409 protein-coding genes, 7 tRNA genes, 1 other RNA gene and 1 pseudogene (2 of these 418 cut by a window edge) are annotated in these 457,037 nt (G+C 67.8%); 154 read left to right on the forward strand and 264 right to left on the reverse strand.

Going from position 1 to position 457,037, the window contains the following annotated elements; genetic code table 11:
• Positions 1-859, forward strand: the 3' portion of a protein-coding gene (locus tag ASC66_RS06400) for a hypothetical protein (RefSeq protein WP_157509683.1). 422 nt of this gene lie to the left of the window's left edge; only the last 859 of its 1,281 coding nucleotides appear in the window; the start codon falls outside the window, past its left edge; its stop codon occupies positions 857-859.
• An 18-nt stretch (positions 860-877) separates the two neighbouring features.
• On the opposite strand, the gene ASC66_RS06405 is transcribed toward ASC66_RS06400, so the two are convergent.
• The 4 genes from ASC66_RS06405 to ASC66_RS18050 are packed head-to-tail and all read right to left on the reverse strand — an operon-like array spanning position 878 to position 3,835.
• Positions 878-1,489: a hypothetical protein gene (locus tag ASC66_RS06405; protein ID WP_055836606.1), complete on the reverse strand. Its 612-nt coding sequence runs from the start codon at positions 1,487-1,489 to the stop codon at positions 878-880.
• Complete coding sequence (locus ASC66_RS06410) at positions 1,489-2,085, reverse strand: hypothetical protein (RefSeq protein WP_055836610.1); 597 nt, start codon at positions 2,083-2,085, stop codon at positions 1,489-1,491. Before ASC66_RS06410 ends, ASC66_RS06405 begins: the two co-directional genes overlap by 1 nt.
• Positions 2,085-2,717: a hypothetical protein gene (locus ASC66_RS06415; RefSeq protein ID WP_055836613.1), complete on the reverse strand. Its 633-nt coding sequence runs from the start codon at positions 2,715-2,717 to the stop codon at positions 2,085-2,087. The genes ASC66_RS06410 and ASC66_RS06415 overlap by 1 nt, the downstream gene beginning before the upstream one ends.
• Before the next feature lie 50 nt (positions 2,718-2,767).
• Positions 2,768-3,835, reverse strand: coding sequence for a GNAT family N-acetyltransferase (locus tag ASC66_RS18050; RefSeq protein ID WP_157509684.1), 1,068 nt, complete (start codon positions 3,833-3,835; stop codon positions 2,768-2,770).
• A gap of 104 nt (positions 3,836-3,939) precedes the next feature.
• Here ASC66_RS18050 and ASC66_RS06425 point away from each other — a divergent pair, with 104 nt between their 5' ends.
• Both ASC66_RS06425 and ASC66_RS06430 read left to right on the forward strand, forming a co-directional pair.
• Complete coding sequence (locus ASC66_RS06425; RefSeq protein WP_055836616.1) at positions 3,940-5,430, forward strand: L-serine ammonia-lyase; 1,491 nt, start codon at positions 3,940-3,942, stop codon at positions 5,428-5,430.
• A gap of 83 nt (positions 5,431-5,513) precedes the next feature.
• Positions 5,514-6,503, forward strand: coding sequence for a sulfurtransferase (locus ASC66_RS06430; RefSeq protein ID WP_055836620.1), 990 nt, complete (start codon positions 5,514-5,516; stop codon positions 6,501-6,503).
• Between the two features lie 148 nt (positions 6,504-6,651).
• Here ASC66_RS06430 and ASC66_RS06435 read toward each other — a convergent pair whose 3' ends face one another.
• Genes ASC66_RS06435 through ASC66_RS06445 form a run of 3 tightly spaced genes read right to left on the reverse strand, consistent with a single transcriptional unit; the run spans position 6,652 to position 10,062 of the window.
• The gene (locus ASC66_RS06435) at positions 6,652-8,001 is read right to left on the reverse strand and encodes an FAD-dependent oxidoreductase (protein ID WP_055836622.1); all 1,350 of its coding nucleotides are present in this window, start codon (positions 7,999-8,001) and stop codon (positions 6,652-6,654) included.
• Complete coding sequence (locus ASC66_RS06440) at positions 7,994-8,806, reverse strand: methyltransferase domain-containing protein (protein ID WP_082492095.1); 813 nt, start codon at positions 8,804-8,806, stop codon at positions 7,994-7,996. Before ASC66_RS06440 ends, ASC66_RS06435 begins: the two co-directional genes overlap by 8 nt.
• Positions 8,806-10,062: a type III polyketide synthase gene (locus ASC66_RS06445; protein WP_055836625.1), complete on the reverse strand. Its 1,257-nt coding sequence runs from the start codon at positions 10,060-10,062 to the stop codon at positions 8,806-8,808. The genes ASC66_RS06440 and ASC66_RS06445 overlap by 1 nt, the downstream gene beginning before the upstream one ends.
• A 109-nt stretch (positions 10,063-10,171) precedes the next feature.
• Between ASC66_RS06445 and ASC66_RS06450 the strand changes: the two genes are divergently transcribed.
• Complete coding sequence (locus ASC66_RS06450) at positions 10,172-11,119, forward strand: proline dehydrogenase family protein (RefSeq protein WP_055836628.1); 948 nt, start codon at positions 10,172-10,174, stop codon at positions 11,117-11,119.
• Between the two features lie 70 nt (positions 11,120-11,189).
• Here ASC66_RS06450 and ASC66_RS06455 read toward each other — a convergent pair whose 3' ends face one another.
• Entirely contained in the window at positions 11,190-11,690 is a 501-nt protein-coding gene (locus ASC66_RS06455) for a rhodanese-like domain-containing protein (RefSeq protein ID WP_055836632.1), read from the reverse strand.
• Positions 11,691-11,879: 189 nt separating this feature from the next.
• On the opposite strand from ASC66_RS06455, the gene ASC66_RS06460 reads away from it, so the two are divergent.
• The 9 genes from ASC66_RS06460 (at position 11,880) to ASC66_RS06495 (ending at position 18,104) form a co-directional block, all read left to right on the forward strand.
• Positions 11,880-12,311: an ArsR/SmtB family transcription factor gene (locus ASC66_RS06460; RefSeq protein ID WP_235496739.1), complete on the forward strand. Its 432-nt coding sequence runs from the start codon at positions 11,880-11,882 to the stop codon at positions 12,309-12,311.
• Entirely contained in the window at positions 12,308-12,796 is a 489-nt protein-coding gene (locus tag ASC66_RS06465; RefSeq protein WP_055836634.1) for an SRPBCC family protein, read from the forward strand. Before ASC66_RS06460 ends, ASC66_RS06465 begins: the two co-directional genes overlap by 4 nt.
• A 31-nt stretch (positions 12,797-12,827) precedes the next feature.
• Positions 12,828-13,670 (forward strand): alpha/beta fold hydrolase, encoded by an 843-nt coding sequence (locus ASC66_RS06470; protein ID WP_055838277.1) that lies wholly within the window; start codon positions 12,828-12,830, stop codon positions 13,668-13,670.
• Positions 13,667-14,239: a dihydrofolate reductase family protein gene (locus ASC66_RS06475; RefSeq protein ID WP_055836637.1), complete on the forward strand. Its 573-nt coding sequence runs from the start codon at positions 13,667-13,669 to the stop codon at positions 14,237-14,239. The genes ASC66_RS06470 and ASC66_RS06475 overlap by 4 nt, the downstream gene beginning before the upstream one ends.
• A 173-nt stretch (positions 14,240-14,412) precedes the next feature.
• Positions 14,413-14,751: a DUF1801 domain-containing protein gene (locus ASC66_RS06480; protein WP_055836640.1), complete on the forward strand. Its 339-nt coding sequence runs from the start codon at positions 14,413-14,415 to the stop codon at positions 14,749-14,751.
• A gap of 108 nt (positions 14,752-14,859) precedes the next feature.
• Positions 14,860-15,090, forward strand: coding sequence for a hypothetical protein (locus tag ASC66_RS06485; protein ID WP_055836650.1), 231 nt, complete (start codon positions 14,860-14,862; stop codon positions 15,088-15,090).
• A 63-nt stretch (positions 15,091-15,153) separates the two neighbouring features.
• Entirely contained in the window at positions 15,154-15,300 is a 147-nt protein-coding gene (locus tag ASC66_RS18055; protein WP_157509685.1) for a hypothetical protein, read from the forward strand.
• A gap of 29 nt (positions 15,301-15,329) precedes the next feature.
• A complete protein-coding gene (locus ASC66_RS06490) occupies positions 15,330-15,650 on the forward strand; it encodes an acylphosphatase (protein ID WP_055836653.1) in 321 nt (106 codons plus the stop codon).
• A 72-nt stretch (positions 15,651-15,722) separates the two neighbouring features.
• The gene (locus ASC66_RS06495; RefSeq protein ID WP_235496824.1) at positions 15,723-18,104 is read left to right on the forward strand and encodes a RecQ family ATP-dependent DNA helicase; all 2,382 of its coding nucleotides are present in this window, start codon (positions 15,723-15,725) and stop codon (positions 18,102-18,104) included.
• A 52-nt stretch (positions 18,105-18,156) separates the two neighbouring features.
• On the opposite strand, the gene ASC66_RS06500 is transcribed toward ASC66_RS06495, so the two are convergent.
• Positions 18,157-19,098, reverse strand: a complete 942-nt coding sequence (locus ASC66_RS06500; RefSeq protein WP_055836656.1) for an NAD(P)H-binding protein — start codon at positions 19,096-19,098, stop codon at positions 18,157-18,159.
• 158 nt (positions 19,099-19,256) lie between these two features.
• Here ASC66_RS06500 and ASC66_RS06505 point away from each other — a divergent pair, with 158 nt between their 5' ends.
• The gene (locus ASC66_RS06505) at positions 19,257-19,688 is read left to right on the forward strand and encodes a four-helix bundle copper-binding protein (protein WP_055836660.1); all 432 of its coding nucleotides are present in this window, start codon (positions 19,257-19,259) and stop codon (positions 19,686-19,688) included.
• Here the strand turns inward: ASC66_RS06505 and ASC66_RS18315 are convergent.
• The 5 genes from ASC66_RS18315 to ASC66_RS06525 all read right to left on the reverse strand — a co-directional run bounded on the left by ASC66_RS18315 (position 19,651) and on the right by ASC66_RS06525 (position 23,186).
• Positions 19,651-19,908, reverse strand: a complete 258-nt coding sequence (locus ASC66_RS18315) for a hypothetical protein (RefSeq protein ID WP_082492096.1) — start codon at positions 19,906-19,908, stop codon at positions 19,651-19,653. The genes ASC66_RS06505 and ASC66_RS18315 overlap by 38 nt on opposite strands.
• A gap of 127 nt (positions 19,909-20,035) precedes the next feature.
• On the reverse strand, positions 20,036-20,485 hold the full coding sequence (locus ASC66_RS06510; RefSeq protein WP_055836663.1) for a membrane lipoprotein lipid attachment site-containing protein: 450 nt from the start codon (positions 20,483-20,485) through the stop codon (positions 20,036-20,038).
• Between the two features lie 115 nt (positions 20,486-20,600).
• On the reverse strand, positions 20,601-20,963 hold the full coding sequence (locus ASC66_RS06515) for a hypothetical protein (protein ID WP_055836666.1): 363 nt from the start codon (positions 20,961-20,963) through the stop codon (positions 20,601-20,603).
• A gap of 255 nt (positions 20,964-21,218) precedes the next feature.
• Entirely contained in the window at positions 21,219-22,619 is a 1,401-nt protein-coding gene (locus ASC66_RS06520) for a M18 family aminopeptidase (protein WP_055836670.1), read from the reverse strand.
• A 15-nt stretch (positions 22,620-22,634) separates the two neighbouring features.
• The gene (locus tag ASC66_RS06525) at positions 22,635-23,186 is read right to left on the reverse strand and encodes a deaminase (RefSeq protein ID WP_082492097.1); all 552 of its coding nucleotides are present in this window, start codon (positions 23,184-23,186) and stop codon (positions 22,635-22,637) included.
• A 65-nt stretch (positions 23,187-23,251) separates the two neighbouring features.
• Here ASC66_RS06525 and ASC66_RS06530 point away from each other — a divergent pair, with 65 nt between their 5' ends.
• Together ASC66_RS06530 and ASC66_RS06535 are read left to right on the forward strand one after the other, a co-directional pair.
• Entirely contained in the window at positions 23,252-25,540 is a 2,289-nt protein-coding gene (locus tag ASC66_RS06530; protein WP_055836672.1) for a S9 family peptidase, read from the forward strand.
• A 204-nt stretch (positions 25,541-25,744) separates the two neighbouring features.
• Positions 25,745-29,542, forward strand: coding sequence for a DEAD/DEAH box helicase (locus ASC66_RS06535; protein WP_055836675.1), 3,798 nt, complete (start codon positions 25,745-25,747; stop codon positions 29,540-29,542).
• 34 nt (positions 29,543-29,576) lie between these two features.
• Here ASC66_RS06535 and ASC66_RS06540 read toward each other — a convergent pair whose 3' ends face one another.
• Entirely contained in the window at positions 29,577-29,891 is a 315-nt protein-coding gene (locus tag ASC66_RS06540) for a hypothetical protein (RefSeq protein ID WP_055836678.1), read from the reverse strand.
• Positions 29,892-30,151: 260 nt separating this feature from the next.
• On the opposite strand from ASC66_RS06540, the gene ASC66_RS06545 reads away from it, so the two are divergent.
• Positions 30,152-30,583 carry a DUF1761 domain-containing protein gene (locus tag ASC66_RS06545; RefSeq protein ID WP_055836681.1) on the forward strand — a complete coding sequence of 144 codons (432 nt, stop codon included), beginning with the start codon at positions 30,152-30,154 and terminating at the stop codon, positions 30,581-30,583.
• Between the two features lie 2 nt (positions 30,584-30,585).
• Positions 30,586-31,494, forward strand: a complete 909-nt coding sequence (locus tag ASC66_RS06550; protein ID WP_055836684.1) for a class II fructose-bisphosphatase family protein — start codon at positions 30,586-30,588, stop codon at positions 31,492-31,494.
• A gap of 293 nt (positions 31,495-31,787) precedes the next feature.
• Here ASC66_RS06550 and ASC66_RS06555 read toward each other — a convergent pair whose 3' ends face one another.
• Positions 31,788-32,588: a DarT ssDNA thymidine ADP-ribosyltransferase family protein gene (locus ASC66_RS06555; RefSeq protein WP_162243479.1), complete on the reverse strand. Its 801-nt coding sequence runs from the start codon at positions 32,586-32,588 to the stop codon at positions 31,788-31,790.
• 162 nt (positions 32,589-32,750) lie between these two features.
• On the opposite strand from ASC66_RS06555, the gene ASC66_RS06560 reads away from it, so the two are divergent.
• Positions 32,751-33,176 carry a GNAT family N-acetyltransferase gene (locus ASC66_RS06560; protein ID WP_353612520.1) on the forward strand — a complete coding sequence of 142 codons (426 nt, stop codon included), beginning with the start codon at positions 32,751-32,753 and terminating at the stop codon, positions 33,174-33,176.
• Between the two features lie 186 nt (positions 33,177-33,362).
• Here the strand turns inward: ASC66_RS06560 and ASC66_RS06565 are convergent, their stop codons facing one another.
• From ASC66_RS06565 to ASC66_RS06575, 3 genes are read right to left on the reverse strand one after another with little or no spacing between them, the layout of a single operon-like run.
• The gene (locus tag ASC66_RS06565) at positions 33,363-34,289 is read right to left on the reverse strand and encodes an LLM class F420-dependent oxidoreductase (RefSeq protein WP_055838284.1); all 927 of its coding nucleotides are present in this window, start codon (positions 34,287-34,289) and stop codon (positions 33,363-33,365) included.
• Between the two features lie 4 nt (positions 34,290-34,293).
• Positions 34,294-34,851 (reverse strand): hypothetical protein, encoded by a 558-nt coding sequence (locus ASC66_RS06570; protein ID WP_055836691.1) that lies wholly within the window; start codon positions 34,849-34,851, stop codon positions 34,294-34,296.
• Positions 34,852-34,899: 48 nt separating this feature from the next.
• The gene (locus tag ASC66_RS06575) at positions 34,900-35,319 is read right to left on the reverse strand and encodes a hypothetical protein (protein WP_055836694.1); all 420 of its coding nucleotides are present in this window, start codon (positions 35,317-35,319) and stop codon (positions 34,900-34,902) included.
• Positions 35,320-35,494: 175 nt separating this feature from the next.
• Between ASC66_RS06575 and ASC66_RS06580 the strand changes: the two genes are divergently transcribed.
• Complete coding sequence (locus tag ASC66_RS06580) at positions 35,495-36,988, forward strand: SulP family inorganic anion transporter (RefSeq protein ID WP_055836697.1); 1,494 nt, start codon at positions 35,495-35,497, stop codon at positions 36,986-36,988.
• Between the two features lie 52 nt (positions 36,989-37,040).
• Here the strand turns inward: ASC66_RS06580 and ASC66_RS06585 are convergent, their stop codons facing one another.
• The 10 genes from ASC66_RS06585 to ASC66_RS06630 form a co-directional block, all read right to left on the reverse strand.
• The gene (locus tag ASC66_RS06585) at positions 37,041-37,424 is read right to left on the reverse strand and encodes a RidA family protein (RefSeq protein WP_055836702.1); all 384 of its coding nucleotides are present in this window, start codon (positions 37,422-37,424) and stop codon (positions 37,041-37,043) included.
• A gap of 41 nt (positions 37,425-37,465) precedes the next feature.
• Entirely contained in the window at positions 37,466-38,707 is a 1,242-nt protein-coding gene (locus ASC66_RS06590) for a M20 family metallopeptidase (RefSeq protein WP_055836705.1), read from the reverse strand.
• A gap of 2 nt (positions 38,708-38,709) precedes the next feature.
• Positions 38,710-39,870, reverse strand: coding sequence for an aminotransferase class V-fold PLP-dependent enzyme (locus ASC66_RS06595; RefSeq protein ID WP_055836708.1), 1,161 nt, complete (start codon positions 39,868-39,870; stop codon positions 38,710-38,712).
• 72 nt (positions 39,871-39,942) lie between these two features.
• Positions 39,943-40,257 (reverse strand): L-rhamnose mutarotase, encoded by a 315-nt coding sequence (locus tag ASC66_RS06600; protein ID WP_055836711.1) that lies wholly within the window; start codon positions 40,255-40,257, stop codon positions 39,943-39,945.
• A gap of 2 nt (positions 40,258-40,259) precedes the next feature.
• Complete coding sequence (locus ASC66_RS06605; protein ID WP_055836714.1) at positions 40,260-41,054, reverse strand: amidohydrolase family protein; 795 nt, start codon at positions 41,052-41,054, stop codon at positions 40,260-40,262.
• The gene (locus tag ASC66_RS06610) at positions 41,051-42,085 is read right to left on the reverse strand and encodes a Gfo/Idh/MocA family protein (protein ID WP_055836717.1); all 1,035 of its coding nucleotides are present in this window, start codon (positions 42,083-42,085) and stop codon (positions 41,051-41,053) included. The genes ASC66_RS06605 and ASC66_RS06610 overlap by 4 nt, the downstream gene beginning before the upstream one ends.
• A 61-nt stretch (positions 42,086-42,146) precedes the next feature.
• Positions 42,147-43,157, reverse strand: a complete 1,011-nt coding sequence (locus tag ASC66_RS06615; RefSeq protein ID WP_157509686.1) for an ABC transporter substrate-binding protein — start codon at positions 43,155-43,157, stop codon at positions 42,147-42,149.
• Positions 43,158-43,303: 146 nt separating this feature from the next.
• Positions 43,304-44,359: an ABC transporter permease gene (locus tag ASC66_RS06620; RefSeq protein WP_082492102.1), complete on the reverse strand. Its 1,056-nt coding sequence runs from the start codon at positions 44,357-44,359 to the stop codon at positions 43,304-43,306.
• Entirely contained in the window at positions 44,356-45,165 is an 810-nt protein-coding gene (locus ASC66_RS06625; protein ID WP_055836722.1) for an ATP-binding cassette domain-containing protein, read from the reverse strand. The genes ASC66_RS06620 and ASC66_RS06625 overlap by 4 nt, the downstream gene beginning before the upstream one ends.
• Positions 45,166-45,319: 154 nt before the next feature.
• On the reverse strand, positions 45,320-45,889 hold the full coding sequence (locus ASC66_RS06630) for a helix-turn-helix domain-containing protein (RefSeq protein ID WP_055836725.1): 570 nt from the start codon (positions 45,887-45,889) through the stop codon (positions 45,320-45,322).
• A gap of 90 nt (positions 45,890-45,979) precedes the next feature.
• Here ASC66_RS06630 and ASC66_RS06635 point away from each other — a divergent pair, with 90 nt between their 5' ends.
• Positions 45,980-47,659 (forward strand): hypothetical protein, encoded by a 1,680-nt coding sequence (locus ASC66_RS06635; RefSeq protein WP_157509687.1) that lies wholly within the window; start codon positions 45,980-45,982, stop codon positions 47,657-47,659.
• A 62-nt stretch (positions 47,660-47,721) separates the two neighbouring features.
• Here ASC66_RS06635 and ASC66_RS06640 read toward each other — a convergent pair whose 3' ends face one another.
• Both ASC66_RS06640 and ASC66_RS06645 read right to left on the reverse strand, forming a co-directional pair.
• Positions 47,722-48,807, reverse strand: coding sequence for a zinc-binding dehydrogenase (locus ASC66_RS06640; RefSeq protein WP_055836730.1), 1,086 nt, complete (start codon positions 48,805-48,807; stop codon positions 47,722-47,724).
• Between the two features lie 68 nt (positions 48,808-48,875).
• Positions 48,876-49,550, reverse strand: coding sequence for a TetR/AcrR family transcriptional regulator (locus ASC66_RS06645; RefSeq protein WP_055836732.1), 675 nt, complete (start codon positions 49,548-49,550; stop codon positions 48,876-48,878).
• Between the two features lie 144 nt (positions 49,551-49,694).
• On the opposite strand from ASC66_RS06645, the gene ASC66_RS06650 reads away from it, so the two are divergent.
• From ASC66_RS06650 to ASC66_RS17785, 5 genes are all read left to right on the forward strand, one after another.
• Positions 49,695-50,450 (forward strand): TetR/AcrR family transcriptional regulator, encoded by a 756-nt coding sequence (locus tag ASC66_RS06650; RefSeq protein ID WP_055836734.1) that lies wholly within the window; start codon positions 49,695-49,697, stop codon positions 50,448-50,450.
• Positions 50,443-51,303: a 3-hydroxyacyl-CoA dehydrogenase gene (locus ASC66_RS06655; protein ID WP_055836737.1), complete on the forward strand. Its 861-nt coding sequence runs from the start codon at positions 50,443-50,445 to the stop codon at positions 51,301-51,303. Before ASC66_RS06650 ends, ASC66_RS06655 begins: the two co-directional genes overlap by 8 nt.
• Before the next feature lie 280 nt (positions 51,304-51,583).
• Positions 51,584-52,756, forward strand: a complete 1,173-nt coding sequence (locus ASC66_RS06660; RefSeq protein ID WP_055836740.1) for a MarP family serine protease — start codon at positions 51,584-51,586, stop codon at positions 52,754-52,756.
• Between the two features lie 39 nt (positions 52,757-52,795).
• Positions 52,796-53,248, forward strand: coding sequence for a pyridoxamine 5'-phosphate oxidase family protein (locus tag ASC66_RS06665; protein ID WP_055836743.1), 453 nt, complete (start codon positions 52,796-52,798; stop codon positions 53,246-53,248).
• 121 nt (positions 53,249-53,369) lie between these two features.
• A complete protein-coding gene (locus ASC66_RS17785) occupies positions 53,370-54,413 on the forward strand; it encodes a bifunctional methionine sulfoxide reductase B/A protein (RefSeq protein ID WP_082492103.1) in 1,044 nt (347 codons plus the stop codon).
• Positions 54,414-54,547: 134 nt separating this feature from the next.
• Here ASC66_RS17785 and ASC66_RS06675 read toward each other — a convergent pair whose 3' ends face one another.
• Both ASC66_RS06675 and ASC66_RS06680 read right to left on the reverse strand, forming a co-directional pair.
• On the reverse strand, positions 54,548-54,946 hold the full coding sequence (locus ASC66_RS06675; RefSeq protein WP_055836746.1) for a DUF7715 family protein: 399 nt from the start codon (positions 54,944-54,946) through the stop codon (positions 54,548-54,550).
• A gap of 163 nt (positions 54,947-55,109) precedes the next feature.
• Positions 55,110-56,588, reverse strand: coding sequence for a Na+/H+ antiporter NhaC family protein (locus tag ASC66_RS06680; protein WP_055836748.1), 1,479 nt, complete (start codon positions 56,586-56,588; stop codon positions 55,110-55,112).
• Between the two features lie 230 nt (positions 56,589-56,818).
• Here ASC66_RS06680 and ASC66_RS06685 point away from each other — a divergent pair, with 230 nt between their 5' ends.
• The 7 genes from ASC66_RS06685 to ASC66_RS06715 all read left to right on the forward strand — a co-directional run bounded on the left by ASC66_RS06685 (position 56,819) and on the right by ASC66_RS06715 (position 62,276).
• Entirely contained in the window at positions 56,819-57,355 is a 537-nt protein-coding gene (locus ASC66_RS06685) for a helix-turn-helix domain-containing protein (protein WP_055836751.1), read from the forward strand.
• Positions 57,356-57,365: 10 nt separating this feature from the next.
• Positions 57,366-58,298 carry a dihydrodipicolinate synthase family protein gene (locus ASC66_RS06690; protein ID WP_055836754.1) on the forward strand — a complete coding sequence of 311 codons (933 nt, stop codon included), beginning with the start codon at positions 57,366-57,368 and terminating at the stop codon, positions 58,296-58,298.
• On the forward strand, positions 58,295-59,494 hold the full coding sequence (locus ASC66_RS06695; RefSeq protein WP_055836756.1) for an NAD(P)/FAD-dependent oxidoreductase: 1,200 nt from the start codon (positions 58,295-58,297) through the stop codon (positions 59,492-59,494). Before ASC66_RS06690 ends, ASC66_RS06695 begins: the two co-directional genes overlap by 4 nt.
• Positions 59,487-59,801 carry a (2Fe-2S)-binding protein gene (locus ASC66_RS06700; RefSeq protein ID WP_235496742.1) on the forward strand — a complete coding sequence of 105 codons (315 nt, stop codon included), beginning with the start codon at positions 59,487-59,489 and terminating at the stop codon, positions 59,799-59,801. Before ASC66_RS06695 ends, ASC66_RS06700 begins: the two co-directional genes overlap by 8 nt.
• 1 nt (position 59,802) lies before the next feature.
• Positions 59,803-61,293, forward strand: a complete 1,491-nt coding sequence (locus ASC66_RS06705) for an FAD-dependent oxidoreductase (protein ID WP_055836762.1) — start codon at positions 59,803-59,805, stop codon at positions 61,291-61,293.
• A gap of 95 nt (positions 61,294-61,388) precedes the next feature.
• Positions 61,389-61,880, forward strand: a complete 492-nt coding sequence (locus ASC66_RS06710; protein ID WP_055836764.1) for a hypothetical protein — start codon at positions 61,389-61,391, stop codon at positions 61,878-61,880.
• A gap of 9 nt (positions 61,881-61,889) precedes the next feature.
• Positions 61,890-62,276: a hypothetical protein gene (locus ASC66_RS06715; protein WP_055836767.1), complete on the forward strand. Its 387-nt coding sequence runs from the start codon at positions 61,890-61,892 to the stop codon at positions 62,274-62,276.
• 56 nt (positions 62,277-62,332) lie between these two features.
• Here the strand turns inward: ASC66_RS06715 and ASC66_RS06720 are convergent, their stop codons facing one another.
• The 7 genes from ASC66_RS06720 to ASC66_RS06750 form a co-directional block, all read right to left on the reverse strand.
• Complete coding sequence (locus ASC66_RS06720) at positions 62,333-63,784, reverse strand: sulfatase family protein (RefSeq protein ID WP_055836769.1); 1,452 nt, start codon at positions 63,782-63,784, stop codon at positions 62,333-62,335.
• Positions 63,781-64,893, reverse strand: coding sequence for a Gfo/Idh/MocA family protein (locus tag ASC66_RS06725; protein ID WP_055836773.1), 1,113 nt, complete (start codon positions 64,891-64,893; stop codon positions 63,781-63,783). The genes ASC66_RS06720 and ASC66_RS06725 overlap by 4 nt, the downstream gene beginning before the upstream one ends.
• Positions 64,890-65,942, reverse strand: a complete 1,053-nt coding sequence (locus ASC66_RS06730; RefSeq protein ID WP_162243480.1) for an ABC transporter substrate-binding protein — start codon at positions 65,940-65,942, stop codon at positions 64,890-64,892. Before ASC66_RS06730 ends, ASC66_RS06725 begins: the two co-directional genes overlap by 4 nt.
• Before the next feature lie 64 nt (positions 65,943-66,006).
• A complete protein-coding gene (locus ASC66_RS06735; RefSeq protein WP_082492105.1) occupies positions 66,007-66,801 on the reverse strand; it encodes an ABC transporter ATP-binding protein in 795 nt (264 codons plus the stop codon).
• Positions 66,780-67,628, reverse strand: a complete 849-nt coding sequence (locus tag ASC66_RS06740; protein WP_235496745.1) for an ABC transporter permease — start codon at positions 67,626-67,628, stop codon at positions 66,780-66,782. Before ASC66_RS06740 ends, ASC66_RS06735 begins: the two co-directional genes overlap by 22 nt.
• 40 nt (positions 67,629-67,668) lie before the next feature.
• Positions 67,669-68,901 carry an ROK family transcriptional regulator gene (locus ASC66_RS06745; RefSeq protein ID WP_082492106.1) on the reverse strand — a complete coding sequence of 411 codons (1,233 nt, stop codon included), beginning with the start codon at positions 68,899-68,901 and terminating at the stop codon, positions 67,669-67,671.
• 160 nt (positions 68,902-69,061) lie between these two features.
• Positions 69,062-69,661, reverse strand: coding sequence for a dihydrofolate reductase family protein (locus tag ASC66_RS06750; protein ID WP_055836790.1), 600 nt, complete (start codon positions 69,659-69,661; stop codon positions 69,062-69,064).
• A gap of 218 nt (positions 69,662-69,879) precedes the next feature.
• Here ASC66_RS06750 and ASC66_RS06755 point away from each other — a divergent pair, with 218 nt between their 5' ends.
• The gene (locus ASC66_RS06755; protein ID WP_082492107.1) at positions 69,880-73,041 is read left to right on the forward strand and encodes a M14 family metallopeptidase; all 3,162 of its coding nucleotides are present in this window, start codon (positions 69,880-69,882) and stop codon (positions 73,039-73,041) included.
• Between the two features lie 51 nt (positions 73,042-73,092).
• Here the strand turns inward: ASC66_RS06755 and ASC66_RS06760 are convergent, their stop codons facing one another.
• From ASC66_RS06760 to ASC66_RS06785, 6 genes are all read right to left on the reverse strand, one after another.
• Complete coding sequence (locus ASC66_RS06760) at positions 73,093-74,904, reverse strand: DUF2075 domain-containing protein (protein WP_055836793.1); 1,812 nt, start codon at positions 74,902-74,904, stop codon at positions 73,093-73,095.
• Positions 74,891-75,211 (reverse strand): nucleotide pyrophosphohydrolase, encoded by a 321-nt coding sequence (locus ASC66_RS06765; protein WP_055836795.1) that lies wholly within the window; start codon positions 75,209-75,211, stop codon positions 74,891-74,893. Before ASC66_RS06765 ends, ASC66_RS06760 begins: the two co-directional genes overlap by 14 nt.
• A 70-nt stretch (positions 75,212-75,281) precedes the next feature.
• Positions 75,282-76,229: a YDG/SRA domain-containing protein gene (locus ASC66_RS06770; RefSeq protein WP_353612518.1), complete on the reverse strand. Its 948-nt coding sequence runs from the start codon at positions 76,227-76,229 to the stop codon at positions 75,282-75,284.
• A 103-nt stretch (positions 76,230-76,332) separates the two neighbouring features.
• Positions 76,333-77,148 carry a nuclease-related domain-containing protein gene (locus tag ASC66_RS06775; RefSeq protein WP_055836800.1) on the reverse strand — a complete coding sequence of 272 codons (816 nt, stop codon included), beginning with the start codon at positions 77,146-77,148 and terminating at the stop codon, positions 76,333-76,335.
• Between the two features lie 89 nt (positions 77,149-77,237).
• Complete coding sequence (locus ASC66_RS06780; RefSeq protein WP_055836802.1) at positions 77,238-77,939, reverse strand: hemerythrin domain-containing protein; 702 nt, start codon at positions 77,937-77,939, stop codon at positions 77,238-77,240.
• A 73-nt stretch (positions 77,940-78,012) separates the two neighbouring features.
• Positions 78,013-78,804: a DUF429 domain-containing protein gene (locus ASC66_RS06785; protein ID WP_055836805.1), complete on the reverse strand. Its 792-nt coding sequence runs from the start codon at positions 78,802-78,804 to the stop codon at positions 78,013-78,015.
• Between the two features lie 94 nt (positions 78,805-78,898).
• Here ASC66_RS06785 and ASC66_RS06790 point away from each other — a divergent pair, with 94 nt between their 5' ends.
• Complete coding sequence (locus tag ASC66_RS06790) at positions 78,899-79,261, forward strand: GNAT family N-acetyltransferase (protein ID WP_055836808.1); 363 nt, start codon at positions 78,899-78,901, stop codon at positions 79,259-79,261.
• A 147-nt stretch (positions 79,262-79,408) separates the two neighbouring features.
• Here the strand turns inward: ASC66_RS06790 and ASC66_RS17790 are convergent, their stop codons facing one another.
• Positions 79,409-84,358 carry a DEAD/DEAH box helicase family protein gene (locus tag ASC66_RS17790; RefSeq protein ID WP_162243481.1) on the reverse strand — a complete coding sequence of 1,650 codons (4,950 nt, stop codon included), beginning with the start codon at positions 84,356-84,358 and terminating at the stop codon, positions 79,409-79,411.
• A complete protein-coding gene (locus tag ASC66_RS18265) occupies positions 84,355-87,639 on the reverse strand; it encodes a hypothetical protein (RefSeq protein ID WP_162243482.1) in 3,285 nt (1,094 codons plus the stop codon). The genes ASC66_RS17790 and ASC66_RS18265 overlap by 4 nt, the downstream gene beginning before the upstream one ends.
• A 121-nt stretch (positions 87,640-87,760) precedes the next feature.
• On the opposite strand from ASC66_RS18265, the gene ASC66_RS17795 reads away from it, so the two are divergent.
• The 3 genes and pseudogenes from ASC66_RS17795 to ASC66_RS18615 form a co-directional block, all read left to right on the forward strand.
• A complete protein-coding gene (locus ASC66_RS17795; RefSeq protein WP_286145587.1) occupies positions 87,761-87,955 on the forward strand; it encodes a GNAT family N-acetyltransferase in 195 nt (64 codons plus the stop codon).
• Between the two features lie 232 nt (positions 87,956-88,187).
• The gene (locus ASC66_RS18065; protein WP_157509689.1) at positions 88,188-88,535 is read left to right on the forward strand and encodes a hypothetical protein; all 348 of its coding nucleotides are present in this window, start codon (positions 88,188-88,190) and stop codon (positions 88,533-88,535) included.
• 130 nt (positions 88,536-88,665) lie between these two features.
• A pseudogene (locus ASC66_RS18615) lies at positions 88,666-88,770 on the forward strand (GNAT family N-acetyltransferase); the annotation flags it as partial.
• A gap of 59 nt (positions 88,771-88,829) precedes the next feature.
• Here ASC66_RS18615 and ASC66_RS06810 read toward each other — a convergent pair.
• The gene (locus ASC66_RS06810) at positions 88,830-89,558 is read right to left on the reverse strand and encodes an alpha/beta fold hydrolase (protein ID WP_055836819.1); all 729 of its coding nucleotides are present in this window, start codon (positions 89,556-89,558) and stop codon (positions 88,830-88,832) included.
• Positions 89,559-89,639: 81 nt separating this feature from the next.
• Between ASC66_RS06810 and ASC66_RS06815 the strand changes: the two genes are divergently transcribed.
• Entirely contained in the window at positions 89,640-90,329 is a 690-nt protein-coding gene (locus ASC66_RS06815; protein ID WP_055836822.1) for a helix-turn-helix transcriptional regulator, read from the forward strand.
• Positions 90,330-90,472: 143 nt separating this feature from the next.
• On the opposite strand, the gene ASC66_RS06820 is transcribed toward ASC66_RS06815, so the two are convergent.
• Genes ASC66_RS06820 through ASC66_RS06830 form a run of 3 tightly spaced genes read right to left on the reverse strand, consistent with a single transcriptional unit; the run spans position 90,473 to position 96,556 of the window.
• The gene (locus ASC66_RS06820) at positions 90,473-93,943 is read right to left on the reverse strand and encodes an ATP-binding protein (RefSeq protein WP_055836827.1); all 3,471 of its coding nucleotides are present in this window, start codon (positions 93,941-93,943) and stop codon (positions 90,473-90,475) included.
• Positions 93,940-94,965, reverse strand: coding sequence for a DUF4194 domain-containing protein (locus ASC66_RS06825; protein ID WP_055836830.1), 1,026 nt, complete (start codon positions 94,963-94,965; stop codon positions 93,940-93,942). The genes ASC66_RS06820 and ASC66_RS06825 overlap by 4 nt, the downstream gene beginning before the upstream one ends.
• Positions 94,958-96,556, reverse strand: coding sequence for a DUF3375 domain-containing protein (locus tag ASC66_RS06830; protein WP_055836833.1), 1,599 nt, complete (start codon positions 96,554-96,556; stop codon positions 94,958-94,960). Before ASC66_RS06830 ends, ASC66_RS06825 begins: the two co-directional genes overlap by 8 nt.
• A 111-nt stretch (positions 96,557-96,667) precedes the next feature.
• On the opposite strand from ASC66_RS06830, the gene ASC66_RS06835 reads away from it, so the two are divergent.
• Together ASC66_RS06835 and ASC66_RS06840 are read left to right on the forward strand one after the other, a co-directional pair.
• Positions 96,668-97,360 (forward strand): DUF1294 domain-containing protein, encoded by a 693-nt coding sequence (locus ASC66_RS06835; RefSeq protein ID WP_055836836.1) that lies wholly within the window; start codon positions 96,668-96,670, stop codon positions 97,358-97,360.
• Between the two features lie 64 nt (positions 97,361-97,424).
• Positions 97,425-98,906, forward strand: a complete 1,482-nt coding sequence (locus ASC66_RS06840) for an NERD domain-containing protein (protein WP_082492111.1) — start codon at positions 97,425-97,427, stop codon at positions 98,904-98,906.
• Between the two features lie 11 nt (positions 98,907-98,917).
• Here the strand turns inward: ASC66_RS06840 and ASC66_RS06845 are convergent, their stop codons facing one another.
• Positions 98,918-99,859, reverse strand: coding sequence for a hypothetical protein (locus ASC66_RS06845; RefSeq protein WP_055836842.1), 942 nt, complete (start codon positions 99,857-99,859; stop codon positions 98,918-98,920).
• A 170-nt stretch (positions 99,860-100,029) separates the two neighbouring features.
• Positions 100,030-100,830 carry an SDR family NAD(P)-dependent oxidoreductase gene (locus ASC66_RS06850; protein ID WP_055838292.1) on the reverse strand — a complete coding sequence of 267 codons (801 nt, stop codon included), beginning with the start codon at positions 100,828-100,830 and terminating at the stop codon, positions 100,030-100,032.
• A 114-nt stretch (positions 100,831-100,944) separates the two neighbouring features.
• Here ASC66_RS06850 and ASC66_RS06855 point away from each other — a divergent pair, with 114 nt between their 5' ends.
• On the forward strand, positions 100,945-101,547 hold the full coding sequence (locus ASC66_RS06855; protein ID WP_055836843.1) for a TetR/AcrR family transcriptional regulator: 603 nt from the start codon (positions 100,945-100,947) through the stop codon (positions 101,545-101,547).
• Positions 101,548-101,574: 27 nt separating this feature from the next.
• Here the strand turns inward: ASC66_RS06855 and ASC66_RS06860 are convergent, their stop codons facing one another.
• Complete coding sequence (locus ASC66_RS06860) at positions 101,575-102,276, reverse strand: ribonuclease HepT family protein (RefSeq protein WP_055836846.1); 702 nt, start codon at positions 102,274-102,276, stop codon at positions 101,575-101,577.
• 83 nt (positions 102,277-102,359) lie between these two features.
• On the opposite strand from ASC66_RS06860, the gene ASC66_RS06865 reads away from it, so the two are divergent.
• Positions 102,360-103,160 carry an HNH endonuclease family protein gene (locus tag ASC66_RS06865; RefSeq protein WP_082492218.1) on the forward strand — a complete coding sequence of 267 codons (801 nt, stop codon included), beginning with the start codon at positions 102,360-102,362 and terminating at the stop codon, positions 103,158-103,160.
• 69 nt (positions 103,161-103,229) lie between these two features.
• On the opposite strand, the gene ASC66_RS06870 is transcribed toward ASC66_RS06865, so the two are convergent.
• Positions 103,230-103,985, reverse strand: coding sequence for an SDR family NAD(P)-dependent oxidoreductase (locus tag ASC66_RS06870; protein WP_055836849.1), 756 nt, complete (start codon positions 103,983-103,985; stop codon positions 103,230-103,232).
• Between the two features lie 180 nt (positions 103,986-104,165).
• Here ASC66_RS06870 and ASC66_RS06875 point away from each other — a divergent pair, with 180 nt between their 5' ends.
• Positions 104,166-104,948, forward strand: coding sequence for an alpha/beta hydrolase (locus ASC66_RS06875; protein WP_235496748.1), 783 nt, complete (start codon positions 104,166-104,168; stop codon positions 104,946-104,948).
• 22 nt (positions 104,949-104,970) lie between these two features.
• Here the strand turns inward: ASC66_RS06875 and ASC66_RS06880 are convergent, their stop codons facing one another.
• A complete protein-coding gene (locus tag ASC66_RS06880) occupies positions 104,971-105,267 on the reverse strand; it encodes a DUF1905 domain-containing protein (protein WP_055836855.1) in 297 nt (98 codons plus the stop codon).
• Positions 105,268-105,668: 401 nt separating this feature from the next.
• Here ASC66_RS06880 and ASC66_RS06885 point away from each other — a divergent pair, with 401 nt between their 5' ends.
• Positions 105,669-106,583, forward strand: coding sequence for a TspO/MBR family protein (locus tag ASC66_RS06885; RefSeq protein WP_235496752.1), 915 nt, complete (start codon positions 105,669-105,671; stop codon positions 106,581-106,583).
• Here ASC66_RS06885 and sufU read toward each other — a convergent pair.
• From sufU to ASC66_RS06925, 8 genes are all read right to left on the reverse strand, one after another.
• On the reverse strand, positions 106,580-107,029 hold the full coding sequence (gene sufU / locus ASC66_RS06890) for a Fe-S cluster assembly sulfur transfer protein SufU (protein ID WP_055836856.1): 450 nt from the start codon (positions 107,027-107,029) through the stop codon (positions 106,580-106,582). The genes ASC66_RS06885 and sufU overlap by 4 nt on opposite strands.
• Positions 107,026-108,417, reverse strand: a complete 1,392-nt coding sequence (locus ASC66_RS06895; RefSeq protein ID WP_082492112.1) for an aminotransferase class V-fold PLP-dependent enzyme — start codon at positions 108,415-108,417, stop codon at positions 107,026-107,028. The genes sufU and ASC66_RS06895 overlap by 4 nt, the downstream gene beginning before the upstream one ends.
• 247 nt (positions 108,418-108,664) lie before the next feature.
• On the reverse strand, positions 108,665-109,528 hold the full coding sequence (locus ASC66_RS06900; RefSeq protein ID WP_055836859.1) for an NAD-dependent epimerase/dehydratase family protein: 864 nt from the start codon (positions 109,526-109,528) through the stop codon (positions 108,665-108,667).
• 345 nt (positions 109,529-109,873) lie between these two features.
• Positions 109,874-110,602 carry an endonuclease/exonuclease/phosphatase family protein gene (locus tag ASC66_RS06905; protein ID WP_055836862.1) on the reverse strand — a complete coding sequence of 243 codons (729 nt, stop codon included), beginning with the start codon at positions 110,600-110,602 and terminating at the stop codon, positions 109,874-109,876.
• 67 nt (positions 110,603-110,669) lie between these two features.
• Positions 110,670-111,332 carry a hypothetical protein gene (locus tag ASC66_RS06910; RefSeq protein ID WP_055836865.1) on the reverse strand — a complete coding sequence of 221 codons (663 nt, stop codon included), beginning with the start codon at positions 111,330-111,332 and terminating at the stop codon, positions 110,670-110,672.
• Between the two features lie 77 nt (positions 111,333-111,409).
• A complete protein-coding gene (locus tag ASC66_RS06915; RefSeq protein ID WP_055836868.1) occupies positions 111,410-111,727 on the reverse strand; it encodes a putative quinol monooxygenase in 318 nt (105 codons plus the stop codon).
• 7 nt (positions 111,728-111,734) lie between these two features.
• Positions 111,735-115,385 (reverse strand): TM0106 family RecB-like putative nuclease, encoded by a 3,651-nt coding sequence (locus ASC66_RS06920; RefSeq protein ID WP_055836871.1) that lies wholly within the window; start codon positions 115,383-115,385, stop codon positions 111,735-111,737.
• Between the two features lie 97 nt (positions 115,386-115,482).
• Entirely contained in the window at positions 115,483-115,872 is a 390-nt protein-coding gene (locus ASC66_RS06925; protein WP_055836875.1) for a PPOX class F420-dependent oxidoreductase, read from the reverse strand.
• A gap of 230 nt (positions 115,873-116,102) precedes the next feature.
• Between ASC66_RS06925 and ASC66_RS06930 the strand changes: the two genes are divergently transcribed.
• Positions 116,103-116,813: a DUF2510 domain-containing protein gene (locus tag ASC66_RS06930; protein ID WP_082492113.1), complete on the forward strand. Its 711-nt coding sequence runs from the start codon at positions 116,103-116,105 to the stop codon at positions 116,811-116,813.
• A gap of 54 nt (positions 116,814-116,867) precedes the next feature.
• Positions 116,868-117,380 (forward strand): LysM peptidoglycan-binding domain-containing protein, encoded by a 513-nt coding sequence (locus ASC66_RS06935; RefSeq protein WP_055836882.1) that lies wholly within the window; start codon positions 116,868-116,870, stop codon positions 117,378-117,380.
• Between the two features lie 6 nt (positions 117,381-117,386).
• Here the strand turns inward: ASC66_RS06935 and ASC66_RS06940 are convergent, their stop codons facing one another.
• From ASC66_RS06940 to ASC66_RS06950, 3 genes are all read right to left on the reverse strand, one after another.
• Positions 117,387-118,325 (reverse strand): J domain-containing protein, encoded by a 939-nt coding sequence (locus ASC66_RS06940; RefSeq protein WP_055836884.1) that lies wholly within the window; start codon positions 118,323-118,325, stop codon positions 117,387-117,389.
• A 195-nt stretch (positions 118,326-118,520) separates the two neighbouring features.
• A complete protein-coding gene (locus ASC66_RS06945) occupies positions 118,521-120,221 on the reverse strand; it encodes a DUF7059 domain-containing protein (protein ID WP_055836887.1) in 1,701 nt (566 codons plus the stop codon).
• A gap of 119 nt (positions 120,222-120,340) precedes the next feature.
• Complete coding sequence (locus ASC66_RS06950) at positions 120,341-120,697, reverse strand: DUF488 domain-containing protein (RefSeq protein ID WP_055836890.1); 357 nt, start codon at positions 120,695-120,697, stop codon at positions 120,341-120,343.
• A 229-nt stretch (positions 120,698-120,926) separates the two neighbouring features.
• On the opposite strand from ASC66_RS06950, the gene ASC66_RS06955 reads away from it, so the two are divergent.
• Positions 120,927-121,850: a phosphodiesterase gene (locus ASC66_RS06955; RefSeq protein WP_286145583.1), complete on the forward strand. Its 924-nt coding sequence runs from the start codon at positions 120,927-120,929 to the stop codon at positions 121,848-121,850.
• Here ASC66_RS06955 and ASC66_RS06960 read toward each other — a convergent pair.
• From ASC66_RS06960 to ASC66_RS18270, 27 genes are all read right to left on the reverse strand, one after another.
• Positions 121,840-123,681 (reverse strand): stealth family protein, encoded by a 1,842-nt coding sequence (locus ASC66_RS06960; RefSeq protein ID WP_082492114.1) that lies wholly within the window; start codon positions 123,679-123,681, stop codon positions 121,840-121,842. The genes ASC66_RS06955 and ASC66_RS06960 overlap by 11 nt on opposite strands.
• Before the next feature lie 81 nt (positions 123,682-123,762).
• Entirely contained in the window at positions 123,763-124,278 is a 516-nt protein-coding gene (locus ASC66_RS06965; RefSeq protein WP_055836896.1) for an anthrone oxygenase family protein, read from the reverse strand.
• Between the two features lie 54 nt (positions 124,279-124,332).
• Positions 124,333-124,584: a hypothetical protein gene (locus ASC66_RS06970; protein ID WP_055836898.1), complete on the reverse strand. Its 252-nt coding sequence runs from the start codon at positions 124,582-124,584 to the stop codon at positions 124,333-124,335.
• 244 nt (positions 124,585-124,828) lie between these two features.
• The gene (locus ASC66_RS06975) at positions 124,829-125,497 is read right to left on the reverse strand and encodes an alkylhydroperoxidase domain protein (protein WP_082492116.1); all 669 of its coding nucleotides are present in this window, start codon (positions 125,495-125,497) and stop codon (positions 124,829-124,831) included.
• Positions 125,494-126,111 (reverse strand): CMD domain protein, encoded by a 618-nt coding sequence (locus ASC66_RS06980; protein WP_055836901.1) that lies wholly within the window; start codon positions 126,109-126,111, stop codon positions 125,494-125,496. Before ASC66_RS06980 ends, ASC66_RS06975 begins: the two co-directional genes overlap by 4 nt.
• Positions 126,108-127,313: an LLM class flavin-dependent oxidoreductase gene (locus ASC66_RS06985; RefSeq protein WP_082492117.1), complete on the reverse strand. Its 1,206-nt coding sequence runs from the start codon at positions 127,311-127,313 to the stop codon at positions 126,108-126,110. The genes ASC66_RS06980 and ASC66_RS06985 overlap by 4 nt, the downstream gene beginning before the upstream one ends.
• Complete coding sequence (locus tag ASC66_RS06990; RefSeq protein WP_055836904.1) at positions 127,310-129,019, reverse strand: dipeptide ABC transporter ATP-binding protein; 1,710 nt, start codon at positions 129,017-129,019, stop codon at positions 127,310-127,312. Before ASC66_RS06990 ends, ASC66_RS06985 begins: the two co-directional genes overlap by 4 nt.
• Complete coding sequence (locus ASC66_RS06995; protein ID WP_082492118.1) at positions 129,016-129,924, reverse strand: ABC transporter permease; 909 nt, start codon at positions 129,922-129,924, stop codon at positions 129,016-129,018. Before ASC66_RS06995 ends, ASC66_RS06990 begins: the two co-directional genes overlap by 4 nt.
• 146 nt (positions 129,925-130,070) lie before the next feature.
• A complete protein-coding gene (locus tag ASC66_RS07000; protein ID WP_055836907.1) occupies positions 130,071-131,051 on the reverse strand; it encodes an ABC transporter permease in 981 nt (326 codons plus the stop codon).
• A gap of 85 nt (positions 131,052-131,136) precedes the next feature.
• Positions 131,137-132,771, reverse strand: a complete 1,635-nt coding sequence (locus ASC66_RS07005; RefSeq protein ID WP_055836911.1) for a TIGR04028 family ABC transporter substrate-binding protein — start codon at positions 132,769-132,771, stop codon at positions 131,137-131,139.
• Positions 132,772-132,930: 159 nt separating this feature from the next.
• Positions 132,931-133,656 (reverse strand): 2-phospho-L-lactate guanylyltransferase, encoded by a 726-nt coding sequence (gene cofC, locus ASC66_RS07010; RefSeq protein WP_055836913.1) that lies wholly within the window; start codon positions 133,654-133,656, stop codon positions 132,931-132,933.
• Complete coding sequence (locus ASC66_RS07015) at positions 133,653-134,468, reverse strand: coenzyme F420-0:L-glutamate ligase (RefSeq protein ID WP_055836915.1); 816 nt, start codon at positions 134,466-134,468, stop codon at positions 133,653-133,655. Before ASC66_RS07015 ends, cofC begins: the two co-directional genes overlap by 4 nt.
• Positions 134,465-134,800: a hypothetical protein gene (locus ASC66_RS07020; RefSeq protein WP_055836917.1), complete on the reverse strand. Its 336-nt coding sequence runs from the start codon at positions 134,798-134,800 to the stop codon at positions 134,465-134,467. The genes ASC66_RS07015 and ASC66_RS07020 overlap by 4 nt, the downstream gene beginning before the upstream one ends.
• Complete coding sequence (locus ASC66_RS07025) at positions 134,797-135,642, reverse strand: DODA-type extradiol aromatic ring-opening family dioxygenase (protein WP_055836921.1); 846 nt, start codon at positions 135,640-135,642, stop codon at positions 134,797-134,799. Before ASC66_RS07025 ends, ASC66_RS07020 begins: the two co-directional genes overlap by 4 nt.
• Before the next feature lie 23 nt (positions 135,643-135,665).
• Positions 135,666-136,529 (reverse strand): amidohydrolase family protein, encoded by an 864-nt coding sequence (locus ASC66_RS07030; RefSeq protein WP_055836924.1) that lies wholly within the window; start codon positions 136,527-136,529, stop codon positions 135,666-135,668.
• Positions 136,526-137,746, reverse strand: coding sequence for a CaiB/BaiF CoA transferase family protein (locus tag ASC66_RS07035; protein ID WP_055836926.1), 1,221 nt, complete (start codon positions 137,744-137,746; stop codon positions 136,526-136,528). The genes ASC66_RS07030 and ASC66_RS07035 overlap by 4 nt, the downstream gene beginning before the upstream one ends.
• Positions 137,743-138,360 carry an OsmC family protein gene (locus ASC66_RS07040; RefSeq protein WP_055836927.1) on the reverse strand — a complete coding sequence of 206 codons (618 nt, stop codon included), beginning with the start codon at positions 138,358-138,360 and terminating at the stop codon, positions 137,743-137,745. Before ASC66_RS07040 ends, ASC66_RS07035 begins: the two co-directional genes overlap by 4 nt.
• Positions 138,350-139,369 carry an alcohol dehydrogenase catalytic domain-containing protein gene (locus ASC66_RS07045; protein WP_055836930.1) on the reverse strand — a complete coding sequence of 340 codons (1,020 nt, stop codon included), beginning with the start codon at positions 139,367-139,369 and terminating at the stop codon, positions 138,350-138,352. Before ASC66_RS07045 ends, ASC66_RS07040 begins: the two co-directional genes overlap by 11 nt.
• 80 nt (positions 139,370-139,449) lie before the next feature.
• Positions 139,450-140,364: an ABC transporter substrate-binding protein gene (locus tag ASC66_RS07050; protein ID WP_055836933.1), complete on the reverse strand. Its 915-nt coding sequence runs from the start codon at positions 140,362-140,364 to the stop codon at positions 139,450-139,452.
• A 179-nt stretch (positions 140,365-140,543) separates the two neighbouring features.
• The gene (locus ASC66_RS07055) at positions 140,544-141,377 is read right to left on the reverse strand and encodes an ABC transporter permease (RefSeq protein ID WP_055836937.1); all 834 of its coding nucleotides are present in this window, start codon (positions 141,375-141,377) and stop codon (positions 140,544-140,546) included.
• Positions 141,374-142,213 carry an ABC transporter permease gene (locus ASC66_RS07060; RefSeq protein WP_055836940.1) on the reverse strand — a complete coding sequence of 280 codons (840 nt, stop codon included), beginning with the start codon at positions 142,211-142,213 and terminating at the stop codon, positions 141,374-141,376. Before ASC66_RS07060 ends, ASC66_RS07055 begins: the two co-directional genes overlap by 4 nt.
• Positions 142,210-143,043 (reverse strand): ABC transporter ATP-binding protein, encoded by an 834-nt coding sequence (locus ASC66_RS07065; RefSeq protein WP_055836943.1) that lies wholly within the window; start codon positions 143,041-143,043, stop codon positions 142,210-142,212. Before ASC66_RS07065 ends, ASC66_RS07060 begins: the two co-directional genes overlap by 4 nt.
• A gap of 94 nt (positions 143,044-143,137) precedes the next feature.
• Positions 143,138-144,112 (reverse strand): LLM class flavin-dependent oxidoreductase, encoded by a 975-nt coding sequence (locus ASC66_RS07070; protein ID WP_055836946.1) that lies wholly within the window; start codon positions 144,110-144,112, stop codon positions 143,138-143,140.
• Positions 144,113-144,201: 89 nt separating this feature from the next.
• Entirely contained in the window at positions 144,202-145,584 is a 1,383-nt protein-coding gene (locus ASC66_RS07075; RefSeq protein ID WP_055836949.1) for a dihydroorotase, read from the reverse strand.
• The gene (locus ASC66_RS07080) at positions 145,581-146,534 is read right to left on the reverse strand and encodes an alpha/beta hydrolase (RefSeq protein ID WP_055836952.1); all 954 of its coding nucleotides are present in this window, start codon (positions 146,532-146,534) and stop codon (positions 145,581-145,583) included. The genes ASC66_RS07075 and ASC66_RS07080 overlap by 4 nt, the downstream gene beginning before the upstream one ends.
• A 78-nt stretch (positions 146,535-146,612) precedes the next feature.
• The gene (locus tag ASC66_RS07085; protein ID WP_055836956.1) at positions 146,613-147,599 is read right to left on the reverse strand and encodes a TIGR03557 family F420-dependent LLM class oxidoreductase; all 987 of its coding nucleotides are present in this window, start codon (positions 147,597-147,599) and stop codon (positions 146,613-146,615) included.
• 255 nt (positions 147,600-147,854) lie between these two features.
• Positions 147,855-148,616 carry a GntR family transcriptional regulator gene (locus ASC66_RS18270; RefSeq protein WP_162243484.1) on the reverse strand — a complete coding sequence of 254 codons (762 nt, stop codon included), beginning with the start codon at positions 148,614-148,616 and terminating at the stop codon, positions 147,855-147,857.
• 229 nt (positions 148,617-148,845) lie between these two features.
• On the opposite strand from ASC66_RS18270, the gene ASC66_RS07095 reads away from it, so the two are divergent.
• Together ASC66_RS07095 and ASC66_RS07100 are read left to right on the forward strand one after the other, a co-directional pair.
• Positions 148,846-150,393, forward strand: a complete 1,548-nt coding sequence (locus tag ASC66_RS07095; RefSeq protein ID WP_082492121.1) for an MFS transporter — start codon at positions 148,846-148,848, stop codon at positions 150,391-150,393.
• A gap of 31 nt (positions 150,394-150,424) precedes the next feature.
• Positions 150,425-151,249, forward strand: a complete 825-nt coding sequence (locus tag ASC66_RS07100; protein ID WP_055836962.1) for an aldo/keto reductase — start codon at positions 150,425-150,427, stop codon at positions 151,247-151,249.
• Between the two features lie 61 nt (positions 151,250-151,310).
• On the opposite strand, the gene ASC66_RS07105 is transcribed toward ASC66_RS07100, so the two are convergent.
• Positions 151,311-152,303 (reverse strand): aldo/keto reductase, encoded by a 993-nt coding sequence (locus ASC66_RS07105; protein ID WP_055836965.1) that lies wholly within the window; start codon positions 152,301-152,303, stop codon positions 151,311-151,313.
• Between the two features lie 27 nt (positions 152,304-152,330).
• A complete protein-coding gene (locus tag ASC66_RS07110) occupies positions 152,331-153,188 on the reverse strand; it encodes an alpha/beta fold hydrolase (RefSeq protein ID WP_055836966.1) in 858 nt (285 codons plus the stop codon).
• 158 nt (positions 153,189-153,346) lie between these two features.
• On the opposite strand from ASC66_RS07110, the gene ASC66_RS07115 reads away from it, so the two are divergent.
• From ASC66_RS07115 to glsA, 8 genes are all read left to right on the forward strand, one after another.
• Positions 153,347-154,282, forward strand: a complete 936-nt coding sequence (locus ASC66_RS07115; protein WP_055836969.1) for a DUF4349 domain-containing protein — start codon at positions 153,347-153,349, stop codon at positions 154,280-154,282.
• 21 nt (positions 154,283-154,303) lie between these two features.
• Entirely contained in the window at positions 154,304-155,503 is a 1,200-nt protein-coding gene (locus tag ASC66_RS07120) for an acyl-CoA dehydrogenase family protein (protein ID WP_235496754.1), read from the forward strand.
• 830 nt (positions 155,504-156,333) lie between these two features.
• Positions 156,334-156,828 carry a cation:proton antiporter regulatory subunit gene (locus ASC66_RS07125; protein ID WP_055836973.1) on the forward strand — a complete coding sequence of 165 codons (495 nt, stop codon included), beginning with the start codon at positions 156,334-156,336 and terminating at the stop codon, positions 156,826-156,828.
• Between the two features lie 9 nt (positions 156,829-156,837).
• A complete protein-coding gene (locus ASC66_RS07130) occupies positions 156,838-158,034 on the forward strand; it encodes a cation:proton antiporter (RefSeq protein WP_055836976.1) in 1,197 nt (398 codons plus the stop codon).
• Between the two features lie 18 nt (positions 158,035-158,052).
• Positions 158,053-159,405, forward strand: coding sequence for a threonine/serine exporter family protein (locus ASC66_RS07135; protein WP_055836979.1), 1,353 nt, complete (start codon positions 158,053-158,055; stop codon positions 159,403-159,405).
• Positions 159,406-159,508: 103 nt separating this feature from the next.
• Positions 159,509-159,901 carry a VOC family protein gene (locus ASC66_RS07140; protein WP_235496756.1) on the forward strand — a complete coding sequence of 131 codons (393 nt, stop codon included), beginning with the start codon at positions 159,509-159,511 and terminating at the stop codon, positions 159,899-159,901.
• Positions 159,902-160,027: 126 nt separating this feature from the next.
• The gene (locus ASC66_RS07145; protein ID WP_235496758.1) at positions 160,028-160,975 is read left to right on the forward strand and encodes an alanyl-tRNA editing protein; all 948 of its coding nucleotides are present in this window, start codon (positions 160,028-160,030) and stop codon (positions 160,973-160,975) included.
• The gene (gene glsA / locus ASC66_RS07150) at positions 160,972-162,030 is read left to right on the forward strand and encodes a glutaminase A (RefSeq protein ID WP_235496759.1); all 1,059 of its coding nucleotides are present in this window, start codon (positions 160,972-160,974) and stop codon (positions 162,028-162,030) included. Before ASC66_RS07145 ends, glsA begins: the two co-directional genes overlap by 4 nt.
• 27 nt (positions 162,031-162,057) lie before the next feature.
• Here the strand turns inward: glsA and ASC66_RS07155 are convergent, their stop codons facing one another.
• The 3 genes from ASC66_RS07155 to ASC66_RS07165 all read right to left on the reverse strand — a co-directional run bounded on the left by ASC66_RS07155 (position 162,058) and on the right by ASC66_RS07165 (position 165,826).
• Complete coding sequence (locus ASC66_RS07155; RefSeq protein ID WP_082492122.1) at positions 162,058-162,858, reverse strand: GTP pyrophosphokinase; 801 nt, start codon at positions 162,856-162,858, stop codon at positions 162,058-162,060.
• 88 nt (positions 162,859-162,946) lie between these two features.
• A complete protein-coding gene (locus ASC66_RS07160; RefSeq protein ID WP_055836985.1) occupies positions 162,947-164,734 on the reverse strand; it encodes a siderophore-interacting protein in 1,788 nt (595 codons plus the stop codon).
• 93 nt (positions 164,735-164,827) lie between these two features.
• The gene (locus tag ASC66_RS07165; RefSeq protein ID WP_055836988.1) at positions 164,828-165,826 is read right to left on the reverse strand and encodes an ABC transporter substrate-binding protein; all 999 of its coding nucleotides are present in this window, start codon (positions 165,824-165,826) and stop codon (positions 164,828-164,830) included.
• A 157-nt stretch (positions 165,827-165,983) separates the two neighbouring features.
• Between ASC66_RS07165 and ASC66_RS07170 the strand changes: the two genes are divergently transcribed.
• Genes ASC66_RS07170 through ASC66_RS07185 form a run of 4 tightly spaced genes read left to right on the forward strand, consistent with a single transcriptional unit; the run spans position 165,984 to position 169,679 of the window.
• Positions 165,984-166,745, forward strand: a complete 762-nt coding sequence (locus tag ASC66_RS07170; RefSeq protein WP_055836991.1) for a cupin domain-containing protein — start codon at positions 165,984-165,986, stop codon at positions 166,743-166,745.
• The gene (locus ASC66_RS07175) at positions 166,742-167,788 is read left to right on the forward strand and encodes an iron chelate uptake ABC transporter family permease subunit (protein WP_082492123.1); all 1,047 of its coding nucleotides are present in this window, start codon (positions 166,742-166,744) and stop codon (positions 167,786-167,788) included. Before ASC66_RS07170 ends, ASC66_RS07175 begins: the two co-directional genes overlap by 4 nt.
• The gene (locus ASC66_RS07180; protein WP_200944777.1) at positions 167,785-168,843 is read left to right on the forward strand and encodes a FecCD family ABC transporter permease; all 1,059 of its coding nucleotides are present in this window, start codon (positions 167,785-167,787) and stop codon (positions 168,841-168,843) included. Before ASC66_RS07175 ends, ASC66_RS07180 begins: the two co-directional genes overlap by 4 nt.
• Positions 168,840-169,679 carry an ABC transporter ATP-binding protein gene (locus ASC66_RS07185; protein ID WP_055836994.1) on the forward strand — a complete coding sequence of 280 codons (840 nt, stop codon included), beginning with the start codon at positions 168,840-168,842 and terminating at the stop codon, positions 169,677-169,679. Before ASC66_RS07180 ends, ASC66_RS07185 begins: the two co-directional genes overlap by 4 nt.
• On the opposite strand, the gene ASC66_RS07190 is transcribed toward ASC66_RS07185, so the two are convergent.
• From ASC66_RS07190 to ASC66_RS07210, 5 genes are all read right to left on the reverse strand, one after another.
• On the reverse strand, positions 169,667-170,062 hold the full coding sequence (locus tag ASC66_RS07190; RefSeq protein ID WP_055836996.1) for a YchJ family protein: 396 nt from the start codon (positions 170,060-170,062) through the stop codon (positions 169,667-169,669). The genes ASC66_RS07185 and ASC66_RS07190 overlap by 13 nt on opposite strands.
• Before the next feature lie 5 nt (positions 170,063-170,067).
• A complete protein-coding gene (locus ASC66_RS07195; RefSeq protein WP_055836998.1) occupies positions 170,068-170,736 on the reverse strand; it encodes a histidine phosphatase family protein in 669 nt (222 codons plus the stop codon).
• 75 nt (positions 170,737-170,811) lie between these two features.
• Positions 170,812-171,240 (reverse strand): VOC family protein, encoded by a 429-nt coding sequence (locus tag ASC66_RS07200; RefSeq protein WP_055837000.1) that lies wholly within the window; start codon positions 171,238-171,240, stop codon positions 170,812-170,814.
• Between the two features lie 157 nt (positions 171,241-171,397).
• Positions 171,398-171,700: a hypothetical protein gene (locus tag ASC66_RS07205; RefSeq protein ID WP_055837003.1), complete on the reverse strand. Its 303-nt coding sequence runs from the start codon at positions 171,698-171,700 to the stop codon at positions 171,398-171,400.
• 9 nt (positions 171,701-171,709) lie between these two features.
• Positions 171,710-172,198 carry a DoxX family protein gene (locus ASC66_RS07210; protein WP_502691580.1) on the reverse strand — a complete coding sequence of 163 codons (489 nt, stop codon included), beginning with the start codon at positions 172,196-172,198 and terminating at the stop codon, positions 171,710-171,712.
• Between the two features lie 134 nt (positions 172,199-172,332).
• Between ASC66_RS07210 and ASC66_RS07215 the strand changes: the two genes are divergently transcribed.
• Entirely contained in the window at positions 172,333-172,695 is a 363-nt protein-coding gene (locus tag ASC66_RS07215; protein ID WP_055838324.1) for a hypothetical protein, read from the forward strand.
• A gap of 102 nt (positions 172,696-172,797) precedes the next feature.
• Here ASC66_RS07215 and ASC66_RS07220 read toward each other — a convergent pair whose 3' ends face one another.
• The 4 genes from ASC66_RS07220 to ASC66_RS07230 all read right to left on the reverse strand — a co-directional run bounded on the left by ASC66_RS07220 (position 172,798) and on the right by ASC66_RS07230 (position 178,411).
• The gene (locus ASC66_RS07220) at positions 172,798-175,080 is read right to left on the reverse strand and encodes a heavy metal translocating P-type ATPase (protein ID WP_055837005.1); all 2,283 of its coding nucleotides are present in this window, start codon (positions 175,078-175,080) and stop codon (positions 172,798-172,800) included.
• Positions 175,077-175,226, reverse strand: coding sequence for a hypothetical protein (locus tag ASC66_RS18075; protein WP_157509691.1), 150 nt, complete (start codon positions 175,224-175,226; stop codon positions 175,077-175,079). Before ASC66_RS18075 ends, ASC66_RS07220 begins: the two co-directional genes overlap by 4 nt.
• A gap of 111 nt (positions 175,227-175,337) precedes the next feature.
• Positions 175,338-176,390, reverse strand: coding sequence for an L-glyceraldehyde 3-phosphate reductase (gene mgrA / locus ASC66_RS07225; protein WP_055837009.1), 1,053 nt, complete (start codon positions 176,388-176,390; stop codon positions 175,338-175,340).
• 53 nt (positions 176,391-176,443) lie between these two features.
• A complete protein-coding gene (locus ASC66_RS07230; RefSeq protein ID WP_055837012.1) occupies positions 176,444-178,411 on the reverse strand; it encodes an ABC1 kinase family protein in 1,968 nt (655 codons plus the stop codon).
• 198 nt (positions 178,412-178,609) lie between these two features.
• Here ASC66_RS07230 and ASC66_RS07235 point away from each other — a divergent pair, with 198 nt between their 5' ends.
• On the forward strand, positions 178,610-179,650 hold the full coding sequence (locus tag ASC66_RS07235; RefSeq protein WP_055837015.1) for a LacI family DNA-binding transcriptional regulator: 1,041 nt from the start codon (positions 178,610-178,612) through the stop codon (positions 179,648-179,650).
• A gap of 18 nt (positions 179,651-179,668) precedes the next feature.
• Here ASC66_RS07235 and ASC66_RS07240 read toward each other — a convergent pair whose 3' ends face one another.
• From ASC66_RS07240 to ASC66_RS07255, 4 genes are all read right to left on the reverse strand, one after another.
• A complete protein-coding gene (locus ASC66_RS07240) occupies positions 179,669-181,426 on the reverse strand; it encodes a glycoside hydrolase family 35 protein (protein WP_055837018.1) in 1,758 nt (585 codons plus the stop codon).
• Positions 181,427-181,517: 91 nt separating this feature from the next.
• Complete coding sequence (locus ASC66_RS07245) at positions 181,518-182,828, reverse strand: ABC transporter substrate-binding protein (protein WP_055837020.1); 1,311 nt, start codon at positions 182,826-182,828, stop codon at positions 181,518-181,520.
• A gap of 70 nt (positions 182,829-182,898) precedes the next feature.
• On the reverse strand, positions 182,899-183,783 hold the full coding sequence (locus tag ASC66_RS07250; RefSeq protein WP_502691596.1) for a carbohydrate ABC transporter permease: 885 nt from the start codon (positions 183,781-183,783) through the stop codon (positions 182,899-182,901).
• A gap of 59 nt (positions 183,784-183,842) precedes the next feature.
• Positions 183,843-184,799, reverse strand: coding sequence for a carbohydrate ABC transporter permease (locus ASC66_RS07255; RefSeq protein ID WP_082492125.1), 957 nt, complete (start codon positions 184,797-184,799; stop codon positions 183,843-183,845).
• 233 nt (positions 184,800-185,032) lie between these two features.
• Between ASC66_RS07255 and ASC66_RS07260 the strand changes: the two genes are divergently transcribed.
• The 3 genes from ASC66_RS07260 (at position 185,033) to ASC66_RS07270 (ending at position 189,797) form a co-directional block, all read left to right on the forward strand.
• The gene (locus ASC66_RS07260) at positions 185,033-187,135 is read left to right on the forward strand and encodes a DUF5054 domain-containing protein (protein WP_055837023.1); all 2,103 of its coding nucleotides are present in this window, start codon (positions 185,033-185,035) and stop codon (positions 187,133-187,135) included.
• Positions 187,136-187,179: 44 nt separating this feature from the next.
• On the forward strand, positions 187,180-188,301 hold the full coding sequence (locus ASC66_RS07265) for a metallophosphoesterase family protein (RefSeq protein WP_162243485.1): 1,122 nt from the start codon (positions 187,180-187,182) through the stop codon (positions 188,299-188,301).
• A gap of 167 nt (positions 188,302-188,468) precedes the next feature.
• Positions 188,469-189,797 (forward strand): HNH endonuclease signature motif containing protein, encoded by a 1,329-nt coding sequence (locus tag ASC66_RS07270; protein ID WP_162243486.1) that lies wholly within the window; start codon positions 188,469-188,471, stop codon positions 189,795-189,797.
• Between the two features lie 9 nt (positions 189,798-189,806).
• Here the strand turns inward: ASC66_RS07270 and ASC66_RS07275 are convergent, their stop codons facing one another.
• Positions 189,807-190,166 (reverse strand): DoxX family protein, encoded by a 360-nt coding sequence (locus tag ASC66_RS07275; protein ID WP_055837032.1) that lies wholly within the window; start codon positions 190,164-190,166, stop codon positions 189,807-189,809.
• A 130-nt stretch (positions 190,167-190,296) separates the two neighbouring features.
• On the opposite strand from ASC66_RS07275, the gene ASC66_RS07280 reads away from it, so the two are divergent.
• A complete protein-coding gene (locus ASC66_RS07280) occupies positions 190,297-190,731 on the forward strand; it encodes a winged helix-turn-helix transcriptional regulator (protein WP_082492128.1) in 435 nt (144 codons plus the stop codon).
• Between the two features lie 57 nt (positions 190,732-190,788).
• Here the strand turns inward: ASC66_RS07280 and ASC66_RS07285 are convergent.
• The 5 genes from ASC66_RS07285 to galU form a co-directional block, all read right to left on the reverse strand.
• Positions 190,789-190,861, reverse strand: a tRNA-Ala gene (locus ASC66_RS07285).
• A 56-nt stretch (positions 190,862-190,917) separates the two neighbouring features.
• Positions 190,918-191,157, reverse strand: coding sequence for a hypothetical protein (locus tag ASC66_RS07290; RefSeq protein ID WP_055837034.1), 240 nt, complete (start codon positions 191,155-191,157; stop codon positions 190,918-190,920).
• Between the two features lie 109 nt (positions 191,158-191,266).
• A complete protein-coding gene (locus tag ASC66_RS07295; protein ID WP_082492129.1) occupies positions 191,267-192,250 on the reverse strand; it encodes a hypothetical protein in 984 nt (327 codons plus the stop codon).
• Between the two features lie 146 nt (positions 192,251-192,396).
• Positions 192,397-193,047 carry a GNAT family N-acetyltransferase gene (locus ASC66_RS07300; protein ID WP_235496760.1) on the reverse strand — a complete coding sequence of 217 codons (651 nt, stop codon included), beginning with the start codon at positions 193,045-193,047 and terminating at the stop codon, positions 192,397-192,399.
• A gap of 5 nt (positions 193,048-193,052) precedes the next feature.
• On the reverse strand, positions 193,053-193,946 hold the full coding sequence (gene galU / locus ASC66_RS07305) for a UTP--glucose-1-phosphate uridylyltransferase GalU (protein WP_055837040.1): 894 nt from the start codon (positions 193,944-193,946) through the stop codon (positions 193,053-193,055).
• A 98-nt stretch (positions 193,947-194,044) separates the two neighbouring features.
• Here galU and ASC66_RS07310 point away from each other — a divergent pair, with 98 nt between their 5' ends.
• The 3 genes from ASC66_RS07310 (at position 194,045) to mscL (ending at position 195,518) form a co-directional block, all read left to right on the forward strand.
• Positions 194,045-194,623 carry a 5-formyltetrahydrofolate cyclo-ligase gene (locus ASC66_RS07310; protein ID WP_055837041.1) on the forward strand — a complete coding sequence of 193 codons (579 nt, stop codon included), beginning with the start codon at positions 194,045-194,047 and terminating at the stop codon, positions 194,621-194,623.
• Positions 194,624-194,709: 86 nt separating this feature from the next.
• Positions 194,710-195,075, forward strand: coding sequence for an FmdB family zinc ribbon protein (locus ASC66_RS07315; RefSeq protein ID WP_055837044.1), 366 nt, complete (start codon positions 194,710-194,712; stop codon positions 195,073-195,075).
• A gap of 29 nt (positions 195,076-195,104) precedes the next feature.
• On the forward strand, positions 195,105-195,518 hold the full coding sequence (gene mscL, locus ASC66_RS07320; RefSeq protein ID WP_055837049.1) for a large conductance mechanosensitive channel protein MscL: 414 nt from the start codon (positions 195,105-195,107) through the stop codon (positions 195,516-195,518).
• Between the two features lie 85 nt (positions 195,519-195,603).
• Here mscL and ASC66_RS07325 read toward each other — a convergent pair whose 3' ends face one another.
• Both ASC66_RS07325 and ASC66_RS07330 read right to left on the reverse strand, forming a co-directional pair.
• Positions 195,604-195,867: a hypothetical protein gene (locus ASC66_RS07325; protein WP_055838350.1), complete on the reverse strand. Its 264-nt coding sequence runs from the start codon at positions 195,865-195,867 to the stop codon at positions 195,604-195,606.
• A 74-nt stretch (positions 195,868-195,941) separates the two neighbouring features.
• Positions 195,942-199,616: an AAA family ATPase gene (locus tag ASC66_RS07330; RefSeq protein WP_235496761.1), complete on the reverse strand. Its 3,675-nt coding sequence runs from the start codon at positions 199,614-199,616 to the stop codon at positions 195,942-195,944.
• 223 nt (positions 199,617-199,839) lie between these two features.
• On the opposite strand from ASC66_RS07330, the gene ASC66_RS07335 reads away from it, so the two are divergent.
• From ASC66_RS07335 to trxA, 4 genes are all read left to right on the forward strand, one after another.
• On the forward strand, positions 199,840-201,615 hold the full coding sequence (locus ASC66_RS07335; protein ID WP_286145584.1) for an FAD-dependent oxidoreductase: 1,776 nt from the start codon (positions 199,840-199,842) through the stop codon (positions 201,613-201,615).
• Complete coding sequence (locus tag ASC66_RS07340; RefSeq protein WP_055837052.1) at positions 201,612-201,920, forward strand: rhodanese-like domain-containing protein; 309 nt, start codon at positions 201,612-201,614, stop codon at positions 201,918-201,920. The genes ASC66_RS07335 and ASC66_RS07340 overlap by 4 nt, the downstream gene beginning before the upstream one ends.
• Positions 201,917-202,267, forward strand: coding sequence for a metal-sensitive transcriptional regulator (locus tag ASC66_RS07345; protein ID WP_082492130.1), 351 nt, complete (start codon positions 201,917-201,919; stop codon positions 202,265-202,267). The genes ASC66_RS07340 and ASC66_RS07345 overlap by 4 nt, the downstream gene beginning before the upstream one ends.
• A 67-nt stretch (positions 202,268-202,334) precedes the next feature.
• A complete protein-coding gene (gene trxA, locus ASC66_RS07350) occupies positions 202,335-202,718 on the forward strand; it encodes a thioredoxin (RefSeq protein WP_055837056.1) in 384 nt (127 codons plus the stop codon).
• A gap of 30 nt (positions 202,719-202,748) precedes the next feature.
• Here trxA and corA read toward each other — a convergent pair whose 3' ends face one another.
• Positions 202,749-203,765, reverse strand: coding sequence for a magnesium/cobalt transporter CorA (gene corA / locus ASC66_RS07355; protein WP_055837059.1), 1,017 nt, complete (start codon positions 203,763-203,765; stop codon positions 202,749-202,751).
• 78 nt (positions 203,766-203,843) lie between these two features.
• The gene (locus ASC66_RS07360; RefSeq protein ID WP_162243487.1) at positions 203,844-205,136 is read right to left on the reverse strand and encodes an LCP family protein; all 1,293 of its coding nucleotides are present in this window, start codon (positions 205,134-205,136) and stop codon (positions 203,844-203,846) included.
• A 189-nt stretch (positions 205,137-205,325) separates the two neighbouring features.
• Here ASC66_RS07360 and ASC66_RS07365 point away from each other — a divergent pair, with 189 nt between their 5' ends.
• Entirely contained in the window at positions 205,326-206,810 is a 1,485-nt protein-coding gene (locus ASC66_RS07365) for a leucyl aminopeptidase (RefSeq protein ID WP_055837064.1), read from the forward strand.
• 1 nt (position 206,811) lies between these two features.
• Here ASC66_RS07365 and ASC66_RS07370 read toward each other — a convergent pair whose 3' ends face one another.
• Positions 206,812-207,378 (reverse strand): NADPH-dependent FMN reductase, encoded by a 567-nt coding sequence (locus ASC66_RS07370; RefSeq protein ID WP_055837066.1) that lies wholly within the window; start codon positions 207,376-207,378, stop codon positions 206,812-206,814.
• Between the two features lie 266 nt (positions 207,379-207,644).
• Between ASC66_RS07370 and ASC66_RS07375 the strand changes: the two genes are divergently transcribed.
• Positions 207,645-209,051 carry an MFS transporter gene (locus tag ASC66_RS07375; RefSeq protein ID WP_235496762.1) on the forward strand — a complete coding sequence of 469 codons (1,407 nt, stop codon included), beginning with the start codon at positions 207,645-207,647 and terminating at the stop codon, positions 209,049-209,051.
• A gap of 23 nt (positions 209,052-209,074) precedes the next feature.
• Here the strand turns inward: ASC66_RS07375 and ASC66_RS07380 are convergent, their stop codons facing one another.
• The 9 genes from ASC66_RS07380 to ASC66_RS07420 all read right to left on the reverse strand — a co-directional run bounded on the left by ASC66_RS07380 (position 209,075) and on the right by ASC66_RS07420 (position 220,877).
• Positions 209,075-210,313 carry a M23 family metallopeptidase gene (locus tag ASC66_RS07380; protein ID WP_055837072.1) on the reverse strand — a complete coding sequence of 413 codons (1,239 nt, stop codon included), beginning with the start codon at positions 210,311-210,313 and terminating at the stop codon, positions 209,075-209,077.
• A gap of 62 nt (positions 210,314-210,375) precedes the next feature.
• Complete coding sequence (locus tag ASC66_RS07385) at positions 210,376-212,079, reverse strand: 3-ketosteroid-delta-1-dehydrogenase (protein ID WP_055837075.1); 1,704 nt, start codon at positions 212,077-212,079, stop codon at positions 210,376-210,378.
• A 315-nt stretch (positions 212,080-212,394) separates the two neighbouring features.
• Positions 212,395-215,979 (reverse strand): hypothetical protein, encoded by a 3,585-nt coding sequence (locus tag ASC66_RS07390; RefSeq protein WP_157509694.1) that lies wholly within the window; start codon positions 215,977-215,979, stop codon positions 212,395-212,397.
• 201 nt (positions 215,980-216,180) lie between these two features.
• Positions 216,181-216,252 (reverse strand) — tRNA-Arg (locus ASC66_RS07395).
• A gap of 73 nt (positions 216,253-216,325) precedes the next feature.
• Entirely contained in the window at positions 216,326-217,363 is a 1,038-nt protein-coding gene (locus ASC66_RS07400) for a CHAP domain-containing protein (RefSeq protein WP_055837080.1), read from the reverse strand.
• Positions 217,364-217,532: 169 nt separating this feature from the next.
• Positions 217,533-218,060 (reverse strand): DUF1269 domain-containing protein, encoded by a 528-nt coding sequence (locus tag ASC66_RS07405; RefSeq protein ID WP_055837083.1) that lies wholly within the window; start codon positions 218,058-218,060, stop codon positions 217,533-217,535.
• Between the two features lie 143 nt (positions 218,061-218,203).
• Positions 218,204-218,701, reverse strand: coding sequence for an HNH endonuclease (locus ASC66_RS07410; RefSeq protein ID WP_055837086.1), 498 nt, complete (start codon positions 218,699-218,701; stop codon positions 218,204-218,206).
• 411 nt (positions 218,702-219,112) lie between these two features.
• Positions 219,113-219,826: a C40 family peptidase gene (locus tag ASC66_RS07415; RefSeq protein ID WP_235496763.1), complete on the reverse strand. Its 714-nt coding sequence runs from the start codon at positions 219,824-219,826 to the stop codon at positions 219,113-219,115.
• 349 nt (positions 219,827-220,175) lie between these two features.
• Positions 220,176-220,877 (reverse strand): iron-dependent transcriptional repressor DtxR, encoded by a 702-nt coding sequence (locus tag ASC66_RS07420; RefSeq protein WP_055837092.1) that lies wholly within the window; start codon positions 220,875-220,877, stop codon positions 220,176-220,178.
• Positions 220,878-220,976: 99 nt separating this feature from the next.
• Here ASC66_RS07420 and serC point away from each other — a divergent pair, with 99 nt between their 5' ends.
• Together serC and ASC66_RS07430 are read left to right on the forward strand one after the other, a co-directional pair.
• Entirely contained in the window at positions 220,977-222,092 is a 1,116-nt protein-coding gene (serC, locus tag ASC66_RS07425; RefSeq protein ID WP_055837096.1) for a phosphoserine transaminase, read from the forward strand.
• A 33-nt stretch (positions 222,093-222,125) separates the two neighbouring features.
• Complete coding sequence (locus tag ASC66_RS07430; protein ID WP_235496764.1) at positions 222,126-222,347, forward strand: DUF2530 domain-containing protein; 222 nt, start codon at positions 222,126-222,128, stop codon at positions 222,345-222,347.
• 96 nt (positions 222,348-222,443) lie between these two features.
• Here ASC66_RS07430 and ASC66_RS07435 read toward each other — a convergent pair whose 3' ends face one another.
• Positions 222,444-223,205, reverse strand: a complete 762-nt coding sequence (locus ASC66_RS07435) for a DUF3027 domain-containing protein (protein WP_353612519.1) — start codon at positions 223,203-223,205, stop codon at positions 222,444-222,446.
• A gap of 1 nt (position 223,206) precedes the next feature.
• Positions 223,207-223,587, reverse strand: coding sequence for a cold-shock protein (locus ASC66_RS07440; protein ID WP_055837102.1), 381 nt, complete (start codon positions 223,585-223,587; stop codon positions 223,207-223,209).
• Between the two features lie 102 nt (positions 223,588-223,689).
• Between ASC66_RS07440 and ASC66_RS07445 the strand changes: the two genes are divergently transcribed.
• From ASC66_RS07445 to ASC66_RS07455, 3 genes are read left to right on the forward strand one after another with little or no spacing between them, the layout of a single operon-like run.
• On the forward strand, positions 223,690-223,965 hold the full coding sequence (locus ASC66_RS07445) for a hypothetical protein (RefSeq protein WP_055837106.1): 276 nt from the start codon (positions 223,690-223,692) through the stop codon (positions 223,963-223,965).
• A gap of 5 nt (positions 223,966-223,970) precedes the next feature.
• Positions 223,971-225,887, forward strand: coding sequence for a helicase-associated domain-containing protein (locus ASC66_RS07450; protein WP_055837109.1), 1,917 nt, complete (start codon positions 223,971-223,973; stop codon positions 225,885-225,887).
• Positions 225,888-225,934: 47 nt separating this feature from the next.
• The gene (locus tag ASC66_RS07455; RefSeq protein WP_055837112.1) at positions 225,935-227,584 is read left to right on the forward strand and encodes a DNA repair helicase XPB; all 1,650 of its coding nucleotides are present in this window, start codon (positions 225,935-225,937) and stop codon (positions 227,582-227,584) included.
• A 77-nt stretch (positions 227,585-227,661) separates the two neighbouring features.
• Here the strand turns inward: ASC66_RS07455 and ASC66_RS07460 are convergent, their stop codons facing one another.
• From ASC66_RS07460 to folE, 4 genes are read right to left on the reverse strand one after another with little or no spacing between them, the layout of a single operon-like run.
• Positions 227,662-228,399, reverse strand: a complete 738-nt coding sequence (locus tag ASC66_RS07460) for a pyrimidine reductase family protein (RefSeq protein WP_055837118.1) — start codon at positions 228,397-228,399, stop codon at positions 227,662-227,664.
• A complete protein-coding gene (folP, locus tag ASC66_RS07465; RefSeq protein ID WP_055838363.1) occupies positions 228,392-229,312 on the reverse strand; it encodes a dihydropteroate synthase in 921 nt (306 codons plus the stop codon). The genes ASC66_RS07460 and folP overlap by 8 nt, the downstream gene beginning before the upstream one ends.
• 53 nt (positions 229,313-229,365) lie before the next feature.
• On the reverse strand, positions 229,366-230,622 hold the full coding sequence (locus tag ASC66_RS07470) for an NAD(P)/FAD-dependent oxidoreductase (RefSeq protein ID WP_055837121.1): 1,257 nt from the start codon (positions 230,620-230,622) through the stop codon (positions 229,366-229,368).
• The gene (gene folE, locus ASC66_RS07475) at positions 230,619-231,284 is read right to left on the reverse strand and encodes a GTP cyclohydrolase I (RefSeq protein ID WP_055837126.1); all 666 of its coding nucleotides are present in this window, start codon (positions 231,282-231,284) and stop codon (positions 230,619-230,621) included. Before folE ends, ASC66_RS07470 begins: the two co-directional genes overlap by 4 nt.
• Before the next feature lie 101 nt (positions 231,285-231,385).
• Between folE and ASC66_RS07480 the strand changes: the two genes are divergently transcribed.
• The 4 genes from ASC66_RS07480 to ASC66_RS07495 all read left to right on the forward strand — a co-directional run bounded on the left by ASC66_RS07480 (position 231,386) and on the right by ASC66_RS07495 (position 235,058).
• A complete protein-coding gene (locus ASC66_RS07480) occupies positions 231,386-232,096 on the forward strand; it encodes a helix-turn-helix transcriptional regulator (protein WP_055837139.1) in 711 nt (236 codons plus the stop codon).
• A gap of 41 nt (positions 232,097-232,137) precedes the next feature.
• Positions 232,138-232,827, forward strand: a complete 690-nt coding sequence (locus tag ASC66_RS07485) for a response regulator transcription factor (RefSeq protein ID WP_055837142.1) — start codon at positions 232,138-232,140, stop codon at positions 232,825-232,827.
• 87 nt (positions 232,828-232,914) lie between these two features.
• A complete protein-coding gene (locus ASC66_RS07490; protein ID WP_055837144.1) occupies positions 232,915-234,609 on the forward strand; it encodes a sensor histidine kinase in 1,695 nt (564 codons plus the stop codon).
• A 158-nt stretch (positions 234,610-234,767) separates the two neighbouring features.
• Positions 234,768-235,058 carry a WXG100 family type VII secretion target gene (locus ASC66_RS07495; RefSeq protein ID WP_055837147.1) on the forward strand — a complete coding sequence of 97 codons (291 nt, stop codon included), beginning with the start codon at positions 234,768-234,770 and terminating at the stop codon, positions 235,056-235,058.
• An 81-nt stretch (positions 235,059-235,139) separates the two neighbouring features.
• On the opposite strand, the gene groL is transcribed toward ASC66_RS07495, so the two are convergent.
• From groL to ASC66_RS07515, 4 genes are all read right to left on the reverse strand, one after another.
• Entirely contained in the window at positions 235,140-236,768 is a 1,629-nt protein-coding gene (gene groL, locus ASC66_RS07500) for a chaperonin GroEL (protein WP_055837150.1), read from the reverse strand.
• Positions 236,769-236,909: 141 nt separating this feature from the next.
• On the reverse strand, positions 236,910-237,983 hold the full coding sequence (locus ASC66_RS07505; protein ID WP_055837152.1) for a DUF3048 domain-containing protein: 1,074 nt from the start codon (positions 237,981-237,983) through the stop codon (positions 236,910-236,912).
• Positions 237,984-238,043: 60 nt separating this feature from the next.
• A complete protein-coding gene (locus ASC66_RS07510) occupies positions 238,044-238,616 on the reverse strand; it encodes a LytR C-terminal domain-containing protein (RefSeq protein ID WP_055837155.1) in 573 nt (190 codons plus the stop codon).
• Between the two features lie 174 nt (positions 238,617-238,790).
• Positions 238,791-239,108: a DUF3263 domain-containing protein gene (locus ASC66_RS07515; RefSeq protein ID WP_055837157.1), complete on the reverse strand. Its 318-nt coding sequence runs from the start codon at positions 239,106-239,108 to the stop codon at positions 238,791-238,793.
• 225 nt (positions 239,109-239,333) lie between these two features.
• On the opposite strand from ASC66_RS07515, the gene msrB reads away from it, so the two are divergent.
• Both msrB and ASC66_RS07525 read left to right on the forward strand, forming a co-directional pair.
• A complete protein-coding gene (gene msrB / locus ASC66_RS07520; RefSeq protein ID WP_055837161.1) occupies positions 239,334-239,774 on the forward strand; it encodes a peptide-methionine (R)-S-oxide reductase MsrB in 441 nt (146 codons plus the stop codon).
• 7 nt (positions 239,775-239,781) lie between these two features.
• Positions 239,782-240,378 carry a nitroreductase family protein gene (locus ASC66_RS07525; protein WP_055837164.1) on the forward strand — a complete coding sequence of 199 codons (597 nt, stop codon included), beginning with the start codon at positions 239,782-239,784 and terminating at the stop codon, positions 240,376-240,378.
• Here ASC66_RS07525 and ASC66_RS07530 read toward each other — a convergent pair.
• From ASC66_RS07530 to ASC66_RS07540, 3 genes are all read right to left on the reverse strand, one after another.
• Positions 240,375-241,403, reverse strand: a complete 1,029-nt coding sequence (locus ASC66_RS07530) for a DMT family transporter (protein ID WP_082492134.1) — start codon at positions 241,401-241,403, stop codon at positions 240,375-240,377. The genes ASC66_RS07525 and ASC66_RS07530 overlap by 4 nt on opposite strands.
• Positions 241,404-241,549: 146 nt before the next feature.
• A tRNA-Thr gene (locus ASC66_RS07535) sits at positions 241,550-241,625 on the reverse strand.
• A gap of 123 nt (positions 241,626-241,748) precedes the next feature.
• Complete coding sequence (locus ASC66_RS07540) at positions 241,749-242,654, reverse strand: DsbA family protein (protein WP_055837166.1); 906 nt, start codon at positions 242,652-242,654, stop codon at positions 241,749-241,751.
• Positions 242,655-242,933: 279 nt separating this feature from the next.
• Here ASC66_RS07540 and ASC66_RS07545 point away from each other — a divergent pair, with 279 nt between their 5' ends.
• Both ASC66_RS07545 and ASC66_RS07550 read left to right on the forward strand, forming a co-directional pair.
• Positions 242,934-244,034 carry an ABC transporter ATP-binding protein gene (locus ASC66_RS07545; RefSeq protein ID WP_055837169.1) on the forward strand — a complete coding sequence of 367 codons (1,101 nt, stop codon included), beginning with the start codon at positions 242,934-242,936 and terminating at the stop codon, positions 244,032-244,034.
• 115 nt (positions 244,035-244,149) lie between these two features.
• Entirely contained in the window at positions 244,150-245,442 is a 1,293-nt protein-coding gene (locus ASC66_RS07550; protein ID WP_055837172.1) for a DUF4032 domain-containing protein, read from the forward strand.
• A gap of 21 nt (positions 245,443-245,463) precedes the next feature.
• Here ASC66_RS07550 and ASC66_RS07555 read toward each other — a convergent pair whose 3' ends face one another.
• From ASC66_RS07555 to ASC66_RS07575, 5 genes are all read right to left on the reverse strand, one after another.
• Positions 245,464-245,940, reverse strand: a complete 477-nt coding sequence (locus ASC66_RS07555; protein ID WP_055837175.1) for a hypothetical protein — start codon at positions 245,938-245,940, stop codon at positions 245,464-245,466.
• Positions 245,941-246,311: 371 nt separating this feature from the next.
• On the reverse strand, positions 246,312-247,361 hold the full coding sequence (gene rlmB, locus ASC66_RS07560; RefSeq protein ID WP_055837178.1) for a 23S rRNA (guanosine(2251)-2'-O)-methyltransferase RlmB: 1,050 nt from the start codon (positions 247,359-247,361) through the stop codon (positions 246,312-246,314).
• Entirely contained in the window at positions 247,358-248,782 is a 1,425-nt protein-coding gene (gene cysS, locus ASC66_RS07565) for a cysteine--tRNA ligase (protein ID WP_055837181.1), read from the reverse strand. Before cysS ends, rlmB begins: the two co-directional genes overlap by 4 nt.
• A 66-nt stretch (positions 248,783-248,848) precedes the next feature.
• Positions 248,849-250,090 carry a 2-C-methyl-D-erythritol 4-phosphate cytidylyltransferase gene (ispD, locus tag ASC66_RS07570; protein ID WP_055837184.1) on the reverse strand — a complete coding sequence of 414 codons (1,242 nt, stop codon included), beginning with the start codon at positions 250,088-250,090 and terminating at the stop codon, positions 248,849-248,851.
• Positions 250,091-250,227: 137 nt separating this feature from the next.
• Positions 250,228-250,710 (reverse strand): CarD family transcriptional regulator, encoded by a 483-nt coding sequence (locus ASC66_RS07575; protein WP_055837187.1) that lies wholly within the window; start codon positions 250,708-250,710, stop codon positions 250,228-250,230.
• 176 nt (positions 250,711-250,886) lie between these two features.
• On the opposite strand from ASC66_RS07575, the gene ASC66_RS07580 reads away from it, so the two are divergent.
• Positions 250,887-251,369, forward strand: a complete 483-nt coding sequence (locus ASC66_RS07580; RefSeq protein ID WP_055837190.1) for a hypothetical protein — start codon at positions 250,887-250,889, stop codon at positions 251,367-251,369.
• A 109-nt stretch (positions 251,370-251,478) separates the two neighbouring features.
• Here ASC66_RS07580 and ASC66_RS07585 read toward each other — a convergent pair whose 3' ends face one another.
• A complete protein-coding gene (locus ASC66_RS07585; protein ID WP_055837193.1) occupies positions 251,479-252,159 on the reverse strand; it encodes a response regulator in 681 nt (226 codons plus the stop codon).
• Complete coding sequence (locus ASC66_RS07590; protein ID WP_055838370.1) at positions 252,156-253,313, reverse strand: sensor histidine kinase; 1,158 nt, start codon at positions 253,311-253,313, stop codon at positions 252,156-252,158. The genes ASC66_RS07585 and ASC66_RS07590 overlap by 4 nt, the downstream gene beginning before the upstream one ends.
• A gap of 181 nt (positions 253,314-253,494) precedes the next feature.
• Between ASC66_RS07590 and phoU the strand changes: the two genes are divergently transcribed.
• Entirely contained in the window at positions 253,495-254,154 is a 660-nt protein-coding gene (gene phoU, locus ASC66_RS07595; RefSeq protein ID WP_055837196.1) for a phosphate signaling complex protein PhoU, read from the forward strand.
• A gap of 65 nt (positions 254,155-254,219) precedes the next feature.
• Here phoU and ASC66_RS07600 read toward each other — a convergent pair whose 3' ends face one another.
• On the reverse strand, positions 254,220-254,972 hold the full coding sequence (locus tag ASC66_RS07600; RefSeq protein ID WP_055838373.1) for a phosphoglyceromutase: 753 nt from the start codon (positions 254,970-254,972) through the stop codon (positions 254,220-254,222).
• A 113-nt stretch (positions 254,973-255,085) separates the two neighbouring features.
• Here ASC66_RS07600 and ASC66_RS07605 point away from each other — a divergent pair, with 113 nt between their 5' ends.
• The gene (locus tag ASC66_RS07605; protein WP_055837198.1) at positions 255,086-255,910 is read left to right on the forward strand and encodes a hypothetical protein; all 825 of its coding nucleotides are present in this window, start codon (positions 255,086-255,088) and stop codon (positions 255,908-255,910) included.
• 180 nt (positions 255,911-256,090) lie between these two features.
• Here ASC66_RS07605 and ygfZ read toward each other — a convergent pair whose 3' ends face one another.
• The 3 genes from ygfZ to ASC66_RS07620 form a co-directional block, all read right to left on the reverse strand.
• A complete protein-coding gene (gene ygfZ / locus ASC66_RS07610; protein ID WP_055837201.1) occupies positions 256,091-257,269 on the reverse strand; it encodes a CAF17-like 4Fe-4S cluster assembly/insertion protein YgfZ in 1,179 nt (392 codons plus the stop codon).
• A 66-nt stretch (positions 257,270-257,335) separates the two neighbouring features.
• Entirely contained in the window at positions 257,336-257,974 is a 639-nt protein-coding gene (locus tag ASC66_RS07615) for a nitrobindin family protein (protein WP_055837204.1), read from the reverse strand.
• A 155-nt stretch (positions 257,975-258,129) separates the two neighbouring features.
• A complete protein-coding gene (locus tag ASC66_RS07620) occupies positions 258,130-258,477 on the reverse strand; it encodes a hypothetical protein (protein WP_055837207.1) in 348 nt (115 codons plus the stop codon).
• Positions 258,478-258,553: 76 nt separating this feature from the next.
• Here ASC66_RS07620 and ASC66_RS07625 point away from each other — a divergent pair, with 76 nt between their 5' ends.
• The 10 genes from ASC66_RS07625 to ASC66_RS07670 all read left to right on the forward strand — a co-directional run bounded on the left by ASC66_RS07625 (position 258,554) and on the right by ASC66_RS07670 (position 268,566).
• Positions 258,554-259,225 (forward strand): winged helix-turn-helix transcriptional regulator, encoded by a 672-nt coding sequence (locus ASC66_RS07625; RefSeq protein WP_055838376.1) that lies wholly within the window; start codon positions 258,554-258,556, stop codon positions 259,223-259,225.
• A gap of 71 nt (positions 259,226-259,296) precedes the next feature.
• A complete protein-coding gene (locus ASC66_RS07630) occupies positions 259,297-261,468 on the forward strand; it encodes an RNA degradosome polyphosphate kinase (RefSeq protein WP_055837209.1) in 2,172 nt (723 codons plus the stop codon).
• Positions 261,465-262,400: an NUDIX hydrolase gene (locus tag ASC66_RS07635; protein WP_055837212.1), complete on the forward strand. Its 936-nt coding sequence runs from the start codon at positions 261,465-261,467 to the stop codon at positions 262,398-262,400. The genes ASC66_RS07630 and ASC66_RS07635 overlap by 4 nt, the downstream gene beginning before the upstream one ends.
• A 9-nt stretch (positions 262,401-262,409) precedes the next feature.
• Positions 262,410-262,898: a GNAT family N-acetyltransferase gene (locus tag ASC66_RS07640; protein WP_055837215.1), complete on the forward strand. Its 489-nt coding sequence runs from the start codon at positions 262,410-262,412 to the stop codon at positions 262,896-262,898.
• A 285-nt stretch (positions 262,899-263,183) separates the two neighbouring features.
• Complete coding sequence (gene pstS / locus ASC66_RS07645) at positions 263,184-264,284, forward strand: phosphate ABC transporter substrate-binding protein PstS (RefSeq protein WP_055837218.1); 1,101 nt, start codon at positions 263,184-263,186, stop codon at positions 264,282-264,284.
• 135 nt (positions 264,285-264,419) lie between these two features.
• Positions 264,420-265,361 (forward strand): phosphate ABC transporter permease subunit PstC, encoded by a 942-nt coding sequence (gene pstC, locus ASC66_RS07650; protein WP_055837219.1) that lies wholly within the window; start codon positions 264,420-264,422, stop codon positions 265,359-265,361.
• On the forward strand, positions 265,361-266,464 hold the full coding sequence (pstA, locus tag ASC66_RS07655; protein WP_055837221.1) for a phosphate ABC transporter permease PstA: 1,104 nt from the start codon (positions 265,361-265,363) through the stop codon (positions 266,462-266,464). Before pstC ends, pstA begins: the two co-directional genes overlap by 1 nt.
• Before the next feature lie 38 nt (positions 266,465-266,502).
• The gene (gene pstB, locus ASC66_RS07660) at positions 266,503-267,282 is read left to right on the forward strand and encodes a phosphate ABC transporter ATP-binding protein PstB (RefSeq protein WP_055837224.1); all 780 of its coding nucleotides are present in this window, start codon (positions 266,503-266,505) and stop codon (positions 267,280-267,282) included.
• Between the two features lie 163 nt (positions 267,283-267,445).
• Entirely contained in the window at positions 267,446-267,862 is a 417-nt protein-coding gene (locus ASC66_RS07665) for a DUF4383 domain-containing protein (protein WP_055837228.1), read from the forward strand.
• Positions 267,863-267,888: 26 nt separating this feature from the next.
• Positions 267,889-268,566, forward strand: coding sequence for a hypothetical protein (locus ASC66_RS07670; RefSeq protein ID WP_055837230.1), 678 nt, complete (start codon positions 267,889-267,891; stop codon positions 268,564-268,566).
• Here the strand turns inward: ASC66_RS07670 and ASC66_RS07675 are convergent.
• From ASC66_RS07675 to ASC66_RS07690, 4 genes are all read right to left on the reverse strand, one after another.
• Positions 268,535-269,428, reverse strand: a complete 894-nt coding sequence (locus tag ASC66_RS07675) for an aminodeoxychorismate lyase (RefSeq protein ID WP_055837233.1) — start codon at positions 269,426-269,428, stop codon at positions 268,535-268,537. The genes ASC66_RS07670 and ASC66_RS07675 overlap by 32 nt on opposite strands.
• 26 nt (positions 269,429-269,454) lie before the next feature.
• A complete protein-coding gene (locus tag ASC66_RS07680) occupies positions 269,455-270,270 on the reverse strand; it encodes an anti-sigma factor (RefSeq protein ID WP_055837236.1) in 816 nt (271 codons plus the stop codon).
• Entirely contained in the window at positions 270,267-270,848 is a 582-nt protein-coding gene (gene sigK, locus ASC66_RS07685; RefSeq protein ID WP_502691581.1) for an ECF RNA polymerase sigma factor SigK, read from the reverse strand. The genes ASC66_RS07680 and sigK overlap by 4 nt, the downstream gene beginning before the upstream one ends.
• A gap of 285 nt (positions 270,849-271,133) precedes the next feature.
• On the reverse strand, positions 271,134-271,763 hold the full coding sequence (locus tag ASC66_RS07690) for a hypothetical protein (RefSeq protein WP_055837241.1): 630 nt from the start codon (positions 271,761-271,763) through the stop codon (positions 271,134-271,136).
• Between the two features lie 108 nt (positions 271,764-271,871).
• On the opposite strand from ASC66_RS07690, the gene ASC66_RS07695 reads away from it, so the two are divergent.
• Positions 271,872-271,948: transfer RNA gene (locus ASC66_RS07695), tRNA-Lys, on the forward strand.
• 28 nt (positions 271,949-271,976) lie between these two features.
• On the opposite strand, the gene ASC66_RS07700 is transcribed toward ASC66_RS07695, so the two are convergent.
• Positions 271,977-273,140: an AI-2E family transporter gene (locus ASC66_RS07700; protein WP_082492135.1), complete on the reverse strand. Its 1,164-nt coding sequence runs from the start codon at positions 273,138-273,140 to the stop codon at positions 271,977-271,979.
• Positions 273,141-273,291: 151 nt separating this feature from the next.
• On the opposite strand from ASC66_RS07700, the gene ASC66_RS07705 reads away from it, so the two are divergent.
• Positions 273,292-274,395, forward strand: coding sequence for a hypothetical protein (locus ASC66_RS07705; RefSeq protein ID WP_055837244.1), 1,104 nt, complete (start codon positions 273,292-273,294; stop codon positions 274,393-274,395).
• Between the two features lie 36 nt (positions 274,396-274,431).
• On the opposite strand, the gene ASC66_RS07710 is transcribed toward ASC66_RS07705, so the two are convergent.
• A complete protein-coding gene (locus ASC66_RS07710) occupies positions 274,432-275,727 on the reverse strand; it encodes a DUF445 domain-containing protein (RefSeq protein WP_055837247.1) in 1,296 nt (431 codons plus the stop codon).
• A 195-nt stretch (positions 275,728-275,922) separates the two neighbouring features.
• On the opposite strand from ASC66_RS07710, the gene ASC66_RS07715 reads away from it, so the two are divergent.
• Entirely contained in the window at positions 275,923-276,129 is a 207-nt protein-coding gene (locus tag ASC66_RS07715) for a dodecin family protein (RefSeq protein ID WP_055837250.1), read from the forward strand.
• 48 nt (positions 276,130-276,177) lie between these two features.
• Here ASC66_RS07715 and ASC66_RS07720 read toward each other — a convergent pair whose 3' ends face one another.
• The gene (locus ASC66_RS07720) at positions 276,178-277,158 is read right to left on the reverse strand and encodes an aldose 1-epimerase family protein (protein WP_055837253.1); all 981 of its coding nucleotides are present in this window, start codon (positions 277,156-277,158) and stop codon (positions 276,178-276,180) included.
• Positions 277,159-277,167: 9 nt separating this feature from the next.
• A complete protein-coding gene (locus ASC66_RS07725; RefSeq protein WP_055837255.1) occupies positions 277,168-278,028 on the reverse strand; it encodes a DeoR/GlpR family DNA-binding transcription regulator in 861 nt (286 codons plus the stop codon).
• An 86-nt stretch (positions 278,029-278,114) separates the two neighbouring features.
• On the opposite strand from ASC66_RS07725, the gene galT reads away from it, so the two are divergent.
• Together galT and galK are read left to right on the forward strand one after the other, a co-directional pair.
• Positions 278,115-279,344 carry a galactose-1-phosphate uridylyltransferase gene (galT, locus tag ASC66_RS07730; RefSeq protein WP_055837258.1) on the forward strand — a complete coding sequence of 410 codons (1,230 nt, stop codon included), beginning with the start codon at positions 278,115-278,117 and terminating at the stop codon, positions 279,342-279,344.
• Positions 279,341-280,516: a galactokinase gene (galK, locus tag ASC66_RS07735; protein ID WP_055837260.1), complete on the forward strand. Its 1,176-nt coding sequence runs from the start codon at positions 279,341-279,343 to the stop codon at positions 280,514-280,516. Before galT ends, galK begins: the two co-directional genes overlap by 4 nt.
• Positions 280,517-280,803: 287 nt before the next feature.
• Here galK and ASC66_RS07740 read toward each other — a convergent pair whose 3' ends face one another.
• On the reverse strand, positions 280,804-282,654 hold the full coding sequence (locus ASC66_RS07740; RefSeq protein ID WP_055837264.1) for a phosphoenolpyruvate carboxykinase (GTP): 1,851 nt from the start codon (positions 282,652-282,654) through the stop codon (positions 280,804-280,806).
• Between the two features lie 185 nt (positions 282,655-282,839).
• On the opposite strand from ASC66_RS07740, the gene ASC66_RS07745 reads away from it, so the two are divergent.
• The 5 genes from ASC66_RS07745 to ASC66_RS07765 all read left to right on the forward strand — a co-directional run bounded on the left by ASC66_RS07745 (position 282,840) and on the right by ASC66_RS07765 (position 287,002).
• Positions 282,840-284,300 (forward strand): helix-turn-helix transcriptional regulator, encoded by a 1,461-nt coding sequence (locus ASC66_RS07745; protein WP_055837267.1) that lies wholly within the window; start codon positions 282,840-282,842, stop codon positions 284,298-284,300.
• A 76-nt stretch (positions 284,301-284,376) separates the two neighbouring features.
• Positions 284,377-284,727 (forward strand): PadR family transcriptional regulator, encoded by a 351-nt coding sequence (locus tag ASC66_RS07750; RefSeq protein WP_055837270.1) that lies wholly within the window; start codon positions 284,377-284,379, stop codon positions 284,725-284,727.
• 2 nt (positions 284,728-284,729) lie between these two features.
• A complete protein-coding gene (locus tag ASC66_RS07755) occupies positions 284,730-285,728 on the forward strand; it encodes a hypothetical protein (protein ID WP_055837272.1) in 999 nt (332 codons plus the stop codon).
• Between the two features lie 42 nt (positions 285,729-285,770).
• Positions 285,771-286,211 (forward strand): nitroreductase family deazaflavin-dependent oxidoreductase, encoded by a 441-nt coding sequence (locus ASC66_RS07760; protein WP_055837275.1) that lies wholly within the window; start codon positions 285,771-285,773, stop codon positions 286,209-286,211.
• A gap of 50 nt (positions 286,212-286,261) precedes the next feature.
• Positions 286,262-287,002 carry a DNA alkylation repair protein gene (locus tag ASC66_RS07765; protein ID WP_055837278.1) on the forward strand — a complete coding sequence of 247 codons (741 nt, stop codon included), beginning with the start codon at positions 286,262-286,264 and terminating at the stop codon, positions 287,000-287,002.
• A gap of 138 nt (positions 287,003-287,140) precedes the next feature.
• On the opposite strand, the gene ASC66_RS07770 is transcribed toward ASC66_RS07765, so the two are convergent.
• The 7 genes from ASC66_RS07770 to ASC66_RS07800 all read right to left on the reverse strand — a co-directional run bounded on the left by ASC66_RS07770 (position 287,141) and on the right by ASC66_RS07800 (position 297,002).
• Positions 287,141-287,902, reverse strand: a complete 762-nt coding sequence (locus ASC66_RS07770) for an SDR family NAD(P)-dependent oxidoreductase (protein WP_055837281.1) — start codon at positions 287,900-287,902, stop codon at positions 287,141-287,143.
• A gap of 1 nt (position 287,903) precedes the next feature.
• Positions 287,904-289,100 (reverse strand): thiolase family protein, encoded by a 1,197-nt coding sequence (locus tag ASC66_RS07775; protein WP_055837285.1) that lies wholly within the window; start codon positions 289,098-289,100, stop codon positions 287,904-287,906.
• 148 nt (positions 289,101-289,248) lie between these two features.
• Entirely contained in the window at positions 289,249-290,043 is a 795-nt protein-coding gene (locus ASC66_RS07780; RefSeq protein ID WP_055837288.1) for a TrmH family RNA methyltransferase, read from the reverse strand.
• Positions 290,044-290,084: 41 nt separating this feature from the next.
• A complete protein-coding gene (locus tag ASC66_RS07785; RefSeq protein WP_055837289.1) occupies positions 290,085-291,581 on the reverse strand; it encodes an NAD-dependent succinate-semialdehyde dehydrogenase in 1,497 nt (498 codons plus the stop codon).
• A 178-nt stretch (positions 291,582-291,759) separates the two neighbouring features.
• Positions 291,760-294,969 carry a lamin tail domain-containing protein gene (locus tag ASC66_RS17810; protein WP_082492136.1) on the reverse strand — a complete coding sequence of 1,070 codons (3,210 nt, stop codon included), beginning with the start codon at positions 294,967-294,969 and terminating at the stop codon, positions 291,760-291,762.
• 111 nt (positions 294,970-295,080) lie between these two features.
• Complete coding sequence (locus tag ASC66_RS07795) at positions 295,081-295,599, reverse strand: hypothetical protein (protein ID WP_055837292.1); 519 nt, start codon at positions 295,597-295,599, stop codon at positions 295,081-295,083.
• 89 nt (positions 295,600-295,688) lie between these two features.
• The gene (locus ASC66_RS07800; protein ID WP_082492137.1) at positions 295,689-297,002 is read right to left on the reverse strand and encodes an MFS transporter; all 1,314 of its coding nucleotides are present in this window, start codon (positions 297,000-297,002) and stop codon (positions 295,689-295,691) included.
• A gap of 388 nt (positions 297,003-297,390) precedes the next feature.
• Between ASC66_RS07800 and ASC66_RS07805 the strand changes: the two genes are divergently transcribed.
• Positions 297,391-298,326, forward strand: a complete 936-nt coding sequence (locus ASC66_RS07805; protein WP_055837295.1) for an AraC-like ligand-binding domain-containing protein — start codon at positions 297,391-297,393, stop codon at positions 298,324-298,326.
• Positions 298,327-298,372: 46 nt separating this feature from the next.
• On the opposite strand, the gene ASC66_RS07810 is transcribed toward ASC66_RS07805, so the two are convergent.
• Positions 298,373-299,902, reverse strand: a complete 1,530-nt coding sequence (locus ASC66_RS07810) for an APC family permease (RefSeq protein WP_055837298.1) — start codon at positions 299,900-299,902, stop codon at positions 298,373-298,375.
• A gap of 258 nt (positions 299,903-300,160) precedes the next feature.
• Between ASC66_RS07810 and ASC66_RS07815 the strand changes: the two genes are divergently transcribed.
• The 6 genes from ASC66_RS07815 to ASC66_RS07845 all read left to right on the forward strand — a co-directional run bounded on the left by ASC66_RS07815 (position 300,161) and on the right by ASC66_RS07845 (position 308,186).
• Positions 300,161-302,188, forward strand: coding sequence for a primary-amine oxidase (locus tag ASC66_RS07815; RefSeq protein ID WP_082492138.1), 2,028 nt, complete (start codon positions 300,161-300,163; stop codon positions 302,186-302,188).
• Between the two features lie 131 nt (positions 302,189-302,319).
• Positions 302,320-303,177: a hypothetical protein gene (locus tag ASC66_RS18080; RefSeq protein WP_157509697.1), complete on the forward strand. Its 858-nt coding sequence runs from the start codon at positions 302,320-302,322 to the stop codon at positions 303,175-303,177.
• The gene (locus tag ASC66_RS07825) at positions 303,090-304,502 is read left to right on the forward strand and encodes an aldehyde dehydrogenase family protein (protein ID WP_055837303.1); all 1,413 of its coding nucleotides are present in this window, start codon (positions 303,090-303,092) and stop codon (positions 304,500-304,502) included. The genes ASC66_RS18080 and ASC66_RS07825 overlap by 88 nt, the downstream gene beginning before the upstream one ends.
• A gap of 152 nt (positions 304,503-304,654) precedes the next feature.
• Positions 304,655-305,440, forward strand: a complete 786-nt coding sequence (hpaH, locus tag ASC66_RS07830; RefSeq protein WP_055837306.1) for a 2-oxo-hept-4-ene-1,7-dioate hydratase — start codon at positions 304,655-304,657, stop codon at positions 305,438-305,440.
• The gene (locus ASC66_RS07835; RefSeq protein ID WP_055837309.1) at positions 305,425-306,249 is read left to right on the forward strand and encodes an aldolase/citrate lyase family protein; all 825 of its coding nucleotides are present in this window, start codon (positions 305,425-305,427) and stop codon (positions 306,247-306,249) included. Before hpaH ends, ASC66_RS07835 begins: the two co-directional genes overlap by 16 nt.
• Before the next feature lie 161 nt (positions 306,250-306,410).
• Positions 306,411-308,186 carry a thiamine pyrophosphate-binding protein gene (locus ASC66_RS07845; RefSeq protein WP_082492139.1) on the forward strand — a complete coding sequence of 592 codons (1,776 nt, stop codon included), beginning with the start codon at positions 306,411-306,413 and terminating at the stop codon, positions 308,184-308,186.
• An 18-nt stretch (positions 308,187-308,204) separates the two neighbouring features.
• Here the strand turns inward: ASC66_RS07845 and ASC66_RS07850 are convergent, their stop codons facing one another.
• Complete coding sequence (locus ASC66_RS07850) at positions 308,205-309,047, reverse strand: EamA family transporter (RefSeq protein ID WP_235496766.1); 843 nt, start codon at positions 309,045-309,047, stop codon at positions 308,205-308,207.
• A 215-nt stretch (positions 309,048-309,262) separates the two neighbouring features.
• Between ASC66_RS07850 and ASC66_RS07855 the strand changes: the two genes are divergently transcribed.
• The 5 genes from ASC66_RS07855 (at position 309,263) to ASC66_RS07875 (ending at position 315,889) form a co-directional block, all read left to right on the forward strand.
• The gene (locus ASC66_RS07855) at positions 309,263-310,795 is read left to right on the forward strand and encodes a fumarylacetoacetate hydrolase family protein (RefSeq protein WP_055837317.1); all 1,533 of its coding nucleotides are present in this window, start codon (positions 309,263-309,265) and stop codon (positions 310,793-310,795) included.
• Entirely contained in the window at positions 310,792-311,520 is a 729-nt protein-coding gene (locus tag ASC66_RS07860) for a GntR family transcriptional regulator (protein WP_055837320.1), read from the forward strand. The genes ASC66_RS07855 and ASC66_RS07860 overlap by 4 nt, the downstream gene beginning before the upstream one ends.
• A 6-nt stretch (positions 311,521-311,526) precedes the next feature.
• Positions 311,527-313,026, forward strand: coding sequence for a 5-carboxymethyl-2-hydroxymuconate semialdehyde dehydrogenase (gene hpaE, locus ASC66_RS07865; RefSeq protein WP_055837324.1), 1,500 nt, complete (start codon positions 311,527-311,529; stop codon positions 313,024-313,026).
• Between the two features lie 72 nt (positions 313,027-313,098).
• Entirely contained in the window at positions 313,099-314,208 is a 1,110-nt protein-coding gene (gene hpaD, locus ASC66_RS07870; protein ID WP_055837327.1) for a 3,4-dihydroxyphenylacetate 2,3-dioxygenase, read from the forward strand.
• Between the two features lie 196 nt (positions 314,209-314,404).
• On the forward strand, positions 314,405-315,889 hold the full coding sequence (locus tag ASC66_RS07875; protein ID WP_055837330.1) for a S10 family peptidase: 1,485 nt from the start codon (positions 314,405-314,407) through the stop codon (positions 315,887-315,889).
• A 72-nt stretch (positions 315,890-315,961) separates the two neighbouring features.
• Here the strand turns inward: ASC66_RS07875 and ASC66_RS07880 are convergent, their stop codons facing one another.
• The 7 genes from ASC66_RS07880 to ASC66_RS07910 form a co-directional block, all read right to left on the reverse strand.
• Positions 315,962-317,176, reverse strand: a complete 1,215-nt coding sequence (locus tag ASC66_RS07880) for a M20 metallopeptidase family protein (protein ID WP_055837331.1) — start codon at positions 317,174-317,176, stop codon at positions 315,962-315,964.
• A gap of 1 nt (position 317,177) precedes the next feature.
• A complete protein-coding gene (locus tag ASC66_RS07885; RefSeq protein ID WP_055837334.1) occupies positions 317,178-317,981 on the reverse strand; it encodes an ABC transporter ATP-binding protein in 804 nt (267 codons plus the stop codon).
• Positions 317,981-319,927, reverse strand: a complete 1,947-nt coding sequence (locus ASC66_RS07890) for a dipeptide/oligopeptide/nickel ABC transporter permease/ATP-binding protein (protein WP_055837337.1) — start codon at positions 319,925-319,927, stop codon at positions 317,981-317,983. The genes ASC66_RS07885 and ASC66_RS07890 overlap by 1 nt, the downstream gene beginning before the upstream one ends.
• Positions 319,924-320,937, reverse strand: a complete 1,014-nt coding sequence (locus tag ASC66_RS07895; RefSeq protein ID WP_082492140.1) for an ABC transporter permease — start codon at positions 320,935-320,937, stop codon at positions 319,924-319,926. Before ASC66_RS07895 ends, ASC66_RS07890 begins: the two co-directional genes overlap by 4 nt.
• A gap of 4 nt (positions 320,938-320,941) precedes the next feature.
• A complete protein-coding gene (locus tag ASC66_RS07900; protein WP_055837340.1) occupies positions 320,942-322,510 on the reverse strand; it encodes an ABC transporter substrate-binding protein in 1,569 nt (522 codons plus the stop codon).
• 113 nt (positions 322,511-322,623) lie between these two features.
• On the reverse strand, positions 322,624-324,072 hold the full coding sequence (locus ASC66_RS07905) for an aldehyde dehydrogenase family protein (protein WP_235496768.1): 1,449 nt from the start codon (positions 324,070-324,072) through the stop codon (positions 322,624-322,626).
• Positions 324,069-325,739 carry a thiamine pyrophosphate-dependent enzyme gene (locus ASC66_RS07910; RefSeq protein WP_082492141.1) on the reverse strand — a complete coding sequence of 557 codons (1,671 nt, stop codon included), beginning with the start codon at positions 325,737-325,739 and terminating at the stop codon, positions 324,069-324,071. Before ASC66_RS07910 ends, ASC66_RS07905 begins: the two co-directional genes overlap by 4 nt.
• 178 nt (positions 325,740-325,917) lie before the next feature.
• Here ASC66_RS07910 and ASC66_RS07915 point away from each other — a divergent pair, with 178 nt between their 5' ends.
• On the forward strand, positions 325,918-326,652 hold the full coding sequence (locus tag ASC66_RS07915; protein ID WP_055837341.1) for a FadR/GntR family transcriptional regulator: 735 nt from the start codon (positions 325,918-325,920) through the stop codon (positions 326,650-326,652).
• A 5-nt stretch (positions 326,653-326,657) separates the two neighbouring features.
• On the opposite strand, the gene ASC66_RS07920 is transcribed toward ASC66_RS07915, so the two are convergent.
• Genes ASC66_RS07920 through ASC66_RS07945 form a run of 6 tightly spaced genes read right to left on the reverse strand, consistent with a single transcriptional unit; the run spans position 326,658 to position 333,243 of the window.
• Positions 326,658-327,836: a M20 metallopeptidase family protein gene (locus tag ASC66_RS07920; RefSeq protein WP_055837344.1), complete on the reverse strand. Its 1,179-nt coding sequence runs from the start codon at positions 327,834-327,836 to the stop codon at positions 326,658-326,660.
• Positions 327,833-329,053 carry an amidohydrolase gene (locus tag ASC66_RS07925; RefSeq protein ID WP_055837346.1) on the reverse strand — a complete coding sequence of 407 codons (1,221 nt, stop codon included), beginning with the start codon at positions 329,051-329,053 and terminating at the stop codon, positions 327,833-327,835. Before ASC66_RS07925 ends, ASC66_RS07920 begins: the two co-directional genes overlap by 4 nt.
• Before the next feature lie 40 nt (positions 329,054-329,093).
• Positions 329,094-329,597, reverse strand: a complete 504-nt coding sequence (locus ASC66_RS07930) for a hypothetical protein (protein WP_055837350.1) — start codon at positions 329,595-329,597, stop codon at positions 329,094-329,096.
• On the reverse strand, positions 329,594-330,787 hold the full coding sequence (locus ASC66_RS07935) for an aromatic ring-hydroxylating dioxygenase subunit alpha (RefSeq protein ID WP_055837354.1): 1,194 nt from the start codon (positions 330,785-330,787) through the stop codon (positions 329,594-329,596). The genes ASC66_RS07930 and ASC66_RS07935 overlap by 4 nt, the downstream gene beginning before the upstream one ends.
• A gap of 28 nt (positions 330,788-330,815) precedes the next feature.
• Positions 330,816-331,790 (reverse strand): PDR/VanB family oxidoreductase, encoded by a 975-nt coding sequence (locus ASC66_RS07940; RefSeq protein WP_235496770.1) that lies wholly within the window; start codon positions 331,788-331,790, stop codon positions 330,816-330,818.
• Positions 331,791-331,827: 37 nt separating this feature from the next.
• Positions 331,828-333,243 (reverse strand): S10 family serine carboxypeptidase-like protein, encoded by a 1,416-nt coding sequence (locus ASC66_RS07945; RefSeq protein WP_162243488.1) that lies wholly within the window; start codon positions 333,241-333,243, stop codon positions 331,828-331,830.
• 149 nt (positions 333,244-333,392) lie between these two features.
• Here ASC66_RS07945 and hisC point away from each other — a divergent pair, with 149 nt between their 5' ends.
• On the forward strand, positions 333,393-334,508 hold the full coding sequence (gene hisC, locus ASC66_RS07950; protein ID WP_055837363.1) for a histidinol-phosphate transaminase: 1,116 nt from the start codon (positions 333,393-333,395) through the stop codon (positions 334,506-334,508).
• 46 nt (positions 334,509-334,554) lie between these two features.
• On the opposite strand, the gene ASC66_RS07955 is transcribed toward hisC, so the two are convergent.
• From ASC66_RS07955 to ASC66_RS07970, 4 genes are all read right to left on the reverse strand, one after another.
• Positions 334,555-335,148, reverse strand: coding sequence for an isochorismatase family protein (locus ASC66_RS07955; protein ID WP_055838398.1), 594 nt, complete (start codon positions 335,146-335,148; stop codon positions 334,555-334,557).
• Between the two features lie 108 nt (positions 335,149-335,256).
• Positions 335,257-336,750 carry a D-alanyl-D-alanine carboxypeptidase/D-alanyl-D-alanine endopeptidase gene (gene dacB, locus ASC66_RS07960; RefSeq protein ID WP_235496771.1) on the reverse strand — a complete coding sequence of 498 codons (1,494 nt, stop codon included), beginning with the start codon at positions 336,748-336,750 and terminating at the stop codon, positions 335,257-335,259.
• 77 nt (positions 336,751-336,827) lie between these two features.
• Positions 336,828-337,820, reverse strand: a complete 993-nt coding sequence (locus ASC66_RS07965) for a Gfo/Idh/MocA family protein (RefSeq protein ID WP_055837366.1) — start codon at positions 337,818-337,820, stop codon at positions 336,828-336,830.
• 54 nt (positions 337,821-337,874) lie between these two features.
• Positions 337,875-338,120, reverse strand: a complete 246-nt coding sequence (locus ASC66_RS07970) for a hypothetical protein (protein WP_157509699.1) — start codon at positions 338,118-338,120, stop codon at positions 337,875-337,877.
• Between the two features lie 93 nt (positions 338,121-338,213).
• Here ASC66_RS07970 and ASC66_RS07975 point away from each other — a divergent pair.
• From ASC66_RS07975 to ASC66_RS07990, 4 genes are all read left to right on the forward strand, one after another.
• A tRNA-Thr gene (locus ASC66_RS07975) sits at positions 338,214-338,289 on the forward strand.
• 98 nt (positions 338,290-338,387) lie between these two features.
• Positions 338,388-339,530, forward strand: coding sequence for an epoxide hydrolase family protein (locus tag ASC66_RS07980; protein ID WP_162243489.1), 1,143 nt, complete (start codon positions 338,388-338,390; stop codon positions 339,528-339,530).
• A 34-nt stretch (positions 339,531-339,564) separates the two neighbouring features.
• A complete protein-coding gene (locus ASC66_RS07985) occupies positions 339,565-340,599 on the forward strand; it encodes an alpha/beta hydrolase (RefSeq protein ID WP_235496774.1) in 1,035 nt (344 codons plus the stop codon).
• Between the two features lie 69 nt (positions 340,600-340,668).
• Positions 340,669-341,646 (forward strand): alpha/beta fold hydrolase, encoded by a 978-nt coding sequence (locus tag ASC66_RS07990; protein ID WP_082492222.1) that lies wholly within the window; start codon positions 340,669-340,671, stop codon positions 341,644-341,646.
• Between the two features lie 12 nt (positions 341,647-341,658).
• Here the strand turns inward: ASC66_RS07990 and ASC66_RS07995 are convergent, their stop codons facing one another.
• The 5 genes from ASC66_RS07995 to topA form a co-directional block, all read right to left on the reverse strand.
• Positions 341,659-342,462 (reverse strand): glycosyltransferase family A protein, encoded by an 804-nt coding sequence (locus tag ASC66_RS07995; protein ID WP_235496776.1) that lies wholly within the window; start codon positions 342,460-342,462, stop codon positions 341,659-341,661.
• Positions 342,463-342,535: 73 nt separating this feature from the next.
• Positions 342,536-344,110, reverse strand: a complete 1,575-nt coding sequence (locus ASC66_RS08000) for an alpha/beta hydrolase (RefSeq protein ID WP_235496778.1) — start codon at positions 344,108-344,110, stop codon at positions 342,536-342,538.
• A 73-nt stretch (positions 344,111-344,183) separates the two neighbouring features.
• The gene (locus ASC66_RS08005; RefSeq protein WP_055837372.1) at positions 344,184-345,377 is read right to left on the reverse strand and encodes a DNA polymerase III subunit delta'; all 1,194 of its coding nucleotides are present in this window, start codon (positions 345,375-345,377) and stop codon (positions 344,184-344,186) included.
• A 78-nt stretch (positions 345,378-345,455) separates the two neighbouring features.
• A complete protein-coding gene (gene tmk, locus ASC66_RS08010; protein WP_055838414.1) occupies positions 345,456-346,079 on the reverse strand; it encodes a dTMP kinase in 624 nt (207 codons plus the stop codon).
• 23 nt (positions 346,080-346,102) lie between these two features.
• Complete coding sequence (topA, locus tag ASC66_RS08015; RefSeq protein ID WP_055837375.1) at positions 346,103-349,018, reverse strand: type I DNA topoisomerase; 2,916 nt, start codon at positions 349,016-349,018, stop codon at positions 346,103-346,105.
• A gap of 217 nt (positions 349,019-349,235) precedes the next feature.
• Here topA and ASC66_RS08020 point away from each other — a divergent pair, with 217 nt between their 5' ends.
• The gene (locus ASC66_RS08020) at positions 349,236-349,475 is read left to right on the forward strand and encodes a hypothetical protein (protein ID WP_055837378.1); all 240 of its coding nucleotides are present in this window, start codon (positions 349,236-349,238) and stop codon (positions 349,473-349,475) included.
• A 15-nt stretch (positions 349,476-349,490) separates the two neighbouring features.
• Here ASC66_RS08020 and ASC66_RS08025 read toward each other — a convergent pair whose 3' ends face one another.
• The 6 genes from ASC66_RS08025 to ASC66_RS08050 form a co-directional block, all read right to left on the reverse strand.
• Positions 349,491-351,053, reverse strand: coding sequence for an alpha/beta hydrolase (locus ASC66_RS08025; protein ID WP_082492146.1), 1,563 nt, complete (start codon positions 351,051-351,053; stop codon positions 349,491-349,493).
• A gap of 86 nt (positions 351,054-351,139) precedes the next feature.
• A complete protein-coding gene (locus ASC66_RS08030; protein WP_055837385.1) occupies positions 351,140-351,517 on the reverse strand; it encodes an Rv3654c family TadE-like protein in 378 nt (125 codons plus the stop codon).
• Positions 351,514-351,864 carry a TadE family type IV pilus minor pilin gene (locus tag ASC66_RS08035; protein ID WP_055837387.1) on the reverse strand — a complete coding sequence of 117 codons (351 nt, stop codon included), beginning with the start codon at positions 351,862-351,864 and terminating at the stop codon, positions 351,514-351,516. Before ASC66_RS08035 ends, ASC66_RS08030 begins: the two co-directional genes overlap by 4 nt.
• Positions 351,845-352,189, reverse strand: a complete 345-nt coding sequence (locus tag ASC66_RS17815) for a DUF4244 domain-containing protein (RefSeq protein ID WP_082492147.1) — start codon at positions 352,187-352,189, stop codon at positions 351,845-351,847. Before ASC66_RS17815 ends, ASC66_RS08035 begins: the two co-directional genes overlap by 20 nt.
• 108 nt (positions 352,190-352,297) lie before the next feature.
• Positions 352,298-353,359: a type II secretion system F family protein gene (locus ASC66_RS08045; RefSeq protein WP_055837390.1), complete on the reverse strand. Its 1,062-nt coding sequence runs from the start codon at positions 353,357-353,359 to the stop codon at positions 352,298-352,300.
• Complete coding sequence (locus tag ASC66_RS08050) at positions 353,356-354,453, reverse strand: TadA family conjugal transfer-associated ATPase (RefSeq protein WP_235496782.1); 1,098 nt, start codon at positions 354,451-354,453, stop codon at positions 353,356-353,358. Before ASC66_RS08050 ends, ASC66_RS08045 begins: the two co-directional genes overlap by 4 nt.
• 555 nt (positions 354,454-355,008) lie before the next feature.
• Here ASC66_RS08050 and acs point away from each other — a divergent pair.
• The gene (acs, locus tag ASC66_RS08055; RefSeq protein ID WP_055837397.1) at positions 355,009-356,958 is read left to right on the forward strand and encodes an acetate--CoA ligase; all 1,950 of its coding nucleotides are present in this window, start codon (positions 355,009-355,011) and stop codon (positions 356,956-356,958) included.
• A 168-nt stretch (positions 356,959-357,126) separates the two neighbouring features.
• Positions 357,127-359,778 carry a cell wall-binding repeat-containing protein gene (locus tag ASC66_RS08060; protein WP_157509700.1) on the forward strand — a complete coding sequence of 884 codons (2,652 nt, stop codon included), beginning with the start codon at positions 357,127-357,129 and terminating at the stop codon, positions 359,776-359,778.
• A gap of 79 nt (positions 359,779-359,857) precedes the next feature.
• Here the strand turns inward: ASC66_RS08060 and ASC66_RS08065 are convergent, their stop codons facing one another.
• Positions 359,858-360,328 (reverse strand): RidA family protein, encoded by a 471-nt coding sequence (locus ASC66_RS08065; RefSeq protein ID WP_055837403.1) that lies wholly within the window; start codon positions 360,326-360,328, stop codon positions 359,858-359,860.
• Between the two features lie 16 nt (positions 360,329-360,344).
• Positions 360,345-360,572: a Sp36 family protein gene (sp36, locus tag ASC66_RS08070; RefSeq protein ID WP_055837406.1), complete on the reverse strand. Its 228-nt coding sequence runs from the start codon at positions 360,570-360,572 to the stop codon at positions 360,345-360,347.
• Positions 360,573-360,680: 108 nt separating this feature from the next.
• Here sp36 and ASC66_RS08075 point away from each other — a divergent pair, with 108 nt between their 5' ends.
• From ASC66_RS08075 to ASC66_RS08085, 3 genes are all read left to right on the forward strand, one after another.
• On the forward strand, positions 360,681-363,269 hold the full coding sequence (locus tag ASC66_RS08075) for a transglycosylase domain-containing protein (RefSeq protein WP_055837410.1): 2,589 nt from the start codon (positions 360,681-360,683) through the stop codon (positions 363,267-363,269).
• Positions 363,269-364,243, forward strand: coding sequence for a metallophosphoesterase (locus tag ASC66_RS08080; RefSeq protein WP_055837412.1), 975 nt, complete (start codon positions 363,269-363,271; stop codon positions 364,241-364,243). The genes ASC66_RS08075 and ASC66_RS08080 overlap by 1 nt, the downstream gene beginning before the upstream one ends.
• A gap of 98 nt (positions 364,244-364,341) precedes the next feature.
• A tRNA-Pro gene (locus ASC66_RS08085) sits at positions 364,342-364,415 on the forward strand.
• A 236-nt stretch (positions 364,416-364,651) separates the two neighbouring features.
• On the opposite strand, the gene ASC66_RS08090 is transcribed toward ASC66_RS08085, so the two are convergent.
• The 5 genes from ASC66_RS08090 to ASC66_RS08110 form a co-directional block, all read right to left on the reverse strand.
• Positions 364,652-366,589, reverse strand: coding sequence for a hypothetical protein (locus ASC66_RS08090; RefSeq protein ID WP_055837415.1), 1,938 nt, complete (start codon positions 366,587-366,589; stop codon positions 364,652-364,654).
• Entirely contained in the window at positions 366,586-367,584 is a 999-nt protein-coding gene (locus tag ASC66_RS08095) for a tyrosine-type recombinase/integrase (protein WP_055837418.1), read from the reverse strand. Before ASC66_RS08095 ends, ASC66_RS08090 begins: the two co-directional genes overlap by 4 nt.
• Positions 367,585-367,684: 100 nt before the next feature.
• Complete coding sequence (locus tag ASC66_RS08100) at positions 367,685-368,575, reverse strand: hypothetical protein (protein ID WP_055837421.1); 891 nt, start codon at positions 368,573-368,575, stop codon at positions 367,685-367,687.
• The gene (locus tag ASC66_RS08105) at positions 368,568-368,897 is read right to left on the reverse strand and encodes a hypothetical protein (protein WP_157509701.1); all 330 of its coding nucleotides are present in this window, start codon (positions 368,895-368,897) and stop codon (positions 368,568-368,570) included. Before ASC66_RS08105 ends, ASC66_RS08100 begins: the two co-directional genes overlap by 8 nt.
• A 3-nt stretch (positions 368,898-368,900) precedes the next feature.
• Positions 368,901-369,227 carry a hypothetical protein gene (locus ASC66_RS08110; RefSeq protein WP_055837427.1) on the reverse strand — a complete coding sequence of 109 codons (327 nt, stop codon included), beginning with the start codon at positions 369,225-369,227 and terminating at the stop codon, positions 368,901-368,903.
• Between the two features lie 180 nt (positions 369,228-369,407).
• On the opposite strand from ASC66_RS08110, the gene ASC66_RS08115 reads away from it, so the two are divergent.
• The 7 genes from ASC66_RS08115 to ASC66_RS18085 all read left to right on the forward strand — a co-directional run bounded on the left by ASC66_RS08115 (position 369,408) and on the right by ASC66_RS18085 (position 378,632).
• Positions 369,408-370,022: a helicase associated domain-containing protein gene (locus ASC66_RS08115; protein ID WP_055837430.1), complete on the forward strand. Its 615-nt coding sequence runs from the start codon at positions 369,408-369,410 to the stop codon at positions 370,020-370,022.
• Positions 370,023-370,076: 54 nt separating this feature from the next.
• The gene (locus ASC66_RS08120) at positions 370,077-370,607 is read left to right on the forward strand and encodes a hypothetical protein (RefSeq protein WP_157509702.1); all 531 of its coding nucleotides are present in this window, start codon (positions 370,077-370,079) and stop codon (positions 370,605-370,607) included.
• On the forward strand, positions 370,594-371,262 hold the full coding sequence (locus ASC66_RS08125) for a hypothetical protein (protein WP_055837436.1): 669 nt from the start codon (positions 370,594-370,596) through the stop codon (positions 371,260-371,262). Before ASC66_RS08120 ends, ASC66_RS08125 begins: the two co-directional genes overlap by 14 nt.
• Positions 371,263-371,457: 195 nt before the next feature.
• Positions 371,458-373,071: a class I SAM-dependent DNA methyltransferase gene (locus ASC66_RS08130; protein ID WP_235496783.1), complete on the forward strand. Its 1,614-nt coding sequence runs from the start codon at positions 371,458-371,460 to the stop codon at positions 373,069-373,071.
• A complete protein-coding gene (locus tag ASC66_RS17820) occupies positions 373,055-374,275 on the forward strand; it encodes a restriction endonuclease subunit S (protein ID WP_162243490.1) in 1,221 nt (406 codons plus the stop codon). Before ASC66_RS08130 ends, ASC66_RS17820 begins: the two co-directional genes overlap by 17 nt.
• Positions 374,250-377,381, forward strand: coding sequence for a type I restriction endonuclease subunit R (locus tag ASC66_RS08145; protein ID WP_055837445.1), 3,132 nt, complete (start codon positions 374,250-374,252; stop codon positions 377,379-377,381). Before ASC66_RS17820 ends, ASC66_RS08145 begins: the two co-directional genes overlap by 26 nt.
• A 477-nt stretch (positions 377,382-377,858) precedes the next feature.
• Positions 377,859-378,632 carry a type II toxin-antitoxin system death-on-curing family toxin gene (locus ASC66_RS18085; protein WP_157509703.1) on the forward strand — a complete coding sequence of 258 codons (774 nt, stop codon included), beginning with the start codon at positions 377,859-377,861 and terminating at the stop codon, positions 378,630-378,632.
• A 490-nt stretch (positions 378,633-379,122) separates the two neighbouring features.
• Here the strand turns inward: ASC66_RS18085 and ASC66_RS18090 are convergent, their stop codons facing one another.
• The 3 genes from ASC66_RS18090 to ASC66_RS18095 all read right to left on the reverse strand — a co-directional run bounded on the left by ASC66_RS18090 (position 379,123) and on the right by ASC66_RS18095 (position 383,430).
• Entirely contained in the window at positions 379,123-379,938 is an 816-nt protein-coding gene (locus ASC66_RS18090) for a GAF domain-containing protein (RefSeq protein WP_157509704.1), read from the reverse strand.
• 244 nt (positions 379,939-380,182) lie between these two features.
• Entirely contained in the window at positions 380,183-382,684 is a 2,502-nt protein-coding gene (locus ASC66_RS08160; RefSeq protein ID WP_055837455.1) for a helicase C-terminal domain-containing protein, read from the reverse strand.
• 56 nt (positions 382,685-382,740) lie between these two features.
• Complete coding sequence (locus ASC66_RS18095; RefSeq protein ID WP_157509705.1) at positions 382,741-383,430, reverse strand: helicase associated domain-containing protein; 690 nt, start codon at positions 383,428-383,430, stop codon at positions 382,741-382,743.
• 412 nt (positions 383,431-383,842) lie between these two features.
• Between ASC66_RS18095 and ASC66_RS08165 the strand changes: the two genes are divergently transcribed.
• Positions 383,843-384,301 (forward strand): VanZ family protein, encoded by a 459-nt coding sequence (locus tag ASC66_RS08165; RefSeq protein ID WP_162243491.1) that lies wholly within the window; start codon positions 383,843-383,845, stop codon positions 384,299-384,301.
• Between the two features lie 32 nt (positions 384,302-384,333).
• Here ASC66_RS08165 and ASC66_RS08170 read toward each other — a convergent pair whose 3' ends face one another.
• The 10 genes from ASC66_RS08170 to ASC66_RS08215 form a co-directional block, all read right to left on the reverse strand.
• Positions 384,334-385,098 carry an HAD-IIB family hydrolase gene (locus ASC66_RS08170; protein WP_055837462.1) on the reverse strand — a complete coding sequence of 255 codons (765 nt, stop codon included), beginning with the start codon at positions 385,096-385,098 and terminating at the stop codon, positions 384,334-384,336.
• Positions 385,099-385,143: 45 nt separating this feature from the next.
• On the reverse strand, positions 385,144-386,202 hold the full coding sequence (locus ASC66_RS08175; protein ID WP_055837464.1) for a tripartite tricarboxylate transporter TctB family protein: 1,059 nt from the start codon (positions 386,200-386,202) through the stop codon (positions 385,144-385,146).
• Positions 386,199-387,419, reverse strand: a complete 1,221-nt coding sequence (locus ASC66_RS08180; RefSeq protein WP_157509706.1) for a sensor histidine kinase — start codon at positions 387,417-387,419, stop codon at positions 386,199-386,201. The genes ASC66_RS08175 and ASC66_RS08180 overlap by 4 nt, the downstream gene beginning before the upstream one ends.
• Positions 387,412-388,122, reverse strand: coding sequence for a response regulator transcription factor (locus ASC66_RS08185; protein WP_055837469.1), 711 nt, complete (start codon positions 388,120-388,122; stop codon positions 387,412-387,414). Before ASC66_RS08185 ends, ASC66_RS08180 begins: the two co-directional genes overlap by 8 nt.
• Positions 388,123-388,355: 233 nt before the next feature.
• Positions 388,356-388,991, reverse strand: coding sequence for a thymidine kinase (locus ASC66_RS08190; RefSeq protein WP_055837472.1), 636 nt, complete (start codon positions 388,989-388,991; stop codon positions 388,356-388,358).
• Entirely contained in the window at positions 388,991-389,689 is a 699-nt protein-coding gene (locus ASC66_RS08195; RefSeq protein WP_235496784.1) for a DNA-binding response regulator, read from the reverse strand. The genes ASC66_RS08190 and ASC66_RS08195 overlap by 1 nt, the downstream gene beginning before the upstream one ends.
• Positions 389,604-390,878: a hypothetical protein gene (locus tag ASC66_RS08200; RefSeq protein ID WP_157509707.1), complete on the reverse strand. Its 1,275-nt coding sequence runs from the start codon at positions 390,876-390,878 to the stop codon at positions 389,604-389,606. The genes ASC66_RS08195 and ASC66_RS08200 overlap by 86 nt, the downstream gene beginning before the upstream one ends.
• 41 nt (positions 390,879-390,919) lie before the next feature.
• A complete protein-coding gene (locus ASC66_RS08205) occupies positions 390,920-392,188 on the reverse strand; it encodes a sensor histidine kinase (RefSeq protein ID WP_055837480.1) in 1,269 nt (422 codons plus the stop codon).
• 371 nt (positions 392,189-392,559) lie between these two features.
• Complete coding sequence (locus tag ASC66_RS08210; protein WP_055837483.1) at positions 392,560-393,609, reverse strand: Rv2578c family radical SAM protein; 1,050 nt, start codon at positions 393,607-393,609, stop codon at positions 392,560-392,562.
• Positions 393,610-393,667: 58 nt separating this feature from the next.
• Positions 393,668-395,146: a malate:quinone oxidoreductase gene (locus ASC66_RS08215; protein WP_286145585.1), complete on the reverse strand. Its 1,479-nt coding sequence runs from the start codon at positions 395,144-395,146 to the stop codon at positions 393,668-393,670.
• Between the two features lie 308 nt (positions 395,147-395,454).
• Between ASC66_RS08215 and ASC66_RS08220 the strand changes: the two genes are divergently transcribed.
• Positions 395,455-396,282 (forward strand): response regulator transcription factor, encoded by an 828-nt coding sequence (locus tag ASC66_RS08220; RefSeq protein ID WP_055838424.1) that lies wholly within the window; start codon positions 395,455-395,457, stop codon positions 396,280-396,282.
• Positions 396,283-396,549: 267 nt separating this feature from the next.
• Here the strand turns inward: ASC66_RS08220 and ASC66_RS08225 are convergent, their stop codons facing one another.
• Together ASC66_RS08225 and ASC66_RS08230 are read right to left on the reverse strand one after the other, a co-directional pair.
• Positions 396,550-397,308, reverse strand: coding sequence for a helix-turn-helix domain-containing protein (locus tag ASC66_RS08225; RefSeq protein ID WP_055837486.1), 759 nt, complete (start codon positions 397,306-397,308; stop codon positions 396,550-396,552).
• A gap of 145 nt (positions 397,309-397,453) precedes the next feature.
• The gene (locus ASC66_RS08230; RefSeq protein ID WP_082492155.1) at positions 397,454-399,742 is read right to left on the reverse strand and encodes a glycosyltransferase family 2 protein; all 2,289 of its coding nucleotides are present in this window, start codon (positions 399,740-399,742) and stop codon (positions 397,454-397,456) included.
• 168 nt (positions 399,743-399,910) lie between these two features.
• On the opposite strand from ASC66_RS08230, the gene ASC66_RS08235 reads away from it, so the two are divergent.
• Positions 399,911-401,491, forward strand: coding sequence for a chitinase (locus tag ASC66_RS08235; RefSeq protein WP_055837490.1), 1,581 nt, complete (start codon positions 399,911-399,913; stop codon positions 401,489-401,491).
• Between the two features lie 28 nt (positions 401,492-401,519).
• On the opposite strand, the gene ASC66_RS08240 is transcribed toward ASC66_RS08235, so the two are convergent.
• Genes ASC66_RS08240 through ASC66_RS08275 form a run of 8 tightly spaced genes read right to left on the reverse strand, consistent with a single transcriptional unit; the run spans position 401,520 to position 414,218 of the window.
• A complete protein-coding gene (locus tag ASC66_RS08240; RefSeq protein ID WP_157509708.1) occupies positions 401,520-403,889 on the reverse strand; it encodes a putative bifunctional diguanylate cyclase/phosphodiesterase in 2,370 nt (789 codons plus the stop codon).
• A gap of 53 nt (positions 403,890-403,942) precedes the next feature.
• Positions 403,943-405,151: a diguanylate cyclase domain-containing protein gene (locus ASC66_RS08245; RefSeq protein WP_055837496.1), complete on the reverse strand. Its 1,209-nt coding sequence runs from the start codon at positions 405,149-405,151 to the stop codon at positions 403,943-403,945.
• The gene (locus tag ASC66_RS08250; protein WP_082492157.1) at positions 405,148-406,845 is read right to left on the reverse strand and encodes a sensor histidine kinase; all 1,698 of its coding nucleotides are present in this window, start codon (positions 406,843-406,845) and stop codon (positions 405,148-405,150) included. Before ASC66_RS08250 ends, ASC66_RS08245 begins: the two co-directional genes overlap by 4 nt.
• 20 nt (positions 406,846-406,865) lie before the next feature.
• Positions 406,866-407,624: an SDR family NAD(P)-dependent oxidoreductase gene (locus ASC66_RS08255; protein ID WP_055837501.1), complete on the reverse strand. Its 759-nt coding sequence runs from the start codon at positions 407,622-407,624 to the stop codon at positions 406,866-406,868.
• A gap of 43 nt (positions 407,625-407,667) precedes the next feature.
• Complete coding sequence (locus ASC66_RS08260) at positions 407,668-408,915, reverse strand: ATP-NAD kinase family protein (RefSeq protein ID WP_055837504.1); 1,248 nt, start codon at positions 408,913-408,915, stop codon at positions 407,668-407,670.
• Between the two features lie 26 nt (positions 408,916-408,941).
• Positions 408,942-410,615, reverse strand: coding sequence for an aminomethyl-transferring glycine dehydrogenase subunit GcvPB (gene gcvPB, locus ASC66_RS08265; protein WP_082492158.1), 1,674 nt, complete (start codon positions 410,613-410,615; stop codon positions 408,942-408,944).
• Positions 410,612-412,087, reverse strand: coding sequence for an aminomethyl-transferring glycine dehydrogenase subunit GcvPA (gene gcvPA / locus ASC66_RS08270; RefSeq protein WP_082492159.1), 1,476 nt, complete (start codon positions 412,085-412,087; stop codon positions 410,612-410,614). The genes gcvPB and gcvPA overlap by 4 nt, the downstream gene beginning before the upstream one ends.
• Before the next feature lie 25 nt (positions 412,088-412,112).
• Positions 412,113-414,218, reverse strand: a complete 2,106-nt coding sequence (locus ASC66_RS08275; protein WP_055837506.1) for a beta-galactosidase — start codon at positions 414,216-414,218, stop codon at positions 412,113-412,115.
• A gap of 182 nt (positions 414,219-414,400) precedes the next feature.
• Here ASC66_RS08275 and ASC66_RS08280 point away from each other — a divergent pair, with 182 nt between their 5' ends.
• Entirely contained in the window at positions 414,401-415,057 is a 657-nt protein-coding gene (locus ASC66_RS08280) for a GntR family transcriptional regulator (protein WP_055837509.1), read from the forward strand.
• 149 nt (positions 415,058-415,206) lie between these two features.
• Here the strand turns inward: ASC66_RS08280 and ASC66_RS08285 are convergent, their stop codons facing one another.
• The 15 genes from ASC66_RS08285 to ASC66_RS08355 form a co-directional block, all read right to left on the reverse strand.
• Positions 415,207-415,545, reverse strand: coding sequence for a GIY-YIG nuclease family protein (locus tag ASC66_RS08285; RefSeq protein WP_353612521.1), 339 nt, complete (start codon positions 415,543-415,545; stop codon positions 415,207-415,209).
• A 575-nt stretch (positions 415,546-416,120) separates the two neighbouring features.
• On the reverse strand, positions 416,121-416,984 hold the full coding sequence (locus ASC66_RS08290; protein ID WP_055837513.1) for a carbohydrate ABC transporter permease: 864 nt from the start codon (positions 416,982-416,984) through the stop codon (positions 416,121-416,123).
• A 10-nt stretch (positions 416,985-416,994) separates the two neighbouring features.
• On the reverse strand, positions 416,995-417,921 hold the full coding sequence (locus tag ASC66_RS08295; protein ID WP_082492160.1) for a carbohydrate ABC transporter permease: 927 nt from the start codon (positions 417,919-417,921) through the stop codon (positions 416,995-416,997).
• Complete coding sequence (locus ASC66_RS08300; RefSeq protein ID WP_055837516.1) at positions 417,921-419,222, reverse strand: ABC transporter substrate-binding protein; 1,302 nt, start codon at positions 419,220-419,222, stop codon at positions 417,921-417,923. The genes ASC66_RS08295 and ASC66_RS08300 overlap by 1 nt, the downstream gene beginning before the upstream one ends.
• Positions 419,223-419,378: 156 nt before the next feature.
• Positions 419,379-421,127 (reverse strand): amylo-alpha-1,6-glucosidase, encoded by a 1,749-nt coding sequence (locus ASC66_RS08305; RefSeq protein ID WP_055837519.1) that lies wholly within the window; start codon positions 421,125-421,127, stop codon positions 419,379-419,381.
• Between the two features lie 2 nt (positions 421,128-421,129).
• Complete coding sequence (locus tag ASC66_RS08310; RefSeq protein WP_157509709.1) at positions 421,130-422,035, reverse strand: carbohydrate ABC transporter permease; 906 nt, start codon at positions 422,033-422,035, stop codon at positions 421,130-421,132.
• Positions 422,032-422,967, reverse strand: coding sequence for a carbohydrate ABC transporter permease (locus ASC66_RS08315; RefSeq protein ID WP_235496788.1), 936 nt, complete (start codon positions 422,965-422,967; stop codon positions 422,032-422,034). The genes ASC66_RS08310 and ASC66_RS08315 overlap by 4 nt, the downstream gene beginning before the upstream one ends.
• 32 nt (positions 422,968-422,999) lie before the next feature.
• A complete protein-coding gene (locus ASC66_RS08320) occupies positions 423,000-424,304 on the reverse strand; it encodes an ABC transporter substrate-binding protein (RefSeq protein WP_055837522.1) in 1,305 nt (434 codons plus the stop codon).
• Positions 424,305-424,523: 219 nt separating this feature from the next.
• Complete coding sequence (locus ASC66_RS08325; protein ID WP_055837525.1) at positions 424,524-425,573, reverse strand: aspartate-semialdehyde dehydrogenase; 1,050 nt, start codon at positions 425,571-425,573, stop codon at positions 424,524-424,526.
• Positions 425,574-425,735: 162 nt separating this feature from the next.
• Complete coding sequence (locus ASC66_RS08330; protein WP_055837528.1) at positions 425,736-427,016, reverse strand: aspartate kinase; 1,281 nt, start codon at positions 427,014-427,016, stop codon at positions 425,736-425,738.
• Positions 427,017-427,136: 120 nt separating this feature from the next.
• The gene (recR, locus tag ASC66_RS08335; protein WP_055837531.1) at positions 427,137-427,733 is read right to left on the reverse strand and encodes a recombination mediator RecR; all 597 of its coding nucleotides are present in this window, start codon (positions 427,731-427,733) and stop codon (positions 427,137-427,139) included.
• 3 nt (positions 427,734-427,736) lie between these two features.
• The gene (locus ASC66_RS08340) at positions 427,737-430,160 is read right to left on the reverse strand and encodes a DNA polymerase III subunit gamma and tau (protein ID WP_055837534.1); all 2,424 of its coding nucleotides are present in this window, start codon (positions 430,158-430,160) and stop codon (positions 427,737-427,739) included.
• Between the two features lie 9 nt (positions 430,161-430,169).
• Complete coding sequence (locus ASC66_RS08345) at positions 430,170-431,507, reverse strand: MFS transporter (protein ID WP_055837537.1); 1,338 nt, start codon at positions 431,505-431,507, stop codon at positions 430,170-430,172.
• Entirely contained in the window at positions 431,488-432,135 is a 648-nt protein-coding gene (locus ASC66_RS08350) for an ArsR/SmtB family transcription factor (protein ID WP_055837540.1), read from the reverse strand. Before ASC66_RS08350 ends, ASC66_RS08345 begins: the two co-directional genes overlap by 20 nt.
• Before the next feature lie 78 nt (positions 432,136-432,213).
• On the reverse strand, positions 432,214-432,624 hold the full coding sequence (locus tag ASC66_RS08355; protein WP_055837543.1) for a hypothetical protein: 411 nt from the start codon (positions 432,622-432,624) through the stop codon (positions 432,214-432,216).
• Between the two features lie 142 nt (positions 432,625-432,766).
• Here ASC66_RS08355 and ASC66_RS08360 point away from each other — a divergent pair, with 142 nt between their 5' ends.
• The gene (locus ASC66_RS08360; protein WP_235496791.1) at positions 432,767-433,363 is read left to right on the forward strand and encodes a LysE family translocator; all 597 of its coding nucleotides are present in this window, start codon (positions 432,767-432,769) and stop codon (positions 433,361-433,363) included.
• A gap of 45 nt (positions 433,364-433,408) precedes the next feature.
• Here the strand turns inward: ASC66_RS08360 and ASC66_RS08365 are convergent, their stop codons facing one another.
• The 3 genes from ASC66_RS08365 to ASC66_RS08375 form a co-directional block, all read right to left on the reverse strand.
• The gene (locus ASC66_RS08365; protein WP_055837549.1) at positions 433,409-434,533 is read right to left on the reverse strand and encodes an acetate/propionate family kinase; all 1,125 of its coding nucleotides are present in this window, start codon (positions 434,531-434,533) and stop codon (positions 433,409-433,411) included.
• A complete protein-coding gene (pta, locus tag ASC66_RS08370) occupies positions 434,530-436,686 on the reverse strand; it encodes a phosphate acetyltransferase (RefSeq protein ID WP_055837553.1) in 2,157 nt (718 codons plus the stop codon). Before pta ends, ASC66_RS08365 begins: the two co-directional genes overlap by 4 nt.
• 97 nt (positions 436,687-436,783) lie before the next feature.
• A complete protein-coding gene (locus ASC66_RS08375) occupies positions 436,784-437,257 on the reverse strand; it encodes an Lrp/AsnC family transcriptional regulator (RefSeq protein WP_055837556.1) in 474 nt (157 codons plus the stop codon).
• A gap of 134 nt (positions 437,258-437,391) precedes the next feature.
• Between ASC66_RS08375 and ASC66_RS08380 the strand changes: the two genes are divergently transcribed.
• Complete coding sequence (locus ASC66_RS08380) at positions 437,392-439,764, forward strand: thiamine pyrophosphate-binding protein (protein WP_235496792.1); 2,373 nt, start codon at positions 437,392-437,394, stop codon at positions 439,762-439,764.
• 68 nt (positions 439,765-439,832) lie between these two features.
• Here ASC66_RS08380 and ASC66_RS08385 read toward each other — a convergent pair whose 3' ends face one another.
• From ASC66_RS08385 to ASC66_RS08400, 4 genes are all read right to left on the reverse strand, one after another.
• Positions 439,833-440,669 carry a carbohydrate ABC transporter permease gene (locus ASC66_RS08385; RefSeq protein ID WP_055837559.1) on the reverse strand — a complete coding sequence of 279 codons (837 nt, stop codon included), beginning with the start codon at positions 440,667-440,669 and terminating at the stop codon, positions 439,833-439,835.
• Positions 440,666-441,640, reverse strand: coding sequence for a carbohydrate ABC transporter permease (locus ASC66_RS08390; RefSeq protein WP_055837563.1), 975 nt, complete (start codon positions 441,638-441,640; stop codon positions 440,666-440,668). Before ASC66_RS08390 ends, ASC66_RS08385 begins: the two co-directional genes overlap by 4 nt.
• Before the next feature lie 8 nt (positions 441,641-441,648).
• Complete coding sequence (locus ASC66_RS08395) at positions 441,649-442,944, reverse strand: ABC transporter substrate-binding protein (protein ID WP_055837566.1); 1,296 nt, start codon at positions 442,942-442,944, stop codon at positions 441,649-441,651.
• A gap of 64 nt (positions 442,945-443,008) precedes the next feature.
• The gene (locus ASC66_RS08400; protein WP_055837569.1) at positions 443,009-444,253 is read right to left on the reverse strand and encodes an aminotransferase class V-fold PLP-dependent enzyme; all 1,245 of its coding nucleotides are present in this window, start codon (positions 444,251-444,253) and stop codon (positions 443,009-443,011) included.
• Positions 444,254-444,444: 191 nt separating this feature from the next.
• Between ASC66_RS08400 and ASC66_RS08405 the strand changes: the two genes are divergently transcribed.
• The gene (locus ASC66_RS08405) at positions 444,445-445,191 is read left to right on the forward strand and encodes a FadR/GntR family transcriptional regulator (RefSeq protein WP_286145586.1); all 747 of its coding nucleotides are present in this window, start codon (positions 444,445-444,447) and stop codon (positions 445,189-445,191) included.
• A gap of 94 nt (positions 445,192-445,285) precedes the next feature.
• On the opposite strand, the gene ffs is transcribed toward ASC66_RS08405, so the two are convergent.
• Positions 445,286-445,382: signal recognition particle sRNA small type (gene ffs, locus ASC66_RS17825), an RNA gene on the reverse strand.
• Positions 445,383-445,499: 117 nt separating this feature from the next.
• Here ffs and ASC66_RS08410 point away from each other — a divergent pair.
• The 3 genes from ASC66_RS08410 to ASC66_RS08420 all read left to right on the forward strand — a co-directional run bounded on the left by ASC66_RS08410 (position 445,500) and on the right by ASC66_RS08420 (position 447,202).
• Positions 445,500-445,587, forward strand: a tRNA-Ser gene (locus ASC66_RS08410).
• A 243-nt stretch (positions 445,588-445,830) separates the two neighbouring features.
• Entirely contained in the window at positions 445,831-446,316 is a 486-nt protein-coding gene (locus ASC66_RS08415) for a hypothetical protein (RefSeq protein ID WP_157509710.1), read from the forward strand.
• A complete protein-coding gene (locus ASC66_RS08420; protein ID WP_082492162.1) occupies positions 446,264-447,202 on the forward strand; it encodes an aminoglycoside phosphotransferase family protein in 939 nt (312 codons plus the stop codon). The genes ASC66_RS08415 and ASC66_RS08420 overlap by 53 nt, the downstream gene beginning before the upstream one ends.
• Here the strand turns inward: ASC66_RS08420 and ASC66_RS08425 are convergent.
• From ASC66_RS08425 to ASC66_RS08460, 8 genes are all read right to left on the reverse strand, one after another.
• Entirely contained in the window at positions 447,199-447,831 is a 633-nt protein-coding gene (locus ASC66_RS08425) for a GNAT family N-acetyltransferase (RefSeq protein WP_055837578.1), read from the reverse strand. The two genes, ASC66_RS08420 and ASC66_RS08425, sit on opposite strands and share 4 nt — an antisense overlap.
• Before the next feature lie 18 nt (positions 447,832-447,849).
• Positions 447,850-449,742, reverse strand: coding sequence for a helicase HerA-like domain-containing protein (locus ASC66_RS08430; protein WP_055837581.1), 1,893 nt, complete (start codon positions 449,740-449,742; stop codon positions 447,850-447,852).
• Positions 449,743-449,751: 9 nt separating this feature from the next.
• The gene (locus tag ASC66_RS08435; RefSeq protein WP_055837584.1) at positions 449,752-451,047 is read right to left on the reverse strand and encodes a saccharopine dehydrogenase family protein; all 1,296 of its coding nucleotides are present in this window, start codon (positions 451,045-451,047) and stop codon (positions 449,752-449,754) included.
• Positions 451,048-451,465: 418 nt separating this feature from the next.
• Positions 451,466-452,752: a D-arabinono-1,4-lactone oxidase gene (locus ASC66_RS08440; protein ID WP_055837585.1), complete on the reverse strand. Its 1,287-nt coding sequence runs from the start codon at positions 452,750-452,752 to the stop codon at positions 451,466-451,468.
• 78 nt (positions 452,753-452,830) lie between these two features.
• Positions 452,831-454,342 carry an arabinosylfuranosidase ArfA gene (gene arfA / locus ASC66_RS08445; RefSeq protein ID WP_055837588.1) on the reverse strand — a complete coding sequence of 504 codons (1,512 nt, stop codon included), beginning with the start codon at positions 454,340-454,342 and terminating at the stop codon, positions 452,831-452,833.
• 78 nt (positions 454,343-454,420) lie between these two features.
• Complete coding sequence (locus ASC66_RS08450) at positions 454,421-455,368, reverse strand: carbohydrate ABC transporter permease (RefSeq protein WP_082492163.1); 948 nt, start codon at positions 455,366-455,368, stop codon at positions 454,421-454,423.
• Positions 455,368-456,318: a carbohydrate ABC transporter permease gene (locus ASC66_RS08455; RefSeq protein WP_082492164.1), complete on the reverse strand. Its 951-nt coding sequence runs from the start codon at positions 456,316-456,318 to the stop codon at positions 455,368-455,370. Before ASC66_RS08455 ends, ASC66_RS08450 begins: the two co-directional genes overlap by 1 nt.
• A gap of 84 nt (positions 456,319-456,402) precedes the next feature.
• A protein-coding gene (locus ASC66_RS08460; RefSeq protein WP_055837594.1) for an ABC transporter substrate-binding protein crosses the window boundary here: on the reverse strand, positions 456,403-457,037 show its 3' end. 709 nt of this gene lie beyond the right edge of the window; the window shows 635 of its 1,344 coding nt (coding positions 710-1,344); its start codon lies off the right edge, out of view; its stop codon occupies positions 456,403-456,405.

Genomic DNA, 457,037 nt, shown 5'->3' on the forward strand with positions numbered 1-457,037 from the left:
CCCGATCTTCGGCCGGGGCAGCGCGCTCGGCATCAACGCACTCACGCTGGGCGCGACGCTCTTCGCCTATCTCGCCAGGCTCGCGCTCACGCGCTGGGCCGCGAAGCTTCCCACCTGGACCCGCGTCCTCGCGGCCTACTTCGAGATGGTGTGGCTCTTCCTGGCCGCCTACGTGCTCACCGAACTGGTGAACACCGTGATGGGCTGGATCGGCGACCGTGCCATCGTCGTCTGGTGGGAGGGCCTGATGGCCGGCATCGGCATCCGGATCCCGGCTCTGGACGCACTCTGGGGCGGCATCAACTGGCTCATCGCCGAGATCGGCGCCATCACCTTCCTCCCGCTGGCGTGGCTCACGATCGCCGGTGTCGTCTACGGCCGCACGATCGCCGCCCAGAAGCTCAGCCTCGATGCGATCGCCGCCCGCGACGCCCGCGCCGGCCGGGCGCTGACGAGCCTCCGGGCGCGCACCGGAACCGTGCCGCAGTGGTGGCGAGACCGCGGTCGCGACATCCGCGGCAACATCGTCGGGCGCTTCACACCCATCACCGCCTCGCTCCTGCTCATCTGGCGCGCCGGCGCCATCTCCCTCGGCGTGTACGTGCTCTGCTTCACCGTGCTCGATGCTCTCGTCGCGTGGCTCGGCGTCGGCATCAACCAACTGCTCGGGCCGCACTCGATCGATTTCTGGTTCGCGATCAGCCCCGTGCTCGTCTACCTCACGGCACTCCTCGTCGAACCGGCCCGCTTCGCCCTCATCGCCTCGGCCTACGACCACTCACTCGCCGCGCTCGAGACGCGAACGCGGGCGGATGCCGCCGCCGCAGATCCGCTGAGCGCGGTCGGCCGACAGGGCTGACGCGGCAGCGGGACCGCGTCACTCCAGCGGAGGCGGGAGCCGGATGCGGAGGTACTCCGGGAACCACTCGACGTTCTCGACGACGAGTTCCAGATCGGCATCCGCGGTCTGCGGCACGAGGAAGGCCAGATCGACCGAGTACGGCTCGGTGCGGGCGCTGTCACAGGCGCCGTTGGCCAGACCTTCCTCCGGTGACCAGCCGTACTCCCCCGCGCCGATCGGTCGCCACTCGCCGACCCCATCGACAGCGGCCAGCGTGATCTCGCACAGAACGCCCGCGGTCGCCGGAGTCACGGCCAGCCGAGCCAGCACGAGTTCGGTGCCGGCGGGCATGTCGACGGCTCCCGGTGTGTCCGCCGGCAGCCGGGCGGAGGCGATGGTCTCGAAGGCGGCCGTCGGCATCTGCACCGCTTCTTCGGCGCCGGCCACGACGGCCCGTGACGGGCGGGACTCGAAGTAGCCGAGCCAGCTGTCGGCGAAGATGGCGGCCAGCCCGATGGGCAGGAGCACGATCACGCCGAGAAGGCCCCAGCGGTTGCGCCGCCACCAGCCGGCGGCAGGCGGAGCAGCGACTGTGGGTGCCGGTTCGGCATCCGGCGCCGTCTGGGCTGCACCGATCGTTTCGGTCATCACTCGGCCCAGCCCGGCTCTGTGATGGTGGTGCTCGGCTGTTGCTTCAGCGCGCTCAGGTCGAGCTCGATGATGAGCAGCGAGTCCAGGCGCTCGTCGGATGCAACCCCGAGGCGCAGTTCGGCCGGCCGCGGCGCCGCGGACTCGGCAGCATCCCGGGCGAGCGCGGCGGGCACTTCGAACAGCAGGGCACCCGCGGTGGGGATGCCGGCCGCGAGCGTCGTCTGGGCCAGCGAGAGCGAGTTCGGCCGCTCGCTGGCGGACCAGCGCGTTCCATCGACGTCGAGCATCGCCGACTGCAGCTGACACAGCGACTCCACGCAGGCGGCCTCGGCATCGACGACCAGCCAGACACCACCGCTCTCCGCGGCCCACGGCTCGCCCCAGAGCTCGCCCCGCGGCTGCGTCACGAACTGGGCTCCCGTCACGGTGGCGCTCAGGTTGCGCCCCGTCAGGGTGGCGCCGAGTGCGCCGCGCACCTCGAAGGGCGCATCGCGCACGCTCTCGTCCGGCGTGTGGTTGGCGATGACACCGGAGACGAGCAGCAGCGTGGCGAGCCCGAGCCCGGCTCCGATGGCTTTCCGGCGCGCGCTCATTAGTCCGCCGCCGTTTCGATGACGGCCGGCATGGTGACCGCGAGGGTCGGGTCCGACCACTCCTGCCCGACAGCAACGGCCGTGAACGTGTAGAGGCTGAGGTCGAACAGTTCCACGGTGACCGGGCTTCCTGGCGTCGCGGCCGCGGTGCGCACGGACCACACGAGGTCCACGACCGTCGGCACGCCGGGCTGCAGCCGGAGCAGCTCGTCGCCGTCGGCCGCGTAGAGCACCATCTCCGCCTCTGCGGTGGCATCGAGGCCGTCGACGCCACTCACGCGCACAGCGTCGAGAGGACGGAGCAGCGGCTCGTCCCACTCGTTCACCAGCTCGGCGCGCACCCGCAGGAACGACTGGCCGGGTTCAGGCGCAGCACTGTTGCCCGGCAGCACGTCGACGACGCTGACGCCCTGCACGGTGATGGTGAGCGGGCTGCCATGGTGTGGCTGGCCGAGTTCGCGCTCTGCGATCGGCGGCTCGGCGGCATCCGCGAGCCCACCGAAGGCGGCAGAGCCGGCGAGAACGACCACGACGGCGATGCGGGTGATCGATTTGAGCGGAAGCGCCTTGGCACGGCCGACGGCCTGCCCTTTCAGGCGCCCGCGCCAGCTCGTCTCCCCCTGACCGCTCACGCGCCCAGTCTAGGGCGCGGCACCGCGACGGGCGACGTGGGGCGGGGCGGCTAGATCGAGTAGCCGAAGCTGAGCAGCTTGAGCTCGCGGCCGTCCGGCATGGTCAGCAGCGGCTCCCGGTCGAGCAGCCGCTCGAATCCGAGCCGTTCGTAGAGCTTGTGCGCGCCGATCATCTCCGGGCCCGAGTTCATGACGACGCGGGGAACGCCGCGCAGCCGGCCCAGCAGCAGCACGTGGCGGCTGAGCAGCTCGCCGATGCCGCGGCGTCTGGCATCCGGGTGCACGGCGAGCAGGCGAAAGTCCATCTCGCCGACCTGCGGCAGCTCGGTCATCACGGCGCCGGCCCGCGGGGTCGAGACCGTGCCGAGGAGGGCGCCGGTCTCGGTGTCGCTGGCGACCCAGACCTGGTGCTCGTCCGCACGGCCGGCGACGTCGACGATCGAGGCCCGGTAGGAGTCGCTGAGGCTGTAGTCGTGGGCGTACGCGCGCTCGGAGAGCTCGGCGACGGCGTCGATCTCCTCGTCACGCATCAACCGCACGAGCACCTCGCCGTCTGGGCGCTGCAGCGGGTAGCGGTAGGCAACGAGCGGCACATCGGCCGTCTGTGCGGCATCGCGCATCTGATCCATCGAGATGCGTTCGAAGCCGAGCCGCTCGTAGAGGCGCTGGGCGGGCAGGTTCAGCTCTCCGGTGTCGAGCACAAGGGCGCTCGCGCCCTGCTCCACGGCGCGTTCCAGCGCGACCCGGGTGAGTGCCTCGCCGAGGCCAAGACCTCTGGCCTCCGGCAGCACTCCGAGCAGGCGCAGCTCGAATTCCTCCCCCGTGGCGAGCCGGGAGTGCTCGGTCTCGGCGCGCAGCAGGCTGGCGGTGGCGATGACCGTGCCCTCCGCGTGGGTGCCCGTTCCGCTCGCCACCGCGACGAGCAGCGTTCCGGATGCCGCCCGGCCCTCCGCGTCGCGCATCAGGCGGTTCCGCTCTGCCGATGTCGGCAGGTGACCGTAGGGTCCGTGCTGGAAGGCGGTAACCGTCACATCGCCGACGGTTGCGAACTCCTCGGGGGTTGCTTCGCGGATGACGAAGGCAGGTCGGGGCAGTTGGCGGGGCTCGGGCTGAATCACGGAGATCAAGCTTACGCGGCGAAGCTGCGAGGACGCGCGGAGCTGCGCACGATTCTGCGACGTGGCGCCGCATTTCTGCACGCTCTGTTGCCTACGATGGAGGGGTGACAGCGTTCGTCTCAGCCCTCGATCTCTTCTCGATCGGAATCGGCCCTTCCAGCTCCCATACGGTGGGCCCCATGCGGGCCGCCCGCGACTTCGCCGACCGCCTGGAGCCCGCGATGCTCCCGCGCATCACCCGACTGAGTTGCGTGCTCTTCGGCTCGCTCGGTGCGACCGGGATCGGGCACGGCACACCGGATGCCATCGTCGCCGGCCTCAGCGGGCTGCGCCCGGAGGACTGCGACCCCGCCGTCGTGCGCGGTGCATGGAGCACGCTGCCGAAATCGGCCGTCGGCCACGGAAGCGTGCTGCTGGCCGGCATCCACCCGGTTGACATCGCCAGGGACGACATCAGCTTCGCCCCGTTCACCCGGCTGCCCGGGCACCCGAACGCGATGACGCTGCACGTCTGGGGCCGTGACGAGGCCGGCACGGAGCACGAGCTCTACCAGGAGACCTATTACTCGGTCGGCGGCGGCTTCATCCGGCGGGCCAGCGAGGACGCCGCGCACTCCGCGGCCGCGCACGCGGGTGTGGACCGTGTCTCCGACTCCACGGGCGCCGCAGCAGCCGCCGGCACCCCGAAGCGCGTGCGCCTCGTCACCGAGGCGGCGACGCCGCGGCATCCGCTGCCGTACTCCAGCTCGGAGGAGCTGCTGGCGCTCTGCGAGGCCCAGGGCATCAGCCTCGCCGACATCGCCCGGGCCAACGAGGAGGCCGTGCACGGCCGCGAGGAGCTCGACGCTGGACTCGACGCCATCTGGGCCGCCATGCACAGCTGTGTCGAGCACGGCCTGGCGACGCCGGGCGTGCTGCCGGGCGGCCTCGGCGTCAAGCGCCGCGCGCCCGAGGTGCGGGAACGGCTCGAAGCGTACGACGGCCAGCCGGTGCGGGAGCGCGACACCTCCACCGAATGGTTGCACGCCTTCGCCCTCGCCGTGAACGAGGAGAACGCCAGCGGCGGCCGCGTCGTCACGGCGCCGACCAATGGCGCGGCCGGCATCATCCCGGCCGTCGGGCACTACTACATGCGGTTCGTTCCCGGGGCGTCGGATGCCGGCATCCGTACCTTCCTGCTCACGGCGGCCGCGATCGGCTCGCTCGTCAAGGCCAACGCCTCGATCTCGGGGGCGGAGGGCGGCTGTCAGGCCGAGGTCGGTTCCGCCTGCGCCATGGCGGCCGGGGCACTCTGCGCCGTGCTCGGCGGCACCCCGCGGCAGGTCGAGAACGCGGCGGAGATCGCGATGGAACACCACCTCGGCCTCACCTGCGACCCGGTCGGCGGGCTCGTGCAGGTGCCGTGCATCGAGCGCAACGCGATCGCGGCGTCGACCGCGGTGTCTGCGGCGAGGCTCGCCCTGCACGGCGACGGCACCCACCTCGTCTCGCTCGACACGGTGATCGAGACGATGCGCCAGACCGGCCTCGACATGATGACGAAGTACAAGGAGACCAGCGAGGGCGGGCTCGCCGTCAACGTCATCGAGTGCTGAGCGCCGCGGCCCGAGTGCCGCGCGCGTTACCTCCTCTTACGCACCGCCTCGACCGGGCATCGGCAGCGAATTAGCGTGAGCACATGAGCTCACCGGATGCCACCATCGCCAGCCCCGCCCTGCCCGCACCGTTGCTGTCGACGCCGCTCGTCTCGACGCAGTGGCTGGCCGATCACCTCGGCCGCGACGGCCTCGTCGTGCTCGACGCCACCGTGCTGCACGTGAAGGCGCCGACCACGAAGGCGGGCTACCGCTGGCTCAGCGGACTCGACCAGTACCTGGTGGACGGCCACATCCCCGGGGCTGTCTTCGCCGACGTGCTCGAGGTCTTCTCCGACCCGGCCAAACCCTTCGGCTTCGCGCGGCCCGACGCCGAGCAGATCGTCGCTGCGGCGGCATCCGTCGGCATCGACGGCGACAGCGCCGTCGTGCTCTACGACGACTCGGTCGGACAGTGGGCGGCCCGCATCTGGTGGCTGCTGCGCTCCTTCGGCTTCGAGAACGTCGCCGTGCTCGACGGCGGCCTGACGAAGTGGCGCGCAGAGGCGCGCCCACTCGAACGAGGCCACGTCGAACCGGCGGTCTCCGCCGGCTTCACCGCTGTCGAACGCCCCGAGTTCTGGGCCGACAAGGATGACGTCGCGGCCGTCGTCGCCGGCGACGCCGAGGCGACCCTCGTGTGCGCGCTGCCTCCGGCCGAGTTCAGCGGCGAGTCGAGCTCGCGCAGCCGGGCCGGCCACATCCCGGGAAGCCTCAGCCTGCCGGCCGGTCGCCTCGTCGACCGTGCGGACAACGCCCTGCTGCAGGGGGTGGCGCTGAGCGAGAAGCTCGCTCCGGTGCTCGGTGCGGCTGCCACGACGGATGCCGGCACGCCGTCGGCAGCGGGCGGCGCCCCCTCGGCGGCATCGCGCGAGCTCGCTCCCCGCATCATCACCTACTGCGGTGGCGGGATCGCCGCGGCCGCGGCCGCGCTCGCGCTGACGGCGGCGGGTACCGGCAACATCGCGATCTACGACGGCTCCCTCAACGAGTGGACCGCCGACGAGAACGCCCCGCTCGTCTCGCTGGTCTAGCGCCGCGCCCGGCGCCCTCCGCTCGGCCGGCGCGGCAGAAACCACACAATCGCGCCACACGTTTCTACAGCGGTGGCGCGGTTTCTGGCGCGCAGACGTCCCGCCCGGCGGTTCGGCGGCTCGCGCGGCGCGTGCGCGTGCGCGGGGCTCAGAGACCACGCATCGTGAACGCCTGCGCCAGCAGGGCGCGGAACGGCGGGCGCCCCAGCACCCGCACGAGGGCGTTGCGCACACCGAGCCGCGGGCCACTGGCCTCGCGCCCGATCTGCATGTTGAACGCCGCCTGCGCCACAGCGCGGCGGGCGGCGAAGCGCCTGCGGAGATCGTACTCGTGCAGCGCGCGGCCGGAGAGGTCGTGGCCGCCTCGCACGGCGAGTTCGAGCGCGGGGGCGAGGGCGGCGGCATCCAGCCAACCGAGGTTCATGCCCTGGCCGCCGATCGGGCTCACCTCGTGGGCGGCGTCGCCGAGCAGCGCGATGCGGCCCGCGGCCATGCGCGAGGCGAGGTGTTGGCGCACCGCGAAGGCGCTGAGTGAGCTGTCGGTGCGCTCGCGTTCCTCGTCGCTTGCGGATGCCATGGGCAGCTCGATCCCGGTGCGATCCCGCACGATCCCCGCCAGATCGGCCACGCCGGCCTCGTGCCAGAGCCGGTCGGTGAGCACGACCCAGCGCCGCCATCCGCCCGGCAGCGGGAAGGACTCGACGACTCCCCCGCGCTCGAAGGCGAGCAGCGCGGTCGTGGCGGCGAGCCTGCCGCCTCCGCTGTCGCCCCCGCTTTCCGCCGGGCCCAGCCGCGGCGGCTGATCGCTGCGGAAGTCGGCCATCAGGTAGGGCTGTGCCTTCCCGGCCGCCACCCAGCGGATGCCGGCGAGCTCCCGCACCCGGCTGCGGGCTCCATCCGCTCCGACCACGTAACGCGCCAGCACGTGTCGCGGCGAAGCGGCATCCGTGCCGGCATCGCTGCCGACGCTGATGTGCGACGCCTTGGTCGTGAGCTGGACGTACTCCGAGCGCTGCGACACCCCCGTCACGCGGACCTCCCGCCGCACCGGGTCGACGCCGCCGTTCAGCTCGGTCAGGCGATCACGCAGCAGCCGCTCGGTGCCCTGCTGCGGTAGCGAGAGCACGAAGGGGTAACGCCCGCCGGCCTCGCCGATCTCGAGCGCGCCGAGCAGCTCGCCATCGCACCACGCCTCGCCGCGGAAGATCGGCGTCCCCGCCGCGATCGCCGCATCCGCGAGCCCGAGCTGAGCCAGCACGGCGATGCCTGGCGGGTGGATGCCGATGGCCCGCGAGTGTTCGGAGCTCTGCCCGCGCGCCTCCAACACGGTCACGCTCAGCCCGCGCTGCACGAGAAGGCACGCCAATAGCAGCCCGACGGGGCCGGCGCCGACAATGGCGACATCGGCGATGGGTCTCGCGGCGGCGGCGGCGCCGTCGGTTGCGCCGTCGGTTGCGGCGTCATCCGGTGTGGTGCGCGGCTCAGGCGACTCAACCATCGAACGCTCCGCTGGCGAGTGCTGCGGGCCCCGGGTACACGAGCAGGTATCGGAACGCGCTCTGCGGCCACACCGCCCAGCCCTCCGGCAGTGCGCCCTCCAGCTCCACGGGGCGGAAGCTCCGGCGGATGGAGGTCAGGCCGTCCGTGCGGATGTAGGAACCCTTGAGCAGCGAGCGGGCGAATGGCAGCGTGCCGAGCGCGAACCCGGCGTAGGCGAGCCGGCTGCGGGTGATGTCTCCGTGCAGCACGCGCGGGAGTCGCGGCCGGGGGTGGGAATCGCCCGAGTCGGGGCCCGGCCCGGCCACCAGCCGCTCGCTGTCCCAGAGCAGCCCGCCCAGCTCGGCGGCGCTGAGGTGGTGCAGCATGTGATTCGACATCACGATGTCGAAGGTCGCCCCCTCGCCGACGAGTTCCGCGCTGAAGGCGCGCCGGAACGTGACACCGCGCACCGGTCGCCGACCGCTCGCGAAGTCGTGGGCCCTGGCATCCGGGTCGATCGCCGTGATCTGCAGGCGCAGCCCATCTGATGCCGCCCACGCGGCGAGTGCGAGCGGCAGGTCGCCGCCGCCGGAGCCGATGTCGAGCAGCGTGGTCGAGCGTGTCGTTGAGAGCTGTGGCCGGATGAAACGGCGGTAGTTGGCGCGCCACCCCGAGACGGCGGTGTTCACCAGGCCGAACTGCTCGTAGGTGCGCTGCAGCGTGGCCGGGTCGGCACCGGGGCCATCCATCAACTCGGCGGTGTCCGTGGCCCGCGCATGCAGGAAGCGGCGCGGTCGCTGGGCCGTCGCGGGCGCCGACGCCATCAGCGCACCAGCGCCGGGGCCTCCGTGGGCGTGCTGTCGGGCGAGGGTACGGATGCCGCGGCATCCGCCTCACCGACGCTCGCCCCGCCGCCCACGCGTTCCGCGGCCACGCGCGCCCCGACGGTGCTGAGCAGCGCGGTCTCGACGGTGAGCCCCGGCCCGAAGGCCATCGCCAGCACGCGCTCTCCCGCCGCCGTGTCCGGAGCCTCGAGGATGTGTTTCAGCACGAAGAGCACTGTCGCGCTCGACATGTTTCCGTAGTTGCGAAGCGTCTCACGGGCCGGCACGAGTTGCGCCTCGCTGAGCCCGAGCTTCTGCTCGACCTTGTCAAGGATGCTGCGCCCGCCCGGGTGGATCGCCCAGTGCTGCACCGCCTCACCGGCCGCTCCAGCGGCGAGCGCCGTCGCGAGGACCGGTTCCGGCGCGAACAGCGGCACGAGCGCGTTGCCGATGTGCTCGTCGATGATGTGCGGCACGTAGCTGGAGAGCACCATCTCGAAGCCGCTGTCGCCGATCTTCCACGCCATGTCGGCCTCGCCGACCGGCGTCAGCACGGTCTCGGAGCGGTCCAGCGTGAACGCCATCTCTCCGTCGACCGGCGGCCGGGCGCTCACGATCCCGGCGGCTGCGCCGTCCCCGAACAGCGACGACGCCACGATTTCATCGGGGTCGTTCGAGCTGCGCAGGTGCAGCGAGCACAGTTCGGCACTCACCACGAGCACGACGGCATCCGGGTCGGCCTCGACGAACTGTCGCGCCGTGCGCAGCGCGGGCATGGCGGCGTAACAGCCCATGAAACCCAGGTGATAGCGCTGCACGGATGGCGCGAGCCCCAGCTCGCGCACCAGCATGTAGTCAGGGCCCGGCTGGTAGAAGCCGGTGCAGGAGACGGTGACGACGTGCGTGACATCGGCCGCCTCGATGCCGGGGCAGGCCGCGAGCGCGCGGCGGGCAGCCTCGACGAAGAGCGGCGTCGCCTGCTGGATGTAGAGCTCGTTGCGCACTTTGGTGCCAGGCCGCAGGAGCAGCCCAATGGCACTGTCGAAGAACTGATGGTCTCCCGGCGGTTGGTGCAGAGAGAGCTCCTCGATCACCGAATACCGGGTGTCGATGCCTGAGGCGTTGAAGGCGGTGCTGACGAGTCGTTGACCCAAGCGACTGAGACCGGGCTGGGCGGCAAAGGCGTCTCGCACCTCCTCCTGCACCAGCACGGTGGGGGGAACAGCAGTCTGCAGTGCGCGTAGCGTCACAACCATGGTTCAGTCTAGGCACCCGCAGGGCCCTGTGGCATAGAGCCGCGGCACAGTTCTCAGCCAGTTCGGTGCCAGCGCACATCCAGCCCAGTCACAGCGATAGCCTGATGGCATGCTCGACGTTGCCTTCGCCCGTGCCGCAAGCGCCGAGACGCTGCGCGCCTTCGCCCTCGACGAATCTCTCAAGGCACGAGTTCTCGCCGATCCCGGTCTCTCCCCGATCGCCAGGCGCATCGCCGAGCGTTACATCGCCGGCGAGACGCTGGATCAGGTCTTCGACCGGCTGCCGGAGGTGTTCGCCCGCGGGCACCTCGCGAGCATTGAGTACACCGGGGAGAGCGTGCGCGCCGCGGCCGTGGCCGATGCAGAGACCGAGGTCTTCCTGGAGCTCGCCCGGCGGATCCAGAGCTCAGCGGTGCCGAGCACCGTCTCCTTTGACCTGTCACACATCGGGCTCACCGTCGATCCAGAGTTGGGCTACCGCAACGCGGTTCGTCTTGCCGAGGCGACGGCAGAGGCCGGCACCGAACTCATCATCTCGGCCGAGGGTTCCGCGCGCACCGACCTCGTGCTCGATACACATGCCCGGCTCTGCCGGAGCTTCGACCACGTCGGCATCACCGTGCAGGCGCGACTGCACCGGACTCCCTCCGATCTCGCGGCGCTTCTGCAGAGGCCGGGGCGCGTGCGGCTGGTCAAGGGGGCATTTCTCGAGCCGGAGAGCGTTGCGTTCGCGCGCGACAGTTCCGCACTTCGAGACGCCTACGTCACCCTTGCGGACACGCTAATCACGAGCGGGCACGCGCTGTCGATCGCCACGCACGACGCCGACATTCTCGACACGCTGCTGAGCGTTCATGGCAGCGCACTCGCCGCCCCGCACGTCGAGTTCGAGATGTTGCTCGGTCTCGGCACCGAAACGCTCGACGAGCTGCGCGCGGCCGGACTGCGCACACGGGAGTACCTGATCTTCGGCACGGAGTGGTGGCTCTACGTGCTCAACCGCATCGCCGAGAATCCCGATCGCGTGTTCCAGGCGATCACCGACGCGGCAGGCTAGCGCGGCCGACTGAGCGCGGCAGGCGCGAGCAGCGGGCGCTGCCGAGTGACTCGACGGAGAGCCGGCGCGCTCAGCAGCCGCAGCTGACGCTGGCGCCGGCCGCGGATACCGGCCCGACGAGTGGGTCGACGAGGCGCGCCTCTGTGCCGGCATCCGTCTGCACGGGGTAGCCCTCGCGTGCCCAGTACTCGAAGCCGCCGATCATCTCGCGCACCTCGTAGCCGAGCAGGCTCAGCGCCAGGGCCGCCTTCGTGCCGCCGTTGCAGCCGGGGCTCCAGCAGTAGACGACGAGCTTCGTGTCCGGCGCGAACAGCGTGGCCGCCTCCTCGGCGATCCGTGCAGTCGGCAGGTGCACGGCGCCGGCCGCACGGCCCTGCGCCCAGGCGGCATCGCTGCGGGTGTCGACGAGAACGAAGCTCGGCGTTCCCGCACGCTGTTCGGCGTCGACATCGGAGGCGTCCGTCTCAAAGGCCAGCTTTGCCCGGAAGTGTGCACTGGCCGCCTCGGGCGTCGCGGCGCGCTCGGCACCGAAGACGGAGGCGGGCCGGGTCTGGGCGGGGCTGAGTGTCATGCGTCCAGCATTCCGGATGCCGCAGCTCGGCGACCCGGAGTTCCTGCCGCTCTTCGCCGAGATCCCGCCACCGCGCGGCGCGCGGCCGCGTTCGCACCGCGCATCCGAGTTCGCGCGAGAAAGGTCTTGACAGCGCGGCATCCGCGGCCTATCTTCATAACCAATTAGTTATGGATTGAGGTTCGACCGGTGAACACGACCCTGAGCAGCGTGCGCAACGCCCCGGGCGCCGCCTCGCCCGCGGCCGAGGAGGAACGCCTGAACCGCGTCTTCATGGCCCTGGCCGACCCGACCAGGCGGGCGATCCTTGCCCGCCTCGCCGCGGGGGACGCGTCGGTGTCCGAACTGACAACGCCGTTCGCGATGAGCCAGCCCGCCATCTCGAAACACCTCAAGGTGCTCGAGGCCGCCGGGCTGATCTCGCGCAGCAGGGCGGCGACGGCACGCCTCAGCCACCTCGAGGCCGCGCCGCTCGAGGAGGCCAGCGTGTGGGTGGAGAACTACCGGCGATTCTGGGGCGAGAGCTTCGACAAACTCGACGTCGCACTGGCGGCGCACATGGCCACCCAAACAAATTTCACCCAGGCCGACACACTCACCGAGGGGCACACAGCGTCATGACCGAGACCCGCCCGAGCGGCATCGCCGACACCGACACCTACATCACGCGCATGTTCGCGGCCCCGCGCGACGTCGTCTTCGACTTCTGGTTGCAGCCCGCCAGGCTCGCCGAGTGGTGGGGCCCCGTCGGGTACTCGGCGCCGGTCGAGCACATCGTGATGGAACGCTCCGTCGGCGGGCGCTTCCAGCTCTGCATGGTCGAGGAGTCCACGGGCGTGGAGATCTGGACGTACGGCGAGGTGCTCGAGTTCCTCGAACCCGAACTCATCGCATTCCAGCTCAGCGTCAAACGTCCCGTCGACGAGGAGCCGATCACGATGCAGCTCCGCGTGCAGTTCCACGACCACGGCGAGCGCACCCGCATCACCCTGCATCAGGGTCCGTTCGCGGCCACCGAGATGGAGCGTGGCAACAACATCGGCTGGAGCATGTCGTTCGACAAGCTGGATGCCGCCATCGCCGGCGCCGCCGGCATCCGCCCCTGACCTCTCACAGCACCAGCGAAAGGACCGCACCATGAGCTCGCACTCCACCACCATTTCACCGCCGCACACCGTCACCTCCGCCGACGGCACCGTCATCGCCTACGACGCGACGGGCACCGGGCCCGCGCTCGTGCTCGTCGGCGGCGCGTTCAGCGAGCGCCGCTTCCCGCTGACGCGTGAGCTCGTCGAGCAGCTCGCCGACAGCTTCACCGTCTACAACTACGACCGGCGCGGCCGCGGCGACAGCGGGGACACCTCGCCGTACGCGATCGAGCGCGAGGTCGAGGACCTCGATGCCGTCATCGCCGCCGCGGGCGGAACCGCGCTGGTTTGGGGCCTCTCCTCCGGTGCCGCGCTGGCGATCGAGGCGGCCGCCCGCGGCTCGCACATCAGCCGGCTCGCCTGCTACGAGCCGCCCTACGTCGTCAACGCCGACCCGCTGCGCACCGCGATCGGGCTCCGCGCGCCGATCGCCGCCCTCCTGGCCGCCGGCGAGAGGAGCAAGGCGGTGTCGCTGTTCATGACCAAGGGCATGGGGATGCCGGGCGTCGTCGCCTTCGGGATGAGGCTGTCCCCGATGTGGAAGCGCCTCACCGCGCTCGCGAACACGATTCCCTACGATCTGGCCGTGACGAGCGCGGCCATGAAGCCGGGTGTCGGCAGCGCGGTCCCCAAGCTCGACGGTTCGCGCTGGGCCTCGATCGGCTGCCCAGTCACGGTGATGGCCGGCACGAAGAGTCCGGAGCCGTTGCGCACGGCGGCCGAGTGGGCGGCATCCGCCGTTCCCGGCGCGACCATGCGGTGGATGCCGGACCAGAACCACACATTCAAGCCGCCCGTCGTGGCGGACGCACTGAAGGAGATGTTCCGATGAGAATCGTCAGCCTCGGCATGCAGGTGACCCTGGACGGCTTCGTCGCCGGCCCGAACGGCGAGCTGGACTGGGCGATGGAGCGGCTCGACGAAGAACTCTTCGCCCACCAGGAGGTGCTGCAGAGCGGCTCGGACACGATGCTGCTCGGGCGGGTGAACTACCTCGATCAGGCCGCGTACTGGCCGACGGCCGAGGAACCACTCGCGAAGATCCTGAACGCGCAGCAGAAGGTCGTGTTCTCCACGACGCTCACGCAGGTCGACTGGCAGAACTCTCGGCTCGCAACCGGCAGCCCGGCCGAGGAGATCGCGGCGCTGCGGGAGCAGCCGGGCACCGTGATCAGCGTGGCCGGCGGTTCGCGCTTTGCCCAGTCGCTGTTTCGCGAGCACCTCATCGACGAGGTGCGGCTCTATGTGCACCCGATCGCGCTCGGCCGCGGCATCCCGCTCTTCGCCGAACCGCTCCAGCTCGAGCTCACCGCGTCGCGGCGCTTCGGCAACGGCACCCTGCTCAACAGCTACCGCGACCCGCTCTCGGCCGGCTTCGCGGCCGCCGGTGGCACCGAGTGAGCGCTCGCGCTGCCGCCACCCGCTGATTGAGCCCGTCTCCCGCTGATTGAGCCTGTCTCCCGCTGATTGAGTCCGTCTCCCGCTGATTGAGCTTGTCTCCCGTTGATTGAGCTTGTCTCCCGTTGATTGAGCTTGTCGAAATCCCACCACACCACCTCGTGAAAGGACCCCAGATGCCCGCAACCCTCGATGAGTTCATCGCCGAACTCGACGCCCCCGCCCGTGAGATCGCCGAGTCGCTGCGCGCGATCATCGACGACGCCGTTCCCGGCGCCACCGGCCAGGTCTGGCACGGCCACCCGGTCTGGCTGGACGGCAAGAACCCGATCGCCGGCTTCAAGCCGTATCCGCGCTGGACCACCTTCATGATCTGGAACGGCTCCCCCATCACGGACGCCAGCGGCCGGCTGGAATCCGGGGCCCGCATGTCCACACTGAAACTGTCCGGCACCGACGACATCGACGCCGCCCTCTTCGCCGACTGGCTGAAGCAGGCCACCGCCACGGCCTAGGGCGCCCGTCGTCGACCACGAGTTGTCGCAAACGGCCCCTTCGGCCGCGCTCAAGGGGCCGTTTGCGCCATCTCGCGGCCGTGCACGGCGGCGGCGTAGAGTGCTGGCATGGGTGACATGTGGATCGGAGCCGTCGTCGTCGGCAGCACTACCCTTGTGCTGCTCGGTCTGGCCCTCCTCGCCCAGCGCATCCGGCGCCGCGGCACGGCCGGGCCCGCGATCGGCGCCGCTATGGCCGCCTACGACCAGGCCATGCACGTGAGCGCCTACGAGACCTTCCTCGAGATGCAGGCGCAGGACGAACGCGTGACGCCGACTCCAGCACCCGACACCCACTAGGCGCGCACCGCGTTGGCGGCTGCCATCTAGCGATTCTCCAGTCAACTCTCCTACGCTGCATCCATGACCCAAGAAATGTGGTTGCTCATAGTCGCAGGCTCCGGTTTGCTGATGCCCATGCTGCTCGGTCTTCTTCCGGCTGGGAGGCGCCCCGTTCCCGTGCGCGCCACGCGCCGCAGCCGCAACGACGGCGCAGCCGAGCGCCGCTGACCGCGCATACGGCGCCGATCGGTCGACGCATGAGCTCCGTTCGAGTCGTGGTGCACGGCATGGTGCAGGGCGTCGGATTCCGGTACTCCGCTCGTGCAGAGGCCGAACGCCTCGGCATCACGGGCTGGATACGCAACCGGGCAGACGGCGCCGTCGAGGCCGAGATCGGCGGCGACGCCGAACCCGTGCAGCGCATGCTGGACTGGCTGGGTCATGGCCCGCGCGGCGCGGCGGTCGCCTCCCTCGAGGTGAGCGAGCTGGGCGAGCACGGCGAGGTCTCCGGAGGCACGCCCGATGGGGCGCCCGACGGCCACGCGCGTGAGAGCGGCGGTTTCCACATCGTTTCCTAGCTCCGCGTGCGCGTCAGCGATGCCGGGGCCCACAGTGTCGGCGGTGTCTGTCAGGCTGGAGTCGTGAATGACATGCAGAACGCAGGAATCGATGACGAGAACACGGTGAACCCCGAGAGTGTCGCTGCGACTGCACTGTCGCATCCCGCCGAGGCCGGAGGAGACGGAATCCGCCCCGCAGCCCTCGCTGCACTGCGCGCACTCGTCGGGCGCCAGGACGCCGACTTCCACGACGGGCAGTTCGAGGCGATCGAGGCGCTCGTCGCCCAGCGCCGCCGCGCACTCGTCGTGCAGCGCACCGGTTGGGGCAAGTCGGCCGTGTACTTCGTGGCCACCAAGCTGCTGCGCGATGCCGGCGCGGGCCCCACGATTCTCGTTTCGCCGCTGCTGGCGTTGATGCGCGACCAGGTTGCCGCAGCCGCGCGCGCCGGGGTGCGCGCCGTGTCGATCAACTCCTCGAACGCCCACGAGTGGGGCAGCGTGCTCGAGCAGCTGCGCGCCGACGAGGTCGACGTGCTGCTTGTCTCCCCCGAGCGCCTCAACAACCCGCGCTTCCGCGACGAGCAGCTGCCTGCCCTGATCAACCGCGTCGGCCTCCTCGTCGTCGATGAGGCACACTGCATCAGCGACTGGGGGCACGACTTCCGCCCCGACTACCGGCGTCTGCGCGAGCTGATCGCCGAGATGCCGAGCGGCGTTCCGGTGCTCGCCACCACCGCAACGGCGAACAGCCGGGTGGTGACGGATGTCGCCGAGCAACTCGCCGCCGCCGCCGCCCAGCACGGCGACACCGAGCCCGTGCTCACCATCCGCGGCCCGCTCGCCCGCACCTCGCTGCGGCTCGGCGTGCTGCGCCTGCCCGACGCCAAGGCACGCCTCGCCTGGCTGCTCAGCCACCTCGCCGATCTTCCGGGCAGCGGCATCATCTACACGCTCACCGTCGCCGCGGCCGAGGACACGGCCAGACTGTTGCGCGAGGCCGGCCACTCCGTGCACGCGTACACCGGCCAGACCGACACCGACGAACGCGAGCAGCTCGAGGGCCAGCTCAAGCGCAACGAGATCAAGGCGCTCGTCGCCACGAGCGCGCTCGGCATGGGCTTCGACAAGCCCGACCTCGGCTACGTGCTGCACCTCGGCGCTCCCTCCTCCCCCGTCGCCTACTACCAGCAGGTCGGCCGTGCCGGCCGCGCAACCGAGAACGCCGACGTGCTGCTGCTTCCCGGCGTCGAAGACGAGGCGATCTGGACCTACTTCGCCACCTCCTCGATGCCGAACGAGGAGAAGGCACAGGCGGTGATCGCCGCCCTCGCCGACAGTGGCCGGCCACTCTCCACCCCGGCGCTCGAGGCGATCGTCGATCTGCGCCGGTCCCGGCTCGAGCTGCTGCTCAAGGTGCTCGACGTCGACGGCGCCGTGCGCCGCGTGCAGGGCGGCTGGACGTCGACAGGGCAGCCCTGGTTCTACGACCGGGAACGATACGAGCGCATCGCAGCCGAACGCCTCGCCGAGCAGCGCTCCATGATCGAATACGAGCGCACGAGCGAGTGCCGCATGGCGTTCCTGCAGCGCGCGCTCGACGACGACACCGCGGTTCCGTGCGGACGCTGCGACAACTGTGCCGGCGCCTGGTACCCCGTCGACGTCGCCGCGGATGCCGCCGCCAGCGCCAGCGCATCACTCGACCGGGTCGGCGTGCTCATCGAGCCGCGCGCCCAGTGGCCCACCGGTGTCGCCTCGCTCGGCGTCCCGGTGAAGGGCAACATTCCGCCCGCCGAGCGGCTCGCCCCGGGCCGTGCACTGGCCCGGCTGAGCGACCTCGGCTGGGGCGGTCCGCTGCGGGAGATCTTTGCGGCGCCCTCCCCGCTGGCGGCGCCCGCTGCGTCGCCGCTGGGTGAGCCTGCCTCTCCGCTGGTTGAGCCTGGCTCTCCGCTGGTTGAGCCTGTCGAAACCCCGGCCGAGTCTGATTTCGACAGGCTCAATCAGCGGGGCGTAGCGCGCAATCAGCGCGGGGTCACCCCCACCCCGGGCGACGCACCGGCAATCCCGGCCATGCTGGCAGCCTGCGTTCGGGTGCTCGCCGAGTGGAACTGGGAGGAGCGCCCGGCGGCGGTCGTCGCGATGCCGTCGCGGCGGCATCCGCAGCTCATCGGCTCGGTCGCGCAGACGATCTCCGAACGCGGCCGACTGCCGCTGCTCGGCACACTCGATTGGGCGAACGGCGGCCCGAGCGGCGGGCCCGGCGGCAACAGCGCCTACCGGCTCTCCGGCGTCTGGGAGCGTTTCGCCGTCGGCCCCGAGCTCGCCGCCGCCCTGCACGAGTACGCCGGCCGACCGGTGCTGCTCGTCGATGACATCGCCGACAGCCGCTGGAGCCTGACGATCGCCGGGCGGCTGCTGCGCCAGCACGGCGCAGGCGCGGTGCTGCCGTTCACGCTCGCGTTGCAGGGCTGAGTCGGCGGGGCCGACGGCGACCCATCGTCGGCGGCCGGTCCTGGCGGCTGCGCTACGAGCCGAAGAGCTCAGCGAGTCCGCGCGCCGGGTGGCCGGTGAGGCGCTGCACATCGGGGCTCACCGCGGCCAGCGAGCCGTCGGCGATCGCGGTGTAGGTGCTCACCCACGCCTCCAGCTGCCAGGGTTCGGCGCCGTAGTGCGCGCGGGAGGCGTAGGCCTCGTCGAGCGTCTCGTTCTCGAAACGCAGCCCAGTGGCCGCGGCGATCTCGGCCAGCGTCAGGGCCTCCGGCCCGGTCAGCGTGTACGTCGCGTTCACGTGGGCGGCCAGATCGCGGATGACGGCAACGGCCGCGTCCGCGACGTCGGCTCTGGCCACGGCCGCCACCCGACCGTCACCGGCTGGGCCTCGGATGACGCCGTGCTCGTCGGCGAAGTGCGGCAACAGGTCGAGGTAGAGGTTGTCGCGCAGGAAGGTGTAATTCATGCCGCTCGCGCGGATGAGCTCCTCCGTGTACGCGTGATCCTGGGCGAGGGTGAAGGTGGCGCCGGGATCGGCTCCGGCGAAGGAGGTGTAGACGATGTGTGGAACCCCGCCGTTCGTGGCCGCCCGCACGAATCGGTGATGCTGCTCGCGCCGGGTCGCCGACTCGGCCGCTGACACCATGAACACGACATCGAGCTCGCCGAGGTCGACGGCGGTGACTGTGTCGTAGCTGGACTGCACAACCTCGATCGCCTGGTGGGCGGCGTCGGCATCGACCGCGCCGGCACCTGTGCCGTCGGCATCCGCGGCGTCTATCGGCCCGGTGGTCGCGGCGCCGGCGGCGGGATCGGCGGCACCCGCCCCCATCCCAGGCAGGCGCAGGGCAGGCACCCGCAGCGGGTCGCGGACGATCAGCCGCAACGTCTGATCGGGCGTCGGTGCGGCCACGAGGGCCTTGGCGACGAGCCCGCCGATATGGCCGGTTGAACCTGTGACTCCGATGCGCGTCATGGCTGCACTCTAGTCGCGAAGCATGACAGAACAACCCATGAATTCCTGTCCGATCCCCCTGACTTTTGCCTGCCGCGCGCGTAGCATTTCGGGCAGAGAGGGTTGCCGTTTCAGCACCGTGTTCTCGCGTGCACGGCGCCTCAGTCGGGAGCACGCGCATGATGATGAACAGCACAATGCAGATGATGCAGATGCACGCGAAAGACATGGCGATGCAGGACGTCGACATGGCCATGCTGCAGGACTGTATCGAGGCCTGCTCCGCCTGTGAGCAGGCGTGCACGATGTGTGCATCGTGCATGATGGGCGACGAAGCCGGTGGCGCGATGCACATGGAGATGTGCATGAACACCGCCGACGTCTGCAACACGATGATGCGGATGATGATGCGGCCGGCCGGCATGCACGTGGAGAGCATGATGGCGATGCTCTCGGCCACGATCATGCTGAGCAACGCGTGCGCGGAGGAGTGCACGAAGCACGCCGACATGCACGAGGACTGCAAGATGTGCGCAGAGATCTGCCGTCAGTGCGCCGTGGCCTGCCAGAAGGTCATGGACGCCATGCGCTCGATGATGCCGATGAGCTAGCGCTGGCCTGCTGCCCGCCGGGTAGTGCCGCGGGCAGCACGTCTACGATCGGGCCGCGCCCCATCACCACGATGAGGAGCGTCGCGATCGGGCCGAGTAGCAGCGAGAGTAGCCACCAGTTCAGGCGTCCACGCCCCGTCGATTCCGCGAGCCCCGCGTTGATAAGCGACAGCGTGAACCACATGCCGCCGCCACCGATGCCGTCAATACTGACATCCATTCGCCCATTCTGGCGTGACCGGCGTGCGGGTGCCGGCATGCTGGCGTCGCCGCACCGCTCTGCGCCAGTTCGTGTTGCTCTGCGCCACATCATGTGGCGCAGAGCAACACAAATGACGCATCGAACGCTAGTCCTTCTTCAGCTCGACCTTTGTCGTGGTTCCGAGAGCGCTGACCTTATAGCTGATGGTGTCGCCCTCGAACGTGAACTCTTTGGTGTCATCGGTGGAGGCCAAGAGCGCGGAGTCGGTAGCCTCGGCGTCCCGCTGTGAAGTCCACGTGTACGGCTCAGTCGCGTCAGCAGGCGCTTCGAACGTTCCGACCCAATAAATCGACGTCGTGTCTCCGCCGTCGGCAACCCACTCGACGGTAATTGTGTCCGCGGTGATCGTGGCCTGCTGGAACGAGTCCTCGCTTGCGGAGTTGCTCTGCATCCAGGCGCCGACCAGATCAGGGGCTTGCGGCGCCTCCGCCACGGTGTTGGAATCGCCTGCACCGGCCGGGGTGGTGCCTGGTCCACTGCAGCCTGTCAGGGCAAGGGCGGCGACAAGAACAAGCGGTGCGATGAGTTTCTTCATGGGCTCACCATGACACACACCGGCAACTGTCATGACGGCTGCCCGGTGATGCAGCAGAGAAGGTCGCTCGAGAGACCGCTGAGAACCCGGTCACGGGTGCAACAGTCAGTCGTTCCTAGAGGGCGCCGGCCACCACGACGCTGATGCGCTCGGAGCCGACCGCGAGCGCGCCGTAGAGCGCGTGCAGGGCCACCGGGGTGCCGAGTTCCAGCGTGGGTGCGGCGTGGCTCCACAGCCAGACCGTTCCGGACTCCGGCGTCGCGGCATCCGCAAGACCGGTCGACGGATCGAAGAGTTCGATCGCGATCCAGCCGTCGGCGTCGACCTGGGAGACAAAGGCGTCGCGCCACTTGCTCGGCGTCGCGCCGCTCGCGAGCAGCTGCATGGGCGAGATGCCGTGGCCGGGCGCGCGACGGGTGCAGGACTCCCCCGCGGTGCACTGCATACTGTGCTGCACCTGTGGCTTGAGATTGGACATCCTGACCTCCTTCGGGGCGTCTGGCCGGGCCGGCGGATGCCGCGCACTCAGCGTTCGATTCAAGAAGAGTAAGTCGGCCGCTCGCCGATGTCACACGGGCGTGTCACACGCCGCAACACGCGCGGGTCGCAGCCGTGCGCCCGCCCGCGCGGGCAGGCCCCGGAAGGGCGTGGGAGATCGGCTCGGGTGGGTGCGCGCTGCTAGGGGGCTGCCGCGTTTCGCGTAGTTGAAAAGGATCCACCGGATCCTTTTCAACTACGCGCCGTTCAGGAACGCGGTGATGGCGCGGCTCAACGCGACGGCGTCGTCCACGTGCACGAGCTCGCGCGCCGAGTGCATCGACAGCAGCGGCACCCCGACGTCGACCGTGCGGATGCCGAGACGCGTCGCCGTCAGCGGTCCGATCGTCGATCCGCATGGAACCGTGTTGTTCGAGACGAACTCCTGGAACGGCACCTCGGCGGCTGCACAGGCGCGCACCCAGAGGGCGGCGCCCGCGGCATCCGTCGCGTAGCGCTGATTGGCGTTGATCTTCAACAGCGGGCCGCCGCCGGCCAGCGGGCGCACGGCCGGGTCGTGCCGCTCGGGGTAGTTGGGGTGCACGGCGTGGCCGGCATCGGCCGAGACACACCACGAGCCGGCGAAGGCCTGCAGCTGCTGGCCCTGGCTCGCGCCGAGCCCCTCGCCGATGCGGGAGAGCACGTCGGCGAGGAAGGGGCCGGAGGCACCCGATCGCGTCTCGGAGCCGAGCTCCTCGTGGTCGAAGGCGGCGAGCACGCTGATGTGCGCCACGGATGCCGCGGCACCCCGGCCACGGCCGCCGCCCGTGTTCTGCGCACTGCCCTCAGCTCCCTCGCTGCTCTCGGGCACGGCCCCGCGCGACGCCACCTCGATCAGAGCGACGAGCGCGGCGTAGACGGAGCTCAGGTTGTCCATGCGTCCGGAGGCGAAGAGCGCGCCGTTCAGGCCGAAGCGGGCGGGGGCCGCCGTGTCGGCGGTGAGGATGTCGTAGCCGGCGATGTCGGCGGCCTTGACACCGGCGATCCCGGCGAGGTGCCCGAGCAGATCGGCCTGGCTGGCGTCGCCGACACCCCAGACGGGTTGGGTGTGGCGCTGCTTGTCGAGGGAGAGGCCGTCGTTGACGCCACGGTCGAGGTGGATCGCCAGCTGTGGGATCCGCAGGAATGGCCCGGTGCGCACCAAGTGCACTCGGCCGTCGCGAGTGACGAGCCGGCCGGCGAGCTCGAGCTCGCGGTCGAGCCACGAGTTCAGCAGCGGACCGCCGTAGACCTCGACGCCGGCCTGCAGCCAGCCGTGTGCGCCGGTCGTGGGCTTCGGCTTGAGCTTGAACCCGGGCGAGTCGGTGTGCGCGCCGAGGATGCGGAACGGGGTCGTCGGTCCGGATGCCGCCGGCTGCACCCATGCGATGACGGCGCCGTCGCGCACAACGAAGAAGCGGCCGGGTGCGGCGTCCGCCGCGGGAGACCCGGCATCCGACCAGTCCGCACCCTCGTCAAGGCCGGTAAATCCGGCCTCCTCGAGACGCCGCGCCAGCTCTGCGGCCGCGTGGTACGACGACGGCGACGCCTGGATGAAGCGGGCGAAATCCTCGATGTAGGCGGTTGTGTAGACCTCGGCACTCACTTCAAGACTCATGAGTCCATCCAAGCACTACCCCCAGAAGCCCGCGTGCACCGCTGTCGCCTCGGCATGGAGTTCCGGCGCCGGCCCGGCGACGGCGGTCTCCCGCTGTCCGGCCGCGAACACCTCCCGGCAGGGCAGGCGCATCGTCGGGTTCTCCTCGTTCTCGCCGGTAATTGCGTAGAGATCGGCCTCGGCGAGCGCGAACACGACCCGCCCGATTCCGGCCCAGTAGATTGCTCCGGAGCACATCGCGCACGGCTCGGTGCTCGTGTACAGCGTGAAGTCGGCCAGCTCGGCCGGGCTGTAGCGGCTCGAGGCCAGGCGCACGAGATTGGTCTCGGCGTGCCCGGTCGCGTCGCGGGCGGTGACCACCGTGTTCTCCGCTTCGAGCACGACTGTGCCTGCGGCATCCGTCAGCACGGAGCCGAAGGGGTGATTGCCGTTGACCCTTGAGGATGACGCCACCAGGATCGTGACGCGCAGGCGCTCAAGGTCGTCGGAGCTCAGCGCGGAGCCCGGTGCGGACTTCGGTGTGGGGCTCGGCTCGGAGCTCGCGGACGGTGCAGTTGTCTCAGCCATGGCCCCATTCTGCTCTCCGGAATCCGAAACTCCCATGAACAGCACATTCGGCCTACCCTGAAGTCATGCTCACGCCACCGCTTGCCGCACAGATTCCGACGGAACGCGTTCACCACGGAGACGTCTACGTCGACAACTACGAGTGGATGCGCGACAAAGACAGCCCCGAGGTGCAGGCGCATCTGCACGCCGAGAATGCGTACACCAAGGCCCGCACCGGTCACCTGGCGATCCTGCAGGAGCAGATCTTCGAGGAGATCAAGGGCCGCACCAAGGAGACCGACCTCAGCGTTCCCGTGCGGCGCGGCCACTGGTGGTATTTCACGCGCACGATCGAGGGCCAGCAGTACGGCGTGCACTGCCGCGCCCCGATCGCCGGGCCCGACGACTGGACGCCGCCGACCATCGTCCCGGCCGAGGCGGAGGCAACACCCGCCGACGCGCGCACGGTTCCGGATGCCACCGCCTCCCCGTTCCGGCTCGCCACCGACGCCGACGCCGCCGCTCACGCCGCGGCCGCCCACGCCCGGTCCGGCGAAGCGTCCCTGCCGGGCGAGCAGATCCTGCTCGACGACAACGTCGAAGCCCACGGACACGACTTCTACGAACTCGGCACCTTCGCGGTCAGCGCCGACGGCAGCATGCTCCTCTACGGCGTCGACCTCGAGGGCGACGAACGCTACACCCTGCACGTGCGCTACCTCGGCCGCGACGCCACGATGGATGAGGCCGCAGCCGGCGTGCAGCGCTTCAGCGCAGACGACGACCTCGACGACACGATCACCGACACCTCCGCCGGCGCACTGTTCGATCCGAGCGGGCGCTACGTGTTCTACACGACGGTCGACGAGGCGTGGCGGCCGGACACGGTCTGGCGCCACCAGCTCGGCACCGACCCGGTATCCGCGGTGCAGATCTTCCACGAACCGGACGAGCGCTACTGGGTGGGCGTCGGAGAGACGCGCAGCCGCAAGTACCTCGTGATCGAGCTCGGCTCGAACATCACCAGCGAGACCCGGCTGCTCGACGCGAGCGACCCGACGGGTGAGTTCGAGCTCGTCTGGCCTCGCGTGGAGGGCGTCGAGTACGACGTCGAACACGTGGTGGTCGGCACCCAGGACCGCCTGCTGATCGTGCACAACCACGGCGCGATCAACTTCGAGTTGGTGAGCGTTGCGGCATCCGACCCCCGCGGCGAGCGCCGCGTGATCCTTCCGCACAACCCAGAGGTGCGGCTCGAGGGCGTCGAGGCGTTCCAGGATTTCGTCGCGATCGAGTACCGCCGCGAGGGGCTCACCCGGCTGGCCGTTGCCATGGTGCCGAAGAACGGCGGACGCTACGAGGACACCCCGCACGAGCTCAGCTTCGGTGAGGAGCTGTTCGCGGTCGGGCTCTCCGGCAACCCCGAGTGGGCGCAGCCGACGATCCGCCTCGGCTACACGAGCTTCGTCACTCCGTCGACGGTCTACGACTACGTGGTCGAGAGCAATGAACTGCGGATGCTGAAGCAGCAGCCCGTGCTCGGCCACTTCGATCCGACGCGCTACACCCAGCGCCGCGACTGGGCCATCGCGCCCGACGGCACCCGCGTGCCGATCTCGCTCGTCTACCGCAGTGACCTCGTCACGGCGGGCGAGCCGGCGCCGACGCTGCTCTACGGCTACGGCTCCTACGAGGCCAGCATGGACCCGAGCTTCGGCATCGCCAGGCTCAGCCTGCTCGACCGCGGCATCATCTTCGCGATCGCCCACGTGCGCGGCGGCGGCGAGCTCGGCCGGCTCTGGTACGAGAACGGCAAGAAGCTGCACAAGCGCAACAGCTTCACCGACTTCGTCGCGTGCGCCAAGCACCTGATCGACCGTGACGTGACGGCCAGCGACCGGCTCGTTGCAGAGGGTGGCAGCGCCGGCGGCCTGCTCATGGGCGCGGTCGCGAACCTCGCGCCGCAACTGTTCTCCGGCATCCTCGCCGAGGTGCCGTTCGTTGATCCGCTCACCTCGATCCTCGACCCCTCGCTGCCGCTGACGGTGATCGAGTGGGACGAGTGGGGCGACCCGCTGCACGACGAGGAGGTGTACCAGTACATGAAGGGCTACTCGCCGCTCGAGAACGTGCACGACACCCACTACCCGCGGATCCTCGCCGTCACGAGCATCAACGACACCCGGGTGCTCTACGTGGAGCCGGCCAAGTGGGTGGCGAAGCTGCGCGAGGTCGGCGCGGACGCCCTGCTGAAGACCGAGATGGCGGCCGGGCACGGCGGCGTCTCCGGTCGCTACAGCGCCTGGCGGGAGCGGGCGTTCAACTACGCCTGGGTGATCGACGCGGTCAACGCGCACCCCTCAGGCGAGTAGCGCCACCGCTCCGGCATCCAATCCGGTTGGCAAAACAGGCAGTTCTCGCACCCCGGTAGCGAAAACAGGCTGTCCCGGTCCCGCGGCGACGTCATTGTCTGTTTTCGCGACAGCCACCACCCACGGCGGCTGAGGGAGCGCCAGCGACCGAAGCCCTGAGCCCTCCACGGAGGAGCTGTCGGCAGGGCGTGACACACTGGGAGCATGATCGCGCCCACGTACCCGCTCGTGGACGTGGGCGACATCATCCGCCTCGTCGGGCGCGGGATCTACGAGCGTGGCCGCGGCCGAGCGCGTGACGGTTCGGTCAGCGCCGTCATCTGGCACGAGTCCACAGAGACCCTCACGGGTGTTGTGACGGATACAGGCTCCGACCCGCTCGCGGTCTCGGTGCGGATCGAGCCGACCACCCGCGGCTTCGGCACCCCGTTCGCGAGCGGCTGCGGCTGCCCGCTCGGCGGCGACTGCGCCCACGTCGCGGCCGTCATCCTGAACGCGAACGCCGCAGCAGCCCGCCGCAAGACGGAGGAGCTCGAGGCCCCTCCCGAGCCGCGCGACGCCGAATACGACGATGGCTACGGGGATGGCTACGGTGGCGCGGCCGGTGGGCGCTCAAGCGGCGGCGCGTTCACCCGCACCTCTGACAGCCTGCAGCGCGGCGCTGCGCAGCGCACCTGGTGGCCGTCCGAAGGCGACGACGAGGCCCCGCAGTGGGCGCCCGACGAGACACCAGAGGAGATGCCCGACGAGTTCGCCGACGCTGGCTCCAGCTCGGGCTCCGGATCCGCCGCCCCCACCCGCCAGCCGCCGGCGCCCGCCTGGAAGCGCGCGCTCGGCCCGATCGCGCAGCCACCCGGCGATGCCCGCCTCCGCAGCGACGACGAGGGTGCCCCTACAGGCTCCCGCACCGGAACAGCCCGGGTCGCCACCGGTCCGACGCCGATGGGTCTGCAGTTCGAGCTCCGTGAGGCGAACCGGAAGCCGACCAGCCGGTGGAGCACGCAGCAGTGGGGCGGCTCGAGCAACCGGCCGCCGCGCCCGAGCTTCGGGGCGGGAACGGGTCGGCGGACGGCATCCGGAGCCCCGGCGCTGCAGCTCGCCGTGCGCCCGGTGATGCGCAACGAGCGCGGTAGCTGGGTGCGCACCGGCATCAGCTGGGGCACGCTCAGCTACCAGTCGAACCGGCTCAACCTCGAGCCGGCGCAGCACCGCTGGTTCTGCGAGTTCGGGGCGCTCTACCGCGCCGCCCGCTTCACCTACACCGGTGAGGACGCCGACTGGATCGTGCTCGACGAATTCGCGAGCCCCCTGCTCTGGCAGCTGTTCGAGCGGGCGGAGGCGCTGAAGATCCCGCTGCTCGGCGCGACCAAGACCGTGTCGGTGCAGCTGGCCGGCCACGCGGCGTTGAGCCTCGACGCCACCGACGCGGCCGCGGCCGTGGACACCGCCGCAGTTGACGCGGACGCTGAAGAATCTGTGGGCAGCGGCGCCGCGGCATCCGCCGGACTGCTGCTGACCCCCGTGCTCACGGTCGACGGCGCCACGCACTCGACGGCCCTCGCCGCCGCGATCGGCGAACACGGCGTGTACCTGCGCGAGGTCACCGAGATTGTTGAGCCGGTGCGCTACGGCCGCCGCAGCAGTGCCCAAAAGGCGGCGGAGACGGCGGCGGCGGAAGCCGCGAAGGCGAAGCCGGCCGAGCACACGAGCATCACCCTCGCCCCACTGGATGCCCCGCTCACCCCCGAGCTGCGCGCGCTCCTCGGCCAGGCGAAGCCGCTCGAGGTGCCGGCGGAGGAGGTCACCGAGTTCCTTGAGGGCTACTACCCGCAGCTGCGCCGCCGCATCGAGGTCACGAGCAGCGACGAGTCGATCGAGCTGCCCGCGCTGCAGCGCCCGACGCTGGTGCTCACCGCCACATTCCGCCCCAAGCATGTGCTCATGCTGCAGTGGGCGTGGGAGTACCTCGACGGCCGCGAGCCCGGCGATGACGAGGCGGCGGAGGCCGAGACCGCCGAACGCCTCTACGACGAGGCGCACGTCGAGCCGGAGACGCAGGCGCGCCTGCTCGAGGGTATCGACGCGGCCGAGTTCTGCGCCACCGTTCTCCCCCGGATCGAACGGGTCGACGGCGTGCGCGTCGACGTGCAGGGCACCCGCCCCGACTACCGCGAGCTGACCGAGGCGCCGGAGCTCACCATCACCACGGTCGAAACCGAGCAGACCGACTGGTTCGACCTCGGCGTGGTCGTGACGGTCGGCGGTCGCAAGGTTCCGTTCGGGCCGCTCTTCAAGGCGATGGCCAAAGACAAGAAGAAGCTGCTCCTCGTCGACAACAGCTTCCTCTCGCTCGAACACCCGGCCCTCGACCGGCTGCGGGTGCTCATCTCGGAGGCCAAGGCGCTCTCCGAGTGGGAGACCGGGTTGCGCATCAGCCGCTACCAGACCAGCCTCTGGGCCGACTTCGAAGACCTCGCCGACTACACCGAGCAGGCGCAGTCGTGGCGCTCCGCCGTGTCGGGGCTCAACGGCATCCTCGACAACCGTGACGCGCTCGAGCCGACGCCGGTTCCGGATTCCGTCGCCGCCACCCTGCGGCCGTACCAGCACGACGGTTACAACTGGCTCACCTTCCTCTGGCGGCACGGGCTCGGCGGTGTGCTCGCCGACGACATGGGGCTCGGCAAGACGCTGCAGACGCTGGCGCTCATCGCGCACGCGGTCGAGAACACGGATCCGGCCGAGCGGCGGCCCTTCCTCGTCGTCGCCCCCACCTCGGTGGTCTCCAACTGGGCGGCGGAGGCCGCCCGCTTCACACCCGGCCTCACCGTGCACACCGTGAAGACGACGGAGGCCAAGCGGCGCGGGAAGCAGACGCTGGCGGATCTGGCATCCGGGGCCGACATCATCGTCACCTCCTACGCGTTGTTCCGCCTCGACGAGGCCGCATACGGCGGGCTCGGCTGGGCCGGACTCATCCTCGACGAGGCGCAATTCGTCAAGAACCACAAGGCGCGCGCGCACCAGGTCGCCAAGGACTTCGTTGTGCCGTTCAAGCTCGCCATCACGGGCACGCCGATGGAGAACAACCTGCTCGAGCTCTGGTCGATGTTCTCGATCACGGCGCCGGGGCTGTTCCCGAGCGCGCGGAAGTTCACCGAGAACTACGTGCGCCGGCTGGAGAAGGGCGTCGACAAGCAGGAGAACCGCGAGCTGCTGGCCACGCTGCGCCGCCGCATCCGCCCCTTGATGATGCGCCGCACCAAGGAGCTCGTCGCGCCCGAGCTGCCGGCAAAGCACGAGCAGACCCTCGCGATCGACCTCGAGCCGCGGCACGCGAAGCTCTACGAGACGATGCTGCAGCGCGAGCGGGCGAAGCTCTTCGGCCTGATCGACGACATGAACAAGAACCGTTTCATCGTGTTCCGTTCGCTCACCCTGCTGCGCATGCTCAGCCTTGACGCCAGCCTCGTAGACCCGAAGTACGCGCACATCCCGTCCAGCAAGCTCGATGCGCTGCTCGAACAGCTCGACGACGTCGTCGCCGAGGGGCACCGCGCGCTCGTGTTCAGCCAGTTCACGAGCTTCCTGCAGAAGGCGGCGGCTCGGCTCGAGGAACGCGGGATCGCCTATGCCTACCTCGACGGCTCGACGGGCAAGCGCTCCGAGGTGATCGACCGTTTCAAGACGGGCGATGCGCCGGTGTTCCTGGTGAGCCTGAAGGCCGGCGGCTTCGGCCTCAACCTCACCGAGGCCGATTACGTCTTCCTGCTCGACCCGTGGTGGAACCCGGCCAGCGAGGCGCAGGCCGTCGACCGCGCGCACCGCATCGGACAGACGAAGAACGTGATGGTCTACCGCATGGTCGCCACCGGAACGATCGAGGAGAAGGTGATGGCGCTCAAGGAGGCGAAGGCGCGCGTCTTCAGCGCGGTGCTCGACGACGACGCCGCCTTCAGTGCGGCGCTGACGGCCGACGACATCCGCGGCCTGCTCGCCTAGCGCCGGGGCGGCGCTGGAACCAGCAGCCGCAGCATCAGAACATGCCGCGATTCATGCGCGGAGGCAGCGATGGCAATGATGCCGGCGCGCTCGATAGCGAGGCGGGCGCCTCCCAGAGCAGAACGCTGGGCCTCGCGGCTGCGCCGGCCCCGCTGAGGTTGTCGCAACGCACGAGCTGCGTGCCGATCCGCTGCACCGGACATGCGGCGCTACTGACGGCGTCGGCCTGGGCCGATACTGCGCCGTTCGCCTGCGCGGCCGGAGTCGCAATGCCGAGCGTGAGGAACAGCGTGAGACCACCCGTCGCGCCGACACCGATACCGGCGCGCGAGTGGAGTGACTGGAACATGATCAAGCCTTTCGTGGAGAGAGAAGTGGACGCTTCAAGGCTCCGTCTGGTCGGGGGCGGCGGCATCGGGCGCAGACCCTTAACTTCGGAGTGCAACCCCCTGAGATCTACTCAAGGGCGCGCACCGCTCACCGCTCGCTGCCGATGAACCGGACGCGCTAACCGCCGTCGGGTGAGTCGAACTCAATTCGGACGGCGGGATTCACCGAAGCACGAGTAGACTCACAGCACGCACTCAGGCTCGATACATGGAGGCTCTCATGGTCCCGGAAATCAACTACTGGGCGGTACTTCTCGCGACACTGTCGAGCATGGTCGTCGGCTCGATCTGGTACACCCCGAAGGTGTTCGGCAACTATTGGATGAAGACCGCGAAGATCACGCCGTCCGGCAACAGCAAGGATGCGATCTGGCCGATCATCGTCACCGTGATCGTGAGTTTCGTGACGGCGTGGGTGCTCTCCGGCGCCGCGTTCATCGCCTGGGACTTCTACGGCGGCAGCTTCCTGTTCAACACGATCTTCACCGGCATCATCCTCTGGGCCGGCTTCACCGCCGCCCGCTTCATCACGCACGACGCCTTCGACGGCCGCCCGACGGGTCTCACGGTCCTCAACATCGCCCACGAACTCGTCACGATCGTGATCATGTCGCTCATCATCGGCGTCTGGCCGCCGGCCGGATCCGTCTAACGGTGTCGACAGCCGCCACTCCCCCAGCCACGACGGTCATCGGGGGCGCGAATTTCGCGCCCGAGCTCGTCGCCGCGGTCGTGCGGTCGGCGGATGCCGCAGCGGCGGCATCCGCGGCGATGGTCGGCTCCGGCGACAAGAACGCCATCGACGAGGCCGCGGTCGCGGCGATGCGCGCCGTGTTGCTGCGCGCGCCATTCGCCGGGACGGTCGTGATCGGTGAGGGCGAGAAGGACGACGCCCCGATGCTCGCCAACGGCGAGCAGCTCGGGCTCGGCTTCGACCAGGGTCTCAGCGCCGAGGAACGCGCGAGCTACCCGGAGTGCGACATCGCTGTCGACCCGCTCGACGGCACCCGCCTCGCCGCCGAGGCCCTGCCCGGCGCGGTGTGCGTGATCGCGCTGGCGCCGCGCGGCACCTTGTTCAATCCGCGCGACGCCTTCTACATGCACAAACTCATCGCCGGCCCGGTCGGGGTCGGCGTGCTCGATCTCAGCCTCTCGGCGAGTGAGAATCTGCGCCGGCTGGCGGATGCCGGCCGCCGCCGCGTCGAGGACCTCACCGTCGCGGTGCTCGACAAGCCGAGGCACGCGGCACTCATCGGCGAGCTGCAGGCCAGCGGCGCACGCCTGCACGTGGTCGGCGAGGGCGACATCGGCACCGCGATCGCGGCCGCGACGCCCGGCTCCGGCATCGACCTGGCGATCGGCATCGGCGGAACGCCGGAGGGCGTGATCGCCGCCTGCGCGGTGCGCGCGCTCGGCGGCTTCATGCAGGGCAGGCTCGCCCCGCAGAGCGCGGCGGAGCGTGCAGCGGTGCTCGCGGCCGGCCACGCGGTGGAGCGCGTGCTGGGCCTGGACGACCTGGTCGCGAGCGAGCGCGTGCTCTTCGCCTCGGCCCCGGTCACCTAGGCGTCTCCGGCTGGCCTTGGTCTCGATACGCTCCTTCGTCGCTACTCGACCAGCGGAGTGCGTCCGCAGAGGGTGCCTCTCGCCCGCTGATTGAGCCTGTCGAAATCTCCGACGTGGGGCGGTTTCGACAAGCTCAACCAGCGGGGCCAGGCTCAACCGGCGGAGTTGTGTTCAGACTGCTTGCTGGTTGAGTAGCGAGGAACGAGCGTATCGAAACCTCACGGGCCGGAGCGTTCGCACCGCACAAACACAAACGACCGGGGCAGCTGCCCCGGTCGTTTGTTGCGAAGCGACTACTCCGCGATGTCCTCTGTGGCCTGGAACCACGGCGGGTACACGGCGACCTTGGTCTTGTGACCGGCATCCGAGAGGATGCCGCGCACGGTCGCGCGGACCTTGTCGTTGGCAACGCCGATCAGCGAGATCTGCTCAAACGGGAACGTGTCGGCGACCAGTACCTCGGCGCCGAGGATGCTCTCGGACTCGTCGTCGGCGCGCAGACGCTTGAGCATGCGCTCCGCGTCGGCACGGGTCGTGGCGAAGTTCGTGAGCAGGCCGACGGCGTCACCGTCGGCGACGGCGAATCCACCGAGCGAGCCGTCTGCGGCATCCGCTGCGTCGGAGTCGACGGCGGCAGCAGCCTGCGCGGTGGCCGCGTCGAAGGCGTGCTTGACCGTGCTGACCAGCAGCACGAACTCGGATGCCGCGTAGCCGAGTGCCTCGAGAGTGAGGCGGGGGTCGTCGTGGCCGGCGCGGATGCTGTTCCACACGTGCGCGTTCGGCGAGAGAAAGAACGGCACGTAGTCGGCGACGACGCGGGGCCCGATGTCTTCGCTGAGCACACGCTCGTCGACGGTCTTGGCGCGGCGGGCCTCACGCACACCGGCGGAGGAGATGTTCACCGGCGGCTTGGCGAAGTCGGCGAAGAGCTGACCGGCCGCGAGGATGCCGGCGAGGTTGTCGACGTGCGTGACGTGGTAGATGCGCAGCTCGGCGACCTTGGTCGGCGCGGCCTCCACCTTGAGGGTGACCGGGGCTGCGCCGCGGGTCGTCGACTTGACAGTGGGGGCCTCGCGCAGCGACGCGGGCTTCACACGGGCAACACGCTTCACCGGCGGCGTCAGGGGCTCCGTGACGGGCGGGGGGAAGCACTGCGCGCACAGTCCGTCATCAAAACCGTGGATACATTCGTCGCTCAAGGCCAACCTTCCGTCTGTGTTGCACTCGCCAGCCCCCGAGTCGTTCTACGGGCACGTGTGCGGGTTCCGCGGAAAACGCAAAGTGCCAACCCTCTAGGGTACGCCGGAAGCGGGCGTGCCCGTTACCACTTGAGCCTATCCGCCCCCACTGATTTGCGCTTCGAGTCTCGGGTCCGCCCGGAGAACTACGCTGGAGAGATGGCTCACACCTTTGCCAACGAACCGGATGCCCGCCGCTACAGCATGCGCGACGGCGACACTCTCCTCGGCGTGCTCGACTACGCGGCGAACGACTCCGAGATCGCGCTGACGCGCGCGTTCACGCTGCCGCCGTTCCGCGGCAGGGGGTACGCCGCCGAGTTGATGGAGTTCGCGGTGAACGACATCGAGACGAACAGCACCCTCAGGATCGTGCCGAGCTGCTGGTACGCGGCGGAGTGGTTCGAGCGCAACCCGGAGCGCGCCGGGCTGCTCAGCCGCTGACGCCGCCGCGGTTCGTCGCTGACCGTCTGCGGCGATTGCCAGCCCTCCCACGTCGGCTGAGTGAGGAACGAACGAAGCCCTGAGCCCGCTCCAGGGACGCCGGGCTCTGCGCATCCGTCCCCCGATAACCCTCAGGGCTTCGTCGCTCGTTCCTCGCTCCTCAGCCGTCGTGTGGTGAGCGCCCGCTCAGTCGGCGAAGGCCGGCACGACCTCGGCTGCGATGAGCTCCAGGTGGTCCAGATCGCTGAGGTCGAGGATCTGGAGGTACACGGTCTCGACGCCGATCTCGGCGAGCGCGCCGAGCTTGTCGACGGCCTCCTGCACGGTGCCGCCGAGTGAGTCCCCGCGGAACGTCGCCGGCTCCTCGCCGATCGCAGCGGCACGGCGGTGGTACTCGGCCTCCGTCGAGCCGATCGCGGTCGTGATCGCCGTCGAGTAGATCATCGAGTCGGCGGCGCGGCCGGCCTGCTCGCAGGCGTCACGCACACGGCCGAAGGCGGCATCCGTCTCGGCGAGGGGCGAGAACGGCACGTTGTACTCATCGGCGAAGCGGGCCGCCAGGCGCGGTGTGCGCGCGGCCCCCGTGCCACCGACAATGACGGGGATGTGCTGCTGCGTGGGCTTCGGCAGTGCCGGCGAGTCGAGCAACGTGTAGTGCTCGCCGCTGTAGGTGAACCGTTCGCCGAGTGGGGTGCCCCACAGTCCGGTGATCACCTCGAGCTGCTCCTCCAACATGCCGAAGCGCTTGGCCGGGAACGGGATGCCGAACGCGTCGTGTTCAGCCTGGAACCATCCGGTTCCGAGCGCGAACTCGACCCGCCCGCCCGACATCTGGTCGACCTGAGCCACCTGCACGGCGAGCAGTGCCGGGTGTCGGAACGTCGCCGAGCTGACGAGCGTGCCGAGGCGGATGTCGTTGGTCTCGCGGGCCAGGGCGGCAAGCGTCAGCCAGGCATCCGTCGGGCCCGGCATCCCGCTCGCTCCGTCCATCGCCAGGAAGTGGTCACTGCGGAAGAAGGCGTCGAAGCCGAGGCGTTCGGTGGCCTGGGCGATGGCGAGCTGGTCGTCGTAGCTGGCGCCCTGCTGGGGTTCGGTGAAGATGCGGAACTTCATGGCCTCACTCTGCCAGCTGTGCGGAGCCACCCCGAGCATTTCCGTGGCCGCGCCGCGTTCCCCGGTGTCTCCGTGTGTCGTCCGGCTCGCTGAGTTCGAGAATGGCGACCTCGCGACTGCCGGCCAGGCGCGAGATCGCCAGCAGGTGAGGCTCCACCTGCTGCTCGCGTGCCGACGCAGCGAGGCGTGCGTAAAGCTCGACCGGAACCAACACCGGTACCACCTCGGCCAGGCCCGGCCGCTCCGCGCCGGCCGGATCTCGCGTCGCGCCGAGCGATCCGAACGCCTCCGGCGGCGGCCGCCCACCGGCAACTGCTTCGGCCACGGCCTCGCGCGCACGATTGCGGATGCCGGCGAGCGCCGCGATGTGCTCCCCGGCCAGCCAGCAGAGCGCCGGCATCTCGTCGACCGTGCCGCGGAAGGCCTGCTCGTCGGGCGACCACACCACCCGGTAGCTGTACTGCTCGCTCACATCGACGGCGGTGGACGGGTGCGCCTGCAGCGTGGCAATCAGCGAGCTGAGCGCCGCGGCCGAACGTTGCTCGTTCTCGCGCACGGTCATGGCGCCGCTCCCGCCCTCGGCGTCGGCTGCAGCCCGCCGCCGCCGCGCTCACAGCAGGTCATCGGGAGCCACCCAGCGCACGCCGTCGTCGTGACTGATCAGTTGAGCGCGCACCGAGACGCCGGCATCCGCGCACCCAGTGGCGAGAGCCCGCGCCCAGCTGCGATCCAGGTGACTGACCCGGTGCCCGCCCGGACGTTCCCAGACGAAGATCGCCTGCGCCGCGCCCGCCTCGTACACGGTCTCGGCGACGCGGGCAGCGAGTAGACCGGCGGCGCCACCGTTCGGCGTCTTCGGGTAGTCGGCCATGGGAATGATGATCGGAATCTGCCTTCCCGCCTCGTCAAGGAGCAGCATCCACCACTGGCGCCGACAGGCAGCGCCGATGAGCTGTTCGACGCGCGCCTGCACGGCGGCGTCACTGTCGAGCGGAATCTGCCGGAGTTCGTCGGCGTCAAGAGTTGTCATTCCCCCATGCTGCGCGCGGCTCGTCAGCGCACACGAGGAGACTCCGAGGCTGTGGAGAAACCGCGATCGGCCGCCGCCTGTGCAGGGCAGGAAGCAGGGCGGGTGCGAGGGAGCGAACCGGGACCGAATCCGGCGTGGCACCGTGGCGCCCGGCGCGCACCTTACTGTTGAAGCCGTGCCACGCAACTCCTCCCCCACGCTCCCCGCTGCCCCGACCACGGTGCTCGCCGTGCTCCGCAACCCCCGCGCACTCAGCATCGAGGTGTTGGCCGGCATCGTCACCACGCTCGCGCTCATCCCCGAGGTCATCTCCTTCTCGGTGATCGCCGGCGTCGACCCACGCGTGAGCCTGGTGGCATCCGTGGTGTTGGCCGTATCGATGTCCTTCCTCGGCGGCCGCCCGGCGATGATCACGGCCGCCGCCGGCGCCGTGGCCCTCGTGGTCGGACCGCTGGTCAAGGAGCACGGCGTCGAGTACCTGCTGCCGACCGTCATCCTGGCCGGCCTCGTGCAGATCCTCTTCGGCGTCACGGGGCTCGCCCGCCTGATGCGCTTCATCCCGCGTTCGGTGATGCTCGGTTTCGTCAACGCCCTCGGCATCCTGATCTTCGTCGCCCAGGTGCCGCACCTGCTCGGTGTGCCGTGGCTCGTCTACCCGCTGTTCGCGCTGACCGTGCTGATCGTGCTCGGCCTGCCCCGCCTGACCACCGCCGTGCCCGCGCCGCTCGTGGCGATCGTCGTCGCCACCGTGATCACGATCGTCGCTCACCTCAGCGTTCCCACCGTCGGCGACGAGGGAGTGATCGGCGGCGGGCTGCCCGGCTTCACCGAGCTGCTCGTGCCCTTGAATCTCGACACGCTCGCCCTCATCTGGCCGACCGCGCTCAGCGTGGCCTTCGTCGGCCTCATGGAGACGCTGCTCACGGCCAAGCTCGTCGACGACATGACCGACAGCCGCTCGAACAAGGGCCGCGAGTCGTGGGCGCTCGGCGTCTCGAACATCCTCGCCGGCTTCTACGGCGGCATCGCCGGCTGCGCGATGATCGGCCAGACCGTGGTGAACGTGAAGCTCGGCCGGGCCCGCACCCGCATCTCCACCTTCGTGGCCGGCGTCTTCCTGCTGCTGCTCGTCACAGCCCTCAGCGGGGTGATGGAGCAGATCCCCATGGTGGCGCTGGCCGCCGTGATGATGATCGTCGCGATCAAGACCGTCAACTGGCACAGCCTCGCGCCGGCCACCCTGCGCCGGATGCCGCTCTCCGAGACCGTCGTGATGCTCAGCACCGTGGCGATCGTCGTCGCCACGCAGAACCTCGCGATCGGTGTCGGGGCCGGGGCGGTGCTGGCGATGGTGCTGTTCGCCCGCCGCGTCGCGCACGTCGTCACCGTCACGCGCACGGTCTCCGAGGACGGGTCCCGGGCCCACTACTCCGTCGCCGGACCGCTGTTCTTCGGCAGCTCCAACGACCTGGTCGAACAGTTCTCCTACGGGCAGGACCCCGCCGAGGTGACCGTGGATTTCAGCGACGCGCAGATCTGGGACGCCTCGACGGTGGCCGTGCTCGACTCGGTGCAGCACAAGTACACGGAGCATGCGGCATCCGTCACCTTCACCGGACTCGACGAGCGCAGCACCGCGCTGCACGGCAGGCTCAGCGGGCACCTCTAGGCGCCACTGTCGGAACAGCCACTCGGCCACCCCGACAGTGTGGAGCGCGCCCTCAGCGGGCTCCGATGTAGGCGATCGCCTCGATTTCCACAGTGAAGCCCCCGGCGAGCGCGATGCCGAAGGTGCTTCGTGCCGGGCGGTGCTCGCCAAAGACAGCGGCGTACTCCTCGTTGAAGACGGCGAAGTTGCCGATATCGGTCAGCAGGCACATCGTGCGAACGACGTCTCCGAACTCGGCGCCGCCCTCTGCGAGCACACTCTTCAGATTGGCCAACGCCTGGCGTACCTCCTCACGGAAGTCGCTCGGCGTCTCTCCCGTCCTCGGATTCAGGCCCACCTGACCGGCAGTGAAAATGTAATCGCCGGCGAGCATCGCCTGGGAATATGCGCCACCGGGCGCCGGGGCCTCAGTCGTGAACAGCGGGTGCATCGTCATGGTCTCTCCTCGTGTTGTGTCGTCGTGTCTTGTCGTCAGCGTCAACCGCAGAAGTCAACCGCGATGCGGGCGTACATGCGGGCGGCTTGATGCACGCTCTCGGCGCTCACGTACTCGTTTGGCCCGTGGGCGCAGGTGAGCACGCCGGGGCCGAAAGATGGCAGCGTGGGGATGCCGAGCTCCGAGTACCAGGGAGCATCGGTGCCGCCGGGGAAGACGGCCAACGGCGGTGCCTCCCCCAGGACATCGCGAGCCGCCGCCTGGGTGGCAGCGACGAGCGCGTGGTCGGCATCCATCTCGCTCCACGGAATCCAGTCGAGCCCCGGCTCGAAGCAGTACTCGACAACGAGTTCGGGGTCCGCTGCCCTGCACGCCTCGAGCCAGCGTTCGATCCCGTCGGCCACTTGCTTTTTGGTCATGCCGGGGACGGTGCGCAGATCGCAGGCGAACTCGGCCCGGCCCGGCACGACGCCGAAGAACGTGCCACCGTCGAGCATGACGCCGGTGTTCAGGGTCGGGCCGACCCCGCCGAGCGGGTGTGCGGTGAACGGCAGTTCGAGCTCAGCGCCGATCCTGGTCATCAGATCGGCCAGCTTCAGCGAGGCGTTCACCGACGGCATCCGGTCAGAAAGGCTCGAGTGCATCTGCGTTCCCGAGACGACAACCCGAAAACAGCACACGCCCCGCGACACGAGGTGGATGCCCTGCCAGTCGTGCTCCCACCCGCTCGGTTCTCCGATCAGGATCGCGTCGACGTTGTCCACGAACGGGGCGACGTACTTCGCGCCGAGCTGGGCACCGGCCTCCTCGTCGGCGATCATGCCGATGACGAGGTCACCGCGCAGCGCTGTACCGGTCTCCTTGATGGCGCGGGCCGCGAAGATCATCGCCGCAACAGCCGCTTTCATATCGGTCGCACCGAGGCCGTAGATGTTGCCGTCCCGGTGCGTGGCGTGCAGGGGCTCGGTCAGCCAGAGTTCTCGCGCCTCACCGACAGGCTTCGTGTCGGTGTGCCCATTCAGCATCAGGGTGCGCCCGCCGCCGCTTCCGCGCATCCGCAGGAACAGGCTGGGGCGCTCCTCGGAGGGCCCGATTACGGTGAGTTCGCCCAACCCGAACTCGCTGAGCCGCTCGCTCAGGAAGGAGACGATCGCTCGCTCATCGGCGTGCGGCGGAATCTGGCTGTCGATCGCGATGAGCTGTTCGACGAGCTCGATGAGCTCGTCGCGCCCCGCGTCGAGGTAGCCGTCGATCAGTTCGTGGCTCGTCGTTGCCGTTGTCATTTTCAGGCTCCCACCATCTCGTACTCCGCGATCGTCGCGGCGACGCCGTCGACGAATCGAGCAACATCGTCTCTGCTGTTCATAACGTGGAATGAAGCGCGCACCCGGCCGTCGCCGCCCCACACCAGCACGCCTCGCTGCGCCAAGCGTTCGGCGAAGCGTTCGCCGGCTGGATGCAGGAAGGCGAGGTTCCCGGCCGAGCGTGCGGGGTCGGCCGGCGTGATCACGTCAACGCCGAGCTCGACGAGTGCGGCGCGGGCCTGGGCCACGAGGGCGAGCGCGTGTGATTCCACCCTCTCGATGCCGAGCTCGAGGATCGTATCGATGCCGGCTCCGAGCCCGGCGATCTCGGCGAGCGCGGGTGCCCCCATTTGGAACCGCGTGGCGTCGACGTTCCAGTTCAGTTCGTCAAAGCGGTCCTCCGTGAAGATGTTCCCGAGGGAGCGCCAGCCGACGTTGCCCGGCCGGAAGTCCGGCAACAGCTCTTGGTTCCAGATGACGACGCCGACACCGTATGGCCCGAGCGTCCACTTGTACGAGGCGCTGATCGTGATCGCCGCGTGCTCGAGGTCCATATCGATGACGCCGAGGGAGTGCGAGACGTCCACGAGCAGCGGGATGTCGGCGGCGCGCGCGAAGCGGCCGATGCCGCCGAGGTCGTGACGGAGACCATTGACGTAGCCCACGTGGCTCACCGCGATCGCGATCGTGCGCTCATCGCAGGCCGCCTCGAGCGATGCCGTCGGCATCTCCCAGTCCTCCGCGCGCGGGACGACCCGAACCTCCAGGCCGAACTGACGCAATCGCAGCCAGGGGGCGAAGACCGCGGGGTGCTCGTACTCGTTCACAACGATGTTGTCGCCTGGCTTCCAGTTCCACCCGTTGGCGACGGCGCTCCACGCCGTCGAGGCATCGCCGAGCAGGGCGACCTCACTCGCGGAGCGATGCGTCAACGTGGCGATGCTCTTTCGCGTGTGGTCTTCGGCGGCGAAGAGCACGTCGCGGCCGCGCTCGCCCAGGCTCTTGGCCCGGTACGAGTCGACGATGGCGTGCTCGACGCGGGCGAGCGCCGGGGAGTGCGCTCCGGTGTACAGATAGGACTCGGCCTCGAGATTGATGAAGCTGTCTCGGTCCAGCAGCGGCCGATCGCCGGAGCGTTCCATGGGTTTCCTCACTTCGATGTGTTGCGGGTTGTGGATGACGCTCCGTCCATTGGGACGGCGCGGGGCAGTCGGTCATGGCATCCGCCAGACCTCCGGTGCGAAGAGAAGCTCACCGTTCTCGTCGAGCGGGTCGTGCATGAGCCGCCGGATGTGTGTGCTCCAGCGACGGTTGGCCGGATCGGCGTCGAGCTCGGCGAAGGCCTCCACGAGCGGGCGTTCGCACTCTCCCCAGGCGATCACGGTGTGCCCACGTCGGAACAGGGAGTAGTCGCGGATGCCGGCGGCGCGCATCGCGTCGACGACGCCGGGCCAGATCTGTTCGTGCTCCTTCTCGTAAATCTCGATCGTGCCTGGCAGAAGCTCAAAGGTGTAGCAGAAGCGATACATGGTCAGTCCTTGCCGCAGAGTGTTCGCAGGTTGCCGCCGAGGATCAGGGCGCGCTCGGCTGCGGTCAGCTGCTCGCTCAGCCACGCGGGAATCGCGAAGAGCTCGTCGGCGCTCACGACGTCGAGCCCCGGTGCGAAGTCGGAGCCCCAGAGCAGGCGCTCAACCCCGAAGACCTCGAGGAGTGCCATCGTCGCGTCGCGGGCGCCGTAGTGCGGGTACACGGGGTCGGTGGCATACAACCCGGAGAATTTCACCGCGACCGACTCTGCCGTCCCCAAACCGAGGAGCGCCGCGTTCGGGGCGGCATCGCGCCCGCCTGCGGCCGGCAGCCCGAGATGGCTGATCAGCACCCTCGCATCGCCGAGCGCCCGGATACGCTCAGACGCTCCCGCCACGCCTCGAGGGGTGGCGTTGATGCTGAGCAGTGCCGAGCGGCTGCTCAGGAGGGCCCAGAACTTGTCGTCGAAGGCGTCACAGATCGCGCCGTCGTCGCCTAGGTACAGACTGAAGCCCGCCGCACCCGCATCCAGGGCCATCTCGGCGGCGGCGACCGAGAGCGGACGCGCAGCGTCGAGGAAGAGCAGTGGGGTCACCCAGCCAAGTCGCTCGCCCAGGCCGAGGACGTAGTCGTTGTTTCCGCGGAAACGTTGATCGCCCTCGTATGCGACGACGAGGGCGTCGTCAACTCCGTGCTCGGCTCGGAGTGCCTCGTACTGGGCGAGCTCGGCCCCCGCTGTGCGATCACCGGAGTATCCGGTGTCGAAGAGGTGGATATGGGAGTCAAAGCGCGCGCTCATGCACCCACCTCGGGAGGGCGCGGCCCCGCATCCGATTCGGCGAGCTCCGCCGCAGCGATGATCCGGTGGGCCAGGGCGAGGCCGTTCACCGCCTCATCGAGGGTGACGACGGTCGGCGCCGTGCCGAAGCGGATCGCGTCGACGAAGATCCGGATCTCCTCATCGAGTGCTCCATGGCTGCCGAGCGGGGTGAGTGCGTCGTCGACCGGAGCGCATGCCGGGCCGAAGTCCGAGACGCGGGCACCAAGCGAGAGCGAGAGAGCCCCGGTCTCGCCGATCACCTCGAGCGCATCGGGCAGGCCGCCTGCGCCGGCGAGCGACCACGACACCTGGAATGACCAGATTGATCCGGATGTCGTGACGACCTCAGCCCAGACCACGGACGGCTGGGCGCGTCCCGCGATACGGAGCTGACGCGCGGTGACGACGGTCGGCGCCGAGCCATCCAGCCAGAGCGCCAAGTCGATGTCGTGCACCATCGTCATCAAGACGGGGTGCACATCGGGGAAGAGGCCGTCGTGCTCGATGGTGCGGTGTCGCCGGAATGAGAGAGCTCGGGGCGCCCCGATCGATCCAGCGGCGATACGGCTTGCGAGCTCACGATACGGTGCCGCGAAGCGCAGGATGTGAGCCGGGAGCACGAATCCCCTCGCCGAGGCGGAGGCATCCGTCAGCAGGCGTGCCTCCTCTGGCCGCAGCACGACCGGCTTCTCGAGCAGCACACTCGCGCCCGCCCGCAACGCCGCCAGGGTCGGCTCGAGATGGTGCGCCCCTCCAGTGGCGACGGAGACGCCGTCGACCGCTTCGGCTGCGAACAACTCCTCGACAGAGCCGTAGGCCGCCGGCGCTCCGCACCGCTCCGCGACCTCCCGCGCCCGATCGAGGTTGCGGTCGACGATCGCGACAAGTCGGCAGTCGGGGTTCGTCCGAAAGGCCTGCGCGTGAAGCTCGCCGAACTGGCCAGCACCGACAACGGCCACCCGCACGCCGTCTCGAATCGTCGCCGTGTGCAGGGGGCCGTTGTCAGTCATACTCGGTCGTTTCTCTCGGTGCCGGTTGTGGGCGCGCGTCAGGCCTCAGCGTTCGGGCTGATCAGCAGTTGGGCGTGTAGATGTAGCGCTGGGCCTCGTCGCTGTCGACGTTGTCGCGATCGATGATGAACGCGGTCACGTACTCCTGGTACTCCAGAGACGCGGGGTCGAGGCTGCCATCGACGATCTTGGCGATGCGCTCGACTGAGTCGTACCCGAGACCATAGGGATCCTGAGCAACGAGTGCGTCGTAGATCCCGGCCTTGAGGTCTGCGACCTGTGAGGGGTCGGCGTCGTAGGCGACGAGCTTGATCTGACCGGACTTGTCAGCGGCTTGGATTGCGGCGGATGCGCCGGCCGACGCCGGGGCGAGCGTCGTGTAAATACCGGCCAGATCGGGGTTGGTGATCGCGGCGGCGGCCTTCTGCGAGGCCTTCGCCTGGTCGGCCTCTGAGTACTCGGTCGGCAGCACCGTGACGTCCGGGTAGGCCTCTGCCATACGCTCGGCGAAGCCGTCGACGCGCTCGGCGTTCGCGGCGACACCGGGGAAGGAGGCGATCACGAGAACCGTTCCCTTCTCACCGATTGCCGCGGCGAGTGCATCGGCGGCCAACGCGCCGGCGCTCAGGTTGTCTGTGCGGATGTTCTGGGTCTCGACGGGCTCGTCGAGACTGCCGTCGACGGTGATGACCGGCATCCCGTCACCGGCAATCGTGTCGACCGTCTCAATCAGCCCGACCGGGTCGGTCGGCACGAGAACGAGGCCGGCCGGCGAACCCTGCACCGCCGCGTTGATGAGCGGGGTCTGGGTCTGCAGATCCCAGTTAGCGTCGCCCTGCCAGTCGAGGTCGACACCGTACTCGTCGGCTGCCGCCTGGGCGCCGCACTGCATGACTTGGAAGTACGTTGCCGTCATCTGCGCGGCGACGAAGGCGACGGTCGGCTTGCCGCTGGCCGCTCCGCCTCCCTCCGGCGATGTGCCCGCCGCGCTGCACGAGGTGAGAGCGAGTGCGATGACGGATGCGGCACCGATGACGCTTCCGCGGCTGATGAGTTTCATATTGCGGGACACTGTTCCTCCTTGGTGAATGTGATGCTGGGTGGGTGATGGTGCGTTTCGGGCAGCGTCGATCGCCAGCGACTCTCGCGAGCGTTGCGCTGTTCCGGGTGAAGGCGGGGTGCGGTAGATCGCCGCTCCGACGTTGAGCTGGCGCTGGGCTATTTGCTTTGGGCTCTGCGCCGCTGGTCGATGCCGACCGCAACCAGCAAGATCACGCCGGTGACGACGAGCTGGTAGAACGAGCCGACCCGCATGATGACGAGACCGTTGATCAGGATCGCCGGAATGATCGCGGCAATCATCGAACCGAGGATCGAGGCGCGGCCGCCGAACAGGCTCGTCCCGCCGATGACGACGGCGGCGATGGCGGCCAGGGCGTCGCCCTGGTGGCCCTGGATGTTCGTTGTGAGGAAGCGAGAGATGTCGATGAAACCGACCAGTCCGGCGATGCAGCCCATGATCACGAAGAGTTTCACGCGCTGGCGGCGGATGTTGATGCCGGCGCGTTCGGCTGCTCGCAGCGAGGACCCCATGCCGAGGGTGTGCACACCGAAGCGGAGCTTCGTCATCACGAACCAGGCGATCAGGCCGACCACGATCGCGATGACGGCCGGGATGGGGATGATGCCGAAGAGGTCAGCCGATCCGAAGCCCTTCTGCATGTCGCGCGGCAGCGAGCTCACATTGATTCCGCCCGTGATGATGAAGGCGATGCCGCTGCCTGCGCTCATCATGGCGAGCGTCACGATGAAGGAGCTCACCCGCAGCATGTTCACGAGCGTGGCGTTCACGATTCCGAAGAGCACCCCAGTGGCGACGGCTGCGAGGAATCCGAGCAGGATCGCCATGCCGGCGTTGCTGTAGTCCCCGGCGAGGATCTCCTCTGGGGTGCCACCGAAGAAGGTGATCACCTTCGCGGCGACCACGGAGGAGAGGATGACGTTCGCGCCGATCGATAGGTCGAGCTCACCGGCACCGACAAGGAACGTCATGCCGACGGCGAGCAGGATCAGTTGCGCCGAGTCCAGCGCGAGGTTGCGGAAGTTGCCGGCGCTCAGGAACACGCCATTCGGCGAGAGTACTCCGAAGAGCAAGATGAGCACGACCACGACGACGGCGATCATGAATGCCGTCGAGGTGAGGATCCGGCGCAGGGCGCTCGGCTCGCTGCTGTCGAACGTGACGGCGCCTGGGGGTGTCTGAGTCTGGGTCATGCGGCTTCTCCTTGCGCGGCATCCGACTTCGCGGAGAGCATGGTCGTGAGCACGTCGACGAGCTGAAGCCCGGCTGTCGGCATCTGGGCGACGACCTGCCCGTGCCGCATGATGGCGATGCGGTCGGCGAAGTCGAGCATTTTGGGAATGTCGTGGGAGACGAAGATGACGGCGAGGTCACGGTCGGCTGCCGCCCGTACCGCGTCGTAGACCATCTTCGTCTGCTTGGTTCCGAGGGCCGCTGTCGGCTCGTCCATGACGATCGCCGCGGTCGCCCACATCACGGCACGGGCCACGGCGATGGCCTGGCGCTGACCGCCGGAGAGCGCACTGACGGGGGCGGTGAGTGACGGCACCTGCGCGCCGAGCAGGCTCATGGCCTGCTTGGTGCGCTCACGCATCGTCGGCTCGTCGACCTGTCCGATGAAACGGCCCGGCCCTGTGACGAGCAGCTCGCGGCCGAAGAAGAAATTCTGCACGACAGTGAGGTCCGGCGCCTGGGCGAGGTCCTGGTAGACAATCTCGATGCCGAGTTCCCGTGCGTGCCGGACCGAACTGACGTTGACGGTCTCGCCGCGCAGCACGAGCTCGCCGGCATCCGCTGCGTGCACTCCCGCGATCACATTCGAGAGGGTCGACTTGCCCGCACCGTTGTCACCGATGAGGGCGAGCACCTCGCCGGGGTACGCACGCAACGATGCGCCACGCAGGGCCTGGACATGGCCGAAACTCTTCGTGATGCCGCGGGTTTCAATGACAGGCGCTGGGCCCGGGCCGTGTTCCGCCGGGGGAAAGTCGGAATCCATAGCAGTCTCCAATTGACTAACATCTTTGTTCGCTCTACTTGCACATCGTTCGCTCTACCGAACGACTTCAGCTAAGCAGACGCATGATGTCTGCGCAATGGCTTTTCGCGGATTCATTGTTACGGTCGCGTAAAAGGACCGCGCCGCCGCGGTCTCAGACCGTCGTGGGGTACTGCTGGATAACGAGGAGCCGCCCGCCATTCTCACGCGCGTGATAGCGGTGAGCCTGATCGGCGCGGAAGGTCAACATGTCTCCGGCTTCGAGCAATACTGACGCGCCATCAGGGCCAACCTCAACGAGGCCGTCGACGCAAATCACGCGCTCGATCACGCCGGGGGCGTTGCCACGCGAATCTCGGTGGGCATTCGGCGCCAGAGAGACGATGGATACCTCGACTTCGCCGGAATTCCGCCAGCTCGCCATGAGCTGGGCAATGAACGCGTCGCCCTCCCGGGCAATCACCGGGGCCTCGACGAGCCGCTTGAACTCCGTCTCGCCCACGCCGGCCTGGCCGATGAACAACCCGCCGAGTGACACGTTAAGCGTCTTGGCCAGCGCCCAGAGCGTGTCGAGCGACGGATTGCCGTTGCCTCGCTCGAGCTCAGACACGGTGGACTTGGAAATGCCCGCCTCACGAGCGAGGGCGGAGACACTCATCCCCCGCCGCTCACGCCACTTCCGGATGTTGTTCGCGAGGGGCGACGACGGCTGGCTTTCATTCATAGTGTCGGCTATATTACATATCCATCAACCGTTCGCTCTACCGATCGATTTATATTGCCGGAGAACCCGGCCATTTCGAGGAGACGATTGATGTCACAACGTAGTCACACCATGCTGAACGGCCGTGTCACCGTACTCGGTGCTGAGCGGCATCCGCATGCAGCATCACGACTGGCCGAACAGTGGCCGCAGCTCGAGTGGATCCACGCACCGCAGGGTCGTGCTGTGCCCGAGACGATGCCGACGATCGAGTTGCTCGACGCACCCGCGCTGTCAGAGGGCGCTTTCCGCATTGAGGTCGACGCCCGTGCCGCGCCCCGGATTCGGATTCAGGGCGGGCCGTACTCCGGCGTCATCTACGGCGTCGAGGAGCTCGTGCAGCGGCTCGGAACCAGCGAGCCAGGCGGCATCCGCGTGCCGGTGACCAGCCTCGAGCGCCGGCCGAAGCTCACGTATCGCACGTTCTGGACGTGGGATCACTCGACAAACTGGGAGCTCAACCAGATCGGCCAACAGGAGATCGGGGTCTTCAACCCCTACGGCAAGCCGCCGGGCGGCTTCCTGAAGGATTACAAGCGGATGGTGGATTTCTGCAGCCAGAACCAGATCGCGGCCATCGTGATCTACGGTTTCTTCCGCGATTCGCACGGCGGCGTGGAGGCCGCCCAGGAGCTCACCCGCTACGCCAAGGCGCGGGGTGTTCGAGTTCTGCCCGGCGTCGCGATCGGGGCATACGGCGGCGTCTACTGGGAGGGCAACAACCAATACAACTTGGCTACCTGGCTCACCGAGAACCCCGGCTTCGCAGCCGACATGGAGCGCGGTGTCGGCTTTCAGCTGCAGGATCTCGCATTCCCGCTCAACTTCCCGCGGAGCGACTACACCCGCACGGCCTGCCCATCCGAACCGGCGAACATCGAGTGGATGGCGGACGCACTTGCCTGGCTCGTCGAGACCGTCGACCCCGGGGGCATCAACATCGAGGGCGGAGACTATGGGGTCTGCGGCTGCCCGCGTTGCGTGACACGGCGTGGCGAGCGAGAGGCTGCGAGCCGGCGCGACAACGATGCCGAATTCTGGTCGCACGCAGACATGGCTGACAACTTCCCCAAGCTCTTCAACGCGGCCAGCTCGGCGGGCGACGATCTCTGGTTGTACTGCGAGCTGCAGTGGGACAACCTGCTGGACCCGGCCGCGCATGCCCCGCTGGAGTCGCTGCCGGCCGGAGGGATCTACCAGCACACTTTCAACCGTGGCTACTGGGAACGGGCAAAGAGTGAACTGACGCCCGAGCACGTCGCCGCACTGCCCACGGCGAAGAACGTCATCCGTAGTCAGTTCGCCTGCCAGTGGAACGGCGACGAGCGCACCGAGCGCTACGCGTTCAATGCGCCTGTGTTCGCCGAGCTCTCAAAGAAGGCGGCCGAGGTTGACATGCAGGGCCTCACCGTGTGGGGCGAGCCATCGCCGTTCCATGTGTCGGCGGAACTCAGCTACTTGGCCTTCGGGCGCTTCGGCTACGACCCCTCCCTCACCTGGGAGCAGTTCGTGGCGACGGATGTCGCATCCCGGGTCGGGGGTGCCGCAGAGGCCGAGTCGTTCATCGGACTGATGCAGGAGCTCGACTCCCAGCAATTCATGGCACCCAAGCGTCTGCTCTCGATCCGAGACGAAGCTGTCGACGCGGGACGTAGCCAGTCCGGCGATGCCGTTCGTCGATGGCTTTGGTTGGCGGACCGCGCCAACCAGCGCTCGTACATGGGCTACTGAACACTGCTCGGTGCGGCGGGCGGCGGAGTCGATCCGCCCACCCGCCGCAGCGGCGGCACCTCCTAGAACGAGGTGATCACCACGCGGTTGATCGCCGGGTCCTTGAGTGCCGCGTAGCCCTCGTTGACCTCGTCGAGCGAGATCTCCTTGGAGACGAGGTCGTCGAGGTTGAAGCGGCCCTGCAGGTAGAGCTCGGCGTAGAGCGGGATGTCGCGCTGAAGCGTCGATGAACCCATGTAGACGCCCTGCACGCGCTTCTGGCCGTTGAGCGCGTCGAAGGAGTCGACCGTGAACTGCGTTCCACCCTTGCCGAGTCCGATCAGGTAGAGGCCACCGCCGATGCCGAGCATCTTGAGTCCCTGCTCGGTGACGGACTGGAAGCCGACGAAGTCGAAGACGTGGTCGGCGCCGCCGGTGAGGGCGAGCACGGCCTCGACCGGGTCGGTGGTGGAGGAGTTGATGACGTCGGTGGCGCCGAACTTCTTGGCGGTCTCGAGCTTCGTGTCGTTGAGGTCGATCACGACGATCCGTGAGGCGCCGGCGACGAGTGCACCGTTGACGGCATTGAGGCCGACGCCGCCGGCGCCGATGATCACGACGGAGTCGCCCGCCTGCACATTGGCTGTGTTGAGCACCGCACCGGCACCGGTCACGACGCCGCAACCGAGCAGCGCAGCCTGCGCCCACGGCACCTCCTTCGGCAGCACGACGAGCTGGTTTTCGTGCACGAGCGCCTGCTGGGCGAAGCCGGCGAGGCCAAAGCCCTGGGCGACGGGCTGGCCGTCACGGCTGAGGCGCGGCTCCTGCTCCGGCGTGCGCAGCGTGGCCTCTGGGTGCAGGCAGTTGTAGGAGCGGCCGGCCATGCAGCGGCGGCACTTGCCGCAGGACTGGATCAGGCTGCCGACCACGTGGTCGCCGACGGTGATGCCGGTGACGGTCGGTCCGACAGCGGTGACGACGCCCGCCAGCTCGTGTCCGAAGACGGCGGGCATCGGGAACCCGAGGTCGTTGGTTGCGATGGTGAGATCGGAGTGGCACAGGCCGGAAGCCTTGACCTCGATCAGCACCTCGCCGCCGATCGGGGCTGCGATCTGCACCTCTTCGACGTCGAATCCAGCGTTCACTGCGTTGACAACAACGGCTTTCATGTATTGCTCTCTTTCGTGGAGGAGCGCTTCCGCTCCGAGTTCCCGACAGCCCGCCGGGAGGTCTGTGCTCAGCGCTCACCCGCCGCTGGAGTGTCGCCGCCTGCCCGCCGGAGCGGTTCCTTTGCGACAAACCACGCCGGCATCAGCGCCATCAGCTCGTCGACGATCTCGTCGACGGACTCGGCTCCGTCGCCCTGCATCCATTCGCCCAGCACGGCGAGGGAGCCGCCGGCGATGAAGAGCGCGGCGGCGGCGGCCGAGGTGCGACTCGGGAGTCCCGGCAGCAGCAGCACGGTCTCACGGGTCTGGGCGGCCAGCATGGTGACGACGGTTCGGTGCGCCTGGCTGCCCGCACTCTGCGAGAGCAGCCCGGAGTAGAGCGTGCGGTGCCGATCGATGTGAGCGACAAAGCTCCGGATGCCGGCGCGACCCGCCTCCTCGCCCGTGGCCGTTCCCGCGCTGCGCAGGTGGATGTCGGAGCTGCCGATCTCTTCGAGCGCCTCGCAGAGCACACTCACTGCGAGCTCATCGACACTCGCGAAGTGTGTGTAGAACGCGCTGCGACTGACACCGGCCCTGCGCACGATGTCGCTCACGTTCAGCGCGCTCACCCCGTCGGCGAGCAGCGACTCGACGGCGTCGACGATGGCGCGCCGGGTGCGGGCGGTACGCGGGTCCATCGAGGACTGAATCGTGCGACGGATGTCGTGTTGGGCGGATTCAGCCGCTTCGATGCGTTCCATGCTTCGAGCTTACGCTTTTCTGCACACTTGTCCAGAAAACGTCCGGCCACACCCTGTCGTTCTTAAAAAGGAGTACACTCCTAAATGAGTCGAGTCCGTTTTAGATCGCGGGCCTCGATGTCCGTCGAGTGAGGTGGTGCAGGGATGTCGGAAACGATCGGGCCTGTGCCCGCCGCACCCGGCCGGCGCGAACGCAACAAGGAACAGAAGCAGCAGCGCATCTTCGATGCTGCCGCCGAGCTGTTCGCCGCGCACGGCTACGCGGCCGTCACCACCCAGCAGATTGCCGAGCGGGCAGACGTCGCCACCGGGACGCTGTTCCGCTACGCGACGAGCAAGGCCGAACTGCTGCTCATGGTGCACAACGAGTACTACGGCCGGGCGCTCGACGCGGCAGAGCGAGCCCTCCCCCGGAGCGCCGACGTCGCCGACTGCATTGCCGCGCTGCTCACCCCGATCGTGGAGTCCGGGCGGCAGAGCGACGAGAACACCGCCGCCTACCAGCAGGCCGTGATGTTCGGCGGCCCGAGCGACCGCTACCGCGGCGAGGCGCTGGAGCTCATCGCCCGACTGCAGCGGCGTCTGGCCGACACGCTCACCGAAGCGTGGGTGAGGCTGCACCCGGTCGCGACGGCCACGACCGGCGGCGCCGACGAGCCGGGCGCGACGCCCGATGCCGGGCCGGCGGCCCGCGCGATCTTCGCGGCGTTGCAGCTCGAGACGGCACACGCCACCCTCACCGCCGTGCCGCTCGAGCAGCAGCTCGACGACATCCTGAACCAGGTAGACGTGATATCCCGCGGCTACCTTCACACCGCGCCGGCGCACAACGCCATCAGCGCACAGGGGCCGACTGATCCCAGCCGACTCACAACGAGTAAGGAACAAGGAAATGACTGACATTCGCACCGTCACCGTGCTCGGAACCGGCGTGCTCGGCTCCCAGATCGCCTATCAGGCCGCCTTCAGCGGTTTCGCCGTGACGGCATACGACATCACCGACGAGGTACTCGAGGGCGCCGCGAAGCGCTTCGCCGGGCTCGTCGACACGTACAAGACCGAGGTGGCCGGTGCCGCCGACGGCGCAGCGGATGCCGCGCTCGAGCGCCTCACGCTCAGCAGCGACCTGGCCGCGGCCGTCGCCGACGCCGACCTCGTGATCGAGGCGATCCCCGAGAACCTCGAGATCAAGCGCGACACCTACGCGAAGCTCGCCGAGCTCGCCCCGGCCAAGACGATCTTCGCCACCAACTCCTCCACCCTGCTGCCGAGCGACATGGTCGGCTTCACCGGGCGTCCCGAGCGCTTCCTCGCCCTGCACTTCGCGAACCGCGTCTGGGTGCACAACACCGCCGAGGTCATGGGCACCCCGGAGACCGACCCTGCCGTGTTCGCGGCGGTCTCGAGCTTCGCCGGAGAGATCGGCATGGTCCCGATCGAGATCAAGAAGGAGAAGGCCGGCTACCTGCTGAACTCGCTCCTCGTGCCGTTCCTCAGCGCGGCCGGTGAGTTGCTCGTCGACGGCATCGCCGAGCCCGACGCCATCGACAAGACCTGGCGCATCGGCACCGGCTCCCCCATGGGCCCGTTCCAGATCTACGACATCGTCGGCCTCACCACCGCATACAACGTCAGCGTCAACGGCGGCCCGAAGCAGCAGGCCTTCGCGCAGCTGATCAAGGAGAACTACATCGACCAGGGCAAGCTCGGCGTCGCCACCGGCGAGGGCTTCTACGGCTACCCCGCGAAGTAGCGCCGGGGCCGCCGCCACCACGCCCGGCGCGCTGCATCCGGCGCCCGGCACGTGGCCACGGCCCCGTCGCACGACGACCGGAGGAGATAGGCGGCTCGGGAGGACGGAATCGCGAGATTCCACCTCCCGAGCCGCTTTTCTCCTCCCGTGCCGCCTGACCTCGCAAGTAACTGCACCAAGACCCGCGCCCGGCACTCTCCCAGCTGAGACAGTGCCGGATGCCGCAGAGTAGAAGCTGCGGCATCCGCCCGCTTCGGCCCGTTCAGATTCAGGAGTCCGCGTGACGAGCTCGCTCATCCTCGACATCGTCGTGGGGCTCATCCTGCTCTCCGCCGCCGTCTCCGGCTGGCGGACCGGGCTGTTCCGCAGCGCCTTCGGCGCGCTCGGTCTTATCGCCGGCGGGGTTGCCGCCTACCTGCTGCTGCCGCAGATCTCGGCGTGGGCACCGGCCCCCGAGTGGCGCGCGGCGATCGTGATCGGCAGCGGCGTGCTGCTGCTGATCCTCGGCAACGCGCTCGGCTCCCTCATCGGCGGGCTGCTCAGCCGCGGCATGCGGGTCATCAAGCTCAGCGTGCTCGACCGCCTCGCCGGCATCGCGGTGAGCACCGTCGTCACGGCGCTCGTGCTGGCGACCGTCGCCGGCGGCGTCAGCAGCATGGGCGTTCCGCCCGTCACGCAGACGATCGCGGGCAGCGCGACGCTCGGCACCATCGACCGCCTCACCCCGGACCCGGTCAAATCCTTCCTCGCCGGCGTGCGCGCCTCGGCCGTCAACGAGGCGCTGCCGTGGGTCATCGACACCATCGCGCCGCCGGAGAACATCCCGCCCGTCGCCGACATCGACGCCGGCTCGCCGGCGCTGACAGCGGCCGCGGCATCCGTCGTGCGCATCACCGGCACCGCGCACCAGTGCGGCGTCAGCCTGGTCGGCAGCGGCTTCGTCGTCTCTGACGACCGCGTCGTCACCAACGCGCACGTCGTGGCCGGCGTCGACGAGGCCGTCGTCGAGGCCCCGGGCGAGCCACCGCGCGCGGCCCGCGTCGTCTACTACGACGCCGCGACCGACCTGGCCGTGCTCGCCGTCGGCGATCTGGATGCCGCAGCCCTCCCCCTCGGCAGCCAGCTCACGCGCGGCGCCGGCGCGGCCGTGCAGGGTTACCCCTTCGGCGGGCCGTTCGTCTCGCTGCCGGCCACCGTGGCCGAGGTGACGCCGATCCCGCGCGCCGACGGAAGCCTCAGCCGCGAGGTCTACGCACTCACCGCCGACATCAACCAGGGCAACTCGGGCGGCCCGCTGCTCAACCCGGACGGCGCCGTCGTGGGCGTGGTCTTCGCCAAGTCGGCCGTCGTCGACGACATCGGCTACGCGCTCACGCTCGCCGAGCTGGCGCCGGTGGCCGCCGCGGCGCCCGGCCTCGGCGACTCCGTCTCCACGGGCGTCTGCGCGGGCTAGGCTGTCGCCACCCGTTCGTCCGCACGAAAGGATCGGCCCATGACCGCGCACGACCCGAGCCCGCTCCACCTCGACCCCACCGACGAGGTGCAGGGCCGCGCGATCGCCCGCCTCGAGAGTGAACGGATCGGCTGGCTCACGAGCATCCGCGCCGACGGCTTCCCGCACGCGGTGCCGATCTGGTTCCTCTGGCACGACGGTGAGCTGATCGTGCTGAGCGAGCCCGGCGCCGCGAAGGTGCGCAACATCCGCGGCAACTCGAAGGTGCTCCTACACCTCGAAGCGGGCGCCAACGGCGACCAGCTCACCGTGCTGCAGGGCCTCGCCGAGATCTCTGCAGACCCGACGGCGGGCTGGATCGACCGGATCGGGGTGCCATACGGCGCGAAGTACACGACGGGCCTCGGCGACCTCCGCCTCACGATGCAGAGCATGGCCGCGCAGTACAACACCGTCATCCGCATCACGCCGACGAAACTCATCGCCTGGTAGCGGGTCGGTCCACCCCGCAACTCACAGCCGCCATGCAGCTTCGGCGGAACACTCCGGCCGCGCCATCCGTTCTCCTCAGTGACTCCGAATACTCGGTGTCCGCAACACCAGGAGGAATGACGTGTCACACGATTACAGCAAGACTCCCGAGGCTCTCGCCCGCCTCACCCCCGCGCAGTACCGGGTCACGCAGGAGGCCGGCACGGAGCCGGCCTTCCGCAACGAGTACTGGAACAACCACGAGGCCGGCATCTACGTCGACGTCGTCTCGGGCCAGCCACTGTTCGCCTCGACCGACAAGTACGACAGCCGCACCGGCTGGCCGAGCTTCACCAAGCCGATCGAGCCGGATGCCGTCACTGAGAAGGTCGACCGCGCCCTCTTCATGAAGCGCGTCGAGGTGCTCTCGAGCGGCGCGGGCAGCCACCTCGGGCACGTCTTCACCGACGGGCCAGCGGATGCCGGCGGCCTCCGCTACTGCATGAACTCCGCGTCGCTGCGTTTCGTGCCGCTCGCACAGCTCGAGGCGGAGGGGTACGGTCGATACCGGTCGTTGTTCCCCACATCGGGCGCCCCGGCATCCGATGCACCGCCAGCTGAGACCACCGCAGAAACCACCACCGACCCCCACCAAGGAGAACGCAGCATGAGCACCGCAACCGAAACCGCCATCCTTGCCGGCGGGTGTTTCTGGGGCATGCAGGAACTGATCCGCAAGCGCCCTGGCGTCATCTCGACGCGGGTCGGCTACAGCGGAGGCGACGTGCCGAACGCGACCTACCGCCACCACGGCACGCACGCCGAGGCGATCGAGATCGTCTTCGACCCGAGCGTGACCAGCTACCGGGAGCAGCTCGAGTTCTTCTTCCAGGTGCACGACCCGACCACGCCGAACCGCCAGGGCAACGACCGCGGCACCAGCTACCGCTCGGCCATCTTCACGCTGAGCCCGGAGCAGGACGCGATCGCCCGCGACACCATCGCCGACGTCGACGCCTCCGGTCTCTGGCCCGGCAAGGTCGTCACCACGGTGTCGCCGGCCGGCCCGTTCTGGGAGGCCGAGGAAGAGCACCAGGACTACCTCGAGAAGTACCCGAACGGCTACACCTGCCACTTCGTGCGCCCGGGCTGGGTGCTGCCGAAGCGCGACACCGCCGCGGTCTAGGCCACGGACCGCGCCCTCGATCGGAGCTTCCGCCGAGGGCGCGTCTGTCTCGAAAACAGGCGGCAATCGCGGCTGCGCGCCGCAGCAGCCTGTTTTCGCACACGGTCGCACGAATCTGCCTGTTTCGCGCGCACCTAGACGGTGCGGAGTCGCACCCGCACTCGGTCAACGCACCGCTCCACGACGGTTCCGTCGCGGAGCGGTGCGGCAATCGCGACAAGTGCGCTGGCGATCTCCTCGGCGTCGAAACCACAACTGCATCCGCCATCAACCGCGTCGCCGTGTGTTGCCTCGAGGCACGCGACGTAACCTTCGTAGCTGAGCCCCTCGAGGTCTCGCACCAGCGCCGTCGAGGTGACCTCACCGCTGACGATGCCGCAGAAGGTGATCCCGCAGTCGCACCATGCGCTGTAGGGAAACCGCCTGCTGTCTGGGCAGACATCGACCATGTAGACGAGTTCGCCCTCGATGGCGTCCATCACATCGCTGGGCCGGGTGCCCTGACCCAGCTCACTTGCAACCAGCACCTTCATCGTTCTCTCCAGCCCGGCACGAGCGTCTTCGATTGATTGCCCCGAGGCTACGCCGGGCCACCGACAGCCCTCGCGCACAGAGAACGGGCGCAGAGAGAACGGGCACAGAGAAGGGGCACCCCTCGATCGCTCGACGGATGCCCCTTTTACCGCTGTGGTCGCGCTAGTGAGCGACCTCGGCCACGGCGGGCTCCGCCACCGGCTCCGACAGATCGCGGGTGCGCGACACCGAGCCGTCCGGACCCTCGAAGCGTCGGCCCCAGCCCGTGACGATCGCAATGATCATCACGGCGGTCAGCACGAGCGGGTAGAGCGCGCCGAGGAAGATCTGCGTGGTGCTGAGCGCCGGAACTCCGTCATAGCCGCTCGTGAGCAGCGCCGCGATGAAGAGGAACGCGCTGAGGAACGGCACGACGCAGGAGATACCCATCGCGAAGCAGTCCATGATGTTCGAGCGGCGATACGGGTGCAGGTTCATCCGCGAGCCGATTTCGTCGGCCACCGGGCCGAAGGTCATCATCGAGGCCGAGTTGACGCCGCCGAAGAGCACGGTGGTCGCGCTGGCGCCGATTGCGATGGCCGCCTCCGCGCCGCGCGGTGTGCGGGCCAGCTTGCCGCGCACGAGGGCGTCAACGACACGGTCGAGCACGCCGGCAGCGGTGAGCACGCCCATGATTCCGAACACCGAGATCACGAGAGCCACGGTGCCGAGCATGCTCGCCACACCGCCGACGAGGAAGCCGGTCGGCGCGCCATCCGTCACGCCGAGCACGTCGCTCGGAACGATCAGGCCGGCCAGCAGACCGGTGATCGTACCGAGCACCAAACCGACCGAGACCGCCTTGAAGATGTCGCGGGTGAGGAAGGCCACGACCAGCATGATCGTGATCGGGACGAGCATGATGAGTGCGGTCGGGTTGGCGCTGGCCTCCAGGATGGCGTCTGCTCCACCCTGCGGCGTTCCGTTGCCGCCGAAGATTGCGAAGAGCACGGCGCTGATGCCCGCGGCCGTCAATGCGTAGCGGGCCCTCGAGGACACGACACCCGCAATGTCGGCGACGCCTGCCTTGCGGCGGAAGCGCTGCGTGGACGAGGAGATGATCGTGGTGTCGCTGATCGGGGCCAGGTTGTCGCCGAAGATCGCGCCGGAGACGATCGCGCCGGCAAGCAGTGCGGGGTCCGCGCCGAGCAGTACGCCGGCCGGGTAGAAGATCGGGAACGCCGTGAACATGGTGCCGATCGATGAGCCGGTCGCCATGGCCACGACGCAGACCGTGAGGAAGGCGAAGAGGGTGAAGCCGCCGCCGCCGATGCCGATCGAGGTGCCGATCCAGACGAATCCGCCAGAGACGTTGGTCGCCTTGACGAGCTCGGAGAACATGCCGATGACGAGCAGGATGACGACGATCGAAACCGACGTCGGGCTGCCGATGCCGCGCATGACGGCATCCCAGAAGGCGCCATAGTTGCGGGCGAACACGGCGCCGATGAGGAGGGCGACGATGCCGCTCATCGCCAGGGCTGTCATGTCGAAGGCCTTGAATACGACGAAGAAGAGGACGCAGAGCGAGAGGAACACGGCGATGGGGATGAAGGCCATCAGCCACCCCCCTCGGAAGGTCAGGCTCGGGTGCTTGGTCATACTGGTTCCTCTCGTCACGACTCTGTGATCTCCGCGTTTCGCTGGCCGGAGTGTGCACTCAGTATCCACAAGTCGACGAGAAAATGCAATAAGACTGCACATGCCTTCGGTCGGGTTCGCCGCGTCAACGCCTTAATTAAAGTGGACTCAGACCAAATCGGAGGAAATACTGTTTAGATTCGTGCAGCTAGAGTGCACAAGAGTGTGCAGTCTGTGTGTAGAGTGACGTCATGATCGGAACACGGTTGCGAGAGCTCCGCACTGCCAGAGGATTGAGTCTGCGCAGTCTCGCGGAGGAGACAGGGTTGTCGGCCACGTTGCTCAGTCAGATCGAGCGTGGGGTGACAGAGCCGAGCCTCAAATCGCTGCGTTTGGTGGCCGACGTGTTCGGCCAGTCCGTCGCCATGCTCTTCGACGAGGGCGCCGTGCAGGCCGTGCACATCAGCCATGCCGGCGAGCGCTCGAAGATCTCCTCGCCGCGTGGGCACATCCAGTACGAACGTCTGATGCCGGGCAATGCCCAGCTCGCCGTTCTGCGCGGCGTGCTCGAACCGGGCGAGTCCTCGAGCGACGAGCCGTGGTCGCACGTCGCGATCGAGTGCGCCTATGTGCTGACGGGAGTGCTCACCGTCATGGTCGGCGACTCCGCGCACGAGGTGGTCGCCGGCGATGCCATCACGATCGATTCGAGCCAGCCCCACCGCTACCGCAACACCACAAACCACACGGTCGAGTTCATCCTCTCGGTGAACCCGCCCACACCATAGGAGGATCAGAGTGGATCGCAATTCCGTCGAGTGGACCGGATACATCCCGGCCATCACCACCCCGTTCACGCAGGACGGCGAGCTGGACTTCGCCGGCTTCGAGCAGCAGCTCGGCTGGCTGGTCGAGCAGCGCATGCACGGCGTCATCCTGGGGGGCACCACCGGCGAGTGGTTCAGCCTCAACGACGATGAGCGCGCCCAGCTGTTCAGCGAGGGAGCGAAGAACGTCGACGGCGCCATGTGGGTTCTCGGCGGATGCAACGCCTTCACCCAGCAGGAGGCGATCCGGCATGCGCACGCCGCCGAGAAGGCCGGCCTCGACGGCATCCTCGTCACACCCCCGCCCTACGTCGTGCCCACCCGGCGCGAGATCGTCAAGTTCTACCAGGACATCTCGGATGCCAGCGACATCCCCATCTGCATCTACAACTGGCCGCGTGGGTGCATCGTCGACCTCGACACCGAACTGCTCACCGAGCTGGCGCAGATCGAGAACGTCGTGGCGATCAAGAACTCCACCGGAAACACCAAGGCCTTCCTCGACGGCCTCTACGCACTGAGCGGCACCGTGCGCTACTTCGGCATCCCGACCAGCCCGCTCGGCGCCGACCTCGTCTCGCTCGGCTACGGCGACGGCCTGATGGGCTCCGGCGCCCCGCTCGGCTCGGCGCACCCCGACTTCTGGCGTGCCCTCGCCGACGGCGACAAGGACCGCGCTTTGGAGCTCGGCGCCCGCGACCGCGTCGTGATGCAGCGCTGGTTCACCCAGGACTACGGCGCCCAGTTCGGCAACGCTCAGGCGATCATGAAGACGGCGCTGCGCCTGCAGGGCGTTCCGGCCGGCTTCGTGCGCGACCCGCTGCTCGAGCTCACGCCCGACGAGGTGCGCATCGTCGAGGCCACGCTGAACGAGCTCGGCATCGAGACCGTACCGCTGCCATGACCGAGCACCGCGACGTCGTCGTCGTCGGCGGCGGCCTGCTGGGCACCGCGCTCAGCTGGATGCTCGCCCGCGACGGCGTCGACGTGGCCCTGCTCGAACGCGACCAGCTGAACCAGCACGCCTCGGGGCAGAACGCCGGCAGCCTGCACTTCCAGCTCGAGTACCGCATGCTCGAGCACGGCATCGAGGCGGCCCGTCAGGCCGCGGAGGCGATGCCGTTGCACCTGGATGCCGCACGGCTCTGGGCCGGCCTTGGCGATGAGCTCGGCGAATCGCTCGGCGTCGTGCAGAAGGGCGGGCTGATGCTCGCCGAGACGGCAGAGCAGGCCGCCGTGCTCGAACAGAAGTCGGAGCTGGAACGTTCCTGGGGCCTGGACGTCACCCTGCTCGACGGCGATCAGGTGCGCGCGATCGCGCCGTACCTCTCTGACTCCGTCGTCGCCGCGGCCTACTGTCCGATCGAGGGCAAGGCCGACACCCGCACGGCGGGGCCAGCCCTCGCGCGGGGAGCGGCCAGGCTCGGCGCCGACATCCGCACCCGCAGCCGCGTGGTCTCGATGACCCGCGCCGGAGGCTCCTGGTTGCTCGGCGTCGAGACCAGCGAGCCCGACGGCGCGACCCGGCGCTCGGAGATCCGCACGGAAGCCGTCATCCTGGCCGGTGGTGTCTGGACGACCGAGCTGGGCGCGATGCTCGGCGCCAGTCTGCCGACGATCGCCCTCGCGCTCACCATGACGGTGACGCTGAAGACCGAGAAATTCATTCCGCACCTCGTGCAGCACGCCGGCGCGAAACTGTCGCTCAAGCAGTCGCTCGACGGCAATGTGCTGATCGGCGGCGGCTGGCCGGCCCGCCTGCCCGTCGACCGCCATGGCAACCCCGACCTCGATGCACGGCCGGAGCTGCTCCGGGCCTCCGTGGCCGGCAATGCCCGCGCGGCCATCGGCGTCGTTCCCCGCGTCGCCGCGCTGCCCGCCCTCCGCACCTGGGTGGGCACCACCACCGTGACCCCCGACCAGCTGCCGCTCGTCGGCGCGGTGCCCGACTGCCCCGGCGTCTTCGTCGCCACCGGCGGTTCCGCCTTCACCCTCGGGCCGAGTTTTGCCCGCGTGCTCAGCGAGATGGTGCAGGGGCGCCCACCGAGCATGGACCTCTCCCCCTACGACCCCCGCCGCTATGGAGGTGCCCGTGTCTGACGCAAATCGTGACCAGGTCGCACGTTCGGAAGCCCGCCGTTTGGAGGCCGAACGCGGCGCGCCGATCGAGATCAGCTTCAATGGCCGCCCCGTGCCGTGCTTCGACGGCGAGACCCTCGCCACCGCCCTGCTCGCCGACGGCGTCAGCGAGTTCGGCACCACGCGCAGCGGTGCGCCGCGGCAGCCGCTCTGCAACATGGGCACCTGTTTCGACTGCGTGCTCGTGGTCGACGGCGTCCCGCTCACCCGTTCCTGCCTCACCTATGCCGTCGACGGCATGACAACCGAATCGTCCCGAGGTGCCTGAGATGACTGAATTCTCCGAGACGCCCGATCCGTCGGTCCTCGTTTACGACCTCGCCGTCGTCGGTGCCGGCCCCGCGGGCATCGCGGCCGCCCTCGCCGCCGCTTCCGAGGGCGCCCGAGTGGTCGTCATCGACGAGCAGCGTCGCCCCGGCGGCCAGATCTTCCGCCGGCCGCCGCGGGAGTTCCCCGGAGCCACAGCGAAGTTCTCAGCCGGGTACCCCTGGGCCTACGATCTGCTGGAGCGAGCGGATGCCGCATCCGGGATCACCTGGATGCACGAGACGACGGCCTTCGGCGTGTTTCGCGATCGGCCGGAGGGCAGCCTGCAGGGCAACGCCGATCCCAGCCCGGACGGCATCCAGCTCGCCGTGAGCGGACCTGACGGTGCCGTACGGCTCCCCGTGCGTCGCCTGCTGATCGCGACCGGTGCCTACGATCTGCCCGTCGCGATTCCCGGCTGGACTCTGCCCGGCGTGATGATGGCCGGCGCCGTTCAGGGCTTCATCAAGAGCCAGCGCCTGCTCGTCTCTGAGCGTCTGGTGCTGGCCGGCTCCCACCCGTTGCTGCTCGTCGTCGCCGACCAGCTGCGCGCAGCCGGGGCTGACATCGCCGAGATTGCGTTCGCCCGCGGCCTGCCGTCGCCGCGCGAGATGCTTGCCGCGCTGCCCGCCGTGCCCGGTCACACCCGGCTCTTCGCCGAGACCGGTGTGGCGGTGGCACGCCTGCTCGCGGCCGGCGTGCGCATCAGCACGAACACGGTCGCGACCCGCGCCCTCGGCACCGACCGGGTGGATGGCGCCGAACTCGCCCGCGTCGATGCGAACTGGCGGGTCACCGGCAAGCCTCGTATCGTGCCTGCGTCGACGCTGGTGCTCGGCTACGGTTTCCAGGCCTCGACCGAGCTCGCCAGGCAGGCCGGATGCGGCATGCTCTACAACTCGGCCAAAGGTGGCTGGATCGTCGGCCACGACGCGAACATGGCGACATCCAGCCCCGGCATCTACGTGGCGGGCGAACCGACCGGTGTGGCCGGAGCCGAACAGTCACGTGCGGAGGGCCACCTGGCCGGGCTGGCCGTCGCGCGGGATCTCGGGCTCGGGGCCGCGCCGGCATCCGCTCTCGACGACGCTCGGCACGCCGTTGCGCACGCGCAGAAGTTCTCGACCGTGGTGCAGCGCATGTTCGCGCCGAACCGCAAGGGTCTCGCCGCGCTCGCGACGCCGGAGACCACGGTGTGCCGCTGCGAACTCGTGACGCGGGAGCACGTGACGGGCGTGCTCGCGCACAACCCGCACCTCTCCTCGGCCAGCGGCGTGAAGCTCGAGTGCCGCAGCGGGATGGGGCCGTGCCAGGGCCGCTACTGCGAGACGACGGTCGCCTCGCTGGTGGCGCTCGAACGTGGCCGGTCGATGGCGGATGTCGGCAACTTCACCGCGCACGTGCCGGTCAAGCCAGTGCCGGTGAGCGCTCTGACCGTGCTCGACGGACCGTAGGACCTTCGCTACGAACGTTCGCCACGGCTGGCACCGCTTGTCGGCGGATGCCGCCGCTGCAACAATGAGCGCACGGAAGCGCTGAGGAGTGCATCATGTGGCGTCGCGCACGGGACGATCGTCTGGCCCGCATCGAGGTGCTCAGCGAGGAGTTCGACCGGCAACGCGACATCGCCGCCGTGCGCCTCTCCAGCACCATCACCAAGGCGTCACTCCTTCTCGTCGGCGCCGGGCTCATCGCCGGCAGCTGGGCCGTCGACCTGATCGGGAAGCCCTTCGGCGTACTTCCGCTCATCACGATGGTGCTCGCCTTCGCCGCGGCTGCGGCGGCGCTGATCTCGCTCATCCCCCGGTCCACGGTGAAACTCGAACCGTCGAAACTGATCGACAAGGTGCTGTTCGAGTGCCAGGACCCCGAGATCGTCGATCTGAAGGAGCGCATCCTCGAGACGAAATCGGCCGTGATCGACGACCTCAACCGCGACAACGGCCGTCGCGACGTGTGGGTGCGCATCGGCTACGCCTTGTTGGGATTCGCCCTGCTCGGCGGTGCCGCCAGCCTCATCACCGCTTTTGTCACTCGCTAAGGAGGGGCCATGGAACACGATCCTCGCAACCGCAACTGCCACTACCCACCCCGCAAGTGCATCTGCGGCATCACGAGCGTGATGCCGGAGGACTCACCGGTCGCCCCGGCACTGCTCTCCTGGGTGGACACGACCGGCACGCGCAACACCATCTCGGCGACCGGCGCGTGGCAGTCGGCCGCCGGCCACTTCGAGCGCGCGGGCGTCGGCGCCCTCTACCCCGAGAGTCCTGAGGAGTTCGTCGACATCCTCGACTACGCCGCACCGCTGTTCGGCGCCGAACGCGGGGTCGCCCTGGACACCTCCCACGTCGAGCGCGACGGCGTCATCGGCGTGCGCAAGGGGTTGGGCGGCCGCGCGACCGCGGGCGAGAGCGACAGCGGGCCAACGGTCTGAGACGCCGAACGCCCCGCATGGTCATCCGGCGGCGACCATGCGGGGCGTTCCAGCGCTCAGTGCGTCAGCTCGGCCTGTTCGCTCCGTGCAAGAAGCGCCGGCACCGGCTGGCCAGGATGCGGTGCATCGCCGAGCTCTGCCTGGAGCCGCCACAGCTGCACCTTCAGCTCTTCGCGCATGTCCTCGTATTCGGGGGCGTGATAGACGTTGTGCAGCTCGTCGGGGTCGACCTCCATGTCGTAGAGTTCCCACTCCGCCGGGTAGCTCAGTCCCGAGGTGCCCGGCAGGCCCATACCGTCGTTATAGAAGTAGATCAGCTTGAAGCGCTCGGTGCGGATGCCGTAATGCGCGAGCGCGTGGTGGTGCTGGTCGTCGTTCTCGTAGTAGCGGTAGTACACGGCCTCCCGGGTCGGCGCGTCCGGGGAGTGTGTGAGCTGCGGCAGGAAGCTCACCCCCTGCATGCGCTCCGCGGCCTGCACGCCGGCAGCATCGAGGATGGTCTGCGCGAAGTCGACGTTCGTGACCATCTGCTGCAGCGGTTCACCCGGCTCGATGCCTGCGGGCCACGACAGCAGCAACGGCATCCGGATCGACTCCTCGTACATGAATCGCTTGTCGAACCAGCCATGGTCGCCCAGGAAGAAGCCCTGGTCGGAGGTGTACATCAGCAGGGTGTCGTCGGCATCGCCGCGCTCCGTGAGCCACTCGGTGACGCGGCCGACGTTGTCATCCACAGAGGCGACGCAGCGCAGGTAGTCCTCCATGTAGCGCTGGTACTTCCAGAGTGCCAGCGCGTCGGGGGTGAGCCCCTCCGGCGGCTCCACCTTCAGATCCGCCAGCGTGAGGTAGTCGGCGATGCGCATCGTGGCGTGCTTGGCCGCACTCGATCGCCCCGCATAGTCGTCGTCGAACGTGTCGGGCACCGGGATCGGCTCCGTGTACATGCCGGCGTGGGCGTCATCCGGCTCCCATGAACGATGAGGCGCCTTGTGGTGCACGAGCAGGCACCACGGCTCATCACCGTCGAGCGAGTCGACCCAGTCGAGCGCGAGATCGGTGATCACATCGGTCGCGTAGCCCGGCTGGATATGCACGCCGTTCTCGGTCAGGATCTGCGGATCGAAGTACTCACCCTGATCGCGCAGCACCGCCCAGTAGTCGAAGTTCTGCGGGTCGTGCCCCTCCCCCTCGCCCATGTGCCACTTGCCGACAATTCCGGTGCGGTAGCCCTGCTCCTTCAGCAGCGAGACGAAGGTTGTCTGCGAGGCATCGATCGGGGTTTCCAGCGTCGTCACCCCGTTGACGTGGCTGTGTGTGCCGGTCAGGATGCTCGCCCGGCTCGGCGCGCACAGAGAGTTGGTGCAGTAGCAGTGATCGACCCGTCGCCCCGCGGCCGCGATGGCGTCGATGTGCGGGGTCTCGTTGACGATCGAGCCGTAGGCACCGATGGCGTGTGCGGCATGGTCGTCGGTGAGGATGAGCAGGATGTTGGGCCGGCGGGCCGTCATCGTGCGGCCCCCACTCCGTCGAGGGCCCCGGCGCCCTTGTGCAGATCGTGTCCGGCGAGCGGGGCCAGCTCGATCGGCTCCCACACGCCGGATGTCATCGAACGGTAGCCGGCATCGATCACGGCGTTGTCGATCGCCCCGTCGAGCAGGGTCTGCCGCGGCGCGACTCCGGCGCGGTAGCTGGCGATGAAGTGATCGAACTGGCCGTGGTAGCCGTAGGCCCATGGCTCATCGAGCACGGGCCGCAGCCAGCCGCGGGCCGCGCCCGCCTTCTCCATGACGTAACCGACATCGGTGCCGGCGAACGCGGCGAGCTCGGACGCCCCGGTCTCGTCGGCGCCGAGCCAGCCGTTGTTGCCGTGGATCTCGCGCCGGATGTCGAGCCCGGGCACGTGCGTCCAGCTCGCCTCGACCTGAGCCACCCGGCCGTCATCGAAGCGCACCATCATGAGCGCGTTGTCTTCGGATTCCACGTCGTCGCGGTCCAGCCGCTCCCCCCAGGCGAAGGCCTCAACCGGGAGCGCCCCCTCGAGGAAGTAGCGCCCGACGGCGACGCCGTGGCAGCCGAGACCGCGCAGCGGCCCGCCGCCCATGCGGTCGATCTCGCGGGCGTGCTTGTGTGGGTTGCCGTGCGCTTCCCGTGCCCGAACGCTCAGCACACGGCCGATCGCCCCTGCATCCACCATCGACTTCGCCCGCGTGACGGCCGGCGAGAAGACCGCGGTCTCGGCGTAGCCGTGCCAGACGCCCGCCGCGGTGACGGCGGCGAGGCACGCGGCCGCCTCCTTACCGTTGCGGCCGAGAGGCTTGGTGCAGATGACGGCCTTTCCGGCCGCCGCCGCGATGCTCACCACCTCGAGGTGGGAATCCTGAGGAACCGCGACGACCACGATGTCCACATCGTCACGGGCGGCCAACTCTGCCGCGCCGCCGACGACGGCGGGGATGCCGTAGCGCTCGGCGAGTGCGCCGCCGCGCTCGGCGTTGCGCGCCGCGAGAACCGTCACCTCGTGGTCGCGCACGTGCTGGAGTGCCTGGAGGAAGAAGTCGGCGACGAAGCCCGCCCCGACGATGCCTAGTCGTACCGGCGAGGCCGATCCCACGGTCACGAGCGTGCCTTCATGGCGGCGGCGAACAGCTCGGTGTTCACGAACGTCTCCGGATCGTTGGCTTTCTCCATACGACCGGTCGAGACGAAGACGTCCTGCAGCGAGTTGTACTGATCGAAGGTCGTGCCGTCCTCGTTGTTGGCGAGGATCTCGTCAGACGGCGTCCACTGTGACACCTTGGCCTGCTCGGTGAGCTGGTCGACCGGCGCACCGGATGCCGCCGATGCCCATTCGACAACCTGCTCGGTGTCCTCGACGCGGAAGTCGTTGACGTCGGCGTAGACCTCGAGGAAGCGTTCGATGGCATCCGCCTTGTCCGTCACGGCGTCGTTGGACGCGACCCAGGAACCGAGGAATGAGGTGTCCGGGTAGTCGGCGTTCTTGGCGACGGTGACCGTGTCGGGCACGCTCTCCATGATCTGGGCGCTGAGCGGAGAGAAGATCGCGGCGATGTCGATCTGGCCGCCGACGTAGGCGCTCACGATGCTGGGCGGGTCGAGGACGACCTTCTCGATGTCGCTCATCGACAGGCCCGCCTCAGACAGCGCGAGCGCGAGGATCATTTCGCCCGAGCCGCCTTCCGGCACTCCGACCTTCTTGCCCTTCAGGTCCTCCGGTGTCTCGACGCCGCTGCCGGCGCGGGCCAGCACGACGTCGCCGAGCGACACCTCGCTCGGAACGATGATGGTCGCCTGCCCTGTGGCCGGCAACCAGGTGGCGCCGCCGCCGATGTAGCCGACATCGATCTGGTTCGCCTGCATGGCCTGGATCTGGGTGGGGCCGTTGGTGAAGGGGGTGAGCGTGACGTCGATGCCGTACTTCTCCCACAGCTTCAGCTCGTTCGCGGTGGCGATCACGCCGACGCCGTTGATGCTCGTGTCGATGTAGCCGACGTTGAGGGAGACACGTTCCCGGGTGGCCTCGCTCGGGTCGGATGACGCGTCGCCGGCGCCGGGGGAAGCGGCCGGCGCGCAGCCGGCGAGGGTGAGCGCGAGCGCCGTGGCGATGGTGGCCGTTGCGGCGATGCCGCTCATTCGAATGGAACTCATCATTGGGTCCTGTCTGATCGGTGGTTCGGGATTGTTGGTGCAGCGGGGAGGTACGAAGCAGCGGTCACGCCGACTTCTGTTCTGGCTGGTGGTGCACGCCTCGCCAGACGCGGGCTCGCAGCTCGGCGAACTCGGACGAGAGGCGCATCTCCTCGGTGCGCGGGTAGGCGAGCGGAACGTCGACGATCTCGCTGATGCGCCCAGGGCGCGGGCTCATCACAACGACCCGGTTGGCCAGGAACACGGCTTCGTCGACGTCGTGGGTGATGAAGACGGCGGTGCGCCGTTCCTTCTGCCACGTCTCGAGCAGGTTCTCCTGCATGTTGACGCGGGTGAGGGCATCCAACGCACCGAACGGCTCGTCCATGAGCAGGATCGAGGGGTTCACGGCGTAGGCCCTGGCGATGGCGCAGCGCTGTTTCATGCCGCCGGAGAGCTCCTTGGGGAGCGCCTTCGCGAAGTCACCGAGACCGACGAGTTCGAGGTAGTGCTGGGCGATCTCCTCCCGTTCCTTCTTCTTGATCTTCTGCAGCTGCAGACCGAACTCGACGTTCTGTTGCGCGGTCAGCCAGGGGAAGAGGGCGTATTGCTGGAAGATCACGCCGCGATCGGGCCCGGGCCCGGTCACCTCGCGGTCGTTCACCAGCACCGATCCGCTGGTCGGTGCGAGGAGCCCGGCCATGAGGTTGAGCATGGTGCTCTTGCCGCAGCCGCTCGGCCCGACCAGGGTGATGAACTCGCCCTGGGCCACGTCGAGATCGACGTTGTCGAGGCTCTTGACGATGCCGCGACTGGTTTCGTAGTGCTTGGATACCCCGCGCACCGAGATCATGGCGTTCACACGCGCACCTCCTGCCATCCGGTCAGTCTCCGCTCGAGCAGCAGGAGCAGCCTGTCCATCACGAAGCCGAGCAGGCCGATCATGATGATGCCGACGACGATGCGGGGTGTATCGAGAAACTGCGACGCGGCCTGCATCATGCGTCCGAGACCGAACGCCGCGGCGATGAGCTCGGATGCCACAACCGTCGCCCACGACGCGCCCAGTGCGACCCGCGTGCCGACGAAGATGAACGGCAGGGATGCCGGAACGACGACCTTCAGGAAGATGGTGCCGTCCTTGGCCCCCAACACCCTGGCGGCGTTGATCAGCGTCGAGTCGACGGTGCGCACGCCCTGGAACGTCGCGAGCACACAGGAGAGGAAGGAGGCCAGGAAGATGACGAAGATCTTGGCCGTCTCGCCGATGCCGAGGAAGACGATGACGAGCGGGATGAGCGCGAGCGGCGGCACCGTGCGGAAGAACTGCACCCACGGCTCGAGCAATCCGCGACCCCAGCGGTACCAGCCCATCAGGAATCCGGCCGGGATGGCGACGACGACGCCGAGCACGAAGCCGACGAGCACGCGCTGCACGCTCGCCCAGGTGTTGAGCATCAGTGTGCCGTCCGCGAGCCCCTTCACGAAGCTCTCGATCACCTCTGGAGGTGTGGGCGCGAGGGTGTTGTCGCTGATGAGTGCGCCGATCCACCAGATGGCGATCCCCGCGACGAGCGTGGTGAGGTAGAGCCAGGTGAGTGGTTTCTCTTTGCCACCCCCGATGCGTGATTTGCGAGGCGACGGCGCGTCGACGCGCGCGGCGTCGGCGATTCCCACCGCCTCCATTTGTGCCTTGATGTCAGTCAACTCGATCCCTTCATTGCGATGTGAGTGTGCTGGCGTGCGATCAGAGAGCGCGCGCGAGGTTCAGGATGGGCGGCCCGAAGACGAACCGGTCCAGTGCCACGGTGGCCGCGCCGATCATGCCCGCATCGGATCCGAAGTGCGATGGCTCGATGCGGATGCTGTCGCGCAGCAGCGGCAGCACCTGGCCCGGGATGGTGCGACGCAGCTCGTCGACGATGACCGGCGAGAGGTCGAAGAGCAGACCACCGAGCACGATGAGCTGCGGGTTGAGCAGGTTGATGATGTTGAGCAGCGCGCTCGCGACGTACTGGACGATCTCGTCGCGCAGAGCGATCGCCCGCTCATCCCCGGCCTCAACGCGCTCGACGAAGATCGTCGTCCAGGAGTGGTCGTCCGGAGCCGGGTGGCTGGCGAGGATGCCGAGCTCGACCATGCGCGCACGGATCACCCGGTCGTTGATGACCGTTTCGAGGCATCCGTGGCCACCGCAGTTGCAGTGCTCTCCGCCGGGGACGACGCGCATGTGCCCGATCTCGGCGGCGCCGTGGGTGCCTCCGCGGTACTCGCTGCCGCCCAGAATGAGGCCGGCGCCGACACCGCTGCGGATGTATACGAAGACGATGCTCTCGAGACCCTGGCCGGCGCCGTAGCGTGATTCGCCCGCGGCCATCGCACGCACGTTGTGGTCGACGACGACATCGATGTCGAGCGCGTGCTCGAAGTAGTCGGCCATGTGCACGTTCGACCAGCCGAGGTTCTGCGAATTGAGGTTGATCCGCGCCTCGGCGTCGACGAGGCCGGCGGCACCGACGCCGAGTCCGAGCGCCTTGCTCGGGTTGACGCCGGCCGTCTCCATGACCCGCTTCAGCATGACGACGGCGAGGTCCATCACCTCTTCGGGCTCGGCCGGCAGCGGGAAATCGACCAGTTCGGATGCCAGCACGTGCGAGGCCATGTCGATGACACCGACCTGGAGCACCCCGGCTCCGATCTGGGCGGCGAGTACGAAGTGTTCGTCCGCGGCGAGGGCGACGTTGGTGCTCGGCCGGCCGAGCTTGGTCAGCCGGCTCTCCGGGGCGACATCCAGCACCAGGCCGTCGTCGATGAGTTCGGCGACGACGTTGGTGACAGCCGCGGGGCTGAGCCCCGAGGTCTGGGCGAGTTCGCGGCGGGAGAGATCGCCGGTGCGCAGGAGCTGCAGGAGTACGCGGCGGTTGTGCGAGCGCACCGCCATGCTGCTCAGATGTGAAGCCCCGTTGCTTTTATTTTGCATGTAGGAAAAATAAGTGACGCGCACGCTGCTGTCAATAGCCGCGGGCACAATCGGCCGAGGAATGTTCCGCGCTCACGTGGCCGAGCCTGCACCCCAGGGCGTTCAAGGCACGCCGAAGCATCCCTGGCGCAATCTCAGCCAGAGGAGAGAACGATGCTACTCAGCGCAGCACGCGGTACCGCACGTGGGTCACGAGCGTCGAGCTCGATACCGCCATCTGCTCGAGCCGCAGATCCGTCACACCCTCGAACACCCGCTCGCCCGAGCCCAGCACGACCGGCGCGATGTGCAGCCGCAGCTCGTCGATCAGCCCGCGGTTCAGGAACTGCCGCACCGTGTCGGCCCCGCCTGCGATCGAGATGTTGCGTGTGCCGGCCGCTTCCTTCGCCAGTTCGAAGGCCGCAGCGACGCCCTTCGTCACGAAGTGGAACGTCGTGCCGCCCTGCATCGGCTGCGGCGAGCGCGCCTCGTGGGTGAGCACGAAAACGGGTGCGTGGTAGGGCGGGTCTTCGCCCCACCAGCCGGTCCACAGCTCTTCCTCCGGCCACTGCCCCCGCACCGGGCCGAACATGTTGCGCCCCATGATGAACGCACCGGCATCGACGATCGATTGGCGCTCGGCCGTGTGCAGCTCCGGCTCCTCGAACATCCAGCGGTGCAGCCCCTCGCCGCCCTCACCGAGTGGCTCGGTCTGACTCTGATTCGGCCCGGCGCTGTAGCCATCGACCGACATGCCGATGTCGCACGTCACGTATGCCATCACCCACTCCTCACGGTTCGCCGCTCGCCGACGCGACGAGACAACAGCGCACAACAACTGAGGGAATGCTCCTCGCATGCACCGCACGACACAAGAGGCATCGCAAACCCCTTGACGGCACCCAAATGGGGGGTCAAGGATATGAACCGTTCGGCTTGTCGCTGTTCTGAACGTCGCTGTTCTGAACGTCGCTGTTCTGATCGCCCCAGGGAGTGCTCATGTTCCGTCAACTCGCCATCGCCACCGCCGCCGTGCTCGTCATCACCGGCGTCAGCGCAGCACCGAGCATGGCGAGCACACCGCCGCCTGCGCCATCCGATCAGCTCTCCGTCTACACGGGCAGTGTGGATGCCGCCGGGCTCGACGCCCTCGTCGACCTCGGCGTCGACCGGCACGACGTCGCGGCGACCCCGAGCGAGGACGGCGGCTTCGACGTGCAGGTGATCCTGAGCGGCGAACAGGCCAGCGAGCTCGCCCAAGCGGGCACCGAGCTGGAACTCAAGGCGTCACCGGATGCCGGCCGCCGCATGCTCCAGGCCGAGGGCGTCTACCGCATGTACAGCGGGCCCGGCGGCCTGCAGGAGGAGCTCGTGGCCCAGGCGGCCGCGTTCCCGAAGATCGCGCAGCTGCAGGTGATCGGCCAGACCGTTACCGGGCAGGACATCACGGCGGTGCGCGTGACGAAGAACCCCAAGGCCGGCAAGCAGGGCAAGCTGCCGACCACCGTCTTCATCGGCGCCCAGCACGCCCGCGAGTGGATCACCCCCGAGATGGTGCGGCGCCTGCTCAATGAGGTGCTGACGAACTACGGCAGCGACCCGCGCATCACGGATCTCGTGAACACGACCGAGATGTGGTTCATCCCCGTCGCCAACCCCGACGGCTACGACTTCACCTTCCAGGAGGGCCAGCGGCTGTGGCGCAAGAACCTGCGCGACAACAACGGCGACGGCGTCATTGGCACCGGCGACGGCGTCGACCTCAACCGCAACTACCCGACCCGCTGGGGTTACGACAACGAGGGCTCATCGCCGAACCCGGCCAGCGAGACGTACCGCGGGCCCGCGCCGGCATCCGAACCAGAGACGCAGGCGCTCGACGGCCTGTTCAAGCGCCTCACCCCCGAGTTCTTCATCAACTACCACTCCGCCTCCGAGCTGCTGCTGCACGGCGTCGGCTGGCAGGTGGCCACCCCCTCACCCGATGACGTGATCTACGAGGCGATGGTCGGCGACGACCAGAACCCGGCCGTGCCCGGCTACGACCCCGACATCTCGGCCGAGCTGTACACGACCAACGGCGACACCGACTCGCACATGCAGGAGGCCTACGGCACGCTCGGATTCACCCCCGAGATGACGACCTGTGAGACGGTCTCCGACTCGATTCCGGATGACGCGTGGGAGTCCAGCGACTGCCTGAGCGGCTTCAACTTCCCGGACGACGAGGGCCTCATCCAGGCCGAGTTCGAGAAGAACGTGCCGTTCGCACTGGCCGTCGCCGAATCGGCGCTCGACCCCGACGACCCCGTCTCGGTGGTCAACCGTGACGCGCCCGACTTCCAGGTCGACAGCTTCACCGTCTCCTACGGCGACCCGCAGCCGGTGGCCGTCGTCGCCAAGCGCACCCTGCAGAAGAAGGAGCTGCACTACTCCATCAATGGCGGGCGCGCCCAGCGCGGCAGCGTCGAGGAGTGGGCGGGCGGCGAACGCTACGGCTTCGAGAACACCGACTACTACGCCGAGTACCGCGGCACCGTCACAGGCGCGAAGCCCGGCGACAGCGTCGAGGTGTGGTTCACCGGGCGCGCGCATCCGAAGGACGCGAAGGGCAGTGCCGCCGCCCGCGCGGTCGAGAGCGAGCACTTCACGTACACACTCGCCCAGGACACGGGCAACCCGGCGCTCGTCATCGCCAACGAGGACTACACCGGCGTGAACCCCACCTACCCGGCCGGCACGGCCGCACCGAAGTACCTCGACGCGCACGTCGCGGCCCTCGAGGCCAACGGCGTGACCCCGGACGTGTGGGATGTCGACGCGCAGGGTGTGCCGCATCCGCTCGCCGTGCTCAGCCACTACGACGCCACGCTCTGGTACCTCGGCGACAACCGGCTCACGCAGGACCCGGAGGACGAGCTGACCGAGTACGGCAGCCAGGAGGTGCCCGACCTCTCGGTGGCCGAGCGCACCCAGTACCTCACGCTCGCGCTCCGCGACTACCTCAACGAGGGCGGCAAGCTCGCCTACACCGGCGAGACGACGGGCTACTACGGCGTGCTGGCCGGCACGCTCGGCGGCATCTACTACGGCCTCGACGGCGCCCCCGATCAGCCCTGTGCCGTCACCGTGGACCCCTTCAGTGACTGCCTCCTCTACGCCGACGACTTCACCCAGTACTGGATGGGCGCCTATAGCCGCACCCCGCTCGCGGCCAGCGGCGTCGTCGGAACCGCTCCCCCGATGGACGGCGTCTCCGCCCTCTTCGGCGGCCCGGCCACGGTCGACAACCCCGTCGACGAGGCCGGTGCGCTCTCCCCCACCAGCGCGACGCTGCCGGTCGAGGAGTTCCCACAGTTCGAGAGCGCGGCGGTCGCCAATTACACCGAGCCGCAGGGACCGTTCATCGCGGTCGAGGGCTCGTGGGCGATGGCCGCCCCGCACATCGACGACGGCTACCAGCGCCTCACGCGCAGCTACGACCTCAGCGCTCTGACGGCGGCGGATGCCCCGGCCTTCGCGGCGCAGTTCTCCTTCGACACCGAGGAGGGTTACGATCACGTGATCGTCGAGGCCCGCACCGTGGGCGGCTCCGACTGGACGACGCTGGCGGATGCCGACAACGGCACCCCCGGCGATGTGGCCACGACCAGCGACGTGCCAGCCGAGTGTGAGGCGGGCTTCTTCATGGAGGAGCACCCGCAGCTCGCGAACTACCTCACGCTCGCCAACTCGTGCCTGCCGAGCGGCTCCACCGGCGACTGGAACTCGTTCACCGGAACCTCCGGTGGCTGGGTGCCGGTCTCCTACGACCTCAGCGCCTTCGCCGGTGCGCAGGTGGAACTCTCCGTGAGCTACGTCACCGACCCGTTCACGGGCGGCACCGGACTCATCGTCGATGACACCAAGCTCGTGACGGCTGCGGGAGAGTCGGAGGCCGAGGGCTTCGAGGAAGGCCTCGGCGCCTGGACAGTCCCGGGAGCACCGGAGACGAGCCCCGGCAACGCCTCGGACTTCGTGCGCACGAACGGTCTGGGCGGCATCGTCTCGGCGGTCACCACCCCCGACACGGTGATGCTCGGTTTTGGCCTCGAACAGCTCGCCACCGATGCGGACCGCGCCGCCGTCGCCGGGCGCCTGCTCAGTCACCTGCTCGGGTAGAGCTCTCGGCCGCTTCCCGCGAGCGGGCCTAGCCCAGATCGCGCTCCACTTTCACTCGACAAATGAGCGTGGAGCGGGCTCGGCATCGTCCACTGGAATGAACTGTCGAAGATGTTCCCTAAGACCTGGGTCGCACACGTAGACATAGGTTCCGCGAATTCCACGGGTGAGCAGAACGGTATAGATGTTCCTGATGAATCCCAGGAGATCGTCATCCGTGTACTTCTTCTCGAGAACGGCGTTGTTCTCCTTGCCCTTGATGTCGAAGTACGAATCTCGATTTACACGAACTCCACCGTCGATCGGATCCAGGTAGATATCGGGACCGATGATCACGCCGGCGTAGTTCAGGTCGTAGCCCTGGACAGTGTGGATTGAACCCACTTCTTCGAGTGAGTTGGACGACGCAATCCAGTCGACCGCAGTGCTGTTCCAGCGGAGCTGGCAGCCATCGACCTCGATATCAAAAGCAAGCCTGTCCTTCTTCGACTTCCATTCCCAGGCGAATCCGGCAACGGTTCGTGCAAGCCCATGCTCGGCTTCCCGGAGGAGGAGCGTTTCCCGCATCGCGGCGAGGCTGTCGAATAGTCGGAAATCGTAAGCCGGAAAAAGCTCCCGCCCAGCCAATGCAACGTCGCTTTGTGGCGAGCTGCCACCCAACAGCCGCCGAACGTAGCCGACGTAGTCCGCTCCGGCCTGAACTCTCATCTGCGATACAAGCGGGTAATGCCTGTGCGTAGATTTCGCAGTATCCACGAGCGAGTCAAACACCTCACTTGGAAGATCTGCCGGGCGAACGCTCTGCGCCGTATCGAGCATAAGTATCTGGTGCTTGCTCTTCGCAAGAATCCAATCGAGCTGAGTCTTCGATTTGTCGTCGGCGCCGAAGAGATCCACTGTGATATCCCGAAACGCCTTGTTAAGCACTCCAGACGGCTGATTGGCGCGCTGGTTTAGGCGGTGGGACTCATCGACGATGAGGAGGTCAAAGTCGTGCTTCGCAAGCCCGACCTCAAAGGGGGTAAGCACCATGTCTGCGCTGAGGCCAGGAGTCCTGTTGAACACCTTCCGAATCGACTTCCGGAGTGCTTGTTGCGGAATTACGAATCCGACCCGGGCTCCCGCGAGTAGATTCCGATTTTCTTCCACGAAGAAATCCGAGAAGAGTGAGTCTCCGTCGAGGTCAGCTGGGTGAATCTCCGAGGCAACGTCCACTAGTAGTTTCAACATGTAGATCGCCACGACGGTCTTGCCCGTTCCTGGGCCACCTTGGACGATCGTCGTGCTCGTCGTGTTGGAACTGAGGTCAGCGAAGAATCCTTCGATAATGTCTTCTACCGCAATAGCTTGGTCGTATGAAAGCGCCTTGAACGGCGACAGTTTGAACAGATCGCTGTTCTCGATCTCGGGAACGGTCCGCTCGAATACACCATCGTTTCGAAGCTTCTCGAAGACGTCCTGAAAACGCAGCTGATAGCGGGCTCGATCAAAATAGTCTGCATCCGTGATTCCGACATTGCGATTCAACACCTGGTAGTGCCCGTCACCAGCGAGCATTCGGATCAGGTAGGACTCGAGATCGAGGCAGACGGACTTGTTGAAGGTGTTGTCCACGATGGCACGGATCGTCGTCAGATGAGCCTTCTCCGTGCCTTCAAGATGCTGTCGCATCCGGGCAACCGCGTTCAGAGACTCACCTACATAGACGTCACCCCGACGCGAGTCATTTCGCCCACGGCTGTTCGGTTTGGCGTTATCCAGGACGTAGACAACGGGCCAGTTGCTGCTGCGCTTGTCGAGAGAGGACCATTCCCGAACCGATTCCCGATTGAAATCGAATTGAGCGATGTCAAAGGGCGTCATATTTGGTGCTTCGCCCCCGCGATTTGTCCACTGGATACTTTTCGCGCGTCAGCGCGAGCTTGTCGAGAATGATCTGGCCCGGGTCTACGCCGATGCGCTCAGCGAGCATGTAGCAATACGTGAGCACGTCCGCGAGCTCCCCCTGGACACGTTCGACGTCGGCGTCAGCATTCCACTGGAAACACTCGAGTAGCTCTCCGGCCTCAATCGCAATGCTCTTCGCGAGATTCTCAGGAGTGTGGAATTGCGCCCATTCACGCTCAGCGACAAACGCCGCGATCTCGTCACGGACATGCGGTTCGGTCATGTCGCCAACCTAGCAGTGGCCACACCACCGCGCGGCGGAGCGGCGCAGTGCTCGTGTCTTGATGAGTCGTTCAAGAGGCTGATGGAAGCCAGAGGTTGCGGTGATAGCGCACGTTCTCTAGCTCAACCTTGTGAGCCCGATACCAGCGGAGGTCACCAACCACCGTCATCCCTCTGGTCTCGGCGATCGTCAAGTCATCCAAAATCACCATGCCGCCGTAATCCAGCTGAGTGTGATGGTTCGGACAGAGGCACAACAGGTTCGTTGTCAGGTCTGCACCGAGATGCGGCCGTCCCAACGGGCGAACGTGTGCGCCTTCGGCATATTTGCGGTCGCCGAAAGCAGGAATGACTTCGCCGCAAACCTGACAGGCGAAATCATAGAGCTTCTTGATCTGACGCGCGACTTCGGAGTCTCGGACACGTCGACTGACGATTGAATCAGCAAAGGCGGGATCGGTCTCAACTGAGCTACGTGGCTCAAGCGGCGGTTGCGCCTCGACCCGATCTAGCCGAAAACGCACGATCTGGAATCCGTCGATCCCTACCTGCATCCACCAATCGGTCACTGAGTAAAGGCCCGAGTATAGATAGCCGGCCGGAGGCGCGAATGGAGATCCGCGGTGTCGACCGCGGACGACGCGCACCGGAAGCCCTTGGACCATGCTCGTGATTAGCCCCGCGTTTCCGGGTGCAGTTGGATCCTGGTCACGAACCTGGCGCGAGGAGTTCGCATCCTTGCCCCCATGCCCGGTGTACATGAGGTAGTCACCGTGATCTTCGTCGTCGATGTACCCGCCGGAGATCACGACCGAGTCGGCACCGGCCGCACCTGTGCCGCTGATCCCAGACTGAGTCGGGCGGTGGACGTTTGCCTCGTGGAGTTCCCGTCGGTTAACAAACAGTTGCCCCACGCGCACTCCGTCCGGCGTGCCAAAGAACCTCTGCCGCATCGCAACGTCTCCCCCGTTTCGAGCCAGCCTATTGGACTGGCAAGGCTGCATTGATCGAGTCGGCATCCCCAGTTCAGGCCACGCGCTCGCACCAAGCGCACCCCAGGTTGCGCTAGAAGACGCACCGAGGCGATCGAGAGCCGTGCGGTTTCGGCCGCGACCCGTTCAGCTAGCCAGCCAACGCACCAAACACCAGTGGGAAAAGCGTCGGCAGCTGTGCCAACGCGCCGATGGCGAGCGCAAGCAGGGCGGCCATCCCCGCGAACGCCCAGAGTCGGCGTCGGCACCGGGCAGCGCGGACTTGATCGTGCAGCTCCGCGAACTGGCGCCGAGCTTCGGCGGGGTCGCCGGTATCCGTCGCACGCCAGAGGGTGGGGTCGTCGATGACAGTCAGAAGATCCGAGACGGCGTCGGAGCTGAGCGTTTCGGGTTGCTGCTTCAGCCAGCGGCGCACCTCGTGCGAGTTGAGCACGCGCACTCGCTCCGGCCGAACCTTCACCATGATGCGCTTCGGGTCGACGACCACGATCAGCGGGTGCACGGGCACGTGGTGCGGCATCCGCTCGCCCAGGAGGCGCGCGAGACGAGCCGACTCCCCCTCGGCGTTGCGGATGTACTGTTGGCGCTGCCCGTCGACGAGCATGGTGCGCCCGGCGACCCAGATGCTCTTGCCGGCGTGGTGCTTTGTGTTGATGGTGAAGACCCCACCGGGCCCGACGACCACGTGGTCGATGTCGGATTCCTTGGTGCGGACGGGCAGCGCGTGGCGGGCGGACCAACCCTCCGGAAGGCGTTCGAGGATGTCTCCGACGGCGATCTCGCCGACCGCGCCGAGGTACCAGGGGCGTGCGTCGTCCGACAGCGGACAGCTCCCGAAGAAACGCTGCACGGAGGTGCGGGGCGCCACGCCGAGCTGCCTTCGCAGTGTCTCGTCGATGACGAGCTGTCCCGCGAATCGATCGCGCATTGTTGCGGCAGTCGCCATCGGCTCCCCTGAGAGTTTCTCAGTCACAGTAGCCCGCGCCGAGCCCGCACAGGCACCCCCCGAACGGGGAGTTCGGCCGATGCTCGCTCCTAGTTCACCAGGGCGGCCCGGTAGCGCGCGTACTTGCGCGCGCCGACCGTGCGCCAGATCAGCCGCACCTGCCCCGGCAGGTGTTTGTGCAGCCACTCGGTGCCGCCGTCCGGCTGCGCGGCGAGGATCGCCCCGAGCTGGATCATGCTCTTGCCCTTGGGCGTGGCATTCCGGCCGTGCTCACCGAACCAGTCGACCTCCTTCTGCGTGAGCGTGGTCTCCATTACCGGGACGATGTTCGTCTCCTCATCGGGCAGGTGCACGTCGAGCGCGGAGTTGATGCCGGCGAGGGCCGAACTGAGGGATGCCGCATCCGCTGCCCGCCCGCTGGCCCGCCAGGCCGGCAGGCCCGCGTCGAGCGCCTGCAGATGCGTCAGCATGACGGCGTGCTGCTCCTTCATCCGCGTGACGTGCACCGCGCAGGCGGGGGCACGGCTCTCGAGACGATCCCAGAGCATCGTGTCTTCGCCCTCGTGGTGCGCGTGCAGACCGATCGAGAGCATGGTCAGGTGGTCGCCGACGCGGTCGGCGTGCGCGGCGTCACCCTCGGTGACGCCGGCGACGAGCGCGGGGCCTTCGCCGAAGCCGGCCCGGAAGAACCGGTGGATCTCGGCCATGCCGCTCGCGTCGCAGGTCTTCGCGCCGCTGGATTTATTGTCATTCGGCTGGTCGCCGCTGGAGGGCAGTGCGGTGGCGGGCATGGCGTCTCCGATCGTCCGTGACTCTGCGCAGGCACGATACTCGTCGACCGCTGGCGCGGCAAGCGGTGGCGACCTAGCGGATCGGGCCTCCGAGCAAGGCGGAGAGCGGCCCGGACGGTAGCGCGATCCAGCCCTCGCGTGTGGCCTGGGCGCGATGCTCCTCGGGCACGGGGAAGGTCTGGCCCAGCAGGTGCGCCCGGGCGGTGAGGGCCGCGAGGAGGGCGTCGAGGGCGTCATCCGTTCGGAGCAGTTCGTCGGTGTGGGTGCCGAGGTCGAGCCACGGGGCCTCAGCGATCAACCCTGCGAGGAGGAGTTCGCGGGCATCCCGGTCGACCCGGTATTTCGGAACTAGGAGGCCCCAGATGCGGAGCGAGGCGCCGGGGTACACCTCGGCCACCTTCCCGGCGCCGGATCGGTCGACGACGCCGATGCGATCGCCGATCACGTCAAGGAGCGCCGCGCAGTGCATCGCGGTGAGTCCGAGGCGATCGGTCGCGACGCTGAGCGGCCACCGCCCCATGCGGCGGTGCACCTCGCGATCGGTCTCGCGGTAGGCCAGACGCCGGCGCCACGCCATCCCCTCGTCGTTCGACAGGTCGACGCGCGTGCCCTGGGTGTGCGCGGAGACGAATGCGACGAAGTCGTCGGGCCAGCCGAAGGCGCAGTCGATGCCCATCGAGTCGACCCGCTCCGCCGCATCGACGATGGTGCCGTCATCCACACCCACGGCGAGTGAGACCATGCGGGCACTGCTCGCGGACCACTCCACGATCGCCAGCGCCGTCCTTTTCGGCTCTGCTGCGAGGTCGACGCCCGCCGTCAGCGCGCTACGTGGCCCGGCGGCTCGCGCGTTCGCATCGCCCATGTTCACAACTCCCGCACTCGTTGACGCATGACTCCGAGGGTATCGAGCGCAGGCATGGGGCCGGGCGTAGGGTGAAGAGCAAGGAGGAACACATATGGGAGACGATCGACTCAGCAACGCGTCCGAGGACGGTGCCGCGGATGACACCGTGGACGCTGCTGCGCTGCAGCTTCGGCGCAACGATGAGGCACACCGCTACGAGGCCGTGCTCGGCTCGGACGTCGCGGGGTACGCGGAGTTCGTGCTCCGGCCACCGAACCGGATCGTGTTCACCCACACGGTGACAGAGCCCGCCTTCACCGGCCACGGCATCGCGACCCGGCTCGTCGAGTGGGCGCTCAGTGATGCCCGGGACCGCGAGCTGCGCATCGTCGTGCGGTGCCCGTTCATCACCAGCTACCTGGAGACGCACCACCAGTTCGACGACGCGCTGGACCGCCTCATCGACCGCGGCTGAGGGAGCTGATCGGGAGATTCTTGTGGCTTTGACGCCGACCGGTGCGGGTCTGACCCCGGGCCTTGACAAGTTGGGATCTTTCCGCGGGTTGGGAGAACCCGAGCACTTGGCACCACATAGCAATCGAGAAGTCGGTTGCGATTTGGCCTAGTTCGGAAGGAGCGTTCGTTTGGTCAGTGCCGACGCAACGTCAGCTGCAAGCGACTCAACGTTGAAGCCGAGACTCGCGTCTAAGACAATCCAATCTTGGGCTCGCAGCCACCCATCTCGTTCGAGATCGTTGTCGACTACCACACAGAGTTTGGCCGCTTCCCAAGCAAGTTCCACCTCCCAGACGTTAGCGGGCCCCACCTGCACACCAACTTCCGGCGCTGGGGCGGACGGCGTGATTGCCATCAACAAAGACGAAAGCGATGCATCTGCTTGTTGCTCAGCTTGCCGCCAATCTTGAGTCCTGTCGGGGCCTTGTGTTGCGGAATCTGAGGAGCCTGCCCATAGTCCGTCAAGGAATCGAAGCGCTTCTCCTCGGTTCAGATCGTCGTGGATTCGCTGATTCGAGAAGGTGCGCAAGCACATATAGCAACTAGTCTCTGGCCCGCATTCGCAGTTGCCGACTATCTGACGGGCCTTTGCTAAAACGGCCTCAAGATTGTTACTGATGAGCCGTGCGTAGCCAGCTCCTCCGGGCACCGTATCAATCAAGGTGATTGTCGCCTCGATGCTTGCGTAGGCGTCGGCGATTCCGTCGATATTGTCGCGGGAAATCTGTAGTTCTTCCGCAGCAGCTTGCAGCACCGCGTAGAGCACAGATTTCGCGGTGACTTTCGGGTCGATGCCTGTCCACGGGAGGCTGAATGCTATGCGGACAACGTCCGTCTCGTACTTGTGCGCCAGAGAGAATTGGCTGTAGCCGCCTTTGCAAGCGCGGCCGGTGAGTGGGTCGGAGTGGTCCTTGGGCCACGGTTGAACTGCGGGGACTCCGCGACCGCAGTAGTCGCAAACCAAGTAGCCAACGTCTCCTGCTCCAACGTTGATTCGCACCATCTTTGTCCGCTCAGTGAGGTTGGCTTCGATGGTGGAGTTGGGGAGGATGTGCTGAGCTTTCGAGACGCTCAGACCCTCGCCAGCAAGTCGAGTCTCGCCTCGCCAGCTGATGCGCGGAGCTCGCTCCCCTGGGCGCTCCTTACCGCCTTCAGCTATGAATCCGAATCGTGGCTCGTAATACTTGTGTGGCATGCCTTCAGGGTCAGCACCGCATCGCGTGCACGGTTCATCGTCACGTTCGTGCGATTCCGAGTAGAGGTCGCATTTCTTACAAATGCGGAAGTAGACCGGTGGTAGTTCTTTGCCTTGTTTGCGCCCAAGCCCCGCGGATGTCCAGACGTGTCCACCGGCGACGATGCTGGATCCGGGCGCGTACTCGAAGATCGCCTGCGAGAGGTCTCGCGAAAGCTCGAGATGTGAGGCGAAAGCCGCTTCGCCATAGGGGGTGCGCATCTCAACCGTGTCGACAGGAAAGCCGTACTTCGGCAGCAGGTTGCGGTTCGCGAGGAATCCGAGAAGCTCGCGTTCCTGTAACGTCCGGAGAATCTTGGCGAGTTTGTCGCCGTAGCTGCCCTTCTTGTCCAGGTACGCCTGATCGCGGGCCTTCTCGTAGTATTCCGCTTCTTCGTGATACTCGTTGATCACCGCCTCAAGCAGCTCATGCAAATGCTTCGTCCAGAGCGCCGTCGGCAGGCTCTCCGTGGTTACAGCGCCTTTGAGAACGTAATCGATCGATTGGGCTACAGCAGGTGGCAGGTTTTCCGTCCAGGCGCGCAGTCGGGCGGCGCCGGATTCTCCGCCTTCGAGTGTGAAGAAGTCCCCGACCCGGCGGTATCCCTGGCCTCGGCTGTCGAGTTCGTCTCGGAAGAAGGCTGAGATCACTATTGAGTAGACGTGACGTTCGGCGATCCGCTCGTTGGCAATCGGCACGACTGGAGGCCGTACTGCTCCGGAGATGAGCTGTCGTGGGTTGGCGAACATGGAGAGATCGTGGGGCCGACGTTGCGCATAGGTGAGTACAAGTGCGGGGCTGTCTACTCGGCGACCGGCGCGGCCCGCGCGCTGCACATAATTGGATACAGTCGGGGGCACGTTGCGGAGAACGACGGATTGCAATTCCCCGACATCAACTCCTAGTTCAAATGTCGTCGTGCAAGAAAGCACATTGATAGTTCCGGCGATGAAGTCTTGCTGGATTTCGGCGGCTCGCTCGTTTGTCCACTGTGCAGTGTGCTCCATCGCGGTGAGTGGCACGACGCGCGTCTGTCGATAGAGAGAGCGATAGTGGTCGGAGTCAGAATCGGCGGTCGGCAAGGACCACGAGCTCAGAGTGCCTTCGCATCGGAAGGTCTCGCAGACGGAGCGCACGTTGAAACTCGATACACGTCTGCATATGGAGCAGCGCCAAAGCGGAGATGTGGAGTCGAAAAGCACGGCTTCGACCATCGATGGCTCGACCTGGCTGACAGTGCCGAGGGCACCAACCGAATCTGTTCGGAACCAACTGAAGGCTTTGTCCTTCGGGGTCGAGAGTAACCGCCACACTCCGCTCAGAATGGTCTCAGCGTCTGCATCGCTATCGAGTGCGGAAAGCACTTTCTGGACGAAGGCGGAGCGCCGGTTGTTGCCGCGGGTGGGCTTCCAGCTTAAGACTTTACGCGCAGAGTCGGATCCGTCTTGTCGGAAATAGATTGGCCCGAGTCGTGGTTCGAAGATTGCATCACGCATGTCGACGCGAGGGAGGGCCCCGACCGCGCCCTGGAGCCGGAGGCTTCGGACCAGAACTTGAAGCAGGTCGAGCGATTCGCGATCGTCGAGCCCGAGCGCGTTTAGGGCTGGTGGCACCGATTGGTACTCTTCGCGCATTCGCCAGGCCAAGAGACCGGATCCTTCGAGGGAGTTGCGATCGTCGAGGCTTAGCATTTCGGCTTGGAGCCATGTCTCCGCGTGAGTCTGTCTCTCCATGTTCGTAGCGGCTGGGTGGAAAATTCCTCGCGAAGATGCAAGCTTTCGCGTTTCAGAGGCGATGTCGGTCGCTGCTGCAGGGTCGCCTTCGAATGAAGCGGATGCTGCGGCTTCGAGAAGTACACGGCGCCGCAGTAGTCGTGCGTGACTATCTTCAAGGTACGGCGCAAAGAATGCTGCTTGTTGACGACTGTCGCTGAAGACGAGGAGTTTGCGTCCGCCGCCTGGGAGCTCCGCCTGATCGACCGCAGGCGCGACGGAGAGGGACTCGTAGAGCGAGGTCGACAGCACGCCGACGGCGGCGTCATTGCCGCTCTCGAAGCGTCTGACGACACCGCTTCGATTGGTTCCGCATTGGCGGCATTTCTGGACTTCTGGAGCGACAATTCGCTCGACGGCGATGGTCCGGCTCGAGGCGCATCCGCGCGTCGAGCATTGGGCGTTGTCGCCCAAGGAGATGGCTCCGCAAGTCGGGCAGAGCCGGGCTTGCTTGACTGGTTGCGGTGTTCCATCGTCGGCGCCGAGTATCACGTCATCTTCATCGAACTCGTCGGTGTTGGTGGTTTGAAGAGCGAGCCAAACCAGCTTCGACCTGTCGGCGTTCTTTGGGGAGAAGAATCTCCCTGTGGCCGTCTGAGTTTCGGAACCGCAGAGGTAGGAGGCGCCGCAGTTGCGGCAGGCTGCGAACTCGAATGAAGCGGCATCGCAGCGATCGCACCGTTCGCGCCGAGCCAATGAGACATGTGGTCCTGATTCGCTCAAGCAGGTGAACGCTCCCTCCGTTGCGCGCGCGAACAAATGGTACTTGGCGGCGAGCGCAGGCTCCCCGTTTCGATCAGTTTGAGCAGTTGCTTTCTGGATGAGGTGGGAAAGGTGCTGTGGGTTTGCGGTCCCATCTCCTATCAAACCCGACAACTCGGCCAAGGTCCTAGGTCGTTCCGCGGCAAACTTCTTGATACCGAGCACATTGGAATCGTGGGACAGGACCTCGAAGGCGTCGATCGCACTCCCGCCAGCCGCGGCATTCGCGCGAAGCAGATCGCCACTACGCAGATCCGACTCGGATAGCGTGCCCCAGCCGGTTTCCTTGAGGGGTTCGCGCGATGCCGTAATGACGTCTTGCTTCGAAGGGTCGTCGGTGAACTCGAACGGCACGCCGAAAAGATCGCTCGCGAAGATTGCAGCCTTTCCGTGATCTGACCCCACCGTCGCGCTTGTGGCTATGCACTGGATTCGTCGGCTTCCACCCACGCGCTCTCGTAGCCGCCTGAGGAGAAAGCCAACCTCGGCGCCGGTGGCGCCATCGTAAACGTGTGCTTCGTCGACCACGATGAATCGCCAAGACCCATTGCTGTCTGGTGATCGAAACAGTTCGATGTCAGCTGGGCGGAGCAACAAGTATTCGAGCATCGCATAGTTGGTGAGCAGCAAGTGGGGTGGGCTTGCCCGCATCGATTCTCGACTGAGCAGCTCATTGGGCAGGCGGGTTTCGTTTGGGAATTGTTTTGAGAATGCCGCGACCGCGTCGCCGTCGCTATTCCGGGTATCGCCGGTGTAGCGCCCAAAGGTGATCTCAGGTGTCTGGGCAAGCATCTTTCGCAGTCGCTTCAGCTGGTCGTTAGCGAGGGCGTTCATCGGGTAAAGAAGGAGAGCGCGCACTCCAGGAGAGATGACCCCGTCGATGGCTTCGCCCTGTATCGCATTAAGAATTGGGAGTAGGAAGCTCTCTGTCTTACCGGATCCGGTACCCGTCGCAACGACTACGTTGCGGCCTGCCGCTACTTTGCGGATGGACTGCTCCTGATGGCGGTGAAGCGCGCGGTCGAGAGGGATGCCGTCAGCAAAACGCTCGAAACGTGGCCCAAGTATGCCTTCCGTGACTAGATCGCGCGCACTTGCACCACGAGCGTAAGGAGGCTGGACGTGCAAATACGGCCCTCGAGTCAGGCCATCTTGCGCGGCTTCGTCCACCGCAGCGTTCAGGGCTCCGTTCAGCGCCGGGTCAGCTGGTGTAATCAACGAGCCAAGATACTTCTTGTACCTTTCCGTGATCGATGTGCTAACCGCAAGCGGGTCCATTGTCGTCATTCGGCGCTCCATCGAGTCATCCAGAGTTCGGCGAGAATCAGGTCTTGCTCGACCAGCTTTGAAGACATCCGAGCCAGGCCGAGCAAGAAGGGTTTCGTGCGCTCGTGCAGCTCGCTGGCCCCGGACACATTCCGGGCTGCGGCACGTGCGATGAGAGCGAACGAGATTGTGAGAGTGGGCAACGAGCACCAACCAGACGAACCGGCCCTCGCACGCATTGGTGCGTTCGCTTCGTCGCCGAAGGTGCGTTGCAGCGCCGTTTCTACGACCTGAAGGAGATGGGAGGCTTCCCGCATATCGAAGGAGATGCGCCATCGCTGGTCGAACATCTGCTTCGCGGCGATTATCCGGCTCCCGGCGTCGAGTGTACGGCCGGGTACAGGATTTACTGACTTCCAGACGGTCTCGATGCGGTCCTCCGGCCATCTGGCTATTACCTCTTCGTTCGGACCAAAACGGCCTCGGGATGCGAATGGGTCAGTGCCCTCCATGAGAATCCGGTCTGCGGATTCTCCGAGCACCCGGCGCACATCGTCAGACACTGAGCTGAGAGAGTTCGAGTTTGCGAGGACTGCAAGGAACGCGGATGATTCCCACAAGTCTGCTCCGTGCGGGTAGCCCGCGGGCGGGAGCGTGACCACGTCTGCCGCGACGAAGAGATCTACTGGAACGGCCCCAACCGCGGAAAGTGGGTATGCGGCGGGCAGGAACTCTCGGTTGTCGGCGATCGCACGGGCGAGGTCGTTTCGGAGAAGTTCAGCGCTGGTGCGGAACTTGGTAATGTCACGACCGGCATACAGGCTGATTGCCAGTGGAAGGCCCGAGGGATCGGTCGGGCAGTCAGATCTCCGGGTCAACCACGAGCGAAACCCTTGATCCGGTCCGCCGCGATCATCGGCAAGCTCGCCGAGGTCGAGATCAAAAATGTTAACCGAGCGGCTGGGGTACTCTCGAGGCCATTCGAACCTCACCCAAGGGTCATCGATTCGGAGCACGACTCGGGCTTCTCCCTCCCCACGTAGTTTGAGTGGAACAGCAACGGCGCCCGTGTTCGACTTCGCGACGCTCGGGCCGGACCACGGTGCATATCGGGGATAGAATGCGGCTTCAAGAGTTAAGTCCGTCGTTAAGCCAACTAGGTTCATTTGCATCGGACTTTCTGCGTCCAATTCGATGGCGTCCGCCAGCTGCCGGGGGCGAACCCATCCGACTGGGATGCGATCACCATTTGCACTGACGAACAGGGACGCGCCAGCGCTTCCCGCGAGTGTCTCGGTCAACTGGGAGAGGTTGAACGTGGCCGTTCCGAGGGGCCCAATAGCGACGGCGGTGACCGTCTGGAGCAGCTGTTCACCTTTCATCGCTACAAGTTGAGACTGTCCTGGGAAACCGAAGGTAACTTGCAGCTGAGTGACAGCAAGATCTTCAAGGTCGATGGCAACTGGTGAGTGACTTGTGACGACATAGCCACCGCGCGTAACTTTCGCGACAGCCATCGCAGGGGTTGCTACAACTATGCGGAAGTCCGATTCGTTCTGAATCTGGACGACCCGTGATGATTCGTTCGACGCGAGGTTGACGCGATGGGAGGCACTTGAGTCCAACGAGTTCTCGATAGTGATCAGCGCTGGAACCAACCCGTCGCCCAACTTCGACATATGGCGAAACGGCACCTCCACGTCGATTTCGAGTCCGCGGACGAGTGCGATTCGTTTGGATGCACCGCGCCCCAGCGGCCCCGTTACTGTGAAATCGAATGTTCCGGCAAGCGGTCGAGATGGCAGGTCTAGGTCGACGACCTTGTCGAAGGGTTCACTCCGGGTCTTCACCTCACGAATGAGCTCGCCGGAATCCGCGTGGATCATTGTCACAGTCCAGTCGATGGAAGCATTCTTCCCATCGCGGTCTACAGACGCGGGTAAGGAGATCCGTGGGAGCTCGGAACTGACGGGGGTGCCGTCCAAAGCTCGCGCCCATTCGCTCTCTCTTGTCGGCTCAATCGTCGGGCGATTGACCGAGGAGACATAGCGCCAGGACGCGGCGCCCCTCCGTCGAATTTTGGAGACGGAGCTTAGGGATATCTTGGCGAACAGCCAGCCCGTCCACCCCATTGGCCCGTCGATCACTTGTTGAGGCGCGGCACCCTCGACTTCGAGCAGGTCCTCTATGCGCAGGTTGTCGGGGTTGGCAACCGCGATCCAAATGTCGGATCTTGGGAGGGTGTTGCGTGTGGGAATCCACTCACCGTTGGACCCATCGAATACGAGTAACGGATCGTCGGGATCCAGAATATTGAGGATCCACGTCTGGTCACCCGGACTGGCGGTCAAAGCAATCTGCTTGGCTGGTCTCGCAACGGGGAAGTACTCAGTTCGAACTGGATCGCCCGGCCAAGGTGCCTCCACCGTTCTGCGCGCCGTCGCCCCCTCCGCTGCGATGATCCAGTCAACCCTGGATTCAGTGATTACTTCGAGAGACGGCAACCGCACCGAGATTCCGGTGGCGGGATGGAAAATGAGTCTGGGAACTAATTCCACCTTGCGTGTTCTGGGTTTGGACCGCAGCGCGATTCGTTTCTCGCCCAGTTCACTCAAGGCGCGCAGCAAGTCCTTCTGCATTACCGATGGAAATGCAGAGACATCTAGCTGGGTTGCAGCGGAGGTCGCCCATCTATTCAGCAGGTCCAGGCATCGATCGACTAGATCCTCGGCGATCTCTCGGCCCTCTGCGAGGAACCGGTAGGTAGGCGCATCGAGGCCGTACTGAGCGAATGCAGTCGCGCGGCTCAGACCACCGATCCATTGACAGAAGGACCTTCCGTCCAAGCCATCGACTAGTGCATCTCGTCGTGCGAGCAGCTCGATGAACTCGTCCATGCGCTGCCCTGGGATCCCTGCATGCATCAGAATTTCATCTACGTTCCGTCTCGGAAATGTAAATCGCGAGAGGCCGAAGTGGTCGAGGGCCCGACGGAAAGCTCCGGACACAATCTGTTGATCGGATGGTGGAATCGGCCCGAAGGTTTCCTCCAGATATGGCCACATTCCCCGAACGTCATATCGGAAAGCGGCGGAGCAGACACCAATCAGAAAGAGGGCTCTATACCTGAACAGGAAATTGGCCTTCTGAGCTCGCGTGCGTGTGCGGTAGTTTGACCCCAGAATCCTTAGCGCCTTCTCGGCTTCATCTGGATCTGCCGACGCTTCGATCACCAACGAACGTCCCGTAAGTTGTGTGCGCCATTGGCTTTCGGCGGCATCGAACTCTTCTTGCGTCTTCACAACTGAGACCTTCCGGCTTACAGGTAGCTAGTCCGCAGCCTAGAGCTCCCCGCCGACATTGTCTCGCTTTAGGAAGTCTTGCGAATACTGAAATCGACATATTCGACAGCCACCGGCGCGCATCGTTTGCACCCTCACCGTGACCGAGCCCGCTTTCACCGGCCACGGCATTGCGACGCGGCTGGTCGAGTGGGCGCTCAGCGATGCCCGGGACCGCGAGCTGCGCATCGTGGTGCGGTGCCCGTTCATCACGAGCTATCTGGAGACGCACCACCAGTTCGACGACGCGCTGGAGGGCTCCATCAACCGCGGCTGACACTGCGGACTCAAGCAGTTCCCTGCGGTCTTGGCGCCAACTGGTCCGCCAGAATTGCGGCGACAAGGAGTCGGGTAGGTCATCCAATTCCGGATGCCTACGGGTAGCGCAAGACACCGGGGACCCGAGACATCAACATTTCCATCCCATCGCCAGATAAGGCCCAAACCCGCGAGTCAGACGGGCCGACCCAAGTCCCGCCCTTGTCACACGCGACTGCCATGGTTCATGCATGACGATCATCGTGTTCTATGCAAGCCTTCTAACCCTTTTGGGCACAGGGTGGCAGATGTTCTCCGCGAAGTTGCAAGGTTTGTACACGTTGGAAGATTTCCAAGCCGATCTAAACAAACTCGAACGAGAGTCCGCGTCCGAAGCGTTGAGCTCGATTCCGAGATGGAACTTACCGAAACGCAGGAGGCTCGCCAATCGAGCACGCGCTGATGCCCACCACGCCCTGACCAAGGATGAACGACGGCGTAGCAAAATGTACGATCGGCAAGCGATGGGTTGGGCGATGCTGATGGTGGGCAGCGCGCTCGCGTTGGTCGCGGCGGCAGGGGCTGCGATGAGTGCCTAGCTGAGCAGTGGGCTTCTCTGCATGCCGGCCGATTGCTTGCCAATGAGAGCCTGATGAATGAACTGGCCTCGAGACTGCCCGCGCGCCGTGGCCTGCTCCAAAACACCGGCGGTGCATCACCGGCCACGGCATCGCGACGCGGCTGGTCGAGTGGGCGCTCAGCGATGCCCGGGACCGCGACCTGCGCATCGTGGTGCGGTGCCCGTTCATCACCAGCTACCTGGAGAAGCACCACCAGTTCGACGATGCGCGGGCGGGACGCTCCCCCGCCAGCCGAGGGAGCGCCGCCCCGGCTCAGCGCACGGCTGCGGTCGAGATCGCGGCGGCGAGGTCAACCGGGCGGCTCCACATCGGCCAATGCCCGGTCGGCAGGTCGACCAGTTCGAGGTCGCGGAGAGTCGCCACCTCGGCCATCATCTCGTCGCCTGAGCTGGCCATCTGCATCACGACCTCCGACGGGAACGAGCAGGCGATGATCGTGGACGGCACGTTCCGCCGAGCGTCGTTCGTGAGCTGCACCGCCTGCCGCATGACGGGGCCGGGCTGTGGCACCGCCCACTCCCGGAACCGGCGCAGGTCGGCCTCGCTCACACCGTCCAGGCTCGCTGCGAGCTGGTCGAACGGCGGGAGCTCCGACTCCTCCTGGTCTGCCGGGAAGTCCGCGTCGAACGCCGAGCCATCGCCCGAGGGCCCGCTGTCGACGTAGACGATGCGGCTGACTGCGGTCGGGTGTTGGTCGAGGAAGAGCGAAACAGGCGCTCCTGCGCCGCTGTGTGCGACGAGCACGACGGCACTGCCGTCGGCGGTTGCCGCGCCGACGGCCTCGCGCAGCGCCTCGGCTTGGTCAGCCAGCGTCCGAGACGAGCGCTCCGCGTCATCCGGATCAAGCCCAGGCAGAGTGAGCGCCGTGACGGCGTGGCCCCGGCTCCGGAGCTCGGACGCAACGGCGTCCCACGCCCAGGCGCCGAGCCAGTGGCCGGGAACGAGAATGATTGAGGGCAGAGTGTTTGTGGTGGTGTCCATAGATCCATCGTTCTGCAGTCACCGGACAACTGCATGTCACTATTCCTGTCACTTTCTTGCACTTTTTGCAATGATGGACGAGTGAACCGTACCGAGCGCTTGCACGCCCTCACCGAGTCATTGCGCCGCGCCCCCAGCCGGGGGCGCACCGCACAGCAGCTCGCCGACGAGTTCGAGGTGACCACCCGCACGATCAAGCGCGACCTCGCCGCGCTCGAGGCAGGCGGCCTGCCGATCTGGGGGCGCACGGGCCCCGGCGGTGGCTACGGCCTGGCCGAGATCACGAGCCTGCCGCCTGTGAATCTGACCGCCGCGCAGGCGCTGGCGCTGAACACCGCGGTGGCGGTTGCGACGCAGGCGCCCTACTCGGATTCCGCTCGTGCGGCGGCCAACAAGATTCGGGACGTGCTCGACCCCGGCACCCGCCGGCGGGCCGCGGATCTCTCCCGACGGGTCTGGGTCGACGTCGCGCCCAGCGCCCCACGCCGCGTGATGACCGTGCTAGAGAAGGCGCTCGTCGATCAGGTCACCGTGAACATCGACTACATCGACGCTCGCGGGCAGGCCACGCGGCGCGAGGTGGAGCCGATGATCTTCGCCTTCACTGGCGGACGCTGGCTGCTCGTGGCGTGGTGCCGCCTGCGCGACGACGTGCGCTGGTTCGCCCTCCACCGTGTCGAGCGGGCGACGGCCACCCGGAGCCCCTGCGCCGGGCACTCAATCGACGAGATCGGCGAGCCGCCGGTATCGGCGCGACCAGTCGGCGGCTGATCGCAGCGCACTTGGCTTCGGGGGCGGCCTCGTTCCTCGGCTGCTCCCTCGAGCCAGCGTGCGCGATGCGCAGCATCGCGAAAGGCGGCAGCCCCAGCATGGCAATCTCGGGAACCGAACGCGATGCTGGGGCGATTCGTCGCTCAGTCGGCGGGGATCAGCTCCGGGGTTTCGACAGGCTCAACCAGCGGAGGCGTGGTTTCGACAGGCTCAACCGGCGAGGTGGGCGGGGCCACGGGGGTCGCGGCATCCGCGATGGGGTTGATGTAGGAGTAGCCGGCGGCGTGGTTCTTCGTGATCGAGAGCACGAGGTCCATGTAGGGCTCGAGGGCCGTGACCTTGTCGAGCGGGGCGCCGACGATGAGCTGGAAGCCGAGGCCCTTCCACGCGGCGACCGCGCGTCCGGCGAACTCGGCGTCGGACTTCACGAAGCCCTCATCGAGGAACACGGGCGCGAAGCGCGGCCGGGTGCGGCTCTCGTCACCGAGCTGGAAGCGCAGCGCCGCACCGACGACGAACGCGACCAATTCTTGTGATTCGCCACCGCTCTTACCGCCGAGCGAGGAGTAGGTGCTGAGCTCCTCGCCGTCGGCGTTCAGGCGCGAGGCCGTGACCTCCACGTGGCGGCGCACGTCGAGCAACAGGTCGCGCGTCGGCGATGGCTTCGACTCGTCCTCCGGCTTGCGGATGCCGGCCATGAACGCCTGCAGGCGCAGGAAGCGTTCCTCGGTCTGCTCGTCGGTGAACTGCTCCGTCGCACCGGAGGAGAGCTGCTTGAGCTCCTTGCGGAACGCCGTGGCGTCGTCGCGGTGCAGGCGGCGCAGCGTGATGGTGAGGCGGTCACGGCCGGCGCCGAACGGTAGCGTCGCGAGGATCTCGTTGATGGGGTGCAGGCGGTCCTCGATCTGCGAGATCGCCGAGTCGAAGGCGCCGGCGAGCGGCACCAGGTCTTGGCCGCTCCACGCGGCGAGGCGACGCTTCCACTCCTGGCGGCGCTCGTGCAAGCCGAGGGTGAGCACAGAGTCGAGGATGTCGCGGTAGCTCTCGAACGAGTCGAGGCCGGTGCCGATCGTCGGGTCCGGCCAGGCACGCTGGTACGACTCGAAGATGCTCCTCATCGCGCCGGCGGCCTGGACGGCCCGCGCGCGTTCGCTGGAGGACTGCTCGGTCAGGCGTTCGCGGAGGCGCTTGAGCCCGGCGGCGAAGCTCTCCAGGTCGTCGGGGTCGCCGACGGCCTCGAACTCGGCGTCGAGGAGCGCGGTCTGCTCCTCGGAGAGCGTCACCGACTCCTCGTCGGCGATGCGCTCGAGCTGGGCGTTGACGGCATCCTCGCGATCGACGAGCTCCGACTGCGCCGAGGCCAGCACGCGGGCGGCGCGCTCGGCCTCGAAGCGCTGCGTCTGCGCCGCCTCGAGTTCGGCCTCAAGCCGCTGCTCCTCCTCCTGCAGCCCGCGGAGCACGTCGCTGTTGGCGAGCACCCGCTCCAGCTCGGCGTTCTTGCCCGCGAGGGCGGCCTCGGCGGTGTCGACGTCGAGCAGGGCCCAGACGGCATCCGCCACCGACTGGCTGGCGTCGCGGCGTGCCCGCAGCGCGGCCAGCTCGGCCGCGAGGGTGTGCGCCTGGGATCCCAGCTGCTCGACGGAGACGGTGAGCTGGGCGAGCTCCTGCTCGATCTCGTCCTGCCTGGCCTGGCTCGAGAAGCCGATGATCGGCTTCTGGTCACGGTTCATGCCGTGCGCGCCGCGGCTGCCGTTGCGGGTCTGCCCGCTGAGCGCCACGTAGGGGCCGTCGCCGCCGAACTCGGCCGGCGTCTCGACGCAGCGGGCGTCGAGCGATGCCTGGCGCACGCGTTCGTGCACCCACGTGGTGAACGGCGACGCCTTGTGCACGAGCTTGCCCGAGACGAGGCCCGGGTCACGGCTCTCGCCGGCGGCATCCGTCACCGCGCCGAGCGGCACACCTTCGAAGTGGATGCGCACCGGCAGCGTGAGCGGGTCGATCGCCCGGCCGAGCGCGGCGAGCTTGGTCTCGTCGACGAGCAGGATGCGCGCGACCGAGCCGAGCGTGACCTCGGCGGCCTGGCGCCAGCGCTCCTCGCCGGGGGCCACGTCGATGAGCTCGGCGAGGAAGGGCAGTTCGTCGGATGCCATGCCCGCCGCCTCCGCGATGGCGAGGCGTGCGGCGTGTAGGTGCTGCGGGACGAGGCTGTGCCGGCCGTCGAGGAAGTCGCGCTCCTTCTTGAGGGTGCGGATCTGCTCCTCGAGCGGGTACTGCTCGCGGCGGAGCGTCTCCCGGTGCGCCTCGGCCTGCGTCTGGGCGTCGGCGAAGGCGGTGAGCGTGTCGGCGGCGATGGCCTGCGCCACGGTGAACTCGACGGGCGTGCCCATCGGCTGGGCCAGCACGGCGACCCGGTCGTCGAAGCGGGTGCGGGAGGCGACGCGGTCGTCGCGGGTCTCGGTGAGCCGGGCGACCTCGGTCTTCAGCTCGTCGAGCACGTCGCCGCCGTTTGCGCGTTGGCGGCGCTGGCTCTCGGCGAGGCGTTCCTTGAGGTCCTTCTCGGCGGCGGTGGCGGCGCTCAGCTCAGTCTGGGCGCGCTTCCGCTCGGCCCGGTTGACGTCGTCGGCTGCGTCGAGCAGGCGCTGCTCGGTGGCGAGCTCCCAGAGGCGCAGCGGGGTGTCGCCGCTGCGGGTGACACCGAAGGTGTCAACGAGGTCGGCGCGGTCGTTGGCCTCGACGAACTGCTTCTGCAGCTCGGGCAGACGCTCCAGCACCTGCGCCTTTTGCGCCTCAGTGACCATCGCGCCGTACGAGCGCTCGAGGTCTTCGAAGTGGTTGACGGCCTTGTCGGCGGCGGCGTAGGTCGCCGGGCGCTCGAGCACCATCGACTTGTAGAGGCCGTCGACGGTCTTGACCTGCTGGCCGGCCTGGATGCGGGCGAGCAGGCGGAGCGCCTTGCCGCCCTCGCCGTTGGCCCCGATGCCGAGGCGCGTGTAGAGCGTCTGCGCGAAGGCCGCGTAGGTGTCGAACACCTCGATGCCGGCGAAGCGCGCCTTGAGAGCCCGCTTCTCGAACCGGGCGGCGACGACATCCTCGAGGTCGGCGAGGTTCAGCGCGCCGTCGTAGGTGGCCATCTTCATCGACAGATCGGAGTAGCTGTTCGTCGCCCGCGGCACGTAGTAGCTGCGCAGCACGGTGAAGCGGCGCTGGTTGTCGTCGATGAACGTCATCGCGATGGCGCCCCAGGTGGGCTCCCCCGCGCCGCGCAGCACCTGGTCGTGCAGCGCGCCCGTCTCGGCCTCGCGGTTGTCGTCGGTCTTGCCGCGCAGGTAGGTGAGCACGTTGCGCTGCTCGGCGCTGCGGGCCCGGCCGGATCCGGCGTCGTTGGAGGCGCCGTTGAACGGGGTGTCCGAGGGCATCATGAGGGCAAGATAGGCGTCGAGCAGGGTGCTCTTGCCGGTTCCGGATGCCCCGGACACCAGTGTCGCGGTCGACGCGAGCGCGACCGAGTGGTGGCCGTGGAAGCCGCCCCAGTTGACCATCTGGAACGTCTCGGCCCGCCACTGGGTGGTGCCCTCGGTGGCGCCGTCGATGTAGAACAGCGGGGAATCGCTCATACTGCGGGCTCCAGTTCGGGCTCGGCGGCGGTTTCGGCGTCGGAATCGGTGTCGGCGTCGTCCTGCTGGTCGAGTAGGCCGCCCGCGGCCGTATCGAGACCCGGTGACTCGGTCTCGATACGCTCGTTCCTCGCTACTCGACCATCGGTTTCAGTGGATTCGGCGGATTCGGCGGGTTCCGCGACGTCGACCAGCGGCTCGGTGGCATCCGTGATGTCGACGCTCCCGCTGCCGTTCTCGGCACGCAGCCAGTCGAGCAGCTCGGCGAGGCGCTGCACGGGCAGCAGCACCTCGATCACCGGCGCGATGCGGAAGCGGTCGGGGTCGCTCGTGCGGAGCAGCACCTGCGCCTTGGCGAGGGTCTCGATGGCCGCGGATGCCCGCTTGGCGTCGCCCGAGCGGTTGGTGGCGTGGGCTGGACGGAAGTGCGCGACCTTCTCGAGCAGATTGTCGCGGTCGACGATGACGAAGTCGTGGCCGTTGGCGCGTTCGCTGCGGAAGCGCTGACGCAGCACGACGAGCAGGATCGTCTCCTCGCGGTTATAGGAGGTGTCGTGCAGCACGGTCGGGAACGCGGCCCCGCCCTCGCTCTGTGCCTGCCGCTTGAACGCGACCTCGTAGTGGCGGTCGACGTGCAGGTCGAGGAAGAGGTCGTTGAGTCGCGACTTGATCAGGCCGGTCGAGGCGATGAGCGTGCGCCAGGCGGCGGGGTGGTCGGATGCCGAGATGTAGCGGTGCTTCAGCAGCAGCACGAGGGTGCGGCGCTGGGCTGCGGAGAGGCCGCCCTCGTCTCCCTCGAACAGCGAGAGGCTGTCGCCGTCGGCATCCGTGCTGTCGTCGGCGCCGACGAAGGCGTCGCCGTCGGTGAAAGCAGCACTCTGCGCGGCGCTCTGCTCCGCGCTGGCTGCGCCGGGAGCGGCTGCACTGGCCGCGTGCTCAATGGTGGACTTGTGCCCGAACGGCTTGGCGCCCGTGCCGAGCTCGCCGCCCGCGGATGGTTCGTCGCGTCGGTCGTCAGTCACTGTTCGCTCCAGAGTTCAGGGCCGCGAGGGCCGCCGTTTCGTCATCGCTGAGGGTGATGCGCGGCACCTGGAAGGTGCGCGTCGTGCCATCGGGCCGCACCGTCATGTACTGCTCGGTGCTGGTGTTTTTGGTGTGGCCGTCGGCCGCGCCGGCCGCGCCATCGTGCCCGACGGCGTCGATCTGCGTGGCCAACTGCATGAGCCCGAGGATCTCGACCGGGCGCCGCAGCTCGGGTGCCAGGCTGTTGAAGACATCACCGATCGAGGTGTCGCCGTTGTTCGCTCCGCTCGCCCCGAGGGCGTCAACAAGCGCCTCGCGCATCTCGAGCAGCTGCGGCCCGCCCTGCTTGCGCATCTCGCCGAGGCTCAGCACCTCGGGCGCGTGCTGCGAGACATCGGCCAACGCCGCCGGCGGAACGTGTGATTCGGGGTCGTAGAAGCGCTCGCGCAGGTGCGGGGCGTCGAGGTTGCCCGGCATGATCTCGGCGCGCACTCGCGACTGCGGGCCGGCGGTCTGCATCCACGTGACGAGTTCCTTGTTGATGTCGCGCAGCAGACCCTCGAGCTCGCGGTCCTTGACGATGTCGTGGTTGACGATGTGCTCGCGCAGCGTCGTCGTGAGGCCGTTGCGCTGCGTGAGCACGTCGTCGATGCCGCTGCGGATGAGGGTGACGGTCGCCCCGAAGCTGCGCCGTTCGACGGGCTTCAGCTGCGCGGCGAAGGGGTGCGAGAGGATCGTCTCGAGGTCGCCCTTGAGGTCGAGCAGCAGCGCGTCATCGCGCAGCAGCTCGAAGGCGCCCTCGAATGCACGGCCCTCGGCCGTCAGCGACATGAGCGCGTCTGTCTTGGCGAGGTACTCGTCGAGCACCTCGCCGACCGGGCGGTCCTCGGCGCGGAAGTCGTTGACGATTTGCCGGTGCATCGTCGCCACCGACTCCTCTACCCGCTTGAAGTCGCCGGGCAGCTGGCCGATCAGGTCGATGAGATTGGCGTAGCCCTCGCGCATGTCCTCGACGGATGCCGCGGCGATCTCTCCCCCGCCAGCCACCCGGTCGCGCTCACTCTGCAGCTCGGCGATCTGCTGATCGAGGCGGCGCACGCGTTCGTCGCGGTCGGGGTTGGCCTGCGTGGCACGGTGGCGCACGGCATCCACGATCATGGTCAGGCGGGACTCGCTGAGCAGGGCGCGGTCGCGAGCGAGGCTCTCGACGAGCGAGAGCGCCTCGAGCGCGTGCGAAGTGAGCGAGTAGAACTCCTCGGTGGCGGACGAGTTTTCGCCTGCGGCACCGTTCTCGTCGGCGCCATCCTCGCTGTCGCCGGTGTCGCGGTAGAGCCACTGGTCATTCATCCACTGCACGCAGAGGGAACGACCGTTGCCATTGGGGGTGTCGGCGCCGATGGTCCGGAGGTCGGCGAGGTAGGCATCGACCTGGGCGTGCAGCCGTTCGGCCTGAATGCTGCGCCGGTCGCGGCTGAAGGAGCACTTGAAGACGGCGAGCACGAAGGGCGCCCATTTGCGATCGAGCAGGCGCAGCGTCGGCTTGTCGAACGCCTCGCGAACCCGCGCCAATTCGCCCGCGATGTCGCTCATCGGCTGTGCCCCCTTTTCTGACCTCAATAACCGTAGTCGCCAGCCAGAGCAGGCCGAAAACGGAGGGGTGCTGCGGCGTGCCGCGGCGGTCAGCGCCGTTACGATCATCGGATGAGCACTGGGGTGGAACGCAGCCGGGGAACGCTGACCAGCTGGGACGATGAGCGCGGCTTCGGCTTCGTCGAATCGCTCGCGGGCGCGAGGGTGTTCGCGCACATCTCGGCCTTCCCGGCGCGGGCCGAACGGCCGCACGACGGCGACAGCGTGAGCTATCTGGTCGAGCGGGGTGACGACGGCAAGAGTCGGGCCCTGGACATCCGCTACACCGGCCCCGCCGCGCAGAATCCGCGCGCCGGAACGCGGACGCCACACCGCGGGGCACAGAGTTCAGACCGTCGCGCGCAACCCTCAGGCCGCCGGACGGGGCGCTCGGCTGGCCCGGCCACCTACCTGGCGATCGTGGCCTTCATCGCCTTCGCGCTCTACGTGAACGCCAACTGGCCACTGCCGCTCTGGATTGTCGCCGTTTACGCGCTTGCGAGCCTGGCCTGCTTCATCGTCTACGCACTCGATAAATCGGCGGCCAAGCGCGGCAGCTGGCGCGTCCCGGAGAACACCCTGCACCTGTTCGCGGTGATCGGTGGCTGGCCCGGCGCGATCTGCGCCCAGCAGATGCTGCGGCACAAGACGCAGAAGGCGAGCTTCCGCGCGGTGTTCTGGGTGACTGTCGTCATCAACGTGCTCGTGTTCTCAGTGGTGACAACGCCGATCGGCGGGATGCTGCTCGCAGCCGTGGACGGCTGATCGCCGGCACTTCACCCCGTCATTGGGGCCAGCGCCGCCCTTCATCCCCGCGATACCGTGGCTGATGCCCGGTCGCCATGCTCTCGTCGTCGACGACGAGAGCCTCCCGCCCGCACCGCCGCAACCGCCTTCGGGCTGGTACGCCGACCCCTCGGATGCCGCACAATGGCGCTGGTGGTCGGGCGAGGAATGGGCGGAGCATCGGCATCCGCGCGACCCGCTCTTGGCAAACGAGTACGCACTGCCGGGCACAGCCAAATCCACAGAGCGCCCTGCCCAGTCGCTGCCGTCCTGGTCAGATCCCGGTCTCCTGCCGGAACCAACCGTCGAACCTCACCACGACCTTCGCAGTCGCATCCCGGCCCAATCTCTCATGGAGCAGATCCTTCGCCTCAGCGCAGACGCGAAGTCCGAGCCCCGCACCGACGGTCCCCACCAACTTCCGGACGAGATTCACTCGTGGTACGCCGGAGCAGTCGGCGAGCGCCGCGTTGCCGAGATTCTGAGTCGCCTCGGCGAGGAATGGACGGTACTGCACTCCGTGCCTGTCGGCAGCGAGGGCAGCGACATCGACCATGTGTTGATCGGACCTGCCGGTGTGTACACGATCAACACCAAGCATCACGCCAATAAAGACGTCTGGGTCGCGGGTCGCGCATTGAGGGTGAGCAACCATCCGCAGCATCACATCTCGAACGCCGCCTTCGAAGCACGGCGTGCCGCGAAGCTGCTCACGCAGGCCAGCGGGCTCACGGTCGAGACTGCCGGCCTCGTCGTCGTGGTCGGCGCGCGCAAACTTGTAATCAAGGCCGCGCCGGATGGCGACGATGTGACGGTCGGTGTCGTGCGCGATTCTGAACTACTCGGTGCGCTGCAGTCGCGCCGCATCTACAGTGACGAGCAGGTGCGTCGAATAGCGGATGCCGCGGTTCAAGCGCGCACGTGGAGTTTGCTGCCCGTATCCGCCGTAGATCCAGATGAGCTTCAGACACAGTACGAGGCGCTCGAAGGCGAGCTTGCCACTGAAGCAAAGAGGCGAAGTAGCCAAGCCGCAGCGAGGCGGGCCCCCACCTCGCGACCGCAGCGCACTGCTCCGAGCCGTCCGCCGTCGCGTCGACCGTCAAAAAAGCGCCGCTCGGCGCTCCCTGAGCTGATGAAGCTGGTGGTGCTCGCGGTCGTCGTCGTCATTGCGATCAACTACCTGGGCAGTCTCAGTGCGCCGTCCGCGCCAGCCCCTGCAACGTTCGCAACGGCCGAGCTCGAACAAACCGCACTTTCTCAGGCAGCTGGAACGGCGGCGGTTGCGCTCGATCAGTTGAGCTCATCGGGTGTGAGGCCTACTTCGCTCGTGGTCGGCGACGATTCGACCCTCACTGCGCCAGACGGCTCAGCGGTTGTGGCCTTGCCTGCCGGCACCACAGCCGACTACGTGCCCAGCGTCGACGGCCTCTCCTACACACTCACGCTCACCGGGCCGCAGCACGGAACCACCGTGACGGTGACGCCAGAGGCTGGAGTCGTGCCGGCTCCGGCGGCCACCTCATAGCTGACGAGGCACTAGCGCCAGCCGCTACTCACATCTCGGACTAAACGACCAGACATGCTGACGCCTCGCACTTCAAGTGCATTTGCTTCCTCGATGCCGGCGGAGCGCAGATAGGCGATCACGCGGTCCATGTCAGCGAGAATGTCTGGGCGTGTGCCGCGTTGGATGGCAATTACCGGGCGCACTCGAGAAGCAAGGCCAATCAGCGGGGGCCTCGAAGTCAGCAACCCCAGCTCAGCCCGCGCAGCGGCAATCTGATTGAGGATCTCCGGCGCGGCCGGGTCTTCGGTGAGCCAGTACTGAAGCATGCGAGCGTAGACAATGGCTTGGGCAGGGGCCCAGACAATCGACTCCACACTCCGTGGCTTCACTTCAATGGCCAGCAGCTCCCCCCGTTTGCTGATTCCGACGAGATCGCAGCGATCACCAAAATGGGGCGGGCTGTCGCGAAGAACCGGGGCTTCAATCAGAAGTGCGACGATATCGTCTGTCCAGCTTTGCAAGAGTCGCTGACGTACCTGCCGATTTCGAAACTGGAGCGCGAACTCGCGGTCGATCACCGCCGTTCCGTCGCGGCCGAAAGAGGAAGCTGCCGACTGAACGGCGCCCTCGACCGCGGTTGCTGCAACGCGCGGCACTACAGTCTCCAGGTATCCCTCGACGTCGTCGATCAGGGCCCCGGCATCCTCGAGAGAAGTCCAGTTCGACCACACCTCCTCGAAGCCTGACCGTCGGCCAAGACGAGCATGTCCGGTGAGGCGCACCTCCCCATCACGCCAGTGAACATCAAGCGCGTTCTGCATCCCGACGTACACGGTTGCCCGTTGGGCACCTGTGCGGATGTCCCGTCGGAATTGCAGGTCTACCGGATACCGGGCGCCGTTCGCGTACTCCGGGAGGCTGCGGAAGAGCCCGTGGCCTTCCCTGAATAGGTCGAGGAATTCGGAATCCACTCGGCGGTCGTATCGCGCGTCGGCTGAACCGGGCCATCCGAAACCAAGGCTTGCCATGGCAGCCCCTCTCTCCGTCGAGTGCGCTCATCGTACGGCAGCCGATCCGCGTCGCGATAGCGCGACCGCGTGAATCTGCCCTCGCACACTCGTGGCCTGCCGCTACGAGCGGCTCAGCCTCGCGCCATCCGTACCTCACCGAGCACGCGCGCGCTGGTGCGGGTGAGCGCCCGACGCGACAGCAGCCGCGTGCTCAATGCCGTGACGTGGTTGACGCGACCGGAGACGACGCTCGGCCCGCCGTCGCGGTCGAGGGCGCGGAAGGCCGTGTCGATGACCTGGGCGCTCGTCTGCTGCCGCCCGACGGAGGCCTCGTCCGTGCCGACGACGTCGAAGAACTCGGTCTTCGTCGAACCGGGGCTCACCGCGAGCACCCGCAGGCCCGTCCCCCGCGCCTCGGCCCACAGCGCCTCGGTGAAGCTCAGCACGAACGCCTTCGTCGCGCCGTAGACCGCCATGCCCGGGGTCGGCTGGTACGCGGCGGTGCTCGCAATGGTGATGAGTGCCCCGCGGCCCTTCAGCAGCTGCGGCATGAATGCGCGGCTGAGCTCGACGAGCGTGCCGACGTTCAGCTGGATCTCGCCCGCCATGCGCCCGGGGTCGGCGGCGTCGAACGCGCCGTGGCTGCCGAAGCCGGCGTTGTTGACCAGCGAGGTGATGCGGATGCCGCGGCGCTCGAGCTCCGCGTGGAGCGACGCCGCCGCTCCTGCCACCCCGAGGTCGGCCGGAACCACCTCGACCTCGACGCCTGAGGAGGCGCGCAGCTCGGCGGCGAGCGCTTCCAGGCGGTCGGCCCGCCGGGCGACGAGCACGAGGTTCGAGCCACGGCTCGCAAATCGCTTGGCGAACTCGACGCCGAGCCCGGAGCTCGCACCGGTGATGAGGGCGGTTCCGCCGTGGAGGTCGAGGGTCATGGTGGTCCAATCGTCGGTGGTGCCGCGATCGAGCGGCACCGAATGTTGTCAGTGACATCATTGTGCACGGCATCCGCAGTGTTGTCAATGTCAACATGACGGTAGGATCATCGTGTGCCCGCTCAGCCCTACCACCATGGCGACCTCCGCCGCACGCTGCTGGAAGCCGCCGCGAGGAGCCTCGAAACCGACGGCATCGATGCGCTGTCGCTGCGGCAACTCGCACGCGATGCCGGCGTCAGTCATGCCGCCCCCAGCCGCCATTTCCGCGACAAGCAGGCCCTGCTCGACGCGCTCGCCGAGGACGGCTTCGTTCGGATGTCCGCGGCGCTGGAGCGCGCGAGCGGAGCAGAGAGCGCAACGAGCCCGGCCGCCGTCCGCGCCCGCTTCGATGCGCTGGCGCGCGCCTACGTCGCCTTCGCGCTGGCCCAGCCGACCCTGCTCGCCCTCATGTTCGGACTCAAGCATTCCCCGGATGCCCGGGCCGAACTCATCGCGGCCGGCCATGCGTCGATGGAGGTCACCATGCGCGTGGTGCTCGACGCCCAGGCCACTGGCGCGATCGGCCCCGGCGATGCCCAGCGCATCGCACTCGTTGCCTTCGCCACGTTCCACGGCATCGCGACCCTCGCCTCGGGCGGCCTGCTCGACGGGGTGCCAGCGGATGACCTCGTGGCGGCCGCGCTGGATCTCTTCTGGCGCGGCCTCCAACCCTGACCTGAGCCCGCTGGCTCGGCGCGCTACTCAGCCCTCGCGCGCTCCCTGCACGAGGTCCTCGATCTCGGGGAACCCCTCGGCGACGGTGACCCACATCATCTGCTCGTCGACGCGGCTGTAGTGCTGCACGACGATCTCCTGACTGCGCGCGACGAGCGACCACATCGGGTCGTCGAAGCGCTGGGGATCGGCCGCAACGAGCAGCCGGGCCAACTCCCCCACCCGGGTCGTGAGCGCCTCACAGGCCAGCGGGAGTGCGGCATCCTCGCGGAAGGCATCTCGCCCGCGATCGACGATCTCGGAGGCGGTGGCGAGCGTGACGTCGAGCCCGCGGAGCCAGCGCTCGATCTGCTCGGTGTGCTCAACGGGATCGAACGGCGGGACTGGATCGGCCGTGGCTGCAACGTCGACCATCCCGGCTGGATCGGCGGTGGTGGCGGCGTCGGCGATCGCCTTCGCCGCTTCGCCCGCAACGCGGGGTCCGTCGCTGCCGACCTGCCCTCGCGTGCCTTGCTCCCGCTCGGTTTCGCGCTCATCGGCGAGGCCGGCAGCGGCGAGCAGAATCTGCTCGAAGCGCGCGTACGGCATGATCACGGCCTCCGCCTTGCGGTGCGATCCGAGCACGACAGGCGGCGCTCCCGCTGGGTCCGCCCGGAAACTGCGCAGCACTCCGGAGAGCCCCGCGCGCGCATCGGCCACCGTCGTCACGGTGAGGGGGCGGGCGTTCATGCCTTCCAGAATAGAGCCATCGCCGAAAATATGTACATATTTATGTACTAGTTTTGGAGCTCGGCACCAAACACAAGGGATTCATGGGCACCAACACACGAGCCAGCCGCGCGCGGGCACGAACGCGACTGACCCGAGCCGCCTGGCTGCTCATTCCGCTCCTCGCGGTGCTGGGATACACCGCGATCAGCACCCTCACCGGGCCCGCGCCCGTGGCACCCGGAGTCGAAACCGGCAGCGCAGAGGTCGAGGTGCCGAGCACCGCACTGCCGGCGCCGATGCCGACGCTGGATCCGCCGTCATCCGAGGGAACCGGCACCACCGCGTCCGAGCTGCTCGCCACCCTCCCGGTCAAGGGCCGCGCCCCAAAGACCGGCTACGACCGCGAGGAAAGCTTCGGCAGCGCCTGGCGCGACGTCGACCAGAACGGCTGCGATACCCGCAACGACATCCTCGCTCGCGACCTCACGAGCATCGATCGGCCGAGCGGATGCCGCGTGCTGAGCGGCATGCTCGCCGACCCGTACACGGGCACGAGCATTGAGTTCGTGCGCGGTCAGGGAACCTCGCAGGCCGTGCAGATCGACCACGTCGTCGCCCTGATGAATGCGTGGGAGACCGGGGCCCAGCAGCTGACGGCCGAGCAGCGGCTGGCGTTTGCCAACGATCCGCTCAATCTGCTGGCGGTGGACGGGCCGAGCAACTCCAGCAAGGGGGCCGGCGACGCGGCCACCTGGCTGCCGCCGGAGAAGGGCTTCCGCTGCGAGTACGTCGCCCGGCAGGTCGCGGTGAAGCATGAGTACGGACTCTGGGTGACGGCGGCGGAGCGCGACGCGATTGCGCGCGTGCTCGACGGCTGCCCGGGGCAACTCGCACCGCAGTAGCGGGAACAGTGAACCGCGGCAACAAGAACGGCCGCCCACCGAGGTGGACGGCCGTTCTGCGCGACAGGGCTACTTGGCGGTGTAGCCACCGTCGACGAGGTGGTAGCTGCCGGTGACGAAACTCGCTGCGTCACTCGCGAGGAACGCGACGAGGGCGGCGACCTCCTCGGGGCGGCCGAGGCGGCCGATCGGGTGCAGGCTCTCGAGGTAGGCCTGCGCGTCGGCGTCCATGGTGGCGTCAATGAGCGGCGTCTTGATGAAGCCGGGTCCGACGGAGTTCACGCGCACGCCCTGCTGGGCGTACTCGATGGCGGCGGTCTTGGTGAGTCCGACGACGCCGTGCTTGGCCGCGACGTAGGCCGGCGCGTTGGCGAAGCCGACGCTGCCGAGGATCGAGGCGACGTTCACTACCGCGCCGCCGCCGTTGGCGACGATCGCGGGCAGTTGCGCGCGCATGCCGTAGAACAGCGAATTGAGGTTCACCTCGATGACCTTCGACCAACCGTCGAGCGGGTACTCCCCCACCGACGACGCCGGGCCGCCGATGCCGGCGTTGTTCACGGCGATCCGCAGCGGGGCGAGTGCGTTCGCCGCCGCGATGGACGACTCGATCCAGGCCTGATCGGTCACGTCGCCGACCGAGGCCTCTGCGGTGCCACCGGCCGCGCGAATCTCCTCGACCACGGCCGCCGCGGCATCCGCATTGAGGTCGTTGACCAGCACCGCGGCGCCGCTCGCCGCCAGCTCCAGCGCCACAGCGCGCCCGATGCCGCTGCCGGCTCCGGTCACAATCGCCGATCGTCCAGATACGTCGTAAACAGCCATCACACTCTCCATCTCAAAACAAATGTTGCGTTCGGAGCACCGGGGGCGAAGGCGTTGCCGCGTTCGATTCCGGCCTCACCTCGACGCTATGCCCGCAGTTTGTGCGCCCCCTGAGTGCGCGTTGTGCGGCGGCTCGGCGCTTGCCGGATGCAGCGGGGCGAAGCTGCGAGAATGGCAGGCGTGAGCACAGACACCGAGAAGCCCCGTAAGCCCCGCCCGCGCGGTCGGCACCGCGTCCGCACCGCCGTCCTCTGGGTGCTCAGCATCCTGGCGTTGCTCGTGATCGGTTTTCTGTTCTGGGCGCACTCGGTGATGATGGGCGAGCGCCCTGCCTCGCTCGAGGTGTGGGAGAACCCCGACATCGTCGTGACGTCCACCGACCACTCGGTCGTGCTCGAGCCGGCCGAGGGTGCTTCCGGAACCGGCCTCGTGTTCATCCCGGGCGCCAAGGTCGACCCGTACGCGTACATGTACAAGCTCTCCGGCATCGTCGAGGAGACCGGCGCGACGGTCGTCATCACCAAGCCGACGCTGAACCTCGCCTTCTTCGACACCCGGCCGCTCGACACGTTCACCGCCGATGCGCCCGACGTGGACGAGTGGTTCGTCGGAGGCCACTCCCTCGGCGGCGTGCGCGCCTGCCAGCTGGCGGATCAGCCGGATGCCGCCGACGACGGCGTGGTGGGCCTGGTGCTGTTCGGCAGCTACTGCGCCAACGACATCAGCGATTCCGGGCTGCAGGTGCTCAGCATCAGCGGCAGCGAGGACGGCCTGAGCACGCCGGAGAAGATCGACGCGGCCGCGCACCTGCTGCCGGAGGACGCGGTCTTCGTCGAGATCGACGGCGCGAACCACGCCGGCTTCGGCGACTACGGCCCGCAGCCGGGCGACGGCACCGCCACGATCGACAGCGCGCAGATTCAGGCGGCGATCACCGAGGCGATGGTGGCGTTCGGGCTGTAGCGGCGCGGTCTGCGCCGCAGCGCTAGAACTCGACGAGTTCCAGCGAGACCGACACGGGCGCGTCTTCCTCGAGGCCCTCGGCAACTCGCACGGCCTTCTTGATCGGCAGCCAGTGGCCACCGGTGCGAGAGTCGGGGAACACCGAGGTGCTCCACGTGGAGCCGCCGACGGTGACGCGCACCTTGACGGCGCCGAAGCCGCGCGGCATCCGGGGCACCTCGCGGATGTCGTCACTGGCCTCCCCCGGCAGGGTGACGAAGTACCACGAGGCACCCTGTGAGTCCCACTTCCAGAGTGGCGAGGTGAAGTCGAAGCGCATGGTGGGATGCTACTCCGGGGCCCCTCACGCCGGCTGAGCTAGGAACGAGCGAAGCCCTGATGCGGCCGGGAACCGTGTCTCGATGGCACTTGGCTTCGCGTGCGTCGCTGCTCCTTCGTCGCGGCGCCGCTCGCTCGAGCCAGCGTGAGTCTGGGCGCCGCTCGCTCGAGCCAGCGTGAGTGGGACGGCGGGGCCGGGCGCCCCCACGCCGGCTGAGCGAGGAACGAGCGAAGCCCTGATACGGCCGAAAACTGTGCCAGCGTGAGTGGGGCGCCGCTCGCTCGAGCCAGCGTGGGTGTGGGCACCGCATCCGAACGCAACCTGAGTGCGGCCCCGAACCCGGCGCGTAGCGTGGGTGGTGGGCCGACGCAGCGCCGTGGCCCCGACAGAGAGGATGCGTCATGACCGAAGAATCTCGTACAGCCCCGACTGCCGCACCATCCGCGGGCGCCACCGACGTGCAGCCCGACCCCGGCCGCGGCGATCTCACCCGGCAGCTCACCGTCGCCATCAGCGCCGTGATCGCCATCATCGGCTCCTTCATCGGCTCGGGCGCCGCCGGCGGAACGCCGGTCCAGGACGCTTCAGGCGGCGCGCTTGCGGCCGATGCCACACTCATCGCGCCCGGCACCGGGGCATTCAGCATCTGGACCGTCATCTACATCGGCCTCCTCGCCTACGCCGTCTGGCAGTTCCTGCCCGCGCAGAAGCGGGCCGTCAGGCAGCGCAGACTCGGCTACCTTGTGGCCGCATCGCTGCTGCTGAATGCGGCGTGGATCCTCAGCGTGCAGTTCGATCTGCTCGGCCTGACCGTTCCCGTGATCCTCGTGCTGCTCGCGGTGCTCGCCCGCGCCTTCGTCCTCACGATCCAGTCCCCGCCGAGCGGCATCGCCGACAGCATCATCACCGACGGCACAATCGGCCTCTACCTCGGCTGGGTCTGCGTCGCAACGGCCGCCAACATCGCCGCCGTGCTGGTTGCTGCCGGCTTCGACGGCTGGGGCATCGCCGCGGAGGTGTGGGCGGCCGTCGTCATCGTGCTCGCGGGCGTCGTCGGCATCCTGCTCGCCGTCTATGGAGGCGGCCGCATCGCGCCGATGCTCTCGCTCGTGTGGGGCCTGGTCTGGGTGGGCGTCGCACGCCTCAGCGATGAGCCCCACTCGACGTCGACCGCGATCGCCGCGTTCGTCACTGCGGGTGCCGTCGTGCTGGTCACCGTGGTCGCACGGGTCTACGCCCAGCGCTCGCCCCTGAGCGAGTCCATGCGAGGCGAGTCCATGCGCGCAGCGCGCCCCGCCGCGCACTCCGATCGCTAGGAGGCGGCGCGCACCTCGAGCAGGCAGGCCTCCGCGGCGACCCAGGCGAGCATCGCGCACTTGATGCGCATCACGAACTTCGAGACGCCGTGGAACGCGACCGCATCGCCGAGCACCTCGTCGTCGGGCTCGCCGGCCCCGCGCGAGCGCAGCATCTCGCGGAACTCGTCAATCAGCTTCTGCAGCTCGTCGATGCTCATGCCGGGAGCCAACTCGGAGAGCACAGAGGCGGATGCCATCGAGATGCTGCATCCGCTGCCGGTCCAGCCGAACAACTCCACCGTGTCGGTTCCGGGCTTCAGCGCGAGCTGCACGGTGATCTCGTCGCCGCAGGTGGGGTTCCGCTCGAAGTGCTCGGCGTCGTGGTGGTCGAGCACCCCGTCGCCCGCGCGCTTCTTGGAGTGGTCGAGGATCAGCTGCTGGTACAGGCCGTCGAGGCCGCTCATGCGCCGGCCCCTGTCGTCGAAGTCACAGGAGTCACAGAAACCACAGGAGTCACAGAAACCACAGGAGTCACAGGAGTCACACCGAAGTAGCCGCGAACCCCGGCGACGGCCGCGAGGAAACGGTCGACCTCCTCGGCGGTCGTGTACAGGTAGGCGCTGGCGCGCGTCGTGGCGGTGAGGCCGAGGCGGCGGTGGAGCGGCTGGGCGCAGTGATGGCCGACGCGCACGGCGATGCCCTGCGCGTCGAGGAACTGTCCGACGTCGTGGGCGTGCACGCCGTCGACGTCGAAGCTCACGAGCCCGGCGCGCGGAACACCGGCGGCGGGGCCGACGATGCGAATGCCGTCGATCTCGGCGAGCCCCACCAGCATCCGCTGGGCCAGCTCGTCCTCGCGGGCGTCGATCCGCTCCAGGCCGACGCGCTCCAGGTAGCGCACGGCCTCCGCCAGCGCGACGGCCTGCGAGACCGGCTGCGTGCCGGCCTCGAAGCGCTGCGGGGCGGGCAGGTACGTCGAGGACTCCATCGTGACCGTGCTGATCATCGAGCCACCGGTGCGGAACGGCGGCAGCGCGTTCAGCAGCTCCGCGCGCCCCCAGAGCACGCCGATGCCGGTCGGGCCGAGCATCTTGTGCCCGCTGAAGGCGAGGAAGTCGACGCCGAGCTCGGCAACGTCGAGGCGGCGGTGCGGGGCGGACTGGCAGGCGTCCAGCACGACGAGGGCACCGTGCTCGTGGGCGAGCGCGGCGATCTCGGCGACGGGCGCGATGAAACCGGTCACGTTGGAGACGTGGCCGATGGCGACGATGCGGGTGCGCTCGGTGAGGAGGGCCGCGGCATCCGCCAGCGTGTAGATGCCGTCGTCGTCGACGGGAATGAAGCGCAGCGTGGCCCCGGTGCCGGCGGCGAGCTCCTGCCAGGGCACCAGGTTGGCGTGATGTTCGGCCTCGGTCACGACGATCTCGTCGCCGGGGGCGAGCGCGAAACGGCGGGCGGCCGCTCCCCCGCGCCCGTGGGAGGCGTTGCCGATGCCGTAGGCGACGAGGTTGAGCGCGTCGGTGGCGTTCGCCGTCCAGACGATCTCGTCCGGCTGCGCGCCGATGAAGGCGGCGACGGCCGCGCGGGCGTCCTCATAGGCCTCGGTCGCGAGGCCCGCGAGGGTGTGTGCGCCGCGGTGGACGGCGGCGTTGTTGTGGATCAGGAAGTCACGTTCGGCGTTCAGAACGGATGCCGGCCGCTGCGCCGTCGCCCCGGAATCCAGGTACGCGAGCGGCTGCCCGTTCACCTCCTCGCCGAGCGCGGGGAAGTCGCGGCGCAGCTCAAGCACCTCGGCCTCGGTCAGTGCGATGGCCGTCTCGGTGGGTGTTGCGGGTGAAGCGTGGGGTGACACGACTGCCTTTCAGTGCGGCGCGGGGCCGGATGGCGCAATGGGGCCGCTACCGGATGGAACCGCGGCGCGCGCCGAATTGTTCCTCATACAACGTTAGGCGACGGAGCTGGCCTCTGGCTTCGAAGCGGCCGAACGGGTGGCTTGATTTCGACAGCGCGACGCGCAGCGTCGCGAAAGGCGGCAGCCCCCTCCAAGGCAATCTCAGGAACTGACTGCGATGCTGGCGCGGTTTCAACGAGCAGCCGCCTCAGTCGTGGGTGATCGGCGTCGCGAGGTGACGCCAGCTGTGCCGCGGCTCGTAGCCGAGCACTCTGCGCGCCTTGTCGATCGAGAGCAGCGTCTCATTCGGCCCGAACTCGCGCTTCTGCGCCACGCCGGGGAACACCTCGGCGAGCAGCTCCGCGTTCGGCCGGGTCATCACGGTGTCGGCGGCGGCGATGATGAAACGGTCGAAGCCGGGCGCCGCGACATCCAGCGCCCGCAGCACCGCCTGGGCTCCGTCGCGCGCGTCGACGTAGCCCCAGAGGTTCCACTTGCGCAGCGCGGCATCCGCGTCGAACGCGGCGAAGGCGGCGTAGTCCTCCGGCTCCATCACGTTGGAGAAGCGCAGTGCGGTGATCGAGAGCTCCGGGTGCCAGCGCACGAGCTCGATCGCCAGCTGCTCCTCGAGGTGCTTGACCAGCGAGTAGACGCTCTCCGGCCGCGCCGGGTAGTCCTCGTCGACGGGCACGTAGGGCGGCGGCACGTCGAATGGCAGCCCGAGCACCGTCTCGCTGGAGGCGTAGACGATCCGCGTGATGCCGAGTCGCTGCGCCGCCCAGAACACGTTGAAGCTGCCGAGCATGTTGTTGTGGAAGGTCGCGACGTCGCTCGCGATCCCCGGCGCCGGAATCGCCGCCAGGTGCACCAGCGCATCGAAGCCGTCGTGGCGGTCGTTCACGCCGCTCAGCGCATCGATCACCTGCCCGAAGTCGGTGAGGTCGACCTGGACGAAGCCCGGCCCCCGCTCACCGCGCTGGTCGAAGTTGATGACGTGGTGACCGGATGCCGCAAGCTCCCGCACAACCGTGCGGCCGAGCTTGCCTGATCCTCCTGTGACGGCAATGCGCATGCGTCGATCCTGTCACAGCTGGTTTCGACAGGCTCAACAACGGGGTTTCGACAAGCTCAACCAACGGGGTTTCGACAGGCTCAACCGGCGGAGTTCGACAGGCTCAACCAACGGGGTTCGCTCAACCCACGCTGATCGAGTATGCCGCCTGCGGCCGTATCGAGATCCCGGCGGCCTTGATCTCGATACGCTCGTTCCTCGCTACTCGATCAGCGGGGTTTCGACAGGCTCAACCAGCGGGGTTTCGACAAGCTCAACCAACGGGGTTTCGACAGGCTCAACCAGCGGGGTTTCGACAAGCTCAACCAGCGGGGTTCGCTCAACCAGCGGGGTGGGTGGACCGGCTCAGATGATGAAGTCGGGGGTGACGGCGCCGCTGGCCGAGGTGCGGAGGGCCGCGGCATCCGAACCATAGGCGGCCGTCACGAGGATCGGCATGTGGTCGGAGGTGCCGCGCGGCAGCGTCTCGACGCTCTCGATGTCGAGGCCGACGGATGTCGCCAGATCGAAATGCCCGCGGAAGAACTTGTACCGCGTGTAGGTGCGCTTGTCGCTGAGGGTCAGGTCGTAACCGGCCTCCCGCACCTTGTTCGTCAGGTTCTCCTTGAACACGGGGTAGTTGTAATCGCCGACCATGATCGTCGGCAGCCCGGGCCCAAGCTGCCAGAGCTCGCCGAGCGCCGAGTGGATCTGGTGGCGGCGCAGCGAGTTGAGCGCGGTGAGCGGTGCCGCGTGGAAGGAGGCGACGATGAGCTCGCGCTGCCCCTCACGGTCGTAGAGCCGCGTGCCGATGAGCCGCTCGTGCGCCGGCGTGAGAATCCGGTCGTGCAACGACTTCTTGAGCGAGAAGGTGCGGGTCTCCAGGGCCTCGAAGCGGTCGTGCCGGTAGTAGACGGCCAGCCCAAGCCGGTTGCGCGTGGTGGAGTCGGCCAGCTTCAGCTCGCCGATCGCCGGCGGCATGTCCTGGGTGTCGAGTTCCTGCAGGCAGAGCACATCGACCCCGTAGCGCTCGCACAGCGCAACGAGTTCACCACTGGCGCTGTGCTTGCGCAGGTTGTAACTGATGATCTTCACAACACACCCATCGCCAATCGCTGAACTCCACCAGCCTAAACCTCGGCCCAGCTTCCGAGGTGCGGACTCAGGGAACTCGCGGCGCGGAGCCTTCTGCGGCGCCTGCCGCGCTGGTTATGTTGGCCGCACTGTGTCTGCGCTGCGTGGCGAGCTCTTCGAGGTCTTCCATCTGCAGCAGCTGCATGCGGATCAGGCGTTCCTCCGCGTAGTTCTCACCGAGGTCGATGGGCTCCTGCTGCTCGGCCAGGGTCGACACGACGACGTCGCCGACCTCCTCCCACGCGGCCGCTCTGGCTGCTTCGACGATGCCATTCACATAGTCGTCGTCGGTGCTCAGCTCGATGAGCTTGGCGGCCAGCCCGGAGTAGCTCTGCTCGCGCAGCTGCAGATTGCTGACATCGCTCCGACGGTAGTCGTGGTGCCCCCTCGCGAGGCCGGGGCTGTCGCGGGCGTGCCGCCGTTCCCCGCCGATGCGCAGGGCCTGATCCTGCGCCTCCTCGGCGAGCCGGGCGAGATTGGCCCGCACGACCCCCGCGTAGCGCTCGACGTCGAAATCACGGTCGCCGCGCAGGGCGCCGATGATCACCTGGTTCTTGGTCTCCATCCGGGTCGCGTACTCGGCGAGGAGCAGCCCCTCGTCGATGGCCCGGTCCAGGGAGATCCGCTTGGGTGCGGGCAGCGCGCTCGGGTCGAACTTCGCCATCTTCCTGCGTTTGCGCCAGAGACGCATACTCTCTCCTTCCCGGATGGATGGTGCGCCGAGCGGCGCGTGGTGTTGAGGTGAGGGGGGTGGTGGCGCGGCGAGCTCTAGAGCGAGCCCTGGATCTCGTTGCCTGCGGGCAGCGGGATGAGTCGGGTCACCTCGACGGGCGCGGCGAGCAGGCCGTCCAGCGCCTGGATGAGCGTGGCGACGGCCTCAGCGTCATCGTGCGCCTCGTGGTGAGCCAGCGACTCCCACTTCTCGATCATCACGAGCGTGCCGTTCGGTGCCTTGTGCAGCGCGTAGATCTCGCAGCCCGCTTCCTCGTGCGAGGCCGCGATGGCGGGCAGCAGCGCAGCGTAGACGGCGTCGAACTGGCCCTCTGCTGGGGTGAATACGGCGGTGACAACGATGGCTTCAGTCATGATGTCTTCAGCCTATCGGCGGCCCGGCGAGGACGCGGTTTTCGACCGCGCTTGTCACCACAGTGCTCGTCTCCACAGCGGCATCCACGAGCCCGATGAAGGCGCTGAGCTCGGCGAGCCCGGCCGGCGTGACCGGCAGGTATTCGATCAGCTCAGGCGAGTAGAGCAGATACGCGGCCCACTTCGCCCGGGAGATCGCGACGTTGAGGCGGTTCTTCATGATCAGGAAGCCCATGCCGCGCGGCACATCGGCCGCCGACGACGCCGCGAGACTCACGATCGCGATCGCCGCCTCCTGCCCCTGGAACTTGTCCACCGTGCCCACGCGCACCTCGCCGAGCCCGGCGGCGAGCAGCGCCTCGTGCACGAGCGCGAGCTGCGCGTTGTAGGGCGTGACCACGATCAGGTCGCGCTGTTCGAGGGGGCGCGACATCCGCTCGCCATGGCCGGATGCCGCCTCGCTCCAGGCCCGGCCGAGGGCTCCGCGCACGATCTCCACGATCGCGGCCGCCTCCTCGGCGGACTCGGTCGAGTTGCCGCTGTGTGCAACCGTCACGGCGTGCAGGCCGGGGGTGATCCCGTCGAGCCGCCGCTCGGCGGCCACCGGGTGCGCGTGCAGCGCGCCCTCGTAGCTGAGCGCCGAGACGGGTGCCGTGACGGCCGGGTGCATGCGCCGGCTCTCGGCCAGGAAGAAGCCGAACTCGGGCGGCAGCACGTCGTGCCCGGCGCTCACCCAGCCGAGTGCGGACTGGTCGACCGGCTCGGGGTGCGTGCCCTGGCTCACCTGCGGCAGCTGCTGCGGGTCGCCGAGCAGCAGCACGGTGTCGGCCGCGACACTCGCCGCGATCGTGGAGGCCAGCGAGAACTGCCCGGCCTCGTCGACGACGAGCAGGTCGAGCGATCGGCGCGGGACCCTGGCCGGGTTCGCGAAGTCCCAGGCTGTGCCGCCGACCACGAAGCCGGATGCCGCGTGTTCCAGCGCGAACAGCAGCTGGCCGTCCTTCGGCAGCGCGGTGAAGGCCGGCGGCGCGGCATCCGGCCCCGCCGCAGGCCCGGTCTTCGGCACCTTGCCGACGAGAGCCGGGTCGAGACCGGCCTCGACGACGCCGCACAGCAGGTTCTCGACGACGGCGTGTGACTGCGCGACGACGCCGATCTTGTAGCCGTGCTTGTGCACGAGCTCGGTGATGAGGTGCGCGCCGAGGTAGGTCTTGCCCGTGCCGGGCGGGCCCTGCACGGCGAGGGTGGAACGGTCGAGCGCGAGCACCGCGGCGACGACGTCGGCAAGTTCGGGGTTGCTGTGGGTGGTCGGCGCCGCGAGGCCGACCGGTGGAACCCGTCGCAGCACGTCGACGAGCGGATCGCGCGGCCAGGCGCCTGTGCCGTCAGTGCGGCTCCCGGCATCTGCGATCTCCTGCGCCCAGTCGGCAATGGCCTGCTTCTGCGCCCCGGCCGGCGGCGGCGAGCTCGGCGTCAGCGCGACGGGGATCGTGTCGTAGGGCTCGGTGTCCTTCGGCAGTGTCTCGAGCACGAGCACGCCGCCGTCATCGTCGACGTCGAGCACCTGCACGGCGCGGGCCGAGCGGGCACCGGCATCCGCCTTCGCGTCGATCCACGGCCCGGGGAAGTCGTAGACGAGGAACGGGCCGGCCTGCTCGCCGGGCTTGATCGAGCTACCCGGCGCGATGGTGCCGTGCAGCCGGATCCAGCGCCGGTCGATGCGCTGCCGACCCTCGCGGTGCCAGTCGCGCTCGACACTGGCGCTCTCCACCACCATCACGTCGCGGGTGTCCGCCCACTCCTCGATCGGGGCGGTGAGGCGCGCGAAGTGATCCCACCAGAAGCTCTTCTGCTCACGCTGGTGGTAGTCGAGCGCCGCGGCCGCGAACGCCGCGGCGGTCTGATCGGCCGTGCGCTGCGGGTTCAGCGGGTCCCCGGCCCGGGCCAGCAGGGCGTCGCGGAGCGGTGACGGCGCGATCTCGATGACGGCGTCGCGGTCGCCGTGCAGGGCGCCGGGCACGATGCCGGCCTCGCGCGCCCGCTCGAGCAGCCAGTCGCGCAGGGCGAGCGTCGAACGGCAGTCGTATTCGTTGTAGTCGGCGATCTCGGCGAGCTTGTGCTCGCCGGCATCCGTCTGCCCGCTCTCGATCAGGGCACGCGCATCGGCGTACTCGGTGATGGAGTCGGCCGCGTTCGTGACGTCGCCGCCGCGCAGTTCCTCCCCCATGTAGAGCGGTTCGAGCTTCTTGATCGAGTAACTCCGGCTGCCCACCCGCAGCGCACCGCGCACGATCGGGTAGAGGTCGATGAGCACGTTGTCGCGCAGCAGCTGGTCGACGGCCTCCTCGCCGACGCCGTGCCGGGCGGCCAGGCTGAGCAGGTGGGTGCGCTCGTAGGCGGCGTAGTGGTAGATGTGCATGCCGGGGTGCGCTGCCCGGCGCTCGGCGACATAGGCGAGGAAGTCGATCAGCGCCCGGCGTTCCTCGGCGTGGTCGTGCGCCCAGAAGGTGCGGAAGGTGCGGTCGGGCTCGATCAGCCCGAACAGGTAGTCGAGGCCCCAGCGCTGTGAGCCGGTGGCATCGCCGGATGCCTCTCCGCCCGCGGCCTCGCTGTAGAGCGGGTCGCCCTCGAAGTCGAAGAAGATGTCCCCGGCGTCGGGGGCGGGCAGGGCGGTGAGCGCCTCCGGTTTCACGACCCGATACGGCGGAACCGGGTGCGGGTCTGGCTCGATGCCGGCCACGGCCCCGGCCATGGCCTGCAGCTGCAGAGCGGCCTGGGCGCGCATGCCGGTGAGCGCGGCATCCCCGATGCCGGCGATGGGTCCGGCGGATGCCGCCAGCTCGTCGATGGTGTCGATGCCGGCCGCGGCCAACTTCTGCCGTTGCAACACGCGCATGCCGGCCACCAGCAGCACGTCGCGGTGCGCGGCGATCTCGGTCTCGCAGGTCTCGCAGTGCCCGCAGAGCGTGTAGCGGGGGTCGCCCCAGCGCACCGGATCGGTGTCGGCCAGGCGTTCCGCGATGATCCGCAGCAGGTGCGCGCGCCGCCGCCGGTACACCGGCAGGATGTCGGCCACCCGGTGCTCGCTGACGCTGCCGTCGCCGAGCAGCAGCTGCACGGTGTCGGCCACGGGCACGCCGATGCCCTCGAGCTGCTCGACGTAGGCGGCGAGCTGCAGCAGCGCGGTCACCTTGGCGGAGCGCGCCAGCTTGGTGTCCTGAACGAGGTAGCGTCCGTCGCTCTGGCGCACGATGAAGTCGGCGAAGCCGATGAAGGCCCCGTCGAAGAACGCGGCCTGGAAGACGACGGCGGCGCCCGCCTCGAATGCGTCCCTGGTCGCGGCGAGCGCGGCATCCAGAGCACCGTCATCGCGGAGGCTCGGCCGCTCGATCTCGACAACGCCCAACGAAACCACGCCCAACGAATCCACGCCGAGCGCGCCGTCGGCCCCGAACTTCTGCCGGTAACGCTCGAGCACGGCGGCCTCGTGGGCGTCGCCGAGCCGTCCGGCGCGCTCCAGCATCGCGTCGGACGCGCTGCTCACCGCGTCGATGCGCCCGAGCTTGGCGTCGAGGGTTCGCAGGAAGGCGAACTCGCACGCCGAGGCGGTGCTCAGATCGGAGGCGCTGGTCACCACAACGTCGTCACGCAGAAACACCGGCAGCCTCCTTCGCGAGGCCACTCGGCCCCGCATTCTCGAGGCTACCGGCCCGCACCGACACCGGGCCTGAGTTCCCGGAGCGCCGCCGGTCGAGCTAGTGGCCGAGCGCCTTGTCGATGCTCATCACCAGGATGACGCGGTCGGCGCTGTCGGCCGGCGCCTGCTGCCCGGCGTTGCCGTAACGCTTGCCGAGCCGTACGTAGAAGGCGCCGCTCGGGTCCTCGATCACGGCACGCAGCGCGCCGCGCAGCTCGATGTACACCAGCGGGTCGGCCGGGTCGATGATGGCGAGGCTCATCGACGGGTTGTGCTGCAGATTGCGGAACTTGCCGCGCTTCGTCGTGTGCGTGAAGTGGATCTCATCGCCGACGCGCTCGAACCACATCGGGTTCACCTGCACCGTGTCATCCGGGCGGATCGTGCCGAGCACGGCATAGATCGGCTGGTCGAGCAGGTAGTCCAGGTGCGCGGGGATCTTCGTCATACGCCAGTGAACCACGGATGCCGTCGCCGTCGCGCCCTCGCCGGGCCGCCGTGTCGCGCGCTCCAGCCGGACTCGGAGCGTGGCCCCCGACTTGGGGTGGGCGCGCTGGCCCTCAAACACGGCACACTGACTCTCTAGCACTGACTCTCTAGCACCGACACTTACCCGAAGTAGCGCATTCGAACCACCCCTAGTCCGTTCGACGGTTTGACCCACCCGAGGGAATCACCATGAGCTCACCCGCTGTGCCCACCGTCCTGCCATCCGGAAGCCGCGCGATCGCGGCGCCCCCCGCTGGCTGGTACCCCGATCCACGCGGCAGCGATCAGCTGCGCTGGTGGGACGGAACCACGTGGACGGTGCAACTCGCGCCTCGCCCTCCAGCGCCCCCTGCGCGGCCGAGCGCAGCGGCATCCGAGGGGCTCGCCGACAGCCCCGGCTACGACTGGCAGCGCGAGACGGAGCGTCACGCGCCGATGCCGAGCGCGACCCCGCGGGTCGAGCAGTGGCAGGTGCGTGATGTGCCCGGCCGCTCCGGAACGGCGGCCGTCTGGTTGCTGGCATTCACGCCGTACCTCTCGCTCCCGCTGCTCGCCGCCGCCGACGCCCTGACGCGCGGCACCTCGCTGGATGGCGGCAACTCCGCCGTGCTCTTCGCCGGCCTGGCGCTCTACGCGCTGGTCTTCGCGCTCGCGACGCGCGACAACACCGTGCTGGCGCGGCGCGGTCACGGCCGGCGCGCCCAGCCGTCGTGGGCCCTGCTCGGCGCGCTGCCCTATCTGATCGTGCGCTCCGTGAATGTGCGGCGCGAGACCGGGGTCGGCACAGTGCCGCTCTGGATATGGGTGGTCAATCTGCTCTGCGCCGCCGCCCTGATCTCCACCGCCGCCACTGTCACCGGCCCGATCCGGGACCTTGACCTGCTCGGCGGCATGCTCTAGCGTCGGAAACTGGTCGGTACCCGCGGGGCAAGGCGGGCAGAGCAGGGGGAATGCGTGACCGAGTCAGCACTGAGCCGCATCACGGCTGTCCGTTTCGGCGTGCGTGGCGCGGTCGCTGTCGGCATTGCGCTGTCTGCGGCGCTGGCGTTCAGCGGATGCAGCGGCGCTCCGGCGGCCCCGCCCGCCACCGTGTTCGTCACCGTCGAGCCGACCGCCGAGCCCTCCCTCACGCCGACCCCGACGCCCGAGCCACCGGCAGCGGAGCCGCCTGCTGCCGAGGCGCCCATCGCCGTGGAAATCGAGCCGAACGCGCCGGCCGAGCCCGTTGAGCCCGGCCCGGCCACCGACCTCGGTCTCGTGACCGGCGCAATGGGACCGGTCACCACCGCGGGCGACGGCGCCCTGCTGACCTACACGGTGGTCAGCGGCGACGCCTTCTTCGACATCGCGCAGCGCTTCGATCTGCCGCAGCAGCAGCTGCTGAAGATGAATCCGTCGATCCCGTCGCTCGGCACCGAAATCTACATCGGCCAGGTCGTCAACCTCGACTGGACCACGACCCGCTAGACGCGGCTAGAGGAACTTCACGGCGGACTGCAGCCGGGTGCGCACCTCGAACAGCTCCGTCCCGCCGATGCGGGCGGCGCCGGGCAGGCCGTCGCGCAGCACACCGGGCAGTCGTGACTGGCCGACGAGGGCGGTGACGGCGCCGCGCGACTTGCCGAGCAGTTCCAGCGAGCTGGGCGCTGCGGCATCCGGAACGACGACCATCAGCCCCGTGAACTTCACCTTCGCGGCCCGGGCGATCGACTTCGCGCGCACGGCGAGGTCGTGCATCGGCTGCTCGCCGGCGAGCGCCTCGCCGATCAGCTCGCCGCGTTTGATGCGCACCTCGCCGCCCCAGTCCTCGCTCTGCAGGGCGAACAGGCCGGTGGGGCCGAGCACGATGTGGTCGAGCTTCGGCGGGAGCCCCGCACCGGCCGCGGTCGTGGCGACGTCGTGCCAGACCGAGAAGCCGATGCCGAGGGTGGCGACCTGGCGGGCCGTCGCCTCCTCGGCGAGGGCGTTGGCGAGCAGGTGCCGGATGTCGCGCGGAGCCGAGCGCACGAGCGCCGGGTCGTAGGGGTCGCTCAGGGTGCGCCCACGGCCGACCCACTCGCGCATGAGCACGAGGTAGCGTTCGCGGCTCCAGCCGCCGGGGTGGCCGTGCGAGCGGGCCGTCGGGCGGGAGTCGCGCCGCGGCCCGGCCGGCTGCGCCGTCCAGACATGGCTCGCGGATGCCGATCCGTTCGTCGCCCCAGAGCCGCCGCGGTCGTACGCCGCGCGGGCCGTGCTCGTGCCGACGAGCACCCAGGCGCGCTGCACGGCGTCGAAGCGCACGGGGTCGCCGCCGGTGTCTGGATGGGTGACGCGGAGCATCCGGCGGTACGCCTTGCGGAGTTCCTCGTCGCTGACACTCGCGCCGACGCCCAACACCTCGTAGGGCGAGGCGGAGAGAGGGCTATCGTGCATGGATCGCTTTCGAGGTGTGAGAAGTCGTTGAGTTGAGACTACTGGCCCCGGCCGAGCGTTCGCTCAGCGTTGGCGGCGCCCGTCGGGGGCGCCCGTTGGTGCCGCATTGCCGACGCGGCAGAAACGACGCGGTCGCGCCCGAAACGTCGGCCGCGTCTCTGCAGTTTCTGCCGCGCGGGGCGCTGGGCGTGCCGGTCAGGCTCCGGGTGGGAGCAGGATGCCGTCGTCGAGCAGTCGGCGGGCGCCGTCGACGAGCTCGGCGCGGAGGGCGGCCTCGTCGACCTCGAGCAGTTGCGCCAGAGCCGCCGCGATCGCGCCGACGCTGAGCTCCCCGTCGGAGGCGCCGACGAGGGCGGCGAGCGCCGTGCCGGGCGAGATCGTGCGGGCGAAGCCACCGCCTTGGCGCAGCAACAGCTCGGTCGGGTCGTCGTGGCCCGGCCAGTAGTGGCGCTCCTCCGTGACGTCGCCGGCGACGCTCAGGCACTGCGCGGCGAGCTCGGCGTCTGGCTGTGCCGCCTGCCAGTCGCGGGCGGCCAGGCAGTTGCCGAGGTGCACCCCGAGGCCCCACTCGTTGTCGCCGAGTGGCGCGTGCAGCCGCTCGAGCCGCTCCAGGCGCGGGGTTTCGACAGGCTCAACCAGCGGGAGCGGATCAACCAGCGGGAGCGGCTCAACCAGCGGGAGCGGCTCAACCAGCGGGGAATCCCGTTGATTGAGCTTGTCGAAATCATCCGCGGGGGCGCGCAGCAGCACGTAGCCGAAGCCGATCTGGGTCACGCCGCGCTCGGCGAAGTCGTCGAGCCACGCGCCGAAGAGCCGGTCGAAGTCGGGCGTACCCGGGCGCGTTCCGCCGTCGCGGATCCACGTCTCGGCGTACTGCGTTGCCGACTGCGCCTCCCGCTCGACGATCCAGTAGTCGAGCGCCGCGCCCGCCTCGGCGGCTCCCCCGCGCGGTTCCAGCCACGAGCGCAGCCGGTCGAAGGCGTCCGGAACGGCCTCGGTGTACTCCCAGTTGCCGAGCATCTGCAGCACGCCGCCCGGGGTCAGGTGCGCCGCGGCATCCCGCACCACCTGCTCGACGAGCGCATCGCCGACCATGCCGCCGTCGCGGTACTCGTAGGCGGGTACGCCCTCGACCCGCGGCGTGATGACGAACGGCGGATTGCTGATGATGTGGTCGAAACGCTCCCCGGCGACGGGCTCGAACAGGCTGCCGAAGCGGAACTCGATCCCGTCGATCTCGTTGAGCTCGGCGTTGAACGCGGCCAGCTCCAGGGCGCGGCGCGAGATGTCGGTCGCGACGACCCGCCGCGCGTGCCTGGCCGCGTGCATCGCCTGGATTCCGCAGCCCGTTCCGAGATCGAGCACGCTCCTGGCCTCGTTCTGCAGCATCAGACCCGAGAGGGTGCGCGATGCCCCGCCGACGCCGAGCACGTGGTTCTCGCCGAGTGGTCCGCCGAGGGCGAGCTCCCCGAGGTCGGAGAGGATCCACCACGCTCCGCCGCCACGGCTGTCGTTGAAGCCGTACGGGCGCAGTTCGAGCAGGGCCCGCAGGGTCTCGCTCTGCCCATCGGATGCCGGCTGCTCCTCAGCCGGCCCGACGAGTCCGAGCGCACGCGCACCGTCGACTCCGAGCCTGGGCAGGGCCGCCTGCAGATCGGCCCGGCCGACGGGCATGCCCAGCACGAACAGCTCGGCGAGGGTGGCGACGGCCGTCGGGGCGCCGAGTCGGGCGCGCAGCGCCGCGAGCGCGCGGAGCGCCGGAACACGCTCGTTGCGGCGGAGGGCGGCAGCGGCATCCGGACCCCACAGGCCGTCGAGGCTCGCCTCGGAGTAGCGCGCCTCGTCGAGGTCGGCGCGCAGGAGGGCGATCGCGGCGGGATTCAGTTCAACAACCATGCGTCAATTCAACTGCATAGCGGGCGTCCGGGTTTCGACAAGCTCAACCAACGGGATGGGGCTCAACCAGCGGAATGGGGCTCAACCAACGGAATGGGGCTCAACCAACGGACGCAGGCTCAACCGTTGAGGTAGTCGCGGAGCACAGCGGCGTGGTTCACCTCGGGATCGCGCGCGCCGTAGACGAGCGTCAGCGGGTCGTGCGCGGCGGCGATGGCGCGCAGCTGGGCGACTCCGTCGGAGGCCTCCGGCACCGAGTCGAGCTCGGCCCGGTAGCGGGCGGCGAACTCGTCGAGCCTGGCCGGGTCGTGGTTCCACCAGGTGCGCAGCTCCGGGCTCGGCGCGACGGCCTTCAGCCAGAGGTGGATGTCGGCGTGCTCCCGGCTCACCCCGCGCGGCCAGAGCCGATCGACGAGCACACGGTACCCGTCGTCCGGTGACGCGTCGTCATAGGCGCGTTTGATCAGAACAGCCATGCACTGATGGTCGCAGCTTCTGCGCGAATTACAAGAGGCGCGAATTACGAGAGGCGCGAATTACACGAGGCCGCAGAACACCCGGCCGCAGGTGAACGGCCGGCATCGCCGGCGTGAACAGTTACGGCGCGCCGGGCCATTCGCAGCCGACATCCCGATTCGTCTGCTGGAATGTGTGCACCGTGAGGGTGCGCAACGCAGAGCACGCCCTGATGAACAGAGGATACGTGTGAACACACACATGGCCGAGTACCCACGGCCACATCATTTCCTGCTCCACGTGAGCGACACCCACCTGCTCGCCGGCGCCGAAAAGCTCTACGACAGGGTCGACAGCACCGCGCTGCTGCAATGCCTGTTCGATGAGGTCGAGGCGTCCGGCGGGCATCCGGACGCAATCGTCTTCACCGGCGACCTCGCCGACAAGGGCGAACCGGATGCCTACCGCCGACTGCGCGAGATCGTCGAACCGGCCGCGGCCAGGCTCGGTGCGCGCGTCATCTGGGTGATGGGCAACCACGACGATCGCGGCGCGTTCCGCAGCGAGCTGCTCGGCGAGCAGCCGTCAACGATGCCCGTCGATTTCTCTTATGACCTGAATGGGCTGCGCCTGATCACGCTCGATTCGGCCGTGCCAGGCCACCACTTCGGGGCGGTCACCACGGCGCAGCTGGACTGGCTCGCACACGAGCTGGCCACGCCAGCCCCGCACGGCACCATCCTGGCGATGCACCACCCGCCGATCCCGAGCGTGCTCGACCTGGCCGTGTCCGTCGAGCTGCGCGATCAGGGCCCGCTGGCCGCCGTGCTCCGCGGCAGCGATGTGCGCAGCATCATCGCCGGGCACCTGCACTACTCGTCGACGGCGACGTTCGCCGGCATCCCCGTGTCGGTGGCGTCGGCCACCTGCTACACCCAGGACCTCAACGTTCCAGTGGGCGGCACCCGCGGCCGCGACGGGGCGCAGGGATTCAACCTCGTGCACGTCTACCCCGACACGGTGCTGCACTCGGTCGTTCCGCTCGGCAGCTACGCGCCGCTGAGTTACGTCGACGCGGCCGAGACCGCGCGCAGGCTGGCGGCGGACGGCATCCACATCGCGCCGTCCAGCGTGCACGGGCCGCCGACCACGCCGATCCCCGTCATGGCCTGAGCGACGGTGCGACTGGCGCCGGTTCGATCCACGGGCGGCCGGATGCCGCGGCGGCCGTCACCGCATCGCTGATGGCCTCGGCCGCCTCAGCGTCGATGCCGTGCCCGCCGTTCGTGGCGCGCTCGGGCTCCGGCTCCTCCGCGCGCTCCCACGGTGCTGGGAACGGGAAGTACTTCTCCAGGAACTCGGTGACCGCGGCCGTGCGCGTCTCGTCCGAGATCTCGGGATTGCTGCCGTCGTTCAGGCAGAACATGTCCTGATCGCGGCGCTTGACGAGGCGGTCCATCGCCGGCAGCGCCGAGCGCAGCGTCGTCTCGATGTACTTGACCCTGGCCTGGTTCTGGATGACGGCATGCCCGGCCATCAGCGCGTAGTAGTGGTAGAAGGAATTCGTGACCGAGATGTCGGTGGCCGAGCGGAACTGGCTGGCCGCTGTGCGGGCGAAGTCCTCGGGGAACTCGCGCTCCATGGTGTCGAGCACGTCGCGGCGGAGCGGTGCGGCACAGTGCTCGAGGTGGCGCGTCGTCACCTTGCCGAAGCGCTGCTTGAGCAGCCGGCGGTTCACGCGGGCGGCGTTGTCGTGGCCGCTGCGGCTCGGGTTGCTCTCGCCGAGGCCGATCCGGGTTCCAGCCTCGACGAACTTCGTCACCCCTCCGGGCGAGAAGAACAGCTCGGGGCTGAGCGGGCGGCCGAAGAACATGTCGTCGTTGGAGTAGAGGAAGTGCTGGGCGATGCCCGGGATGTGGTGCAGCTGCGACTCGACGGCGTGCGAGTTGTGCGTGGGCAGGGCATCCGGGTTCTGGAAGAATTCCTCGCTGCGCACGACGGTGACCCGCGGGTGCTCGCCGAGCCAGGCCGGGACCGGGGAATCCGTGGCGATGAAGATACGACGCACCCACGGGGCGAAGAGGTAGACGCTGCGCAGCGCGTACTTGAGCTCGTCGATCTGCCGGAAGCGGGCGTCGGAGTCGTCGCCGGCTCCCACGACGTAGCCGGCCATGCGGGCGGCGCGGGCCTTCTGGAAGGCGATGTCGCTGCCGTCGACCCAGGAGAAGACCATGTCGATGTCGAAACCGACGTCGCTGGCCAGCTCGGCGAACATGTTCTCGAGGGTGCGCCAGCGGCGGCCGTAGAGTTCGACGGTGTCCTCGACGGCCTCGTGCCTGGGCATCCGCGCCCGCATCAGGGCGTTCTCCTGCGGGGCGACGATCTCGTCGTCACCGAAGCGCCAGAGCTCGAGCTGGAATGCGGTCTCCGGCCCGTAGCGGAGGCGGCCGATCGGCTCGACCCGCGGCCGGTAGAGGCGGAACACGGCGGCCTTGCGGGCCGGGGAGAGAGCGCCATCGGCCAGGAGCACCGAGGGCTGGCCGGGCCGGTCGATCGTGGCGGAGTAGAACGGTTCGTCGGCGAATGCCGCGGCGAGCGCGCGGCTGAGCTGCTTGCGCTGGCGGCGGTCGACGGCGATGACCGGGCGGTCGTTGTCGCCGCGCACGAGCAGGAAGTCGATGCCGGCCTCGATGAGTGCCCCGCGCACGGCGAGGAGGTCATCGACCATGGACTCCTGCGGGGTGAAGTGGCCAGAGCTGAGCGTGTACTCGCCCTTGCGCAGCACGAGGTCGTGGCGCGTGAAGCGGGGAGCTGCGCCCGGTGTGAGAGGCGCAGTCTGACCCGTGTGACGGCGCAGAACCGGCTCCGGCTCGGCGCTCAGGAAGCCGTGGCGTTCGCGCTCAGGTGCCTGTGCGCGCGGATCGTCGCTGCGGGCGAAGGCGGCCGGCTTGTCCGGGTCGGCCAACGGGTGGTGTTGCTCACGATCGCGCGGGCTTTCAGTCATCTACAGGGTCCCTCTTGACACTCAGCCAGAGCGAGGCCGACCCGTGCACGCGGCGCGTGAGGGGGACTCGGTGGCTAGCTCTCAGACTACCGCCCGCACCGCGAGGGCCACGGCGAACAGAATCGTCGCACCGCACGCAGCGACGGTGCGGACGTGGTTCCACCGCACCCACGATCCGAGGTACTCGCGCCACACCGCGTGGCCTGCGGCGCTTGCCGGGTCGACGCCGTCCAGCGCGGTGTTGCGGGGGACGTTGAAGAGAGCGGTGACGAGAAACGTGCCGAGGAGGTAGAACGCTCCGCCCGCGATCAGCCAGGGCGCGGCCGCGGCCTGCTCCGCGCCGCGCGTCGACAGGACGACGCCGAAGACGATCAGGGTGCCAGAGAGCAAGGTCGTTCCGATGAACGCGAGGATGAATGGGCTGCGCACGATGGTGCGGTTGATCGACTGCATGAAGCGGATGCCGTCGGCTGCTGTGAGTTCGCGCAACGTTCTGATGATGAAGCTGGAGAATCCCAGCAGCACGCCGGCGACGATGCCGCCACCCAGCACCGCTGCGATGGTCAGCGGCGTGATGAGCGCGTCGGGGAAGGTCACCCGCCCAGTGTGGCAGCGTGGGACGTTCGGCGCCACAGTTCTCGGCGAGCGGTGTCAGAAGGCGAGTCGGCCGAGCCCGGTGCGGTGCGCGGCGATGTGGTTGCCGGCCGGCACGGGCTGCGGGATCACGGTGAGCGGCTCGGTCGCCGGCCCGACATCCGTGGTGCCCCATGCCGGATCGGTCGAGCTGTTCGACCGCATCGTGCCGGAGTCTGCTCTGTCCGCGCGACGGCGGGCGACGCCACGCTCCAGGCGTTCGCCGCGCTCGCGCACGGCGTGGGACAGCAACTTGATGAAGTCGTACATGGGGGTGCTCCAGAGGTAGAGGACGGGCTACCTCTCACCCTCCTCGCCGCGTCGCTGCGCCGGATCGGGGCGCGACCCCGCTGCGCCTGCGGGCGGGCACTGAGCGTGCACTCGGTGCGGTCGCGCAGCCCGTCCGCTCGCAACACCTGGGGAGGCGATGAGCGCGGGCGGAGGCCGATTCCCCCAGAACCGGCCTCCGCCCGCGCGTGTTTCCTCCGCCGACGGTGACGTCGACGCGAGCGGCTCAGCCCTGTGGGGCCTCCGGCTCGCCGAGGCTCAGCATGAGGCGGTTGGCCCAGCTGAAGAATGCAGCACCGTGGATGACGTCCGCGATCTCGAGCTCGTCGAGGCCCTGCGCACGCAGCTCGGCGATGTGGCCGGCATCCAGCGCGACGGGTGTGCTCGCGAGTGCGATGGAGGCGTCGACGATGGCCCGCCAGCGCGGGTCGAGGCCGGCATCCGTGCCCTCGTCGAGCAGGCGCTGAACGGCGTCGGAGCGCTTGGAGTGGTGGCTCGCGAAGCGGGAGTGCACGCTGGCGCAGAAGATGCAGCCGTTGTGCCTGCTCGTCGCGGTGGCGGCGAGCTCGCGCTCGGCCCGCGGCAGACCCTCCTTGGTGTTGTAGAAGATGTCCTTGTCGGTGCGGGTGCGGGCGCCGAGGATCTCGGGGTCACGGGCAAGCAGCGCGAAGTAGGGCGATTTGGCGCGCGAGGCGTCGACGAGGCCCTCCCAGTGCCGTTGCTCGAACTCGGACTCCGGCAGCGGCTCGAGCCACGGCACCCAGCCGAGCTCGGCCTGCGTGAAGACCACCGGGCGGTCGAGCCCCGGGTGTTCGATGACGTGCTCGACCGTGTCGGAGGTGCCGCCGACGATGGTCTCGGATGCCGAGGATGCCGGCTGTGCTGGCGTGGTCATGAGAGGAGCTCCAATCCGGCGACGACGCGAATCTGAAATGTGAGGAAGGCGACGAGTTGCGAGAGGGTGACGATGTCGCTCGTGCTCCACCCCGCGTCGAGCAACGCCTGCAGCGCGGCCGGGCTGGCCTCGCGCGGGCGGAACACGAGCAGGTGGGCGTGTTCGAGGGCGGCGGCCAGGCGCACGCCGAGCACGTCGCGGCGTTCGGGGGCGACCCGGTAGCGGAGGCCGTCGCTGTCTTCGGCGCTGAGCGGGCCTGCCGGGTAGGCACCGTAGGGCCCGCTGGTGCGTGCTGCGGTGATTTCCGCGGCGACGGCCCGGGGCAGGGCGCGGGCCGCTTCCGCTGCGACCGGGGCTGTGGCCGCGTTGGCCAGCTGCTCGGCGTAGTACTGCTGCGTGGCGCCCGAGGCGTGCAGCCCTGTGACGAAGGCGGCGACCGCGAAGCGTTCGACGGCGCTCACGGTTCCGGGGTGCTCCGGGGTGAACAGCGCGTCGTAGCTGGCCTGGGCGTTGGCGCGGGTGACCGGGCGACGGGCGCGCAGTTCGTCGATGGCGGAACCCGGGGTGACCCCGAGCAGCTCATCGATCACGTCGGGTGGGGCGATGGTTGTCATGCGTGTGCTCCTGTTCTGGCGAGGGATTCGGTGCTGCGGGAATCGGATGACGAAACGCTGGGGTCGGCGACACGGGTCCCGATGCCGAGCGCCGGTGCGACCTGCGTGGCGATGAGCTCGATCGAGCGCAGCACCAGTTCGTGCGGCGGGTCGACGGAGTGCACCTGGAAGACGACGTCGCTGACCCGGTCGAGGCTGCGGTCGGCCGCGAGCGACTCGATCACGTCGTCGACGGTGCCGATGTGCGTGTCGAGGCCGGCGATCAGCTCCTCGAGTGAGTCCCCCTCGATGTGCTGGCCACCGGCGCGGAAGCCGGCGGCCGCCCGGCGCAGGTTCGGCTCGGCGATGCGCAGCGCCTCAGCGCGGTTGTCGGCGACGAAGAGCGTGCGCGAGGCCATGATGCGCGGCGTCGCGCCGGCCGGCAGTGCCTCGTAGTAGGCGTCGACGATGGGGCGCTGGATGTCGTCGAGGCTCGCGCGCGGCGACCCGGGCGGGCGCGGCTGCGTGCGGGAGAGCATGAGGCCGTCTCCGGCGGCTGCGGCCCTGCTTCCGCCGGCCACCGAGAACGTCGCCTGCCAGAGCCTGCCGCCCAGCTGCGGGGCCGCGGGGTAGAGCCGGTTCTCGCGGGCGGCGGCGAAGGCGGAGGCGAGCGCCGCGGCATCCGCGGAGTTCGTCGACGAGCCGACCGTCGTCGCCCTCCCGGCACCGAGCGGCAGGCCGGCGAAGGCGTCGCGCAGCACGGCGAGGTGGTCGGCGAAGATCGTGCCCCTGTCCTCGCTGCGCTTGCCGAAGGCGGGGAAGGAGGAGGCGGTTCCGCCGGAGCCGACCCCGAGTTCGAGCCGGCCGCCGGAGAGCAGGTCGAGCACGGATGCGTCTTCGGCGACCCGCACCGGGTCTTCCAGCGGCAGGGTCACGATGCCGGTGCCGAGCCGGATCGCAGACGTCTGCGCGGCGACATGGGCCAGGAAGACGAGCGGGGCCGGCAGCCCACCCTCGCTGGCGCTGAAGTGGTGCTGGGCGACCCAGGCCGAGTCGAATCCGAAGCGCTCCGCCGTGCGGATCTGCTCGGCGGCGAGCCGGAAGCGCTCCCCCGGAGCAGCCTCGTCGAGCAGACGGGTGAAGAATCCGAGACCGCGCGGGGCCGGTGCCGATGGTGAGGGCTGGGCCGAAGACGAGGGCGGGGTTGCGGCGGTTTCGCTCATGCTGAGAACTCCTTGACTGATGGCACCGCTGCGAGCAGCTGCTGCGTGTATTCGTGTTGTGGGTTGCCGAAGATCTGGCTGGCGCTGCCGGTCTCGACGGCCCGGCCGCGGCTCATCACCGACACCGTGTCCGAGATCTGCCGCACCACGGCGAGGTCGTGCGAGATGAAGAGGTAGCTGAGGCCGAGCTCGTCCTGCAGGCTTTCGAGCAGCCGCAGAATCTGGGCCTGCACGGTGACGTCGAGGGCGGAGACGGCCTCGTCGAGCACCAGGATCTCCGGGTTGACCGCGAGCGCCCTGGCGATCGCGACCCGCTGGCGTTGGCCGCCGCTCAGCTCGCGGGCACGCCGAGCGAGCACGGTCTGCGGCAGCGCGACGAGGTCGATCAGCTCGGCCGCTCGGATGCCGCGGCCGCGGCGATTGGCAGACACCCCGTCGGCCAGGCCGAAGTTCCGCAGCGGCTCCGCGACGATCTGCTCCACACTCTGCCGCGGGTCCAGCGAGCCGAAGGGGTTCTGGTAGACGAGCTGGATGCGCCGGCGCAGCTGCCTGCGCTGCTCGCCGCGGAGCTTGGCGACGTGCTGGCCGTCGATGATGATGCATCCGGATGTCGGCTCGGTCAGCCCGACGACGGCGCGGGCTGTCGTCGTCTTGCCCGAGCCGGACTCCCCCACGATCGCGTGCGTCGTGCCGCGGCGCAGCCGGAACGAGACACCGTCGACGGCGCGGAAGGCGTTCGCTCCGCGCCCGAACTCGGTCACGAGGTCGTCGACCTCGACCGCGTAGGGATTCTCGGCCGCGGCCGCCGCGGCATCCCGGAGGAACAGCGGGGCAACCGGTGGGCGCTGCGCGCGTGCCGGCGTGAGGTGGAACGACGGCGCATCGGCGAAGAGCCGCTTCGTGTAGTCGCTCTCGGGGCTGGCGATCACCGCGCGGGTGTCGCCCTGCTCCTGGATGCGGCCGTGCTGCAACACGACGATGCGCTCCGCCCGTTCGGCTGCAACGCCGAGGTCGTGGGTGACGAAGAGGATCGCGGTGCCGAACTCGGCGCGCAGCTCGTCGAGCAGGTCGAGGATCGTCTTCTGCACGGTGACGTCGAGTGCGCTCGTCGCCTCGTCGGCGATGATGAGTTCCGGCCGCAGCGCGATGGCGATGGCGATGAGCACCCGCTGCCTCATGCCGCCGGAGAGCTCGTGCGGGTACTGCCTGGCGCGGCGCTCGGGGTCGGGCAGGCCGACGCGCGTGAGCAGCTCGATGACGCGGGCCTGCCGCGCCGCCTTGTCGCCGCGCTTGTGGATCTGCAGCACCTCGGCGATCTGGGCGCCGATGGTGCGCACGGGGTTGAGCGAGCTGGACGGGTCCTGCGGGATCAGGCCGATGCGGGCGCCGCGGACGGTCTCGAGGCGTTTGTCGCTCCACCCGGCGATGTCGACGCCGTTCAGCAGGATGCTGCCGCTGTCGCGCTGGGCGTTCTCGGCGAGGAGGCCGATGACGGCCTGGGCCGTCGTCGTCTTGCCGGAGCCGGACTCGCCGACGAGTGCGACGACCTCGCCGGGGCGCACGGTGAAGCTGACGTCGTGCACGACCTGGCTGAGCCCGGCCGCGGTGCGGTACGAGACGCTGAGTCCTTCGACCGCGAGGACGGGCGTGGTTTCGACAAGCTCAACCAGCGGTGGCACCCGCGTTGCGGCATCCTGCTGCGTCATTTCTTCTTCTCCCCGCGAAGTGAGTGGCTGATGCGGTTGGCGGCGAGCACGACGACCACGACGACGAGGCCGGGGAACGTCGTGAGCCACCACGAGGTCGCGATGTAGTTGCGGCCGTCGGCAACGAGCAGCCCCCACTCCGGAGTGGGCGGCGGTGCACCGTAGCCGAGGAAGCCGAGCGTGGAGATGGCCAGGATCGCGACACCGAACTGCAGGGCGGCGAGCGAGACGACGGCGCCGAGCGAGTTCGGCAGCACGTGCCGCCAGAGCACGGCGATGTAGCGCCCGCCGCTGCCGAACGCGGCCTCGACGTAGTCGCTCCGCCGCACCCGGACGACCTCGCTGCGGGAGAGCCTGGCGAAGGCGGCGACGCTGCCGATTCCGACGGCGATGGCGGCGTTGATGGTGCCGAAGCCGAGCAGGATGATGATGCTGAGCGCGAGCAGCAGACCGGGGATCGAGAGCAGCACGTCGACGATGCGCATCAGGATGGCGTCGAGCACGCCGCCGGTCGAGCCCGCGATCACGCCGATCGCGGTGCCGAGCACGAGCCCGACGCCGACCGCGACCAGCGCCCCGGAGAGCGACTGGATGGCCCCGTAGATCACGCGGGCCAGCAGGTCGCGGCCGAGCTGGTCGGTTCCGAAGAGGTGGGCGAGGCTCGGCGCCTGCAGCTTGTCGGCCGGCACCCCGACGAGCGGGTCGTGGCCGGTGAACAGCCACGGCACGATCGCCCAGGCGAGCACGACGCCGAGCACGATCCAGGCCAGCACGAGGCCGGGCTGGATGGTGCGGAGCCGTGCGCGGATAAACCTTCCAGCATCGGTCGCAGCTGCCGAGTCTTCCGGATTCGGGGCTGCCGCCTTTCTCGACGCTTCGCGTCGAGCTACTCGACCAGCGGGCATTTCGGATCCCCCGCTGGTTGAGCTTGTCGAAACCGCTTCGGAGATTTCGACAGGCTCAATCAACGGGTTCGTGGGCTCAATCAACGGGGTCGTGGGCTCAATCAACGGGTTCGTGGGTTCAATCAACGGGGTGGTGGACTTGGCGCTCATGCTGCTGCACCTTCCAGTACGGGGGCGGATGCCGGGGCGGCGCTGCCCCGCGAGACCCGGCGCAGCCGCGGGTCGAGCACGGGGTAGAGCAGGTCGACGGCGAGATTGGTGAGCACGAACGCCAGCGCCGAGAGCACGACGATCGCCTGCAGCACCGGGGTGTCCTGGGCCGAGACGGCCTGCTCGGTGAGGCGCCCGATACCGGTGCGGCCGAACACCGTCTCGGTCACGACCGCGCCGCCGATCAGCTCGCCGAGCAGCACGCCGGCGATGGTCACGGTCGGCAGGATCGCGTTCTTGGCGACGTTGCTCCAGAGCACGCGGCGCCGGCTGGCGCCCTTGGCCCGCACGACGCTGACGAAGGGGGCGAGCTCGACCTCGTCGATCGAGCGCACGAGGATCTGGGCGAGCGGGGCGCTGATCGGCACCGCCAGCGTGAGCACCGGCAGGATCAGTCCCTGCACGGGGTCCGCTCCGATCACGGGCACGAGCTTCAGCTGGAAGGAGAACACCTGGATCAGCACGATTCCGAGCCAGAACACCGGCACGGAGACGAAGACGCCTGGCAGGCCCCTGAGGAAGCCCCGCAGCCAGGCGAAGCGGGTGAGCGAGGAGAGGAAGGCGAGGCTGACGGCGATGAGCACGGCCAGCAGGAACGCCGTCACGGCGAGCGTGATGGTCTGCGGGGCGGCCTCGGCCAGCATCTGTGTGACGGGCGTGCCGTTCTGGATCGAGTAGCCGAAGTCACCGGCGAGGAAGCCGGTGAGCGTGTGCCAGAACTGCTGTGGCAGCGGGATGTCGACCCCGTAGCTCTCGCGCAAGGCGGCGATCTGCTCGGCCGAGAGCCCCAGCTCCGGGTTCTCGAACTTGATCATCAGCGCATCGCCCGGCAGTGCCTGCAGCAGCACGAAGGTGGCGGCGAAGGCCACGAACAGCACCACGGCGGCCTGGCCGATGCGGGCGAGCACGTGCTTCATGGGGTGCCTTCCTGGTGGTGGGGTGAATCGGGGTGGTTCCGGATGCCGCAGCGCGCGGCATCCGGAACCCCGGGGTGGAGCGGTGTTACTTGTTCAGCCAGACGTCGTAGAAGCTCGGACGCCCGACGGATTCGAACTCGACGCCCTCGACGTAGTCGGCTGCGCCGTAGACCTGCGGCTCCTCGAACAGCGGGATCACGTAGGCCTGCTCGGCCAGGTAGTCCTGCACGGCGGCGTCGGCCTCGAGGCGCTTGGCGGGGTCCGGCTCGCTGGCCACGGCCTCGAGCAGCGCGTCGAGCGTGGTGTCGTCCGAGAGCAGCACGTTGCGGTTCTTGGTGTGGAACTGGCTCTTGATCACGTCGAGATCGGCGCGGCCGACCATCGAGTGGTAGAGCGGCGTCTTCAGCGGATCCTTGATGTCCTCGGCGTAGCTGCCGGCGTCGGCGGCCTTGACGTTGAGCTCGACACCGATCGTCTTCAGCTGCTGGCTGACCAGTTCGAGGGTCTGCTTGGAGAGCGGCTGCGGCTTGGCCTCGTAGACGTCGAGGGAGAGGCGGGTGCCGTCCTTCTCGCGGATGCCGTCTGCACCCTCGGTCCAGCCGGCCTCGTCGAGCAGCTTCGCCGACTTCTTCGGGTCGTAGGCGAGGTACTCGGACTCATCCTTGTAGCCGAGCGCGGTGGAGCTCAGCGAGGAGGTGGCGACGGGGTAGTTCGCGGTGAAGAGCGTGTCGACGACCTCCTGGGCGTTGACCCCGGCGACGAGCGCCTGGCGGACCTGGATGTCGCTGAGCAGCGGGTTCGTGAAGCGCAGGCTGAGCGAGTTGTTGACGCCGCGGGTCTGCGGTGCGTAGAGCTCGAAGCCGGCTGACTCGACGGCGGCCTCATCGAAGGCCTGCACGTAGCGGATGTAGTCGGCCTGACCGGAGGTGAGCGATCCGATGCGCACGCTGTCCTCCGGCGTGACGATCAGGTGGATGTCGTCGAGGTAGGCGCGGCCCTGGTGCTCGAGCGACGGCGGAGCCCAGTCGTAGTCATCGCGCGCCGTGAAGGTGAGCTCTGTGCCGAGCTTCTCGTCGCTGATCACGAAGGGGCCGGCGCCGATGATGGCTGCCGCGTTGCCCGCGCCGAACTTCTCCAGCGGCAGGTCGAGCGTCGCCGGCGAGAGCAGGCCGGAGTTGATCGTGGACGTCGCCTGCAGGAATCCGGGCGCCGGGGCCGAGAAGTTGAACTTCACGGTGGCGGCGTCGACGACCTCGCTGCTGGCGTAGTTGTTGATCGCCTCAGAGATGGTGAGGGCGAGCTCCTTGTTGCCGAGGCCGTAGACGTCGAAGTTCTTCGCGACGGCCGCGGCGTCGACCGGGGTGCCGTCGGAGAAGGTCACGCCGTCGCGGAGGGTGAAGGTGTACTCGGTTGCGTCGGCGTTCACCTCCCACGAGTCGGCGATCCACGGCTCGATCTCGAGCGTCTCGGGGTTCTGGTAGGTCAGTCGCGCCGCGATGTTGTTGACAACGCCGCCGTTGGGGTAGAAACCGGCCTGCGGCGGGTAGAGGTTCGTGAAGGCCTGGTGCTCGAGGTAGGTGAGTGTGCCGCCGGCAACGGGGGTCGCGGAGTCAGCGCTGCCGCCTGCCTCCGGCGCCGCGGTTGTGGCGCACGCGGCCAGCAGGGCTGCGGTCGCGATCGCGGCTGTTGCCGCGGCGAGCGTTCGGGTGATTCGTGACATCCGTGGTGCCTTTCGCTGTGGGTGCGGGTGGGTGAGTTGATGGTGTCAACTCCGCACAGCGGAAAGCGAGTGAATGTGTCGCCCTGCGTTACACCGCGTCACGCTCCGTAACGCGGTTGCGCACGGGCATCGCGGAAGCGTACGCGCGCATCGCGCCTTTTACGCGCGCAGCAGGCGCATCCGGCGTGCCAGCGCCGGAGAGAGTTCGACGCTGGTGTGCAGACCGAGACCGAGGCGCTCTGCACGCTCCAGATCGGCGCGGGTGTCCACATCGGCGCGCACCGTCGACTCCGAGCCGAGGTCGAGCGGTTCGTGCCCCGCATTCACGTGACGCGCGAAGGACCCGGTACCGAATGACGGCTCGAGACGTGCACCGAGGCGCGCGGTGATGAGCGTCGTCCCCGTGCCGGCATGATCGCCGACGACAGCCAGCGGATACCGGCTGGCGGCGGCAAGCGCATTCTCGAGCTCGGCCGGGCGCAGGGCGGGGAGATCCCCCAACATCACGGCGAGGGCGCGACGCCCGTGCTCGCTCCAGGCGGCGCGGATGCCGAGTCGGATCGAGGGGTTGAGCCCCTCGACGAGGCCCTGCTGCACGACCCGCAGCGTCGAGTCATCCGGGTGGATGAGCGGGGCCAGCACCTCTTCGATCTGATCGTCGTTGGTCACGACGATGACCGAGGCGACACCGCGGGTGCGGGATGCCGCGACGATGGTGTCCAGCGCGATCGCTCTGGCCAGCTGCGGCGTACCGTCGGCGAGCCTGCTCTTGGCGGTGTCTGCCCGGCGCACCGGGATGATCAGCGACCACAGCAGCGTGTGGGCTCCGGTCGAGTGCCCCGGGCCGCTCTGCTCGGCCCCACCGTGTGCCAGCACCGGGCTCATAGCTTCTCCTTCACTGCCGCGCGTTGTCTATCAGTCTCGTGTTCAAAGGTAGCCGCTACACCGGCGTTGAAGCCCTCCGCGTAGGACTCGGCTGTCCCGAGCGAGAACATGTCCTCCGCGGGATCCCGCACCAGCGAGCGTGCGCCGGGCAGCTCGCTCTCGCCGCGCCGCGCCACCAGCTGGGCCAGCCCGCGCACCACGGCCACAGGAGTGGCCGCGCTCTTGCCCTTGACCAGATCGGTGGCGGCGGCGATCTCGTCGGCCACGGCCGCGATCGTCGCGTCGAGCCGGCGTCCGTTGGCGTCGCTCGTGCCCCGCAGATCGTCCACGACCCGCACACCGGCGGCGCCGATCGCCACGTCGGTCTGGCCGACCCGCCACGGCCGACCCAGGGTGTCGGTGATGACGATGCCGATGCGCACGCCGAGCAGCCGGAACAGGTCAGCGCGCAGGCGCTGGGCCGAGGCATCCGGGTCCTCCGGCAGCAGCAGGACCACGCCGTCGGGCGTGTTGCTGGCGTCGACGCCGGCCGCGGCCAACACCAGCCCGAGACGGTTCTCGACGATGCGGGTGAGCCCGCGCTCATGCCGGCGGCTGGCGACCAGGCGCACCGTCTCGTCGCTGATGGCCTGCTCGCGGTCGGCGGCGAGGAGCTGCCTGCCCTCCGCCTTGGAGACGATCTTGCTGGTCACGGAGAGGATGTCGCCATCGCGGAGCTCCTCGCCGACGGCCTCCGCGATCAGCGCGGCGAGGTCATCGCCGGCCGTCACCTCGGGGATGCCCGGAATGGCCCAGATCGTGAGGGCGCTCATACGACGAAATCCGGCCAGCCGATCGGCGTGACGGCGGCTCGGTAGCGCTCGACCATGTCCGGCCACGTCGCCTCGTGGAGGTAGACGGCCTCCACCCAGTGCCAGAGCAGGTAGGGGTGCGCGCCGAGCGCGTAGAGGGCGGCGTAGTCGCGGGTTTCGAAGGCGGCGCGCTCCTCGGCGGTCAGCTCGCGGTCGTCGCTGCGCGTCTCCGGTCCTGCTCCCCCGGCCAGCCAACCGGTGACGAACGTGGGCGGGTCGGCGATATACGCCTGCACGGTGGCGTCGCTCAGCTCGATCCCACGGATGAGTTTGTTGATCATGTACTTGCTCATGGCTTCCTCCACCAGAAGAACGGGCTGGGTGCGTAGCGCGAGGGCGTCGCCTCCGCGAAATCGGCCGCTGCCCCACCCATTGCGGCGAGCGCGGTGAGCACGTTCACGAACTGGTAGCTGAGGTTGCCGGATGCCAGCACCCGCTCGTAGCTGCAACCGTTGATCGCCGCCTCGATGTCGCCGTCGGCGAGCCAGCCGACCGCCTCGATGTCGAAATCGGCGTCCGAGGATCCTCCGCCGAGGAACTGGCGGGGGCCACCGATCTCGGTGGACATGTGCCCGGAGGTGATCACGGCGACCCTGGCCGGCGAATCCCAGGCCGCGATGGACTCGGCGATGTGTCGACCGAGGGCGGCGAATCGTCGCGGCGTCGGGAACGGCTGCAGTGTCGAGTTGACCTGGATCGGAACGATCGGGATGTCGAGCTCCGGCGTGAGGTAGAGCATCGGCAGGATGAAGCCGTGGTCGAGCCGCCACTCGCTGCTCACCGCGAAATCGATCGCCTCGGTGAGCATCTCCCGCCCGGCGATCACATCCGCGAGTTCCCGGTGCCCCGTCACCTCGACGTAGGGCATGCCGAATGCACGCGCCTCGTTCTCCCAGGTGCCGTGGTAGCTCTCGGCCTTGCCGACCACGAACGCCGGCAGGAGTTCGGAGTGGAACTGCCGCACGTGGTCGCTGCCGACGAGCACGATCAGGTCCACCTCGAGTTCGTGAATCTGTGCGGCGATCGCTCTGAAATTGCCGGCGACCCCCAGCAGGTCAGCGGGGATCGGCTCGACCATGGCGCGCCAGAGCAACGGGTTGTGCGGCGTGGCCGCGGCGAAAACGAGTTCGGCCATCGGGTGTCTCCTAGGTGTCGCGGTCAGATGTTGAAGAGGGTGCGGGCGTTGTCGAGCAGGATCTTCTGTCGACTCGTCTCCTTGAGGCCGAGTTCGTCGAACTCGCTCATCCAGCGTTCGACGGTCATCACGGGCCAGTCCGAGCCGAACAGCACCCGGTCGGAGATGAGCGAGTCGGCGTAGCGCACGACCTCCGGTGGCAGGTATTTCGGCCCCCAGCCGGAGAGGTCGAGGTAGACGTTGGACTTGTGCCACACCATCGCCAGGTTCTCCAGGTGCCACGGCCAGGCCGGGTGCGCGCTGATGATCTTGAGCTCGGGGAACTCCGCGGCGACGTCGTCGATGTAGGGAACCGGGCGGGCGTTCTCGAGCCGGTAGCCGCCGCCGCCCGGCGTTCCGGCCCCGGCACCGGGGAAACCGCCGTGGAACATCACGACGAGCCCGAGCTCGGCGCACGCCTCCCAGATCGGGAAGAAGCGTCGGTCGTTCGGCAGGAACTTCTGCCTCGCCGGGTTGAGCTCACCGACGCCGACGATGCCGTACTCTGCGTGCATTCGCCGGATCTCCGCGATCGCCGCCTCTCCCTTCCACGGGTCGATTCCCGCGAAGGAGAGGAACACATCGGGGTGGTCGTTCTGCGCCTTGCCGAGCAGGTCGTTCGGCGCGCCCTTGATGCCGGACGTCGTCTCGGAATCCGAGTTGACGATCACGGCCATCATCTTGCGCTCACGATAGGCGTCGGCCTGCTCCGCGAAGGAGACGACGGGGCGCTCCCGGCCGAAATGTGCAGCCATCTCGCCGTGCCGTTTGCCCATCGCAGCCAGGAACTCCTCGGTCTGCGGATGGGTGTGCACGTCGATCGCGACGAGATCCTTGGGTGCGCTCATGAGGCGTTCTCCTGCCGTTCTGCTGCGAGGGGTATGGTCGGCTCGGGGGTGACGGATGCCGGGGCACCCAGCACCAGCTCGTTGTCCGCTCCGAGCAGCGGGGCCGCGCGGTACTCCGGCCGTCCACTGCGGCTGAAGCCGGTGCTGTGGATGGGGACGGACACGCTCCCGCCATCGGCGGTGGCCAGCTGCTCGACGAGCCCCATTGCTTGGATCTGTGGGTCGTCGAAGAGGTCGCCGACGGTGTTGAGCGCGCCATGCGGAATGTCGTGATCGGCCAGTTTGGCCATCCAGTGTGCCCGCGGCATCCGCAGCGCTTCTGCTTTGAGCACGCCGTCGAGCTCGTCGTAGTTGGCCACGCGACCCTCTCGGGTGTTGAAGCGTACGTCGTCGGCGAGGTCTTCGCGCTCGAGCACGGTGAGCAGGCCGCGCCAGAACTTCTCTGGCACCGACATGTGCACCACGAAGGCCTTGCCGTCACGGCCAACGAGTGCGTAGGCCTGCGCACGGCGCGGGCGGCTGTCTGGCCCCGTTGTGCCACCGGTCTGCAAGAAGGTCGACGCCGACTCGGTGAGAAAGTCGATGAGCGATCCCACCATCGACACCTCAACGTGTTGGCCGACGCCATCGTTGTTCCGGGCGTGCAGCGCGGCCAGAATGCCCTGCGTCGCCGACATGCCCGAGAGCAGATCGGAGAAGGCCGGGCCGAGCGGGCGCACGGTGTCGGCGGGCACGATCTGGCTGTACATGCCGCCGACCGCCGAGATGACCGTGTCGTAGCTGGGGCGGGCCGCGAGCGGACCGACCGGGCCGAAACCGGTGATCGAGCAGGTGATGATGCGGGGGTTGAGCGCGGATGCCGCTGCCGGCCCGAATCCGAGACGATCGGCGACGCCGGGGCGGAAGTTGTCGAGTAGCACATCGGCGTCGGCGATGAGCGCGAGCAGGGCGGCGAGCCCCTCCTCGCTCTTCAGGTCGAGGGTGATGCCGCGCTTGTTGCGGTTGTAGGCCGCGAACTGCGGGCTGTAGCCGCCGGTGCCCTCCCAGCGTCGCATCGGGTCGCCGTCCGGCGCCTCGATCTTGATCACCTCGGCGCCGAGGTCGGCGAGCAGCTTGCTGGCGAACGGTCCGGCGATGTACTGGCCGAGCTCGATGACGCGCACGCCGGCGAGCGGTCCGGACGCCGGGGTGGCAGCGGCGGTGGGGTGACTCGTCATCGGGTCTGCTCCTCGTTTTCTTCGTTGTGCAATGGTGGCGGTCGATCATCGGAAATGACCACGCCACGCAGCGTGATCTTCACATACAGCGGAATGGCACGCTTCAGCAGCGCGCTCAGCGGGCAGCGGTCCACCGCCTCGGCGACGAGGTCGGCGACCGACGTGGCAGAGGCGGAGCTCGTCACGGTCAGCTCGGCGACCAGCCACTGGGGATGGGCGGGAACATCGCCAAGGAGAAGCTCTCCACGCATGTCCATCGTGGTGCGCAACTCGACGGCGAGTGCGTCAAGCGGAACGTCGTGCTGCGCGAAACACTTCGCCGTCCAACCCTGCAGGCAGAACGCGACACCGCTCAGCAGATAGCGCATGGGGCTTGGCGCCGAGGCCTCGCCGCCGCGGTCCAGCGCCTCGTCGGAGCGGAACTCGTACTCGGTGCCGTACTGGGTGAACCGGGAGACGCCGAGCACGCCACGCTCGAGCTCGGTGCGCACCCATGGGCGCACAATTGCGCTCTGCGGATCCTCCGTCAGCTGCGCGATCTGTGCTTCGATGCTCCGCCGCAGGGTGCCTGCCGCCGCGGCGCCCGGGGCGCCCCGGTTGCCCTCAGCCGACATCGATGATCACCTTGCCGCGTGTGGCGCGCGCGCCGAAGTCCCGGTAGGCCTCGGCGATCGCCGTCAGCGGCATTCGCGCACCGATCTGCGGGGTGACCGCGCCGGAGCGAACCAGGCCGATGGCCTCTGCAACCTCGGCGAAGTCGGCGCTGGCCGTGCCGCTGATGCGTTTCCGCTTGAGATAGAAGTCTCTGGCGTCGATGCGGAGTTCCGCGTCGACGGACGCCGCGCAGAAACCCAGGCGTCCGCCCCAGCCGAGGGAGGCGACGGCGACGGCCGTCACACCGGCGTGGCCGGTGGCGTCAATCGCCACGTCGAAGCCGTCGGGCGCGACGGCGGCCAGTATGCCGGACATGTCCTCCAGCGAGACGTAGCTGAGGGTGCGGATGCCGGCGATGCCGAGCGGGACCACGGAGCGTGTCATGGCGACGACCTCTCCGCCGAAGTGCTTGGCGAGCTCGGCGGCGGCGCGGCCGACGGCGCCGCTGGCGCCCGTCACCAGCACACGCTCGCCCGGCGCGATTCCGCCGGCCGCCCGGATGGTGTGCAGCGCGATCGGAACGCTGTGCACGGCGGCCGTGGCCATGGCGAAGTCGAGGTCGCCGATGGCAAAGGCGTTGTCGCTCGGAACACTCACGAGCTCGGCCGCACCGCCGTCTCGGTGCACACCGATGATGGACTGCCTTGGGCAGTCGCCCTCAGCGCCGCGGGCACAACGCTCGCATTCCCCGCAGGGAATATTCGGTTTCACGACGACGCGCTCGCCGATCCGGTCGCCGGGGACGGCCGCGCCCTGGCCGATGATCACACCGGCCGGGTCGATGCCGAGCGTGCGGGGCAACTGCGCGGCGGCGCCGGGGCCGATGCCGGAGATCACGTTGAGGTCCAGCTGATTCACGCCGACTGTGACGACCCGCACCAGCACGTCGCCGGGCGCGAGGCTCGGCGGAGCGCTCGATCCGACGGTGAGACCGTCGAGACCGTTCTGGTGCAGTTGTGCTGCGAGCATCGGAGCCTCCGTCTGCTGAGTATGACTGGTGGGGGGGTGTGCGGGCCGACCCGGGGACCGGCCCGCACAGATTCGAGCTGTTAGCCCTCGAGCGCCGCCTGGGCACGCTGCAGGTTCAGATCGTCGACGTAGCTGTTCCAGTCCGGAACCTCCATGCCGAATGCGGCCAGCGCCTCTTCGAAGCTGTCCTGATTCATCAGCATGTTCTCGTCGTACAGCAGCGGACCGTAGGCGTAGATCGCCGGGTCGCGTTCGGCATCCGTGACGGTGAAGTCCTTGCTCTCCATCAGCGTCTGCACATACTCCTGCTGCGAGAGGTCCTTGTAGACCTCGATGCCCTTCGTCGTGGCGCGGATGAACCGCGCCAGCGTGTTGGGGTTCTCCGCCACCCACGACTCCGACGTCGCCAGGGAGTCGTTGGGCCACTCCATCATCTCGTTGAGCACGAAGTGTCCTCCGGCCTCTTCGATGATGGGGATGTGGCGCGGGAACAGCGGGGTGAGCTTCACCTGATCTGCGACGAAGTTCTCGACCCAGGCGTTCGAGAAACCGGGCGGGAAGACGGCCTGGTAGCCGACGCCCCCCAGGTCGAACCCGGCCTTGGCGAGCTCGTTGAGTCGCACGTCGATGATCGGCGTGCCAGGGGCGTCGCCGAGGATGACCTGCTTGCCCTCGAGGTCGGCCGGTTCCTTCACGTCGGCCGAGGCGGCCAGCAGGAAGGGTTCGCGGGCGCGGTAGCCGGCCACGATCTTGAGCCCGGTTCCGGCGACGGCCGCGTCGATCAGGTCGATCGAGTTGTCGACGCCGAGGTCGAGACTGCCGCCGACGAGGCCCTCGCGGATGTTGTCCGCGTCGATGATCGAGATCGTCAGGCCCTCCTCTTCGTAGAAGCCCTTGTCGATCGCGATGTGCACGGGGGCCTGGCTGTCGACGTTGGGGGCCGAGAGCGCAATCGTGAGTTCGGTCTTCTCGGCCTCGCCGATCGGAGTGTCCACGGTGACGGAACTGTCGCCGGCACCTCCCCCGGCGGCTGGTGCGCTGCATCCGGCAAGCGCTAACACGCTCACAAGAGCAGCTGCGGTGATGCTCTTTCTCATGGTGCCTACTTCCTTAGAGTGATACTGCATTCGGGTGGAACGTCCTCGCGGGTACGGGGTCGGTGGGGGCGTCGTCTCTATCTGCGTGCAACGCCCTCGATATACCAGGGGGCCACGGCCCGCCTGAGCACGTTGATCAACGCCATGCCGATGAGCGCGATGATCACGAGCATGATCGTGATGCCGATGGCGGCGGCCAGATCGAGGTCGCCAGCCTTTCGGCGGATGAGGAAGCCGAGACCCTCGCTGCCCCCGATGAACTCACCGACGACGATGCCGATCATCGAGCGGGCGACGCCCATGCGGAGCCCGGTGAGAATGAGCGGCAGCGCCGCCCAGAGCTGCACCTTGAAGAAGATCTGCGCCCGGTTGGCTCCGTACACCCGTGCGGCCTTGATCACCGAGGGGTCGACCCCGCGGATGCCGTCCATGGTGCTGATCGCCACAGGGAAGAACGCCATCAGGAAGATGATGAGGATCTTGGGCCCGTTGCCGAAGCCCATCCACAGCACGAGCAGCGGTTGGAAGGCGATGCGGGGCGTCGCGTAGAGTGTCCAGAACGGGCCACCGACGATGTCGTAGAACAGTTTCGACGAACCGAGCAGCAGACCGGTGAAGACACCGAGGATGGCGGCCAGGAGGAAGCCGATCAGCGCGTTGGTGGCGCTGTACGCCGCACTGCTCCAGAGCACGCCACTCTCCGACATCCCGACCAGCGCGGCCCAGACCTCGCTGGGCGGCGGCATGAAGACCGGGTTCCAGAACTCGACGACGCCCTGCAGGTACTGCCACACCAGCAGCACGAGCAGGATCTCGGCCGCGATGGCCCAGTGCCAGCGGCTGGCGATCCAGAATGACTGCAGCGCGCTGAGCGTTGGCGCTGCAGCGACGACGGGTGAGGATGCGCTCATCGTGCGGTCACCTCTCTCCACTTTCCCGCACGCTTCTCGAAGGAGTCCGCGATCCAGACCAGCAGCACGGAGACGAGGATGAAGAACACGATCGCCGAGAACGCCTGGTTGGTGCGGAACCTGGCCAAGGACGTCACGATCAACGAGCCCATTCCGCTGGGAGAGCTCACCATCTCGCCGATCAACAGACCGATCAGGCTGGTGGGGATCGCCAGACGGATGCCGCCGACGATGTACGGCGCGGTCCACGGCAGGCGCACCTTGAGGTACGCCGTCCAGGTGCTCGCGCCGTAGACCGTCGCCGCCCGCAGCAGCGACGGGTTGACTCCGCTCACACCGGCGACGGTGTTGAGCGAAATGGGGATCGCCGTGCTGAGGAAGACCAGCACGATGTTGGGGGTCATGCCGAAGCCGAACCAGACGCCGATGATGGGCTGGATGGCCACCAACGGAGTCGCCCAGGCCGCCCACATCAGCGGCATCACGAGCTTGTAGGCGACGTGCATGCTGCCGACCGCGAGGCCGATGACAATGCCCGCGATGATGCCCAGCGTGAAGCCGATCGACCAGGTGATGGCGCTGTAGGCCATGTTCGACCAGAGCAGGCCGGCATCCGCCAGCTGTCCGAAGCCGAGCACGACGTCGATCGGTGCGGGCAGGAACACCCGGTTGACCAGTTCGAGGTTGACGACGGCGATGTGCCAGATCGCGATGATCACCGCGAAGTCGATGATCGTGAAGATGAGCCCTCGGCGGCGCAGGAGGCCGGGCCAGCCACCCGTGCGGATGCTGCGGACGGTCTGGATCCTCCCCGTTTCCACGGTCTGCGTTGTCATACTCGCGCTCGCACCGCGTCGGTCGCCTCGTGCTCGAGGGCACTCCACAGGTGGTCGCGAAGCTCGAGGTAACGCGGATCGCTCTGCGCTCCCCTCTCGCTCCGCGGCCGGGCCATCTGCGTCTCGTGGATCTCGAGGATGGAACCCGGGTGGCTCTTGAACACGACCACGCGATCGCCGAGAAGGATCGCTTCCTCGATCGAGTGGGTGATGAAGACCACGGTCTTGCCCGTGCCGGCGATGAGCTTCTCGAGCTCGGCGCGCATCACCTCGCGGGTGAGTGCGTCCACGGCACCGAGCGGCTCATCCATCAGCAGGATCCGCGGTTCGGCGACGAGGGCACGGGCCAGGCCGACGCGCTGCTGCATTCCGCCGGAGAGCTCGCGCGGGTAGGAACGCTCGAAGCCCTTCAGCCCCACCAGCTCGATGGCATCCTGCACCTTCTGCTTGGTCTCGACCCCGCGGAACTTGCTCTGCATCTCCAGGCCGAATCGCACGTTGTCGAACACCGTGCGCCAGGGCAACAGCGCGTAGTCCTGGAAGACGACCGCGCGGTCCGGGCTCGGGCCGGTGACCCTCTGACCGTCGACGAGCACCTCGCCCTCCGTGGCCTTGACCAGCCCCGCGATCACGTTCATCACGGTGGTCTTGCCGCAGCCGCTTGGACCGAGCACGGTCACGAACTCGCCCTGATTGATGGTCAGGTTGACATCCTCAACGGCCGTGAGCGTCTCTCCCGTTCTGGCAATGTTGTACCGAACGGTGAGCCCCTTCACCTCGATGAGCGGTGTTGCCGCAGCAGGCGCCGCCTGAACAGGTGCAGCATTCATTGCTTCTCGTCCTTTCGTCGAAACGGATCACGGTGGCCGGTGACAGTGGCGGGATGGTCTTTGGATTCTGGATACAGTAGCCATCCTGCCGCGATCAGCGGAATTTGGGTAGGACCTCCGTGCCGAGCAGCTCGATCTGCTCGAAGAAGCGGTCGAACTTGAAGCGGAAGTCGAAGACGAGGTGGTCGACACCGGTGGCCTGGAACTTGCGCACCTCGTTGACCACGTCCTCCGGGCTGCCGGCGATGAGCTGTCCGCTCAGGTCTTCGACGGTCTCGAAAACGCCCGACGGCGGCTTGACGGCGAACTTGGCCTTGTTCGCCCAGGCCAGGAGTCCGGGCACGTTGACGTCTTTGAGCGCCTCGGCGCGGGTGTCTTCGATGCTGGTCGGCGGGATGACGGCGATGGTCGGCATCGGCCGGCCGTTCTCGTTCGTCATCTCACGCATCACGCCCATGCGCTTCTCGATTGAGGCGAGGGAGATGCGTCCCGGCATCCAGCCATCGGCGAACTCGGCTGCGAGACGCGCCGAGCGCGGCGTCGCACCGCAGTACCAGAACGGCACGCGGCCGCCGACGGGCTTCGGCTCGATCGTGACGTTGTCGAACTTGAAGATGCCGTCGTCATAGCTCACGTCGTTCTCGGTGAAGACCCGCTTCAAGATCTCGGCGTTGGAACGCACCATGTCGACGCGGTTCATGTCGCCCCAACCGATCGCCTCGAACTCGTGGTCGAAGGTTCCGGCGCCGAAGCCGAGGATGAGGCGCGGGCCGACCAGCTGGGTGATCGTGCCGGCCATCAGTGCGGTCACGAGTGGGTGACGGAACGGGATGAGCGATCCGGTGCCGAGCTCGATGGTGTTGGTGACGGCGCCGATCGCGGTGAGCGTGGTGAGCGCGTCGTAGAACGTGCGGTTGGGCTTCTCCATCTCGCCGTGCGGCTCGAAGACCAAGTGGTCGCGCACCCAGACCGAGTCGAAGCCGAGCTCCTCGGCCCGCTTGGAGCCTTCGAGCAGCTTCTCTTTGCTCGCCTCTTCGCCGAAGTGCGGCAGCAGTAGACCAAACTTCATGGTGATTCCTTACTCTGTGTGTTCGTCGTGTTCGTCGTGTTCGTGCGGATGTCGGTGAATCGTGTCGTTCCCGGCGGATGCCGCCGGGGCTATGACTGTGGGCGGGCCGCGGCGATCTTGCCGGTTCCAGGAAGGCCGATCACCGTTCCGTCGGCGTAGACCTCGGTGCCGCGCACGATCGTGCGCTCGATCCGGGCGGAGATGGTGCGGCCGTTGTAGGGCGTCCAGCCGATCTTGGAGAGCACGTCGTCGTCGGTGATCGTCCACTCCTCGGCCATGTCGGCGATGACGATGTCGGCGTCGGCGCCGACCGTGAGCGTGCCCTTGACACCGGCCAGGCCGAACTTGGCCGCCGGCACCTCGGCCACCATCTCGACCACGCGGTCGAGGCTGAGCTGGCCCTTGTTCACCGCGTCGAGCATGAGCTCGTAGTAGTACTGGATGCCGGGGGTGCCGGTGTGGGCGCTCCACATCTCGGTCCAGCCGATCTCCTTCTCCTCGCGGGTGTGCGGGGCGTGGTCGGAGGAGGCGATGTCGATGGTTCCGTCGCGCATGCCCTCCCAGACGGCGGCGCGGTTGTCGTCCGGAACCCAGTAGGAGAGTGCGTACGGGCCGAGCGTCTCGACGTCGTTCCAGGTGGAGAGGAACGGCGCCCAGTGGTTCACCTCGCAGGTGACGTCGACGCCACGTTCCTTGGCGCGACGCACGGCCTCGATCGAGCGACGCGTCTGGATGTGGGCGATGTGCACCGGGCATCCGGCCGCCTCGGCCAGGCGCAGCACGACGTCGACCGCGGTGTCCCAGATGACGCCCTCGCGGGCGGCGTACGCGGTGGCGTAGCCCTGCGGGGTGTTTTCGCCACGGGCCAGGATCTCGCCCTCGATGTAGTCCATCAGCGACTGATCGTGCGGGTGCACGATGAAACGCAGGCCGGTCGTGGCGATCCGGTCCATGATCTGCAGCAGGTGGCCGTGGTCGTGGATCCCCGTGCCTGCCGGGTGCGGGTAGGTGCGCCCGGTGTCGACGACCATGTAGATCTTGTATGCGCGGATGCCCATCTCGCCCATCGGCACGATGTCGTCGAACTTGGTCGGCGCCGGGTTGTGGTTCCAGTCGACGATGGAGGAGGACTCGTAGCGCTCGAACACGTCGCGAAGCGTCTCGACGTCGATCGTGGGCGGGGCGAGGTTCGGCATTCCGAAGATCGTGGTGACACCGCCGGCCGCGGCCTGGCGCGTCGTGGTGAGGATGTCGTCCTTGTGCTCGTAACCGGGCTCGCGGGTGTGCACGTGCACGTCGACCATGCCGGGCAGCACGAGCTTGCCCGACGCGTCGATCGTGCGCACGGCATCCAGCGCAACGTCGCGGCCGACCAGGCCGACGATCAGGCCGTCGTGCACCAGGACATCGGCGTCAACGGTTCCGGCGGGGGTGGCGACGCGGCCACCGGCGATTCTCAGGTCGACGCTCATGCCGACACCTCCAGGCTTTCAATCAGGTCGATTCCGGATGCCGCGACATCGCTGCGCAGCACTACATCAGCGGGACGCACATAACGCTCGAACCAGGCCACGATCCGAGGAGTGGTCTGCTCCCAGTACTTGTCGTAGGCCGCGTAGTGCGTGGTGTGGTTCTGCATGATGAGCTCTTTGGGACCCCTGGCCGCTGCGTAGAGCGCCTCGGCGTGGTCGGTGGGGGTGGTGGCATCCCCGGCGACACCGATCACCATCAGCGGGGTCGTGAGCGTGCGGGCAGCCTCGATGGGCTTGTAGGAGAGGATCTCCTCTGCACAGCTGAGCGAGATGGCGCTCGGGATCCTGTCGTCGACGTCGGCCTTGATCGTGGTGGCGCGGCGCTCGGGGGTCGGCACCATGATCTCTTCGCGCGGGTGGACCTGGCGCCCGGCACCGGTGGTCACGCGAAGCTTGGCGTCCGCTTCCAGATCGGCGAGGAAGGCGAGCCACTCGTGTTCCTGGCGCATGCGGTGCAGCCAGTCGGTGCCGTCGGCGACGGGAACCTGGCTGACGGCCGCCTTGATGCGGGAGTCGACGCCGGCCAGCAGGATGGAGTTGCCGCCCCCCGTGCCGCCGGTGCCGAAGGCGCCGATCGCATCGGCGATCACGTCGTCACGGGTGGTGAGGTAGGTGACCGCGTTGACCAGGTCCTGCAGCTGGCGGGCGGGCGAGAGCACGCCCCTGTCTCCGCCGGAGTCACCGAAGCCGCGGTAGTCGAAGATCAGCACGGCGAAGCCGGCCGCGACGAATGCCTCGTGGTAGCGCACGTAGAGCTTGGCGTCTTTCAGGCCCAGCCAGCCCGGTCCCTGCACGATGGCACGGAACGGTCCGCTGTGCCCCTCCGGGGTGCGCCAGAGGGCCGCGATGGGGTCGCCCTCGCTGTAGAAGGTCACGGATTCTGTCTGCATTGTTGTTCTCCTGAACGACGTCGGTCTGGGAATGGTGCGAAAGAGTCGAGCTACCGTCGGCGCGCTGCCGACGGTGTCCTAGCGATGGAGCTTGGGGATCACCTCGCGGGCGAAGACATCGATCCACTGTCGTTGGTTGCGGCCGACGTTGTGCAGGTAGACCCTGTCGATGCCGGCATCCAGGTACCGCTGAATCGCGGCGCGGTGTGTGTCGGGGTCGCTGGAAATGAGCAGGCGTCCCTCGAAATCCTCTGGACGAACGAGCTTCGCGATCTGCTCGAAGTCGAACGGTGAGCGGATGTCGTCCTTGGGGAACTTCATGCCGGCGTTCGGCCACTCGCGCAGGGCGTTGGCCACCGCTTCCTCGTGGGTCGGGGCCCAGGACAGGTGCAGCTGCAGGATGCGCGGCATGGCGGACGGGTCCTTGCCGACCTCGCGGGCACCGTCGGCGAACTTCGCCAACAGCCCGGCGACCTTCTCGATCGGGGCGCCGGGGGTGATGATGCCGTCGCCCTCGCGGCCGGTGCGCTTGGCGGTGATCGGCCCGGAGGTGGCGACGTAGATCGGTGGCCTCTCGTCGAGAGTCCACAGCCGGGTCTTCTCGAGCGTGAAGTGCTCGCCGCGGTGCTTGGCGTCCTTGCCGCTGAAGAGCTTCTTGATGATGCCGATGGCCTCCCACATGCGGGCGATGCGCTCCGGCGCCTCCGGCCAGTATCCGCCGACGATGTGCTCGTTCAGCGCCTCGCCGGAGCCGAGTCCGAGCCAGTGCCTGCCCGGGTGCATGGCGGCGAGGGTCGCGGACGCCTGGGCGACCATGGCCGGGTGGGATTTGAAGGACGGGCAGATGACGCCGGGGCCGAGGTCGCCGCTGGTGCGCTCCGCGACGGCTGTCAGCACGTTCCAGACGTGGGCAGCCTGACCCTGCGCCGGAACCCAGGGCTGGAAGTGGTCGGAGGCCATGACGCCGTCGAAACCGGCCTGCTCAGCGAGCTGGCACAGCTCGACGAGTTCGCGCGGGTGGAACTGCTCAGTCATGGCGGCATAACCGACCTGGACCGCTGCCATGACACCTCCTCGAGCCGCTGAAAGGCCCAGAGCTTGGACCGTTCGGCCGGGGAAAGACACCCCGGCTTGGAGCGTTGACTCATACTGTCGGATTTTGGATCCAGAATCCAGTGTTTGCTGAATTTTCTTTTTGGGAGGCGCCGCGGCGGCTCGGCGGGCCGGCATCGCGAGCACCACAGGAAGGCGCGCTGAAGCGCAGCACCGCACACGCTCTGGCGCGGCGCCGTCAGTGGCAGGGCCGAGCGGCCCGGTCGCTCAGTCTTGTGGGTCGAGCAGCAGCACGACGCCGTCGCAGACGGCCTGCAGGTGGCGGGCCAACACGTCGACCGCGGTATCCGCATCGCCGCCGGCCACCACGTCCACGAGCGCGCTGTGGCTGTGGCCGTGCACCGAGTCCATGCGCCGACCGAGCAGGTAGCCGCCCACCTTCAGGCGCAGATCGGCGATGATCTGCGCGAGCATCGGCCGACTCTGGCTGCCGTAGAGCTCGTCGTAGAAACGGTTGCGGGCCTCGACGAACGCGTGTCCATCGCCCTGGGCATCGGCATCGATGGCCAGCGCCCGCAGTCTGGCCAGCCGCTCCGGCGTCATCGTGCGGATCGCCTCGCGCAATGCGAAGCCCTCGAGCACCGTGCGCAGCTCGTAAATCTCCCGCACCTGCGCCTCGGAGAGCGTGCTCACCATGGCGCCGCGGCGCTCGTGGAAGATCACGAGGCTTTCAGCCTCGAGCTGGATCAGCGCAGAGCGCACGGGCAGCCGCGAGACGCCGATCGCCTCGGCGAGGGTTTCCTGGCGCAGCTTCTCCCCCGGCGCGAGCGCCCCGGAGAGAATGGCGTCCTTGAGTACCTCGTAGACCATGGAGCCCACCGAGCGGTATCCGCTCGAGAACTCCCGCGCGAGTTGCTCGAGGCTGGCTTTGCCGCGTTGCGGGTCGACGCGATCGGTGTCGACGCGATCGCTGTCGACGATGTCGGCGCTGCCGCTCGAACCGCCTTCGATGCCGCTGCTGTTCGTCAAGCGGTCCCCCTGAACTTTCGTTGTGACGAGCCACATCCCGACCGGCCCGGCCGGCGACGGCATGCGGAATGCAAGCGGGGCCATTCTGGCCCCATTGGATCCAAAATGCAACACGCGGGGCCTTTTCGTCCGCCTCCGCCCTCGGAAAACCGCGCGGGGGAATGCGCGGCCGCCCCGGTAGCGTTGCAGAGGTGGGCGCCGCAGACAGCGGACCACATCGAAGGGCTCCATGTCGCGCAACACCTCCTCAGCTCCTCCCGGCGACGCCGAACGTCCAGACGCGGGTGAGCCGTCCCCCGGTGCGCCAGGCAACCCAGACGCACCCTGGTTGAGCGAGGCCGAGCGCCGCGAGCTGAGCAGGCGCACGCCGGATTCGGCCATCGTCTTCGCCCTCGCGTTCACCGGACTCGTCGCCTCGTTCATGATGACGCTGATGACGCCGCTGCTGCCGGAGCTGCCGCACCTGCTCAGCAGCACCGGCAACCCGATCTCCAGCACCGACGCGATGTGGGCGGTGACGGCAACGCTGCTCGCTGCGGCGATCTTCACCCCGATCGGCGGCAGCCTCGGCGACCTCTACGGCAAGCGCCGCATCATCTTGCTGCTGCTGGCCAGCCTCGTGCTCGGATCCGTGATCGCCGCGTTCGCCTCGACACTGATCCCGCTGGTCATCGGGCGCGCGCTGCAGGGTGCGGGCCTCGGCGTCATCCCCCTCGGCATCAGCGTGCTGCGCGATGTGCTGCACCGTGACCGGCTGGGCAAGGCCGTCGCGCTCGTCAGCGCCACCCTCGGCATCGGCGGCGCGGTCGGCCTGCCGATCTCCGCGCTCATCTCGCAGTACCTCGACTGGCACATGCTGTTCTGGGTGTCCGGCGCCCTCGGCACGATCGGCTTCGTGCTGGTCTACACCTTCGTGCCGGTCAGCACGCTGCGCACCGGCGGGCGCTTCGACCTGCCAGGCGCGGTCGGCCTCGCCATCGCGCTCTCCGGCATCCTGTTGGCTGTGACCAAGGGCAGCGAGTGGGGCTGGACGAGTCCACTCACGCTCGGGCTCGGCGGCGCCGGCATCGTGGTGTTGGCGCTGTGGATGATCTACGAACTGCGCACGCCGCATCCGCTGATCGACATCCGCGTCGCCACCCGGCGCACCGTGTTGCTCACGAACCTCGCCTCGGTGATGGTCGGCTTCGCCTTCTTCTCGAGCGCTGTCGCGCTGCCGATGCTGCTCGAGACGCCGACGGGCACCGGCGTCGGACTCGGCCAGAGCATGCTCGTCGCCAGCCTCTGCCTGATGCCCAGCGGTCTGATCATGTGGGCGATGTCCGGCACGGCGGCCAGGCTCACGGCCGCGCGGGGCGCACGCATCAGCCTGCTGCTCGGCATCACGATCATCGCGATCGGCTACGTCCTCGCGATGGTGCTGATGACCGAGGTCTGGCACACGGTGCTGGTGGCGACGGCGATCGGATTCGGCGTCGGATTCGCCTACGCGGCCATGCCGACGCTGATCATGGGAGCCGTCCCCGCGACGGAGACGGCGGCGTCGAACGGCCTCAACTCGGTGATGCGCACCCTCGGTTCCACCGCGGCGAGCGCCGTGATCGGCATCGTGCTGGCCACGAACCTCGTCACGGTCGGCGATCTCACCACGCCGAGCACGCAGGGCTTCCAGCTGAGCTTCGCGATCTCGGCCGCGGCCGGCCTGATCGGCATCGTGCTCACGCTCTTCATCCCGCGCAAGCAACAGCACTACGCCACGGCCGCGCTGCCCGAGTAGACGCGGCCGAGGGTCTGGCAGAGTTGATGGCATGGATCTCAGCACGACACTCGAACTGAACGACGGTGCGCGCATCCCCGTGCTCGGGGTCGGCACCTACAAGATTCCGGATGCCGACACCCCGGCCGTGATCGGCGGCGCACTCGCCGCCGGCTACCGCCACATCGACACCGCGGCGCTCTACGGCAACGAGCGGGGCGTCGGCCGCGGCATCCGCGAGGCGACGATCGATCGCGCCGAGCTGTTCGTGACCACGAAGGTGTGGAACACGGAGCACGGCTTCGACGAGACGCTGCGGGCCTTCGATGCGAGCCTCGACGCGCTCGGTCTCGACCGTGTCGACCTCTATCTCATCCACTGGCCGGCGCCGGCGCAGAACCGCTACGTCGAGACGTGGCGCGCCCTCGTGCGGCTGCGCGCGGAGGGGCGGGCCACATCGATCGGCGTCTCCAACTTCCACCGGCCGCACCTGGAACGCATCATCGACGACAGCGGCGTCGTGCCGGCCGTCAACCAGATCGAGCTGCAGCCGTGGCTGCAGCAGGCGGAGCTGCGCGCCCTGCACGCGGAGCTCGGCATCGTGACAGAGGCGTGGTCGCCGCTGGCCAGGGGCCGCGCGATCGCCGATCCCGTGCTCGGCGCCATCGGTGAGCGGCACGGCAAGAGCGCGGCCCAGGTCGCCATCCGTTGGCACCTGCAGCTCGGGAATGTGGTCATTCCGAAGTCGCTGAGCGCAGAGCGGCTGCGGGCCAACGCCGACGTGTTCGACTTCGAACTGGATGCCGCAGAGCTCGCCGTCATCGCCGGGCTGGACGCCGCGGAGCGCTCAGGCAGCGACCCCGACCGCGTCGACTGAGCCTCAGCGGGGTTTCGACAAGCTCAACCAGCGGGAGAACCGTTGATTGAGCCTGTCGACATCACCAGCGGGGGTGGATGTCGGCGCGCAGCCGTGCGTCGTAGAGCGCCCGCACCCCGGACAAGAACTCCTCGCCGAGCGGCGGCAGCGACCCGGCGGCCGCGTTCGCGACGGCCTGCTTCGGCGAGCGGGCACCGGGGATGACGCTGCTGACGCCCGGCTGCTGCGCCACCCACGCCAGAGCGACCTCGGCGACAGGAACGCCGGGAGCGGCCTTCTCGGCCAACGCGGCAAACTCCGACGCCGCGGCGAGGCCCGTCTCCCAGTCGACACCGGAGAACGTCTCGCCGACGTCGAAGTGGCTGCCGTCGCGGTTGTAGTTGCGGTGGTCGTCGGCTGCGAACCGGGTCGCCGCGGTGTACTTGCCTGTGAGCAGCCCGGAGGCGAGCGGCACCCGGGCGATGATGCCGACGCCGGCATCTGCTGCCGCCCCGAGCACGGCGTCGAGCGGCTTCAGCCGGAAGGCGTTCAGGATGATCTGGATCGTCGCGACGTGCGGCCGGGCGATGGCGGCCAGCGCCTGCTCGCTCGTCTCCACGCTGAGCCCGTACGCCGCCATCGCGCCGTCGGCGACGAGGGTGTCGAGCGCGTCGTAGACCTCGTCGCTCGTGACGACGTCCGACGGCGGGCAGTGCAGCTGCACCAGGTCGAGGGTGTCGACGCCGAGGTTGCGCCGCGAGCGGTCCGTCCACTCGCGGAAGTTCGCGAGCACGTAGTTCTCGCGCAGCTGCTCGGCCCTGCGGCCCATCTTCGTGGCGACCGTGATGCCGTGCCCCGGCCGTTCCCCGAGGAACGCGCCGATCACGCTCTCGCTGCGGCCGTCGCCGTAGACGTCGGCCGTGTCGAAGAAGGTGACGCCGGCCTCGACGGATGCCGCGAGCACCGCCGTCGCATCCTCGACGCTCACGTCTCCCCAGTCGGCGCCCAGCTGCCAGGTTCCGAGGCCGATCACTGACACTGTGCGGCCCGTACGGCCAAGCGTTCGTTGCTCCATGCCCCCAGCCTAGGCCGGGCCGATGCTCTAGACGACGGAGTCGTCGAAGGCCCTCTCCGTGGCGGGCAGATCGGCCGCGAGCACCTCCGCCACGACGCGGGCCAGCCGTCGGCGGATCACGTGCGCGTTCACCTCGACCCTGTGCATCGTGACGCCCCGCATCCTGGCGATGATGTCGAGTCCGCCGCGCGGGATGAACTGGTCGAGCGCGCCGTAGACGACGTCGATCGGCGCGTTCACCCGGGTGAGGTCGGAGATGATCGTCTGGTTCTCGATGCAGTTCTGCATCGACTTCACGAACGGCGTCCAGCGCACCTCATCGAGCTCGAAGACGCCCTTGATCGGCAGCAGCCGCGCGATGATGCGCGCGTTCGCCAGCGTGAACTCCTTGTTGGTGCGCAGGTAGTCGTATGCGCGCAGATACAGATCGTTCTCGAGTCGCGCGCGCTTGTCGCCGATGCTGCTCGGCGAGAGGTACACCGGTGGCGAGACGAGCACGAGGTGTTCGACCAGCTGCGGGTGCTCCGCGGCGAAGCGGGCGGTGATCAGGGCGCCGAGCGAGTGCCCGACGATGATGAGCGGGCCCCGCAGGCCGTTCGCCCGGATCGTGGCGTGCAGCGCGGCCACGTGCTCATCGAGCGTGTACTCGGCCGTCTCCGGTGCCGGAGAGCGCCCGAAGCCGAGGATGTCGATCGACACGCAGCGGAAGTGCTGCTCCAGCAGCGGGACGAGGTAGTGGAAGGTGACGGATGACGAGGCGATGCCGTGCACGAGCACGACGGTCGGGCCGTTGCCGACATCCGAGGCGACATGCAAGACGGGGGCTCCCGGTCGCGGGCGCACCAGACGCTTCAGGCGTTCACCGAGCGTCGACATCCATGACATGACCCCATTATGGTGGGCCGGTCTGCGCACGCCATGACCGCTCCGTGACCGCCTCGTTATCGCGCCGAGACCAAGCCGTGATCGAGCTGGTATCCGAACGTGATCAGACTGGTGGATCCGCTCCGGTGTGGGCGAAAACACTGACATAGGGTTGTGCCATGAAGCGCGCATTCACCGTTCCTGCCCTCGTTCTCGCGGCCCTGCTGCTCGCGGGTTGCTCCTCGGGAATGACCTCGGGTTCGGATTCCGGCGGCTCCATGTCCGAGGGTTCGGTCGGTGAGATCGCCCCCATGCAGGACGGCACCGTGCAGGACGGCGGCGGCTTCGTGCCCGGCGCGGTCTCCGAGCGTGCCGTGATCACCACGGGCACCGTCTCGCTGACCTCAGCCGACCCGATCGGTGCCGCGGATGACGCGATCAAGCTCGTCACCGGAGCCGGCGGCCGCATCGACAACCGCAGCGAACAGCCCGCGACCGAGACCCAGCCGGCCCGTGCCACCCTCGTCATCCGTGTGCCTGCAGAGCAACTGGACACCGTGCTCGACAAGATCAAGCAGCTCGGCCTCGTCAACACCGTCTCGCTGAACGCCTCCGATGTGACTCAGCAGAAGCAGGATGTCGAGGCGCGCATCGCCGCGCTGCAGACCTCGGTCGACCGCCTCCTCGTGCTCATGGCCTCCGCGGCGAACACGGCGGATCTGATCGCGATCGAGTCTGCCCTCTCGAGCAGGCAGGCGGAGCTGGACTCGCTCACCGCCCAGCGCGACTACCTCGACGACCAGATCGACTACTCCACCCTCTCCGTCGACTTCGTGTCGGAGGGGACCGTCGCACAGGGCGACCCAGACACCTTCTGGGACGGCCTGCTCGCCGGCTGGAACAGCCTGCTCGCCTTCCTCGGTGGCTTCATCGTCGTGCTCGGCGTGCTGCTGCCCTGGTTGCTGCTGCTCGCCGTGATCGCCGCGATCGTGCTCGCGATCGTCCTCGCCGCACGCCGGTCGTCCCGGCGCCGTGCCGCCGAGCGCGACGCGGCGCTCCTGGCCGGGCCGGTTGCCGATCCCACCGCCGCCGAGACCGAGGACGTGCAGCAGTAGCTTCCGGCCTAGGCTGAGTGCGTGGCTTCAGACGCAGCAGCGAACGGCATCCGGACAAACCCCGAACCGCGCACGGTTCTGAGCGAGGAACTGCTCGCGCGCATCCACGCACGGGCCGACGGCTACGACCGCCGCAACGAGTTCTTCAGCGAGGACTTCGAGGAGCTCGCGGCCGCCGGCTACCTGCGCGCCCTCGTTCCCGAGCAGTTCGGCGGGCTCGGGCTCAGCCTTCGCGAGCTCGCCCGCGAGCAGACCCGGCTGGGAGCCGCGGCCCCGGCCACGGCCCTCGCCGTGAACATGCACCTGGTCTGGACGGGCGTCGCGAAGGCGCTGCACGAGCGCGGCGACGGCTCCCTCGACTTCCTGCTGGCCGAGGCCGGCGCCGGCGAGGTGTTCGGCTTCGGCATCAGCGAGGCCGGCAACGACCTCATGTTGTTCGGCTCCCGCAGCCGGGCCGTTCCACAGCCGGACGGCGGCTACCGATTCAGCGGCACCAAGGTCTTCACGAGCCTCTCCCCCGCGTGGACGCGTCTCGGCACGATGGGCCTCGACAGCGACTCGGCCGATGGCCCCAAGATCGTCTACGGCTTCGTCGAGCGCGGAGAGGGCGTCAGCAACAAGGACGACTGGGACACCCTCGGCATGCGCGCCAGCCAGAGCCAGACGACGCTGCTCGACGGCGCTCTCGCCCGCCCGGACCGCGTGGTGCGCCGGCTCGACCCCGGCCCCAACGCCGATCCGCTCATCTTCGCGATCTTCGCCAACTTCGAGATCCTGCTCGCCGCCGTGTACACGGGCGTCGGCAAGCGGGCCCTCGAGCTCGCCGTCGAGTCCGCGCACCGCCGCACCTCGATGAAGAACGACGGCCGCAGCCTCGCCCAGGATCCCGACATCCGCTGGCGCATCGCGGATGCCGCCATCGCCCAGGATGCGATCTACCCGCAGCTCGACGCGATCGCCGGCGACGTGGATGCCCAGGCCGATCACGGCGCCCAGTGGTTCCCCAAGCTCGTCGGGATCAAGGTGCGGGCGACCGAGACGGCCAGGCACGTCGTCGATCAGGCGCTGCGCGTCTCCGGCGGAGGCAGCTACTTCGCGGGCAACGAGCTCGGCCGACTCTACCGGGACGTGCTCGCCGGCATCTTCCACCCCTCCGACGCCGAGTCGGCGCACAGCACCGTCGCCACCGCGTGGCTCGGCCCGATCGAGCCCGCCGACTGAGCCCGCTCCCCCGCCGATTGAGCCGCCTCCCGCCGATTGAGCCGCCTCCCGCCGATTGAGCCGCCTCCCGCCGATTGAGCCTGTCGAAATCCACAGGGAGGGTTTCGGCAAGCTCAACCAGCGGAGCCCAACGGCCTGTTGGTTGAGTAGCGAGGAACGAGCGTATCGAAACCGCACGGGCCGGAGTCTTCGCACGGGCCTCGGTCTCGATACGGCCGCGGGCGGCCTACTCGACCAGCGGGGTGTTCGCCNGAGTAGCGAGGAACGAGCGTATCGAAACCGCACGGGCCGGAGTCTTCGCACGGGCCTCGGTCTCGATACGGCCGCGGGCGGCCTACTCGACCAGCGGGGTGTTCGCCRCTCCCGTTRAGKGAGCCTGTGCCCGYCGATYGAGCCTGTGCCCGTTGATTGAGCCTGTCGAAATCCRCAGSGAGGGTTTCGRCAAGCTCAACCAGCGGRGCCCAACGGCCTGTTGGTTGAGTAGCGAGGAACGAGCGTATCGAAACCGCACGGGCCGGAGTCTTCGCACGGGCCTCGGTCTCGATACGGCCGCGGGCGGCCTACTCGACCAGCGGGGTGTTCGCCGCTCCCGTTGAGNGAGTAGCGAGGAACGAGCGTATCGAAACCGCACGGGCCGGAGTCTTCGCACGGGCCTCGGTCTCGATACGGCCGCGGGCGGCCTACTCGACCAGCGGGGTGTTCGCCGCTCCCGTTGAGTGAGCCTGTGTCCGTTGATTGAGCCTGTCCAAGTCCGCTCTGGGGTTTCGGCAAGCTCAACCAGCGGGGCAGGCATCGCGCCGTATGCCTCCAGACGGAACTAAGCTGAACGGGTGGGTGTACGCATAGAGAAAGTCGAACTGCCGGGGATCGGCGTCCGACACGATTTGGTGACCGAGAGCGGTCGCCGCATCAGCGTGGTCTCGCACCGCGACGGCGAGCGCGATCTGGCGCTCTTCGACGTGGCCGACCCGGATGCCTGCCGCGACAGCATCCCGATGACCGATGACGAGGCAGCCGCCCTCGCCGACGTGCTCGGCACCTCGGTGATGATCAGCCGCCTCACCAATCTGAGCGACGCCGCGGTCGGACTCTTCACCGAGCAGCTCGAACTGCCGACAGACTCCCCCTACCTCAACCGCCCGCTCGGCCACACGAAGACGCGCACCCGCACCCGGGTGTCGATCGTGGCCATCGTGCGCGACAAGGTCGTGCTCCCCTCGCCGACTCCCGATGAGATCCTTCGCCCCGGCGACGTGATCGTGGCGGTCGGCACGCGCGAGGGTCTGGACGCCGTCAGCCGTCTCATCTCCAACGGCCCAGACTAAGGCTGCGCCGTGCACGAGAACACGCTGATCCTGATTGAGGTCGGCGCGCTCCTTCTCGGCATGAGTCTGCTCGGACGCCTCGCGCTCCGCATCGGCATCTCGCCCATCCCGCTCTACCTCATCGCCGGGCTCGCCTTCGGCAACGGCGGTCTGCTCGCCCTCGAGGCGAGCACCGAGTTCTTCGAGATCGGCGCCGACATCGGCGTGATCCTGCTGCTCGCGCTGCTCGGGCTGGAGTACACGGCATCCGAGCTCTTCACCAACCTCAAACACTCCCGCATGGCCGGGCTGCTCGACGCCGCACTCAACGCCCTGCCCGGGGCGATCTTCGCCTTCCTGATGGGCTGGGGCCCGGCCGCGGCCATCGCCCTGGCCGGCATCACCTGGGTCTCCTCCTCCGGGGTGATCGCCAAGGTGCTGCGCGACCTCGGCCGCCTCGCCAACCGAGAGACGCCGGTGATCCTCGCGATCCTCGTGATCGAGGACCTGGCGATGGCCTTCTACCTGCCCGTGCTCTCCGCGCTCGTGATCGGCGTCAGCCTGCTGCAGGGCGCGGTGACCGTGGCGATCGCCGTCGCCGTGGTCAGCCTCATCCTCTTCGTCGCGCTCAGGCACGGCCACATCGTCTCCCGCATCTTCACGCCGGACCACGCCGAGCCGCTGCTGCTCGGTGTGCTCGGGCTCACCATGCTCGTTGCCGGGCTCTCGGCGCAGGTCAACGTCTCGGCGGCCGTCGGCGCGTTCCTCGTCGGAATCGCGCTCTCCGGCCGGGTCGCCCACAACGCCAGCCAGGTGCTCACACCGCTCCGTGACCTCTTCGCCGCCGTGTTCTTCGTGTTCTTCGGGCTCGTCACGGATGCCACCAAGCTGCCGGCCGTGATCCTGCCCGCCCTGATCCTCGCCGTCGTCACCATGGCGACGAAGGTGCTCACCGGCTACCTCGCCGCCAAACGCGCCGGCATCGCCGAGCCGGGCCGCTGGCGTGCCGGGCTGGCGCTGACCCCGCGTGGCGAGTTCTCCATCGTCATCGCCGGGCTCGCCGTCAGCGCCGGCATCGAACCCCAGCTGGCTCCGCTCGCCACCGCCTATGTGCTCATCACCGTCATCGTCGGGCCGTTCCTGGCACGCATTCCCGACACCACCTGGTTCAAGGTCGCGACACGCGCCCGTGCCGCCGCCGCCCAGCGGTCGCTCGGCGAAGCGTAGTCGGGTTACTCTGCGATCATGTCCGTTTCGATAGGTACCGCCGGTCTGTCCTCGACAGAGGCCGCCGACTACACCCGCTCCGTTCTGGACATCGCCATGCGGCTCGCCGAGGTGATGTTCAGCAACGGCGCCGGAGCGGAAGACGTGGTGTCGGCGGTGCTGGCCATCACGCGGGCATACGGCGTGCGCAATGTCGACGCCGACGTGACCTATTCGGTGATCGAGCTCAGCCACGAGAACCCGTCGACGCACGAGACCATCAGCCGCAGCCGCAACGTGCGCTACCGCACGCTCGACTACTTCACGCTCACCCGCGCGTCGAACCTCATCGCCGAGCTGGTCGAGCATCCCCTCGAGGTTCCGGAGGCCAGACGGGCGATCGCCCGCATCGTCAGCGCTCCGGCGCTCTACCCGCGGATGCTGCGCCGATTCGGCTGGAGCCTCGTCGGCGCCGGCGCGGCGTTCCTGATCGGCGGCAACTGGATCGTGGCCATTGCCGCCCTGCTTGCGACGATGTTCATCGACTACCTGACCAGCGCCCTGGCGAACCGTCGTGTTCCCGTGTTCTTCCAGACGCTGGCCGGCGGCGCGGTCGGGCCGCTCGTCGCCGCCGCCGTGCACCTCATCGATCCGAGCTCGAACACCTCGCTCATCGTCGTGGCGACCATCATCATGCTGCTCGCCGGCGTCACCACCTTCGGCGCCGTGCACGATGCCCTGTCGGGTTTCTACGTCACGGGCACCGCTCGTTTCGTCGAGGCGATGTTCGTCACCGGCGGACTCGTCGCCGGTGTCGGCGCCTCCTCGCTGCTCGTGGCCCGCTTCGGCCTGATGCTCGAGATCAACCCGTCGTCGGCGAACGGCTTCGGCAACCTGCCCGTGCAGCTGGCGGCATCCGTACTGATCGTGCTCGGTTTCGCCCTCGCGGTGCAGCTGCCCGTTCGGGCCATCTGGGCGGCCTGCCTGCTCGGTGCCGTCGCCGAGCTCGTCTACGTGCTGGCGCTCGACACCATGATCGGAACGGTGTTCGGTGCCGCCGTCGCCGCACTCACCGTCGGCCTGCTCGCCGCGCTGATGGCCAGGATGGTGCGGGTGCCGCCGCTCGTCATCGTCGTCTCCGGCCTGGTGCCGCTCGTGCCGGGGCTCATCCTCTTCACCGGCCTGCTGCAGCTCTCCGGCGGTTCGCTGGACGGAGTGCTGTCGATGCTGGCCGCCGCCTCCGTCGCGGTGGCCCTGGCCGCCGGCGCCATCCTCGGGCAGTACCTGGTGCAGGCCGTGTGGGGCCCGGTGCGCGCGCTGCCGCGGCGCTTCGTCGGCCCGCTCATGGCGCTGCCGGTCAAACTCAACCGCTCCCGCGCCGACAAGTTCTGAGCGGCACGGCCGGCTGACGCCGCCCCTGCGTGCGGGCTGTCGCAGCGCTGGGAATCGCCCCACAGGACTTGCGGCCCCCGTTTGGGGGTGCTTTGCTGTGCTCATGAGCATGCACTCTGTGGGAGCTTTCAGCGGATTCGCGGTGCGCGACGTCGATCAGGCGCGCACGTTCTATTCCGAGACGCTCGGTCTGACGGTGGCGGACGACAGGGGCGGGCTCCGCCTCGATCTGCCCGGCGATGCCGAAACGGCGCCGAGCAGCGTGTTCGTGTACGGCAAGCCCGATCACGAGCCTGCCGTCTTCACGATCCTCAACTTCGTCGCAACCGACATCGACACGGCGGTCGACGAGCTCGCGGCCGCCGGCGTGCGCACCCTCCGCTACGAGGGCTTCGAGCAGGATGACCGAGGAATCTCCCGCGATCCCCGCGGCCCGGCCATCGCCTGGTTCACCGATCCGTCAGGCAACATCCTCGCGGTTGTTCAACCGGATTGACGGCGGTGCCGGCGCGGCGAACAGCTGCGCCATTGCAGAGCCGGGTGGGCACCTTTCGGGTAGGGGCGCACCCGGCTTTCTGTTGCCACCGTGTACGGGCGCTTCGCTGGGGGACAGAATGGGTGCATGACTCTTCCTCAGCCCGACACGAGTGACACCGATCCGATTGACGCCGGCAAGCTGAGCGGCACGGACACCATCGTGAGTTACGCACGCGGCGACACCGCCAACACGGGCATCGTGCTTCACCGCGAGGCGCTGCCGTCTGCGGCGGACGACCCGCGCTGGGCCGTGCTGCTCGACACCACGAGCTGCCACCCCGTGAATGCGGGCTGGCCCGATCAGGGCGCCGATCGCGCGGTGCTGCAGCCGGCGGCATCCTCTGGCCCGGTTCAGCCGATGCCGGTGCTCGATTGTGTGGTCGCCGCCACGGATGGAACCGCTCTGCTGCTCGGCGCCGACATCCCCGTGCGCCCCGGCACGCCCGGCTGGGCCTTCGTCGTCGCCCACATCGTCGAGGACGCGAGCGGCCTCGCCGATGGCGAGCGCGTCGAGCTGGTCGTCGACGCCGCGTACCGCCGGGCGCTCTCGCTCGGGCACAGCGGATGCCACCTCGCCGCGCTCGCGCTGAACCGTGCCATGGCCGACCGCTGGGGCAAGGAGGTGCGGGCGGACGGCCTCGGCAGCCCCGACTTCGACGGCATCGCCATCGAGAGCTCACGCATCGGCGAGTTCGGTTCCGTCGACACGTACCGCCTGAACAAGTCGCTGCGTCGCAAGGGCTTCGACGCCGAGGGCCTGGCCGATGCGCTGCCGGAGATCGGTGCCGCGATCAACGCCGCACTCGCCGAGTGGACGGGCGGGCCGGGGCAGATACGCGTCGGCGCGGAGGGCCCTCGGCTGAGCGACCGTCGGCACTGGGTCTGTGAACTGCCGGACGGCACGGTGCGGATCCCCTGCGGCGGAACGCACGCGAGCTCGCTGGCCGAGCTGGGCACCGTGACCGTCGCACTCGAACTCGGCGATGTCGACGGCACGCCGGTGCTGACGATGCGCACGACGGTGAGCGCGTGATGGCCGCCTCAACGACGCCGCTCGGTCAGGCCGCAGGGGCGCTCAGCGCCGCGGCCGCGCAGACACCGCGAATCTCGACCGGCACCCTGCCGGGGGCCGAACTCGTCAGCCGGCTGCTCGACGAGGCGCACCGGCGCTTCGCGGCGGTCGAGGACGGCAAGGTCGCCGACTACATCCCGGCGCTCGCCTCATCCGATCCGGCCCAGTTCGGCCTGAGCATCGTCGGTGTGCATGGAGCACGCCACTCGGTCGGCGATGCCGACGTCGCCTTCACGATCCAGAGCATCTCGAAGCCGTTCGTCTTCGCGCTGATGGCGAACGAGCTCGGCCACGAGAAGGTCAGGGAATTGCTCGGCGTCAACAACTCCGGCTTGCCGTTCGACTCCGTGCTCGCCGTCGAGCTGAATCCGGGGCGCACAGCGAACCCGATGGTCAACGCCGGCGCCATCGCGACGACCAGCCTGGTTCCCGGGGCGGATGCGGCGGCCAAGTGGGAGTTCGTCCGCTCCGGACTCTCCCGCTTCGCCGGGCGCGAGCTCGCCGTCGACGAGGAGGTCTACGCCTCCGAGTCGCACAGCAACGCCCGCAACGAGGGCATCGCCAGGCTGCTCGAGGGTTACGGCCGCATCTACAACGACCCGATCGAGGCCACAGACATCTACACCAGGCAGTGCTCCCTGCTCGTGACCGCTGAGGATCTCGCCGTGATGAGCGCAACGCTCGCCGACGGCGGCGTCAACCCGATCACGCAGGAGCGCGTGATCGACGAGGACTCCTGCAAGCGCACCCTCGCGGTGCTCGCGACGGCGGGCCTCTACGAGCGTTCCGGCGAGTGGCTCTACGAGGTGGGTCTCCCGGCCAAGAGCGGGGTCAGCGGCGGCATCATCACGGTGATCCCCGGCAAGGGCGGGCTCGCGAGCTTCTCCCCGCCGCTGGATGACGCGGGCAACAGCGTGCGCGGAACCCTGGCCACCGCGTTCCTCTCCACGACGCTCGGCCTCAACGTCTTCGCCTCGCAGCCGGTCCCCACCGCCGCCCCGCCGATCCCCTCGTGACCCGCGCGAGCCTGCGGCCGGTCGGCGTCAGGCCTCGCTGATGTCCGGGCGCGGCAGCTCGTCCAGCGCGGGCACCGGTGCGACATCGGCCGGCCAGAAGGTGCGCAGCAGTGTGTCCGGAAGCTCGAGCGAGCCGACGGAGATGGGGTCGATGTAGCGCTCGGTCTCGGCATCCAGCGCCTTGACGTCGTCGTGCAGCCGCTCCATCGTCACATCGAGCCTGCTGGCCGTCGCCGCGGCGTCGCGCAGCTCGGCGAGCAGGGAGTCGGGCACATCGCCGTCGTACTTGTAGTAGATCTTGTGCTCGAGGCTCGCCCAGAAGTCCATCGCGATCGTGCGGATCTGCACCTCGACCTTGACCTTGTGCACCCGTTGGGAGAGGAACACCGGCACCTCGATGAGCACGTGCAGGCTCTGGTAGCCGTTCTTCTTCGGCTCCGCGATGTAGTCGCGCACGCGCAGCACGGTCACGTCGGCCTGCGCGGTGAGCATGTCGAAGATGCGGTACGCGTCCGAGATGAAGCTGCAGGTCACGCGGATGCCGGCGACGTCGTGGATGTGCTCGGCGATCTGCTCGACGGTCGGCTCCAGCCCCTTCCGCACGGCCTTCGCGAGGATGCTCTCCGGGCTCTTCAGGCGCGAGGAGACGTGCTCGATCGGGCTGTAGTCGTCGCGGTAGCTGAACTCCTCCTTGAGGATGTTCAGCTTCGTCATCATTTCGTCGATGCCGAACTTGTACCGCAGCATCAGGCCCTCGAACTCGTGCCGAATGCGGGAGAGTTCTTCGAGATCGGGTGGCAGCTGCAGGGCGTCTGAACGGTCTGACATGATGCTCTCATCGTGGCAGAGCCAGCTTGCGGCTTGCTTGGAGTGCGCTGGAACCGGTGTGATAGGAATCCGGGGCGCCGGCCGCCTCTCAGCGACGCAGCTCGAACGCCTCGTAGTTCCAACCGAGCGTGCTCTGCCCACTGAGCGTCCACCCTGCCGCCTCGGCCAGCCGGGCGATGTCGGAGGCGGCACGGACCGCGATGCCGGACGCCGCCAGATCGACGAGCCGGTGCTCGGCCAGGTCGGGCGGGCCGAGGCCCTCCCCCTCGAGCTGCTCGATCACGATGGCGCGGCGGGATCCGCCGGCGAGCGCCAGCAACAGTGCAACGGCCTCCTCGTCGGAGCGGTACGCGAGCGCAAGCGCGCTGACCGCGAGGTCGCTCGTCGGCCACTCCTCGCTGAACGCGGCGGCCGTGGTTCCGGTGGCCTCCCGCAGCACCGCGCGCGGAACAGCGGACTCGACGATCGTCAGCAGCCGTTCTGCGCCGAGCGCATCGGCGACCGCAAGACTTCCGACGCCGGTGGCTGCAACACTGCCGGCCTCTTTCAGCGCGTCCAGCTCGAGAATGCCGCGCACCACGAAGCCGAAGCCGAGCGCGTCACCGAGGCGTTCCTCGAAGCGACCGGAGTCTGCGTGCAGCTCGTCGAGCAGGGTGCGGCCGTGTCGCCTGGCGAATGCCGAGGTACCACCGTGAAGCGCGGGTGCCAGTTCGGCCATGGCCAGAAGCGCACGGGACTCGAGCGTGTCCTCGAGGCTCGCAAGCATGTGCTCGTCTCCGAGCATCGCTTCGCCAACGGGTCCGAGCCGAATCGCGTCGGTCTCACCGCCCTCGGCATCCGTGAACGGTGCGAATACCTCGATCGACACGAGGTAGTCGACGAGGGTGCGTGTGGCCGGCTCGTCCAGTTCGCAGGCGGCGGCGAGGTCACGGCTCGGGCGCGGCCGGGCGGCGACGGCGTCGACGAGCCCGCTCTGGAGCGCCGCCCTGGCCGCGAGCCAGGGCACGGGCGAGAGCAGCGCAGCCGGGTCTACTGCGCGCGCCGGGCCCGTCTGGGCAGCCGTGGCTGCACCCGGCCCGTCATCCGTCGCGGCATGCCAGTATCCGGTGACGTTGATGTGACTCTTCGGCAGGCCGCGCTCGCGGCTGAGCCAGCGACGAAGCGGCAGCAGCGAGCCGCTCTCTGCCGCCGCCCACACGTAGACGTCACCAGCTGGCCATGGCAGCCGTTCCACGGCCTCGAGCATCGCGCCGGGCTCCTCCGTCCGTGCCTCGACCCAGCGCACCGTGTCGCCGGCGCGCAGCGCCAACTCCTGTCTGGCATCCGGGTGACGTAGTTCGACGACCACGTGCACCGGGGCCTGCGACGGCCGCTCGTCGAGGTAGCGGCCGATGGCCGGAAGGGCGGTCTCGTCCCCGGCGAGGATCACGCCGTCGATGTTCTCCGGCAACAGCAGCGATGACTTGGGGCCGGCGATGTGCAGCTCGTCGCCGACGACCGCCTGCTCCGCCCAGCTGGCGGCCGGGCCATGGCCGTGCCGTACGAAGTCGATGTCGAGCTCGCCGGCGACCGGGTCGAATCGGCGCGGAGTGTAATCACGCATCTCACGATTCGCCGCAGTGGGCCAGTCGATCGTCTGGGCGAGCTGCACCGGGAGCGCCGCGGCGATGTCGCCGTCGCTCGCAAACACGAGTTTGACGTGATCGTCGAAGCCGGTGCTCGCGAAGGAGGCGAGGCTGAGCCCGTCCCGCTCGAAGGCTTCCAGTTGTTCTCCGGTCAGGGTGACGCGGCGCATGCGCGGTGTGATGTCGCTCACCCGCGCGACGCGCAGACGGCGCAGAACGATGGGATGAGTCGTGAAGGAGCGGTGGGCCATGATGTCACTTCGTGTTCGGGGCGGAGAGCGCGATCGGCCCCGGATCCGATGCGCCTATCGCGTCAACGGATCCGGGGCATTCGAGCATCGGGGTTAGGAGAACTCGGCCTCGATGTAGTCGAGCAGCTCCATGGTGCGCAGGAAGTCGGCGCGGTATGCCCAGCTCGGCAGGTCGTAGGCGTTGCCAGAGGCGAATGCCGGCAGCGCTGCGTACACGGGGTTCTGCGCCAGTGTTGCCACATCGCTGGAGCCGGCGTTGAAACCGAAGGTGAAGATCGTCGGCGCCGTGAGCACCTGGCTCACCTGCTCGGTCGAGAGTTCGAAGGAGTCGCCCGTCCCGAATGCCTCGAAGCCGGGGTTGTCTGCGATCACCGGCGATGGCTCGAATCCGAGCTCGGCGAGCGTCTGGGGCAGAGCCGAGTCCTCGGGAAGCGAGTAGGGCACGCCGTCCGCCGTCATCACCAGGTAGGCGACCGGCACCGGCGGGAGCGTGATCGCTGCTGCAACCTCGGCCGCCCTGGCGTCGTACTCCGCGACGAGCTCGGCTTCGGCATCCGCCTGGTCGAGAAGATCATCGGCGATGAAGGACAGCTGGTCCTGCCAGCTGAGCAGCGTCTTGCTCACCAGAACGGTGGGGGCGATCTCACTCAGACGGTCGTAGGCCTCACCGGCCTGGAACGCGGGGAAGCCTTGGCCACCACCGACGATGAGATCCGGCTCGGCGGCGAGAATCGCCTCGAAGTCGAAGCCGTCCTCCCCCCAGGGCAGGATGACGGTCTCGTCCTCCGTGGCCTGTTCCGCCCATGTCGTGGGGTACTCGCCGCCGCCGGGGCCTGGCACCTCGGGGATCGTGGCGAGCACGGGAACATCGAGGGCGAAGAAGTAACCGGCGAGGTTCGAGTTGAGGACGACGATGCGTTCGGGTTCGGCAGGAACGGTGACATCGCCCTGGTCGGTCGTGACGGTGCGGGTGGTCTCCACTGTGGCCGAACCGGGCGCAGCGGCCTCCGGGACCGTTGTCGAGCAGCCGGTGAGGGCTGCGATCACGGCGGTGACTGCGAGAAGGACGAGTGGGCGGCGCGGACGGGACATGGTTCCTCTGTGTTGGTGGGACGGTGATGCGAAGGGAGCGAGGGGCGTGTGCGGGTGACTCACCGCGTGCCCAGAGTTAGGCTAGCCTATCCTTTGTCACTTCTGACGTGACCAACATGACATCCTCGCCGCCAGCGCGACCAATCCCAGGGACTCCATGAACTTCGCCGAACTCGGCCGAAGCGCCGCGCGCACTCACGCGATCCGCTTCATGGGCCATGATGCGCATTCGCACCCCGTTCCGCACCTTGTTTATGTGGTCGCCGGTGTCGGCAGGCTCACCGTCGACGGCCGCGACATCACGCTGCAACAGGGGCAGGCCGCCTGGCTGCCGGCCGAGCGTGAGCACGCCCTCTCACTGCCGGAGGGCGGGATGGCGCTCGGGCCGATGCTCTCGCCGAGTGCCGTGCCGCCTCACGGCCAGACGCGCGTGCTCGGGCCTGTTCCGGCGCTGTCGGAGTTCATCACCGTGCTGCTCTGCGCGGCCCCGGAGACCGACGAGGAGCGCGCACCATTCCGAGCCGCACTCGAGGAGCTGCTGCGTGCGACGACTCGCGAGTACTTCCCGTTGCGCTTCCCCGAGCATCCCGTCGCGCACTCAATCGCCCTCGAGGCCGCTCGCTTCGACGGCACCCTCGACGAGCTGGCTGAACGCCAATTCACGAGCGTCCGCCATGTGCAGCGACTCTTCATCGACGAGACCGGCCTCACCTTCGCCCGCTGGCGGACGAGGGCCCGCCTCAACCTCGCCATCGTGAGCCTGCGGGCCGGCGACGGTGTTCCCGCCGCGATGCGGATCTCCGGCTTTGCGACACGCCACGGCCTGCTGAAGGCACTCAGCCGGGAGTGTGGGCTGTCGTTGGAGCGGCTGACGGCGAATCCCGCTGCGGAGTTCGCCGGCATCGAGCAGGCGGCATGACGGTCACCTCGGCGGTTGTCGCACCGCCGCGCACCGGGCGCACCGGGCGCACCGGCTTGCGTGTGGTGCTGCTCATTCTCGCCCTCGCGGTGTTGGCCGTCGTCGTCTTCCTCAGCCTGTCGATCGGATCGCGCGCACTTCCGCTGGGCGTCGTGCTCGAGGCGCTCTCCGCCCCTGACGGCTCGCCCGAGCACCTCGTGGTCACCGAGCTGCGCCTCCCCCGCACCCTGCTCGGGCTCGCGGTCGGCGCCGCTCTGGGGGTGGCCGGCGCCTTGATACAGGCGCTCACCCGCAATCCACTCGCCGACCCCGGCATCCTGGGCGTCAATGCGGGAGCGGGCTTCGCCGTCGTTCTCGGGGTGGCCGTCTTCGGCGTCACCCGCATTGAGCAGTACCTGCCATTCGCCTTCGCCGGGGCCGTCTGCGCCACCGTCCTCGTCTACGGCATCGCGGCGAGGGGCGGCGGCGGGGCGACTCCGCTGCGGCTCACCCTCGTCGGCATCGCCCTCGCCGCCGTGCTCGGCGGGCTCTCGTCGACGATGGCACTGCTCGACCCCGACACCTTCGACCGGATGCGCTACTGGGGTGCTGGCAGCATCGCCGACCGCCCGGAGGGTACGGTGCTCGCGGTCGCACCGTTCATCGCCCTGGGCCTCGTGCTGGCCCTGGCGAGCGCACGATCGCTCAACGCCATCGCGCTCGGCGACGATCTGGCCCGATCGCTCGGCGCCGGCGTGGTCTCGACCCGCGTGCTCACCGTCGTTGCGGTCACCCTGCTCTGCGGTGCAGCGACGGCCGCGGCGGGTCCGCTCGTCTTCATCGGGCTCATGGTTCCGCACGCCGTGCGGTGGTTGACCGGTCCGGACCAGCGGTGGATCCTGCCCTTCTGCCTCGTCCTCTCCCCCGTGCTGCTGCTGGTGTCCGACATTCTCGGGCGGCTGGTCGTGTATCCGGCCGAGCTGCAGGTCGGCATCGTCACCGCGTTCATCGGCGCTCCCGTGCTGATCGCCCTGGTGCGCCGCACGAAAGCGAGCGGGCTGTGAGCCGGGTGCTCGCCACAGCCGACGACACAATCGTCGTGCGGAGCCGCGGCGACGCCATCAGCTTTCGACTCCGCCGACGCTCGATCGTCGTAGCGGCTGCGCTGCTGCTCGTCGTCGTCGCGTGCTCGGCTCTCGCCCTCTCCCTCGGCAATTACACGGTGTCGCTGCCCGACATCGTCGCGGCGCTGCTCGGTCGGTCCTCGGACGCCGTGCACACCGTCGTCGTCGAGTGGCGCCTTCCGCGTGTGCTGGGGGCCGCATTGTTCGGGGCGGCGCTGGGCATCAGCGGGGCCGTGTTCCAATCACTCACCCGCAACCCGCTCGGCAGCCCCGATGTGATCGGCTTCAACATGGGCTCGTACAGCGGCGTGTTGATCGCCATGCTGTTCGGGGCGAGCGGCTACCTGATGATCGCGGCCGGCGCCCTCGTCGGCGGACTCGCCACCGCGCTGGCCGTGTATCTGCTCGCGTACAAGGGCGGGGTGCAGGGCTTCCGACTGATCGTCGTCGGCATCGCCGTCGGCGCGATGCTCACCTCGGTCAACACCTGGATCATGGTCAAAGTCGACATCGACTTCGCGATGCGCGCGGCGGTGTGGGGCGCGGGCACGCTGAATGGCGTGACGTGGGAGCAGCTGGGGCCGGCGCTGATCGTCATGGCTGTGCTCTGTGTCGCCGCCTCCTTCATCACGCCGCGGATGCGGGTGCTCGAGCTCGGCGATGAGACGGCCGCGGCGCAGGGCCTCGCCGTTGAGCGCTCGAAACTCGCCATGATCGTCGTCGGCATCGGCTTCACGGCCCTGGTCACGGCCGCGGCCGGCCCGATCGCATTCATCGCCCTCGCGGCACCCCAGCTCGCCAGCCGGCTCACCCGTTCGGGCACCTCGGTCGATCTCGTCACGTCGGCCCTCGTCGGAGCCGCACTGCTGAGCGTCTCCGACATCATCGCGCAACACGCGATCCCCGGACTCTCGCTCCCCGTCGGCGCCGTCACGGTGTCGATCGGAGGGCTCTACCTGGTCTGGCTGCTGGCCAGAGAAACGAAGAGGCGATGACAGCGAACGACACAATGACGGGGGCGCGGCGCGCGGAACTGCGCGGCACCGGGCTCGACATCGGCTACGACGGGCGCACCGTGATCGACGGCGTCGACATCGCGATTCCCCCGGGCTCTTTCACCGTGATCGTCGGCCCCAACGCCTGTGGCAAGTCGACCCTGCTGCGCGCACTGGCCCGACTGTTGCGCCCCAGTGCGGGAGCGGTGACACTCGACGGCCGCGACATCCACTCCATTCCAGCGAAGGAGCTGGCCCGCAGTCTCGGCCTGCTGCCGCAGAGTTCCCAGGCGCCGGAGGGCATCACCGTGGCCGACCTCGTCGCGCGCGGCCGTTTTGCACACCAGCGGCTTTTCGCGCGCTGGTCTCGCGACGACGAACGAGCCGTGGCCGATGCGATGGACCGCACGGGCGTCACGGCGCTGCGCGACCGGCCGGTCGACGAGCTCTCCGGCGGGCAGCGCCAGCGCGTCTGGATCGCCATGGTGCTCGCCCAGGAGACACCGCTGCTCCTGTTGGATGAGCCGACGACGTTCCTCGACATCGCGCACCAGGTGGAGTTGCTCGAGCTCATCGCCGAGCTGCGCGAGCACGGCCGCACAATCGTGGCCGTTCTGCACGAGCTGAACCACGCCGCCCGCTACGCCTCTCACCTCATCGCCATGCGCGACGGCCAGATCATCGCGCAGGGCCTGCCGGCCGAGATCGTCACGGCGGAGTTGGTCGAGCGGGTATTCGATATGCCGTGCCGGGTGATTCCCGACCCGGATGACGGTACGCCGATCGTGTTGCCCCGAGCCGTGCCCGGCGTGCGGGCCGAGGCTCAGTCCAGGTAGACCCAGCGCCCGCCTTCGCGCACGAAGCGGCTGTTCTCGTGCTGCGAGCCCCTGCCGTCCTCGTCGCGGTAGAAGGCCGTGAATTCGACGGTGCCCTCGGAATCCAACATGCCACCACGGCTGGCGCCGTCAATGTCGAGCCGGTACCAGCGGAGCCCCTCGTCGAGTTCGAGCTCGGCCGGCCGGGTGCTGCTGTGCCAGCTGCGCAGCAGATAGGGCGCGTCGCCGAGCGCGAATGCCGAGAACCGCGAGCGCATCAGCTGTTCCGCGGTGGCGGCATCCGCCTCGCCGCGGTGCAGCCGGCCGCAACAGCCCGCGTACGTTTCGCCGCTCAGGCAGGGGCAGCGTGCGCTGTCGTCGATGGCCTGGCCGTGCTCTGGCATCGGGCTCAGCCCCGGGTCGCCGGGGCGAGCGGCTCGCCGGCCGCGCCGTCGAAACGCGCCTCATCCGGCGCGACGGTGACGGCCGCGCCCAGCCAGGACTCCGCATGCCAGTGGGTGCCGTCGCCATCGATGACGACGACGCCCGTGTTGGTGAGCGGGCGCGCCGTGACGAACTCCACATCGAGGTTGCGCACCGCGTGGCCGGCCCACGCGCGCAGCATCGCGCCGTGGCTGACCAGGGCGACGCTCTCGTGCCCGCTGCCGACGATCTCCTCGATCACCGCGTCGAAGCGGCCGAATGCCTCGTGGCCGTTCTCGCCGCCGCGCATCCGCAGCTCGAGATCGCCGGCCGCCCAGGCCATACAGGTGCGGAGGTACTCGTGCACCGATGGACGGTCGGTGAGCATCTCGAGTTCGCCGGCGGCCACCTCGCGGAGCCCGTCACGGACGATGACGTCAAGCTTCCGGTGTCCGGCCAGCGGAGCTGCCGTCTGTTGCGCGCGGTGCTGGCTGGAGGCGTAGACCGCTCCGATCGGTTCCTGTGCGAGCAGCTCGCCGACAGCGGCGGCCTGCTCGTGGCCGAGCGCGGTGAGTCCGGGCCCCGGCACGAGGGTGTCCAGCGCGCCGATCACGTTGGATGGGGTCTGACCGTGGCGGATGAGGAAGAGTCGCATGCTCCGACTTTACGCGTCGCGACTGGGCGTGGGCGGCATCCGAGTGCCCCACGCCCTGTGCGCCGTGAGCGAGATCTAGGCCGGGCCGGAACCCGAGATGTTCACCATCCAGTTGACGCCGAAGCGGTCGGCGCACATGCCGAAGCTGTCGCCCCATGGTGCGGTGACGAGTGGCTGCTGGACGTCCCCGCCGTCGGTGAGCATTTCCCAGTAGCCGCGCAGCGCCGCATCATCGTCGCCGCTCAGCGAGATCGCCGTGGCGTTGACGATGTCTCCGCCCGGATCCATGTGCTTCGGGGTGTCCGCGCCCATCAGAGTGATGCCGTTCTCGCCGTCGAGCTGGCCGTGCATGATCTTGTCGGCGTCGCTCGGCTCGCTGCTGCTGCCCGGCGTCTCTCCGAAGGTGTTGAGCGTGAGCTCGCCGCCGAAGACGGTCTTGTAGAACTCCATTGCCTCGCGCGCGTTGTCGCGGAAGCTCAGGTAGGGGTTGAGTGTCACTGACATGATCGACCTTTCTCTGCTGACGCTGTTCTCTGCTGACGCTGTCGACCCCGATTATCGTCCGGCCACGCGCCGCGCACCATCCCTCAGCGTCCGTTGAAAGCGGTCAAATGGCCGCTTTTCGCGCCCAGTAGCGGCCATTTGGCCGCTCTCAGTGGAATCAGCGGGGGCGGATGCGACCGGGCAGGAAGGGCAGCAACGGCGGCGTGTAGACGAGCGCGGCCGGCGGCGTCTCGTCGAAGACGTACACGGCCGTGCCCCAGCGCCAGAGCCTGTTGAAGATGAAGACTCGGATGACGCCAGAGGCGCCGACCCGTTCCGCGACGGACGGAAGCTGCCAGGTGCCGACACCCCACTGCGCCGGCTGGCCCCGGCCGGCGATGACGACCGTCGGCTTGGAACGCCAGTTGAAGAGCGGCTTCTTCAGCGTCAATTCGAGGCGATGGGTCGAGGCGTCTGGCACGCGTCCAGCCTAGGCCGCCCGCCGCCCCAGCTCGGTCGCGGTGCGCGGGCGGTCCCGCCACGCCGCGGTGGACCACAGCGTGGCGACGATGAGCAGCGGCTGGAAGAACAGCCGCACGAAACGCTTGCCATCCGTGTCCAGACCGAAACCGTCGCGGGCGTCGAGCCACTGCGCGATGTTGCCGGGGAAGACCGCGATGAAGAAGAGCGCAACCGCCCACCCGACCGGAACACGCCGCTTGGCAAGCAGTACGAGCGCGCCGCCGAGGGTGATCTCGGCGACGCCGGAGAGCACGACCACCAGATCGGGATCAAGCGGCAGCCACGACGGCACCTGCGCCTGAAACTCCTCGCGGGCGAAGGTCAGGTGGCCGACGCCGGCGAATGTGAGCCCCACGCCGAGAGCGATACGCACGATCGTGCGCCCGAGCGATGTGCGTTCTCTCGGCTCAAGCAGCCGCGCAAGGAAGCCTTTCGTCATCTCCTCGGACGTACTCATCGGCATTGGCTGACCTCTCGCTCGGCTGAACCGCGTCGTGCGCGGTGAACACGACATTCGGCCAGCGTGGCACAGTTGGCCGCGCTGCACCATCGATGTTCCGCGCACAGCCGGATCGCCTACGCTTGGACATCATGGTCAGCAGACGAGACGCCGCCATCCGTCTGGACATTCCATTCGAGATGGCAACCCGCAACGGCATCCCCTCCCGCATCAGCGAGGAGGAGCTCGCCGAGATCGACGCGAACCCGCCGGCCTGGCTCGCCCAGTCGCGGGCGAACCGCACGGGCAAGAAGCCGGTCTGGGTCCAGCTCAGCTGCGTGGTCTGCGGCTTCACCGAGCCGGCACGGCCGAAGAAGTGGTGGCCGGAGTTCACCTACCTGAGCTGCGACGACCACGACATGCACGAGCTGCCTGAGCCCGCCGCCGGCCTCAGCCGCAGCGAGGTCTACGGTGTCGGCAGCCGCTTCATCGGGATCGTCGACGAGCGCGCCTAGCCGCACGACGAGAAACGCAGGACCAGAGCGACGCCGATCCCCCAGGAGGGGCGGCGAGGCTGTGGTCCTGCGTTGTCGACACGCGAGCCGGAAGGTGGCGTACTACGCCCGTGAGCGGAAGCCGCGCAGCCGCAGGCTGTTGCTCACGACGAACACACTCGAGAACGCCATTGCCGCGCCGGCGAGCATCGGGTTCAGCAGCCCGAGCGCAGCCAGCGGGATCGCAGCCACGTTGTAGGCGAAGGCCCAGAACAGGTTCACCTTGATCGTGCCGAGGGTGCGCCGGGAGAGCCGGATCGCATCGGCCGCGCTGCGGAGGTCGCCGCGCACCAGGGTGATGTCGGCCGCCTCGATGGCGGCGTCCGTTCCCGTGCCCATCGCCAGGCCGAGATCGGCCTGCGCGAGTGCGGCGGCGTCGTTCACCCCGTCGCCGACCATCGCGACGACACGGCCCTCCGCCTGCAACTGGGCGATCACCTCGAGCTTCTGCTGCGGCAGCACCTCGGCGATGACCCGCTCGATGCCCACCTCGGCGGCCACCCGACGCGCGACGGTCTCGTTGTCGCCCGTGAGCAGGATCGGCGTGAGGCCGAGCGAGACGAACTGCGCGATCGCCTCCGCGCTCGTCGTCTTGACGGCATCAGCCACCACCAGCACGCCGCGCGCCTGGCCGTCCCACGCCACGACGACGGCCGTCTGCCCGGAGTCCTCGGCCTCGGCCTTGGCCGCCGCGAGCTCAGGCGGGATCGTGACCGCCCACTCGGCGAGCAGCGAGTCCCGGCCGACGAGCACGATGTGCCCGTCAACGATGCCCTGAACGCCCTTGCCCTCAATGTTCACGAAGCTCTCGACCGCCGGCAGCGCGCCGACCCGCGCCGTCGCGCCCGTGGCGATAGCCTGCGCGATCGGGTGCTCTGAGGCGTGTTCGATGGCCCCGGCGATGCGCAGCAACTCGCTCTCGTCCGTCCCGTCTGCGGCTGTCACCGCGAGCAGTGTCATCGCGCCCGTCGTGACCGTTCCCGTCTTGTCCAGAACGATGGTGTCGACCTTCTTGGTCGATTCCAGCACCTCGGGGCCCTTGATCAGGATGCCGAGCTGCGCGCCCCGTCCGGTGCCGACGAGCAGCGCGGTCGGGGTCGCCAGGCCGAGCGCGCAGGGGCACGCGATGATGAGCACCGCGACAGCGGCGGTGAACGCGGCGGCGGCGGGGAAGCCGGCGCCGAGCCAGGCGCCGAGCGTCGCCACGGCGACGGCGATCACAATCGGAACGAAGATGCCGGAGACTCGGTCGGCGAGCCGCTGCACGTCCGCCTTGCCCGATTGCGCATCCTCGACGAGCTTGGCCATCTGGGCGAGCTGGGTGTCGGATCCGACGCGGGTTGCCCGCACGATGAGTCGTCCTCCGGCGTTGACGGTTGCGCCGACCACCGCGTCGCCCGCTGCGACCTCGACGGGCACAGACTCACCGGTGAGCATCGATGCGTCGACGGCCGATGTGCCGTCGACGACGACACCGTCGGTGGCGATCTTCTCGCCCGGACGCACCACGAAATCGTCACCGACCGCGAGGTCCTCGATGGGGATCAGAGTCTCGGCGCCGTCGCGCAACACGGCGACGTCCTTCGCACCGAGTTCGAGCAGGGCACGCATCGCGGCCCCGGCCCGACGCTTGGAACGCTTCTCGAAGTAGCGGCCGGCGAGCACGAACATGGTCACACCGGCGGCGACCTCAAGGTAGATGTTCGCCGCCCCGTCGCTCGGGGAAACGGTGAGCTCGAATGGGTGGGTCATGCCGGGCATGCCGGCCGTACCGAGGAAGAGCGCGTACAGCGACCAGAGCAGGGCGGCCAGCGTGCCGACCGAGACCAGGGTGTCCATCGTGGCCGCGCCGTGGCGCAGATTCGTCCACGCCGCCTTGTGGAACGGCCAGGCGGCCCAGACGACGACAGGTGCCGCGAGCACGAGCGATGCCCACTGCCAGTAGGTGAACTGCAGGGCGGGGATCATCGCCATCGCGATGACGGGAACCGAGAGCACGATGCTGCCGATGAGCCGCTGGCGGAGGCCGGTGAGCTCGGCATCCGGTTCCTCGCCCGCAGCGACGCTCGACGGCTCGGCCTTCTTCACGGGCACGGTGGCGGTGTAGCCGGTCTTTTCGACCTCCGCGATGATGGCGCCGATATCGACGCCGATCGGGGCGCTCACCCGCGCCTTCTCCGTGGCGTAGTTGACGCTCGCCGAAACCCCGTCGATCTTGTTGAGCTTCTTCTCGATGCGCATCGCGCACGACGCACACGTCATGCCGCCGATCTCGAGTTCGATGTTCTGGGCGGCGGCCAGAGCTGCTCCGCTCAGTTCGGTGCCGCTCACGTCGGTGCCGGTCATGATGCCGCCCCGTCGTGGGTCTCGCCGTGCGGCACGGATGCCGGCGGGGCCATGGACCCCGCGACCACTCCGGCGACGCCGTAACTCAGCCCGAAGACCGCGATCAGGGCCAGGCCGTACAGGCCGAGGGTGAGTGGTGCTTTCATGCCGTCTCCTTGTGCTCAGGTGCTTCTCGATACCCCCTAGGGGTATCTTTCACCTGTGCATAACAGCATACCCCCATCGGGTATTCCGCGCTCCCCCGAACGGCGCGGGAATCATGGGCGCAGCGTAGGAAGCGGCCCGCCACCGCGGGCATCCGCCCAGAGGTCGACACCCGCGTCACCCGCGAACGCGTCGATCTCGGCGAGCTCCGCCGCGCTGAAGTCGAGCCGCTCCAGGGCCGCCACGTTCTCCTCGAGCTGCTCGACGCGGCTCGCGCCGATCACGAGGCTCGTCACCCGCTCGTCGCGGAGTGCCCACGCGAGGGCGAGTTGCGCCAGGCTCTGGCCGCGCCGCTCGGCGATTGCGGCGAGACCGCGGATCCGCTCGAGGTTCTCGTCGGAGAGCATGTCGGCACCGAGCGAGCCATCGGATGCCGCCCGAGAGCCGTCGGGCACACCGCCGAGGTACTTGCCGGTGAGCAGTCCCTGCGCGAGCGCGGTGAAGCCGATCACGCCGAAGCCCTCCTGCCCAGCGGCGTCGAGCAGGCCGTCGGTCTCGATCCAGCGGTTGAGCATCGAATAGGAGGGCTGGTGGATGAGCAGCGGCGTGCCGAGCTCGCGCAGCAGCGCCGCCATCTCGCGGCTGGCGGCGGCGGCGTACGAGGAGATGCCGATGTACCGTGCGCGCCCGGAGCGCACCGCGTGGTCGAGCGCCGCCGCCGTCTCCTCGAGCGGGGTGCCGGGGTCCGGGCGGTGAGAGTAGAAGATGTCGACGTTCTCGAGCCCCAGCCGCAGCAGCGACTGGTCCAGCGACGCCAGCAGGTGCTTCCGGCTGGCGCCGACGCCGTATGGGCCGGGCCACATGTCCCAGCCGGCCTTCGTCGACACGACGATCTCGTCGCGGTACGGCGCGAGATCCTCGGCCAGCACACGCCCGACGTTGCGTTCCGCCGCGCCGTAGGGCGGCCCATAGTTGTTGGCGAGATCGAAGTGGGTGATCCCGAGGTCGAAGGCGCGGCGCACGATTCCACGCTGCTGATCGAGCGCGCGATCATCGCCGAAGTTCTGCCAGAGCCCCAGCGAGAGCACCGGCAGCTTCAGTCCCGACCGCCCCGTACGGCGATAGAGCATGCGGTCGTAGCGGTCGTCGGCGGCGCGATAGGACATGCGTTCATCGTATCGAGCGTCACGCCTGAACGCCCCAGCTGGGGCGCCGGCGACTAGCCGCGGCTGCGCACGCGGAACACGTCGAAGAACACCCGGAGCGCCAGGATTCCGGAGAGCAGCACCAGCAGGTATCCGAAGATCTGGAACAGACTCAGTGACGGCGTCACCTGCGGTCCGGCATCACTGATCAGCAGCATCGCCGCCATGATGCCGAATGCGGCGGCGAGCACGGTGACCACGACGAGGTTCACGAGGTCCCGGATCAGCGCGCGGTCCCGCCGATCGGCGAAGAGCCGCACATTCACGCTGAGTCGCCCCTCGGCCAAGGCGCTGCTCAGACGGTCGATGCGGGCGGGCAGCCGCCGCACGATCGGCAGCACCGAGAGGAGCTCGTCGTTGACGCTCGTGAAGATCGCCTGCGGCGTGAACCCGGCGGCGACGCGCTCCGCGGCGTATCCGCCCGCCTCGGTGAGGATGTCGAACTCCGGGCTGAGGACACGCAGCGTGCCCTCGAGTGTCGCAACGGCACGGAAGGCCAGGGCCAGCTCGGAGGGAACGGCGATGCGGTTGTCCGCGAGCATGCGCACCATCTCGGTGAACACCGTGACATCGAGCGAGGCGCCGGGGCCGAGCCTGGTGGCGACGAACACCCCGATCTGTCGGCGCAGCGCGATCTCGTCGATGTCGTCTGGCAGCTCGACGAAGGCGAGGAGCGAGTCAGTGAAGGCGCCGGCGTCGCCCCGGTAGAAGGCGAGGAGCACATCGCCGATCTGCCCGCGGAGTTCGGAGTCCAGTCGGCCGACCGAGCCGAAGTCGAGCAGCACGAGCTCGCCGTCGGCACGGAGGATGATATTGCCCGGGTGCAGATCGGCATGGAACACCCCGTCGTCGATGATCTGGGCGAGAGTCGAGCGCAGCAACCGCTGGGCCTGCTCGGTGCGCTGCTCCGCCGGGTGCCGCTCCAGCGCACGCCGGTCACTGAGCGTGTCGCCGTCGACGAGTTCCATGACGAGCACGCGGCTGGTGCAGTACTGCTCGTAGTGTTCCGGGATGCCGACGCGCGCGGCATCCGAGTGCTTCGCCTGGGTCACGGCCATCGCGGTCATGTTCCCTGCTTCGATCCGGTAGTTCAGCTCGTCGCGCAGGCTGGCCGCGAAGCCGGCCGCGAGCTCGCGCACGCCGAGCTCCTTGCCCCACTGCGTGCTCTGCTCCAGCTGCGCCGCGAGCCGCAGGGTGATGTCGAGGTCGCGCTCCACCGACGGGATGATGCCCGGCCGTTGCACCTTGACCGCGACCTCCTCCCCGCTGACGAGGCGCGCCCTGTGCACCTGACCGATGGATGCCGCGGCGAGCGGGGTCTGGTCGAATGAGGCGAAGACGGTGTCGACCGGAGCACCCAGCTCTGCCTGCAACAGCACGGCCACCTCGCCCCACTCGGCCGCCGGCACACGCTGCTGCAGCATGGACAGTTCGCTGAGGTACTCGGCGGGCAGGAGGTCGGTGCGAGTGGAGAGCACCTGCCCGAGTTTGACGAATGCCCCGCCGGCCTCCTCGAGCGCACCGCGGAGCGCCCGCGCCTGCTTGCGGCGCTCCGCGCTACCGACACTCGACTGTTCGGTGTTCAGCCGAAACGGCACGAGGCCGTGCCGAACGGCGATGCGAGACACCTCGCTGTACCGGCGGGTGCGCAACCGCCACGCCGTGAACGCGTGCAGCCATCGATCGGGGCGGGGAATGGTGCCGGCGGGGACCAGCAGCTCGGCGATGACAAGGAAGGCGACCGCCGCGAAGAACACGATGCCGATCTGCAGCGGCAGCAACGCCGGGCTGTACTCCTGCACGCCCCAGACGAAGCGGGCCTCGAATCCGAGCTCCGCTCCCAGCCCGACCAGCCCGGCCAGCAGCAGGCGGGTGATCCCGATCCGCACACCCAGAATGCGCCGAGCGAAGGCGGAGAGTACGAACATGAACACCACCGTGACGATGCCCATCACAACAATGTTCCCGATCACAGCGCCCATCCGGGCCTCCCTCATTCCGCCCGCGAAGTTTAGCTCTCGCGGGGACAACGCATTAGAGCAGACATCGGCGCGCGGCGATACCAACTTTCGATTGAGGGATGACAGAGAATGGCGACATGGATCATTCGACGGCAGACCCGGGGCGCGGTGTCGCACGGCTTTCTTTCACCACCGTGCTCCGATAGTGTTTACGCAACCATGAACTCGACGACTCCGAATGCGCACTCCCTCCCCCGTGCACGTGCGTCGATCAACGACGTCGCGATCCACGCCGGCGTCTCAGCGCAGACGGTGTCACGCGTCGCGAACTCGCAGACGAATGTGCGGCCCGCCACGCGCGACCGCGTGCTCGCGTCCATGCAAGCCCTCGGCTACCGGCCGAACAGTGCCGCCCGCAATCTGAAGTCCGGTCGCTTCCGCAGCATCGGCGTCGTCACCTTCAACCTGCGGACACTCGGCAATGAGCGCACGCTGGACGCCATCGCCTTCGCCGCCGCCGCGGCCGGATACACCACGACACTCCTGCCGGTCGCCGATCCCACCCAGGTCGACGTGGCCGGCGCGTTCGGCCGCCTCGAAGAGCAGGCCGTCGACGGCATCATCCTGATCATGTCGGCCGAGGTCGGATCCCCGGACGAGCTCACGCTCACCGCAGGGTTGCCGCTCGTCATCGTCGACTCCGATGCGGCGCTTCCGCACACCATCGTCGACACCGACCAGGAGCAGGGCGCCCGACTGGCCGTTGAGCACCTGCTCGCCCTCGGCCACCGCGACATCGTTCATGTGTCTGGGCCGGCGACCTCCTTCTCGGCCAAGCGGCGCGCCGAGGCCTACCGCGCCGTCATGTCGGAAGCGGGACTCCCGGTTCCGCCCATCATCGTCGGCGATTGGAGCGCAGCGTCGGGATTGGCCGCCGGCCGTGCGATCGCGGCATCCGAACGCATGCCGACGGCCGTGTTCGCATCGAACGACCAGATGGCCCTCGGCGTGATGAGCGCATTCCACGAGCTGGGGCTGAGTGTGCCCGGTGACGTGAGCGTCGTCGGCTTCGACGACGCCGACGACGCCGAAGCCTATTGGCCGCCGCTCACCAGCGTGCATCAGAACTTCGACGAGGTCGGCAAGAGCGCGACCCGGCTGCTCATCGCGACGATCGACGGCGAGGCCGAGACAACGAAGCTGCTCATCCCGACGCAGCTCGTCGTGCGCGCGAGCACCTCCGCCCCGCGCGGGCGGTAGGCGCACCGCGCGCATGCGCTACTGCTCGGTGGAACCGAGCTCCGGTCGTGCCACGAATCGTGCGGAGGCTGAGGTGGCACCGGAGGTCTCGAACACGATGATCTCGTTGAGCCCCGCGCGCAGCACGGGCGCAGGCACGAACAGAGTGCGCTGAGGACCGCGACGCCAGTAGCGGCCGAGGTTGAAGCCGTTCACCCAGACCACTCCCTTACCCCAGTCGCTCGTGTCGAGGAACAGATCGGCCGTGCGCTCCAACTCGAAGCCGCCGGAGGCGAAGACGGGGCCGCAGAGTGGCGCGCCAGGCGCGACGGGCGGCGCGGCATCCAGGGCCGTGCGCACCGCGTCCAGCTCTTCGAGGGCCACGGCACCGGCCGTCCACTCCGTCAGCGGAACGCCGTCGAGCGTGACCGGGCCGATGAGCCCCTTGACCTCGCCGAGCCGTTGGCCGTAATTCACGCCACCCATGTGCTCGACGAGGAGCGTGAGGGTGCCAACGGCGCCGACGGGCAGCGGAAGCATCCGCTCGTGGAGGTCGCGGCTCACCGTGCCGAGGGCCACGCCGTCGAGGAAGACCTGTGCCCGGTCGCGCACCTCGCCGAAGGCCAGCAGCCCGCCGCCCTCGATCCGGCACGAGTAGTGGGAGTAGCCGCGCGGGGAGCCGAGTTCAGCGGCCGTCGGAACATGGCCGAACCGTACCCCGTCGAGAACGGGGGTCTGCCAGAGCGACACGGCGCGATCGAGCGGCACGTCGAACACCGGTGCGTCCACGCGCTCGGCCGGCCTCTCATCGGGAACGCTCGCGTGCTTCGCGATGACCTCGCGGAAACGCCAGTACTTCTCGGTCGGGGTGCCGTCCTCGGCCAGGGGCGCGTCGTAGTCGTAGGAGGTGATCGTGGGCCGGTAGGTGCCCTTGTCGTCGGCTCCTGAGGTGAATCCGAAGTTCGTGCCGCCGTGGAACATGTAGACATTCACGGAGGCGCCGGCGCTCAGCAGCGCGTCGAGTTCGCGGGCAGAGTCCTCCGCCGAGGTCGTGTTGTGCTTGCCGCCCCAGTTGTCGAACCAGCCACACCAGAACTCCGAGCACATCAGCGGCCCGGTCTTCTGGTGCTGCCTGAGCGTGGCCAGGCGCTCGGATGCCCGTGAACCGAACGACCCGGTGCGGTGCAGCTCATCCAAGCTGCCGTTCTGGAGCATGGTGTCTTCCGGCTGGTCCACGGTCGTGAGCGGAACGTCGATTCCGCGTTCGCGGGTCATCGCCGTGAGCGTGCGCAGGTAGTCCTTGTCCGCACCGTATGCGCCGTACTCGTTCTCGATCTGCACGAGCACCACCGGTCCTCCGTGCTGGATCTGGCGTGGCCGGACGATGTCGTACACGGCGTCGAGATAGCCCGCGATCGCGTCCAGATAGGCCGGGTCACTGCTGCGAATGGTCATCGACGGGTCGGAGACGAGCCAGCCCGGCAGTCCCCCATCGTGCCACTCCGCACAGATGTACGGGCCGGGCCGCACGATCGCGTGCATGCCCTCCGCGTGCACCAGGTCGAGGAAGCGCCCCAGATCAAGCTGCGGCGTGGTGAGGAACTCGCCCTTGCTCGGCGCGTGCTCGTTCCACGGCACGTAGGTCTCGATGGTGTTCAGGCCCATCAGACGGGCCTTGTGGATGCGGTCGGCCCAGAGATCGGGGTGCACTCGGAAGTAGTGCAGAGCTCCGGCGAGCACCCGGTGGGGCGCGTCGTCGAGGAGGAAGTCGGTGTCTCCGATGGAGAAGATGGGCATTCGCTGTCCTGTCAGTGTTACTGATCGCGGGGTGCCTGCCGTGACGGCAGGCACCCCGCGACCGAGTGCTGTGCTACTTGTTGACGCCGTGCTACTTGTTGACGCTGAAGCCCTGGTCGTTGCCGAACGTGACCAGGGTGTCCTGCCACTCGACGAGAGCCGCGTTCAGGTCACCGTTGGAGCCGAGCGCCTGGCCGACGGAGTCGGTGAAGACACTGTTGGCGTAGCCCTGGTAGGGCAGGTACTGCCATCCGGCGATGACCGACTCAGCCGACGCTGCGCCGACCTGGTTGGCCGGCTGGCCGCCGTATGCCTCGAACGGGTGGTCGAGGAACTCCGGGTTGCTGAGGTCGGCGATGGTCGACGGGAAGCCGTTCGTGTTCACGAGTTCACGTCCTTCGCCCTCGGCGAGGTACGTGAGAACGCTGGCTGCTGCCGCCTTGTTCGCGCTCTGCTCGGTGACGGCAAGGCCGCTTCCACCGTTCTCGGAGGATGCCGGCTGGCCATCCCATGACGGCATCGGGGCGACGCGCCACTTGCCCGCGGTGCCGTAGTCGTCCATGCCGCCGATCATCCAGGAACCCATCATGAGGGTTCCGAGCTTGTCCTGCGTGAGCGCCTTGCTCCATTCGTCGGACCAGGTCGGGACGCCGGAGAGCTCGCCGGCGTTGAGGCGGTCGCCCCAGAAGCTGGCGAACTTCTTCGTGCCCTCGTCCTGCAGGTCGATCGTGATGTTCTCACCCTCGCTCTGGAACGGCTGACCGCCGGAAGCCCAGATCATGCTGGTGAAGAAGCCGGCGTCGCCGCTGTTGGCGATGTAGGCCTCGGGGTCGAAAGCGTGGATCTTCGCGCTGGCGTCTGCGAACTGGTCCCAGGTGGTCGGAGCCTGAGCAACGCCGGCGTTGGCGTAGAGGTCCTTGTTGTAGATCATGACCATGGGGCCGGAGTCCATCGGCAATGCGACGATCTTGCCCTGCTGATTGACGGAGTTCCAGGTCGACGCGGTGAAGGCATCCTCGTAGTCGCCGAGGCCGTACTCGCTGAGGTCGGCGAGGGCCTTGCCCATGTCCAGCTGCGGGATGGTCTGGTACTCGACGGGAACGAGGTCGGGGGCGCCCTTGCCTGCCTTGACCGCGTTCTGCAGCTTCGTGACGACGGCGTCGGGGTTCTCGAGCTTGACGACGTCGAAGGTGATGTTCGGGTTTGCCTCGGTGATGGCGTCCGCGAGCTCCTGGGTGCTGTCGCTCCAGGTCCACCAGGTGAGCGTGACGTCCTCGGTGGGCGCTGCTCCGTCGTCGCCCGGGGCTGCAGCACTGCAGCCCGAGAGCGCTCCGACGAGGAGGGCGCTGGCGCCGACGACGGCGCCGAGGCGTGCCCATCGGCGTGTGGTGATTGATTCCATTGTGATTCCCTTCGCTTGGTGTTGGGGTCTTGGTGTTGGGGTGTTGGGTCTGGGTGCCGGGCGAACCGGTCTACTTCACGCTCCCGGCGGTCAATCCCGACTGCCAGTAGCGCTGCAGGTAGAGGAATGCGGCCGAGATCGGAATGACTGTGAGCAAGGAACCGGTGATGACGAGGTTCGGGATGGCCTGACCGCCGATGGCGGTCGCCTGGGCCGCCCACTGGGCGAGACCGACGGGCAGCGGGTACCACTGGGGGTCACTCAGCATGATCAGCGGCAGGAAGTAGTTGTTCCACGTCGCGACGACCGTGAACATCAACACCGTGATCAGCGCGGGCGCGAGCTGGCGGAATGAGATCACGAAGAAGATCCGGATCTCGCCGGCACCGTCGAGCCGGGCGGCCTCGAGCAGCTCGTCCGGAATGGCCTCCTTGGCGTACACCCAGACGAGGTAGAGGCCGAAGGCGCTCACCATCGAGGGGATGATCACCGACAACGGAGTGTTGGTGAGGCCGAGCCCACTGAACAGCAGGAACTGTGGAACCGCGAGCGCCGAAGCCGGAATGGCCATCGCACCGAGGATGATCGCGAACACCCACCGCCGCCCCGGGAAGTTGTACTTCGCGAGGCCGTACCCGGCCAGCGTCGCGAGGAGCGTGGCGCCTCCGGCCCCGATTACGACGTAGACCAGGGTGTTGCCAAGCCAGCGCAGGAAGATCCCGTCCTGGTAGGAGAAGGTGTCGACGATGTTCTGGAAGAGGGCGAACTCGCCGCTGAACCAGAATGCGAAGGAGTCGTAGAGCGAGTCCATCGTCTTCGTCGAGTTCACGACGAGCCACCACATCGGCACGAGGCAGTAGAGCATCATGAATGTCATCAGGAGCCCGAGGGTGAGCGAAGCCCGCTTGTGCCGCGGGGTGGCCTTCGGCCGACTGGATGCCGGCCGCGCCGGCATCCGGCCGCTGGCAAGCTGGCTCGGGGCCTTGCCCGGACGGGCAGCCGATTCGATGGCGCTCATGCCTTGTCCTCTTTCTTTTCGCCGCCGAGCTGAACCAGGTAGGCGACGACCATGGTGATAACTCCCGAGATGATCGCGATCGCGGCCGCATAGTTGAACTGCGAGCCGGCGAACGAGAGGTTGAACGCGTAGAGGTTCGGCGTGAAGTACGTGGTGATCGAGTTCGGGGCGATCGTCTGCAGGATCGATGGCTCGTTGAACAACTGGAAGCTGCCGATCACCGAGAAGATCGTGGCAATGACGATGGCGCCGCGAATGGAGGGCAGCTTGATGGAGAAGATCGTGCGGAACGGACCGGCCCCGTCGATCTCCGCGGCCTCATAGAGCTCCATCGGCACGGCCTTGAGCGCCGAGAAGAAGATCAGCATGTTGTAGCCGACGAACTCCCAGGTGACGATGTTGCCGATCGAGACCATGATCAGGTTCTCGGCCAGAGGCGAGGGAAGATCGAGACCGAAGAAGCGGTTGATGTCGGCGACGAGGCCGAACTGCGATCCGTACATGTAGCCCCAGATCATGACCGCGACGACACCGGGCACGGCGTAGGGCAGGAAGATCGAGAGGCGATAGAACGGCACCCAGCGCAGTCGCGCGCTGTCGAGGGCCAGAGCGGCGAACATCGCAAGGCCGAGCATGATCGGCACCTGCACGAGCAGGAAGGTGGCGACGCGGAGCATAGCTTCCCAGAACTTCGGGTCGACCATCGCCGTGGCGTAGTTCGCGAGGCCGACGAAGGAGTTGCCACCGACCAGCGTCTCGCGGAACAGGCTGAGGTAGATCGCGTAGATCAGAGGCGCGACGAAGACGAGCGTGAAGACAGCCATGAACGGCCCGACGAACCACCATCCGGACCAGTTGAGCTTGCGGCGCGTGCGGCCCCCGACCGATACCAGGGCCACGGTGGAGCCGGTCACCGGCTTGTTTGCGCGTGAGGACGGAAGATCGGTGATCATCGCTGACCCACCTCCCCGCCCTCGACGTTCGACAACTTTGTCATTCGCTACGTTTCCTTCTTCAGAATGTTTGCGTTCCCATCGAAGTCTAGGACAAGATTATGTTTGCGCAAACAGAATTTTTGGGGCCGAGGTCACAAAGGGGTCACGAACGCTGGTGAACGCCCCGTGCCACCCTCTCCCCGCGCGACAGAAGCCCCGCTCACCCCCGACACCGCCGTTTGGATGCACGCATGATCACCACCCTCCACGTCGTCTTCAAGACGCACCTCGATCTCGGCTTCACCGATTACGCCGAGAACGTCACCTCGCGCTACGTGCACGAGTATCTGCCGCGCGCGATCGCGCTCGCTGAGGAGCTGGAACGCCGAGGCGGCCCCGCCCGCTTCCGCTGGACGACGGGCTCGTGGCTGATCCACGAGGCGCTCCGCCTCGGCACCGCAGACGAGCGGGCGGCGCTGGAGCGCGCGATCCGCTCCGGGCACGTCATGTGGCACGCCCTGCCGATGTCGACGCACACCGAGCTCATGGATGCGGGCCTCGTCGAGCACGGCATCTCCATCGGCCGTCGGCTCGATGACCGCTTCGGCCGCCACACGATCGCCGCGAAGATGACGGATGTGCCCGGCCACACCATCGGCCTCGTGCCCTTCCTCGACCGGGCGGGTATCGACTACCTGCACTTGGGCGTGAACGGCGCGTCCGCGGTGCCGGAGGTGCCCGAGTTCTTCGTCTGGCGCGCACCGGACGGCAGCGAGGTCGTCGTCAACTACGCCCAGAGCTACGGTGCGACCGAGCACGGCGCCGCCATCGTGCCCGGCGGCAGCGACGCCATGCACCTCGCCCACACGGGCGACAACTTCGGCCCGCCATCCGCCCAGGACGTCGAGGACCTCTTCGCGCAACTCGCGGCCGAGTACCCGGGCGCACGCATCGTGGCGTCGACACTCGACGATTTCGCGGCGGCCGTGCTCGCCGTGCGGGAGACCCTCCCCGTGCTCGAGCAGGAGATCGGCGACACGTGGATCCACGGCGTGGCGAGCGATCCGGTGCAGACCGCGCGGCTGCGCGCGCTGCTGCGGTTGCGCGCGTCGTGGATCGAGCGGGGTACGTTGCTGCCGGGAACTCCGGAGTGCGACGGCTTCAGCGACGGCCTCCTCCTGATTCCGGAGCACACCTGGGGCGAAGATCTGAAGACCTACCTGCCCGACTACGTGAACTATGAGAAGGCCGATTTCCGGCGGGCACGCGCAGCCGATGTCATCGACCCGAGCGCGAACTCCGCCGAGTTCGACCTGCACGCCTGGGCGTACAGCGAACACCCCGGCGCGCAGGGGCTGCGCTACTCCTCCTTCGAACGGTCCTGGGCTGAGCAACGTGCCCACCTCGACCGGGCGCTCGCGTTCCTCTCCCCCGAGCGTCTCGCCGAGGCACGCGCGGCGCTGGCCGAGACCGAGCCGACAGTCGCTGAGCTGCCGGCGGATGCCGTGGCGATCGACCTCGACGAGCTCCGGCAGCACGGCGAGCAGCTCGTCGGTTCACACCGTGTGCGCTTCGGCGAGGACGGCTCCATCGTCTCGCTCATCGACGCCGCCGGAACGGAGTGGGCGGGGCCGGACCACCGACTCGCCGCCTACAGCTACCAAACCTTCGACGAACGCGACGAAGCCCGCTGGATGCAGGAGTACTCGCGCAACCTCGACGAGACCGCGATGTGGGCCGTCCCCGACTTCAGGAAGCCCGGTCTCTCGATCGCCGAGACACTGCCGGCCACGGTGTTCTCGCCGCGGGTCGTGTCTGCTGTGCGCTTCGACGACGGGGCGGATACCGTGTTCGCGCTGCGCCTCGCGCTGCCCGATGAGGCCTGTGAGGCGTGGGGCGGCGCTCGCGACATCCGGCTCAGCTACCGCTTCCCAGCTGTCGGGGCGATCCAGATCACCCTCGACCTTGCCGGCAAGGATGCCTCCCGACTGCCGGAGGCGAGCTGGCTCGGCTTCCGCCCGCTGCCTGCGCCTGGCCCATGGCGGTTGAACAAGCTGGGCAGCCCCATCGACCCACAGGGCGTCGTCCGGAACGGCAACCGCAGCCTGCACGCGGTGACGGAGGCGTCCCGCGGCGGCGAGCGCGGCTTCGTCCTACGGCCGATCGACGCCGCGCTCGTGGCGGTCGGCAAGCCGGCACTGCTGCGATTCGAGAACGCCGTCGCCCAGCCGGATGACGGTATGCACGTGAACCTGCACAACAACATCTGGGGCACGAACTTCACCATGTGGTTCGACGACGCGCTGCGCTTCCGCTTCGAGCTGGAACTCGGCCCGGGCGCTGGCACACTATGACAGCGACGACAGAAGACACCAGGCCCAAGAACGAGGAGAAGACAGTGACCGCACCATTGATAGAGAGCCCACCCGTCGTCATGGCGCCACGGGAAGACGGCTTCGAGGTCGTGTGGGGTGTGAGTCGGCTCTGCCGCGGCTGGCTTGAGTGGGAAGCGGAAGGCGAGCGCGGAGTCGTGACTGCCGATGCCTTCGGCATGGTTCCGCAGGACGACCGGGTGCTCCGGGTGCGCGTGGCCGGGTGGCCGGCCGGCACCTCGCGCCGTGTGCGCGCCGTGACGGAGTCGGTTCTGGATCCGCGTGAGCGGCACGAGAGCGCATGGAAGACCGTGCGCACGCTGGCGGCGGCCTCCGACACCGCCCACCTCGCGGTGTGGAACGACACCCACCAACAGGACGATACGCTCCGTGCGCTGGATGCCGTCACGCCCGAGGTCGATGTGCTCGTCTGGAACGGCGATCTCTGCAACGACTGGATCGACCCGGCGTGGTTCACCACGACGATCCTCAGCCCGGCCGGCCTCGATGTGAGCGCCGACCGCCCGCTGGCGATCGTCGTCGGCAACCACGATGTGCGCGGCACCTGGGCGTACCAGCTCGAGGACTTCGTCGCCTCCCCGGAGGGCCGCCCGTTCACCGCGTTCCGCGTCGGGCCGGTCGCTTGTGTCGTGCTGCACACCGGCGAGGACAAGCCGGACGCCCACCCGAGCTTCGAGGGGCGCGTGGCCTTCGAGCCGCTGCGGGCCGAGCAAGCCGACTGGCTGCGCGAGGTCACCGCGCAGCCGGAGTTCCGCGACGCCCCCTACCGGGTCGTGTTCTGCCACATTCCGCTGCGCTGGATCGAGGAGGTCGAGCAAGACTACGACAACGGCGGTTACGACTGGTTCAGCCGGATGAGCCGCGACGCGTGGAACGATGCCCTCGTCGCCTGGGGTGCCCAGATCGTCGTGTCCGGCCACACCCACGGCACGGCCTGGCTGCCGCCGACCGCGGAGTTCCCCTACGGGCAGCTCGTCGGCGGCGGCCCGGATGCGGATGCCGCCTCCGAGGAGGCCGCGACGTGGATCGACGCGAACGCGACATCCGACGAGCTCGTGTTCACGATGCGCACCCTCGACGGTGCGATCGTGCACGAGGTGCGGTTGGATCCGCTACCTCACAGTTAAGTTCGAGAAAAACTCAGAAATTGCTGGATTTCTTCGCATCACAGTTCTACAATTGAATCATGCGCAGAAGCATGGAAGCCCCGGTAGATCGTCACTTTGATGATCCCGGGGCTTTCGGCTCTGAGCCCTGTGATGCAGTCGCCTCACCCGAGCCGGATTGGATGTTCGTGGAGGGGCCCGGACCGGTTCTGCCCACGGATGCCGGGCCGGTGCTGGTGTCACCGACGGAGTCGGTCGGGTTCTCCATCACCGCCGCGGCGAATGCGCAGTACGCGGGCAACCGGGCGATGGCCGCCCAGCTGGCCGCACTGGCCGGGGCGCTGCGGACCAGCCGCCGTAACCTCTCCGTTTATCTCTGGCCGGGTGCCATGACCGAACCGGACGCACGTGATTTGGCCGAACGGGCCGCTGCGGAGGATGTCTCCATGCAGCTGCAGCTCACGGTCGCCACGGTGCGCACCCGCGCCTACGAGGGCCAGACCCTGATCGACTCGCTGCCGCAGCTCTGGGAGCTGTTCCAGACCGGGCTCACCGGTTACGCCCACGCCGCAGCCGCCGTACAGCACCTGGCCGGGCTCAGTGACCCGGCAGCGATCGCCCACTACGACACCATCCTGACCGGCGCCGCCGCGACGCTGACCCCGGCCGCGTTCCGACAGAAGGCCCGCACCCTGCAGGAACGTCTCCTGGCCGAACCGGCCGAGACCCGCCACGACCGGGCGATGGCCGAACGCCGCGTGCACCTGGAGCCCGCCGAGGACGGCATGGCCTGGCTGCACCTGCACCTGGCCGCCGAGGACGCGATCCGCATCACCGAGCGTCTCACCCAGACCGCCCGGAACATCCACCGCGCGGAAGCGGGAACCGGCCCCTCCTCTCATCGGCGCACGCAGATGCAGATCCGGGCCGACCTCGCCGCAGCCTGGCTCGCCGGGGACGGCACCCCGACCGCCGCCAAAGTCCGGCCGATCCTGCTCGTGCCGATCCTCAGCCTCCTGGGCCTGAACAACAATGGCCTGAACGAGCCGGGCAGCCAGCCGGCCATCCTGCACGGCTACGGCCCGATCGACCCGGCCACCGCCGCGAAGCTCTTCGTGGATGCACCCGCATTCCGGCGGGCCGGCACCGACCCCATTAACGGCGCCCTCCTGAACCTCGACCGCGACAAGTACCGGCCCACGAAGGCCCAACGGGAATGGCTGACCATCAAATACGCGTCCTGCGCGAGGCCCGGCTGTGACTGCTCCTCGACCATGGCTGACATCGACCACGTGAAGGAATGGGCCCGCGACCACGGCCCGAGCAACATCGACAATTTGATCCCACTCTGCACACCGGACCACCGGCTGAAGACCCTCGCCAAGATCAGGCTCGACAAGACGATCGATCCCGACGGCACCGACCGCGTCACCGTCAGCACCCCGACCGGGTTCACCGCCACCGTCCTCGCCCGAGCCAGACCGGCCTGGTGGGACGGCGACGACGCGCCCTTCTGACGCGGCGGCCTAGGCGAACACCAGCCAGCCGATGCCCACCACGAGGGCGATGATGCCGAGCACGACGCTCGGGGTCGCGGACTCCTTGCGGCGCACGTGCAGGACCGCGGCGACGACCATCATCCCGAACAGTGCGAATGCGGCGATCGGCGTCAGCCAGGGAGCAATTCCGGTGGCGGCCGGCAGCACCATTCCCAGCGCTCCGAGCACCTCGAGGGCGCCGATTCCCTTCAGCTGCGGAGGGCTGACGGTCTCGACCCATTCCATCTTCCCGCGCACCTCCGCATAGGGCTTGACCACCTTCATCGAACCGGCGGCTACGAACATGACGGCGAGGATGCCGGTGACGACCCAGAGGGCGATGATCATTGTGTCTCCAAAGAAGTGGCTAATAGTTCCCAATAGTGCGTAACGCACGGTCTGTTAGCATATTCTGTGGCGGACGCCCGCACTTCCCGGTTCGTCACGCACCTGGAGGTGCGCAATGGAAGGAACGGCAATGGAGAGCCCCGAACAGGCGCGCACCATCGACACCAGGCAGCTGCCCCCGCACGGCGACAGCGATGGGGCAGCGACGTGCAGCACCGACAATCCCGCCAGCCGCGTGATCCGCGAGGTTCTCTCCCGCGTCGGCGACAAGTGGAGCCTGCTGGTGATCGGAGTGCTGCACGACGGGCCGCGCCGTTTCACCGAGCTGCAACGCGCCGTCGACGGCATCTCGCACCGCATGCTCACGCAGACGCTCCGTAGCCTCGAGCGCGACGGGCTCGTGTCCCGGCAGAGCTTCGCCGAGATTCCGCCGCGCGTCGAGTACACGGCGACTCCGCTCGGGCGTTCGCTCTCTGAGCCGGTGCTCAGCCTGGTTGGTTGGGCTGCCGACAACCACCGGCAGATCCTGGACGCACGCTCCGCCTTCGACGGGCCAGAGGACTAGGCAGGCGCCGCGGGTGCAGAAAAGCCCCGGTCAATGACCGGGGCTTTTCCTTGTGCGTGGACCCTAGGAGATTCGAACTCCTGACCTCCTCGATGCGAACGAGGCGCGCTACCAACTGCGCCAAGGGCCCGTGCGGTTTCTACGATAGCACCGCTCCCGACCCTCGAAAGACACACGACACGCGACTCAATTCTCGACGTGAGCCTCCGCGCCGGCATCCTGCTCGCTGACGAATCGGTAGGGCACCGGTTCCTCTGTCTCGTGCCCCAAACGCCAGGTGCGGATGATGGTGCCGCCCGGTTCGTCATAGCTGATGACGAGTTCCGGCTGATAGGCACCGTTGACGTATTCGAGCTGCATCTCGTCACCGTGGCCGATCATGCCCGGCCCGAACAGCACAGCGGTGTATGTGGTCTTCTCGCTCATCGCTCACCTCGCAGTTGGGGTCCGGATGCCGCGGGCTGCCGCATCCGGCTGTGCTCCGACCATACGCCTGCGTCCCGCGCTTGGCGAGGGCCCGTGAACGTAAGAGGTGCTAGCCGGCGGCGCGGCGACGGCGCAGGACGGCGTCGAGGTCACCCATGCCGGGTGTCGCGTCGGCCACGCCCGGGTCGCTCAGCATGCCCATGCTGGCGAATTTGCTCGGCGCGGCAGGAGCGGCGGGCCGGGCGATCGGGGTCACGGTGGCGGCAGGCGACACGGCCGTGGCTGCGGCGTCGAGTGCTGCGGCGCGCTCGACCATGGCGGCACGCGCCGCGACGCGACGCAGCTCGGCTGCCGCGTCGACGGAGGCTCTGGCGGCCGCGGCGACGGAACCACGCTCAAGGTAGGCGGGCTTCGGCAGGGGCCGGGGTGTCCAGCCCTGCTGGACGGTGGCGCTCGGGGCGAACTCGACGGGCGTGAACCGCGCGGGGGCGGCCGGTGCCGCGGCCGCTGCTCGCGCGACTCTGGCTGCGTTGCGACCGGCCCGTGCGAGCGTGCCGAGTGTCACGAAGGCGGCGGTACCCGTGACGGCACCGATCGCCAGCAACGCCCACGAGCCGGAGACGGCGGCCGTGACGCCGCCGGCGAGCACGGCGACAATCGACCCGAGCAGGGCGAGCGCGGTGGCCGCGCGTGCGCGGCGCAGCGAGCGGAGCTTGGCACGGGCGATCAAGACGGGGTTCGCGGCGGCACGGGCGGCATCGGCGCGCAGCTTCTCGATGCGCAGCGCGTCTTCGGCGCGACGCGTCTGTGCCGCTGCTGCGGCTTCGGCCTTCACCAGCTCGCGGGCGGCATTCTCACGCTCGCGCAATACCTTGGACTGGGCTACGGCGTTGCGGGCGGTCGCCTCGACGACGATCTCGCGCGGGGCCTCCGCCGTTTCGGCGAGCACGCGAAGCGTCTGCTGCAACCGAACCGCATTGCGTTCGCTGGTGACGTACTGCCGACGGTGCAGCCAGGTGGGCAGCAGGTAGGCAAGCCAGAGCACGGCAGCCGCGGCCACCAACACTCCACCACCCAGCGCATCTGCACCCATAGTCTCTAAGTTAGGGCGAACGGTGCATGTGGCGCGACTTCGCGTGGGCGTGTCCCCGATGATTTGTCGTCTTTATGGGAATTGCCCCTCCGCTTTCGCAGAATCGGCCCGCATGCGGGGGTCAGCGCGGCCTGGGCCGGCCCCCATCAGCGCGGCGTCGTCGGCAGCGGGCGCGCCGCGAGCGCCGCGTCGTGCGGCGGGATCGCCGCGGCATCCACCGGAACGAGCCCGTGTCTCCAGCGGGCCAGAACGCCCTGCGGCAGCTCCTCGCTCACGAGCGCGAAGCAGTAGTGGTCGCGCCAGTCGCCGTCGATGTGGATGTAGCGTCGGCGCAGGCCCTCGTAGCGGAAGCCGAGCTTCTGCACGACGCGCAGGCTCGGACCGTTCTCCGGGCGGATGCAGATCTCCATGCGGTGGATGCCGAGCTGCGCGAAGCAGTAGTCCGTGGCCAGCGCCACCGCCGTGGGTGTGATGCCGAGGCCGGCGAACCGTTCGGCCACCCAGTAGCCGAGGGTCGCCGAGGCGAGCGAGCCGTAGCTGATCGACGACACGTTGAGCTGGCCGGCGACCTCCCCGTCATGCTCGAGCACGAACGGCAGCCCGTGCCCGCCGCGCGCATTGGCGAGCAGGCTGCGGATGCCGGAGCGCATGTCGAATGAGCCGATGCCCTGCGGGCTCGTGGCCTCCCACTTGCTCAGCCAGCGCCGGTTCTCCAGCAGCAGCCGTTCCAGTGCCCGCGCATCGCGCACCCGGATCGGACGCAGCGTGACGGTGTCGTCGCGCAACGTGGGCAGCACGGTCGTTAGTCCAGTTCGCCGACGAACTGCTTGAGCCACACCCGCAGGTCGGGGCCCAGGTCGCCGCGGTCGACGGCGAGCTGCACGATGGCCTTGATGTAGTCGAGCCGGTCGCCCGTGTCGTAGCGGCGGCCGCGGAACACGACACCGTAGACGCCACCGGTGTTCTCGGCATCCGCCGCCATCACCTCGAGGGCGTCGGTCAGCTGGATCTCGCCGCCCTTGCCGGGAGGCGTGTTCTCGAGCACGTCGAAGATCTCGGGCTTCAGCACGTAGCGGCCGATGATCGCATAGTTGGACGGCGCTTCCTCGCGGCTCGGCTTCTCGACCAGACCGGTGATGCGCACGACATCCGGGGTGTCTGTGAGTTCGATGGCCGCGGCGCCGTACATGTGGATGCTGTCGGGATCGACCTCGAGCAGGGCCACGATGGTCGCGTCACGCGCCTGCTGCTCGTCGAGCATGCGCGAGAGCAGCACATCGCGGGCGTCGATGATGTCGTCGCCGAGGAGCACCGCGAACGGGGCGTTTCCGACGTGCATGCGGGAGCGGAGCACGGCGTGGCCGAGGCCGAGTGGGTCGCCCTGCCGCACATAGTGCATGTCGGCGAGCTCCGTCGACTCGAGCACCTTCTCAAGGCGGGTGAGGTCGCCCTTCTTCTCGAGAGTCGCCTCCAGCTCCGTCACACGGTCGAAGTGGTTCTCGAGCGCATTCTTGTTGCGGCCGGTGATCATGAGCACGTCGTGGAGCCCGGCACTGACGGCCTCCTCCACCACGTACTGGATCGCCGGCTTGTCGACGACGGGGAGCATCTCCTTGGGCATCGCCTTGGTCGCGGGCAGGAATCGGGTTCCGAGTCCTGCGGCGGGAATGACGGCCTTTGTCGCGCGAGCTTTCATGACCCTAGGTTACTCACACGCGCGCGTGGGTCGGGCACCGCCCCCTGACATGAGGGCGACACCGGCTCCGGATGAGCCGGAACGCCTAAGATGGGGCCATGTCTCCCGATCCCACGCTGGCGAAGCGCGCGCTACGCGCCGAACTCCGCGAGCGTCGCCAGAACCTCTCGCAGCACGAGCGCGATCTCGCAACGATCGGTCTCACCCAGAACCTCGAGGCCGTCACACTTGATCTCGCGGCCCGGTCCATCGCCTGCTTCCTCTCCACCCCCATGGAGCCGAACACCCGGCCGTTCATCAACTGGGCCGAGGCACAGGGCATCCGCGTGCTCTTCCCCATCTCACGTGATGACGGCCTGCTCGACTGGACGGTCGGCGAGGAGAGCGTGGAAACCGAGGGCCTCCACGGCATCCCGGAGGCGGTCGGCGAGCTGCTCGGCCCCATCGCGATCAATGACGTCGACCTGATCATCGTGCCGGCGGCATCCGTGGACGAGAGCGGAATGCGCATGGGCTGGGGCCGGGGCTATTTCGACAAGACGCTCGGTTCGATGGAGAATTGTCCTCCGGTGTATGCGGTGATCTTCGACAGCGAATACGTCGACGAGGTTCCGCGCGAGGTGCACGATCAGCCGGTGAACGGCATCGTCACCCCCACGCGCATCCTCACCTTTTAGCATCTACACCTTGTAGCTGTCTCGCCGCGATTGCGGCGGGGCCCGACGTTGCGCGGCTGCGTGACACAGATACGCACGGAGACTCAGTGCCCACCTATTCCTACCGTTGCACCGAGTGCGACAACGCTTTCGACATCCACCAGGCGTTCACCGACGACTCGCTGAGCGTGTGCGACATCTGCGGCGGCAAGCTGCGCAAGGTGTTCAACAGCATCGGCGTCACCTTCAACGGCAGCGGTTTCTACCGCACCGACTCCCGCTCGGGCGGCAGCTCCCTGCCCTCGGCCCCCGGCTCCGGTGCCAGCTCGTCGAGCGCGGCATCTTCGGGTGGATCCTCCGACTCCGGCAAGGCCTCCCCGGCATCGACGTCCTCGTCGGCTAGCGTTTCAGGTGCATCATCAGCATCTGCATCATCAGCATCGAAGAGCGGCACATCCACGCCGCCCAAGTAGACGCATCGCCGTCGCGAAGGGAAACGACCATGCTCAAGGGATTCCGCGAATTCATCATGCGGGGCAACGTGATCGACCTGGCCGTGGCCGTCGTCATCGGTGCGGCGTTCACCGCCGTCGTCAACTCGATCGTCGAGAACCTCTTCAACCCCATCATCGGCGCACTCTTCAACGCCGAGGACCTGGCCGGCGCCCTGATCCTTGAGCTGCCGGGCGGGGGCGCGATCAAGTTCGGCGCCATCCTCGCCTCGATCATCACCTTCCTGATCGTCGCCGCCGTCGTCTACTTCGTCTTCGTGCTCCCCATCAACAAGATGAAGGAGCACCAGGACGCCAGACGCAAGGCCGGAGTCGAGGACGAGAGCGCCCCGGTCACCGAGCTCGACCTGCTCAGCGAGATCCGCGACGCCCTGGTCGCCAGCGAGGGCAAGCACCACAAGTAGCGCATCCAGTGCGCACGAAGCGCCGATCGCCGTCAGGCGGTCGGCGCTTCTGTGCGTGCCGGAACACCGTTCGGGCTGGCGGCCGCTACCAGTGTGGCGGGACGTCCCGGCGCAGGCGCTCGTCGTTGGGTCCAGAGGCGGTCGGCGTGCCGGATGCCGGTGCGCCACCATCGGCCGCCGGGCGGGCGTCGAGGATCGGGTCGTCGCGCGTGATCGGCGGCTCCGGGCTGGTGTCGGTGCCTGCGACCGGCGTCAGCCGTGCGCGGCGGCGCGCTCCCGGCACCCGTTCGACCCATTGTCTGGGGGCGGCATCCGCTGCACGCTGGCTCTCGTCAGGCTTCTCACTCATCACCGACAACCCTACGCGCCACCAACGGCCGTACGTTCGGCCGAGCGCACGGGGTGAACCGCAGGCAAGCCCCGTTAGGCGGCGGGGCGGAAGTCGAGCACGGCCGCGACGCGAAGGGCGACGGCATCCGGGTCGCTGAACAGCTCGAAGCTGTGCACGCGCAGGTAGTGCCAGCCGAGGCGCCGCAGCACCTCCGGGCGCAGGCGCAGCGACTCACGCAGGCTCGAGGAGCCGACGGCCCCATCGGTCTCGACGACGATCGCACGCCCGCCGTGCGAGGCGGCCAGCGCGAGCTTGTCGCGGTGCCCGAGCTCGACGCGGATGCCCATCTTCGTCAGCCGCGATGCGAGGTCGAGCAGCATGGGCTCACTGTCGTCCGGCAGGTGTTCCTCGGCCTCGCGCGCCTCGGTCTGGCTGAGGATCTGGGCGAGGGCCAGGATGCCGTGGCGCTGCCGATCTTCGTCGATGTCCTCTGGACGGAAGCAGGAGACGATGTCCATCGCGCGCCGGGCGCGGGTCATGCCGACGGCGAGCAGGCGGTCCCCACCCGGTTCGCCGAGGGCGCCGAAGTTGGAGAGCAGCCGGCCGTGCGGCGTGCGGCCGTAGCCGATCGAGAAGATCACGCGGTCGCGGCTCTGCGCAACAGACTGTTCGAGCGTGAGCACGGTGAACGGTTCGGTGCGGTCGCGCAGGATGAAGTCACTGAGGTCGGTGCGCTTGGCGAAGGCGGCGAGCACGGCCTGGTGCACGCGCACGGCGTGGCGGTTGCTCGCGGTGATCACCATGAGCGATTCCTTGGGCCGGTTGACGGCGTGGTCGAGCACGAGGGCGACGACCTCTGCCACCTCGGCGTCGACGCTCTCGACGGCGCCGGTGTCGGCGTCCGGCATGCCGTTGCCGCCCGCGACGTAGTGCAGGGCGAGGCTGCCGTGGCCGAGGAAGCTGCCCGCCCAGGGCAGCGAGTCGATGCGTCCGGCGTAGAAGCGGCGGTTCACCAGCTCGGCGAGGTCCTCACCACCGGCGCGGTAGCTGCGGGTGAGGGTGAGTGTCGGCAGCAGTTCGCCGAGGCGGGCGAGCGCAGAGTCTGCGTGCAGCGCGTCGACGGCGCTGCGGCTCTCGGATGCCGCGTCCTCCCCGTCGACGGAGGGCGTCTGATCGGCCAGGGCGGCCTCGCTGATCCCGGTGGTGAACGGAGCCGGCGACTGGGTCACCGGGTCGCCGAATGCCACCAGCTGCTTGCCGCGGCGGATCGCGCCGAGGTTCTCTGCGAACGTCGTCGCACCGGCATCCACCAGCAGCACGGTGTCGAATGCGATGCGGTCGGTGATCTCGGCGACCTCGTACGGCGAGGCGAGCCAGACCGGGGCGAGCACGCGCGAGAGGTGCGGGGCGGCGTCGTTGATGGCGGCCGGCGTTGCGCGCTCGGAGCGGAGCACGCGCTTGAGCGCCTCGGCCTCCTCCGGCCAGTCGACGACGCCGATCTTCCAGGTCTCGGCCAGCAGCCAGGCCAGCTGGGCGCCGGAGGCTCCCGCGTGGGCCTCGTCGACGAGACGGAAGTCCGACTCCAGACGGTCGAGCACGTGCGTGTTCGCGTTCAGCAGGGCCTTGTCGTTGCCGAGCATCGACTCGAGCACCGACTGCCACCACGCGAGTTCGAGCTCGGCGGCGACGCCGGCCTCCGGCACGTGGCGCTGCGAGAGGTCCATCAGCAGGGGGTCGAGGGCGAGGTCACGCAGCTGCGCGAGGATCGCGGTGCGCTCCTGCAGATTCGCGAGCACCTCGGAGTCGGCGGCGAGCCCGCTGAGCGCCGAGATCAGTTCCCGGATCGGGCGGGCGGCGAGCTGCCTGGTCGTTCCGGCGACGCCGAGCGGGGCGTCGAGCTTGGAGAGGTCTTCCGCGACGCGGGTGTACGCCACGTGCACATCGGCGATGCCGACGGGAACCTCGGGCGTTGAGCCGGCGACGACGTAGCGCTGCCAGAGCGTGCGCTGCTGCTGGATGCGCTTGAGTGCGTCGTTCATGTCGGTCACGTGCACACCGGGGCGCAGGTACTCGAGGGCGAGCTTGCGCAGGCGCCGGCGGTTGGAACCGGACATCTCCGGCGAATCGCGGCGGGCGGATGTCGCGGCGATCAGCTCGGTGAGCGAACGGTCGAACACCGCCGGCTGGAACTTATCGAGGCTCTCCCGCATGTCGAGCAGCAGTCTCAGGTAGATGCCGAGCTCGGCCACTGATTCGAATGGACGCAGCCGGGTCTGGGCGATGAGCGCGTTTGCCCGCTCAAGCAGGCGCGGCAGCTCGACCTTGTCGAGCTGCTTGGCGAGCTCGTGGGTGGCCGTCGCCTCCGCGGTGGAGCTGAAGGAGGCGCCGTACCAGGGCGAGTCGCCAGGGCCGTAGCGGAACTCACCGAGTGCTGCGGCCTTGATCAGCGCCTCGGCGGCCGCGGAACGGTCGTTCGCGAGGGCTTCGAGTGAGACGCGGTCGAGCCTGGCCGTCGTCGACGGCGGGGTCGGTAGCAGCGCGAGCCTGGCGAGCTCACCGAGGGAGTCGAGCACCGAGACGCCGAGCGCCGGGTCCTTGCGGCTCAGGGCTCCGCGGTAGTCGAGCAGCACCTTGCGCAGGCGCACCAGCGCATCGTCGACCTCGCCAACGCTCGGCTGGGTCGCCTTCTCGTTGCGGGTGATCGACTGGATGACGTCGCGGCGCAGCGTGCGGCAGGTGACGGCGAGGCCGTTCAGCCCGACCTGGCCGAGCCGGTGGGCGATGCCGTCGAGCGTTGAACGGCGGGCGCTGACGACGAGCACGCGCTTGTGCTGGCTGACCAGGGATCCGATCGCGTTCACGATCGTCTGGGTTCCTCCGGTGCCCGGCAGCGTCTTGACGACGATCGAGTTGCCTGCGGCGATCTGCGCGACGACGTTCTCCTGCTCGGAGTCGGCGTCGAGCAACAGGGTGTCCGTGGCCGGAGGCCGGGCATCCTGGCTGGGGGTGAGCACCGGGTTGTAGGCACCGGCGATGCTGGCGCGGGCGCCGGGGTTGCCCGCGATGGCGTCGATCACGGGGTGCTCGAGCACGGCGGCATCCGCCGACATCGTGCTGCCGACCTCGGCGAAAGAGGAGACGACCAAGCGCGGCATCACGTTGAACCACGGCAGGTGGGAGGTGAGTCCGCGCAGGCGGTCGATCACCGGTTGGGGCTTGAACGCCCCGTTGCTGAGGGCCAGGGCGACGAACGCCTCGGCGTCGAGCGAGATCTGGAACTGCTCCTGCAGGGCGCGCGCGAGTGCGGGGTTGAGGTAGGGCTGACCCTTGAGCTTGAGCTCGAAGTCGCGCCCGTAGCGGCGGATCGCGAGCGGGCGCAGCAGCAGCGGGGCCAGGTATTCCTGGTCGCCGTAACGCCACTGGGCCAGGCCGATGGCGAGGTGCACGGATTCGAGCCCGCGCATGGAGCGCAGCTCGATGCCCTTCTGGGTGATCACGCCGGCGGCGAGGCGGGCGTTGCGGAGGGCCAGCTCGTCGCGGATCAGGCTGGAGAGCATCGTGGTCTTGCCGGTGATGAACTGCGGCAGACCGCCGGGGTGCGTCACGCTCAGCTCGATGCGGGTGCGGGTGTTGTCGTCGAAGTGGAGCAGCGGCGAGCGCCCACCCAGCTGGGTGAGCTCCGTGCGCCAGCGCTCCCACTCGCTCTCGGCGATATTGCCGGCCACGAGGCTCGGGTCACCCAGGCTCAGCGTGTGCGGTGACGTCATGTTGGCAGAGGCAGCCGACGACGGCACCTCCGCACCGTCGCTGTCAAAATCCGACAAAATGTCATCGTCGTCGGTCTTCTTATCCACTCGCCACACACGCACACCCTAATTCGCGTGGGGGTCAATACTGCGCACGTGGGCGGAGTTTCGCTCGAATAGCTCGGAATGAGCATTCTCCCAGCCGGGTTGGATACCCTTGGGGTATCCAATAGCAAGGAGTTGTGTGGGCGAGCAGCAAAACGACGGGTCACAGTCGGAACGGCGGCGGGCGGTGACGGTGATCGTCGGTGGCGTGGCCGGCGGAATGTCGGCGGCGACCAGGCTGCGGCGGCTCGATGAGCAGCGCGAGATCGTCGTGTTTGAACGTGGAGAGCACGTCTCCTTCGCCAACTGCGGGTTGCCGTACCACGTCTCCGGCACCATCTCCTCGCGGGACGCCCTGCTGTTGCAGAGCCCAGAGGGGCTCGCGAAGCGCTTCCGTCTCGACGTGCGCGTTCGCACCGAGGTGATCGCCATCGACCGTGCGGCGCGCACGGTGACGGCTCGCGACCTCGTCAGCGGCGAGCTCCGCACCCAGCCATACGACACGCTCGTGCTCTCCCCCGGGGCCCGCCCGCGCAGCTCCGCCGCGCTCGACGGCGACTTCCGGGTGCACTCGTTGCGCGACGTCTCCGACCTCGACCGCATCATGGCGAGCCTGGCCATCACGCTCGACGACGCCCCGCTCCGCGAGGCCGTCGTGCTCGGCGGCGGCTACATCGGCGTGGAGCTGGCCGAGAATCTGCTGGCCCGCGGGCTGAGCGTCACCCTCGTGCAGCGCGGCACCCAGCTGTTGCCCGCGCTGGACGCCGAAATGGCAGCGCCGTTTGCCGAGCACATGGTGGATGCCGGCATCCGCCTGCGCCTCGGAGTCGACGTGATCGGCAGCGCGCGCATCGGCGCCGACGCCGATGGCCTGCTGCTCAGTGACGGCATCACGCTGCCAGCCGATCTGATCTTCTCCGCGATCGGCGTGCAGCCGTCGAGTGCCCTCGCCGCCGAGGCGGGCCTGGCCATCGGCCCGAACGGCGGGATCCTCGTCGACGCGACGCACCGTAGCTCCGATCCGGCGATCTTCGCCGTCGGGGATGCCGCGGAGAAGACCGACGCCGTCAGCGGAGCGCCCCGGCTGCTCCCGCTCGCCGGGCTCGCCAACCGGCACGGCCGCGCCGTTGCGGACACGATCGCCGACGCGCCAGCCAGCGGCGTGCCATCGCCACGGGCGCTCGGCACGGCGATCGTCGGCTTCCGTGGCCTCGCCGCCGCCAGCGTCGGCTGGAACGAACGCGCGCTGCGCAGCCGCGGCCGCGCGGTGCGCGTGCTGCACAGCCATCCGCTCTCCCACGCCGGCTACTACCCCGGTGCCCACATGCTCTCGCTCAAGCTGCTGGTCGACCCGGAGACGGATCTGATCCTCGGCGCCCAGGCTGTCGGCCGGGACGGCGTCGACAAGCGCATCGACGTCATCGCGACGGCCATGAGCGCCGGCCTGACGGCATCCGCCCTCGCCGACCTTGAGCTCGCCTACGCTCCGCAGTTCGGATCGGCCAAGGATCCCATCAATCTGCTCGGCTACCTCAACAGCAACCGGGCGGCCGGCCACGACCGCACACTGCAGTGGCACGAGCTGGACGACGCCGTCGCCGCCGGGGCCTTCCTGCTCGACGTGCGCGCCCCTGGCCAGCTTGCAGAGGGGCTCATTCCCGGTGCGACGCACATCCCGGTCGAGCAGCTGCGCGAGCGCCACCACGAGCTGCCGAGCGGGCCGATCGTCGTGCACTGCCGCGTCGGGCAGGGTGCGCACACGGCCGCCCGCCTGCTCAGCAATCTCGGCCACGACGTCGTCAACCTCGACGGCGGCTACCTCACCTGGCGCGACGCCCAGCTGGCCGCCGCGCTCGCGAGCCCGTCCCCAGACACAGAAGCAGTCCTCACCGAAGCAGAAGGCGCCATCCGATGATCGAAATCCAGCCAACAGAACTCGCCGCCATCGACGGAGCCGTCATCCTCGATGTGCGCGAGGAGTACGAATTCGAGCAGCTGCGCGTGCCGAGCGCCCGCAGCATCCCGATCAGCCAGTTCATCGAGCGTTTCGACGAGGTGCCGGCCGACGAGACGCTCTACGTGATCTGTGCGGTCGGCGGCCGCAGCGCCCAGGTCAGCCAGTACCTCGAGCAGCGCGGCTACGACGCAGTCAACGTCGCAGGTGGAACGATCGCCTGGGCGGAGGCCGGCCTGCCGACCGCCAGCGGGGCCCCGGAATGAGCACCGTCGACAGTGAGGTGGTCGCCGACGTGATCGCCGACGTCGAGGCGATGAGCGACGCGCAGCGCCGCATCCTCAACCGGCTGAAGCGGGCCCGCGGCCAGCTGAACGCGGTCATCGAGTCCGTCGAGAACGGGGCGGACTGCCGCACGGTCGTCGGCCAGCTCTCGGCGGTGACCGGGGCGCTCGACAAAGCCGGTTTCGCGATCATCTCCACGGCGATGCGCGATTGCGTTTCCGCCGAACCGGATGCCGCCGCATCCGATTCAGGCAACTCCGACACCGAGCCGGGCTCCGGCCCGCTCACCGTCGCCGAGCTGGAAAAGCTCTTCCTCAGCCTCGCCTGAGGCACACCTCCCGCCAGGCCGGAACCCCGGCGTGCGCAAGAATCGTCACCGAACAGAAAGAGAGCCAATGGCCACCATCGACATCACCGAAGCGACCTTCGACGAGACGATCACCGAGAACGACATTGTCTTCGTTGACTTCTGGGCCGACTGGTGCGGCCCGTGCCGCCAGTTCGCCCCGGTCTATTCCGCGACCTCCGAGAAGCACCCCGATGTGGTTTTCGCCAAGGTCGACACCGACGCCAACCAGGGCCTCGCCGCCGCCGCGAACATCACGTCGATCCCGACGCTGATGGCCTTCCGCGACAAGGTGCTCGTGTTCTCGCAGCCCGGCGCGCTGCCGGCGGCGGCCTTCGCCGAGCTCGTCGACGCCGTCAAGGCCATCGATATGAAGGCCGTGCACGCGGAGATCGCCGCGCAGGACGCAGCAGAGGCCACCCCCTCCGCCTAACCCCGCCGTCCGGTGGAACTGGCGTGGGGGCTAGAGCCAGTTGCGCTTCTTGAAGATCAGGTAGAGGCCGACGCCCATCGCCACCATCAGCCCGACCGCGAACGGGTACCCCCCGGCCCAGTGCAGCTCGGGCATGACGTCGAAGTTCATCCCGTAGACGCTGGCGATGAGCGTCGGGGCGAAGAGGATCGCCGCCCAACTGGAGATCTTCTTCACCTCCTCGCTCTGCGCGATGCTCGTCTCCGAGAGGTGGCGCATCTCCTCGTTCTGGCGCTGGCCGACGACGGTCAGGTGCACCGTCAGCGCGTCCTGCAGCAGTTGGCGGTAGCTGGCGACCCTGTCGCCGATCGGGATGACGTGGTCGAGCACATCGCGGAGGTGCCGCTGCAGCTCGAGGTCGACGCTGTACTTGTCGAAGCCCGCCTGCAACGACTCGATCATCGCGCGCAGCGGGGCTGTGCCGCGTTGGAACTCGATCACCTCGCGGGAGAGTCCGAAGATGCGCCGCGAGACGTCGATCGAGTCGCTGAACAGCTCGTCCTCGATCTCATCGATGTCGTTCTCCAGGCCGGCGACCACGGGCACGTACTCATCGACCACCTGGTCGAGCACGGCGTAGAGCACGGCCTCCGGGCCGAGCGTCAGCAGCTCGGGCGCGGCTTCGAGCCGGCGCCGCACAGCGGCGAGGTTCGGGGACTCCGCGTGCCGGATCGTGATGACGTAGTCGGGGCCGACGAACATGTGCAGCTCGCCGAACTCGACCTCCTCCTCCTCGTCGAGGTAGCGGGCCGGGCGCAGCACGACGAAGAGGCAGTCGCCGTAGCGCTCGAGCTTGGCGCGCTGGTGCCCGTTCAGGGCATCCGCGACCGCGAGGTGGTGCAGACCGAACTCGGCGGCGACGGCCTCGATCTCGCTCGTGGTCGGCCGGTACAGTCCGATCCACGCGAAGCCGCCGGTCTCCCGCATCGCCTCGAAGGTGTCCTCGAGGCTGTCCGGCACCAGCGCCCGCTTGCCGTCGACGTAGATGGCGTTGTCGATGAGTGCCATGGGCAGGCTCCTTCACGGGGGTTCACGCGCGGCATCCAGTGCCCGAGGGGCGGATGCCGGCAGCCCACAGACTACCCGTTACCCGGAATTCGCCCTCGCGCAGGTGGTCTCACCGGCGGTTTGCCCGCTGAGCCCCTCCACCACCGGTGGGGTGACGGGTGCCGGGGTCTCGCTGCCCTCCACCGGAGCCGGCGCCGCAGGATCGGCGGCCGGCGGCTCGGCGACCGGTTGCTCGGCGGGCGGCGCGGCCTCGCCCGCCTCGACGCCGTTGCCGGTCGAGCCATCGGGCAGCAGGAAGGGCTGGTCGCCCTGGACCAGGGCCATCAGCTGATCGGCCAGCACCTGATTGGGCTCGACCTTGCCGGAGAATTCCGAGGAATCGACCACGGGGTATTGCACGAAGACGATCTTCTCGAGCGGGATGTCTTTGAGGCTCAGCGCCAGCGAGATCATCGTGGCTGGATTGGCCAGGCTGGTCGAGAAGCGCATGTTCTCCGCGGCGACGTGGGCGAGACCGTAGAGCTTCACCGGGTCGCTCAGCGTCTGGCCGCTGCGCACCGTGCGGAGCAGTGACGAGAGGAAGGCCTGCTGATTCGAGATGCGCGAGAGGTCGCTGCCGTCGCCGACACCGTAGCGGGCCCGCAGATAGGCCAGCGCCGTCGAGCCGGAGATGACGCTCTCGCCCTCCGGCAGATTCAGGCCCGATTCGGGGTCCTCGATCGGTTCGACCAGGCACACCGGCACACCGCCGACGGCGTTGCTCAGTGCGATGACACCGTTGAACGACACGACCGCGGCGTAGTCGACGGGGAGACCGGTCAGGCCTGACACGGTGTTCACAACGCAGCCAAGACCGCCGCGCTCGTAGGCGTCGTTCAACGGCTGAGCGAACATGGCACCGAACACCTCCCCGGTCTCGGGGTTCGTGCATTCCGGATGCGCGATGACGAGGTCGCGCGGCAGGCTGATCGCCACGGCGCTCTGGTGGTCGTCCGAGACGTGCAGCAGGATGTTCACATCGTTGAGCGTGGCATCGCGTTCGCCGAACTCCTCCCCCTGATTGGCGTCGTTGTCCGTTCCGACGAGCAGTAGGTTGAACCCGCCCTCGATCGCTCCGAATGCCGGCGGCTCCGGCGGCGGCGTTCCGCCAGGGGTGGTGATGTCGATCGCGTTCGAACTGACGGTTCCGACCGTGGAGAGCACGGCGTAGCCCGCCACCGCGGTGCTGGAGACGAGCAGCACGGCCAGAGCGGCGCCGGTGAACGTCAGTGCTGTGCGCGCCGCGCTCCGACGGGGCAGTCGGCCGTGTCGCACCGCGACGGCGCCATTGGGTGTGCCCGATGGCCCCTGCATCTCGGTGGTTCCAGCCACTGCCTGCTCCCCTTCACAGTGCGACATCTCACAGTGCGACATCGCATCCGTGCCCCCGACACTACAGTTTCGGGGCGGTTTCACGATGGGAGATGTCTGAACGGCGCCGGCATGCCGGATGTGAGCGCATCGCCTAGGGTCGAATGGACACATCATGCCCACAAGGCAGAACCGATAGGACGGAACCCCATGACGACTCCTCGCGTTGCGCTCACTGCAGCCGACCTCGAATCCCTCAGTGCCGACGTTCTGGTGCTCGGTGCCGTCTCGGGCTCCGACGGCCCCGTGCTGCTCGGTGACGCCCCAGCAGTCGAGGAGATCACCGCGCAGTTCGCCAGCCTCGGTTTCGGCGGCAAGGCCGACGAACTGCTGCGCCTTCCCACCGAGGACCCGTCCTTCGGCAGCGTGGCCATCATCGGTCTGGGCGCGGATGCCGGCACCGACGCCGTGCGCAACGCGGCCGCGTCGGCCGTGCGCCAGCTCGCCGGCGCCGAGTCGCTCGTACTCGACTTCGGCATCAACAGCGAGGCAGACACCGTCGCGGCCTTCGAGGGTGCGACCCTCGGCGCCTACGCCTTCACCGTGTTCCGCGGCAAGACGAAGTCCGCGCAGAAGGCGACCCCGAGCTCGGTGACGATCGTCAGCCCGGCCGCAGTCGCGGATACCGCGCTCGCCAGGGTCAACGTCATGTCGGATGCCGTCAGCTTCGTCAAGGACCTGACCAACACCCCCGGCGCCGAGCTGTACCCGGAGACCTTCGCCGCAGCCGCCGAGAACGCTGCAGCCGATCTGCCCGTGACCGTCGAGGTGTGGGATGAGGCCAGGCTCTCCGACGAGGGCTGCGGCGGCATCCTCGGCGTCGGTCAGGGCTCCTCACGCCTGCCGCGCCTGATCAAGGTGAGCTACGCGCCAGAGGGTGCAGAGAAGCACATCGCCTTCGTCGGCAAGGGCATCACTTTCGACACCGGCGGCAACTCCATGAAGCCCGCCGACTTCATGCTCACCATGCACCACGACATGGCCGGTGCCGCCACCGTGCTCGCGGCGACGATCGCCGCAGCCCGCCTGCAGCTGAACGTGCGCGTCACCGCCTGGCTCTGCGTGGCCGAGAACCTCGTCTCGAGCACCTCCATCCGCCCGAACGACGTGCTCACCATGCGCGACGGCACCACCGTCGAGGTGCTGAACACGGACGCCGAAGGCCGCCTGGTCATGGCCGACGGCCTCTCGCTGGCCAGCGAGGAGCACCCGGACGCCATCATCGACGTGGCCACCCTCACCGGTGCCGCCATCGTGGCGCTCGGCCGCCGCACCGCCGCCGTCATGGGCGATGACGCGCTCGTCGCCCAGGTCGTCGCAGCCGGCACCGCAACCGGTGAGGCGCACTGGCCGATGCCGATGCCGAGCGAGCTGCGCGGCCTGCTCGACTCCCGCTTCGCCGACCTCGCCAACCTCAACCCGAGCGTGCGCGACGGCGGCATGCTGGTGGCCGGCATCTTCCTGCGCGAGTTCGTCGGCAAGACGGCCGACGGCTCGGCCACGATCCCCTGGGCCCACCTCGACATCGCCGGTACCGGCACCAACAACGGCGCGGGCTACGGCGTCACGAGCACGGGCGGCACCGGCTCATCGGTGCGCACGATGATCACCGTGCTCGAGGGCTTCGCCGCATAGGCTAGCGCGGCAGCACGGTGAGCACCCGCACGATGTGGTCGCGGAACTCGTTCATGTAGTTACCGAGGAACTGGGCGGTGCCCTCGTTCAGCACCTCGCCGTCCTCGGCGAAGACCTCCGGCGAGTAGTGGATGTACGCCTCCGGCGCCGTCATCTGGCGGGCGTTGCAGAAGCTCAACACGCCGCGGAGGCTCTGCTGGGCGACCGCGGTTCCGATGGCGCCGATCGAGGCGCCGATCACCGCCGCAGGGATGTGGTCGAAGGAGTTCTGCCCCCACGGGCGGGAAGCCCAGTCGATGGCGTTCTTCAGCGCGCCGGGAATCGAGCGGTTGTACTCCGGGGTGATGAAGAGGATGGCGTCGGAGTTGGCGATCGCCTCCTTCAGGGCCACCGCCTCCGCCGGGTACTCACCGTCGTAGTCCGGGCTGTACAGCGGCAGATCCCTGATCGGGATCTCCGTGAACTCCAGCTCCTTCGGCGCGACCCGGATGAGAGATCGCGACAGCACCCTGTTCACGGATTTCGACGACAGGCTTCCCACGAAATACCCGACTTTGTACGTGGCCATGACCGCTCCTCAGCTCGTTTGAACAGCCATCGTACGCTCGCTGCCACAGAATTCACCCGGTCTGCGTGATGCCGCGTCCCTGCGGCGCGCGGAGGCTACAGGGCGGGGACAACCGAGATGTTTGGAGGACCACGCATGGACCCGATCGATGCGGCAGGGACCGAACCACCGACAACCACGCAACCGATCGATATGAGCTGGCTGCTCGAGGCTCCCGTGCCCGGCTCCGATGCGCAGAGCCCGCCGGGCGGCGCTCGGTAGCGATGGTGTCGACGCGCTCAGACGCACAGGGCACGCCACCGGGCTGGTGGCTGTTGCTGCCGCTCGCGCTCGCGCAGTTCATCTGTTCCTTCGCCGGATCGAACATGAACGTGATGCTCAACGACATGAGCCACGACCTCGACACCACCGTGCAGGGCATTCAGATCTCGATCACGCTCTTCCTGCTCGTGATGGCGGCGCTGATGATCCCCTTCGGCAAGCTGACCGTGCAACTCGGCAGGAAGACCTGCTTCGTACTCGGGCTGGCGGTCTACGGGGTCGGCGCCATCCTCAGTGCGCTCTCGCCGGGCCTCGGCGTGTTGATCCTCGGCAACTCGATTCTGGAGGGCGCGGGGACGGCACTGCTCATCCCGCCCGTCTACATCTTGGTGACGCTGTACTGGACGGGGCTGAGCGAGCGGGTCCGCGCCTTCGGCATCGTCAGCGCCGCCGGCGGGATCGGGGCCGCGACGGGGCCACTGATCGGCGGCTGGATCACCGCGACATTCTCGTGGCGCGCGGCGTTCGGATTCCAGGCGCTCATCATCGCGATCATCCTGCTGCTCGCCCTCCGCCTGAAGGACCCGCTCCCCCGCGAGCCCGGCCGGCCGTTCGACGTCAGCGGGGCCGTGCTGTCGGCCATCGGCCTGATCGTCTTCGTGTTCGGCATCCTTGCCGCCGACAACAACCTGCTGCTCTCCCTCGGGTTGATGGCCCTCGGAGCAGCCGTGATCGCACTGTTCTTCTGGTGGGTGCGCCGACTGGAGAAGGCCGGGCGCGAGCCGCTGCTCTCGACGGCGTTGTTCCACAACCGGGTGTCGAATCTGGCCCTCGTGACCCAGAACTTCCAGTGGCTGCTGCTGATGGGCACATCGATGCTCGTCGCAAGTCACCTCCAAGTTGTCCGGCAGTACGACGCGATCGAGACCGGGATCATCTTCAGCGCGGCGACACTCGGGATCCTCGTATCCTCGCTGGCGGCCGGTGCGCTGGTGCGGCGGTTCTCGCAGCGATCGTTGATCATCACGGGATTCGTCATCACCGGCGTCGGTCTGGTGCTGCTGCTCCTCGTCGGCGCCGTGCCGGGCGCGTGGCCGTTCGCCCCCGGCCTGTTGGCGATCGGTCTCGGCCTCGGCCTGATGCTCACGCCGAGCGTCAACGTCGTGCAGTCCTCCTTCTCCGAGGCGCAGCAGGGAGAGATCTCCGGCCTCTCCCGCAGCGTGTCCAACCTCGGTTCGAGCTTCGGCACCGCGATCGTCGGAACCCTCCTTGCGGTGAGCTTCGCGGGGCAGAGCAATCAGTATGTGGCGGCACTGGTGCCGCTGATCGCGGTCGCGATCGCGGGAATCGCCGTCGCCGCCTTCCTGCCGGGGCGCGCGGCGCTCCGCGGCGCCGACCCAGTACGGCGCTGACGCTCGGGCCACACAGGCACCACTCAGTTGCCGAAGTCGAGGACGTCGCGGTACAGCGGGCTCACCTCGGCCCTGGCGCCGCTGTCGGAGTCGTCGACGGCGCACGGAACGGATGCCGTCATGCAGTCCACCAGATCGGTGTCGCTCACGGTGCCCGCGAGCGTGAACGACTCGATCAGGAACGGCAGGCCGTTGGAGCTGAGCGGCCGGGGCGAATCCATGATGTGGAAATGCAGATGCGGCATATCGGTGTTGCCCGAATTGCCGAGCGCCCCGATGATCTCGCCCCGTCTCAGGCGCTGCCCCACCGCAAGCCCCTCCGGGTTGCCGCCCTGCAGGTGCGCATAGAACGCGAAACGCCCGCCCCCGAGGTCTTGCACGATGTGGTTGCCGCCGTACTCGGCAAGCGCCAGCCCCGTCGGGTTACTGCCCGGTCGTTCCTCTGGCAGCTCCCAGCCCATCGAGACGATCGGGCCGTCTCCGACCGCCACGATGTCGGCCCCGTAGTAGCCGTAGCTCGCGAGGTCATCGATCGTTCCTCCGACGATGCGCCCGGCGGCATCCAGCTGCACGAAGTCGATCGCGAAACGTTCCGGTGCGTGCAGCGTTCCGTTGACCGGGTTGACCGCCGTGCGGTGCGGTGTGACCGCGCAGCAGCTGTTGCCGTCGAGCCAGCCGGCCCCGCGCACCGGCGAGCCGATCACGATGGGGGTGGATGCCGCGACCCTCGTCACCGCGATCGTCTCGCTCATCGGCTTCTCGACGACGGGTGGGATCGCGGTCTCCGGTGTGAGCTCGATGACGTGGCTGAGGGCATCTGGAGCATCCCCCGGCGACGGCACGATGACGTCGAGGTAGACGATCCCCTGCTGCCCCGCCGTGAGAACGCGGGAGGGCGCCGAGCCGCCGAGCGGCCGCATCCACGCGGCGAGCTCGTCGCCCTCGAGTCGCAGCAGTTCGGCGTCGTCGCCGAGCACGGTGATGGCGTCGAGCGTGACAGTCTGCCCGAGCACATTCGTCAGGAGCAGTTCGTAGGCGAGGTGCGTCGCCCCGTCGGTGGACGGCACGGCCTCCGGTGGCGCGAGCGCCGCGCCCACGATCGGAGTGAAGACCTCGGCCGTGCCGCCCGCCCCGGACGGGGTGGACGATGATGATGACGATGACGGGGACGGGCTCGCGCTCGGCGCGGCATCCGCTGCCGTGCAGGCGCTCAGTGTGAGCAGGGCGACGGCCGCGAGAGCTGCGAGGACGGGTGCGCGCATGTGCCCAGTATGGCCGCAGCCGGGCGCCGGATCACGCACATTCACGCATCGGAGCTCTCTCGTCACGCGACGGCGGCGTCATCCCCTCGCGCGGCGACGTGACCCGCGGCGATCGCATGGCTCGCCACGATGTGGCCGTAGACCAGCCCCTGGCCGATCGTCGCGCCTGCGCCGGGGTAACTCTCACCGAAGACATTCGCCGCGGAGTTGCCGATCGCGTACAGCCCGGGAATCGGCGTGCCGTCGGCGGCGAGCGCGCGGCCGTGTTCATCGGCGGTGATGCCGCCGCAGGTGCCGAGGTCGGAGAGCACGATCTTGATTGCGTACAGCCCGCTGGGGTCGAGCGGGCGGAGGTTCGGGTTGGGCTCGATCGTCGGGTCGCCGTAGTAGCGGTCGTATGCGCTGTCGCCGCGGCCGAAGTCCGCGTCGACACCGCCGACGGCGAGCCCGTTGTAGCGGCGGGCGGAGTCGACGAAGGGCGCGGACGGCACGCCCATCCTCTCCGCGAGCTGCTCCCACGACGAGGCGCGCACGGCGATGCCGTTCTCGTACCAGGCGGCGGGCAGCGACATCCGCGGGAAGACCGACCCGCCCAGCAGATAGCTGTTGCGGTATGTCTGGTCGAACACCAGCCACATGGTGCCGACGGGGCGCCCCTCACGCTCACGCTCGAGCACGTCGTGGCCGAAGGACATGTAGTCCTCTGCTTCGTTGAGGAAGCGGGAGCCCGTCGCATCGACGATGAAGGAGCCGGGCAGCGACCGTTCGGCGAGCATCACCGTCGGCTTCTCGCCCGGAATCGGTGCGATCGCGGGGAACCACCAAGCCTGGTCCATCAGGGCAACGCCGGCGCCAAGGGCCTGAGCTGCACGGATCGCGTCACCGGTGTTGCCGTCAGCGCCGAGGCTCCAGTCGTCGAGAGCATCCGATTGCAGGCTGCGCCACAGAGCGAGATCGTGGTCGAATCCGCCGGCGGCGAGAACGACGCCGCGCTTCGCAAGCACCGTGGTCTCCTGACCGTCACGGGTGACGGCGGCGCCAATCACGGCGCCGGACTCATCGACGAGCAGTCGCTGCAGGCTCGCGTCGGTCCACACCGGGATCCCGGCCCGCACCACACCGTCGAAGAGTCCGGCGGCGAGCGCCCGGCCACCGGCCGCGTACTCGCGGCCGATCAGCTTGCCGCCGATGCCCTGCAGTGCCCGCTTGATTGCGACGCCGAAGCCGCGGATCGGAACCTTGGCCATGAGGTTCAGCCATTTGTAGTCCGCACCGGTCACCGGCATCGGCAGTGGCGCCTCCATCACGGCTGGCCGGAGCCGAGCACGCTCCGCGCCGAGCCGTGCGACGTCGAAGGGGCGGCACTCGCAGCTGCGGCCGGCCGCCGATCCGCCGGGCAGCTCTGGATGGTAGTCGGAGTAGCCCTTGGCCCAGGTGAACTGCATGCGCGTCGTGCGCTCGAGCATCTGCACGGTGGCCGGCCCGTGCTCGAGGAAGGCCTCCCAGCGTGGCTCCGGGGCCGTGCCGTCCACAACGGCGCTCAGGTACGTGCGTGCCTTCTCCGGCGAGTCGTGTGCTCCCTCCTTGGCGAGGATCGGATTGGCGGGGATCCAGAACGCTCCTCCCGAGCGCGCGGTCGAACCGCCGACGAGCCCGGTCTTCTCGATCACGAGCACGCTGGCGCCCTGCTCGTGCGCGGACAGTGCGGCAGCGAGGCCGGTTCCCGATCCGACTACCAGAAGGTCGACCATCATGCTCTCAGTCATCGTTGACACGGCTTTCGATTCGTTGGCGGGCGATGGAGCAATCCTGCCCCACCTGCACGGCGTGCACAATAGGCACATTGTGCCAAGGTAGAGGCGGCGGCCAAACGAAAAGGCCGGCTCCGCGCACTGCGGACCGGCCTGTCACGATGTCTCGAACATCGCACGGTGCCCCTGGAGGGACTCGAACCCCCATCGCGCATTGAGAACTCGAAGCTGCAGGCGGCAAGTTGCACGTCGAAGTCGCGGTCGGCGACCGTCGAACTCAGATCGCAGAACTTTCTTTGTCGCAGACTCTAGAAAAACCGAAGTCGCGGGCTACCAGCCCCGCTCCTCTTCTTCCTGGATGACAGCGCGGAGACGAGCCTCAAGGCTGGCCACAAGCCTTCGACTCCATGCCCGCATAGCATCCGACGGGGTCGGGCTCGGTGTCGCCAGCCAACTTTGGACTTCCGCAATCTGCGAATTAATGCGGTCCGATTCATTTCCGGACCACAACCCGCTGATGAACTGACCCACGAGATGCGACGAGACTCTCTCGTCTTCGCCAAATGTGTCGATCAGGTATCGCGCTACTGGTGCAAGGGTCGCACCTCCCGGCTTCGTGACGTTCGCTAGGATCCTGGCCCGCTCGACACTCCCCCCGACCCACCGATCAGCCTCTTCTACCGTGGCTGCGGTCCCGAGCCATTCTCGCGCGGAAAAGGAGAGCCGCCAATCTCCTCTTTCCAGACGGGTCATTAGCTCGACCCACGCCTCCTCACCGCCAGCGCTAACGGCCTCCTGCAGGAGACGACTCTCTTCGGAGCCCGAAAACGCATGAATGGCATCTGCTTCGACTAAGTCGGCTACCAATCGCACCAGTCCCAGAGGGTCGGCCTCGATCTGTCGGCGAGCAAGCACTGACCAGTCCCAGCTCTCTTGCCCCATATCCGGATACTCCCGCCTGCGCGGTACCAGCTCGATGATCGCTGCGTCGAGATCCGGAAGGGGACCGGTCTTTCTGTGAACCTGCATTGCAGCAAAATCGACCGCTGCGTTGTAGTCGGCCTGCGACGCGATTCGCCTTTCCCAGTGGCGCAAGTACTGCGCGGACTCTGCCTGGTCGGCGCTATGCATCCAAGTAAAAAGCACTCGGGCCGCGTCGACGACGCTAACCTCGGTCACGAGTCGATCCACCCGCGCGGTTGCAGCCGGAGTGTGAGCGCCGCGTACCGAATATTGCAATGCGAGAACGGGAGCGAGCTCCGCTTCGTCTAGGTAGCGGTCGAATGCTTCAACGTCACCATCATTTACTACGGAATGAAGGAATCCAATTAAGGCTTCGCCGTTGGCGGTCCCTGCAAACTCAGATAGTCGTGCAACGCCGCGGGAGTAATCAACTCCGAGCAATTGAACCGCCCGGCCGATCGCGTAGGCGGACGGGAGCTCAGGAGTCGATTGCAACACGCCCAAGAGAACCTCACTGGGGTTCGCAGAGCCTGCTTGCTGCGCGTTCGCGACCAGTTCCTGCGCAAGTTCATCCATATCGCGGTCCCAAGAACGAGTGTTAGCGAGAACCTGCAAGCGCTCGGTCGGACTCTGCGGCGGCAAGAGCGCGTTGAACTCCGCAAGTGCAGCGGGGCGCCCATCCTCCGTCTCGACCCTAACGAATAGAGTGCGCAAGCTCTCGGCCTCGACGCGTGCGTTTACAATCACTTCAGGGGAAAGCGTCGCAATCACTTGTCCTAAGTGCTCCCGATTCGCCTCGACCTCGAGAAGGCCATGAAGTGATCCAACCAGTTGCTTCGTGGCCTCGGCAGCTATCTCTTCGACTTCGTCCGCCGTGAGCGAACCAAGGATGTCTATCGCCGCGTTCTTGTACGCCCAAACCTCACTAAAGGTCGATGGCCGGCCTCTCGGTTCGACGACTAACCCGCCCTGTACCTCCCCCGACACCATGATGCTCTCTTGCGCGTCGAGTGCTCTGTCGGCGCCGCGAACTACCAGCCGGCGCACACGCGGATCGGGGGACGAGGCGCACACTTTCAGGTATTCGACCCGCGCAGCGGGGGCTGCTGCGGTGCCGGGCAACATGGCACCGAAAAACTCGACCCATGTACCGGAAGCGTTATTGCCGTAGGTCTCGTTCTCCGCAATCGCAAGGCGAAGGAGGGCGTTGGCAGCTACCAAGAACGTCCGTGAGTGCCAAGCAAGTTTTCCAAGAGCCCATACCAGGTCCCGGCGAATGCCACGGGCATGAATGAGTTGCTCCTCGGAGGCGGCCGAGATCAGTCCGGCAAGACGGTCTGCGACGGCCTCGGGCGCGAGCACTGCGAAATGCGTGAGCAGCGCAGAGTTGTTTCCGTCGGCAATAGAACTGAGCGAGGCGAGCGGGCCACCGCTGCCCAGCACGGCAGCCATTGCCGGACTCGCCGCATCAAGTTCTCCAATATCGGCTGCGCGTCTGAACAAACGCTCAGTAAGGTCGGAATCCAGCTCTGGAAGCAGTTCTGTGACGATTCGCTGACCAAACTCCTCCCATCCCCGGGCTGCCAAATAGACAGCGACGGGGTGCGGTCCCACGCTTCTATATCTGCCCTGTTTCGACACCAATCCGTGACGTTGGAGTGACGCGGCAGCTCTGCGAAGGTCGTCAACGGACAATCGCAACCCATGCGCGATGACTTCAACTTCCGCGCCAGGCTCGCCGTCGAAGCCGAACCTGCTAAAAAGCGCGAGGGCGCAGCTAGCTAAAAAAAGTTGTCCATCCGGCAACTGGTTCGTAAAGAATGCCCGGAGGTCGTCCTCGGCGACGAGGCCGCCAGCCGAACCGACGTTCCCATCGATCGCTGCCTGCGCGAGCTTGAGTGCGTAATCGATATTCCCCGCAGCGACCTGCACGACGACGCGACTCGCTTCGGGCGAGAGATTTGCGCGATTCTTGCGAAGTAGATCTTGCATCGACTCATCGGCGAACTCTGACAATTTGAGAATTGGTGAGCGAGTAGATCCGATACCCGGCTCGCCAATTGTTACTAGGCGGATAGGTGAATTGATCGCGAGCGAGGATGCAAAGACCTCGTGCTCTTTGCGATCACATTCGTCTATGACCACCACGCCGATGCGACCCTGCGCTCGCAACTGGATCAGCACGTCAATCGGGAACTGATCCGCTGAGGGCGCGTAAATCACGAGCGGCTCGTAGGACTGGCCACGAATTGCCTCAAGGGTAAGACGGCTCTTGCCGACGCCGCTAACTCCTTCAACTCTGGACGCTGCCGAGCCCTGAGAATCTAAGGAACTACGGAGACCGTCGACCTGCGCGCTTCGAAATGGAGACTCTGTCCAAATCGTGTCATGGGGGTGCGAACTGCTCCACTCCGCGAATGAAAGCACCCGGCGGCCGATTCCACCAAGCAAGGGGCTGACCGCCAACGCCGGATAGGTCTCAATCCAACGCGCCAAACTATCCGCCGAAATGAGTTCGATTCTCGCTTCGGCGTCGACAATCCCCAGCCCGTGCGCGGCTTCAATTAGCTTGGCGCGACGACTGGCGATCTTCGCTGAAGTGAGAGAAGCTCCGAGGACAAGTCGATAGTTTCCCCCGGCGCGCAAAGTTTCGATAGCCTTCGTCGCACCTTCCAGTTCTTCCTTGCACTTGGAAGGCCCAAGGTCGCCAGCTTTGAACTGCCAAGCGCTGTCGCCGGCCGGTACCCACGACGTGCCGCTCGCTCCCCGCAACCCTGCGTCCACCCCGCCGTCGCCGACGTTCTCGAGGTAGGTAGTTTCAAGACTCGTACCGACCATGCCGTATGCGGCGGTTTCTGTTGAAAGCAACCGGGCCACGAATTGGCCAAAGTTCGCACCGCCTAATGCAGCCACTTTGGCGGGATCGACCGAGAACGGTCCAAAATCGGTCATCTACAGTGATCCTCTCCAACGATGCGCCATAAGGCTATCGGTGCTGGGGGTCGAAGCAGCTTAAGAGAGTCTTTGTCCGTTCGCGAAGCGCGTTCAGATTCCCTTCGACATGTGCGCAAAGTGTGGGCAAACCCGCAGCGACCGACTTGCGAGAGCCGGTGCATCCCAGTGGTTGCAAGAGAATGTGCGGGAAATGCACGGTGCCCCTGGAGGGACTCGAACCCCCAACCCTTTCCTTAGGACGGAACTGCTCTTCCATTGAGCTACAGAGGCTGACCTCATGAGTTTACCGGGTCGCGGCTGTCGGCTCGGGCCGACACAGCGACGGCGGGCGGAGAGCGCCGGCCTACGGCGGCGGGTAGAGGAAGAGGTCGACCTCGCCGATCGGCACGGTGCGCCGGTGGTAGGCGTGGTCGTTTCCCCAGTTGTACTCCTCGAGCACAACGGTGCCGTCGCCGGGAACCGACTGCACGTAGGCGACGTGGTTCGCGGTGAACCAGGCGACAGCCCCGGGAATGGGGTCGTAGCTCGTGGTCCAGCCGTGCCCGTTCCACGCGTTCGCCCAGTTGTATGCGCTTCCGCCTCCCGGGGTGAGGGTCGACCACACCCACTTGAACGGGCCGGTCGCTCCGGCGTCACGGTTGAGGCGCCATGCCACGAAGTCGACGCACTCGCGGTAGTAGTAGTTCATCGGCGAGAAGCCGCCGCCCTGATCGTCGGTCGCCTCCCACGGCCAGGGGTAGTCGTCGCCCTCTTGCCGCACGCCGGGCGTGGTGTTGGCGCCGGCACGCACGCGCGCCTCCGCGGCCTCGGCCTCGGCCTGCTCGGCCGCGAGGCGCTCGGCCTCCAGCGTGAGCCGTTGGATCTCCTCGGAGCTCACCGCGGCGAAGCCGTCGCTCGAGACGGTGACCTCCCGCGAGAAGCTCGCGATGTCCACGCTCTGCGCACCGGCGGTGCTGGCCTCCCTGGAGTCGCTGGCGGCGAAGCTCTGCCCACCGCTGCCGGGGGCGAAGGCGTAGGCCGGAAGCGCGGCCGTCAGGAACAGTCCGGGCACGACGGCGAAAGTCACAAACGACCGCATCGCACTGCGCCGGCTCTTGGGTGCGCGCGGCGGGCCGCCCAGGGCCGCCCGTAGCGGCGCGGATGCCGCGGCCGCGCGCTGCACGCTCGCGCGCACCGCACGCGCCACCGCGGCGTCGGGCGCTGGCACGGCAGTTACATCACTCGCGGTCGATTCGACTGCGGCCGACTCGGTTGCGGCAGCCTCGACTGCAGCAGCCTCCGCCGCCTCGCGCGCCCACTGCTCGCGCATCTCGCGCCTGCTCGGCAGGGCGGCATCCGTGCTCGACTCTCCTGTGAGTCGGCTCGATGCGGCTTCTGTCACGCGTGGTCCTTAACGCTGCGCAAGAGCCGGGGCGATTCACTGCCGCGGCACGTCTTGCTTGGGGGCTTGGCCGGGGTCCGGAAGACCCCAACCTCGCCAACAGTACGGGAGCGCCGCGACCTTGTCACCACCCAATTCGGCAAGCTTCAGCCGCGCCTTGAAACTTGCCCTACTCGTACGCCTCGTCGACCTCGGTGTCGAGCTCCTCGTCGTCAACGGAGAGATCCTTCACGGTCACCCGGGTGGCATTCGTCAGCAGCCCCTGCACAACGTCGCTCTCCGCGGGGTCGACGACGAGCACGACACCGGCGCTGCCGGCATCCAGCGTCTCGCTGATCGCCTGCAGGTCTTTCGACGGCGTCTTGCGTGCGATGTGTCCAGCCAGTGCGCCGATGCCGGCGCCGGAGCCGCCGGCCACCACGAGTGCGCCGCCGAGCGCGACAGCCGGGAACAGCGCGACGGCGAGGCCGCCGGCGAGGCCGATGGCCAGACCCTTCCCCACCCCGCGGTGCTTGCCGTCGTCATCCCGCTTCGGCATGCTGAGCGTTCCGTCCACGTCGCGTTTGATCACCGCCGCGTCGAAGGAGCCGTGCTTGTCTGCGGACTTGTAGTGCTCATGAATCTTCTCGAAGTCGGCCACCGCCTCATCCTCAGTGGCGTACTGCGCCGCAATCGCGATATATGCCTGATCAGCCATCTCAGATCTCCTGTCTTCCCCTGCGGCAGCTACGCCGTCCGGCAGCGTCATCGGTTGTTGCAGCGACTCTAGAGCGCAGTGAGGACCCGGCCATCACGCACATTGGGTGAGCGTGATTCCGGATGCCGCAGCACCCCGATCCGCTACGCAGCCGGTTCGAGGAACGCGTCCCACTCCGGAAGCGTGCGCTCCGTGCCGCGCACCCGCCATCCACCCTCCCGCGGAACGTAGGGCGTGAAGCGCAGCTCCCACCCCATCTCGGCCGGCGTCCGGTCGCTCTTGACGTTGTTGCAGCGCAGGCAGCACGCCACCAGGTTCTCCCAGGTGTCGCGCCCGCCGCGTGATCGCGGCAGCACGTGGTCGATCGTGCTGGCCGACTTGCCGCAGTAGCCGCAGCGGTGGTCGTCGCGGCGCAGCACTCCCCGCCTGCTCACCGGCGTCGTCCGCCCCCGCGGGATGCGCACATAGCGGGTGAGCAGGATCACGGATGGGCGATCCCACACCCCGGACGTCGCCCACACCGGGTGCCCGGTGTCAATCTGCAAGACGCGCGCCTTGTCATTCATGACAAGCGCCAGCGCCCGCTTGAAGCTCACGACAGCGAGCGGTTCGTACCCGGCATTCAACACCAGTGTGTGCATGGTCTCCCTCTCGAAGCAGGCTGCACGGCTTGCAGCCATTCGACTCTTCCGACGACCGAGGGGACGAAGCGAGCGGGCGCACACGCGGTGTTAAACAGAAAAGGACACCGTCATATCGACAGTGTCCTTCGAGCCACTCTGGTGGCTGGGGCGTGTGTGACTGCTGTGCCTCCGGGCAAACAGGCAGCGGGCATCCGTGGTGTGAATGTTCCGTGCCCTGTCCATTGGCTCTCCGAGAATCTCTCAGTACGTCAGGGCTTCAGGCTAAACCACTTTTCCGCCGCAGCCGTACAGCAGCGCGTCGGCGGCCCCGATCGTCACCGAAAATTCACCGTTCTGCCCCCTGCGTCCGGCAACGAAACGGCGAGCGGATGCCAGGGCATCCGCTCGCCGTCGTTCGCGTGCTCTGGCCTAAATGCCGATGCGCACGATGTAGTAGTCGCTGGTCCAGATCGGCTGCACCCGCACGGAAGCACCCTCGTACGGGGCGTGCAGGATGTTGCCGTTTCCGGCGTAGAAGCCGTCGTGGCCTTCCATGATGACGAGGTCGCCGGGCTGGGCGTCCTCGATCGCGATGCGCGTTCCCGCTGCGCCCTGGCCGTTCGAGGAGTGCGGCAGCGAGATGCCGAACTGCGCAAACACGTACATGACGAAGCCGGAGCAGTCGAAGCCGGCCGGCGTCGCTCCGCCGTAGACGTAGGGAACGCCCTGGTACTGCAGCGCCACGTTGTAGACGGAGCCGAGGTCATAGCTCGGGTACGCCGGGCTGGCGAGGAACTCGCCGACCGACGGGCCGGAGTAGGACGCGGCGTAGCTCGTCATCTGTGCGGCCACCTCTGCGGCACGCGCGGCGGCGGCCGCTGCATCGGCTGCGGCCTGAATCTCGGCCTGGCTGACCGCGTCATAGCCGTCGGCGGACACCGTGATGTTCGCGGCCTGCTTGTCCACCTGCACGTCTTGGGCCTGGGCCTTCGAGAGCGAGCTGGCAGCGGATGCGGCGAACTCCGGGTCACCGGAACCGGGCGCGAAGGCGTACGCGGGCAGCGCGATCGTTGCGATCATGCCGAAGGAGAGCGACACCACGACGGCGTTGCGGAGGCCCTTGCTACGGGGCTTCTGTCGCATCGCCTCTGGGGGCATCACGGCTCGGGTCGCTGCGGCAGTGCCTGCAGCGGGAACCAGTGCGGTACGTGTTGAACTGTGGGGGGCGCCTCGGCGAGAGCGCTTGGAACCTAATAGAGCCAAAGTTACCTCCGGCGCCCCAGCAGCACTAGGTAGCTGCCCCGTCCAATGCGCATACGCGTATTGTTTTCGAGATCAGAGACGGGTCTGGGGGACGTCTGCTCTCGAGTCCATCGACCGGCTTCTGGTCAGTGGGACTGAACCGAGGTTACCCGCTGACCTGGACGATGTCACATCGAAACACGCCGTTTCTAACGAATTGGTAACGCTTGCCGCCGCCGAAGCCGCGTGGTTACAGGGATTCGGCGGTCACAAAAATGTGGATGGCAACTTCGTTGGGAAGTTCCAGGCCCTCGCCGAAACCATCAACCTGCACCAGAACATAGGAACCGGCGGCAGAGAAGGTCCCGGTGGCACCGGGCATCACACCGGACTGCTTGAGCTGCAGGAGCAGCTCCGGATCGAACTGCACCGGCTCACCGAGGCGGCGCACGATGGCCTGCACGGGCTCCGTGTGGCGCCCGACGAGCTCGACGATGCTCTCGACGCCCTGCATGAACGGGGCGGCGGCGGGCTGGCCGAGCTCTTCGAGTCCCGGGATCGGGGTGCCGTAGGGCGATTCGGTCGGGAACTTGAGGATCTCGAGGAGCTTCCGCTCCACCTGCTCGCTCATCACGTGCTCCCAGCGGCAGGCCTCGTCGTGGACGAGTTCCCACTCCAGGCCGATGACGTCGGAGAGCAGAACCTCGGCCAGGCGGTGCTTGCGCATCACGTGCACGGCCTTGCTGCGCCCGTCATTGGTGAGCTCGAGGTGGCGGTCACCGGAGACGACGACGAGGCCGTCGCGCTCCATGCGGGCGATCGTCTGCGAGACGGTCGGGCCAGAGTGGCCGAGTCGCTCAGAAATACGCGCGCGCAGCGGCACGATGTTCTCTTCCTCGAGATCCAGGATCGTGCGGAGGTACATCTCCGTGGTGTCGATGAGATCCGTCATTCGCGCCTCCCCATACATAACTCACGCTCGCGTGCACAGCGCTTCGTGCACGCAGGTAACAAGACTACCTGCCCCGCGGTGCCCACTTAGACTCTTCTCATGCCGCAGATTACGATTCCCGCCGCCCTCCTGCCCGCCGATGGTCGATTCGGATGCGGTCCGTCCAAGGTCCGTCGCGAACAGCTCGACTACCTCGCCGGTGCCGGCTCCGCCATCCTCGGCACCTCGCACCGCCAGGCCCCGGTCAAGGACATGGTCGGCCGTGTGCGTGCAGGACTCAGTGAGCTCTTCCGCGCTCCGGAGGGCTACGAGGTCGTGCTCGGCAACGGCGGCTCGACCGCGTTCTGGGACGCGGCATCCTTCGGCCTCATCGAACGCCGCAGCCAGAACCTGAGCTTCGGGGAGTTCGGTTCCAAGTTCGCCACCGCCGCAGGTGCCCCGTGGCTCGAGGCACCCGATGTGCGCAAGGCGGATGCCGGCTCCGTCGCCACCGCTGAGGCCGTTGCCGGCGTCGACGTCTACGCCTGGCCGCACAACGAGACCTCGACCGGTGCCGCCGCTCCCGTGACCCGCGTGGACGGCGATGCCGGTGCCCTCACGGTGATCGACGCGACGAGCGCAGCAGGAGGCATCGACTTCGAGCTCAGCGAGACCGACATCTACTACTTCGCGCCGCAGAAGAACTTCGCCTCGGACGGCGGCCTCTGGTTCGCACTGTTCTCCCCCGCAGCGATCGAGCGCGTCGAGCGCGTCGCCGCCAGCGGCCGCTACATCCCCGAGTTCCTCAGCCTGAAGAACGCCGTCGACAACTCGCGGCTCAACCAGACGCTGAACACCCCTGCCCTCTCCACGCTGCTGCTGCTGGAGAACCAGGTGGACTGGATCAACGAGAACGGCGGCCTGAGCTGGTCCGGCGCCCGCACGGCCGAGTCTTCCGGTGTGCTCTACGACTGGGCGGAGCGAGTCGACTACGCGACCCCCTTCGTCACGGATGCCGCCCACCGCTCCCCCGTTGTCGTCACGATCGACTTCGACGACGCGATCGATGCGTCGGCCGTGGCCAAGGCACTGCGCGCCAACGGCATCGTCGACACCGAGCCTTACCGCAAGCTCGGTCGCAACCAGCTGCGCGTGGCCACCTTCACGGCAATCGAACCCGATGACGTGCGCGCTCTGGTCGCCTCGATCGAGTACGTGGTCGGCGAGCTCGGCTGATCCACCGGAACGGGGGGCCTGATGCGATTCTGGTTGAAAGACAGCGAGCGGCGGCCTGATCCGCTGCCCGTCCGCACCGATGCCCGCAAGGCGGTTCTCGCCGGAACCGCGCTGTGGGTGATCGCGGCGGTGCTGTGCGCGTTGTTCCTGCCGCAATTGGATGCCGCCGGCTTCGCCTGGTGGCTGGGCTGCGCGCTCTTCGGCGCGGTCCTCGGCCTCATCGGTCTCGTCGTGGTGCAGCGCCGCCGTCGCTGAGACCGCACCTGCCCCAGAACGCAGTCATGGCCCTGAAACCGGTGGTTTCAGGGCCATGATTGCGTCGTCGAGGGCCGTTACGGCCGCGCTGCTCGCTTAGGCGCGAGCTGCGTCGTCGTTCTCGTCGTCATCGTTCTCGTCGTCATCGTCGGCGTCGTCGTCGGTGTCGTCGTCGGTGTCGTCGTCATCATCGTCGTCATCGTCGTCGTCGTCGTCGTCATCATCGTCGTCGTCGGCGCTGTCGTCGTCCGAGTCGGTGGCGAGTTCCTCAGCGAGGTGGTCGATGTCGAGCCCGTCGATGTCTCCGGAGTGCGCCTTCTGCTGCACCTCGCCGGCGAAGTCGTCGTCGAAGTCGTCATCCGCCTCGTCGTCGTGCTCGTCATCCGACTCGTCGTCGTGCTCATCGTCGTCGTCATGCTCGTCGTGCTCGTCGTCGTGCTGCTCCGCATCGTGCAGGAGCTGCGCGGCCTGATAGTCGGCGAGGCGCTCCGACCACGGCACCCATTCGGGCGCAAGGAGCGCGTTCTCGCCCGGCATGAGCTCGGACTCGAGCACCGTCGGCTTGGCCTCGTCGCTGATGCGCGAGAGAGTCACGGTCCAGTGCCAGCCCGGGTAGCCGCTCAGACGGGACTCGAACATCAGGGAGAGCACGTGGTCCTCTTCCGCGACGTGACCGATCACCCGGCCGATCGTCTCGGCGGGCGTGAAGTCGAGCAGCGCGGCCCTGGCCATGTCGACGGCGGCGAGCAGCACCTCGTCGGCGACCGGCGGTGCGGCGGGCGGGGCCGGCAGAGCGGCGTCGTTCAGCTCCGGGGCGGCCTCGCTGGCGGCGTCCGTCGCGTCCTGTTCAGCGGTCATGTCAGGCATCGAGCTCGTCTGCGACACGGCGGAGCATCGCGGCGATCTTGTGGCTGTGCGAGCTCTCGGGGTAGCGGCCGCGCTTGAGGCCGGCTCCGATGCCGTCGAGCAGCTTGACGAGGTCCTCGATGAGGATCGCCATGTCGTCGGCCGGGCGGCGCGTGAGCTTGACCATGCTCGGCGGGGCGTCGAGCACGCGCACCGAGAGCGCCTGGGCGCCGCGCTTGCCGTCGGCGATGCCGAACTCCAGTCGCATGCCCGGCTTGACCGTGGTTCCGGCCGGCAGCGCCGAGGCGTGCAAGAAGACCTCTTGGCCATCATCGGAGCTGATGAAGCCGAAGCCCTTCTCGTCGTCGTAGAACTTGACCTTGCCGGTAGGCATATGTGAACCTCACTGAGTGAATACGCGGGCACGCCGAATTGCGGCGTCGTCCGTTACTAGCTTATTGGGTTACTGCGGCCATCGCCCCGTATCCTAGAGAATGTGAGCCTTCAGCAGCCCGAAACATCCCAGCGCCTCGAGCGCGTCTTCGCCTATATGGTGGCCGGGGTGATCGGAGCGTCGATCCTTGCCTTCATCGTCGTTCTGATCGGAACCGTCGCGGGCGTCGGAGCCAACGACGGATTCAGCCAGGGCATCTGGCCCTTCGTCTTCACCTTCCCGATGATCGGGTTGCCGCTCGGCTTCCTCCTGATCATCGCGCTCATGATCATCTCGAGCAGGCGCCGCAGCCGTGCGGCCCGCACAGACAAGCAGTAGCGGCCATGCTCGCCCTCGCCGCACGACTTCGCGCACTCACCGATGAGCAGTTGACGGCGGCGTTGGCGCAGCGCGAGTTCCCGCTCGCCGGCGTCCGCGACTACTTCGACCTCGCCGAAGCGCTCCTGGCCCCCGACTCCGTTCGGGCCGCACTCGCCACCCTCGACCGCACCAGGCTCGCCGTGCTGGCCGTCGCCGGAGACCTCCTCGCCGAAACAGGTACCGCACCAGACACCGCCGCGATCACGGCCCGCATCTCCGAACTCGGGCACGAGTCCATCGACGCCACGGTCGTGCGCGCCAGGGCCGAACGTCTCGACGAGTTGTTGCTCGGGACCCTGAGCGCCGGCAGCCAAGGCAACGGCGACGGTTCCGGCAGCGAGGCATGCTTCGCACCGTTCACGGCGGTGAGTGAACTGATGCGCGCATGGCCGAGCGAAGGCCTCCCGAGCAGCGCAGAACTCGCCGCCCCCTCCCCGCACGCGGGCGAGGACGACGAGCCCGACCGGGTCTCATCGCCCGGTGCGGCCGGGCTCGGAGACGCCGTGAACCGTCTCGCCGCAGAACGCGCATTCGGCACGACCTCCGTCGTCGCCGAACTCGTCACCTCGCTGATCAGCGATTCGGCCCGCGAACTCGCCCGCGGCGGGCTCTCCCTGCCCGATGCGAAGCGCCTCGCCCACGACGCGGCGATCGCCTTCGAGGAGGTTCCGCGCTACCTCGGGCTCGCCGAACGTGCCGGGCTGGTCGAACGCGAGGGCGCGCTCTGGCAGCACAGTGAGGCAGCGGAGGGCTGGCTGCTTGGCGGCACAGCCCAGCGCTGGCGCACCCTGGCTGCGGCGTGGCATCTCGGTCTCGCACCCGACGTTCGGGTGCTGCTCGCGGCCAGGGCCGAGCGGCCGTGGGGCCAGTTCCTCACCCGCGATGTGAGCTGGATCTTCCCTGCAGCCGGTGATTCGCTGCAGCAACGCATCGCCGACCGCACAACAGAGGCCGAGCTTCTCGGGATCACGGCGGGCGGGGTGCCCAGCGCAGCGGGAAGCGCTCTGCTTGAGCACGGCGCAGAAGCCGCAGAGGCCGCGGTGAGCGAGCTGCTGCCGCCGGAGGTCTCGACGGTCTACCTGCAACACGACCTCACCGCCGTCGCGCCCGGGCCGCTCACTCCCCCCATCGATGCGCGGTTGCGCACGATGGCGGATGTCGAGAGTCGCGAGTTCGCATCGAGCTACCGGATCACCACTGCATCCGTGAACCGCGCGCTGGGCGCCGGTGAGAGCGCAGAGGAGATCCTCGCCTTCCTCTCCTCGATCTCGTTGAGCGGTGTGCCCCAGCCCCTGCACTACCTCGTCACCGAGTCGGCCGCCCGCTACGGCAGGCTGCGTGTCGGGCCGGCCACAGACGACGGGCACTTCCAGGGCGCGATCCACTCGGACGACCCCGCGCTCATCCACACGGTGGCCGTCGATCACGCGCTCTCCCAGCTCGGGCTCCAGCAGAGCGGCCCGAACAGGCTGCTCAGCCGATTCACGCCCGATGTGTTGTTCTGGGCGCTCAGCGATGCGCGCTATCCGGTCGCGGCGCACGACGCGGACGGAGAACTCGTGCACCTGGCGCGCCGCCGGGTCGCCCACGCAGAGGCACCGCCCGCCGTCGACCCGCTCCCGGCGCTCGTTGCGACGCTGCGCGACTCGGATGCCGACACCGAACCGACCGGCCAGGCCTGGCTCGCGCGACAGATCGATCTCGCGATCCGCTCCAAGCACACGCTGCTGGTGAGCGTGCGGATGCCGGGCGGCGAGATCTCGGACTACCTGCTCGAACCGGCGAGCGTCGCCAACGGCCGGCTGCGGGCGCGCGACCGGCGCGCCGACATCGAGCGCACGCTTCCGCTCTCCAGCATCGCCGCCGTCACCACCGCCTGAGATCGGGCGGCATCCGTTCTCAGGCGATCCGCGTAGACTCGGCGGTTATGTCGGATGGCCCCCTGATCGTTCAAAGTGACCGCACCGTGCTGCTCGAGGTCGCGCACCCGCTCGCCGAAGATGCGCGGCACGATCTGGCGGTGTTCGCCGAGTTGGAGCGTGCCCCTGAGCACATCCACAGCTACCGCATCACCAGGCTCGGGCTGTGGAACGCGCGTGCGGCCGGGCACGACGCCTCCGACATGCTCGCCACGCTCGAGCGCTACTCCAAGTTCCCCGTTCCGCAGACAGTGTCGATCGACATCGTCGAGACGGTCGGCCGCTACGGCCGCCTCGTGATCGAGCGCGACGCCGACGGCGAGCTCGTGCTGCGCTCCACCGACGTCGCCGTGCTCACCGAGGTCGCGAACGCCAAGCGCATCGCGCCGCTGCTGATCGGGCGCCCGAGCCCCGACAGCTACATGGTCGAGCCGTGGGCGCGCGGCGCGCTCAAACAGGAGCTGGTCAAGCTGGGTTGGCCGGCAGAGGACCTCGCCGGCTACACGCCGGGGACGCCGCACCCGATCGACCTCGCCGAGAATGGCTGGGCGCTGCGCGACTACCAGCAGAAGGCCGTCGATAACTTCTTCGCCGGCGGCTCCGGCGTCGTCGTGCTGCCGTGCGGTGCGGGCAAGACGCTCGTCGGCGCCGGTGCGATGGCGACCGCGAAGACGAACACACTGATCCTCGTCACGAACACCGTCAGCGCGAGGCAGTGGCGCGACGAGCTGTTGCGGCGCACCTCGCTCACCGCGGAGGAGATCGGCGAGTACTCCGGGCAGGTCAAAGAGGTCAAGCCCGTCACGATCGCGACGTACCAGATCCTCACGGCGAAGCGAAAGGGTGAGTACGCACACCTCGCGCTGCTTGATGCGATGGACTGGGGACTCGTCGTGTACGACGAGGTGCACCTGCTGCCTGCTCCGGTGTTCAAGCTCACCGCGGAGCTGCAGGCGCGGCGCCGCCTCGGGCTGACCGCGACGCTCGTGCGCGAAGACGGCCGCGAGAGCGACGTCTTCTCGCTGATCGGGCCGAAGCGCTTCGACGCCCCGTGGAAGGAGATCGAGGCGCAGGGCTTCATCTCGCCGGCGAATTGCTACGAGGTCCGCATCGACCTGCCGCAGCACGAACGGCTGAGCTACGCCGCAGCGGCCGACGACGAGCGCTACCGGCTGGCGGCGACTGCACCGGCGAAACTCGGTGTCGTCAAGCAGTTGGTGGCGCGGCACCCTGGCGAGCGGATCCTCGTGATCGGGCAGTACCTCGACCAGATCGACGAGCTTTCCGATGCGTTGAACGCGCCGAAGATCACCGGCTCGACGCCCGTCGACGAGCGGGAGACGCTGTTCCAGGCCTTCCGCGAGGGCTCCATCGAGGTGCTCGTGGTATCGAAGGTGGCCAACTTCTCGGTCGATCTGCCCGAGGCGACCGTGGCGATTCAGGTCTCCGGATCGTTCGGCTCACGCCAGGAGGAGGCGCAGCGCCTCGGCCGCCTGCTGCGGCCGAAGGAGTCCGGACTCACGGCGAGCTTCTACTCCCTCGTCGCCCGCGACACCGTCGACCAGGACTTCGCCCAGAACCGTCAGCGCTTCCTCGCGGAGCAGGGCTACAGCTACACCATCCTCGACGCGCACGCCCTCGACGAGCTCGCCGCCTAGGCCCCGATTCCCATGAGAGCGGCCAAATGGCCGCTTTCGGGGGCGAAAAGCGGCCATTTGACCGCTCTCAACGGACCTCAGCGGACGCGGGCGTAACGCAGCAGAAGCATGTCGCCGGCCGGCAGCGCGTGGACGAGGCGCATGGGCCGCGCCGCTTCCGGCGCGCCCTGCGCGATCCGCCCCGCGCCGCCGGCGACCAGCACCGGGCTGAGGCTCAGGCACAGTTCGTCGACGAGATCGGCGGCGAGCAGTTCGCCGAAGAGGTGCGGTCCGCCCTCGCAGAGCACCTGCGGCATCCCCCGCTCCGCGAGCGCCAGCATGAGCCGGGCCGGCCCGACGGCTGACGCACCGCAGTCGATCACGTCGGCCACCGCCGCGAGCGCCGCGCGCCGAGCGACCGGGGCGTCCTCGTGGGTCAACACGATGGGGCGCACGAGTGCCGTCCTGAAGAACGGATGAGTCGGATCGAGGTCGAGCGATGATGACACCACCGCCACGGGCGGCTGATCGCTGAGACCCATGCCTCGTCGCAACTCCACCTTGTCCGCCGGCAGCCTCAGCCCGCCGTAGCCCTCCGCTCGCACGGTGCCGGCCCCGACGACGATCACATCGGCAAGGGTGCGGAGCACCGTCATGAGGCGTTGATCCTCCGGGGAACCGAGTCCACCGCTCCTCCCGTCGAGCGTGACCGCGCCGTCCACGCTGCTCACGAAATTCGCTCGCAGCCGTGGGGCCGCCCGGTCGGGAAGCGCGTAGGCGGCGAGGAGCTCGGCGTCGCTCGGGACGGCATCCGCGTGGATCGTGGTGTCAGTCATGGCTGTTGGACTCCCCCATGTTGTGCTTCAGGAAGGCCGGCTGCCGCAGGCCGAGGATCGCCTCCGTCATCCGCACGGCCGCGACGCTCTCTGCCACGTTGTGCATGCGCACGATGCGCGCACCGGCGAGGATGCACGCGACCATGGCCGCGAGCGAGCCCTCGAGCCTGGCCTCCCGCGGGGCGTCGAGCGTCTCACCGATGAAGTCCTTGTTCGACACCGCCACGAGGGTCGGGTGCCCCAACGCGGTGAGCTCGCCGAGCCGGCGCGTGATCTCGAGCGTGTGCAGCGTGTTCTTGTTGAGGTCGTGGCCGGGATCGACGACGATGCGCTGCTCCGGCACCCCGCGCGCCATCGCCAACTCGACGCGGCGCAGCAGGTAGTCACTGATCTCGACGACGACATCGTTGTAGCGCGGGTGGGGGTATTGCGTGCGCGGGCTGGCGAGGCTGTGCGTGATGACCAGCGTCGCCTCACTGTCGGCGACGACGTTCGCGAGCTCGGGGTGGAACAGGCCCGTCGTGTCGTTGATCACCGTCGCGCCCGCCTCGATGCCGCGGCGGGCGACCTCCGGCTGGAAGGTGTCGACCGAGATCACACAGTCGGATGCCGCGCGCACGGCGCGCACGACCGGCAAGACGCGGTCGCACTCCTCGGCGACGGGCAGCTCCGGGCCTGGCGCGAACGGCACCCCGCCGATGTCGACCCAGTCCGCGCCGGCGGCGACCGCGGCGAGCGAGGCCTGCACGGCGTGCTCGAGCGCGAACGTGGCGCCCCGATCGTAGAAGGAGTCCGGCGTGCGGTTCACCACCGCCATGACGGCGACCTGGCGCGAGAAGTCGAACTCGCGGGCGCCGATTCGGCGCATCGGATGCCGCAGCAGCGGTTGCGGAAAGCTCGAGACGGAGTCCATGACCCGATTCTGCCGCACGCCGGCCACGGTCGCGTTCGCGGCCGCGTTCCCCCTCATCGTTCGACACCGCCGAGCAACGAATCCAGCGGAACGTCCGAATCGGCCAGCCGGGCGGCATCCACCGGCGCCACACTCCTGATCAGTGCCTGCACGGCCTCGTTCACGTCCCACTGATTGACGTTCATGCCGGCCACCACACGGTGCCCGCGCAGCCAGAAGGCGATGAACTTCCGCTCCGCCAGGCTCCCCCGCACCACGAGTTCCGCATCGGCCGCCAATATGCCGTAGCCGGAATACTCCATGCCGAGGTCGAACTGGTCGGTGTAGAAGTAGGGGATCCGGTCATAGGAGGTCCGGCGCCCGGCCATCGACTCCCCGGCCGCGAAGCCGGCGTCTTTCGCCACCGCCCAGTGTTCGACTCTGAGATGGCTGGCGAGCACCGGGTGGAAGACGTTCGCGACGTCGCCGACGGCGTACACGTCCGGGTGCGAGCTACGGAAGCCGTCGTCGACGAGGATGCCGTTGTCGAGAGCGAGCCCGGCCGCCTCCGCGAGCTCGAGGTTCGGCAGCGCGCCGATGCCGACAACGACGACATCCGCCGGCACCAGTTCTCCGCTGCTCAGGCGCACGCCGGTCACCTCACCCGCTCGCTCGCCGACGCCGCCCTCGATGCCATCGACGCCTGTGGCGTTGCGGAGGTCGACGCCATTGCTCCGGTGCAGGGCGTCGAAGACGGCACCGATCTCGCGTCCGAGCACGTTCTCCAGCGGAACGGACTCTCGGCCGAGCACCGTGACGGTGTTGCCGTAGCCCCGTGCCGCCGAGGCTACCTCGAGCCCGATCCATCCGGAACCGATGATGACGACGCGCCTGCCGCCCGGCGCGAGCGCCTGGGCGAGTGACTCGGACTCGCCGACCGAGCGGAGGTGGTGCACGCCGCCCAGCTCGGCGCCAGGCCCCGGGAATCGTCGCGAGCGGGCGCCTGTCGCGATCAACAATTTGTCGTAGCGCAACTCGTCGCCGCCGTCGAGGAGGAGGCGGTGGTCGTCGAGGTCGATGGCCGCGACCGCCTGCCCGCGGAGCACGCGGACGTCGTGTTCGGCGTACCAGTCGTCGTCGTGCACGAAGATGCTTCCGCGCTCCGCCGAGCCGGACAGGTACTCCTTTGAGAGCGGCGGCCGGATGTACGGGTACTCCGGCTCGCCCGCGACGATGGTCACCGCGCCGCCGAAGCCTGCCGCGCGCATGCCCTCTGCGGCGCGGGCGGCGGCGAGACCACCACCGATGATCACGTGATGGGAGACGTTCATGATCCCGCGGCACCGATCTGGCGGCCACAGGCGGCGAGGAACTCGCTCCGCGCCTCGCGATCGCCGCGGAGCTCGCCGTGCCACGCGCTCGTGCTCGTACGCGTTCCGACGACCCGCGCCCCGCGGGCCGACATGCACTGGTGTTCGGCCTCGAGCACGACCCCGACACCGCGGGCGCCCAACTCGGCGTGCAACCAATCGGCGACCTGCTGGGTCAGCCGTTCCTGCACCTGGAGCTCGCGGGAGAAGTAGTCGAGTACGCGGGCCAGCTTCGACAGTCCGATGATGCGCTCGCCGGGCAGGTAGCCGATGTGCGCCACACCCTGGAACGGCAGCAGGTGGTGCTCACAGAGTGAACTGAACGGGATATCGCGCACGAGGACCAGCTCGCGGTAGTTCTCGTCGTTGGCGAAACTCGTCGCCTCGAACTCACGCGGCGTCAGCATCTCGATGAAGGCGTCGGCGACTCGACGCGGGGTGTCGGCCAGGTGCGGGCTCTCGGGGTCGCGCCCCAACGCCCGGAGGAGATCGGCCACTGCCTCGATCGCGAGCGCGCGATCCGGCTCCCGTGACGGCACCGCGTGCACTGCACTCCGTTGCTGGAGCGAGTGAGCGGTATGCGCCGCGGATTCTTCACCGAGCTGGGCGATCTGTGAGGACATGGCGTGCCTTTCTCGCGGCGGAGCTGGTTCTGCTGCTCGTGCTTTCGACAGTAGAACCGAAAACTTCTTGCGTCAAGATTGATTTGTTTTAGAATGGCCCCATGACGTCAACCCGCCGCCCACTGCCGCAGGACATCGGTGCCATCGCGGCGCTGGACGATCCGGCTCGGCGCGCGCTCTACCAGCTGATCACAGACAGCGCGGAGCCGCTCGGGCGGGATGCCGCTGCGACCGCACTCGGCCTCAGCCGCAGCACGACGGCCTTCCATCTCGACCGGCTCGCCGACGCCGGACTGCTCAGCGTCGAGTTCCGTCGGATCAGCGGCAAGACCGGTCCGGGGTCCGGCCGACCGGCCAAGCTCTATCGGCGGGCGCCCGGCGAGCTGAGCGTCAGCTTGCCGGCCAGGCACTACGACCTTGCCGGTGAGCTCATGGCGGAGGCGATCGGCGAATCCGGCGCGAGCGGCGAGCCCGTGCTGGAGACCCTCGCCCGCGTCGCGGCGCGCACCGGGCGCGCGCTCGGCGCGCAGGCCGGCGACCTGGCATCCACACTCGAACGGAGCGGCTTCGAGCCGCGCAGCGACGGGGACGGCATCGTGCTCGGCAACTGCCCATTCCACCGCCTCGCCGAGCGGAACACGGCGGTCGTCTGCGCACTCAACTTCGAGCTGCTCTGCGGCGTCGCGGAGGGCGCGGGCGACGACGCGCACGTGATCGTGGCCGATCCGGATGCCGGCGAATGCTGCGTGCGCGCGATCCCCGCCATCCCGCGGTCCGCCGCCGTCGAGCCGGGCGCGAAACCCGCCCACTAGACATTCAGCTAAGTTTCAGCTAACGCGCAGATACTGGGGTCATGACCGATGGACCTCGCATTCTCATTGTTGACGACGAGCCCAACATCAGGGACCTCCTCACCACCAGCCTGCGTTTCGCCGGCTTCGCCGTGCGCGCCGTCGGGAACGGCGCCCAGGCGATCTCCGCGGTGCTGGAGGAGGAGCCCGACCTGATCATCCTCGACGTCATGCTGCCTGACATGAACGGATTCGGCGTGACCAAGCGCCTCCGTTCGGCCGGTTACACGGCCCCAATCCTCTTCCTGACGGCCAAGGATGACACCGAAGACAAGATCACCGGCCTCACCGTCGGTGGCGACGACTACGTCACCAAGCCCTTCAGCCTCGACGAGATCGTCGCGCGCATCAAGGCGATCCTCCGCCGCACCATGCACGCCGAGGAGGACGCCATCATCCGCACCGGCGAGCTCACGATGGATCAGGACACCCACGAGGTGCTGGTCGGCGACGAGCCGATCGAGTTGTCCCCGACCGAGTTCAAGCTGCTGCGCTACCTCATGCTCAACCCCAACCGGGTGCTCTCCAAGGCACAGATCCTCGATCACGTGTGGGAGTACGACTTCAACGGTGACGCCGGAATCGTCGAGAGCTACATCTCGTACCTCCGCCGCAAACTTGACCTGCACTCCAGCGAGCCGCTGATCCAGACGAAGCGCGGTTTCGGCTACATGCTCAAGTCCAAGGGTTAGCCACCACGATTCGCTGACAGCCGTCCATCGGCAGTCTGAGCAGCAGCCCGGCTGTTGCTCAGACTGGCTTTCTACACTGAAAACCTCATGCATCAATCACTGACCGAACGCTGGAGCCGCATCTCGCTGCGCACCAAGATCACCGGCGTCACGGTGTTGATGCTCACCCTCGGCCTTCTCGTCGCCGGCATCGGCACGATGACGATGCTGCGTGTCTACGTGCTCGCGCAGATGGATGCCAGGCTCGCCACGACCGCGGCGTCGCAGACCACGCTCGAGCAGCAGTTGGCGGTCAGCTGTGACACGAGCCTGAACACGACCAGGGAGCGGACGGCATCCGAGTACTTCGTCGCGATCTTCGACGACTCCGGCAGCCTCTGCAATTTCAACTGGAAGAACAAGCCGGCCGACGAGCTGCCCGTGCCCACGTTCACCATGGATCTGCCGAGCATGATCAAGCTCGACGGCCGGGTCTTCGACCTGCACGACAAGGCCGGAGCCACCACCTTCCACGCGGTCGCCGTCCCCGTCACACTCAACAGCGGACCGGACGGCACCCTCGGCGTCGCACTCGTCGCCGTCTCGCTGGCCGAGACGGAGAAGACGCTCGCAACCTACCTGTCGATCTTCCTCGGCTTCGGAGTCGGCGTCATCATCCTGGGTGCATTGATCACCCGGATGCTGGTGACGAGTACCTTCGCGCCGTTGCGCGAGGTGGAGCGCACCGCCGCCGCCATCGCCGACGGCGACTTCAGCCAACGTCTCGGCGGCGCGACTCCGAACACGGAGGTCGGCCGCCTCAACCGCTCGCTCAACACCATGCTCAACCGGATCGACCGGGCATTCAAGGACCGCGCACGCACCATCGATCAGATGCGGCGCTTCGTCGGCGATGCCAGCCACGAGCTCCGCACCCCGCTCGTCTCGGTGCGCGGCTACGCCGAGCTCTACCGGATGGGCGCGCTGCAGACGCCGGAGGAAGTGGCCCAGGCCATGGAGCGCATCGAGAAGGAGGCCATCCGCATGGGGGGCCTCGTCGAAGACCTGCTCGAGCTGGCGCGTCTGGATGAGACCAAGCCGCTCGCTCTCGCGCCGGTCGACCTCGTGCCGCTCGCCCGCGACGCGGCCCTCGATGCGATGGCGTCATCGCCGGGGCGCACGATCACCGTCGTGACCCCTCCCCCGGCCACCATCGTCGACACAGGCGAGATCGAACCGCTGGTCCACCCTGCCGCGCCGGAGGGCGTGAGCAACGCGACCGGCCCGATTGCCTTCGCCGGTGCGACGTTCGCCAGACTCCGTAGCCGCAGGCCCCGCCGCCCCGGAATGGAGACGCCGCTCAACACGGCAACCGTCGTCGGCCCGAGCGAGGAGCCGAGTTCGGTGATGGTGCTCGCGGAGGAGAACAAGATCCGCCAGGTCTTCACGAATCTGCTCGGCAACGCCATGCGCTTCACCCCGGTCGAGAGCCCGATCGAGATCAGCGTGAGCCTGGATCGCAACACCGAGCGGGCGAGCTTCGCCATCGTCGACCACGGCGAGGGCATTCCCCCACAGATTCGCGAGAAGATCTTCCAGCGCTTCTGGCGTGCGGACACCTCGCGCGCCCGCGAGACCGGCGGCAGCGGCCTCGGCCTGGCCATCGTGTCGTCGATCGTCGCAGCGCACAACGGCACAGTCGACGTCGTCGAGACGCCGGGCGGCGGCGCGACATTCCGCGTGAACCTGCCGCTGGCCGAATCCGCTTCCGCGCCCAAGCCAGTCGTCCCCGACGCCCGCTGATCCGTTGCGCCTGCCCGACGCGGCAGGTCTCCTGTGCACAGGGCGGACGATCGACGCGTGCTCTGCACAAGCTCGAGAGCACTGGGCGCGGGCGCTCGGAGGCGCTCTAGCGTTCAGGTGCGCGACGGTTCGGACCCCGTGCGCGCACGGAGGAAGAGATGTCTCAGTTCAGCGTTGACAGCGATCAGATGATCGCCACCTCGCACGCGGTGCAGGCCGGGATCGAACGCCTGCGTGCCGAGGCGCACAGCCTCACCGCCCAGGTGAACAATCTGCAGGGCTCCTGGGCCGGGCAGGCATCCGCCGCATTCCAATCGGCAGCCGCAGAATGGGGCGCGATGAATCTGCAGGTCGAGGGTGTGCTCGCGGCCCTGAACCACTCCCTCGGAGCAGCGGGGGCGCAGTACGCGGAGGCCGAGCAGATGAACGCCCAGCTCTTCGTGCGCTAGCCCGGCATCCGCGCAGCGCTGGCACGCAAAACCGGGCGCCTCCCGAAGGAGACGCCCGGCTCAGTTACTGCGTGTTGGGCTTTAGAAGTCCATGCCGCCCGACGGGTCGCCCATCGGGGCCGGGTTCTTCTCCGGCTTGTCAGCAACGACGGCCTCGGTGGTGAGGAACAGACCAGCGATCGACGATGCGTTCAGCAGCGCGGAGCGGGTGACCTTCACCGGGTCGTTGATGCCGGCAGCGAGCATGTCGACGTACTCGCCGGTCGCGGCGTTGAGGCCGTGTCCAACGGGCAGGTTGCGCACCTTGTCGGCGACAACACCCGGCTCGAGGCCGGCGTTCAGAGCGATCTGCTTGAGCGGAGCGTCGATGGCGACGCGCACGATGTTCGCACCCGTTGCCTCGTCGCCGACCAGGCTCGTGATGGCTTCGCCTTCGAAGGCGGTCTTGCCGGCCTGGATGAGGGCAACGCCACCACCGGCGACGATGCCTTCTTCGACGGCAGCCTTGGCGTTGCGCACTGCATCCTCGATGCGGTGCTTGCGCTCCTTGAGCTCAACCTCCGTTGCGGCACCGGCCTTGATGACTGCAACGCCACCGGCCAGCTTGGCCAGGCGCTCCTGCAGCTTCTCGCGGTCGTAGTCGCTGTCGGTGTTCTCGATCTCGGCGCGGATCTGTGCAACACGGCCGGCGATCGCCTCGACGTCGCCAGCACCCTCGACGATGGTGGTCTCGTCCTTGGTGATGACAACCTTGCGAGCCTTGCCCAGCAGGTCGAGGGTGGCGTTCTCGAGCTTGAGACCGACCTCCTCGGAGATGACCTGACCACCGGTGAGGATGGCGATGTCCTGGAGCTGCGCCTTGCGACGGTCACCGAAGCCCGGAGCCTTGACAGCAACCGACTTGAAGATGCCGCGGATCTTGTTCACGACGAGCGTGGCCAGAGCCTCGCCGTCGACGTCCTCGGCGATGATGAGGAGCTGCTTGCCGGTCTGGATGACCTTGTCGACGATCGGCAGCAGGTCCTTGATGTTGCTGACCTTGCCGTTGACGATCAGGATGTAGGGGTCTTCGAAGACCGCTTCCTGACGGTCGGGGTCGGTCACGAAGTATGCCGACAGGAAGCCCTTGTCGAAGCGCATGCCCTCGGTGAGCTCGAGCTCGGTGCCGAAGGTGTTCGACTCCTCGACGGTGACAACACCCTCCTTGCCGACCTTGTCGATCGCCTCGGCGATGATGGCGCCGATCTCGGCGTCACCGGCGGAGATGGACGCGGTTGCGGCGATCTCTTCCTTGGTCTCGACCTCTTTGGCGTTGATGACGAGCTCGGCGATGACCGCAGCGGTCGCCTTCTCGATGCCGCGCTTCAGGCTGATGGGGTCTGCGCCGGCCGCGACGTTGCGCAGGCCTTCGCGAACCAGTGCCTGTGCGAGCACGGTGGCGGTGGTGGTTCCGTCGCCGGCGACGTCATCGGTCTTCTTGGCGACCTCCTTGACGAGCTCCGCACCGATCTTCTCGTACGGGTCGTCGAGCTCGATCTCCTTGGCGATGGAGACACCGTCGTTGGTGATCGTGGGGGCGCCCCACTTCTTCTCCAGAACGACGTTGCGGCCGCGCGGGCCGAGGGTCACCTTGACGGTGTCGGCCAGAATGTTGAGGCCACGCTCAAGGCCGCGACGGGCCTCTTCGTTGAAAGCAATGATCTTTGCCATGTGTGATTCTCGTCCCTTCCCGGACGTTCCCAAGACTTTGGTTTTAGCACTCAGATGATGCGAGTGCTAAAGCAATTCTGGCACTCGGATGCCGAGAGTGCAAGCGAGCGCAGAGCCCTCTCAGGCGGGGCCCCGCAGGCGTCACGGAATGATCTCGACGCTGCCGCTGTTCGGAACCAGTTCGACCCAGCTGTTGCCGGGCGCGAGGGTGATCGGCGTGCCGATGTCGCTGACGAGCCTGATGCTCCCCGCCGCGGAATCCTTGCTCCAGATGCCATGCACGGTCTTGCCGCCCGTCGACACCCAGGCCTCCCCCGTGCCGATCATCAGCGTGCGCGGGATGTCTTCGTAGCTGTCCTCGTCGATCCCGACCAGCAGGGTGACGACGTTGCTGGCGCGCAGTTGGGCTCCGGCGGCGTCCAGATCCGGTGCACCCTCCTGGGAGCGCAGCCACGTTGCGCTCGCGGCGTCCCAGCCCCAGCTCGGCCACCGCGCGTCGGAGAATCGCTGTTGCACGACCGAGTTGGCCACGCCCTCGACCAGTGCCGTCGGCAACGCGGCGCCCTCCGCATAACCGAACTGTGCGGCCGGAGCGGGAAGATCGGCGTTGCGGCCGACGAGTTCGCCGGCGCGCACGATCACATCGTGCGGCGACTCGTGCACGTCATCCCGATAGAACAGCCCGGTCTCGTCGAAGTCGAAGACCGCGTTGACGACGGGCGCGGCCATCATCATGTCGACGAACACCTCCTGGCCGCCGGAGTACGCGATGATGCCGCCGAACGGGGTGACGATGTCCGGGTCCATCGGCCGAACGGAGCGAACCGGGCCGACCTCATCCGGCAGATCGGAGTGCCAGATCGCGACGTACCGGGTGAGCCCGCCCTCGACGAGTTCCTCGAACACGATGTCGGTGCGCTCCAGACCCACCTGCGGCCGTGCACCCTCGTGGTTGTCAATCTTGGCGGCCAGTGATGGCCGCTCGAGGCCCCCGCTCGGTGCGACGGTTCCGCGCAGCGGTGCGAGCACCGGTGGCGGGGTGGGCGTCGCGGATGCCGTCGGCGTGGGCCGCGGTGTCTTGCTCGGCGCGCCGGCGGGCACCTCGGCGGCACAGGCTGCGGTCGCGAGCAGCAGCCCGATGGTCAGCGTGGCCGCGGCTGCGCGGCGCAATGGCATGCGCAGGGGGCGCAGGCGAGACGGCTTGGCGATGGTCACCCTGCACACATTAGGGCTGCGCACCGCGCTCAGGCGGGTACGCCACGAACCAGTGTGTCGCTACTCGCCTTCTGGGACGGGAAAGGTGGAACCGATCACGACGACCAGCGAGGCCCCGCCCAGGTCGACGAAGTCCTGGGAGAGCGCGATTCCGGCACCGGGCACAGAGGCCGCGGCGCCGAGCGCCGCACCTTCGAGGGCCGGATCGCTGTAGTAGACGGTGGAGTCGACGACGTCTTCGGTTGCCGCGTTGGATCTCGTCGTGACATTCCAGCCGGCCGCTACGAGCGTGTCGCCGACGGCGGCGGCCAGACCGGCAGTCGGGGTGCCGTTCAGCACCGTGACGGCGAGGGCAGGATCGACCGTCGGCTCGACGACCGGTGCGGCGGCGGTCTCGCTCGGCGCGGCGGATGCCGCCGGCGCTGAGCTCTCTCCGCCGGCCCCCAGCGTCAGCTTGTCGTTCAGCACGAAGAGGGCACCGACACCGACACCGACGAGCACGAGCGTGGCCAGCGCCGCCCAGGCGAAGCCGATCCAGCCCCGCCCACGCTTGCGCGGCACGCGGTGCGCGCCGACCCGCTCAAGGTCGCTGGGAATCTCGTCGAAGCGATCGGGGTGAAACGAAGTTGCCATAGTTGGTCTGCCTGGCCTGATCTCTCTGGGCTATTGCCCTGATCTCTCCGGGCTACTGCTCTGGGCTGTTGCTGTCTGGGCGTTGCTGTCTGGGGGGGGTGTGCTGCCTCGTGTCGTGCGGCGATCTGACGCGCTACGACTCTGAACAGTATCCCTGATCAACCCGATTGCGCCTCACAGCGAGTTCTGCCCACCGAGCGAGCGACGCGCCCTGGCCTCTGCCCGCGCCTCACGCATGCGCAGCAACCGCTTGACCAGCATCGGGTCGTGCACCAGCGCAGCGGGCCGGTCGATCACGGCGCCCAGCAGCTGGTAATACCGTGGCGCCGACAGGCCGAGCTCGGAGCGGATCGCCTGTTCCTTCGCCCCCGCGTGTTTGAACCACTGGCTCTCGAATGTCAGGATGGCGAGCTCACGTTCGCTCAGAGATCCGAGCGGCGCATCGGGCTCGTGCGCAGAGCCGTCACGCTCGGAATCGTTCGCGTGATCCATCGACGAACTCCTTCCCGGCCGAGACCACCGCCGGTGTCGGTCGTGGCGGTGATGTGGCTCATCATAGGCACTCAGGATCTGAACCGCAGTGACACTTCCGGGCAGTTCACTTTTTCGGAATGCTCTGTGTTCGTGGCACGTTGCAGCTGATGCGGCTCTCAGCGGGGCTGTTTAGGATTGCCGTGGGCTTGGCTCTGCCGCCCCCACGAACTGAGGAGATTCGTCATGAACTATGAAGTGAACAAGACTGACGATGAGTGGCGCTCTGGGCTCGATGACGAGAGCTTCGCCGTGCTGCGGCAGGCCGCGACGGAGCGCCCGTGGACGGGGGAGCTCCTCGACGAGGAACGCGCCGGCATCTACAACTGCGGTGCTTGCAACGCCGAGCTCTTCCGCAGCGGAACGAAGTTCGACTCCGGGTGCGGTTGGCCGAGCTTCTACGAGTCGGTCCGCCCGGAAGCCGTCGAGCTCATCGAGGACACCACCCTCGGCATGACGCGCACCGAGGTGCGCTGCGCCCGCTGCGGCTCCCACCTCGGCCACGTCTTCCCCGACGGCTTCGGCACTCCGACCGGCGACCGCTACTGCATGAACTCGCTCGCGCTGACCTTCTCTGCGGATGACGCACCCGCTGCCGGCGCGGCCGACACCGCTCCGAGCGAATAGGCCCATCATGGCGCGCACGAAATCGTCGACTCCGAGCGATGCCTCCCCCGTCGCCTCCCCCGTTTACGCGGCGGTCGTGACGCGTCGCTCCCACTCCAAGGTGACCAACCGGGCGCCGGATACCGGTGAGCTCGAGTCGCTGGTGGCCGCGGCCGGGCGCGTCGCCGACCACGCCTCGCTCCACCCGTGGCGCCTCATCGCCCTCCGCGGCGACGCGCGTTCACGCCTCGGAGCAGCCCTCGCGAAGGCGGCGAAGCTGAAGGGCTCCGATGCCGCGTCGCTCGCCGCGAAGCCATTGCGGGCGCCGCTGCTCGTCGCGGTGGTCTTCCGGCCGGAGAAGAGCCAGAAGGTGGCCGACTGGGAACAGGAGGCCGTGGCATCCGGCGTCGCCCACATGCTCAGCCTGCTGCTGCACGATGCCGGCTGGGGCGTGATCTGGCGCACAGGGCCATACACGCGTGCCAAGAAGGTCGCGAAGATGCACGGGCTCCAGAAGGGCGAGAAGCTGCTCGGCTGGCTCTACGTCGGAGGCATTCCGGCGCGCAGCGGCAGCTCGCACGCCAAGACCGTGCGTGCAGACAAGTACCTGAGCACGCTCGACTAGGGCGTGCGTCGGCCGCCCCACACACCATTCAGCCAGCCGCTGGCCACGACCACCGCGATGAGGGCGAGCGTTGTCCCGGCGATCGTCGAGAACGCGACGCCCTGCGCCGAGAACAGCATGTCGATCACGAGTGCTGCGACGAGCTGCCCGGAGACCGTGGCGAGCCCGAGCAGAAGCACACCGGTCACTCGAACCAGCGCGGCCTGCATGGCAATGAAGATACAGCCGATCGCGCCGCCGACGTAGAGCCAGGGCTCGCTCGGGAAGGCACTCGGCCAGCCGATGACGCTGTTGCGCAGCACCGCGATCGCGACGAGGGCGGCGCTTCCGACAACGAAGTTGATCAACGTCGCGCTCTGCGCACTGCGCGCTGCGGCACGCACACGGCCGTTCACCGCCGACTGCCAGCCGACGAAGACGCCGGCAACGAGCGGCAGCACAAGCATCCAGAGGGGCACGCCGCCTCCGAGTTGCGCGGAGACGGCCCAACCGACGGCGACGAGCGCGAGCGTCGAACCGAGAACCCGGCTTACGGTGAGCGGCCGACGACCGCCGGGGGCGAGGCCGATCCGGTCAAGAATGAGGCCGCTGACGGTTTGCCCCGCGACAACGGCGACCGTGAACAGTGCGACGCCCAGCACCGCGGCGGTGAGGCCCTGTGCCGCTACGAGAAGCGCACCGCCGAGGCCGCCGAGCAACATCCACGGCCGCAGTTCCCGCTGACCGTGCTCATTCGGGCGTAGCGCGCGCCGCACGCGACCAAGGCCCACTCGACCGGGACGCCAGAAGCAGAGCACGACGAGAAGGATCACAAGCCCGGAGCCGAATGAGATCGCCGCAGCTGTGAAGCCGTCATCCAGTCGGCGGCCGAGTTCGCCATTGATGCGCGACTGCACAGCGACGAGCGCCCCGCAGGCGACGCCGATGACGAGTGCCAGCCACGTCGGAAAATGCCGGTGCACCTCTGCAGCCGAGTCGCCTGGTGTGCCGGATGCCGTCGACGCCGGGATCCGCTCAGAACTCATCGTTCCAGCCTAGAGCGCGCGTGCCCTGCACAGCGCCACAGGGCGCCCGGTCGAGGGTTGGTGAATGGGGCCGGCTGCGGGACTTGAACCCGAAATCGAAGACGCATTTCGATTTCGCCACCGGCCCAACGGATGGACCTGAAAAATGGGGCCGGCTGCGGGACTTGAACCCGCAACCCCCGCTTTACAAGAGCGGTGCGCTACCAATTGCGCCAAGCCGGCGTGAGATGCGTTCCATATGGAACATGACTCGCGACTAACAATAACCGCTCGCCGCCTCCCGTGAAAATTCACGGTGGCGACGAGCGGTCATTGGTGGAGCAGCGTGATGCCAGCGGGCCGAACTCAGCCGGCCGGGGCCGGCGTCGGGGTCGACGTCGAGTAGGTCTGCCCAGTTGCCTGCTGCACGAAGGCCGCGAACTCCTTGGGATCTTCGAGCGAGCCGATGTACTGCTTGCCGTTGACCAGAACGGTCGGCGTGCCGGAGACCTTCTCGAGCTCGGTGTTCGGCAGCGGGCCGACGAGGGCGCGGTCGGTGGCGTCGAGCACCCAGCCCTTGAACTGCTCGTCGTCGATGCACGTATTGATCTTGCTCAGGTTGGACACCCCGGCGTCCTTGATGCGCTGCTTGATCTCGTCGTTGTTCAGCGCCGCGGTGTTCTCCTGCGGCTGGTCGATGAACATCGCGGAGTTGAAGACGAAGAAGTCATCCGGGGAGTAGTTGGCGACGCAGGCTGCGGCGTTCGCGGCACGGAGCGAGTACTTGGTCCCGGCCGACTTGCTCGTCTGCGTTGCCAGCGGGTGCACCTCGAGCGTCGCGGCACCCGACTCCAGCCAGCCCTGAATCTGCTCGCTGTTGGTGCGCTCGAAGTCACCGCAGAACGGGCAGAGGTAGTCGACCCAGACGCGGATGTCGGCGACAGCGCCGCTCTCGTCCGGCTGCGAGGGGATGGGCTTCGCGTCGGCAGCAAGCGCCGGCGTCCGCACTGCGACGAGGCCCTCGCCGATCAGGATGCCGTCGCTGGCCATGTTCGCGGGGCCAGGCCCTTCCGGGCGGAAGCTGTTGACGACGATGAGGGAGATGACAGCGATGACGGCGACGATGCCGACCGCGATTCCACTCTGAAGGAGCACCTTGTTGCGGCGATCCTTCTTCTTCTGCTGCACGCGCAGTTCGCGAGCCTTCTCGCGCGCGGCTTCACGACGCTGGTTTTTCGTGGGCCGGGGCTCGGGGGATGCGCCGAAGGTCATGTGTTTAGTACTCCGAATATTGAGGGGCGCGCAATTCATGCAAACGCAGTCCAAATAGTAGGTCGTGTGTCTGTGAAATGCCCAAAAACACAGCGGAAAGGCGAAACCGCGACGGAATCTGGCGCGCCGTCCGGGCGTTGCCCGCGGTGGCCACTGCTCTCGAGTGTGAAGTGGGTTCCTGCGCGTGGCATACTGATTCTGGTCGCCGCTGACCAGCAGTGGCACCATCCATCACAACGGATCGTCCGGCACGTACCTGCCGGTGAAGGAGATACACCCATGGCATCTGTAACTTTCGACAAGGCAACGCGCCTCTACCCCGGCGGTACCCGCCCGGCTGTTGACGCCCTTGACCTTGATGTCGCTGACGGCGAGTTCCTCGTTCTCGTCGGGCCCTCCGGCTGTGGCAAGTCCACCTCGCTGCGCATGCTCGCCGGCCTCGAAGAGGTCAACGGCGGAAACATCTTCATCGGCGACCGCAACGTCACCGACGTTCCGCCGAAGGACCGCGACATCGCCATGGTCTTCCAGAACTACGCGCTGTACCCGCACATGACGGTTGCCGAGAACATGGGCTTCGCCCTGAAGATCGCCGGCGTCAACAAGGACGAGCGTGCCGCTCGTGTTCTCGAGGCCGCCAAGCTGCTCGACCTCGAGGCGTACCTCAGCCGCAAGCCGAAGGCCCTCTCCGGTGGTCAGCGTCAGCGTGTTGCCATGGGTCGCGCCATCGTGCGTCAGCCCCAGGTCTTCCTCATGGATGAGCCGCTGTCGAACCTCGACGCCAAGCTGCGCGTTCAGACCCGTACCCAGATCGCGTCGCTGCAGCGTCGTCTCGGTGTCACCACCGTCTACGTCACGCACGACCAGACCGAGGCGCTCACCATGGGTGACCGCATCGCCGTGCTGAAGGACGGCCTGCTCCAGCAGGTCGGAACCCCGCGCGACCTGTACGAGTCCCCGAACAACGTCTTCGTTGCCGGCTTCATCGGCAGCCCGGCCATGAACCTGTTCAACGCCGACATCATCGATGGCGGCATCCGCTTCGGCAGCGCAGCGGTCGCCGTTGAGCGCCAGGCGCTCGACTCCGCCAGCGGCAAGAGCGTCACCGTCGGTGTGCGTCCGGAAGACATCACCGTCTCCACCACCCCCGGCAGCGGCCTCGAGGTTGACGTCGACCTGGTCGAGGAGCTCGGCGCCGACGGTTACCTCTACGGTCACTCCACCGTCGAGGGCAAGCGCACCGACATCGTCGCTCGCGTCGATGGCCGCTCGCACCCGAACGCCGGCGAGAAGGTCTGGCTGCTGCCGACCCCCGACCACGTTCACGTGTTCGACGCCGAGTCCGGCGAGCGTCTGCTCAACAAGGCAATCGCGCACTAATCGCGTCTCGTGCAACGGCCGGTGGGGAAACCCGCCGGCCGTTGTCGTTTCCGCCTGCTGGCTCATCCCCCGCGCCTGCTTCGACCATCCCCCACACGACTAGGCTCGAAACATCATGAGTGGCTCTCTCAACATCACCTCGGCCATGGCCGACCCCGCACTGCTCGACCTGCCGTGGCACATGCCGCTCGATGCGTGGCCGAACGAGCACATCGCCTCGCTGCCCAAGGGCATCTCGCGCCACCTCGTGCGCTTCGCGCACCTCGGCGGGCACGTTGTCGCCATCAAGGAGACGACGGCCGAGATGGCCAAGGGCGAGTACGAGATGCTGCGCACCCTGCAGCGCATGGAGATCCCGTGCGTCGAGCCGATCGCCGTGATCACGAACCGCAGCGACGGCGAGGGCGAGATGCTCAAGCCCGTTCTCGTCACCAGGCACCTCAAGTTCTCGCTCCCCTACCGCGCACTGTTCTCGCAGACGCTCCGCCCGGACACCGCCACGCGTCTCGTCGACGCCCTGGCGCTGTTGCTCGTGCGTCTGCACATCGCCGGGTTCTTCTGGGGCGACGTCTCGCTCTCGAACACCCTGTTCCGCCGCGACGCCGGTGCCTTCGCCGCCTATCTCGTCGATGCCGAGACCGGCCAGCTCTACACGGGTGGCCTCTCCAACGGCCAGCGCGAGAACGACCTCGAGATCGCCCGCGTCAACATCGCCGGCGAGCTGATGGACCTCGAGGCCGGTGGCCGCGTCGCCGACGAACTCGACCCGATCCGCATCTCCAACGGCATCGTCGACGCCTATCGCAAGCTCTGGAAGGAGCTCACCGGCTCCGAGTCCTTCCACTCCTCGGAGCGCTGGCGCATCAGCGAGCGCGTCGACCGCCTCAACGCACTCGGTTTCGACATCGAGGAACTCGCCATCAAGACCGACGAGACCGGCACGACGGTGCGCATCCAGCCCAAGGTGGTGGATGCCGGCCACCACCAGCGCCGCCTGCTGCGCCTCACCGGCCTCGATGCGGAGGAGAACCAGGCCCGCCGCCTGCTGAACGACCTCGACTCCTACCGCGCCAGCTACGGCAAGACCGAGTTCGACGAGGAAATGGTCGCGCACGAATGGCTGATGCGCGTCTTCGAGCCCGTCGTGCGTGCGATCCCGCTCGACCTCAAGGGCAAGCTCGAGCCGGCCGAGGTGTTCCACCAGTTGCTCGAGCACCGCTGGTTCATGGCGCAGAAGCAGGGCCACGACATCCCGCTCGCCGAGGCGCTCAGCTCCTACATCAACGATGTGCTGCGCCACCGCCGCGACGAGGCGACGATGATCGCGCCGGAGACCGGCCTCATCACCACCGCCATCCCCGCGGTCACCGACGAGGACGACGACGTCGACTGGCGCCTCAAGGTCTAGCGGGACCGCCAGATGCGGTTATCAGCGTGCCAGCTCCGCGCGCCAGCCGGCCGCCTCAAACTTCTCGCGGCGGCGGATGTCGGCCCGGAAGCGCCGCTTGTTCTCGCGGTGCTCGTCGCCCTCGTACTCGAGGACCAACCGCAGCTCTGGCCACGCGAGGTCGGGGTGCAGCACAAGCGTGCCGTGGTCCACCAGAACCGGGAGTCCGATCACCGGTTCGGCGAAGCCATGTTCCACCAGGGTGAGGCGCAGCCTGGTTTCTTGCGGAGAATCGACGCCCACGCGCAGGTGTTCCAGCGCCCAGCGAAGCGCCGTGGCCCCACGACCCGCGCCATGTCGGGACGCCGCAGCCCGGAGCTGCTCGACCGTTGCCAGCGCGTCGCTCCGCCCGCCGCCAGACAGGCGCCTGCCTGAGACGATGAAGTCACCCGCAGCCGTGAGGTCCTCGCGGCTGAGCGCTGCGGCGAACTGACACCAGGTGCTCGCGGCGTCCGTCACTGCGAGCCACCGACCGAATCCACGCACGGTGTGTCTGTGGGCAGCCGGTGGCCGATGACGCCGGCGCGACGCGGTCCCTGTCCGCCCAGCGCGCCCACGTGGAGCCGGGCGTCGGGCCCGAAGCGACAGTGGCAATGGCACGCCCAATAATGCCGCCGCCGTCTGGCCACAGAACACGTGATTGGGTGCAAGCAGCGGTTCGTAGCTGAGGCAGCGGTCGAAGACGTTGTCCGCTCGGATGCCGAGCGTGCGCACACCGTGGAACGGGGCGTCGAGTTCCCGCGAACGTAGCCCCACAGCACCCGAGAGTGCAAAAATTGCGCAGGATCCGAGGATTCCTGCGCAATTTCTGCACTCTCGGCGGAGTGGGGCTACTTCTTGAGGGCGCGCAGGCGCGAGATCTCGTAGAGCGTCACGGATGCCGCGATCCCGGCGTTCAGCGACTCGGTTGCCGCACTGATCGGGATCGACACGACCGCGTCGCAGGTCTCGGTGACGAGGCGGGACAGGCCCTTGCCCTCGCTGCCGACGACGACGACGACCGGGCGGTCGGCGAGCTCGAGGCCGGGCAGCATGACGTCGCCGCCGCCGTCGAGTCCGAGCACGAAGACGCCGGCATCCTTGAAGGCCTTGAGTGTCTGGGTGAGGTTCGTCGCCATCGCAACGGGGGTGCGGGCAGCGGCACCGGCGGAGGTCTTCCAGGCCGAGGCGGTCAGGCCGACGGAGCGACGCTGCGGAACAATCACGCCGTGGCCGCCGAAGGCAGCCGTCGAGCGGATGATCGCACCGAGGTTGCGCGGGTCGGTGATGCCGTCGAGCGCGACGAACAGCGGGGTCTGGCCGCGGGAGATGACCTGCTCGAGCAGTTCGGTGGGGTGTGCGTACTCGTACGGCGGCACCTTGAGCGCGAGTCCCTGGTGCACGCTGTCACGGCCGGCGAGGCGGTCGAGCTCTGGACGCATGACCTCGAGGATCGGGATGCCGTTCGCGGTGGCCAGCTTGAGGGCCTCCTTGACGCGGTCGTCCATCTCGACGCGGGTCGCCACGTAGAGCGCGCTCGCGGGGATCTTGGCGCGCAGCGCCTCCACCACCGAGTTGCGGCCGGTGACGATCTCGATCTCGTCGGCCGACTTCGGCTTGCGGCCACCGGCCGGGCGGCCGGAAACGGCCACGTTGCGGGGTGCGCCGTCGGGACGACCGGCGTCACGGGCGGGTGCGCGGCGCTTGCCACCGCTGGCCTGCTCGTAGCGCTCGTTGGCCGCCTTGCGCTTGCCGGCGGGGTGGTACGGGCGATCCTCGGCCTTGGGCGTGGGCTTCTTGCCCTCGAGGGCCTGGCGACCCTGGCCGCCCGAGCCTACCTGCGGGCCGCGTGCGCCCTTGCGTACGGCGCCGGCGCGGGGCTTTCCACCTGTGTTCTTCATGATTCCAGACTCCAATGTGCACCCGTCTGGGTGTCTTCGAGGGTAATTCCCGCGGCCGTGAGTTCGGCGCGGATGCGGTCTGCTGCCGCATAGTCTTTGTTGTCGCGCGCGGTGGCGCGATCGTCGATCAGCCGGGAGACGAGCGTGTCGAGGGCGGCGCGGGCCGCCGTGTCCTCGTTCGTCGCCCAGGCGGGCGAGAGGGGGTTGATGCCGAGGATCTCGGTCATCGCGACGACCTCGGAGCGGGCTGATGCCGCCGCCTGCAGGTCTTCGGAGTCGAGCGCGGCATTGCCGGCCCGCACGGTCTCGTGCAGCACGGCGAGGGCCTGCGGAACAGCCAGGTCATCGTCGAGGGCGCTGGCGAAGGCATCCGGGATCTGCGGGGCGACGCTACCCGCGAAACGCGTTCCCGCAAGACGACGGTCGACGCGGGAGAGGAAGCTCTCGATGCGTTCGAGGGCCGCCTCGGCCTCCGGCAGTGAGCCGGCGGAGTAGTCGATGGTCGAGCGGTAGTGCGCGGCGGCGAGGTAGTAGCGCAGCACGAGCGGACGGGCCTGCTCGAACAGCTCGGCCGCGTAGACCGAGTTGCCGAGCGACTTGGACATCTTCTGGCCGCCGATGTTGACGAGGCCGTTGTGCACCCAGAAGTTCGCGAAGCCGTGACCGGCCGCGCTCGACTGTGCGAGCTCGTTCTCGTGGTGCGGGAAGCGCAGGTCGAGACCGCCGCCGTGGATGTCGAAGTGGGCTCCGAGGTAGCGCTCGGCCATTGCAGAGCACTCGATGTGCCATCCGGGGCGGCCGGGGCCCCACGGGCTGTCCCAGCTGGCGGAGGCCGGCTCCCCGTCCTTGCGCGCCTTCCAGAGCGCGAAGTCGCGCGGGTCGCGCTTGCCGCGGGGGTCGGCGTCGGCCGCTGCCTCCATGTTGTCGCGCTTCTGGCGGGTGAGCGCGCCGTAGCTCGGCCAGCTGCCGGTGTCGAAGTAGACGTCGCCGCCGTGCCCGCCGTCGTGCTCAGCCGCATAGGCGTGACCGCGTTCGATCAGCTCGGCGATGATGGCCTGCATCTGGGGAATGCTGGCCGTCGCGCGCGGCTCGTACGTCGGCGGCAGAATGCCGAGCCGGTTGTATCCGGCGGTGAACTCGAGTTCGACGCGGTACGCCAGCGCCCACCACGGCTCGTGGTCTGTGGCGTTGACGAGCACCTTGTCGTCGACGTCCGTGACGTTGCGCACGAAGGTGACGGCGAGACCGCGGTAGTTCAACCAGCGCCGCAGCAGGTCGTAGACGAGTGCGCTGCGCAGGTGACCGATGTGCGGGCTCGACTGCACGGTGGGTCCACAGACGTACATGCCGACCTGCCCCGCTGTGATGGGGGTGAAGTCGCGCAGGGCCTGGGCCTGGGAGTCGTAAAGTCGCACGGTCACTGAGGTAGTCTACCGGCGCGTGCCTGTGTCACCGCTGGGCCGCCCTGTGGCGAGCCCGCCGCGGCGCTAGGCGGGCAGCAGCAGGGCCGTCGCGACGGCGGCGACGCCGTCCCCGCGACCGGTGAAACCGAGCCCGTCCGTCGTCGTCGCGGCGATGCTGACCGGGGCACCGAGGATGCCGCCGAGCAGCGCCTCGGCTTCGAGCCGGCGCGGCGACAACTTGGGGCGGTTGCCGAGCAGCTGCACGGAGACGTTCCCGATGCGGAGCCCCGCCGTCTCGACGAGGCGGCGCGTCTCGCGCAGGAACACCTCGCCGTGTGCACCCGCGAGGCGCGGGTCGTCCGTGCCGAAGATACCGCCGATGTCGCCGAGCCCCGCCGCCGCCAGCAGCGCATCGCACACGGCGTGCACGGCGACGTCGCCGTCGCTGTGCCCGGAGAGGCCGCGCTGACCGGGCCAGTGCAGCCCGGCGATCCAGAGCTCGGGGGCGTCCGCGCCCTCCTCGCTCGTCTCGGGCGCGAAGGCGTGCACGTCGACGCCGGTGCCGACCCGGGGCGCGGTGCGTGTCCCCGCACGGCCCTCGCTCTCGGCGAGCAGACGCTCGGCCCTGGCCAGGTCCCACGCGGTCGTGATCTTGAAGGCGCGCTCGTCGCCCGCGACCGTTCCGACGCTGTGGCCGAACGATTGGAGCAGCGCCGCATCGTCGGTGAAGTCGGCGCTCGGATCGGCGTAGGCCTCATCGAGCTCGCTGCGCACGAAGCCCTGCGGCGTCTGCACGGCCGCGAGTTCCGAACGCTCGACGGTCTCCCGCACGAGCCCATCGGCATCGACGCGCTTGATGGTGTCGACGACGGGCAGCGCCGGGATGACGCCGGTGCGGCTGGAGCGCACGGCGGCGATCACGGCCTCGAACTGAGCACTCGGCGTCAGCGCGCGGGCGGCATCGTGCACGAGCACGACCCCGACGCCGGGGGCGACGGCGGCGAGGCCCGCCGCAACCGAGAGCTGCCGGCTCGCTCCCCCGACGACGACGCTGGTGTAGCCGACGGCGGCGCCGGCGGACGCCGCCACAATGGCGCGGGCACGCTCGAGCTCGGCATCCGGGGCCACGACGATCAGCTGCACGGCCTCTCGCATCGCGAACACCCCGTCGAGCGCGTGCGCGAGCATCGACTTGCCGCCGAGCGGGACGAAGGCCTTCGGCTCGGCGTGGCCGAGCCGGGTGCCGCTCCCGGCCGCGACAACGATCACCGCGACGTCGACCTCGTCGGCATCGATCCCCGTGGCGTTCTCACCCGAAAAACTCATGCTCAGAGGTTATCGCGGCGAGGCTGGGTCGCCCTCTCCTGGCGCGGCGCAACCGCGATGGATGCAGGAACGCCCCGGCCAGCAGGCCGGGGCGTTCGCAACAAACAGTGGATCGGGTGATCCGAGAAACTCGACGTCTACGAGGCGAGAACCTCGTCGAGCACGGTGGAGGCCTTCTCCTCGTCGGTCTTCTCCGCGAGCGCGAGCTCGGAGATCAGAATCTGACGGGCCTTGGCCAGCATCCGCTTCTCGCCGGCCGAGAGGCCGCGGTCCTGGTCACGGCGCCACAGGTCGCGGACGACCTCGGACACCTTGATGACATCGCCGGATGCCAATTTCTCCAGGTTCGCCTTGTACCGACGCGACCAGTTGGTGGGCTCCTCGGTGAACGGCGCGCGGAGCACCTCGAACACGCGGTCGAGCCCTTCCCGGCCGATGACGTCTCGCACACCGACGAGATCGACGTTCTCAGCGGGAACCTCAATGGTCAAGTCACCCTGGGTGACATTGAGCTTGAGGTAGAGCTTCTCTTCACCCTTGATGACACGGGTCTTGATTTCGATGATCGTTGCAGCACCGTGGTGCGGGTAAACGACGGTTTCGCCAACCTCAAAAAGCATGAATTGATATCCCTTCAGCAACCTCTATGATACCACAGCCGCAATAGTGGTAAGGTTCGCCTTGCTGCCGGAGGCCGCCCGCTCCTATAGGCTAAACTCGTAGCGAATTTCGCACGCGTTCCCCAGATCACCCGCTGCAACTGCTGGTGAGGGAGCGCAACTTTTTTGGAGGTCTTGTGAAGGCGCGTATCGCGGCATCCGTTCTCTTGGCTGCTGGCCTTCTGGTCGGCACCGCCGGTTGCAATTTGGTGGCCCCGCAGGCCACGACGAAGCACTATGACGCCAGCGACGGCGTGAGCGCCAACCTCGGCGGCGTCGATGTGCGCAACGCAGTCATCATCAGCGACGACGGCGAACTCGGCAACCTGGTCGTCACCTTGGTGAACACCACGGACGAGAGCGCCCGCGTCACCGTGCAGTACGAGTCCGACGGCGAAGACGCAACCGAGACGGTCACGCTCGACGCCAACTCCAGCACGCCCTTCGGCCTGCCGGACGGCGAGACGATCACGCTCGTCGACATGGGCACGCAGCCCGGCGCACTCCTGCCCGTCTACTTCCAGTCCGGCGACACCGACGGCCGTGAGCTGCTCGTTCCCGTGCTCACCACGCAGCTGCCGGAGTACTCCACTCTCGCGCCCAAGGCACCGCGCGACTGACGCACCGCATAACTCAGAACACAGAAGAGGCGCACCCGCGGGTGCGCCTCTTCTGTGTCTACTGACTGAATTGTGCGGGTCCTGTGTGCAGGCCGTCGGATGCCGCGGCTCAGGCCTCGAAGCGGTACCCGAGACCACGCACGGTCAACAACATCGCCGGTTCCGATGGCACGGGCTCGATCCGCGAGCGGATGCGCTTGATGTGCACGTCGAGGGTCTTCGTGTCTCCGAAGTAGTCGGTGCCCCACACCCGGTCGATCAGCTGGCCCCGCGTGAGCACACGACCCGCGTTGCGCATCAGCAGCTCAAGCAGCTCGAATTCCTTCAGCGGCATGGGAATGAGGTCGCCATTCACACTCACCGTGTGCCGCTCGATGTCCATGCGCACGGCGCCGGCCTCGATCACGCTGTCGTCCTCGGAGTCCGTGTCGACGTGACGGCGCAGCACGGCGCGCACACGGGCCAGCAGCTCACGGGTTGAGTACGGCTTGGTCATGTAGTCGTCGGCGCCGAGTTCCAGCCCAACGACGATGTCGACCTCGGAGTCCTTGGCCGTGAGCATGATGATCGGAACGCTCGAGCGCTGGCGGATCTCGCGGCAGACCTCCGTGCCGGGGATTCCGGGCAGCATCAGGTCGAGCAACAACAGATCGGCGCCCGTGCGATCGAATTCGCGCAGTGCGCTCGGGCCGTCGGCGGCCACGGTGACCTCGTAGCCCTCCCGCTCGAGCAGGAAGCTCAGGGGCTCGCTGAGCGCAGGCTCGTCTTCGATCAACAGGATTCGTGTCACGCGGGGTCTCCCAGGGTTTCGGATGCTTGGTCTGCCTTCAGTTCGGGAAGGCGGATGGTGAAGGACGAGCCGAGGCCTGGCTGTGACCAGACACGGATGTCGCCGCCGTGGTTCTGCACGGCGTGCTTGACGATGCTGAGCCCGAGCCCGGTTCCGCCCGTGTTGCGGGCGCGGGCCTGGTCGACGCGGAAGAAGCGCTCAAACACGCGGTCCTGGTCTTCTTCCGGAATGCCGACGCCCTGATCGGTGACGACGATCTCGACCACGCCGTCGGCGTGCTTCACACCGACGCCGACGCGCGAGCCGGGCGGCGAGTAGTTGACGGCGTTGGCGACGAGGTTGTTGACGGCCATCACGAGCAGCGACTCGTCGCCGTAGACCCGGGCTCCGGACTTCTTGCCGAGCGCGATCTCGATGCCGTTGCCCTCCGCGATCACGCGGTTCTGGTCGATCGCCGCGACGACGATGGCGTCGATGTCGACCGGCCTGGCCTCGGCGACGGCATCCTGGGCCTGCAGTCGGGAGAGTTCGATGATCTCCTGCGTGAGGCGGGCCAGACGGGCGGATTCACTGGTGAGCCTGTTGGCGAAACGGCGCACCTGCTCCGGCTCGTCGGCCGCGGCGTCCAGCGCCTCGGCGAGCAGGCCGACAGAGGCGATCGGAGTCTTGAGCTCGTGGCTGACATTGGCCACGAAGTCGCGGCGCACATCGTCGAGTCGGTGCGACTCGGTGCGGTCGTCGGCCAGCAGCAACACGAAACGCGTGCCGAGCCTGGCCACCCGCACACTCAGATACATGCTCGCGTCACCGAATGGCCCGCGCTTGAGCACGAGCTCGCGACTGATCGGCTCGCCGCCCCTGCGCACCTCGTCGACGAGCTCCAGCAATTCCGGGTGCACGAGAGCACCGTTCCACACCAGCCCCATGGCCAACGCGCCCGGCGAGACCTTCATCACGTTGTGCGATGGGTCGAGCACGACGCCGGCCGATTCGAGCGCTTCGAGCACTTGATCGATACCGTCGGGTATGCGGGGGCTGACAACGCCGGCCGCAGATGCGCCTCGGCGTTCGGCGAGGTGAAGCATCGTGACAAAGCCCGCGCCCACTGCGAGGCCGAGTGCCAGAGCGAGCAGCACCAACCAGGTGGAGTCCATGCCCACTAGAGTAGTGAACCCAATGGGGCGTACTGCTCCGTTAGGCCGCAGATGGCCCCTCCTTTGCCGAGTGTTCAGCCTGAGGGCACCGTTTGTTAACCTGGCGGAGTCATCATCTAGCGGGGGGCCACTCGGGTCTCGGATGCCGGGCGCTCCCGTCGGCAGGAAGGACAGATTAGCCGTGCGTGAAGTATTTCAGCAGGAGCTCCGCGAGGTGCAGGATCGACTCGTCGAACTCAGCGGCCTCGTAGCCATCTCCATCGATAAGGCGACAAGGGCGTTCAACGAATCGGACGTCACCCTGGCCGAGGAGGTGATCGCCGACGACGACAAGATCGATGGACTCACCGTCGCCCTCGACGAGCTCGCCATCATGATCTTGGCGAGGCAGCAGCCCGTCGCCCGCGATCTCCGCATCGTGGTGAGCGCATTGCGCATCAGCGCGTCGCTCGAGCGCATGGGTGACATGTCGACCCACATCGCCCAGCTCGCCCGCTACCGTTTCCCGGACAAGGTCGTGCCCAAGTCGCTGCGCGGAACGTTCGCGGAGATGGGCCGGCTCGACGTCGAGATCGCGCAGAAGCTCACCGAGCTGCTGCGCTCCCAGGACGTGAAGATGGCCGAGACGATCCGCAACGACGACGACGAGATCGACGCGCTGCACCTCAAGGTCTTCGACAAGGTTCTCGGCGAGACCTGGAAGGGCGAGGCCGCCGACACCGTCGACGCCACCCTGGCCAGCCGCTACCACGAGCGTTTCGCCGACCACGCCGTCTCGATCGCCAAGAAGGTGCTCTACCTGGCGACCGGCGACTGGGACCCGGACGCCCCGAGCGTCTGAACTTAACGACGAAGACTCCGGATGCCGTGGCATCCGGAGTCTTCGTCGTTAAGCGGCCCCGCGTGCTACTTCTTGCCCTGGGCGGCCACCGCGGCCGCGCCGGCCGCTGCAGCCTCGGGGTCGAGGTACTCGCCGGGGCCGAGGGGCATGAGGTCTTCGCCGAGCTTGTAGACCAGCGGGATGCCTGTGGGGATGTTGAGCTCGGCGATGTCCTCGTCGCTGATGCCGTCGAGGTGCTTGACGAGGGCGCGCAGCGAGTTGCCGTGGGCGGTGACGAGAACCGTCTTGCCCGTGCGGAGGTCGGAGGAGATGTCGTCCTCCCAGTACGGCAGCATGCGCACGATGACGTCCTTGAGGCACTCCGTGCGGGGCAGCTCGTCGTCGGCGAGGTTCGCGTAGCGGGGGTCGCCGACCTGCGAGTACTCGGCGTCGTCGGCCAGCACGGGCGGCGGCACGTCGAAGGAGCGACGCCACAGCTGGAACTGCTCTGGACCGTACTTCTCCAGCGTCTCCGCCTTGTCCAGGCCCTGCAGGGCGCCGTAGTGGCGCTCGTTGAGGCGCCAGCTGCGCTTGACGTCGATCCAGGAGCGGTCGGCCTTGTCGAGGGCGATGTTCGCGGTCTGGATGGCGCGGGTGAGCACGGAGGTGTGCAGGATGTCCGGCAGCAGGCCGGCCTCGGCGAGGAGCTCGCCGGCGCGGGCCGCTTCGGCCTCGCCCTGCTCGCTCAGACGGACGTCGACCCAGCCGGTGAAGAGGTTGGCCTGGTTCCAGGTGCTGTTGCCGTGGCGCAGCAAGATGAGTGTGTAAGGCGCAGTCATGCGATCCATTCTACGGATGACGGGCACACCAGAGGACGATCGTTACGCCGTGCGCCCCGAGGCCGGGCACCGCCCTGCGCCTGCGTTCCGCAAGGCAGTGGCAGAATTGGGGGATGCCAGTCGGAACGATCACACGCGGCACGACGAACACGAATCGTCTGCGCCGCATCGACCGCTGGACCCAGACGCTGCCCGTGCTGCGCACGAGCGCAGACCCGCTCGTCGTCGACCTCGGCTACGGCGCGAGCGCCGTGACCAGCCTCGAACTGCACCAGCGCCTGGCCAAGTCCCGCGCGGATGTCGAGGTGCTCGGTCTCGAGATCGACCCGGCCCGGGTGCGCGGTGCGAGCGACCAGCTGGAGGCTGTGCGTGCCGGTCAGACGGGTTTTGCCCCGGACGCCGCGGTGCGCTTCGCGCTCGGCGGCTTCGAGGTGCCGCTGCCCGCCGGACGCCTAGCCGCCGTCATCCGCGCCCTCAACGTGCTGCGCCAGTACGACGAGGCCGAAGTGCTTCCGGCCTGGCGGATGCTCGTGACTCGCCTGCAGCCGAACGGCGTGCTCATCGACGGCACCTGCGATGAGATCGGCCGCATCGCCGCGTGGGTGGCGGTCGGCGCCGAGGGCCCTGAGACGTTCTCAATCGCACTGCGCCTCGACGGTCTCGACAAGCCGTCGATCGTGGCCGAGCGGTTGCCGAAGGCGCTGATCCATCGCAACGTCGACGGCGAGAAGGTGCACGAGCTGCTCGCTCTGCTCGACCGGCACTGGCAGTACAACGCGGCGCTGGCCGCCTACGGTCCCGTGCAGCGCTGGCTGGCGACGGTCGAGGGGCTCCGCACGGAGGGCTGGCCCGTGCACGGCGGCCGCACCCGATGGCGCCTCGGCGAGCTGACCGTCCCGTGGAGCTCGGTCGAGCCCAACGGTTTCCGCTGGCTCTAGTGCGGAGGGCCCGGTGGGCCTGCGGGGTGTCGAGTTATGGCGTCGCTGATTGGGCCCCACCCACAGAAAAACGCAACAGACCTGCCCATCTGGGGCCCGAGCAGCGACGTCATTGTTTGAGCTGAGGAGCAGGCCCAGCGGGCCCGACCTGCGGGAGGGCTCGACCGGCAAACTGCGCGCCTAGTGCGTGCGGGCACCGAGACGCGGCAGCCGCGGGATGTTCGCTTCGGCACCGGCATCCGTCGGCACGATCGCCTCCTGCGCCGCCGCGACCTTCTCGCCGTGCGCGTGCACCTCGAGCTGCACACTGACGGGAACCGCGCGCTTGACCACGGCGAGCGCGATCGGGCCGAGCTCGTGGTGGATCGCGGCGCTCGTGATCTGGCCGACCACCTTCCACTCCGCCTCGGTCTCCGGCCGCACCTTCTCGGCCAGCACCTCGTCGCCGTGCACGGGGAGGATCGTGTCCGAGCCGTCCAGGTGCAGCATGACCAGCCGGCGGGGCGGGTGGCCGAGGTTGTGCACCTTCGCCACCGTCTCCTGCCCGCGGTAGCAGCCCTTGTTCAGGTGCACGGCGCTGCGCAGCCAGTCCAGCTCGTGCGGGATCGTCTTCTCGTCGCCCTCCAGGGCCAGGCGCGGGCGCCAGGCGGCGATCCGCAGCGCCTCCAGGGCGAGTGTTCCTGCGACGGACAGCTCGCCGGAGCGCACGCGCTGAGCGAGCGCCGGCAGCTCCGCGCGCGGCACGAGAACCTCGTTCCAGTGCCAGGCGGATGCCGGGTGCCCCTCGGCAACCGCGTACTGCCAGCCACCGGCCACGACCGCGCTCCACGGGTCTGCCCAGGCGAGCGGGATGTCATTCGGCGCGGCGATGGGCAGCGCGAGAGCGGTGAGGGCCGCGGCATCCGCCGCCATCGTTCCCACCGTCGCGTAATTCTCTGACTCGTCGGCGATCTCGACCCGGAGCATGAACTTCATCCGCTCGAGCCACGTCTTGAGCCCTGGCAGCTCCTGCGCCTCGAGCAGCAGCCAGGCGGTGACGCCGTCATCGAACACGCGCACGTCGTACTCGACCCGGCCGGTGGCGTCGAGCACGAGGGTCTCGCTCGACTCTCCCGGCTCCAGCCGGTCGAGCGCCTGCGAGGTCATGCTGTTCAGCCAGCTGCGCCGGTCGGGGCCGGTGACGCTGAGCACGCCGCGGTGCGAGAGATCGACAATCGCCTGACCGGCGGCGAGTTTGCGCTGCTCGATCATCGGGTTGCCGTAGTGGGCGGCGACCCCCGCGTCGAGGCCATCGGCCGGCACGGCCGCCGGCAGCCCGAGGAACGGGGAGGCGGGAACTGAGGTGGCTGGGTCGGTCATGATGCTCGATTCATTTCGGTTTCGACAAGCTCAACCAGCGGAGCTGCCCGCGCTATTCCGGTGAGGTCAGTCGACTTTGGCGAGGCGCCCAGAGGCGTGAGTGCGCAGCGGCTGGCCGAGAGCGGCGATGTCCCAGGCCCAGAGCAGGTGATTGTCGACGAGGCCGTAGATTCGCGTCGCCGCCGAGTAGTGCTTGGCGGTCTGGGTGCGCATGACGGCATCCGTCACCAGATCGATGCGCGGGCCCTTGACCTGGCCGAGGTAGAGCTCGCTGACGCCGTCCGGGTGCACGATCGCGACCTCGAGGTCGAAGCCGCCGTCTGCGTTGCGGAGCGTCTCAACCGCATCGGCGTCGGTGTAGCGCGGCGCTCCGGTTCCGGGGAGCATGCCGGGGCCGGTGTCGGCGTCGCCGAGTGGCCGGCCGAGACGCCAGTACCCGGTCTCGGTCACGAGCGGAGTCGGCTCGCCGCCCTCCTCCGTCGGATACAGCCAGCTGTACGAGCTGTAGCTCAAGTACGGCAGGCCGTCGTGGCTGAAGCTGACGCGCTGCCCGAATTCCCGGGTGAGTCTCGTGGCTTCTGCGGATTCGCCCGATCCGGCGGGTGGATCGATGGCGTAGTCGAGTACGCCGGATCCCTCCCAGACGCCGAGCAACCAGGAGAGGGGAACGAGTTCGGCGGGAAGGCCGAGCGGGATCTCGATCATGCGGTGTTACCGCTGGCCCCGCCACAGCTTGTAGACGACGACGCCGGAGATCCAGACGATGGCCAAACTGGCCAGAGCGAGCAGGCCGATGAAGGTGAGTTCGAGAGCAAGGTCTGACATGCTCCGAGTCTACCCATGCCGATCAGCTTCGCCAGCTAGCGGTGCAGCAGCTGCACTCCGGTGGCGGATGCCACGATCACGAAGACGATGGTGGCGATCGCCAGGATCACGGCGCTGCCGACGAGGCTCGCCGTCACCCGACTCACGAATCCCTCTTTGCGTCGCGTCGCCAACTGCACCGCGAGCGCGGCGATCGTGCTCACGGCGAGCGTGAGGCTGATGCCGCCAAGCGCGAGCTCTGTCTCGGCGATGATGGCGGTGAGCACGGCGCCCAGCAGTGCGATGAACCAGATCGGCAGGATGCTCTGCCACGCACGACGCACGCCGTTTCGTCCTTCCCACGCCGGATCCGTGGGGGTGTCATGCTGCAGCGCGTCGGCCATGCTCCTATTGTGCCCCGTGCAGACACGCCCCGCGAGCAGGATATGCTGAGCGCCACGATAAAGCTGGAGGATGCGCGTGGCGCAGTTGTTGATCCTGACGTCGGCAGTGAACAATGACGTACTACCCGCGCTCGCCCTGCTCTCACACCGGGTACGCACGCTGCCGCCGCAGTTGGACCAGCTCCTTGCAGCGCCCGAAGCCGATCTGATCATCGTCGATGCACGCGTCAACCTCGTGCAGGCGAAGAGCCTCTGCTCGATGCTGCGCGCCACGGGCCTCGCCATGCCCATCATGCTCGTCCTGACCGAGGGCGGCCTCACGGCTGTCAGCCCGGAGTGGGGCGTGGACGATGTCGTGCTCGACTCGGCCGGCCCTGCGGAGATCGACGCACGCATCCGCCTGGCCTCCGTCCGTGCCGTTCCCGTCGTCTCTTCGACGATCAAGACCTCCGGCGTCGTCATCGACGAGGCCAGCTATTCGGCAAAGGTGCGGGGCAAGCCACTCGACCTCACCTACAAGGAGTTCGAGTTGTTGCGGTTCCTGGCCGGCAACCCCAGCCGTGTCTTCACGCGCGAACAGCTGCTGAGCGAGGTGTGGGGCTACGACTACTTCGGCGGTACCCGCACCGTCGATGTGCACGTGCGACGGCTGCGCGCGAAGCTCGGCGACCTCGAGTCCGTCATCGGCACGGTGCGCAATGTCGGCTACCGCTTCAACGTGAGCGAAGACGAGCAGAACACCGCCTGAGCACGGCCCGCGTCACCCGGCGTTTACATTTCGGCAACCGCGCACGCACAACGGGGTGCCATGATGTTGAGATGGATGTCGACAACTTGCTGGACACCGGCCTTGGCCGCGATTTCGACGACGACTTTGAGCCGTTCGATACTGCTGGCGCCGCCGACCTGCCCGAGGAGCGCTTCCTTGACCGAGAACTGAGCTGGCTGGCGTTCAATCAGCGCGTGCTTGAGCTCGCAGAGGACCCAACGGTTCCCGTGCTGGAACGCACCAACTTCCTCGCCATCTTCGCCAGCAACCTCGACGAGTTCTTCATGGTGCGAGTCGCCGGCCTGAAGCGCCGCATCCTGACCGGCCTGGCCCTGCCGACCAACGTCGGCCGTGCCCCGCACGACGTGCTCGAGGACATCTCGCGGCGCGCGCATGAGCTGCAGGAGCGCCACGCCGCCGTCTACCAGGAACTGGTCAGCCCGGCTCTCCGCGAGGCCGGCATCGACATCGTGCGCTGGGATGCACTGGATGTCGCGGAGCAGGAGCGCCTGCACGACTACTTCTCGCGCCAGATCTTCCCGGTGCTGATGCCGCTCGCCGTCGACCCGGCGCACCCGTTCCCGTACATCTCGGGGCTCTCGCTCAACCTCTCGGTGCGCGTGCGCAACACCCGCACCGGCCGACAGGAGTTCGCGCGCCTCAAGGTGCCGCAGATGCTGCCCCGCTTCCTCGAGATCAGCGCGGGCGAGCCCGGCCGCCAGCGCTTCATCACGCTCGAGGACCTGATCGCCAACCACCTCAGCGACCTGTTCCCCGGCATGGAGATCGTCGCCCACCATGTGTTCCGCGTCACGCGCAACGAGGATGTCGCCGTCGATGAGGACGAGACGGAGAACCTGATCCAGGCCTTGGAGAAGGAGTTGCTGCGGCGACGCTTCGGCCCGCCGATCCGGCTCGAGGTCACCGACGACATGGACGACGTCACGCTCGGCCTACTTGTGCGCGAGCTCGCCGTCACCGATCAGGAGGTGTACCGGCTGCCGTCGCCGCTGGACCTCGGCGGCCTGTTCGACCTCGGGCGCATCGACCGGCCCGATCTGCGCTACCCCAAGCACGTGCCGACGACGAGCATGCAGTTGCAGCCGATCGAGCCCAACTCGGCGCCCGACGTCTTCGCGTCGATTTCGCGCGGCGACATCCTTGTGCACCACCCGTACGAGTCGTTCGCCACCAGTGTGCAGGCATTCATCGAGCAGGCGGCAGCCGACCCCGATGTGCTCGCCATCAAGCAGACGCTCTATCGCACATCCGGCGACAGCCCCATCGTCGAGGCCCTCATCGACGCCGCCGAGTCCGGCAAGCAGGTGCTGGCGCTGGTCGAGATCATGGCGCGCTTCGACGAGCAGGCCAACATCAGCTGGGCGCGCAAGCTCGAGAAGGCCGGCGTGCACGTGGTCTACGGCCTCGTCGGGTTGAAGACGCACTGCAAGCTCGCGCTCGTCATCCGTCAGGAGAAGGGCGAGCTCCGCCACTACAGCCACATCGGCACCGGAAACTACAACCCGAAGACCAGCCGCATCTACGAGGATCTCGGCCTGTTCACCGCCGACGACCAGGTCGGAAAAGACCTCACCAGGCTCTTCAACGAGCTGAGCGGCTACGCCATCGAGAAGAAGTTCAAGCGGCTGCTCGTCGCCCCGCTGCACCTGCGCAAGGGGCTGCTCAAGCGGATCACCGACGAGACGGCCAACGCGCTGGCCGGCCGGCCGGCCGGCATCCGCATCAAGGTCAACTCCATGGTCGACGAGGCGATCATCGACGCGCTCTACCAGGCCAGCAACGCCGGTGTGCCGATCGAGGTCTGGGTGCGCGGCATCTGCAGCCTGAAGCCGGGCGTCGAGGGCATGAGCGAGAACATCACGGTGCGCTCGATTCTCGGCCGCTACCTCGAGCACTCGCGCATCTTCAGCTTCCTGAATGACGGCGACCCGCAGGTCTACATCGGCAGCGCCGACATGATGCACCGCAACCTCGACCGCAGGGTCGAGGCGCTCGTGCGTCTGGTCGACCCTGACCACCTGGCCCAGATCAGCGGCCTGTTCGACCGCGCATTCGACCCGCGGACGAGCGCGTGGTCGCTCGGAGCGGACGGCGAATGGACGAGGCACCACCTCGACGATGCGGGGCATCCGCTCGATGACATGCAAAATAGGCTGATGCAGCAAATCATGCACAGGAAGCGGCCAGGGGGCCGTCGTTGACAACAGCAATCTATGCGGCGGGTGCCGTGTGCTGGCGCATCGTCGACGGCAAGATGATGGTGCTGGTGATTCACCGCACCGTTCACGGTGATGTCACCATCCCCAAGGGAAAGGTCGACCCCGGAGAATCACTGCCGCAGACCGCTGTGCGCGAGATCCTCGAGGAGACCGGCCTCGCCGTCTCCCTCGGCGTGCCCGTCGGCGTCGCGAACTACCCGCTCGGCAACGGCCGCGAGAAGATCGTGCACTACTGGTCGGCCGAGGTGAGCGAGGAGGCGATCCGCCGCTCGACCTTCGTGCCCAACGGCGAGGTGGCCGCGCTGGAGTGGGTCACCGTCAAGCGGGCACGGAGCTATCTGAGCTATCCCACCGACGTCGAGATCCTCGAACAGTTCGCTGCCCTCGTCGACGCCGGGGTCACCTCGACCTTCGCGATCATCGCCCTCCGCCACGGCAAGGCGATGGCGCCATCGGCCTGGGACGGCCCGGATGCCACCCGGCCCTTGACGGTCCGCGGAGTGCAGCAGGCGGCCAGCATCGTTCCGACGATCGCCGCGTGGAGCCCGCGCCGCATCGTCTCAAGCACCGCGACCCGCTGCGTCACCACGGTGACGCCGCTCGCGGTCGCCATCGGCCACGAGATCCGCCGCAGCGATCTGATCAGCCAGGACGCATGGGAGGACGGCACGAGCGATGTGCGCGCCGTCGTCGGCAAGCGCGTGCGCGCCCGCAAGACGGCTGTGATCTGCAGCCACGGACCCGTGCTGCCCGACATCCTGCGCGAGATCGCACTGGCGACGGGCACGACGCAGGGCTCCTACCTCTCGGATGCCGCGGCGCTCGAGACCGGCGCGTTCTCGATCGTGCACCTCTCGCTCACGAACCCGAGCTCCGGCATCATCGCGATCGAGACGCACTCCCCCCGCGTCTAGCGGTTCATCATGGGATCCGCCATCAGCGTGCGTCCGGCGCTATCGAGCGACGCCGAGGACATTGCACAGGTCCACCTGCAGGCCTGGCGCGAGGCCTACGTGCACCTTCTGCCTGCCGAGACTCTCGCCGGGCTCGATCTCTCGGAGCGCACGGCGCGTTGGGCGTCGATCCTCGCCGAGGGCGGCACCGAGGTCTTCGTGGCGCTCGAGGGCACACGCGTCATCGGATGGGCGTCAGCGAGCGCCGGCCGCGACCCCGACGCGCCCCGTGCCAGGGAGCTTGAGGGCATCTACGTTCTTGCCAGCCATCACGGCAGCGGTGCGGCTCAGGGCCTGCTCGACGCCAGCATCGGCGGCGAGCCTGCTTTCCTCTGGATGGCCGAGGACAACCCGCGCGCGCTCGCCTTTTACCGACGCAACGGCTTCGCGCCGGATGGCGTGGCTACGAGCAAGCCGTTGGCCGGCACGCCGGTCGCTGTGCTGCGCCTGGTCCGCTAGCCGCGCTTCGTCGTGGTGGTCTCCGCTGGTTGAGCTTGTCGAGACCGTGCAAGCATCGCGTGCGGTTCCCGAGATTACCTGAGTGCGGGCTGCCGCCTTTCGCGACGCTTCGCGTCGCGCACGGCTGCGAATCGGCTGGGAAGCGATCGCCGCGCGGGCAAATGTCGACATCCGTTTACCTTGCGTTAACCGCACCGGGGGAGGCTCGTTAACCGAGGAGCTTAGCTTCGTGATCGGGCCAGCACCGGCCTGTGTCAAGCATTCAAGCCCCTGAAAGGGATACTCGTGAACATCAAGCGATTCGGCCGCCCCGCGGTCGTTGCAGTTGCAGCAGCCATTGCACTGACCTCGTGTGCCGCGAACGAGGGCGCAACCAGCCCCGCCGCCGAGCCGAGCGAAGAGACGTCGGCCCTCGCGGGAACGCTCAACGCCGCAGGCGCATCGTCGCAGGGCGCCGCTCAGGAAGCCTGGGTCGCCTCGTTCCAGACGACCAACCCCGACGTCACGATCAACTACGACCCCTCGGGTTCCGGTGCCGGTCGCGAGACCTTCATCGCCGGCGGCGCCGCATTCGCCGGTTCCGACTCCTACCTCAAGGACGAGGAGCTCGCAGGCGAGTTCGCCATGTGCGTTCCCGGCACGAGCGCCGTCGACCTGCCGGTCTACATCTCCCCCATCGCCGTGATCTTCAACGTCGACGGCGTTGACGAGCTGAACCTGGACGCCGACACGCTCGCCAAGATCTTCAAGGGCGACATCACCGTCTGGAACGACCCGGCCATCGCCGCGCTGAACGCCGACGCCAAGCTGCCCGCCACGAACATCACGGCCGTGCACCGCTCGGACGACTCCGGCACCACCAAGAACTTCGCCGACTACCTCAACCAGGTCGCACCGAGCGTCTGGACCGAGAAGCCGGCAGATGCCTTCCCGTTCCAGACGGGCGAGGGCGCCCAGGGCACCTCCGGTGTCGTTGACGCCGTGACCAACGGTGTCGGCACCATCGGCTACGCCGACGCCTCGCGCGCCGGTGACCTCGGTGTCGCCAAGATCAAGGTCGGCGACGAGTTCGTCGGCTACACCGCCGAGGCCGCAGCCGCCGTCGTCGACGGATCGCCGCTCGTTGAGGGTCGTGCGGCCAACGACCTCGCGATCGAGCTCGACCGCAAGACCACCGACCCCACCCACTACCCGCTGGTTCTCGTGAGCTACGCGATCGTCTGCACCGAGTACGCCGATGCAGAGCAGGGTGAGCTCGTCAAGAACTACGTCGGCTTCATGGCCAGCGAAGAGGGTCAGACGGAGGCCGCGGCATCCGCCGGTGCCGCTCCGCTCTCCTCCGAGCTGCAGGCCAAGGTCGCCGAGGTCGTCGCTTCGATCAAGTAACACGAGCAGCGCCCGGCCGATCCAGCGACGAGCTGATTCGGCCGGGCGCGACTCACGTTCCACCGGATTCACCCGCAGCACCAGCAGCACGAACACCGACCGCTCCCACACACGAACCCGAGGGATCCAGCCAGCATGACGACAGCAGTCGCGCCGCCGATCAAGGCCAAACAACGCCCAGGCGACCGCATCTTCTCGACCGCCACCGTCGTGGCCGGAAGCCTGATCCTCGTCGTGCTCGCCGCCGTCGCCATCTTCCTCGTGGCGCAGTCGATGCCGGCATTCGTCGCCGAATCCACCGACTTCAAGGGCGATGCAGAAAACTTCTGGGCCTACGTCGCCCCGCTCGCCTTCGGTACCGTCTGGGCAGCCTTCCTCGCCCTGCTGATGGCCGTTCCCCTCGCGATCGGCATCGCGCTCTTCATCTCGCACTACGCGCCGCGCAAGCTGGCCCAGAGCCTCGGCTACGTGATCGACCTGCTGGCCGCCGTTCCCTCCGTGGTCTTCGGCCTCTGGGGCATCAGCGTTCTCGCCCCGGCCGTTCAGCCGTTCTACTCCAGCCTGGTCGAGTGGTTCGGCTGGTTCCCGCTCTTCGCCGGGCCGGTCTCCGGCACGGGCCGCACCATCCTCACCGTGGCCGTCGTGCTCGCGGTCATGATCCTGCCGATCATCACCGCGCTGTGCCGCGAGGTCTTCCTCCAGACGCCTCGCCTGCACGAGGAGGCCGCGCTGGCCCTCGGCGCCACGCGCTGGGAGATGATCAAGATGGCGGTGCTGCCCTTCGGCCGCCCCGGCATCATCTCCGCCTCCATGCTCGGCCTCGGCCGCGCGCTCGGCGAGACGATGGCCGTCGCCATGGTGCTCTCGCCGTTCTCCATCATCAGCTTCGCCCTGTTGCAGTCGCAGAACCCCTCGACGATCGCCGCCAACATCGCCCTCAACTTCCCCGAGGCGCACGGCGTCGGCGTGAACATCCTGATCGCGACCGGCCTGATCCTGTTCCTGATCACCCTGGGCGTCAACATGGTGGCCCGCTTCATCATCAACCGCCGCAAGGCCTTCTCTGGAGCGAACTGATGAGCCTCACCACGACCCGCCCGCCGTCGACAACCGGGATGCCGATCAGCAACTCACTGACCGCCGGCAAGCTCCCCCGCTCCGCGAATCTGTGGCTCTTCTTCGGCAGCCTCGCGGTGAGCGCCGCCGTCTTCGGCGTGCTGTTCGCCGGCGGCATCACGGAGAACTACAACATCGCCGGCGCCGTGTTCTTCGGTGTGCTGCTCTACTGCCTCACGATCTGGGCCGTCTCCCGGGCCGTCGAGGGCGCCCGCAAGGCCAAGGACCGCCTGGTCACCGCGCTCGTCTCGCTCGCATTCACGATCGCCTTGCTCCCCCTGATCTCGGTCGCATTCACCACGATCACCAACGGCCTTCCGCGCTTCGACATCGAGTTCTTCACCAACTCGATGCGCAATGTGGTCGGCGAGGGCGGCGGCGCGCTGCACGCCCTCGTCGGCACGCTGCTCGTGACCGGCGCCGCGACGCTGATCTCGGTGCCGATCGGCCTGCTCACCGCCATCTACCTGGTCGAGTACGGCCGAGGCAGCCTGGCCCGCGGCATCACCTTCTTCGTCGACGTGATGACCGGCATCCCCTCAATCGTGGCCGGCCTCTTCGCCTACGCCCTGTTCGCGCTGCTCTTCAATGACCCGGGCATCCGCTTCGGCTTCGGTGGCGCCGTCGCACTCAGCGTGCTCATGATCCCCGTCGTCGTGCGCTCCAGCGAGGAGATGCTCAAGCTGGTGCCGAACGAGCTGCGCGAGGCCGCCTTCGCCCTCGGTGTCCCGAAGTGGCTCACCGTGCTCAAGGTCGTGCTGCCGACATCCATCGCCGGAATCATCACCGGCGTGATGATCTCGATCGCCCGCGTCATCGGTGAGACCGCCCCGCTGCTCATCATCGCCGGCTTCACCGCCAGCATGAATTACGACCTGTTCAGCGAGCGCATGATGACCCTGCCCGTGTACGTGTACACCCAGTACGCCAACCAGGGTGCCGACTCGCAGGCCTACATCGACCGAGCGTGGGCCGGCGCACTCACGCTGATCCTCATCGTCGCCCTGCTCAACGTCGCCGCCCGCCTCATCGCCAAAATCTTCGCGCCCAAGATCGCGCGCTGACCTCCAACGACACCCGCTCACCAGCACCCAAGGAATCAATGTCCAAGCGCATCGAAGTCAACGACCTCAACGTCTACTACAGCAAGTTCCTCGCCGTCGAAGATGTGACGCTCACCATCGAACCGCGCACCGTCACGGCCTTCATCGGGCCGTCCGGTTGTGGCAAGTCCACGTTCCTGCGCACCCTCAACCGCATGCACGAGGTCATCCCCGGCGCCCGCGTCGAGGGTGAGGTGCTGATCGACGGCAACAACCTCTACGGCCCCGGCGTCGACCCCGTGCTCGTGCGCCGCCAGGTCGGCATGGTGTTCCAGCGGCCGAACCCGTTCCCGACGATGTCGATCGGCGACAACGTGCTGGCCGGCGTGAAGCTCAACAACACCCGCATGAGCAAGAGCGACGCCGACGACCTGATCGAGAAGTCGCTGCGCGGCGCCAACCTCTGGAACGAGGTGAAGGACCGGCTGGCCCTGCCCGGCTCCGGACTCTCCGGCGGTCAGCAGCAGCGTCTCTGCATCGCCCGCGCGATCGCCGTCGAGCCCGACGTGCTGCTGATGGACGAGCCGTGCTCCGCCCTCGACCCGATCTCGACGCTCGCCATCGAGGACCTCATCGAGGAGCTCAAGCAGGACTACACGATCGTGATCGTGACCCACAACATGCAGCAGGCTTCCCGCGTCTCCGACCGCACCGCCTTCTTCAACATCGCCGGCACCGGCAAGCCGGGCAAGCTCATCGAGTACAACGACACCACATCGATCTTCTCGAACCCGAGCGTGCAGGCAACCGAGGACTACGTCTCCGGCCGCTTCGGGTAACGCAGGCGGGATGGTGTGCGAGGAGCGGATGCCGACGGCATCCGCTCCTTTCACGTTGCGCAGCCGGTGCCGCAATCCAATTCGGATGCCGCTCCGAACTCCTCCAGCAACACCACGACAGTGCTCGGCGCTCGCGCCGTGCCACTCCTGAGGAGGAAACGAAATGCGCACATCCCCGAACCGTCTGATCGGCACGATCTTCGGCGCCGTCTACCTGCTCATTGGCCTGCTGGGCTTCGCCGTGACCGGCGGCGTGGCCTTCTTCGCCACCGAGGGCGGGCTGCTGCTCGGCATCTTCGCCGTGAACCCGTTGCACAACGTGGCGCACCTGCTGATCGGTGCCGCGCTGCTCATCGCCGGACTCGCCAGCATTCCGGCGGCGAAGACCACGAACATCGTGGTCGGGGCGGCGTATCTGCTGCTCGGCGTCGTCGGCTTCTTCATCGCCGGAACGGCCGCGAACATCCTCGCGCTCAACACGCCCGACCACTTCCTGCACCTGGCGAGCGCGATCGTGCTGCTGGGTGTCGGCCTCGCCGCCGACAAGGCGACGGCACCGAGCCGAAGCGCCCTGGCCTAGCGGCTCAGCCGGCGGAGGACGGGCTCATGAAGCCGTTCATGGCGCAGTTCACGCGCAGTTGGCCCGCTCTTGCCGCGCTCGGCGCCGCACTGCTCTACGGGGCGGTCGGCGCCGGTGCGCTGGGGGCGGCTCCATCGGGTACCGATGGCGTTGTGCTCGCGATCACGCTTGGAGCGCTGTGGATCGTCGTGGCGGCGAGCCAGGCCGTGTTCGGCCTGGCCTCGCTGCACATCGGCAGAATGCCGACCCCACCCATCAGTCTGGCGCTCTTCCTGCTGCCGACGTTGCTCTGGGCCGCACTGCTGCTCGGCGGGCTCGGCGCTCAGGCACCGCACCGGCATGCGACATCCGGTAGCGCCGCCACCTCGCTGCTCGTGCAGAGTGACGCGGCGCCGCTGCCGTTCCTGCCGCTGCTGATCGCGTCGGCGCTCGGTCTCGGTGTCGCCGTGCAGAGCGCGCTCGCACTGCGTCGACGGGTCGGGAACGATCGCTCTCCATTCGCCGGCTCTGCCCGCGGCGACGCAACGGGCGGACGGTTCACGCTCGGCCTCGTGGTCGGCTCGCTCGCCGTCTCCGCGCTCGTCACGCCGGGACTGGCCGCGACGGATGCCGGACGCCTGGCCGTTCCACACGGAACGCACGCCGCCGGCTCCGCGGAGAGCGGTGCCGCGCTCAGTCCCTGGGCGACAGCAGGTACTCGGTGAACAGCCTGGTCAGGGGCGCGTCGACGGGAAGCTGACGCCCGTCGAGCTCGGTGATCGCCACGGCGAGCCGGATGCTCGAGACGAGCCAGACGGCATCCGCGTCGCGCAGTTCCTCGACACTGATGTCGCGGTAGCTGACGCTGTGCCCGTGCCGTTCGAGGTACTCGAACAGGCTGGTCTGGGTCGTGCCGTGCAGGATGGCGCCGCTCGGGGCCGGAGTCGAGAAGACGCCGTTGTGGCGGAGGATCACCGAGGAGGTCGGGCCCTCCATCACGTAGCCGTCACTCGTGACGAAGATCGTGTCGTCGGCACCGCGCCGGTGCGCCTCGCGCAGGGCGGCCATGTTCACCGCGTAGCTGAGGGTCTTGGCGCCGAGCAGCAGCCAGGGCGCCCTCTCGGCGACGCCGCGGTCGTAGCCGCGGTCGAGTGTGATCACGCGCACACCGCTCTCGCGCACGGCGCTGAAATCGGTGGCGGCGCTCGCGTGCAGCCACGCGGTCGGGCTCGGACCGTTCTCGACGCCGCGGCTCAGCACGAGCTTGATCGCCAGCTCGCCCTGGTGCGGAACCTGGGCGACGGCCGCCGAGATCGCGGCCGACCACTGCGCCAGATTCGGCAGCGGCAGGTCACAGATCTGGGCCGAGCGGGCGAGCCGGGCCAGGTGCGGCTGCACCTCCTGGGCGTGACCGTCGACGACGGAGAGCGTCTCGAAGACGCCGTCACCCCGCTGGGTGCTGAGCTCGCTCACCCGGAGCGCCGGCTCCGAGGAGTCGATCTCTGTGAATGTCTCGGCGAACCACGAGCCGTCGTCGGGAGCGTCGGCGGCCAGTGGGTTGATCAGGAGTGTGTACGGCAGCGGCATGTCTCGATGCTACGCCCGCCGAGCCATCAGCTGGCGATCGCGACGATCGGATCGCTCGTCGGTGCGTCAGATCCCCCGCTGGGTTCGACGGTCACGCCGACGGTGTCGCCCGCGCTCATCTCGCCCTCGAGCACGTGCCACGTCGTCCCCTTGCTGCTGGCCTCGAAGGTTCCGGCCGAGACCGGGCCCTCTTCTCCGATGTACCAGAGCTGGTACGTCTGGCCCTCGGGAAGCGGGGCCAGCCCGTCGGCGAGCAGTGCAGAGCGGCCGAGCTCCCCCGACCAGACGAGCGTCGCGGTGCCGCCGCCGGCGACCTCTGCTGCTGCTCGCTGCGAGTCGGGCGCCGCCGCGATGGCGGCAAGCTCCTCTGCCTGGCTCGGGTTGCTTGGCGGGGTGGAGTCGCTGAGGTTTCCGATGGCGAGGCCGCCGAAGAACAGCGCGGATGCCGCGGCGACCGCGAGCAGCGCGCCGACGGGTCGCCGCCACCGCGCGCTGGCGCGGCGCTCAGCCGGGCCCGGCTCCTCGCTGACAGTCGGGGCGGGAGGAGCGGGCGCCGGTGCCGCGGGAAGCCGCAGGGTCGGCGAGGCGGCGGTCACGGCATCCGCCCCGCCATCCGCGTCGCCGGCGGCTGGCAGCTGCGGGGTCAGCGCGATGCGCGCCATCAGTTCGTCGCGCAGGGAGGCCGGCGGCTGCACCGGCGTCGTCGCGAGGCCGAGCTGGGCTGCGGTCTCGCTGAACTCGTTGACGGCGTCGCCTGCGCTCTGCTCGCCGGAGTCGTGGTCATCGGTGGCGTGCAGGGCCTCAGATGCCGCACGGCTGAGGCTGTCGTCGCGTTCGCTCATGCGTTCACCCCCAATTCGTCGCGGAGCCGGATCATGCCATCGCGCAGGCGCGTCTTGACCGTTCCGAGCGGCACGTCGAGATGGTGCGCGAGCTCGCTGTGCGTGAGTCCCCCGTAGTAGGCCAGGCTCACCGCCTCGCGCTGCAGCTCAGTCAATCGGGTCATTGCCCTCGCCACCCTTTCATGCTCGATCGTGATCTCCACTGTTTCGGCGACGTCGTCGTAGGCCACCGTCAGGTCTCTGCGACCGATGCGCTGATCGCGGTCGCGGCCAGCCTGTGATGCCCTGATGCGATCGACGGCCCGGCGGTGCGCCATCGTCATCATCCACGACATCGCGCCGCCGCGAGTCGCATCGAAACGGGGCGCGGTCTGCCAGATCTCCAGGAACACCTCCTGGGTCACCTCCTCCGACTGCGCGTGATCGATGAGGAGCCTGCGCACGAGTCCGAAGATGCGCGCGGATGTCAGATCGTAGAGTTCGCCGAAAGCGAGCTGGTCGCCAGCTGCGACCCGCTCCAGCGCTGCAGCGAGTTCGGCGTTGCCTGCCGAATTCTGCGTCACGGGATTCTCGCTCACGGCACCAAGCATGCCAGCAGTTCTCCCGTCCCGCGCAATCCGTTGGCCTGCACCGTGTTCGTCTGCACCGTGTTTCGTCTGCACTGTGTTTCGTCTGCAGGGGGTTCGACGCGGGAGACGGATCGGATTGCCCGGTGGGCGCGAAAAAGCCGGGCCGCAGAACGCCTCTCGGCGCGAGGCCGCTCGGAGCGGCTAATTTTGGAGCCCGGGGTTACTGCGGCCCGGCCAGAATCCATTGTAAACGATGCATCTGGGCACAGGCGCTCTCCCGAGCGGATCCCCGGGCTAGTCCAGCGAGTGGGTGCGCCAGAGGCGGGCGCACGCCGTGAGCTCGCCCCCCATCTCGGTGAAGCGAAGCGCGCGGCGCGTTAACTCGGCGGCACGCTCCGGCTCTGCGGCATCCGCATCGTCGGCCAGGCTCGTCGCACCGGCCGACATCACGCGGCAGAATGCGGCGGCCCGGTCGAGCGCGACGGCGAAGTCGCCGGTGTAGATGCCGCGGAGGATGGCGTCGGCGAGCACGATGATCTCGTCCGGGCCGGTCGGGTGGGCGGCGCCGGCCACGACGGGGTCGATGGTGCGTGCAACCTCGACGCCGCGCTGGAACAGGAAGCTGGTGCCGGTCGGATCCTGCCGGATCAGCATCCGGAGCAGGTAGATCCGCCAGAGCGCGCCGGGCAGGCTGCGGGGCGTCGCACGCGACCAGAGCTCGGCGACCGCGTCGATGCCGTTCTCGTCGGTGTAGGCGACGAGGCGCTCGACCACCTCGGGATCGGGGTCGGACCGCACCCGCGAGAGCAGGGCGTTCGCCGTCTCGTGCGCGACACGGCTGATCGTCGCCGGATCCTCACCGCCTTGGAAGGCCTCGAAGATGCGGTTCGGAAACTTCGTCGGCTTGTGGATGTGCTCTGCCATGTCGTCTCCTCACGGTTTCGGGTGTCGCGACCGCCTCGTGCGAGTGCGGCGCGCCACTCCAACGTTACGCGCGAAAACTCTGCGCGTTCAGCCTGTACATTGGTACGTGCCCCTATAGCTCAGTTGGTTAGAGCAACAGACTTTTAATCTGTGGGTCCAGGGTTCGAGTCCCTGTGGGGGCACCAGTGCATGCGGATGCCGGGCTCCTCGCCGCTACTGCTCGATCGCCACCACGGCCGGCACGACGGCATCCGGGTCCTCTGTCTTCCGATCCTGTGCCGGGAAGACGACCTTCTGAATGATGATGATCGCCGAGGCCGCGACGGGGATCGCCACGAGGGCGCCGAGCACGCCGCCGATCGTGCCGCCTCCGACGGCCGCGATCACGACGATCGCGCCGGGAACGGCGACGGCCTTGTTCATGATGCGTGGGCTCAGCACATAGGCCTCGACCTGCATGTAGATCAGGTAGTAGATGGCCGCGACGAGCGCGGTCAGCGGCGAGGCGAAGAGGCAGATCAACGAGATGATGATCGCACCGATCAGCGTTCCGACCATGGGGATCAACGAGCCGATGAAGGCGATCAGCGCGAGGAGCCCTGGCAGCGGTGCCCCGATGATCGTCAAGAAGATGAAGCTGAGCACGCCGTTGATGAGCGCCAGGCTGAACTGGCCGATCACGTATCGGCCCACGGCACCTGCGACGTCGTCGGTGAGCTCGGAGAATCCCTCGCGCTGGTAGGCCGGCACGAAGCGGGCCGCGATCTTCTTCATCGCCGGGAGCGCGGCCATGAAGTACAGCGTGAGGATCATGACGATCGTGACGCCGGTCAGCCCGCCGGCGATACCCGCTCCGACCGCGACGATTCCGCCGCCGATGGAGGCGAGGTTCTTCGGGTCCTGGAAGAACTGCAGCACAGACTCTGTGGCGTCCTTGAACTGGCTGCCGTACTGGGCGACGACGTCGTTGTACCAGTCGCTGTGCGTGAAGTCATCGACCATCTGCGGGGCGTCTTCGATGAGCTTCGTCGCCTGATCCACGACCACGGGCACGATCGCCAGCACGATGCCGGCGAAGGCGAGGAGCACACCGCCGACCACGATCGCGATCGCGCCGGGGCGCGGCAGCTTGCGTTCCAGCAATTGGACGAGCGGGTCGAGGCCGAGCGAGAGGAAGAGTGCGAGGCCGATGTAGACGAGCACCGTGGAGAGTTGCCCGACGACGCTGCCGATGAGCAGCGCGAGCAGCACGCCGAGGGTACCGACGAATCCGATCGTGAACGGGTGGATTTTCGCGATGCCGCTCGGCTTCGCTGCACTCGGCTTCGCCACGCTCCCCTCGCTCCGACGTTCGGTGGTGGTTTCGCGTTTGCGCATCGTGGCCTCCCGGATGGGCGAGAGCGGCGCGACGCACCGCTTCACTGTGTCCTGCTTACACCCCGCCGCGTGCTTCGCGGGGAACTCCGATTCTATGTCGCACCGATTCCCTCTCCGGAAGCGGCGTGCGGCGCGGCAATAGGCTGGAGACATGACTGCTCTTCCCGCCGTGCGCGGCGCACACCTCGTCGGCTCGATCAACCAGCCGACCGCGGCAGCGACCCTGCGGGTCGTCGCCGAGAACCTCGGCTCTGACATCGCCCGCATCCCCGACGGTGAGGTCGGCGAGCGCTACCACTGGATCCTGTTCCAGGGCTCGGCCTTCGACGCCGTCCATGGCCTCGCGCGCGTGCCGATCGACCCGATCGTGATCGGCGGATTCGACGTGCGCCCGCTCACCCTCGACGGCACGGTTGCCGCGGAGGGCTTGGAGTTCGGCCCACTCGGCTACGCGGATGCAGCCATCGCCAGTTTCGCCGAGTTCTCCGCGCTGAAGGCTGCCGGCGTGATCGCGCCGGGCACCCGCTTCCAGGTGAGCGTGCCGAGCCCGCTCGCCGCGCTCTCCGTCTACGTCGTGCCGGCCGAGCGGCCACTCGTCTACCCGGCATACTCCACGGCGATCGTCCGCGAGATCGCCGAGATCACCGCCGCCATCCCCGCCGGGGAGCTGGCGATCCAGATCGACCTCGCCACCGAGTTCACCTACATCGAACAGGTCTCCGTCGGCGGCACCAAGCCCGTCGCGTGGTTCGCAGAGGCCGGGGTCGATTCATCGACCGCCGAGATCATCGTCGCCGCCGGCGCGTTGGCCGCCACGATCGCGAATGACGTGCCGGATGCCGTCGAACTCGGATTCCACCTCTGCTACGGCGACGTCGCCGAGAAGCACTTCGTCGAGCCGGCGGACACCGCGAATCTCGTCGCCCTCGCCAATGTGCTCGCGTCATCCGTGACCCGGCCCGTCAACTGGGTGCACCTGCCCGTGCCGATCGAGCGCGACGACACCGCATACGTGGCACCGCTGGCCGAGCTGGCGCTGCACCGGGAGACGACGTTGTTCCTCGGCCTCGTGCACCATGAAGACGGCGTCGAGGGCGCGAGCAGGCGGATCGCCGCCGTGCGACCGGTGCTGGCATCCGCGGGGATCACCGAGTTCGGCATCGGCACCGAGTGCGGTTTCGGTCGCGGCCCGGCCGACCGCACCGCTCCCCTGTTGCGTCTGCACGCCGAGGTCATCGCCGCCGCGAACCTCTAGCGGGCTCGAGTCTTCGCGGAGGCCGGGCGCCAGCCGTCAGGCGAGCAGCGCGTGGATGCCGGTGGCGAGCGCGTAGATGCTGAGCCCGGCGAGCGCGCCGACGACCGTGCCGTTGATCCGGATGAACTGCAGGTCGCGGCCGACCATGAGCTCGATCTTCTCCGTGGTCTCGCTCGGGTCCCAGCGTTCGACGGTCTCGGTGATCACCCCGGCGATCTCGTGCCGATAGGTGCGCACGAGGTAGGCCGCGGCATCCGCGACCCAGCTGTTGACCTTCGCGGCGAGCCCGGGGTCGGCGAGCAGGCGTGCCCCCGTCTCGACGACCGCCGACTCGAGGCCGCGGCGGAGCTCGCTCTCGGGGTCTGCCAGCGATGCGGCCAGGCTCTCCTTGACCGACGCCCACGCCTCCCCGGCGAACTCACGTACGCGCGGGCTCTCCAGCAGCTCGAGCTTGATGCCCTCGACCCGCGCAATCATGGCCGGGTCGTGCTGCAGACTCGCGGCGAGGTCGGCAAGGTAGTCGTCGATGGCGAGTCGGATCGGGTGCCGCGGATCCGACTGCACGGCCTGCACCAGGCCGAGCACCTCGCGGTAGGCCTTGTCGTCGACGAAACGATCGACGAAACCGGGGATCCACCGCGGCAGGCGCTCTGACACGGCCTGCGAGAAGGCCTCCGGATGCTGCCGCAGCCACTCCTCCGCCTTGGCGAGGAGCGCCTCGACCGCCGGCCCCTGCTGCCCGGCGGCGACCAGCTGTTCGCCGACCCTGCCGATCGCCGGGGACCACTCCGGCTCGAACAGGTGCCGGGTGGCGAGCTTCTCGAGCAGGTCCTTCACGTCGTCGTCGCTCAACAGGGTGAGCACGCCCTGTGCCGCGACGGCCGCCTCAGCGCCGAAGCGGCGCGCGTTCGCCGGCTCGTGCAGCCAGCCGCCCAGCTTGCCCGCGATGTCGAGGCTCTCCAACTTGCCGAGCACGACCTCGTCGGAGAGGAAGTTGGTCTCGACGAATTCACCGAGGCTCGCCCCGATCTCGTCCTTGCGGTTCGGGATGATCGCCGTGTGCGGGATGCGCAGGCCGAGCGGGTAACGGAACAGGGCGGTCACGGCGAACCAGTCGGCGATCGCACCGACCATCGCGCCCTCGGCGGCCGCGCGCACGTAGCCGAGCCACGGGTACTGGTCCTGCAGGGCGAAGGACACTGTGAAGACCAGCGCCGCGATCAGCAGCAGGCTGGTGGCGAGCCGCTTCATGCCGCGGAGGGACTGGGCGCGGGCGGCATCCGCGGCCGAGAGCGATGCGCGCGCGTTCGGCGCTGGTGCAGTGTGTGCCATGGTCGAGTCCTCGTCACCTGAGCCACGTCGGCACCGAGGCGGTGCGTGTCAGCTCTCGTTCGACGCTAGCCCAGTCGCCGCCGATCCCGGGGAACGCCGTGCGGCACGCAAGGGGCTTGCAGGGGCGCACGGCGACGACGAGACTCTGCCAGAACGGGGCGCCGCCGTGCTGCCCCGCCCAACGAGGAGGTTGTCATGAGCACCGTCGCACGCATCACGAGCATCAGCTCGCGGTCAGAGACCAGTTTCGACGACGCGGTGAGAGGGGGCATCGAGCGCGCGAGTGCGACCCTGCGCAACGTCTCGGGTGCCTGGGTGAAGGAGCAGAAGGTCGATGTCACCGACGGCACGATCACCGGCTACCAGGTGGTGCTCGAGGTCACCTTCGTGCTCGACGACTGACCGCGGCGATCACAACGATCGCGCGCGATCAGGCGCCGAGCGAGCCGATCAGGCGCTCGGGAATCCGGCGAAGCGGATGCCCCAGCGCGTGACCCATTCCTCACCCGGCGCGACGAGCGTGAGCCCGGCGCCGGAGTTGAACGCGTTGGCCGGCCCCGTCATCGGTTCGATCGCGATCGCGGTGACGACGGCATCCGGCGCGACGTCCGGGTCGGTGGCGGCGCCGCGGGCGGGGAACTTCGGCGTGATGTACACCTGCACATAGTCGAAGCTCTCGTCACCCCAGATGCCGACGCTGCGGCCGTCCGGAGCGGTGAGGGTGTGCGCGGTCTCGCCGTCGACGACGTGGGAGTCACCCCATGCGTCGTCGAGGGCGAGATCGCCGACGCGGCGGCTCAGCGGGCTGTCCGCACGCAGGTCGAAGGCGGTGCCGACGACGGCGCTCAACCCGGTCGGGTTCAGGCGCGCGTCGACGTCGATGTGCGTGTCGGCGTTCACGGTGAGCGTCAGCTCCTCGGTCGGAACGCCGCCGATCTGCAGGAACGGGTGGGACGCGATCGTGACCGGGGCGTCACCGGCGGCGACGTTGCGCACCGTGTGGGTCACGGAGAGCCCGTCGGCGACGAGCTCGTAGCGGACCAGGGTGTCGAGGTGGAAGGGATAGCCGAGCTGCGGGAACACCGACGCGGCCAGGGTGATCGCGGAGGCGCTCTGCTCGACGACGCGGTAGGGGGCGTAGCGCAGCAGGCCGTGAATGGCGTTGTTGAGGTCGACTTCGGTGATGGCGAGTTGGTGGCTCACGCCGGCCGCATCGACCCAGACGCCGTCGGGAATCCGGTTTCCCCACGGCATCAGCAGCGAGCCGGCGCAGGAGGGCGGCGAGATCTCGGCGTCGAAGCCCTGCACGAGATCGACTCCGTCGATGCTCAGCTCGCGGATGCCGGCGGCGAGCTCGGTGATGACGGCGCGCAGCGTTCCTGCGGGGGTCTGGAGTGCGAGCTCGAACTGCTCGCCTGTGGGGAAAGTCATGGGATCAGCCTAGGAGTCCTTCGGCACGAGCACGTTCACGCCGGCGGCGGCGAGCGCTGCGCGCAGCTCCGGCGTGATGGCGGCGGGCGCCGCGGCGTCCGTCACCAGGGAATCGACTGCGTCGAGCGGCGCCACCTTGCCGAGGTGCACGCGCCCGAGTTTGGACGAGTCGGCCACGACGACGACACGGGCGGCCGAGGCCGCCATCCGCGTCTTGATCGCCGCCTCGGGCAGGTTGATGTTGCTCACGCCGTGCTCGGCGTCGATGCCGTTGCAGCCGATGAAAGCGATGTCGGCGTGCACCTGGCTGAGCACGAGGTCGGCCAGCGGGTCGACGAGCGAGTGCTGCAGCGGGCGCAGCGCGCCGCCGGTGACGATCACGCTGAAGCGCGGAATCTCGCTCTCCAGCTCGAGGGCGATGCTCAGGCCGTTCGTCACGATCACGAGGTCGACGAGCTCGCGTCTGGCCTTCAGCGCCCGCGCGACGGCGAGGGTCGTGGTTCCGACGTCGAGCAGCACGCTCTGCCCGCTCTGCACGAGCGAGGCGGCGAGCTCACCGATCTGCTGTTTCGGCAGCACGGACTCGGCGAGCGCCACCTCGAAGGCGCGCTCCCGCTGTGCCTGCCCGACGGGCACGGCTCCCCCATGCACCCGCTCGGCCAGATTCGCCTCGACCAGGCTGTCGAGGTCGGTGCGCGCGGTCACCCCGCTCACCCCGAAGCTCTCGGCCAGGTCGGCGACGCGCACGAATCCGCGTTCAGCCAGCATCGCGACGATCTGCTCCCGGCGCTGCCACGCCGGCAGGGCATCGCGGCTCTCCCGGATCGCTCCGCCGTCTGCTGGGATGTCTTGTGGGCTGTCTGCTGGCATGAGCCCATCATGGCGGCTGTCGGGCCGCTTTTCAATATGAAAGTACATTGCTTTCATATTCGTAAATCGGTTACTCTGGCTCTGCCATGACTGACACACATTCGGATGCCGCCTCCCCCGCCTTCGCGCGCGATGAGCGCATTGCGCGCCAGAGCCACCGCCTCGCCGACGGCCGCGAGCTGATCTACTTCGACGATGCCGATACGACGCTGGCCCCTGACCGCGCCCCGGACCTGCGCGAGCTCGCCCCGCGCCCGGCCAACGCCGTCATGCGGCAGGACCCACTGACCGGCGAATGGGTGTCGATCGCCGCCGCCAGGCAGAACCGCGTTGTTCTGCCGCCCGCGCACCTGGACCCCCTGTCGCCGCAGTCACCGGGCAACCCCTCCGAGATCCCGAGCCGCTACGACGTCGCCGTGTTCGAGAACAAGTCGCCGTCGTTCGGGCCGCTGCTCGCGGACTCCGACGACCCGACGATGGACGCCCCGCAGTCGCTGGAGGATCTGGAGTCGGTCGGACTCGGCCGCACCCGCACCTCGGTCGGCCGCTGCGAGGTCGTCTGCTTCAGCCCGGAGCACGAGGGCTCGTTCGGTACCCAGTCGGTCTCGCGCGCCCGCACCGTGATCGAGGCCTGGGCCGAGCGCACCGCCGCCCTCTCGGCGATGCCCGGGATCGCCCAGGTGTTCCCGTTCGAGAACCGGGGCGAGGCCATCGGCGTCACCCTCGGCCACCCGCACGGCCAGATCTACTCCTACCCGTACATCACGCCGCGCACGCAGCGGCTGCTGGAGTCGGTGGAGCGCTACGAGCCCGGCGCCGACGGCACCGGCCTGTTCGGCGACATCCTCGCCTTCGAGCAGGCGGGAGAGCGGGTGCTGCTGCGGGGCGAGCACTGGACCGCGTTCGTTCCCTTCGCCGCCCGCTGGCCCGTCGAGGTGCACATGCTGCCGCACCGCCACGTGCCCGACTTCGCCGCGACGACGCTCGCCGAGCGCGACGAGCTGGCCGTGCTCTACCTCCGGCTGCTGCGCGGCATCGACGCGCTCTACGAGACGCCGACGCCCTATATCGCCGCCTGGCACCAGGCGCCGGTCGAGCGCGGTCGCGACGACATCCGCCTGATGCTCCAGCTCACCAGCCCGCGCCGCGCGGCCGACAAGCTCAAATTCTTGGCCGGTTCCGAGGCTGCCATGGGAGCCTGGATCGGCGACGTGGCGCCAGAGGTCGCCGCCGCCAACATCCGCGAGGCGATCGCCAGAGCGGATGCCGCAACTCCAGTCATCCCCGCAGCCAGCACCGAAGGATCCCCAGCATGACCGCATCGCGCCCCACCGTCACCGCCGACACGATCCGCGCCGAGTTCGCTGCCCGCTTCGGCCACGAGCCGCGCGGGCTCTGGTCGGCGCCCGGCCGCGTCAACTTGATCGGTGAGCACACCGACTATAACGACGGCTACGTCTTCCCCTTCGCGATCAACCGCCGCACGCTCATCGGGCTGACCCTGCGCGACGACAACGTGCTGCGGGTCGCCTCGGCACACGCCCCCGAGGCCGTGCAGATCAGCCTCGACGAGCTCTCTCCGGAGAACCTTGCCGGCTGGTCCGCCTACCCGCTCGGCGTCGCCTGGGCGCTCGGCCAGTTCGGTGCCCGCCTCGGCTCGCTGCCGGGAGCCGACATCTACATCGACTCCGAGGTGCCGATCGGCGCTGGACTCTCCTCCTCCGCCGCGATCGAGTGCGCGGTCGCCGTCGCCCTGAACGATGTCTGGCACCTGGACCTTGACCGCCGCACCCTCGCGAAGGTCGGCCAGCTCGCCGAGAACCGCGCGGTCGGTGCGCCCACCGGCATCATGGACCAGTCCGCCTCGCTGCTCGGCGAGGCCGACGCCGGCGTGTTCCTCGACTGCCGCACCCTCGACGCCGACGTGATCCCGCTCGGCTTCGACGCCGCCGGTCTCGAGCTCCTCATCATCGACACCACGGTCAGCCACTCGCACGCGACCGGCGGCTATGCCGCGCGTCGCGCGTCCTGCGAGGCGGGATCGGCCGCGATGGGTGTTCCCGCCCTGCGCGACCTGCACGAGCGCGACCTCCCGAGGGCCGCGGAGCTGCTCGACGCCGAGACCTTCCGCCGCGTTCGCCACGTCGTCACCGAGAACCAGCGGGTACTGGACACCGTGCGCACCCTGCGCGAGCACGGCCCGCGCGCCATCGGCGCCCTGCTGGATGCCTCACACGTGTCGATGCGCGACGACTTCGAGATCAGCTGCGCCGAGCTCGACCTCGCCGTCGAGACGGCCAAGGCCGCCGGCGCCATCGGTGCACGCATGACCGGCGGCGGCTTCGGCGGTGCCGCGATCGCGCTGGTTCCGCACGAGCTGGTCGCACCGATCTCGGCCGCCGTCGAGCAGGCGTTCGCGGATGCCGGCTACGCCGCGCCGACGCTCTTCACCGTGCGTGCGGCGGCAGGCGCCACCCGCGAGCTGTAGCCGCGGCTCCGCTCAGGGCTTCGCGCGCACTTCCACGCTGGCTCGAGGGAGCAGCCGAGGAACGAGGCCGCACCCGAAGCCGAGTGCCCGCACGGACTCCAGCCTGTGCGCCTCGGTTTCGATACGGCCGTGGACGGCCTACTCAACCAGCGGGGCACTGCGCAGAAATGACGCCGGTGCGTGACTCAGGAGGCGAGTCACGCACCGGCGTGTTTTTCACAGACGCACGCGAGCAGTAGGAGTACAAAGCCATCCCCCGCCTGCGCTGTGAAGCTGTGGGGCCTGGTCTAATCCTTCAGGTGGTAGCGGAGGCTCGCCAGCTCGGCGAGCAGCGCGGCGGGCACCCGGCCATTGAACTGGTCGAAGTACTCCTCGGTGAGGTCGCACTCCGCACGCCACGAGGCCTTGTCGACTGCGAACAGCTGCTGGGTGGCACCCGGGGCCAGCTCGAGGCCGTCGAGGTTGAGTTCACCCTCGGCCGGAACGACGCCCACCGCGGTGTTCTCACCCGCGACGGTGCCCTCGATGCGAGCGACGATCCACTCGAGCACGCGCGCGTTCTCGCCGAAGCCCGGCCAGAGGAAGCTGCCGTCTGCGCCCTTGCGGAACCAGTTGACCTGGAAGATCTGCGGCGCCTTGGTGCCGAGCGTGCGCCCCATCTTCACCCAGTGCGCCCAGTAGTCGGCCATGTTGTAGCCGCAGAACGGGAGCATCGCGAACGGGTCGCGGCGCAGCTCGCCGACGGTGCCCTCAGCGGCGGCCGTCTTCTCGGAGCTGATCGTCGCACCCATGAAGACGCCGTGCTTCCAGCTGCGGGCCTGGGCGACGAGCGGCACGTTCGTTGCACGCCGGCCGCCGAAGAGGATCGCATCGATCGGCACGCCGTCGGTGCTCTCCCAGTCGTCGGCGATCGACGGGCACTGCGCGGCGGAGACCGTGAAGCGCGAGTTCGGGTGCGCGGCCGGGCGACCGGAATCCGGCGTCCAGTCCTTGCCCTGCCAGTCGATCAGGTGTGCGGGCGGGGTGTCGGTCAGACCCTCCCACCAGACATCGCCGTCGTCGCGGAGCGCGACGTTGGTGAAGATGGTGTTGCCCCACAGAGTGTCGACGGCGGTCTGGTTCGTGCTCTTTCCCGTGCCGGGGGCGACACCGAAGAAGCCGGCCTCCGGGTTGATCGCCCAGAGCCGCCCGTCGCTGCCCGGGCGCAGCCAGGCGATGTCGTCACCGATGGTCTCGACCTTCCAGCCGGGGATCGTCGGGCGCAGCATGGCCAGGTTCGTCTTGCCACAGGCCGAGGGGAAGGCGGCAGCCACGTGGTAGCTCTTGCCCTCCGGCGAGGTGATCTTGATCAGCAGCATGTGCTCGGCGAGCCAGCCCTCGTCCCGCGCCATCACCGAGGCGATGCGCAGCGCGAAGCACTTCTTGGCCAGCAGGGCGTTTCCGCCGTAGCCGGAGCCGTACGACCACACCTCGCGGCTGTCGGGGAACTGCACGATGTACTTGGTGTCGTTGCACGGCCAGTCGAGGTCATCGCGCGGGAAGCCATCGGCATCCACCAGCTCGTAACCGACCGAGTGCACCGTGCGCACCCAGGCGTCGCCGTCTTCGATCATGCGGTAGACGCGGTCGCCCATGCGGGTCATGATGCCCATGTTCAACACGACGTACGGTGAGTCGGTGATCTCGACGCCGAGCTGCGAGATGGGGCCGCCGAGCGGGCCCATCGAGAACGGCACGACGTACATCGTGCGGCCGCGCATGCTGCCGGTGAAGACCTCGCGCAGCTCCGCGCGCATCTGCTTGGGGTCGCGCCAGTTGTTGGTCGGCCCCGCATCCTCTTCGTAGGTCGAGCAGATGAAGGTGCGGTCCTCGACGCGGGCGACGTCCTTCGGGTCGGTGCGCGCAAGGTAGCTGTTGGGGCGCCATTCCGGGTTCAGCCGGATGAGCTTGCCCTCGGTGACGAGCAGTTTGGTGAGGTGGTCTGCCTCGGCGATCGAGCCGTCGCACCAGACGATGTCGGCCGGCTGCGTGATCGCGGCAATCTCCTTGACCCAGGCGCGCAGCGCGGGGTCGGTCGTTCCCTGGTTGGCCGGGCGTGCCGAGGAGCCCGTTCCCACTGAGACCTCTGAGATTGTCATGTCTCTTGCCTTTCCGCTCTTCATCGTGCAGTTCGTGTGTACGGCGGCGATTCGCCCAGAATCCGGATGCCGATGGCGACCGTTCTGCGTGAATCCCGACCTTCCATTCCAGAATGCGCCTGTTTTCGGCCCATAACCACGAAAAGTGGTCTTAAGAATCCCGATTCTTTCCGTATTCTTAAGGCATGAAGCAACGCAGCTCCGATCTTGAAACGCTCGGCCACCGCATCCGGCACTTCCGCGGCCAGCGTGGCCTCACCCTGGACCAGCTCGGCGAGCGACTCGGACTGGCCGGAAGCCAGCTCTCGCTGATCGAGAACGGCAAGCGTGAGGCCCGCGTCGGCACGCTGCAGGCGATCGCCGGTGCGCTCGACATCGAGCTCGGCGCCCTGCTCTCCGGCGAGGCCCCCAACGAGCGGGCCGCGCTGGAGATCGAGCTCGGCCGGGCGCAGAAGAGCCCGCTCTACGCTGCGCTCGGGCTGCCCCAGGTGAAGCCGACGCGGGGCATGAACACCGAGGCGTTGGCGGCGATGGTCGGACTCCACCGGGAACTCGCCCGCCGGGCATCCGAGGCCATCGCCACCCCGGAGGAGGCGCGCCGGGCCAACACGGAGCTGCGCGAGCGCATGCGGGAACGCGACAACTACATGCCCGAGATCGAGGCGTTGGCCGAGGAACGGGTACGTGCATCCGGTCACACCTCCGGAGCCCTGACACACCGCGAGGTGAGCGTGATGGCTGAGCAGCTCGGCTTCACGCTGATCTACGTGAACGACCTGCCGAGCTCGACCCGTTCGCTCACCGACCTCGCCAACGGCCGCATCTACCTGCCGCCGGCCTCGATCCCCGGCGGTCATGGCCTGCGCTCGATGGCACTGCAGGCGATGGCGCACCGGCTGCTCGGCCACCAGCGTCCGGCCAGCTACGCCGAATTCCTCTGGCAGCGGCTCGAGATCAACTACTACGCGGCATGCTGCCTGATGCCGCGCGAGGTGTCCGTGGCGTTCCTGCAGACGGCCAAGAAGGAGAAGCGGCTCGCGATCGAGGACTTCCGCGACGCATTCGGCGTCACGCACGAGGCCGCGGCGCTCCGCTTCACAAACCTCGCAACGGTCCACCTCGACATGAAGCTGCACTTCCTGCGCGTGAGCGGCGACGGCGCGCTGCAGAAGGGCTACGAGAACGACGACCTGCCACTGCCGACCGATGTGACCGGGTCGATCGAGGGGCAGTTCGTGTGCAAGCAGTGGAGCGCGCGCAACGCCTTCACCCACACCAACCGCACGACCGAGTTCTACCAGTACACCGACACACCAGCCGGCACCTTCTGGTGCGCGACGCAGACAGGGAGTTCACAATCGGGCACCGGGCGCTCCGGCGAGTTCTCGATCAGCGTCGGCGTGCCGTTCGCCGAGGCGAAGTGGTTCCGCGGCCGCGAGACGTCGAACCGGGTCGAGTCGCGCTGCCCAGATGAGTCGTGCTGCCGGCGCCCACCGGCCGAGCTCGCCGCCCGCTGGAGCGGTCAGGCCTGGCCGAGCGCGCGCCTGCACGCCCACGTGCTCTCGCCGCTGCCCTCCGGCACCTTCCCCGGTGTCGATGACGCCGAGGTGTTCGAATTCCTGGAGAGCCACCAACGCGAAGCGTGACGCCCGGCGGCGCCACGACGTCCGCTCGAGCATGTGCCTCTTGTAATAGTGTGTGACTCACACTATGGTGTGAAACATGAGCATGGATGAGACAACGCAGCTACACGTGCAGGAGTTGCGCCGCGGCACCGTCGTGTTGGCCTGCCTGGTGCGCCTGACCACGCCGGAGTATGGCTATGCCCTGCTCGAGACGCTCAGCGAGCTCGGCTTCTCCGTTGACGCCGGCACGCTCTATCCGCTGCTCAGGCGGCTCGAGAAGCAGGGCCTCCTCAGCAGCGCATGGAACACCGATGAGGCCCGGCCCCGCAAGTTCTACACCACGAGCGCGCTCGGCCACGAGCTCGCCGCCACACTGACCACGGAGTGGCACGCGATCGACGAGTCACTGCGCGCGCTGAAGACGCGTGCACCCAGGGAAGGAAATTGACCATGAGCACCCTCACCGACCGGTACGTCTGGGCGGCCGTGCGCAGCATCCCCGAGAAGCAACGCGGGGAGCTCGAGCCGGAACTGCGCGGCCTCATCGCCGACACCGCAGACGCCCAGCGCGAGAAGGGCGTCGCGGACCCCGACATCGAGCGTGCGACGCTGCTCGAGCTCGGCGACCCGGAGCGCCTGGCCGCCGGCTACACCGAGCGCACCCTGCAGCTGATCGGCCCGCGTTATTACCTCGACTGGCTACGCCTGCTCAAGCTGCTCCTCGCCATCGTCGTGCCGATCGCCGCGCTCGGGGCCGCGCTCGGCCGCCTCATCGCCGGTGGCGACGTCGGCGACGTGATCGCCGCACTGTTCGTCACCGCCATCGGCGTCGGCGTGCACCTCTGCTTCTGGGTGACGCTCGTGTTCGCGCTGGTCGAGCGCGACTACTCCCAGCGCAGCAAGACCGGACGAGACAGCCCGCTTCTCGCATGGACGCCGGACACACTGCCCCAACTCCCCGCACCCGCCGCCCGCCGCCAGTCTCTCGCCGAACTGATCGTGAGCCTCGTCTTCCTCGCCGTGTTCGCCGGCTGGTTCTTCTGGCAGCAGTTCAACTCCTTCCTCACGGATGCCGACGGCACCCCGATCCCCGTGCTCGAGCCCGCGCTCTGGAACGGCTGGATGTACTGGTTCCTCGGCCTCATCGCACTCGAGATGGTGTTCGCGGTGATGGTGTACCAGCGTGGACGGATGACGCTGGGCCTCGCCAGCATCAAACTGCTGCTCAACGTCGCCTTCACCGTGCCGGCGGTCTGGCTGCTGCTGACCGAGCAACTGATCAACCCCGCGTTCCTCGACGCGATTCCCGGGACGGGCGCCGACTTCGAGGTGGCGATGACGTACACCGTCCCGGTGATCGCATTCATCGTGATCGGCGTGGCCGTGTGGGACGTCGTCGACGGCTTCATCAAGGCCTGGCGCTCCCGGCACGTCACCGACGCGGCGTGAGGCTGGGGAATAGCAGCCGGCATCCGCCGCGTTGCACCAGTCATGCCATTACAGGGACAGTATGCGCCGAGCACCTCGGAGTGGGCGCGCAAGCAGGCCGAGCAGTTCGAAGAGTCGGGCGGGAGTGAGGCTGCGCTCCTGCGCAACAAGCCCATCATCGTGCTGACGACCAAGGGCGCCAAGAGCGGCGCGCTGCGCAAGACCGCGCTGATGCGGGTGGAGCACGACGGCCGCTACGCCGTGGTCGCGTCCAAGGGCGGGGCGCCGGACAACCCGGCGTGGTACTTCAACATCGTCGCCGAACCGCTGGTTGAGCTGCAGGACGGCGATGCGAAGCGCGATTACCGAGCGCGCGAGGCCGAGGGTGTCGAGCGTGAGGAGTGGTGGGCACGCGCCGTTGAGGCGTGGCCGGACTACGCGAACTACCAGCTCAAGACCGAGCGGATCATTCCCCTCTTCGTGCTGGAACCGGTGCAGGGCTAGGCCAGCATCACCGCTGGCGCCCGCGCGGCGCCAGCGGAAGAATGCATGGCATGGGTGATGGGCGCGAGGACGTGCCGCCGCTGACCGCGTCGGCCTTCGTCGCCGCGCTCTGGCACGAGCAATCGGATGCGGAACTCGCAAAGTACGCGAGGTACTTCCCCGTCGATGTCGACGGACGCGTGGACGGCGACCGCTTCATCGGGGTGCGCATGGGTACCGTGTTCTCGCTCGCCGGCGAGTTCGCCGCGCTCCCCCTCGACCAGATCGAGGCACTGCTCGACGACGACATCCACGAGGCGAGGGCCGGTGCGCTCCGCATCATGGCGAACCGGGCCAAGGCGAAGTCGGCCGACGAGTCGACGCGCCGACAGCTCTACGAGCTCTACCTGCGTCGCCACGACCGCATCAACAACTGGGATCTCGTCGACCTCGGGGCCTGGGATGTCGTCGGCGGGTGGCTCCGCGATCACCCGCGCGACGTGCTCTATCGCCTCGCCGAGTCGCAATCGCTCTGGGAGCGCCGGACGGCGATGCTTGCGACGCTGGCCTTCGTGCGCCGCGGAGAGCTCGACGATGCCTACGCGATCGCGGAGCGGTTGCTCGGCGATCCGGAGGATCTGGTGCGCAAGCCGATCGGCGCTGTACTGCGCGCGGCGGGCGATCACGACGAACCTCGACTGCTCGCATTCCTCGGGCGCCACGGCCCGTCGATGGCGCGGGTGACGCTGCGGTTCGCGATCGAGCACGTCGACGAGGCAACGCGGAGGAGCATCCTCGCCGCCACGGCGTAGGCTCATCCGGCGAACGAATTCATTAATCGAACGCCGCGCACTAGAATAGTCCCGCGCATCGGAAAAGATGGGGTTCCGCGGGGGCGGATACGGTGCGAAGCGACGGTCGCGGTGGGGCCGCGGCCGTCGCCCCAGTCGTCAGCGCGGTTGCATCCGGATAGCCCCGTCCAGGCGGATCGTCTCACCGTTCAGCATCGGGTTCTCGACGATGTGGCACACGAGCGCCGCGTACTCACTCGGATCGCCGAGGCGCGATGGGTGCGGCACCTGGGCGCCGAGAGAGTCGCGCACCTCCTGCGGCAGAGCGCGCAGCATCGGGGTGTCGAAGGTGCCCGGTGCGATCGTCATCACTCGGATCAGGCTCTGCGCGAATTCGCGCGCCAACGGCAGGGTCATCGCGGCCACGGCACCCTTCGACGCGGCGTAGGCGGCCTGCCCGATCTGGCCGTCAAAAGCAGCGACCGACGCCGTGTTGACGATGACGCCTCGCTCCTCCCCCAGCGGCATCGTCGCCTGCATTGCGGCCCCGGCCAGACGGACGACGTTGAAGGTTCCGAGCAGGTTCACCCGGACGACGTGCTCGAACGCCTCGAGCGGCAGCGGACCCTCACGTCCGATGGTGCGTGCGCCGGGCGCGATGCCCGCGCAATTCACGACGATGCGGAGTGGGCCGAATGCGGATGCCGCGTCCACCGCTGCCTGCACATCGGCGGCACTCGTGACGTCTCCGGCGACGAAGCGCGCCCGCCCGCCGAGCGCCTGGACGATCTCCTCGCCGGGTGCACCGGGCAGATCGAGCAGCACGACGGCCGCGCCGGCATCGTGCAGGGCGGTGACGGTGGCGAGGCCGAGACCCGATGCGCCTCCCGTGACGAGTGCTGCGGAACTGTGAATCAGCATGTCAGAGCCTTTCGATGATGGTCGCGTTGGCCATGCCGCCGCCCTCGCACATGGTCTGCAGGCCGTACCGCCCGCCGGAACTCTCGAGTTCGTTCAGCAGGGTGCCGAGCAGGCGGGTACCGGAGGATCCGAGTGCGTGCCCGAGTGCGATCGCGCCGCCGCGCGGGTTGAGCCTGGCCATGTCGGCACCGAGCTCGCGCTGCCAGACGAGCGGCACGCAGGCGAAGGCCTCGTTCACCTCGTAGGCGTCGATGTCGTCGATGCCGAGTCGTGCGCGGTCGAGGATGCGCCGCGTCGCCGGGATCACGCCGGTGAGCATGAGCAGTGGATCGCTTCCGGTGACCGCGAAACTGTGGAATCGGGCGCGGGGGGTGAGCCCGAGCGCCGCCGCCTTCTCCGCGCTCATGATGAGCGCGGCCGAAGCGCCGTCTGTCAACGGCGAGGAGTTGCCCGCCGTGATGCGCCAGTCGAGATCGGGGAAGCGCTCCGCGAGCTTCTCGCTGTGGAACGCGGGCTTCAGCCCGGCGAGCGAATCGAGGGTCGTGCCGGCGCGGATCGTCTCGTCGGCTGTGACGATCATGCCATCGGAGGCCGTCACCGCCACGATCTCGCGGGCAAAGTCGCCGCGCGCGGCGGCCGCCGCGGCGAGCGCGTGGGAGCGGGCGGCGAACGCGTCGAGCTCGTCGCGGCCGATGTCCCAACGCGCGTTGATGAGCTCGGCGGAGACGCCCTGGTTCACCAGCCCCTCCGGGTAGCGCTCATGCATGAGGGAACCGAACGGGTCCTGGCGCGCGTCGGCCGCACCGAGTGACGAGCCGAGCGGGACCCGACTCATCGACTCGACGCCGCAGGCAATGACGATGTCGTAGGCGCCGGCGATGACGCCCTGGGCCGCGAAGCTCGCGGCCTGCTGGCTGGAGCCGCACTGCCGGTCGACGGTGGCGCCGGGAACGGAGTCGGGAAAACCGGCGCTGAGCAGCGCGGTGCGCGTGATGTTGTTGGCCTGTTCGCCCACCTGGCTGACGCAACCGCCGATCACGTCGTCGACGAGGGCGGGGTCCAGATCGTTGCGGGCGAGCAGCTCACCGAGCACACCGGCCAGGAGGTCGGCCGGATGCACGCCGGAGAGCGCGCCACCCGCCTTCCCGCGGCCCGACGGCGTGCGGACAACGTCGATGATGACAGCATCGTTGCTCATGCACCCAGCCTATGCCCGCGGGGTTTCGACAAGCTCAACCAACGGGGTGGACTCAACCAACGGGGTGGGCTCAACCAACGGGGTGGGCTCAACCAACGGGGTGGGCTCAACCAGCGGGGTGCGGTACCGCTGATTGAGCCTGTCGAAATCAGCCGAGCGCCCACATCGCGACGGCGCTGGCGGCCGCGACGTTGAGCGAGTCGATGCCGTGCTTCATCGGGATCTGCACGACCGTGTCCGCCGCTGCGATCGCGGCGTCGGTGAGCCCGGTGCCCTCCGCGCCGAGCACCAGAGCCAGCCGCTCGTGCGTCGCGCCGTCGAAGTCACGCAGGCTCACGGCATCCGGAGTCAGGGCCAGAGCCGCAACGTGGAAGCCGTGGGCATCCATCATGGCGCGGGTCGATGCCCAGTCGCCGGTGCGCGTCCAGGGCACCTGCAGCACGGTGCCCATCGAGACCCGGATGGCTCGGCGGTAGAACGGGTCGGTGCAGCTGGGCGTGACGAGCACGGCATCCGCCCCGATCGAGCCCGCCGAGCGGAAGATCGCGCCGAGGTTGGTCGGGTCGGCCACGTTTTCGACGATCACGATACGGCGGGCATCGGCGATCAGCGCGGCCGGGTCCGGCAGCGGCGGGCGGTTCATCGCTGCGATGAGGCCACGGTGCAGCACGTAACCGGTGAGCTCGGCGAGCAGCTCATCCGCGCCGGAGAAGATGGGCACGTCGTCGCCGACGAGCGCCTGCGCCTCCGCCGCCGTTCCGCCGAGTGCCAGCACGGAACGCGGAGTGTGCCCGGCTCGCAGCGCACGCTCCAACACGAGGGCCGACTCGGCCAGGTAGATGCCGTGCTCGGTCGACTGCGCCTTCCGCAGCGCAACGTCGGTCTGGTGCGAGTAGTCGCGCAGCCGCGGATCGCTCAACTCGGTGATCAGGGTGACAGGCACCCGTCGATCCTATTCCGGCCGGACAGGAGCCCCGCGCCCTGTCAGGAATTCGGGATCAGCGTGTACTTGGTGCTGAGGTACTCGTGGATGCCCTCGAGCCCGCCCTCACGCCCGACGCCGGACTGCTTGACGCCGCCGAACGGTGCCGCGGCGTTGGAGACGACGCCCACGTTCAGCCCCATCATGCCCGTCTGCAGCTTCTCGATCATGCGGTGGCCGCGCGCCAGATCCTGGGTGAACACGTAGCTGACGAGACCGTACTCGGTGTTATTGGCGAGCGCGACGGCCTCCTCCTCCGTGCGGAAGGTGGTGATCGCGAGCACCGGCCCGAAGATCTCCTCACGCAGGATGTCGCTGCCCGGCTGCACCCCGGTCAACACCGTCGGCTCGTAGAAGCTGCCTGCGCCGTCGATGGCGGCGCCGCCGGTTGCGATCGCGGCACCGCGGTTGACGGCATCCGCCACCAGTTCGCTCGCCTTGGCGACGGCATCGTCGTTGATGAGCGGGCCGATGGTGACGCCCTCCTCCGTGCCGCGGCCGATGGCGTAGCCGGAGACGCGCTCGGTGATGCGTCTGGCGAACTCGTCGGCGAGCGACTCGTGCACGATGAAGCGGTTGGCCGCGGTGCAGGCCTGGCCGATGTTGCGGAATTTCGCGATGAGCGCGCCGTCGACGGCCTTGTCGAGGTCGGCGTCCTCGAAGATGACGAAGGGGGCGTTGCCGCCGAGCTCCATCGATACCCGCAGCACTCCGGCCGCCGACTGCTGGATCAGCTTCTGGCCGACCGCGGTGGATCCGGTGAAGGAGAGCTTGCGGAGGCGCGGGTCGGCGATGATCGGCCCGGACACCGCCGAGGAGGTGGAGGTCGTGATGACGTTCACGACGCCGGCCGGCAGCCCGGCCTCCTCCAGCAGTTGCGCGAAGGCCAGCGTGGTGAGCGGGGTGAGTTCGGCCGGCTTGATCACGACGGTGCATCCCGCGGCGAGCGCCGGGGCGATCTTGCGGGTGGCCATGGCCAGCGGGAAGTTCCACGGCGTGATCAGGAAGCTCGGCCCGACGGGGTGCTGGGAGACGATCATGCGCCCGGTTCCCTCGGGATTTGACCCGTAACGGCCGCTGATGCGCACGGCCTCCTCGCTGAACCAGCGCAGGAACTCTCCCCCGTATGCAACTTCGCCGAGGGCCTCGGCCAGCGGCTTGCCCATCTCGAGCGTCATCAGCAGTGCGAAATCGTTCTTGCGCTCCTGCAGCAGCTCGAACGCACGGCGCAGGATCTCGCCGCGGACACGCGGGGCCGTCGCCGCCCACGATTCCTGGGCCGCGGCAGCGGCGTCGATCGCCGCCGCACCATCGGCGACGGAGGCATCGGCGATGGTCTTGATGACCTCGCCGGTGGCCGGGTCGTGCACCTGGATGCTGCGACCCGATGTCGAGTCCACCCACGCTCCGCCGATGAAGAGCTGGTTCGGGATGCCGGCGAGCAGCTCGGCTTCGAGCGCCGTGCCCACCGTGTTCTCGCTCGTGCTGGTCGTTGCCATGGTGGGCTCCTTCGCTGTCGCTGACTCTTCGACCCTAATCACCGGCGCCCCGTTCTGGGAAGCCGCCAGCGGCATCGTGCCGGTGCGGGCAACGCCGGTGCGCGGCCGGTCAAGTCGCACACAGCCAGCGTGGTGCTCGGGCTCCGCGCAGTCGCGCAGAGCCCGAGCACCACGGCGTCTATCGCGTGCGCGGGCGACGAGCGGCCAGGAGCAGCCCGCCCCCGAGCAGCACGAGCACGGCGAGGCCCAGGGCTCCGCCCGCGTTGACTCCGGTGCTCGCCAACGCGCCGTCCTGCGTGGGCGCGGTCGAGCCCCCGGCCGCCGCCACCGTCACCTCGTCCCAGCCGATGATCGTTCCCCCGTCATCGGTCAGCGCGAGTCGGTGGTCCCCGGCGGGAACCGAAGCGGGCAGCGAGACCCGGATGGCGCCGCCGGCCGAGACCGTCACCGTGCCGAGCGCCGTCGGCTCGGAGAACAGCCACCCGTTCAGCGAGCGCGGCTGGCCGGACTCCGGCAGCATCGCCGTGAATGTCGATCCGGCGACAACGATCCCCGGCACGGTCAGGCCGCCGCGATTCTGCTCCGTCAGGTCGTCGGACGACGGTGTTCCCGGCTCACCGGGGCCGACGGGCGGGACGGTCGGCGTCACCGGCGGGACAGTCGGCGTCACCGGCGGCTCCGTCGGGTTCACCGGCGGGACAGTCGGCGTGACCGGCGGTTCCGTCGGCTTCACGGGTGGGGTCGTCGGCTTCACGGGCGGTTCCGTCGGCTTCACGGGCGGCACCGTCGGGCCGACCGGTGTGACGCACTCGAGGCTGCCGGCGCGGATGGCGTGTCCGCCCGTGTTCGAGTCGTCGGCCCAGAACACGGGCTTCGCGCCGTCGACACAGGAGGCGTTCGGGGCGATCGCGAAGCCCTCGTTGTTGATGTTCGGCATCCCAACGGGGCGTTCGAACACGGTCGTCACCGCGAAGCGCCCGGCTGCTGCACCCGTCTCGGCGATCTCGAGCACGGCGCTTCGGCCGTCGCATCCGTCATCGCAGACGGCCCAGAGTGCGCCGCGTTCCGTCTCGAACTCAAGGTCCATGACACCGGGGAAGCCGCTGTCGATGGTCGCGATGCGGTCGAAGCCGCCCGTGAGCTGGTTGAGGGCGTAGGCATAGAGCGTGCCCCCGGCCTCGACACCGACGAAGAAGAGCCCGTTGCCGTGCCCGGCATAGTCGGACGGGTCGTAGGGCGCGCCGAGGTTCTCGTCGATGAACCCTCCGGCGACGAGCGCGCTGTCCGGAATCCAGACGATGGCCTCCAGCCCGGCGTTCGCGCCGACCGTGGGCAGATCCGCTGTGAGGTTCCACTCGCGGCTCGCCGTCAGCTCGGTGGCTGCGGCATCCGAGACGTCGTAGCGAAGCACGGAGAGCCGGCTGATGCCGCTCTGCGCGTTGTCGCGTTCGCTGGCAATGAACACGCCACCGTCCGCGCCGTCCGCCGTCAGTGTGACGCCCTCTGCGTCGACGTCGCCCGTGCCGTCCGGGTAATGCAGCGGCTTGCCGGCGCCCCATCCCTCTGCGGTGTCCGGCAAGACGGACGTGCCATCAGGAAGGAGGCGGTACAGCGTGCCCTCTCCGTTCTTGGCCGCCCACAGCACGTCGCCGCCTGCGACCACCTCGTAGGCCAGGCCACTCATGTTGCCGCCGAGCGTGCCAGCCGTGTCGGCCTCCGAGATCTCGGAGGAGCCTGGCCAAGCCTCGGTGACGAGATCACCGGCGCACAGGTTGACCATGCCCTTGCTCACCTCACGCGTTTCGGCGAATGCGCCCGATCCGTCCGCGCACCAGCCATAGCTCGTGGTCGCGTGGGCGCTCCAACCATAGGAGTCGAGCAGCGTGCCCTCTGCGTCAAAGAGGCGCGCGGAGTCGGCCTTGCCCAGGCCGAATCCGTTGTCGCCGTCGACCTCGGCCACGACGTAGCCGCCCGGTGCGATCGTGGTGCCGGCCGGGATGACAAAGACGTGGGTGTCATCGCTGTCGGAGAGCGTGAAGCCCGACACGTCGACACCCTGCGCCCCGACGTTGATGATCTCGATCCAGTCACCCGGCACACCGTCGTTCGACTCGATCTCGTTGATGCGCACCGGGGCGCTGCAGTCGTTCGCCGCACCCTTCGTTGTCGACGTCGTGGTCACGAACTCGGTTCCGCACAAGCCATAGCTGGTCGTCGCATGGCCGCTCCAGCTGCGTGCGTCGACGACGGTGAAACCGTCGGCGAGGAAGAGCCGTACCCGGTCGTCGCTTCCGAGGCCGAAGCCGAGCTGGGCCTCCTCGATGACGAGGTAGCCACCCGCAGCGATGACGGAACCGGCGGGGAGCACCGAGATGTGGCTGTCGTCGCTGTCGGAGACGATGAATCCGGAGAGGTCGACATCCGTTGCCCCGGTGTTGAGCAGCTCGACCCAGTCGCCGGGTGTTCCGCCGCTCGACTCGACCTCGTTGATCAGGATCGCCGGCGTGGCCAGCGCGACGCAGTCGTTGGCCGCGCCCTTGCTGGGGCTGGCGGATGTCGCGAATGCTCCGATTCCGTCCGGGCAGCGAGCCAGGCTGGTGTCGGCGTGCGACGTCCAGTCGGCGGAATCGATGAGGGTCGAACCGTCAGCGCTGAAGAGCCGTGCCGAGTCGGCGGCGCCCAGGCCGAAGTCGATCACGGGCGGCTCGATCACGTAGAAACCGCCGGCCGGGATGCTGGTTCCCGCTGGGACGGCGCTGACCCGGGCGTCGTCGTTGTCCTTGACGACGAGCCCGGAGATGTCGACGGGCGCTCGTCCGATGTTGATCAGCTCGATCCAGTCCTCGACGTCGCCGTTCGATTCGACCTCGTTGATGCGCACCGCCTCGGCAGGGTTGAGCGCGCAGAGATTGGCCGCCCCCTTCGTCAGTCCAGCGGTTTCGCGGAACTCTCCGATGCCGTCAGCGCAGCGGCCATAGCTCGTCGGCGTGTGATCGGCCCACGCGTACGAGTCAACGAGCGTGGATCCGTCGGCGGCGAAGACGCGAACGGTGTCGGCACGGCCGAGACCGAAGCCGGCATCGCCGTGCTCGTCGGCGTCGACGTCGATCGTCAGGAATCCGCCGGCCGCGATGGTCGTTCCCGGGGCGAATGCCAGGGTGCGCTCGTCCTTGTCGTCCTTGACCAGCCAGCCGGAGACGTCCACCGCCTCTGAGCCGGTGTTGATCAGCTCTACCCAGTCGGTGACGTCGCTGTTCTGGGCGACCTCGTTGATCTTGATCGGGGAGGACTCTGCCGCCGTGGCGGCGGTGGCAACGCCCGCCAGTGGTACGGCCAGTGCCAGGCAGGTGATGAGAGCCGTGATCGGCCGTCGCCGGTGTGTGCGCATGGTGCCCTTTCGAGGCTGCCCCGATGGGGCGTCGAGTAGCGGCCGTCGTCGGCCAACGCACAGTCTGGGAGGGGCGGGCGAACCGTCGGTGAACGGCCCGTGAACGTCCGCTCAGCCGAGGACGGTCGGAGTTGTCATCCCGAGCGCCATCAGCAGCATGCCGATGCTCATCGCAGGCTCGTGCAGCTCGGCGAAGCGGATACCTCCCCGCGGCCGATTGCGGCCGTGCCTGCGCACGGCGATGACGGTGAGCCCGGCGGCGAGCGGCACCGTCAGCACCCCGAGTGCGACCCCGAACGGCGCGCCGCCTCCGTGGAGGTGCCCGCTCGGTCCGGCGACCGCCCCGGCGGTGGGCGCCGTTGCTGCCATCGCCAGCCACATGAGGCTCATCACCAGGAAAGCGGCGGCCGTCATGGCGGCATCGGCCCTGCGACGTCTGTCGAGCAGGGCGAGCAGGGCCATGAGGATGAGCAGGGCGGCCCAGCCGATCGGCGGCACGACGGCCGTGGGGGCGAGCATGTCAACGGTCGACGCGCCCATCAGCGCCGCTCCCCCGACGGTGAACCATGCGCGCGGCCGCCGCACGGCGCATGTGCGGGCCACGCCGAGGGGGTTCGAGAGCGCGAGCATGCCTCAACGCTAGATCGGGCGGGGTGGGGCGAGTTGTCTGCACCGGCACGGACCCTGCGCGCCAGCGCAGAGTCCGTGTCGGCAGGGCTCTACTTGATGCCGTAGATCTGGCCGACCGACTGCTCGGCCTCGTGGTCAGGGCCCAGCGGGATGCCGGTGCGGTCACGCAGCAGCAGGGTCGCACCGAAGGCGATGACGATCATGCCGGCGATGTAGAACGCAACAGACGTCGCCGATCCGGTGGTCTGCACCAGCCAGGTGCTGATCAGCGGGGCGAAGGCACCGCCGAGGATCGCGCCGATCGCGTAGGTGATCGAGACACCGGAATAGCGGATCGACGCCGGGAACAGCTCGGTGAAGTACGCGGCCTGCTGGCCGTAGGTGAGACCGTTGCCGATCGTGAACAGGGCGAGACCGATGAAGACGAGCCAGACGTTGCCGGTGTTCACCAGCGGGAAGAGTAGGAACACGGTGCAGAGGAAGACGCTCCATCCGATGATGTAGGTGTTCCGTCGCCCGATCTTGTCCGAGATGTTGCCGGCGATCCAGGTGAAGAGCAGCCAGACGAGCGCGGAGCCGGAGACGGCGAGCAGCACCGGTGTGCGCTCCATGCCGACGAGTCCGCCATCCTCCACCGGGGTGGTGGCGTAGTTCTGCAGGTACCCGCCGGTGGTCATGTAGCCGGCCGCGTTGTTGCCGGCGAAGGTGAGCGCGGCGAGGATGACGAGCAGCCAGTGCTTGCGGAACAGCGTCAGGATCGGAGTCTTGCTCTGCTGCTTGCGCTCGGCGATCTGGGTGAAGACCGGGCTCTCTTCGACGGTGCGACGCACGACGAGGCCGACGATGATCAGCACGAAGCTGAGCAGGAACGGGATGCGCCAACCCCACTCGAGGAATGCGTCGCCGGGCGAGACGACGCCGGTCATCAGCGCGAGGGTGCCGGAGGCGAGCAGGAGGCCGATCGGAACACCGATCTGCGGGAATGCTCCCATGCGACCGCGCTTGTCATCCGGCGCGTGCTCGACGGCCATCAACACGGCGCCACCCCACTCACCACCGGTGGAGAGGCCCTGCAGGATGCGTAGGAGCAGCAGCAACACCGGAGCGAGGACACCGATCTGCTCATAGGTCGGCAGCACCCCGATCAGCATCGTGGCGGAGCCCATCAGGATCAGCGTGAGCACGAGCATCGCCTTGCGGCCGATCTTGTCACCGAAGTGCCCGGCGAGGAACGCGCCGAATGGGCGGAACAGGAAGCTGATGCCGACGGAGGCGAAGGAGAGCAGGATCGCGAACTGCGGTCCGGCCGGTGCGAAGAAGAGCTGGGCGAAGACGAGCCCGGCCGCACTGGCGTAGAGGAAGAAGTCGTACCACTCGATCGTCGTTCCGATAACCGTGGCCATGGCGACGCGGCGGAGCTCTCGCTGACTCGTCGCCGGTCGTTCACTTGTTGCTATCACGTCAAGACTCCCTCGTCTTTGTCAATGGCGGTTGTGTCCGCGGCGCAGAAGCACCATGCGCGAATTCATGCACCCCGAACGGGGCAGACCAACAGGCTCACGGTATCATATACAATTTCGGATACACGATCTGACATCGGTGCCTCGTCCCATGCTGTGCTGATAAGATCCGTGTCACGGTTCGTCCACAGTGCTGTTACGAAGCCCGAGAGATCACATAGGTGGTGCCCCGTTGTCGAGTGCTTTCCCCTCCACATCCGCCGCTGCTCCCGCCCTGGATGGCGCGCGCTTCGCGGCCGGCGCCCACCGGCCGCCACAATCGAACTCCCGCGTGACCACGGCGCTCGCCCGTGACTTCAGCGAGTTCCGCACCGCCGTCTCAGAGTCGTTCGTACCTCTGCACGTCACGAGCGACAGGCCGGATCCGTTCCGCGGTCGGATCCGTTCGACGGATGTCGACGACATCCACGTCAGCGAGGTCAGCGCCGGCCAACACGTCGTCGAGCGCACTCCCGAGCTCATCGCCCGCGGTGACCGGCCGTACTTCAAGCTCAGTCTGCAGCTCGCCGGCACCGGCCTGCTGATCCAGGACAACCGCGAGGCCGTTCTGCAGCCGGGCGACGTGGCCGTCTACGACACGAACCGCCCATACTCGCTGGTGTTCGACGACGAGTTCCGCACCATGGTCGTGATGTTCCCGAAGAATCTGATCGATCTGCCGGCGGAGGCCGTCGGGCAGCTGACCGCTGTGCGCATGTCCGGCAGTGAGGGCGTCGGCCGCATGATTGTGCCGTTCCTCTCGCAGCTCGTCGGCAATCTCGAGCAGCTGGAAGGAGCGACGGGTACCCGTCTCGTGCACAGCGCGCTCGACCTGGTCTCGACGATGTTCTCCAGTGAGCTCGATCTGGAGCGCGGAACGGCCACCCCGCATCAGGCGCTCATGCAGCGGGTGCGCACGTACATCGATGCCAACCTCGCGTCGACCGAGCTCGGGCCGACGCGCATCGCGGCGGCCCACTACATCTCGACGCGCCACCTGCACGGGCTGTTCCAGGCGGAGGGAACAACGGTCTCGACGTGGATCCGCACCCGGAGGCTGGAGCGCTGCCGCCGCGACCTGGTGAACCCCGCCTTCGCCGACCGGCCCGTCGCCGCAATCGCGTCGCGGTGGGGCTTCGTGGATGCCGCCCACTTCAGCCGCGTCTTCAAAGCGGCATACGGGCTCGCCCCCCGCGAGCTTCGCGCGCGGGCGGCATCCGGCACCTGAAGCACCACCCGCCGACCGCGCGCAGCCGCACGGCGTGGAGCCGGCGCTAGACGCCCTCCGCCTCGCCCAGCTGGGCGCTCGTCGCGTCGGCTCCGTGACCGATGCGTGCGTAGACCTCGGGCTTCCTGCGCCGGATGCTGTACGCCCAGATCACGCCGATGACCCCGGGAAGGATAGCGATCGCCGGCAGCACGAACGTCGTCGCCGTCGACTCGCTTTGGCCGAGCAGCACGTCGAAGTTACTGATGATGGTCACGAAGATCACGGCGAGCGCCACCGCGGAGACGAGTGGGGCGATCAGGCGACTGCCGACGCCGACACCGCGGGAATCCTTGCGGAAGTATCCGATCACCGCGATGGAGACGACCGCCATCAGCAGGACGAGGCCGAGCGCACCGGTGTTGGTGAGCCAGGTGAACAGCGTGATCACCGGGTAGGGGCCGGATGCCGGATCCCACCCGGCCTCGGCGACGGCGAAGATCAGCACAACGACCGCGGCCACCACGGTCTGGGTGAGGGAGCCCGCCCACGGCGCGCCGCTGGAGGCGCGGACAGACGCCAGTTTGGCCGGCAGGACGCCTTCACGCGCCAAGGAGAAGAGGTAGCGGGCGACGGCGTTGTGGAAGCTGACGAGCGCGGCGAAGATGCTCGTGATGAACAACACCGACATGATGTCGACCCAGATCGTGCCCATGTTCTGTGCCACGAAGCCGAAGAACAGCGGCGGCCCCGCCTCCTCGGCCGTGATGCCGCCGGGGTCGACGATCTTCTCGACACCGATGCCGAGCGCGAGTGCCCAGGAGGAGAGCGCGTAGAACACGCCGATCACGGCGACTGCGAGGAACGTGGCGCGCGGGATGGTGCGGCGCGGGTCCTTGGACTCCTCGCCATAGATGGCGGCCTGCTCGAATCCCATGAAGGCGGCGATGCCGAAGGCGAACACGGCACCGACGCCGGGAACGAACAGCGACGCCGGGCTCAGCGGCTCGGTCGAGAATCCGGAGGCCGGATTGGCGAACGCGACGACATCGAAGACGATCACGACGAGGAATTCGAGGGCGACGAGCACTCCGAGCACCTTGGCGGAGAGATCGACCCGGTTCACCCCCATGACGCCGACGATCGCGATGCCGACGAGCACGCCGACCCACCACGGCATGTCGAGGCCCGTCTTCTCGGCGACGAGCATCGACACCTGGAAACCGAACATCCCCCAGATGCCGATCTGCATCATGTTGTAGGCGACCAACGCGACGAGCGAGGCGCCGACGCCGGCCGGTCGGCCGATGCCCTGCGCCACATAGGCGTAGAACGCGCCGGCGTTGTTGATGAAGCGGCTCATCGCGGCGTAACCGATGGCGAAGATGGCGAGCGCCGCGGCGAGCAGCAGGAAGGAGACGGGGACGCCGGCCACATGGGTCACCGAGAAGGTGGACGTCACGCCGCCGGCGATGACCGTGAGCGGTGCGGACGCGGCGATGATGAGGAAGGCGACGGCCGGAACGCCGAGCTTGCGACGTTCGGATGCCGCGCCGGCCCGGGTGGCGGCGACGGTTGGCGAGGGTGAGCTGCTCACGGAATCTCCTTTGATTCGAGCGGGGCCGTGACAGGTCTCGCTCAGTGTGGGTATGCACCGAGTGTGCTCCGCCGCCGCCCTGCGCGCTGTGATGTGCGCGCACAGCACTTGACTGTGTGCGCGCGACGGGCGCGTCCCGCGCGCACAGTCAAGGGGAGCACACTCGCAGACAAGAGGGCGTGCCCCGCGGAGCAGATACTGGTGGAGGTAGCTATCGCAGCGCCGCCCATCCTGGCGCCGCACCTCGAAGGAACTGCAATGTCGCACACGCCCGAAAACCTGCTCTCGTCCGCAACCGCACACAGCCACGGCACAGCCTCGAGCGAGCCCGGCGAGGTCCGGCATCCGCTCGATCCCCTGACCGCGGCAGAGCTCACGAGCGGCCGCGCGATCCTCCTCGCCGCTGGCCTGCTGGGCGAGACCGTGCGCTGCGCCCAGGTGCTGCCGGTCGAGCCAGAGAAGGACGTCGTCGCCACGTTCACCGATGGCGACCCGATCGAACGCCGCGTGCACTACGTGCTTCTCGACACCGCAACCGGCACGGCATCCGAGGCGGTCGTGTCGATCACGGCCGACAGCGTGGTCGAGCACACAACACTCGGCAACGACCAGCCGCCGTACGGCCAGCCGCAGTACCTCTTCGAGGAGTACGACCGCGCCGCCGAGATCGCCAAGGCCTCACCGGAGTGGCGGGCGGCGATGACCCGTCGCGGCCTCGCCGACCGCATCGAGCTGGCGTTCTGCGCCCCGCTGGCACCCGGCTTCTTCGGCCGCGACGACGAGGTCGGGCGCCGAGTCATCCGCTCGCTCACCTTCCTGCGCGACACTGAGCTCGACAGCCCGTGGGCGCACCCCGTCGAGGGTCTCATCGTGCACATCGACCTCACCGCCAACAGCGTGATCCGCGTCGAGGACGAGGGCGATGTTCCCGTCCCGGCCGCCTCGGGCAACTATGGGGCGGATGCCGTCGGCCCGGCCCGCACATCACTCAAGCCGATCGAAATCACCCAACCGGACGGCCCGAGCTTCCACGTCGACGGCTCCCACGTGGAGTGGGAGAACTGGAAGTTCCGCGTCGGATTCAACGCCCGCGAGGGGCTCGTGCTGAACTCGGTGAGCTTCCGTGACGGTGACGAGGACCGGCAGGTGCTGCACCGGGCGAGCGTGCCTGAGATGGTCGTTCCCTACGGCGACACCACGGCGACGCGATTCTGGATCAGCTACTTCGACGCGGGCGAGTACCTGCTCGGCAAGAACGCCAACTCGCTCGCACTCGGCTGCGACTGCCTCGGCGTCATCCACTACTTCGACGGCGTCGTCGCCGACGATCACGGCCACCCGGTGAAGATCCCGCAGGTCGTCTGCATGCACGAGGAGGACTACGGGATCCTCTGGAAGCACACCGACCTCAACGGTACGAGCGAGGTGCGCCGCAGCCGCCGGCTCGTCGTCAGCTACTTCTCCACCATCGGCAACTACGATTACGGCTTCTTCTGGTACTTCTACCTCGACGGCACCATCCAGGTGGAGGCCAAGGCCACCGGCATCGTCTTCGCCGGCGCCGGGCACCCGGGCGAGCGGAACCCGCACGCACCAGAGATCGCACCCGGCGTCTTCGCTCCCGTGCACCAGCACCTGTTCTGCGCGCGCCTGGACGTCGCAATCGACGGCGAAGACAACGTGCTGCACGAGGTGGACGTCGTCGGCATCCCGACAGGAGAGAATAACCCTTACGGCAACGCCTTCACGTGGGAGAGCACCCCACTCACGAGCGAACTGCAGGCGCAGCGCCTCGCGGCCCCTGCCGCCGGCCGCACCTGGGAGGTGCAGAGCGCGCACCGCACCAACCATGTCGGCGGGCCGACCGCGTACCGACTGCACCCACAGGGTGGTCCGACGCTGATGGCCCAACCGGAGTCGACGGTGCACGCCCGTGCGAACTTCGCCACCAAGCACCTCTGGGGCACGGCGTTCGACGCCGCGGAGCGCTTCCCGGCCGGCGACTACCCCAACGCTCACCAGGGTGGCGACGGACTGCCCCGCTGGACGGCGGCCGATCGCGACCTCGACGGCACCGACATCGTGCTCTGGCACGTCTTCGGCCCGACCCACGTTCCGCGCCCGGAAGACTGGCCGATCATGCCCGTCGACTACTCCGGCTTCCTGCTCAAGCCGCACGGCTTCCTCGACCGCAACCCCGCGCTGGACCTGCCGGACGGCGCGGCCACGGCGGCGGCAGGCGCCTGTTCGAGCACGGGCGGCGGCGACTGCCACTGCGAGCACTGAGCGACACCGCCGTTCCGGCCCCGCGTACATCCATCGGTGTATGCGGGGCCGCACACATACCGCACCGCGGTACCACGCACGCGGGCCGCGCGGCCGATGTGGTGGCTCAGGGTGCTTCCTACCGTTGAGTAGTGCTCTTTTCTCCCGCAACCCCCGCCTCCTCCTCTCTGACCCCGTGGCTCCGGCATCCGGCTGCAGCCGCCATGCGGCTCGGCGGTGCCGTCACGCTCGTGCTCGCCCTCGGCATGATGTGGTCGGCGCGCATCGTGTTCGATGGCAACACCTATGTGAGCGGCCTCGGCGCGCACAGCGAGATCACCGCCGTGGCCTTCAACATCTCGCTCGGTCTGGTGGCCGCCGGCGGTGCGCTCTGCGCGGGCGGCCTCTGGGGGCCCGGCAGAGGACGCGGCCTGCTCGGTGCGTGGGCGGTGAGCACCAGCCTCCTCGCAGCCAGTTCGATGTTCGCCGTCGGAGCAACGGTTCCCTGCAGCACCAGCTGCCCCATTCCGCTGACCCCGGCAGCCGGCATGCAAGACCTCGTTCACACGACGGCCGCCGTCATCGGTTTCGCCTTCGCCGGGGTCGCGATCCTGCAGACCCTCCGCATCGATCGCAGCTACGCCCTGCTGGCCGCGCCCAGCATCCTGCTCGTGATCGTCGCATCGGCCACCGGCGGCATCCTCTCGCTCGCCGGTGCCGCCACGGCGCTCGGCGGTTGGCTGGAGCTCATCGCGACGACCGCCGCCCTGCTCTGGCTCGCCGGGGTCGCCGCCGTCACGCATCGCCGGGTGATCGCAGCGGATGCCGTTCGCGCATCGTCAACTCTTGTGCCGCATCGGTCAAAGCCGTGCTGCGATGCCGACCTATCGTGGGGACAGACCGGACTCACAGTGGAGGACCCATGCACAGCTACGACACACTTCTCGCGGCAATCACCGCGCAGCACGGATCGACGCGCGAGGTCCATGATCCCGCGACCGGTGCACTGATCGGCACCGCCCCTCTGCAGGATGTCGCAGAGCTCGAGGCGGCGATCGATCGAGCGGTCGCCGCGCAGACCGCGTGGGCCGCGCTGGCAGACGAGGAACGCAGCCGTTACCTGCACCGCGCCGCCGACGCCATCGAGGCCGCGGCCGAGCCGCTCGCCGAGCTGCTGTCGCGCGAGCAGGGGAAGCCGCTGAACGGCCCGAACGCGCGTTTCGAGGTCGGCGCATGCGCCGTCTGGTTGCGTGCCGCGGCGGACACCCCCCTGCCCGTCGAGGTGATCGTCGACGACGGCGAGAACTACGCAGAACTGCACCATCGCCCGATCGGCGTGGTCGGCGCCATCTCCCCGTGGAACTGGCCGATGATGATCTCCATCTGGCAGATCGCTCCGTCGCTGCGCATGGGCAACACGGTCGTCGCCAAGCCGGCCGAGACGACGACCCTCTCCGGCCTCGCCCTGGTGGCGGTCATGAACCAGGTGCTGCCCGATGGCGTGTTGAACATCGTCGCCGGCCCCGGCAGCACCGTCGGTGACGCCCTCACGAGGAGCCCACGCGTGGGCAAGATCATGTTCACCGGCTCGACCGGGGTCGGCAAGCGCATCATCGAGGCGAGCGCGCACAACGTGACGCGACTGACCTTGGAGCTCGGCGGCAATGATGCCGGCATCGTGCTGCCCGACGTGGATGCCGCGGCGATCGCCGCCGACCTGTTCTGGGGCGCGTTCATCAACACCGGCCAGACGTGTGCCGCCCTCAAGCGGCTCTACGTGCACGACGCCGTCTACGACGACGTTCTCGAGCATCTCGTCGCCTTCGCCAAAGACATGCCGATGGGTGTCGGCCTCGACGAACAGAACGTGCTCGGCCCGCTGCAGAACCGCGGTCAGTACGAGATCGTCGACCGCCTCGTCGAATCGGCCAAGGCCTCCGGCGCGCGCGTCGTTCTCGGCGGGGACCCCGACCACGGCGCCGTCGGCAACTTCTACCCGACAACGATCGTCGCCGACATCGATCCGCACAACGAGCTCGTCACCGAGGAGCAGTTCGGCCCGGCCCTGCCGGTGATCCGCTACTCAGACCTCGATGACGTGATCGCTCTGGCCAACGAGCTGGAGTTCGGACTCGGCGCCTCAGTGTGGTCCGCCGATCGCGACGCGGCCAGGACGATCGCGGCACGCCTGGAGGCGGGAACGGTGTGGATCAACTCACACGGCGGCCTGCACCCCATGGTGCCATTCGGCGGCGCGAAGCAGTCGGGCTACGGCCGGGAGTTCGGCGTCGCCGGGCTGAAGGCCGTCGCTGAACCGCAGGTCGTCAGCGGCTAGATCGCCACGCCCGTGGCGAGGGTGCGTGCATGCCGCGCGCCCTCGCCTCGTTGACGTTCTCCCCACACGGCCGCGCCATCGTATACGATCGCACTGACGCAGCAAGCAACGTGTCGCCGACAAGGCAGTCACCGACAAAGGAATGGTGCCCAGTGCTGGAACCCTCACGAATCGCGGCCATTGCCGACGAACTTCTCGATGCTCATGAGACGCGGGGCATCGTGCCGCTGCTGACCGCACGCAACCCCGACATGACCGTCGAGGACGCCTACGCCGTGCAGAGCCTCTGGGCCGAGCGCCGCGCGGCATCCGGCCACCGCATCGTCGGCAGGAAGATCGGCCTCACCTCCAAAGTGATGCAGGTCGCGACCGGCATCACCGAACCCGACTACGGCGTGATCTTCGACGACATGGTCTACGAGAACGGCTCGACGATCCCCTTCGACGACTTCTCGAATGTGCGCATCGAGGTCGAGCTGGCCTTCGTGCTGGCGAAGCCGCTGAGCGGCCCGCACTGCACCGTCTTCGACGTGCTCTCCGCCACCGACTACGTCGTCCCGGCTCTCGAGATCCTCAACTCGCACATTGAGATGGCCGGCCGCACGATCGTCGACACGATCTCCGACAACGCCGCGATGGGCGCCATGGTGATGGGCGGCAACCCGGTGAAGGTGGATGCCGTCGACCTGCGTTGGATCGGCGCTCTGCTCTACCGCAACCAGACCATTGAGGAATCGGGGGTCGCGGCCGCGGTGCTGAACCACCCCGCGAATGGCGTGGCCTGGCTCGCGAACAAGCTCGCCCAGCACGGCTCCAGCCTCGCGGCCGGCGACATCGTGTTGGCCGGATCCTTCACCCGCCCGATGTGGGTGGAGCGCGGCGACACCGTGCACGCGGACTACGGACAGCTGGGGGCGATCACGTGCCGATTCGAGTAGACGGCGGATTCACCCCGGGCGGCGAGCCGACGCTCCGCGATGTGCTCGCCGGCGCCGACCGCGCCCAGATCGGCCTGTGGGTCTGCTCCGGCAGCCCGGTCGCGGCCGAGATCTGTGCGGGAAGCGGCGTCGATTGGCTGCTCATCGACGCCGAACACGCGCCGAACGGGCTGGAATCGATCCTCGCGCAGCTGCAGGCCGTCGCTGCCTACCCGGTGACCCCACTCGTGCGGGCACCGATCGGCGACACCGTCATCATCAAGCAGCTGCTCGATCTCGGAGCGAAGAACCTGCTGATCCCGATGGTCGACAGCGCCGAACAGGCGGCGGGCCTCGTGGCCGCCACACGCTACCCACCGGCCGGTGTGCGCGGGGTCGGCTCTGCGCTGGCGCGTGCGTCGCGCTGGAACCGCATCGACGACTATCTCGGCGGCGCGGCAGACCTGGTGTCACTCTTCGTGCAGGTCGAGACGGCGACCGCCGTCGACAACGTTGCCGCGATCGCGGCGGTCGACGGCGTGGACGGGTTGTTCATCGGGCCATCCGACCTCGCCGCATCGATGGGCTTCCTCGGCCGGCAGGATCACCCGGAGGTCGTCGCGGCCGTCGAGCACTGCATCCGCGAGGTGAAAGCGGCGGGCAAGCCCGTCGGCGTCAATGCCTTCGCGCCCGCGACCGCCGATCGCTACATCGCTGCCGGAGCCGATTTCGTCTCGGTCGGGGCCGACGTGGCGCTGTTGGCGCGGGCCTCGGAGGCTCTCGCCGCGCGCTACATCGCGCCGAGCGGCGACGAGCGCGCCAGCTACTGACCGGCGCTGTAGAGCTACCGCGCTGTGCTTTAGACTGATCGCGTCAGACGGCAGTGCCGTCGCGTTCTCAAAAGGGACGCTGAGCGATGGTGTGCACCGCAGCACAGTCCTCGTGAGACATATACGGACGTAGAAACCCGCGATATGCCTCAAGGATCACCATGAACTCTGTTTCGACGAACTCTTTTTCGACCACCGGCGCAACCGCGCCCCACTTCTCGGCCCCCGCCTCGAGCGCGAGCAGCTCGACATCCGGCACCCGCAGCGCGCCATCCGCTGCCGTCGCCGCACCGACGGTGTCCGCCAGGGTCGCCGAGGCCATCGCCAGCCAAATCAGCGATGTCTTCGGGCTCATGGGCAACGGCAACGCCTACTTCATCGATGCGCTCAGCGGCACCGGAGCCGCGTTCACCGCGGTACGACACGAGACCGCGGCCGTGGCCGCCGCCGACGCCTACTATCGCGCCGGAGGACGCATTGCGGCCGGCACTGTCACCTACGGCGCCGGATTCACCAACACGGCCACCGCCCTGGCCGAGGCGGCGCAGGCGCGCATCCCGCTCGTTCTCGTCGTCGGCGAGGCGCCGACGACGGGCCTGCGCCCCTGGGACATCGAGCAGAGTTCCTTCGCGGCGTCACTCGGCGTTCCGACCATCGTCGTGAACGCAGCGGATGCCACGCGCCAGACCATCCACGCCATCGAACGCGCGTTGGCCCGCCGCTCCCCCGTCGTGCTGGCCATCCCCTACGACCTCGCCGCCGCCCCGAGCTCCGAGCACAGCGGCGACGCCACACCGGTCGTTCGGGCGCCGCACCCCGTGCGCCCCGACCCCATCGACACGGATGCCGCCGCCGCCGCGATCGCCGCCGCAGAGCGCCCGCTCCTCCTCGCCGGCCGGGGTGCATGGGCCGCGGGCGCCGGCGAGGCGCTCGGCCGTCTGGCGGAGCTCAGCAGCGCCGTGACCGCGAGCACGGCGCTCGGCCGCGGCATCTTCCCCCGCGCCGAGTTCGACCTCGGCGTGACCGGCGGATTCGGCCAGGAGGACGCGATGCACCTCGTCGGCAGCGCCGACGTCGTGCTCGTCGTCGGCGCGAGCCTCAACCAGTTCACCATGCAGTTCGGTTCGCTCATCCCGGCCGGCACCACCGTCATCCGCATCGACGACGAGGAGCGCAGCCACCCCATCGTCACGCACTTCGTGCACGGCGATGCCCGGCTGGCCGTCGAGGCGATCGCCGACCGCATCGAGCGACTGCAGTCGAAGCCGTCCGGCTGGCGCGAGTCGGTTGCAGGCCTCCGCGACGGTAGCCTGCGCGCGCGGCCGACGGGAGAGGTGGCGCTGCCGGACGGGCAGCTCGACCCCCGCCTGATCGCGACGCGACTGGCGGCGCTGCTGCCGGAGGATCGGGTCGTCGTCTCGGACGGCGGCCACTTCATCGGCTGGGCCAACATGTACTGGCCGATCGCCTCGCCGAACCGCATGGTGATGGTCGGCACGGCGTTCCAGAGCATCGGCCTCGGCTTCCCGAGCGCGGTCGGTGCCGCCCGCGCCCTGCCGGAGGCGACCCTCGTCGTCACCACCGGCGACGGCGGAGGGCTCATGGCGCTCGCGGATCTCGACTCGGTCATCCGCACCGCACGGCGCGCGATCATCGTCGTCTGGAATGACGCGGCCTACGGCGCCGAGGTGCACGTCTACGGACGCCTCGGCCTCGGCCAGGGCCCGATGCAGATCGAGCAGGCGGATTTCGCCGCGCTCGGCCGGGCACTCGGGGCGCGCGGCAGCGTCATCCACTCGCTCGCCGATCTGGCCGAGTTCGAGCAGTGGCTGGCGGATGAGGGCGCCGGCACCTTCGTGCTCGACTGCCGCGTCTCGCCGAGCATCGTCGCGCCGTTCCAGGACGAGATCTACGAGGTCAACGCCCGCAAGCACTGAGCGTGTGCGCGGGGGCCATCACCCGCCCAACCGGATCGCGACGATTCCGCTGACCGCGACCACGGTCGCGGTCAGCCGCCACGGGCTGAACCGTTCACGGAAGACGAGATAGCCGATCACACCGGCGGCGAGCACGCCGGTCTCCCGCAGCGCCGAGACGACGGCCAGCGGTGCAAGCGTCTGCGCCCACACAACGATCGTGTAGGCGACGAGCGAGAGGATGCCGCCGATGGCTCCCATCGGCGCATGCCTGCGCATGCCGCGCAGCATCTCGGCGCGGTCACGCGAGAGCAGGAAGCAGACGATCGGGATGCTCACCCCCTGCAGTAGGAAGAGCCACGCCGCGTAGCCGAGCGGTTCGCCCGAGAGCCGGACACCCATGCCGTCGATCACCGAGTAGGCGGTGATCGTGACGCCGACCGCGACGGCCATCCAGGTCCCTCCCCCACCCTTGCCACGCGGCGACCATGACAGCGCGAACAACGATGCGGCGACGACGGCGACACCGCCGAGCTGTGCCGGCGTCATCTGCTCGCCGAGCAGCGTCGTCGAGAACAGTGTCACGCCGAGCACGGCGATGCCGCGGGTGAGCGGATAGGTACGGCCGAACTCCGACTTCGCATACGCCGCCGTCAGCAACACGAGGTACAGCGTCTGTACGGCGGCCGACACGAGAATGTACGGCCAGACCTCCGCCGGGGGGAACGGCAACACGACACAGCCGATCGCTCCGACGACCAGATAGACCAAGCCGATCAACGCCGACGACACCAGCCGAGCCGGAATCGCCTTGGCGATGGCATTCCAGATGCCGTGCAAGAGTGCGGCTGCGAGAACGATGAGCAGGACGGTTCCGCTCACATCGACACTCCGACGGTGGGGGCAGTGATCATTCGCGTCCGCGCTCCTTCAGTAATGTTTGCGTTGCCATTACCTTATCCATGCGGTGAACGTTGTGCGAACGATTCGTGAATTCCACGTAACATCCCCGCCGCGGCGAGCGCTCGGCGACACGGGGCTTGCATCGACCGCCAGATCGTATATCATTTGGAATAACGTAGACGACGAGGATGTCCATGAACGCAGATCTCACGAGCCGACCGGCCGAGGCCACGCCCGCCACCACGGAGGGAATCCCAGGAACGCCCGGCAAGATCATCGCCGTGCACCTGAACTACCCGTCCAGGGCGGCGCAGCGCGGTCGCGTTCCGGCCAAGCCCTCATATTTCCTCAAGCCGGCCAGCTCCCTCGCCGCATCGGGCGACACCCTTGAGCGCCCCGCCGGCGCCGAACTCCTCGCCTTCGAGGGCGAGATCGCGATCATCATCGGCCGGCGCACCCGGCGCGTCTCCCCCGCCGAGGGGTGGGCGGCCATCTCGGGCGTGACCGCCGCCAACGACTTCGGCATCTACGATCTCCGCACGGCCGACAAGGGCTCGAACCTCCGCTCCAAGGGCGGCGACGGTTTCACTCCGCTCGGCCCGCGCGTCATCCCGGCCGCCGCCGTCGACCCCGCCGGACTGCGCGTGCGCACCTGGGTCAACGGCGCTCTCGTGCAGAACGACACGACAGCCGAGCTGCTCTTCCCCTTCGGCCAGCTCGTCGCCGACCTCTCCCAGCTGCTCACCCTCGAGCCGGGAGACGTCATCCTCACCGGAACGCCGGCCGGCTCCTCCGTGGTGCTGCCGGGCGATGTCGTCGAGGTCGAGGTCGACGCACCGGATGCCGCAGGCACTCCGAGCACCGGCCGACTCGTCACCACGATCACCGAGGGCCGGGCGGCGTTCGGTGACTTCGGCAGCACGCCGACCGTCGACGATCTGCAGCGGATCGAGGCGTGGGGCAGCGAGGACGAGCACGCCGCGGCCGTCGCGGCCGGACGCGCCAGCGCGCTGGAGGCGGCATCCGCCTTCGAGCTCAGCGACGAGCTCACCCGGCAGATCAACGCGGTCGCCGTTGCCACCCTCTCCGTCGCCCTGCGCAAGCGCGGCTACCACGACATCTTCATCGAGGGCGTCTCGTCCAACCACCCGGGCGCACGGCTGCTCGGGCGCGCGAAGACGCTGCGCTTCATCCCGTTCCGCCCCGATCTCTTCGCCAGTCACGGCGGCGGCTTCAACGCCCAGAAGCTCGCATTCGACACCGTCGAGGCCGGAGAGGTGCTCGTGATCGAGGCCCGCGGCGAGCGCGGCACCGGCACCGTCGGCGACGTGCTGGCCCTTCGCGCCCAGGTGCGCGGTGCGGCGGGCATCGTCACCGATGGCGGCGTGCGCGACTTCGACGTCGTCGCCGGTTTCGACATCCCCGTCTTCTCGCAGGGCGCGCACCCCAGCGTGCTCGGGCGCCGGCACGTGCCGTGGGAGGTGGATGTGACCATCGCATGCGGCGGTGCGGCCGTGCAGCCTGGCGACGTGATCGTCGGCGACGGCGACGGCGTCATCGTGATCCCTCCGCAGCTCGTGCACGAGGTCGTGGCCGAGGCGCTCGAACAGGAACGTCAGGACGCCTACGTGGCCGAGCAGGTCGCGAGCGGCGCCGCCGTCGACGGGTTGTTCCCCATGAACGCCGCCTGGAAGGCACGCTACGACGAATGGGAGGGCCCCCGATGACCGCCGTGACAGCCGAGCCGACGAGCGAGGACACCACGCTGAGCAAGGCCCAGCGCTCCTACCGCTACATCCGCGAGCGCATCAATGACGGCCGTTACGTTCCCGGCTTCCGACTGGTGCTCGGCCAGATCGCCAAGGAGCTCGACGTCAGCGTTGTGCCGGTGCGCGAGGCGATCCGCCTGCTCGAGGCCGAGGGCCTCGTCACCTTCGAACGGAACGTCGGCGCCCAGGTCGCCATGATCAAGGAGACCGAGTACCTGCACACCATGCAGACGCTCAGCATCGTCGAGGGCGCTGCGACCGCGCTCTCCGCCCCGTTCATCACGCCGGAGCACATTGCGCGGGCACGCGCCATCAACGAGCGCATGATCGCCTGCCTCGACGACTTCGACCCGCACAACTTCACCGCCCTCAACCTCGAGTTCCACTCGGTCCTGTTCGAGGAATGCCCCAACCCGCACATCCTCGAGCTGGTGCACCGCGGCTGGAACCGGATGAACGTTCTGCGTGACTCCAGCTTCAGTTTCGTACCGGGCCGAGCGAGGGCATCGGTGGAGGAGCACGAGGGAATCCTCAGACTTCTCGAATCGGATGCCGCCCCCATCGAGATCGAGCTCACCGCCAGGGCCCACCGCACAGCCACCCTCGACGCGATGCTCGCCTACCAGGCAGAACACAAACGACCAGAACCGCGCCAGACCACGGCCTCAGCAACGGAGATTTGAGAAACCATGAGTCACTACATTCCCGAGAACCTGCCCGCTTCGATCCAGCACTTCATCGACGGGCAGTTCGTCGACTCGGTCGGCGGCGAGACCTTCGACGTGCTCGACCCCGTGTCGAACGAGAGCTACGTCCAGGCAGCCGCCGGCCAGAAGGCCGACATCGACCTGGCCGTCGCCGCCGCCAAGCGCGCATTCGACAGCGGCCCGTGGCCTCGGATGCTGCCACGCCAGCGCTCGCGGATCCTGCACACGGTCGCCGACCTCATCGAGGCCCGCGATCAGCGTCTCGCCGAGCTGGAGACCTTCGACACCGGCCTGCCGATCACCCAGGCGCTCGGTCAGGCACAGCGCGCCGCGGAGAACTTCCGCTTCTTCGCGGACCTCATCGTGGCCCAGAGCGACGACACCTACAAGGTCCCCGGCCGCCAGGTGAACTACGTCAACCGCAAGCCGATCGGCGTCGCCGGCCTGATCACCCCGTGGAACACGCCGTTCATGCTCGAGTCGTGGAAGCTCGCACCCGCGCTGGCAACCGGCAACACGGTCGTGCTGAAGCCGGCCGAGTTCACACCGCTCTCCGCCAGCCTCTGGGCGGAGATCTTCCGCGAGGCCGGCGTGCCGGACGGCGTGTTCAACCTCGTCAACGGCCTCGGCGAGGAGGCGGGCGACGCGCTCGTCAAGCACCCCGACGTTCCGCTGATCTCCTTCACCGGCGAGAGCCGCACCGGCCAGATCATCTTCGGCAACGCCGCCCCGTTCCTCAAGGGGCTCTCGATGGAGCTCGGCGGCAAGTCCCCCGCCGTCGTCTTCGCCGACGCCGACCTCGAGGCGGCCCTGGACGCCACCGTGTTCGGCGTGTTCTCGCTGAACGGCGAGCGCTGCACCGCCGGCAGCCGCGTGCTCGTCGAGCGCTCGATCTACGACGACTTCGTCGCCCGCTACGCGGCCCGCGCGAAGGCCATCGTCGTCGGCGACCCGCACGACCCGAAGACCGAGGTCGGCGCGCTCGTGCACCCCGAGCACTACGAGAAGGTCATGAGCTACGTCGAGATCGGCAAGACCGAGGCTCGCCTCGTGGCCGGCGGAGGGCGCCCGGACGGGCTGCCGACCGGCAACTACGTCGCGCCGACCGTCTTCGCCGATGTGTCGCCGGATGCCCGCATCTTCCAGGAGGAGATCTTCGGACCCGTCGTCGCCATCACGCCATTCGACAGCGACGAGGAGGCGCTCGAGCTCGCCAACAACACCCGCTACGGGTTGGCCGCGTACATCTGGACGAACAACCTCAAGCGCGCGCACAACTTCTCGCAGCAGGTCGAGGCCGGCATGGTGTGGCTGAACTCGAACAACGTGCGCGACCTCCGCACCCCGTTCGGCGGCGTCAAGGCCTCCGGTCTCGGTCACGAGGGCGGGTACCGCTCGATTGACTTCTACACCGACCAGCAGGCCGTGCACATCACCCTGAACGAGGCGCACTCGCCGCGCTTCGGCACCGGCGGCCGTTAGCCGGCGCTCCCGGCATCCGTCCACCCCAGATTTCGACTCGCAGATTCAGCTCAAGGAAGAGAAAGCACCACCATGACCGAACCCGTCATCACCGATTCCAGCCCGATCCCCGCACCGGTAAACCGCGTGCCAACGCCCACTTCTCCCGCCCCCGACATCCTGCGCTGCGCCTACATGGAGATCGTCGTCACCGACCTCGCCGCCTCGCGTGAGTTCTACGTCGACGTGCTCGGCCTCGTCGTCACCGAGGAAGATGCGACCACGATCTACCTGCGCAGCTTCGAGGAGTTCATCCACCACAACCTCGTGCTGCGCCAGGGCCCCGTCGCGGCCGTCGCCGCCTTCAGCTACCGGGTGCGCACGCCGGAAGACCTCGACCGGGCCGTCGCCTTCTACACCGAGCTCGGATGCCGCGTCGAGCGCAACACCGCCGGCTACACCAAGGGCATCGGCGACTCCGTGCGCGTCGAAGACCCGCTGGGCTTCCCCTACGAGTTCTTCCACGACGTCGAGCACGTCGAGCGTCTGGCGTGGGCGTACCACCTTCAGACACCGGGCTGCCTCGTGCGTCTCGACCACTTCAACCAGGTCACGCCGGACGTGCCCCGCGCGGTCGCTTACATGGAGGACCTCGGCTTCCGCGTCACGGAGGACATCCAGGACGAGGCGGGCACCACCTACGCCGCATGGATGCGCCGCAAGCCCACCGTGCACGACACGGCCATGACCGGCGGCGACGGCCCGCGCATGCACCACGTCGCCTTCGCCACGCACGAGAAGCACAACATCATCGCGATCTGCGACAAGCTGGGGGCCCTCCGCAAGTCGGACACGATCGAGCGCGGCCCGGGCCGCCACGGCGTCTCGAACGCGTTCTACCTGTACCTGCGCGACCCGGACGGCCACCGCGTCGAGATCTACACGCAGGACTACTACACGGGCGACCCCGACAACCCCGTCGTCACCTGGGACGTGCACGACAACCAGCGCCGTGACTGGTGGGGCAACCCGGTAGTGCCGAGCTGGTACACCGACGCATCGCTCGTGCTCGACCTGGACGGGCAGCCGCAGCCGCTCGTGACACGCACCGACGACTCCGAGATGGAGGTGACCGTCGGCGCCGACGGCTTCTCCTACACCCGCAAGGAAGACGGCGACTTCAAGCTCGGCCACACGCTCTAGTCGCCGACACGCTCGCACGGTTCGCCATTCGATCGGTGCGGGCCCGCACACCGTGCAGGGGCCCGGGATATATCCCGGGCCCCTGCACTTTTCTCGGGCCGCGGGAAAAGCAGGACACAGCCGAGCGGGAATCCATTATATTGATTAACAGTATTAGCCGCGGTCGGACCGACCGCTCGAGCGAACGGATCCCTTTGTGAACGACTCCAGCGCCGCGCATTCGGCGGAGCAGCCCCCCGCCCCCGACTCCGAGACGTTCACGAGCTCTGCCCAGAGCATCGTCCTCGGCGGGCGCACCGTCGACTATCGGGCCGGTGCAGGCACCGTGATCGTGCGCGACGACGAGCACCGCCCGCTCGCCAGTGTCTTCTACATCTCGTACGTCGCCGAGCGCCGCGAGGGCGAGCCCCGCCGCCCCGTCACCTTCTTCTTCAACGGCGGGCCGGGTTCGGCCAGCCTCTGGCTGAACATCGGCGGGTTCGGCCCCAAGCGGGCACCCACACGCACCCCCGAGGCCACTCCCCCCGCACCGTACGTGGTCGGCGACAACCCGCACAGCCTGCTTGCGCAGAGCGACCTCGTCTTCATCGACGCTCCGGGCACCGGTTACTCCCGCCTGATCGGCGACGCCACACCGGACGAGCTGTGGGGCGTCGACCAGGATGTCGATGCCTTCGCCAGGGCGATCACCCGGTACCTGACGATCACCAACAACTGGAATGCCCCGCGATTCCTCTTCGGCGAGTCCTACGGCACCACGCGCGCCGCGGCCCTCGTGCACAAGTTGCAGAACCAGGGCCTCGACTTCAACGGTGTTGTTCTGCTCTCGACGATGCTCAACTGGGGCGAGAACCACCTGGGGGCCGATCAGGGCTTCATCAACATGCTGCCGTCGTTCGCGGCCAGCGCCTGGTACCACGGCCGCGCGCGCACCGATGCGACATCGCTCGAGGCCTTCCTCGATGAGGTACGCGACTTCGCCCAAGGCCCGTTCGCCGAGGCGCTGCAACGCGGCGACCGACTCACGTCCGACAAAGAGCAGCTCGTCGCCGCGCAGCTCAGCGCCTACATCGGGCTCGATGAAGAGATGCTCCTGAAGAACCGCTTCCGCATCGGAATGGAGCAGTACCGCTACGCGCTGCTGGCCGACGAGGGCCGCGTCATCGGCCGCTTCGACACCCGCTTCACCGCCGACCACCAGTACGTCGTCGGCAACGGCTCACACGACCCAGCTACCGACGACGCGGCAACGGCCGGTGTGAACAGCGCGCATCTCTCCACGTTCCGCGAGCACCTGGTGAGTGACATCGGCTTCACGAGCGAGCTGCACTACCGCCACCTCTACAACATGCCGATCTCACGCGCCTGGAACTGGTACCACAAGGCTCCGGGCATCGACGCTCCGTCGCCGGTGCCGGACGTGTCGATCGATCTCTCCGCCGCCCTGCGCCGCAACACCAACCTCAAGGTGTACGTGATGGGTGGCTACTACGACCTGGCCACGCCGTTCTTCGGCGCCGAGTTCGACATCTCCCACCTCTACCTTGCCCCTGCCCTGCGGGAGAACGTGCGCTTCTCGTTCTACGAGTCCGGGCACATGACGTTTGTCGACGAGGGCGAGATCGTGCGTATGAAACGTGACCTCGACGCCTTCTACGCCGACGCCACCGCCACGCGCTGACGCGCCGGTCTCCACAACGCGAAAGCCGCGATCCCCGCTCGGGGATCGCGGCTTTCGCGTTGCCGCTCGCGGCTACTCGGCCGGCCGCAGGCGGGCCATGGCCAGCTGCGCCAGCGCGGCCGCCTGGTCGGCCAGCACGGCGTCGTCGAAGACGACATCCGGCGAGTGATTCGGTGCGATCGAGGAGAGGTCGGCATCTGGCGGCGAGGCACGCAGGAACATATAGGTACCCGGCACCTGCTCCAGAACGTACGAGAAGTCCTCTGAGCCCATGACCGGGTTGGGGGTCAGCCAGACGCGTTCCTCGCCGAATGTGTCGCGCAGCACCTCGAACACCCCGGCCGTCGTGGCCTCGTCATTGACCGTCGCCGGGCACAACAGGCTCAACTCGACCTCGGCCGTGCAGCCGTGTGCTGCGGCGATCTCGGAGACCAGGCGCGGCAACTCGGACTGCACCTTCTGCTGCGCCGCTGCCGACAGCACTCTGATCGAGGCGCCGAGCGTGGCGGTGTCTGCGACGATGTTGCGCGCAGCGCCGCCAGCCCTCAGCTGCGTGACCGTGAGCACGACGGGGTCGAAGACGTCGAAGCGACGGGTCACGAAGGCCTGCATGGCCGTCACGAGTTCGGCGACGACGGGAACCGGGTCAACGGTCAGATGCGGCGCGGAGGCATGGCCGCCGCGGCCGAGGACGGTGACCCCCAGCTCGAGCGACCCTGCCATGATCGGCCCCGGTCTGGTCGAGAAGATGCCGTACTCGCCGGGCACCACGTGGATGCCGTACGCGGCGACGGGGACACTCCCGCTCAGGAGCAGCAGGCCTTCCTCGATCATCATTGCCGCGCCGTCGCCAACCTCCTCACCCGGCTGGAACATGAACAGCACGTCGCCGGCGAGCTCATGTCGGTGCGCATGCAGAAGCTGGGCTGCACCGACCAGACCCGCGACGTGCAGGTCGTGCCCGCAGGCGTGCATGACGTCGGCATCCGCCGCATAGTCGAGGCCGGTCCGCTCCCGCATCGGCAGAGCGTCCATGTCGCCGCGCAGAAGCACGGTCGGCCCTTGACCTCCTCCTCTCAATACGGCGGCGACCGAGCCGAGCGCCGAACCGAGCGTGATCTCAAGTTCGAGTGGCGCGAGCGCGTCAAGGATTCTGGCCTGGGTGCGGGGAAGCTCCAGACCGAGTTCAGGGTCGGAGTGGATCTCGCGCCGCAGCCGCACAAGTGCGGGAAGCAGCGTGGCGGCCTCGTCGACGAGGCCGCTCATCGCTGTCGCTTTCGCTGTCATCTCATGCGCCCAAGCTCTGCAACAGACGGTCGCCACCCGCGTTCTCGATGCGAGGGATCGCCTCGATGAGGGTCTGCGTGTACGGGTGCTGCGGGTTCGCCACCAGCTCCGCCGATGGGCCGTGCTCGACGATGCGCCCATTGCTCATGACGGCCGTCGTATCGGCGATGTAGCGCACGGCGGCCAGATTGTGAGTGATGAACAGCATCGACAGCTGCAGCTCGCGCTGTAGATCACGGATGAGGTTGAGCACAGAACCCTGCACCGATGCGTCCAGCGCCGAGGTGATCTCGTCGGCCACGATGAGCTTGGGTCGCACTGCGAGTGCGCGGGCGATCGCAACGCGCTGGCGCATGCCGCCCGACATCTGGCTGGGGTACTGGTCGATGGCGTTTGCCTTCAGGCGCACGAGATCGAGCAGCTCCATCACGGAGGCCCGGCGCGCGGCGCTGCCGGCGTCGGTGTGAGTGAGCAGCACTTCGTCGATCGCATCGCCGATCGTCATCCGGGGGTTCAACGATGAGTACGGGTCTTGGAAGATCATCTGTACCTGCGTGGCCCGGCGACGCCGATCGACGCCGCGGGAGGCCAACAGGTCCTCCCCGTCGAGCAGCACGGTTCCGGATGACGCCTTCTGCAGCCCCGCGATCGTGCGGGCGACGGTCGACTTGCCGGAGCCGGACTCCCCGACCAGCCCAACGATTGTGCCGTGCGGAACCGCGAGCGAGACGCCATCAACAGCATTGAATGCGCTGGACCCGTGGCCGAAGGTCACGACGAGGTTGTCAACTGTGAGCTCGGCCATCAGACCAACGCTCCTTCCGATTCGCGGCGGTCTGGTGCTCCGCCGGTGTCGCCGCTCTCGGCGACATCCTGAGGGTGCCAGCAGGCAATGCGACCGCCATGCCGATGCTCCAGCATCGGCGGCGCCTCGCTGCGACAGCGCTCAGTCGCGAATGCGCACCGCGCGGCGAAGCCGCATCCGACGAGAGGGAGCGAGAGGTCCGGCGGCTCGCCGGCGATCGTCGCCAACGGTTTCGTCAGATCGGTCTCGAGATCGGGCAGCGATGCCGCCAGCGCGCGCGTGTATGGATGGGCGAGCTTCTCGGGGTCGGCGAGCAGCCGAACGTCGACGTCCTCGACGATCCGGCCCGCATACATCACGAGGATGCGCTGGCAGAGCTCGGCGAGGACCGCGATGTCATGCGAGACGACGATGGCGGCCGCCCCGGTCTGTTTGCATTCGCGGCGCAGCAGGGCGAGCACACGTTGCTGCACCGTGACGTCAAGCGCTGTCGTTGGCTCGTCGGCGATGATGAGCGAGGGCTTGCCGATCTGAGCCATGGCGATGAGGGTGCGCTGACGCATTCCGCCGGAGAACTCGTGCGGGAATTGTTTCGCCCGCCGCTCCGGGTCGGGGATGCTGACGTCGGCGAGCGCGGCGACCGCTTGCTCGTTCGCTGAGCGACCGGAGGCGTTGGCGTGCACACGGGGAATTTCGGCGAGCTGGCTGCCGACCCTCTTCGCCGGGTTCAGCGCCGTCAGGGAGTCCTGGAATACGACACCGATCGACGTCGTCAGCGTCTTGCGAAGCTCCGCGGGCGCCAACTCGAGCAGGTCCTGCCCGTCGAAGTTCAGCGTGCGCGCGGTGACGCCGGCACCCGACGCGGCGAGCTGAGCCACGGCCATCATTGTCACGCTCTTGCCGCTGCCCGATTCACCGACGACGCCGACGATCTCACCGGGGGCGATCGAGAAGCTCACATCCTGCACCGGGCGGATCCACCCGTGCTCGCCGGGGAACGCGACGGACAATCCGTCGACGGTGAGCAGTGGCTTCGATGCGCTCGTCGGCGCTTCAACGGCCGCGACGCCTTCGACGCGCGGCGGCGCGCCGAGCTTGCGCCGAGACATCACGCGACCACCGCCGTGGTTACGCATGTGGCCTGCGAGTGCCTCACCCAGCATTCCGAACGTGATGCCGGCCACAACGACGGCAACGCCGGGCCCGACGACCGCGGTCGGCATGCTGTAGACCTGCTCGAAGCCCTCGCTCAGCATGCGACCCCAGTCATATTCCGGTGGCTGAATTCCGACACCAAGGAAGCTGAGGCTGGAGAGTGCGAGCAGCCCGCCACCGATGGAGATCGTGACGTTCACGATGACCGGTTCAGCAATATTCGGCATGATGTAGCGCGTGAACTGGCGGGAGCGGGAGATTCCGAGCATCCGAGCAGCGGCCAGATACTCCGATCCGCCGACGCGGGAAGCCAGCGTCTGGGCGAGTCGGGCGAAGGAGGGCGTCATGGTCAGGGCGAGGGCGATGATGGCAGTCGTGGATCCTGCGCCGAGCAGGATCACGGTGAGCATGGCGACGAGGAGCACCGGGAATGCGAGCCAGGTGTTGATGACGCTGGCAAACCATCTCTGCGCGCGAGGCCCGAGCACGACGGGCAACGCGCCAATGGCGAGACCGGCGACGGCTCCGATCAGAGTGGCGATGAGGGCCATCCCCAGGGAGGTTCTCGTTGCGACGAGTGTGCGAAGCAGCAAGTCCCGGCCAAGGCTGTCAGTGCCGAGCGGATGCTCGGGGCTCGGCGGCTGCAGCAGCGCATCGGGGTTCGGGGTTGACGCCTGCTCGCCCCAGAGGATCGGGGCGACGATCGCGAGCACGATGAACAGTGCGACGATCGTGAGCGACGCGATCGCCATCGGCGATCGGAAGAACGTGGAAGAACGGCGTTTCGTCATGCGGTGTCCAGAAGTGTGGTGCGTCGGTCGAGCACAGAGAGAACGAGGTCGACAACGAGGTTGACGACGAGGATGATCACGGCGTAGACGATCGCCAGGCCTTGCACGATGCCGTAGTCCTTGGTCACAATCGCCTGCACGAAAGCTGTGCCGAGGCCGGGCCAGTTGAACACCTGTTCCACGAGCACGCTTCCCGCGATCATCGTTGCCAGCAGCGTGCCGCCGAGGGTGAGTGTCGCGGTGAGCATGTTGGGCAGTGCGTGCCGGAAGTAGATCATCCAGCCGGGCAGGCGCTTGGACCGCGCGGTACGCACGTAATCCTCAGAGAGGGAGTTGAGAGCCTCGACGCGCGCGATGCGCGACAACGCCGCCGACGACCCGATGGCCAGTGCGAGTACGGGCAATACATAGGAGGCCGCACTGCTGTTACCGGCAACCGGGAAGATCGGCACCGTGATGGCGAAGATCACGACGAGTGCGACCGCGAGCAGATACTCCGGGACAGCGGCGAAGAATCCCGTGATGCCGGTGAACGCGAGCTCGGTGTCCCGTCGACGGCCGCCCTGCGTGAGGATCGCGACCGCGAGGCCCAGCGGCACCGCGACGAGCAGGACGACCAGGAACGCCAGGCCGGCGAGCTCGAGGGTGGCCGGGAGGCGGTGCTCGACCAGTTCGGTGACGGAGCGCCCGGTGATGAGGGAAACGCCGAGATCGCCGCGGAAGATACCGGTGAGGTAGTTCCAGAACTGCACGATGATCGGGTCGTTCAGACCGAGTTGCTCGCGTCGGGCCTGCACAACGGCCTCGTCGGCCGTCGCCCCGAGCGCAGAGCGGACGGGGTCTCCACCGGCCATGCGGAGCACGAGGAAGGCGGCGCTGACGATGACGAACAGAGCGACGAGCATGCGCCAGATCCGTCGCAGGAAGAATGTTAGCCACCGGTTGCGGTGGCGGCCCCCGGAGGGGGCCACCACCACGGTGTCCGGTTGGACGGTGAGCGGAAGTGTCATTCCGCTACTTTGTCAGCCGGAAGGTGGTCGGCGAGACGATCGTCTTGGAGAGCGAGAACTCCAGTCCGGCTCCGTACATCGTCGACGTGGACGAGTAGACCGGCAGCACCTCGAGGTTCGAGAACAGAGAGTCCTGAGCTGCCTGCCACGCGTCGCAGCTCGCGTCGCCGGCGATCGTCTGTGCCTCTGCAGCAAGAGCGAAGTATTCCTCGTTGCTGTTGTAGGTCCAGTTCCCGCCGTTCGGCGGGAACTCGCCGGAGAGAATCCCCTGCCAGTCGCTCGGCAGGCTCGTGTAGATCGGAGCCCAGACCATGTCCCAGTCTCCGCCCTGGAAGATCACGTCGGTGTATGACGCCGACGGGGTCGGGACGGCGTCGACACCGATCTTCTTCAGCTCGCTCTGCAGCAGCTCAATCGCGGCGGTGACGCCCTGGCTCTCCTTGGCCGGGTAGAGCATCAGCATCGTAAGCTTCTTCCCGTCCTTCACCCGGTAGCCGTCTGCGCCGACTGTCCAGCCTGCGCCGTCCAGTGCCGCAGCGGCGGCGTCGAGATCGTAGGCAGGAATAGACGCCGAGCTGTCCATCGTCGTACAGGCGGCCCCGAACGACGAGACCAGGCTGACGATTTGCTCGCCTCGGCCGGACGACGAGACCTTCCCGACCGCGTCGCGGTCCGTTGCGGCGGCAATGCCTTCACGCACGGCTAGGTCGTGGCCTGGGCGGCCCTCCGCCTGGTTGAAGAAGATCAGGCCGGGGCGCAACGGAACGTCGATGGTTGTGGTGAAGTCCTCGGTGTTCAATCGATCCCGTTCCGCACCGCCCACCGTGGCCAGCTGAATCTCGCCGGATTGGAGGAGATTGGCCTGTGTGGAATCGGTGCCGACGACCTGCACGTCGACGCTCGTGGGAAGACCCTCGGTCTCCGAGGTGACCCCGTTCGCGCCCCAGGTGTAGTCGTCGCGCAGCGTGAACGAGTAGCTCTGACCGGGCGAGGACGTCTCGAGCACATATGCACCGGTGCCGAACTGCTGGTCGTTCAGTTTCGATGGGTCGGCGAGCCCGGAAGCACAGACGATCGACAGAGCGCCGATGGTCTGGCTGAGAAAGCTCTGCGGCTGATCGCTCGTGAAGGCGATGGTCCCCGCGGCGTCGTCCGCTTCGATCGTCAACCCGGATGCCGGGAAGTACACGCCTTTGTATGGCGACCCCGTCTCTTCCGCCGCGGCGTAGTCGAACGTCGCCTTGACGTCGCTCGCCGTCAGAGCGGACCCGTCCGTGCAGGTGATCCCGTCCTTGAGCGTGAAGACGACCTCGGTCGGAGACTCCTCCCAGCTCTCGGCGAGAAGGCCGACTGCCGGCTCCCCCGGCGGGAAGGCGAGCAGCGATTCGTACCCGAATGAGGCAATCTCTTCACCGGCCTGCGTGGCATTGGTGATTGGATTGATTGCACCCGGGTCAGAACTGATCGCGAAGGCGAGGGAATCGCCAGCGGCGCCGCTTGCTCCCGCGCCGGTACAACCAGTGAGAGCGACGGCTGTCACCCCCAGAACGACAGCGACGATGCTCCGTTTCATGGTGTTCCTCTCGATTGGCGGCGCATGTCCGCGCCGATGCTGCTAATGATTATTATGAATATTCTTGTTAGGCAGAAGTCGATTGTGTAACGAGTGTGTTTCGTTGTCGCCGCTCAGCCCAGCGAAGCCGCTCCCATGACAGATTTCACCTCGAGAAATTCCTCGAAACCCATCACACCACCCTCGCGGCCGATGCCAGACCGCTTGTAGCCGCCGAACGGCGCACCGACATCAAGCCCTGCGCCGTTGATGCCAACGGTTCCCGTGCGCAGGCGCAGTGCCACCTCCAGTGCGCGCCGGGGATCGCCCGACCACACACCCCCCGAGAGTCCGTATTCGCTGTCGTTCGCGAGCCGGATGGCGTCGTCCTCGGTGTCGTATCCCGTCACAGCGAGAACCGGCCCGAAGACCTCCTCGCGGAACAGACGCATCGACGGGGTGACCCCCGCAAAAATTGTCGGCGCAACGAAGGCGCCCTGGGCATGGCCCTCTGGCCAATCCACCCCACCGGTGAGCAGCTCGGCGCCGTCCTCGAGCGCGTCGGCGATGTGCGCGCGCACCCTCTGTTGCTGCAGCATCGAGGCCAGCGGGCCGGTGACGGTCGACTCCACGGCGGGGTCGCCCGGGGCCCAGCCCGCAGTCGCGTCGACGGCGGCGCGCTGCCACGCGTCGAGCATCGCTGTCGGCACGAGCACCCGTGTCAGCGCAGCGCAGGTCTGCCCGGCGTTGGCGAAGCAGGATCGCAGCACGCCGGCGACGGACTCGTCGATGGAGGCATCGGGCAGCACGATCGCTGCGGACTTGCCGCCGAGCTCGAGGGCGACCTTCTTGATGTCGGCAGCGGCGAGCACGGCGATGCGCTCTCCGACCGCGCGGGAACCGGTGAAGGTGACCATGTCGACCTCCGGGTGCCGAACGAGCGGCTCCCCGACACCGAGCCCGTTGCCGAAGACGATATTGACGACGCCGGCCGGCAGGCCCATTCCGTCTACGATCTCGGCGAGCACCGCGGCGTTGAGCGGAGCAATCTCGCTCGGCTTCAACACGATGGTGCATCCGGCCAGCAGCGCGCCACCCAGCTTGAGTGCGATCTGGTGCAGGGGGAAGTTCCATGGCGTGATCGCGGCCACGACGCCGACCGGCTCGGTGACAACGAGGGAGTTGGACACGGGGCGCCGGGCGTCGTGACTGCGCGCCGCGGCGACCAGAGCCTCAAGATCGGCAATGGCCACGCCCACTTGGGCCGCGCGGGCGAAGGCGATGGGCGAGCCCATCTCTGCCGTCAACACCGCGGCCAGTCGCTCGCGGTGGTTCGCGATGCCCGCCGAGAGCGCCTCAACGATGGCGATCCGCTCGGTCAGTGCCGTCGCCGCCCACGTCGGGAATGCGGCTCGAGCCGCATGCACGGCCGCGTCCACGTCCTGTGCGTTGCCGGCCACGGTGGCGCCGACGAGCGAGCCGTCGGCTGGATTGTCGACCTCGATGATCTCGCGGCCCGCCGTCTCCTGCCAGACGCCGCCGATGTAGTGACCGACGATGGCCTGCCGGTTCACGGCGATCACGCCCAATCCGCTTCGGAGACGACGTGCGCATCGGGGGCGAGAGGCGCGGGGCTCGGGATTCCCTCGTGGATCAGGTGCCACGGCGAAGGGAACTCACCGACGGGTACCTCGATCAGAATGGGCTCGTTCGCCGGGATCGCGTCTGCCAGCACGTCGGCCAGCTGGGCCGGGTTGAAGGCGCGGGCCGAGGCGATGCCGAATGCTCCGGCCAGCTGCTGGTAATCGGGGTTGGTGAGATCGCTGGCGAAGTACCTGGCGTCGTAGCGGTTCTTCTGGATACGGCGCACATTCCCGTAGAAACCGTCGTGGAACACGATCGTGACGAGCCCGATTCCGTAGCGCTTCGCAGTGGAGAGCTCCTGCAGCGTCCAGGAGAATCCGCCGTCGCCGTTCACCGAGACGACCGCGCGGTTCGGATCGGCCGCCTTCACGCCGAGCGCGGTGGCGAAGCCATAGCCGAGGGTGCCCTGGTAGCCGGGGCCGATGTAGGTGCGTGGCTGGTAGGCGGGGTACAGCGCGCTGGCCGCGTAGCCGACCTGGGTGAATTCGCTCACGAAGACGCCGTCGTCTGGCAGGGCACCGCGGATCGCGCCGAGGTACTCGCGCTGCGGGGCGAGGTCGGCGAATTGCTCCTCGAGCCAGACGCGCACGGCGGCGAACTCTGTACCGCGGCTCTCGCGGGCCGGCCGTCCGATCTGATTCGCAATCGCGGCGAGGCCGAGCGCGGCATCCGCATGAATCCGCACAGCGGCCTCCCGTGGACCGTGCAGATCAGCCTCTTCGGCGTTCAGCAGGATGACGGGGGCCCCGTTGGTATTGACCTGGGTGCCGAACGTCGAGACGAAGCGCGTGCCGACGGCCAGCACCAGGTCGGCGTCACCGCGGAATGCGCGCAACGCCAGGGCGTCGAACGCGAGCCGGTGGCGGGCGTCGATCGCGCCGCGGCCGTTCTCCCCCATCAACACGGGCGCCTCGAGCGCCTCCGCGAGGGCGAGCAGCTCGGCCGAGGCATTGGCGGCGATGACGCCGCCGCCAACCACGATCATGGGCCGCTTGGCGGCGGTCAGCATGTGGGCAGCGGCATCGATGTCGGATGCAGCAGGAATCAGCGGCGCGGGGGCGACGCGCGCCGGGATCAGAGCTTCCGCTGTGGCCGAGAGCACGTCCGGCGGAACCTCGAGCGCGACCGGCCGCGGGCGACCGCTGCGCAGCTGGCTGAACGCCTCGGCGACGAGGCCGGGGACCTCCGCAGCCGAGCGGGCCGTGCCCGTCCACTTGGTGATCCGCTCGAGCATCCCTGTCTGGTCGGGGATCTCGTGCAGCGCGCCGAGCCCCTTGCCGATGGCCTTCGAGTCGATCTGGCCGGCGAGCAGCAGCACGGGCGAGTTCGCGGAGTAGGCGGTGGCCATGCCGGAGAGCGCATTCAGAACGCCGGGGCCGGGAACGACCATGGCCACTCCGACCTCGCCGGTGCTGCGCGCGTAGCCGTCGGCCATGTAGGTGGTCGCCTGTTCGTTGCGAGCGCAGGTGAACGCGATCCGGTCCGCACGCGAGTACAAGGCGTCCGCCGCCCCGTCGAGCTGAACCCCGGGGATTCCGAAGATCTGGCTCACTCCCTGTTCGATCAGGGATTCGGCCAAAAGATCGCCGCCGGTCTGTTCCGTCAATGGATTTCCTCTCCTCGGTGCTAACGCTGAGATCAATGTAATGGTTACAATGAATTATGGCAATACCGAAAACCCCGTCGACTCGCTCCGCTAAATGACCACTGGCTCCCTAGGATGTGAGGATGCGAGGGCGGGTCGCCTCACACACTTACGAGAGAACGGCAGGGTATCCCTGGCAATGAACACACCACGCAGCACGACGTCGACGGCGACCTTCCAGAAGCGACGCCCCTCCCAGTCGGTCGCTGACGGTGTCGTGGCCGAGATCGAAGCCATCATCAGCAGGGACCGCCTCCCGGCCGGCCACCGCATCGGCACGAAGCAAGACCTCTACGAGCAGTTCGGGGTCGCGCCGGCGACACTCGGCGAGGCCATGCGCGTACTCCGCGGTCGCGGCGTCATCGAAGTGCGCCCCGGGCCGGGCGGAGGCATCTTCGTCGCCAACCAGTCCCCGCTGATCCGCCTGGCTCATAGCGTTCTGCAGCTGCGTGAGGACGGCGCGACCGTCAACGAGGTCGTCGGCGTGCTCGACGCTCTCGACGAGGCGGTCGTCCACGACGCCGTCCTGAACCGCAGCGATGCCGATCTCGCTGCCCTCGACGCATTGATGACGGAGCTCGCCGCGGTGTGGCACGACCCGATCGAGGGATTGCACTGCAACTGGCGGTTGCACCGACGCATCGCCGAGATCTCGCCGAACGCCGTGCTGCGCACCTTCTACCTGAATCTCGTCGATTACATCGAGAGCGAAGGCGCTGAAGAGCCGATCACGGCATCACTGGACGTCCCGGGCTTCCGGGCGAACAGTGAGGAGCGCCTCGCGGCGCACCGTGACCTCGTCGAGGCGATCCGCTCCGGGGATGTCGAGCTCGGCCGCCGCGCGCTCGTGCGCCACCGCACCCCCGGACACTGACCGGCTCAGCCGACGTGCCTGAGAGCGAGGGCCGCGAGGGCCGCGGCCTGGTCGGCGAGCACCTCGTCGTCGAAGACGGCACGCGGCGAGTGATTCATCTCGGCTGCGGTCGGATCGATTTCCGCCGGGGTCGCTCCGAGGAATATGAAGGCACCAGGCACCTGCTCCAACACGAATGAGAAGTCCTCCGAGGCCATCACGGGCGCAGGGAGGGTCTCGACGCGGTCATCGCCGAAGATGCTGCCGAGCACTGCGAGGGCGGCGGCGGTCTCGTCTGGTGAGTTGACGGTGACCGGGTAGACCACCTCGAAGTCGAGCTCTGCGCGGCATCCGTGCGCAGCGGCGATGTGCTGGACGAGGGTGGGCAATTCGTCCTGCACCTTCGCGACCGAGGCGGCAGAGAGGGTGCGCACGGTGGCGGCGAAGCTCGCCGTGTCGGGGATGACGTTGAGGATCTCGCTTGCTGCGAGCTTTGTCACCGAGAGCACGATCGGATCAAAGACGTCGAAGCGCCGGGTGACCCAGCTCTGCAGTGCAAGGATGATCTCGGCCAGCACGGGGACGGGGTCGACGGCCTGGTGCGGGCGGGACCCATGCCCGCCGACCCCGTGCACGCTGACACGCAGAACGTTGGCTCCGCCCATCAACGGACCGGCCTTGGTCGAGAAGACGCCGGGCACTCCCGGCAGAACGTGGATGCCGTATCCGGCAACAGCACGCTGCCCCGCGGCATCGAGCACGCCTTCGGCGAGCATCAACGGGGCCCCGCCTCCGGCCTCCTCTCCTGGCTGGAACATGAAGGTGACGGAGCCGGAGATCTGCTCCTGCCGGGCCGCGAGCAGTCGCGCGGCGCCGACCAGGCCGGCCACGTGCAGATCGTGCCCGCAGGCGTGCATCGCTCCGTTCACCGAGGCGAAGTCGAGCCCGGTCTCCTCGGTTATTGCCAGCGCGTCCATATCGGCCCGCAGCACGACGTTCGGGCCGGGCATCGCGCCGCGCAGCACGGCGGTGACCGAGCTCAACGAGCGGCCGAGGGTGACCTCGAGTCCGAGCCCGTCGATGGCCTCAAGCACGGCGGCCTGCGTCAGCGGCAACTCGAATCCCACCTCCGGAGCAGCGTGCAGCCCGCGCCGCAGCGCGATCAATTCGGGCAGCATGGCCGCCGCATCCGCGCGCAGGCTCATCGTGCGGCCCGCTCCGAGTAGACCTCGCGGCCGCCGATGTACACGCGTTCCACCCGCGACTGCACGTCGAGCGGGTCGCCGGACCACAGCACGATGTCGGCGTCCAGCCCCGGTGCGAGCGTGCCGACCCTGTCGTCGATGCGCGCGATCTCGGCCGCGCGCACCGTCATCGCCTCGATCGCCGTCTGCCAGGGCAGCCCGGCGCGCACGGCGACCGCGGCCTGCAGATTGAGCTGCCCCATCGGCACCACGGGATGGTCGGTGGTCAATGCGACCCGCACTCCGGCCGCGGCGAGGGTGACGAGGTTGTCGACGGATGCCTCGCGCACCTCGACCTTCGAACGGCTCGAGAGGATCGGCCCGTAAATCACGGGAATGTCGCGCGCGGCCAGCTCTGCCGCATGCTTGTGCGCCTCGGTGCCGTGGTTCAAGACGAGCTTCAGTCCGAATTCGTCCGCCAGCCGCAGCGCTGTGGCGATGTCGTCGTGGCGGTGTACGTGCTGATCCCAGAGCAGTTCGCCGCTCAGCACCTGGGCGAGGGCGTCCTTCGCCAGGTCGCGAGCGAAAACTGTGCCGTCGGCGGCGGCGCGGTCACGCCTGGCGACGTAGTCCTGGGCGTCCAGGAGCGCCTGGCGGATGACGAGGGCGATGCCCATGCGGGTGCTCGGGAGCTGCTTGCGGTCGCCGTAGACCTGCTTCGGGTTCTCACCCAGGGCGGATTTCACGCTCACCGCGTGGCGGATCACCTGCGCGTCGACGCTGCCGCCGCCGCCGGTCTTGATGGCCACCGTCTGGCCGCCGATCGGGTTGCCGGAGCCCGGCTTGACCACGGCGGCCGTGACTCCTCCCGCCAGCGCCTCGGTGAATGCGATGTCCTCGATGTTGATGGCGTCCAGCGCCCGCACACCGGCCATGTTCGGTCCGCTCAGCTCGCTGCCGTCCGCACCGGCCCAGCCGTTGCCCTCCTCGTGCACACCGATGTGACTGTGTGCGTCGATGAACCCGGGCAGCACCCAGCGGCCGCGCGCCTCGATCACAGGCACGTCAGCCGGCACGGCGACGTCTGACCCGACGGCGACGATCACGCCGTCGCGGACGAGCACGGTGCCCCACGCGATGGCGTCTCCGACGACGGGCACGACATAGCCCCCGACGATGGCCAGATCGGCGGGAGGCCGCTTGACGTCGCTGTGCTGGGTAGTGGCTTGCTCTGGCATGAGTACCTCGTTTGCGTGATGGTGAGTGGTCGGACTGGAACTACTTGTGAGTGGAGTGCGGCAGGGCGGCGAGCGCTTCCAACAGCTGATCGGCATCGATCGCGCAGATACCACGGCGCGGGTCGACGCGCACCACGACGCCCGTGCCGTCGATGGGCGCTGCCCCGGCCAGGTCGACGAGTTCGTCGTCGACCCAGACCCACGGCCAGCCGCCGGTGTAGTGCGTGATCATATCGATCTTGCCGAACTGCACAGGCAGAAAAGGCCACGGCTCTTCCGGCAGCTCGAGCGCCTCGCGCAACGCGGTGTGCGCGTTGTGACCCCACTCCGAGGCCCAGACGATCTCGAAACGCTCGCTGAGTTCGCGGATGCGGCGGGCAGCGTCATCCGGAATCTCCACGTCCCGCACCCACCGTCCCCATGCCGATACCCGGTGTGTGGATGTCGGCACGTCCGCTCCGTCCTCGAGCACGATGACACCGCTGACGCCGAGAATCAGCAGCGGCTTCTCCCCGCGCGGCGCCAACGCCTCGTACTTGCTCATGCGCCGACGGTGGCCGGTTCGGCGACCGCGTCCTCGAAGTAGTTGCCACCCTCGATCGCGACCACCATCTCGGACTCGTCGAACACGACACCGGGCGGGTTCTCGCCCTTCTCGAGTGCCTTGATCTGCTTGGCCATCATGCGGCGGAGCATCGCAACTCCCTGGTCGGTGGTGGTGAGGTGGTCCTCGCTGTGCAGGGAGATGTCGCCCTGGCTCTTCTGGGCTTCGTAGTCGCCAGGCAGCCGCTGGTGCTCCTCCTCGGTCAGGTCCTTCCAGGCTTTGCCCTCGTGGGTGGAGCGGAGCTTCTTCAGGAACTCGGGGTCGCTGTCGCGGGCGATCGTGAAGATCTTGAACGAGGTGTCATCCAGCGGAACGACCCAGCCGATCATGTTCGTCTGCCCGGAGGTGAGCTTCGGGCTGGCCACAACGCGCATGTTCGGGAACATCACCTCGGTCACCCGGCGCAGCTGACGCCCATCCCCGAGACCGCGGAACTGCACCGAGCGCACCCCGCGCGGGGTGTAGTCGAAGGTGACCTCGGGGATGATCGCCATCTCCGGGGTGAACTGATTGCCGCTGAAACGGGCGTGCAGGATCGGGACGTGGAACGGGTCCATCACGTTCTCCCAGTGCTGCAGCCAGTTGAAGTCCAGCAGCGCTGGGCCGCCACCGCCGACACCATTGTCGTCGGCGATCAGCACCTCGTCATCGGCGAGGTTCTCGAAGGTGTCGTAGCGCGGCAGCAACGGCTTCTTCTCTGCCGGGCCCATGTACGCCCAGATCAGGCCGTACTGCTCCCGCACCGGGTACCAGGGCTGGCGCATCCGGTCGCGGTGCAGGCCCATCTCGGGTTCGCAGGGCTGCTCGGTGGTGTGCCCCTCCGTGTCGAACACCCAGCCGTGGTACGAGCAGCGGATGCCGTCGTCCTCGACGCCGCCGTAGTAGAGCGACGCCCCGCGGTGCGTGCACCGCGGGTGCAGCAACCCTGGCTTGCCCTTGCGGGTACGGAACAATATCAAGTCCTCGCCGAGCACCTTGACCTTCATCGGGCGCGTCGTCGCGTCACCGATCAGTGCGATGGGCTGCCAGTAGCGGCGCAGCACCTCTCCGTAGGGGGTGCCCTGCCCGACCTGAGCAAGCTCGTTCAGTGGCGCGCCGAGCCGAAGACCGTATGCGGTGTCCGTGTCCATGTTCTCTCCGTTCGTGAATGGTGGGGTTCTAGATGTCGAGCACGAGGGTGGAACTGGTTGCCCGCGAGACGCAGATCATCATGGTCTCGTTCGCCTCACGCTCGTCGGGGCTGAGGATCGAGTCCCTATGGTCGACGTCGCCGTCAATGACGTCGGTCTCGCAGGTGCCGCAGACCCCCTCGAGGCAGGAACTCGGCACACCGATGCCGGCCCTTTCGAGCATGTCGAGCACACTGCACCCGTTCTCGACCCGTACGGTCACACCGCTGCGGCGGGCTTCGACCTCGAAGGCCTCTGTCGAGAGCGGCTCGCTCAGTGCCTTGGCTTGGAAGCGTTCGAGACGGAGTACCCCCGTCGGCCATCCTGTGCTCAGCGACTCGAGTGCTTCCAGCAGCCGCTCCGGCCCGCAGGCGTAGACGCGCGTGTCGGCTCCGACCGCGCCGATCCAGCCAGCCAGGTCGAGGCGACCGTCTCGGTCGCCCGCAATGAGGGTGCTGTTGCCGTCGGCGACCTCCGCGGACCCGGTGAAGGCCATGCGCTCCGCGCTCCCACCGAGGTAGGCCAGGCGCCACGCGGCACCGCGCGCTGCCACAGACCGGATCATCGGCAGCAGTGGAGTGATGCCGATGCCGCCGGCCACGAACACGTAATTGCCGGCATCCGCCAGCTCGAAGTTGTTGCGGGGCAGGCTGACGTCGAGCAGTTCGCCCGGGCGCAGCGAATCGTGCACGTAGCTCGATCCGCCTCGGCTGACCGGCTCGCGCAACACGGCGAAGCGCCAGCCGGAGCGGTCGGCGGGGTCAGAGCAGAGCGAGTACTGCCGCTCGACACCGTTGCCGAAACGCACGTCGATGTGCGCGCCTGGTGACCACTCGTCCAGGGCGATGCCCGTCGGATCGCACAGGAGCACCGAGACCACATCTCGGGCCTCGAAACGGAGTTCGGCCACACGCAGCGTCAGGCGCTGTGCGCCGGGGGCGGTGGTCGGGAGTGGGATGGACACCAGTGTCTTCTCTCTGCGCGTTGGCTACGGTCGGGGCTCAGCGCGGTCCGGCGATGAAGTCGCGCAGCCCGGCGCCGAGCATTTCTGCGCTACGCGGGTCGGTGTACATCATGTGACCGGCCGGGAAGGTGAGCGAGGTGATCCGATCGGCAGGCAGATCGTTCTGAGCAAGCAGGTTGCGTGCGGAACCGACCGTGGTGAGCGTGTCGTAGTGCCCAGTGCCGATGAACAGTCGAGCCTGCGGCACGGCACGAAGATAGGCCCGCAGATGGGCGGCATAGTCAAAAAGCGCGAACGGGGACGGCAGCGGGCTCCCGCCGAACTCGGCGACGGCCGCGCTCTCCTGGTAGTTCCAACGCTCGTGAGTCCGGTTGTCGGCCAGCCTGTAGCGCTTGCTGGCTGGCACGCCGAGGTTCTGGGTGAAGTGGCGCTGCGCCGCCGCGACGAATGCGGCGTCGAGGCGCAGGCCAGCTGCCTCGAACTGTGGCTCGCTGCCCCCTGGCGGGACAGCCGCGACGGTGTACCGTGCATCGGTGAGCCCCAACACGAGGCCGCGATCGGCCAACAACTCGCGCCGGAAGTCCTCCTTGTTCACCCGCAGCCGACACCGCACCAGCGCGGCGACGGGCAGGCCGGTGTAGCGAGAGAGCTCTTCGGCTACGGAGCGCAGTTCGGCTTCCGGCAAGGCTGTGCCCTGCATGATCGCGCTGGCGTACCGCCCGATTGACCAGTCATGCGCCTGCTCGGCGAGCTCGTCCACCGCGAGATCCGTGTACCCGCCGAGGCCGTGGTAGCTGGCCGTCACGGCGAGCAACGGCACGGCAGCCACGAATCCAATGACATTGCCCGGCCGCTGTGTTGTCTCCTGGGCATTCAGCACCTGGCCGAGCATGGCGACCCCTTCGACCGCGATGGCGTTGTCGGAGCCGAGCAACCGGGTGGCCACGACCGCGGCACGGATGGTGCCGTAGCTCTCGCCGAGGAGAAAGACGCGTGCGCCGAGCCGTCCATGGCGCTCTAGCCAGCGGCGGATCACATCTGCGACGTGATCCGCGTCGCCGTCGACGCCATCGACGGGTCCCGTGTCGGCACCGGCATCCACCCGGCCGTACCCGGTGTTGATGGGGTCGATGAAGACCAGGTCGCTGCTGCCGAGCAAGCTGCTCGTACTTGGCGCGAGTCCATAGGGAGGCAGGATGCCGGTCTCGAGCGCCGTGGGGATGGCGGCCAGGAACGGTCCGATGCCACCGAGGTGCAGCCAGACGGAGGAGACGCCCGGTCCCCCGTTGAAAACGAAGGTGATCGGACGATCAACGCTCGGTTCGTCGGCCAGGTAGGACGTTGTGTAGGAGCGGCCAATGCCGGCGCCGTTCACGTCGCGCACCCGGAGGCCTTCGACGATCGCCGTGTACTCGAGTCGGACGCCGTCAAATGTTCCGCTGTGCCTGCTCACGTACCGCCGCGCCATTGCCGACCTTTCGCCGTCCGGAACCGCATATCCACAATTGAAGACATTGGTTATAATCAATTACGGATTTTATGGTTCACTTGGGGCACTGTCAAACTGCTCTGCCCGGCGAGCCCCTACAGAAAGCTGAATCGATGCCCACTCTCCGCCTGCGTGATGACCTCTCAGGAATCCCCGACTACAAGCCGGGTAAGGCAGTCGCCGCGAGCGCCGAGAGCGGCGCAGTCGAGGTCTTCAAGATCTCCTCGAACGAGAACCCCTACCCACCGCTGCCATCGGTCGCCGCCGCCGTGGCCGCCCGCATCGACGGGATCAACCGCTACCCGGAGACGGCGGCGACCGAACTCACCGCCATGCTCTGCGAGCGTTTCGCCGTGGAACCCGTGAACATCGTGCTCGGCAGCGGCTCAGTCGAGGTCGTCTCCCAGCTCATCCGCGCGACGGCGGGTGAGGGCGACGAGGTGCTCTTCGCCTGGCGCTCATTCGAGGCGTACCCGATGCTCGTGCGCGCGGCCGGCGCCACGCCTGTTCCCGTGCCGCTCACAGCCGAGCACGGCCACGATTTGGATGCGATGCTTGCGGCCATCACCCCACGCACCCGGCTGATCCTGGTGTGCAACCCGAACAACCCGACCGGCACAACCCTCGGACACTCCGAGCTCGATACGTTCGTGGCACAGGTTCCGTCCGACATCGTCGTCGTGATCGATGAGGCCTATGTGCAGTTCAACCTGCGCGAGGACTCCCCCAGCGGCATCGAATTCTTCCGCCGCTACCCGAACGTTGCCGTGGCACACACTTTCTCCAAGGCCTACGGGCTGGCCGGGCTCCGCGTCGGCTACGCGATCGCACCGGCCCCTCTCGCCGGTGCATTGCGCAAGGTCGCCCTCCCGTTCGGTGTGACCGCACTCGCGCAGACCGCCGCAGTGGCCTCGCTGTTGGCCGAGGAGGAGCTCGGCGAACGCGTCGACGCCCTCATCGCCGAGCGCGAGCGTGTCGTTGCCGCCGCCACCGCGCAGGGCTGGCGACTGCCGGAATCGGAAGCGAACTTCCTCTGGCTACCGCTTGGCGAGCACACGAGCGCCGCGGCCGCGCTGCTCGAGGAGCACGGGCTGCTCGTTCGGCCATTCGCCGGCGAGGGGCTGCGGGCATCGATCGCCGAGACCGAGGCCAACGATCGACTCCTCGTCGCCATAGCCGCTCTGGTCGAACTCGGACTCACCGGCGGGCTGGTGCAGAGAGCCGCCTGATCTCGCGATCGGCCGCCACCGCACTCGGCGAGGTTCGTGGTCTCACTCAGCGCGCGGCGGCGCCGGACGCCACGATCTCGGCACCGGCATGGCCGAGCTCGGCCAGCGCGGCCGTGCTGCTCTCGGCGGCGACACCCGCGACGAGGTCACTGAGCACGCGCACGTGCTGGCCGTGCTCAAGCGCGTCCAGCGCGCTGGCGCGCACGCAGTAATCGGTGGCGATGCCGACGACGTCCACGTGCGTCACACCGCGCTCGGTGAGCAGCTGGTGCACGCTCTCGCCTACCTCCGTCGTCCCCTCGAAGATCGAGTACGCCGGCTTGCCCTGCCCTTTGCGAATGTGGAATGTCACCGCGGCGGTGTCGAGGTCCGGGTGGTAATCGGCGCCCGAGGTGCCGGCAACACAGTGCGCCGGCCAGGTGTCGACGAAGTCGGGGGCGGCATCCGTTGCGAAGTGCCCGCCGTTGTCGTTGCCGTCGTCATGCCAGTCGCGGGAGGCGAAGATCGTCGCGTAGTCGGCGGCGTGCTCGACGAGGTAGCGGGTGATGCCGGATGCCACGGCGGCCCCGCCCTCGACCCCGAGAGCGCCGCCCTCTGTGAAGTCATTTTGCACATCGATGATGAAGAGAGCCTTGCTCACGATCGCCTCCAACTGCTGTTCGCCGTCACTCCATTATCGACGACTGTGCCACGGAGAGGCTCTGCGCTTCAGTCGCTGGTGTTCCTCCGGCCGCCGTGCTACCGCCGACTACTGGTTGGAGAGGCGGTCTCCGCAGTTATAGAAGCCGGCCGTGAGAGCGTCGATCGCGGTCTTGGCGCTGTCACCGACGTCGCCGAGGGCGTAGATCGCGAAGGTGAGCGGTGTGCCGTCGGCGGCGTTGATGACGCCGGAGAGCGTGTATCCGGTGTCGATCCACCCGGTCTTGGCGAAGACGGCTCCGTCGGCCACGGCGCTGTCGCCGGTGAAGCGGTCGCTGTAGGAGAGCGATCCGGTCTGCCCGGCGACGGGGAGGCCGTCGAAGAGCACGCCGAGATTGCCCTCGCGCGCATTGATCTTCATGAACAGCTGCGTGAGGTAGTTCGGCGGGATCGCGTTGTCATTGCTGAGGCCAGAGCCGTCGACGATGACGATGCCGGTGGTGTCGATGCCGTATGCGGCGAGGCCCTGCAGCACGCCCGCCTGGATCGACTCGAAGCCGTTCCCCGCACCGGATTCCACGGCCACGAGACGGGCGAGCATCTCGGCGATCGCGTTGTCCGAGACGATGAGCGTCTGCTGCACCAGCGTGGAGACGGGCTGCGACTGCACCGCGCCCAGCTGGGCGGCACCGGCCGGGGCCGTCCCGCGCTCGATGCTCACGCCGCCGAGCTCGGCGGCGAAGGCCTCACCGGCACGGCCGATCGGGTCCTCGCTGCGGGTCGAGGTGTTGTTGTACGGGTTGTCGCGGTCGCCGTCGACCTGCAGCGCCGTGATGGGCGGCATGTAGCCGTCCCAAAGTTCCTTGCTGTCCCAGCTCGGCTGCCACTCGGCTCCGCCGAACATCGACGAGTCGAGGATCAGCTTGGTCAGCGGTGGATTCGCCGGGTCAGCGGCCCAGGCCGCCTCCACCTGGGCGGCAAGATCGTCGAGGTGGGCGGCCCCCGCGTAGGCCGACTCGTCGCCGCTCGGCGTACGGCTGAGCGTGATGTCGCCCCCGCCGACGAGCACGACGGAGCCCGGTTCTGAGCCCTTCACGACGGTCGTCGTCGCGCGGTAGTCGGGGCCGAGCGCCTCGAGAGCCGCCGCCGAGGTCAGGACCTTGAGCACGCTGGCGGCCCGGGATGCCGTGTTGCCGCCCCTGTCGTAGAGGATCGCGCCCGTTGACGCGTTGCGCACCTGGGCCTGGAAGCTGCCGAGTCGGGGATCGCTCGCGAGATCGGCCACGGAGCAGCTGCGCACGATGCTCGCGGCAGGCGCCGCCACCGGCGCGGGGCGCGCCGTCTGTGTCGGCGTCGGGGTGGGCGTCGGAGTCGCTGACGCGGTGGGCGTGGATGCCGCAACCGGCGCCCCGACGGCGCTGCCCGCTGCGACGGCGAGGCCGCCGACGAGCACGAGCGCGAGTGCCCCGCCTGCGATCATCGTTGCGCGCGGGTGTGCGCGCAGTCGCGCGAGCAGCCCGGAACCGTTCGCAGCGGCATCCGCGGGGGAAGCGGGCGCAGAGGGACCGGGCGGGGTCGGGTTCAGCTCGTCGGAATCAGGCACCACGGCATTTTACGGGGCGAGTCTGTGCGCGCCGTGGACGGCCGCCCGCCCGACGCTGACGCGCCGGGCGATCGCGGTCATTCGCCCGGGTACTTGAGCCCGATCTGGGCACGGATGTCGTCGAGCGTCTGCATGATCTGCACGGTCTCGTCGATCGGCATCCGCGCATCGACGCACTCGCCGGCCGCGACCAGGCCCTCGATCGCCTGCGCCTGGTAGTGCATGCCGCGCCCGTTGACCTCGGAGACGAAATGTTCGATGACGGCCCCGACGGAGTCGATCACCCGGAAGCTGGTCGGCGAGTACCAGACACCGTCGATCTCGATGCGACCCTCTGTGCCGAGGATCGTCGCACGGTTCGGCCCCTTCGTGTCACTGGCGGAGAGCGTCGAGGCGATGGCGCCGTTCTCGTACTGGAACAGCGTTGCGACCTGCGCGTCGGCGCCGGTCGCCTTGAACGTGGCCGAGGCCTGGATTGTCGCGGGGGCGCCGAAGAGCGACGACGCGAAGGAGACCGGGTAGATGCCGAGGTCGAGCAGGGCTCCACCGCCGAGCTCGAGCGAGTTGAGCCGGTGCAGCGGGTCTTCTGAGAGCTTCTGGGTGTGGTCGGCGATGAGGCTCCGCACGGAGCCGATCGTTCCCGCCGCGAGGATCTCGCGGATGCGCTGCATGTGCGGGAGGAAGCGGGTCCACATGGCTTCGAGGATGACGAGACCGGTGCTCTCGGCGAGGGCCGCGAGCTCGCGGGCCTCGTCCGCGTTCAGGGTGAACGGCTTCTCGACGAGCACGTGCTTGCCGGCGTTCAGGGCGAGACTCGCGTGCTCGGCGTGGAACGGGTGCGGGGAGGCGACGTAGATCACGTCGACCTCGGGGTCGGCGACGAGATCGTCGTAGCTGGCGTGCACGTTCGGGATCCCGAACTCGGCGGCGAACTGGGCAGCGGCATCCGCCCGCCTCGAGCCGACCGCCTGCACGGTGTGCCCGTTCAGCACGAGATCGGAGGTGAACAGGTGGGCAATGCCGCCGGTCGCAAGAATTCCCCAGCGCAGTGAAGTCGTCGTCGTAGTCACCGGCTCAGCATAGTGCCGTCGACGGCCGCGGTGGCGTCTGGTCGACCGGTCGCCCTAGCGCTCGTCGGGCACCTGATCGGCATCGACCCTGGCCTCGCGCTCCCGCATGGCCCATTCGACGCCGGAGAGCACCGCCCACCCGACCACGGTGACCAGGCCGATCACCGAGATCACGGTGCCGAAGACCATGAGCCCTCCGCCCGCGAATGGGCCGCTTCCCAAAGCGACGAGAAGCACCCCGAGCAGCACGCCGACTGAGCCCATCGTGCCCAGAATGGTCCGGTATGGATTCGCTTTCATGGTGTGAGCGTAGCGCTGCTGTACAAAAACGCCCCAAACGTCAGCTAAGCTTTATTGCTGTGCCATTCAAGCGAGAAATCGCGTGTGTGCCACGCCGCCTTAGCTCAGTCGGCAGAGCGTCTCACTCGTAATGAGAAGGTCGTGGGTTCGATTCCCACAGGCGGCCCCAACGAAGAGGGCCAGGATCCACACGGATCCTGGCCCTTTTTTCATCCGGCGGCGGAACGGGTGACGGCCACATCCATGGCCGGGCGTTATCGTCAGCTCATGGCCGAATTCACCATTGCCGTTCCATCGGATGTGCTCGCGGATCTGCGATCCCGGCTGCGCAACACTCGATACACATCGCCGAGTGCCTCCGGCTGGGAGGCAGGGACCGACCCCGCCTACCTGCGGTCGTTGCTCGACTACTGGGCCCACGACTTCGACTGGCCGGCTGCCGAAGCACGGCTCAACGGCTACCCGCAGTACGTCGAGCGTGGACTGCACTTCGTGCACGTGCGGCGCGATCCGACGCGGCCACCGGTGCTGCTCGCCCATGGGTGGCCGAGCAGTTTCATCGAGATGTTGCCGCTGGCAGAACTGCTCGATGTCGACGTCGTCATCCCCTCGCTGCCGGGGTTCCTCTACTCCGAACTGCCACAGGGCCCGGCCACCCGCGCGAGCATCGCCGAGGCGTTCCATCTGCTGATGACGGAAACCCTCGGTTACGAGCGATATTTCGCCTTCGGCGGCGACATCGGCGGGGTGGCGAACAGCTGGCTCGCCGCCATGCACCCCGAGCAGCTCGCAGGACTGCACATGATCCACGGGCCATTTCCGGCCGATTTCGACGCGGAGCCGATCACGCCAGAGGAGCAGGCGTTCTTCGACGCTGAAGCGCGATACGACGAGCTGGATGCCGGTTACAGCGAGATCATGGGCACCCGGCCGGACACGATCGCGGCCGCGCTGGCCGATTCCCCGGCGGGGCTTGCCGCCTGGATCATCGACAAGTACCGGGCGTGGAGCGACTGTGGCGGCGAGCTGGAGTCACGATTCGACAAGGACACACTGTGCACGATCCTGACCCTGTATTGGGCGACGGAGTGCATCGGGACGTCGTTCCGCCAGTACCTGGATTACCCGCACAACAGCCCGCGCCCGACGATCACCGTTCCGGTCGCGGTCACGCTCAGCCATGAGCCGGGGATGGCCGGCTTCGTGCGTTCCATCGCCGACCGGGCCGCCAGTGACATCCGTCACTACTCGAGCCCCCGCCGTGGTGGGCATTTTCTGGCGTTTGAGGAGCCGGCCCTCATCGCCGGAGAGCTCGGCGCGTTCATGCGCTCCGTCGTGGACGACGGCGACGCGGCAACGCTGCCGACCCCTGGATCGACTCCTCCCCCACCGGGTCACAGCGAACGCTGAGCACAGTCCCAGTGCCGCGGCGTAGTGTGTGCGCGTGGTTGAACGGGGTCGGGCGGATCCGAACGGCGTGCTCGCCGTCGGCCGCCGCGCCAGAGGTGCCGTGCGCCGCGTGCCCGTCTGGGTGTGGCGTGTGCTGATGCACGCCGTCAGCCGGGGCGAGCGGCGCCGCTTCAACGCCGAGCCCATCACCGGCGTGCGTTACTGGCACGACATCGACTTCGTCGGCGACGGCATCCGCTCGCACCTTCTTGATGTGATGGTCCCGGATGCCGCCGCCGAACACGCCGTCGACCACAGCGGAGCCCTGCCGGTCTACGTGTACTTCCACGGCGGCGGCTGGACCTCCGGCGACAAGGCCTCCCTCACCAAGTACTGCGCCCGCCAGGCCGCGGGCGGCGTCGTGGTCGTCAACGTCAACTACCGCACGGCGCCGCACTTCCACCTGGGCCATGTTCTTGAGGATGCCAACGCCGCCCTGCGCTGGGTGAGCGCCGAGATCGCCGGCTACGGCGGCGACGCGCAGCGCATCGTGCTCGGCGGCGATTCCGCGGGCGGACAGATCTCGGCGCTGATGACTGCGGCCAGCTTCCAACCGGAACTGGCCGAGCACCACGGGCTGGTGCCGGCGGTGCCTGCGGCGCAGCTGAAGGGGCTGGTGCAGCACTGCAGCATCGTGGACTTCTCCGTGTTCTTCGACAAGGGCTTCGTCATGAGCCTGAACTTCATCCGCATGCTCCTGCCGCAGAGCGCGTCGCCTGGCGGCTCGACCGCCGCGCAGCGGCTCCGGCGGCTGCGCGAGGCCGCGCACTACATGTCACCGATCGAGTGGCTCGACTCCCGCTGCCCGCCGGTGTTCATCACGACCTCGGAACGCGACTTCTTCTACGCCTCCAATATGAACCTGATCGCGCGGCTGCGGGAACATGGCGTGCACGTCGACACGCTCGTCTACGGCTGGGGCAGTGCCAACACCGAGCACACCTGGCAGCAGAACTTCCGCTACCCGGAGTCGCAGGAGGTCTACCGACGCCTGCAATCCTTCATCACGGCGGTGACAGTGAAGGTCTAGACAGTGAGGGTCTCGACGCCGAAGGTCTAGCATGCTTGGTAACTCTCCCGACGCGAACCGGAGGTGACCGTGGGCAGTCCAGCCGAGTGGGCCGACGACGAGCACCCGCGGGGTGGGGCCGCGAATGTCGCCGGGGCGCAGCCGACGGACGCCGGGGCGCGGCACCCGGATGCCGCGGCCCGGGCGGACTCCGAGCTGCAGGACTTCGATTGGTCGGTGCTGCCATCGGGCTTTTCTGCAACGACATTCGGCGCGCCGAGCGGACCCTTGGCGATGATCAGCTGCGGCGACGAGGCGGCGCAGCCCGTTCTGCTCGTGCCGGGGGCAACGGGCTCCAAAGAGGATTTCGTGCTGATGATGCCGCTCCTGGCTGCCGCCGGCTACTTCACCCTCAGCTTCGACCTGGCCGGGCAGTACCAATCGGCCGCCGCCGGACCGGAGAAGCTGACGCCGCCCCAGGCGCACTACGATCACGAGCTGTTCGTGAACGACCTCCTGGCCGTGCTCCGGAAGCTCGACCGCCCCACGCACGTGATCGGATACTCCTTTGCTGGCGTCATTGCCGGACTGGCGTTCGCCAGAGCGCCGGAGCGCTTCGCCAGCCTCACCCTGCTCAGCTGCCCGCCGCTGTCCGGGCAGAGTTTCCGTGGCGTCAGCCGGATCGGTCCCGCGACCGGGCTCGCGAACGCCCGCGTCGGTGCGGCGCTGATGATGTGGGGCATCCGGCGCAACCTCGTGCCGGTCTCGCCCGGTCGGCTCCGTTTCGTCCGGGAACGCTTCGCGCTCACCCGGCGCGATTCGGTGCGCGACATCGTCGATCTGATGCGGCGCAACCCCGATATCAGCGTCCCGCTGGCGCGAGCCGGCCTGCCCAAGCTCGTCGCGGTCGGCGAGCATGATCTCTGGCCCACGGCGCTGCACGCCGACTTCGCCCGATCGCTCGGGGCCGACTTCGTCGTCTATCCGACCGGGCACAGTCCGTGCGAGACCTCGCCGCACCAGCTGTGTCGCGACCTCGTCGCGCTGTACGCCACGACAGAGCCGTAGCGGAGCGGGCGGTCAGGCCCGGTGGACGCGGTGATCGCGGTGATCGCGGTGGCTGCGCGCCCACTCCCGGCGAGCCAGTCTGCGGCGCAGCGGCTTCTCCGCACGGAACTCATGCCGGAACGTCAGCCAGGCCTTGCCCAGGCGTTGCCCCAGTGCGCCCCACGTGCGGAACGGCCGGGCGGAGACCGGCATCCGCAGTGTGGGGTCGAAACGCACCTCCATGTCGGGCCGCACCAGATATGACACGTCGAGATCGTCGTGGATGCCCGGCACATCACGCCCGACCGCCGGTCCGATCCGCGCCCACACGTCGGCCGTCATCGCGTAGTTGGAGCCGAACACCGGCGGGTGTCCGAGCAGGAATCCGACCGCGTGGAAGTAGCCACCCAGATACAGGGTCCGCCCCAGCCAGCGAACCGCCCGCCGCCCGCCGTAGAAGTCTCCAGGACCGGTGAGCAGCGTCAGCGCGGGAGCGTCACCGAGCGTCGACTCGACCAGGGCCAGCCAGTCCTGTGCCGGGCGGGAGTCCGCATCGATCCGGGCCAGGATGTCGGCATCCGCCGCGTCGAAGCCACACGCCGACGCCCCGGCCACGCCGACCTCCGGCCAGTAGATCCGACGAACGCCTGCGGCAGCGCACACCGCAGCGGTGTCATCGGTGCTGGCGTTGTCCACGACGATGATCTGGTCGGCCGGGCGGGTCTGGGCAGCCAGGTGGGCGAGGCAGACGGCCAACATCGGAGCGTCGTTTCGCGACGGGATGACGACGGCGATCGTGACCGCGGCGCGGTCGCCGTGCGTGGCCGGGGCGCTCACGCGTGCTCCATCGCCACACCATACCTCAGCGTCGGCTCAGCACATCAGCCCTCGCTCGGCCCGTCGGACCGGCTCAGCACATCGGGTCGGCCGCGGGCACTGTCCCGTCAATCAGGTAGTCGTCGACGGTGTCGGCGATGCAGTCGTTGGACTTGTTGTACGCGGTGTGACCTTCGCCCTGGTACGTCACGAGGTGTCCGTTCTCGAGCTGCGCGGACAAGGCCTCGGCCCAGACGTAGGGCGTCGCCGGGTCGTTCGTCGTTCCGAGCACGAGGATCGGGGCCGAGCCCTCTGCGTGGATCTCGCCGCGTTCACCCTGGAAGGCGTATGGCCAGCTGGCGCAGCCGATCTCGCCGTACGACATGTAGCGGCCGATCACCGGCGCCGCCTCATCCATGGCCACCGCCTGCTCACGCATCAGGGCGGGGTCGGCGTTGTAGCTGTAGTCCATGCAGTTCACCGCCATGAACGCCTCGGTCGAATTGTCGCTGTAGGAGCCGTCGGCGTTGCGCCCGTTGTAGGCGTCGGCGAACTCGAACGCCATTTCGGCGTCGCCGTGCATGACGCTCTCCAGCATGTCGCTGAGCATGCCCCAGGCGTTGGCGTCATAGAGCGGGTAGATGATGGCGGTGAAGAGGGTGCTGCCGCCCAGTTCCCGCCCATCTGCTGCCCGGATCGGGCTTGCGTCGACCGAATCCAGAAGCGCACCGACTGTCTGCATGCCGCTGTCGACCGTGCCATCGAACGGGCACTCGCTGCCCTGCAGACAGGCACTCAGATAGGCCCGCAGCGCGCTCTCAAAGCCCTGCGCCTGCGTCGTGGTGACCTCGAAGTTGCTCGTCGACGGGTCAATCGCGCCGTCGAGCACGAGCCGCCCGGTCTTGCCGGGGAACAGCTCGGCGTAGACGGCACCGAGGAAGGTGCCGTAGGAGTACCCCAGGTAGAACAGCTTCTCGTCGCCGAGCACGGCCCGCAGCAGGTCGAGGTCGCGTGCCGCGCTCTCGGTGCCGACCTGGGCGAGCAGGGCGCCGGTGCCGTCGGCGCACGCCTCGCCGAAGCTCCTGGCCGAGTCGGTCATCTCGGCGATCCACGCGTCACTGCCGCGCTCGTTCGCGCTGACGCTGTAGAGGTACTCGTCCATGCCGGCGGCGTCGTAGCAGCTCACACCGGTCGAACGCCCGACTCCGCGCGGGTCGAAGCCGACGACGTCGAACCGTTCCTGCAGGCGCTCATCGGTCGCGTAGTCGACCGAGTCTTTGACGAAGCTGTAGCCCGAGCCGCCCGGCCCACCCGGGTTGACGAGCAGCGAGCCGATCTTCTCGCCCAGCGCCGGTTGCCGCACGATGGCCAGCTCGATCGATCCGGATTCCGGCTCCGCCCAGTCCAGCGGGGCCTCGACCGTCGCGCACTGCATGCCACCGCCGCACCCGCTCCAGCTCACGGTCTGCGAATAGAACGGTTGGATGGCTGCGTCGACGCGCTCCCCCGTCGGCGTCGACGTGGCCGGCGGCGGTTCGGGCAGGAACGCCGTGACACAGCCGGAGAGCGTGAGCACGATGACGAGGGCGCTGGCCACCGCGGCGCCGACCCGGCGCCTACGGCTGCGCTGTGCGGTGGTGACGGGGGAAGAGCCCGGGGCAATCGTCAACGTCTTCACTCTCTTTTGGTGCGGTCTGGCTGCTGGGTGCGATCTCGGTACGATCTGGCTTCTGGGCCGGGGCTCAGGGCCGCCGGAACGACACGAGCATCGCCTCGAGCGCCAACAGGGGTGCGACGTTCGCCTCGATGCGCTGCCTGGCGATCGTGATCGCATCAAGTGTGGCAAGGGTTTCTGCGGGCGAGCTGCGGGCGGCCGCCTCGTCGAGCTTGTTGCCGAGCTCGCGGTTGATGACGGCGTCCGTCCGCCCCAGCTGCAGCATGATCACATCGCGGTAGAGCGAGGAGAGGTCGACGAGGATCCGGTCGATGCCGTCGCGCAGGCTCCGCTTCGCGCGACGCTTCTGGTCGTCCTCGAGCGCCTTGATCTGGCCGCGGAGCGCGGGCGGAATCGCCTGCCCCGGCGCGATGCCGAGCGAACGCAGGGCGTGCTCGCGCTCTGCGGCGTCGCGCTGCACCGTGATCGCCTCCGCGTCATCGCCGGCGATCGCCATCAGTCGCGCGGCGGCCATCACAGCGTTCGACACGGTGCGCACATTCAGCGCGGTCAGCAGCGTCTCGTGTCGGCGGTCACGCGCCTCCGCGCTGGTCGCCAGACGCTGCGCCATGCCGATGTGGCTCTGCGCCTCACGGGCTGCGCGCTCGGCCAGCTCGTCGCTGATCCCGTTGCGCTTGACGAGCAGCTCCGCGACATCCGCGACACTCGGAACGCGCAGGCGAACGCTGCGCACCCGCGAACGGATCGTGGGCAGCAGATCGGCCTCGCTGGGCGCGCAGAGGATCCACACGGTGCGCTCCGGTGGCTCCTCGAGCTCCTTGAGCAGCACGTTGGAGGCGTGCTCGGCCATGCGGTCTGCGTCCTCGACGATGATCACGCGGTAGCGGCCGACCGACGGCGAGTAGTGCGAACGCCGCACGGTCTCGCGCACATCGGCGATCTTGATGATGACGCCCTCGGTTGTCAGCACCTGGAGGTCGGGGTGGCTGCGCGCGGCGACCTGCGCCGCGGTCGCATCGTCGCCGTCCGGGTTGCCGCTCAGCAGAGCCGTGGCGAAGGCGTAGGCCAAGTTGGAGCGGCCGGAACCGGCCGGGCCGGTGATGAGCCAGGAGTGCGTCATCTGGTTGTGGGGCCCGGCTGCCTCGGCATCCGCGGCGGCGGCACGTGCGGCGTCCGCGGCGGCCCCCGGTTGGAAGCCGGCGGCGGCACGGAACAGCGCGATGGCCTCTGCTTGCCCCGTCAGTTCACTCCACACCGTCACGCTTCAAGGGTACCGTCGGCCGCCGACCTCGGACGACGGCACGGCGCAGCGTGTGCGCCCGACGGTGGGTCGTCGGGACTAGCCGAGCAGCGTGGCGACGCGAGAGCGGATGAGCGCTGCGATCTCCTGAATGGGCAGCGCGGCGTCCACAACGAGGAAGCGTTCCGGTTCCGCGGCGGCCAGGCCCAGGAACGCCTCACGCACGCGCGCGTGGAAGGCACCCTTCTCGGCCTCGAGGCGGTCGAAGCGTTTCTGCGCGGCATCCAGTCGGCCGCGCGCCAGCGTCTCGTCGAGGTCGAGCAGGACGGTGAGGTCGGGCAGTAGCCCGCCTGTCGCCCAGAGCGAGAGCTCGCGAACCTCATCGGCACCCAGCACCCGCCCGGCACCCTGGTAGGCGACGGAGGAGTCGATGTAGCGGTCCTGGATGACGACCTCGCCACGGGCGAGCGCGGGCCGCACAGCCGTCTCGATGTGGTGGGCACGGTCCGCTGCGTAGAGCAGCGCCTCGGCCCGCGCGGCGATGTGCCCGCGGTGGTGCAGCACGATCTCACGGATCTCGACACCGACCTCTGTGCCACCCGGCTCGCGGGTGCGCATCACTGTGCGCCCCTGCTCCCCCAGCCAGGCTGCGAGCAGCTCGGCCTGTGTCGACTTGCCGGATCCGTCGCCGCCCTCGAGCGTGATGAAGACGCCGGATCCCACCGCTGCCTCTGTCGACGCGCCGGTCACTCGCCCGCTCCGGCCGCAGCGGCTGCGGCCTTGTTGGCTGCACGCGTCGCGGCGGCCTTCTTGGCTGCCTCCGAACGAGCGGTCGACGTGGCGCCCCCCGTCTTCGCTGTGCCCGTCTTCTTTGGGGCCGCGGGCTTCTTGGCGGCAGGCTTCTTGGCAGCGGGCTTCTTGGCCGGGGCCTTCTTGGCGGCCGTTTTCTTGGGCGCAGGGCCCTTGTCGCGCTTGATCTGCAACAGCTCGACCGCGCGCTCGAAGGTGAGATCGTCGACCGTCTCGCTCTTCGGGATCGTCGCGTTCGTGGTGCCGTCGGTGACGTAGGCGCCGAAGCGGCCGTCCTTCACCTTGATCGGCTTGCCGCTGACCGGGTCGGCCTCGAACTCGCGCAGCGCGCTCGACGCGGCACGTCCGCCGTACTTGGGCTGGGCGTAGAGCTCGATCGCCCCGGCCAGATCGATGTCGAAGATCTGGTCCTCGCTGGTGAGCGAGCGGGTGTCGACGCCCTTCTTGAGGTACGGGCCGAACTTGCCGTTCTGCGCGAGAATCTCGGTGCCCGTCTCAGGGTCGGCGCCCACGACACGCGGCAGCGACAGCAGGCGCAGCGCGGTCTCGAGGTCGATCGTCGCGAGGTCCATCGACTTGAACAGCGAGGCGGTGCGCGGTTTGACGGCGGCGGCCTTCTTCGCGGCCGGCTTCTTCTTGGCGGCCGGCTTCGCATCCGCAGCGTCGATGACCTCGCCCGTCGCGGCGTCGGCGACGACCTCCGGAGCCGGGTCGAGCTCGGTGACATAGGGACCGAAACGGCCGTCCTTCGCGACGATCTCCTTGCCGTTCTCCGGGTTGATGCCGATGACGCGGTCGGTGACGACCGGGGCGTCAATGAGCTCGCGGGCCTTGGCCGGGGTGAGCTCGTCCGGCGCCAGGTTGAGCGGCAGGTTCACGCGTCGCGGCGTGGCATCCGGTGCGGCATCCGGCTCAGCGACCTCAAGGTAGGGACCGTACTTGCCGATGCGCAAGGTGATGTCGTCGGTGATGGGCATCGAGTTGATGCTCTTCGCGTCGATCTCGCCGAGGTTGTCGATGACCTGGCGCAGGCCCCTGTGCTTGTCCGAACCGAAGTAGAAGCTGTTCAGCCAGTCGACGCGGTCGGCCTCACCGGCGGCGATGTCGTCGAGGTCGCCCTCCATCTCCGCGGTGAAGTCATATTCGACGAGGTCGCCGAAGTACTCCTCCAACAGCCGAACAACCGAGAAGGCGATCCAGTTGGGGACGAGCGCCGTGCCGCGCGGGGTCACATAGCCGCGGTCGACGATGGTCGAGATGATCGAGGCGAAGGTCGACGGACGACCGATGCCGAGCTCCTCGAGGCGCTTGACGAGGCTGGCCTCCGTGAAGCGCGGCGGCGGGCTGGTCTCGTGGCCGTTGGCGTTGAGCTCGGCGAAGCTGAGCTTCTGCCCCTCGCTGAGCGGGGGCAGCTTGGACTCACTCGGCTCGCTCGGGGCGTTGCGCTCCTCGTCGCGGCTCTCCTCGTACGCGTGCAGGAAGCCGCGGAACGTGATGACGGTTCCGGATGCCGTGAACTCGGCGAGCGCCTTCGACGCCCGCGGGTTCTCGGACTCGCCGGTGGGCCCGGCCACGATCGTCACCGAGGCGGTCTGCCCCTTGGCGTCGGCCATCTGCGAGGCGACGGTGCGCTTCCAGATGAGCTCGTAGAGCTTGAAGTCGTTCCCGCGCAGCGAGCTGGCCAGCGACGCAGGCGTGCGGAAGGTGTCGCCGGAGGGACGGATCGCCTCGTGCGCCTCCTGCGCGTTCTTGCTCTTGCCCGTGTAGAGGCGCGGCTTGTCGGGAATCGTGTCGGCACCGTACAGGGCCGTGGCCTGGGTGCGCGCCGCGTTGATCGCCTGCTGCGAGAGCGAGGGCGAGTCGGTACGCATATATGTGATGTACCCGTTCTCGTAGAGAGACTGGGCGACGCTCATCGTCTGCTTGGCCGAGAAACGCAGCTTGCGTGCGGCCTCCTGCTGCAGCGTGGAGGTGGTGAACGGAGCGGCCGGCTTGCGCGAGTACGGCTTCGACTCGACCTTGCTCACGGTCAGCGCAACGCCCGGCTGCTGCAGGGCGGCCTGCAGCGCAGTGGCTGCGGCCTCGTCGAGCACGGTTGCACTGCTCTTCAGGGCACCGTTGTCGTCGAAGTCGCGGCCGCTCGCGACCCGCTCGCCGTTCAGGCGGGCAAGTCGGGCGGAGAAGTTCGTGGCCGACTCGTCGGAGTCGACGGCGGTGCTGAGGATCGCGCTCAGGTCCCAGTAGCCGGCGGCGGTGAAGGCGAGACGCTCGCGTTCACGGTCCACGACGAGGCGGGTGGCCGCCGACTGCACTCGGCCGGCCGAGAGCCCGGGGCCGACCTTGCGCCAGAGCACGGGGGAAATCTCGTAACCGTACAGACGGTCGAGGATGCGGCGGGTCTCCTGCGCGTCAACGAGCGCGGTGTCCAGCTCACGGGTGTTGTCCTTGGCGGCGAGGATCGCGTCCTTGGTGATCTCGTGGAACACCATGCGCTTGACCGGAACCTTGGGCTGCAGGACCTGGAGCAGGTGCCACGCGATGGCCTCACCTTCGCGGTCCTCATCAGTTGCGAGCAGGAGCTCGTCGGCATTTTTCAGCGCACGCTTGAGCTCGGCGACGGTCTTCTTCTTGGCGTCGGAGACGACGTAGTACGGCTCGAAGCCGTTCTCGACGTCGACGGAGAACTTGCCGAGCGAACCCTTCTTGAGCTCGGCCGGAAGATTCTTGGGCTCGATCAGATCGCGAATGTGGCCCACCGAAGCCAAGACCTCGTAGCCGTCACCCAGGTACTGGGAGATCGACTTCATCTTGTTCGGAGACTCCACGATGACCAGTTTTTTCGTGCCCGGCACCAGGTTCCTCTTGTTTCTTTTGAGTACGTGCGGATCTGTCGCGCCCCCAGCGAATCCTGCAACGTGTGATCGGCGGCCTGTAGGCCTGCCATGCCACACCATACACATAGACGCCGAGCGCGTGCCTAATTGAGCCATGCTCATGTGCGTGCCGTCAAGTATCACTCTGCAGCGCCAGCCCCTTGCGCTTCCCTATAAAGGGAGCACAATGGCGTGCATGGACACGACTCAGGCACGCGGCTACACCGCGAAACTCATCGATGGGCCGCTCGAGGGCAAGACCATCAGCACCGCGTTTCTGGAATCAGGCGACCCGCAGCCCCTGATCGAGATCCCTGCCGAGGCCGGCGACAAGCGCTTCTCCTATGCGCGCGCCGGCGGGTTGGAGTTCGGCGGGGATGCCGGCGAGCGCCCGACGGCCGTCGAGTACCGCTACCGCGAGACCCTGTTCAACTGAGCACCGGCATCCTGATCACTCGCAGCGCAGCCCGTCCTCCGGTACGACATCGTCGAGGAAGTACGCCTCGATGGCGTCATCGACACAGCTGTTGCCCTTGTTGTATCCGGTGTGCCCCTCGCCGACACGCGTGACCAGCACACCCTCCTCGAGCTGGCCGGCCAGTGACACAGCCCACTCGTACGGCGTCGCCGGGTCATTGGTCGTGCCGATGACGAGGATCGGGCCGGCACCGGCGGCGTGGATTTCGCCGCGCGCGCCCGTCGGAGGGTATGGCCAGCCGAGGCATGGCTCGGGGCCCGCCCAGTACGGTGCGATCGTCGGGGCACCCTCTGCGATCTTCTGCATCGCCGCATCCTCGGCCGCCTGATCATCTTCGAGGGGATAGTCCATGCAGTTGTACGCGCGGAAGGCCTCGCTGGCGTTGTCGAGGTACACACCGTCTTCTCGGCCGTTGTAGAAGTCCGCAAGCGCGAACGCGCCGCGCGGATCGCCCCGAACGGTGCCGTTCAGAGCCTCCGTCAGGTAGTCCCAGCTCTCCTCCGAGTAGAGAGCCGCGATGATCCCCGTGACGAGCGAATCCGCGCCGAGGTAGCGGCCGTCGTCGTTCTTCAGCGGGGCTTGGTCGACGCTGGCGAGCAACTCACCCAGCTCGGCCATCGCCTCGTCGACGGTGCCGTCGAAGGGGCACGACCCCGAATCGAGGCAGTGCTGCATGTAGGCGCGGAGCGCCGATTCAAAGCCGAGCGCCTGCGTCGTGCCGACCTCGAGACCCGGAATGGCGGGATCGACCGCCCCGTCCAGGACGAGGCGTCCGGTCTTCTGGGGATACAGATTGGCGTAGCTCGCCCCGAGGAACGTTCCATAGGAGTAGCCGAGGTAGTTGAGCTTCGTGTCTCCGAGCACCGCGCGGATCAGATCCATGTCGCGCGCCGAGTTGACCGTCGTGATGAAGGGCAGGATGCCGCCGCTGTTCGCCTCGCAGGCGTCGGCGAAGCTCTGGTCGAGTGCGGTGCGCTCGGCATCCCATTCGGGGGTGTTCCGCGGAGCGGCCGGGATGTCGTAGAGGTAGGCGTCCATGCCGGCCGCGTCGAAGCAGCTCACCGCGGTGGAGCCGCCGACGCCCCGTGGGTCGAATCCGATCACGTCGTAGTTCTCGATGAGGTCGGCCCCGACGGCGTAGTCAAGGCCGTCCAGAATGAGGTCGACGCCGCTGCTGCCGGGGCCACCGGGGTTCGTCAGCAAGGATCCCAGCGGCGTCGTGGCGGCGAGGTGCCGCACGATGGAGAGCCGGATGTCGCCGGCGCCCGGGTTGTCCCAGTCCAGCGGCGCGTTCACATACGCGCACTCGAACTCGGTTGTGCCCTCGCATGCAGTCCAGTCCAGCGCCTGCTCGTAGAACGGGAGCAGCTCGGCTGAGACACCCTCGGTGTCCGGCACGACCGCCGCCTCGGGGCGGGGCGTCACCTCGTCCTGGGGCATCACCTGCAGGCAACCGCTCAGTGCCAGCGCGGCGGCGGCCAGCCCCGCGGTGATCGCGGCGGTACGCCGAATGCGACGTCTGTGTCCAATTGCCATGGGTTCCCTCATTCGCCGGGATTCCGGCGAGCCCCATCGCGGCAGAGTATCGCTATCGCGAGACGGAGTTCAAGTGGAGCCATGGGTCACGGCGTCCCCGGAGGCCCGGCGCGGGCGGTCGCCCTCAGAGAGAACACCCACCAGCTGCTGCTGACGCTGACGAGCGCCACCGCGCCGCTCAGTTCGCAGCCGTCGAGCACGGCGCTGTTGAGGCTCGCGGCTGCCGTTGCCAGCTGACAGGCGACGCCGGGCACCGCGCCTGACGCGACATCGGCGGCGGCGAGGGCGGCGGCATCCGCAGCATTCGCCACCCGTTGGCTGGCCACGAATGCTCCAGCCACGGGGATCACCGTGAGAACGACGGTCACCACAGCGCCGAGCACACCGACTGTCAGCACCGCGCCTGAGCCGCGGTCCGCCAGCGGCCACCCGCGTCGGGGTCGGAGCCTGCCAGGACCAGTCATAGCCCACCCGCCAGCGCACACGAGGATGCCGTCAGGCGCAGGCCGAAGGCGACCAGACCACCGGCGGGCGCGCTGCCCAGGTCGGCACAGATGAATTCTCCCCGCGTGCTGAGGCCGAGATCCGCCCCGGAGACCGCACGGGAGACGAGCGCCGCCACCCGAGCGGGGTCGTCACCACGTGCAGCCGCTCGCGCAGCGTCGGCAGCCGCGTCGCTCAGCCGCAGTTGCTGGCCGACGAGCTGAACGGCACCGAGGCAGAGCGCCAGCACGAGGAGCAGCGCCGGGAGCAGCACAGCGAACTCGGCGGTGACGCTGCCGCGTTCTGCGCTACCCCACGGAGAGCGCATTGCGCACGAGTTCCATGAGGATTCCGCGCACCTCATCTCCCCGGAGGATGACGACGAGCAGCCCGGCGAAGCCGACGGCGGCCATCGTCGCGACGGCGTACTCGGCCGTCGCCGCTCCGCGCTCGCCCGCAACCCGGCGGAGGAGCCGGTGGCGGAGCGTCGGCGATCCCGACGCGGTGCTGCCGTCGGCAGACTTGCGGTGCCGTGCGGCGCGGGCGAGGACGAGGGTGCCGGGCGGGGGTGCTGAATCCACGCCCTCCCGGAAGGGCCCCGCGTGCCGGCCCCTCTCCGCCGCAACCGCCGCCTGCGTGAGTGTGTCAGTCATGAGTCTCTCCTTTCGCACCCGTCGAGGTGCTGCCGTTGGCGCGAGCAGTTCCAGCATGTTCTGCTGCGGATCGTCGTGCCGCGCGGCCGTGGATCTGTGGAGAGCGGTTCAGAATGCGTCGAGTGTGGAGGAGAGAACGGAGATGAGCAGCGGGAGCACCCCCACGAGCATGAACGCCGGGAGCACGCACAGGCCGAGCGGGATCATCAGCGTGACAGCGAGCCGGGCCGCCCGCTGCTCCCCCGCGCTGCGCGATCGCAGCCGCGCCTGTTGCGCCTCGCTGCGCAGCAGTTCCACGGCCGGCACACCCGCCCGGCGGGAGAGGGCGAGCACGCCGTCGATCGCCCGCGATCCGGCGGTGTTCGCGTGAATCAGGAAGCGTTTCGCGACACCGTCGGCGAGCGCACGGGCGCGTTCGGTCGACATACCGCCAGACATCGCGATCGAGACGAGTTCCAGCATCAGCCCGTCGTCATCCGTGCCCGCTGCGCGCCGCACGAGCGCCCGGCTCCACCCAGCACCCGCGAGCATCAGCGCCCCGCCGAGCGCCAGGCAGATCAGCCCCGGCACGGTGCGGAACAGGGTGCTGATCGTGTCGAATCCCAGGAGCGCTCCGAAGACCACCCCGATGGCAGGCATCGCACCGACCATCCTGGCCGTGGCGCGCGGCCCGGCCAGCGCCACGGCCAGGTCGCGCTCGAGCTGGGCCTGATCGCGGAAGGTCGCGGCGAGCCCACGCAGCGTCGCGGCGAGCGGCGCTCCGGCTTCTCCGGCCACGGCCCAAGCCGCGGCCAACGCCAACCAAGCAGCTGCCGCCCGCTGCTCCGACAACGACACGGGGTCCGACGGGCGGGTCTCCCCCGTGTTCACGGCACCCCGGAGCGCTTCGGCGATGTCGCTGCCACGGGCGGCGGCGCGGGAGGCGGCCCGCAGCGCCAGCGCGTTCAGCTCCGCGACCCGCACGGCGTCGTTCCGTCCGCGCCGACCCGGCAGGAGCCGCGGAAACCGCCTGCCCCGCGCCGCCGCCGCGCCCGCCGTGCCCGCGGCAGCCGTGCTCTCTTCGTCCAGACAAGTCCAGGCGGTGTGCGGGGCGACACCGGCCGCCAACAGCACGGCGAGCCGCTGAGCAATCGCGGCCACCGATTCGATCGGTGGTTCGGTGGACCTCACGCGGTCGTCTCGGCCTCCGGCGCCCCGTCTTCCGGCACGACGCTCAGTCGGCCGCGGTCGTCGAGCACGAAGCGGCCGATCGCGGCGAGGCGGCGCACGCCACCGCGTTGCTCCACATGCAAGACCAGGCCGATGGCGCTCACCGTCTGCCGCGCGACGGCCTCCGCGCTCATAGTGGCCAGTGAGCCGAGGGCCTCCAACCGGGCGGGCACATCGGCAAGCGAGTTGGCGTGCAACGTTCCCGCGCCGCCGTCATGGCCGGTGTTGAGCGCGGCGAGCAGTTCCCGGATCTCGCTCCCCCGGCATTCACCGACCACCAGCCGGTCCGGTCGCATGCGCAGCGCCTCGCGCAGCAGGGTGTCGAGGCCCAGCCGTCCGGCGCCCTCCAGATTCGCCTGCCGCGCTTCGAGCCCGACGACGTGGGGGTGTCGGATGCGCAGTTCGACGACATCCTCGATCGTCACGATGCGTTCTCCGGCTGCGGCCTCGGCAAGCAGCGCCGCGAGCAGCGTCGTCTTGCCGCTGCCTGCCGCCCCGGTCACCAGCAGGTTCTCGCGTGCGTCGACGGCCCTGCGTAGGCGCGCGCCGATCTCCGCCTCGAACATGCCGGACCGCTCCAACCCGGCGAGCGTGAAACCGTCGGCGTGAGGCAGCCGCACCGAGAGCAGCGTCCCGGTACTGGAGACCGGTGGCAGGACAGCATGAACCCGGATCCCGTCGCCAAGCCGCACGTCGACGCACGGTGTCGCCTCATCGATGTGTCGCCCGCCGACGGCGACGAGACGCACCGCGAGCTCACGCACCTCGGCCTCGTCGCGGTTCCAGTCGGGCGCCCGCTCAGCGCCGCGACCCCGATCGATCCAGAGCCCGGCATCGCCGTTCACGAACAGGTCGGTGACCCCGGGCTCCGCGGCGTAACCGGCCAGGGCGCCGAGCACGGCGGTGTTCAGGCTCCGGGTCGAAGCGTCGGGTGTCGTTTCAGGCCGGACGTCCGCGACAACGGGTTCCTGCGCGCGGGGTGGTTCGTCCCACGCGGGAGGGTCTGCGAGCGGAGGCATCTCGAACGAGGGCACTGCGACAAAAGGTAGGTCCACGACGCGAGGCTAAGACGCATCTCGTACGTCTGACAGTGCGAGTGCAGCAGCTGTGCACAATCGGCGCCGAGCGTGCGCTTGTGCACAACACCTGCGGGCCGCGAACCGGCGACATCACGGCAGCGAGGCACGGAAGTTAAAAAAAGGGGGCGGCACCTATTGGGGGGAACAGGTGCCGCCTCAGCAGTGCCGGATTGGGGGGAATCGTTGGCACTGCATGTCACCACTCACGCAGGACGTTACTCAGTGTACGCGTCCAGACGGGATTTGCAACACGTGTGGGTGCCCCCAGAAGTTGCGGCGCCTTGACCTCCCGATTCGACGGAGACGCACTGGCCCGGAATTCCGCTCGTGTTCGGCTTTCAGCACCCGACACGCCGCGAGAATTGTCCCCCAAAAATCTTGCATGACGACACCGGAACGCCAGGGCTGGAACGAGAGGGTAATCTCTCACTGGGCGGCACTGCGACGAGCGAATCTGCGCACGGTCCGATCCACCGGAACGACAAATCCACCGGCCACCGGAACCGGAACGCAAAGGAGCGGGACTCACCAATGAGCGTCCAGATCGATACCAGCCTCGAAGAGATCCGCCGGTTCCGGCCGAGCCCCGAGTTCGTGGCGCAATCCGTGGCCAGCGAATCGCTGTATGCCGATGCCAAGGCCGACCGGCTCGGTTTCTGGGCCACGCAGGCCCGCGAGCTGCTGCACTGGAACAAGCCGTTCACGCAGACCCTCGACTGGAGCAACCCGCCGTTCGCGAAGTGGTTCGACGACGGTGAGCTGAACGTGGCCTACAACTGCCTCGACCGACACGTCGAGGCCGGCAACGGCGACCGCATCGCGCTGCACTTCGAGGGCGAACCCGGCGACAGCCGGTCATACAGCTACGCCGAGCTCACGGCCGAGGTGAAGAAGGCGGCGAACCTGCTGACCAGCCTCGGCGTGCGCTCCGGCGACCGTGTCGCCATCTACCTGCCGATGATCCCCGAGGCCGTGATCTCGATGCTCGCCGTTGCCCGCATCGGCGCCGTGCACTCCGTCGTGTTCGGCGGTTTCAGTGCGGAGAGCCTGCGGGCCCGCATCGACGACGCGGAGGCCAAGGTCGTCATCACGGCCGATGGCGGATGGCGCAAGGGCAAGGTCTTCCCGCTGAAGAACGCCGTCGACACCGCCCTGGAAGACGGCCAGAGCAGCGTCGACCACGTGCTCGTGGTCAAGCGCGGCGGCAACGATGTGCAGTGGACAGAGGGACGCGACCTCTGGTGGCACGACGAGCTCGCCGCCGTCGACGCCGACCACGTGGCGAAGGCGTTCCCGGCCGAGCAACCGCTGTTCGTGCTGTACACCTCGGGAACGACGGGCAAGCCGAAGGGCATCCTGCACACGAGCGGCGGCTACCTCACCCAGGCCGCGTTCACGCACAAGAACGTCTTCGATCTGCACCCGGAGCGCGACGTGTACTGGTGCACGGCCGACATCGGCTGGATCACCGGCCACAGCTACGTCGTCTACGGCCCGCTCGCCAACGGCGCGACCCAGGTCATCTACGAGGGCACCCCTGACACCCCGCACCAGGGTCGTTGGTGGGAGATCATCGAGAAGTACAAGGTCACGATCCTGTACACGGCGCCTACCGCCATCCGCACCTTCATGAAGCTCGGGCGTCAGATCCCGCACGAGTTCAACCTGCGTTCGCTGCGCCTGCTCGGCTCCGTCGGCGAGCCGATCAACCCCGAAGCGTGGATCTGGTACCGCCACGTCATCGGCGGCGGCTCGATCCCCGTCGTTGACACGTGGTGGCAGACGGAGACGGGCGGCATCATGATCTCCGCCCTGCCCGGTCTGACCGATCTGAAGCCCGGCGCCGCGCAGGTCCCGATTCCCGGCATCGAGGTCGAAGTGCTCGACGACGACGGCAAGAAGCTCGAGGAGGGCGGCGGACTGCTCGTCATCAACGAGCCGTGGCCGGCCATGCTGCGCGGCATCTGGGGCGACCCTGAACGCTTCAAGGAGACGTACTGGGACAAGTTCCAGGGCAAGTACTTCGCCGGAGACGGCGCGCGCCTCGACGAGGACGGCGACATCTGGCTGCTCGGCCGCGTCGACGACGTTATGAACGTCTCCGGCCACCGCCTGTCCACGGCCGAGATCGAGTCCTCGCTCGTCGCCCACCCGCTCACCGCCGAGGCGGCCGTCGTCGGTGCCGCAGACGAGACGACGGGTCAGGCCGTCGTGGCCTTCGTCATCCTGAAGCAGAGCCACGAGCACGACATCGCCGACCCCGACGAGATCGCCGCACTGCTGCGCGCCCATGTGGCCCAGCAGATCGGCGCGATCGCCCGCCCGCGCGAGGTGTTCATCGTGAACGAACTGCCGAAGACGCGTTCGGGAAAGATCATGCGGCGCCTGCTCCGCGACGTCGCTGAGGGCCGCGAGATCGGCGACACCACGACGCTCGCCGACACCGCCGTGATGCAGATCATCACCTCGAAGATGCGCTGATCTGACGCTCAGCTGATGGTGGATGCCGGCCGGCCCGGCATCCACCAACGCCTCGCGACACGGCCGTGGGAACGCGCGCCTCTTCCCGCCGCGAAACGAACGTGGTAGAACTGGCCGGAGTGCGCACCGGCGCGCCCAGCGAAAGCTGACTTTCGCGAAAGGACGCTCATGCCAGAGCCACGCCGCTTGCCGCCATTGTCCCGGTCACTGGCCACAGCCGCGGTGAGCGTGGCGCTGGTCGTCGGCCTCGCCGCCCCTCCCGCCCTGGCAGCGACAGCTCCGCCGACCCCGGAGATCCCCAGCTCCAGCACACCGGCCCCGGCAACTCCAGAGCCGGAGACATCCGAGACGCCCGCCCCGACGCCCGGCACGGTGGACCCGGCAACTCCGATCCCGACCCCACTCCCGACGAGTGTTCCGGCTCCCACACACGCGCCGGACCCGAGCTCACCCGACGCCGTGCCCGATTCAGCGCCGACATCCTCCGTCGCGATCGCGGTGACAGGACCCCTCCTGGTCCTTGCCGCAGAGGATGTGGCACCGGGCAGTGACGAGCGCATCGTCGTGCTGCAGACCCCTGACGGGTCTCTGGTGCGACTGCAGGGCATCGACACGGCAACCGTGCAGCCGGGGGATGAGTTCTCTGGCGTTGTCGCCCTCGATCCCGGCGTCGAAGCCGAGTCGGCTCCGCTCCCGGAGCACGACGGCGTCGTCAGCGCAGACAGCGCTGAAGGCCACGAGCTGCTCGCTCAGAGCATGGCTGCGGAGCTGCCCGTCGTCGCCATTGAGACGACCATCACCCGCGCCGCCGAACCTCTGCCCGATGCCACCTTCGAGCAGCGCACGGCCGCCGGTGCCGTGCCCGCACGCGCGCACACGCTCGACGTGGCAATCGTCGGAACCAGCCTGAGCTCGACCAACTTCTTCAGCGACGCCCAGGTGAATGCGCTCGTTGCCGAGCTGAGCAGCTACTGGGCATCCCAGTCGCAGGGCGCTGTATCGGCGATGACCCGTCCGATGTCCATCAAACGCGTCGCCATCGGCGACCCCTGCGATCCGTTCAGTGCATGGTCGGCAGCCAGCAGCGCGTTCGGCGTCACCAATCTGGAGGGTGTCTACGCCGGCGGAGCGGGGCGCCACCTCGTCGCCATCGCCACCCCGCTGAACGCGGACGGGTGCACGGCCGGGTACGGTCTCGGCTCCGTCGGCGCGTCCGTGCACGAGGGAGGCGTGGTCTGGGCGTCCGTTGGGGGGCCGGATGCCGCATCGATCGTCGGTCATGAGCTCGGCCACAACATCGGTCTCGGCCACTCGAACAACCACTACTGCAGCAATTCCGCGCTGGTCGAGGGCCTGCCCAACGCCAACGGCGAGTACAGCAACGGCTGCTACGACGATCCGTACAGCGACTACTACGACATCATGGCCGGCGGCTTCACGTCCTGTGGCGCCGTCTGTTACACGACGGACAAGATCACCGCGCTCAACGTCGCGCACAAGGCCAGCGTCGGCTTCCTGGATGCCGCATCCATGCCCAGCGTGAGTCTGCCCAGCGCCGAGTCGTCCTCCAGCCGCACGGTCACGGTGCAAGCCGCCTCCAGCAATTCCGGCGTCCGCGGCATCCGGATCGTGAACCCACGGGACGGCGGCGTCTACTTCGTTGAATGGCGCAACGGCACCGGGCTGGACGCCGGGGGTTTCTACACGACCCCGGCTGGCGCCGGCAACGGCGTGCGGGTGCTCCGGCTCGGCGCGGAGTACGGTCCGGCCTCGCGGGTGCTTGCCCCTCTGGCAGCGAGTGGGAGTGCGCGCGACTACCTGCTCGACCTCGGTGAGAAGTTCGCAACGGCCGACCGTGGCATCACCATAGCGGTCACCTCGTCAACGGCGTCCGCCGCCACGGTGAGCATTCAGCTGTTCCGCCCGCTTGTGAAGCGCATCTCAGGAGCCGACCGCTACGGCACGGCCATCGCACTCTCGCAGCTCGGCTACCCCACCACGGCCCCTGTGGTCTATGTGGCCACGGGAGAAAGCTTCCCGGACGCTCTGGCCGCCGCCCCGGCCGCGGCGACGCTGGGCGGCCCACTCCTGCTGACACCAGGGTGGGGTGTTCCCGACTCCGTCAAGCAGGAGATCCAGCGCCTCAAGCCGAGCCGGATCGTCGTGGTGGGAGGAACTGCGGTCATCAGCAACACGGTGCTCAGCCAGATCAAGGCGCTCCAGAAGAACACCGTGCGACTTGCCGGAGCCGACCGTTTCGCCACTGCGCAGGCCATCGTCGCGGATGCGTTCCCCGGAGTCGTGGCGGAGAGCTGGCTGGCGACGGGCCTGAACTTCCCGGACGCACTGTCTGCCGCTGCCGTCGCCGGAAGCCGCAAGGTTCCCGTGGTGATGATCAACGGCGGACAGACGAACGTCGACGCCCTGACCGCAGGTCTCTTCGCACGATTGAAGCCGCGCACGGTCGCTATCGCGGGCGGGCCGGCTGCCGTGAGCGCTGGCATTGAGAGTTCACTGAAACGGGACTACACCGTCAAACGCTATGCGGGGGCCGATCGCTTCGCGACGAGCGAAGCGATCAACGCGAGCACCTTCGACAAGCCGAAGACCGTCTATCTGGCCACAGGTTTCGGCTTCGCCGATGCGCTCGCCGGGGCCGCGATCGCCGGGGCAACCCCGGGCCCGCTCTACGTGATCCCCAGCCACTGTGTACCTGGCGGCATCCTCGACAAGCTCAACGCATGGGGCACGAGCCGCATCGTCGTCATCGGCGGCACCAGCGTGCTGAGTCCCGCGATCGACAAACTGACCCGCTGCTGAGCGGCGCTGCTCCGACGACAGAGGGCGGATGCCGGTTGAACCGGCATCCGCCCTCTGTGTGTGTGTCTGCGACTCCGCGTTACGCGAAGGCGACGATCAGCTCAACCTCGACGGGCGAATCCAGCGGGAGCACGGCGACGCCGACGGCCGAGCGCGCGTGCACGCCGATGTCACCGAAGACCTCGCCAAGCAGCTCGCTGGCACCGTTGATGACGCCCGGCTGGCCGGTGAAGCTCGGGTCGGATGCGACGAAGCCGACGACCTTGACGACGCGGGTCACCCGGTCGAGCGAGCCGATCTGCGCGCGAACGGCTGCCAGCGCGTTGATCGCGCAGAGACGCGCATACTCCTTCGCGTCCGCTGCGGGGACGAGGTCGTGCCCGTCGCCGACCTTGCCTGTGGCCGGCAGGGACCCGGCCACGAAGGGCAACTGACCGGAGGTGAAGACGAGGCCGCCATGTTCGACGGCGGGAATGTATGCAGCGACGGGCGGGACGACATCCGGAAGGACGAGGCCGAGTTCGGCCAGGCGGGCCTCAATCTGTGACATAGGCGTGCGCGTCCTTCTACTTGTTGTTCTCGAATGCGGCGGCGGCGACGCTCGCGGCGGCGGCACCGGCGGCAGCAGCGGCCGAGCTCTCGCCGCCGACGGGGCGCTTGAGGTAGGCGACGAGCCCGCCCTCGGGTCCGGTGACGATCTGCACCAGTTCCCAGCCTTCTGAGCCCCAATTGTTGAGGATCGCAGCGGTGTTGTGGATCATCAGCGGAGTCGTGATGTATTCCCAGCGAAGCATAGGGAAGCCTTTCAGAATGGGTCAATGAGGGGCCTCGGGCGGGCTCGCGCGTGGCACACGCGGGCCCGCCACGGTGGTTTTTCAGCTTTTCGCCTTAGGCTCCACTATATGTCTGAGCAAAAACGTACGGTCGGTGGCGCCCTCGGTGGCCTCCTCGGCTTCGTGGGAATGAGCGCCGTCGCCGGTGTACTCGTCGCCGCAGCAGTGACCCCCGCCATCGCCCTCTCCGGCGTCGCAGCCAACAGCTCGATCAACATGTTCGAGAACCTGCCCGGTTACCTGGAGATCGGCGACTTGGCCGAAAGCTCGAACATCTACGTCACGCACTCCGACGGCACCTCGCAGAAGATCGCGACCTTCTACGACCAGAACCGTGAGTCCGTCGGCTGGGATCAGGTCTCTCAGATCACCAAGGACGCCGCCATCGCCGGTGAGGATCCCCGCTTCTACGATCACGGCGGTGTCGACCTCAAGGGAACCCTTCGCGCCGCCGCCAGCCAGGTGATTCCTGGGATGTCAACCTCCGGTGGATCCTCGATCACCCAGCAGTACGTGAAGAACGTTCTGCTCGAAAAGCTGGTCGCCAAGGCGACGACGCAGGAAGAGGTCGACGCGGCGTGGGAGGAAGCGGCGGGCTTCTCCACCGAGCGCAAGCTCCAGGAGATGCGTTACGCGATCACCCTGGAGAAGACCTACAGCAAGGATGAGATCCTCCTCGGCTACCTCAACATCGCCAACTTCGGGGGGCGGGTGTACGGCATCCAGGCCGCGGCTCAGTACTACTTCAGCGTGAATGCCGCCGATCTGAACGTCGAACAGTCAGCAGCGCTGCTGGCCATCGTGAACAGCCCGGACGAGTACCGCCTCGACAGGCCGGATGATGTCGACAACGGCGCCGCCAACGGCTATGCGGCCACAAAGCTCCGCCGCGACTACATCATCCGCGAGATGCTCGAGCACGACAAGATCACCCAAGAGCAGTTCGACGTCGCGTATGCCACAGCGATCACCCCCGTGATCACGGAACCGAGCACCGGTTGCCAGACGGCGGGCGGCTCAGCCTATTTCTGCGACTACGTCACCAAGACGATTCAGAACAACCCGGCGTTCGGGGCGACAGAGGAGGAACGCAGCGCGCTGCTTCAGCGTGGTGGCCTCGAGATCTACACGACGCTCGACATGGACCTGCAGATCACCGCTGAGAACTCGATCAACCAGTACGTGCCGCAGGTTGCCGATGGCATCGATGTCGGCGCCGTTGCCGTCACCGTGCAGCCGGGAACCGGCAAGATTCTGGCGATGGCCCAGAACAAGACCTACAGCCAGGACTCCGAAGTGCTCGCCCAGGGGCCGCAGTACTCGGCAGTCAACTACAACACCGACTTCGAATACGGCGGATCCAGCGGCTTCCAGCCCGGATCAACCTACAAGGTCTTCACTGTCGGCGAGTGGGTGAAGGAGGGCCACTCCCTCAACGAGAGCATCGACGGGCGCAAGCGCAGCGACTGGGGCACGTTCCGCGACAGCTGCAACGGCGGAACGATCTCCTTCCCCGGCTTCTCCGTGAACAACGATGAGGGCGGCAACGGCGGGACGTACACGGCCCTCAGCGCGACCCAGCAGTCGGTGAACACCGGCTTCATCGCCATGGCCAAGCAGCTCGACCTCTGCGGGATCAAGAACACCGCAGAGTCCTTCGGCGTGCACCGCGCCGACGGCAACCCGCTGGCCTGGGGAGCAAGCGCCGTGCTCGGCACCGAAGAGATCGCACCGCTGTCGATGGCCAACGCCTTCGCCGGCGTCGCGGCCAACGGCATCGTGTGCGAGCCGACAGCCATCGCCAGCATCAGCCACTCCGACGGGACCCCCGTCACACTTGCGGACGGCAGCGAGCTGCAGGTTCCGAACGGAAACTGCTCCCAGAAGGTCGACCCCGCCGTGGCATCCGGTATGGCTTACGCCATGCAGAAGGTGATGTCCGGTGGAACCGGAGCGGTCTCAGCCGGGCGCGTCGACACGTGGGCGCCCATGATCGGCAAGACGGGAACCTCCGACGAGAACGAGGCCACCTGGATGAGCGGCGCGACCACCAAGGCGGCCACCGTTGTCGGCGTGTTCAACGCGTCTGGCCATGTCGACCTGCGTCGCACCTATTTCAACGACACACAGGCCGCGACCCTCCGCCACTACATCTGGCCGCAGATCATGTCCGTCGCCAACGCCAAGTTCGGCGGAGACGCGTTCGCCGAGCCCGACGCGAGCGCTCTGAAGACCGTCTACGTCGCGGTCCCCGATGTTCGCGGCAAGAGCCTGGCCGAGGCGCAGAGCATCATCGAGGGCGCCGGATTCGGCTTCGCAGACGGCGGCCCTGTCGACTCCGAGCTGCCGGCCGGTCAGGTCTCCGGAACGAGCCCGGCCGGTGAGGCGCCGCGTGGATCGGTCGTCTCGGTCAACACGAGCAACGGCCAGATGGTGCTGCTCCCCGACGTCATCGGCAAGAGCATCGATGAGGCCAAGGGCGCGCTCGGTGGTTTCTCCGTCACCCAGGCCGAGCAGGCCGTGACCGACAAGAAGCAGGACGGCAAGGTCATCTCCAGCGACCCCGCTGCCGGCAGCCCCGTCAAGTCCGGCGCCACCATCACCCTGACCGTCGGCAAGTTCGACGACAAGGGCGGCGACGGCAAGGGCAACGGCTAGTGGGTTCAGGCTCCCGCGCGGCGGCCGCGATCACCTCGGTGGTCGCGGCCGCTGGCCTTGCAGCGCTCGCCTGGGGAACCCTCGTCGAGCGCAAGCGCTACACCCTGCGCGAGGTCACCGTTCCGGTTCTGCCGGCCGGCTCGGCACCGCTGCGGGTGCTGCACCTCTCCGATCTGCACATGGCGCCATGGCAGCGTGACAAGCAGGAGTGGGTGCGCTCTCTCGCCGATCTCGAGCCCGACCTCGTCGTCGACACCGGCGACAACCTCGGCCACGTCGACGGCATCCCGGGCGTCGCATACGCCCTCGAGCGCTTCCGCGGCATCCCCGGCGTCTTCGTCAACGGCTCCAACGACTATTTCGGGCCCTCCCCAAAGAACCCGTTCCTCTACTTCGGCGGGCCGTCTGGCACTCCCCGCAAGGTCGCCACGCTCGACATCGACGCGCTGCACCGGGTGTTCGAGGGTCTCGGTTGGACGGATCTCAACAACAAGGCCGCGGCCATCGACATCCGCGGAACGCACCTCGAGTTCTTCGGCGTCGACGACCCGCACCGCGATTTCGATCGACTGGAGCTGATCACCGGCGCCATCGACGAGCTGCGCGCAGACGACCCGCTGCTCGACGAGCAGTGGCCAGACGGCCCGGATGCCGCTGCGCCGCGCCCCACGGCCACGATCGGGGTCGTCCACGCCCCGTACCAGCGTGTGCTCAACTCCTTCGTCAATCACGGCGCTCAGCTGATCCTCGCCGGTCACACGCACGGCGGCCAGGTCTGCATCCCGGGAATCGGTGCGCTCGTGACCAACTGCGACATTCCCCGCGACAAGGCGAAGGGGCTGAGCCTGTGGTTGCACGGGCTCCGCTCGGCGTTCCTGAATGTCTCGGCGGGGCTCGGTACGTCGATCTATGCGCCGGTCCGCTTCGCCTGCCCGCCCGAGGCGACACTGCTGACGCTCGTCGCCGCGCCGTAAGCCGAAATTTCCCGGCCGGGAACGCCCAAGTGGCAATCGGCGGCTGGAATATCCGCTATTCTTATTGAGGTCCTAACGGACTATGGCTTTCGGGTCATCGGGGTATGGCGCAGCTTGGTAGCGCGCGTCGTTCGGGACGACGAGGTCGCAGGTTCAAATCCTGTTACCCCGACAGTGGGGCAGTTCTCGAAACTGCTCGCAAAACGGCAACAACGGAATCGCTCCTGATGAGAATCAGGAGCGATTTTCTGTTTCCGGGTCGTTTTCGTGCGTTCCGGAGCGCGGCCTAGTCTTCTGAGCCTTTTCGGCGGGCGATTTCGCGCTGGTTAACGACTTTCGGGCGCACCGATGTCTTCGGTGCGCCTGGGGTTTGCCCTCTCGGGCGGTGTCGGTCGCGCGGGTGCGCGGCTACCGTCGGGTGGGTGGCCCGCCGGTTTCGTCGGCTGCTGCTCCGCGCTTCTTCATGTGTGCGGGCCGTTCTACTCCGGGTGGGAGCGTGTCGGTGTACGCATTGTAGAACTCGCGGTCGCGGCGGCGAAGCTTCTTCTCAACGGGGTTACCGGCGCGGTTCCGCTTCGCGTCTTCTTTGTACTGGTCGCTCATGAACGAGGCGATTTTCCGGAGGTTGAAGTTGACCAGCAGCATGGTGACGATGACCTGCGCGGCGCCGAAGCCGCGCACCTGACGCCTGCTGGCGTCCTGGATGTCTTCCGTGCCGCCGCCCTTGACCTGCTTGTTCAGCGACTCGATGGAGTTGCGGGCGTGAGTGTGGAACTCGTCCCATTCACGCGTGCCGTAGTCGAATGCCTGCTTCTGTCGGCGAATGTTGGCGGCCTCGAAGGACACCGAGTGCTGTTGGCAGATTTTGTCAGCGAAGTTCGGAAGGTCTTCGGCGTCCACGGCGGGGCGGGCTTTGTCGGCTACCTTCTTTGTTTTCATGAGCTCACGCAGGGGGCAAGTCACAGTCGGGCTTGGTCCGACTGCCGGGCAGGTGAGCACGGTGCGGCCTTTAGCGTCTGGCTTCTCCTTCTGGCGCAGCTGGAACGCTTTGCGTTCGTTGATGCGCACCCAGTAGGTCTCCTTGTCGAGGAGGCCGCGCTGCAAGTCTTTCGTCGCGTCGCGCAGCGGCTCGGGGGTTCCCGGGCAGTAGGCAGCGCCCTCGATGTAGTACGCGCCGTGGTCGCCGCCTTGGACGCCGAGCCGGTCGATTCGGTAGTCCGTCGACGGCGTGAATCCTTCGTTGAAGGCTGGGTCATGGAGCCGCTCGACAAGGGAGTTGGCCCAATACTGCTTGTCAGCGTCACCGACGCCGGGTGTGAGACCGGTGGCTTTGGCCGCACGCATCAACGACACCGCTTCTTCGGCGACACCGACGTTTGGCAGGCTCAGCGTTGCGGCGACAGCGAGTGCGGGGAATCGCTTCGAGCCCGGCGCTTCCGAGTCAACGCGCACAGCGACGTTCGCTTCCCAGCCCCAGCTGTATTCGTCCTTGGCCTTCTTCGTGTCGGGCGTGGTCATGTCCGCCGCGCCACGGAGGGAGTCAGTGCGTGCACCGGTGCGCACATGCCATCCAGCGAAGGCGTCTACCGGCCCTGGCGTCTGCGTCCTCATGTCTTCGACCTTTGCTTCCTCGGCGACGCGACGGGCGAGGTGCTTGCGCGAGTACCCCGTCGTCGTCGGGGTGCCGATGAAAGTTTGGTCGAACGAGATGTCCAGTTTGTTGGAGACACGCCTGATGTCGCGGGGCTGCTCGTTGAAGGTCATCACCAGGAAGAGCTTGGTGAACTCGTCGAGGCGGGCCTTCTTCTTCTCGCCCAGCTTTGCGTCGTGAGTCTCCAGAATCTGCTGGATTTCGGCATAGGTCTTGCTGTGGCGTCGCTCCTGCGGGAATGGGTCCATCAGGTCAACCATGCGGTGGAACGCCCGGTGGGTGTTGTCGTACCAGCGCTTGTTCTCTCCGATGTGTCCAACGAAGGACTCCGTCGAGTACTCGAGCCCGAGGAGCTCTCTGGAGTTGTCGCTGAGGCGGTACATGAACACATCCCTCAGCTTCGAGAGGAACATTTCGGAGCCCTCCTTGGCGAGGAGAAGCATGCCGGTCAGAATCGCCCGTTCGGAGATGAGCGCCGGACGGCCCCCGATGCCGAAAGCCGATGCGTCTTCCTTGCGCCATTCCTGCAGCTTCTCGAGAACCCCGGCCTTCACGACGCGCTTCTCGGCTTGAGCCACTGTGTTGTCATCGATGTGGAGGACGTTTCGGCCGCGTCCCATGACTTCTTCGACGGACATGCCGCCGAGGTCGGGGTTGTGCGTGGTGAATTCGAAATCGGTGTCGCCGGCGCTCATCGTGCGAGCTCCTCGCCGATGAGGAGACCGACATAGTCTGCGGGGTCAAGCGGGCGGGCGAAGCGTAGGTGCTTGTCGAGGCTCGCGGCCGAGACGAATCCAGCAACAGTTTTGAGCGCGGCGAGAGGGACACCATTGTCGATTTGGGCAACAATCCAGGTCGAACGCAGCCGTGACACGGTTGCGCGGACCCGCGACGGGTGCTCGGTCAGGAACGTCTGGATTACGCGGGGCCGGTACTCATCGAACCGGTAACCACGGAAGAGGTACTCGTCGGGGTCGGCGCCCAAGTCGATGCTGCTCAGCAGGGTGCGATTCCACGGGTGCATCACCGGCACGCGGCGCCGCCGGGGGCCGGGGACATTCACGAACACGCGACCATCGACGACCTCGATGTCGCTGATGCGCACCTTGATGATTTCTTCCGTGCGGAGACCAGCTCCACCGGCGAGGCCAAGAATCGCGTGTGCGTTTCGCCGCTTCAGCTCGGTCGTGAGGGTTCCGGCCCAACTGTGCATCGTCGCGGCCTCTGCCATCGAGAACGGGCGTCGACCAGCCATCTGCGGGGCAGCTAGCCTCTTGACGCCGCCGTTGGCGAGGCGGTCAGCGATGGTGCCGAGCTGGCGGACAACACCCCACCGGTAAACCTCCGAGTGCTTCGGCAGGCACTCCTGCAGGAACCGGTACACGTTGTTCTGGGTGTAGACGCGCTCTACGGTGAGCTCGATGCCGTTGGTTGCCCACAGCCAGGCGTGGAACCGTGCCGTCATCGACATCACCCGGCGCGCCGACTCGTAAGTGCGCGGCTTCGTCTGCACCGCGGTGGCGATGGTGAACTCGCGTACGGCCTTCCACTGCGTCGGCGACACCTTCGGGTGGTAGCGGACGATGATGCCCCAGAGTTCTTCGGGCAGCTCAGGGTCGGCGGCGCGTAGGTGCGCGTACATTGCAGAGTCGGCAAGGAATTTGTTGTTGAGTCGGTTTTTCGCGGTCATGCACTCATGTACGAGGGCAGGCTGGAAACCTGTAAAAGTACTTCGGATAGGCCAGAACATCGCTGCGCGCCGTCAACAATCCGAGACCCAAACCCGGTGGCTATCTCGGCGCGGCGGGGGTCGAGGCACCCGATGGGATGAAGACGGCAATCTTGTCGAGCGCGGCGAAGTTCTGCAGCCCGGAGATGCGAAGCAGCTCAAGCGGCGGTGTTCCTGCCAGGAGATGGTGCAGGAGCCAGGTCGTGCGCATCCGCAAGGGCCGGACGTCCAAGCTCGTGGGAGCGCGTTGGAAGAAGTCCGCGATTTGGCCGACGCCGGTGCTCGAGCGCCCCGGGCGGAACAACCAGTCGCCCTGGTCGACTTCGCCCAGGATGCGGCGTATCGGCTGTTGCCAAGCGGACAGGATGGGGACGTGACGGGGCCGACCCTCCCTCACGATGACGAACATCTGCTCGTTCCAGATGCCGAGGTCGGACGTACGCACTTTGAGAAGCTCGCGGGTTGCGAGGCCCGCACCCAACCCCAGGGCGAGGAGCGCGACAGCGTCGTTTCGTCGCCGTGGTGTCCCTTGTGAGAACGCCCAACTGTGTAGCGCCGCAACGTCGGCCGGCGTGTAGGGCTCGGTCGGGGCCGAGCGGGGAATTGGGCGGTGCGCGGGAACGGCATCGGCGGGGTTCAACACGCGCACCATCTGTGACAGCGTCGCCCGATGAGTGGCTTTGCTCCCCTGGAGGTAGCCGTCCATCCCGAGCTGGATGAACTGTTCCACGACCGCGCGTCGGAAGATACGCGGGCGCTCCAACGGGGTACCGCGGCTTTGCCAACACCAAAGCACGAACGCCACCGCGGCGGGGAACACGCTCCGTGGTGCCCGCCCGGTCGTCGCGGCAGTGTCCGCGACGGCCTCTTCCACGAACTCGCCGATGATGTCCCAGTACGGCCCCGCTTGGACGGGACGATACCGGTCAAGCTCGGCTACGTCGTCAGCCATGGCGTCGTGGGAGTTCTGGCACGCGCTCGATGGACGCCACCGCCGTCGACTCACGAGTCGTGAGCCAGACGCCGGGCACGGCGAGGTTTATCAGCACGACGAGTGGTTCGCCGAGCGTGCAAGAGACAATCTCGAGGAGGTCGACGCTCTCGCCGTCCCGGCGAAGCGCTGGTGCCCCCGCGAGCGGTGAGCCCGGGTCGCGCCGCACCTCACGAACATCGAGGTCGAACCGGTACCGACTGCCCGACACAGTCGTGACGACGTAGCGGCCGGTGGCGTCATCCGGAAGGGAACGAGGGAGCAGCTCACTTGTCGATGTCATCACTCACCCCTCGTCGTCCGCAGAGTCACGGGCGTCACCGCGGAGGGGCGCCGGGCAGATGCGCAAGATGCGGCTGGTGATATGCCGGATGAAATCGAAGTGTTCGGCGTCGGTGCCGTCGGCGCGGGTGTGCCAGTGCCCTTTCTCGCCGGCCGTGCACTCCACAATCCGCAGCAAAGGCCGCGCGGCATCGTAGGCCGACGGTTCGGAGCTCGGTCCCGGAACTCGCGTCACGGTCATCGCCTCGAGGTCGAAGAGGTGCACGGAGTCCCGCGTGCGCACGCGCCAGCGACCCCCGTTGGTTTCCGTGAGCTTGTCCAGCCTCGTCATTACCGCCTCGCTTCTTCCGAACGACGACACCGGTGTTCAGCGTCTGACCGCTCACACAACGCTAAGGATTCGCCCGATTTCAAACCACCGATTCAGCGACAAAGCGGTGCCCGGCAGGGTTTTCGTGCACCGCGCATAGCTGCAGTGAGGCCGCAATCGTTGCGGCCGGAACGGGCAACTATGCAACAAGCAGGAATAGCACCGGCGGAGCTCTACGAGCGGGCGCGGGACATCTTCGAAGCGACGAGCAGGGAGGCAGACGAGGAACCCCAAGAGAGGTCCTCACTCTATGAGCGCGCCGACCATGCCATCGCGACCACCGGGGAAGCCCCTCGTGCTCCGGGGCTCCGGCGGGCGGCGAACTGGGCCTCGGCGCTCCACCGCTACGAGACCTTCTGGCGGGAAAATGGGCGCACTCCGCGGGAGAACACTCGAGACCAGTCGACCCTCCCGGCGGCCGAGCGGCGCCTGGGCGAGTGGGCGCGGCATCAGCGTCGCTTCGATGACATGCTCTGCGTCTACCAGCGCATTCGCTTAGAAGTCTCGCCGGCGTTTGCCTGGGACAGCCTGGAGGACTTGTGGCAGGCACACCTCCTGGCGTGCGCGGCCCACCGGGAGCAAGTCGGTGATTTGCCGCGGCTGCACGCAACCGACGCTGTGGAGTTCGCTCTTGCCCGCTGGCTGGGCCGGCAACTACGGCGTCTGAAGGCAGGCACACTGCCGGAGCACCGTGTAGCCCTACTGACCGAATTGCTGGCAGCGACCGCACCGGAAGCAGAAAATCCGATTCAGTGACAGAAAGCCGTCGGCGCGGCCGGTCAGGGCGTGGGGAGCAGTAGCTTCGACCCCATGAACACTGACGACGACCGCGCCGACGGCATCTTCGGCGATGCCGCCGTGGTCCCGGCGGGCGCGGGCATCGATGACCCCACCCTGGTTCGACCGCACCCTGCGAGGGACGAATCGAACAGCTCGGGTAGGACCCACCATTCCCTGGAGCATAGAGAACATGGTCGATTCATCGTGATGACGGAGTCGGGCAGCAAGTACTTCATAGATTTCGAGCGGGAAGCGTTCGTGCGCCTCCCCGAGGACGGTGAAGAGGAACTCTGGGCGATGCGCGGTGACGGACAGCCAGTGCGGTTGCTCCGGCTCGTAGAGTGCGTGGTCGGCGGGCGGATGCGGCTGAGGCTCAACCTCGGCATTCCCGGAATCGCCTTCACCACTCGGGAAACCACCACGGTGCTCACCATCATAGAAGTGCCAGACAAGGGGAACAATCGAGAGCCACAGTGGCCCGTGCTTGGACAGTCGCCTGAGCTCTCGGGCGCCACCAAACGGCGGCCCCCGAATGAGGAGGACGCTCATGGACACAGTTGAGGAACTGACCGGCGATGAGGATGGTGTGTGGCGCGTTACGACTGTCGGCAGTTGCCACATCATCAACTTTCAGCGACGCACGGTCACGCGCATACGTGGTGTTGGCCGCAATCCCAGCATCAACGACCGCGAACGGCCGCTCCGCAGCATCGAGTCCTGCAAGGTCGGCGAAGTTGGGCGCTGGACCATGCAATCCGATGATTTCTTCACCGCCTACTTTTGGCACCAGACCAGTACGGTTCAACGCATCGAGCGGCTCACCGGTATGGAGCTCGGGAACGCGAACACGGAGGTGGCGCTCGAGAACATCAACGCCAGCGACGGACTACTCAGCACCGCCGACGTCGCCGCGCTGCTCGATGTGAGCGTCGACATGGTGCAGGAATTGTTCGACTCGGACCGGCTCCTCGGCCTCATCTGGAAGGAGCGTCTGGTGTTCCCCGGCTGCCAGTTCGGGCCCGAACAGAACGAGGTCGCCGCGTTCGTGCAGCCACTCATCGCGGCCGCTTACGAGCTGAACTACTCTGTCCGCAGCCTCATCTTCTGGCTCTACAGCCCGACGACATACTTCGACGGAGCCCGCCCGGTGAACTACACCGACGAGCCCGAAAGGCTGGTCGAGGCCTTCCGCAACGGTGCGGGCATCGAGTGGTGACACCAACTCGAGCATCGGCCATGAACCGTGCGGCGCAGCTCAGGGGCCGGGTGGGCCGGCCCTCAACACGTTCAATCGCTTTCCCCGCGCCGTGCCATGTCGGTGCTGCCTGCTTGACTCGCTAGGGTGAAGCAGTGGCCGGGCTGCGTTCATCACGCCACCCATTTACTTGCTCGGCCGCAGAGGGAGTAGTCGTTGGCCGGCAAGACGAAGAAGACCGCGGCAGCGAGTCTCGAAGACACGCTGTGGGAAGCAGCCAACCAGCTGCGCTCGAACATGGACGCGGCGGAGTACAAGCACGTCGTTCTCGGGCTAATCTTCCTCAAGTACGTCTCCGACGTCTTTGAGAAACGACATGCTGAACTTGAGCGGCTCGTCAACGACGAGTCAACTGATTACTTCATGCCGACGCTTGAAGGCAAGCGAGAAACCGTCGAAGACAGAATCGAGTACACAAGCGAAGGGGTCTTCTGGATTCCCGCGGGCAACCGCTGGGAAGACCTGCGAAAATCAGCCAAGCAGTCCGACGTCGGTGGCCGTATCGATGCGGCGATGGAGGCCATTGAGAAAGAGAACCCCAGCCTCAAGGGCGTGCTCCCGAAGAACTATGCCCGCCGTGAACTGACGCCGCAGATGCTCGGCGGGCTCATCGACCTCTTCTCCAATGAAAACCTCGCCGCCGAAGAGCACGAGAGCCTTGACGTCCTGGGCCGCGTGTTCGAGTTCATGCTCTCCAAGTTCGCCAACGCGGAGGGCAAGCTCGGTGGCGAGTTCTTCACGCCCCGCAGCGTCGTTAAGCTCATGGTCGACATGCTCGAGCCCTTCAACGGCCGCGTGTACGACCCTGCCTGTGGTTCGGGCGGCATGTTCGTTCAGGCCGACCGTTTCGTGAAAGCCCACGATGGCGTGCGCAACGACATCAGCGTCTTCGGTCAGGAGCAGAACCCCACAACGTGGCGGCTCGCGAAGATGAACCTTGCCCTCCGCGGAATCGAGGCGAACCTCGGCCCGCAGTGGGGTGACTCCTTCACAAACGACCAACACCCCGACCTTCGCGCCGACTTCGTCATCGCCAATCCTCCGTTCAACATCAAGAACTGGGGTGCCGACAAGCTGTCGGGTGACGTGCGTTGGCAACATGGCAACCCGCCTGCGAACAACGCCAACTTCGCCTGGATTCAGCACATGCTGCACCACCTGAAACCCACAGGAACCATGGCCACCGTGCTCGCCAATGGCTCCCTCTCAAGTCAAACCGGAGGCGAAGGCGAGATTCGCAAAGGCCTAGTCGAGAAGGACCTCGTCGAGTGCATCGTCGCGCTGCCCGGCCAATTGTTCTTTACGACGCAAATTCCGGTATGCCTCTGGTTCCTCACCAAGGACAAGTCGGGACAGGCTGTCAGGAGCGAGCGCTCGCAGCGCGCACGCAGCGGCGAAGTGCTATTCATCGATGCCCGCCAGCTCGGCACCATGACTTCTCGCACGAACAAAGAGCTAACGGATACTGACCTCGCGCTTATCGCGGACACTTATCACGCTTGGCGTGGCGAGCCCGGCGAGAAGACTTACGAAGACGTGCCCGGCTTCTGTGCGAGCGTTACACTCGAGCAGATTGCCCAGCACGCCCACGTCCTGACGCCTGGTCGCTATGTCGGAAGCGAAGCGGCCGAACTCGACGACGAGCCCCTCGAGGAAGTGATTGCACGGTTGGCTCTGGACGTTCGAGATGGGTTCAGTCGCCGAGCGGAACTGCAGTCATCAGTTCTGGCGTCGCTCGTTGCGCTCGAGGTGGATGTTCAAGGTGCCTAGCTGGAAACTGGTGGAGTTGGAGCGGATTGCTGATTTCTACTCGGGCGGCACCCCACGGAAATCAGAGCCGCAGTTTTGGGCCGGCGGCACTATTCCTTGGATAAGTGCTTCGAGCATGCACACAACCAGAGTGAGCTCCTCAGAGAAGATGGTCACTCCTGAGGCAATCGGTCATGGCACGCGAATTGCGCACCGTGGCGCGACGCTTGTTCTGGTGCGCGGAATGAGCCTTCTCGATGAGATTCGTGTCTCTCATGCCACCCGAGATGTTGCCTTCAACCAGGATGTGAAGGCCCTTGTCGCAAAGCATGGAGTAGACCCATGGTTCTTGACCTATGCCCTGCATGCGAGTCGACCGGCGCTGCTCGCAGCAGTCCACCTGGCCGGGCATGGCACCGGAGTGCTTGGCACGGAACAACTCCGGAGGCTTCTCATTCCGATGCCCTCGTTAGAGGAACAACTTCGGATTGTAGGAGTTCTCGGTGCCCTGGATGACCTCATTGAAGCCAACATCTCAACAATTGCCGCAATAGAGGGTCTACTGCAGGCGGCGTTCGCAAAGTACGGGTTTGACGAGCCGGGCGAGATGGAACTCTCCGAGATTGTCGACACCAACCCCAAGTACCCAAAGCCTCTGGGAATTGCCCCGTACGTCGATATGGCATCGCTTCCTACAGATTCGTATCAGATTGACGAAATAGGGGCACGTCCGGCGGCGGGTGGGGCTCGGTTTGCCCGAGGGGACGCCCTTCTCGCGAGAATCACACCGTGCCTCGAGAACGGGAAGGCCGCGTTCGTCAGCGATACTCCGGTGGGCGAAGTTCATGTGGGGTCGACGGAGTTCATTGTGTTGCGCGCGAAGACCGGAATCCCACTGAGCTGGCCGTATTTCCTGTCTAGGAGTGCCCGTTTCCGCGAGTTTGCGATTCGGCAAATGAGTGGCTCCACTGGACGGCAGCGACTCGATGCAATGGTCCTGAGAAAGTATCGTTTGAAGGCACCGGCGCCAGAGGCGCTGGCGCAATTCGAGGCGAGCGCATCGGGCCTAATTGCAGCGGCAGATGAACTGAAGCGTGAGAACGCAATACTCCGGAGCACACGCGATAAGGTGCTGCCATTGCTCATGTCGGGCGAGATTCGGGTGGGCGATGTTGCCAAAGCTGGGGCCAGGGGGAACAATGAGCGGCATTCCAACGGAAGCTGAGTTCGAAGAACTCGTCCTTGACGAATTGCGGGGCCTCGGCTGGACGGTCACCTACGGCCCCGACATTGACCCTGATTCGGGTGACGCAGCACGAAATGACTTCCGCGACGTCGTGCTGCAGGACCGGTTAGCTCGCGGCATCCGGCTGCTGAATCCTGACTTGGACGAAGCTGCAATCAAGGATGCGGTGAAGACGGTGTCCCGGTCGGAGTCTCAGGTTGTGATGGCGGAGAACTGGCGCGCATACCAGCTGCTAACGCAGGGCGTGCCGGTTGAAGTGCGGGATGCATCGGGTGCGCCGCGAACAATGAGGGTTCAGCTCATCGACTGGAAGAACCCACTCGCCAACGATTTCCTTGCCGTGAACCAGTTCACCGTCATCGGCTCCACCAAACGCCGCCCCGACATCGTGCTGTTCGTCAACGGCCTACCGCTGGTGCTGCTGGAACTAAAACGCGCCGGTAATGAGACGTCCTCGCTGAAGGGCGCCTTCAACCAGGTCCGCACCTACACACACGACATCCCAGACCTGTTCACCTGGAACCAGCTGGCCGTCATCAGCGACGGCGTACAGGCGCGTGCCGGAACGTTTGCCGGCGAATGGGAGCACTTCGCCCCGTGGAAGACCATCGATGGCGAGCTGGCACCGGCAATGCAGCCCGAGTATGAGGTGCTCACGAAGGGCATGCTCGCCCCAATGCGGCTGCTCGACTTGGTCCAGAACTTCACCGTCTACAGCGGCAATGCGGGCAAGTTGGTGCGATTCGTTGCGAAGTATCACCAGTTCTGGGCCGTGAATAAGGCCGTCTTCGCCACCGTCGAAGCCGTCGAAGGCGACGGACGCGCGGGCGTCGTTTGGCACACCCAAGGGTCGGGCAAAAGCTACGAGATGCTCTGGTATGCAGCCAAAATCATGCGGGACCCGGCAATGGAGAACCCTACCGTTGTAGTTCTCACGGACCGGAATGACCTAGACGACCAGCTCTTCGACGACACCTTCGCCGCTGCCCGTATCGGGGCACCGCTTCCGGAATCACCAGTGCAAGTCGGGTCGCGGGACGAGCTGAAGCGCACTCTGGGCGGTCGCGCATCCGGCGGCATCATCTTCTCGACGATTCAGAAGTTCGGCATCTCCAAGGATGAGAAGGACGCCGGCACCGCGTTCCCCTTGCTCTCTGCCCGCACCAACATTGTGGTGATGGTCGATGAGGCGCACCGCTCCAACTACGACTTCATCGACGGCTTCGCGCGCCACCTGCGCGACGGCCTGCCGAACGCCACGTACATCGGTTTCACCGGCACACCGATTGAGTCGACCGACAAGTCAACGAAGAACGTGTTCGGTGACTATATCGACACGTACGACCTCACCCAGGCCGTCGCCGACGGGGCGACGGTCAAGGTCTACTATGAGCCGCGTCTCGCCCGGGTGGAGCTGCCCGCTGATGCACTCGACGAGGTCGACGAGGCATTTCTCGACGCGACGTCCGGTTCCGAGGATGAGGCCAAGGACCGGCTGAAGTCGAAGTGGGCGAAGGTGGAAGCCATCGTCGGCTCCGACAAGCGCATCGCAGAGCTGGCATCCGACCTCGTCACCCATTGGGAAGCCCGCCGGGAAGTGCTTTCGGGCAAGGCGATGATTGTGACGATGTCCCGCCGCATCGCCGCGTCTCTGTATGACGCCATTGCGGAGCTTCGCCCTGGCTGGGTCAGCGACGACGACACCACAGGGAAGCTCAAGGTCGTGATGACCGGTTCGGCCGCGGACGAGCAGGCATTGCAGCCGCACATCCGCTCGAAGCAGGCGCTGCGTGATTTGAAGCAGCGGGCGAAGAACCCGAAGGACGAGCTCGAGCTGGTCATCGTGCGAGACATGTGGCTCACCGGATTCGATTCCCCGTCGATGCACACCATGTACGTCGATAAGCCGATGCGTGGTGCGAACCTGATGCAGGCCATCGCTCGGGTCAACCGCACATTCAAGGACAAGCCGGCCGGCCTGGTCGTGGACTACCTCGGCATCGCCGAAGACCTGAAGTCGGCACTCAAGGAGTACACCGACCGCGACCGGGAGAACGAGGAACTCGGCGAGGACCTGCGCCAACAGGCCATCCCGGGCATGGTCGAAGCTCACGGCGTCGTCGACACGATTCTGTACGGCTACCCATGGCGGCGCACGCTCACAGCCGGCGGAGCGAAGGCGTTCCTCAACGCCCTGACCGGCGCCGTCGAGTATCTGCTCTCTGCTCACATCGAGGTTGGTGATGAGTGCACGAACGACACCCCGTGTTTGAAGCATCGCTTCCTCGCCTACGCAGGACGCTTCGTGCGGCTTTACGCGATGTGTGCGGGCACGGATGCCGCGGAAGCCATCAAGGGCGATGCCGCCTTCTTCGAAGCCGTGCGGGCCCAGCTAGCCAAGGTCGAAGGCGGCGACCTGCGGGTCAACCCGAACGCCGAAGTCGACACCGCCATCCGGCAAATCGTCTCCGATGCTATGACCGGGGTTGGCGTCATCGACATCTACCGAGAAGCCGGCATCGCCAAGCCCGACCTCTCACTCATCGATGACGACTTCATCGAGAAGTTCAAGAAGTCCGACCGGAAGAACCTCCAGTTGGAGATGCTGCGCCGGCTGCTGAATGACGAGATTAAGCGGATTGCCAAGCGCAATGTTGTCGTGAGCAAGCAGTTCTCCGAGATGCTCTCCGACTCGCTGTTGCGGTACCAGAACCGCACGCTTGACTCCGCCCAAATCATCGCCGCGCTTGCTGACTTGGCTCAGAAGATGACCGCGGAGGCGAACCGTGCTGAACAGCTTGGTCTCACCGAAGACGAGCTCGCTTTCTACGATGCCATCCGCACCAACGACTCGGCTGTCGTCGAGCTCGGTGATGACAAGCTCAAACTCATCGCCCATGACCTGGTCGAAATCGTCCGCCGTGACGCAAAGACCGACTGGGCCGTGAAAGAGCAAGTGAAGGCAAAGCTCCGTGCCACCATCAAACGGCTGCTCCGTCGCCACGGCTATCCGCCGGACATGCAAGAGAGCGCGACTCTGATTGTGCTTAGGCAGGCAGAAGCTGTAGCGGCGAGCGCCGCATGAGCGCATCCATTCGAAACCCGCAGCGATACCAGAACGAGATGAGTAGGTCGTAGCTTGGCGAGACGTAGTTGGACGGTTAGCGAACTCGCAAACGCGGCCGGACTTGATTTAGAGCAAACGCTACTTTCCCTTTGGGGGGAGGGAATCGACTATCCAGATGCACCTTCGTCACGAATCCGGGCAAGTGACGCGCGGGCGGCAGAAGCCGCGACGGGATTTGTCGGAGACCGCAAACGACGAACAGCGTATTGGGAAGAGCATCTTGGAATCTCCCGGGCAGAGCTCGGTGTCTTGTTGGGCGGACTGGGATTCTCGCTGAACGCTCGGGCAAGCAACCTTCCCAAAGGTGCGCTCCGTCGACTCGCGGAACACAGCAAGACGTTGGAACCACAGGGTTCACTAGAAGAGAAACCCCTACTTCCGCCAGCAGCTCCGTTCGAATGGTCGTGTGTGGGGACGGACAAATCAGTTCTAACCGTGACCGCTGATGAGGTCCTCCTCATTCATCAAGAGCTCGAGAGGGACTTCGAGGCGACTGACGACCCCATATCGCCGGCCGGGGTCAAATCGCAGTCAATGCTCGAAAGCGCTGTGTCCAGACAGGATGCCGGGTACGGGAGCGAGCGAAAATACACGACGGTGGTCTCGACGGCTGCAGCCCTGCTCCACTCATTGGTGCAGAATCACCCATTCTTCAATGGGAACAAGCGAGCCGCACTGGTCTCGATGCTTGTGATGCTGGACAAGAACGGCATGATGCTCAGCTCCAACCAAGACGAACTGTTCCGCTGGATGCTTCAGGTCGCGGGCCACGATGTCCTGCCCTCCGGCTTTGAGTATGACAATCGTGCCGACCGCGAAACGTTCGCTATCAGCGAGTGGATAAACAAGCGGAGCAGAACGGTTCGACGCGACGAAAAGAGTGTCACCTGGATTGCGCTGTCAAGGATTCTGAAGAAGTTTGAATGCACCGTCTCGCGCCGTGGCGAGCGCATGGAAATTACTCGCGAGGTGCAGGTCAGAAAGAAGTCCTTCCTCAAGAATGAGAAGTTTGAAACTCTCAAGTCGACGTACGTGAACACCAGCGATGGCCGAGAAGTGCCTCGAGGGCAGCTCAAACGAATTCGCGATGAACTGCGGCTCAACGAGGCTCACGGCATTGACTCGGAAGCGTTCTTCGAACGGAACAGAGAGGCTGACGATTTCATCGCCGAGTACTCAAAGTTGCTCCGCCGACTCGCACGGGTGTAAGCGTGTGATTGGCCGAGCGAAGCACGGACATTCGGCGACTGCGTCAACGCAGATGGACGTGCCTCCGGAAGCCAGAGCCATCTGAGCGGCGTCGAACATACCAGGGCATTATCGGTGGGACCTGCCTCGGCGTGCGATTGCTTTGTGAAAGGCAAACCGTGCCACCCGGGATTCTCAGTTGAGAGTCGTCAACAATCTGACGCTCTGGGAAAACGCCCAATCAACTCGAAGCGAACCGGTAGCGAAGCTGAGGCTTCCGCTCAAAAGCTGGGGACTCATCGCACTCGGCCTCACACGCCTAAGCTTCGTGAACCAGGCTGCTAGTTGCGGAAGTTAGGACTTCTTGCCCTTGAAGAGGTCTCGAATGACTTCACGTTCCCGCTGCTGTCGTTCTTGGCGAACCTCCGCCGTTACCTGAGAAAGAGTTCGGCTCGAACGGTTCGCGCGAACCATTGCACGCTGTTTCTTCGTTTCGGCGCTTAGTTGGATGCTAGTCATTCTGTTCCTCCTTCTCTGGTGCAATACTAACTGTCTTGTGTTTGCCGCGCGCTTGTGCCGCGCGATAGAAAGCAAACGCTGATGCGAGGGTCTCCATCATCTCGGCGTCTCGCAGCGTTAGGTCACCGATGTTCGGGCTGTCCAACGTGAGCATCCCATACGCTTCATCCGACGAGCGAATTGGCAGCGAGATGAAAGTCGCATACGGCCGTCCGGCTGTTCCCCACGCTTCGGGGAGCTGAGAGGTGTCAGGGCAGAAGAAGTGGTCCTCAACGTCGGACAACCTATCTATCGCAATCTCACCACGCACGTCCGACGCGTCGAACCCACGAGGGGCGTCATTGCGCCCGCGGATGGCCGTTGCGGATAGCTTGGTCTTGTCCGCAGAGATGTCGTAGAGAACGATACGCACGCCAGGGAAGCCCTCAAACATTGACGTGCCCATTTCGTCAAGCAACTCGTCGACTCGTTCTTGAACCAGGCCTACCCTGCCTGCTCGAGGCATGGCCTCAAAATCTGCAGCATCGCTCAGCACGCGAGCAGCAGCTTCACCGACTAGACGCTCGCGGGCATCAAGCATGTCGTCTTCACGCTGTCCTTGGCGTAGAGCCCAAGAGCGCAGCCAAAGTGGGGTCAGCCCAAGTGCCACGATTGCGGCACCGATTGCGACCTGCCAAACATTCTCCTTCGCGCCAGAGATGACTGCGCTGCCGACTGTGGTGCCAACCCAAGGGGCTATCTCAGGAACGGCCCCGTCGCTCAGAAATGTCAAAATGCGGTCGCGGGCGCTGGGGATTCTCTTCGTCATTGGCTCCGTCTGTTTCTCTGCGGCTGGGCCGCGTGGGCGCGCTGCTTCGGTCCTTGCCCACACAATCGGACTCCACCGGCGGTCCGTGTGAAAGGAGCCTTGCGCAATCTGTCGACCTCGTTTGGACAGCTCTTCTGCCGAGGCATGAAGGTTATCGTGTGGTCGTGCCCCGTATGGAGCGACCAGCCGGCTTTCCACCAACTGGCCGCGTGCGACAGGTCTCCGACGCTGGCACGTTGGACGATTAGGAAGTGAAGGGCTGGGTCCATTTCTGCTCGATTGTCCCGCCCGTCAGATGGAACTCAGTCAGGTTCCGCTGGACAATGTCGTGATGTTTGAAGCCGTCCGCAATAGCGATGGCTGAAGCGAAGTCGCGAACCGCTGACCTGAACTCGGGGAGTCGCTCGAAGCTCATGACGCGCGCTCCCTGGCGAGGAACGGCATCCTCCTTCGGAGTTCGAGAAGGGTGAATCATCACAGGGGTGCCGGTGAAGCGGACATCGCTGTAGTCGCGCGCAAACCAATCCATGGAATGAGACAGCTGCTCAAGGTCCTTCCGTGGAACGAAGTCAGCTGTTGCTTCACTCTTGCACTCGATGACCCAGTACGCGTCGCCCCCAATTGCCCAAAGCACATCAGGGCCGAGGCCAGACTCTTGGTCGGGGCGGGACGATTCAAACCCGAGCAACTTCCCGAGCCGCTCCAACGCACTTTCAAATCGCTTGTAGCTGTTCCGCTCAGTGCTCGGCTCGAGGTCGCGAAGCAACGACTCGATACCGATTTCTAGCGCGGTCGCGGACGCATATGTCGACGTGAGCGACGCGACACTTGAAGTTGCTTGATGCGCCGAAGCCCGAATTCGCGTCGCCGCGACTTCGCTATCGAGCTTCAAGATGTAGTTGTTGTCGATACGCGCGGATTTCTGGATGTCACGAGCTCGAGTCGGGTCAACAGGGTTTAGATACGCTGCGGCGCGCTGCTTCACCCAGCCACGCATGCGTGAATCGTTGACGTGGTCGAACACAGCGGCGAGCCTGTTGAAACCCTCCACGTTGCGCTCGGCCAGCGCGAGGTCGTACGCTTCACGCTCCGCAACGACGACGGCGCTGACGTCCGTCAAACTGTCGTACACAACTGACTCCAGTGCACGCCGGCTTGCGGTAGTCCAATCCGGGGCCCGGTCGAGAAACGCGTCGACTGCCTCTTCGAAATAGGCCATCGGCTTTCCTCTCGCCCCACTGGACACCTGAAGCGAGAGTTCGTACTGGGCGCGAGTTCCAGGACTCAACTGTTGGCGGTCCGAGGCTCCGTATAGTCGTTCCACGAGCCGAGGGTCCAGAAGCAGCACCGCGCAATAGTCGCTTGTTGAGCGGATTCCGCGTCCCATGCCCTGTTCGATTCGCTGGGTCTGACGCGCGTCCATCGCTTCGGTGCCACCGATTGCAGCGCCTTCGACGAGTTCCTGCGGAGAGTATCGCTCCGGGAGTCCGTCGAGGATAAGTACGCGGCAGGCGTCGTTTGGGAGGTCTACACCGTCGTATCGACCGACCAACACGACGAGACCAACCGGTGTCGTTCCTCGAAGTCGCGCAATGCAAGATTCGATGCTGGTCTTGTCGTGTATCTCGGAAGTGACGTCACTCCACGCTTCCGCGCGATACCGAGACGGAACGATGACTACGACATTGTGCTGAGCTGCCCATCGAACGGCACTGGCTTTCACGTTTTCATGGGAAATGGACCGGCTCGTCTCAATGGGAGTCAAGATGATGCGGTCGCCGAGGTCGCTCGCAGAGCTTGGCGTAATCGGACTCGTGACGCAGTCTGCCGAGACGCCCATCTGCGTGATGAGCACCGTGTCGTCTGCGAGTGTCGCCGTCATGTAAATGCGTCGCTGGGCATTCGGAAATGAAGGCACCGACGTCAAGTCCGGGTAGGGAAGTCGAATCTCAATCTCGCTCGGGGTGAACGCAACGTCCGCCAATCGGATGTGGTCGCGGATGAGTGGCCAGACAAACTTGTACTCGCCGTCGGCGCTCACGCCGTTGAGAATGGCGAAGGCGGCTTCGAGTTTGTCGTGCCATTCCCAGTAAGGGACTGGGACGGACTGCGAACCGCTGCCGTCCACCAAGCCGGTGAACCCCGCAAGCGACTGCTTCTTCAGCGCATCTCCGAAAAGCGACCGTAGCGCCCGATACTCATCTGTATCGCGCTGAACACGCATCGAGAACTGGTTCTCGATGATGGGAATACAGGCATGTGCGTCATCGACCACGATGCTGCCCACGTTAACCGAACGACCAGTAGACGAGCCTCGGACGCCAAACTTCGACAGACCGTTGTACATCGTATGAACGGTGACGATGAGCACCGCTTCTTCTTGACGGAAGGCCTGGTCAGCCGGGTCGCTCGTCCACGCGATACCGAGCTCGGTCGCAGTCTTGGTAACTTGACCGAGGAGCTGCTTGTCAGGAACCAGGTAGACGGCAGGGCCCTTCCCCTCATTGAGAGAACTCTTCAGGATGAGCAATCCGACAACTGTTTTCCCGGAGCCAGTATTCATCTTGAGCACCAGGTCGGGTTTGGCACGATTGGCAAACCAGCCATCCCACACTTCGGTTTGAATGTCGTGAGGGAACTTGAATTTCGAGTCGGCTGGCTTGGGAAGCGCACGGAAAAGCCGCTTTGGGTCGAGAAGCGCTGACGGCGAACCCTCGCCGGATAGGCCCGAGAAGATGCTGCTCATGAGGCGTCCTTACCTTGTATTCCGTTGACTACTATTGCTGTCGCGTTGATGCCCAGCTACTTGCCGGAGTTCGGGAATGCTTGGTTCCCGAGCAGTTGCCCAATCACTTGCTCCACCCGGGCGTCCAGCACACCTTCGCGCTGCTTCTTCCGCTGATTAGACAGCCATGTGGACAGGGCCGATTCAGCCGCTCCTGCAGGAGTCAGTGGCGCGTCCGGTGACGCCTTGAGTCGACGGGGAGCGCGACCGGCCCTGGACACGAAATCCGTGAACTCCCCAAGCCGGTCTGACTGTATCTGGGCCGGTGTCCGTGGCGCCCAGCCCGGCAGCGCGGTCAGTTGCTTCTGTCGTTCAGCAGTGGGCGGGTTTCGGCCGGCGACACCCTTGATTAGACCTCGTTGCTCAGAAGCCCAATCGGCAACGCGCTTCTCACGCTTGTCTTTCGACGAGGGCGACGGTGCGCGGCCGTGCTTAGCAAAGAAGTCAGCAAAGTACTTGACGTTGCTGTCCCACGCGTCGGTGTGAGGTTTCCAGACGAACCCAGGGATACCTTCCAACGCGGCCCGCTGCTCTGGCGAAAGCGACTCTCGCTTGGGTCGCTGCCTGGTGACGAAGTCCGCGAGCTTCTCGGCTACCGGGTCTCGCTCGGCCTTCGGTATGCGTGAATTGTGAGTGGGCAGCCGGTTGTTGATACGGACGTACTCCGCGAGAGCGTCAAACTGCGTTGTCCAAGTGTTGATGGTCATTTTCCCCCCACGGCGACTCTATGGTGCTGGCGAAGACGCACTTGTCGATTCCGGCGCCCAGAGGCGATTCGCCCCACCTTTTGGGGCAGCCAATGCCGTGCCGTGGTACACCGATGAAGCCGTTGGCGCGCAGGCTCGTCGACAGTCCGAGGTGAGCAGTTACCTGCTTGAAGCGCGCGCCGGTTCCCTATTTCTTGCGGCCCTTTAGCGACGAAGCAACAGGTGTGGAGGAAAATGTGTCAGTCCGCGGAGGAAAATGGATTTCCTAGACCCCTGACTTCCGCGGCCTGACGGGTTTGGCGAACGGACCACAGTGATGTGCAGACATCAGCAGAGAAAGCCCCTCCTTCTGGAGGGGCTTTCTTCGTCTGCCGCTCCGCGACGGATGCCGCAGGCCCCCTACGCTGGGACGATGCACACAACAGCGGCGCCGCCCGCGCCCGCTCATGGCCGCCAGCTCACCGTGCGCCTCGTCTTCGGCCTCTACCTGTTCGCCGTGTGCGTGATCGTGTTCGCCCCGCAGCCCGACGCCGAGCGGTTCACCGGCATCGTCGCCATCGTCGCGCGTGCGCTCGAAGGCTGGGGCGTCCCCTTCGACATCGGGTACCCCGTGCTCGAGTTCGCGGCGAACGTCGCCCTGTTCGTGCCCTTCGGCATACTCGTGCCGCTGATTGCGCCGCTCTGGCATCCGTGGCTCGTCATGGCATCGGGCTTCGCCCTGAGCTGCCTCATCGAGTTCACCCAGACGGCGCTGCCGTCGCGATTCCCCACGGCATCCGATCTCCTCGCCAACACGCTCGGAACGGCGCTCGGGGTCGGTCTGCTCGCCGCATTCATGCGACTACGCTCGCGCGCCCGCCGCTCTGCGTGATCGGCCCGGCGTGATGGGCCCGGCGTGATCGCTCAGGCGACCGCGAGCTCGCTGTCCAGCAGCCCTTCGACGACGCCGACCGTGTCGCGCCAGCCGTGCACGGCGATGCAGCTCACACCCATGGCCTTCACGGGGTAGTCATTGCCACCCTCATCGAGGCGGTCGCCGACGAAGATCATCTCGTCGAGCGAGATGCCCGTCGCCTCGACGAGCTTGCGCATGCCGTAGGCCTTGTCGACTCCGCGCTTCGTGATGTCGATCGACGTGGACCCGCCTGAGCGCACCTCGAGATCGGTGAGCTCAGCGGCGACGTCGTCACGCAGCGCACTCTTCTTGGCGCCGTCAGAGTCCCACGCCGCCTTCGCGTCGACCGGCGCCTGCTGGCCGAGTGCAGAGAAGGTGATCTGTGAGCCGCGATCCTCAAGGATCGGCCCCCACGTCTGCTCCTCCCAGAAGCCGAGTGCTCGCGCGTTGCGCTCAACGGATTCGAGGGCGCGCGACTTCTCGTCGTCGCTGAGCACCTCGGCGTAGCGCTGAACCCACGCGCCACCCTCGAACTGCAGGTACTGCGTGCCACAGGTCGGCATCAGGTGTAGGCGTGACAGGCGACGCTCGTCATCGATGTCGAGCACCGCGAGTACCTGGTTCTGGAACTGGGTGTAGTTGCCGCCCGAGATGATGCACACCTCGACCGCGTCGAGCAGTCGCAGCAGCACGGCCGCCATCTCGGGGTCGAGGGGCGACTTCGAGGCCGCCAAGGTGTCGTCGAGATCGAAGGCTACAAGTCTGGTAGTCATGGTTGCTCCAGTTTACCCGCGCCCGTAGATGGCACCTGACAGCGACTAGCGCACGCGACCGTCGGGGTCGACGATGAGCATCCGGGCGTCCCCATCGAGCGGGCTGATCACGATCGTGGCCAACTCTGATCGACCGGCCGGTTGCAGGCGCGCGGTGACGCTTCCCGAGTCGATCGTGGCCAGCTCACGCGCGAGCAGCTCGGCAACGGCCGTCGCGCTCCCCGCTGCCGCGGAGTCGTCGAGCAACGTCACCTCAACCCCGCGTTCCCTGGCGGCTCGCGCGGCCGAGAGCACGTGTGGCATGGCCAGGGCCCGCCCGCGCACGATGTCCCGCAGCGATGCTTCGATCAGGAGACAGTCACGGCGCTCCGCGTCGCTCAGCTGCTGCCCCCTGGCGACGAGTTCCATCATCGGTCGGGCCATGTCGTCGAGCCGCGCAAGCTGCGCGACGCGCTCCTCCTCCGCGGCCTGGGAGGTGGCATCCGCGGCTGCCTCGGCCAGCGCGCGCCTGTTGATCGCGGTGATCCGCTTTGCGGTGCCGAGCAAGCCGAAGTAGATCGCCGTGCCCACGACGAGCGTCGCGGCGTGGCGAACGAGCAGCTCGACGCCCGCCATGGCGCCAAGCCCTCCAGCGATGGCCCAGAGCAGTGTCGCCACCACCATGCCCACGTAGCCGAGCCAGCCGTAGAGCACCCGGCCACGCAGGATCAGCATGAACAGGACGGTCGTCACGGCACCGAGGTGCCACGTGGAGTACACCGGCGAGCCGGCGAGAGCGGGTTGAGCGCTCAGCACGGTCACCGTCAGTGCGCAAAGACCGAGGATGCCGGCGCACCAGAGACCGGGCAGCGGGTCCGGTGCCGGCTGCACCACCCAGATCGCCGCGATGGCGAAAGGCACGAAGGCCAGGACCGCGACGCCGGTGTGGTCCGGCTGGCCGCCACCCGCGAAGGCGAGCAATGCCTGCGCGAGCAGGAACAAGACAAGGATTATCGAGGCGTGCGGCCCATGCAGTTTCAGCAGGCTGGACACGTCGACCGCGGCCGCCCTGGTGCGTCCGTCGGCGCCCTCTCGCGACTGCACCGTCGCCGGCCGGCCGGTCATCGACGCGCCCAGCCCAACAGGACGACGGTGCCGCGGCCGGGCCGCGAGTCGATGACGGCGTATCCGCCGGGCAGTTCGTTCATGCGGCCGCTGATGCTGCGCGCGACCCCCAGCCGCTCCGGGCGCACCAGCGACGGTTCGAAGCCGACGCCGTCGTCACGCACACCGACCGTGATGGCGTCGTCGCTCGTGCGCACCTCGATGCGGCGCTCGACCTGGTGAATGGCGAGCTCCCCCTCGGCATGCTCGATCGAATTTCGAACGGCCTCGCCACAGGCGGCAAGCAACGCCTCGGCGGCCTCGGCCGGCACGCTGAGCCGGTCGGAGATGATCGTGGCATCAATCGGGATCCTGTACTGCGCGGCGAGGCGCCGCAGACGGCTGAGCAGCTGCGCCGTCGAGACCGGGCCCGTCAACGGCGCCTCAGCGCCGATGCGCTCGAGCTGGGCGAGTGTGTCCTCGGCTTGCCGCATCTGATCCGTGCTCAGGCGTTCCGAGCGGCCCGCCATGAGCAGGGTCGAGATCACCCCGTCGTGGATCAGGCCGTCGAAGCGTGCCCGCTCGCTCTCGCGCGCCAGACGAGCCGCATTGCGCGCCGTGGTCAGTCGCTCCGCCTCCTGCAAGCGGTCGAGGTGCTCGGCGCTCTCGAGGCCGACGAGTACCAACCCGACGAAGATCGCTGCAAATGAACTCGCGTACAGCCCGATCTGGACGGCGAGCAGCAGCGGCTCCTGACCGCTGGAACCGAGGAAGGTGACGATCGCGGTGAGCACGCCGACGACGCCGAGATACGTCCAGACGAGATACCCCCGCATGACGATGGCCATGCACACGATCGGCAGTGCGGCGATACCGAGCGGCCACGGCATGCCATGGTGATGCGGCCCGCCGTGCATGATCGGCCACGACACGAGCACTGCCAGCAGTGCGGCCGCTTCACAGGCTGCAAGAACGGGGAGCACCGGCAGCGGCGCCCAGCTGCCGACCGCCCCGATCACGATCGGGAGGCCGAGCAACACGACGAAGCTGAGAACCGCTGTCGGCCCGGGCCCCTCGCGATGCTGCTCGGAGAACGGCCCGATTGCGAGCGCACCGAAGACGAGCCCTCCGAGGCCCACCGCACCCGCCGTCATCCGCATCAGACGGAGTTGCGTTGGGCCGGGGTTCAGCCGCAGGTAGTTCTCGCGAAAGGGAACCCGCGGGGTCGGCTCAGTCACCGTCCGGCGCCGTGGATCGACGCTGGGGCGTGCGCGGCCCAGCGCTTCGGCCCCCCGGCACAGGAAGGATGCCGTCTTCGAGCGCGCGCTTGTAGAGGTCGATCTTGGTATTGGCCGGCCGGCCGACGCGCTCGTACTTGGAGCGGATCCGGCGGATGTAGTCGATGACCGTCGACTCCGTGACGCCGGCAGTGGTCGCCACGAGCGGGGCCTTCGCACCGGCGGCGTAAAGAGAGAGCACCTGCCGCTCGCGCGCGCTCAGACCGGCATCGGCCAGGTCCGGGTCGCCGTCCAGCGCCGCCGCCCACTCTGTCGATGCCACGGGCTCGCCGGATGCCGCTTGACGCACCGCATCCAGCAGCACCGTCGCCGGCTCAGACTTGCGGATGACGCCGAGGACACCGCTGTGCGCGGCGGAGCGCACCAGCGCCGCATCGTCGCCGCCGGTGAATGCGAGGACGGCAGAGCCTGCCTCACGCAGCTGGCGCACGTTGAGGGCCGGCGTCGAACCGTCGGCGAGACGCAGATCGAGGATGACCAGGTCGAGCGCCGGCTCCCCGGTGCGCGCGAGCTCCTCAACGAGCTCATTCACCGTGCGGGCGAGGGCGACAACCGTGATGCCAGGGATGCTGGCGAAGAGATCGGCAAAGCCCCTGGCCACGATTTCGTGGTCGTCTACGAGTGCAACGCGATAACTGTTCATGATCCTCACAGCCAAGCTACCCCACGAGTGGAGGATTGCCTCCCCCTCGTTTTCGCAGATTCTGCCCCCAATTCTAAGGGCTACCGCAGAATCAGCGATCGGGGCAGCATAGGGAGGCGAGGGGGAACATCCTCACGAAGTTGGCGGTCCGAGACCCGAAATCGAACCGCACTGAGTGAATGAGGAAGGCCGCACGGAGAACCGTGCGGCCTTTCTCATTCGATCAGTCGTGGTCAGACAGTCGCCGAGATGTGGGCGCGGCCGTTCAGCATCCCGTGCGATTCCTGCAGGTAGCACGCACCGCATAGCGACTCATAGCTGACGGCGTCCGTCGCGTCGATGGCGACCTGTGCGCCATCGAAGACGTAGCGGTCGCCGATCTTGCGCCCGTTGAAGACGGCCTTGCGACCGCAACGGCAGATCGTCTTGAGCTCCTCGAGGCTGTGCGCGACCTCGAGCAGTCGGCGGCTGCCGGGGAATGCGACCGTCTGGAAGTCGGTGCGGATGCCGTAGGCCAGAACCGGAATGCCCTCGAGGATCGCGATCCGCAGCAGGTCGTCGACCTGCTCCTCGCTCAGGAACTGGGCCTCGTCGATCAGCAGGCAGCTCACATCGCGGTTCGTCGCCGCGAGCACTGCGCGGCGGTGTTCCTGGAAGATCGTGTACGCGTCGGCATCCGGGGGCAGAACGAAATCGACGACGCGAGTGAAACCGAGGCGCGAGAGAATGCCGAGGTCACCCTTGGTGTCGACGGCGGGCTTGGCCAACAGCACTGCGTGCCCGCGTTCCTCGTAGTTGTACGCGGCCTGCAGGAGCGCGGTGCTCTTGCCGGAATTCATGGCGCCGTAGCGGAAATAGAGTTTGGCCATTACTGCAGATACCCGTCCTCAGCGGCTCGCATGATCAGATCGGCTCGGCGGCTCGCTGGCCGATTCGCCTTGGCGTACTTCTCGCGCACGCGCCTTAAGTATGTCTTGGCGGTCTCGTATTTCACATTCATGAGCCGGGCAACGGCCGCGGTCGTGTTGCCTGCGACGTAGAGCTGCAACGCCTCCAGCTCACCGCGGCTGAGCTTGGGCCGCAGGATCTCGGTCGCCTGCGCGTCGCCGCCGGCCGCCGCGCCGTCGGCTGTTGCGTCGCTCGTGACCTCGCCGAGGCCCATCACCTCTCTGGCGATCGTGCGGAACACGTTCATCGATTCCGTCTTGGAGATGAACGCCGCCGCACCGGCATCAAGTGCGCGGCTTCTCGCCTCAGCCGGGTCGAGCGCGCTCATCACGATGACGGCGGCCCCGGCTGCGCGACAGGTGCGAATGCGTGCCTCGACCGATACCGGCTCGACCAACTGGAAGTCCATCAGCACGAGTGCGGTCGGAAAATTCTCGCTGCGCACGAGGTCGACCCAGCGTTCCGCCCGCACGACGACCTCGAACTCCGGGGCGTGCTCGGCGATCCAGCTGATCATGCTGTCGAGCAGCAGCTCATGGTCGTCGAGGATCCCCACCCGAATCGGCAGGCTGACGGCGGGCGTGTGGGCCGGGCCGTTCTCCGCTCGGTTCATGGTCATAACTGAATTTTACGCTCAGAACGCCCGCGCCCATCGTGTACGTGAGATTCTCGAAGCCGAGCTGGAGCACATTCAGGTACGGCCGCAGCATCGTGCGTGTCCGTGCCTCTGCGCCGCCGAGCTCGATGTCGATGCGGGCGTTCGTGCGCGTCGGGGTGTGGGTGGGATCCGGCTGGAGCCAGATCGTAACATCCGATGCCCCGATGCGGGCGTTCGTGCTCAGCTCGCTGAGCAGCGCAGCCAGCGCGGTACGCTGCTTTCCCGCCATGCGGAAGGCCCGGCGCCGCCCGTCGTGCACGGTCAGGGTCGGCGGGGCGAATTGCAGCGCAGCCGGGGCAGACGCCCCCGCCGGCGCATGCTCGGTGTGCTGGGGCACGTGGATGCGCAACTGCTCGAGCCAGCTGTGATTCAGCTCGGCCACGAGGCTCGCGCGCACCGCGCGAGCCAGCTGGCGCGAACGCTCGACGTCATCCGCGCTCACCGCGCCGGTCGCTGCAACGCCGGCGAGGAAGGGCAGCACCTCCTCGCTCAGAGCCGCGAGCTGTTCCTGCTGAACCGTGCGGGCCAGGCCGTCGTAGACCCCGCCTTCCAGCGCCGCATCCCTGCTGGCCACGCCACGCTGCCACTCCAACACGGCCTTGGCCAGCTGGTTGGCGTAGCCGGCACCGGCGAGCCCCAGGGCGAGCACGGGCACAACGCCGACGACGGCCCGCTCGATCACCGGAACGTCGATGACGGCGAAGTACGGGTCTTGCAGCACCGCCAGCAGCCCCGCGATGAGCGAAGCGCACGCTGTGACCACGACAATCTGCAGGGCCGGACGGTAGGGCGCGGCAGCAGCCAGCATGATCCCGACGGCGATGTGCCCGAAGTCGTCTTGCAGCATCCGGTTCGAGCCCCACGTGCTGGCCACCTGGGCGAGCATCGCGCACGTCATCAGCCCGATCACGAGGAGGAACGAACCAGAGCCGTAGCGGCCGTGCTCGGGCCGTGCAGTGACGACGTGCGCGACACCGGATGCCGCGCACAAGTGAATCGCGAGCGCCGCGAGCGCCGGGCTCGAAACCTCGTCACCGTGCAGCACCGTCGTGACGATGGCGAAAGCGGTGAGAGCGATCGCCGCCATCGGCGCCAGCGGCCAGGCCGCGAGTGCGCCGAGCGGATCGATGCTCTGCTGAGAGACGCGCATGCTCTCAGACAAGCGGACGCCGGCGGGGCGGAGCGCGCGGGTCATCGGCCGAACTCCGCGCTGACGCTGTCGGTTCTCAGCGCCCACGGAACGCTGATCATCACCGACGTGCCCACGCCGGGTCGGCTCCAGATCTCGACATTGCCACCGTGCGCCTCGATGCGGCCCCGCACAGAATGGCGCAAACCGATGCCCTGCGGTGGGGTGGCGTTCGCGCTCTCACCGAACGGGGCGTGGTCTGCTCGCCCCGCGTCCGGCTCGTCGGTCAGCCGGGTGCTCACGTCGAATCCGATACCGTCATCGACCACGATCACGGTCAGGTCTTCCGGTGCGACGACGATGCTCACATCCGCCTCGGTGACCCCCGCATGTCGCAGAATGTTGATGAAGCACTGGCCAAGGGCCTGGCCGACGGCACGGTCGACGCTCGGGTCCAGGCCGCGCACGGCATCGGGGTCCCCCGAGAGGCGAACGGTCAGCCCGCGGGCTCGTGCGTCGTCTACGGCCACGGCTACGGCGCTTGCTCGCCAGGCGGAGGAACCGGCAGCCGCCGAGGCGACGAGGGACTCCCGCTCGTTGTGCCGTTCGCCGACGAGCCAATCGCGGTCAGTGAGCGCCGTGATCTCGCGGCCGATCTGCGCGACCAGCCGGTCGTCCAGCGGGCCGGGCTCACTCTCGGCAATCAGAATCAACTCGCTCAGCGCGGTGTCGTGCAGCTGAGCCGCTGCGCGCAGCTCCAGTTCGCGGCGCAGCTCGAGCGTACGATCCTCGCGTGCGGCCAAGTGCATGACGGGCTGCGCGATGCGGGCGGTGCGGCGCGTCAATCCGTCGAACAGCAGCACCGCGACAAGTAGCACGTAGGTGACGATCGTTGTCACATCCGCCCGCAGCTGCGATCCGGCGAGCACGGCCGCCGCCATGGTCGCGAGCTCGGCGATCACGAGCCCGGCGGTGGTCCACATCACGCCGAGCAGCGCACCGGATCCGGCGCCGCCCACCATCACCAAGGCCATCTTGGGCAGCGCGACGATGAAGAGATTCGTTGACGGAAAGCTCGCAGGGTTGCTCAGCAGGGTGAACGCGTAGACGAAGGTGCAGAAGCCACCGACGAGCAGGTAGCAGAGCGACAGCGTCACGGTGCGGCGCACACTCAGCGCGACAAGGAGCGCACCCATCGGAAGCAGCGTTCCCGCCGCGATCAGGAAGCGGGCCTCCGGAAGGTAGAAGGCCAGAGCGAGCATCGTCGTGACGGCGCCGGCGAGGCAGACGATGCCGAACCAGTTCGCGGCATGTGCCAGTGCACGACTCATCGTGGCCTCGGCCAGATGACTCGGCAGTCCTAGCGACACAATGCACCCCCGCTCGGATTATGCCAGCGCGCGCGCCGTTTGTGCCCCGACTGCGCCGCTTTGTCCCCCGGATTGGAGTTGTGCTGGGTGGGCCTGTCGACACGGCTCTGTTGGTTGAGCCTGTCCAACTTCTCCGCTGGTTGAGCCCGTCGAAACCGCACCAGCATCGCTTGCAGTTCTCGAGACTGCCTCAGGGCGGGCTGCCGCCGTTCGCGACGCTGCGCGTCGCGCCACTCAACCAACAGGTCTGCGCTGATTTCGACAGGCTCAATCAACGGGCGGCAGCTTTCACAGGGCCCGCGGTCGACGGCCGGCTGCGGGGTGGCGGTGCCTCAGAACAACATCGGCTCCGGCTCCGCCGCTGCTGGCGCGAAGGCCGGTGCGCGCCGAGCAGAGGGCGGCGCGACCCCTCCCGTGGCTGAGGAGGTAGAGCCCCGCTGCAGGCCGTGCGCCCGAATCAGAGGGTTGATGCGATCGGCGAGCCAGCTGCGGTACTCCTTCGGTGCGTACGCACCTCGCGCGTAAAGCTGCTTGTAACGCTCAACGAGCTCGGGGTGGGCGCCCTCCAGCCACTGCATGAACCACTCCCGCACGCCCGGTCGAAGGTACAACGCCGTGTAGACGACGGATGTCGCACCGGCCGCCTTCGCCCGCCGCATCGCCTCATCGAGGTGCGCGTTGGTGTCGGTGAGGAACGGCAGGATCGGCATGAGGAAGACCGAGCAGTCCAGGCCCGCTTCCCTCACAGCGGTCACCGTGGCGAGCCGTGCTGTTGTGCTCGGCGTCCCCGGCTCGATCGACTGCTGCAGCTCATCGTCGTAGATGGCGATCGACATCGCGAGGCTCACTGGCACCGACTTCGCCGCATCCGTGATGCGCCCCAGATCGCGGCGCAGGAGCGTCCCCTTGGTGAGGATGCTGAACGGGGTGCGGCTCTCGGTGAGCGCGTCGATGATGCCCGGCATCAGGGCGTAGCGCCCCTCCGCTCGCTGGTACGGGTCGGTGTTGGTACCGAGCGCCACGGGATGCCGCTGCCAACTCGCCTTGCGCAACTCGGAGCGCAGCACATCGGCGACATTGATCTTGACGACGAGCTGGCGGTCAAAGTCCTCGCCGGTGTTGAGGTCGAGATAGCTGTGGGTCGGGCGTGCGAAGCAATAGACACAGGCATGGGAGCATCCCCTGTAGGGGTTGATGGTCCATTCGAACGGCATCGCGCTCTGGCTCGGCACCTTGTTCAGCGCCGACTTCGCCAACACTTCGTGGAAGGTCATGTCGGCGAACTCTGGCGTGCGCACCGTGCGTACGAGATTGTTCAACCGGGCCAGCCCCGGCAGGGTCGACGGCTGATCGACGCCCAGCTCTTGCCCACTCCACCTCATGCATCCATTCGAACATACATTCGCACAAATTGCGAATGTATGTTCGAACGCAGCGCGCCTAGGCGGGGATGTTGAGTACGCGGGCCGTCGCCGCGAGCGAGGCCGCGGCGGCCGCGGGATCCTCGGAAAGCTTCGTTCCGTAGCTCGGGATCATCTCGCGAATCTTGGGCTCCCAGCCCTTCATCTGCGCGGGGAAGCAACGAGCCAGCACATCGAGCATGATCGGCGCGGCCGTCGAGGCTCCCGGCGATGCGCCGAGCAGACCGGCGATGGTGCCATCGGCGCCCGTGATGACCTCGGTGCCGAACTGCAGCACTCCGCCCCTCTTCGCGTCCTTCTTCATTACCTGCACGCGCTGGCCGGCCGTGATGAGCTCCCAGTCCTCCATCTTGGCCGTCGGCATGAACTCCTGCAGAGCCTTCAGCTTCTTCGTGCGACCCGCCATGAGCTCGCCGACGAGGTACTTGACGAGGTCGAAGTTCTGCCAACCGACCGCGATCATCGGGCCGATGTTGTGCCACCGGATCGAGAACGGCAGGTCGAGCCACGTGCTCGTCTTCAAGAACTTGGGGGTGAAGCCGGCGTAGGGGCCGAAGAGCAGCGAGGCCTCGCCGTTGACGACGCGCGTGTCGAGGTGGGGAACCGACATCGGCGGGGCGCCGACTGCCGCCTTGCCATAGACCTTGGCCTGGTGCTGGGCGACGACCTTGGGGTTGGTGGTGCGAAAGAACTGGCCGGAGATGGGGAAGCCGCCGAAGCCGCGGATCTCTGGAATGCCGCTCTGCTGAAGCAGTGCGAGTGCCCCGCCGCCGGCACCGACGAAGACGAAGCGGGCCTTGACGACAGAGGGGGTGTGCCCGACCAGGTGGTTGAGCTTGACCCGCCACAGGCCGTCCTTCTGCCGCTTCAGTCCGGTGACCTGGTGGTTCACGTGCACCTCGCCGCCGCGCTTGACGAGATCATCGAAGAGGTAGCGGGTGAGCGCGCCGAAGTCCACATCGGTTCCGGCCTCGATGCGTGTTGCGGCGATCTTCTGCTTCGGGTTGCGCTTCTTGGTGATGAGCGGCGTCCACTCGCCGATCTTCTCGGAGTCGGTGGAGAACTCCATGCCCTGGAAGAGTGGCTGATCCTTGAGCGCGTCAAAGCGCTTCTGCAGATACTCGATATTGGCCTTGCCGCGCACGAACGTCATGTGGGGCGCCACATTGATGAAGTTCTGGGGCTCGGGCAGAGCACCGGCTTCCACGAGGTGCGCCCACAGCTGCCTGCTGATCTGGAACTGCTCGTTGATCTGCACGGCCTTGCTGGCGTCGACGCTGCCATCCGCCGCGGCCGGCATGTAGTTCAGCTCACAGAGTGCCGCGTGGCCCGTCCCGGCGTTGTTCCACGGGTTCGAGCTCTCTTGAGCGACCTCTCCGAGACGTTCGTATGCACGAATCGTCCAGTCGGGTTGCAGCTGCTTGATCAAGGCGCCGAGGGTGGCGCTCATAATGCCGCCACCGATGAGAACGACGTCGACAGGTGTCTCAGAATTCACGAATGCCAGTCTACCGGGGCAAATGAGTCGCTCTGACCGTGCGGCATCCGGCCCACTCTTGAGGCGACCTTTGGGTGCCCCTGAGGCCGAGGTCGTAGCGTTGTGCGCACGACCCGGGTACCGGATGCAGGTCCCCCGCCGATACTCCGGCACCCGGGTTCGCTTCATTCCTCCAGATTTCAGCGCGGCGGCAGAGCCGCGCGACGTCGATCGCCACGATGCCTCGTTTGGCCGTATCCGCACGCCCCTCCGCTACGATGCACTAATGAGCCGCGCGAGCGGTGTTGCTGAGCGGGCGGGGAGGCCAGTTGAGTACGACAGAGAGCCGCATCGCCGTCGTGATCGAAGACGACGCGGACATTCGTCAACTTCTTGCCACTGTTCTGGAACAAGCCGGATTCGAGACGATTCTCACGGGGAACGGCATCGACGGCGTGAACGCCGTGCGTGAGCACAATCCCGTCATCACCACGCTCGATGTGAGCATGCCCGGCATCGACGGGTTCGAGACCGCGAAACGCATCCGAGCGTTCAGCTCCACCTACCTGATCATGCTCACGGCTCGCGCCGAGGAGATCGACACCCTGCAGGGGCTCGAGGCCGGCGCCGATGACTACGTCACCAAGCCGTTCCGGCCCCGTGAGCTGCGCGCACGGATCGAGGCGATGCTGCGACGGCCGCGCGCCGGCGGCGCCGCGGCGCCCGTCAACGAGGGAACAGCTCGGGCAGAGGCCGCCACCGAGCCCGTCGGGGCCACGGCGCTCGACGCGAATGCAGTCCCAGTGCACGAGGAGACCGGGGTCGGCGGGGACTGGCACGAGCACCGCGGCCTTCGCCTCAACTCTGCAGAGCGCCGCGTGCGACTCAATGGCGACGACCTGGAGTTGACCCGCACGGAGTTCAACCTCCTCGAGGTGCTGCTGCTCTCCGGGCGCCGGGTGCGGAGCAAGACCGAACTCGCGGAACTCCTGCGTGATGAGGATGCGGCGTTCTATGTCAGCGACGCCGACAAACGGGCGATCGAGGTACACCTCGCGAATCTGCGGCGCAAGCTGGGCGACCACCCGACGAGCCCGCGCTGGATCGAGACTGTTCGCGGCGTCGGATACCGACTCACCGCGAACGACACCCACTGAGTCGACAACGCTGAGTCAACAACACTGAGGCGATCACCAGCGGGGCGGAGATGATGCCCACCCGCGGCTCCCCGGGGAATGGCAAACGCTTCAGGTTCGGGATCAGGAAGCGGCTGCTGGGAGCCAGCGGATGTGGCGTCTTGTGCTACATCAACGATCATGCCCAGCCAAACGCGAGATCAGCTTGGGAAAGCGCCCGCGAACCTCAAGATTTGCGCAATTTTTCCACGAAGGGCTGGTGCTGACGCCCCCCCCCGTATGGGGCACTCAGGCCTCGAGCAGCCCGTCTTCGCTCGCGCGCTGCACCAGGTCGAGCCGATTCGAGGCACGTCGGCCCTGCGCCTCGTAGTAGTCCCGAACTCTGGCGAGGTGGTCGCGCACTCGGTCGAAGCGCACGTTCATCCGGAGGGCGATGTCGATCGGGCTGTTGCCGACCGCGTAGAGCCGCACGACTTCGATGTCGTCCTCGCTCAGCCCGGCAGGCGCTCCCGTCTGCGCCCCAGCGGGACGCACCGGCGCTCTGACCGCCTCGCCGGAATCACGGTCGTCGACAAGTCCGCGCGAAGCGAGCGATGCACGACCATGACCAACGGGTACGAGCTCACCCGTCCAGGATTCGCGGCCCATCAGTGCCGCGTCGATCACGGCGGCCCTGGCGTCGTCGATCGAGTTGCTCCTGCCGAGCACGCTCGCCGCCCCCGTTCCGCGGAGCCTGGCCAGCGTCATCTCGTCATCGAGATCGCCCCACGCCACGACCGCAGCACCGTCTGAGCGGGCCTCCGCGATCAAGTCGACCAGGGACGAGGTCGGGAGACTCTGCAGGTCGAGGAGGTAGACGTGGGGTTTCGCGTCGCGCTGCTCGCGTGCTTCCTCCCAGGACCGGGCCCGCGCAACAACCTCGATCTCGGGGGCGTTCGCGTCGAGCCAGCTGCTGAGTCCTTCGAGGGCGGCGACGTAGCCGTGCACGAGCGCCAAGCGAATCGTTGTGACCGGCGTCGAGACGGCCGCAGACTGCGTGCCTGACATCGCGCCTCCTCTCTGAAGTGTCACCGTGGCCCGAGGTCCTGCTCCGTCGTACGACCGAGACCGGAAGCCGCGTGAACGGGCAGTCTATGCCGCGAAGCCGACTTCGTGGGGGTCACTCGCTCACGCGCTCCGCGGGAACGGCGAACTATCGAGGCCCGACCCTTCGGCGACGGTCACCCTTGCGTCGCAGATCGCGGTTGAGTCGACGGTCACCGTGGTAGAGAATCGACGACCAGTCGACTGGCTTGTTCGGGTCGGCAACAAAGGAAGTCCGGGCCGGAGCCTTCGTCTTCTTGTCGACATACAGCCAGTTGAGGATGCCGAGCCAGACATCGACGATGGAGTTGCGCACACCGATGTACATCCACGTCGCGTATGCAGCGAGGAGGGCGTTGAACGCCGCGAAAACGGCGTTCCCCCAGTTCTGGGCGTAGAAGTCTCGCGCAAAGGTGAGCACCGAGAACGCGATGATCAGATAGGGCACGACGACGTAGAGCACAGGAACCGCCGTGCGGTCCTTGACCTTGGGTGTTCGGACGAACGGGATCTTCTCACCGGTGATGGCCTGCTGCATCGATTTCAGCACGCCGGCGAGATTCACCGGCAGCAAGATCAGGTTGAAACCGTAGATGCGGAAGATGTCACTGAAGCGATGCCCGCAGTCTCGGAGGTCGCTACCCATTGCGAGGAAGTACGGCAGAGCGGCCAGGAACACCACGGGAGAGAGCAGACGGCTGTCGTACGGGTAGGCCAGCAGGAAGAGCAGACCGAAGCTCGCCCAGGCGATCGACGCCATGTAGTTCACGCGCAGCCACATCTCGCGCACGAGAATCCGTTCACGCCGGAAGCGGCGCTCACGGACCTGATCCAACAACTTCGGCAGAATCAGCAGGCCGCCATTCGCCCAACGGCGGCGCTGCACCACCAGCGAGCCGAAGTCGGGCGGCGTCGCCGAGTAGCTCAGCCGTTCCGGGTAGTTCATGAGGGTCCAGCCATGGGTGCCGAGGTCGATGCTGGACTCGGTGTCCTCGATGACCGTTCGATCCTGGATGTACGTCGCGATCTCGAAGCCGCCGACGCTTTCAATCTCGACGATGTCTTCGACGGCCTGCTTGCGGATGACGGCATTGGCGCCGACCCAGAAGGTCGCTCCGTAGTAGCTCATGCCCTGGTGCAGGATGTGCTGGAGGTCGGTGGTGGCACCGGCGATGCGCTCGATGCGCGTCGGCGCACCGCGGAACGACGAGTACGGCGTCTGCGTCACTGCGATGCGCTCGTTGCCCGGTTCCTCGAGGAAGTAGACGAGTCGCAGGCAGTAGTCGCGCAGCAGCAGCGAGTCTGCGTCCAGTGTGAGCAGGTAGGGGCTGTCCGGCACGACGAGATCGGCGTCGGCGGCATCCTCGACCGGGCGCAGAATGACGCCGCCGGCCGTCTGTTCCTCACGCCAGTCGCGCCCCATGAGCGAGATGTACGAGTTGAGGTTCATCGCCTTGTTCGCCTCGTGCGACAGCGACGCGTAACTCTTGCGCTGGAAGCTCGAGAGCGAAGCGGTGAAGGTGCGCTCGAGGCGGATGCGCAGTTCGAGTACCCGCTCGACATCCGGGTAGGCGTACTGATCGAGCGACGCGCGCAGTGCGAGCAGATTGAGTCGGAGCTCCGACGCCAGGCCCATGAGCACCTGGTCGATGAAGAACTCGTCGACGTGGTCTTCCATCGGCTCGTTCTCGGCCATGTCCTCGAGCCAGATCGCGGCGGCCTCGTAGTCGGCGGCGAGTTCCTCCACGTGGCGGCGTTCGATCGTGGTTCCAGCCTGGAGCTCGGCGGCGAACTCGGCTCTCGCGCCGGCGAAGCGCGACCGCGGCCCCTCCAACGCCTCCTCGATCTGCCCGGGGAGGCTCAACGTCGCATCGAGTTTCGCCCTGGCCGCCGGATCGCTCTGCACGGGGGCGTCGTCGACGAGCAACACGACTCGGACGTTCGGGAACTCCTGCAGCGCGGCCGACCAGAGCGTGCCGCGCACGACGGCGGGCTCTTCGGCGTACGACGGCACGAGAACGGTCACCGCGCTGTCGTAGTCGCGAAAGTGCCTGTCCAGTTCGGCTCTCGGCACCCGGACGTGGTCACGGAAGCGATAGAGCGCCCCCTGCCTGGCAAGCAGGTACATCAGCGCGGAGAAGGTCAGGAACGAGACGACGATGAGGTAGCCGATCGCCTCCATCGTGAAGCGGAATCCGCCGCTGCTCTCGATGAACTGCCGGAAGATCGTCGTGACGACGTAGATCGACCAGAAGACGATCGTCGCGACGATCGCAAGACGGCCCCAGGTGATTTTTCGCACACTGGGGCTGGGGTGCATGATCGACAGCGGTTCGGAGCGGCGCTCAGATCCCCACTGTCTTTTTCGCGTACGTGTTTGTTCCTCTTGAATTGCCATTGCTCCGGTCATTCCCGCCGTTTATGACTCCACCAACTTTTGTAGGATAAGGCAACGACCGGCATGCTCGATGCCGACAGTGTGCGAGCATGGGCACAAGACGTACCCGTTTCAGCGCGTGCGTGCACTATCCAGCCCCCATCCCCGCCACCCTACTTGCGAGGTTTTGTGTCTAGGCGTTTCCCCAACCGGCGACTCTCCCCTGTGCGCCTCACGGTGCTCATCGCGATCGCCGCAGGCCTTGTACTTGCTGGATTCCAAGGCTGGAAGTGGTTCGAGAACGAGGCGTCGGAGACGCGCGAGGCCTGGTTCGCCGGATACGTCGACGTCACCGCGACCCCGCAATTCGCGTTCGAAAGCCCGAGGGGCGACGCTGACAAGAACGTCGTTCTCTCGTTCATCGTCGCGTCGCCGGAGGATCCGTGCACCCCGACTTGGGGTGGTGCATACACGCTCGATTCGGCCGGAACCGAGTTGGACCTCGATCGACGCCTTGCGCGGCTCGAACAGCGCGGTGGCGAGGCGATGGTCTCGTTCGGCGGCCTCCTCAATGACGAGCTCGCCGTGTCATGCACGAGTGAGTCCGAGTTGAAGAAGGCCTATGCGGCCGTCATCGACCGTTACGGTGTGCAGGCCATCGACCTCGACATCGAGGGAGATGCGCTGGCGAACTCGGCGGCCAACACCCGTCGAGCGAGTGTGCTCGCCGAGCTTCAGGCCGAGCGGGCCGATTCCGGTTCGCCGCTGGCTGTGTGGCTCACCCTCCCCGTCACGCCGGACGGCCTGAGCGTTGCCGGAACCGATGCCATCGCCGAGACGCTGAGCGCCGGCCTGGAGCTGACCGGTGTCAACGTGATGACCATGGACTATGGCCAGAGCAAGGCCGAAGACCAGACGATGGGCGATGCCGCAGAGTCCGCGCTGACGGCGACCCACCGACAGCTCCGCATCCTCTACGACCGCTCCGGCATCGAGCTGACGGACGCCACGCTGTGGGCGAAGATCGGCGCGACGCCGATGATCGGCCAGAATGACGTGCGCGACGAGATCTTCACACTCGATGACGCAGAGCAGCTGAACACCTTCGCACACGACACTCACGTCGGCAGGGTGTCGATGTGGTCGTCGAACCGCGATGCGACGTGCGGGCCGAACTACGACGATCTCTCTCGCGTCTCCGACGCGTGCAGCGGCATCGCGCAAGGCGAGTCGAGCTTCTCCGCCATCCTCGGCGCCGATTTCACCGGAACACCGAACTCGGGAGCGGGGATCGCGACCACGATCGAGCCGATTCCCGAGGAGGATCTCACCGACGATCCCGAGACCAGCCCGTACCCGATCTGGTCGCCGGATGCCTCGTACCGCGAGGGCACGAAGGTCGTGTGGCACCACAACGTCTACCAGGCCAAGTGGTGGACGAAGGGCGATGTGCCCGACAACCCCGTGTTGCAGTCCTTCGAGACCCCGTGGACCCTGATCGGCCCCGTCCTCCCCGGTGAGACGCCGATCCCGATGCCGACGCTGGAACCGGGGACGTTCCCCGACTGGTCGGGAAGCACCACCTACGAGAAGGGCGATCGGGTGCTCTTCGACGGCCTGCCGTACGAGGCGAAGTGGTGGACACAGGGAGACAGCCCGCAGGCCGCGGAGACCGAACCGGACAGCTCGCCCTGGATGGCGCTCGACGCCGCAGAAGTGCTGGCGGAGCAGGCGGCGCAGGCTGCCGGGGAAGCACCAGCCACGCCGTGATCGCCGCAGAGGTCAGCGCACGGTCGGTCTAGGCCGGATTGCGGGCCGGCAGTGGTTCCTCCACGGGCACCGCGTCCGGCAGAACGGCAAGCGTTCCGTGCATGAGCAGACGCTTGGCCGTGGCCTCGAATGAGGCGGGAACACCGTAGTAGAAGCCCTGAGCGCTGCGAACCCCGACGCCCTGCAGCCGCAACGCGGTGACGGGGCTCTCGACGCCCTCGACGACGAGGGCGTAGTCGAGGGTGTCACCGAAGCCCTGCAGCGCGCGGAGCACCTCCAGCTGCCTGATGTCGCCCAGGTCATCGATCAGCGAACGGTCGATCTTCAGGATGTCCATGGGCATGCGCACGAGGGCACCGACCGACGAGTTCTCCGAGCCGTAATCGTCGAGCGCGATCATGATGCCGAGATCGCGGAGGTTGTCGGCCTGCGTGCGCAGCTCATCGCTCACAACGCTGAGTGAGCGCTCATTGAGTTCCAGGCAGAGGCTGACCTCCGGGAAGAGCTCCGGCAGCGTCTCGAGGAACGGCCCCAACTGCGACGAGAGAATCTGCTTGGCCTCGACGTTGACCGTGATGCAATTGACTCGAGAGTCGATGTCGGCGAACTGCCGCGCCGCGTGAAGCGACTTGAGGATTACCTGCTCGGTGAGCTGGTTGAGAAGACCGAGGCGCTTCGCCTTCTCGATCAATGAGGCCGGCGAGATCGGGCCGATCTCCGGGTCGGTGTAGCGCACGAGCGCCTCGAATGCCCAGATTCGGTTCTCGACGATGCTGACGATGGGTTGGAAGAAGACGGTCAGTTCGTCGCTCTCGATGGCTCTCACGACGCTGTCGTTCAGCTGAGATGAGCGGTGAGCCGAGATGCTCACGCTGCCGCCGCTGCCTGCAGCACCCTGCTTGCGCGACTTCTTCGCGGCGAGCATCGTGCGGTCCGCGTCTTCGACGAGCCGACTCACATCGGTCTCGCGGTGGGCGGAATAGGCCAGACCGACACTGATGCTCGGTTTGAGGGTCGTCTCGCCGAACTGCAGACGGGCACCGCAGTTGTCCACGATCCGATCAGCGACCATCTTGGCCTGGTGCAGACTGTTCAGTCCGGTGAGCACGACGACGAATTCGTCTCCGCCCACCCGCGCAACGACATCCGCGGGACGCACGGTGTTCACCAGGCGCTGGGCGACCTCCTTGAGCGCGAAGTCGCCCGCCGCATGGCCGTTGCGATCATTGAGCTTCTTGAAGTTGTCGAGGTCGATGAACAGCACCGCGATGGCCTCCGCGTACCCACGGTTGTCATTGATCGACTTCAGCGCGTCCTGGAACGAGCCGTAGTTGGGCAGCCCGGTGAGGCTGTCGGTGTTCGCGCGCAGCCGAAGCCCCTCGACGCTCTCCTTCACGCGGGAGACCTCACTGCCGATGTGGGCGAGCGCATCGACCACCCGCTGATCGCCGTCCGTGAACGCGGTTGCGGCCGGCGAGCGGCGCACGACGAGGTACTGCTCCTCGTCGGCGGTGATCGAGATCGGGGCGCCGATCTCGGCATAGCCGGGGGGCGTCCCCCGGATCTCCGTCGCCTCGGCGTTTGCCGCCTCCTGGGCGAAGCCGCGCACGAGCGATTCCACCTGGCCCTTCTCCTCCCACGGGAGCGCGAGCGATGCCTCAACGAGGCTCTCCAGGCGGCGGATGACGTTGCCGAGGTTGTCCTTGACCGCGAGGAGCACGAGCACCATCGAGCACCCCATGATCAACAGCACCGTGATCACCGCCTGCGGGTTGGAGAAGTGCGTCTCGACGAGGAGCTGCTTCGCCGTGTGCAAGAGCGCGGAGATGCCGGTGAGCAGCAGCCACACGCGGAGCACCTTCACGGCGCTGAGTGAGGAGATTCCCACCGTGCCGTCGCTGTTCCACCGACCGCGCTGCCGACCGAACTCCACCAGCAGTATGACGAGGATGTAGCCGCCCGAAGCGAGCAGATATCCCAGCAGTCCGAGACCGATGTCGCTGAACGCCCGGTAGATGAGCACGTAGGCCATCGCGCCGAGCGAGGCGACACCACTCGCGTAGATGGAGATGATCGGCCTGCGCAACAGGTACAGATAGGAGAAGTAGATCCCCATCGTGTAGAGGCCGATCATGAGCATCGGCCGCTGCATCAGGTCGGACGCGGAGAGAATGGCGATGGCCAGCCCCGGCAACGGAACCCCGGCCAGCCGGGAGATCGGTATGCGGAAGATCCCGGCTGCGGCGAATCCGGCGACGGCGAACAGGGCCAGCAGCCACGAGCCGACGGGCAGGGTCGGCAGGGTCGCCAGCGCGATCGCGGCCATCGCAAGCGCGAAGATCGTTGCTGGCACGAGAAAGATGGCATCCCACGGGGTGACAATTCGCGCTGGCTTCACAGCACAACACTAGAGCCACCGCGGTGCGCAGACCGTTCCGCCGCGACGGTTTGTCAGCGCGCGCCGCTGTTCAGCGCCGCTTCGGCGCGGATCCCGGTGTCGAGCATGACGCGGTTGCCGCCGGCATCCGAAGCCCTCTTGCACGCGCGCATCGCGGCCGCGCTGAGCAGCTCGAAGTCGAAACCGGTGTAGTCCGTGAGTGCGATGCCGACGCTCATCGTCGGGCGCAGACCGGCGAACTCGTCGATCTTCTCCTCGAGCAGCCCCTCCTGCATGGCGGCGGCAACCGCCAACGCCTCGTCAGCCGATGACATCGGTGTCGCCAGCACCAGACGACCGGGGCCGGCCACTCCGATGTCGGAGTTGGGCGGGCCGAACCGACGCACGACGGCGGTGTAGCGCGCCAGTATGGCGTTGGCGCGGGCGCGCCCGAACGCCGTGTTGATCTCGGCCAGGTCATCGAGATCGAAATGCAACAGCGCCAACTGCTCGTCGTGGAACTCCGCCCGCTCGAGCCAGTCGGCCAGGACCCGCTCGAATGACGGCTCGGTGAGCACGTCGTCGCTGTTGTAGCCGATGGCCGCGGCCGCGCGACGGCTGCTCCGGGTTGCGAGCTCGGCGTGAGCGCCGTGGGCAGATCGGATCACCGACATCGAACTTGAGAGCACGATGACCATGATCATGGTGACGAATGCGGTGGCCGAGGCGCCGAAGAACAGGGAGAAGATCGGCCCATCCGGGCCTTCCGTCGTGAAGAAGATCAGCCGCCCTGTGAAGAAGGCGGCCTCAACGGTGAAGACGACGACCATGGGGCGCGAGCCCAGTGCGCCGCTGAGGTCACCGCGTGCCGATTCCACCGCGGCGAGCACAGCGAAGAGCACGATGCCGATGAAGTACGCATGGGCGCCTGCCCACTCGTCGCTGTCCGGTCCGGGCAACAGCCCGGCGACGAGCACCGTGAGACAGACGACGGCGAGCAGCAGGAAGCGGGTCGGCCGGCCGTTGTGCCTGCGGCATCCGATCCAGAAGAAGCCGGTGCCGGCGACGAACGCGGCGTTGCCGACCGAAGATGCCCACCACAGTTCGGGGGCGAGGAGCCAGACCAAGAAGCTCATCGTCGTCAGGATGCCGCAGAGGTAGCCGGCAGCCCAGATGCGGCCGGTCTCACTGTCTTTGTGCGAGATGGTGCTTCCGATGAAGAGCCCGGCCGTCACCACCACGACGAGCGCACTCGCCAGAGAAATCGTCCAACCGTCAATCACGAGGCATCCTTGTCTTTCGGCAGGGTCACGAGCACCGTCGTGCCCTCGCCCTCGACGCTTTGCACGGTCAGGTCTCCGCCGTGCAGGCGGGCGATCTCCCGGCTGATTCCGAGGCCGAGTCCGCTGCCGTGCACGCTGGAGTTGCGCACGGACTCCGAGCGGAAGAACTTCTCGAACAGCTGCGGTTGCTCGGCGTCGGCGATGCCGATGCCCGTGTCACGCACGATCAGCCACACCATCTTCTCGTCACTGGCAATGCCGATCGTGACCTCGCCGCCCTCGACGTTGTACTTGATCGCGTTCGCGAGCAGGTTGTCGACGAGCTGGCGCAGCCGCGATCCGTCGGCCACCAGCGTTGTCGGCTCCGCCGCGCTGAAATCGAGGCGGATGCCGCGCTCCGCCGCCCGAGGGAGCAACGACTCGACGGACTGCTCGACGACCTCGAGCAGCGCGCACGGGGCCAGGCGCAACACCATCGGCTGCGCGGCCTCGCGAGAGGAGGCCAAGATGTCGGCGACCAGCTCCAGCAGCCGGTTCGCGTTCCGGTAGACGATCTGCAGCTGACTGTTCGCCGCGGGCGGCAGGCCTCCGCCGTCGATGACGAGCTCCAGGTAGCCGAGAATCGACGTCAGCGGGGTGCGCAGTTCGTGCGAGACCGAGGCGATCAGGTCGTCGCGCGCGAGAACAGCCGCCACCTCCGCGGTCACATCGCGGGAGACGACGACGCTTCCGTCGTACTCGCCGTCTCCGTTCTGCAGGCGGCGCGCGGTGATCGACAGCGCCACCCGGTCGTTGTTGCCCGAATCGATCCAGACGGTGACCGGTTCGAACTCCTCGCCGCGCATCGCGCGTTGCAGCGGTGAGTCGTGTTGCGAGATCGGCGTCACGCGGTCGGCGGCGACGACGCTGACGCCGGCTGGAACCGGCGCATGGGCATCCGTCACACCCATGGCGAACTGCAGGCGCGCCTGGGCCTCGTTGACGATGGTTGTCTGGCCGGTGCGATCGATGCGGATCACGCCGAAGTCGACCGTGTTCAACACCTCGGCGAGCAGTTCCTCCTGCCGCCGCGCCTGGGCGAGCGCACGTTCGAGCAACTCCGCCTGCTTGCCGAGGAGCAGGCGCTGCGCGCGATCGCGGCGCGCAGTGAGGTAGCCGGACGCACCGATGAAGATCAGAACGAGCGGCAGGAAAATGAGCGCCGGCATCGCGGCGATGGTGAGTGGAACCTGCCGCAGCGCGATGTCGACGGCCACGAAGCAGCCGGCGAGCAGGATGCTCGCGGTGATCCCGGCAACGCCGACGAGCGTTGAGACCCACAGGATCGGGAAGACCCAGAGCAGGCCGAGGCCGAGCTGCGGCTGGGCGATGCGCAGGAAGCCGATCGCCACGATGTCGAGCAGCGGCAACAACAGCACCAGGCCGGGAGCGAGCGCAGACCACGGCAACAACACGGCGAGGCAGCATGCCACGAAGGTGAGCAGGATGCCGCCGTAGAAGAGCACCGGGTTGCCGTCTCCGGGACCGAAGACCATCAACGTCGTGAAGACGGCGAGGACAACGGCCCCGAAGAGCAGCTGAGTCAAGGCGATCGAGCGGTCGGGCCTGCCCAGATCGAGCACCGTCATCGCGTCACGCCACGCCGGACGCGCGCTCCTGTGCTCGGGCCGAGCCTCCGTCGCGCGCGGTGTCATGGCTAGACCTTATCGCGGCATCAGGCGATGCCACCCCCATCGACGACGAGAGCCGAACCGGTGACGTAGGAGGAGTCGTCGCTGGCGAGCCAGACGACGGCAGCGGCGATCTCTCTGGGCTCGCCCATCCGGCCGAGGGGGCGGTCGGCCGACTCGGCCAGGAAGGCGTTCGCGTCCTGCGAGAGCTGGCGGGCCTCCTCGAGCAGCATGCCCGTGTTGACGTCGCCGGGGTTCACCGAGTTGACCCGGATGCCCTGCGGGCCATGGTCGATCGCCAGCGCGCGCGTCATGTTGACGACGGCACCCTTGGACGCGCAGTAGGAGATGGCCTGGCCGCCCCCCTTGAGCCCCCAACCGGAACCGGTGTTCACGATGGAACCGCCGCCGTTCTCGGCCATGATCGGCACGACATGCTTGCACATCAGGAAGATCGACTTGACGTTGACGCCGAAGACCCTGTCCCACTCTTCTGCGGTGGTCTCGACGGCCGTCGTACGGCGGATGATGCCGGCGTTGTTGAAGACGACATTGACGCCGCCGAACTCCTCGACGGTGGTGGCGATGATGCGCTGGATGTCGTCTTCGTTGGAGACGTCGGCCGCGATCGCGACGGCGGTGCCGCCCGCGGCGCGGATCTCTTCGACGACGGCCTCGGCGGCATCCGCGCGCAGGTCGACGACGGCAACCTGCGCGCCCTCCGCTGCGAAGGCCAGTGCGGTCGCGCGGCCGATTCCGCCCGCACCGCCGGTGACGATGGCTTTCTTGTTTTCGAGACGCATGACTGCTCCTTGGGGTGTTGGTTGTGTGGTGTGATTCAGGGGTTCAGGGGTGGCTCTCAGTGGCCAGTGTGCTCTCCGGAGCGTTCACCGGGTACATGCTGGTGCCGCTGACGCCCGTTGTGATGCGGGCGAATCCGGCGAGGCTCGCATCGACGGCAGCGTCACCGGTGTCGATGAGCAGCGGTCGGCCGCCGAGCTCGATGAGCTTCTGTTCGGGGGCGACGATGATGAGGGGCTGCGCCGGATCGAGTGCGCGCACGACCCGGGCGGAGATCTGTTGGTTGCCTCGGCCCAGCAGGAAGCCCTGGCCGCCGATGATCGTGACGATGGCCCGAGCCTGCCTCCCGCTGATCTCGGCGAGCAGCTGCTGCTCGGTGGCATCGGTCAGCACGAGCTCGCCGTCGAGCAGCACGTCGACGCCGAGTGGGGTGGTTGCCAGCCCGAGCTGTCTGCCGAGTTCCGCGACGGTGCTGCCGGGGCCGAGCAGATAGCGCACGCCGGGACGCAGCTGGGCGATGACCCCGCGAACGGCGGATGCCGCGGCCGCGGCCTCCGAGCTGGGCGACGGCGTCTTGCGGGCCTGCGTGCGCCCGGCCTGGAACGGCACCAGCAGGTGGCCGAAGAGGCGGGGGTCGACGCGGCCGTGCCGCAGCTGCTCCTCGACGACGTCGAGCACCTCGCTTTCGCGCACGGGCAATGCCTCCGTGCCGAGCCAGGCGGCGGCCAGCGCGCCGGCCGCGCTCGGGCTCACGGCGAAGCAGGCCGAGTACATCTTGACGCCGGCGGGAACGCCGAGCGCCGCGACTCCCCCGGCCGGGCTGCCCGACTCGAGCCCGGCGACGACGTCGCGGGCCGTGCCGTCGCCGCCGACGAAGAGGATGAGCTCGGCGCCGGAGCTCGCGATGGCCGCGACGGCGGCCCGAGTGTCGGCGGCCGTCGTCGCGGTGGGCTCGCCTGCCACCGCCGAGGCGGTGTAGACGCTGCGGGGTACGAGGCCGGCGGCGCGCACGGCGTGCTCGCCGAGGGCTCCGGATGCCGTGAGTACCTCGATGCCCGGGTGCGCCGCCGCGACCACGGCCAGTGCGGCTGCGGCGCGCTCCCCCGCACGCGCCGATGCGCCACGCTCCAGCGCGAGGCGCTGCACATCGGCCCCGTCGCTGCCTTTGAGCCCTGCGGTGCCGCCGAGCCCGGCGACCGGGTTCACGACCAGACCGAGCCGCACGGCAGCAACCCCGGCCCCCTGCGCACCGGAGTGCGCTGGGGGCTGGGCGGCGTGGCGATCAGCGGTCATGGTCAGGCTCGTGTGGGGTGCTGTGCTCAGACGGCTGCGACGGCATCCGCCGCCACGATGGTCGCGGCGACATCGGCACGCGGGGTCTCGCCTGCGGCACGCGCTGCCGCGCGCCCCTCTGCGAGCGCCTCGCCGTGCTTCCGCTGGTATCCACGCCAGGTGATCGCCCAGCGGGCCGGGTCTTCGAGGTCGTCGTGGTGGGTGTGGTGCACGGTCTGGTTGTGCGGGGCCGTGCGTACGAGCTCGGCGTTCTCCCGTGCCTCGCTCGCGATCTGCGCCAGCACGGCCGCGTACTCGTCGAGCTCTGCCATCGAGTACGACTCGGTCGGCTCAAGGGTGAATGGCTGAGGGACGACGTAGGGGTGGTGGCTCGTCCAGTAGTGCATGCCGTAGTCGGCGGCACGGATACCGATCTCCTCCGAGCTGACGCCGGTCTGCTCGAACAGCTCTTGCCAGGAGTAGCGCACCTGCTCGATGCGGCGGCGGCCGACGGCGTACGGCGCGGAGGCGCCCGGAATTTCCAGCACCTTCTTCAGCAGGTAGTTGTTGTTCAGCACGGCGATCTCGGCGACGGCGCGCAGGCCCTCCGCTCCGAGCGCCATCATCCAGGAGTACGCGCGCACGATCGTCGGGATGACACCGTAGAACGGTGCCACCTTGCCGATCGACTGCGGCAGATCGGCGTTCAGCGCGAAGCGGACCCCGTCGGCTCCGACGGAGCGGTCGACCAACGGGCCGGGCAGGAACGGCGTCATCGCCTCGGAGACCGCACTCGCACCGCCGCCGGGACCACCGCAGCCGTGCGGGGTGCCGAAGGTCTTGTGCAGGTTGAAGTGGCACACGTCGAAGCCGGCGTCGCGGGCACGGGTGATGCCGAGGATGCCGTTGGCGTTGGCCTGGTCGTAGCTGGCGAGCGCGCCGACCGAGTGGGCGAGCTCGACCCACCGCTTGACCTGCGGGTTGAAGATGCCGGTGTCTTCCGGGTTCGTGATCATGATGGCGGCCGTGCGGGGGCCGACCGCGCCACGGAGCGCCTCGAGGTCGGGGTAGCCATCGGCATCCGGGTAGAGGGTGACGACCTTGTAGCCGGCCGCCTTGGCCGCTGCGGCGTTGGAGGGGTGGCTGAAGATCGTGGTGATGACCTCGTCGCGCTGCTCCCCCTCGCCGTTGGCCTCGTGGTAGGCGCGGATCATGGCGATGTTGGTCCAGATCGCGGTCGAGCCGCCGCTCGTGTGCAGCGAGACACGGTGCATGCCCGAGATCTCGGCGAGCATCTGCTCTGTGCGCCAGATGATCTCGAGGATGCCCTGCGCGTCGGCCTCGTCCTGCAGCGGGTGCATGGCGGTGAGGTTTGGGGTGTTGATCAGTCGATCGTTCACCTTGGGCGCGTACTTCATGGTGCAGGTGCCCTGGCCGATGTCGATGTTGAGGTCGGCGCCGAGGTTCTCCTGCGAGAGGCGCAGGTAGTGCTTGAGCACACGCATCTGGCCCATCTCGGGCAGGGCGGCAGGCTTCTCACGGCGGAGGCCGGCCGGCAACTCGGCGAGCACGTCGCCGACGGCTTCCCGCACACCGGGCTCGGTCTGCGAGACGAGCACGCCGCGCTCGCCTGGAGCGGTCAGCTCGAAGATCAGCGGTTCGTCCCAGCGTGCCTGGTGGAACCGGCGCAGAGTGGGCTTGGGGGCGATGGGGAGGCTCATGCGCTCTTCTCCTCGGTGTTCTGAACGGCGGTGTTCTGAACGGCGGTGTTCTGAACGGCGGTGTTCTCGACGGCGGTGTTCGTGTCGGTAGTGGTTTCTGTGAGCGCACGGATGGCCTCGGCCAGCCGGTCGATGTCGGCCTGCGAGCTGAGCTCGGTGACGCACACCAGCAGCGTGCTCTCACCGGTCACGACGCCGGGCTCGATGCCCTGGCTGCGGAGCACGTCGACGATTCCCTGCGCGCCGAGGCCTGCGCCGGCCACGTCGATCTCGAACTCGCGCAGGTGCAGCGCGGAGTCGGTGAGGCGGATGCCGGCGATGGCGGCCAGCTGCTGCTGAGCGTAGCGGGTGCGGCTGAGCAGGGTCTCGCCGAGCTCGGCCATGCCCTGCGGGCCCATCAACGCGAGGTGCACGCCGGCGGCGATGCCCCAGAGCGCTGCGGCGGTGCCGACCCATTCCTTGCCGTCTTCGCGCAGAGCGAAGGAGGTGCGATCCCATGCGACGTCGCCGAAGCCGTACTCGCCGGGAACGGTCGTCGACTCGAGCCCGAACAGACGCGACGGCATCTCCATGATGAAACTGGGGTCATCGTGCACGGCGATGAATCCGGCGTGCGCGCCGCCGTACCACTGGTGCAGGCCGAGCGACTGGATGTCGCCGCAGACGATGTCTGCTCCCTGGTCGGCGGGCGGCGTGAGAACGCCGTAGCCGACCGGGTCGGTTCCGACGACGAGCACGGCGCCTGCCGCGTGGGCGATGTCGGCGAGGGCACGGATGCCGGACTCGACCGCTCCGCGGTAGCTGGGCGTCTCGACCCAGATCGCTGCGACGTCACCGGCCAGTGCGGCGGAGTTCACCAGCGCGGCGACGGCCGCGGCATCCGCCAGCCCGTCGACGGTGGGAACGTGGTGCAGCTCGAGGTTCGAGCTGATGAAGTCGCGCACGCGGCTGAGTTTGTCTGGCAGCACGTCGCTCGCGACGATGATGCCGCGGCGGCCGGAGCGGCGGCCGGCCATGCTGAGCGCCGTGGCCGTGGCCTGGAAGCCGTCGTAGGTCGGAACGTTGACGACATCCATGTTCAGCAGCTCAGCCATGAGCGACTGGTACTGGAACAGAGCCTGGAATCGACCGTGGTCCTCGTAGGGCTCACCGGCGTATGCGGTGAGGAACTCACTGCGGTTGATGACCTCGTCGACGACGGCGGGCACATAGTGGTTGTAGGTGCCCGCGCCGAGGAAGCTCAGGCGCTGCGTGGTCGGGGTGTTGCGACCGAGCAGGCCCTCGACGTGGCGGGTGAGGTCGGCCTCGGCCGGGAACGGCGCTGGCAGGTCGAGCGCGCGGCCGAGGCGGATCTCGGCGGGGACGTCGACGTAGAACTCCTCGATCGACTCCGCGCCGACGGCGGCGAGCATGGCCGCCTTCGTGGCCGGTGCCGTGTTGGGGATGTATGGGTGCACGAATGGTGTTGTCATGGTGGTCCTCAAGCGATTGCGCTGGTCAGTTGGCTGACACGAGCGTGATGAATGGGGCCTCGTCGAGGCTCGGGTGTGCGATCACCGCGGCGCCGAAGCGGGGCAGCGTGAGCGTGGCGCCGACGGCTTCGCCGGTGAGCAGATCGCGGCAGGCCATCGCCAGGTCGCCGTGCATCTCGACGGGCAACTCGACCGTGATGGTCTCGCGCCCGTGGTTGAGCACGAAGGTGAAGTCGGTCTCACCGTCGCTGCGGGTGACGACTTCGAGATCGAGATGCGTCGTGCTGCGGCTCGGCTGCCCGATCTCGCTGAGCGCATCGCGCAGCACAGCCTCGAGCGCCGCGGACTCGACGACGGCGCTGACGTACCAGGCCGCGCCGCTGCCGTGCGCCCTGCGGGTGATCGCGGGGCGGCCGTCCAGCTCGCCGTCGGCGTAGCTGGCGAGCACCTCGGTGCCGGATGCCGCGTCGATCCACTCGCTGAAGATGCTGGTCTGGAAGCTCGCGCCGTTCTCTGCGAGCGTGATGGTGCCGTGCTCGGCATCCGGGATCGGCCAGTGCTCGTCGACCTCGACGCCGAGCAGCTCGCGCAGCGGGCCGGGGGCGCCGCCGGCGTGCACCTTCTCGGTGGGGTCGACGACACCGCTGAACGGTCCGACGAGCAGGCGTCCGCCGCGCTCGACGAATGCGGTGAGGGCATCGGCCTGCGCCTGGTCGACCATGTAGAGGTTCGGCACGACGACGAGCTCGTAGCCGTCGAACGGGCCGGTGGCCTTGACGACGTCGACGGTGTGGCCGAGGGCGAAGAGTGCGGCGTTCCAGGCGCGGGCCTGATCGGCCCACTTCAGGCGCTGCGACGGCAGCGAGTCGGGCGCTGAGCTACCCCACCAGGAGTCCCAGTCGACGACGAGGGCGACCGAGGCGCGCACGCGGGTGCCGCGCACGGGCTCGAGCTTCTTCAGCTCCGCGCCGAACGCCTTCGTCTCCTGGAAGCTGCGCGAGGCCTCTCCGCGGTGGCCGAGCATCGCGGAGTGGAACTTCTCCGTGCCGAACTTGGCCTGGCGCCACTGGAAGAACATCGCGCCGTCCGAGCCGTGGGCGATGGCGTGCAGGCTCATGATGCGCATCTGGCCGGGAGCCTTGGGCACGTTGATGTCGCGCCAGCTCACCGCGCTCGGTGCCTGCTCGAGCAGCAGCCAGGGCTGACCGCCCTTGAGGCTGCGCATCAGGCTGTAGTTGAGGGCGGCGCCGACGTGGGAGGTGTCGTCGGCGGGGTCTGGGTAGGCGTCATCCGTCACCAGGTCTTCGACGGCGGCGAAGTCCCAGTAGTTGAGGTCGCGCAGCAGGCTCATGAAGTTGGTGGTGACGGCGATGTCGGGGGTGACCTCGCGCAGCACGTCGATCTCGAGCTGGAAGAGCTCGAGCAGCGCATCGCTGGAGAAGCGCTCGAAGTCGAGCTGCTGGGTGGGGTTGATCGGGCCGGATGCCGTGCGCGGCGGCTCGATGTGACTCCACTCGGTGTACCGCTGGCCCCAGACGGTGGTGCCCCACGCCTCGTTCAGCCCCTCGATGGTGCCGTAGCGAGCCTCGAGCCACTGCCGGAAGTGCGCGGCGGATGCCGGGCACCAGCAGCGGGAGATGTGGTCGCCGTACTCGTTGGAGATGTGCCAGAGGGCGAGGCCGGGGTGGTTTCCGTAGCGCTCGGCCATGACGCGGGTCATGCGGGCGACGTTGCTCTTCCACACCGGGGAGCTCGGGCAGTAGGCCTGACGGGATCCGAACTCGAGCCGCTGGCCGTCGACGTTGTGCGGCAGCATCTCGGGGTGGGCGCGCACGAGCCAGGCCGGGGGCGTTGCGGTGGCGGTCGCGAGGTCGATGGCGATGCCGGCCTCCCAGAGGATGTCGATCACCCGGTCGAGCCAGCCGAAGTCGAACTCACCCGGCGTGCGCTCCAGCTGCGGCCACGAGAACACGGGGAGGCTGACGATGTTGACGCCGGCCTCCTTCATGAGCCGCGCGTCCTCGATCCACGTCTCCTCCGACCACTGATCGGGGTTGTAGTCGCCTCCGTAGGCGAGTGCACTGAGTCTGATGGCACGGGGGCTGCCGACAGCGGGCTGCGCGTTCGTCACACCTTCTCCTCTCTGAACCGGTGGGTCGAGCCTGCCGCGCTGTTTTCTGACCGGATTCCGGGCAGATGCTTTACAGCGGGAAATGCAGACTGTATTCTGTATACAGACACAGTATGCCGGATGCCGCGCATGGTCAAGCCCTAAGCTGACAGCGAAGCCATCCCGGCTGAGAGAGGCTTGATATGGCTATCGAACGTCGTACATTGCGCGCGCAGGTGCGTGAAGAACTTCTTGAGCGGATGCGGAACGGCACGGTTCAACCGGGCGAGGGCATCAATGAGGTGCAACTGGCCGCCGAGCTCGGCGTCAGCCGCACGCCGCTCCGCGAAGCGCTGATCGCGCTCGAGAGCGAAGGCCAGATCGAGAGCGAGAACGGCAAGGGATTCCGATTCGTTCCGCTCAGCGCCCGGGAATTCGAGGATCTGGCGCCGATCATGGCCTCGCTCGAGTCGCTGGCCCTGCAGCTCACCGACCCCGATGAACTCCGCACGATCGGTGCGCGCCTCGCCCAGTTGTCGGCCGAGTTCGATCAGGAGATCGTCGAGCACGCCCTGGTCGTGAGCAAAGACGACGAGTGGCACGACATCATGCTGAGCGGCTGCCCGAACCAGCGTCTGATCGACCTCGCCACCTCGGTGCGGCAGGCCTTCCACCGCTACGAGTCGCTGCTGGTGCCAGACGAGGTCATGATCGAGCGCGTGGCGGCCGAGCACGCCGCCATCGCCGAGCACATGGTGAACGGCGACGTCGCGGCGGCATCCGCGGCCCTCACCGCCAACTGGATGAACGGCATGCAGCGCATCCTGAAGAATTCCAGCAGCCCGTACTTCACGGCCTAGCGCTCGCTCCGCTGGTTGAGCCTGTCGAAACCCCGTTGGTTGAGCCTGTCGAAACCCCGTTGGTTGAGCCGGGCCTCGCTGGTTGAGCTTGTCGAAACCCCGTTGGTTGAGCCGGGCCTGCCCTGAGCCTGTCGAAGGGTCGAAACCCTCTAATTGGCCCCGCGCCGTGTGTCGGATTGCCCGTCGGTGTGGCTGAGCATTGGCAGCCCAGCGAAGTCCCCGGCGATCAACGCCTCGCGCTTCGCGCGACTCCATCCTTGGATTTGCTTCTCGCGCGCATACGCCTCGTCGACCCGCTCGTACTCTTCGGCGAATACGAGCACCACGGGCAGCCGGGTGCTCGTGTAGACGGCTCCGCGCCCACTTACGTGCTGGTCCATTCGGATATCGAGATTCCTCGTGCTCCCGACGTAGTAGCTGCCGTCACCGCAGCGGAGCATGTAGACGTGGGGCATCGTTGACCTCCCGATTCGCAATGCCTCGATCATCGTGGATAAGGACGTTGACTCGTCGCCATCCACAGTCCAAGCTCGCCAGTGGGCCGGAACACTGGGCTGTGCACAACAGACCGCAATCGACGAGCACGGCCCCGGTTTCGACAGGCGACGTCCGCTGATAGAGCTTGTCGAAATCAGGTTTCGACAAGCTCATTCAACGAGGGCTCGGCTCAACCGACGGGGTTTCGACAAGCTCAACCAATCGGGGTTTTCGGCTCAACCCGACGGGGTTTCGACAGGCTCAATCAACGGGAGTCGGGGTTTCGGCAAGCGACGTCCGCTGATTGAGCTTGTCGAAATCAGGTTTCGACAAGCTCAACCAACGGGTTTTCGGCTCAACCGGGCGGGGTTTCGACAGGCTCAACCAACGGGGGGTGGGGCTCGGCCAGCGAGGGTTTCGACAGGCTCAACCGACGGGGAGCGGGGGTTTCGGCAGGCGACGCCCGCTGATTGAGCTTGTCGAAATCAGGTTCCGGCAGGCTCAACCAACGGGGGCTCGGCTCAACCGGGCGAGGGTTTCGACAAGCTCAACCAGCGGGAGTACAGGCTCAACCAACGGGGTTCGGCTAGCCCTTGACGGCGCCTCCGAGCAGGCCGGAGACGAACTGCTTCTGGAACACCAGGAACAGGATCATCAGCGGAAGGGTGGCGAGCAGCGACCCGAGCATCAGCCCCGAGTAGTCAACGCGGGAGAGCCCGATCATGGTGTTCAGCGCAACGGGCACCGTGTACTTGTCCTGCGTGTTCAGCATGAGCAACGGCCAGATGAACGCGTTCCACTGGCTGATGAATGTGTAGATGATCAGCGCAGCGATCTGCGGCCTCGCCACCGGCAGCACGATGCGATAGAAGGTGCGCAGCTCGTTCGCCCCGTCGATCCGCGCCGCCTCGATCAAGGTGTCCGGGAAGTCGAGGAAGGACTGCCGCATCAGGAAGATGCCGAAGGCGTTCGCCAGGAACGGCAGGATCACGGCCTGGTAGCTGTCGATCCAGCCGGCACTCGCCATCATCTGGAACAGCGGCACGAGCAGCACCTGCATCGGGATCATCATCGTGACCAGCACGACGGCGAGCAGCACCCCGCGCCCGCGGAAGCGGAACTTCGCCAGGCCATAGCCGGCCATGATGCTGATGATCGCGCTGAACACCGTGTAGATCACGGCTATGACGAAACTGTTCAGCATCACCTGGCTGAAGTTGATCGACTCCTGCAGCCGCACGAGGTTGTTCCACAGCTCGCCGCCCGGCAGCACGGGCAGCGGTGTCACGAACAGATCCTTCGTCTCGTGCGTCGACGAGATCACCATCCACAGGAACGGGAGGATGCTGAGCACGCTCGCCACAATGAGAATCAGGTAGACGGGGGCGTGCAGGATGCCGGCGCGCACCCGCAGCGTGAGGCTTTGGCGCCTCTGGAGCAACTCGCTCATTGCTTCACTCTCACGGTTTCTCTCGCAGAAGGCGGAATTGGATGATGGACACGATCGCGGTGATGACCACGAGCAGCCAGGCGATCGCCGAGGCGTAGCCGAAGTCGAACTGCCGGAAGCCCACCTTGTAGAGGTAGAGCACCGGCGTCAGGGTGGCGTCGCTCGGCCCTCCCCCGGTGAGGATGTAGTTCTCGTCGAAGAGCTGCAGCGCGCCGATCGTCGAGGTGATCGTGGTGAAGATCAGCACCGGGCGCAGCTGCGGGATGACCACCTTGGTGAAGATCTGCCAGCGCCCCGCGCCGTCTATGCGGGCCGCCTCGTACAGCTCGGCCGGAATGGCCTGGAGCCCGGCCAGGATGATGACCATGTTGTAGCCGGTCCAGCGCCAGGTGATCGCGCCGATCAGGGCGACGCGCGCCCAGACCTCGTTGTTCAGCCAGTCGACCGGTGGGATGCCGACGAGGCCGATCATCTGGTTGATCGCTCCGCCGTCGGTGGCGAGCATCACCCGGAACACGACCGCGTAGGCGACGAGGGTCGTGACGGCCGGCAGGAAGGTGAGCAGCCGGAATCCGGAGCTGAAGCGCAGCCAGGCCTGATTGAGCAGGTAGGCGAGACCGAGGGCGAGACCGATCATCAGGGGCACCTGGATGATCAGGATGAGCCCGGCGTTGCCGAGGCTCTTGGCGATGAGCGGGTCCTTGAACAGGCGCGCGTACTGCTCGAGCCCGACGAAGGTGGAGACGCCGCCAGAGGTGGCGAAGAAGCTCTGCCACAGCGAGGAGAGCAGCGGGAAGGTGAAGAAGATCGCGAGCAGGGCCGCGGCGGGGAGCGCGAAGAACGCCCCCGGTCGCTGGAGCTTGCGCCCCAGCGACCGGGAGGGTTGCGCTCCGGTGCGGCCGCGCTTCACCGCGGCATCCGGAGTCTGCGTCAGCATTATTCGGCGATCGTGCGACCGGTGGCGGTGGCGATCTGCTGCGCGGCGTCGTTCAACACGGTGGCCGGGTCTGCACCGTTCAGCACGGCGGCGACGACGGCGTTGGCCACGATGTCGCTGGCCTCGGCGTTGTCGGTGGTGAAGGTGATCGGCGGGATGTTCGCCGTCTGCTCCGCGAAGAGCTCGTAGACCTTCTGGCCACCGAAGTACTCCTGCGGCTCCGAGAAGAACTCGGTCTCGAGGGCGGGCAGGTAGGAGGGGAACAGCCCTTCGTTGACCATCATCGATGCCTGGTTGTCGGTGTCGGCAAGGGTGTAATCGAGGAAGGCCGCTGCGAGGTTGGGGTTCTTCGCCTGCGTGGGGATCGCGAGGCCGGAGCCGCCGCTGTTGGAGGTGCGCACGCCGTCGGCGGCGAAGGCGGGCAGCTCGGTGACGCCGTAACTGCCGCTCAGCTCCGGCGCGTCGCCGAGCAGGGTACCGATCCACCAGACCGCCTCAGGGGTGACGGCGGAGTCGCCGTCCTTGGCCGAGGTGACACGGCCGTCCCAGCCCGTGACGTTCTTCAGCAGCCCCTTCTCGTTGATGGTCTGCAGCAGGGTGAGCGCCTCGACCGATTCGGGCGAGCCGATGGTGATCTCGCCGGCGTCGTTGAACAGACCCTGGCCCTGCTGCTGCAGCAGCATCTGGAAACCGCCGCCGGTGGCGACGTCGAGCGACATCAGCGTGTGGCCGCTCTTCTCTTTGATCGTCTCGCCCGCCGCGACGAGGTCGTCCCAGGTTTCGATGTCGGCCGGGTCGATGCCGGCGTCGTCGAAGTAGTCGCTGCGGTAGAAGAGTCCGACGGTGCCGGAATCCCACGGGGCGACCTTGAGCGCGCCGTCCTTGTCGGACTGCGCCGACCACTTGAACGGATCGAAGTCGGCCTCCTTGTCGCCGAGCACCGGCGTCAGGTCCGCAAGGCCCGTGGGGAACTCATTGATGTAGCCGGGGGCACGGTCGGTCTCGATCGTGACGAGGTCGGGCAGTCCGCTGCCGGCCTGGAATCCGACCGAGAGCTTGTCGTAGGCGTTGTCGTAGCCGACGTCGACGACGTTGATGGTCGTACCCGGGTTGGCCTTCTCGAACTCGGCACCGAGCCGGGTGAGCGCGGTCGCCGCGACATCCCACGACCAGACGGTGATCTCGCCGGTCGGCTTCGCGGCCGGGTCCAGGGTGACCGGGGCAGCCGCGCCGCCACCCATCGTGCAGCCGGAGAGCAGTGCGAGCGCCACAGCGGGCACGAGCAGGGTACGCAGTTTCATGGTGACTTCCTTGTCAGCTGGTTCGGTATTTTGAATACAGTACACCGCATTCAGAGCGGACGGCAAGGCTCCGGATGGCGCAAAAAACGCAGGAGGAGAGCTCCCCCGCCGCTGCATGCAGCGTGGCGGAGCTCTCCTCCTGCGTTTGTGGTGTCGCTAGGCGCTCAGCTGCACCGCGAGCTCGATGAACAGCGCCGCCGACCAGCCGAAGGCGGTGGTTGCCGTCTCCGCCTTCTCTCCGGTGTAGGGGTTGAAGTACTCGTGCGGGCCGCCGCCGTGCGTGACCAATGCCACGGTTCGCTCGGCGAGATCGCGCGCCCGTTCCGGCTGGCCGGAGGCGCGCAGGCCCTCAACGAGCAGGGTGTTGATGTTGATCCAGACCGGTCCGCGCCACATGCGCTCTGGCGAGAAGTCCGGGTCGTCGACGGCAACGGTCGGAACACCCCATGGCGTGCCGAACAGCTGCTCGTCGTCGAGGGCGGCGAGCATGCAATCCAGCACGGGGTCCGGCATCGCTCCGGTGAGCAGCGGCAGCAGGCTGACGACGGCGTAACTGCCGACGGGCTCTCCCGCGGCGCGCGCCCGGAAGAAGCCGGCATCCTCGTCCCACAGCTCGAGCAGCTTGGCCAGCGTCGCCGCCGAGCGCGCACGGTGCGTCTCGGCGACGCTCGGGTCTGCGACGCCGAAGTGTTCGGCGAGGCGCGCCAGCTCGGCGTCCTGGAGCACGAGGTAGGCGCCGAGGTCGGGCGCCGTCGTCGGCAGAGGGCCGTCGAAGATCGGGCTGTCGTCGAGACCGGATGAGTACGGGTGGCCATACTCCGGCATCCCGTCGCCGTCGAGGTCGGAGACGGCGAACCACCAGTCCTGCGAGCGGGCGATGGTCGGCAGAAGCGCGCGCGCCCACTCGTCATCGCCTGGCGTGGCGTTCATCACCTTGCGCAGCGCCCAGGCCGCCAGCGGCGGCTTGGTCAGCGGCACCGGCGAGCCGGGGTCGGCGATGCTCGACCCGGCACGGCGCAGCGTCTCGCGGTCGGCCGGCGGCAGATCGTCGCTCGTGGCGAGGATTCCCTCCTCGTGCACGACGTCGGGCAACTGCCCGTCAGCACTCGGGAAGCGGAAGGCGAGCTGCAGTTGTTCGCGGGCGAGTTCCGGGTCGCCGTGGCTCAGGCCGACGGCAATGAAGTAGGCGTCCCACTGCCAGAGGCCGACGTAGCCGATCTTCGACGGCACGACGGCGCGCGCGTTGCCGAGGGCCGGCAGCTCGACGATGTTGGCACCGAGCACCCACCAGCAGAAGGCGGTCATCCCCTGCAGATCGGGCCGCACGCGTGGGGTGTTGGCGAACCAGTCCAGCCACAGCCGCTCGCTCGTTTCCGCGTGCTCGCGGTGACGCTTTGCATCGGCGACGGCAATGCTCGCGCTGCGGTCCGGCGCGATCTCGAGGCCGACGGATGCCGCGGCACCCGTCAGCGGGATGCGCTGCACCGGGGCGGACGCGTCGCCGCGCGGCCCGTGCAGCTCGACAAGTACGGGACCGTCGCCGCGCAGGCCGATGCTCAGCGCGGCCGGCCCGGCGAAGCTGAGGGTCACGGCTCCCCCGCCGAACTCGATCAGCTGCGGCTGGATGTCGGTGACGGGCAGCGGGGCGCCAGCGGCGTCCAGCACCCGGATCTCACGGAACACCTCGCAGTCGTCGAGTCGCCGCTCGTACTCGGCCGTGCACACGCGCACGCCCTCGATCGGAGCGGCCGGGTCGACCGGCACCGCGCGTCGCCCGCCCGCGCCCGCTGCGAAGACCAGCAGGCGCGAGCGCGGCAGCGTGAACGGTGCGCGCACGAGGTCGAGGTGGGCGCCGGCGGCACGCGCGAGCGCGGCGGCGTCCATGGTCTGTGCAACGCCCGTCATCGTTACCGCCCTCCGAGGCCGGAGGCGGCCATGCTGTTGAGGATGCGGCGCTGACCGATGACGAAGGCGACCAGCATGGGGATCGTCGCGATGGCGGATGCCGCCATCACCAGCCCGTAGTTGATCGAGCCGAACTGGCCGCGGAAGCTCGCCAAGAGCAGCGGCACGGTGAAGAGGTCAGGCGTGTTGAGCAGCACGAGCGGGAACAGGAAGGCGTTCCACACGTCGAGCGCGACGATGATGCTGAGCGCGCCGAGGCCCGGCTTCAGGTTGGGCAGGATGACGCTCCAGAAGATACGCCAGCGCCCCGCACCGTCGACGATCGCCGCCTCCTCGAGTTCCTTCGGCAGCGACAGCACGAACTGGCGCATGAGGAACACGGCGAAGGGGTTGACCATCATGGCCGGAACGATGAGCGACAGGTGCGAGTCCACCCAGCCGAGCTGGCTCATCAGCAGGTAGAACGGGATGAGCGTGACCTGCTTGGGGATCATCTGCGTCGCGAGGAAGACCAGGAAGATGATCTTGCTTCCGGCGAAGCGGATGCGGGCGAAGGCGTATCCGGCCATCGATGCCGTCACGAGGGTGCCGATGACGGCGAGCACGGCGATGTAGATGCTGTTGAAGTAGGCCTGCCCGAACGGCACGGCGTTCCAGGCGTCGATGAAGTTGTCGAAGGTCCACGGGTTCGGCCAGAAGCTGAGTGGATCCTGCAGCAGCTGCGGCAGCGTCTTCAGTGAGGTGAGCAGCATCCAGAGGAATGGGAAGACCATGGCCGCGCCGGCGAGGATCAGCACGAGGTGGATCACCAGTGAGCGACCCGTCTTGGCGGTGCGCGCTCCGGCTGGGCGCTTGCCCGCGCCCTTCGGCATGGTCATGGCGCGGGTGTCGAGATCTGTGGTGCTCATACTGGGTCATCCTCGTAGTGAACGAACTTCTTCTGGGCGCCGAACTGAATCACCGTGATCACGAGGGTGAGCACGAGCAGGATGACGGCGGCCGCACTGGACGGACCGAACTCGAAACGACCGAAACCGAGATCGTAGATGTGGTACACGATCGTGCGGGTGGCGTTGTCCGGGCCGGCATCCTGGGTCAGGATGAAGACGGTGTCGAAGGTCTGCAGCGATGAGATGAACGCGACGATCGATGAGAAGAAGATGATCGGGCTCAGCAGCGGCAGACGGATCTGCATGAACAGGCGGAAGGCTCCGGCACCGTCGATGCGTGCCGCCTCGATGACGGAGGGCGAGATGTTCTGCAGCCCGGCCATGAAGATGATGACGTTGAGACCCATCGACGACCAGATCGAGACGATGCACACGGCGATCAGGGCGAGTTTCGGGTCCCCCAGCCAGTCGGGCGGGGTGATGCCGAAGATCTTGGAGATGGCGTTGCTCAGCACGCCGTCGGAGCGGAACATCTGCTGCCAGATCATCGCGACGGCGACCGTGCTGGTGACGACCGGCGCGAAGAAGAGGATCAGGTAGAGCGTGCGCGTCTTGAGCTTCTCGAGCGCGACCGCGATGATGACCGCGAAGCCGAGGCCGAGCGGCACCGTGATCACGGCGATCAGCAGCGTGTTGACGATCGACCGGAGCAGCAGCTCATCCTGGAGCTGCGCGGTGAAGTTCTCGAAGCCGACCCAGGTGAGCTCGGTCAGGCCGTCCCACGAGGTGAAAGCCAACACGAGGCTGGCGACGAACGGCAGCAACACGAAGATGGCCATGCCGACGACCTGCGGGGCCACGAAGACGTAGCCCCACGAACGATCGCGGCGCCGCCAGGCGGCCTCCTTGCGGAGGCCACCTGGCAGGGGGGTGGCGACGGAACGCCCCACTGTGGCGGATCCTTCCGCCGTCACCCGCTTGCTCACTTGCCCGTCTTCGATTCGACGAGTGCTGCGACCTCGTCCAGCGTCTCCTGCGCGGTGCTCTTGCCCTCGTAGAGAGCGAGGAAGAGCTCGCTGACGTCGGTCGACAGCGCGGGAACGGCCGCCTCTGCCGCGTAGTTCGCGAAGCCGATGTCACGCATGTCGAGGAAGGTCTGCGCGTGCGCGGGGTAGTTGTCCTCGAGCACGACCTCGTCGGCGCCCTTGATCGACGGCACGGCGTTGCCGCCGCCGGTCAGACGGAAGGTCTGGCCCTCTGCGCTCAGGAACTCGGTCCAGAAGGTGAACGAGGCATCCTTGGCCTTGGTCTTGCCGTTGATGGCGAGGTAGGACGCGGCGACTCCGGTCGGTGCCTCTGCGCCGTCCGGCGTCGGCCAGGCGACGATGTCGTAGTCGGCCTCGACGCCGGCGCTCTTCAGCGTGCCGATGGTGTAGCGACCCTGGGCGAAGAAGCCGGCCTTGTGGGTGACGAAGACACTGTCGGCTCCCGCACCCTCTGGGAGGGTGTCCGCGACGACGAAGGTGCCGTCCTGGAAGTTCTGGCCGAGCTGGTCGACGGCGGCGACGGTGGTCTCGTCGGTGTTGCCGACGAATTCGCCGGACTCGTCGTATGCGGTGCCGCCCTGCGAGGAGATCCAGCTGTAGTGCGTCGCCCAGTAGTTCCAGAACATGGAACCGGTGAGCCCGGCATCCTTCAGCTTGTCGTTCATCTCGAGGAACTTCGCGGTGGTCCACTTGCCCTCAGCGGCGAGCGTGGCCGGGTCTTCGGTGATGCCGGCCGCGGCGAGGGCGACCTTGTCGTACCAGAAGGCGTCGGGGTTGGAGTCGTTCGGCGCGGCGTAGATCTCACCATCGAGCTCCGCAGCCCCGAAGAGGCCGGGGAAGAAGTCGTCGGGAGCGGTGTCGCTCTCGGGCGAGTCCATCAGATCTGTCAGCGGCATCAGACGCTTGGAGGAGACGAACTGGCCGAGCTTGTCGTCGCCGACGTAGAACACATCGGGAGCGGTGTTGCTCGAGAGCTGCGCGAGCATCTTGGAGTGGTAGTCGCTGTACGAGGCGACGGGCTGCAGCTTGACCGTGATGTCGGGGTGACGCTTCATGAAGTCTTCGTTGAACTCCTCGTAGCGAGTGAGTTCTTCGGGGGTGCCCCAGGTGGACCAGACCACGGTGTTCGGGTCGGAGTTTGCTCCGCCGCCGCCTCCGCTACATGCTGCCAGTGAGAGGGCGAGTGCGCCGGCCGCAAGTACTGCGACGGCTCTTCTCGACGTTGAGTTGACGCGGAACATCCGCTGCCCCTTTCGTAGGTGAACATTCTTTGTTCAGATGTATTCTGTATACAGAATGCTCAAGAGTCAAGCCGAGCGGTCTTCTTCGTTGCTCAATCGTGACGAATTCTCCGCGGTGGATCCGTCGACCCGACACGGCTGGGCGCAACGCAGAACGCCTCCCCGAAGGGAGGCGTTCCGACGTGATTCGCGCTCTGCTGTTCCGAGTGGATGCCGCCGCTACAGCGTCGCGGCGACGAGCTCGGCGATCTGCACGGCGTTCAGAGCCGCACCCTTGCGCAGGTTGTCGTTCGAGATGAAGAAGGCGAGTCCGCGGCCGTCGGGGGCGCCCTCGTCCTGGCGGATGCGTCCGACGTAGCTGGGATCGGTTCCCGCTGCCTCGAGCGGCGTCGGAACGTCGCTGAGCACGACTCCGGGCGCCGTCGCCAGCAGCTCGGTTGCACGCTCGACCGAGATCGGGTTGGCGAACTCGGCGTTGATGGCCAGCGAGTGCCCGGTGAACACAGGGACGCGCACGCAGGTGCCGCTCACGAGGAGGCCGGGCAGGTCGAGGATCTTGCGGCTCTCGTTGCGCAGCTTCTTCTCTTCGTCGGTCTCGAATGATCCGTCGTCGACGATGGAGCCGGCCAGCGGGATCACGTCGAACGCGATGTTCTTGGCGTAGATCGTCGGCTCCGGCATGGTGACGGCGCGGCCATCGTGCACGAGGCCCTGCACATCGCCGTCGAGGGCGGCACGCACCTGGGTCTCGAGCTCCTGGGCGCCGACGAGGCCGCTGCCGGAGACGGCCTGGTAGGTGCTCACGATGAGGCGCTCGAGACCGGCGGCCTCGTGCAGAACCTTGAGAACCGGCATGGCCGCCATGGTGGTGCAGTTCGGGTTGGCGATGATGCCCTTCTTGGCCTGTGCGATGGCCTCAGGGTTCACCTCGCTGACGACGAGGGGCACCTCGGGGTCCATCCGCCAACCGCTGGAGTTGTCGATCACGATCACGCCGGCCTCCGCGAAGCGGGGTGCCTGCGCCTTGGAGAGCGTCGCGCCCGCCGAGAAGATCGCCACGTCGAGGCCGCTCGGGTCCGCCGTTGCGGCATCCTCGATGACGACATCCTCGCCGCGCCACGGCAGCGTGCTGCCGGCCGAACGGGCAGAGGCGAAGTAGCGAATCTGCGCCACCGGGAAGTTGCGCTCCTCGAGCAGGCGGCGCACGACGGCACCGACCTGACCCGTTGCTCCGACGACGCCGATGTTGATGCCCTGGCTGCTGCTCACGTGAACCCCTTGCGTATCTGCTGTTCTGGCTACTCTGCCCCAGTGGGCCGACCGCCGCGAGGCGAGTCGGCACTGATCCCGCCGAATGGCAGGAATACCGGGATCGATGTCAGTTCCGGTTGCCGCGGTGTGCGGCATCCGGAACACGATTGGTGTCGGCGACTAGCGGCCGGTGCCGCCGTGCACGACGGCTTCTTCCTCTGCATCGAGGTCGAAGGCGGTGTGCACGGCGCGCAGTGCCTCGTTGACCGAGTCTGCGCGGGTGACGACCGAGATGCGGATCTCGCTGGTGGAGATCATCTCGATGTTGATACCGGCCTGGTGCAGCGCCTCGAACAGCCTCGCGGAGACGCCCGTGTTGGTGCGCATGCCGGCACCGACGAGGGCGAGCTTGCCGATCTGGTCGTCGTACTGCAGGCTCTCGAAGCCGACATCGTTCTGCGCGTTGCGCAGCGCCGTGAGGGCGATCTGGCCCTGGCTCTTCGGCACGGTGAAGGAGATGTCGGTGCGGCCGGTGGACGCGCTCGACACGTTCTGCACGATCATGTCGACGTTCGCGTCGGTCTTGGCGACGATTGTGAAGATCTCGGCGGCCTTGCCAGGAACGTCGGGAACGCCGACGACGGTGATCTTGGCTTCGCTCAGGTCGCTGGCAACACCAGCGATGATCGGGTCTTCCACGTTGCTCTCTTCTCCGTCGGGGCTCGGCGCCGGGTTGTAGACGATGGTGCCCTCGTTGTTGTTGAACGACGAGCGCACGTGCAGGGTCACGCCGTGGCGGCGTGCATATTCCACTGCGCGAATATGAAGGACTTTGGCGCCGGATGCCGCGAGCTCAAGCATCTCTTCGCTCGTGATGCGGTCGATCTTGCGGGCCAGCGGCACCACCCGGGGGTCCGACGTGAAGACGCCGTCGACGTCGGTGTAGATCTCGCAGACATCGGCGTCGAGGGCTGCGGCGAGCGCGACCGCCGTGGTGTCCGAGCCGCCGCGGCCGAGGGTGGTGATGTCTTTGGTGTCGCGGTTGAAGCCCTGAAATCCGGCGACGATCACGATCGCGCCCTCGTCGAGGGCCTCGCGCAGTCGCACGGGGGTGACGTCGACGATGCGGGCGGAGCCGTGGTGGGCATCCGTGATCATCCCGGCCTGGCTGCCGGTGAAGGAGCGGGCGTCGTGGCCGAGGCTCTTGATGGCCATGGCGAGCAGCGCCATAGAGATGCGCTCTCCTGCGGTGAGCAGCATGTCCAGCTCGCGGGGCGCGGGAATCGGGGTGACCTCGTGGGCGAGGTCGAGCAGTTCGTCGGTGGTGTCGCCCATGGCGCTGACGGCCACGACGACATCGTTGCCGGCCTTGCGCGCCTCGACGATGCGCTTGGCGACACGCTTGATGCCTTCAGCGTCGGAGACGGAGGATCCGCCGAACTTCTGCACGATCAAAGTCACGTGTAACTCCTGAGTGGGATGCGGCAGACATTGCCAGATTCTCCATCATAAGGTGTGCCGGATTCCCGGCCGGCTATGTGACGGCGGCGCCCGCAGCGGGTGACGGGGCTGGTCCGGGACCTAACCGACGACGCGGCGCCCTTCGAATGCCCGGCCGAGCGTGACCTCGTCGGCGTACTCGAGGTCACCGCCGACGGGCAGGCCGGAGGCGAGGCGCGTCACGCGGATCTCGAGGGTGCTGAGCAGCCGCGAGAGGTACGTCGCCGTCGCCTCCCCCTCGAGGTTCGGGTCGGTCGCGAGAATCACCTCGGTCACGGTCGCATCGGCCAGACGCTGCATGAGTTCACGGATGCGCAGCTGATCGGGGCCGACACCGTCGATCGGGCTGATCGCGCCGCCGAGCACGTGGTAGAGACCTCGGAACTCGCGGGTGCGTTCGATCGCCACGACATCCTTCGCCTCCTCGACCACGCAGATGAGGGCGGGGTCGCGGCGCGGGTCACGGCAGATCGCGCACGTCTCCTGCTCGGAGATGTTGCCGCAGATGGTGCAGAACTTCACCTTGTCGCGCACGGTCGTCAAGATCTCGGCGAGGTGCGAGACGTCGAAGTTCTCGGTCTGCAGAATGTGGAACGCGATGCGCTGCGCCGACTTCGGGCCGATGCCCGGCAGGCGGCCGAGCTCATCGATGAGGTCCTGAACGATTCCTTCGTACACGGGCTATCCCTGGCCATCTCTCATCGTCGCGCGGGGCGAGGGGGTGTGCGGCTGCTCTTCGATGAAGGTGGCGCCGAGGATCTCGCGCACGACCGATTCACCGTAACGCTGCACGCCGTCGCCGGAGCCGAAACTCGGTGCCGGGCGGCCGGATGCCGGGCGCTGCTGCGCCGGACGTTGCTGCGTCGGCGGCTGCTCTGCCGAGGCGGGCGCCGGCGCGGCCGCTGGCTTTGCCACTGCGGCGGCTGGCGTTGCCGCTGCTTCCGCCGGTCGAGTGGCACCGACTGCGGCCCGTGTCGAGGCCGAACTGCGGAAACCCTCGTCGGGCGGCACCGCATCGAAATCCGGGTCGAACGGCGGCTCGTCGTCAAATGGCGGCTCGTCGTCGAATGGCGCCGCGTCGGCCGGGGCCCAGCCGTCGTCGCCGGCGGGGGTCGGAGCGGCCGTCGGCGGAGCAACAGGAGCGGCGGCAGGTGCGGCCGGTGCTGCAGCCATGGCAGGAGCGGGTCGCTCGGGCGCCGGTACGGCGTCCTCGTCCGCGCCGGCCGTCGGATCGGACTGCGGGATCTGCACGACCGCCCAGCCGTTCGATGCCACGACGGGCGCGGCGGGCGTGGCTGCTGGCGGCGCGGAAACCACAGGGGCAGCGGCTGCCACAGCTACCGGCGCCACGGCCGTTGCTGCTGGCGCCGATGGTGCTCGGTGGGGCTCCGCATCGGCGGCATCAGCGGGGGTCGGTGCGCTGGCACGTGGCTCAGAGGCGGCACCCTGCGGTGCACGGCCGGCATCCGGCCTTGCAATGAACTTCACGCTCACGCCGAGCACCTGGGCGATCGCATCGCGCAGGTAGTCGCTCACGCCCTTGCCCGCAGCGCTCGGCTCACGGAACGCACGCACGTCGTTCTCGCTCGGGAACGTCATCACCAGCACGTCATCGGCGCGCAGATCACGAACGGTCGCCGTGACGAGCGCCACCCAGGCCTTCATGTTCGCGGTCTTCACCAGCTCGAGAACCTGCGGCCACGAGTCGCGCAACTGCTGCAGGGTGACAGGGCCGACCGGCTGCGGAGTGGAGGCCACTGCTGCGTCCGGCGTCGCCGGGGTTTCGGTGCGCGCGGCAGGCGGCGCCACTCGTGCAGCGGGAGCGGCAGCCGGAGCGGGTGCGGCGGCGGCTGGTGCCGGAGCCGGAGCGGGAGCGGCAGCGGGGGCACGCCCAGCGGGCGCCGAAGCGGGCGCCCCGGCGGGCTCCCCTGCGGCATCCGTCACGCCGACGCGCCGCTCGAGACGCTCGACGCGCGCAAGCGCGCCGCGTTCGGACTCGTCGCTGGACGGCACCAGGGCGCGCGCGATCATCAGCTCGAGGTGCAGCCGCGGTGAGGTCGCGCCCGTCATCTCGGTGAGGGCGGCGTTCACGATGTCGGCGGTGCGCGAGAGCTCTGCCTGCCCGTAGCGGCTGGCCTGAGCGCCCATGGCGTCGAGCTCTTCCTGCGGAACCCCGCGCAGCACCGACGCGGCGGCGGCCGGCGTGCTGGCCCCGACCACGATCAGGTCGCGCAGGCGTTCGAGCAGGTCCTCGACGAAACGGCGCGGGTCCTGCCCGGTCTGGATGACGCGGTCGACTGCCTCGAACGCTCCCCCGGCGTCGCGGGCGCCGATCGCGTCGATGACCTCGTCGAGCAGGGCCCCGTGGGTGTAACCGAGCAGCGCAACGGCGCGCTCGTAGTCGACGGATGCCGCCTCGGAGCCGGCCATCAGCTGGTCGAGCAGCGAAAGCGTGTCGCGCGGCGAACCACCGCCGGCGCGCACGACGAGCGGGAGCACGCCGGGAGCGACACTCACGCCCTCGGCCTCGCAGAGCGTCTGCACGTATTCGAGCATCGGACCCGGCGGAACCAGTCGGAACGGGTAGTGGTGCGTGCGGGAGCGGATCGTGCCGATGACCTTTTCCGGCTCGGTCGTCGCGAAGATGAACTTGACGTGCTCCGGCGGCTCTTCGACGATCTTGAGCAGCGCGTTGAAGCCGCTCGAGGTCACCATGTGCGCCTCATCCATGATGAAGATCTTGTAGCGGTCGCGGGCCGGAGCGAAGATCGCGCGCTCACGCAGATCGCGGGCGTCGTCGACGCCACCGTGGCTGGCCGCATCGATCTCGACGACGTCGAGCGATCCGCCGCCGTCACGGGCGAGTTCGACACAGCTCGGGCACACGCCGCACGGGGTGTCGGTCGGGCCCTCGGCGCAGTTCAGGCAGCGCGCCAGAATGCGGGCAGACGTCGTCTTGCCGCAGCCGCGCGGGCCGCTGAAGAGGTAGGCGTGATTGACACGGTTGGTGCGCAGGGCCGTCATCAACGGATCGGTCACCTGCGACTGACCGATCATCTCGGCAAAGTTTTCTGGCCGGTATCGGCGGTAGAGAGCGGTGACCACTCTGCAATGCTACTTGCCTACACTGACACCGGGCTCGGTGTCGAGCGCGGTCCCGAGCTCGCCCTCTGCATCGCCTGCACCGGATGCCGGCCGCCCGGCCTTTCCGAGCCCGCGCCAGCTCCGCCCGAACAGCGGCGTCAGCGTCGCCACCGCGTACACGATGGCCGCTCCGAGCAGTGTCGGGCCCAGTCCGAACGCCGCGATCGACGCGCCGCCGAGGAAGGCGCCGATCGGCATCGCCGCCGAGACGCCCGCGCTCATCGCTCCGAAGACTCGGGCGCGCATCGGCTCCGGGATGAGGCCGAACAGGGCCGTCGACATCATCGGGTTGATCCCGCCGGCGGCCAGCCCCGAAAATGCGAGGACCGCCAACAGCACCGGCAACGGCACCTCGAAGGCCATCGCCAGATACGGGGGAACTCCGGCCAGCACGAAGAACAGCACAAACAGGCCACGCCCGGATGCCCGGTGGCCGACCGCCGCGAACAACACGGCGCCAAGCAGAGCACCGCCCGCGAAGCAGGACACCATGAAGCCGAGCGCCGTCGCAGAACCGAGGCGCTCCGCGGCGTACACCGGGAAGAGCACGGTGAGCCCGGCCGTGTCGATGGCGTTGGTCACCATGACGAGCAACACGATCCCCCGCAGCAGCGGGTTCGACCACAGCCAACGAAGGCCCTCGGCAAAACCGCGCCAGTAGCCGGTGTCGCCGGCGGCCGGCACGTCTGCACCGGATGCCACAGGCCGCGCCATCCGCGGAATGAACACGGCGATCAGCAGCGCCGACACCGCGAAGGTCGCGGCGTTCACGTACAGCGCGCCGGGCGCGCCGAGCACGCCGATCAGCACGCCGGCCACTGCGGCACCCACCATCGACGCGCTGCGCTGCACGGCCGATTGCGCTCCGGCCGCGCGCGCCAGCGGAGTGCCGGCCCGCGTAGCCAGCTCGGGCAGCATGACCGTCTTGGCGGTGTCGCCCGGGGTGTCGAGGAGCCCGCTGAGGAAGACGAGGAGCAGCAGCACGCCGAAGTGCAGGGCGCCCGTCGCCGCCAGGATCGGCAGCGCCAGCACCGTGACGCCGCTGGCGAGGTCGGCGACGATGCTCGACACCCGGTAGCCGACCCGGTCGATCAGCGCTCCGCCGAGCGCACCGCCGATGACGACGGGCACGGTGGCGAAGACGCCGGCGACGCCGGTCGCCAACGCGGAGCCGGTGTCGGAGAACACGTAGAGCGGAACCGCGATCATGGTGATGGCGTTGCCGGCGCGCGAGACGAAGGCGGCAGCCAGCAGGCCGAGCAGTGGCAGCCGTCCGGCCAGGCCGCGCTCAGGCGCGCGGGAACGCATGGTAGATCCACCGAACGGCCCGTGCGCCCTCGCGGGTGGCGTCACTTGCGGCCTCCCACTTGCGGCTGAGCGCGCCGAGTTCCTCGGTCAGTTCGGCCAGCTGCGGCGCGGTCAGATAGGCGAAGGAGTCGGAGCTGTTGGACGCGGCCACCCACTCGCGCTCCAGCATCGGTTCGGCGTCGAGGGCGGCAAGCAGCTCCCCCATGTACGACTGCAGAATCACCTGCTGCAGGGCGCGAGCAGCCCCGTACTGTTCAGGGTCGGCGCGCAGCTCGGCCGGTTCGAAACTGGTGTGACTGTGCGCGGCCCGCCACCAGCGTTCCCGCCCGTCGCGCGCGCGTTCAGGCGCCTCCACCACGAATCCGAACTTCGCCAATGTGCCGAGGTGATAGCTCACGGTGCCGGGCGCCTCGTCGACGAGGTCGGCGAGCTGGCCGACCGAGTGGGCGCCGTCGGAGCGCAGGATGCCGAGCAGCTGCAGCCGCAGCGGGTGCGCCAGGGCGCGCAGCGACTTTGGGTCCCTCAGCCCCTCGGCCGGCCTCGTCGGCGCGGGCTCCTGCGCCGGGCCGGACGCTGCCACGCCAGACTCTGCCGGTATCGGCCGCTTCTGCTTCGAGTCGTCATCCATGCGCCAAGAATAATTCAACAAGAAGTCTTGTGCAAGTGTTCTTGCGGAGCTTGACGTGAATGGCGCAGACTTGGGGCGCTACGGCGCCCGCCAGAACGAGTCGGCCAGCTGCTCCCATTCGGGGCCAGGGGCGGTATCCCCGAGGGCGAAACGTTCCTCATCGATCTCCACGATGATCGGTACGCTCGTCGAGCAATACGCCGGGTACTCCTCCGGTGAGCCGTCAACGACGACTATGCACGTGGCATCCGGCTCCTCCATCGACGTGGCAGCAAAGTAGCTCACTCCGCCATCGACCCAGAGAAGTCTCGTCGATGTGCTGTCGATTTGTGCGGCACTTCTCGCGTCGGCCGGCAGCTGATCGGCGGGCTGCTGCTCACGATCGAACACGGTCATGGTCGCGGACACGCCTGCACAACCGCTCATCGCAAGCACGATGAACACACCGAGCGCCCCCACCAGTCCCCTGCACGCCGTCACCATGGACATGGCTCGAGCATAGCCAGCCCTTCACAGTACGCTGGGGCCACAACCCTGAGCGTCGACGAGGATGCCTCCCACTCCGTCGTATGAAGGGGGCATCGTGATCACGCTTGCCGCAGCATTGGGCATGGCCATTGTCGAATTGGGGATGGCACTCACACCGGGGCCCAACATGGTCTACCTGGTCTCGCGCAGCATCAGCCAAGGTCGGCGCGCCGGCATGATGTCGCTGGCCGGAACCGCGGTCGGGTTCCTTGTCTACATGACGATGGCGAACCTCGGCCTTGCGGCGGTGTTCGTCGTGGTTCCCTGGCTCTACACCGCGCTCAAGGTCGCCGGTGCGGTGTACCTGCTCTGGCTGGCATACAAGACTCTCCGCCCCGGCGGCATGTCGCTCTTCGAGACCCGGGATCTGCCCCGCGATTCCGCGGGCAAGCTGTTCCGGATGGGGCTTCTGACCAACCTGCTGAACCCAAAGGTGGCGATCCTCTACCTGGCGCTGATCCCGCAGTTCATCGACCAGGGCGCCAGCAACGTCGTCGCGCAGGGATTCCAGCTGGGTGCCATTCAGATCGCGGTGGCGCTGCTCGTGAACGGCGCCATCATCATCGCGGCGGGCTCGATCGCAGTGTTCCTCCGCCGACGGCCGCTGTGGATCCGTTGGCAGCGGTGGGTGACGGGAACCCTCCTCGGCGCGGTGGGCGTGAAGCTCGCGATTGACGCGCCGGCCCGTGCGACCGCATAGAGCGACCGCTCTGGCGCTGACCGAACAGGCCGGCAGCCGAGACAGCTAGAGAACGAGCGACTCCACCTGGTGCGCGATCTCGAGCTCCTCATTGGTGGGGATCACCATGACCGTCACGCGGGCACCGGCCGGGGAGATCACGCGAGCCGCGCGTGAGGAGAGCTCGTTGCGGTCGTTGTCGATCTCGATGCCCAAATGCGACAGGCCGGCGAGGGCGCGGCGGCGCAGCAGGGCGTTGTTCTCGCCGATGCCGGCGGTGAAGACGAGAGCGTCGAGGCCGCCGAGCTGGGCGAAGTAGGCGCCGATGTAGTGGCGGATGCGGTGCCGCCAGACCTGCAGGGCGAGCTCGGCCTCTTCATTGCCGTTGATGGCGGCATCCTGCACATCGCGCATGTCCCCCATTCCGGTGAGCCCGAGCAGGCCGCTCTGCTTGTTGAGCAGCGTGTCGAGCTCGGAGACGCTCATGCCGGCCGCCCGGTTGAGGTGAACGAGCACGGCCGGGTCGATGTCGCCGGAGCGCGTGCCCATGACGAGCCCCTGCAGCGGGGTCAGCCCCATCGACGTGTCGACCGACTTGCCGCCGTCGACGGCGGTGATCGACGCCCCGTTGCCCAGGTGCAGGATGATGCTGCGCACGGCACCGAGCGGCTTGCCGAGCATCGCGGCGGCCTGCTCGGAGACGTACTTGTGCGAGGTGCCGTGGAAGCCGTAGCGGCGCACCTTGTATTCGCGGGCGATGTCCTTGTCGATCGCGTAGGTGTATGCGGCCGGCGCCATGCTCTGGTGGAACGCCGTGTCGAACACCGCAACGTGCGGAACCTGGGGCAGCGCCTTCTTCGCCGCGCGGATGCCGAGCAGATTCGCCGGGTTGTGCAGCGGGGCCAGGCGGGAGAGCGCGTCGATCTCGCGCTCGACCTCGTCCGTGATCAGGGTCGGGCCGTCGAACTCGCTGCCGCCGTGCACCACGCGGTGCCCGACCGCGACGAGATCGTCGACCTCGCCGAGCTTGGCCAGCACCACGCTCATGCCTTCCGAGTGGTCGGCGATGAAGGAGTCCGGCTCGCCGATCCGTTCGATCAGACCACTGAGGCGTGACTCCCCGGTCTTCAGGTCGATCAGCTGGTACTTGAGCGAGGACGAGCCCGAGTTGACGACGAAGACGGAGCTCATGCGGTGGCCGCCTGAATCGCGGTGATGGCGACGGTGTTGACGATGTCTTGCACGAGTGCTCCCCTGGAGAGGTCGTTTATCGGCTTGTTGAGTCCCTGCAGAACGGGGCCCATGGCGATGGCGCCCGCACTGCGCTGCACCGCCTTGTAGGTGTTGTTGCCGGTGTTGAGGTCGGGGAAGATGAACACGGTCGCGCGGCCGGCCACGACGGAGCCCGGCAGCTTGGATGCCGCGACGGCGGCATCCGCCGCCGCGTCGTACTGGATCGGGCCCTCGACCGGCAGCTCCGGCCGGCGCTCGCGCACGAGCAGGGTCGCCTCGCGCACCTTCTCCACGTCGGCGCCAGCCCCCGATTCACCGGTGGAGTACGAGAGCATGGCGACCCGCGGGTCGATGCCGAACTGGGCTGCGGTCTCTGCCGAGGAGACGGCGATGTCGGCGAGCTGGGTCGCGGTCGGGTCGGGGATGACGGCGCAGTCGCCGTAGACGAGGACTCGGTCTGCCAGCGACATCAGGAACACGCTGGAGACGACGGACACGTCCGGCCGGGTCTTGATGATCTCGAACGCCGGGCGGATCGTGTGCGCCGTGGTGTGCGCGGCACCGGAGACCATGCCGTCGGCGAGCCCCATGTGCACCATCATCGTGCCGAAGTACGAGACGTCGGTGACGGTGTCGCGCGCCTGGTCGAGCGAGATGCCCTTGTGCGCGCGCAGCCGGGCGTACTCCTCGGCGAACTTGAAGCGCAGCACGTCGTCGAACGGGCTCACGATCTCGGCCGTGGAAATGTCGAGCCCGAGCTCGATGGCGCGCGAGCGCACCTCGAACGGCTCCCCGAGAATCGTGAGCCTGGCGATGCCGCGCGACAGCACGGTGGCCGCGGCGCGGAGCACACGGTCATCGCTGCCCTCCGGCAGCACGATGTGGCGGCGGGCGGCGCGGGCCTGCTCGATCAGCCCGTACTCGAACATGAGCGGGGTGACGGCGGCGGAGCGGCTGAGGTTCAGCAGGCCGAGCAGTGCCTCGGCATCGACGTGGGTCTCGAACAACCCCAGCGCGGTGTCGCGCTTGCGGCTGGAGTCGGCCGCCAGGCGGCCCCGGGTGCGGGTGATGCGCAGCGCGGTGTCGTAGCTGCCCAGCTCCGTGCTGATGATCGGCAGCGGCGAACGCACACCGGCGAGCAGGCGCTGGATCGGTTCCGGCAGCTCGAATCCGCCGTTCAGCACGATTCCGGCGAGGCTCGGGAAGGTTCCGGACGCATTCGCCAGCAGCACCGCGAGCAGCACATCCGTGCGGTCGGCAGGGACGACGACGACGGCGCCCTCGAGCAGCCGCGGCAGCACATTGTTCATCGACATCGCGGCCACGACGACGGCGAGCGCCTCACGGCTGAGCAGCTCCGGATCGCCCGCGAGCAGGCTGCCGTCTGTGGCATCCATGATGCTCTGCATGGTCGGAGCGACCAGCACGGCGTCTTCGGGGATCGCCCAGACCGGTGTCGATTCCGCCGACTCGATGCCGTCCGCGCCGTGGTCATGCGGCACACCGGATGCCGGCAGCGCCGCGCGAACGGCCGCAATCGTCTCCGGCAGCTGCTCGGGGTCGGCCCGGTTCACGACGATGGCAAGCAGCGAGGCGTGGGCACTCCGCAGCTCGGCGAGCGCCATCTCCGCCAGGTCGCCGAGCTCGTGCGCGGTGCGCGGATCGGACTGCCCGAGCCGCTCACCCTGCACCTGGGCTGCGCGCCCGCCGAGTGCGAGCAGCACGGGGGCGCCGAGGTTCGCGGCGATGCGGGCGTTGTAGCTGAGCTCGGTCGGACTGCCGACATCGGTGTAGTCGGAACCGACGATGACGACGGCGTCGCTGGCGGCCTCGACGGCCTTGTAACGCTCGACGATGCGGCTGAGCGCGGCATCCGGATCGCTGTGGACGTCGTCGTAGGTCACACCGATGCAGGTGGAATAGGGAAGATCGGCCGTTGCGGACTCGAGCAACAGGTTCAGCACGTAGTCGGGCTCGACGGTGGAGCGCGCGACGGGCCGGAACACCGCGATGCGCGCGGCCGTGTGGGTGAGCGTTTCCAGTACGCCGAGCGCGATGGTGGACTTGCCGGTGTTCCCCTCGACAGAGGAGATGTAGATGCTGTGTGCCATGACCTGAGATTCGTTCGCCGCGAGTGGTGACCGACTCGGGCTCCTGCGCGATCGGCCACTGTCTACTCTGCCACGAATGCGCAGGCGCCGAGCTGCGTCAGCGGGCGCGAACCCGCTCGATCAGCGGCTGCGTGCGGTAGGGCATCATGTGCTTCATCGCCAGCACCGTCGAGGTGCGCTCGATGCCCGGGGTGCTGAGCACGAGGTCCGCGACGCGGTACAGATCGTCGGCGTCGGCTGCGGCCACCCGGATCAGCAGGTCCCAGTCGCCGGAGACGCCGAACACCTCGACCACCTCGGGAATCCTGGCGAGGCTCTCCGGCAGCTGCGAGAGCTTCTGCTGCGTGACGTGGGCGAAGATGAACGCCGTGAGAGGCAGCCCGACGGATGCCGGATCCACCCGGCGCAGCGGGTCGGCGAGCACCTCGGACTCCAGCCGGTTCAACCTGCTGTGCACCGTGCTCCGCGCCAGCCCCGTCGTCTCGGCGAGCGCCACAGCGGTGGACCTCGGGTGTTCCGCGAGCGCCAGGAGCAGCGCGGCATCCGTCGGATCGATCACGCGATCAGTCATTGTGTCTGGCTCCGCTCCCCTGAATGGCACATCGTCGCTACATTCTGACTGAAATCTAGCGCATCTATTGTTCATTCTGGATGATCATCGGACGATTGACACGGCAATACTGTGCAGCAGACGAAGGAGTCCCCGTGTCAGTCACCATCAGCCCGACAGCGCCGCCGGCGGTCCGGCCCACCCCGGTCGCCGACCGCGATGCCCTGCTCGGCGCGGTCGAGCAGCGCGTGCTCTGGCTGTCGACGGCCAGCATCCATCACGCCAACCACGTGCGCCCGAATCCGCTCGGGCTGAAGGTGGGCGGCCACCAGGCCTCCTGCGCCTCGATGGTGACGATCATGACGCAGCTGTGGTTCGAGCAGCTCCGCTCCGAGGACAGGGTCTCGGTCAAGCCGCACGCCTCCCCCGTGCTGCACGCGATCAACGCGCTGCTCGGCGAGCTCGACCCGATGGCCCTGGCCGGCCTGCGGGAATTCGGCGGGCTGCAGAGCTACCCCAGCCGCACCAAGGATCCCGACCCCGTCGACTACTCCACCGGCTCTGTCGGCCTCGGTGCCACGGCACCGCTCTGGGGCGCCATCGCACGGCGCTACGTCGATGACCACGGCGGCCGCGCGGGGACCGGGCGGCAGTACGCCCTGATCGGCGATGCCGAACTCGATGAGGGTGCGATCTGGGAGGCCATGGGCGACCCCGCCGTCGCGCACCTCGGCGAGCTGGTCTGGATCGTCGATTTCAACCGGCAGTCGCTCGACCGTGTGGTTCCGGCCGTCAGCGTGACGAAGCTCTCGGCCATGTTCGAGGCCGCAGGCTGGCAGGTTCTCGTCGCCAAATACGGCCGGCTGCTCGAGGGGCTCTTCGCGCGGCAGGGCGGCGAGCGCCTGCGCGCTCGCATCGACACCATGACGAACCCCGAGTACCAGCGCCTGCTGCGCAGCTCAGACGAGCAGCTGGTGGATCGGATCTGCGCCGACAGCTGGCAGGACCTGCGCGCGCTGCTCGGCGACGTCGCACCGGCCGAGCTGCGGGCGGCGGTCGGCAATCTGGGCGGGCACGACCACGACGCGCTGCGTCACGCCTTCGCCGCGATCGACGATGAGCGGCCGACCGTGATCTTCGCCTACACCGTGAAGGGCAGGAACCTGCCGATGGAGGGGCACCCGCAGAATCATTCCGCGCAGCTGAGCCCCGCCCAGTTCGAGCAGTACGCGGCATCCGCGGGAATGGACCCGGCCCGGCCGTTCCAGCTGTTCGCAGCGGACACCGCGGAGGGCAGGCTCTCCGCAGCGCGCGCGGCCCAGCTGCGCCGCGAACCCGTTCAGGCCGGCGGCGCCTTCACGCCGCCGAGCGACCTCGGCTGGGTGCCGCGCGGCACCAGCACCACCCAGGCCGCGCTCGGCCGCACCTTGCTCGACCTCACGAGGCGGGCTCCCGCCATCGCGGAACGCGTCGTCACGGTGAGCCCGGATGTCAGCTCGAGCACGAACCTCGGCGGCTGGGTGAACAAGGCCAAGGTGTGGTCGGCGGCTCCCTCGCGGGACTGGTTCGACGACGATCCGGAGACGATCCTGCACTGGGAGGAGAGCGCACAGGGCCGGCACATCGAACTCGGCATCGCCGAGACGAACCTCGTCGGCCTGCTCGGGGAGCTCGGCGCGACGTGGAGCCGCTGGGGCTTCCCGCTGATCCCCATCGGGGTCGTCTACGACCCGTTCATCGCCCGCGCCCTGGAGCCCTGGAACTTCGGCATGTACGCCGGCGGCCAGTCGATCCTCGTCGGCACACCGTCCGGCGTCACGCTGGCCGCGGAGGGTGGCGCCCACCAGTCGCTGCTCACCCCGGCCATCGGGCTGCAACAGCCTGGGCTGTTGAGCTACGAGCCGGCCTTCGCCCTTGAGGTCGAGTGGATGCTGCTGGAGTGCATCCGTCGCATCGGCGTTCCGGGCGGAACCTCCGCCTACCTCCGCCTCTCCACCCGTCCGGTGCAGCAGGACCTGGCCGCCGTACCGGCACTGCCGGAGGCCAGGGAACTCCGCCGCCGCCAGGTTCTCGCCGGCGGCTACCTGCTGCGCTCCCCGGACGGCGATCGCCCCCAGGCCACGATCGCGGCGATGGGCGCCCTCGTGCCAGAGGCGATCGCCGCCAGGGACACCCTGGCCGAGGCGGGCGTGCACGTCGACGTCGTCTGTGTCACCAACGCCGGGCTGCTCTTCGAGGCGCTGCAGGCCAGGACCGGGCAGGGCACGGCTGAGGCGGGCGGCGCGGATGCCGGCGAGTGGATCCTGCGCGACATCCTGCCGGCGCACCGCGCCGCGCCGCTCGTCACCGTGCTCGACGGCCACCCGCACACCCTGTCGTTCCTGGCGGGGGTGAATGGGGTGCCCCCCGCCCACCTCGGCGTCTCGAAACTCGGCCAGTCGGGTGATCTGGAGAGCGTGTACCGCTACCACGGCATCGACGCGGCATCCATCGTGCGTGCCGTGCTGCGCGGCATCGCCCAGGGCTGACCCCGCGGCAGCACGCGAAACTGGCCGCCACCCTGAGGGGTGGCGGCCAGTTCGTGTCCGTGCCGGTGTCAGCCCTTGACGGCTCCGGCGGTCAGGCCCTGCACGATGTACCGGCTGGCGAAGGCGAACAACACCATCGTCGGCACGATCGTGAGCACCGCGGCGGCCGACATCGAGCCCCAGTCGATCGTGAAACTCGAGATGAAGCCGTTCAGCGCGGTCGGGATCGTCTTGTTCTCGTCCTTGTTCATCAATGTGACGGAGAGGAACAGTTCGTTCCAGCAGTTCACGAAGTTGAAGATGAACGCGGCGATGATGCCGGGCTTCATCACGGGGACGATCACCCGGAACAGCGCGCCGAGGCGGGAGCACCCGTCGATCATCGCGGCCTCTTCGAGCGCATCGGGGATGTTCGCGAAGAATCCGCGCAGCATGATCGTGCTGAACGGGATGCAGACTGCGACGTAGATGAGCATCAGGCCGAAGCGGTTGTCGACGAGCTTCAGCTGCACCATCATCAGGTACAGCGGCCCGAGCGCGATGAACGCCGGGATCATCTGCGTCACCAGGAAGGCCATCAGCACGGCCGTCTTGGTGCGGAACTCGAAGCGCGCCAGCACGTAGGCCGAGAGCATCGCGATGAGCGTCGCGACGGTGGCGGCCACGGTCGAGACGAGCAGGCTGTTCACGACGTACGTGGCGAAGTTCGACTTCTCGAACAACGAGACGTAGTTCTCGAGTGAGAACTCCTCCGGCCAGTACGTCAGCGGGTAGCTGAAGATCGCGCCAGGGGTCTTGAACGAGGTGATCAGGATCCAGTACAGCGGAAACAGCGAGATGACCAGCCAGAGCCCGAGGAAGGCGATTCTGACGGTCTTCGCCGCCGGTAGTTCACGGTTGATCATGACCGTGCCCCCTTCTTCTCACGGATGGCCATCAGGTAGAACGCGGAGAACACCAGCAGGATCACCATGACGATGAGGCCGAGCGCCGAGGCCTGGCCGTAGTCGCCGCGCTGGGTGATCGAGATCATCCAGGTGGTGATGATGTGAGTCTGGTTCGCGGGTCCTCCGCCGGTCATCGCCCAGATGATGTCCGGGAAGTTGAAGATCCAGATCACGCGGAGCAGCACGGTCAGGGCCAGCGTCGTGCTGATGTACGGAATCGTGATGCTGAACAGGGTGCGAACCTTGCCGGAACCGTCAAGCGCCGCCGCCTCGTAGACCTCGTCCGGCACCGACTGCAGCGCGGCGAGGATCATGATGGCGAAGAAGGTGACCCCGTACCAGGTGTTGGCGATGATCACGGCGGTCATCGCCGTTCCGGGTTCCGCCAACCACGGGATGGCCGTGTCGATCAGCCCGGCCTTCATCAGCAGGTCGTTGATCACGCCGAACTCACCGTTGAACATCCAGCGGAACAGGATGCCGATGAGGAATCCGGAGATCGCCCACGGAAAGAAGATGAGGGCCTGGTAGACGCCACGGAAGACGAACTTGCGGCGCAGCCAGAGCGCCAGCGCGAATCCGATGATGAACTGCGGGATGATCGAGGCCACAACCCAGAGAACCGAGTTGCCGAGGATCACATAGAAGTTGGGGTCGGCGAAGATCTTCTGGAAGTTGCCCAACCCCACCCAGTCGGTGTTCGACAGGTTGTTGAGGTTCCAGTTGCGGAACGCCATCTGCGAGCCGGCGAGCATCGGGTAGTAGGTGAACACGGCCACGAAGATGATCGCCGGCAGCATGAATGCGAGGATGACCAGCCCGCGCCGCGTGCTGAACGGGCGGCGGCGGGTGGACTTGTGCGGTGCCGCGCTGGGGGCGCCCGCCCGTGTGAACGGGCGCCCTGTCGCGGTCGTGGTTGGACCGGGCATGGTGGTTTCTACTCAGCCGCCCACTTCTCGGTCCAGTAGGAGTCCCAACTGGCGAGAAGTTCCTCGTTCGTCATCTGGCCGATCAGCACCTGCTGCAGTTCGGAGTCGGCCTTGTCTGCCCACTCGGTGAACCAGGCGACGCCGCGCGGCTGCTCCGCGGTGATGTACACCTCCGGGTTCTCGTTCATGTAGAGGTAGCTCTCCCACGCGCCGGTCTTGTAGAACGGGTCGTCGGCTGCTCCGGTGAGGATCGGGACCAGGCTGTTCGTCTGGGTGAACTCGATCGATGCGTCACCGGAGTTGAGGAACTGGATCAGCTTGGCCGCTTCGGCCTTGTGCTCGCTGGCCTCCGCCGTTCCCCAGCCGGCCGTCGCCAGCGGCTGAATGGCCTGGCCGCCGGGGCCGACGAGCATCGGCGCGGTCGTCCACTGCTCCGGCGTGATGGCCTTCGACTCGTTGACGGCCGCGATGACCTCGGGGTCCTGCAGCAGGAAGCCGGTGGAACCGTTGGTGAAGCCCTCAACCATCTCGGGGTAGCCCCACGCGACGGATGACGGCGGCGAGGCCTGCTCGAACAACGTGAGGTACGTGTCCATCGCCTCGAGCGCCTCCGGAGCGGAGAAGATCGAGTCGCCGTTCTTCAGCTTGTACGCGTTGGCGACGTCGATGTCGCCGGCGACGTAGGCCGAGATCGCGAGCACGGCGTTCGTGTAGCCGTTCTTGCCGCCGCGGAAGGCGTAGCCGTACTGGTTGGCGGCCGGATCCTGGATGGCCGTCGCCTGCTCCACGAGGTCGTCCCAGCTGAGCGGGGCGCCGTCGAAGCCGGCATCCTTGACCATGTCGGTGCGGTAGAACAGGCTGATGCCGTAGAAGCCGTAGGGCACGAAGTACATCTTGCCGCCGGCGGTGGCAACGTTCTGGGCGTTGCTGGTGAGCGAGTCCCACCCCTCCCAGCCGTCGAACTCCGTCGTCATGTCGCTGAGCCAGCCGTTGGCCGAGAACGGACCGACGGTCAGGTCGCGCACCTCGAGCACGTCGACGCCGGATCCCGACTGCAACATCTGCTGGATCTTCTGGTCCGCCTGGTCGGTCGGGGGCGAGATCAGCTCGACGCTGATGTCGGGGTTCTGCGCTTCAAACTCGCCGATGAGCTTGTCGAGCAGTTCGGTGCGTGCGGGACTTGTCAGGCTCTCAACCATCTGGAGTGTGACCTGTCCATCGCCTGCAGGGGCTGAGCAGCCGCTGAGCGCAAGAGCAGTCACCAGGCCGAAGCCCAGACCGGCAAGAAGTTTCCGTTTCGTCATGTCTCCTCGTTTCGTTGTGCGTGCTGTGGTCCGTGATGTGTGCAGGGAATGTGGACGCGTGAGCTCAGCGCCCGGCATCACGTGCCCAATCGCAGAGCGTCGGAACCATACGCTCCACGAAGTCTTCGAAGTCGGCCGCCGTGTTGTAGACGTGCGTGGAGAGGCGGAAGTATCCGACCCCGCCGAAACTGGTGAATGCGCCCTCCACGTTGAACTCGCTGACGACCCTGTTGCGCAGGGCGTCCGCGCTCGGGTGCGATTCGGCCAGGCCATCCGGCAGGCGCACAAGGCGCAGTGCGCTGACCGGGGCTCCGACGTCGACGCGGTGATCCTGCCCGGTGCGCTCCGTGAACGCGGCGGTCACGATGTCCTCGGCGTAGTCGGCCAGCTCGCTCATGTACCGGCGGGCCTCGCCCCAACCCCAGGTGTCCGCGATGAATCCGGTGGAGGTGGGAGCGGCCAGGTAGCTGGTGAGGTCGAGGGTGCCCTGGGTGTCGAAGCGCTCGGGGAACTCGAGTGGAGCACCCCAGGAGTCGACCAGCGGGTAGAGCTCCCTGCTCAACTCCGTCGGGGCCAGGAGCACGGCCGTGCCGCGCGGGGCGCAGGCGAACTTGTGCAGGTTGCCGATCCAGAAGTCGCACTCGACTCCGTCGAGCGGGTTGTCGTACAGGCCTGGCACGTGGGCGCCGTCGACCAGCGTCACGATTCCGCGTTCCCGTGCGGATGCCGAGATCTCGGCCACGGGCATGAAGCGCGCCGTCGCCGAGGTGATGTGGTCGATCACGATGAGTCTGGTCTTGTCAGAGCAGACCGCCATCACGGCGTCGTGCGCCTCGGCCGGCGTCGCGTGCAGCGGCACGTGCGCAGTGCGCACCACACCGCCGTAGCGGCGCGCCATGCGCTCGGCACCCATGGTGACGGCGCCGTAGCCGTGGTCGGTGACGACGATCTCCGCCCCGTGCTCCATCGACAGGCTCGAGTACACGACCGTGGCTCCGGCACTGGCGTTCGGCACGATGGCCGTGTGCTCCGCCGGTGCGCCGACGAAGGCGGCGATCTCTTCGCGCACAGCGCCGATGCGCTCCGGCAGGAAGGAGAACCAGGCAACGGGGTCTGCGTCCATCTCGGCGCGCAGCGTGTTCTGGCGTTCCTGGGCGACACGCGGCACGGCGCCGAACGAGCCGTGGTTGATGTGCAGGGCGCTGTCGGAGAGCGTCCACGCCTCGGCGGCAGGCGCACCGCCCGGCAGAGTGAGCGGGCTCGGGGCAAGCGCGGCGGCGAGCCTGCTTGGCGCGTTCGTCGAGGTCATCGTGGTGTCACATCCTTGTGTGTTGCGAGAGCTGTACGCGGCAGTCCGCCGCCGAGCTGCGGCAAGTTATTAGATGACTTACCGCAAATCAGCGTTCAGTTGCCGACTTACTGGAGCATATACATGAAGTCGTCAGATAACTACCCACTCATCAGATCACTTTCTGGCCCTATGCTGTTCGGTACGCATCTATGCCAGCGGCCGCACGCACCATTCGCACAAGGAGGCGCACCATCAGCGCTATAGACAACGCCTTCCACGGTTTGCGGCAGATGATCGCCTCCGGCGAGCTGCAGCCGGGTCAGCAGTTCCCGTCCGAGGCGCAGCTCTGCGACCGCCTCCAGGTCTCCCGCGGCTCGCTGCGAGAAGCAGTGCGGATGCTGGGCGCGCTCGGCGTGATCGAATCACGGCACGGCTCGGGCACCTACGTCTCCGCGCTGGAGCCGGCGAACATCATCGGTGCGCTCGGGCTCACCGTCGGGCTGATGCCCCTCGAGGGGCTCATAGACATGTTCGAGTCGCGACGCGTGCTCGAATCGCATGCGACCGCGCAGGCCGCGGCGAACATGACGGATGCCGCGGCGGAGGAACTCAGCGCGATCCTCGACGCGCTCGAGCAGACCAGCGACCAGGAGCGGGCGTCCGATCTGGACTCGCAGTTCCACCAGCGCGTCACCGCGCTCGCCCAGAACGCGACGATCGCGGTGCTTCTGCAGGTCTTCCGATCCCGCTCGCGCTCGTACCAGCTCTTCGACCTGCCGGCCGGGCCGGAGATCAAGGCTCAGAGCGACCACTCTCACCGCGAGATCCTCGCCGCGCTGATCGCGCGCGACCCGGCGAACGCCGCGACAGCGGCCGCAACGCACGTGCTTCAGACGGAGCGCTGGGCGCGGGAGCACAGGCCGACCGTGAAGCCGGGTCCGCTCGCTGCCGGCTGAGCCGCGGGGCTGCGGGGCTGCTTAACGAAAAAGACCCCTCGCGCACCTCGGGCATAGGCACAGCCCCGGTTACCCTCGCGCGGGTCGACTTAACGAAAAGGACCCCTCGCGCACCCGCCAGAGCCCGGTTACCCTTGCTACGTTTCCGTCCTGGGGGAGTTGGCCTGGATGACGCCACGCGAGGAGTCGTTGAATAGTTTACCGTGTCGCGAGAGTGCTCGCGTCCACCTCCCGGCTGGGGTGGTGGCACGAAGCACCCTTTCCATCAGATAAGATTCTCTGAGTTGCTTTCTTTCGAGACAGTTTCTGGAGAATTCGCCTAGTGGCCTATGGCGCACGCTTGGAAAGCGTGTTGGGTGCAAGCCCTCGGGGGTTCGAATCCCCCATTCTCCGCCAAACGAGTAATCGGCCCTGACCATCTAGATGGTCAGGGCCGATTTTGTTTCCCACTGCAATCGTCACCAATCCGCCCGAAAGAATTCGCCTGCGGAGGTAGCCGAGCGTAACCGCGGTAGTGCGCTCCGAGCCATTCCGGCATACGCTCAGGGGTATGCACGGGGGAATGCAATGAATCGAGCGCGCGTCAATGAACCGGGGGGTGAGGTTTTCCGTCCGCGGGAACAGGTCTTCACACAGTCGATGCTGGCGGCGGCGGCGCTCTTGGTCCCCGTTTTCGCCGTGCTCTACTGGCTGACGATTCCGAGTGGCACCTGGCTGATCGTCGTCGCGGCGAAGGCGCTCGTCCTCGTCGTCCTCGTGCTTCTGGGTGTGACCTTCTACAGGACATCGGTCACGGTCGCCGCATCGGGGGTGCGCGAGAGCGGTTTCGCCGGTCCTCGCCGCGACATCCCGCGCGACGAGGTCGAATACGTCCTGTTCGTGTCGTTCTACCGCGGACACACCCTCGACACCGAGCAGCACCTGTTCATCGTCGGCCACGACGGCAGCACTCTTGTCCGCATGCGTGGCCGCTACTGGGCGGTCGCCGACATGCGCCGGGTGATCGAGGTGCTCGGGGCGCCGGCGACCATCATCGACGAACCGCAGTCGCTCAACGAGTTCACGCGTGAGAATGCGTCCCTGTTGTACTGGCACGAGCGTCGCGCGGGCTTTGCCCGGCGCTGAGCAGCGGGGGCGTGCCCCGGACGCCGGAGACAGCGCGCGTCTGCGTGCCCGGCTGGAGCGCTGGCAACTCCAGAGCGATGGCCCGGCGTTCACGACCGCGAGCAGCCTGATGCAGCCGGTGCTGTTCGATGTCGGCGATGCCCGGCTCCCGGCCATGCTCAAACTCGCGATGGCGTCGGCCGCCGGCGACGAGGAGCGCGCGGGGTTCGCGCTCCAGCGCTGGTGGGACGGCCGCGGGGCGGCCGAGGTCTATCGGCACGACGACGACGCCGTGCTGCTGGAACGGGCACGGGGCCGCCGCTCGCTGGCGGCGATGTCGCTCGGCCCGTCTGCTGCAGACGACGATCACGCGCTGCGTCTGCTCTGCCGAGCCGTCGCCAGCCTGCACGAGCCGCGCGCGAGCCCTCCGCCGGCGCTCGTTCCGCTCGATTCCTGGTTCGGCGGGCTGTTCGCACACGCCGATGACCTCGGTGGCAGCTTTCTGCGCGGCGCCGACCTGGCGGCCGAGTTGCTCGACGAACAGGTCGAGCCTGTGCCGCTGCACGGCGACATCCACCACGGCAACGTGCTCGACTTCGATCGCCGCGGCTGGCTCGCGATCGACCCCAAGGGCCTGCTGGGTGCCGCCGAGTTCGACTACGCAAATATGCTCTGCAACCCGTCGCGCGCGCACGCCGCAGACCAGCAGCGACTGCGCCGGCGCGTGCAGACGGTGTCGCTGGCGTCCGAAATCGAGACCGACCGACTGCTGCGCTGGACCATCGCGTGGACCGCCCTGTCGGCCACCTGGTTCGCGACCGACGACGGGATCGGCTCGGCCGACGCCGTGGCGACGCTCGCCATCGGCGATGCGGCGACGCGGATCCTGCTGGACGGCTCGGCCTAGAGCTCGGCCGCCGTCGAGATGCCGACGCGCGGAGCCTGCTCGCTCGCCGACGGCAACGGCCGGAAGCCCAGGCGCGCGTAGAACGCAGCCGCGCCGCCGTTGCGCGGTTCAAAGCCGAGGTGCACGCCCGGCACATTCAGCGCGCGCAGCTGGGCGAGCAGTGTCGTGATCAACGTACGACCGAGGCCCCGGCCCTGCGTCTCCGGCAGCAGGTTGATGTGCAGGTGGGCAGGGAATTCCGCGAGCTCGGCAGCCGGTGGCTCCGCCGGGTGCAGACCTGCGGCGATGACCGAGCGTTCCGCGGCGCTGACGACGGACGCCGGCTCGCCGGCCGGCGCATAACGCTCGGCGAAGCGCGGCAGCCAGTGCTCTCTGTACCAGCGCACGAAGTCGTGCGTGTCGGCCGCGGCGATGATGTAGCCGAGCACCCGCTCCGACTCGCCGGTGCCGTCGACGACGAGCGTGGCGAGCTCCGGCGCATACTCCAGGTAGGGGCCGGCGTAGATGTCGGGCATCAGCTCGTCGCTGCTGTACAGGCCCGTTGCGTCTGCCCCGGCATCCGCCGTGCGCACGCAGATCTCGTAGACTGCGGCGCGGTCGGCCGGTCGGTATGGGCGCAGTTCAGGCATGCGCCCATTCTCCCGCAGCTAGCGGCGCTTGCGTGTGCCGAAGATGCCGCCGATGACGGCCGTGAGCACCGACTTCGTCGCACTGGAGCCCAGCACCTCTTCGAGCACCGTCTTCTGCTTCTTCGTCGAGCGCGCGGTGCCAGAGGTCTGCTTCATCAGCCGGTCGTACTCGGCCTGTGCCTTCTTCTCGGCCTTGGCCCTGTCCGTCTCGATGCTCTTCTGCATCTTCTCGTACTCGGCGTCCGCTGCCGCCTTGTCGACCGCCTGCTGGGCTGCGTCGGCCTTGGCCGCGGCATCCGCGAGCTTGCGAGTGAGCATCTCCCTGGCCGAGTCGCGATCGAGGGCCGTGCCGTACTTCGCGAGCAGCGGGGATGCCGCGACGGCGGCGTCGATGGAGGCATCCGGCGACGGCGACATCGAGCCCTGCGGCGCACGCAGACGCGTCCAGGCGACGGGACTCGGCGCCCCCTTCTCGTTCATCACCGTGACGATGGCCTCGCCGGTGCCGAGCATCGTCAGCGTCTCTTCGAGGTCGTAGCCAGACTTGGGATAGGTCGACACGGTTGCCCGCAGCGCCTTGGCGTCATCCGGTGTGAATGCCCGAAGCTGGTGCTGCACCCGTGAGCCGAGCTGCGCCAGCACCTCGCCGGGCACGTCCTTCGGGGTCTGCGTCACGAAGAAGATGCCGACGCCCTTGGAGCGGATGAGCCGCACCGTCTGGGTGATCTGGGAGAGGAAATCCTTGGATGCATCGGCGAAGAGCAGGTGCGCCTCGTCGAAGAAGAACACGAGCTTCGGCTTGTCGAGGTCGCCGACCTCCGGCAGGTCGTTGAAGAGGTCGGCCAGCAGCCACATCAGGAAGGTCGAGTAGAGGGCCGGCTTGTCTTGCACGCCGGGCACCTCGAGCAGGCTGATGATGCCGCGACCGTCAGTGGCGGTGCGCAGGAACTCCGCGGTGTCGATCTCCGGCTCACCGAAGAAGACGTCGGCACCCTGGTCGGCGAAGGTGATGAGCTCGCGCAGGATGACGCCAACCGTGGCGCTGGAGAGCCCGCCGAGCTCCTTGAGCTCCGCCTTGCCGTCGTCGCTGATCAGGTAGGCGAGCACGGCGCGCAGGTCGGTGAGGTCGAGCAGCGGCAACCCGGATTTCTCGGCGAAGTGGAAGACGAGGCCGAGGCTGGACTCCTGGGTGTCGTTGAGGCCGAGCACCTTGCTCAGCAGGATCGGCCCGAAGCCCGCGATCGTCGCGCGGATCGGCACGCCCTTGCCAACACCGCCGAGCGAGAAGTACTCGACGGGGAAGCTGTCGGGGGTCCAGCCCTGCCCGATTCCCTCCGTGCGGGCGAGAAGCTTGGGGTTGCCCTCCCCCGCGGTCGCGATGCCGGAGAGGTCGCCCTTGATGTCGGCAGCGAATACCGCGACGCCATTCGCGGAGAGCTGCTCGGCGAGCACCTGCAGGGTGCGCGTCTTTCCGGTGCCGGTCGCACCCGCGACGAGCCCATGTCGGTTCGTCATGGCCAGCGGAATCCGCACCTGCACGCCCGGCAGCGCCTCACCATTCACGAGCGCACCCATCTCGAGGGCCGCACCCTCGAAGGCGTAACCCGCTCGAATGGTGTCGATATGGGCGGCGTCGAGCGGGCCGGATTCCGCGGCCGCCGGGGTCTCGACAGGCTCGACCGACGGGGCCCCGCTGGTTGAGCTTTCCCCGCTGGTTGAGCTTGTCGAAACCACCGGCGGGGCCACCGGAGCGGCGGCTGCGGCCTCCGCGGCCTCCGCTGCGGCGAGCGCCGCGTCGGCGGCGTCCTGCGCCTTCGTGATGGCCTCCTCGGCCTGCGCCTGCAGAACCTTCGCTGCCTCGGCGGCGGCGGCCGCAGCGTTCTGAGCAGTTGTGACGGCGTCGTCTGTCATGGCGACAGCCTAATTGGAGGGCGTGCGCTCTTCGAGGCCCCAGGGCTGGCCGTAACCGCCCTCCTCCACCGGGCGCGCCATCAGCTCGAGGAACGGCGCGGCGTCGAAGGCCTCAGGCCCGAGTACGCCGCTGCCCGCCCAGACACCGGTGGCCAGCAGCTCCAGCGCGATCACCGGGTTCATGGCCGTCTGCCAGACCACGCACTGGGCGTCGTACTCGCGCATCGTCCACTCGTTGTCGCTCACGTGGTAGAGATAGACCTCGCGCGGCTCACCGTCGAGTCCGGCGCCGGTGACCCACACGCCGGCGCAGGTCTTGCCCGTCATCCGCGGGCCGATCGAGGCAGGGTCGGGCAGCGAGGCGGCCACGACGTCGCGCGGGGCGACCTCGACCGTGCCCCGGTTGCCCGCGGCATCCGCCCCGCGCACTCGCAGCGGCGTCGTCGAGTCGAGCCCGAGCAGGTGCAGCGTCTTCAGCACGCCGATGAATTCGGCGCCGAGGCCGTATTTGAAGGTCACGCGCTTGGCGGCGAGCCAGCGCGGCATCAGCAGCACCTCCTCGTGCTCGACGTTGACGCACTCGACGGGACCGATGCCCTCGGGAAACACGAAGACCTCGGGCTCGGAGAACGGCGGCGTGGTGAACCAGCCCTCCTCCTTCTGCCAGATCACCGGAGGGTTCAGGCACTCCTCGATGGTGGTCCAGATGGAGAAGGACGGCGCGAAGATCTCGTTTCCGTCGTCGTCTCGCACGACGAGGTTGGCGCCGTCGCGGGTGCCCAGCTCGTCGATCTCGCTGAACAGGTGGTCGCTGGCGTAGCGGGCGAAGACATCGCTGAGCCCGGGTTCGACCCCCATGCCGACGAGGGCGAGCTGGCCCGCCTGCTCCCAGTCCGGGTTCTGTGCGAACTGGTCGTCGCCGAGCTTGACGCCGGTGCGGCGGTGCGGGTCGCTCGGGTGGGGCTCGCTGAGGCTCATCGCCATGTCGAGGTAGTGCGCGCCGGCGGCGAGCGCCCCGGCGAAGATGGTCGGCACGAACTTCGGTTCGACCGCGTTCATCACGTGCGTGATGCGGTGCTCGCGTGCCAGGGATTCGACGGCGTACGGGTCGGAGGCGTCGATCTGTTCTGCAACGAAGCGCGCGGCTCCCGCCGCACCATGCCGCGCGGCGATCGAGGCGATCGTGCGCTCCGCCCTGGACTCGTCGTAGTCGCTCACCACAATGACCTCATAGAAGCTGCGCCTGGCCGCGATCTTGGCGATGGCGTCGCCCACTCCCCCTGCGCCGACCAGAAGCACCCGCATACCTGAGACCACACCGTCTTCGTTCATGCTCCGACGCTAGCGCCTCGCTCGGACAGATATCCAGCAACCGTCGCAAAACGCTCAGCTGTCGGCTCGAGCGAGCAACGCCGATCCGGCCAGCCGCTCAGGGCTTCGGGGGCGGCCTCGTTCCTCGGCTGCTCCCTCCAGCCAGCGTGAGAACGGCATCTGCACGGTCCGGCCAGCCGCTCAGGGCTTCGGGGGCGGCCTCGTTCCTCGGCTGCTCCCTCAAGCCAGCGTGCACATGCACGCCTCGGCCGCTCCCTCAAGCCAGCGTGCGAACGGCATATGCACGATGGATCGAGCGAGCGGCGCCGCGACGAAGGAGCAGCGACGCACGCGAAGCCCCGAGCGGATCCCTCGATGCCGGCGCCACGGACATCCGGCCGGGACGAGTCGGCTAGAGCAGCACCCGGCGCAGATAGTCGTTGTGAAAGACGCCCTGCGGGTCGTACTCGGCAGCGAGCGCGACGAAGTCGGCGTGGCGCGGATAGAGCGGTGCGATCGCGGCCGTCGTCTGAGTGAACAGTTTGCCCCAGTGCGGGCGCGCGGAGAACGGCGCCAGAGCCGCCTCGATCTCCGGCAGCAGCGCTTCGACCTCGTCCTGTCGCTGCAGCCAGGTGAAGTGGATGCCGAGGGCGTCACGCCGGTACGCCGCGCTCAGCCAGAGCTCGTCGGCGGCGACGGTGCGCAGTTCGCAGATCTGCAGCAGCGGGCGAATGCGGTCGGCGAGGGCGCGCAGCGCCGTGATCGCCTCCGCAGCGTGCTCGCGCGGAATCAGGTACTCGCTCTGCAGCTCGGCGCCATTGCTCGGCGTGAAGGCCAGCCGGAAGTGCGGCAGCCGCTCGAACCACGGGCCGGCCACCCCGAGCTGCTCGGTGCAGCTCTCGGCCGAGATCCCGGGCAGCGGATGCCGCGCCTCGAGCGCGGCGAGGGCGCCGGCCGCGAGCAGCGCATCGGCCTCCGCCGCCTGCCCGGGTTCCGTGACTCGACGCTTCACCCAGATCTGGTCCGGACCGTCGCTGTTCCACCGTGTGAACACGCTCACGCTGTAACCGGCGCCCGTGATCGCGCCGAAATCATCGAGCAGCGCCGACCAGCGGAGCCCCTCGTAGACGGTCTGGGCGACGGCGAAAGCGGGCTCGACGGCGAGGGTGACGCGGGTGACGACTCCGAGCGCCCCGAGGCCGACGACGGCGCCGGCGAAGTCGGCGTCACCATGCCGCAGCATGCGGACAGCGCCGGTGCCGTCGACGAGTTCGATCCCGCGCACGGCGGTCGCGAGCGAGCCGACGGCGTCGCCGGAGCCGTGCGTGCCGGTGGCGATGGCCCCGCCGACCGAGATGTGCGGCAGCGAGGCCAGGTTCGCCACCGCGAGCCCGCGCTCCTCCAGGGCGATGGCGAGCTCGCCGTAGCGGATGCCGGCGCCGATCGTGACGGTGCCCGCCCTCCCGGCGGCCGCCTCGGCGTCGCAGCGGAGTTCTCCGGTCAGCAGGCGGGTGGAGATGAGCACGCCGTCGCTGTCGGCGATGTCGTTGAAGGAGTGCCGACTGCCGAGCGCGCGCACGCCGACTCCCCGGGCCGCCGCATCCGCGATCAGGCGCTGCACCTCTGCGGCATCACGCGGCTCGTGCACCATCTCGGCCGAGTAGCGCAGATTGCCGGCCCAGTTCTGTTCGTTGCCCATGGCGTCGATTCTCCTGTCTCTGCTGTTGCACAGCGAACCGGATGCCGACGCCTCCGGGCGCCGGCATCCGGATTCGATCTAGCCCAGTTCGATGGCGGTCCACGAGACGGCGGGCAGCGTCACCGTGATGGTGCCGTCGCCGGCCACTGCCGAGTCGTTGGCGGTGAGGCCGACGCGCTCGGGATCCTCCAGCGTGTTCTTGGCGTACACGTCCTCGTCGGAGAGTGTCTGGGCGTCGAGCACCGACACCGCGCCGAGGGCGGAGATGTCGATCGTGACGGTGGTCGGCGCACTCTGGCTGCGGTTCACCAGGAAGACGGCGGAACGGCCGGTCTCGGCGTCGTGCGTCGCCACGGCGTCCACGAGCGCCGCCTCGCCGTAGACCTCTGTGGTGTAGGTCTCCGACTCGAGCTTGACCTCGAGCGCCTGCCCCTGGGCCAGCCGCGAGGTCAGCGCGAACGGGAAGAAGGTGGTCTGGCGCCAGGCCGGTCCGCCCGGCTCGGTCATGATGGGGGCGATCACGTTGACGAGCTGGGCAAGTGACGCGCTGGTGACCCGGTCGGCGTGCTTGAGCAGCGAGATCATCAGGTTGCCGAACACGACGGCGTCGGCCACGGAGTAGACGTCCTCGAGGATGCGCGGGGCGATCGGCCAATTGTCGACGCCCTCGATCTTGTCGACCTCGTGGTAACGGTCCAGGTACCAGACGTTCCACTCGTCGAAGGAGATGTTGATGGTCTTGTCGCTGCCCTTGACGGCCTTCACGTGGTCGGCCGTCGCGACGACGGAGTCGATGAAGTGGTCCATGTTCACGGCGGAGGCGAGGAAGCTGCCGAGGTCGCCGTTCTTCTCCTCGTAGTAGGCGTGGCACGAGATGTAGTCGACGTCGTCGTAGCTGTGGCTCAGCACGACGCGCTCCCACTCGCCGAAGGTCGGCATCTGCGCACTGGATGAGCCGCACACGACGAGCTCGAGCGACGGGTCGATCTGACGCATCGCCTTGGCGGTCTGCGAGGCGAGCTTGCCGTAGTCGTCGGCCGAGCGATGGCCGAGCTGCCACGGGCCGTCCATCTCGTTGCCGAGGCACCACATCTTCACGCCGAAGGCGTCGGTCTTGCCGTTGGCCGCTCGCTCGTCGGCACGGGCCGTTCCGGAGGCGATGTTGCTGTACTCCAGCAGGTCGAGCGCCTCCAGGGTGCCGCGGGTGCCGAGGTTCACGGCGAGCATGAGCTCGCTGCCGACCTTGTCCAGCCACGACGAGAACTCGTGCAGTCCGACCTCGTTCGTCTCGGTGGAGTGCCAGGCGAGGTCGAGGCGGCGCGGGCGCTCCGCCTTCGGGCCGACGCTGTCCTCCCAGCGGAAGCCGGAGACGAAGTTGCCGCCGGGGTAGCGGATGGCCGAGACGCCGAGCTCCTTGACCAGCTCGATGACGTCCTGCCGGAAGCCATCGGCGTCGGCCGACTCGTGACCGGGCTCGTAGATGCCGTCGTAGACACAGCGTCCGAGGTGCTCGACGAAGGAGCCGAACAGGCGGCGGTTGATGGCACCGACCGTGAAGTGCGGGTCGATGGTGATGCGTGCGGTAGACATAGCGATCTTTCTGTGGTGAGTACGAGGTCGATGGCACGGATGCCGCCGGCGACGGCATCCGGAATAAATCGTGCTGCGTTACTTGACGCTGCCGAGCGAGAGGCCGCCCTGCCAGTAGCGCTGCAGGAAAAGGAAGGAGAGCACGAGCGGGATGATCGAGACGAAGGCGCCCGTCGTGATCAGGTTCCACACCTGTTCGCCGCCTGCGCCGGCGTTGGAGAGGGCCGTCCAGCCGTTCAGGCCGACGGTGACGGGCAGCAGCTGCGGGTCACTCAGCACGGCCAGCGGCAGGAAGAAGTTGTTCCAGGTGCCAACCACCGAGAGCAGCAGCACGGTCACGAGGGCAGGCTTCAGCAGCGGAAGCGCCACCTGGAAGAAGATGCGCAGCTCGCCGGCGCCGTCGACCCTGGCGGCGTCGAGCATCTCGTCCTCCACCGCGTCCTGCGTGTAGATGCGCATCAGGTAGACACCGAAGGGGCTGAGCAGCGATGGCAGGATGACGGCCCAGATCGTGTTGATCAGTCCGGCCTGGCTGAGCAGCATGAAGGTGGGGATGACGAGGGCCGTCACCGGAACCATCACGGAGCCGAGCACCACGGAGAAGAACGCGTTGCGGCCACGGAAGCGGAACTTCGCGAAGCCGTACCCGGCCATGACGGAGAGCACGGTCGCGCCGAGCCCGCCGGCGAAGGCGTAGAGGAATGAGTTGCCGAGCCAGCGCCAGTAGATGCCGCCCTGCCGCTCGAACAGCCCGGCGATGTTGTCGAAGAAGGCGAAGTTGTCGTCGAACCAGAGCGACCCGCCCGTGCCGGTGAACAGGCCCGAGTTGTCTTTGGTGGCGGCGACGAGCAGCCACCAGAGCGGGGTGATGAAATAGATCACCAGGATCACGAGGAACACGTGCGAGCCGATGCGGCGTCCGCCGTTGCGGCCGGCCTCCGATTGCCTGCTGCGTGCGCGCTGTTGCGCCTTGCTCGGGTTCGACGTCGGCTGCACGAGCAGCGCCGTCTCGGTTGTGAGCGCCATTACTTGAGTCCGCTCTGCTTGCGGGTGAAAAAGAGGAAGATGTACGAGCCGATGAACACGATGATGCCGAGCGAGAACGCGATGGCCGATGCGTAGTTGAACTGGCTGTACGAGAAGGCGAGCGTGTACGCGTACATGTTGGGCGTGTACGAGACAGGGATCGCGCCCTGCGCGACGCTCCGCAGCACCTGCGGTTCCGTGAAGAACTGCAGTGTTCCGATGAGGGCGAAGATGAGCACCATCACCATCGAGGAGCTGATCATCGGCACCTTGATGCGCGTGGCGGTCTGCCAGCCGTTCGCCCCATCGATGCGCGCGGCCTCGTAGATCGAGGGGTCAACGCCACGCAGCGCCGAGTAGATGATGATCATGTAGTAGCCGGACCACTGCCACGTGACGATGTTGATCAGGCTGCCGAAGATGGCGCTCTGGGCGAGGAAGTCGGGTGCGGTCATGCCGAACAGCGCAAAGATGTCGGTGGCGGGGCCGAAGCGGGGGCTGTACAGGAAGCCCCACATGAGGGCGCCGATGACGACCGGGATGGCGTAGGGCACGAAGATCATCAGCCGGGAGAACTTCGACAGCCAGCTCGTGAGGTTGTCGAGCACGAGGGCGGCGACCAGGGCGACGAGCATCTGGATGGGGATCATGATGAACGCGAACGCGGCCACCCGGCCGAGGCCCTCGAGGAAGATCGGGTCGGTGAATGCCTTCACGTAGTTGGCGAACCACGTGAACTGCGTTCCCGTCGCGAGCGTCGAGGTCTGCAGGCTCATCCAGAAGGCGTAGAGCAGCGGCACGATCAGGAAGCCGATGAAGATCAGCGCGAAGGGGGCGACGAAGAACCAGCCCCAGCGTTGCCGCTTGCGGTCGATCCTGCTGCCACCGCCGAGCGGGGCGGAGCGACGGCGGATGCCGGTCTTCGCCACTGGCAGGGTGTTACTGCTCATGTCTGTTGTCTTTCTGCTCTGAAAGGGTCTGCCGTTCCGGCCCGCCCGCGGTGGGCGGGCCGGAACGCGGTGGTGCGTGCACTGCTACTTGACGGTGAAGCCCTGTTCGCCCGCGTACTTCACGAGGCTGTCCTGCAGATCGTCGAGCGCCTTCGAGGCGTCCTTCTCCCCCTGGACCATGGCGAACTGCTGCTCGGTCAGCTGATCGAATGCGAAGTTCTGGAACGGGCTGAAGGTGAAGCCGCCGTAGCCGGCCGCCGCCTCGAGGAAGACATCCTTGTTGATCTGCTGGCCACCGAAGAACGGGTACTCGAGCTCGGCGAAGTAGTCGGATTCGAGGATCGACGTGTAGGTCGGGAAGAGTGCTGCCTTCTCGATGCCGATCTTCCAGGCCTCGTCGCTGCCGAAGATGTCGGTGGCGACGACGGCCGCAGCCGCCTTGTCCTTCGCCTGGCTGGTGACGGCGAACGTCGAGCCGCCCCAGTTCACCTGGACGGGAGCAGCGGCGTCCCACTGCGGCAGCGGTGCGACACGCCATTCGGCGCTCGAGTCCGCGTCGGAGAGTCCCTGCAGGTAGCCGGGGCCCCAGGCCGCGGCGAGGTAGACGGCGTAAGTGCCGTCGACCAGGCTCGTGTTGTAGTCGGCCGTGAACGCGTCATCCGTGGTCACGAGGTCGGCGTCGACGAGCTCCTGCCAGTAGGAGAGCACCTTCTTGGACC

Source organism: Leifsonia sp. Root4 (assembly GCF_001425085.1).
Lineage (GTDB): Bacteria > Actinomycetota > Actinomycetes > Actinomycetales > Microbacteriaceae > Microterricola.

What these genes read in the sequence shown, in the direction of transcription:
- ASC66_RS08295 (WP_082492160.1), bottom strand. Translation starts at nt 417,921, where the DNA reads ATGCTGACGCAGACTCCGGATGCCGCGGTGAAGCGCGGCCGCACCGGA.
- ASC66_RS07100 (WP_055836962.1), top strand. Translation starts at nt 150,425, where the DNA reads ATGGATCTCAGCACGACACTCGAACTGAACGACGGTGCGCGCATCCCC.
- ASC66_RS06780 (WP_055836802.1), bottom strand. Translation starts at nt 77,939, where the DNA reads ATGCCCGCCACCGCACTGCCCTCCAGCGGCGACCAGCCGAATGACAAT.
- ASC66_RS07295 (WP_082492129.1), bottom strand. Translation starts at nt 192,250, where the DNA reads ATGGGTGCAGATGCGCTGGGTGGTGGAGTGTTGGTGGCCGCGGCTGCC.
- ASC66_RS08430 (WP_055837581.1), bottom strand. Translation starts at nt 449,742, where the DNA reads ATGACAGACGACGCCGTCACAACTGCTCAGAACGCTGCGGCCGCCGCC.
- ASC66_RS07895 (WP_082492140.1), bottom strand. Translation starts at nt 320,937, where the DNA reads ATGACACTTCCGCTCACCGTCCAACCGGACACCGTGGTGGTGGCCCCC.
- ASC66_RS06500 (WP_055836656.1), bottom strand. Translation starts at nt 19,098, where the DNA reads ATGACGCGCATCGGAGTCACAGGTTCAACCGGCCATATCGGCGGGCTC.
- ASC66_RS06980 (WP_055836901.1), bottom strand. Translation starts at nt 126,111, where the DNA reads ATGACAACCATCGCCCCACCCGACGTGATCGATGAGCTGCTCGGGGTC.
- ASC66_RS07280 (WP_082492128.1), top strand. Translation starts at nt 190,297, where the DNA reads ATGGAGAGCCCCGAACAGGCGCGCACCATCGACACCAGGCAGCTGCCC.
- ASC66_RS06745 (WP_082492106.1), bottom strand. Translation starts at nt 68,901, where the DNA reads ATGCAAAATAAAAGCAACGGGGCTTCACATCTGAGCAGCATGGCGGTG.
- ASC66_RS07785 (WP_055837289.1), bottom strand. Translation starts at nt 291,581, where the DNA reads ATGGCAACGACCAGCACGAGCGAGAACACGGTGGGCACGGCGCTCGAA.
- ASC66_RS06715 (WP_055836767.1), top strand. Translation starts at nt 61,890, where the DNA reads ATGGAACACGATCCTCGCAACCGCAACTGCCACTACCCACCCCGCAAG.
- ASC66_RS07845 (WP_082492139.1), top strand. Translation starts at nt 306,411, where the DNA reads ATGAACTCTGTTTCGACGAACTCTTTTTCGACCACCGGCGCAACCGCG.
- ASC66_RS06870 (WP_055836849.1), bottom strand. Translation starts at nt 103,985, where the DNA reads ATGGCTGTTTACGACGTATCTGGACGATCGGCGATTGTGACCGGAGCC.
- ASC66_RS07005 (WP_055836911.1), bottom strand. Translation starts at nt 132,771, where the DNA reads ATGTCACGAATCACCCGAACGCTCGCCGCGGCAACAGCCGCGATCGCG.
- ASC66_RS07410 (WP_055837086.1), bottom strand. Translation starts at nt 218,701, where the DNA reads ATGCACACACTGGTGTTGAATGCCGGGTACGAACCGCTCGCTGTCGTG.
- ASC66_RS07380 (WP_055837072.1), bottom strand. Translation starts at nt 210,313, where the DNA reads ATGCGCGCACCCGTCCTCGCAGCTCTCGCGGCCGTCGCCCTGCTCACA.
- ASC66_RS07195 (WP_055836998.1), bottom strand. Translation starts at nt 170,736, where the DNA reads ATGCGACTCTTCCTCATCCGCCACGGTCAGACCCCATCCAACGTGATC.
- ASC66_RS07025 (WP_055836921.1), bottom strand. Translation starts at nt 135,642, where the DNA reads ATGGCCGAACTCGTTTTCGCCGCGGCCACGCCGCACAACCCGTTGCTC.
- ASC66_RS07690 (WP_055837241.1), bottom strand. Translation starts at nt 271,763, where the DNA reads ATGGCAGAGCACATCCACAAGCCGACGAAGTTTCCGAACCGCATCTTC.
- ASC66_RS08025 (WP_082492146.1), bottom strand. Translation starts at nt 351,053, where the DNA reads ATGGCAATTGGACACAGACGTCGCATTCGGCGTACCGCCGCGATCACC.
- ASC66_RS07405 (WP_055837083.1), bottom strand. Translation starts at nt 218,060, where the DNA reads ATGGCTGATCAGGCATATATCGCGATTGCGGCGCAGTACGCCACTGAG.
- ASC66_RS08160 (WP_055837455.1), bottom strand. Translation starts at nt 382,684, where the DNA reads ATGAGCAGCATCTTCTCGGGCCTATCCGGCGAGGGTTCGCCGTCAGCG.
- ASC66_RS07415 (WP_235496763.1), bottom strand. Translation starts at nt 219,826, where the DNA reads ATGCGACAGAAGCCCCGTAGCAAGGGCCTCCGCAACGCCGTCGTGGTG.
- ASC66_RS07550 (WP_055837172.1), top strand. Translation starts at nt 244,150, where the DNA reads ATGAGTGGCTCTCTCAACATCACCTCGGCCATGGCCGACCCCGCACTG.
- ASC66_RS06495 (WP_235496824.1), top strand. Translation starts at nt 15,723, where the DNA reads ATGCAGAACGCAGGAATCGATGACGAGAACACGGTGAACCCCGAGAGT.
- ASC66_RS08225 (WP_055837486.1), bottom strand. Translation starts at nt 397,308, where the DNA reads ATGTCAGGCACGCAGTCTGCGGCCGTCTCGACGCCGGTCACAACGATT.
- ASC66_RS07275 (WP_055837032.1), bottom strand. Translation starts at nt 190,166, where the DNA reads ATGATCATCGCCCTCTGGGTCGTCACCGGCATCCTCGCCGTCATGTTC.
- ASC66_RS07045 (WP_055836930.1), bottom strand. Translation starts at nt 139,369, where the DNA reads ATGCTCGCAGCACAACTGCACCAGAACGGTCTCGACGGTCTCACCGTC.
- ASC66_RS06860 (WP_055836846.1), bottom strand. Translation starts at nt 102,276, where the DNA reads ATGAACGCCCGCCCCCTCACCGTGACGACGGTGGCCGATGCGCGCGCG.
- ASC66_RS06705 (WP_055836762.1), top strand. Translation starts at nt 59,803, where the DNA reads ATGACTGAATTCTCCGAGACGCCCGATCCGTCGGTCCTCGTTTACGAC.
- ASC66_RS08175 (WP_055837464.1), bottom strand. Translation starts at nt 386,202, where the DNA reads ATGACCGGCCGGCCGGCGACGGTGCAGTCGCGAGAGGGCGCCGACGGA.
- gcvPB (WP_082492158.1), bottom strand. Translation starts at nt 410,615, where the DNA reads ATGAGCCTCCCCATCGCCCCCAAGCCCACTCTGCGCCGGTTCCACCAG.
- ASC66_RS07670 (WP_055837230.1), top strand. Translation starts at nt 267,889, where the DNA reads ATGAAGCCGTTCATGGCGCAGTTCACGCGCAGTTGGCCCGCTCTTGCC.
- ASC66_RS17790 (WP_162243481.1), bottom strand. Translation starts at nt 84,358, where the DNA reads ATGACGACAATGGACCCGCTTGCGGTTAGCACATCGATCACGGAAAGG.
- ASC66_RS06510 (WP_055836663.1), bottom strand. Translation starts at nt 20,485, where the DNA reads ATGAAGAAACTCATCGCACCGCTTGTTCTTGTCGCCGCCCTTGCCCTG.
- ASC66_RS06960 (WP_082492114.1), bottom strand. Translation starts at nt 123,681, where the DNA reads ATGACTGAAAGCCCGCGCGATCGTGAGCAACACCACCCGTTGGCCGAC.
- ASC66_RS06520 (WP_055836670.1), bottom strand. Translation starts at nt 22,619, where the DNA reads ATGAGTCTTGAAGTGAGTGCCGAGGTCTACACAACCGCCTACATCGAG.
- ASC66_RS06910 (WP_055836865.1), bottom strand. Translation starts at nt 111,332, where the DNA reads ATGCGTCTCTGGCGCAAACGCAGGAAGATGGCGAAGTTCGACCCGAGC.
- ASC66_RS07345 (WP_082492130.1), top strand. Translation starts at nt 201,917, where the DNA reads ATGAGCACCGTCGACAGTGAGGTGGTCGCCGACGTGATCGCCGACGTC.
- ASC66_RS06595 (WP_055836708.1), bottom strand. Translation starts at nt 39,870, where the DNA reads ATGGAACGCTCCGGCGATCGGCCGCTGCTGGACCGAGACAGCTTCATC.
- ASC66_RS08145 (WP_055837445.1), top strand. Translation starts at nt 374,250, where the DNA reads ATGAGCGGCATTCCAACGGAAGCTGAGTTCGAAGAACTCGTCCTTGAC.
- ASC66_RS08195 (WP_235496784.1), bottom strand. Translation starts at nt 389,689, where the DNA reads ATGACCATGAACCGAGCGGAGAACGGCCCGGCCCACACGCCCGCCGTC.
- ASC66_RS07930 (WP_055837350.1), bottom strand. Translation starts at nt 329,597, where the DNA reads ATGAGCAAGTACGAGGCGTTGGCGCCGCGCGGGGAGAAGCCGCTGCTG.
- ASC66_RS06445 (WP_055836625.1), bottom strand. Translation starts at nt 10,062, where the DNA reads ATGGTTGTGACGCTACGCGCACTGCAGACTGCTGTTCCCCCCACCGTG.
- ASC66_RS06470 (WP_055838277.1), top strand. Translation starts at nt 12,828, where the DNA reads ATGAGCTCGCACTCCACCACCATTTCACCGCCGCACACCGTCACCTCC.
- ASC66_RS06435 (WP_055836622.1), bottom strand. Translation starts at nt 8,001, where the DNA reads ATGGTTGAGTCGCCTGAGCCGCGCACCACACCGGATGACGCCGCAACC.
- ASC66_RS08375 (WP_055837556.1), bottom strand. Translation starts at nt 437,257, where the DNA reads ATGACTGATCGCGTGATCGATCCGACGGATGCCGCGCTGCTCCTGGCG.
- serC (WP_055837096.1), top strand. Translation starts at nt 220,977, where the DNA reads ATGCCGCAGATTACGATTCCCGCCGCCCTCCTGCCCGCCGATGGTCGA.
- ASC66_RS18065 (WP_157509689.1), top strand. Translation starts at nt 88,188, where the DNA reads ATGACGATCATCGTGTTCTATGCAAGCCTTCTAACCCTTTTGGGCACA.
- ASC66_RS06790 (WP_055836808.1), top strand. Translation starts at nt 78,899, where the DNA reads ATGGGAGACGATCGACTCAGCAACGCGTCCGAGGACGGTGCCGCGGAT.
- ASC66_RS07485 (WP_055837142.1), top strand. Translation starts at nt 232,138, where the DNA reads ATGACCGATGGACCTCGCATTCTCATTGTTGACGACGAGCCCAACATC.
- ASC66_RS08305 (WP_055837519.1), bottom strand. Translation starts at nt 421,127, where the DNA reads ATGACGGGCGTTGCACAGACCATGGACGCCGCCGCGCTCGCGCGTGCC.
- ASC66_RS18090 (WP_157509704.1), bottom strand. Translation starts at nt 379,938, where the DNA reads ATGACGAAGAGAATCCCCAGCGCCCGCGACCGCATTTTGACATTTCTG.
- ASC66_RS08060 (WP_157509700.1), top strand. Translation starts at nt 357,127, where the DNA reads ATGCCAGAGCCACGCCGCTTGCCGCCATTGTCCCGGTCACTGGCCACA.
- ASC66_RS06515 (WP_055836666.1), bottom strand. Translation starts at nt 20,963, where the DNA reads ATGTCCAATCTCAAGCCACAGGTGCAGCACAGTATGCAGTGCACCGCG.
- ASC66_RS08120 (WP_157509702.1), top strand. Translation starts at nt 370,077, where the DNA reads ATGAACACTGACGACGACCGCGCCGACGGCATCTTCGGCGATGCCGCC.
- ASC66_RS06655 (WP_055836737.1), top strand. Translation starts at nt 50,443, where the DNA reads ATGACTGACATTCGCACCGTCACCGTGCTCGGAACCGGCGTGCTCGGC.
- ASC66_RS08290 (WP_055837513.1), bottom strand. Translation starts at nt 416,984, where the DNA reads ATGAGCGAGTTGCTCCAGAGGCGCCAAAGCCTCACGCTGCGGGTGCGC.
- ASC66_RS06785 (WP_055836805.1), bottom strand. Translation starts at nt 78,804, where the DNA reads ATGGGCGATGCGAACGCGCGAGCCGCCGGGCCACGTAGCGCGCTGACG.
- ASC66_RS06570 (WP_055836691.1), bottom strand. Translation starts at nt 34,851, where the DNA reads ATGACCGTGCGCGAGAACGAGCAACGTTCGGCCGCGGCGCTCAGCTCG.
- ASC66_RS07615 (WP_055837204.1), bottom strand. Translation starts at nt 257,974, where the DNA reads ATGATCGAGATCCCGCTCGGCCTTCCCGCCGAACTCGTTCCCCTCTCC.
- ASC66_RS07890 (WP_055837337.1), bottom strand. Translation starts at nt 319,927, where the DNA reads ATGACGAAACGCCGTTCTTCCACGTTCTTCCGATCGCCGATGGCGATC.
- ASC66_RS07490 (WP_055837144.1), top strand. Translation starts at nt 232,915, where the DNA reads ATGCATCAATCACTGACCGAACGCTGGAGCCGCATCTCGCTGCGCACC.
- ASC66_RS07440 (WP_055837102.1), bottom strand. Translation starts at nt 223,587, where the DNA reads ATGCCTACCGGCAAGGTCAAGTTCTACGACGACGAGAAGGGCTTCGGC.
- ASC66_RS06915 (WP_055836868.1), bottom strand. Translation starts at nt 111,727, where the DNA reads ATGACTGAAGCCATCGTTGTCACCGCCGTATTCACCCCAGCAGAGGGC.
- ASC66_RS07825 (WP_055837303.1), top strand. Translation starts at nt 303,090, where the DNA reads ATGCACAGCTACGACACACTTCTCGCGGCAATCACCGCGCAGCACGGA.
- ASC66_RS08200 (WP_157509707.1), bottom strand. Translation starts at nt 390,878, where the DNA reads ATGCGCGTCTCTCAGCAGAGCATCGATCCGCTCGGCGCACTCGCGGCC.
- ASC66_RS08210 (WP_055837483.1), bottom strand. Translation starts at nt 393,609, where the DNA reads ATGAGGTGGAGTGGGCAAGAGCTGGGCGTCGATCAGCCGTCGACCCTG.
- ASC66_RS08105 (WP_157509701.1), bottom strand. Translation starts at nt 368,897, where the DNA reads ATGACATCGACAAGTGAGCTGCTCCCTCGTTCCCTTCCGGATGACGCC.
- ASC66_RS07640 (WP_055837215.1), top strand. Translation starts at nt 262,410, where the DNA reads ATGGGATCCGCCATCAGCGTGCGTCCGGCGCTATCGAGCGACGCCGAG.
- ASC66_RS08095 (WP_055837418.1), bottom strand. Translation starts at nt 367,584, where the DNA reads ATGACCGCGAAAAACCGACTCAACAACAAATTCCTTGCCGACTCTGCA.
- ASC66_RS07970 (WP_157509699.1), bottom strand. Translation starts at nt 338,120, where the DNA reads ATGAAAGCGAATCCATACCGGACCATTCTGGGCACGATGGGCTCAGTC.
- ASC66_RS07160 (WP_055836985.1), bottom strand. Translation starts at nt 164,734, where the DNA reads ATGGCCCACCGCTCCTTCACGACTCATCCCATCGTTCTGCGCCGTCTG.
- ASC66_RS08090 (WP_055837415.1), bottom strand. Translation starts at nt 366,589, where the DNA reads ATGAGCGCCGGCGACACCGATTTCGAATTCACCACGCACAACCCCGAC.
- galU (WP_055837040.1), bottom strand. Translation starts at nt 193,946, where the DNA reads ATGAAAGCTCGCGCGACAAAGGCCGTCATTCCCGCCGCAGGACTCGGA.
- ASC66_RS06590 (WP_055836705.1), bottom strand. Translation starts at nt 38,707, where the DNA reads ATGACAACGGCAACGACGAGCCACGAACTGATCGACGGCTACCTCGAC.
- ASC66_RS07600 (WP_055838373.1), bottom strand. Translation starts at nt 254,972, where the DNA reads ATGACTGCGCCTTACACACTCATCTTGCTGCGCCACGGCAACAGCACC.
- ASC66_RS08260 (WP_055837504.1), bottom strand. Translation starts at nt 408,915, where the DNA reads ATGACCGCTGATCGCCACGCCGCCCAGCCCCCAGCGCACTCCGGTGCG.
- ASC66_RS07215 (WP_055838324.1), top strand. Translation starts at nt 172,333, where the DNA reads ATGGTCAGCAGACGAGACGCCGCCATCCGTCTGGACATTCCATTCGAG.
- ASC66_RS07575 (WP_055837187.1), bottom strand. Translation starts at nt 250,710, where the DNA reads ATGCTTTTTGAGGTTGGCGAAACCGTCGTTTACCCGCACCACGGTGCT.
- ASC66_RS06535 (WP_055836675.1), top strand. Translation starts at nt 25,745, where the DNA reads ATGATCGCGCCCACGTACCCGCTCGTGGACGTGGGCGACATCATCCGC.
- ASC66_RS08345 (WP_055837537.1), bottom strand. Translation starts at nt 431,507, where the DNA reads ATGCGTTCCCGCGCGCCTGAGCGCGGCCTGGCCGGACGGCTGCCACTG.
- ASC66_RS07855 (WP_055837317.1), top strand. Translation starts at nt 309,263, where the DNA reads ATGAACGCAGATCTCACGAGCCGACCGGCCGAGGCCACGCCCGCCACC.
- ASC66_RS07540 (WP_055837166.1), bottom strand. Translation starts at nt 242,654, where the DNA reads ATGACCTTCGGCGCATCCCCCGAGCCCCGGCCCACGAAAAACCAGCGT.
- ASC66_RS07055 (WP_055836937.1), bottom strand. Translation starts at nt 141,377, where the DNA reads ATGAGCGCATCCTCACCCGTCGTCGCTGCAGCGCCAACGCTCAGCGCG.
- mscL (WP_055837049.1), top strand. Translation starts at nt 195,105, where the DNA reads ATGCTCAAGGGATTCCGCGAATTCATCATGCGGGGCAACGTGATCGAC.
- ASC66_RS07545 (WP_055837169.1), top strand. Translation starts at nt 242,934, where the DNA reads ATGGCATCTGTAACTTTCGACAAGGCAACGCGCCTCTACCCCGGCGGT.
- ASC66_RS07935 (WP_055837354.1), bottom strand. Translation starts at nt 330,787, where the DNA reads ATGGACACGGACACCGCATACGGTCTTCGGCTCGGCGCGCCACTGAAC.
- ASC66_RS06695 (WP_055836756.1), top strand. Translation starts at nt 58,295, where the DNA reads ATGACCGAGCACCGCGACGTCGTCGTCGTCGGCGGCGGCCTGCTGGGC.
- ASC66_RS07175 (WP_082492123.1), top strand. Translation starts at nt 166,742, where the DNA reads ATGACGGTCACCTCGGCGGTTGTCGCACCGCCGCGCACCGGGCGCACC.
- ASC66_RS07620 (WP_055837207.1), bottom strand. Translation starts at nt 258,477, where the DNA reads ATGGCCGACGCGCTGCAGCATGACACCCCCACGGATCCGGCGTGGGAA.
- ASC66_RS06750 (WP_055836790.1), bottom strand. Translation starts at nt 69,661, where the DNA reads ATGGCATACGTGACGTGCGACATCGGCATGTCGGTCGATGGCTACAGC.
- ASC66_RS06770 (WP_353612518.1), bottom strand. Translation starts at nt 76,229, where the DNA reads ATGCCGACTCGATCAATGCAGCCTTGCCAGTCCAATAGGCTGGCTCGA.
- ASC66_RS06830 (WP_055836833.1), bottom strand. Translation starts at nt 96,556, where the DNA reads ATGAGCGACATCGCGGGCGAATTGGCGCGGGTTCGCGAGGCGTTCGAC.
- ASC66_RS07365 (WP_055837064.1), top strand. Translation starts at nt 205,326, where the DNA reads ATGACGACTCCTCGCGTTGCGCTCACTGCAGCCGACCTCGAATCCCTC.
- ASC66_RS07495 (WP_055837147.1), top strand. Translation starts at nt 234,768, where the DNA reads ATGTCTCAGTTCAGCGTTGACAGCGATCAGATGATCGCCACCTCGCAC.
- ASC66_RS07250 (WP_502691596.1), bottom strand. Translation starts at nt 183,783, where the DNA reads ATGCCGGCGCGGCCGGCATCCAGTCGGCCGAAGGCCACCCCGCGGCAC.
- ASC66_RS07390 (WP_157509694.1), bottom strand. Translation starts at nt 215,979, where the DNA reads ATGACCGATTTTGGACCGTTCTCGGTCGATCCCGCCAAAGTGGCTGCA.
- ispD (WP_055837184.1), bottom strand. Translation starts at nt 250,090, where the DNA reads ATGAGTTTTTCGGGTGAGAACGCCACGGGGATCGATGCCGACGAGGTC.
- ASC66_RS07605 (WP_055837198.1), top strand. Translation starts at nt 255,086, where the DNA reads ATGCCAGTCGGAACGATCACACGCGGCACGACGAACACGAATCGTCTG.
- sp36 (WP_055837406.1), bottom strand. Translation starts at nt 360,572, where the DNA reads ATGCTTCGCTGGGAATACATCACGACTCCGCTGATGATCCACAACACC.
- ASC66_RS07135 (WP_055836979.1), top strand. Translation starts at nt 158,053, where the DNA reads ATGTCCGTTTCGATAGGTACCGCCGGTCTGTCCTCGACAGAGGCCGCC.
- ASC66_RS08390 (WP_055837563.1), bottom strand. Translation starts at nt 441,640, where the DNA reads ATGCCCGGTCCAACCACGACCGCGACAGGGCGCCCGTTCACACGGGCG.
- ASC66_RS06835 (WP_055836836.1), top strand. Translation starts at nt 96,668, where the DNA reads ATGAGCACTGGGGTGGAACGCAGCCGGGGAACGCTGACCAGCTGGGAC.
- ASC66_RS06405 (WP_055836606.1), bottom strand. Translation starts at nt 1,489, where the DNA reads ATGACCGAAACGATCGGTGCAGCCCAGACGGCGCCGGATGCCGAACCG.
- ASC66_RS07310 (WP_055837041.1), top strand. Translation starts at nt 194,045, where the DNA reads ATGTCTCCCGATCCCACGCTGGCGAAGCGCGCGCTACGCGCCGAACTC.
- ASC66_RS07745 (WP_055837267.1), top strand. Translation starts at nt 282,840, where the DNA reads ATGAAGCAACGCAGCTCCGATCTTGAAACGCTCGGCCACCGCATCCGG.
- ASC66_RS06610 (WP_055836717.1), bottom strand. Translation starts at nt 42,085, where the DNA reads ATGACTGACAACGGCCCCCTGCACACGGCGACGATTCGAGACGGCGTG.
- ASC66_RS07040 (WP_055836927.1), bottom strand. Translation starts at nt 138,360, where the DNA reads ATGTCGGCTGAGGGCAACCGGGGCGCCCCGGGCGCCGCGGCGGCAGGC.
- ASC66_RS07525 (WP_055837164.1), top strand. Translation starts at nt 239,782, where the DNA reads ATGGCGCGCACGAAATCGTCGACTCCGAGCGATGCCTCCCCCGTCGCC.
- ASC66_RS07900 (WP_055837340.1), bottom strand. Translation starts at nt 322,510, where the DNA reads ATGAAACGGAGCATCGTCGCTGTCGTTCTGGGGGTGACAGCCGTCGCT.
- ASC66_RS07715 (WP_055837250.1), top strand. Translation starts at nt 275,923, where the DNA reads ATGAGCACCGTCGCACGCATCACGAGCATCAGCTCGCGGTCAGAGACC.
- pstB (WP_055837224.1), top strand. Translation starts at nt 266,503, where the DNA reads ATGTCCAAGCGCATCGAAGTCAACGACCTCAACGTCTACTACAGCAAG.
- folE (WP_055837126.1), bottom strand. Translation starts at nt 231,284, where the DNA reads ATGTCCTCACAGATCGCCCAGCTCGGTGAAGAATCCGCGGCGCATACC.
- ASC66_RS07185 (WP_055836994.1), top strand. Translation starts at nt 168,840, where the DNA reads ATGACAGCGAACGACACAATGACGGGGGCGCGGCGCGCGGAACTGCGC.
- ASC66_RS07530 (WP_082492134.1), bottom strand. Translation starts at nt 241,403, where the DNA reads ATGAGTTCTGAGCGGATCCCGGCGTCGACGGCATCCGGCACACCAGGC.
- ASC66_RS07720 (WP_055837253.1), bottom strand. Translation starts at nt 277,158, where the DNA reads ATGACTTTCCCCACAGGCGAGCAGTTCGAGCTCGCACTCCAGACCCCC.
- ASC66_RS06575 (WP_055836694.1), bottom strand. Translation starts at nt 35,319, where the DNA reads ATGACAACTCTTGACGCCGACGAACTCCGGCAGATTCCGCTCGACAGT.
- ASC66_RS07710 (WP_055837247.1), bottom strand. Translation starts at nt 275,727, where the DNA reads ATGGCACACACTGCACCAGCGCCGAACGCGCGCGCATCGCTCTCGGCC.
- ASC66_RS07925 (WP_055837346.1), bottom strand. Translation starts at nt 329,053, where the DNA reads ATGCCAGAGCAAGCCACTACCCAGCACAGCGACGTCAAGCGGCCTCCC.
- ASC66_RS07705 (WP_055837244.1), top strand. Translation starts at nt 273,292, where the DNA reads ATGACTGCTCTTCCCGCCGTGCGCGGCGCACACCTCGTCGGCTCGATC.
- ASC66_RS08285 (WP_353612521.1), bottom strand. Translation starts at nt 415,545, where the DNA reads ATGATCGAGGCATTGCGAATCGGGAGGTCAACGATGCCCCACGTCTAC.
- ASC66_RS07760 (WP_055837275.1), top strand. Translation starts at nt 285,771, where the DNA reads ATGCCATTACAGGGACAGTATGCGCCGAGCACCTCGGAGTGGGCGCGC.
- ASC66_RS06540 (WP_055836678.1), bottom strand. Translation starts at nt 29,891, where the DNA reads ATGTTCCAGTCACTCCACTCGCGCGCCGGTATCGGTGTCGGCGCGACG.
- ASC66_RS07480 (WP_055837139.1), top strand. Translation starts at nt 231,386, where the DNA reads ATGACGTCAACCCGCCGCCCACTGCCGCAGGACATCGGTGCCATCGCG.
- ASC66_RS07000 (WP_055836907.1), bottom strand. Translation starts at nt 131,051, where the DNA reads ATGAAGCACGTGCTCGCCCGCATCGGCCAGGCCGCCGTGGTGCTGTTC.
- ASC66_RS06475 (WP_055836637.1), top strand. Translation starts at nt 13,667, where the DNA reads ATGAGAATCGTCAGCCTCGGCATGCAGGTGACCCTGGACGGCTTCGTC.
- ASC66_RS06465 (WP_055836634.1), top strand. Translation starts at nt 12,308, where the DNA reads ATGACCGAGACCCGCCCGAGCGGCATCGCCGACACCGACACCTACATC.
- ASC66_RS08400 (WP_055837569.1), bottom strand. Translation starts at nt 444,253, where the DNA reads ATGACCTCGACGAACGCGCCAAGCAGGCTCGCCGCCGCGCTTGCCCCG.
- ASC66_RS06685 (WP_055836751.1), top strand. Translation starts at nt 56,819, where the DNA reads ATGATCGGAACACGGTTGCGAGAGCTCCGCACTGCCAGAGGATTGAGT.
- ASC66_RS07765 (WP_055837278.1), top strand. Translation starts at nt 286,262, where the DNA reads ATGGGTGATGGGCGCGAGGACGTGCCGCCGCTGACCGCGTCGGCCTTC.
- ASC66_RS07680 (WP_055837236.1), bottom strand. Translation starts at nt 270,270, where the DNA reads ATGAGCGAACGCGACGACAGCCTCAGCCGTGCGGCATCTGAGGCCCTG.
- ASC66_RS18055 (WP_157509685.1), top strand. Translation starts at nt 15,154, where the DNA reads ATGACCCAAGAAATGTGGTTGCTCATAGTCGCAGGCTCCGGTTTGCTG.
- ASC66_RS08310 (WP_157509709.1), bottom strand. Translation starts at nt 422,035, where the DNA reads ATGAGCACCACAGATCTCGACACCCGCGCCATGACCATGCCGAAGGGC.
- pstC (WP_055837219.1), top strand. Translation starts at nt 264,420, where the DNA reads ATGACGACAGCAGTCGCGCCGCCGATCAAGGCCAAACAACGCCCAGGC.
- ASC66_RS07675 (WP_055837233.1), bottom strand. Translation starts at nt 269,428, where the DNA reads ATGCCGCTGCCGTACACACTCCTGATCAACCCACTGGCCGCCGACGCT.
- ASC66_RS08320 (WP_055837522.1), bottom strand. Translation starts at nt 424,304, where the DNA reads ATGTTCCGCGTCAACTCAACGTCGAGAAGAGCCGTCGCAGTACTTGCG.
- ASC66_RS07020 (WP_055836917.1), bottom strand. Translation starts at nt 134,800, where the DNA reads ATGAGCAAGTACATGATCAACAAACTCATCCGTGGGATCGAGCTGAGC.
- pta (WP_055837553.1), bottom strand. Translation starts at nt 436,686, where the DNA reads ATGGCACACAGCATCTACATCTCCTCTGTCGAGGGGAACACCGGCAAG.
- pstA (WP_055837221.1), top strand. Translation starts at nt 265,361, where the DNA reads ATGAGCCTCACCACGACCCGCCCGCCGTCGACAACCGGGATGCCGATC.
- ASC66_RS06995 (WP_082492118.1), bottom strand. Translation starts at nt 129,924, where the DNA reads ATGCCCGCTGGTCGAGTAGCTCGACGCGAAGCGTCGAGAAAGGCGGCA.
- ASC66_RS06755 (WP_082492107.1), top strand. Translation starts at nt 69,880, where the DNA reads ATGTTCCGTCAACTCGCCATCGCCACCGCCGCCGTGCTCGTCATCACC.
- ASC66_RS06440 (WP_082492095.1), bottom strand. Translation starts at nt 8,806, where the DNA reads ATGGCGTCGGCGCCCGCGACGGCCCAGCGACCGCGCCGCTTCCTGCAT.
- ASC66_RS08455 (WP_082492164.1), bottom strand. Translation starts at nt 456,318, where the DNA reads ATGAGCAGTAACACCCTGCCAGTGGCGAAGACCGGCATCCGCCGTCGC.
- ASC66_RS07370 (WP_055837066.1), bottom strand. Translation starts at nt 207,378, where the DNA reads ATGGCCACGTACAAAGTCGGGTATTTCGTGGGAAGCCTGTCGTCGAAA.
- ASC66_RS07095 (WP_082492121.1), top strand. Translation starts at nt 148,846, where the DNA reads ATGTCGCGCAACACCTCCTCAGCTCCTCCCGGCGACGCCGAACGTCCA.
- ASC66_RS18095 (WP_157509705.1), bottom strand. Translation starts at nt 383,430, where the DNA reads ATGACCATCAACACTTGGACAACGCAGTTTGACGCTCTCGCGGAGTAC.
- ASC66_RS07510 (WP_055837155.1), bottom strand. Translation starts at nt 238,616, where the DNA reads ATGGCAACTTCGTTTCACCCCGATCGCTTCGACGAGATTCCCAGCGAC.
- ASC66_RS08280 (WP_055837509.1), top strand. Translation starts at nt 414,401, where the DNA reads ATGGCTATCGAACGTCGTACATTGCGCGCGCAGGTGCGTGAAGAACTT.
- mgrA (WP_055837009.1), bottom strand. Translation starts at nt 176,390, where the DNA reads ATGTCCTATCGCGCCGCCGACGACCGCTACGACCGCATGCTCTATCGC.
- ASC66_RS17820 (WP_162243490.1), top strand. Translation starts at nt 373,055, where the DNA reads ATGTTCAAGGTGCCTAGCTGGAAACTGGTGGAGTTGGAGCGGATTGCT.
- ASC66_RS06720 (WP_055836769.1), bottom strand. Translation starts at nt 63,784, where the DNA reads ATGACGGCCCGCCGGCCCAACATCCTGCTCATCCTCACCGACGACCAT.
- acs (WP_055837397.1), top strand. Translation starts at nt 355,009, where the DNA reads ATGAGCGTCCAGATCGATACCAGCCTCGAAGAGATCCGCCGGTTCCGG.
- ASC66_RS06525 (WP_082492097.1), bottom strand. Translation starts at nt 23,186, where the DNA reads ATGGCTGAGACAACTGCACCGTCCGCGAGCTCCGAGCCGAGCCCCACA.
- ASC66_RS07385 (WP_055837075.1), bottom strand. Translation starts at nt 212,079, where the DNA reads ATGACTGAGAGCATGATGGTCGACCTTCTGGTAGTCGGATCGGGAACC.
- ASC66_RS08185 (WP_055837469.1), bottom strand. Translation starts at nt 388,122, where the DNA reads ATGAACAGTTATCGCGTTGCACTCGTAGACGACCACGAAATCGTGGCC.
- ASC66_RS07800 (WP_082492137.1), bottom strand. Translation starts at nt 297,002, where the DNA reads ATGGCCACGGTTATCGGAACGACGATCGAGTGGTACGACTTCTTCCTC.
- ASC66_RS07230 (WP_055837012.1), bottom strand. Translation starts at nt 178,411, where the DNA reads ATGGGCGCTGTGATCGGGAACATTGTTGTGATGGGCATCGTCACGGTG.
- ASC66_RS18075 (WP_157509691.1), bottom strand. Translation starts at nt 175,226, where the DNA reads ATGAAAGCACCACTCACCCTCGGCCTGTACGGCCTGGCCCTGATCGCG.
- ASC66_RS08255 (WP_055837501.1), bottom strand. Translation starts at nt 407,624, where the DNA reads ATGCGTCTCGAAAACAAGAAAGCCATCGTCACCGGCGGTGCGGGCGGA.
- ASC66_RS06880 (WP_055836855.1), bottom strand. Translation starts at nt 105,267, where the DNA reads ATGCGCTTCGACTTCACCTCGCCACTCTGGAAGTGGGACTCACAGGGT.
- ASC66_RS06625 (WP_055836722.1), bottom strand. Translation starts at nt 45,165, where the DNA reads ATGGATTCCGACTTTCCCCCGGCGGAACACGGCCCGGGCCCAGCGCCT.
- ASC66_RS07740 (WP_055837264.1), bottom strand. Translation starts at nt 282,654, where the DNA reads ATGACAATCTCAGAGGTCTCAGTGGGAACGGGCTCCTCGGCACGCCCG.
- ASC66_RS06945 (WP_055836887.1), bottom strand. Translation starts at nt 120,221, where the DNA reads ATGGTTGTTGAACTGAATCCCGCCGCGATCGCCCTCCTGCGCGCCGAC.
- ASC66_RS08300 (WP_055837516.1), bottom strand. Translation starts at nt 419,222, where the DNA reads ATGAAACTGCGTACCCTGCTCGTGCCCGCTGTGGCGCTCGCACTGCTC.
- galK (WP_055837260.1), top strand. Translation starts at nt 279,341, where the DNA reads ATGACCGCATCGCGCCCCACCGTCACCGCCGACACGATCCGCGCCGAG.
- hpaD (WP_055837327.1), top strand. Translation starts at nt 313,099, where the DNA reads ATGACCGAACCCGTCATCACCGATTCCAGCCCGATCCCCGCACCGGTA.
- ASC66_RS18315 (WP_082492096.1), bottom strand. Translation starts at nt 19,908, where the DNA reads ATGGATGTCAGTATTGACGGCATCGGTGGCGGCGGCATGTGGTTCACG.
- ASC66_RS08165 (WP_162243491.1), top strand. Translation starts at nt 383,843, where the DNA reads ATGCACACAACAGCGGCGCCGCCCGCGCCCGCTCATGGCCGCCAGCTC.
- ASC66_RS07920 (WP_055837344.1), bottom strand. Translation starts at nt 327,836, where the DNA reads ATGAGCCTGCGCGCGGATGCGGCGGCCATGCTGCCCGAATTGATCGCG.
- ASC66_RS07880 (WP_055837331.1), bottom strand. Translation starts at nt 317,176, where the DNA reads ATGACAGCGAAAGCGACAGCGATGAGCGGCCTCGTCGACGAGGCCGCC.
- ASC66_RS07665 (WP_055837228.1), top strand. Translation starts at nt 267,446, where the DNA reads ATGCGCACATCCCCGAACCGTCTGATCGGCACGATCTTCGGCGCCGTC.
- ASC66_RS06735 (WP_082492105.1), bottom strand. Translation starts at nt 66,801, where the DNA reads ATGGCAGGAGGTGCGCGTGTGAACGCCATGATCTCGGTGCGCGGGGTA.
- ASC66_RS08440 (WP_055837585.1), bottom strand. Translation starts at nt 452,752, where the DNA reads ATGGGCAACGAACAGAACTGGGCCGGCAATCTGCGCTACTCGGCCGAG.
- ASC66_RS07110 (WP_055836966.1), bottom strand. Translation starts at nt 153,188, where the DNA reads ATGTCATGGATGTCGACGCTCGGTGAACGCCTGAAGCGTCTGGTGCGC.
- ASC66_RS07190 (WP_055836996.1), bottom strand. Translation starts at nt 170,062, where the DNA reads ATGCCAGAGCACGGCCAGGCCATCGACGACAGCGCACGCTGCCCCTGC.
- ASC66_RS06940 (WP_055836884.1), bottom strand. Translation starts at nt 118,325, where the DNA reads ATGCACGATAGCCCTCTCTCCGCCTCGCCCTACGAGGTGTTGGGCGTC.
- ASC66_RS06710 (WP_055836764.1), top strand. Translation starts at nt 61,389, where the DNA reads ATGTGGCGTCGCGCACGGGACGATCGTCTGGCCCGCATCGAGGTGCTC.
- ygfZ (WP_055837201.1), bottom strand. Translation starts at nt 257,269, where the DNA reads ATGACCGACCCAGCCACCTCAGTTCCCGCCTCCCCGTTCCTCGGGCTG.
- ASC66_RS06650 (WP_055836734.1), top strand. Translation starts at nt 49,695, where the DNA reads ATGTCGGAAACGATCGGGCCTGTGCCCGCCGCACCCGGCCGGCGCGAA.
- ASC66_RS07145 (WP_235496758.1), top strand. Translation starts at nt 160,028, where the DNA reads ATGACTCTTCCTCAGCCCGACACGAGTGACACCGATCCGATTGACGCC.
- ASC66_RS07115 (WP_055836969.1), top strand. Translation starts at nt 153,347, where the DNA reads ATGAAGCGCGCATTCACCGTTCCTGCCCTCGTTCTCGCGGCCCTGCTG.
- ASC66_RS06600 (WP_055836711.1), bottom strand. Translation starts at nt 40,257, where the DNA reads ATGTATCGCTTCTGCTACACCTTTGAGCTTCTGCCAGGCACGATCGAG.
- ASC66_RS07075 (WP_055836949.1), bottom strand. Translation starts at nt 145,584, where the DNA reads ATGAGCGTCGACCTGAGAATCGCCGGTGGCCGCGTCGCCACCCCCGCC.
- ASC66_RS07795 (WP_055837292.1), bottom strand. Translation starts at nt 295,599, where the DNA reads ATGCTCGCGCTCTCGAACCCCCTCGGCGTGGCCCGCACATGCGCCGTG.
- ASC66_RS08020 (WP_055837378.1), top strand. Translation starts at nt 349,236, where the DNA reads ATGGACACGACTCAGGCACGCGGCTACACCGCGAAACTCATCGATGGG.
- ASC66_RS07455 (WP_055837112.1), top strand. Translation starts at nt 225,935, where the DNA reads ATGTCGGATGGCCCCCTGATCGTTCAAAGTGACCGCACCGTGCTGCTC.
- ASC66_RS08100 (WP_055837421.1), bottom strand. Translation starts at nt 368,575, where the DNA reads ATGGCTGACGACGTAGCCGAGCTTGACCGGTATCGTCCCGTCCAAGCG.
- ASC66_RS06490 (WP_055836653.1), top strand. Translation starts at nt 15,330, where the DNA reads ATGAGCTCCGTTCGAGTCGTGGTGCACGGCATGGTGCAGGGCGTCGGA.
- ASC66_RS07755 (WP_055837272.1), top strand. Translation starts at nt 284,730, where the DNA reads ATGAGCACCCTCACCGACCGGTACGTCTGGGCGGCCGTGCGCAGCATC.
- ASC66_RS06930 (WP_082492113.1), top strand. Translation starts at nt 116,103, where the DNA reads ATGAGCTCACCCGCTGTGCCCACCGTCCTGCCATCCGGAAGCCGCGCG.
- ASC66_RS07700 (WP_082492135.1), bottom strand. Translation starts at nt 273,140, where the DNA reads ATGCGCAAACGCGAAACCACCACCGAACGTCGGAGCGAGGGGAGCGTG.
- ASC66_RS08205 (WP_055837480.1), bottom strand. Translation starts at nt 392,188, where the DNA reads ATGAGTCGTGCACTGGCACATGCCGCGAACTGGTTCGGCATCGTCTGC.
- ASC66_RS07235 (WP_055837015.1), top strand. Translation starts at nt 178,610, where the DNA reads ATGAACTCGACGACTCCGAATGCGCACTCCCTCCCCCGTGCACGTGCG.
- ASC66_RS07330 (WP_235496761.1), bottom strand. Translation starts at nt 199,616, where the DNA reads ATGACGTCACCGCACACGCTGAGCCTGGGTGACCCGAGCCTCGTGGCC.
- ASC66_RS07630 (WP_055837209.1), top strand. Translation starts at nt 259,297, where the DNA reads ATGGATGTCGACAACTTGCTGGACACCGGCCTTGGCCGCGATTTCGAC.
- ASC66_RS17815 (WP_082492147.1), bottom strand. Translation starts at nt 352,189, where the DNA reads ATGACTGACACACTCACGCAGGCGGCGGTTGCGGCGGAGAGGGGCCGG.
- ASC66_RS07200 (WP_055837000.1), bottom strand. Translation starts at nt 171,240, where the DNA reads ATGTCAGTGACACTCAACCCCTACCTGAGCTTCCGCGACAACGCGCGC.
- ASC66_RS08450 (WP_082492163.1), bottom strand. Translation starts at nt 455,368, where the DNA reads ATGGCGCTCACAACCGAGACGGCGCTGCTCGTGCAGCCGACGTCGAAC.
- ASC66_RS08065 (WP_055837403.1), bottom strand. Translation starts at nt 360,328, where the DNA reads ATGTCACAGATTGAGGCCCGCCTGGCCGAACTCGGCCTCGTCCTTCCG.
- ASC66_RS07340 (WP_055837052.1), top strand. Translation starts at nt 201,612, where the DNA reads ATGATCGAAATCCAGCCAACAGAACTCGCCGCCATCGACGGAGCCGTC.
- galT (WP_055837258.1), top strand. Translation starts at nt 278,115, where the DNA reads ATGACTGACACACATTCGGATGCCGCCTCCCCCGCCTTCGCGCGCGAT.
- ASC66_RS06975 (WP_082492116.1), bottom strand. Translation starts at nt 125,497, where the DNA reads ATGACCACGCCAGCACAGCCGGCATCCTCGGCATCCGAGACCATCGTC.
- ASC66_RS08190 (WP_055837472.1), bottom strand. Translation starts at nt 388,991, where the DNA reads ATGGCCAAACTCTATTTCCGCTACGGCGCCATGAATTCCGGCAAGAGC.
- hisC (WP_055837363.1), top strand. Translation starts at nt 333,393, where the DNA reads ATGCCCACTCTCCGCCTGCGTGATGACCTCTCAGGAATCCCCGACTAC.
- ASC66_RS06680 (WP_055836748.1), bottom strand. Translation starts at nt 56,588, where the DNA reads ATGACCAAGCACCCGAGCCTGACCTTCCGAGGGGGGTGGCTGATGGCC.
- ASC66_RS06820 (WP_055836827.1), bottom strand. Translation starts at nt 93,943, where the DNA reads ATGAGCGATTCCCCGCTGTTCTACATCGACGGCGCCACCGAGGGCACC.
- ASC66_RS08395 (WP_055837566.1), bottom strand. Translation starts at nt 442,944, where the DNA reads ATGACGAAACGGAAACTTCTTGCCGGTCTGGGCTTCGGCCTGGTGACT.
- ASC66_RS07460 (WP_055837118.1), bottom strand. Translation starts at nt 228,399, where the DNA reads ATGACTGACACCACGATCCACGCGGATGCCGTCCCGAGCGACGCCGAG.
- ASC66_RS08075 (WP_055837410.1), top strand. Translation starts at nt 360,681, where the DNA reads ATGTCTGAGCAAAAACGTACGGTCGGTGGCGCCCTCGGTGGCCTCCTC.
- ASC66_RS07775 (WP_055837285.1), bottom strand. Translation starts at nt 289,100, where the DNA reads ATGAGCAACGATGCTGTCATCATCGACGTTGTCCGCACGCCGTCGGGC.
- ASC66_RS07070 (WP_055836946.1), bottom strand. Translation starts at nt 144,112, where the DNA reads ATGAAGTTTGGTCTACTGCTGCCGCACTTCGGCGAAGAGGCGAGCAAA.
- ASC66_RS07085 (WP_055836956.1), bottom strand. Translation starts at nt 147,599, where the DNA reads ATGGCAGCGGTCCAGGTCGGTTATGCCGCCATGACTGAGCAGTTCCAC.
- ASC66_RS07260 (WP_055837023.1), top strand. Translation starts at nt 185,033, where the DNA reads ATGATCACCACCCTCCACGTCGTCTTCAAGACGCACCTCGATCTCGGC.
- ASC66_RS06970 (WP_055836898.1), bottom strand. Translation starts at nt 124,584, where the DNA reads ATGTACGACTTCATCAAGTTGCTGTCCCACGCCGTGCGCGAGCGCGGC.
- ASC66_RS07980 (WP_162243489.1), top strand. Translation starts at nt 338,388, where the DNA reads ATGGCCGAATTCACCATTGCCGTTCCATCGGATGTGCTCGCGGATCTG.
- ASC66_RS08170 (WP_055837462.1), bottom strand. Translation starts at nt 385,098, where the DNA reads ATGACTACCAGACTTGTAGCCTTCGATCTCGACGACACCTTGGCGGCC.
- ASC66_RS07815 (WP_082492138.1), top strand. Translation starts at nt 300,161, where the DNA reads ATGTCGCACACGCCCGAAAACCTGCTCTCGTCCGCAACCGCACACAGC.
- groL (WP_055837150.1), bottom strand. Translation starts at nt 236,768, where the DNA reads ATGGCAAAGATCATTGCTTTCAACGAAGAGGCCCGTCGCGGCCTTGAG.
- ASC66_RS06565 (WP_055838284.1), bottom strand. Translation starts at nt 34,289, where the DNA reads ATGAAGTTCCGCATCTTCACCGAACCCCAGCAGGGCGCCAGCTACGAC.
- ASC66_RS07170 (WP_055836991.1), top strand. Translation starts at nt 165,984, where the DNA reads ATGAACTTCGCCGAACTCGGCCGAAGCGCCGCGCGCACTCACGCGATC.
- ASC66_RS06950 (WP_055836890.1), bottom strand. Translation starts at nt 120,697, where the DNA reads ATGGCTGTTCTGATCAAACGCGCCTATGACGACGCGTCACCGGACGAC.
- ASC66_RS06635 (WP_157509687.1), top strand. Translation starts at nt 45,980, where the DNA reads ATGTCACAACGTAGTCACACCATGCTGAACGGCCGTGTCACCGTACTC.
- ASC66_RS07590 (WP_055838370.1), bottom strand. Translation starts at nt 253,313, where the DNA reads ATGGACTCCACCTGGTTGGTGCTGCTCGCTCTGGCACTCGGCCTCGCA.
- ASC66_RS08350 (WP_055837540.1), bottom strand. Translation starts at nt 432,135, where the DNA reads ATGGATGACGACTCGAAGCAGAAGCGGCCGATACCGGCAGAGTCTGGC.
- ASC66_RS06900 (WP_055836859.1), bottom strand. Translation starts at nt 109,528, where the DNA reads ATGCGCATTGCCGTCACAGGAGGATCAGGCAAGCTCGGCCGCACGGTT.
- ASC66_RS07080 (WP_055836952.1), bottom strand. Translation starts at nt 146,534, where the DNA reads ATGCAGACAGAATCCGTGACCTTCTACAGCGAGGGCGACCCCATCGCG.
- cofC (WP_055836913.1), bottom strand. Translation starts at nt 133,656, where the DNA reads ATGAGCCCGGTGCTGGCACACGGTGGGGCCGAGCAGAGCGGCCCGGGG.
- ASC66_RS08230 (WP_082492155.1), bottom strand. Translation starts at nt 399,742, where the DNA reads ATGGCAATTCAAGAGGAACAAACACGTACGCGAAAAAGACAGTGGGGA.
- ASC66_RS07105 (WP_055836965.1), bottom strand. Translation starts at nt 152,303, where the DNA reads ATGGAGCAACGAACGCTTGGCCGTACGGGCCGCACAGTGTCAGTGATC.
- ASC66_RS07140 (WP_235496756.1), top strand. Translation starts at nt 159,509, where the DNA reads ATGAGCATGCACTCTGTGGGAGCTTTCAGCGGATTCGCGGTGCGCGAC.
- ASC66_RS08420 (WP_082492162.1), top strand. Translation starts at nt 446,264, where the DNA reads ATGCGTCCCTGTTGTACTGGCACGAGCGTCGCGCGGGCTTTGCCCGGC.
- ASC66_RS07165 (WP_055836988.1), bottom strand. Translation starts at nt 165,826, where the DNA reads ATGTCCCGTCCGCGCCGCCCACTCGTCCTTCTCGCAGTCACCGCCGTG.
- ASC66_RS06585 (WP_055836702.1), bottom strand. Translation starts at nt 37,424, where the DNA reads ATGACGATGCACCCGCTGTTCACGACTGAGGCCCCGGCGCCCGGTGGC.
- ASC66_RS08415 (WP_157509710.1), top strand. Translation starts at nt 445,831, where the DNA reads ATGCTGGCGGCGGCGGCGCTCTTGGTCCCCGTTTTCGCCGTGCTCTAC.
- ASC66_RS07155 (WP_082492122.1), bottom strand. Translation starts at nt 162,858, where the DNA reads ATGTCAGACCGTTCAGACGCCCTGCAGCTGCCACCCGATCTCGAAGAA.
- ASC66_RS06985 (WP_082492117.1), bottom strand. Translation starts at nt 127,313, where the DNA reads ATGAGCGAAACCGCCGCAACCCCGCCCTCGTCTTCGGCCCAGCCCTCA.
- ASC66_RS08405 (WP_286145586.1), top strand. Translation starts at nt 444,445, where the DNA reads ATGCCAGCGGCCGCACGCACCATTCGCACAAGGAGGCGCACCATCAGC.
- ASC66_RS06665 (WP_055836743.1), top strand. Translation starts at nt 52,796, where the DNA reads ATGACCGCGCACGACCCGAGCCCGCTCCACCTCGACCCCACCGACGAG.
- ASC66_RS08425 (WP_055837578.1), bottom strand. Translation starts at nt 447,831, where the DNA reads ATGCCTGAACTGCGCCCATACCGACCGGCCGACCGCGCCGCAGTCTAC.
- rlmB (WP_055837178.1), bottom strand. Translation starts at nt 247,361, where the DNA reads ATGAAGAACACAGGTGGAAAGCCCCGCGCCGGCGCCGTACGCAAGGGC.
- ASC66_RS06775 (WP_055836800.1), bottom strand. Translation starts at nt 77,148, where the DNA reads ATGGCGACTGCCGCAACAATGCGCGATCGATTCGCGGGACAGCTCGTC.
- ASC66_RS07470 (WP_055837121.1), bottom strand. Translation starts at nt 230,622, where the DNA reads ATGAACGTCTCCCATCACGTGATCATCGGTGGTGGTCTCGCCGCCGCC.
- ASC66_RS08035 (WP_055837387.1), bottom strand. Translation starts at nt 351,864, where the DNA reads ATGCGCTCTCCGTGGGGTAGCGCAGAACGCGGCAGCGTCACCGCCGAG.
- ASC66_RS06450 (WP_055836628.1), top strand. Translation starts at nt 10,172, where the DNA reads ATGCTCGACGTTGCCTTCGCCCGTGCCGCAAGCGCCGAGACGCTGCGC.
- ASC66_RS07325 (WP_055838350.1), bottom strand. Translation starts at nt 195,867, where the DNA reads ATGAGTGAGAAGCCTGACGAGAGCCAGCGTGCAGCGGATGCCGCCCCC.
- ASC66_RS07255 (WP_082492125.1), bottom strand. Translation starts at nt 184,799, where the DNA reads ATGATCACCGATCTTCCGTCCTCACGCGCAAACAAGCCGGTGACCGGC.
- ASC66_RS08250 (WP_082492157.1), bottom strand. Translation starts at nt 406,845, where the DNA reads ATGACACCGCGCGCGACGGAGGCTCGGCCCGAGCACAGGAGCGCGCGT.
- ASC66_RS06620 (WP_082492102.1), bottom strand. Translation starts at nt 44,359, where the DNA reads ATGACCCAGACTCAGACACCCCCAGGCGCCGTCACGTTCGACAGCAGC.
- ASC66_RS17810 (WP_082492136.1), bottom strand. Translation starts at nt 294,969, where the DNA reads ATGCGCACACACCGGCGACGGCCGATCACGGCTCTCATCACCTGCCTG.
- folP (WP_055838363.1), bottom strand. Translation starts at nt 229,312, where the DNA reads ATGGACTCCGTCTCGAGCTTTCCGCAACCGCTGCTGCGGCATCCGATG.
- ASC66_RS07245 (WP_055837020.1), bottom strand. Translation starts at nt 182,828, where the DNA reads ATGGAATCAATCACCACACGCCGATGGGCACGCCTCGGCGCCGTCGTC.
- trxA (WP_055837056.1), top strand. Translation starts at nt 202,335, where the DNA reads ATGGCCACCATCGACATCACCGAAGCGACCTTCGACGAGACGATCACC.
- ASC66_RS06840 (WP_082492111.1), top strand. Translation starts at nt 97,425, where the DNA reads ATGCCCGGTCGCCATGCTCTCGTCGTCGACGACGAGAGCCTCCCGCCC.
- ASC66_RS07450 (WP_055837109.1), top strand. Translation starts at nt 223,971, where the DNA reads ATGCTCGCCCTCGCCGCACGACTTCGCGCACTCACCGATGAGCAGTTG.
- ASC66_RS07015 (WP_055836915.1), bottom strand. Translation starts at nt 134,468, where the DNA reads ATGAGCGCCCTCACGATCTGGGCCATTCCGGGCATCCCCGAGGTGACG.
- ASC66_RS06885 (WP_235496752.1), top strand. Translation starts at nt 105,669, where the DNA reads ATGACCGAAGAATCTCGTACAGCCCCGACTGCCGCACCATCCGCGGGC.
- ASC66_RS08360 (WP_235496791.1), top strand. Translation starts at nt 432,767, where the DNA reads ATGGCACTCACACCGGGGCCCAACATGGTCTACCTGGTCTCGCGCAGC.
- ASC66_RS06645 (WP_055836732.1), bottom strand. Translation starts at nt 49,550, where the DNA reads ATGGAACGCATCGAAGCGGCTGAATCCGCCCAACACGACATCCGTCGC.
- ASC66_RS06865 (WP_082492218.1), top strand. Translation starts at nt 102,360, where the DNA reads ATGGGCACCAACACACGAGCCAGCCGCGCGCGGGCACGAACGCGACTG.
- ASC66_RS06675 (WP_055836746.1), bottom strand. Translation starts at nt 54,946, where the DNA reads ATGAAGGTGCTGGTTGCAAGTGAGCTGGGTCAGGGCACCCGGCCCAGC.
- ASC66_RS06430 (WP_055836620.1), top strand. Translation starts at nt 5,514, where the DNA reads ATGAGCTCACCGGATGCCACCATCGCCAGCCCCGCCCTGCCCGCACCG.
- corA (WP_055837059.1), bottom strand. Translation starts at nt 203,765, where the DNA reads ATGGCACTCATCGACAACGCCATCTACGTCGACGGCAAGCGGGCGCTG.
- ASC66_RS06410 (WP_055836610.1), bottom strand. Translation starts at nt 2,085, where the DNA reads ATGAGCGCGCGCCGGAAAGCCATCGGAGCCGGGCTCGGGCTCGCCACG.
- ASC66_RS07725 (WP_055837255.1), bottom strand. Translation starts at nt 278,028, where the DNA reads ATGCCAGCAGACAGCCCACAAGACATCCCAGCAGACGGCGGAGCGATC.
- ASC66_RS07435 (WP_353612519.1), bottom strand. Translation starts at nt 223,205, where the DNA reads ATGACCGCTGAACAGGACGCGACGGACGCCGCCAGCGAGGCCGCCCCG.
- ASC66_RS06810 (WP_055836819.1), bottom strand. Translation starts at nt 89,558, where the DNA reads ATGGACACCACCACAAACACTCTGCCCTCAATCATTCTCGTTCCCGGC.
- ASC66_RS06505 (WP_055836660.1), top strand. Translation starts at nt 19,257, where the DNA reads ATGATGATGAACAGCACAATGCAGATGATGCAGATGCACGCGAAAGAC.
- ASC66_RS07515 (WP_055837157.1), bottom strand. Translation starts at nt 239,108, where the DNA reads ATGGATCACGCGAACGATTCCGAGCGTGACGGCTCTGCGCACGAGCCC.
- ASC66_RS07290 (WP_055837034.1), bottom strand. Translation starts at nt 191,157, where the DNA reads ATGAGCGAGAAGACCACATACACCGCTGTGCTGTTCGGGCCGGGCATG.
- ASC66_RS08030 (WP_055837385.1), bottom strand. Translation starts at nt 351,517, where the DNA reads ATGACTGGTCCTGGCAGGCTCCGACCCCGACGCGGGTGGCCGCTGGCG.
- ASC66_RS08110 (WP_055837427.1), bottom strand. Translation starts at nt 369,227, where the DNA reads ATGACGAGGCTGGACAAGCTCACGGAAACCAACGGGGGTCGCTGGCGC.
- ASC66_RS07035 (WP_055836926.1), bottom strand. Translation starts at nt 137,746, where the DNA reads ATGACGAGTCACCCCACCGCCGCTGCCACCCCGGCGTCCGGACCGCTC.
- ASC66_RS06480 (WP_055836640.1), top strand. Translation starts at nt 14,413, where the DNA reads ATGCCCGCAACCCTCGATGAGTTCATCGCCGAACTCGACGCCCCCGCC.
- ASC66_RS06455 (WP_055836632.1), bottom strand. Translation starts at nt 11,690, where the DNA reads ATGACACTCAGCCCCGCCCAGACCCGGCCCGCCTCCGTCTTCGGTGCC.
- ASC66_RS07770 (WP_055837281.1), bottom strand. Translation starts at nt 287,902, where the DNA reads ATGCTGATTCACAGTTCCGCAGCACTCGTCACGGGAGGCGCATCGGGT.
- ASC66_RS07030 (WP_055836924.1), bottom strand. Translation starts at nt 136,529, where the DNA reads ATGAGCGCACCCAAGGATCTCGTCGCGATCGACGTGCACACCCATCCG.
- ASC66_RS06990 (WP_055836904.1), bottom strand. Translation starts at nt 129,019, where the DNA reads ATGACGCAGCAGGATGCCGCAACGCGGGTGCCACCGCTGGTTGAGCTT.
- ASC66_RS08125 (WP_055837436.1), top strand. Translation starts at nt 370,594, where the DNA reads ATGGACACAGTTGAGGAACTGACCGGCGATGAGGATGGTGTGTGGCGC.
- ASC66_RS06760 (WP_055836793.1), bottom strand. Translation starts at nt 74,904, where the DNA reads ATGACGCCCTTTGACATCGCTCAATTCGATTTCAATCGGGAATCGGTT.
- ASC66_RS06545 (WP_055836681.1), top strand. Translation starts at nt 30,152, where the DNA reads ATGGTCCCGGAAATCAACTACTGGGCGGTACTTCTCGCGACACTGTCG.
- ASC66_RS08365 (WP_055837549.1), bottom strand. Translation starts at nt 434,533, where the DNA reads ATGAGCTCCGTCTTCGTCGTCAACTCGGGCTCGTCCTCGCTCAAGTAC.
- ASC66_RS07915 (WP_055837341.1), top strand. Translation starts at nt 325,918, where the DNA reads ATGAACACACCACGCAGCACGACGTCGACGGCGACCTTCCAGAAGCGA.
- msrB (WP_055837161.1), top strand. Translation starts at nt 239,334, where the DNA reads ATGAACTATGAAGTGAACAAGACTGACGATGAGTGGCGCTCTGGGCTC.
- ASC66_RS06925 (WP_055836875.1), bottom strand. Translation starts at nt 115,872, where the DNA reads ATGACGAAGATCCCCGCGCACCTGGACTACCTGCTCGACCAGCCGATC.
- ASC66_RS06630 (WP_055836725.1), bottom strand. Translation starts at nt 45,889, where the DNA reads ATGAATGAAAGCCAGCCGTCGTCGCCCCTCGCGAACAACATCCGGAAG.
- ASC66_RS06530 (WP_055836672.1), top strand. Translation starts at nt 23,252, where the DNA reads ATGCTCACGCCACCGCTTGCCGCACAGATTCCGACGGAACGCGTTCAC.
- ASC66_RS07210 (WP_502691580.1), bottom strand. Translation starts at nt 172,198, where the DNA reads ATGAGTACGTCCGAGGAGATGACGAAAGGCTTCCTTGCGCGGCTGCTT.
- ASC66_RS08385 (WP_055837559.1), bottom strand. Translation starts at nt 440,669, where the DNA reads ATGATCAACCGTGAACTACCGGCGGCGAAGACCGTCAGAATCGCCTTC.
- ASC66_RS06485 (WP_055836650.1), top strand. Translation starts at nt 14,860, where the DNA reads ATGGGTGACATGTGGATCGGAGCCGTCGTCGTCGGCAGCACTACCCTT.
- ASC66_RS08355 (WP_055837543.1), bottom strand. Translation starts at nt 432,624, where the DNA reads ATGTCCATGGTGACGGCGTGCAGGGGACTGGTGGGGGCGCTCGGTGTG.
- ASC66_RS07420 (WP_055837092.1), bottom strand. Translation starts at nt 220,877, where the DNA reads ATGACGGATCTCATCGACACCACGGAGATGTACCTCCGCACGATCCTG.
- sufU (WP_055836856.1), bottom strand. Translation starts at nt 107,029, where the DNA reads ATGAGCGGCCTCGACGGCCTGTACCAGCAGCTGATCCTCGACCACTCC.
- ASC66_RS06730 (WP_162243480.1), bottom strand. Translation starts at nt 65,942, where the DNA reads ATGAGTTCCATTCGAATGAGCGGCATCGCCGCAACGGCCACCATCGCC.
- ASC66_RS07750 (WP_055837270.1), top strand. Translation starts at nt 284,377, where the DNA reads ATGAGCATGGATGAGACAACGCAGCTACACGTGCAGGAGTTGCGCCGC.
- ASC66_RS07240 (WP_055837018.1), bottom strand. Translation starts at nt 181,426, where the DNA reads ATGCCCATCTTCTCCATCGGAGACACCGACTTCCTCCTCGACGACGCG.
- hpaE (WP_055837324.1), top strand. Translation starts at nt 311,527, where the DNA reads ATGAGTCACTACATTCCCGAGAACCTGCCCGCTTCGATCCAGCACTTC.
- ASC66_RS06605 (WP_055836714.1), bottom strand. Translation starts at nt 41,054, where the DNA reads ATGAGCGCGCGCTTTGACTCCCATATCCACCTCTTCGACACCGGATAC.
- arfA (WP_055837588.1), bottom strand. Translation starts at nt 454,342, where the DNA reads ATGTCTACCGCACGCATCACCATCGACCCGCACTTCACGGTCGGTGCC.
- ASC66_RS07065 (WP_055836943.1), bottom strand. Translation starts at nt 143,043, where the DNA reads ATGAATGCTGCACCTGTTCAGGCGGCGCCTGCTGCGGCAACACCGCTC.
- ASC66_RS06640 (WP_055836730.1), bottom strand. Translation starts at nt 48,807, where the DNA reads ATGAAAGCCGTTGTTGTCAACGCAGTGAACGCTGGATTCGACGTCGAA.
- ASC66_RS07060 (WP_055836940.1), bottom strand. Translation starts at nt 142,213, where the DNA reads ATGACAACGCAGACCGTGGAAACGGGGAGGATCCAGACCGTCCGCAGC.
- ASC66_RS07220 (WP_055837005.1), bottom strand. Translation starts at nt 175,080, where the DNA reads ATGACCGGCACCGACGTGAGCGGCACCGAACTGAGCGGAGCAGCTCTG.
- ASC66_RS07860 (WP_055837320.1), top strand. Translation starts at nt 310,792, where the DNA reads ATGACCGCCGTGACAGCCGAGCCGACGAGCGAGGACACCACGCTGAGC.
- ASC66_RS08115 (WP_055837430.1), top strand. Translation starts at nt 369,408, where the DNA reads ATGCAACAAGCAGGAATAGCACCGGCGGAGCTCTACGAGCGGGCGCGG.
- gcvPA (WP_082492159.1), bottom strand. Translation starts at nt 412,087, where the DNA reads ATGACAACACCATTCGTGCACCCATACATCCCCAACACGGCACCGGCC.
- ASC66_RS06850 (WP_055838292.1), bottom strand. Translation starts at nt 100,830, where the DNA reads ATGACCCTCGACCTCCACGGCGGAACCGCCCTCATCACCGGTGCGAGC.
- ASC66_RS06765 (WP_055836795.1), bottom strand. Translation starts at nt 75,211, where the DNA reads ATGACCGAACCGCATGTCCGTGACGAGATCGCGGCGTTTGTCGCTGAG.
- ASC66_RS08435 (WP_055837584.1), bottom strand. Translation starts at nt 451,047, where the DNA reads ATGCGGGTGCTTCTGGTCGGCGCAGGGGGAGTGGGCGACGCCATCGCC.
- ASC66_RS07885 (WP_055837334.1), bottom strand. Translation starts at nt 317,981, where the DNA reads ATGGCCGAGCTCACAGTTGACAACCTCGTCGTGACCTTCGGCCACGGG.